This is a genomic window from Pseudomonas sp. WMBT8 (assembly GCF_050916005.1).
Taxonomy (GTDB): domain Bacteria; phylum Pseudomonadota; class Gammaproteobacteria; order Pseudomonadales; family Pseudomonadaceae; genus Aquipseudomonas.
This window is the reverse complement of record NZ_CP188096.1, coordinates 5,233,316-5,688,556: the sequence shown is the minus strand read 5'-3', so window position 1 is coordinate 5,688,556 and position 455,241 is coordinate 5,233,316. Positions and strand designations below refer to the sequence as shown.

Genomic DNA, 455,241 nt, shown 5'->3' with positions numbered 1-455,241 from the left:
TTTTCAGGCCCATGATCAGTTGCGGCACGGTCTTGACCGTCAGCGAATACAGAGCGCCGAGCTTGAAACGCTCGGCGGAGAAACCGGCGGCTTCGCGGGTCAGGCGCACGCTGTCGACCACATCCTGTACCAGCTTCTGCGCGCGTTCTTCGAGGACGTAGGCGCTTTCCAGGGGGGTGAGGTTGCGCCCTTCGTGCTTGAACAGCGGGCAGCGCAGGGCGTTTTCCAGGGAGTGGATGGCCCGGTGCACGCTGACATTGCTGGTCTGCAACTCGGCGGCGGCACGGGCCAGGTTGCCGGTGCGCATGAAGGCCAGGAAGATTTCCAGTTTCTTGAGGGTAAATTCTTCGTCGATCAGCATGGCGATGACTCTTATTCGAATGCGTTCGATTGTGCCCTTAAAGCGCCGCAACCGTCATAACGGTCTTGCACTCTCGCCTGTCAGGCCTGAGCCTTATGGGGTAGATGCAGCAGTTTTGGAGGTTGGCAACACATGTATCACGGAGAACGATTCAACGCCTGGAGCCATTTGCTCGGCGCCGTGGCAGCCTTTATCGGCGCGGTGTGGATGCTGGTGGTGGCGAGCATGGACGGCAGCCCGTGGAAGATCGTCAGCGTGGCGATCTACGGTTTTACGCTGCTGGTGCTGTATAGCGCCTCGACGGTGTATCACAGCGTGCGCGGGCGCAAAAAAGAAATCATGCAGAAGGTCGACCACTTTTCGATCTATCTGCTGATTGCCGGCAGCTACACCCCGTTTTGCCTGGTGACCCTGAACGGGCCGTGGGGCTGGACGCTGTTCGGGATTGTCTGGGGGCTGGCGGTGATCGGGATCTTGCAGGAGATCAAGCCGCGTTCCGAGGCGCGCATTTTGTCGATTGTGATTTATGCGGTGATGGGCTGGATTGTGTTGGTGGCGGTCAAGCCGTTGATTGCCGCGCTGGGCATGGACGGGTTTATCTGGCTGGCGTCGGGTGGGGTGTTGTACACGGTGGGGATTATCTTCTTTGCCCTGGAACACCGTTTAAGGCACTCCCACGGGATCTGGCATCTGTTTGTGATTGGCGGCAGCCTGCTGCATTTTGTGGCGATCATGCGCTACGTGCTCTGACGCACCTCGGTAGGAGCCGGCTTGCCGGCGATGGAGTCAGCAAGGTTGGCACAAGACTTGATGGCCTCATCGCCGGCAAGCCGGCTCCTACAGGTTTAGAGGCGGTCTAGCTGCTCCTGGGCACGGCTGCCAAAGATCTCCAGCAGGCTCGCCAACATATGCGGCGGTGGCTCGTCGGCGCGGGTCAGGGCATATAGGGTGATGGGCAGCGGCGGGGCCAGGGGGCGGATGCAGGTGCTGTCGGTGGAGGCGCCCAGCGCGGTGAAAGGGTCGATCACCGCCAGGCCGGCGCCGGACTCCACCATGGCCCGGGCCAGGGAGTAGGTCTGCACCGAGATCCGCACGCGCGGCGGTGGTTCGACCGCTTCCAGATAGCTGTCGAGCCGCGCCGACAGCGGGTCGGCACTCGACAGGCCAATCAACGGCGTGCCCGCCAGGGCCATCAAGGGCAGGGGTTTGCCCAGTTCCGCCGCCGGCCAGAAACCCCGTGGCGCCAGGGCCACCAATACGCCGTGGGCCAATGCCTGGGCCTTGAGCCCCGGATGGTCCGGGGACTTGAGGGTCAGCGCCACATCCATCTCGCGCATCAACAGGTTTTGCACCAGCTCGCGGCTGTGGGCGCTGGACAGTTCGCAGGCGATGTCCGGGTAGCGTTGGGTCCACTCGCCAATCGCCGGCGGCAGCAGTGACAAGGCCAGGGCCGGCGTGGCGCCAATGCGCAAGCTTTGGCCGGGCGCGCGCCGCAGGTTCTGCGCCAGGCGCCGCACGCCTTGCAGGCTTTCGCTGACCTTATCGACTTCGCGCTCCAGGGCCAGGGCTTCCGGGGTGGGCTGCAGCTTGCCGCGTATGCGCAGGAACAGCGGGAAGCCCAGTTGCAGCTCGGCATGTTGCAGCACCTTGGTCACCGCCGGTTGCGAGACATGCAGCAACTGCGCGGCGGCACTGACCGAGCCGGTCTGGCGGATGGCCTGGAAGATTTCGATATGACGCAAGCGCATGACGAGTCCATAACCTTTGTTTATAGGTGGCCCATCTTTATTCATTGTCCGGCGCCTGTCACCTGCCCCTACCCTTGGACGCTCATTACAACGCTTGGGAATCGTTATGGCTGAGCAGGTTTGCATCATTGGCGGTGGGGTCATCGGTCTGGCGAGCGCCTATGCCCTGGTGCGCGCCGGCATGGACGTGACGGTGGTCGAGGCGCGCGACAGCCTGGGCAGCGAGACCAGCTTTGCCAATGGCGGCCAGTTGTCCTATCGCTACGTTGCGCCGCTGGCGGACAAAGGCGTGCCGTTGCAAGCCATTGGCTGGCTGCTGCGTGGTGATTCGCCATTGAAGCTGCGCCCGCGCCTGGACCCGGCGCAATGGCGTTGGATGGCCTCCTTCCTTGGCGCCTGCCGGGCATCGGTCAACAAGCGCAACGCCGGGCACTTGCTGCGCCTGGCCACCCTGAGCCAGGGCACCTTGCAGCAATGGCGCGAAGAAGACGGGCTGGACGGCTTCGACTGGAAACGGAACGGCAAGCTGGTGACATTTCGCAGCCATCACACCTTCGAGCACGCTCGCAACAAGGTGCTCGATTGCCTGCAACAGCAAGTGCTGTCGGCGGCCGATTGCACGCGGCTGGAGCCGACCCTGGGGGCCAGGGATTTTGTCGGAGGTATCTACACGCCCAATGAAGAAGTGGCGGACTGTCATGGCTTCTGCCAGCAGTTGGCGGCGCGCCTGCAAGCGTCGGGCCGGTGCCGGTTTGTGCTGGGGCGCAAGGTCACGGGCATCCGCCATGCCAACGGCACCGTACAGGCGATTGAGTTGGGTGACGAGGTGATGCCGGTGCAGCACCTGGTGCTGGCGGCGGGAGTACGCAGCCCCGAGTTGGCCTTGCCGGGCATCGCATTGCCGCTGTACCCGCTCAAGGGCTATAGCCTGAGTGTGCCGATTGGCGCACAGCACGCCGCGCCGAACATCAGCATCACCGACTATGACCGCAAGATCGTCTACGCACGGATCGGTGAGCAACTGCGGGTGGCTGCGATGGTCGACATCGTCGGCTTCGATAAGGGCCTTGAGCCCAAGCGCCTGGCCCTGATCAAGCGCCAGGCCAGTGAGACGTTCCCTTTGGCCGGCGATTACAGCCAGGCCATCGAATGGGCCGGCATGCGCCCGGCCACCCCCAGCGGCGTGCCGCTGATTGGCGCCAGCGTGTACCGCAACCTGTGGCTCAACCTCGGCCACGGCGCCCTGGGTTTCACCCTGGCCTGCGGCAGCGGCCAGGTGTTGGCCGAACTGATCGGCCAGCACACTCCTTCCATTGATATGCAGGGCCTCGCGCCCCGCGCCGCATAGGACAGCGCAATGACCATCACCCGGATCAACAGCAATAGTCGCCTGTCGGGCGCCGTGACTTTCCAGGACCTGGTCTTCCTCTCCGGCCAGGTGCCGGGCGACGGCCAGGACGTCAGTACCCAGACCCACGAGGTGCTGGCCAAGATTGATGCGCTGCTGGCTGAAGCCGGCAGCGACAAGGATCATCTGCTCAACGCGACTATCTACTTGAAAAACATTCAGGAGGATTTTGCGCCGATGAATGATGTCTGGTGCGCCTGGCTCACGCCCGGCCAGGCACCGACCCGTACCACCCTGCAGGCGGAACTGGCACGCCCCAGTGTGCTGGTGGAAATCAGCGTCATCGCTGTACGCCGCCCATAACAAGAAAACCAACGGAGAATAACAATGCAAAAAATCACGTTGATCGGCACGGCCCTCGGGCTGTTACTGGCGGCCCAGGCCCAGGCCAATGAAGCGCCGCTGGTGGGCACCCTGGCCAAGGTCGCGAATGCCCAGAGCATCACCCTGGGCTATCGCGATGCGTCGGTGCCGTTTTCCTATGTCGGCGACCACACCGGCAAACCCATGGGTTACTCGGTGGACCTGGCGAGCAAGATTGTCGAGCGCATCCAACAGAAGATCGGCGTGCGCCAGCTCAACGTGAAGTACAACCTGGTCACCTCCCAGACCCGTATTCCGTTGGTGATCAACGGCACCGTCGACCTGGAGTGCGGCTCCACCGGGGTGACGGCCGAGCGGCAGAAGCAGGTGGCGTTTTCCTATGGCTTTATCTACGTCAAGGGCCAGTTGCTCACTGCCAACGACAGCGGTATCCAGCGCTTCGCCGACCTGCGCGGCAAGAACGTGGTGACCACTGCCGGCACCACCAACGAGCGGTTCCTCAAGAGCTACAACCACGAGCACAAGCTGGATATGTCGGTGATCAGCGCCAAGGATCACGGCGAGGCGTTCCAGATGTTGCAATCGGGCCGGGCCGTGGCGTTCTACATGGACGATGCGTTGCTCTACGGCGAGCGTGCCAAGGCCAAGGACCCGCACAAGTGGGTGGTGGTGGGCGAGGAGCAGTCGCGGGAAATCTACAGCTGCATGGTGCGCAAGGACGACCCGCAGTTTCTGGCGGTGGTCAACGAAACGTTGGGCGAGCTGTACAGCTCGGGGGAAATCAACGGGATCTACCAGCGCTGGTTTGAACAGCCGATCCCGCCGAAGGGCTTGAACCTGGAGTTCCCCATGACCAGCGAGCTGAAGGCGATCATTGCCAAGCCGGTGAGTGATCCGGTGGAATAAAACACCCAGCCTGTAGGCGCCGGCTTGCCGGCGATGAGGCCCGCAAGTCTTGCGCAGGCCTTGATGCCGCCATCGCAGGCAAGCCAGCTCCTACAGTTTGATTGGGTTTGCAACGTGGGGTTAGAAGTCGCCCCATAGCTGTTGTGCGACGGCCAGCGCAACTACGGGCGCCGTCTCGGTGCGCAACACCCGCGGCCCCAGCCGTGCGGCGTGGAAGCCAGCGCCTTGCGCGGTCTGGACTTCACCATCGGTCAAGCCACCCTCCGGCCCGATCAAAAACGCCAGGCTCGATGGCTTGGCATGGCTCACCAGCGGCTCGGCCACCGGGTGCAGCACCAGCTTCAAATCCGCCTCGGCCTGTTTCAACCAATCGGCCAGCAACAGCGGTGGGTGAATCACCGGCACCGTAGAGCGGCCGCATTGCTCACAGGCGCTGATTGCGACCTGGCGCCAGTGCAGCAGGCGTTTGTCGGCACGTTCGTCCTTGAGGCGCACTTCGCAGCGCTCGCTGAAGATCGGCGTGATGGCATTGACCCCAAGCTCGGTGGCTTTCTGGATGGCCCAGTCCATGCGCTCGCCACGGGACAGGCCCTGGCCCAGATGAATGTGCAGTGGCGACTCGACCTGGCCGGCGAAGGCTTCGGTCAGTTGCACCGTCACGCGTTTTTTCCCGACTTCCAGCAGGCTGCCGCGAAATTCCTGGCCAGAGCCGTCGAACAGTTGCACGGCATCGCCTTCGTTCATGCGCAGCACACGGCTGATGTAGTGCGCCTGGGCTTCGGGCAATTCGTGGTCGCCAAGGCTTAGCGGGGTATCGGTGAAAAAACGCGACAGTCTCATTTCTGTTCTCTGCAAATAATGTGTGTGTTGCTATGCAGCGGGAGCGACGGCGTACTGTAGGAGCCGGCTTGCCGGCGATGGAGGTCAACGATAACGAGGGGGCCTGGATGAACGCGGCGCTCTCACGTTTTTCGCCGGCAAGCCAGCTCCTACAGGGGGCTGAGGGTTAGCCGGGGTCGCGAAAGCCTGGGTGGAAGTCCTTGGGCACGGCCACGCTGACTTTGCTATTGGTGGCGATATCAATGCCCTCGGTGGCCACTTCGGCGAGGAAGTCGATCTGCTCCGGGGTAATCACATACGGCGGCAGGAAATACACCACGCTGCCTAGCGGGCGCAGCAGCGCGCCGCGTTCCAGGGCATGCTCGAACACTTTCAGGCCGCGCCGTTCCTGCCAGGGGTAGGCGGTCTTGGTAGCCTTGTCCTGCACCATCTCGATGGCCAGCACCATGCCAGTCTGGCGCACTTCCGAGACATGGGGGTGGTCTACCAGGTGCGCGGTGGCGGTGGCCATGCGCTGGGCCAGGGCCTTGTTGTTCTCGATGACGTTGTCTTCTTCGAAGATATCCAGGGTCGCCAGGGCTGCCGCACAGGCCAGCGGGTTGCCGGTGTAGCTGTGGGAGTGCAGGAAGGCGCGCAGGGTCGGATAGTCGTCGTAGAAGGCGCTGTACACATCTTCGGTGGTGACCACGGCGGCCAGGGGCAGGTAGCCGCCGGTCAGGGCCTTGGACAGGCACAGGAAATCCGGGCGGATGCCCGCCTGCTCGCAGGCAAACATGCTGCCGGTGCGGCCGAAACCCACGGCGATTTCGTCGTGGATCAGGTGCACGCCATAACGGTCGCAGGCTTCGCGCAGCAGCTTGAGGTATACCGGGTGGTACATGCGCATGCCACCGGCGCCCTGGATCAGTGGTTCGACGATCACGGCGGCGACGCTGTCGTGGTTGTCCGCCAGGGTCTGTTCCATGGCCTGGAACATATTGCGCGAGTGTTCTTCCCAACTCATGCCTGCGGGGCGCAGGTAGCAGTCCGGGCTGGGCACCTTGATGGTGTCCAGCAGCAGCGCCTTGTAGGTCTCGGTGAACAGCGGCACATCACCGACCGACATCGCGGCGATGGTTTCGCCGTGGTAGCTGTTGGTCAGGGTGACAAAGCGCTTTTTGTTCGGCTGGCCGCGGTTGAGCCAATAGTGAAAGCTCATCTTCAGCGCGACTTCGATGCACGACGAGCCATTGTCGGCGTAGAAGCAGCGGGTCAGGCCTTCGGGGGTGATCTTGACCAGACGCTCGGACAGCTCGATCACCGGCTGGTGGCTGAAGCCGGCGAGGATCACGTGCTCCAGTTGGTCCACCTGATCCTTGATGCGCTGGTTGATACGCGGGTTGGCGTGGCCGAACACGTTGACCCACCACGAGCTGACGGCATCGAGGTAGCGCTTGCCTTCGAAGTCTTCCAGCCATACGCCTTCACCGCGCTTGATCGGCACCAGCGGCAGTTGCTGGTGGTCTTTCATCTGGGTGCAGGGATGCCACAGCACCGCCAGATCGCGTTGCATCCACTGGTTGTTCAAGCCCATCTTTTAGTCTCCTCGAAGCGCTGCCGTGACCCGCGCAGGCAAAACAATCGCGCAAGCCTATGCAATGGTGGGCTGTGTCACAACCCATGAACGGTGAATTGGCAGTAAATGCAGGACGGTCTGTCACGTTTGTGCTCAATAGTCCTTAATCCCTAGTTAATTTACTGTTCATAGGCTCAACATCGGATAAATCGATATTTCAAAGCGAAATTTTCGGCTTTATATCGATAGGTAACACGCTAGTCTTGGACACGGCTCTTACAGGATTTGGGGAATGCAACTACGAAACACATCGGCCCGCTACGGCTGGGTCAGCATTGTTATCCACTGGAGTGTGGCCCTGGTGGTGTTTGGCCTGTTCGCGCTGGGCCTGTGGATGGTCGGCCTCGACTACTACAGCCTATGGCGCAAAGATGCACCGGACTTGCACAAAAGCATTGGTATTACGTTGTTTGCGGTGATGTTGGTGCGCATTGTCTGGCGCCTGCTCAGCCCACCACCGCCGCCACTGGCCAGCTATAGCCGCATGACCCGGATCGGCGCGGCGTTTGGCCACGCGTTCCTGTATCTCGGGCTGTTTGCCGTGATGATTGCCGGCTACCTGATTTCCACCGCAGACGGTGTCGGGATCCCGGTGTTTGGCCTGTTTGAAATTCCTGCCGTGGTTTCCGGTCTACCGGACCAGGCAGACGTAGCCGGGCTGGTGCATTTGTACCTGGCCTGGGTACTGGTGGTGTTTGCCGGCCTGCATGGCGTGGCCGCGTTGAAGCACCACTTCATTGATCGTGACGCGACCCTGGTTCGTATGCTGGGGCGCAAAGCCTGATGTTCAACCTCGACTCACAAGGAATAGAAAGCATGTTGAAAAAGACTCTCGCCGCTCTGGCAATTGGTTCTGCTCTGCTGTCTGCTGGTCAGGTGATGGCTGCTGATTACAAGATCGACAAGGAAGGCCAGCATGCCTTCATCGATTGGAAAATCAGCCACCTGGGCTACAGCTACATCCACGGTACCTTCAAGGACTGGGATGGTACGTTCAGTTGGGATGCCGCCAAGCCTGAAGCGAGCAAAATCGCCGTCGACGTGAAAACCGCCAGCCTGTGGTCCAACCACGCTGAACGTGACAAGCACATCGCCAGCAAGGACTTCCTGGACGTTGGCAAGTTCGCCGATGCCAAGTTCGTTTCGACCGCAGTTAAACCAACCGGCGAAAAAACTGCTGACGTGACCGGCGACCTGACCTTCCACGGTGTGACCAAGCCTGTGACCTTCAAGGCCACGTTCAACGGTGAAGGCAAGGATCCGTGGGGCGGCGAACGTGCTGGCTTCAACGCCAAGACTACGCTGAACCTGAATGACTTCGGCATCAAAGGCCCAGGCCCGACTTCCCAGACCGTGGACCTGGACATCTCGCTGGAAGGTGTCAAAGCGAAGTAAATTCGCAGGCTGCATAAAAAACCGGATCGTGAGATCCGGTTTTTTTCAGCCTGGAATACGGTCAATGTAGGAGCTGGCTTGCCTGCGATAGCGGCAGGTCAGCCACCTGCGATGCAGGCTGAAATCCCGTCATCGCAGGCAAGCCAGCTCTCACAGTTGATCGATGTCGAGTCCAAAAAAATGCCCCGGATCTTTCGATTCGGGGCATTTTTATGGCGCTTTGAAAATCAGCGGTTGCGGGTCAGCAACGCTGGTTTTTCACCACGAGGGCGGCCTGGCAGTTGATCCAACTGCTCAGGTGTCGGGAAGCGATCGCTTTTCGACTCCTTGTGGATGATCTTCGGCGTGGTGCCGCTGCGCGGGTTCTGCACGGCAGGTTCCGAGGCGCGTGGCTGCTCATCACGCGCAGGGCGGCGGTTGCGCGACTCTTCGCGACGGGCCTGGCCGTCACGCGGAGCGCCGTTGCGCGGGCCATTGCGCTTGGCCGGTGGGGTGCCAGTGGTGGCGCCGTTGCTGCTGCGCGGACCGTTCTGGCGACCCTGCGGCTGGCCGCCGGTGCGCGGAGCACCTGCACCAGCGCCCGGTGCCGGGGCACCTGGGCGGCGACCACGGCCTTGGGCCGGCTTGGCCTGGGGCACGTAGTCGACGCGGTTGCCGAAGTTATCCACGTCGTCGTCGAGGAACTCGTCCGGTGCGCGGTCGGCTGCGGCGCGTGGCGGCTGGCTCGGCTGGCGCTGTTCGCGGGCCGGGGTGCCTTCACGGGGCTTTTGCTCACGGGCTGGGCGTTCGCCACGGCCGTTGGTAGGCGCCTTGTCCTTGCCGCCCTTGTCCTTGCCTTTGTCGCGACGACCACCGCCACCACCGCCGCCGTTCGGGCCATCGCCCTTGGGACCACGTGGGTTGCGCGGGTTACGCACATCCGGACGCTCGCGCACTTCCGGTTTTTCGGCTTCCACGGTGCTGGCATCGAAGCCCATCAGGTCGCCGTCGGCGATTTTCTGCTTGGTCATGCGCTCGATGCTTTTCAGCAGTTTCTCTTCATCCGGGGCGACCAGGGAAATGGCCTCGCCCGAACGACCGGCACGGCCAGTACGGCCGATACGGTGCACGTAGTCTTCATCGACGTTTGGCAGCTCGAAGTTGACCACGTGCGGCAGTTGGTCGATATCCAGGCCGCGGGCGGCGATATCGGTGGCCACCAGGATCCGTACGGAGCCGGCCTTGAAGTCGGCCAGGGCCTTGGTCCGCGCGTTCTGGCTCTTGTTGCCGTGGATGGCGACGGCGGTAAGGCCGTGCTTGTCCAGGTACTCGGCCAGGCGGTTGGCGCCGTGCTTGGTACGGGTGAACACCAGCACCTGTTCCCAGGCGCCAGCGGTGATCAGGTGGGCCAACAGCGAGCGCTTGTGGCTGGCTGGCAGGCGGAATACCCGTTGCTCGATACGCTCGACCGTGGTGTTGGGCGGCGTGACCTCGATGCGCTCGGGGTTGTGCAGCAGCTTGCCGGCGAGGGCGGTGATGTCGTTGGAGAACGTTGCCGAGAACAGCAGGTTCTGACGCTTGGCCGGCAGGCGCGCGAGGACTTTCTTCACGTCATGGACAAAGCCCATGTCGAGCATACGGTCGGCTTCGTCCAGCACGAGGATTTCCACGTGGGACAGATCGACGCTGCCTTGGCCGCACAGGTCGAGCAAACGACCAGGGCAGGCGACCAGCACGTCAACCCCGCGGGACATGGCCTGAACCTGTGGGTTCATGCCGACGCCGCCGAAGATGCAGGCGCTGACGAACTTCAGGTCGCGAGCGTACAGCTTGAAGCTGTCATGCACTTGTGCGGCGAGTTCGCGGGTAGGGGTCAGGACCAGTACGCGGGGTTGGCGCGGGCCGTGACGCTGGGATTTGTCCGGGTGACCGTTGGGGAACAACCGCTCCAGAATCGGGAGGGCGAAGCCGCCGGTTTTACCAGTACCTGTCTGAGCCGCGACCATCAGGTCGCGACCTTGCAACACGGCGGGAATAGCCCGCTGTTGCACCGGAGTAGGCTCGGTATAGCCCGCTGCCTCGATGGCGCGGACTAAAGCCTCGGAGAGACCGAGGGAAGCAAAGGACATGAGTAATCCTGTTTGTAGTTAGGGCTTGGCCCAAAGGGATAATCTTGCCGGGCGCGAATCGCGTTTAGAGGAACGCAACCCCGTCCGGTCCTGCTGGGGCTGGCAGGCACTCCAATGGCTCGCGCGGGCTGCAAAGCTGCGCAGTAGCGGGGTTGGATGCCTGTGATACGACCACAGCGGCCGGGCGTAAGCCTGGCGGAAAGGCCGGAGTATAACAGAGCAATCACTGCGCGCTGCTTTCCTGCTGCTCAACGGTGTCGTCCAGCAGCGGCGACGGGGCTATCTGGGTCCCGGCGCCGGCATATTTGGCACTCAGGGCCGCGTAGGCGGGCTCTTGCTTGAAACGTTTGAGCTCGGCACCAAAACGCTGGACCAGCAGGTCCATGCCCGCGCCACGGCGTACGGCGAGGAATTGTTTCTGGCTGCTGATCACCGGCGGCGCCTGGGTGACCTGGTGCTCCAGGCCCAATTCCTTGAGCACATGCTGGCCGACCCGGCGGTCGGTGATCACCAGATCGATCCGGCCACGGGCCAATTTGCCGAAGTTAGCCTCATGGCTGGGGGCCGGTTCGCGGGTAAACAGCGTGGATTCGCTGAACCCGGCGCTATACAGGTAACCGGGGGAGGTGCCGATGGTCAGCCCTTTGAGCTCATCCAGGGTCTGGAACGGATGCGGGCGCTGGTTGGCGTAGAACATCACAAACTCAACCTGGGACAACGGTTCGCTGGGGTAAAGCAGCGCCGCGTCGCGTTCGTGGCTGTGGAAAATATCCAGCGCGCCGTCGGCCAGGCCTTGGTCGAGCATGGCCAGGCAGCGTTTCCAGGGCAGGAACTGCCACTGCACCTCGATCCCCAGGCGCTGGAACACGATGACGGTAGTCTCGTAGTCGAGCCCGCGCATCTGGCCGTTTTCTTCGTAGACGTAAGGTGCCCAGGGCTCGGTGACAATGCGCAGTTTCTCGCCGTGGGCGGTCAGGCTCAGGCAAGTGAAAAGAACAGCGCTCAACAGCTGGAGAATGACGGGCATACCCTGAGGTTACGACTGTCTCAGGTTAAAGAGAAGCTCTGGATCGGGGATCTTCAGGCGGCAAACCTGAACTTTTATTGCGCCGCCGAGCCGGGAAGGAATCCTGGCCGGCGGTACAAAGGGGGCAGCCTCAGCGTGGCAGCTTGAGGTTGTTCCAGATCGCCAGGCTCGGGTCAGCCTGGTTCAGGGTGTAGAAGTGCAGCCCCGGTGCGCCACCTTGCAGCAAGGTTTCGCACATTTCACTGATGACCTGCTCGCCGAAGGCCTGGATGCTCTTGACGTCATCGCCGTAGGCTTCCAGCTGCTTGCGTACCCAGCGTGGGATTTCTGCACCGCAGGCGTCAGAGAAGCGCGCCAGCTTGCTGTAGTTGGTGATCGGCATGATGCCCGGCACGATCGGGATGTTCACGCCCAGGGCCTGCACGCGCTCGACGAAGTAGAAGTAGCTGTCGGCGTTGAAGAAGTACTGGGTGATCGCACTGTTGGCGCCGGCATTGGCCTTGCGCACGAAGTTGTTGAGATCGTCTTCGAAGTTGCGCGCTTGCGGGTGCATTTCCGGATAAGCAGCCACTTCGATATGGAAGTGATCACCGGTTTCTTCACGGATGAAGCTCACCAGGTCATTGGCGTAGCGCAGCTCGCCGCTGGCCATGCCCATGCCGGACGGCAGGTCACCGCGCAGGGCGACGATACGCTTGATGCCGGCGGCCTTGTATTGGGTCAGCAGGCCGCGCAGGTCGTCCTTGCTGTCGCCCACGCACGACAGGTGCGGCGCGGCAGGCACCTTGGCCTCGCTTTCCAGCTGCAGCACGGTGTTGATCGTACGATCACGGGTCGAGCCGCCTGCGCCGTAGGTGCAGGAGAAGAAATCGGGGTTGTAGCTGGCCAACTGCTTGGCAGTCGCCATCAACTTTTCATGCCCAGCATCGGTCTTGGTCGGGAAGAACTCGAAGCTGTAGCGACGGTCTTGGGACATGGTAATACCCTTGAAAACTCATAAAACCGGAAGACATACACCGTCAATGTGGGAGCGGGCTTGCTCGCGAAAGCGGTGTGCCAGTCGTTACTGCTTCGACTGACACTGCGCATTCGCGAGCAAGCCCGCTCCCACACAAGCCCGCTCCAGCAGGGAGAGAGCCGGTTACTTAGTAGCGGTAGGCGTGCGGCTTGAACGGGCCTTCGACGGTCACTCCGATGTAGTCGGCCTGGGTCTTGGTCAGTTGCGTCACGACGCCGCCGAAGCCGCGGACCATTTCCAGGGCCACTTCTTCGTCGAGTTTCTTCGGCAGTACTTCCACGGTCAGGCGCTCGGCTTTCTGGGCTGGCGACAGGTCGGCGTACTTCTGGCCGAACAGGAAGATCTGCGCCAGTACCTGGTTGGCGAACGAGCCATCCATGATGCGGCTTGGGTGGCCAGTGGCGTTGCCCAGGTTAACCAGGCGGCCTTCGGCCAGCAGGATCAGGTAGTCGTCGTTCTGTGGGTCGAAATCACCACTGCCCGTACGGTGAACCTTGTGTACCTGAGGCTTGACCTCTTCCCATGCCCAGTTCTTGCGCATGAAAGCGGTGTCGATTTCGTTGTCGAAGTGCCCGATGTTGCACACCACGGCGCGCTTTTTCAGGGCCTTGAGCATGTTCGCATCGCAGACGTTGACGTTACCGGTGGTGGTCACGATCAGGTCGATCTTGCCCAGCAGGGCCTTGTCGATGCTGGCTTCGGTGCCGTCGTTCTGGCCGTCGATGAACGGCGAGACCACTTCGAAACCGTCCATGCAGGCTTGCATGGCGCAGATCGGGTCGACTTCGGAGACCTTGACGATCATGCCTTCCTGGCGCAGTGACTGGGACGAACCCTTGCCCACGTCACCGTAGCCGATCACCAGGGCTTGCTTGCCCGACAGCAGGTGGTCGGTGCCGCGCTTGATCGCATCGTTGAGGCTGTGACGGCAGCCGTACTTGTTGTCGTTCTTGCTCTTGGTCACCGAGTCGTTGACGTTGATGGCCGGGATTTTCAGCTCGCCCTTGGCCAGCATGTCCAGCAGGCGGTGTACGCCGGTGGTGGTCTCTTCGGTCACGCCGTGGACGCGGTCGAGAATCTGCGGGTACTTCTTGTGCAGCAGCTCGGTCAGGTCGCCGCCGTCGTCGAGGATCATGTTGGCATCCCAAGGCGCGCCATCCTTCAGGATGGTTTGCTCCAGGCACCACTCGTACTCTTCTTCGGTCTCGCCTTTCCAGGCGAAGACAGGGATGCCAGCGGCTGCGATGGCGGCAGCGGCCTGGTCCTGGGTCGAGAAGATGTTGCAGGACGACCAGCGCACTTCGGCACCCAGGGCAACCAGGGTTTCGATCAGCACGGCAGTCTGGATGGTCATGTGGATGCAGCCGAGAATCTTCGCGCCCTTGAGCGGCTGCTCAGCGGCGTACTTGCGGCGCAGGCCCATCAGGGCAGGCATTTCGGATTCGGCGATAAAGGTTTCGCGACGGCCCCAGGCAGCCAGGGACATATCGGCGACTTTGTAGTCGGTAAAACCTGCAGGCGTGATTACAGCGCTCATGAAGAGCCTCCATTCGTAGTGTGCGAATGGGCGCCGTTGTGCGTTTAGTATCCAGCCAGGACAACCCGGCTGGGCAACGCCCCATCCGAGCCTGACAGGCCAGGGCCTGCTGCAGCGCCCCTCGGACAGGTGGCGGGAGAACGGTATCAATCACAGATGACCGTTTTGAAACGGTGGCGATTATAGCCGCCTGCGCCTGACTTCCCAAGCCTTTCTGTCGGGGTCATGAAGATCGCTCATGACACTGATAGGCAATGGCTCATAGAGCTTGGGCCGGCGCTCTGCCATGATGTTGGCCATCATTTCGCAAGACGCTTTGGAGTGAACATGAACTTCCACACCCGCAAATGGGTAAAACCCGAAGACCTCAACCCCAACGGCACCCTGTTCGGTGGCAGCCTGCTGCGCTGGATCGACGAAGAAGCGGCGATCTACGCCATCGTTCAACTGGGCAACCAGCGCGTGGTGACCAAGTACATTTCCGAGATCAATTTTGTCAGCGCCTCGCGCCAGGGCGACATCATCGAGCTGGGCATCACCGCCACCGAGTTTGGCCGCACCTCCATCACCCTGACCTGTGAAGTGCGCAACAAAATCACGCGCAAGAGCATCCTCACCGTAGAAAAAATGGTCTTCGTCAACCTCGGCGAAGACGGCCTGCCGGCACCCCATGGTCGTACCGAGATCAAGTACGTCAAAGACCAGTTCCAGGACGACAGCGAGTAACCCTCTGTATAAGCAAGCGGCCATTGAACGCTGGTGATGACTGGCAGGTCGTACCTGAACATCGTCACCCAACGTTCAGGTACGCCCATGGCCACGCAAAAAGACGGCAAGACTCCCAACCTGTCGCAGGAAGAACAGCAGGATGTGGACAAGAACCAGCCACCCCGGGCGGCGGTGCTGCATGAAATCATCCGCACCCAGGGCGACCAGGAGCTGGAGCGCAGCGTAGCGGCGCTGTGGTGGTCGGCGCTGGCCGCCGGCCTGACCATGGGCCTGTCATTGATGGCCATGGGGCTGCTCAACTCACGCCTGCCCGACGGCGAAGGCTTCAAGGTGATTGCCAGCTTTGGCTACTGCGCAGGCTTCCTTGCAGTGATCCTCGCGCGCCAGCAACTGTTCACCGAAAACACCCTGACCGCCGTGCTGCCGGTGATGAGCAAGCCGACCCTGGGCAATGCCGGGCGCCTGTTGCGGCTGTGGACGGTGGTGCTGGTGGGCAACCTCTGCGGCACCTTGCTGGTGGCTTATGTGATGCTGCACCTGCCGATCTTCGACACCAAGACCGACCAGGCCTTCCTCGAAATCGGGCGCAAGATCATGGAAAACGATACGGGCCAGATGTTCGCCAAGGGCATCGTCTCCGGCTGGATGATCGCCACCATGGTGTGGATGATCCCGTCCATGGAAAGCGCCAAGATGTGGATCATTATCCTGATCACCTACCTGATGGCCTTGGGCGACTTCACCCACATCGTCGTCGGTTCGGCGGAAGTGTCCTACCTGGTATTTGCCGGCGAGCTACCGTGGAAGGACTTCTGGCTGGTATTTGCCGGGCCGACCCTGGCGGGCAATATCATCGGCGGCAGCTTTATCTTTGCGTTGATCAGCCATGCGCAGATTCGCAGCGAAGGCAGCCTGCCGGGCAAAAAGGCGGCGGACCCGAGGCATCCGCAGCGGATCGACAAGGATCAGTGAGGCCAGTGTGTGCCAGCGCGGTATTTGGTATATGTGTGTGCTGACACATCACGAATCACTTACAGGAGGTTCCATTGCTTGCGACAGTCTTGGTACTGATAGCGGCACTGTTGCATGCGACGTGGAACACCTTGATCAAATTCAGCGGCGAACGCCTGTTGGTGATCGCCTGCATGGACAGCGTTGCGCTGCTGTTTGTGCTATTGGCGGTAGGATTTGTGTCGCTGCCGCCCTTGGAAATCTGGCCGTGGATCATCGCCTCGGCGCTGTTCGAGTTGCTCTACCGCTACCTGCTGATCCAGGCCTACCGCGTCGGTGACCTGGGGTTGGTGTATCCGCTGATGCGCGGCTTATCGCCGCTGGTGGTGCTGGCGTTGACCCTGGTGTTTGCCGGGGAGGTACTCAGTACCCAGCAGATTGTCGGCATCCTGCTGATCCCGCTCGGCATGTTGTGCCTGTTGTGGCATGGCGGTGGTGGGGATCGGTTGCCGTGGTCGATGTTGCCGGCGGTGGCGCTGATCGGCCTGTGCATCGGCTGCTATACCTTCCTCGATGGTCAGGCGCTGCGGCGCTGGTCGCACCCATTGGACTACCTGGTCTGGGTGACCCTGCTCAGCGCCTGGCCGTTTCCATTGTTGGCCATGGTGCGCAAGCGTGCGGCGTTCAGCCTGTTCTGGCGCACACAATGGCGGTTGGGGCTGAGCGTGGGATTGTGCGTGTTGTTGAGCTACGCTCTGGTGCTTTGGGCCATGCAGTTGGGCTCGATTGCCGAGGCCGCCGCGCTGCGGGAAGTCAGCGTGATCCTGGTGGTGTTGTTCGGCATGCGTTACCTGAAAGAACCTTTCGGCCGCTCCCGGCTCTTAGCCTGTGGGTTGGTACTGATCGGCATGCTCGTGATGAAACTCTAACCAGCGGATAAAACTAAAAAAGGAATGAGTGATGACTGTCGCTTTCTGGTGTGTGTTGATCGCAATTTTTCTGCCTTACCTGTGTACCGGCGTGGCCAAGTTCAGTGGTGGCAAGTTCGGCCCCCGGCAGAACCATGACCCCCGGGCCTTCCTCGAAACCCTCGAAGGCTTCGCCAAGCGCGCCCATAGTGCACAGCTCAACAGCTTCGAAGTGACCCCGGCGTTTGCCGCTGCGGTGATCATTGCCCACCTGGCCGGCAACGCGGAACTGGTGACCATCAACGTACTGGCGGTGCTGTTTATCACCAGCCGCCTGCTGTACATCATCTGCTACCTGGCGGACTGGGCGATCTTGCGTTCGCTGGTGTGGTTCGTGGGCATGGCGTTGATTGCGAGTTTCTTCTTCGTCTCGATCTAAGGCACGCAGCCAGCCCTTGTGGGAGCTGGCTTGCCAGCGATGACGCCAGCACGTGCACCCGCGATGTCGGATTTCAAACCGCCATCGCCGGCCAGCCGGTTCCTACAAAGGCGCATCCGGCACTTGAGGCAGCGCCGTACCCTTGGGCCACAACATCCAGATCTGGCCCTGCTGCTTCATGTTCCCGGCCAACTCGCCCGCCGCATCACCGGTGCCCCAGAACAGGTCCGCACGTACCTCGCCGACAATCGCGCCGCCGGTATCCTGGGCCGCTACCGGCCGTACGACCGGCGCGCCATCGGGGCGGGTGGTCGACAGCCACAACAGGCTGCCCAGCGGGATGACCTTGCGGTCCACGGCCACGCTGTAGCCGGCGGTCAGCGGCACATTCAGCGAGCCGCGCGGGCCTTCATTGCTGTCGGGGCGGGTGCTGAAGAAGACGTAGCTGGGGTTGCTCGCCAACAGTTCCGGGATCCGCTCAGGATGGGCCTTGGCCCAGGCACTGATCGCGCCCATGCTCACTTCGTCTTTCTTCAACTCGCCTTGCTCCACCAGCCAGCGGCCGATAGGGCGATACGGGAAGCCGTTCTGGTCGGCATAGCCCACGCGCAACTGACGACCGTCAGCCAGCTGGATGCGGCCAGAACCCTGGATTTGCAGAAATTGCAGGTCCATCGGGTGGGTCAGCCAGGCAATAGGCTTGGCACTGGAGCCTTGCTGGTTGATGGTGCCCGCATCGTCATAGGGCTTGAGTACCCGGCCTTCCAGGCGCCCGCGCAGGCGTTTGCCCTTGAGTTCGGGGTAGATGCTTTCCAGGTTGACGATGATCAGGTCGTCCGGCACCCCAAACACCGGCACGTGGGCGGTCTTGGTTTCGGTGAGGCTGCCCGGGTAGACCGGTTCGTAATAGCCGGTGATCAGCCCATTGGGCGTGTTGTCCGCCGAGCGCAAGCCATAGACGTCCAACTGCTGCTTGAGGAAACCACGGATATCCCCGGCATTGCCCGGCACATTGACCGCTGCAGCGCAGGTGGCGCCCCACACCGGGTCGTTCTTCAAGCGTTGGCAGGCGCTGCGCCAGGATTCGAAGCCAGCTTGCAGGTCGCTGTCCGAAACCACCGGCAGGTCTTCCCAGGTGGCACTGACGTAGGTCGCCACAGCATGGGGTTTTTCTGGCTCAGGTTTGGGTGCCGGAGCGTTGCCGCCGTCGCATCCGGCGAGTAGTGCGATCATCGGCAGAGCCCATGCCAGCCGGCGGCTCCAGGGGTTAAACAGGTTATTCATGCAAGTAATTCCCAAGGCGATTGCCTGCGCAGGGTGCGGCGCAAGCATCCATATTATTAATAGGGCTATTGGTCTTTGCGGGCGGGGCGAGGATACTGGCCGCCGTTTCCCGTGACCCTGAGCCATCATGACTTTTAAAAAACTGACTGTTGTATTGCTGGCCTGCCTGACGCTGACCGCTTGCGGTGGCGTTGACCCGAACTCGCCATTGGGCCAGCGCAAGGCCATCTTCAAGCAGATGCTCAAGACGGGCGAAGACCTGGGCGGCATGCTGCGTGGCCGCATCCCGTTCGACGGGGCCAAATTTGCCGAAGGTGCGGTCAAGCTTGACGCTTTGTCCCATGAGCCGTGGAAGCACTTTCCAACGGTGCGCGAAGAAGATCACACCAGCGCCAAGGACGACGTATGGCAAAAACAGGCCCAGTTCCAGGAACTGGCGCGCAACCTTGAGGCGGCCACCGGTGAATTGGTGATCGCCAGCCAGGTGCAGCCTTACAAAGCCACTGACTTGAAGCCTGCGGTGCAGAAAGTCGAAGATGCCTGCAGCGCCTGTCATAAGCAGTTTCGCGACCATTGAGGCTCGATTGGCTGCGCCTTACTTGTCCAGGTCGTCGAGGGCTTGCTGCAACTCTTTGCGCGATTCAGCGAGCTTGTCCTTACGCTTGTTGATCTTCTCGGAGTCGCCCTTTTTCATGGCCTTGTCGAGGTCGGCCTGACGGCGGCTGACTTCGTGCTTGGCGTCCAGCACCTTGTTCTCGCGTTCCTTTTTCAGGGAGGCATCGGTGCAGTGGGCGGTGACTTCGCTCAAGGCTTTTTCCAGGCCGGCTTGTTGCTCACTGTTGCCGTGGGCCTTGGCTTGTTCGATCTGCAGGCTGATGGCCTGGCGCTTGGCGGCGCAACCGGTCAGTTGCGGGGCTGTCTCGGCAGCCAGCAATGGCGTGGCGAGGAAGCTGGTAACGGTCAACAGGGCAAGCGGTGCAAGAAATTTCATGGAAACTCCAAAGTAAACAGATCGTTGTCAGGTGGGCAGGATGATTTCTGCTGGCACCGATTAAATTGGCGGGTCGGGACTAAAAGCCATCTATCCCGGCAGCCCGCAGTGTTTCACTCATAGCCACCACCTGGGGGGCGCGAAAAAAGGCGCTCAATTGCGCCGCGCGCCCTGGGCCGATTCCTGCTTCGGCTTGCCAGGTTTGAGTGTCTCGCGCAGCCAGGGCATGCCAGCCGCCCGCCAGGTTATTGCGGGCGGTAGGTGGAACCCCAAGCGCCATCAACCATTGCGCGAACGGTCGCTGGCGCGCCACTTGCAGGCTCGCAAGCAGGCGCGCACTGCTGCGGTCGCCGAATCCGTCAATGGTAGCAAGCTCTGTCTCATCAAGGTTCAACCAATCCACCAAACCACTGATTTGCCCGGCCTGGATCAAGCTATTCCAGGTCTCGCGGCCAATGTGTGGCAGGTCCAGCCCTTGCTTGCCGCTGAGCCAGGTCAGCCGGGCCAGCAGTTGCTCCTCGCAGGCCGGGGCCAATTGCCAGCAGCTCAGGTGATGGAAATTGCTGGCTACCGGCACCGCGACATCGACCCGTGGATAGCTGCGCAGGATGACTTGGTCGAGCCTTGGGATCACTTGGCCGGCGAGGCTGATGGACACCTGGTCGCCTGGGCGGATATCCAATTCCTGCCAGCGCTTCAGGGAGCCGATGCTGACGCGTTTGATCTGACGGTCGTCGAGCAGCACCGGGTCCAGTTCCAGGATCGGAGTGATACGGCCGGTGCGGCCGATTTTGAACTGCACATGGCGAACATGGGCCAGGGCTTTGATGACCGGGTATTTCCAGGCAACAGCCCAATACGGCGTACCGGCCTGCCAGCGTTCGGCCGGGGCGCGCTGGCTGTGGTGCAGCACCACGCCATCAGTGGCGAAGGGCAATGGATGTTCATGCCAGAAAGTTCGCCAGTGCCGTGCCTGTTCGAAGGTGTCGATGGGCTGGCTGTAACGCTGGCTATCGCCAAAACCCCAGCGTGCGAGGCTGTCCAACTGCTGCTTGAGGTCCGCCGGCCCATGGGGCCAGGCCCAGACAAACAGGCCGATACCTGCGGCGTCGGCGTCACTCAGGTGTTGGCGGTTCATCAGCCCGGAGACTTTACTGCGGGCATTCATGCCGCCCGTCTCCCCTTGTATGTGGGCGCCCAGGCGCCAATACAGCTCGCCCTGCAAGAGCAGGTCGATGGCCTCGGGCAGCTGTTGCACGATGCCTGGAATGTTGCGGGCCGAGGCGGTCCAGTCCTGGCCGAACAGGCCGTCGCCGCGGCTGATGACCTGGGCCAGGCGCCCTGCGCGATAGACCAGGGTCACCGCCACACCATCGACCTTGGGTTGTACCCACAGGTCGCGGCGTGTGCTGATCCAGTCTGCCACGGCGCGGTCGTTGACCAGCTTCTCAAGGCCTGTATGCGCGACTGGGTGGGCAACAGTGCCGCGCGCGCTGGACAGGGGGTTGTTGGCAGATGACGGTGCCTGTGCGAAGCAACCCCGCCATTGCTCCAGGCGTATGCGGGCCTGATCGTAGAGCTCGTCGCTGATCAGGGATTGGCCGAGCCGATGGTAACTGTCATCCCACAGGCCGATTTGCCGTTGCAGGGCGGTTATTTCGTCCTGGGCCTTGTTCACTGGCCAGTCCGGGCAGCCCTGCGCCCAGGCGATGAGAGGGAAGAGCATCAACAGCAGGTAGGTCAGCAGGCGTGGCGGCATCATGAGCATCCTTGCTCTGAAGGGGGGGCCAGCCTAAAGCAGGCAGACGCCCATAAAAAAGCCCCGCAGGCGCGAGGCTTTTTACCGGGTGTTTCTGCTTACTTGAACAGACCGCCCAGGGCTTTCACGGTGTCGTTGCTGTCTGCCTTGGCCTGCTGCTTTTGCGAGGCTTCGTCGAGCTTGCCCTGGGACTCGCCGACTTTTTTGCAACCTTTGTTTACCTGATCCAGTGCAGCCTGCATGGCCTTCACTTTCAGGTCTTCGCCATTGGCTTTGGCGGCATCGACCTTGGCTTGCAGCTCCTGGCTCTGTTTTTCGCAGTTGCCGGTTGCGCCGCCCAACTGGGAAGTCAGGGCGCCAGTCAGGCCGCTCAGGTCAGCGGCTTGCACTGGCAGGGCGAACAGGCTGAACAGGACGGCGGCAGGGGCGAACGTGGAAATACGCATGAAAAACCTCAATGTTCGATTGCCTGCGCACTTGGCTGTCCCGAGCGGGCGCAATGCAATATCCAATGTGGTTGAGCGCTCGGGAGGGCGCGGATTCTAGTGGGCCATCATTTTGCCTGCAAGGTTTGGATCCAATAAATGTGAACTATTTGCCAGGTTCGCCGTCGCGTGCTCATCGGTGCCTGTAAAAAAGCGCAACAAAAAGCCCCGCCGGGAATACCCGGCGGGGCCTTGGGTGCTACGTGCTGCGATTACAGGCCGGCAGCGGTGCGCAGGTCGTCGGCGCGGTCGGTTTTTTCCCAGGTGAACGTGGTGAAGGTGTCGTCGCCGACGGTCTTCAGTTCAGGGGTACGGCCGAAGTGGCCGTAGGCCGCGGTTTCCTGGTACATCGGGTGCAGCAGGTCGAGCATGGTGGTGATTGCGTACGGACGCAGGTCGAAAATCTCACGCACCAGCTTGACGATCTTGTCGTCGCTGATCTTGCCGGTGCCGAAGGTGTTCAGCGAGATCGACGTAGGCTGGGCCACACCAATGGCGTAGGACACCTGAATCTCGCAGCGTTCGGCCAGCCCGGCGGCAACGATGTTCTTGGCCACATAACGACCGGCGTAGGCGGCCGAGCGGTCAACCTTGGATGGATCCTTGCCGGAGAACGCGCCACCGCCGTGACGGGCCATGCCGCCGTAGCTGTCGACGATGATCTTGCGACCGGTCAGGCCGCAGTCGCCTACCGGGCCACCAATGATGAACTGGCCGGTCGGGTTGATATGGAACTGGGTGTCCTTGGTCAGCAGCTCGGCAGGCAACACGTGCTTGACGATCAGCTCCATCACGCCTTCGCGCAGGTCTTTGTAGGAGACTTCCGGGTTGTGCTGGGTCGACAGCACCACGGCGTCGATGCCCACCACTTTGCCGCCTTCGTAACGGCAGGTCACCTGGGACTTGGCGTCCGGGCGCAACCAAGGCAGCAGGCCGGATTTACGGGCTTCGGCCTGGCGCTTGACCAACTGGTGGGAGAAGGTGATCGGCGCAGGCATCAGTACGTCGGTTTCGTTGCTGGCGTAGCCGAACATCAGGCCCTGGTCGCCGGCGCCCTGGTCTTCTGGCTTGGCACGGTCCACACCCTGGTTGATGTCGGGCGACTGCTTGCCGATGATGTTCATCACGCCGCAGGTCGCGCCGTCGAAGCCGACGTCGGAGCTGGTGTAGCCGATGTCGGTGATCACGTCACGGACGATCTGCTCCAGGTCGACCCAGGCCGACGTGGTGACTTCACCGGCGATGATCGCCACGCCCGTTTTCACCAGCGTCTCGCACGCCACGCGGGCGAACTTGTCTTCAGCAATGATGGCGTCCAGCACCGCATCAGAAATCTGGTCGGCGATTTTGTCCGGATGCCCTTCAGACACGGACTCGGAGGTGAAAAGGGAATATTCGCTCATCTCGATGTTTTCCTGATATTTACCGATGGTGAGTGTCGCCAGTTGGCCGCTGAAAGTGGCGGACCTGAATCTGGAAACCATTACGTAAGCCTACATAGAGGCTTTCCCCGGGAACGAGTCCCGCAGCGGTGGCCCAACGGGCCAGATCGTCCTGTTCAAACCCCAACCATAGATCACCGCAGGCCTCCCTGGCCCAACTCTGGTTGTGGCTGCATAAATCGGTTACCAAAAGACTGCCGCCCGGTTGCAGCAAACCGGCCATTTGTTTGAGGGCATCGGCCGGGGCGGCGAAATGGTGCAAGACCATGTTCAGCACCACGCAATCGGCTTGCAGCCCTACATCATTCAAGGCATCGGCCAGCCGCAGGCTGACGTTGCCCAAGTGCTCGCGCTCGCACAGCTGGCGCGCCAGTTCCAGCATGGCCGGGCTGTTGTCCAGCGCCGTCACCTGGTGGAAGCGGCGTGCCAGGTCTGGCAGGAACCCGCCATCGCCCGGGCCGACTTCCAGCGCCGTGGCAGCCTGGCTGAAGCCCAGTTTGTCGAGCAGCGCCAACACGCTTTCGCGGTATTGAGGCAGCCCGGCAATCAGGTCCTGCTGGGCGCGAAACTTGTCCGCCACCCGTGAGAAAAAGTCCTGGCTGGCGGCGGCGCGTTGCCCGTGGACCTGTGCGATCCGCGATTGGACGTCAGCCGGCAGGGCCAGGTTGTCCACTTCGTCGAGCAATGCAGCGTGCAGCTTGCCACCCAGCAAGTCGGTGTGGGGCAGGGCGCGACGGTAAAAAATCGCGTTGCCTTCACGGCGGGTGGCCACCAGGTCGGCCTGGGCCAGCACTTTCAGGTGATGGCTCATGCCGGACTGGCCAATGGCAAAGATCCGTGCCAGTTCCAATACGCCAAACGAGTCGTTGGCCAGGGCGCGCAGTACATTCAGGCGCAGCGGATCTCCGCCGGCCTTGCACAGGGCCGCCAGCTCATCGCAGTCGTCGGGGCGAATGGAAGGCGCAGGTAAGTTCATAAGGCCAGCAGTCTAGTGATGAGGTCAAATCCTCGCAAGGCCAATATCAAAAAGTTTTGATATTGGTCGATAATCGGTGGTTATAAGCAGGCGCTATAACCTTTAGACGAACGGCGGGAAGTGTTCTTGCTGCCAATGCAGTCCAAACCACAGGAAAAACCTACATATGTCGGTATCTGTCATTGCCCCTAAGGCCTTGGCTGAGGGAAAATGCCGGTCCTTTTTTCCGTTTCTTTTATTCACTCTCGATTCAATATCCTCAGGAGATCAGCGATGCCCAGCCGTCGTGAGCGTGCCAACGCCATTCGTGCCCTCAGCATGGATGCCGTGCAAAAAGCCAACAGCGGCCATCCCGGTGCCCCGATGGGCATGGCGGATATCGCCGAGGTACTTTGGCGTGATTACCTGAAACACAACCCGAGCAACCCCTCGTTCGCCGACCGTGACCGCTTCGTGCTGTCCAACGGCCATGGCTCGATGTTGATCTATTCGTTGCTGCACCTGACCGGCTACGACCTGTCCATCGACGACCTCAAGCAGTTCCGCCAACTGCACAGCCGCACCCCGGGCCACCCGGAATTCGGCTACACCCCTGGCGTCGAGACCACCACCGGTCCCCTGGGCCAAGGCCTGGCCAACGCCGTGGGCTTCGCCCTGGCCGAAAAAGTCCTGGCGGCGCAGTTCAACCGTCCAGGCCATAACGTTGTCGACCACCACACCTATGTGTTCCTGGGTGATGGCTGCATGATGGAAGGCATTTCCCACGAAGTCAGTTCCCTGGCAGGTACCCTGGGCCTGGGCAAGCTGATTGCTTTCTACGATGACAACGGCATCTCCATCGATGGCGAAGTCGAAGGCTGGTTCACCGACGACACGCCAAAGCGTTTCGAAGCCTACAACTGGCAGGTCATCCGCAATGTTGACGGCCACGATCCGGAAGAGATCAAGACGGCCATCGAAACGGCGCGCAAAAGCGAGCAGCCGACGCTGATCTGCTGCAAGACCACCATTGGCTTCGGTTCGCCGAACAAGCAAGGCAAGGAAGACTGCCACGGCGCCCCACTGGGTGACGCGGAAATCGCCCTGACCCGCGAAGCGCTGAAGTGGAACTACGGCCCGTTCGAAATCCCGGCTGATATCTACGCCGAGTGGGATGCCAAGGAAGCCGGCCGCGCCGCTGAAGCCGAGTGGGACCAGCGTTTTGAAGCCTACGCCGCCCAATTCCCGGCATTGGCCAATGAGCTGATGAGCCGCCTCAATGGCGACCTGCCGCTGGACTTCTCGGCCAAGGCCGACGAGTACATCGCAGAAGTGGCCGCCAAAGGCGAAACCATCGCCAGCCGTAAAGCCAGCCAGAACGCGCTGAATGCCTACGGCCCACTGCTGCCTGAACTGCTTGGCGGTTCGGCTGACCTGGCCGGTTCCAACCTGACCCTGTGGAAAGGTTGCAAAGGTGTCTCGGCTGAAGACGCCAGCGGCAACTACATGTACTACGGCGTGCGCGAGTTCGGCATGAGCGCCATCATGAACGGCGTTGCCCTGCACGGCGGCCTGGTGCCTTACGGCGCGACCTTCCTGATGTTCATGGAATATGCACGCAATGCCGTACGCATGGCGGCGCTGATGAAGAAGCGCGTGATCCACGTCTACACCCACGACTCCATCGGCCTGGGCGAAGACGGCCCGACGCACCAGCCGGTCGAGCAACTGACCAGCCTGCGTACCACGCCGAACCTGGATTGCTGGCGCCCAGCCGACGCAGTGGAATCGGCCGTGGCCTGGAAGCACGCGATCGAGCGCAAGGACGGCCCTTCGGCGCTGATCTTCTCCCGCCAGAACCTGCAGCACCAGGCGCGTACCGACGCGCAGATCGCCGCTATCAGCCGTGGTGGCTACGTGCTCAAGGACTGCATCGGCGAGCCGGAGCTGATCCTGATCTCCACCGGTTCCGAAGTGGGCCTGACCGTTCAGGCCTACGACAAGCTGACTGCCCAAGGCCGTAACGTGCGCGTTGTGTCCATGCCGTGCACCAGCGTGTTCGAAGCCCAGGACGCGGACTACAAGCAATCGGTCCTGCCGTTGCAGGTCAGCGCGCGTATCGCCATTGAAGCGGCGCACGCCGACTACTGGTACAAGTACGTGGGCCTGGAAGGTCGCGTGATCGGCATGACTACCTATGGTGAGTCGGCGCCGGCGCCAGCGTTGTTCGAAGAGTTCGGTTTCACCCTGGAAAACATCCTGGGTCAGGCTGAAGAGCTGCTGGAAGACTAAGTCAGTCTGCGTTGTCTGTACTGGCGCCATCGCGGGCAAGCCCGCTCCCACATTTGGATCGCGGTCTAATGTGGGAGCGGGCTTGCCCGCGATAGCGATGGAACATATTGATCGAGAACCCCATGCCTGAACCCCGTCCCTACAAAGTTGCACTCAACGGCTACGGCCGGATTGGTCGTTGCGTCTTGCGTGCGCTGTTCGAGCGAGGGGCGGCGGCCGGGTTTGAAATTGTCGCAATCAACGATCTGGCCGACATGGCCAGCATCGAATACCTGACACGCTTCGACTCCACCCACGGCCGGTTCCCCGGCGAAGTGCGGATCGACGGCGATTGTCTGCATATCAATGGCAACTGCGTGAAAGTTTTGCGCAGTGCCACGCCCGAGGGCATCGACTGGGCGGCGCTGGGCGTCGACCTGGTGCTGGAATGCTCCGGTGCCTACCACACCCGTGCCGATGGCCAGCGATTCCTCGACGCCGGTGCGCCGCGCGTGCTGTTTTCCCAGCCGATGGCCAGCGAGGCGGATGTCGACGCCACCATCGTCTACGGCGTCAATCAGGACTGCCTGACCGGTGACGAGTTGCTGGTGTCCAACGCCTCCTGCACCACCAACTGCGGCGTGCCGCTGTTGCGTCTGCTGGACCAGGCGATTGGCCTGGAATATGTGTCGATCACCACCATTCACTCGGCGATGAACGACCAGCCGGTGATCGACGCCTACCACCATGAAGACCTGCGCCGCACCCGTTCGGCGTTCCAGTCGGTGATTCCGGTGTCCACCGGCCTGGCCCGCGGTATCGAACGCCTGCTGCCGGAACTTGCCGGGCGAATCCAGGCCAAAGCAGTGCGCGTGCCGACGGTGAACGTGTCGTGCCTGGATATCACCATGCAAACCGTCAGCGACACCGACGCCGGCGAGGTCAACCGGATCTTGCGCGACGCCGCCACCAGCGGCCCGCTCAAAGGCCTGTTGGCCTATACCGAGTTGCCCCACGCCAGTTGTGATTTCAACCATGACCCGCATTCGGCCATCGTCGATGCCAGCCAGACCCGTGTTTCCGGCCCGAGGCTGGTGAATATCCTGGCCTGGTTCGATAACGAATGGGGCTTTGCCAACCGCATGCTGGATGTTGCGGAACATTATCTGCACATCGCTTCTGCAAAATCAGCCTTTCAAAATCAAGCAATTCAGGAACTGCGACCATGACCGTGTTGAAGATGACCGACCTCGATCTGCAAGGTAAGCGCGTACTGATCCGCGAAGACCTCAACGTCCCAGTCAAGGACGGTGTGGTCACCAGCGATGCGCGCATCCTTGCCTCGCTGCCGACCATCAAGCTGGCCCTGGAAAAAGGCGCGGCCGTAATGGTCTGCTCCCACCTGGGTCGTCCGACCGAAGGTGAGTTCTCCGCCGAAAATAGCCTCAAGCCTGTAGCCGATTACCTGAGCAAGGCCCTGGGCCGCGAAGTGCCGCTGGTGGCTGATTACCTGGGCGGCGTCGACGTCAAGGCCGGCGACATCGTGCTGTTCGAAAACGTGCGTTTCAACAAGGGCGAGAAAAAGAACAGCGACGAACTGGCCCAGCAATATGCTGCGCTGTGTGACGTGTTCGTGATGGATGCGTTCGGCACCGCGCACCGCGCCGAGGGTTCGACCCATGGCGTAGCCAAGTTCGCCAAGGTGGCCGCTGCTGGCCCGTTGCTGGCTGCCGAGCTGGACGCACTGGGCAAGGCCCTGGGCGCACCGGCCCAGCCAATGGCCGCCATCGTGGCGGGCTCCAAGGTGTCGACCAAGCTGGACGTGCTCAACAGCCTGAGCCAGATCTGCAACCAGTTGATCGTTGGCGGCGGCATTGCCAACACCTTCCTGGCGGCTGCTGGCCATCCGGTAGGCAAATCCCTGTACGAGCCGGACCTGCTGGACACTGCCCGCGCCATCGCGGCCAAGGTCAGCGTGCCACTGCCGGTGGACGTGGTAGTGGCCAAGGAATTCGCTGAAAGCGCCGAAGCGACCGTCAAGCTGATCGCCGACGTGGCGGCAGACGACATGATCCTGGACATCGGCCCACAAACTGCTGCGAACTTCGCTGAGCTGCTGAAAGCCTCCCGGACTATCCTGTGGAACGGCCCGGTGGGTGTGTTCGAGTTCGACCAGTTCGGCAACGGCACCAAAGTGCTGGCCAAGGCAATTGCCGAAAGTTCGGCATTCTCCATTGCCGGCGGTGGCGACACCCTGGCGGCCATCGATAAATATGGCGTTGCTGAGCAGATCTCCTACATTTCTACCGGTGGTGGCGCGTTCCTTGAGTTCGTCGAAGGCAAGGTGCTGCCAGCCGTTGAAGTGCTGGAAAGTCGAGCCAAGGGCTGAGGCCTGCGGTCTGGAAAAGGAGCATTCCCATGATCAAGCCATTCGCGCTGGTGATTGCAGCAGGCCTGTTGGCCGGCTGCGGCAGCGCGCCCAAGGCGCCGCCAGAGGCACCGGGGGCTGCGCCGCACAAGGGCTGCTACCAGGCCGACTGGCAGGCTGAAACCATGCCGGTGATCAGCAAGCGCATAGGGCCCGACGGGCTGGAGAAATACGACTCCCCGCCCAAAGGTAAGGAACAGGGTTGCCCTTGATGGGTCTGATTCACTAACCGACAGCAGTGGCGGCCCCAGGCCGCCGTTCGAGGATTGGCAATGAAAGGCGTTATCGCCCTGGCAGCACTGGCTCTACTGGCCGGTTGTGCCAACCTGAACATGTTCAACAAGGCACAACCGCAGCAAGCACCATGGACCACCTGGGTATGCGACAGCCAGGCCCAGGTGAACTGGCGGTTTGTCGATACCGACCACAAGCAGGTGGATGTGCGCCTCGGCGGCTCCGACCAGGTCTATCGCCTCAAGGAAGACGTGGCGGCCTCCGGCGCGCTGTACAGCAATGAACGGCTGGCGTTTCACACCAAAGGTGAGGAAGGCCTGGTTTACTGGGTGGCCACCGATGATTTGATCGGCCGGGGCTGCAAGGCCCAATAGAAAGAACACGGTCTCAACATAAATGATATCCAAATGTGGGAGCGACCTTGCCCGCGAAAGCGGTGGCGCAGTTGGCGAATTCGGTGTCTGGCACACCGCGATCGCAGGCAAGCCAGCTCCCACATGATTCGGTTCCAGATTGGAATTTGGGTCAGCCCCAGTAGCAATAACGATTCAGCAGGCCAAGGCTCAACGCCTTGATCTGCAATAACTTGAATAGCAGCCGCCGCTACGGCAGGCTTGCACGATTAACGACCCTCGACCGGGAGAGACAACACAATGGCACTTATCAGCATGCGTCAAATGCTGGACCACGCAGCCGAGTTCGGCTACGGCGTCCCAGCCTTTAACGTCAACAACCTTGAGCAGATGCGCGCCATCATGGAAGCCGCTGACAAGACCGACTCCCCAGTGATCGTCCAGGCTTCGGCCGGTGCCCGCAAATACGCCGGTGCGCCGTTCCTGCGTCACCTGATCCTTGCGGCAATCGAAGAATTCCCACACATCCCGGTGTGCATGCACCAGGACCACGGCACCAGCCCTGACGTGTGCCAGCGCTCGATCCAACTGGGCTTCAGCTCGGTAATGATGGACGGCTCCCTCGGTGAAGACGGCAAGACCCCGACCGACTACGACTACAACGTGCGTGTCACCCAACAAACCGTCGCCCTGGCTCACGCCTGCGGTGTGTCGGTAGAAGGTGAGCTGGGCTGCCTGGGTTCCCTGGAAACCGGCATGGCCGGTGAAGAAGACGGCATCGGCGCCGAAGGCGTGCTGGATCACAGCCAGATGCTGACCGACCCCGAAGAAGCCGCTGACTTCGTCAAGCGCACCCAGGTCGATGCCCTGGCCATCGCCATCGGCACCAGCCATGGCGCCTACAAGTTCACCAAGCCACCGACTGGCGACGTACTGGCCATCGACCGCATCAAGGAAATCCACAAACGCATCCCCAACACCCACCTGGTGATGCACGGTTCTTCCTCGGTACCGCAAGAGTGGCTGGCGATCATCAACCAGTACGGCGGCGACATCAAAGAAACCTACGGCGTACCGGTTGAAGAAATCGTCGAAGGCATCAAGCACGGCGTGCGCAAGGTCAACATCGACACCGACCTGCGCCTGGCTTCCACCGGTGCGATGCGTCGCCTGATGGCCACCAACCCGAGCGAGTTCGACCCGCGTAAGTTCTTCGGTGCCACTGTGACTGCGATGCGTGATGTATGTATCGCGCGTTACGAAGCGTTCGGTACTGCCGGTAATGCTTCGAAGATCAAGCCTGTGTCGTTGGAAGCGATGTACCAGCGGTACTTGAAAGGTGAGTTGAACGCCAAGGTTAACTAAGCTTCAGGTGTTAATAAAAAACCCGCCTCTTCAGGCTGTGTGAAAACGCAGCCTGATTCCTGCGGGTTTTTTATAGATGCGTGAAACACCTGGCAACGCAAGGCGAAACCGCAGCAAAATCATTCTTTTCGCAACCATCCTGATTTCAACTTGCTTTTATTGCTCGCCTTCACATTTTTTTCAAAATCATCCAAGGAATATGCAGCACCACTTCCTCGTTTATAAGTACCGGCTCTTAATTGCGACAAGACCCCAGATGCCAGTTCCTCATAATTAGCGGCGCCTGTAACGCCTGGAAACTCGTCTCCACCGCGATGCCCGACTATATAACTGATTCTTTGAGCATCTGAGATGGTTTCTTCAAAGAAGTAATGATGATTAGTAAATTCAGCCCATTGTTGGTCATGCTGCTGAAGCACTTGTGTCTCTTCATAAGATAAAGGGTCTTCCGGTGTCCAACCCCCAAGAGATATAAAAAGTTTCTTTGTCGAGTCTTCAGGATTTTTAAGAAAGTCCCGGTGAGCCAAAGCCCTTGCAGTTGCAGTGCCTACATGTGGTGCTTGTACAAAATTATATTCCATGACTTTAAACCTCACCTAAATTTTAGCGAAATAAACACACTTTGTGGCTCATCCTTAATCACCAAAGACCACACAACAAAAATAAACCAACAAAAACCAAGTTAAACCTGTCAAAAGCTGCAGTCTTTAGACTCTTTCGCTATTGAGGATAAAATGGAAGAATATCGATAATGGGGACAGATCTATTTAACTAACCCACCCTTATGGGGCGTCAGTACTCTATGGAATCTAACAGATCCGTCCCCTTTACCCTCTTTATCGTTATGGCTTGTTCACTTTTTTACGCAAGTAACATTAAGGGATGTTATGCCGTAAATTTTTTGGGCGGTGCCCGCCATTTCCGCTTTTACTTTTTTTTCTGCCTCACTTGCAGACGTTGCTTTGACAGTTGAAATTGGGTTGCCAGGTAACGATATATTGCATATGTATGTATCCTCCTGTGCATGGGCTGGAGCAGACACCGCTAGGGTGCAAGCAAGGAAAGCTGCCGGGGTGAGGTTTTTTCCTGAATTTAATAACTTCGTAAGGATTGAGTTTTTCATGATTTTTCTCATCTGGATTGATCTGAGTCCTTAAGGTAGTTTTTTTTTATAACTGTCTCTACTGTGAAATCTCACAGTATTGGTGGCTTTTTTATATTTTTTCGTGATTGCACTTGTGGTTAATAAGATCTGTTTGTTATGGCTGCGCTGGACCATCTGATGCGGGTTTTTAGGCAATGCAACTCTGGCCAGATTGGGCATCGATCCTCCCACGCCCGTGTAATCGGGTAGACGTATAGCAGTAAAAATGGTGCCAAAAAAGATCCGTCCCCTTTATCCTCAATGGAAAAAGCCCGCAGCGACGCGGGCTTTTTTGTAGCGATGTTTGAGCAAGCTTCCTTCGGTTGCTTTTATAGTGCTCAGAGGGATGCTTCTTATCGGACGTCTACATAATAGTAAGGCGTGTATCGACCGATGGTTGTATCGTAGATCGTCAAGTCTTGTCGTGTGCCTGAAGGTACACCTGCAAATGTTCCAGCAAAACTACCATCATAACTTGAGGTCATTTGCCCATAGAGATATCCGGTGTTGGCTTGCTGTACGTTTAGAACAGTATTTGGTGCTGCGCCTGTACCACCGACGGTAATGGTCCCGGTTGAAGTGCTTTGTGCATAGTTGATTGAAATGGTCATTGCATATTCCTTTATTAAATAAAGTTGGTGGGTGAATTAGATAAATCCCGGTTTCCAGCTTCACCCTTCCTGGGTGGTGCGAGGAGAATGATAGGGGCGTTAACTGTTGCTTTCATCTGTAAGAAATGACAGTTTTTTAGATTTTTTTGGAATGGTTGTTATTAGGAAATGTAAGTTGTGTGAGAGCGGTAAATTTGAAGTGGTATTTAAAATTAATAACAGGGTTAACTAAGCTTTAGGTATTAATAAAAAACCCGCAGAGATGCGGGTTTTTTGTGGGCAGGATTTGAAAGTATCAACCCACAGGGTTGCTGTAGTTTATTGATCGACCAGAACCTTGGGATTGGAATTACCCCACACCGTATAAAGGTCCGCCAACAACGCCCCGTTAATATCCTCTACCTCCGCCTGGGTCGTCTGCACATTCCCCTGCTTGCCAAACAACACCACCTCATCGCCGCTCTTCACGGTCGGCACGTCCGTCACATCCACCATCAGCGTGTTCATCGACACCTTGCCCACCACCGGCACGCGATGGCCATTGATCAGCACGATGCCTTTGTTGGTGAACGCCCGGCGATAGCCGTCGGAATAGCCCACGGTGATGTTTGCCAGTTTCGAATCACGCGCCAGGGTGTAGGTGCGGTCATAGCCGACGGTGTTGCCCTTGGGGTAGCTGTTGACCGAGGCCACGTGGGACTTGAACTGCATCACCCGCTTGTATTCGGTAAACGACGGCACGGTGTCGCCGAACAGCAGGCCGCCAGGGCGCACCATGTCCAGGCGGGACTCGGGCACTTCCAGGGTGGCGAAGGAGTTGGCGGCGTGCAGGGTGATTTTGCTGCGGTCCAGTTGGGCGACGTTGATCAGCCAGTTGGCCTGCTCGTTGAAGGCCTTGAGGCCGGCGCGTACGTCGGCGGCGTCTTCGACGGCGAAGTGGGTCATGATCGCCTTCACCTCCAGGTTTGGCACCTTGGTGATGGCTACGGCGTCGCGGCGGCCCTGGGCGGTGGTCATTTCCACGCCGTTGCGGCTCATGCCACTGGAGTTCAGGCCCAGGTGCACAACCAGCGGGCGGCCGTGATGCTCGGCGATCAGGCTGGCGCGCACGGCGAAGTCGAGGTTGCCCACCAGCTCTTCGACGTTGTACGGCAGCGCCGCTTCCAGTTCGCTGAGGGCGGCGGTGCGCACGCGGATCAGTTGGCCCTTGAAGCCGCTTTCGCGTACCACGCGGGCTTCTTCATTGCTGGCCACGCCCACGCAAGGCACGCCGAGCTTGATCACCGATGGCATCAGCAGGCCAATGCCGTGGCCGTAGGCGTCGGCCTTGAGCACGGCGCAGATTTTCGACTTGTCGGCGAGGCTGGTTTGCAGGGTGCGGATGTTGTGTTCAAACGCGGCTTTGCTGATCTCAACCCAGGCGTTGCTGTCCTGGATATTGACCTGGGCCACCCCGTCGGTCATCGACAACGGCGGGGCCGCGAAGGCCGGGTTTTGCAGCAGAACCATGCCCATGGACAGGGCGAGTAGGGTGCGATTGAAGGGCATTGATGAGTCTCCATGACTTTCTTATAGGTAAGCATTGCGCGTGCGCGGCGCCATACTCGAATTGTCCTACAAGAAAGTCGAGACCCAGGGTCGCGGTTCTGTCCTAAAGCGTCGTGAGAATGATCAGACTGTCAGTTGTGATCGATATCCAGCTTGGCAAACGTCACTTTGCCGCCCTCTTTGCTGTCGCCACTGTTGTCTTGCACGTACACACCGGCCTTGAAGTACAACGGCTTTTTGCCCCAGGCCGCGCCGAGGCGTTCGTTCCATTGGCCGTTGGCCGCCTCGATGCTCAACAAGCCAGCCTTGTTCAGGTGAATGACGTAGGTGAAGTTGCGCCCCAGGGGCACATTCTCGGCCACGATAATTACCCGGCCCTTGCTGTCGTCCGGGCGCATGCGCACCTTGGCGACGATGTTGCCGGTCTGGGTTTTTTCCTTGTACTGGTATTCGACTTTGACCAGCGGTTTCTGGCTGTCATAGGCGTGAATCTGGCCGATCACGATCTTGCCCGAAGAGGGCACCTGGTTGATGGCCAGGGTGGCACGCAGGTAATTGTCGGCTTCGGGATAGGTCCAGTTGCGCAGCCGGCCGTCGGCATAGGTTTCCCGCAGTTCGCTGCGCGGGTAGATGGCGTTTTCGGTACGGGTACCGGTCACCGGGGACCAGAATTGCACGCTGCTGCCTTCGGCCTGGAAGTATTTGCCTTTGAAACCACTGAGCAGCTTGGGGGTGTCGATGGTGGCTGGCGGGGTGCCAACAGGGATGCTCAGGTTCCAGGTGGACAGATCAATCATGGGGTGCGCCTTTACTGTACGAAAGAAGGGTCAAAAGGCTTTGGCCCGTGGATTGGCGCGTTCTTTATAAGCGGCTGGTAACTGTTTGTTAACAAGTTTTAGGCGGTTTATTGGCGTCAATAGTCTGTCAAAAAGCCATCTTTCCCGTAGTCCGTGGGCTGTAGGCGCTGACCGTTAGTCGGTTGTGTGGCCTTTTGGCGCAATGATGGCATCGTCGCGCCTTCTGCTTTATTGGATCCAGGGCTAGAGTGACTCCACATTAAGTGTCCGGTTTTGTCGCAAAAATGACCGGAATGAACCCTCAAGGAAGAGATGCAGCATGGAATCCGTTCCAACCCCGGCCGACGGCTGTTCAGTGCTCCTGGTGGTCGATGACTACCCGGAAAACCTGATCAGCATGCGCGCGCTCCTGCAGCGCGACGACTGGCAGGTGGTGACGGCGGCTTCCGGCGAGGAAGCCCTGGGTCTGCTGCTCGAACGTGACGTCGACCTGGTGCTGCTGGATGTGCGAATGCCGGGCATGGACGGCTTCGAAGTGGCGCGCTTGATGCGCGGCAGCCAGCGCACCCGCATGACTCCGATCATTTTCTTGAGTGCCAATGAGCAATCGCCCGCCGCCGTGCTGGAAGGCTATGCCAGCGGTGCCATCGACTACCTGTTCAAGCCATTCGACCCGCAGATCCTCAAGCCCAAGGTCCAGGCCCTGCTGGAGCATCAGCGCAACCGGCGGGCCTTGCAGCGCTTGAGTCATGACCTGGAACTGGCCCGTGCCTTCAATGCCTCGGTGCTCGACAACGCCGCCGAGGGCATCCTGGTGGTGGGCGAAGACGGGGTGATCAGCTACGCCAACCCGGCTATTTCGCGATTGCTCAATGCCACGGTGGATGAACTGCAAGGCCGGGCGTTCCTCGGCTACCTGCAAAAACCCCATATGCCCGACTGGTTCGGCTGCGAGCTTTACGCCGGCTACCTGCGCGGCGAAACCTGGCGCCTGCACGATGCGATCCTGCGTACCGCGCCCGGCCAGCAACTGCCGGTGGCGATGTCCTGTGCGCCCTTGCCCCGCGAGCAGAAGGCCATGGTGGTGACTGTGCAGGACATGTCGCAAGTACGGCACCTGCATCAGCAATTGGAGTCCCAGGCCGTCACCGACCCCCTCACCGGTCTGCTCAACCGGCGGGGTTTTTACCAGACCGTGGAGACGATCCTGCTGCGCAACGAGCGCAGCGAGCTGGCCACGGTGCTGCTGTACATGGACCTGGACGGCTTCAAGCGGGTCAATGATTCCGTGGGGCACGACGCCGGCGACCGGGTGCTGCGCTGGGTCTCGGAGCAGTTGGAGCTGTGCCTGCGCAGTTGCGACATTCTTGGCCGCCTGGGGGGGGATGAGTTTGTCGCGTTGCTGGAACTGCAATACCCGGAGCAGGCCGCCAAGCTCGCCGAACAACTGATCGAGCGAGTGTCGATCTGCCAGCAGGTAGACGGCCTGGAAGTGATGTTGGGGGTCAGTATCGGCATTGCCACTTTCCCCGATTGCGGGCGCGATCTCACTGGCCTGCTGCGCGCCGCCGACATCGCCATGTACGAAGCCAAGCGGGCAGGGCGTCAGCAATATCGCTATTACGATCAGGAAATGAACGGCCGGGCCCGCTCGCGCCTGATGCTAGAAAGCAGTGTGCGCGAGGCCATCGACAACAAGCAGGTGACGTTGGTGTACCAGCCCCAAGTGTCCCTGGTGGACGGGCACTTGCGCGGGGTCGAAGCCTTGTTGCGCTGGCAGCACCCCAGTGTTGGCGATGTGCCGCCCGGGTTGTTCCTGCCCTTGCTGGAAGAGGCGCGGTTGATTAGCCAGCTCAGCAGTTGGATCTACCACCAGGTGGCATTGGCGCGACAGGCCTGGGCCCCAGTCATGCGTGACGACTGGGTGCTCAGCGTGAGCCTGAGCAGCAGCCAGTTCAATATGCCCAACCTGGTGGCTCAACTGCAGCAGGCACTGGAGCGACATGGGCTGCACGGGCGACAACTGGAAGTGGAAATCGCCGAAGAAAGCCTGATGCACAACATTGAAGAGTCCATCAAGCAGCTCAAGCAGTTACGGCGCCTGGGCGTGCGCATAGCCCTGGATGACTTTGGCTCGGGCAACTGCTCCCTGGCGCATCTGCGTGACCTGGAGTTCGACACGCTCAAGCTCGACCCCGGCCTGGTCGCCCGCGTGCTCGGCTCGCCGCGGGAGGCGGCGCTGGCCCGCAGCATTATCGAGCTGTGCGGGCACTTCGGCTTGCTGGTGATCGCCGAAGGTGTGGAAACCCTTGAGCAATGCCACTGGCTGCAGGCCAATGGCTGCCAGTTTATCCAGGGACCGCTGGTGGCCCCGCCCCTGACGGCTGAGGATATTTGTCAGTGGCCGCAGCTTTTCGCGCTACGGGCAGGCCCTTGCTGAATTCGCTACACTGGCGGCCTCACGCCCCTGCCGTTCGAACCCATGACTGCGTTGAAATACCTCCAGGCCTATCCCGCCGCCCTGCAAGAGCAAGTGCGCCAAATGATCGCCAAGGATCAACTGGGCGACTACCTGCAACAGCGCTACCCCGAGCGTCATGGGGTGCAAAGTGACAAGGCGTTGTACAGCTACGCCCTGGCCCTTAAGCAGGAGCACCTGCGCAACGCGCCGGCCATCGACAAAGTGCTGTTCGACAACCGCCTGGACCTGACCCACCGCGCCCTGGGCCTGCACACCACGATCTCGCGGGTGCAGGGCGGCAATCTCAAGGCCAAGAAAGAGATCCGCATCGCCGCGTTGTTCAAGGACGCGGCGCCGCAGTTCCTGAAGATGATCGTTGTCCACGAACTGGCGCACTTCAAGGAATCGGACCACAACAAGGCGTTCTATAAACTTTGCGAATACATGTTGCCCGGCTACCACCAGGTGGAATTCGACCTGCGGGTGTACCTGACCTATCGCGACTTGCAAGGCGCGGCGCGGGATTGAATCGAGAGGAAGCGAGCATGGATGTCAGCAAGACCAAGAGCAGTTTCTACCGCCGCCTGTATGTGGCGTACCTGATCGATAGCCAATTGGCCAGCAGCGTCCCGGCGCTGACCGAGGTGACCGGCATGCCCCGGCGCACGGCGCAGGACACCATCGCCGCGTTGGCGGACCTGGATATCGTCTGTGAGTTCGAGCAGGAAGAGGGCGCCCGCAATCATGCCGGGCGCTATCGGATTCGCGACTGGGGGGCGATTGACCGTGGCTGGATCGAGCGCAACCTGGTGCAGGTCAAGCAGGTGTTGGGTTATCCCTGAAATTGGGTTGCCCGCGATGGCGATCTCAGGCGCGCCGCATCCCAATATGCGGAATTTCATCCTCCAGGTATTCCTCCCCCTCGACCTTGAACCCGTATCTTGCGTAGTACCCCTGCAAATGCGCCTGGGCTGAGAGAAAGATCGGCGTCTGCGGCCAGATATCGTCGATCTGCTTGAGGGTTTCCTCCAGCATCTCGTGCCCCAGGCCGGTACCCCGTGCCGCCTCGGCCACCAGCACGCGGCCGATCACCACGTCGCCGCCGTGCAGCTCCGGGTCGAGCAGGCGCAGGTAGGCCACCAGTTGATTGTCCTGCCAGGCCATCAGGTGGTGGGTATCGCCCTCCAGGTCCTGGTCATCGATATCCTGGTAGACGCATTTCTGCTCGACCACAAACACCGCTGCCCGCAGACGCAAAATGGCGTAGAGCTGTTCCTTGCCCAGATCATTGTGGTGCTTGCAAACCCAATCGACAGTCATCGTTCCATCTCGCATAAAGACCTGCCTGGATAGTAATGCCCTGACCGGCGACTGTCTTGGGCGGTGGTGCAAACACCTGCAAAACCACGTTTTTTGTGAGTGACGTCAATTTGCCATCATTGAGTGCTTTCGCGGCCGGGTTCTTTGTGTAATCTGCGGTACACCGCGAGCGATAAGCTAAAGTCAGAACCTGGAAGGATTCCCGCCAGGCGTCATCGCCCGCAAGGAACTGCCCGCTGTGCAAGGACATTAAGCATGCTGCGATTGTCTCGTGCCGTTGCTTTGATCGTATTGCTGTTGCTGGCCCCCACGGTGGCCGCGGAACGCTTGCGCCTGGTGGCGGATGCGTGGCCGCCGTTTACCGATGCGACCCTGGTCAATGGAGGCCTGGCCACCGATATCGTCAGCACTGCCCTGGCGCGTGCCGGCTATGCCAGTGATTTCGAGCAGGTGCCTTGGGCGCGGGCGCTGATGGGTGTAGGCGACGGGCGTTATGACGTACTGATCAATGCCTGGTACGACGAGGCGCGCACGCAGTTGGGGCAGTTTTCCGCCGAGTACCTGCTCAACCGCGTGCGTTTCATCAAGCGCCGCGACGATCCCATCGAGTTCCAGAACCTGCAGCAATTGCACGACTATCCCGTCGCCGTCGTACGCGGCTACGCCTATTCGGCAGACTTCGATGCCGATCCCCAACTGCAAAAAGTCCCGGTGCATAACTTCGCCATGGCCGTGCGCATGCTCGCGGCCCGGCGGGTGCGGCTGACGGTCGAGGACGAATATGTCGCGCGCTTTTACCTCGCGCGGGAATCACCCAGGGTGCGCAGTGCGGTGGAGTTTTTGCCCAAGCCCTTGAGTGAGAACAGCCTGCATATTCTGGTCAGCCTGAAAAACCCCAGGCATGAGCAGATTGTTGCCGGGTTTGATCGGGAGATTGCCCGGATGAAAGTTGATGGCAGTTATGCGCGACTGCTCAAACAGCATGGGATGTAGTGGTCTTCAGGGCCTCATCGCAGGCAAGCCAGCTCCCACATGGGAATGCATTTCAAAGGTAGGCGCTGGCTCACCTGCGATGACGGCCTAAGCCGCACTGGTTTCCTTGATCAAATGCGCCGCCAAGGTACGCAGCGGCCCCAACTGCCGACAGATCAACCCCAACTGTGTCTGTACCAGGCGCTGTGCTTCGTCGATCTCATCCGGCATCTGCTCCAGTTCCACCGCCAGCGCTTCCTCGGCATCGCTTTGCACCGCGATCGGCTGCTTGTTCGCCAGCCCCGTGGCGATTTCATCGATGCTCGTGGCGAGGGTCTTGCCCGCGCCTTCGATCAGGTGCTCGCGCACGTCTGCTGGCAGTTGGGTATCGCGGTGCGCGCCAAGCCCCGAGAGGTAACTGAGCAAGGTGTGGGACAGCACCAGGAAGCGGAAGCCTACGTCGGCTTCCTTACGGAAATGCCCAGGCTCCATCAGCATATTGGCCAGGGTGGTGGACAGCGCGGCGTCGGCGTTGTGTGCATTGCGCCGGGCCAGGCGGTAGGCCAGGTCGTCGCTCTTGCCGGCGGCATATTGCTGCATGATCTGGCGCAGGTAGATGCTGTTGCAGGTCAGGGTGTTGGCCAGCACTTTGTTCAGGCGCCGGCCTTGCCAGTCCGGCAGGAACAGGAACACCGCCAGCCCGGCGATCAGGCTGCCAAGCAGGGTATCGAACAAGCGCGGCAGGAACAGCCCGTAGCCATCGCCCACCTGGTTGAAGCAGAACAGCACCATCAGGGTAATGGCCGCGGTGGCCAGGGTGTAGCGGGTGGTGCGGTTGATAAAGAACACCAGCCCGGCGGCGATGGCGAACATCGATTGCACCAGGGGGCTGGGGAACAGATCGAACAGCGCCCAGGCCACTGTCAGGCCGATGGCTGTGCCGACGATCCGCTGGCCGAGCTTGCGCCGCGTGGCGCCGTAGTTGGGCTGGCAGACAAACAGGGTGGTGAGGATGATCCAGTAGCCCTGGGACGGGTGGATCAAATGCACCATGCCGTAGCCGACACTCAGCGCCAGCGGTAGGCGCAGGGCGTGACGGAACAGCAGCGAAGTCGGGGTCAGTTGGGTACGCAGGCGCGTCCACATTTCCTTGAGGTTGCGCGGCGAACGGTCCAGCAGGCTGCTGTCGCTGGCATCTGCCAGGCTGTCGGGGTTGCTGGCGTCACTGAGCAGGCGGTCGAGGGTCGACAGGTTAGCCGCCAGCGCGCGCAACGAACGCAGCAGCCCGCGCCAGGCCGGGTTGCTCTGGATGCGCAGGTGTTCGAGGGAGGCGTTCAGGTCGCCCAGGGCCTCGGCGAAGCTGTCGTCGTAGACAAACGGCTGGCGCAACTGGATCGACTCGGCGAGGGCCTGGCAGGCCTTGCCTTGCTGGCGCAGCAGGCGCTGGCAGCGGAACAGCACATCGCTGTGGAAGAACGCCTCGGCCAGGGCGTTGTAGGGGTAGTGGGAGGAACTGGCGCGCTCGTGGATGTCCTGGGCCAGGAAGTACAGCTTGAGGTAGCGGCTGACCTTGGACCCCGGCCGGCCATTGCCGACACGGTGCAGGATGATTTCCTTGGCCGCATTGAGCGCCGCCACCACCCGGCCATTTTGTTGCGCCAGCTCCAGGCGCCGCGCTTCTACGTCCAGCTGGCGAATAGGCTCGAACAACGATGACTTGAGCTTGAGGTAACGCCCCAGCTCGCGAAACAGCCGGGCCAGGCTCTGCTGCACCGGCTGGTTGGAAAACATCGCCTGCCACAGCACCGACAGCGCGCCATACCAGGCGGCACCGGCCACCAGCAGCAAGGGCTCGTGCCAGAAATCGGTGACGGCGCCACCGCGCTGATCCACGCCGATCATGGTGTAGACCGACAGAATCAAGGTGGCCGAGGCGATCGCCCCATAACGCTCGCCCAACGCGCCGAGCATGGTCAGGCAAAAACTCGCCAGGGCGATGGCGATGGCAAAAATCCACGGGTAGGGAAACAGCAACTCCACCGACAGCGCCGCCACGCTGAAACACACCAGCGTTACCGCCAGCGCATTGAGGCGGCCCTGCCAGCTGTCATCGGTCTCGGCCAGGGCGCTGGCGATAATCCCCAGGAACAGCGGGATCAGCAGCGACATTTCATCCTGATACCAGCACAGCGCCATGCTGCCGGTGAGGGCGATAAACACCCGTACGCTGTAACTGAACTTATCCAGTGCCCAAAGGCGCCGCATGGACTGCTTGAACGAGGTCGAGGACATGAAGTCTGGGGTCTTCCGGGACGATGCCGCTAAATTGAGCCAGTAATGACGCCACGGCAAGCGTGGCGATCACATTCATAAGCAAAAAATATCCCAGGCACCGCAATCAACTGTAGGAGCTGGCTTGCCGGCGATAGCGGTGGGTCAACCGGCAAATGGGGCACTGATACACCGCTATCGCCGGCAAGCCAGCTCCTACCGTTTGATCGAGTACATCCTTGGTTCAGGCGTACTGCGCCGCCGCATACCCCGAAGCCCAGGCCCACTGGAAGTTGAAGCCGCCCAGGTGCCCGGTCACGTCCAGCACTTCGCCGATAAAATACAGGCCGGGGCTTTTCAGCGATTCCATGGTCTTGGACGACACTTCCCGCGTATCCACCCCGCCCAGGGTGACTTCGGCGGTGCGGTAGCCTTCGGTGCCGGCCGGGACCAATTGCCAGCAGCCCAGCCGGGTGGCGATGTCCGCGAGTTCGGCGTGGGTGTACTGCTTCATCGGCTTGGACACAAACCACGTCTCGGCCAGCAGGTTGGCCATCTTCTTGGTGAAGATCTCGCCCAGCAGGGTCTTGAGCTCGCTGTTGGGGCGCTCGGCCTGTTGCTGTTGCAGCCAGGCGTGGGCGTCGTGGTCGGGCAGCAGGTTGATCTCAACCGTGTCGCCGGGCTCCCAGTACGAGGAAATCTGTAAAATCGCCGGCCCGCTCAGGCCGCGATGGGTAAACAGAATGTTCTCGCGAAAGCTCTGCTCGTTGCAGCTGACCAGGCAATCGACCGAGGTGCCGGACAGCTCGCCACACAGCTCCTTGAGCTGATCGGTGATGGTAAACGGCACCAGGCCTGCACGGGTTGGCAGCAGTTCATGGCCGAACTGCCTGGCCACCTGATAACCAAAGCCGGTGGCGCCCAGGGTCGGAATCGACAGGCCGCCGGTGGCAATCACCAGGGATTCGCAGCGCAACTCGCCGAGGGTGGTTTGCAGTTGGTAGCCGCTGTCGAGCCTGGCGATCTCCTGGATCGAGGTGTCCAGGTGCAGGCTCACGCCGGTCTGGATGCATTCGTCGAGCAGCATGCCGAGGATGTCGCTGGATTTGTTATCGCAGAACAGCTGACCGAGTTTTTTCTCGTGGTACGGCACGCCATGCTTGGCCACCAAGGCGATGAAATCCCACTGGGTGTAGCGGGCCAGGGCGGATTTGCAGAAGTGCGCATTGTGCGAGAGGAAGTTGGCCGGCTCGGTGTACATGTTGGTGAAGTTACAGCGACCACCGCCGGACATCAGGATCTTCTTGCCGGCCTTGTTCGCATGGTCGATCAGCATCACCTTGCGCCCACGCCCGGCGGCGGTCAGCGCGCACATCAAGCCTGCGGCGCCAGCGCCAATGATCACAACTTCGGTCGAGCGCAAAACGGTGTCCTCACAAAATATTGATCTCAAATGCAATCAAAAATGTGGGAGCGGGCTTGCCCGCGAATGCGCACTGTCAGCCAACCCATCTGGCGACTGGTACACCGCATTCGCGAGCAAGCCCGCTCCCACATTGGATCTCCATTGAATCGAAGAGCTTTACAGGATCCGTACGCGCAACGAACGGCCCTTGATCTTGCCGTCGTTCAAGCGCTGCAACGCCTGCTTGGCGACGCTGCGCTCCACCGCCACGTAGGCCTGGAAGTCAAAGATCGCGATCTTGCCGACCTGGGCGCCCGGAATCCCGGCTTCACCGGTCAGCGCGCCAAGGATGTCGCCTGGGCGGACCTTGTCTTTACGGCCGGCAGCAATGCACAACGTGCTCATCACCGGCAGCAGCGGCGCGCCGCCCTGGGACTTGAGGTTGCTCAGTTGGTCCCAGTTCAGCGGGGCTTTTTGCAGCAGTTCGATGGCCTGGGCGCGGTGCGCCTCGGACGGTGCCACCAGGCTGATGGCGATCCCGGTCTCACCGGCACGACCGGTACGGCCGACGCGGTGGATGTGGATTTCCGAATCGCGGGCCAGTTCGACGTTGATCACCATGTCCAGCGAGTCGATGTCCAGGCCACGGGCCGCCACGTCGGTGGCCACCAGTACCGAAGTACTGCGGTTGGCGAACATTGCCAGCACCTGGTCACGGTCGCGCTGTTCCAGGTCGCCATGCAGGCCGACCGCAGAAATGCCCTTGGCGGTCAGGTGATCCACGGTTTCCTGCACTTGCTGCTTGGTAAAGCAGAAGGCCACGCAAGAGGCCGGACGGAAGTGCGACAGCACCTTGGTCACCGCGTCCATGCGTTCTTCCGGGGAGATTTCGTAGAAGCGCTGCTCGATCTGCTCATCGGAGTGGAACGCTTCGGCCTTGACCTGCTGCGGCGCGCGCATGAATTTGGACGCCAGTTGCTTGATGCTCACCGGGTAGGTGGCCGAGAACAGCAGGGTCTGGCGACGGGCCGGGGTCTTGCTGATGATGTCTTCGATGGCATCGTAGAAGCCCATGTCGAGCATGCGGTCGGCTTCATCGAGGATCAGCGTGTTCAAACCGTCCAGCACCAGCGAACCCTTGCGCAGGTGTTGCTGGATGCGGCCCGGGGTGCCGACGATGACGTGGGCGCCATGCTCCAGGGAAGCGATCTGCGGGCCGAGGGACACGCCGCCGCACAGGGTCAGCACCTTGATGTTGTCTTCGGCGCGGGCCAGGCGGCGGATTTCCTTGGCCACCTGGTCTGCCAGCTCGCGGGTCGGGCACATCACCAGGGCCTGGCAACCGAAGTAGCGCGGGTTGATCGGGTTCAGTAGGCCGATACCGAAGGCAGCGGTCTTGCCGCTGCCGGTCTTGGCCTGGGCGATCAGGTCCAGCCCCTTGAGGATCACCGGCAAGCTTTGCGCCTGGATCTGCGTCATCTCGGCATAACCCAGCGAGTCGAGGTTAGCCAGCATGGCGGCGGAGAGCGGCAAAGTATTAAAAGCGGTGGCGATGGTGGTCACGGGACTGGCTCTGCAAAACAAAATGTCGCGCAGTGTACCAGCCCCGTGGGAATTTCCCTGCAAGTTCTAGACGAGACGCTGCTTAATGCTCAATGTCGTGCTCGCGGCTGACCACCCGTTTGCCGTCTTTTGGCGACAATTGCAGGAAGATCGCCGCCGCCAGCATCGCCATGATGCCCACGGTGAGGAACGTCAACTGGAATGCCTCAAGCACGGTGTTGACCCCATCGTTACCGGCTTCGGCAGTAAATCCGCCAAGCAGGGCACCGGCGCAGGCCACCCCCAGGCTCAGGGCCAGTTGCGCCACCACTGACAGCAGGCTGTTGCCGCTGCTGGCCTGGGCGTCGTCGAGGTCGATCAGGGTCACGGTGTTCATCGCGGTAAATTGCAGGGAGTTGATCGCCCCCAGTACCGCGAGCATCGCCAGCAACAGCGGGTACGGCGTCTGCTCGCTGACCAGGCCCATGCTCGCCAGCATGATCCCCAGCGCCAGGGTGTTGCCGGTGAGCACGATGCGATAGCCCAGGCGTTCGATCAGCGGCCGGGCGATGGACTTGGCGAGCATGGCCGCCGCCGCCAGGGGCAACATGCTCATCCCCGCCTGGGACGGCGAATAGCCCAGGGCGATCTGCAACAACAGCGGTACGAGGAACGGCAGGGCGCCGCTGCCCAGGCGCGCGAACAGGTTGCCGAGAATGCCCACGGCAAAGGTCCGGGTCTTGAACAGCACCGGCGAGAACAGTGGGTTTTCGATATGCCCGGCGCGCAGCCAGTAGGCCGCCAGGCACGCCATGCCGCCGAACAGCAGCAACATCACGCGCAAATGCGGCAAGTGCAGCTCACCCAGGCCTTCCATGGCAATGGTGATCAGCACCATCGCCGCGCCAAACAGCAAAAAGCCCAGGCTGTCGAAGCGTGTTCGCTCGCTGCCGCGCAGGTCGGGGATGAACTTCCACACGGCGTAGCAGCCGATCATGCCTACCGGCAGGTTGATCAGGAAGATCCAGTGCCAGGTCAGGTATTGCACCATCCAGCCGCCCATGGTCGGGCCGAGCAAGGGGCCGAGCAGGCCGGGGATGGTGATAAAGCCCATGATCCGCACCAGCTCCGAGCGCGGGTAGGCGCGCAGCACCACCAGCCGGCCGACCGGCAGCATCAGCGCACCGCCCAGGCCCTGGATCACCCGCGCGCCCACCAGCATGGTCAGGCTGCTGGACAGGGCGCACAGCAGCGAGCCGATGCTGAACAGCATGATCGCGCCAAAGAAAATCTTCTTGGTGCCGAAACGGTCGGCGATCCAGCCCGAGGCCGGGATCAGCAAGGCCACGGTGAGCATGTAGGCGATGATCACGCCCTGCATGCGCAGCGGGTTTTCCGCCAGATCCTCGGCCATGGCGGGCAGTGCCGTGTTGAGAATCGTGCCGTCGAGCGACTGCATGAAGAAGGCAATCGCGACCACCCAGGGCAACCAGCGGGCAGTCTTGGCATCGAGCACGACACGATTGGGCATGGGATCCCTTTTTGTTAGCAGGCTATGTGTTGCCGATTATGCGCTAACCTCCGCCGGTTTTCCCACTGGCGGTTCGTCTATATCTGACAGGGGAACGTCTTTACCCACCAGGAAATCGATCAACGCCCGGTGCACCGCCAGCGCCGCCTCCCGCGACTCCAGGTCGAGCAAATGGCCGGTGTGCTCGGCGCTGGCGAAGCTGCTGCGGCCCACGTACTGCTTGAACAGTTGGGCTTCATTGGCCGGGGTGTATTCGTCCAGGGTGCCGTTGAGAAAGTGCACCGGGGTTTCGATCTGGCGCAATTGCGGCAGGTAGTTGCCATCGCCCAGGGCAAGCACCTGATGAATATGAAAGCGCGCCTGGCGGTACTCGGTGGTGGCCATGGTCGACAGGTGCCGATGGTTATTGCGCTTGAGCCGGCTGGAGAGGAATTTGCCGACGGTTTCATTGAGCAGGTGGCCGACGGCGGACTTGTCATCGGCCTCGATCAGCACTCTCACGCGCTCCACGTATTCGAGCATCGCCTGGTTGAGATTGGGCGCCAGGGCCATCACCACCGAGCTTTCGATAGAAGGCGGGTTGCGCGCCAGGGTCAGCAGGGTCGAGATGCCACCCCAGGAGGCCGACACCAGGTGGTTGACCTGGAAACGCTCCACCAGCGCCCGCAGGATCTCGACTTCGTCGTCCTTGGTCACCAGGTCCAGATCGGTGTTGTGGGGGCGCGAATAGCCGGAAAACGGCAAGTCGAACATCAACACATTGAAATGCTCGGCCAGGCACTTGCTGGTGCGGGCGAATGAGCGGGTGGTGGACAGCGCGCCGTTGACCAACAGCACGGTCTTGCGTTGCGGATCGTTACCCAGTTGCTCTACGTGAACGTTGTAGTGCTTGAACAACTTATCAATGACAAAACTTCCTTGGTACATGTCAACGCTCCGGCTCGCCCTATCCCGGGCGAGGTCATGCATCGCTTGCGCGCAAGCGGGTTGAAAGGTGGCGGGATGCCACCAACCGTTATAACGAGGTTTTGGAGTGTCGACAACAGCCCGCCAACCAACGGGGTGCGGCAAGGGACGGTTCATCAGAACCCAGGGTATTCCCCTGTAGGAGCCGGCTTGCCGGCGATCAGGCCCGGGAGCCTGACGGCGATCTTCTGGCCGCCATCGCCGCCAAGCCGGGCGTTTACAAGGTCAGGGTCAGACGTTTTACCAGCGCGCCGGGCAGCAGGTTGGACGAGGTATTACGCTCGCCATAGGTGCTGGCCGACAGCAACAACTCGCGCTCGGCAGTCAGCGCTTCCAACTGTGAGCCCAGCAGTTGGTAGACGCTATCGTCAAAACGCATGGTGCTGACCGGCGCCTTGATCTCACCGTCTTGCACCCAGAACGTGGCGAAGCGGGTCATGCCCGTCAGGCGCGCCGCCGGTTGGTCGGAGTAGTTCAGGTACCACAGGTTGCTGATGTACAGGCCGGTGCCCAGTTGCTTGAGGATATCGGCCTGGGCCAGGCTGCCGGCGGCCATCTGCAAGGCGCTGGGGGACTCATCGGCGCTGGCGCCGTTGGTGCTCAAGCCGTATTCGGCGGCGCTGCGCGAGTTGACCAGTTGCCCTTGCGCCTGGCCATTGGCGACCAAGGTCACGTCGCTGCGCGGGTAACCGTCACGGGAGAACGCCGGGCTCAGGGAGGCCGTGATCTGTTCGCTCATGTCCACCAGCGGGCTCAGGGCCTGGTCGCCGGCATACAGGCGCTGCAACGGGCTGCCCTTGCTGGCGATAGCCTGTGCAGAAAAACCACCCCAGGCGAGCATGCCGATGATTTCTTCCATGGCCGCCGGTGCCAGGTACGCGCGGTATTGACCGGGCGCCAGGGTGTGCAAGGGCCGGCCAAGGAACTCCAGTTGTTCGCGGGCTTGCTGCAAGCGCTGGGCAAAGGCCGCGCTGTCCCAGGCATCGCCGGCGTAGCTGGCCTTGACCGCCTCGCCATTGGCATGGAACAGGCTGAAATCAAAGTTGAAGCTATTGGCCTGATGCCAGCCAAAAGCCCCCGACGAGCTGGCGAACCCACGGCTGATCGGCCCGGCGGCATAAATGCCGACCAGGTCGAAACCTTGGGCGCCCTGGCTGATTTCGCCCAGGACCTGATCGAGGTCCGGCAGCGCCTGGGCCTGCTCGCTGCTGTTTTGCCAGGCCGTGTGATTGAGCAGCAGGTAAGGATCCTTGGGCAGCAAGGGCAAGGTTTCGCGCAGTTGCTGCAGGCCCTCGGCCAGGCGCTGGCGGTCCACCTCGGGGTCTCCGGCCAGGGTGATACCGAGGTCGGCGTGCCGGCCATCGTTGATCAGCTTGAGGTTGACACTGGCCTGCTGTACCTGGCCGGCCTGGCGCACCTTGGCGTGGTTGAAACGCACGAATTCGGACGACTCCGCCGCGTAGTCCAGATGAAACTGTTCCCCTTCGGTGATGGCCTGCTTGAGCCACTCCACCAGGTCCTTGAAAGCCTTCATCAGGCGTCTCCCCCAAACACATCCACATCACTGAAGACACACGCCGGCGATGCATGGCCGACGCGGATCACCTGGTTCGGCTCGCCCTTGCCACAGTTGGGCGTGCCCAGCACCTTGAAGGTACTGGCATCGCCCACGGCGCTGAGCTTGCGCCAGAACTGCGCGGAAATCGCCCGGTAGTTGGGGTTCTTCACCACGCCCTTGAGCTCGCCGTTCTCGATCAACTGGCCCCATTCGCAGCCGAACTGGAACTTGTTGCGCGCATCGTCGATGGACCAGGAACGGTTGGTCGACATCAGGATGCCGTGCTCGATGCCGCCGATCAGTTGCCCCAGGCTCTGGTCGCCGGCCTCGATATTGAGGTTGGCCATGCGGTCGATGGGCGCGCGGTTCCAACTGCTGGCGCGGCTGTTGGCCACGCCGCCCATGCCCGAGCGGTATTGCGACAGCGCCCCGCCCAGGGGCTTGAGCAGCAGGCCGTTACGGATCAGGAACTGCTTGTTGGCGGGCGTGCCGTCATCGTCATGGGCGTAGCTGGCCAGTTGCTCGGGAATGTCGGGGTCAAAGGTCACGTTCAGCAGGTTGGAGCCGTATTGCAGGTGCCCGAAGTCGCTGGCCTTGACGAAGCTGGTGCCGGCGTAATTGCGCTCGTCACCGAGGATGCGGTCCAGCTCCAGGGGATGGCCGATGGACTCGTGGATCTGCAGGATCATCTGGTCGGGCATCAGCAGCAGGTCGCGCGGGCCTTGGGGTGTGTTGGGGGCCAGCAGCAGTTGCAGGGCCTCGTCGGCAATTCGGGGTGCAGCACCTATCAGGCCGAAGCGGCTGATGACATCAAAGCCACCTTGCTGGCCAAAGTTGCTGCCACCCAGGGTGCGGGTCTGGCTGTCGTTGCCGTCGTAGGCGGTCACGTTGACGCCGGGGAACACAAAGCGCTGGGCCTGGCGCAACTCGGCGCCGGCGCTGTTGAGGTAAATCTGTTCAACGCGGGTGGTGCCCAGGCTGACCTCCCAGTTCACCAGGCGCTCGTCCTTGGGCACGGCAGCCGATTCGGCGCCGAGCAGTTGGTAGCAGTCGCTCAGGGACGGGAAGGGTTGGTCGAGTTCTAGCGACAGATAGTCGGCGACGTCGCTGGACACCGGCTGGTCGCGCAGGTCGAGCAGGGCGTGGGGCCTGATCCGCCGGGCTTGCTGCTCGGCACGCTCGAGGGCGGCTTGCAGGCCGGTCAGGGAAATATCATTCGTGGCCGCGTAGGCTTCGACCCCGTTGAGGCGCACGGTGAGCATGGCGCCTTCGTCGCGGCTCAGGTGTGGCGGTTCGGCAACGTTCTTGCGCACCGACAGGTACTGGCCGGACTCGCGCACGTAGCGCAGGGAAAAGAACTCGGCGCGGGTACGCAGGGCGGCGAAATGTTGTTTGAGTTGCGGGTGTTTGTCGAACATGGGGCCTTCCTTGTGGGCGGTGATGGCTTTGAGGGCCCCATCGCAGGCAAGCCAGCTCCCACCTTTTGAATGTGTTCACAAATCAAAATGTGGGAGCTGGCTTGCCTGCGATGCTTTTGCCTTGGCTTTAGACCGGGCAACCCTTGGCGCGCAAAATCGCGTCAAAGCGATCAGGGTCCAGGGTGCCGGCTTCGATGGCGGCCAGTGTGGCTTTCTCGCGGGCCAGCAGGTCATGGCAGCGCACCAGCAATTCCGGCAGTTCGCTGCGCGAGGCGGCGACCACGCCGTCGCCGTCGCCGATCATCAGGTCGCCAGGCGCTACCAGCATGCCGGCGCAGGAGATCGGCACGTTGATCTCGCCGCCGCCGTCAGTGCTCGGGCCACGATGCACGCCGCCGATGGCGTAGGCTGGCAGTTCGCCGGTCTGCCATTCGTCGAGGTCACGCAGGGCGCCGTTGATCACCACCCCGACAATGCCGGCCTTCAGGGCCATGGCGCGCATGATGCCGCCGAACACCGCACGGGTCAGGTCGGCGCTGCCGTCGATCACCAGCACATCGCCCGGGCGGGCCATTTGCATGGCTTTGAGAATCATCAGGTTGTCACCGGGGCGCACTCGCACGGTGAGGGCGCTGCCGAGCATCGGTGCATTGCCGTGGAAGGCCTTCAGGCCCAGGCCACCGACGTTACGGCCCAGGCAGTCGCTGACGGCCGCGGCCGGAATCTTGCTGAATTCCTTCAGCCATTTCGGGTCCAGCGGTTCAACGTTTGGATTGATCAGGAAGCCGGTAGGCCATTTGCTCGAAGAAACGACATCAAACATGAGAAAGCCTCGTGGCCAGGCAGAAGCCGGCGTGTCGGTAGGAAGGTGAAACGTTTGCGCGAGGGACTAGATTAGGCCGGCGCGGGGGGTGGGATCAAGGGCGGGGCAGTGTAGGAAGAGTCTGGGAAGATGTGTGTTGGCTGGGCGGGCCTCATCGGGAGCAAGCCCCCTCCCACATTTTGATGGGTGAATACATTCAAATGTGGGAGCTGGCTTGCCTGCGATAGGAGCGCCGCGGTGTAACGCTTACCGCGCGGTCGGACCCACTTCACGCAACGGCTTGCCACGCACTGGCGCATCGCCGGCCACGTAGTAGTCCGCGGTGCTGCGCGGCAACTGGCGGCCACGCATCTTGTCGGCGATTTTCTCGGCGATCATGATGGTTGGCGCGTTCAGGTTGCCGGTGGTGATGATCGGCATGATCGACGCATCGACCACCCGCAGGCCCTGCATGCCATGCACGCGGCCTTCGCCATCGACCACGGCCATTTCGTCGGTGCCCATCTTGCACGAGCAGGAGGGGTGGAACGCGGTTTCGGCGTGTTCGCGGATGAACTTGTCCAGTTGCTCGTCGGTTTGCACGTCGATGCCCGGGCTGATCTCGCGGCCACGGTACGGGTCCAGTGCCGGCTGCTGCATGATTTCACGGGTCAGGCGGATGCCATCGCGAAACTCTTGCCAGTCCTGCTCGGTGGCCATGTAGTTGAAGAGGATGCTCGGGTAGTCCCGTGGGTTCTTCGACTTCACTTGCACACGGCCACGGCTCGGCGAACGCATGGAGCCCATGTGCGCCTGGAAACCGTGCTCTTTCACACCGTTGCTGCCGTTGTAGTTAATCGCGACCGGCAGGAAGTGGTACTGGATGTTCGGCCATTCGAATTCTTCACGGGTACGGATAAAACCGCCCGCCTCGAACTGGTTGCTGGCGCCGATGCCGGTGCCGTTGAACAGCCATTCGGCACCAATGGCCGGCTGGTTGTACCAGAGCAGCGACGGGTACAGCGAGACCGGCTGGGTGCAGGCGTATTGCAGATACAGCTCCAGGTGGTCCTGCAGGTTTTCACCGACGCCTGGCAGGTCGTGGACCACCGGGATGTCGAGGCTTTCGAGGAGTTTGGCCGGGCCTACACCGGAGCGTTGCAGCAATTGCGGCGAAGCGATGGCGCCGCTGCACACCAGCACTTCCTTGCGCGCGCGGGCTTCAACACGTTCTTCGGCGGCGCCGATCAGGTAACGCACGCCGACCGCACGCTTGCCTTCGAACAACACTTTGTCGGTCAGGGCATGGGTGACGATGGTCAGGGTCGAACGTTTCTTGGCGGTGTCCAGGTAGCCACGGGCGGTACTGGCGCGACGGCCTTTGGGCGTCACGGTACGGTCCATCGGGCCGAAGCCTTCTTGCTGGTAGCCGTTCAAGTCCTCGGTACGCGGGTAACCGGCCTGCACGCCGGCTTCAACCATGGCGTGGAACAGCGGGTTATTCCCGGCTTTAGGCGTGGTCACGCTGACCGGACCTTCGCCACCGTGGTAGTCGTTAGGGCCGATGTCGCGGGTTTCGGCCTTGCGGAAATACGGCAGGCAGTCGAGGTAGCTCCAGTCTTCCAGGCCTGGCAGCTTCGACCAGTTGTCGTAGTCCATGGCGTTGCCACGGATGTAGCACATGCCGTTGATCAGCGACGAGCCACCCAGGCCCTTGCCGCGCCCACATTCCATGCGGCGGCCGTCCATGTGTGGCTCTGGATCGGTTTCATAGGCCCAGTTGTAGCGGCGGCCTTGCAGCGGGAACGCCAGGGCGGCGGGCATCTGGGTACGGAAATCGAAACGGTAGTCCGGGCCGCCGGCTTCCAGCAGCAGGACGGTGACGCCTTCGTCTTCGGTCAGACGGGTCGCCAGGGTGTTACCGGCGGAACCGGCACCCACAATGATGTAGTCGTATTCTTGGGACATAAATGCACCCTCTTTGGAGATGGTCAGGTCAGGCGAGGGCGTTGCCCTCGATCGCCGGCAAGCCGGCTCCTACAGGTCGTGCGCAATCCTTGTAGGAGCCCGCTTGCGGGCGATTGGCGGTAGCCGGGTTAGAACACCGAGGCGTAGTCGCCCAGCTCAACCTGTACCGATTTGATGCGGGTGAAGTTGTTCAGCGAGCTGATGCCGTTCTCACGGCCAACACCCGACTGCTTGTAGCCGCCCACCGGCATCTTGGCGTCGGACTCGCCCCAGGCGTTGATCCAGCAGATACCGGCTTCCAACTGATGAATCACGCGGTGAGCGCGGTTCAGATCGCGGGTCACCAGGCCAGCGGCCAGGCCGAAGTCGGTGTCGTTGGCACGACGGATCACTTCTTCTTCGGTCTCGTAGGTGAGGATGCTCATTACCGGGCCAAAGATTTCTTCACGCACGATGGTCATTTCGTCGGTGCAGTCAGTGAACACGGTCGGTGCCACGAACGCGCCCTTGGCGAAGTCGCCGTCGGTCAGGCGGTCGCCGCCGCACAGCAGGCGTGCGCCTTCTTCCTTGCCCTTGGCGATGTAGCCCAGCACGCTTTCCATGTGGGCGAAGCTGACCAGTGGGCCGAAGTTGGTGTTCTCGTCTTCTGGGTTGCCGACGCGGATGCGCGCAACACGCTCCACGATCTTGGCTTCAAAGGCAGCTTGCAGGTGCTTTGGAATAAACACGCGGGTGCCGTTGGTGCAGACCTGGCCGGAGCTGTAGAAGTTGGCCATCATCGCGGTGTCGGCGGCGCGATCCAGGTCGGCGTCGTCGAAGATGATCAGCGGGGATTTGCCGCCCAGTTCCATGGTCACGTCTTTGAGCGAGGAACTCGAAGCGCTGGCCATGACCTTCTTGCCGGTGTCGGTGCCGCCGGTGAAGGAGATTTTTTCGATGCGTGGGTGCTCGGTCAGCCAGGTGCCGACTTCACGACCGCTGCCGGTCAGGACGTTGAACACGCCATCCGGAACGCCGGCTTCGGTGTAGATCTCGGCCAGTTTCAGGGTGGTCAGCGACGTCACTTCGCTTGGCTTGAAGATCATTGCGTTGCCGGCCGCCAGGGCTGGGGCAGACTTCCACAGGGCGATCTGGATCGGGTAGTTCCACGCACCGATACCGGCGACTACGCCCAGCGGCTCGCGGCGGGTGTAGACGAACGAAGTGGTACGCAGCGGGATCTGCTCGCCTTCGATGGCGGGCACCAGGCCGGCGTAGTATTCCAGCACGTCGGCGCCGGTGACGATGTCGACGTACTTGGTTTCAGAGAAGGATTTACCGGTGTCCAGGGTTTCCAGGGCGGCCAGTTCATCGTTGCGCTCGCGCAGGATTTCCACGGCGCGACGCAGGATGCGCGAACGCTCCATGGCGCTCATCGCGGCCCAGATTTTCTGGCCCTTTTCGGCGCTGACCACCGCACGCTCAACGTCTTCGAACGTAGCGCGCTGCACGTTGGCGAGAACTTCACCGTTAGCCGGGTTGATGGCTTCGAAGGTGGCATCGCTGCCAGCGTCGCTGTAGCCGCCGTCAATGTAGAGTTTTTGCAGTTCGAAACGGGCCATAAAGTCCTCGCAAGTGCATAAGTGGTTGGCGTTAACCACTGAAGGGGCATAGCCCGCTCAGCAGCAGTTCAGGGGTTGAGCGTTTATGTGGGCTCTAACTCACCTGCTTGGCCAATTGGAAATCCATGTATTCGTAAGCAATCCGTTGCGCCTGCTCCGTGTCGAAAGCGTCTCCCGACAGGGCGCCGCGCAACCACAAGCCGTCGATCAGGGCCGCCAGGCCTCGGGCTGCGCTGCGTGCATCTTCCAGCGGCAGCACACGGCGGAACTGGCAGCACAGGTTGGAATACAGGCGGTGATCGTTGATCCGCTGCAACCTGTGCAAAGACGGGTGGTGCATGCTGGTGGCCCAGAAGGCCAGCCAGGTTTTCATTGCCGGGCCGTTGACCTGGCTGGCGTCGAAGTTGCCGCCAATAATCACTTGAAGGTGCGCCCGGGGGCTGTCTTCCTTCAATGCCTGCCGGCGTTCGTGGACGTTCTCGATCAGCACATTCATCAGGTACCGCATGGTTGCGGCGATCAGGCCATTCTTGTCCTGAAAGTAGTGACTGATGATGCCGTTCGAGACGCCGGCCAGACGGGCGATCAGCGCAATGCTGGCATCTCCCATCCCAACCTGATCGATGGCCGTCAATGTGGCTTCGATCAACTGCTGGCGGCGTATGGGTTGCATACCGACCTTGGGCATGTAGCACCTCTCCTTAGGCCTGCCGACGGGCGTAAACGTTCGTCGGCTTGAGGGCCAGTCTATTTTGTTTTGATTGAACGTTCAATCAACAAAGAATAAGATCTGCGACAAATGGTCGCTGCCTACAGGTATTTCCTACATGTCGGCAGGCACATCTGACATCCGTAAAAACCCTTGAAACCGCCCATGACCCTGGGTCGCTGGGGTTCGGGGATTTTCGGGATGTCTTTATAACACCCGTCCGTCGACTGCCGAAAAATCGATGGCGCGGGTCACGCGCTGCCTTGTGTCCTCTCTCGCACTGCCCGGAGCCTCTGTGCCATGAGTTCTGCCTCTCTTATAAAGACCCCACCGGAAAAGGTGCGGGTCAACGGTTGGGTGTTCTACACCTCCACCGCGCTGATCCTGTTGTTGACCGCCGTTCTGATCATCGCCCCGCAAGAGGCCGGCAGAATGCTGGGAGTCGCCCAGACCTGGCTCTCGAAGAGCTTTGGCTGGTACTACATGGTGGTTATCGCCGCCTACCTGGTATTTGTGGTGGGCCTGGCGTTTTCGTCCTACGGCAAATTGAAGCTGGGCAGCAAGGCCGATACCCCGGACTTCAGCTACGGCGCCTGGGCCGGCATGTTGTTCTCCTCGGGCATCGGCATCTCGTTGCTGTACTTCGGCGCGTCCGAGCCGTTGGACCACTACTTCAACCCGCCCGAAGGCGCCGCCGCCACCCATATGGCCGCGCGCCAGGCGTTGCAGTTGACCTTCCTGCACTGGGGCCTGCATGGCTGGGCGATCTATGCGCTGGTCGGCCTGGCCGTGGCGTACTTTGCTTACCGCCATAACCAGCCGCTGGCCCTGCGTTCGGCGCTGTACCCGTTGATGGGCGAGCGCTGGGTCAAGGGTGCGGCCGGTCATGCGGTGGATGGCTTCGGCATGTTCGTGACCCTGCTGGGCCTGGTGACGAACCTGGGGATTGGTTCGATGCAAGTGTCGTCCGGGCTGGAAAACCTGTTCGGCATGGAGCACAGCAACACCAACCTGCTGATCGTGATCATCGTGATGAGCACCGTGGCGACCATCGCCGCCGTGTCGGGCGTGGAGAATGGCATTCGCCGCCTGTCCAACCTGAACATCGTGCTGTTCAGCGGCCTGCTGATTTTCGTGCTGCTGTTTGGCCCGACCCTGCACCTGCTCAACGGCTTTGTGCAGAACCTGGGCGACTACATGAACGGCCTGGTGCTCAAAACCTTCGACCTCTACGTGTACGAAGGCGATGGCGAGAAGTCCGAGCGCTGGATGGGCCTTTGGACCCTGTTCTACTGGGCCTGGTGGATTTCCTGGGCACCGTTCGTAGGCATGTTCATCGCGCGCATTTCCCGTGGTCGTACCGTGCGTGAACTGGTGGCTGGCGTATTGCTGATCCCGCTGGGCTTTACCCTGGCGTGGCTGTCGATCTTCGGCAACTCGGCGTTGGACCTGGTGCTCAACCACGGTGCGGTGGAGCTGGGCAAGACCGCGCTGGAGCAGCCATCCATGGCGATCTACCAGTTGCTGGAATACTACCCGGCGTCGAAAGTGGTGATCGGCGTGTCGATCTTTGTCGGCTTTGTGCTGTTCCTGACGCCGGCGGATTCTGGCGCGGTGATGATGGCCAACCTGTCGTGCAAGGGCGGCAATGTGGATGAGGATGCGCCGCACTGGCTGCGGATCTTCTGGTCGGCGGTGATCACCCTGGTGACCATCGGCTTGCTGTTTGCCGGCAACTTTGAAGCCATGCAGACCATGGTGGTACTGGCGGGCCTGCCGTTCTCGGTGGTGCTGATCTTCTTTATGTTCGGTTTGCACAAGGCCATGCGCCAGGATGTGGCCATCGAACAGGAGCAGGCGCAATTGGCCGAACGCGGCCGTCGCGGTTTCAGCGAGCGCCTCACCGCCCAGGACCTGCAACCGAGCCAGGCGGTGGTGCAACGCTTTATGGACAAGAAAGTCACCCCGGCGCTGGAAGAAGCGGCCGTGGCATTGCGCGCCCAGGGGCTGGATGTGCAGACGCTGCTGGGTAAGTCCAAGCGCTGCATTGGCGTGCGGATCGAGATGGAAGGCAACCCGTTTGTCTACGAGGTGAGCCTGGACGGCTACCTGGCGGCGCCCAGTGAGTCGATCGAGGCGGACGAGGAGCGTGCGCGCTACTACCGCGCCGAGGTCTACCTGCACAACGGCGGCCAGGAATACGACCTGATGGGCTTCACCCAGGAGCAGATCACCCGGGATGTGCTCGATCAGTTTGAAAGCCATCGGCAGCTCCTTGGCCGTGTCTATAGCTGATAAAAGCCGGCGGTGTCGTCACTGACACCGCCTGTTCAAACTTGGCAATGCGCTCAAATGTAGGAGCTGGCTTGCCAGCGATAGCGGTGTTGGATTCACTACCGCTATCGCTGGCAAGCCAGCTCCTACAATGACCCAGTTCCTTCAGTTGGGTCTTTAGCCCAGGTTCTTGCCCAGCAGGGCGTGGTACAGCTCGCTATCCCCCAGAATCCCTACCACCTTGTTGTTGTCGTGCAGCACCAGCTTGTTGCCGGTCTGGTAGCGAATCTGCAACGCATCGCGCATGCCGATATTCGAATCCACCAAGGTCGGCAACCGCCCCAGGCCTTCCACGGCTTGCCCTGGCGCCCAGTTCTGCAGGTTCATTGCCACGCCATTTTGCCGCGCGCCCTGGATGGTGTTGCCTTCGGCCAGGTCCAGCCACGAATCGCCGCCTGGGTCCAGGCACACCGAGCCGTTGACCCGCTTGCAGTTGTCCAGGGTGCGCATCAGGCTGCGGCCGCACAACACGTTCAGCGGGTTGGTATGGGCGACGAAGGTGCGCACATAGTCATCCGCCGGGTTCAGCACAATCTCTTCCGGCACGCTGTACTGGATGATCTTGCCGTCTTTCATGATCGCGATCCGGCTACCGAGCTTGAGCGCCTCATCCAGGTCGTGGCTGACGAACACGATGGTCTTGCTCAGCTTGCGTTGCAGCTCCAGCAGTTCATCCTGCAGGCCTTGGCGGATCAGGGGGTCGAGGGCCGAGAAGGGTTCGTCCATCAGCAGGATATCGGCGTCCATCGCCAGGGCGCGAGCCAGGCCGACGCGCTGTTGCATACCGCCCGAGAGTTCGTCGGGCTTCTTGTTGCGCCATTGGGTCAGGCCCACCAGCTCAAGTTTTTCGTCCACCAGCTTGCGCCGCTCTTTCTCGGGGCGGCCCTGCATCTCCAGGCCAAAGCTGATGTTTTCGCGCACCGTGAGCCAGGGCATCAGGGCGAACTTCTGGAACACCATGGCGATGCGCTTGGTGCGCATCATTTTCAGCTCTGCCGGGGTGCATGAGGCGATGTCGATCTGGCGCCCTTCATGCTCGACAAACAACTGGCCACGGCTCACGGTGTTAAGGCCGTTGATACAGCGCAACAGGCTGGATTTGCCGGAGCCGGACAGGCCCATCAACACGCAGATCTCGCCTTTCTCGATATCCAGGCTGGCCTTTTCCACGCCGACGATCTGCCCGGTCTTTTTCAGGATTTCGTTGCGGTGCATCCCCTCGTCCAGCAGCTTGAGGGCTTCGCGTGGGTCTTTGGAGAAGATCACGTCGACATTGTCGAATCGGATAATGCTCATGCATCACCCCCTACTTTGGCGTCGGGTTGTTTGCAGATGCGGTCGAGCATGATGGCCAGCAGCACAATCGCCAGGCCGGCTTCAAAGCCCAGGGCAATGTCGGCGGTGTTCAGCGCGTTGACCACGGGTTTACCGAGGCCGTCGGCGCCCACCAGGGCTGCGATTACCACCATCGACAACGACAGCATGATGCATTGGGTAATGCCGGCAGCAATGCTCGGCATGGCGTGGGGCAGTTCGATGCGCGAGAGCAACTGGCGGCGCGAGCAGCCAAAGGCCTTGCCGGCGTCCATCAACTCTTGCGGCACATCGCGGATGCCCAGGTAGGTCAGGCGGATCGGCGCGGCAATCGCGAACACCACCGTGGAGATCAGGCCAGGTACCACGCCCAGCCCGAAGAGGGTCAGGGTCGGGATGAGGTAGACGAAGGTTGGCACGGTCTGCATCAAATCGAGCACCGGCCGCATCATCGTGTAGAACATCGGCTTGTGCGCGGCAACTATGCCCAGCGGCACGCCGATCACCACGCAGACCAGGGTGGCGAACAGCACCTGCGCCAGGGTCTCCATGGTTTCCTGCCAGTACCCCAGGTTGAGGATCAGCAGGAAGGAGGCGATGACAAATACGGTCAGGCCCCACTTACGTTGAATGTAGTGAGCAAGCAGCGCAATCAGACCGATCAATGCCAGCGGATTGAACCAGGTCAGCGCAAACGTCACGCCGTGGATCATCGTTTCCAGTGTCGATGCGATCGCGTCGAAATAATCGGCGCCGTTCTGCGTCAACCATTCGACGAAGGCAGCGATGTACTGGCCTAGTGGGATTTTCTGTTCAGTCAGCATGGTAGTGAATGTCCACATGCGAAGAGGGAAAACATCCTGGGCCGGCACGCCGGCCCAGGGTCAGCGGTTACTTGTCGAGGTAGGCTTTCACGGCGGCAAGTCCTGGTTTGCCATCAAGGGTGGTGACCCCGGCGAGCCAGGTGTCGAGTACTTGCGGGTTCTTCTTCAGCCAGGCCTTGGCGGCTACGTCGGGTTTCATCTTGTCGTCGAGGACGTTGCCCATCAGGGTGCTTTCCATGTCCAGGGTGAACGACAGGTTTTTCAGCAGTTGGCCAACGTTGCTGCACTCCTGCACGTAGCCCTTGCGGGTGTTGGTGTAGATGGTGGCCTGGCCGTAGTTGGGGCCGAATGAATCGTCACCTCCAGTCAGGTACTTGAGTTTGAAACGGGTGTTCATCGGGTGCGGTTCCCAGGCGAGGAACACAATGGCCTGGCCGCGCTTGGTGGCACGGTCCACTTGCGAGAGCATCCCCGCTTCGCTGGACTCCACCACCTTGAAGCCTGCGTCCTTCAAGCCGAACTGATTCTTGTCGATCACGCTCTGGATCGTACGGTTGCCGTCGTTGCCCGGCTCGATGCCGTAGATCTTGCCGCCCAGTTCGTCCTTGAATTTGACGATGTCGGCGAAGTCCTTCAGGCCCTTGTCGTACAGCGCTTGCGGCACGGCCAGGGTGTATTTGGCGTTTTCCAGGTTGGCGCGCACGGTTTCCACGGTGCCGGCATCACGGTACTGCTTGATGTCGTTTTCCATGGTTGGCATCCAGTTGCCAAGGAAGATATCCATGTTCTTGCCGTCGGCCAGGGACTTGTAGGTCACGGGTACGGAAATCATCGTGGTGCGGGGCTTGTAGCCCAGGCCCTTGAGGACTTCGCTGGTGGTGGCGGTGGTGACGGTGATATCGGTCCAGCCGACATCGGAGAAGTTGACGGTGCTGCACTGCTCAGGATCAGCAGCGAGGGCCGCAAGGGGAAGACTCAGCATGGCGGCCAACAACAACGGGGGGGAACCTTTCATGGGTTTGGACTCCTGGTGTTTTTCCGGCGGTGCTTGACCGCGCTTATAAGTGTTGCAGTTGGGGCGTGCGAGCGATGTGCAGCCTCGGTGCCTTGCAAACGAGTCGAGACTGATCATGTACCAGTGAAAATCTGACGCCTACAGGGTGGGTCGTATCCAGTACAGGGATGGTCGTATCCAGTGTCGGTGACGTCGCTTACAGATTTTTCCATAGGCAAAACTGCACTTTTTCTCGATCTGCGCCGCAAAAAACGGCGATTACGTCCCATTGCACGGGGAAGACGCTGGTGAGCATGGGTATGTCGGTGTGAGACGCCGGACGGCGCAGTGAAAGCTTGATGATGCCGCCATCTGGGCGACTTGAGCGTAGCAGCTCCGCCACCAGGCGTTATTGCGCCTGGCCTGTGCTATCGAGGAGTTTCGCGCAATGGCTATCAGCGTTTTCGACCTGTTCAAGATCGGCATTGGGCCGTCCAGTTCCCACACCGTCGGCCCCATGCGCGCCGCGGCGTTATTCGTCCAGGGCTTGCGGGAACGTGCGCTTGTGGATCAGGTGCGGCGTGTCGAAGTGCAGCTGTATGGCTCGTTATCGGCCACCGGCATCGGCCACGGCAGCGACAACGCGGTGATCATGGGGCTGATGGGCGAGTGGCCAGACGCGATTGATCCATCGCAGATCGGCCTGCGTATCGAGGCCCTGCGTGAGACGCAGACGTTGCTGTTGGACAACCGCTTCCCGGTGCCGTTTGTGTGGTCGCGGGACATGCGCCTGATCGACGAAAACCTGCCATTCCATCCCAACGCCATGACCCTGGTGGTCTACGGCGCCCAGACCGAGTTGCATCGCGATACCTACTATTCGGTGGGCGGCGGCTTTGTGGTGGATGAAGCCCAGGCGCGCAGCGGCGTGGCAGATATGGACCGCACCGAACTGCCCTATGATTTCTCCAGCGCGGTGGAGTTGTTGCAGTTGTGCAAGACCCACAACCTGCGCGTCGCCGAACTGATGCTGGCCAATGAAAAGGTCTGGCGTTCCGAGGAAGAAATCCGCAGCGGCCTGATGAAACTCTGGCGTGCCATGCAGGACTGCGTCGAGCAGGGCCTCAAGCACGAAGGCATCCTGCCCGGCGGCTTGAATGTGCGCCGCCGCGCCGCCAAGTTGCATCGCAGCCTGCAGGAGTTGGGCAAGCCGAATGTGATCGGCTCGACCTTGAGCGCCATGGAGTGGGTCAACCTGTTCGCCCTGGCCGTCAACGAAGAAAACGCCGCCGGTGGGCGCATGGTCACGGCCCCGACCAACGGGGCGGCGGGGATCATTCCGGCGGTGCTGCACTACTTCATGAAGTTCAGCGAGGAAGTCACCGAGGCCAATGTGGTGGACTACTTTCTCGGTGCGGCGGCCATCGGCATTCTGTGCAAGAAGAATGCGTCGATCTCTGGCGCCGAAGTCGGTTGCCAGGGCGAAGTCGGCTCGGCCTGCGCCATGGCGGCGGCGGGGCTGGCCGAGATTCTCGGCGCCTCGCCGGAGCAGGTGTGCAACGCCGCCGAAATCGGCCTGGAGCACAACCTCGGCCTGACCTGCGACCCGGTGGGCGGCCTGGTGCAAGTGCCGTGCATCGAGCGCAATGCGATTGCAGCGGTCAAGGCAATCAATGCCGCGCAGATGGCATTGCGTGGCGACGGCCAGCACTTTATCTCCCTGGACCGGGTGATCCGCACCATGCGCGATACCGGGGCGGATATGCATGACAAGTACAAGGAGACCTCGCGGGGTGGGTTGGCGGTGAGTGCTGTCGAGTGTTAAGCGAACCCAATGCTCAAAGCAGTGAAGATCCAATGTGGGAGCGGGCTTGCCCGCGAATGCGGTGTATCAGTCAACATCTTAATTGACTGACCCACCGCATTCGCGAGCAAGCCCGCTCCCACAGGGGATCTGCGCTTAACTGACTGGCATTGGGGCTTGCCCGCGATGACGGAGTGTCAAGCCCCACTGCTCATAAAGTGAACACTTCACCCCCAACACGCCACCTTTTAGCGCGTCGCAAACAGATAAGTAGCCCCCAAACGATTTCCCTCCCGACCACCCGTCACCTGTGCGTGTGGTGACACACTTTTCCTACGCCCTGAAAGCGCCTTCCCACAAGTGCTACCGATCTGCTCACAGACCGTGAGCGTAGGCTTTTTCCGACTCATATCCTCACGCCGGGCGCGGGCTTATATAGACACCTCAATAGGTCGTTTTCAGGAGTTATTGAATACCTATTCAACTTTAGGCATGGCATTTGCTCTATCAATTCAAAGCCTCTCTCCTGACGGACGAAGAGTGCAATAACAAGAGCCTCGCCTGAGGCCATCACCTGCTTTGTGTGAGGAGATACCGCGATGACGTCGTTCAACTCCGGGGCTCAACCCCAGAACCGTGCGCCTCAATCCATCGGCTTTTTGCTGCTGGACAATTTCACGCTGATTTCCCTGGCGTCCGCAGTGGAGCCACTGCGCATGGCCAACCAATTGTCCGGTCGCGAGCTGTATCGCTGGACCACCTTGAGCGTCGACGGCAACCAGGTATGGGCCAGCGATGGCCTGCAAATCACCCCCGATTGCTCCATGCACAAAGCCCCGGCCCTGGACACCGTGATTGTCTGCGGCGGCGTGGGTATCCAGCGCACCGTGACCCGCGAACATGTGTCGTGGCTGCAAAGCCAGGCGCGCCAGTCCCGCCGCCTCGGCGCGGTGTGCACCGGCAGTTGGGCCCTGGCCTGCGCCGGCTTGCTCGACGGGTTTGATTGCAGCGTGCACTGGGAATGCCTGGCGTCGATGCAGGAAGCTTTCCCACGGGTGTCGATGAGCACGCGCCTGTTCACCCTCGACCGCAATCGCTTCACCAGTTCGGGCGGCACCGCGCCGCTGGACATGATGCTGCACCTGATCAGCCGCGACCACGGCCGTGAACTGTCGGCGGCGATTTCCGAGATGTTTGTGTACGAACGTATCCGCAATGAACAGGATCACCAGCGTGTGCCGCTCAAGCACATGCTCGGCACCAACCAGCCGAAGCTGCAGGAAATCGTCGCGCTGATGGAAGCCAACCTAGAGGAGCCGATCGACCTCGATGAACTGGCCGTCTACGTCGCCGTCTCGCGGCGCCAGCTGGAGCGCCTGTTCCAGAAATACCTGCACTGCTCGCCGTCGCGCTACTACCTCAAGCTGCGCCTGATCCGTGCCCGGCAGTTGCTCAAGCAAACGCCGATGTCGATCATCGAAGTTGCCTCGGTGTGCGGGTTTGTGTCCACGCCGCACTTCTCCAAGTGCTACCGAGAGTATTTCGGCATTCCGCCACGGGATGAACGCGTCGGTTCCAACACCACCCAGCAAGTGTCGATGATGCCGATTCCGCAGGCGTTGGTGTTGTCACCGTTGGCGGGGCCGATGTCGGCGTTGAGCCAGGCGCGCAATGAATCGACGTTTGCCAGTGTAAGGCTGTAGACCGAGTCGCCTGCATCGCAGGCAAGCCAGCTCCCACATTTGGAATGCATTCCCCTGTGGGAGCGGGCTTGCCCGCGATAGCGGTGTATCAGGCCCCAGAACTATTCCTGAATGCCACCAAAGCAGGCAACAACTGCTTATCAATCGCCTGGCGCACCGCCGGCAGAATCGTCGCGCTGCCGGTATACATCTGTTCGACCATGCCCTTGAGTGCCTTGGCCCGTGCTTCACTCAAGCCGCGTACCGCGCATTCACAGGCCTGCTCGGCGGTGGCGCCGCTGGACACCTCGAAACCCAGGGAGCGCAGCTGGCTCAGCAGGTCATCCTGATCAATCAAATCCGCGTGCATCATGATGTTCATCCTGGTTAGGGGAGACTTCGATCAGGTTCGATTCTGGTGGGCCGTCAGCGGGTCGGCAAGGCCTGAATGGCGCGATGGCTGGAACGACTATGAACAGGTCGTTTTCGGGCCAGTTGCCAAGGGTGGTTGTGGGCACACTTAGGCTCAAGCAAGCAGATTGAAGGTTTGGTCACCCTCGGCCCGCACGCTCGCACAAAGCACTCTGCCCCGATCCTGTCACGGCTTGATCGGGGCTTTTTTTATTTGACCGGCAGGCCGATGACACGCCCGAGCAGGGCAGGCCGGGGCAGGTCTGCCTGCTCGCTGCTGATTGCCGCCAGGCGCTGTGCCACCGCTGCGCTGAACGGTGCCGAGCGTGGCCCGGCAAGGTCGACATGTAGCAGCATCTGCTCATTGCCCGCCAGCTCCCGCTCTTCGCCCACCAGGTGCAGGCTGTGATACAGATGCAGGCGCTTGTTGTCATGGGCGATCAACTGGGTATGCACCTCGACCTCGGCGCCGAGTTTCACTTCGTGCAGGTAATTGAGGTGCAGTTCCAGGGTAAACAACGAGTGGCCGCTGGCTTCGCGGTTGTCGCTGTCCAGGCCCAGGGTGTCCATCAACGCATCGGTGGCGTAGCTGAAGATCAGCAGGTAGAACGCATCCCGCAGGTGGCCGTTGTAATCGACCCAGTCGGGGATGATGTGGGTGGTGTAGGTCGTCAGTGCGGGCATGTCGTCAATTCCAGATCTGTACGCGGTCAACTGTGGGAGCTGGCTTGCCTGCGATGGTGGTGGTCAATCCAACACCGTTATTTCAGGCAAGCCAGCTCCCACAGAAATAAACAGCCGTTATTCGGCGAAGCTCATGCCGTGTTTTTCCTTGGTGGTCTTCACCGCCTCCAGCACCGCCAGCAGGCAATCATCACGATAGCGCTCCAGCGCCGCAATGCTATGGCTGCCCAACTGCTCGCGGGTGCCATCGACCACATCATCAATCAGTTTGTCCGTCAGTTCCGGTGCCGGCAGGTACGTCCACGGCAGCTGCAACGCCGGGCCGAATTGCGCCATGAAATGCCGCATCCCGGCATCGCCGCCGGCCAAGGTATAGGTGAGGAACGTGCCCATGAACGACCAGCGCAAACCGGCGCCAAAGCGGATCGCATCGTCGATCTCGCCGGTGGTCGCTACACCGTCGTTGACCAGATGCAACGCCTCGCGCCACAGCGCCTCAAGCAAGCGGTCGGCGATAAAGCCGGGGACTTCCTTGCGCACATGCAGCGGGCGCATGCCCAGGGATTCGTAGACTTTTATCGCCGCCTGGATCGCTTCGGGCGCAGTGTGTTTGCCGCCGACCACTTCCACCAGCGGCAGCAGGTACACCGGGTTGAACGGGTGGCCGACCACGCAGCGCTGCGGGTGTGTGGCGCTTTCATAAAACTCGCTGGGCAAAAGCCCCGAAGTGCTGGAGCCGATCAACGCATTGGGCTTGGCTGCCGCGCTGATCTTGCTGTGCAGCTCCAGCTTCAGCTCCAGGCGTTCGGGGGCGCTTTCCTGGATGAAGTCGGCGTCTTGCACGCATTCTTCGATGGTCGCGACAAACCGCAGACGGTCCTGGGAGGCGCCCGGTGCCAGGCCCTGCTTTTCCAGGGCGGCCCAGGCATTGGCGACACGCTTGCGCAGGGCTGCTTCGGCGCCGGGTGCCGGGTCCCAGGCCACCACATCCAGGCCGTGGGCGAGGGCGCGGGATACCCAGCCGCTGCCGATGACACCACTGCCCAGGGCGGCGAAGGTTTTGATTTCGGTGATAAAGCTCATTTCGGTAATTTCCAGTGCTAAAGAGGTTCATTGTGGGAGCTGGCTTGCCTGCGATAGCGGTGGGTCAGTGCCAAATGCATCAACTGATACACCGCTATCGCAGGCAAGCCAGCTCCTACATTTTTGAGCCGGTTGCGGCAGGGGATTAGCTGCGTTTGGTCAGGCCCATCTTGGTTCGGCCTTCAGCCGGGGTCAGCACTCGCGCGCCCAGGCGGCTGAGGATTTCCCCGGCACGCTCCACCAGTTGCCCATTGGTCGCCAGCACGCCCTTGTCCAACCACAAGTTGTCTTCCAACCCAACCCGCACGTTGCCGCCCAGCAGCACCGCCTGCGCCGCCATCGGCATCTGCATGCGCCCGATGCCAAAGCCGGCCCACACCGCGGCGGCGGGCAGGTTGTCGACCATGGCTTTCATGGTGGTGGTATCGGCCGGTGCACCCCAGGGGATGCCCAGGCACAGTTGGAACAGTGGGTTGTCGAGCAGGCCTTCCTTGATCAGTTGCTTGGCGAACCACAGGTGGCCGGTATCGAAAATCTCCAGCTCGGCCTTCACCCCCAGTTCCTGTATGCGCTTGGCGCCCGCTCGCAGTTGGGCCGGGGTGGACACATAAATAGTGTCGCCATCGCCAAAGTTCAGGGTGCCGCAGTCCAGGGTGCAGATTTCCGGCAGCAGTGCCTCGACGTGGGCCAGGCGGGTCAGCGGGCCGACCAGGTCGGTATTGGGGCCGAACGCCATGGGGTTCTCGCCACCGCCGATTTCCAGGTCGCCGCCCATGCCGGCGGTGAGGTTGACGATGATGTCGATGTCCGCCTCGCGGATGCGCTCCATCACCTCACGGTACAGCGCCACGTCGCGGCTGAACTTGCCGGTGTGCGGGTCGCGCACATGGCAATGCACCACGGTGGCGCCGGCTTTGGCGGCCTCTACCGCAGCTGCAGCGATTTGCCTGGGGGTGACCGGCACGTGGGGGCTTCTGGCGGTCGTGTCGCCAGCACCGGTGAGTGCGCAGGTGATGATGACGTCGTGGTTCATGGGGCAGGTTCCTTACAGGCGTGGTAGTGCCGTTCGCGGCCGTTGTTGGCCGCGAAACGGTGATTCGGGAGAGGTTATTTGCTGGTCAATTGCAGATGGGCGGCAGCGGGCTTGCCGTCGAACGTGGTCACGCCCTCCAGCCAACGCTGCTGGTCCTGGGGGTGATCCTTGAGCCACTGGCGGGCCGACTCGAACGCATCTTTGTGCTCCAGCAACGGCTGCATCATCCGGCTCTCTTGGGCGGCGGTGAACGTCAGGTTGGTCAGCAACTTGTGCACATTCGGGCATTGCTCGGCGTAGGTCGGGGTGGTCACTGTCCAGACCGTGGCCATGCCTTCATTGGGCCCCAGGGCGTCCTCGCTGCCGGACAGGTAGGTCATCTGCACATTGACGTTCATCGGGTGCGGCGCCCAGCCAAAGAACACCACGGCTTCGTTGCGGCGTACGGCGCGGTCCACGGCGGCGAGCATGCCGGCCTCGCTGGACTCCACCAACTGGAATTTGCCCAGGCCGAACTGGTTCTTGGCGATCATCGCCTTGATCTGGGTGTTGGCCCCGGAGCCTGGTTCGATGCCGTAGATCTTGCCGCCCAGCTCTTTCTGGAACTTGGCAATGTCGGCGAAGGTTTTCAGGCCCTTGTCTGCAAGGTAGGTCGGCACCGCCAGGGTCGCGCGGGCGTCCTTGAGGCTGGGCGCGTCGAGGACTTTGACCTGCCCGGCGTCGACGAACGGGGTGATGGTCTGGGTCATCAGCGGGTTCCAGTAGCCGAGGAACAGGTCCAGGCGCTGGTCGCGAATGCCGGAGAAGATGATCTGCTGGGACGCACTGGTTTGCTTGGTGCTGTAGCCGAGGCCGTCGAGCAGCACCTGGGTCATGGCGCTGGTGGCGATCACGTCGGTCCAGTTCACCACGCCCATGCGCACGTTCTTACAGGAAGCGGCATCGGCGGCCCACAGGCTGGTGCTCAAGACGGCGCTGAGTGCGAGCACGCAGCGGCTGATCAGTCGGTTCATGATGGATCCCTCGGCAGGTCGTTATTGTGGATTCCGGCGTCTTTGTGCACCGTGCCGCCAAGTTACCCAGCTTGCAGCGCGGCAAAACGCACGGCGGCGACCCACTCTTGCACTGCAGCGACCTGTGCCCTTGAATGGGCGCTGGAACTGGCGTATCACAGTGACCACGCTACCCGTCCCACGAGTGCGCACCATGTCCCAGGATTTCTACTTCCTGCTGATGCCGGGTTTCTCGGCCATCGGCTTTATCTCGGCCATCGAACCGCTGCGCGTGGCCAACCGCTTTCGCGGCGAGCTGTATCGCTGGCATGTGCTGAGCGCTGACGGTGGTGCAGTGCTGGCGAGCAACGGCATGTCGGTCAACGCCGACGCCGGGCTTGAGCCTCTGAAAAAAGGTGCGACTCTGTTGGTAGTCGCCGGCTTCGAGCCCCTGGAATTCGCCACGCCGGCCCTGGAGCACTGGCTGCGCCGCCTCGACCATGACGGCGTGACCCTCGGCGCTATCGACACCGGCAGTTTCGTCCTGGCCCAGGCCGGCCTGCTCGACGGCTACCGCCTGACCCTGCATTGGGAGGCCATCGATGCCTTCAAGGAATCCTATCCCGCACTGGCCGTGACCCAGGAACTGTTCGAGATCGACCGCCGGCGTATCACCTGCGCCGGCGGCACCGCGTCCATCGACCTGATGCTCGACCTGATCAGCCAGGCCCACGGCCCGGAGCTGGCGATCCAGGTTTCCGAGCAGTTCGTGCTGGGCCGCATCCGCCCGCGCAAAGACCACCAGCGCATGCAGATCGCCACGCGCTACGGCATCAACAACCAGAAGCTGGTGCAGGTGATTGGCGAGATGGAACAACACACCGAACCGCCCCTGAGCACCCTGGCGCTGGCGCAGATGATCAAGGTCACACGGCGCCAGCTGGAGCGCCTGTTCCGCCTGCATCTCAATGACACCCCGAGCAACTTCTACCTCGGCCTGCGCCTGGAAAAAGCCCGGCAGTTACTGCGCCAGAGCGGCATGAGCGTGCTGGAAGTAAGCATTGCCTGTGGGTTCGAGTCGCCGTCGTATTTCACTCGAAGCTACCGGGCGCGGTTTGCCAAGTGCCCGCGGGAGGATCGGCGGCGGGAGGTGGTGTAAGTCTATTGCGCATACGCCGACCCCATGTAGGAGCTGGCTTGCCTGCGATAGCGGTGTATCAGTTGGCAGATAAGTTGCTGACCCACCGCTATCGCAGGCAAGCCAGCTCCTACATCGGATTTGTGGTGGGGCTTACTTTTTTACCAAGGCCGAGCACGCGGTTTTAAACGCCTCATGCTGATACTTGTTCAGCGTCGCCGGCAACGCAAAGTCGTGCTTCTTGTTCTGCGCATTGATGGTCTGCGGCGACAGCAGTGTCACTTCAACGCCGTCCAGCAACTGCAGCACTCCTTCAATCTTGAACGTGGTCGGGCCGCCGGCGAATTCGCCTTTTTTGCTGCGTTTCTTGATCGCGATACGGGTGATGGCGTTGTCGCGTACAAACGCGGCCACCTGGCTGGCGAAAGCTTTGACGTTGGCCGCCTCGTCATCGTCCTCGAGGGCGATTTTCTTGGTGGCCAGGGCGACGTGGGCCAGATCCAGGGTGGCAACGGCGATGATGGCTTCGCTGCCTTTGATTTCGATGCCGCAGAGAGTCATGGGTGGCCTTGGTTCAGAGGAAAGGATGGGCGCGATTGTCGCTTATTCCTGCCCGATCGACTCCAAAAACTCCGACCGCTCATCACTCATCCGCGCCAGGCAGTCATTTTGCGCAATGGCGTAGGCCTTGGTGCCGGTGACTGCCGGGAAGGTGTCCACCGCGCAGTCGGCATCCCGCAGTTTTTCCCACTTCTGCTGGGCATCCTTCAGACGAGCGGTGATGTCCGCCAACTGCGCCTTGTTGCTGGCGTAGGTGGAGCCCATGCGTTCCAGCAGGCCCTGGTAGTTATCCTTGAGCAGCTGTTCGGCGGTGGTTTTGTTGTAGGAGGCGCATTCCAGGGTCTGTTTGTCGTTTTCGATGCCATCACACGGGGTGCTGTCGGTGTCTTCGGCTGCGTGGACGCCGGTGGCGAGGAGTGCCAAAGCCAGGAAAATCGGTTTCATTGCGCCTTCTCATATCAGTGGATGGGTCGAATTCTGGCTCAAGCGTAGGCCAAAGAACAGATGCAGGACAGACACCTGCGTGCACCCTTTGTCGTGGATTGACGCTTTCGGCAATTCCCCTGTCGTTTTTGCACCCGGCTCTGTCAGCCCCTGGGCATATGCTGGCCCCAAAGCGCCGGCAGACGATTCGGCGCATGAATCGCCAATAAGGGGACGCCTGATGAGCCCAGCCGAACTGCACGCCGACAGCATCGTTATCGACGGGCTGATCATTGCCAAGTGGAACCGCGACCTGTTCGAGGACATGCGCAAGGGTGGCCTGACCGCCGCCAACTGCACGGTGTCGGTGTGGGAAGGCTTCCAGGCCACCATCAATAACATCGTGGCCAGCCAGACCCTGATCCGCGAGAACAGCGACCTGGTGATCCCGGTGAAGACCACCGCCGACATCCGCCGCGCCAAGGAGCAGGGCAAGACCGGCATCATCTTCGGCTTCCAGAATGCCCATGCCTTTGAGGACCAGCTGGGCTACGTCGAGATCTTCAAGCAGCTCGGCGTCGGTGTGGTGCAGATGTGCTACAACACCCAGAACCTGGTGGGCACCGGCTGCTACGAGCGTGACGGCGGCCTGTCGGGCTTCGGGCGTGAGATCGTCGCTGAGATGAACCGTGTCGGGATCATGTGCGACCTGTCCCACGTCGGCTCCAAGACATCCGAAGAAGTCATCCTCGAATCGAAGAAACCGGTGTGCTACTCCCATTGCCTGCCGTCCGGCCTGAAGGAGCACCCGCGCAACAAGTCCGATGCAGAACTCAAGTTCATTGCCGACCACGGCGGGTTTGTCGGCGTGACCATGTTTGCGCCGTTCCTGGCCAAGGGCATCGACTCGACCATCGACGACTACGCCGAAGCCATCGAGTACACCATGAACATCGTCGGCGAAGACGCCATCGGCATCGGCACCGACTTCACCCAGGGCCATGGCCAGGATTTCTTCGAAATGCTGACCCATGACAAGGGCTACGCCCGCCGTCTGACCAGCTTCGGCAAGATCATCAACCCGCTGGGCATCCGCACCGTGGGCGAGTTCCCCAACCTGACCGAAACCCTGCTCAAGCGCGGCCACAGCGAGCGCGTGGTGCGCAAGATCATGGGCGAGAACTGGGTCAACGTTCTCAAGGACGTCTGGGGCGAATAAGCCCTGCATTCTTTCCCGCTGCCATCCGTGCGGCGGGCACCAAACCGAATTTTCTGGAGTTGAGTTTCCATGGCCAAGATCGCCCCGCAATTGCCTATCGAAGTCGACAGCGAAACCGGTGTCTGGACTTCCGACGCCCTGCCGATGCTGTACGTACCGCGCCATTTCTTCGTCAACAACCACATGGGTATCGAAGAGGTCCTGGGCGCTGACGCCTACGCCGAAATCCTCTACAAGGCCGGCTACAAGTCCGCCTGGCACTGGTGTGAAAAAGAAGCAGAATGCCACGGCCTGGAAGGCGTCGCGGTGTTCGAACACTACATGAAGCGCCTGTCGCAGCGCGGCTGGGGCCTGTTCAAGATCCAGGACATCGACCTCGATAAAGGCACCGCCAGCGTCACCCTCGAACACTCGGCCTTCGTCTATGTGTACGGCAAGGTCGGGCGCAAGGTCGACTACATGTTCACCGGCTGGTTTGCCGGTGCCATGGACCAGATTCTGCAAGCGCGCGGCAGCAACATCCGCACCGTCGCCGAGCAAGTCTACGGAGGCTCCGAAGAGGGCCACGACGACGGTCTGTTCACCGTCAAGCCGTTGTAAGCCGAGGACCGTGCCATGGCTTTCGAAGCAATGTTTGCGCCGATCCAGATCGGCAAACTGACCATCCGTAACCGCGTGCTCAGTACCGCCCACGCCGAGGTGTATGCCACCGACGGCGGGATGACCACCGAGCGCTACATCAGGTATTACGAAGAGAAAGCCAAGGGCGGCATTGGCCTGGCGATCTGTGGCGGCTCCTCGGTGGTGGCGATCGACAGCCCGCAGGAGTGGTGGAGTTCGGTGAACCTGTCCACCGACCGCATCATCCCGCACTTCCAGAACCTGGCTGACGCGATGCACAAGCATGGCGCCAAGATCATGATCCAGATTACCCACATGGGGCGCCGCTCGCGTTGGGACGGCTTCAACTGGCCGACCCTGATGTCACCCTCGGGCGTGCGTGAGCCGGTGCACCGTGCGACCTGCAAGACCATCGAGCCGGAAGAAATCTGGCGGGTGATCGGCAACTACGCCAGCGCCGCAGGCCGGGCCAAGGCCGGTGGCCTGGATGGCGTGGAACTGTCGGCGGTGCACCAGCACATGATCGACCAGTTCTGGAGCCCACGGGTCAACAAACGCACCGATGAATGGGGCGGCAGCTTTGAAAACCGCATGCGTTTCGGCCTGGAAGTGCTCAAGGCTGTGCGTGCGGAGGTCGGCCCGGACTTTTGCGTGGGTATCCGTTTGTGCGGGGATGAATTCCACCCGGACGGCCTGTCCCACGAGGACATGAAACAGATCGCCAAGTACTACGACGACACCGGCATGCTCGACTTCATCGGCGTGGTCGGCTCGGGTTGCGACACCCACAACACCCTGGCCAACGTGATCCCCAACATGAGTTATCCACCGGAGCCGTTCCTGCACCTGGCGGCCGGGATCAAGGAAGTGGTCAAGTCCCCGGTGCTGCACGCGCAGAACATCAAGGACCCGAACCAGGCCACGCGCATTCTCGAAGGCGGCTATGTGGACATGGTCGGCATGACCCGCGCGCACATGGCCGACCCGCACCTGATCGCCAAGATCAAGATGGGCCAGATCGACCAGATCAAGCAGTGCGTCGGCGCCAACTATTGCATCGACCGCCAGTATCAGGGCCTGGACGTGCTGTGTATCCAGAACGCGGCAACCTCCCGTGAATACATGGGCGTGCCGCACATCATCGAAAAATCCACCGGGCCCAAGCGCAAAGTGGTGGTGGTCGGTGCCGGCCCGGCCGGGATGGAAGCGGCGCGGGTCGCTGCCGAGCGCGGCCACGACGTGACTCTGTTCGAGAAAAAAGACTTTATCGGCGGGCAGATCACCACGGCGTCCAAGGCGCCGCAGCGCGACCAGATCGCCGGTATCACCCGCTGGTTCCAGCTGGAACTGGCGCGGCTGAACGTCGACCTGCGCCTTGGCGTGGCGGCGGATGCCGCGACCATCCTCGACCTGCGCCCCGATGTGGTGGTGCTGGCGGTGGGCGGGCATCCGTTCATCGAGCAGAACGAACACTGGGGCGCGGCAGAAGGCCTGGTAGTCAGCAGTTGGGACGTGCTCGACGGCAAGGTGGCACCGGGCAAGAACGTGCTGGTGTACGACACCATCTGCGAATTCACCGGTATGTCGGTGGCCGACTTTTTGGCCGACAAGGGCTGCCAGGTCGAGATCGTCACCGACGACATCAAGCCTGGCGTGGCCATCGGCGGTACGTCATTCCCGACCTACTACCGCAGCATGTATCCCAAGGAAGTGATCATGACCGGCGACATGATGCTGGAGAAGGTCTACCGCGAGGGCGACAAGCTGATAGCCGTGCTGGAGAACGAATACACCGGCGCCAAGGAAGAACGGGTGGTGGACCAGGTGGTGGTGGAGAACGGCGTGCGTCCGGACGAAGAAATCTACTACGCCCTCAAGCAAGGGGCGCGCAACAAGGGGCAGATGGACGTCGAGGCGCTGTTCGCGATCAAGCCGCAACCGTGCCTGAGCGAGCCGGGGGAAGGGTACCTGCTGTTCCGCATCGGTGACTGTGTGGCCCAGCGCAATACCCACGCTGCGATCTACGACGCCCTGCGCTTGTGCAAGGATTTCTGACCCAACACCGAACCAATGTGGACTCGGTCAAAAATGTGGGAGCTGCTTTATGTAGGAGCCGGGCTTGCCCGCGATGCAGGCAACTCGGTCTCGAGTGAGACCTGGGTGATGCCATCGCAGGCAAGCCAGCTCCCACATTGAGCCGGGTCCCACGCGAGACTTGCGTGGTCTGTGGGAGCTTCACCATGTTGAACACCTTGCTTCCTATTCTTTTGTTCGCAGCGATAGGCCTCGCCGTCCTCGGTGCTGTGCGCCGGATGAACATGTGGCGCCGGGGCCGTGCTGCCAAGGTCGACCTGCTGGGCGGCCTGCTGGCCATGCCCAAGCGCTATATGGTCGACCTGCACCACGTGGTCGCCCGCGACAAATACATCGCCAACACCCACGTCGCCACGGCCCTGGGCTTTGTGCTGTCGGCATTGCTGGCGATCCTGGTGCACGGCTTCGGCCTGCATAACCGCATCCTCGGCTACGCCTTGCTGCTGGCGTCGGTGCTGATGTTTGTCGGCGCCACCTTCGTCTATCTGCGCCGGCGCAACCCGCCGTCGCGGCTGTCGAAAGGCCCGTGGATGCGCCTGCCGAAAAGCCTAATGGCGTTCTCGGTGAGCTTCTTCCTGTTGACCTTGCCGGTGGCCGGGCTCCTGCCCGCCGACTTCGGTGGCTGGCTGTTGGCCGCGCTGCTTGGTGTGGGCGTGCTGTGGGGTGTGTCGGAAATGTTCTTTGGCATGACCTGGGGCGGGCCGATGAAACACGCCTTTGCCGGCGCCCTGCACCTGGCCTGGCACCGCCGCGCCGAACGCTTTGGCGGGGGCCGTTCCACCGGCTTGAAGCCGCTGGACCTGAGCGACAAGAGCGCGCCCCTGGGCGTGGAAAAACCTAAGGATTTCACCTGGAACCAACTGCTGGGCTTCGACGCCTGCGTGCAGTGCGGCAAGTGCGAAGCCGCGTGCCCGGCGTTTGCCGCCGGCCAGCCGCTGAACCCGAAAAAACTGATCCAGGACATGGTGGTCGGCCTGGCCGGCGGCACCGATGCCAAGTTCGCCGGCAGCCCTTACCCGGGCAAGGCCATCGGCGAACACAGCGGCAACCCGCACCAACCGATCGTCAATGGCCTGGTGGATGCCGAGACATTGTGGTCGTGTACCACCTGTCGTGCCTGTGTCGAAGAATGCCCGATGATGATCGAGCACGTAGATGCCATCGTCGATATGCGCCGCCACCTGACCCTGGAAAAAGGCGCGACCCCGAACAAGGGCGCCGAAGTCCTGGAGAACCTGATCGCCACCGACAACCCCGGCGGGTTCGCCCCGGGTGGGCGGATGAACTGGGCGGCGGACTTGAACCTGCCGCTGCTCGGCGATAAAGGCAGCACCGACGTGCTGTTCTGGGTCGGCGACGGCGCCTTCGACATGCGTAACCAGCGCACCCTGCGCGCCTTTGTCAAAGTGCTGAAGGCGGCCAAGGTCGACTTCGCCGTACTGGGCCTTGAGGAGCGTGACAGCGGTGACGTGGCCCGGCGTCTGGGCGATGAGGCAACGTTCCAGCTGCTGGCCGCGCGCAATATCCAGACCCTGGCCAAGTACCGCTTCCAGCGCATCGTCACCTGCGATCCCCATAGCTTCCATGTGCTGAAAAACGAATACGGCGCTTTCGACGGCAACTACCGGGTGCAGCACCACAGCACCTACATGGCCGAGCTGATCGACGCAGGCCTGCTGAACCTGGGCCAGCACAAAGGCAACAGCGTGACCTACCACGACCCGTGCTACCTGGGCCGCTATAACGGTGAGTACGAGGCACCGCGCCAAGTGCTGCGGGCGCTGGGGATCGAGGTCAAGGAGATGCAACGTTCGGGGTTCCGTTCCCGTTGTTGCGGTGGCGGTGGCGGCGCGCCGATCACCGATATTCCCGGTAAGCAGCGCATCCCCGACATGCGCATGGAAGACATCCGCGAGACCGGCGCCGAACTGGTGGCCGTGGGTTGTCCACAGTGCACGGCGATGCTCGAAGGGGTGGTCGAACCCCGCCCACTGATCAAGGACATTGCCGAGTTGGTGGCCGACGCCTTGCTCGAAGAGGCTGTACCGGCCAAGAACACGCGTGTACCAGCGGAGGTCCACTGATGAGCGACATTATCCGCCGCGACCCACGGGCCGAATGGATCGCCCGCAACCGCTTGCACCCGCTGCATGCGGCGATGCAACCGGAACAGCACAGCTGGATGGGGCCTAACGGCATCCTCCGTAAAAACGTGCATGGCATAGGTTTTATCGGGCCCAACGGCATCAAGCGTATCGACCGTAGCGGCGCCCAGCAGGGCGGTGCGACCAAACGTACGGCAGCGGCGCAAGTGCAGTTGCCGTTGCACCAGGTGCCAGCCCCGGCGTTCTACATCAACGTGGTGCCGGACATGGTCGGCGGCCGCCTGAGCAGCCACGACCGCGACTTGCTCGGCCTGGCGCGGCAACTGGCCGGCAGCGACGGCGCGGTGCTGGCGGTGGTGTTTGGCGAGCATAAGGAAAGTGCCTTCGACACGGCCGGCGTGGACCGCCTGCTGGTGCTCGACGGGCACGAATTCGACGGTTATTCACCGGAGCAGCGGGTCCATGGCCTGCGGGCTGTGGATAACCAGTTCAGCCCGCGTCATTGGCTGCTGCCCGACAGCCGCAGTGGCGGTGGCGAACTGGGGCGGCGCTTTGCCGCCAGCCTCAAGGAACGCCCGGCCACCCGGGTGTGGCAGATCAAGGGCTCTGAGTGCATCGGCCGTGCCGGCGCAGGCCGGGAAGACCTGGCGCGCGCGCTGCCACGGCTGATCCTGGCTGCTGTGGAATGCGCCGATCCGGTCAGCGATACGCGTCACGAAGTGTTGCCCGTGGAGTTATCCACAGCCCTGGCGCGCAGCTTGCCGCGTATCGAGGATTTGGGCGCGGTGGCGGTGGATCCCGGTGCGATTCCCATGGCCGAGGCCGAGTTTATTTTCTCCGGTGGCAACGGGGTCAAGGATTGGCACCTGTTCCACCAGACCGCCGCTGCCCTGGGCGCCACCGAAGGTGCGTCGCGGGTGGCGGTGGACGATGGTTTTATGACCCGTGATCGCCAGGTCGGCGCCAGTGGTATCTGGGTCACCGCGCGGGTGTATGTGGCGGTCGGGATCTCCGGGGCGATCCAGCACCTGCAAGGCATCGGGGCCTGCGACAAGGTGGTGGCGATCAACCTCGATCCGGGTTGCGACATGATCAAGCGCGCCGACCTGTCGGTAATCGGCGACAGCGGTGACATTCTCCGGGCCTTGATTGCAGCGGTCCAGGCCCACCGCAACGGCGCCAAGCGCGATGCGGCTTAAACAAAGGATATGGCCATGACCACCCATGTAATCAGCCTGGTATCCATAGGCGCCCACCCGACCTCCGGCCGTCCGCGCCGCGCCGAACAGGATGCCCGCGCCGTCGAGCTGGGGCTGCAACTGGCTGGGGATAACCTGCAAGTCCTGCATGCCGGCGACATCGCCGAACCGACCCTGCGCGCCTACCTGGGCATGGGGCTGGCGCAGTTGCACGTGCTGGAACAACCGGCTGGCGCCGATGCCTTGCCGGTACTCGGTGACTACCTGCGGGACGCTGGCGCCCAGGTGGTGCTCACCGGCAGCCAGGCCGAAACCGGCGAAGGCTCGGGCATGTTGCCGTTCCTGTTGGCCGAGCAACTGGGCTGGCCGCTGATCGTCGGCCTGGCCCAGGTGGAGTCCATCGACAGCGGCGTGGCCCTTGTGCTGCAGGCGCTGCCTCGCGGGCAGCGGCGGCGCCTGAAGGTGCGCCTGCCCTTTTTGGCCACGGTGGATAACGCCGCGCCCAAGCCTCGGCAAAGCGCCTACGGCCCGGCCCAGCGTGGCGTGCTGCAGGAGCACGACGTGCAGGTGGTGGACGATGAGTTATTCACAGGCGCCGTGCTGCAACCGGCCAAGCCTCGGCCCAAGCGACTCAAGGTGATCAAGGCCAAGAGCGGCGCCGACCGCATGAAAGCCGCCACGGCCAAGGCCAGTGGTGGCGGTGGGCAGGTGCTCAAGGGGGTGAGCCCTGAGGCGGGTGCCGAGGCGATTCTCAAGCTGTTGGTCGAAGAGGGCGTGGTGCGCTGACCCTGTAGGAGCTGGCTTGCCTGCGATGGCGTCACCTGGGTGTAACTGAAAAACCGCGGTGCCTGCATCGCAGGCAAGCCAGCTCCTACAGGGTTTGCGGTGTTACCCACAATCCCTGTTAGCCCAGCTGTGGATAACCTGTTCGCGGCTGTCCACACCCCATGTAAATCAAGCCCTGTAGCCCTCTGTACGAAAAACAACCAACCTAAGCGTCGGTTTTTACTGGGCTTTTTCTGTGGATAAGGAAAAAGCTCGGCTCAGAGTTGCCCCCAAAGTCTGTTGGTGCTTCTGTGGATAAGATGTTCGCTACCCGCTACAGGCCATGTGAATAGAGGCTTGCAGTGAGTTGGTTGAAATATGATCAATATCGCCATTTCAATCGGTTTACGCGCGTAAAGCCTCGATTTTGCTCGGTTGCAGGCGGTTTTCCACAGAATGGCCGAAGTTGCCCCCAAAGTCTGTTGGCGCTTCTGTGGATAAGGTGTTTGCGATCCGCTACAAGCCATATAAAACGTGGCTTGTACGCTTCTGATTAAAAAATGATCAATGTTCGATCAAACCCGCTGCTTTGAATAAGTCACGGATTTTCTTGGTTTTATTTCAAGGAGATAAGGCAGTTGCCCACAATTACTGTGGGTGGCTTTGTGGATAAGTTGTTGGGGGATGGCTGGAGGGCAGGGTAATAGCGGGCTGGAGGCGCGATGATTAATTTCTGACCAGATGAGTAACCAAATGTAGGAGCGGGCTTGCCCGCGATTACGGTGGGTCAGCCAACAAATCTGTGACTGATACACCGCTATCGCGGGCAAGCCCGCTCCCACACAAGCCCCACAGTTTGATCTCTGGTGTGTCCGTTATTCGTGAGCGGCGACACCTTTAAGGTACGGCGCCGGCGCCGCTCCCAGGTTGTTCAACATGCGCTCGCTGTACCAGTCCACAAAGTTCACCACACCAAACTCATAGGTCTTGGAGTACGGCCCCGGCTGGTAAGCGGTGGAGTTGATCCCGCGCTGGTTCTCTTCGGCCAGGCGCCGGTCCTGGTCGTTGGTGGCGTCCCACACCTGGCGCATGCGGTCGACGTCATAGTCCACGCCTTCCACGGCGTCCTTGTGGACAATCCATTTGGTGGTGACCATGGTTTCCTGGGCGCTGATCGGCCACACGGTAAACACAATGATGTGATCGCCCATGCAGTGGTTCCACGAGTGGGGCAGGTGCAGGATGCGCATCGAGCCCAGGTCGGGGTTCTTGATCCGGCCCATCAGTTTCTTGCAGCCCTGCTTGCCATCCAGGGTCATGGACACGGTGCCCTTGAGCAACGGCATGCGCACGATGCGGTTACGCAGGCCGAAGCTAGCGTGGGCGTAAGGGATCTTCTCGGCGTCCCAGGCGGCGGCGGAGGCGGCGACATGGTCCTTGAAGGCCTGGTCGGCCCGTGGGTCGGTGACGTCGTCCCATTCCAGCAGGGTTTTCAGCAGTTCGGGGTGCGAGGCGTTGCAGTGGTAGCACTCGCGGTTGTTTTCCAGCACCAGTTTCCAGTTGGCTTTTTCGAACAAGGTGGTCTGGATCGCCACCTTGGTGTTCTCCATGTCGTAGGGTTCCATGTAGTGGTTCAGCGTCGACAAAAAGTCATCGATGGCCGGCGGGTTCTCGGCCAGGCTGATGAAGATGTAGCCGCCGGCGGTCTTCACGTTCACCGGTTTGAGGCCGTACTGCTTCATGTCGAAGTCAGCGCCCATCTCGGTGCCGGCGAACAGCAGGCGCCCGTCCAGTTCGTAGGTCCACTGGTGGTAATGGCATACGAGCTTGGCGACCTTGCCCTTGTCGCTGGTGCACAAGCGCGAGCCGCGGTGGCGGCAGACGTTGTGGAAGGCATGCACCACGCCCTCGGCGCCACGGATCACGATGATCGGGTTCTTGCCGATCTGCAGGGTCAGGTAGTTGCCCTTGCTGGGGATCTCGCAGGTCATGCCGGCGATCAACCATTCCTTCTGGAAGATCTCCTGCATGTCGATATCGAACAGGCGCTGGTCAGAGTAAAACGGCTGTGGCAGTGAAAAAGTGCGCTCGCGCTCCTGCAGCATTTGCGCGGTGGCCTTGCGTGCGGGTTCCAGCGGATCGCCCAAGCTCAAGGTTGCGGTGACGTCCATCGTGTGTGTCCTCAAGGCCATTCTGTGTGGCCGCGATAAGTGGCTAATCAGGTTTGCAGCAAGGCGTAAAGAAAGCGTCGTTGTTGGCTGCGAGTGTGGGCCCGGCGCTGCCCGCAACCTTGTCCATTAACGACATGGCCCACTCTGTTCCCGACGCGCAACCCCAGTGGTATGGGGGCTGGTCGCGATAAGTATGCGAATGTCGCAGATAGGTAAATGGCAGGTTGCGGCCTTACGCAGAATCGCCAGCATCAAGCCGAACTACGGCCGTGGAGAACAGCATGTCCAACAGCTTCCTGAATCCTGTCACCACCCAGACCTGGGCCAATGGTCGGCACATCGTCCGTTGCGTCAAAGTCATCCAGGAAACCTGGGATGTGCGCACCTTCTGCTTTATGGCCGACCAGCCGATCCTGTTCTTTTTCAAGCCGGGGCAGTTCGTCACCCTGGAGCTGGAAATCGACGGCCAGCCGATCATGCGCTCGTACACCATCTCCAGCTCGCCGTCGGTGCCCTACAGCTTCTCGGTGACGATCAAGCGCGTGCCCGGTGGCAAGGTTTCCAACTGGCTGCACGACACCCTGCACGAAGGCCAGGAACTGGCAGTACACGGGCCGGTCGGGCTGTTCAACGCCATCGACTTCAGCAACCCCAAGGTGCTGTACCTGAGCGGCGGCGTGGGGATCACCCCGGTGATGTCCATGGCGCGCTGGTATTACGACACCAACGCCAATGTCGACATGGTGTTCGTGCACAGCGCCCGGTCACCCAAAGACATCATCTACCACCGCGAGCTGGAGCATATGGCCTCGCGCATCGACAACTTCAGCCTGCACCTGATCTGCGAGAAGCACGGCCTGGGCGAACCGTGGGCCGGATATCGGGGCTACCTCAACCAGAAAATGCTCGAACTGATGGTGCCGGACTTCCTTGAGCGCGAAGTGTTCTGCTGCGGCCCTACGCCCTATATGAACGCGGTCAAGCGCCTGCTGGAAGCCAATGGCTTTGACATGACCCGCTACCACGAGGAGTCCTTCGGTGCGACCCCGCCAGAGGCGCGTGCCGATGCGGTGGAGCAAGCCGAACAGGCGGCCGATGCGCCAGAAATCGACCTGGCGGATTTGCACCAGGTGGAGTTCATCTCGTCGGGCAAAAGTATCCGTGTGGCCCCAGGGGAAACCGTGCATGCGGCAGCGGCCAAGCTCGGCCTGCTGATCCCCAAGGCCTGCGGCATGGGCATTTGCGGCACGTGCAAGGTGATGAAACTGGGCGGGGAAGTAGAAATGGAGCACAACGGCGGGATTACCGAGGAAGACGAAGCCGAGGGCTACATCCTGTCGTGCTGCAGCGTGCCGAAGGGCGATGTGCGGATCGAGTTCTGATAGATCGTGTGATCGTTCCCACGTGGCGCGTGGGAGCGATCAGGGGAGTTAACGGGCGGATCAGTACAACTGCGGCCGACGGTCCTGGTGCACGTGGTTGTGCTCGCTGATGAACTTGTCCCTGGCCTGGGCCAGGGGCAGGTCGGCCACCAGGCGTTGTTCGTTCTGATGTGAGACCGCCCCGGCCAATGGGTAGCCATCGGCATCGACAATGACGGATCCCCCAATCCAGTTGACCCCCCGCTCTTCGCCATGGCGATCGCATGCGGCGATAAACATCCGGTTGACCGCCGCATTGGCCTGGACCCGCACGATTTCTGCCGGTCTTTCACCGGCTGGGCGCGGGCCGTCCGGCCAGTTCACCGGCACACAGAGCAGGTCAGCCCCGGCCAGGGCGGCCAGGCGTACCCACTCCGGCAGTTCCAGGTCGTAGCAGATCATGACAGCGATCCGTCCAGCGGCGGTTTCCACCACCGGTGGCGGTTCAGTTCCGGGGGTGAAGATCAATTTCTCGCGATCCCACAGGTGCGCCTTGCGATACACCGTCAGCCTGCCGCCCGGCTCTATCAGCGCGACGCTGTTGGCCACCTGGCCTGCCGCCAGGCGCTCACAAAAGCCGGCCACGACAATGATGCCCAGTTCGCTCGCGAGGGTTTTCCAGCGGGTGAGTGTCGGGCCGTCCAGCTCCTCGGACACTGCCAGGGCTTCCTCCCGGTCATTGAACGCGTAGCCGCTTTGCATCAGCTCCGGCAACACCAGCACCTGCGCGCCCAGCGCCGCCGCACCGCGAATGGCCTTGGCGCTGAGTGCGCGGTTGTGTTCCACATCGGCGATACGCGGGGCGAGTTGATCACAGACGACACGTAGGGTGTTCATGGCTTACCACCTTCCAACATGGCCTCGCTGGCGGCAATGGCACGGTGTTCGGCATCGCGGTCAAGGTTGCGGCTCATCAGGCAATAGATAAGCGCGGAAACGCCCAGGCCGATCACGAAGGCGATATCGGCCCCGCCCAGCGCCACGGCGGCCGGCCCTTCATAGAAACTCAACGACATGAACGGGATCATCGACACCAGGCCCAGGCAGTACGCGACCAAGCCCGCCTTGCCCCATAGGCCATAGATGCCGGCGGGGTTGAAGATATCGCTGATGGCGTATTGGCCTTTGCGCACCAGGTAGAAGTCGGCGAGGTTGACGGCAGTCCATGGCACCAGGAAGTACAACATCAGCAGCACGAACGTGTTGAAGCTGGCCAGATAGCTATCGGGAATGCTCAAGGCGATCAGGAAAATGATCACTGCCACCAGGCCGATGCCGATGACCCGGCTCTTGAGGCGCGGCTGGATTTTCACGAAACCGTCGATGGCACTGATGCCGGTCAGCATCGCGCCATAGCAATTGACCGCCATGATGCCAATCAGCGCCGGCACCGCGATTAGCACGGTCAAGGTGCCGAAGCCAGGAATCACCTGGTTGCCCACCGTGCGCACGCTGGCGATGGCATCGGGCGAGGGCAGGGCCGAGGCCAGGAACGCGCCCAGAGACATCAGCCACAGGGCCGAGCCGGCAGCCCCCAGGTAGGTCCAGAAAATCACCCGGCGCGACGGGGTTTGATGGGGCAGGTAGCGCGAGTAGTCCGATACATACACGGCGTAGCTGATCTGATAACCGGCAGCGGCGCTGAGCTGGATCAGGAACGCCGACCAGGAGAAATGCGCCTCGGCCACTGCGGCATCGGCCGACAGGCTCATCAGGGCGGCAACGGTCAGCACTGCGAATACGCTGATCATCACGTAGGTCAGCCAGCGTTGCACAGTGTGCAGCAGGTCATGGCCGATCACGGCAATCATCACCGCGAGGATGATCATCAACGCATACCACGGCGCCCGGCTGCCCGGCAGCACCGTGTTGATGGCGTCGGTGGCGAGAATCACGTTGAACACATTGAAGCCGATGTACACAAAGATCACCGCGACAAACGGCACGATAGCGCCGCGCAGGCCGAACTGGGCCCGTGACTGGATCATCTGCGGCAAGCCCATGCGCGGGCCCTGGTTGGCGTGGAATGCCATGGCAAAGGTGCCCAGGCCCACGCCGATGACAATCGCCAGGATCGCGTAGACCAGGCTCAAGCCCAGTGCGGCGCCGGTGAACCCGGTGACCATGGTGGTGAGGACGAAGTTGCCGGTGAACCAGAAGGGTCCCTGATGCCAGACTTTGCCGTGCCGTTCGTTGCGCGGCACATAGTCAATGGAACGGGTCTCGATTTTTGGGCGAGGGGCGACGCAGGGAACCGTCTTGTCAGATAGGGCGTTCATAGATTCACGGCTTGTTTTTATAGTGAGTGCCGCAGCATCGGGCAACTGATGGCCCGATTAAATCCTGATCTATAAATAATCACTTCAGACTTTCCTTAAGTAATGGCTTTTGCGCGTGGGGGGCGATGGAGCCGTTCTTTCTTATTGCAAAGCGATCTAATTGTGGCGAGGACGGTCTACTAGGCTGGCTCTTAGTCTCGTCGCATTCGCCTTTAGCCTTGTAGTAGAGGGTGGACATTTACCCAACCTGCAAGGACGCCATCATGTCTGCGATTCCCTCCCGCTCCCAAGGTGCTCAGCGGCTTTTGAACAAAAATGTCACGGCGCTGATTCCTGACTTTCCGTTTCATTACGCCCGCTATTTATGGCAGGCCGCGATCCTTAAAAAGCCCCTGGCCCAAGTTGCCGCGCAGCATCTTGGCGAGCAGGTGTTGATCGTCGGTGCCGGCGTGTCCGGGCTGGTGGCAGCCTACGAGGCGATGCGCATGGGCCTGCATCCGATAGTGGTGGAAGCTTCGGGGCGCATTGGCGGGCGGCTCTATTCCCATGTGCTGGGTGATCGCAACGACCCACAAGGCCGGGTGATCTGTGAACTGGGGGCGATGCGCTTCCCCAAGTCCGGCAAGGCGTTGATGCACTACTTTGCCAAGGTCGGGATGAGCGCCAACTCGGCGGATTTCCCTAACCCCGGCTCGCCCGCCGCCCCCAGTACCCTCGTCGATTACGAGAACGAGCAGACCTACTACGAACGCAATGACCTGCCGCAAAAATACAGGCGAATCGAAGATATGTTCTTCGGCGAATTCCTTGAACAAGACCCGATCCGGTTCACCGACATGGAAAACGCGATGCAGGAAACGGCAGTGGACCAAGGTGAAATCAAAGCGATCTGGAATACGATCCTCAGGGCGGGCTGGGATGACCTGAGTTTCTATGCCGCCATGGTCGAGCAAGCCAAGTGGAGCCGCGAAGACATTGACCTGTTTGGCCAGATAGGCTTCGGCACTGGCGGCTGGAACACCGACTATCCGAACTGTTTCCTGGAAGTGTTGCGGGTGCTGTACACCGGCCTGGATACCAACCACACGTTGATGTATGACGGTTCCAGCGAGCTGCCCCTGCGCCTATGGAGCCGCACGCCGGCTTCGTTCGGCGACACCCAGGTCCATTGGCCGGCAGGCACGACGGTGGAGAGTTTGACGCGGCGGGAGATTGCTGACCCCCTCAACCAGGAAGTCCGGCAGATCCACCGCCTGGCCGATGGCACGTTCGATGTGTACCTGCATGACAACAAACAGGGTGGAGACACCCTGCGTAACTTTAAAAGTGTGATTTATACGCCTCACGTGCGGGTGCTCGACAAGTTCCGCTATATGGATGGCAAAGAGCGCTTTACGCCGATGAACAACTTACTGCCCCAGGCTATCTGGGAAGCGGTGATGTATACCCATTACATGCAATCGGCAAAGATCTTCGCCAACACTCGACGGCCGTTTTGGAATGATGTCGAGAACGGTCGCTACAAGATGAGTGTGACCTTGTCGGACCGCCTTACCCGTGGCACCTATCTGCTGGACTATGCCCCAAGCAACGGGGTGAACAAGGGCAGCGGCATGTTTCTCTCATATACCTGGAACGATGACAGCCTGAAGTTCCTTGGCGACCGCAGCGCGCCGTTGCCGTCTCATGTCGATTTGTGTACGACCTTACTCGATACGGTGTATGCCGACACGCAACTAAACCTGGCAGCCGAGTTCGGCATGGTTGACCCTTTTATCGAGATCAACTGGGAAAATGAGCCGTTCTACCTGTGTGCCTTCAAGATGAACCTGCCGGGGCAGTATGAGTATCAAAGACTGCTGTTTTCCCAGTTCATGAGTGGTGTAAAGGAGGGCGCGCCGGACGGTTTCATTCTGTCTGGAGATGATATTTCCTGGACCGGGGGCTGGGCCGAGGGCGGGGTGACGACGGCGTTGAATGCGGTGAACAAGTTGGCGGTCAAGTTTGGCGGTGGGACGATCGAACACAATCCCGGGCCGATTGATCAGTGGGACGCATTACAACCCCTCCAGTTGTAGGCAACAACGTGCCGGCGATGGCGCCCTCAGGGTCGCCATCGCCGGCACGCCGGCTACTTCGGGGGGGAGATCAGGCTCCCATCACCTCACGAATATCCGCCGCCAGTTCTCGTACCCGCTCTTCCTCGGTATCCCACGCACACATGAAGCGCGCGCCGCCCTTGCCGATGAAGGTGTAGAAGCGCCAGCCCTTGGCCGTCAGCGCGGCGATGGCCGGCTCCGAGAGTTGAAGGAACACGCCGTTGGCCTGCACCGGGAACATCAATTCCACGCCGGGAATATCCGCCACCAGGCTGCTGAGCAACTGGGCGCAGTGGTTGGCGTGGCGTGCATGTTTGAGCCAGGCGTCGTTTTCCAGCAGGCCGACCCACGGGGCTGACAAAAAGCGCATTTTCGACGCCAACTGGCCGGCCTGTTTGCAGCGGTAGTCGAAGTCTTCCGCCAGCTTGTGGTTGAAGAACAGGATCGCTTCACCCACCGCCATGCCGTTCTTGGTGCCGCCAAAGCACAGCACATCCACACCGGCTTTCCAGGTCAGGTCGGCAGGTGAGCAGCCGAGGAACGCGCAGGCGTTGGAGAAACGCGCACCGTCCATGTGCAGGTTCAGCCCCAGTTCCTTGCAGGTGACGCTGATGGCGCGGATTTCTTGCGGGGTGTACACGCTGCCCACTTCGGTGGCCTGGGTCAGGGTCACGACGCGTGGCTTGGGATAGTGGATGTCCTGGCGCTTGAGGGCGATCTCGCGGATGGATTCGGGGGTCAGCTTGCCGTTTTCGGTGCGCGCGGTGAGCAGCTTGGAGCCGTTGGAGAAAAACTCCGGTGCGCCACATTCGTCGGTCTCGACGTGGGCGGTTTCCGAGCAAATCACGCTATGGTAGCTCTGGCACAAGGAAGACAGGGCCAGGGAGTTGGCCGCTGTTCCGTTGAAGGCGAAGAACACTTCACAGTCGGTTTCGAACAGTTTGCGGAAACCGTCGGCAGCACGATGGGTCCATTCATCGTCGCCATAGGCGCGTTGATGGCCCTGGTTGGCGAGTTCCATGGCGGCCCAGGCTTCCGGACAGATCCCGGAATAGTTGTCGCTGGCAAATTGTTGGCTCTTGTCGGTCATGGCCCGTTCCTGTGGTCGATGTTGGTGCGCACTTTAACCAAGAATATCCGGCGGGCGCACGCACTGTTAATGCAAAGTCTCTGGGGAATTATGCACGGTACTGAAACGATTCCTTTGCAGCGCGGGCGCGATGGCGCTCTGGACCTGCTCAAATGGCTGGCGCTATTGAGCATGGTGCTCGACCACCTGCGTTATGTCGGTTTAAGCTTCGATGGCCTGTACGTGCCGGGGCGCCTGGCGTTCCCGTGGTTTTGCCTGGCGATTGCGGCCAATTTGCAGCGGGTCCGGGATGCGCCGGTCAGCGGGCAATGGCGTTACCTGGGCTGGTTGCTGCTGTTCAGCGTGATCAGCGAGGTGCCGTATCGGATGTTTATCGACGATGCCGATACATTGAACGTGCTGCCGACCCTGGCGCTGGGGCTGCTGGTTGCCAGGGGATGGCAGCAGAAGACGAATTTTGACCGCGGATTGGCGCTGATCGCGCTGTTGATCGCCGGTACGTTCTCGGCGCAACTGATGTTCGGCTTTTTTGGTGTATTACTGCCGCTGGCGATGTTGCTGGTGTTCAGTCGCCCCTGGTATTTCAGCGTGTTGCCGGGGTTGGTGTGTGTAGCTGCCAATCAATGGCAGGTCTTACTCAATAGCGGCAATCTCGTCGCGATGCTCGGGTTGGCCACATGCCTGATTGCGCCGCTCGCCGGGCTGGTCTTATTGCGACAGGTCACACATGTGTCACCGCCGGCTATGCGGCGCTGGGCGTATGCACTTTATCCCGCGCATTTCTTACTGCTGCTATTCCTTCGAAAGGTCATCACATAGTCCCTGTGGGAGCGGGCTTGCTCGCGAATGCGGTGGGCCAGCCAATGCATGTGCTGCCTGACACATCGCATTCGCGAGCAAGCCCGCTCCCACATTTGTTCGGTGTTGTTCTGGCCATGTCGTAAACGCACCTTTGCGTGGCGTGCGTAGGCATTTGACCTGCCTGCGCCAGCCCTACCATCGCATCAAAGGGCCCTGCACGGGCCTCAACAATACGAAAGGCTGGGAGAGACGCGATGTTCAGCAAACAAGACCAGATCCAGGGATATGACGACGCACTGCTGGCGGCCATGAATGCCGAGGAGCAGCGCCAGGAAGATCATATCGAGCTGATCGCGTCGGAGAACTACACCAGCAAGCGCGTGATGCAGGCCCAGGGCAGCGGCCTGACCAACAAATACGCCGAAGGCTACCCTGGCAAGCGCTACTACGGCGGCTGCGAGCATGTGGATAAGGTCGAGGCCCTGGCCATCGAGCGCGCCAAGCAACTGTTCGGCGCCGATTACGCCAACGTGCAGCCGCACTCCGGTTCGTCCGCCAACAGTGCGGTGTACCTGGCGCTGATCAATGCCGGTGACACCATCCTCGGCATGAGCCTGGCCCACGGCGGCCACCTGACCCACGGCGCCAAGGTGTCGTCCTCGGGCAAGCTGTACAACGCGGTGCAGTACGGCATCAACACCGACACCGGCCTGATCGACTACGACGAAGTCGAGCGCCTGGCCGTGGAACACAAACCGAAGATGGTCGTCGCCGGCTTCTCTGCCTACTCCAAGACCCTGGATTTCCCACGCTTTCGTCAGATTGCCGACAAGGTCGGCGCGCTGCTGTTCGTCGACATGGCCCACGTCGCCGGCCTAGTGGCGGCTGGCCTGTACCCGAACCCGCTGCCCTACGCCGATGTGGTCACCACCACCACCCACAAAACTCTGCGCGGTCCGCGGGGTGGCCTGATCCTGGCCAAGTCCAACGAAGAGATTGAGAAAAAACTCAACTCCGCGGTGTTCCCCGGCGCACAGGGTGGCCCGCTGATGCACGTGATCGCGGGCAAGGCTGTGTGCTTCAAGGAGGCGATGGAGCCAGGCTTCAAAGCCTATCAACAGCAGGTGATCGACAACGCCCAGGCCATGGCCAGCGTGTTTATCAAGCGTGGCTACGATGTAGTCTCCGGCGGCACCGATAACCACCTGTTCCTGGTCAGCCTGATCCGCCAGGGCCTCACCGGCAAGGACGCAGACGCCGCCCTCGGTCGCGCCCACATCACCGTCAACAAGAACGCGGTGCCCAACGACCCGCAGTCGCCGTTCGTGACCTCGGGCCTGCGCATCGGCACCCCGGCGGTGACCACCCGTGGCTTCAAGGTGGCGCAATGTGTGGAGCTGGCCGGCTGGATCTGCGACATCCTCGACAACCTCGGCGATGCCGACGTCGAGGCCAACGTGGCCAAGCACGTGTCTGCCCTGTGCGCGGATTTCCCGGTTTATCGCTGAGCGCGGTTTTGGAGTAATACCTATGCAACGCTACTCGGGCTTCGGCCTCTTCAAACACTCCCTCAGCCACCACGAAAACTGGCAGAAGATGTGGCGCACGCCGACCCCGAAAAAGGTCTACGACGTGGTCATCGTCGGCGGCGGCGGGCATGGCCTGGCGACCGCTTACTACCTGGCCAAGGAGCACGGCATCACCAACGTGGCGGTGGTCGAGAAAGGCTGGCTGGGCGGCGGCAACACCGCGCGCAACACCACCATCGTGCGTTCCAACTACCTGTGGGACGAATCGGCGCACCTGTATGAGCACGCGATGAAGCTCTGGGAAGGTCTGTCCCAGGACCTCAACTACAACGTGATGTTCTCCCAGCGTGGTGTCTACAACCTGTGCCACACCCTGCAGGACATTCGCGATTCCGAGCGCCGCGTGAGTGCCAACCGCCTCAACGGCGTGGACGGCGAGCTGCTCAATGCCAAGCAGGTTGCGGACGAGATCCCGTACCTCGACTGCTCGAAAAACACCCGCTACCCGGTCCTCGGCGCCACCGTGCAGCGGCGCGGCGGCGTGGCCCGTCACGATGCCGTGGCCTGGGGCTTTGCCCGTGCTGCCGATGCCTTGGGCGTGGACCTGATCCAGCAGACCGAAGTGATCGGCTTTCGTAAGGAAAACGGCGTGTGCATCGGCGTGGAGACCAACAAGGGCTTTATCGGCGCCAAGCGCGTTGGGGTGGTCACCGCAGGTAACTCCGGGCACATGGCTTCGTTGGCCGGGTTCCGCCTGCCGATTGAATCCCACCCGCTGCAAGCGCTGGTGTCGGAGCCGATCAAGCCGATTATCGACAGCGTGATCATGTCCAACGCCGTGCACGGCTACATCAGTCAGTCCGACAAGGGCGACCTGGTGATCGGCGCCGGTATCGACGGCTACAACGGCTACGGCCAGCGCGGCTCGTACCCGGTGATCGAACACACCATCCAGGCCATCGTCGAGATGTTCCCGGTGCTCTCGCGGGTGCGCATGAACCGCCAGTGGGGCGGCATCGTCGACACCACGCCGGACGCGTGCCCGATCATCTCCAAGACCCCGGTGCCGAACATGTTTTTCAACTGCGGCTGGGGCACCGGTGGCTTCAAGGCCACCCCCGGCTCAGGCAACGTATTTGCCGCGAGCCTGGCCAAGGGTGAGATGCACCCGCTGGCGGCACCTTTCTCCATCGACCGTTTCCACAACGGTGCGCTGATCGACGAACACGGCGCTGCGGCCGTCGCCCACTAACAGGAGAAATTCCCTATGTTGCATATCTTCTGTCCTCACTGTGGCGAACTGCGCTCCGAAGAGGAATTCCACGCCTCCGGCCAAGCGCACATCCCGCGCCCGCTGGACCCGAATGCCTGCACCGATCAAGAGTGGGGTGACTACATGTTCTTTCGCGATAACCCGCGCGGCCTGCATCACGAGCTGTGGATCCATGCCGCCGGTTGCCGCCAGTATTTCAACGCCACCCGCGACACCCTGACCTACGAAATTCTTGAAACCTACAAGATTGGCACCCAACCGCAATTCACCGCCAAGGCTTCTGGAGAGAAGGTATGAGCCAGATCAATCGCCTGTCCAACGGTGGCCGCATCGACCGCAATAAAGTCCTGACGTTTACCTTCAACGGCCAGAGCTACAAAGGTTTTGAAGGCGACACCCTGGCCGCCGCCCTGCTGGCCAACGGCGTGGATATCATCGGCCGCAGCTTCAAGTACTCGCGCCCGCGCGGCATCTTTGCCGCCGGCGCCGAAGAACCGAACGCGGTGCTGCAGATCGGTGCCACCGAAGCCACGCAGATCCCCAACGTGCGCGCCACGCAACAGGCGTTGTACCAGGGCCTGGTGGCCACCAGCACCAACGGCTGGCCGAGCGTGAACAACGACATGATGGGCATCCTCGGCAAGGTCGGCGGCAAGCTGATGCCGCCGGGTTTCTACTACAAAACCTTCATGTACCCGCAATCGTTCTGGATGACCTACGAGAAGTACATCCGCAAGGCCGCCGGGCTTGGCCGCTCGCCGACCGAGAATGATCCGGACACCTACGACTACATGAACCGCCATTGCGACGTGCTGATCGTCGGCGCAGGCCCAGCGGGCCTGGCAGCGGCCCTGGCTGCTGCGCGCAGTGGGGCGCGGGTGATCATCGCCGATGAGCAGGAAGAATTCGGTGGGTCGCTGCTCGACTCGCGCGAAAGCCTCGACGGCAAGCCGGCGGCCGAGTGGGTCGCCAGCGTGATCGCCGAGCTCAAGGCCCTGCCGGATGTGGTGCTGCTGCCTCGTGCTACCGTCAATGGCTATCACGACCATAACTTCCTGACCATCCACGAGCGCCTCACCGATCACCTCGGCGACCGTGCGCCGATTGGCGTGGTACGCCAGCGTATCCACCGTGTGCGCGCCAAGCGTGTGGTGCTGGCGACCGGTGCCTGCGAGCGTCCGCTGGTGTACGGCAATAACGATGTGCCGGGCAATATGCTGGCGGGTGCGGTTTCGACCTACGTGCGCCGTTATGGCGTGGCGCCGGGTAAAAAGCTGCTGCTGTCGACCAACAATGATCACGCCTACCGTGTGGCGCTGGATTGGTTCGACGCTGGCCTCAGCGTGGTCGCGGTGGCCGATGCACGCCACAACCCACGCGGCGCGCTGGTGGAAGAGGCCCGCGCCAAAGGCATTCGCATCCTTACCGGCAGCGCCGTGATCGAAGCCCGTGGCAGCAAGCACGTCACTGGCGCCCGTGTAGCAGCCATCGACGTCAAAGCACATAAGGTCACCAGCCCCGGCGAGTGGCTGGACTGCGACCTGGTGGCCAGCTCCGGCGGCTACAGCCCGGTGGTGCACTTGGCCTCGCACCTGGGCGGCAAGCCAACCTGGCGTGAAGATATCCTCGGTTTTGTACCGGGCGAAGCACCGCAAAAACGCGTGTGCGTGGGCGGTATCAATGGCGTCTACGGCCTGGGTGATTCCCTGGCCGACGGCTTTGAAGGCGGCGTGCGCGCGGCCAGCGAAGCCGGGTTTGCCCCGGTGGAAGGTACGCTGCCCAAGGCCCTGACGCGCCTGGAAGAGCCGACCCTGGCCCTGTTCCAGGTGCCTCACGAAAAAGCCACTGCACGGGCGCCCAAGCAATTTGTCGACCTGCAGAACGACGTCACCGCCGCCGCCATCGAACTGGCGACCCGCGAAGGCTTCGAGTCGGTGGAACACGTCAAGCGCTACACCGCGCTGGGCTTTGGCACCGACCAGGGCAAGCTGGGTAACGTCAACGGCCTGGCGATTGCCGCGCGCTCGCTGAACGTGACCATCCCGCAGATGGGCACCACCATGTTCCGTCCCAACTACACGCCGGTGACCTTCGGCGCCGTGGCGGGCCGGCACTGCGGGCATATCTTCGAGCCGGTGCGCTACACCGCGCTGCAAGCCTGGCACGTGAAAAACGGCGCCGAGTTCGAGGATGTCGGCCAGTGGAAACGCCCATGGTACTTCCCGCGCAACGGTGAAGACCTGCATGCGGCAGTCAAACGCGAATGCCTGGCCGTGCGCGACAGCGTCGGCCTGCTGGACGCCTCGACCCTGGGCAAGATCGACATCCAGGGCCCGGATGCCCGGGAGTTTCTCAACCGCATCTACAGCAACGCCTGGACCAAGCTCGACGTGGGCAAGGCGCGCTACGGCCTGATGTGCAAGGAAGACGGCATGGTCTTCGACGACGGCGTCACCGCCTGCCTTGCCGACAACCACTTCCTGATGACCACCACCACCGGCGGCGCCGCCCGCGTGCTGCAGTGGCTGGAAATCTACCAGCAGACCGAATGGCCGGACCTCAAGGTGTATTTCACTTCGGTCACCGACCACTGGGCGACCATGACCCTGTCCGGGCCCAACAGCCGCAAGCTGTTGAGCGAGGTCACCGATATCGATCTGGACAAGGACGGCTTCCCGTTCATGACCTGGAAAGAAGGCCTGGTGGGCGGTGTGCCGGCGCGGGTGTTCCGGATCTCGTTTACCGGTGAGCTGTCGTACGAAGTCAACGTGCAGGCCGACTACGCCATGGGCGTGCTCGAACAGATCGTCGAGGCTGGCAAACAGTACAACCTGACCCCATATGGCACCGAGACCATGCACGTGCTGCGGGCCGAGAAGGGCTTCATCATCGTCGGCCAGGACACCGACGGCTCGATGACCCCGGACGACCTGAACATGGGCTGGTGCGTGGGCCGCACCAAACCGTTCTCGTGGATCGGCTGGCGTGGGATGAACCGTGAGGATTGCGTGCGTGAAGAGCGCAAGCAACTGGTGGGCTTGAAGCCGATCGATCCGAAGGTGTGGCTGCCGGAAGGCGCGCAACTGGTGTTTGATCCGAAGCAGAGCATCCCGATGAAGATGGTCGGCCACGTCACCTCCAGCTATGCGCACAACTCCCTCGGCTATTCGTTTGCGATGGCGGTGGTCAAGGGCGGCTTGAAGCGATTGGGCGAGCGGGTGTTCTCGCCCCAGGCCGATGGCAGCGTGATCGAGGCGGAGATTGTGTCTTCGGTGTTCTTCGACCCGAAAGGCGATCGCCAAAACATCTGACACCACTCCCTGTAGGAGCCGGCTTGCCGGCGATGGCGTTTCGGAAATCGCCGCCAGGCTTGAGGGCCTCATCGCCGGCAAGCCGGCTCCTACAGGGGTTGTGGTGTTCATTGGAATTCAGATAGGTGCTTTATGACAGCAGCCAATGTGTACCAACAACGCCCCACCTCCGGCGCCAAGGCCGAGTCGTCGCTGCACCATGCCGACCTCGCCAGCCAGGTGGGCAAGGGCCGCAAGAACGCCGGCGTGACCGTGCGCGAAAAGAAACTCCTCGGCCACCTGACCCTGCGCGGCGATGGCCACGATGCGGCCTTCGCCGCCGGCGTGCACAAGGCCCTGGGCATCGAACTGCCCGGCGCCCTGCAGGTCATCGTCAAGGGCGAAACCAGCCTGCAATGGCTCGGCCCGGATGAGTGGTTGCTGATCGTGCCAGGCGGTGAAGAGTTTGCCGCCGAGCAAAACCTGCGGGCCGCCCTGGGCGATCTGCACATCCAAGTCGTCAACGTCAGCGGCGGCCAGCAGATCCTCGAACTCAGCGGCCCGAACGTGCGCGATGTGCTGATGAAGTCCACCAGCTACGACGTGCACCCCGACAACTTCCCGGTGGGCAAGGCCGTGGGCACGGTGTTCGCCAAGTCGCAACTGGTGATCCGCCATACCGCCGAAGACACCTGGGAACTGCTGATTCGTCGCAGCTTCTCGGACTATTGGTGGTTGTGGCTGCAGGATGCCTCGGCCGAATTCGGCCTGAATGTCCAAGCCTGATGATCGTTCCCACGCGCTGCGTGGGAACGCATCCCTGAGGAGTCAACTGTAATGAGCCGCGCACCCGATACATGGATTTTGACCGCCGACTGCCCCAGCGTGCTCGGCACGGTGGACGCGGTCACCCGCTATCTGTTCGAGCAGGGCTGCTACGTCACCGAGCACCATTCGTTCGATGACCGCCTCTCGGGGCGCTTTTTTATCCGCGTGGAGTTCCGTCAGCCCGATGGCTTCGACGAGCAAGGTTTTCGCGATGGCCTGGCCACGCGAGGCGAAGCCTTTGGGATGATCTTCGAGCTGACGGCACCGAACTACCGGCCAAAAGTGGTGATCATGGTGTCCAAGGCCGATCACTGCCTTAACGACCTGCTGTACCGCCAGCGTATCGGGCAACTGTCGATGGATGTGGTCGCGGTGGTGTCCAACCACCCCGATCTCAAGCCGTTGGCCGACTGGCACCAGATTCCCTACTACCATTTCCCCCTCGACCCCAACGACAAGCCGTCCCAGGAGCGTCAGGTGTGGCAAGTGATTGAAGACGCGGGCGCCGAACTGGTGATCCTTGCGCGCTACATGCAAGTGCTGTCGCCAGAGCTGTGCCGCAAGCTCGATGGCAAGGCGATCAATATCCATCACTCATTGCTGCCGGGGTTCAAGGGCGCCAAGCCTTACCACCAGGCGTACAACAAGGGCGTGAAGTTGGTCGGCGCCACCGCGCACTACATCAACAACGACCTGGACGAAGGCCCGATCATCGCCCAGGGCGTGGAGGTGGTGGATCACAGCCACTATCCCGAGGACCTGATTGCCAAGGGGCGGGATATCGAAGGGCTGACATTGGCGCGGGCGGTGGGGTACCACATTGAGCGGCGGGTGTTCTTGAATGCCAATAGAACGGTGGTGCTCTGACTGACGCCATCGCAGGCAAGCCAGCTCCTACAGGGTGATATGTGAACCCGATCAAATGTAGGAGCGGGCTTGCCCGCGATGAGGCCCTTACAAACAACGCAAAAACAGCATCTGTAACCCGAGCACTTAAACGCGCTGCCCACTCGAACGGGCACCGCAGTTCCATAAAAACAACAGCGAGGTGAAAGCATGTCTGGTAATCGTGGTGTCGTGTATCTCGGCAACGGTCAGGTCGAAGTACAGAAAATCGACTATCCCAAAATGCAGGACCCCCGTGGCAGGAAGATCGAGCACGGCGTCATCCTGCGCGTGGTCTCCACTAACATCTGCGGCTCCGACCAGCACATGGTGCGCGGCCGTACCACCGCCCAGACCGGCCTGGTGCTCGGTCACGAAATCACCGGCGAGGTGATCGAGAAGGGCAGCGACGTCGAGAACCTGAAGCTCGGCGACCTGGTGTCTGTGCCCTTCAACGTTGCTTGCGGCCGCTGCCGCTCCTGCAAGGAACAACACACCGGCGTCTGCCTGACCGTCAACCCGGACCGTGCCGGTGGTGCCTACGGCTACGTCGACATGGGCGACTGGACCGGCGGCCAGGCCGAATACGTACTGGTGCCGTACGCCGACTTCAACCTGCTGAAACTACCGGATCGCGACAAGGCCATGGAAAAAATCCGTGACCTGACGTGCCTCTCCGACATCCTGCCTACTGGCTATCACGGCGCCGTCACTGCTGGCGTTGGCCCTGGCAGTACCGTGTACATCGCCGGCGCCGGTCCTGTAGGCCTGGCGGCCGCCGCTTCGGCGCGTCTGCTGGGCGCGGCGGTGGTGATCATCGGTGACGTCAACCCGATCCGCCTGGCCCACGCCAAGGCCCAGGGTTTTGAAATCGCCGATTTGTCCAAGGACACGCCGCTGCACGAGCAGATCGCCGCGTTGCTGGGCGAGCCGGAAGTGGACTGTGCGGTGGACTGCGTGGGCTTTGAGGCGCGCGGCCACGGGCATGATGGCGTCAAGCACGAGGCGCCGGCCACGGTGCTCAACTCACTGATGGGGGTGGTGCGCGTCGCAGGCAAGATCGGCATCCCCGGCCTGTACGTCACCGAAGATCCAGGGGCGGTGGATGCCGCCGCGAAAATGGGCAGCCTGAGCATTCGTTTTGGCCTGGGCTGGGCCAAGTCCCATAGCTTCCACACCGGCCAGACCCCGGTGATGAAGTACAACCGCCAGTTGATGCAGGCGATCATGTGGGACCGCATCAACATCGCCGAGATCGTCGGCGTGCAGGTGATCAGCCTGGATGACGCGCCGCGTGGGTACGGCGAGTTCGATGCCGGGGTGCCGAAGAAGTTTGTGATTGATCCGCACAAGCTGTTCAGCGCGGCGTAGGCACTCGTAATACAAAACGGTGACCCGAGGTTAATGCCGACCAACCAAGAGCGAACAGCGGCCTGTCTGCGCCTTCTCTTGACTGATCGGCATTAGATCCAACGGTCATCGTTTTTGCGTTTTGATACCGGGGCGGACTACTCGGGGGCATGTAATTTCAGGAAGGGGTTGGAATAGACTTCTTTGCCAGGTTCGCCCGCCTTCACCGCCTCGCCACCATAAATACATGTCAGCTTGCCATTTGCCTGGTTGAAGCCTTCAGCTTTGAGTTTGTATTTGGGATCAAGGTAGTCATCGTCGGTGCCGGCCGTTACGCCCTCCCACTTCTTGCCGTTGCTGCTGGCTTCGTATTTGAAACCATCAGCAAACGTTCCAAGCGCGGGGTCGCTGTAGGGTGACGATTTGATCGCGCTTACGTCGGGACAACTACTAATGTCTGCCGCCAGGGTCTGACCGGTCAGGGCCATGAAGACGAGTGCTCCGATTGCAATTTTGCTGTGCATGATCAACGTTCCTTTGTTGTGGGAGGCTTCATGTTGCAACGGGAGTTGGAGGGTGCCTACTGTGGGAAATGACAGTTAGATAAAATCAAATACAATTAAAAGTACGTGTCTTATTTCAAACGCCGCGACTGCGACCGAGCAAATGCGCAGGCGCAAAAAAACCTGCAAAGGAGCAGGTTTTTTTTGCGAACTTCACGGCGCGTGCGCTATCACGGGCAAGCCCGTTTCCACAGTGTTTTTTGAGGGGAGGCAGGGCGGTTAGCGAATTGCCAGCGCGCCCTGGTACACCGTCGGGCCGGTAGGCTGCTTGCTCACCGAGCCACCTTTGGTTTCCGAACTGACCATTAACTCCACCGGCTGGCTGATGGTTTCCTGCTGGCGTGGGTTGAGGCCGATGATGCCTTTGCCATCTTCAGGCAACAGGCCCAAAGACACAGGCGTGCCGCCGGCCGGCAGGGCCCACAGTTCGAGGCTGCGGTCCGGCTCAGGCGCGGTGGCGGCGATGGGCTGGACTTCCAGGTAATCCTTGTGCGCCACAATTTGCGCCGCCGGTTGTTGGGTGCTGCTGACCAGGGTCGCGGCGGACTTGACGCTGTCCTGGGTGTAGAGCGCGCCGCCGATACCGGCAACCACCACCACGCAGACGCCGATGAACAGGCGCGGGCGGGTCCAGAATGAGGGCTTGTGCTCGATCACTGGGGGTTGGGACGCAGTCATAAGGCTCTTCCTGACAAGTTTTGTAGTGTGTTGATTGACCCTGTGGCAGGCGATGGGTTCCTAGTGGCAGTTTGATGGTGCCGGGCTTTGGTGCTTTTCTGAACAAATCTGTGACGTGGAACAACCTGTTGGATGCTGAGTCAAACGGCTGCTTTAGCTCCTACATTTACGAGGTTGTCTCGATGAAGATTTCACGCGGTTTTGCCCTGTCCTGCCTCCTGACCGTGGCGGCCAGCCCGGTATTTGCAGCAGGTTTCAGCCTGGGCGATGTGGCCAACGCCGTTTCTGGCGCCCAGGGCACCAACAAGGCCGCCGCCGCTGCGCCGACCTCACAGACCGCTGGCTTGCTGGGCGCACTGACCCAGCAACTGAATGTCACCCCGGAGCAGGCCGTCGGCGGTACCGGTGCGATGCTGGGCCTGGCCAAGAACCAACTGAGCAGCACCGATTATTCGCAGTTGGGCAAAAGCGTACCGGGCCTGGACAAGCTGTCGGGCAACAACGCATTGGGCAGCCTTGGCGCCTTGAGCGGCATGCTTGGCCAGAACGGTGGCAGCAAGACCAGCGGCCTGGACGGCGTGCTGGGTAACGTGAAGAACACCAACGACCTGAACACCGCGTTCAGCGCCTTGGGCATGGACAGCGGCATGATCGGCCAGTTTGCCCCGGTGATCCTGCAATACCTGGGCGGCCAGGGTGCCGACAGCTCACTGCTTGGCAAACTGGCCCAGGCCTGGGGTACCGGTAGCTAAGGTCGCTCGGCGCGCAGTTGGGCAATGCGCGCATCCTTCTCCATCCAGAGCTGGTTGACCCAGTTCTGGACGGTCTGGCGAAACGCCGGATCATTCTCGTAATCCCCCTGCCACAACGCCGGATCCAGCTCGCGGGTGCGGATATCAACAATGACGCGGGGCACCGCGCCGCTGATCAAGTCCCAGAACCCTGGAATCTTCTGCTGTGGATACACCACGGTCACGTCGAGGATCGCATCCAGCTGTTCGCCCATCGCGGCCAGCACAAACGCCACGCCACCGGCCTTGGGCTTGAGCAGGTGAGTGAAAGGTGAGCCCTGCTGGGCACGCTTGGCCTCGGTAAAACGCGTGCCTTCCAGATAGTTGACCACCGTCACCGGCTGGCGCTTGAACAGCTCGCAGGCCTGTTTGGTGATCTTCAGGTCCTGGCCCGCCAGTTCCGGGTGCTTGGCCAGGAACGCCTTGCTGTAGCGCTTCATGAACGGGTAATCCAGGGCCCACCAGGCCAGGCCCAGGAACGGCACCCAGATCAGTTCCTTTTTCAGGAAGAACTTGAAGAACGGCGTGCGCCGGTTGAGGGTCTGGATCAGCGCCGGGATATCCACCCAGGATTGATGGTTGCTGATCACCAGGTATGAGGTGTCGACCCTCAGCCCAGTGTCGCCGCGAATATCCCATTGGGTGGGGATGCACAGGGCAAAGATCAGCTTGTCGATCTCGGCCCAGGTCTCGGCGATCCACATCACGGCCCAGGAGGCGTAATCGCGTGACCGCCCGGGCGCCACCAGTTTGAGCAGGGCGAATACCAGCAGCGGGCCGATCAGGATCAGTGTGTTGAGTAACAGCAGCAGTGTGACGAAACAGCCGGTGAGCAGGCGGCGCATAAGCAACTCTTGCAAGCGATTGGACGGGCCATGATAAGCAGCTTGAGTCTAGAGGCCAAATCGCAAATGGCCTGACGAATGTTTCACTTTGTGTTGCGTATGCTGGGCAACGATCCAACTTTAGGCAGCGTTTGCAGTCTAGTATTCGTCTACTTACTTCAAGGAATCCTCCTACGTGAAATCCCTCCTTGCCCTATTAGCCGTGGTTGCCCTGCCCGTGATGGCCGCCGAGCCGACCCTGTACGGGCGCTACGAATATATCCAGTTGCCGGAAATCGGCGAGACCTTCAAGGCCAAGATGGACACCGGCGCGTTGACCGCCTCGCTGTCGGCCCGCGACATCGAGACCTTCACCCGCGATGGCGAGGACTGGGTGCGGTTCCGTCTCAGCGGCAAGGACGTGAGCAACAAGGTCTACGAACACAAAGTGGCGCGCATCAGCAAAATCAAGAACCGCGCCGACGAAGATGAAGACGGCGAAGAAACCAGCGTGGCCAAGCGCCCGGTGGTGGACCTGGAAATGTGCCTGGGCAACGTCAAGCGCACGGTGGAGGTCAACCTTACCGACCGCAGCAGCTTCAACTACCCGCTGCTGATCGGGGCCAAGGCCCTGCGTGAGTTCGGCGCCGCCGTGAACCCGGCTCGTCGCTATACCGCGGACAAGCCCGACTGCTGATTGACGCCGCATAAGGCATGGGGCACCGTTCACCTTTAGCTCCCAGTGCTCGGACGCCATGCCTCATATCCTGATTGTCGAAGACGAAGCGGCCATAGCCGATACGCTGATTTTTGCCCTGCAAGGCGAAGGCTTTACCACCACCTGGCTGACCCTCGGCCAGGCGGCGCTGGAGCATCAACGCCAAACCCCGGCCGACCTGCTGATCCTCGACATCGGCCTGCCGGACATCAGCGGCTTTGAAACCTGCAAGCAACTGCGCCGCTTCAGTGAAGTACCGGTGATGTTCCTCAGTGCCCGCGACGGTGAAATCGACCGTGTGGTGGGCCTGGAAATCGGCGCGGATGATTATGTGGTCAAGCCCTTCAGCCCGCGGGAAGTGGCGGCGCGGGTCAAGGCGATCTTAAAGCGCGTGGCACCGGTGGCAGCGCCGGCCAGCGGCGGCCTGTTCCAGGTGGACCACGAGCGGGTGCAGATCCACTATCGCGGCCAGTTGCTGGGCCTGACCCGGCATGAGTTCCGCCTGCTCAACTGCCTGCTGGAACAGCCCGGGCGGGTATTCAGCCGCGAGCAACTGCTGGATGCCGTCGGCGTGGCCGCCGATGCCGGCTACGAGCGCAATATCGACAGCCATATCAAAAGCCTGCGCAGCAAGTTGCGTGGCGTGGCCGCCGAGGCCGAGCCGATCCAGACCCATCGGGGCCTGGGCTACAGCTACAGCCCGAGCCACGCCTGATGCGCATGGGGCTGCGGATTTTCCTGGTGTATGCACTGTTTATCGGCCTCACCGGCTACTTTGTGCTCAACACGGTGATGAAGGAAATCCGCCCCGGCGTGCGTCAGTCCACCGAGGAAACCCTGGTAGATACCGCCAACCTGCTGGCGGAAATCCTGCGTGACGATGTGAAAAACGGCACCCTCGGCCAAAGCCACTGGCCTACCGTGCTCAAGGCCTACGGCGAGCGCCAGCCGGGCGCGACGATCTGGGGGCTGGCGAAGAATCAGGTCAACCACCGTATCTATGTGACCGACGCCAGGGGCGTTGTGCTGCTGGACTCGGCAGGTACAGCCGTGGGCCAGGACTACTCGAAATGGAACGACGTGTACCTGACCCTGCGTGGTGAGTACGGCGCCCGCTCGACCCGCAGCGATGCCGATGACCCGGCGTCGTCGGTGATGCATGTCGGCGCGCCGATCCGCGATAACGGGCAGATCATCGGCGCCGTTACCGTGGCCAAGCCCAACAGTTCGCTACAGCCCTATGTCGACCGCACCGAGCGCCGCCTGCTGTGGTACGGCGCCGGCCTGGTGGCGCTGGGCTTGTTGCTGGGGGCGTTGCTGTCATGGTGGTTGAGTGCTGCGCTACGCCGCCTGACCACCTATGCCCAGGCGGTCAGCGAGGGGCGGCGCGCCGAGTTGCCGCATTATCGCGGCGGTGAACTGGCGCAGTTGTCCACCGCTGTGGAGCACATGCGCACGCAACTGGAGGGCAAGGCCTACGTCGAGCGTTACGTGCACACTCTGACCCACGAACTGAAAAGCCCGTTGGCGGCGATTCGCGGCGCGGCGGAGTTGTTGCAGGGGGAAATGACTGTCGCCCAGCAACAGCGGTTTGTCGGCAATATCGCCAGCGAAAGCGCGCGCTTGCAGCAGTTGATCGAGCGCCTGCTGAACCTGGCACAGGTCGAGCAGCGCCAGGGGCTGGAGCAGCAAGTCCCGGTACCGTTGGCCGCCTTGGTCGATGAAGTCCTCAAGGCGCAATGCGCGCGGATCGAACAGGCCGGGTTGCAGGTCGAGCGCCTGATCGAAGCGGATGTGAAGCTGTATGGCGAGCCGTTTTTACTGCGCCAGGCCTTGGGCAACCTGCTGGAAAACGCCCTGGACTTTACCCCGCCAGGCGGCACTCTGCGCTTTAGCGCCCAGGTGCGGCATCACGATGTGGATGTGTGCTTGTTCAACCAGGCTGCACCGATCCCCGAATACGCGCTGCCACGCCTGAGCGAGCGCTTCTACTCCCTGCCGCGCCCGGCCAGCGGGCGCAAAAGCACCGGCCTGGGCCTGAATTTTGTCGAAGAAGTAGTGAAGCTGCACGGCGGCTCATTGCAGATCGGCAACGTCCCGGGTGGCGTGCAAGTGGTGCTGCATCTCCACACAGTCTCCACATTGCCCTCATAAATCCCCCACAGGCCGCCGCCACACTCTCCCCATCAAAACAGGGAGAGACCCATGAACCGCAGCCTGCTATTCAAACTGGGCGCCATTGCGCTGCTGATCCTGCTATTGCTGATTCCGTTGCTGATGATCAACGGCATCATCAACGACCGCCAGGAACTGCGCGACGGCGTCTTGATGGACATTGCCCGCAGCTCCAGCTACAGCCAGCAGGTCAGCGGGCCGTTGATGGTGGTGCCGTATCGCAAGACCGTGCGTGAGTGGAAGCTCAACGAAAAACTCAACAAACGCTATGAAGTGCTCAGCGAAGAAGATGGCCGCCTGTACTTCCTGCCGGAGCAGTTCGAACTCGACGGCAAGGTACAAACCGAACTGCGCGCCCGGGGGATCTACCAGGCGCGGCTGTTCCATGCCGACAACCGCATCAGCGGCCGCTTTGTGCTGCCGGCGCAGATGGGCATCAAGGAGGACTTTGCCGATTACACGTTTGGCCAGGCATTTTTGGCGGTCGGTATCAGCGATATCCGCGGCATTGAAAACGCCCTGAAACTGGAGCTGGGCAGCCAGCGCCTGGAGTTTGCCCCGGGCACCCAGGTGAGCTTCCTTGGCGCTGGCGTGCATGTACCGTTGCCCGCCCAGGACAGCAAGAACCCCGCGCCGCTGGACTTCGCGTTCGACCTGCGGCTGCAAGGTACCGAACAACTGCTGGTGCTGCCGGTGGGCAAGACCAGTAAGGTCAAGCTGGCCTCCAACTGGCCCCATCCAAGCTTCGTCGGCAACTTCCTACCGGTGCAGCGCGAGATCAACGACCAAGGTTTTAGCGCCAGCTGGCAGACCTCGTTTTTCTCCACCAACCTTGAAGAATCACTGGGAGGCTGTGTGGTCGGCAGTCGCTGCGAGGACTTCAACCAGCGCAGCTTCGGCGTGAACTTTATCGACCCGGTGGACCAGTACCTCAAGAGCGATCGCGCGATCAAATATGCGCTGCTGTTTATCGCCCTGACATTCGCCGGCTTCTTCCTGTTCGAAGTGCTCAAGAGCCTGGCGGTACACCCGATCCAGTACGCGTTGGTGGGGGTGGCCCTGGCGTTTTTCTACCTGCTGCTGTTGTCGCTGTCCGAGCATATCGGCTTTGCCCTGGCGTACCTGATTTCGGCCAGTGCCTGTGTGTTGTTGATCGGTTTTTATGTGTGCCATGTGCTGCGCAGCGTGGCCCACGGCCTGGGGTTCTCGGCGGGGTTGGCGGCGCTGTATGGCTTGCTGTACGGGTTGTTGAGCGCCGAGGACTACGCGCTGCTGATGGGCTCGTTGTTGCTGTTCGGGCTGCTGGGCACGGTGATGGTCCTGACGCGCAAACTGGACTGGTATGGCGTGGGCAAACGCAAGGTGGCCGAGCCGTTGGCGTTTGACCTGGAGGCGGTGCAATGATCGGCTTACGTGAGGATCAGCGGGAGAGGGGAGAGCTGGTGGCGATGATCAGGGCATTGCTGCCCGACCCTTGGAGCGGGCGTGCCTCCCCCTCGACAATGCGCCTGGAATACCTTCGCGAGCCAGCTCGCCCCTACAAGGGAGGCACCACTCAGGCCGGCGGCTGGGTCGCCAACATCGAAGGCCGCTGACTGACCTCGGCGTACCAGGTAGCCAGTTTGGGATTGCTTGAACGCCAGCGCAGGTCCGGGTGGCGAAAGTCCAGGTACGCCAGGGCGCAGGCGACGCTGATGGCGGCGATGTCGAAATGGCTGGCCAGCTCAGCGATGGCGTCCTGTTCCAACTCGGCCAGGGCGCGGCGGATTTTGTTGCGCTGCTCCTGCAGCCAGCTGTCCCAGTGTTTGTCGGCCGGGCGCAGGGCGGTTTCATAGCGTACCAACACCGCCGCGTCCATGATCCCATCGGCCGTCGAGGCCAGGGTCAGGCGGCGCCAGCGGGCCGAGCCGTCGCGGGGGATCAGCGGGTTGCCGACGTGCTGGTGGTCGAAGTAGTCGAGGATCACCCGGCTGTCGTGCAACACATTGCCATCGGCCAGGCGCAGGGCCGGGATCTTGCCCAGGGGGTTGCCCTCGTTCAACGCGGTGATCGGGTTGACCGGCGTGACCAGCACGGTCTCCAGGGCAACCCGCTCTTGCTGGCCGGTTTCGTGGAGCAGCACCAAAACTTTGCGGACAAACGGCGAAGCGGGGTTGTGGAACAAGGTCATGCTGGGCGCGAACATGGGCAATCCTCGGAAAGGGTCGGCCATAGACTAGACAGTTGCGAGGTGACTGGCGAGGGGGATCTCGGTTGTTTTTGCGGGCCTCATCGCAGGCAAGCCAGCTCCCACATTGGACGGTATTCGCACATCAAAGTGGGGGAGCTGGCTTGCCTGCGATGGCGTCCTCACGGCCGCCGCAGCAACCCCCAGACACCGATTGCCGCCGGGATCCCCAGCCCAAGCCAGCTGAGGGAATCCCAACCCCCATCCCCCAGCAACGCCGCAAACAACCCGGCAGCACTGAGCAGCCCGATCACCAAGGGCACCCCGAACACCTTCCAGAAATTCGACTGCCGGGGCCTCATGGCTTGGCCGCCTTGCGCCGCACCCACCACAGGTACACACCGCTGCCCAACACGATGATGGTCAGCACATCCAGCACCGCCCAGAGGATTTTCATCGGCATGCCGCCATAGTCGCCAAAGTGCAGGGGCTGGGACATGCCCATGGCGTCCATGTACCACGGCCGCTCGGCCACGGCGGTGACGCTCAGGTCGCTGGCGTCGATCAGCACCGGGGTCAGCAGGTGCGAGGTCAGGTGCGTGCTGCCTTTCATGAATACCGCGTAGTGATGCTCGCTGGAAAACCGCGTGCCAGGGAACGCAATAAAATCTGGGGTCATGCCCGGTGCGACTTGTTCGGCGATGTTCAGCAGGTTGGTGGCCGGCGCACGCAAGGTCAGCGGCGGCGCGTTCTTGTAGGGTTCGATCATCGCGGTGAGGCTGTCGCTGCGCCACGCGGCGATGATCAGGTCGGCGCAGGCGCTGATCACCCCGGTGACGCCCACCACGAGCGCCCAGGTCAGGGTGACGACACCGATCAGGTTATGCAGGTCCAGCCAACGCAGGCGCGTGGACTTGTCCTGGCGCACCGTGGCGAACTTCAAGCGCCGCATGAACGGCAGGTACAACACCGTGCCGGAAACAATCGCCAGCACAAACAGCACCCCCATGAACGCCAGCAGCAATTTGCCCGGCAGCCCGGCGAACATATCCACATGCAGGCGCAGCAGGAACATCGTCAAGCCGCCATTGGCCGACGGCATCTCCACACTTTCGCCGGTGCGCGCGTCGAGCATAAAGGTGTGGGACGAATTGGGCTCGGTCCCGGCGGTGGCCGCCATGATCGCAATCACACCGTTCTTGTCGTCTTCGTCCCAGGCCAGGTACTGCATGGCTTCGCCAGGGCGATGGGCCTGGGCCTTGGCCACCAGTTGCTCGAGATTGAGCTGCGGGGTATCGGCCGGCATCTGCTTGAGCTCGGGTTCATTGCCCAGCAGGTGATCGATCTCGTGGTGAAAGATCAGCGGCAGCCCGGTCAGCGCCAGCATCAGCAGGAACACGGTGCAGATCAGGCTGGTCCAGGTGTGGATGAAGGACCAGCGGCGGATGGTTGTGCTTTTCATCACGGCTCCAAAAGGCAGAAGGGCCGCAATTGGGGCGGCCCTTCATCTGCGGTTTTTAACCGTCTTAGAATTTGTAGTTCACGCTGGCGACGACGTTACGTTGGTCGCCGTAGTAGCAGTAGAAACCATCGCAGGTGGCGAGGTAGTCCTTGTTGAAGATGTTCTTGGCATCGACCGCCACGGTGACACCTTTCAGAGCGCTGCTTACGCGGCCAAGATCGTAATGGGCCGAGGCGTCGTACACCGTGTAGGAGCCAACATGGCCCCAGTCGGTATTGGCAGCGTTGCCGTAGGTATCGCCGACATAACGCACGCCTGCACCCACGCCAAAGCCGTCGAGCGGACCGCTGTGCCAGGTGTAGTCGGCCCAGGCGGTGGCTTGGTTACGAGGTACCTGATTCATGCGGTTGCCTTTTTCTGCGGCAGCGCCCTTGGTGATTTCGCTGTCGTTATAGGTGTACGAGCCTACGAGCTTGAGGCTTTCGGTGACGTCGGCGCTGGCTTCCAGTTCCAGGCCGCGCACACGCACCTCGCCTACTTGACGGGTAATGCCGCCCTCGGTAACCGACGTATTTGTCTGTGTTAGATCGAACACGGCAGCGGTCAGCAACGCCTTGGTGCCAGGCGGCTGATATTTGATCCCTGCTTCGTACTGTTTGCCTTCTGTGGGTTTGAATGCACCAGTACTGAGTACTTGTGTCCCTGAGCCCGCTTGGAACGATTCGGCGTAGGAGAGGTATGGAGTGACGCCGTTGTCGAACACATAGCTTAGTGCCGCATTACCGCTGAAGTTTTTGTCACGCTGGGTGTTGGTGGCGTCGTTCTGATTGTGGAACGTGGTGCCGGTGTGCACCCAGTCTTCACGTCCACCAAGAGTCAGGCGCCAATTGTCGAGAGCCATTTGATCCTGTACGTACAGGCCGGTCTGCTGGGTCTTTTGGGTGTAGTCATACATGGTGAAGTATTGGACTTTGGAGAAGTCCTGCCCATACACCGGTCGATTGAAGTTGATGGTCGGAACACCGGCGGAACCCCATAGCCAGCGCGCATCGGCATCGGAGCGCTGGTGGTCCAGACCCAGCAGCAAGGTGTGGCTTACAGCACCGGTCTGGAAGTCGGCCTGGAAGTTGTTGTCGACGGCAAACTGCCCGATGTTTTCATCGACCTTGCCGGCTGAGCGGCTCACGTTGCCATCGGCGTCTACGGCCAACTCCGGCCCGTTTGGCCAAAAACTACCCCCTGCCGTGATGCCCTGGAACGACAGGTCGTTTTTGGTATAGCGCAGGTTTTGCCGGAACTGCCAGGTATCGTTCAGGCGAGTTTCAAAGGCATAGCCGAGCGCATAGTAAGTGCGGTCGTAGAATTCCCAGTCCGGATCACCGAGGTTCTTGTGGTGGGAAATTTTGCCGGCAGGCGATGACAATTTGGTGCCCTGTAGCGGCAGGAATTGACCCGTGATCCCGGTGTCGTCGCGGGTGAACTGCGAGAGCAGGGTCAGCTTGGTGTCGTCGTTGATGTTCCACGTCAGGCTGGGCGCGACGTTGTAGCGTTTGTCAGGGATATGATCGACCGCTGTATCGCTGTCACGCACCACGCCACCGATACGGTAGAGGAATTGTCCTTCGTCATCGATTTTTCCGGTGCTATCGAAGTTGATCTGCTTGTGGTTATTGGTACCGGTTTGTACCTCGACCTCGTGACTGCTTTCAGCTTGTGGGCGACGGCTGACCATATCCAGCAAGCCACCGGGAGGCGTCTGACCGTAGACGGAGGAAGCCGGACCGCGCAGTACAGCGATACGCTCCAGGCTCCAAGTGTCAACTTTTGGCGTAGCGTAGTTGCCCTTTGGCAAAGGCAGGCCGTCGAGGAATTGGGTCGGTACAAAACCGCGTACCAGTAACCAATCGCTGCGCGAGTCAGAACCATAGCCGCTGCTCTGCACCCCTGCGGTGTAGCGCAGCGCGTCGTTGAGGTTCAGAACTGAGCGGTCTTCCATTTGTTTACGGGTGATTACTGTCACGGAGCGCGGCAATTCGGCAATTGGCGTATCGGTCTTGGTCCCAGCCGCCGTACGCGTAGCCACATAACCCTCCACCGGCCCCCACGCGCTCTCGTAATTCCCCTGCCCGGTGATATTGGTCTGCGGCAACGACACCACACCCTCTGGAATCGCCACCAGGCTGTAGGTGCCCGCGCTGCTTTGCTCCAGCTGCAACCCAGTGCCACGCAAGGCCTCGCGCAGTGCGCCCGGGGCATCGAACTGGCCCTTGACCGGGGCCGAGGTCTTGCCGGCGGCCAGTGCCGGGCTGAGGGTCAGTGCGAGGCCGGCCTGGCTGGCGATCTGGTTCAGGGTGCTGGCCAACGGTGCGGCCGGCAGGTTGTAGGCACGCACGCTGGATGCCTGTTCGGCGGCGATCAGCGCAGTACTGGCCAACGGGGCGCTGAGGGCAATGGCCACGGCTAGCAGGCTGGGGCGCAACAAGGTGTCTAGTGTGCGGGACATAGGGCGGCTCCGGAATGGAAATATTTCTCAATTGCCTAGGTGCCGGACGAGAATCAAAAAGTGATAGGGCCAAGTGAAAATAAATCTGTGAATGTTCACAACTCTTCGTAATGCATGGCCCTCAAGGCTCAGGATAGCGGGGTTTTTCAGCCGACGGCCCACTGCAGTTTGTTGGCCAGTGCATCGGGGTATGGCGCTGTATCGGCGATTGCCGCGCGGGTGGCCTCGCCATGGCCGAACGCCTCAATCAATAGTTCAACGTGCGCGGTGAGGAAATCGCTCAACGCATCAAGGCGCTCCTCAAGGGCGCGGTAGCGCGCAATGTCCATAAGGCCTTCGCTGATAAACCAGGCGGCGTGTTTATTCAGGTATTCCAGCACATACATCCCGCACAACGCGCTACCCAGTTCCCTGGCCAGGCCCTGGGGCAGCGAGTGGCTCGCTTGCACCGCGCTCTGGATGGCCAGGCGCTGGGCGTAGGCCTCACCCGCGCGGGCAACGATCATCAATTGCGAGTTCCATACCTGCATGTCGTCCTCACCCTCGCCGCTATGCTGGGCGACATGCTCGGCCACTTGCTTGAGCAAGCGATACTCCAGGGTGTGCGCCATGGCCTGCCAGTACGCGGCATCATCCAGTGCACCTTGCGGGTCTGGCCGGGTGGGTTCGTCCAAGGGCTGACCGATCAGGACCTTGGCCGCGTCCAACAGGATCATGCGGTTATTGCCACCGGCATCCTGGTAGATCTTGGCCATGCCTTCGTAGTCGGCGAAGCGATTGAGGTTGAGCGCGCCGGCCACTCCGCAGCGCAATCGGCATTCGGTGGCCAGCGCCTCGGCGGCGGGGGCGCAGAGGGCCTTGGTCAGGGCCAGGGTCTGGCTGATGGCGGCCCATGGGGTCCACGTCACGTCGCCGCTGCCGGTGGTCTGCAGCGATGCCTGGCTGGCCGTGCCTTCGATCCACAAACGCGCGGAGTCATTGGCAAAGCACTTCATGACGTAGGCCGTGGCCAGGCAGCCGAACAGCGCACGGCGTTGGGTACGAAAAGCCAGCAAGCCGGTGCCGTTGCCGATCCGCGCCTGGGTGGTGCGCCGGTTGGCATGGGTCAGGGCCAGGGTTGCACAGGCCAGCATCACCGAACTCAAGCCGATACCGACCATGGCCCAGACATTTTTGGGCGCAAACAGTGAGCGAATCAGGCGGCGGTCGGTGCTGCCCAATGGGTCGTGGAAGTGATTGGCCGCGTCGATCGAGGCGCCATCGCACAGCCACGCGTCGAACGGTAGGCGCACCCGGTCAAAGCTTGCTAGGCCATAATCGAGCGGCACTGCGCGAATCTCCGTCGGTGACGACATGCAAACCCCTGGGCGCGGGCCCTTGGCGTCACTCAGTGGCAGTACAAACGCGAACACGCCACAGGCCTGGCCCTGCACGGTTACCTGGGCAAACACCACGCCCATCTTGTCCAGGTTATTGATGCCGACGTTGGCGAATTTCAGCGCCGCTTTGTTTGGCGTGTTCAGCACAAACGTGCGGGTTTTGGGGTCGAATACTGCTTCGACACAGGCCCCCATATGGGAGTTGCTGCGACCTATCTCAGTCAGTGCGTACACCCCAAGTCTCGCGCCCGTTTCCAGTTGATGTCGCCACTGCGCAGCGTGCGGGTGATCCTGTTCGAACGCCAGGAGTGTGCCGATGCACAGCCCTTGCTGAATCACGCAGCCCATAAAAAGCGAGGGGTCGTTGATCGCCGCGTGAGAGGCCACGGCCATCAGTAACTGCGGTTGTGCAAACCCGTGAATGCCCTCGGGCAGTTTGCGCATTAGGTGCTGCAAGCGCTGGTAGGTATGGCGGTGGCCGTCGTGAAAGCTCTGGTTGGCGCGGGGGTGCAGTTCAGGGTCGCGGAAGATTTTCGCCATGTGTGCGTGAACCTGGGCATCGACCGGGCCATTGGCCAGGCCGCGCAGGGCCATGATCGCTTCGTGTTCGAGGGGTGTCTTGGTCAGCAACAGGCGCAGGATTTCGATGGGTTGTGCCAGCGGCGCGTAGACCTGTGCATCGGGCAAGCTCTTGTGTATGCACGTGGACAGGCCGTTGTTCACCCCGAGGTCGATAAACACGGTGTGTTCGTCCGTCGGCAGCTGCGCCAAGGTGTGGGGCAGGTTGGTCGGCTGCGTGACACCCCGGGTAAACATGTGGTGCAGGTCATCCTCGGGTTCGTAGCGGCGCCCCAGTACGGTGGAGTAGATCGGTGTATGGAACGGCTGGGGTATCAGGGGCTGCAGGTTTTCGTAAAGCTTGCGGGCAACTTCCAGGTGAGGGGGGTAGTGGGAAGCGTACGCGATGGGGATCGGGCGCAAGGGCGGCGCGTTGCCGTCATGGTGGGCACACAGGTGCGCAAGGTCTGCCGTCTCACCGCTGATGATGCATTGCGCCGGTGCGTTGACCGAGCCCAGTACCAGGTTGCGCTCGGGGAAGCGGTCCAGCAGTGCTTGGGTGGCCGGCGCCGAAAGGTTGATCAGCAGCATGCTGCCTCGGCCCTCCTCGTCGCGGTAGGCGGCATTGAGAGCGCACACCGCGCGTGCCCCCTGCGCAATGTCGAGCACGCCGCCACAGACCCTGGCCGCAATTTCGCCGAAACTTTGCGCTACGATCAGGGCAGGGACCACACCTGCCGCCTGGAGCAATTGATTGAGTACCACCGCTGCGCCATATAGCGCCAACTGGGCAACGCCGGAAGGCAGGGGGAGTGCGTGATCATGGGTCAGCAGAACCTGGGTCACTAATCCAGGGTGCGGATCTGGCTCGTATTGGGCCGCCTGGTGTTCGATGATCGCCAGGGTCGCGTCAATTTGCTCCCGCGCTTGGGGAACGCACTGATACAACTCTGCCAAAGCGCCACAGGGGTCGCTGCCTTGGCCAGGAAAGCCAAAGACATAGTTCTGACGGTAAACATTGAGTTGGGTTGACATGGGTCCATCCTCGTTGGCCTAACAGAAACGCTTTAGCCAGCGGGTTGCCGGCAAAGCGAAGGCTTATTGGATGGCAAAAGGTAGTGTTCATAACCTGTGAAAAATGACAGTTTTTTGGACTTTTTCGAAATTGTCTTTATTCAGTTGTTACTAGCAGAGCCGCCTGGCGCGGGCCCGGCGGCCACGTTTACCCACCATGGCGTACGCTGCTGGATCTGCACCGGCAAAGTCGGCAGCAGGGCATTCAAGGCCAGGTCGGTGTCGTGCAGCGGGAAGCTGCCGGTGATGCGCAGGTCGGCGACGTTTTTGTCCACGCCCAGGTAGCCGGTGCGATAGCGCGACAGTTCCTCGACCACATCCGCCAGCCGCGCGTTGTCGACCACCAGCATGCCGCGGGTCCAGGCGTCGGTGCCGGGGCTGACGGCGAGCAACGGGCCAAGGCCGTCATGGCGCATCAGCACCTGCTGGCCTTCCTTGAACACCTGCTCCTGCTGTACCGCCTCGGGCTGCGCCGCGACGGCCGACTGCAACACGCTGAGCCGCGTTCCGTCGTCCTCGCGCTTGACGATAAACCGCGTACCCAGGGCGCGCAGGCTGCCGTCGCGGGTCTGGACGAAAAAGGGGCGCGCGTCGTTATGGCCGGTCTCTACGAGAATCTCGCCGTCCTGCAACACAATCACCCGGCGCTTTTCGTCAAAGCGCACATCAATGGCGCTGTGGGTATTGAGGTTGATCAGCGTGCCATCGGCCAGTTTCAGGGTGCGTTGTTCGCCGGTGGCGGTGCGTTGGTCGGCCAGCCAATAGTCGAGGGGCGCGTAGCGCTGGCTGGCGAACAGCGCCAGGCCGCAGACCAGCACCACACTGGCCAGGCCACTGCCGAGCTTGCGCACCCGGCGGCGGATACTTTCGCGCGATTGCAGCAACGCCGCCCGCGCCGGGCCGCTGGCCACACTGAAACGCTGGTCGAGCATGCCCAGTTGGTGCCAGGCGCGGGCATGTTCATCGCTGCTGGCCAGCCACTTGTTGAATTCTTCCTGCTCTACGGCGCTGCGATTCCCGGAATCCAGGGACAGTTGCCAGGCTATCGCAGCATCCAGCACTCGTGCCGAAACCGGTTTGGAACTGATCTGAGTCACAGCGGCTCGCCATACAGCGCGATGTAGCACTGGCGAATACCCTGGGCCAGGTACTGGCGCACCCGCGGCACGGAAACCCCCAGGCGCTGGGCGATTTCGGCGTGGCCCAGGCCATCGAGACGGTTATAGAGGAAGGCGGCGCGGGCCTTGCTGGAGAGTTTGCCGAGCAGGCGGTCGATGGCCTTGAGGTCTTCGAGGATCAGGTGCTGTTCTTCTGGGGACGGGTGTTCGCTTTCCGGAAGCAGCATCAGTTCGCTGAGGTAGGCCTGTTCCAGCGCGGCGCGGCGGAAATAGTCGAACAACAGGCCCTTGGCGATGGCCACCAGGAACGCCCGGGGCTCGCGGGGTTCGCGCAGTTCTTCACGGCCCAGCAGGCGCATGAAGGTGTCCTGGCTGAGGTCTTCGGCCCGACTGGGGCAGGCCACGTTGCGCCGCAGCCATGCCAGCAGCCAGCCGCGATGGTCACGGTACAACGTGCCAACAAGCTCACTGTGGGGACTTTGGGCTGACGACAAGGCATCACCAATCGAGATGTTTAAACTAACGAGAATTATTCGCGATTGTGGCAGAGGCAGCGGATGGGTGCAATTGGCGTTGGTCGGGTGATGCTTCCTATAGGGAGGGGGCCTGCTTGCGGCGTTTCCATTGGCTCAGGCGCTGTTGCAGTACCGCCGGGCTGTCCAGCCCTTGCTGGCGGGCGCGGCTGAACAGAATCAACATCAATTCAGCGGTGGCCAGGGCGTCGGCGCTGGCGTGATGGCGTTCGCCGACTTGCAGGTTGAAATGGCCGACCCAGTCATCCAGGCCCGCTTCGCGAATATGCGCCTGCGGGCACAGCAGCGGCGCCAGGTCCGCCACGTCGAGGAATGGATGAGCCAGGCGGTACCCCAGGCTGTCCTTGAGCGCGCGCCCAAGCATGTGTTGGTCGAACGGGGCATGGAACGCCAGCAGCGGGCTGTCGCCGACAAAATCCATGAAGTCCAGCAACGCCTCGGCCGGATCGCAACCGGCGGCGATCGCACTGGGGCCGAGGCCGTGGATCAGTACGCTGGGGCTGAGTTTGGTTTGAGCCCGTAGCAGGGTGCGTTCGAACTGCTGGGAAAAGTCGATGGCACCGTCTTCAATGACCACCGCGCCAATCGACAGCACCAGGTCACGATTGAGGTTCAGGCCGCTGGTTTCCAGGTCGAGGACGACCCAGCGCTGCTCGCGCAAGCTGTGTTCGCCGAGCGCCTTGGGGGCGGCCAGGTGTTGCAGGCGCGCCTGTTGACCGGCATCCAGGCCCGGCCGCGCAGGGCGCAGCCAACTGAACAGGCTCACAGTTGATACCTCAGGGCCAGGCTGCTTTGCAGGCGCTGGGCCTGGCGCAGGGATTCACGCAGGATGCGCCGGTCCAGATGGTTGAGGCTGTCGGGGTCGACCCGGTTGGAGTACGGCTGGTTCTCGCGGGTCTGCAACTGGTGCTGCTGCATGCGGGTTTGCTGGATAAAGTGGTAGGCCTCTTCATAGGCCGCGCCGTCCAGGCGTTCGATTACCTCGTGCTCCACCAGTTGGCGTAAACGCTCCAGGGTGTTGTTGGCTGCGATCCCGTTAGCCAGGGCCAACAGGCGTGCGCCATCGACGAAGGGCGTCAAACCCTGCACCTTGAGGTCCAGGGTGGCCTTGTCCGAGCCCTTGCGCGTCAGCACGAAGTCACGGAAGCGCCCCACCGGCGGGCGCTGGCGCAAGGCGTTCTCGGCCATCATCCGCTGGAACAGGCGATTGTCCGCGACCTGGTCAAGAATGCCCTGGCGCAGTTGCTCGCAACCCTGTTCATCGCCCCACACCACCCGCAGGTCGAAGTAGATGCTGGATTTGAGCAGGTTCTCAGGCGTCGCCTCGCGGATAAACGCCGCAAAGCGCCGGGCCCACTCGGCGCGGGACAGGCACAGTTCGGGGTTGCCGGCCATGATATTGCCCTTGCACAGGGTAAAGCCGCACAGCGCCAGGCTCTGGTTGATCTGCTGCGCCAGCGGCAACAGCAGGCCGCGAATCTCGGCCGCATGGGCTGCGTCACGGGCGTCGAACAGAATGCCGTTGTCCTGGTCGGTGTGCAGCGTCTGCTCGCGGCGGCCTTCGCTGCCGAAACACAGCCAACTGAACGGCACGCCGGGGTCGCCCTTGTCGGCGATGCTCAGCTCGATGACCCGGCACACCGTGTGGTCGTTGAGCAGGGTGATGATATGGGTGATCTGGGTCGAGGACGCGCCATGGGCCAGCATGCGTTCGACCAACTGGCCGATTTCGCCACGGATCGCCACCAGGTTGTCGACCCGGGGCGCGTTGCGGATGGTACGCGCCAGGTGCACCAGGTCGACCCGTTGCAGGGAAAACAGATCGCGCTCGGACACCACGCCACACAGGCGCCGATCCTTGACCAGGCACACGTGGGCGATATGCCGTTCGGTCATGGCAATCGCGGCATCAAATGCGCTGTGATCCGGGCTGAGGAAAAACGGCGCCTGGGTCATGTGCTGTTCGATGGCCTGGCTGAAGTCGCTGGTGCCATCGGCGACCACCTGGCGCAGGTCGCGCAGGGTGAAGATCCCCAGGGGCGCCTTGTGTTCATCGACCACCACGATGCTGCCGACCTGCTGCTCGTGCATCAGCGTGACCGCCTCGCGCAGCGGCGTCAGCGGGCTGCACGTCACCGGGTGGCGCATGGCCAACTCGCCCAGGCGGGTGTTCAACGAGTATTGGGTACCGAGGGTTTCCACGGCCTTTTGCTGCACCTGCTGGTTGACCTGGTCCAACAGGCTGCTGACCCCGCGCAAGGCAAAATCACGGAACGGGCTGGACAGGGCAAACAGCTTGATAAAGGCCGGCTTGTTCAATTGCAGGCAGAAGGTATCTTCGGCGGCCTTGTGCTCGGTGCGGGTCGCCCGCTCCCCCAGCAGCGCGGCCAGGGGGAAGCATTCGCCGGTGGTGATTTCGAAGGTGGTTTGCGCCGAATCCGGCCGCTCGCCCACCACACGCCCTTGCTTGACGATGTAGAAGTGCTCCACGGGGCCTGCCGAAGGCTTGAGAATGCTCTCGCCGGGGCCATAGAAGCGCAATTGGCACTGTTCCACCAGAAACGCCAGGTGGGCGTTTTCCATTTGGTTGAACGGCGGGAAGCGTTGCAGGAATTGCAGGGTGCCGTGAATGTTCTGCAACACCGCAGTTTTCCCTGCCTGGGTGAAAGCATCAGCTTTACTCATAACCATGACCGCAGTTTTTTTGTCGTTATCGTCCCTCATGGTCGACCCCCACGCGGCGGGTGCCCATTGGACGTAAGTCTAGGTAGCTATCCGGCCTTCAATGACTAGGGAAAAACCTTACATGAATATGGTCCAAACCCCGTAGATCTCCCACTAGGAAATCTATCCGACGAAGTGCACATTGTTCGCCCTTCCGGCGATGTCTGACTTCTGTGCTGGGAGATTGAGAGAAACTGCCGAGAAATCTATGCCCGACCAAGATATTTTGAGTGATGCCGAGCGCGAGGCGCTGAGCGCCGTGATGCTGGAGCCTGATCTACCGCCGCAACGGGTGCTGATCGTCGATGACGATAAAGACGCCCGTGAACTGCTGGCGGAAATTCTCGGGCTCGATGGCATTCGCTGCATGACGGCGGACAGTGGCGAGGCGGCATGGCAACTGCTCAATTCCAGTACCTCCATCGGGTTGTTGATCACGGATCTGCGCATGGCGCCCAGCAATGGCCTGGAGTTGATCCGAAAAGTGCGTGGCTCCACCCGCGCGGCGTTGCCGATCATCATCATGTCGGGGGATGCCGAGGCGCCGGATGTTATTGATGCGATGCATTTGAGCGTGGTGGACTTTTTGCTCAAGCCGATTGATAGCGTGAAGTTGGCGAAGATGGTCAAGCGCGAGTTGGGGATGGCTCCGTAGCCGAGGGACCGTTGGTCGGCACTGTCAGATTTCACAGTATCGGGTGTTTGAGGGGGGCCTGTTTAATCGTTGAGAGGGTGCTGGTTTGGGACCGGTGCCCCAACTAATGAAGCGAACAGGAGTTCACCATGAGTAATGCATGTAATGGCACCACAACAGTCGAAGCGAATATCTCGGCGCGTGTAAATGGACACGATAACCTTTTTTATCCGAATCAATTTTCTGGCTCGTCATCTGGGGTGCTGCTGGTCGCGACCAGTGATACTACGCACCTGGGAATTAGCTACGGCCAGACCCTGGGGCAGGGGACTCATACGTTGCCGCATACGCAATTTCAAATAGATTATCTGGATCCTGCTGGACGCACATTTACTCACTCGGTTGGAGGCACTATCCAGGTGAAAGTGGTCGGTAATGTGCATTCGGGCACGTTGACCGGCGTTACAGTTGATGGAACGGGTTCTGGGGCTGGCTCGCAGGCCGTAATTTCGGGTACCTACGTCATTATTGTCAGTTAAGTCTTGCTACACGGCCTATAAAAAGCCCCGGCCATATGACCAGGGCTTTTTCATTTCAGTGACCCGTTACAAACCATTCCTGGCCTTGAACTCACGCCGCCGACGATGCAACACCGGCTCGGTATAACCATTGGGCTGCTGGGTCCCTTCAATCACCAACTCCACCGCGGCCTGGAACGCGATATTGCTGTCGAAGTCCGGGGCCAGCGGACGGTACAGCGCATCCCCGGCGTTCTGCCGATCCACTACCGGCGCCATGCGCTTGAGGCTTTCCATGACCTGGGCCTGGCTGACCACGCCATGGCGCAACCAGTTGGCGATGTGCTGGCTGGAGATACGCAGGGTGGCGCGGTCTTCCATCAGGCCTACATCGTTGATGTCCGGCACTTTCGAGCAACCCACGCCCTGGTCGATCCAGCGCACCACATAACCGAGGATGCCCTGGGCGTTGTTGTCCAGTTCGTTGCGGATTTCTTCCTCGGACCAGTCGGTATTCTGCGCCAGGGGGATGGTGAGGATATCGTCCACCGAAGCGCGTTCGCGCTTGGCCAGTTCGGCCTGGCGGGCAAAGACGTCGACCTTGTGATAATGCAGCGCGTGCAGCGCAGCGGCGGTCGGCGACGGTACCCACGCAGTGTTGGCGCCCGCCAGCGGGTGCGCGATCTTCTGCTCGAGCATCGCGGCCATCAGGTCGGGCATGGCCCACATGCCTTTACCGATCTGCGCACGGCCCTGCAGGCCGGTGCTCAAGCCGATATCGACGTTCCAGTTTTCGTAGGCGCCGATCCACTTTTCGGCCTTCATCGCGGCCTTGCGCACCATCGCGCCAGCTTCCATGGAGGTGTGGATTTCGTCGCCGGTACGGTCGAGGAAGCCGGTGTTGATAAACACCACGCGCTCGCTGGCCGCCTTGATACAGGCCTTGAGGTTGACCGTGGTGCGGCGCTCCTCGTCCATGATCCCGACTTTCAGGGTGTTGCGCGGCAGGTTCAGCACGTCTTCGATGCGCCCGAACAGCTCGTTGGTGAACGCCGCTTCTTCCGGGCCGTGCATTTTCGGCTTGACGATGTACACCGAGCCGGTGCGGCTGTTCTTGCGGCTGTTGTTGCCATTGAGGCTGTGGATCGCGGCCAGGCTGGTGATCAGGCCGTCGAGGATGCCTTCGGGCACTTCATTGCCCTGGGCATCGAGGATCGCGTCGATGGTCATCAGGTGGCCAACGTTACGCACGAACAGCAGCGAGCGACCATGCAAGGTCACCGCGTTGCCATCGACACCGGTGTAGGTGCGGTCGGCGTTCATGGTACGGGTGAAGGTCTTGCCGCCCTTGGCCACTTCTTCGGTCAGGTCGCCCTTCATCAGGCCGAGCCAGTTGCGGTAGATCACCACTTTGTCATCGGCATCGACGGCGGCCACCGAGTCTTCGCAGTCCATGATGGTGGTCAGCGCGGCTTCCATCAGGATGTCTTTGACGCCGGCGGCGTCGGTCTGGCCGACCGGGGTGCTGGCGTCGACCTGGATTTCGAAATGCAGGCCGTTGTGCTTCAACAAAATTGCGATGGGCTGGGCGGCATCGCCCTGGTAGCCGATCAACTGGGCATCGCTGCGCAGGCCGCTGTTGCTGCCGCCCTTGAGGCTGACTATCAGCTTGCCATCGACAATCTTGTAGCCGGTGGAGTCGACATGGCTGCCGGCGGTGAGCGGTGCGGCTTCGTCGAGGAACGCACGGGCGAAGGCGATAACCTTGTCACCGCGCACCTTGTTGTAGCCCTGGCCTTTCTCGGCGCCGTTGGCTTCGCTGATGGCATCGGTGCCATACAGCGCGTCGTACAGCGAGCCCCAGCGGGCGTTGGAGGCGTTGAGGGCGAACCGCGCATTCATCACCGGCACCACCAGCTGGGGGCCGGCCATGCGGGCGATTTCGTCATCGACGTTTTGGGTGGTCGCTTGGAAATCCGCCGCTTCTGGCAGCAGGTAGCCAATATCTTGCAGGAAGGCTTTGTAGGCCACCGCGTCGTGGGCCTGGCCGGCGTGGGTCTGGTGCCAGGCATCGATCCGCGCTTGGAAATCGTCGCGTTTGGCGAGTAGGGCTTTGTTCTTCGGTGCCAGGTCGTGGATGACCTTGTCGGCACCGGCCCAGAACTGGTCGGCGGTCAGGCCGGTACCGGGAATGGCTTCGTTGTTCACGAAGTCGAACAGGACTTTGGCGACCTGCAGGCCACCGACTTGAACGTGTTCAGTCATTGCTTGCCTCACTCTGCGGAGCTAATTCGCTTTTCAGCTTTTCAATTTACCAATGAAGCCTCTGGCCATTTAAACCACAAACCCAAGGCACCAGTACATGCCATCAACGGCGGCTGGGCGGTTCCAATCAACGGCGCAAGGCTTGCTGACGGGGTGTTCGGGGTTCTGACGGCGCCTGGGCAGACATCGACCTAACGTTATGTAGTGCGCGCCGAGGCATACTACATGATGAGTTGCGGTTGTGAAAATTAGACTAAATACGTCGTTTAACGACCCACTTTGGTTGTACGGTCACAGCGGGGCATGGGATGTTCTCAAAAAACCAATGGATTGTTCCAGATAAATATAAAAATGGTACACGATTTGTTTTTCTTCACTGCCATGGGATCAACGCGGAAGCTGGCTTGCCTGCGATGGTTCCCGGCTCCTACATGAGCACATCTGCCTATACTGGCTAATCCATAAAAGAGGGCTGTTGCCATGGACCATCTCGTACTCACCGTGATCGCCGCCGACAAACCCGGCGTGGTCGAACGTGTTGCCCACTGCATTGCCGAGCGCGGTGGCAACTGGCTGGAAAGTCGCATGGCTCATATGGCCGGGCAATTTGCCGGGATCCTGCGGGTCAGCGTGCCGATGGAAAACCGCAGCGAGTTGGTCAGCGCTCTGGAGGATTTGTCTACCCATGGCATCCGTGTGCTGGTGGGCGAGAGCAGCGGCGCGCAGGCATCGGCGAGCAAGCCGATCCTGATGACCCTGGTGGGCAATGACCGGCCGGGGATCGTGCGCGAGATCACCGCACTGTTGAGCAAGCAAGGGGTCAACCTGGAACGCCTGAGTACCGACGTGCGCCCGGCGCCCATGAGCAGCGACCCGTTGTTTCACGCCGAAGCTGCGTTGGCCGTGCCGTCCAGCCTGGCGCTGGACACGCTGCAAGCCGCCCTGGAAACCCTGGCCGATGATTTGATGGTGGAGTTGCAGCTGCGCAGCGAGGAATAACCGTCCACAGGGTTGTTCATGGAAATCTTGCATGGGCCTGTGGATAAGCTGTAGAGACCCGGCGCCAGGCCACGCCGGCCGTGGCTTGTGGCGCCTTGAGCAAAAAACGAGCAATTTCAACGGCTTGTGCACAAACGCCGGGGATCAGGTTGTGGATAACCTTGGGGTGAAACCCTGCAAGCCACACCGGCCGTGGCTTGTAGGGTTTTGTACGTTATTTGATCAGCGTTTGCGCAGGCTGAGCCACGCATCAACGCTGTAGACCGCCAGCCCCGCCCAGATAAACACAAAGGCCACCAGGCTGGCTGGCGTCATGTGTTCGTCGAACAGCAGTACCGCCTGCAGCAGCACCAGGGTCGGTGCCAGGTACTGTAGGAAACCGAGGGTGGTGTAGGGCAAATGCCGCGCCGCAGCGTTGAAACACACCAGTGGGATCAACGTCACCGGGCCTGCAGCCACCAGCCACCAGGCTTCGGAAGTGCTCCAGAACGCTAGGTTGGCACTATGGGCGGTGGGGTTGAGCAGCAGCCACGCCAGGGCGATCGGCACCAGCATCCAGGTTTCCACCACCAGCCCGGGCAGCGCCTTGACCGGCGCCTGCTTGCGGATCAAGCCGTAGAAGCCAAAGGTCAGCGCCAGCACCAGCGAGACCCACGGCAGACTCCCCACCTGCCACACCTGTTGCGCCACACCCACGGCGGCCAGCCCGACGGCCACCCATTGCAGGCGCCGCAGGCGCTCGCCAAGCAGCAGCATGCCCAGCAGCACGTTGACCAGCGGGTTGATGTAGTACCCCAGGCTGGCTTCGAGCATGCGCCCACTGTTGACCGACCACACATAGGTCAGCCAGTTGCCCGCGATCAACGAGCCGCTCAACGCCAGGATCGCCAGGCGCTTGGGGTTGTCCCGTAGTTCGCGCCACCAGCCGGGGTGTTTCCACACCAGCAGCAGCAAACCGCCGAACAGCGCCGACCACAGCACGCGGTGGACGATGATTTCGGCAGCCGGCACGCTGGCGATGGCTTTGAAGTAGAGCGGGAACAGGCCCCAGATGACGTAGGCACTCAGGCCCAGGATGTACCCGCGACGCGGGTTGGCGGCTTGCATGCAGAATCCTTGCTTAGGCAACTAACAATGCGGCGATTGTAAGGATGTTTGTCAGCAAATGTGTGCTGAAAACTCAATCGCCACAAAACTTGCCGGCGATGGCGCCCTCGGGTTGGGGGGGCTGTTGAGGATGCCATCGCCAGCAAGCCGGCTCCTACCGGGGTCAGAACAATTTCAGGGGTTCTTCGTTGAGTGCAGACAGTTGCTCGCGCAGCGCCAGCACCTGGTCGCCCCAGTACCGTTCGCTGCCGAACCACGGGAAGCTGTGGGGGAACGCCGGGTCATCCCAGCGCCGCGCCAGCCAGGCGCTGTAGTGCATCAGGCGCAGGGCGCGCAGGGGTTCGATCAGCGCCAGTTCGCGGGGATCGAAATCGTGGAATTCCTGGTAGCCGTCCATCAGTTCCGACAGCTGCCCCAGGCATTCCTGCCGATCGCCGGCCAGCATCATCCACAGATCCTGCACCGCCGGGCCCATGCGGCAGTCGTCGAGGTCGACGATATGGAACATCTCGTCGCGACACATCATGTTGCCGGGGTGGCAGTCGCCATGCATGCGGATGTTCTTGTGTGGCGTGGCGCTGTACACATCCTCAACGCGCTTGAGCAGGTCGCGGGCCACGGATTCGTAGGCGGGCAACAGGCTCTTGGGGATGAAATTGCCCTCGAGCAAGGTGTTCAGGGAGTCATGGCCGAAGTTCTTCACGCCCAGGGCTTCGCGGTGCTCGAAAGGGCGGGTGGCGCCGACAGCATGCAAGCGCCCAAGCAACTGCCCGAGGCGGTACAACTGATCGAGATTGCCTGGCTCCGGCGCCCGGCCACCACGGCGGGGGAACAGGGTGAAACGGAAACCCGCGTGTTCGAACAGGCTTTCGCCGTTGTGGATCATCGGCGCCACGACCGGGACTTCGCACTCGGCCAGTTCGAAGGTGAAGCGGTGTTCTTCGAGGATTGCCTCGTTGGTCCAGCGCTGGGGCCGGTAGAACTTGGCGATCAGCGGCTCGGAGTCTTCGATGCCGACTTGATAGACACGATTCTCGTAGCTGTTGAGCGCCAAGACGCGGGCGTCGCTGAGAAAACCGATGCTTTCGACAGCGTCGAGAACCAGGTCGGGGGTCAATGTTTCAAACGGGTGGGCCATGCGAACTCCTGCGCGCAGCAGGTCGCCGCGTCCGGCCGGGTATGGTAGCGCACCGGGCCGTGGATAGGTGGCGCGTGTGCCATCGTGTGGGAGCGAGCTTGCCCGCGATGAGCCCTGAAGATCAGCTAAACCGGCGTGCCCAACAACACATTGCTCGGCGCAAACTGCACCTGAACCTGCGTGCCTTCACCCGCCCCCAGCGCCTTGAGCTGCTCGGGCGCTGCCAACGCGCACAGCACCAGGCCACTGGGCAAGACAATACGCACCTCACTGGGCCCATCATCGGCATCAAGGATGGCCTCGACCTGGCCGCCCATGCAGTTAAACCCAGGCATCGGCGCCTGGTCAGCCGCGATCAGCTCCAGCCAGCCAGCCTTGATCAAGGCCACTACTTGCGTACCGGTTTCCAGTTCCAGGCGCAGGGTGCTGTCATGGGTGATCTGTGCATCGAGGGTCAAGCCACCGGCCAGTTCCAGGCGTACTCGATCATTGCGGCCGTGGCTGTCGATGGCGACCACCTGGCCATGCAATTGATTACGCGCGCTGGTGCGCAGCATCAGGCGGCCCAGCAGGTTGAGGTCGCTGGCGTCTTCGGCGGCTTCCAGCACCTGGGCTTGCAGGGTTTGCAGGCGCTGATACAGGCGCAACACCCGCTCACCTTCTGCCGAAAGTCGCGCACCACCGCCGCCCTTGCCGCCGACGCTGCGCTCGACCAGGGGCTTTTGCGCCAGGTTGTTCAGCTCATCGATGGCATCCCACGCGGCCTTGTAGCTCAAGCCGGCACTTTTTGCGGCGCGGGTGATGGAGCCTTGCTCGGCGATATGTTGCAGCAAGGCGATGCGCTGCGGGCGGCGGACAATATGTTGGCTCAACAGGGACGGTAAAGGCATGGCGAACGGCTGCACACTGGCTTGGAATACCCGGGACGTTGCGGGCACGCGCCGCCAGAGTCAAGTCATGTGCCGGGCTTGGGCGTGCGCGCCAGGCAATACACGTCGACCTGGCGCGCGCCGGCCTGCATCAGCAGGCGGGCCAGGCTGTGGGCGGTGGCGCCGGTGGTCAGCACATCGTCCACCAGTGCCAGGTGCTGGCCCTGCACCTGCGCGCCGGGGGCCAGGGCAAAGGCCTTGAGCAGGTTGCGCTGGCGCTGTTTGGCGTCCAGCTGTTGCTGGGCAACGGTGTCATGGGGGCGCAACAGCAGGTGTTCATCCAGGGGCAGGTCCAGGTCCCGGCTCAGCCAGCGGGCGAGCATGGCGGCCTGGTTGTAGCCGCGTTGGCGCAGGCGTTTGGCGGCCATCGGCACCGGGAGTAGGCGGTCGGGGCGGGCCAGTTCGGCGTTGTCGAAGCGGTCTTGCAGGCATTGGCGCAACAGGCTGGCCAGCATCTGCCCCAGCGGCCATCTGCCCTGGTGCTTGAAGCGGCTGATCAGGCTGTCCAGCGGAAAGCCATAGGTCCAGGGCGCGACCACTTGCCTGAATGCGGGCGGCGAGCGCTGGCATTGGCCGCAGACCAGCCCGCTGATCGGCAAGGGCAGGGCGCACACCTCGCAGCCGTCCGTCAGCCACGGCAGGTCGATTTCGCAGGTATTGCACAGGGTCGCGGCTGAATGTGTGGCTTCGTCGCAGAGTAGGCACATCTGGTTGCTTTTTAGCCAGATGTAAACCTCATGTTTGTAGTCAGGTTGACAGTGCATGAATCTTCCTTAAATATGCCGAGCATCCGTGTCGTGCCTGTGGGTATTGCCCTACCCACAGCGCTTGCCCAAGCATAAACAAGGAATCGCCCATGAGCGCCAGCCTCACTGCCACCTTGCGTCACGACTGGTCTTTGGCCGAAGTCAAAGCCCTGTTCGTCCAGCCGTTCAATGACCTGTTGTTCCAGGCGCAGACCGTGCACCGCGCGCATTTCGATGCTAACCGCGTGCAGGTGTCCACCTTGCTGTCGATCAAGACCGGCGCCTGCCCGGAAGATTGCAAATATTGTCCGCAGTCGGGCCACTACAACACCGGCCTGGAAAAGGAAAAGCTGATGGAAGTGCAGAAAGTCCTCGAAGAGGCTGCGCGCGCCAAGGCCATCGGTTCGACCCGCTTCTGCATGGGCGCGGCCTGGAAGCACCCGTCGGCCAAAGACATGCCTTACGTGTTGCAGATGGTCAAAGGGGTGAAGGCCATGGGTCTGGAAACCTGCATGACCCTCGGGCGTCTTGACCAGGACCAGACCGAGGCCCTGGCCCAGGCCGGCCTGGACTACTACAACCACAACCTGGATACGTCGCCGGAGTTCTACGGCTCGATCATCACCACCCGCACCTACAGCGAGCGCCTGCAAACCCTGGCGTATGTACGTGATTCGGGGATGAAGATCTGCTCGGGCGGCATCCTCGGCATGGGCGAGTCCCTGGACGACCGCGCCAACCTGCTGATCCAACTGGCCAACCTGCCGGAGCATCCGGAGTCGGTACCCATCAACATGCTGGTCAAGGTGGCCGGTACGCCGCTGGAGAATGCCGAGGATATCGACCCGTTCGACTTTATCCGCATGCTCGCCGTGGCGCGCATCCTGATGCCGCAATCCCATGTGCGCCTGTCTGCTGGCCGCGAAGCGATGAACGAGCAGATGCAGGCCCTGGCATTTTTTGCCGGTGCCAACTCGATCTTCTATGGCGATAAATTGCTCACCACATCCAACCCGCAGGCGGACAAGGACATGCAACTGTTCTCGCGCCTGGGCATCCTGCCCGAAGCCCGCGAAGAACATGCCGATGAAGTGCACCAGGCGGCGATTGAGCAGGCGTTGGTCGAGCAGAAAAGCAGCGAGCAGTTCTACAACGCTGCCGTCTGAACCCCATCTCCCTATTGGAATGCAATCCAAATGTGGGAGCTGGCTTGCCTGCGATAGCGACCGATCAGTCACCTGATTGATCGACTGACCCTGCGCTATCGCAGGCAAGCCAGCTCCCACAGTGGGTCGGATTCAACCTGATTTATCGAGGCCAGCATGTCTTTCGATCTCGCCGCGCGCCTCGCTGCCCGCCGTACAGACCATCTCTACCGCCAGCGCCCGCTGCTGCAAAGCCCCCAGGGCCCGCAGGTGGTGGTGGACGGCCAGCCGTTATTGGCCTTTTGCAACAACGACTACCTGGGCCTGGCCAATCACCCGCAAGTCATCGAGGCCTGGCAGGCCGGCGCGGCCCGCTGGGGCGTGGGAGGTGGCGCCTCGCACTTGGTGGTTGGCCACAGCACCCCGCACCATGAGTTAGAGGAAGCGCTGGCCGAGTTCACCGGGCGCCCGCGTGCGCTGCTGTTCACCACCGGTTACATGGCCAACCTCGGTGCCGTCACCGCCTTGGTGGGGCAGGGCGATACGGTGCTCGAAGACCGGCTCAACCACGCGTCCCTGCTGGATGCGGGTTTACTGTCCGGTGCGCGCTTCAATCGCTATCTGCACAACGATGCGGTCAGCCTGGCCAAGCGCCTGGAAAAGGCCTGCGGCAATACCCTGGTGGTGACCGACGGCGTGTTCAGCATGGACGGCGACCTGGCGGACCTGCCGGCCCTGGTCCGCGAAGCCCGGGCCAAAGGCGCGTGGTTGATGGTGGATGACGCCCATGGCTTCGGACCGCTGGGCGCCACGGGCGGCGGGATCGTCGAGCATTTCGGCCTGAGCCAGGAGGATGTGCCGGTGTTGGTCGGCACCCTGGGCAAGGCCTTTGGCACCGCCGGGGCGTTTGTGGCTGGCAGTGAGGATCTGGTCGAAAGCCTGATCCAGTTCGCCCGCCCGTACATCTACACCACCAGCCAACCGCCGGCGCTGGCCTGCGCGACCCTGAAAAGCCTGGCGCTGCTGCGCAGCGAGCACTGGCGGCGCGAGCATCTGCGCACGCTGGTCCGCCAGTTCCGCCAGGGCGCCGAACAGATCGGCCTGGCGTTGATGGACAGCTTCACGCCGATCCAGCCGATCATGGTTGGCGACAGTGGCCGGGCGATACGCCTGTCACAGATGCTGCGCGAGCGCGGGATCATGGTCACAGCCATCCGCCCGCCCACGGTGCCGGCCGGCAGCGCGCGCTTGCGCGTGACCTTGACCGCCGCCCACAGCGAGGCGCAGGTACGACTATTGTTAGACGCATTGGATGAGTGTTTCCGCTTGTCAGGCCGGGAGTCCGACCATGCGTGACCGACTGATATTGCTTCCCGGCTGGGGCCTGGGTGTCTCGCCGCTGGAGCCCTTGGCCGCCGCCTTGCGCGGTCTGGACGAGCGCCTGCGGGTGGATATCGAACCACTGCCGGTGCTGCCGGGCGGCGACCTGAACGAATGGCTCGACGAACTCGACGCCACCTTGCCGGATAACGCCTGGCTGGGCGGCTGGTCGTTGGGCGGGATGCTCGCCTCTGAGTTGGCGGCACGGCGCGGCGAGCGCTGCTGCGGCTTGCTGACCTTGGCCAGCAACCCCTGTTTTGTGGCGCATGAGGGCTGGCCCAATGGGATGGCGGCGCAGGCTTTTGATGGGTTCCTGGCCGGCTGCCATGCCGACTCGCAAGTCACCCTCAAACGCTTCGGCCTGCTGTGCGCCAAGGGTACGCAAGACCCACGGGGCATCGCGCGCTTGCTGGTCAGCAGCGCACCGGCTACCCCGTCCAGTGTATTGATGAGCGGCCTTGAGCTGCTCGCGCAACTGGACACCCGCGAGGCCTTGCAGGCTTTTCGTGGCCCACAGTTGCATCTGTTTGCCGGCCTGGACGAGTTGGTGCCCTGTGAGGCGGCCACTGACCTGTTGAAGTTACTGCCAGATGTTGAAGTCGGTCTGATTGAACAGGCCGGCCACGCTTTCCTACTGGATAACCCCCACGGAGTGGCGGGGGCGATCCAGGCTTTTTTGCATGAGTGCGGTGATGACTGATTTGTCCCATCCTCCACTGCCGGGCGCCTTGCCCGACAAGCGCCAGGTCGCGGCGTCGTTTTCCAGGGCGGCGGCCAGTTATGACAGCGTGGCCGCGTTGCAGCGTGATGTGGGCGGCGAGTTGCTAGGGCGCTTGCCGTCGGCGTTGCAGCCCCGGCGCTGGCTCGACCTGGGCTGCGGCACCGGGTTCTTCAGCCGCGCATTGAACCAGGCGTTTGCCCAGGGCCAAGGCCTGGCGCTGGATATCGCCGAAGGTATGCTCCATCACGCACGGCCCTTGGGCGGTGCCGAGCATTTTATCGCCGGGGATGCCGAGCGCTTGCCGCTACAGGACGGCAGCAGCGAGCTGATTTTTTCCAGCCTGGCGGTGCAGTGGTGTGCCGATTTTGCCGCGGTGCTCAGCGAAGCCCGGCGCGTGCTGCAGCCTGGCGGGGTGCTGGCGTTTGCCAGCCTGTGCGTCGGCACCCTGGATGAGCTGCGCGAAAGTTGGCGGGCGGCGGACGGGATGGTGCACGTCAATCGCTTCCGCCCGTTCAGTGCTTATCAACAGCTGTGTGCGGCCAGTGGCTTGCGTGTGGTGAGCCTGGAGCAGCGCCCCCATGTACTGCATTACCCGGATGTGCGCAGCCTGACCCACGAATTGAAAGCCTTGGGCGCGCATAATCTGAACCCGGGACGCCCGGGTGGCTTGACGGGCCGCGCGCGGATTGTTGCACTGGTGCAGGCCTATGAGCAGTTCCGCCAGGCTCAGGGCCTGCCGGCAACCTATCAAGTCGTGTACGCCGTATTGGAGAAACCACTATGAGCGCTGCCTATTTCATTACCGGCACCGACACCGATGTCGGCAAGACCACCGTTGCGGCCGGCCTGCTGCACGCCGCGCGGCAAGCGGGCAAGAGCACGGCCGCCGGCAAGCCGGTGGCCTCGGGCTGTGAAGTGACGCCCCGTGGCTTGCGCAACGCCGATGCCCTGGCCTTGCTGGCCGAGTGCTCGTTGCCGCTTACCTATGCCGAGGTCAATCCACTGGCCTTCGAGCCCGCCATCGCGCCGCACCTGGCGGCCCGTGAAGCTGGCGTGGCGTTGACCGTGCAGGCCCTGCTCAAGCCGATGCAGCACATCCTCGAAAAACACGCGGATTTCACCCTGATCGAAGGTGCAGGTGGCTGGCGCGTGCCGCTGGCTGACCAGGACAACCTGTCGGACTTGGCCAAGGCCTTGCAGCTACCGGTGATCCTCGTGGTGGGCGTGCGCCTGGGCTGTATCAATCATGCATTGTTGAGCGCCGAAGCCATCGCCCGGGACGGTCTGCCGTTGGCGGGCTGGGTGGCCAATATCATCGACCCGAAGACCTCCCGTCTGGAAGAAAACCTCGCCACCTTGGCCGAACGCCTGCCGGCGCCGTGCCTGGGCCGGGTGCCGCGCCTCAAGCAGCCCACGGCCGAAGCGGTGGCCGAGTACCTGCAACTGGACTTGCTTGATTAGTTTTTCCTAGCGACAAGGCATTATGCCATTAGTGTTATTGACGGGCCTTTTGCCAGATTGTCTGCTTCAATAAGGGCTCACGATTGATTGCAAGGCAGGTGCACGCCATGGACATCTCTGGAAGTAGCGCGTTTTATTCGGGCCTGAACACTATCCAGGCCGGGCAGAACCGCGTCGACCAGGCCGCCGGCAAAATTGCCAGTGCCGCCACCAGCCAGCCTTCGGATGCGCAGAATGACCGTTTGCAAGCGGTCAATCGCGGCCAGCCGACCGACTCGGCGAGCAATATGGTGGAACTGGCCGAAGGCAAGTTCCAGGTGGAGCTGGGCGCGAAAGTCGCCAAGGCTTCCGACGAAATGCTCGGCACATTGATCGACACCTACGCCTGATCCCCCTGACTCTCCTGTAGCAGCCGGCTGGCCGGCGATCGCGGCCTGCCTGGCACACCGCAATCGCCGGCCAGCCGGCTCCTGCCATTTTTCCCCCTGGAAATCCTGTGCGGCATCACGCTGCAGGCCTCGTCGCGCCTGGCGTTGACCTGCGTCATGACAAACGGCAGCCGCTGGGCGCTTGACAAGGATTGGTCGTAAACGTATGTTTCAAACAACTGTTTGACCGCTACAACAAATCCACGCGGTTGTTCATTCCAGGATTCATCAGCAGAGGTTTATCGCTATGCCTGACTACAAGGCCCCCTTGCGTGATATTCGCTTCGTTCGTGACGAACTGCTCGGCTACGAAGCGCACTATCAGAGTCTGCCGGCTTGCCAGGACGCTACCCCAGACATGGTTGACGCCATTCTCGAAGAAGGCGCCAAGTTTTGTGAGCAAGTGCTGGCCCCGTTGAACCGCGTCGGTGACATCGAAGGGTGCACCTGGAGCGAGTCAGGCGTTAAAACCCCTACTGGTTTCAAAGAAGCCTACAAGCAATTCGTCGAAGGCGGCTGGCCGAGCCTGGCCCACGACGTCGCGCACGGCGGCCAAGGCCTGCCGGAATCCCTGGGCCTGGCCGTCAGCGAGATGGTCGGTGAAGCCAACTGGTCGTGGGGCATGTACCCAGGCCTGTCCCATGGCGCGATGAATACCATTTCCGAGCACGGCACCCCCGAGCAGCAAGATGCCTACCTGACCAAACTGGTCTCGGGCGAGTGGACCGGCACCATGTGCCTGACCGAACCGCACTGCGGTACCGACCTGGGCATGCTGCGCACCAAGGCCGAACCTCAGGCCGACGGTTCCTACAAAGTATCCGGCACCAAGATCTTCATCTCGGCCGGTGAGCACGACATGGCCGACAACATCGTCCACATCGTACTGGCCCGCCTGCCGGATGCTCCGGCTGGCACCAAAGGCATTTCGCTGTTTATCGTGCCTAAGTTCCTGCCCAACGCCGATGGTTCGGTGGGTGAGCGCAACGCGGTGTCCTGTGGTTCCCTGGAACACAAGATGGGCATCCACGGCAACGCCACCTGCGTGATGAACTTCGACGCGGCCACCGGTTACCTGATCGGCCCGGCGAACAAAGGTCTGAACTGCATGTTCACCTTTATGAACACCGCTCGCCTGGGTACCGCGCTGCAAGGCCTGTCCCACGCCGAGATCGGTTTCCAGGGTGGCCTCAAATATGCCCGTGACCGCCTGCAAATGCGCTCTCTGACTGGCCCGAAAGCGCCGGACAAGGCCGCTGACCCGATCATCGTGCACCCTGATGTACGCCGCATGCTGCTGACCATGAAAGCCTTCGCCGAAGGCAACCGTGCGATGGTGTACTTCACCGCCAAGCAAGTGGACATCGTCAAATACGGCACCGATGACGAAGCCAAGAAACAGGCAGATGGCCTGCTGGCGTTCATGACCCCGATCGCCAAGGCGTTCATGACCGAAGTCGGTTTTGAATCCGCCAACCACGGCGTACAGATCTACGGCGGCCACGGCTTCATCGCCGAGTGGGGCATGGAGCAGAACGTTCGCGACAGCCGCATCTCGATGCTGTACGAAGGCACCACCGGCATCCAGGCCCTGGACCTGCTCGGCCGTAAAGTGCTGATGACCCAGGGCGAAGCGCTCAAGGGCTTCACCAAGATCGTGCACAAGTTCTGCCAGGCCAACGAAGGCAACGCAGCGGTCAGCGAGTTCGTCGCACCGCTGGCTGCACTGAACAAGGAATGGGGCGAGTTGACCATGAAGGTCGGCATGGCGGCCATGAAGGACCGTGAAGAAGTCGGTGCCGCCTCCGTGGACTACCTGATGTACTCCGGTTATGCCTGCCTGGCTTACTTCTGGGCCGACATGGCACGCCTGGCTGCCGAAAAACTGGCTGCCGGCACCAGCGAAGAAGGCTTCTACACCGCCAAGCTGCAGACAGCGCGCTTCTACTTCCAGCGCATCCTGCCGCGTACCCGCACCCACGTAGCCACCATGCTGTCGGGCGCCAACAACCTGATGGACATGAAAGAAGAGAACTTCGACCTGGGCTACTAAGCCTAGGCCGGTTCCCTGCCAAGCCGCCGCTCTTTCGGGAGCGGCGGCTTTTTTGTGGGAGGCTGAAAAAACCTGAGCGGCGCGCTCAGGGATTGCTCCTTGCTGCCGTTACAGTGATGGCAATGTGATGCAGGTCACATTGAATGTGCTTAACTGTGAGCAATGAAGGCACTATGCCATCTTTTTTTGTGGGTCGGAGCTTTACCCTTGTCGCGCGCGTCCGCTGTACGTTTCAGTCATTTCCTACCATCGTTGCTGTTATTGCTGGCGGGGTTGTCGGCTGCTTACGTCAAGGACCTCAGCGTTTTCTTCACCTCGCTGTTCAACGTCCTGCCGACCCTGGTGCTGTTGCTGGGCGGTGCCTATTGCGCGGTGTACCGTCGCCAGCGTGAACTGTTCCTGATGGTGACGGTGTACGTCGCCTACTTCCTGCTGGACACCCAGACCGATTTCTATCGTGACCATGGCCGCGTGCGCGAAGACGCCGCCGTGGTGTTCCACCTGGTGTGCCTGCTATTGCCGCTGCTGTTCAGCATCTATGCCTTGTGGCAGGAGAAAACCCACCTGTTCCGCGACTTTGTCGCACGCTGCGCGGTGCTGCTTGCCGTAGGCAGCGTGGCCCTGGGCCTGGAGCAGAGTTACCCGGGGCCGTTGCTCAACTGGCTGGCGGAGATTCGCTGGCCGGCGCTGCATGGCGCGTGGATGAGCTTGATCCAACTGTCGTACCCGATGTTCCTGCTGGGCTTTGTCGCATTGGCGGCGCAGTACTGGCGCGAGCCTCGGCCGCTGCACGCCGCGCAGTTGGTGGGGTTGCTGGGAATGTTCTGGATGTTGCCGCAGACCTTCATCCTGCCGTTCACCCTGAACATCATGTGCAGCCAGGTGATGTTGATGATTGCTGCGGGTGTGTCCCATGAGGCCTATCAGATGGCCTTTCGCGATGAACTCACCGGCCTGCCGGGACGCCGCGCCCTCAATGAACGCATGCAGCGCCTGGGGCGCAACTATGTGCTGGCGATGAGCGACGTCGACCACTTCAAGCGCTTCAACGACACCCACGGCCACGACGTCGGCGACCAGGTGCTGCGGTTGGTCGCCAGCAAACTGTCGAAAGTCAGCGGCGGTGGCCGGGCCTATCGGTATGGCGGCGAAGAGTTTGCCGTGGTGTTTGCCGGCAAGACCCTGGATGAATGCCTGCCGCACCTGGAAGAAATCCGCGAGATCATTGCCAACTACCACATCAAGTTGCGCAATCAGGACAGTCGCCCCCAGGACGACCACCAAGGTCGCCAGCGCCGTTCGGGCGGCGGCGATTCCAGTGTCTCGGTGACCGTGAGCATCGGCGTCGCCGAGCGCCAGGCCGAGCAGCGCACCCCGGAAGAAGTGCTCAAGTGCGCCGACCAGGCGCTGTACAACGCCAAGGGCGCCGGGCGTAACTGCGTGGTGGCGGCCGGCCAGAACCGCCGTGGCGCGGTGCGCATGCAGGGCGCTGCCGGTTGAGTGATGGTGATGTATTCAGCGCCTGTACAGTGATTGTCCGGGGCCCCTGGCGGCAGTAGGTTTAAACAATCTGCCGCCGGAGACATCACCATGCCTGCCTATAAAGCCCCCCTGCGTGACATGCGCTTTCTGATCGATCACGTGTTTGATTTCCCAGCTCACTACGCTGCCCTGGGGGCCACCGAGGCCAGCCCGGATATGGTCAGCGCGATCCTCGAAGAAGGCGCCAGGTTCTGCGAGAACGTGCTTGCGCCGTTGAACCGTCCGGGGGACGAAGAAGGCTGCCATTTCGACAATGGCGTGGTGACCACCCCCAAAGGCTTCAAGGAAGCCTTCGCACAATACGTCGAAGGCGGTTGGCACGGCCTGGCGGCGGACCCGGCCTACGGCGGCCAGGGCCTGCCGTCTTCCCTGGGCTTGGTGCTCAGCGAGATGATCGGCTCCAGCAACACCTCCTGGGGCATGTATCCGGGCCTGACCCACGGCGCCATGTCGGCGATCCATGCCCACGGCACCGCAGAGCAAAAAGACACCTACCTGAGCAAACTCACCGCCGGCCAGTGGACGGGCACCATGTGCCTGACCGAAGCCCATTGCGGCACGGACCTGGGCATCATCAAGACCCGCGCCGTGCCCCAGGCCAATGGCAGCTACGCGGTAACCGGCAGCAAAATCTTCATCTCCGCCGGCGAGCATGACATGAGCGAAAACATCATCCACCTGGTGTTGGCCAAGTTGCCGGATGCGCCTGCTGGCACCAAGGGTATTTCGCTGTTTATCGTGCCCAAGTTCCTCGCCGATTCCGGGGCGCGCAATGGGGTCAGTTGCGGCTCCATCGAACACAAGATGGGGATCAAGGCCTCGGCCACCTGCGTGCTGAATTTCGATGGTGCCGAGGGTTACTTGATTGGCGAGGCCAACAAGGGACTGAACTGCATGTTCACCATGATGAACCATGCGCGCCTGGGCACGGGCATGCAGGGGCTGTGCCTGGGGGAGGCGAGCTTCCAGGGCGCGATCAAGTACGCCAACGACCGCTTGCAGATGCGCTCCCTGACGGGCGCCAAGGCGCCGGATAAGCCGGCAGATCCGATCATCGTGCACCCCGATGTGCGGCGCATGTTGCTGACCATGAAAGCCTTCAACGAAGGCAACCGCGCCCTGACTTACTTCACCGCGCAACTGCTGGACACCGCACACCTGGGCGACGACCCGCAGCAACGCCAGGAAGCGGAGGATTTGCTGGCGTTCCTCACGCCGATCTGCAAAGCCTTTATGACCGAAACCGGCCTGGAAGTGACCAACCACGGCATGCAGGTGTTTGGTGGCCACGGTTTTATCCGTGAGTGGGGCATGGAGCAACTGGTGCGCGATTGTCGGATCGCGCCGATCTACGAAGGCACCAACGGTATCCAGGCCCTGGATTTGCTGGGGCGCAAGGTGCTGGGCAGTCAGGGCAAGTTGCTGCGTGGCTTTACCAAAATTGTGCATAAGTTTTGCGCGGCGCATGCCGAGCACCCGCAACTCAAGGCCCAGTTCACGCAGCTCAATGAGCTGAACCAGCAATGGGGCGAATTGACCACCAAGGTCGGCATGGCCGCGATGAAAAACCCCGATGAAGTCGGCGCCGCCGCCCTGGATTACTTGATGTACAGCGGTTACATCATCCACGCCTACCTGTGGTTGCGCATGGCCCTGGTGGCCCAGGCGCAGTTGGATGCGGGCAATGGCGATGGCGATTACGCCCGGGGCAAGCTGGCGACCTGCGAGTTTTATTTCAAGCGCCTGTTACCGCGCACCAGTGCCCATCGCGCGGCGGTGGAAGCGGGCAGTGACTGCCTGATGAGCCTGCCTGCCGAACTGTTCGCCTTGTAGGCGCCGGGTTACCGGCTCCTACAGGGAACGTTGTGACTGAAAAATACTTGTTGGTCACAAGCAGACCCTATGTGTCACAAAAGTTGTTCGGTTACACTCTGGGTCTGTGAAACCGATCCTACCGAATCACTTTTAACGTTCTCACGAGGTTTGCCATGGCTGACTACAAAGCGCCGCTGCGCGATATGCGCTTCGTCCTCAACGAAGTATTCGAGGTTGCCAAGCTGTGGGCGCAACTGCCGGCCCTGGCCGAGACCGTGGATGCTGAAACCGTCGAGGCGATCCTTGAGGAAGCCGGCAAAGTCACCGCCAAGACCATCGCCCCCTTGAGCCGCAGCGGCGACGAAGAAGGTTGCCGCTGGGACAACGGCGTGGTCACTACCCCGGCCGGGTTCCCCGAAGCCTACAAGACCTACGCCGAAGGCGGCTGGGTCGGCGTTGGTGGCGATCCAGCCTACGGTGGCATGGGCATGCCCAAGGCCGTATCGGCCCAGGTCGAAGAAATGATCAACTCCTCGGGGTTGGCGTTTGGCCTGTACCCCATGCTGACGTCCGGCGCCTGTGTGTCGATCAATACCCACGCCAGTGACGAACTCAAAGCCACCTACCTGCCGAATATGTACGCAGGGGTGTGGGCCGGTTCCATGTGCCTGACCGAACCGCATGCTGGTACCGATCTTGGGATTATTCGCACCAAGGCTGAGCCTCAGGCGGACGGTTCCTACAAGGTCAGCGGCACCAAGATCTTCATCACCGGTGGCGAACACGACCTCACCGACAACATCATCCACCTGGTGCTGGCCAAGTTGCCGGACGCCCCCGCCGGTCCCAAGGGCATCTCGTTGTTCCTGGTGCCCAAGTTCATGGTCAATGCCGATGGCAGCCTGGGCGCGCGCAACCCAGTGACCTGTGGCTCGATCGAACACAAGATGGGCATCCAGGCCTCTGCGACCTGTGTGATGAACTTCGACGAAGCCGTTGGCTACCTGGTCGGCGAGCCGAACCGTGGCCTGGCGGCGATGTTCACCATGATGAACTACGAGCGCCTGGGCGTCGGCATCCAGGGGCTGGCGACTGGCGAGCGTTCTTACCAGAACGCTGTTGAGTACGCCCGTGACCGTCTGCAAAGCCGTTCGCCGACCGGCCCCAAGGCCAAGGACAAGATCGCCGACCCGATCATCAACCACCCTGACGTGCGTCGCATGTTGCTGACCATGAAGGCGGCAAACGAAGGCGGCCGGGCGTTCTCCACTTATGTGGCGATGCAACTGGACACCGCCAAGTTCAGCGAAGACGCCGCGACCCGCAAGCGCGCGGATGACCTGGTGGCGCTGCTGACCCCGGTTTCCAAGGCGTTCCTCACCGACCTGGGCCTGGAAACCACCGTGCACGGCCAGCAGATTTTCGGCGGCCATGGTTACATTCGCGAGTGGGGCCAGGAGCAACTGGTGCGTGATGTGCGCATCACCCAGATCTACGAAGGCACCAACGGTATCCAGGCGCTGGACTTGATGGGGCGCAAGATCGTTGGCAGCGGCGGGGCGTTCTACACCCTGTTTGCCGATGAGATCCGCCATTTCATCAGCACTGCCAGCAGCGACCTGGCTGAGTTCACCCAGCCCCTGAGCGCTGCGGTGGACGAGCTCGACACCTTGACCGCCTGGGTGCTGGACCGCGCCAAGACCAACCCGAATGAAATCGGCGCGGCCTCGGTGGAGTATCTGCACGCCTTTGGCTACATGGCCTATGCCTACATGTGGGCGCTGATGGCCAAGGCGGCCTTGGGTAAAGAGGCCCAGGAAGACTTCTACGCCAGCAAATTGGGGACGGCGCGCTTCTACTTTGCCCGCCTGCTGCCGCGCATTAACTCCCTGAGCGCCTCGGTCAAAGCCGGCAGTGAATCGCTGTTCTTGCTGGACGAAGCGCAGTTCTAAGCGGGGGAGGGCGTGTAAGCATTCTCTTACGTGACGTGCTGCTAATCGTCCTCTATCGCCAGATTGGATCCACAGCTAATCTACTTCACATGGACGTCGCGCAGGAAGCGCAAAGCAACAACAGGGACACGTAGGATTCTGCCAGGGTGGCGGAGTGAAATGGATGTCAGGGAAACAGTCTGCAAAGCCCCGCTTCGGCGGGGTTTTCTTATTGCCCGCGAAAAAGTTCAGGCCAGCCCGTCTACTGTGGCCGTCGGCCCATGGGGACCGTTCATCACGTCTTCGAGCAAGGTGCGCAGCAACTCAAGCGTCGCCTGTTGCCGTTGTACATCCCGACACACCAGCCCCACCTTCAGCGGCACCCGTGGCTCGCTCAAGGGCTTCCACAACAGCGCTTGGCTGCTGTGTTCGTCCTGGGATCGGCCAGGCAGTACCGTCGCCAGTTTGGTATGGGGCAGGCTGTCGAGAATCCCCACCATGGTGTTCAGCTCCGCTTGGACCTGTGGCCGGCGCCCCAGATTTGCCAACTGTGCCTGCCAGATCTGCCTGACCTGGAACTCTTCCCCCAACAGCAGCATGGGCAGTTCCGCCGCTTGCTTGAGGGAGACCTTCTTGAATTCACGCAAGGGATGGTCGGATGGGATGACCACTTTCAGTTCATCTTCATACAGCAGCACACCGTGCAAACCGGGCTGGCGTGCCGGCAAGTAACTGATGCCGATGTCCAGCGAGCCGTTGAGCAGGCGGCGTTCGATCTCCAGGCCCGTCAACTCGTAGATCTGCACCACCAGGTGCGGCTGGGCCTTGCGTACCCGTTCCAGCATCTGCGGTACCAGGCTGGTATGCACGGTTTGCAGTACGCCGATGGCCAAGGTACGCAGCGCCTGGCCCTTGAAGTGGCGCAGGGCCTCGACGGCTTGCTGCATGCCATCGAGCAATGGCAGGGCGTGGTTGTACAAGGTGTGGGCAGCCAGGGTCGGCAACAGGCGTTTGCTGCTGCGCTCGAACAGGCTCACGTCGAGGTTCTGCTCCAACTGGCGGATTTGCTGTGACAAGGCCGGCTGGGAGATCGACAGGCGCTCTGCAGCCCGGCCGACATGGCCTTCCTCGTACACCGCGACGAAATAACGCAGTTGCTTGAAATCCATAAGTAATGCTTATCGAAAAAGCTGGAAAATCGAAATGGCTGTACGCCCCCAAGGCGCCTAGTCTAGCGCCTATTCACAGGGCTTACAGGGCCAAGAAGCGAGATGAATACCGTTTACAGCGATGGTGTTTACATAGGCAAGGCAAAAAACGACGTGACGGGCTTGCGCCAATCCAGGGTTGCCAACAACCTGCGGGGTGTGCAGGCATGAACCTGTTCAACCTGCGACGCCCGGCACCGAGCCTGGATGATCTGTTACTGGACGCGAAAACCCCGATGCTGCGTGATGAGCTTTCCAGCCAATCACTGATGCCCACCGTGGCCCGTCCGCCACAGGTTTTCGTACGCGGCCAGGGATCCTGGCTATGGGACAGTGAAGACCGTGCCTACCTGGACTTTACCCAAGGCGGTGCTGCCAACAGCCTTGGCCACAGCCCTTCGGTATTGGTGCGCGCGTTGGCCGACCAGGCGCAGGCGCTGATCAACCCTGGCAGCGGCCTGCACAACCGCAGCCAACTGAACCTAGTGGACCGCCTGTGCCACAGCACCGGCAGCGACCAGGCCTACCTGCTCAACAGCGGTGCGGAAGCCTGCGAGGCGGCCATCAAGTTGGCGCGCAAATGGGGCCAACTGCATCGCAGTGGCGCCTATCGCATCATCACTGCCAGCAACGCTTGTCATGGTCGCAGCCTGTCTACACTGGCGGCCTCTGGCGACAATCGTTTCGAGCCGCAACTGCCGGGCTTCTGCCACGTACCGTTCAACGACCTGCCAGCCCTGCATGCCGCAGTCGATGCGCACACTGTGGCGATCATGCTGGAGCCGATCCAGAGCGACGCCGGCGTCATTCCGGCCACCGAGCATTACCTCAAGGGCGTGGAGCGGCTGTGCCGGGAGCTGGGCATCCTGCTGATCCTCGACGAAGTGCAGACCGGCATGGGCCGTTGCGCCACCTTGCTGGCCGAACAACACTACGGCGTGCGCGCCGATATCGTCACCCTGGGCAAAGGCCTGGGCGGCGGAGTGCCATTGGCGGCGCTGCTGGCTCGCGGCAAGGCCTGCTGCTTTGAGCTGGGCGAGCTGGAAGGTACCCATCACGGCAATGCCCTGATGGCCGCTGCCGGCGTCGCCGTGCTCGATAGCGTGCTGGGTCACGGCTTCCTCGAACACGTGCGTGATACCGGCCAATACCTGGGCGAAGGCCTGGCGCGCCTTGCCCACCGCTATGGCCAGGGCGAACTGCGGGGCCAGGGCCTTTTGTTGGGCCTGGGCTTGTCAGATGATTCGGCAGATGCGGTGGTAAAGGCGGCACTGTATGAAGGTCTTATCCTCAATGCTCCCCAACCCGACTGCCTGCGCTTTACCCCGGCGCTGACGGTGAGCAAGAGCAATATTGACGAAATGCTGCTGCGTCTGGCCCGCGCTTTTTCCCGTGTGCATACCACCCAACTGCAGTGCCGCAAGGGCATTGCTGTTTAACCTTTATTCCTGAACCGTCTCGCGTTATACGCGGCGCCTCCAGCCTGATTTTTTTGGTTGGGGGCGTTTTTTTGTGTGTGATTTTTGGATTGAAAAGGAGGCTTGAGCCTCATCGAAATAAATGGCTTTTTAGCGGGCACCGGCAGGGAGTGCCGGTAGGGCGCAAGGATTTTTGTATGCGCTCTTTCTGGTCTGTACCACTGGGTGGTATGTTTATGAGGAATGGATGCCTATGAAACTCAGGCTGTTCAAAAGCCGACATTTTGCTGAGGCTGCCCGCAAAGCCTGGATCGGTGATATGGAATTGGGCGAGGCATTTGGCCAAATGCTCAGGGGGCAGGCGGATAATTTGGGCGGTGGAGTTTGGAAGAAACGCCTCAATCACAACCGTCATCGTCCTGGCGAAGGGCAGGCATTACTGGGTTTATCAGTTTCTGTTCGCCAAACAAGACCAGAGCAATATCAGCCTCAAAGAATTGGCTGGGTTTAGGGCATTGGCAAAGGCCTATGAGGGCTTAAACGAAATACAGATCCAGCAGTTACTGGATCTCAGGGAGTTTGTGGAGAAACATCATGAGCAAAAAATATGAAAGTGAAGCACTGGAGTCCATCCACCAATCGGCCAGCGCGCTGCATTCGATCGGCGCCATCAGCAAGACCACCCTTCGTGAGTTCGATGAGATGTGCATTGCGCCTGTGCCGGCGCAGATACCTGCCGACCAGATCAAGCAACTGCGCGAGCGCAGTCATGTCAGCCAACCGGTGTTCGCCCGTTACCTGAACACCAGTGCGTCGACAATCAAGCAATGGGAATCCGGCGAGAAGCAGCCCAGCGGCATGGCGCTCAAGTTGCTGAGCATCGTGCAAAAGCACGGGTTGGAGATCCTCGCCTGAGGAGGATGGCCCGGTGCCAGATTCCACTGAACCCTCACGCGCGGCCAGGGTCGATTAGCTGTACGGCTCACACGAGCCGATTTTTCGGAGCTGAACCCATGGATATCATTCGTATCATCATCGCCATCCTGTTGCCGCCATTGGGTGTGTTCCTGCAAGTGGGCTTCGCCGGCGCGTTCTGGCTGAATATCCTGCTGACCTTGTGCGGTTACTTCCCGGGCATCATTCACGCGGTATACATCATCGCCAAGCGCTGAAACCTTCAGCCTTTTGCGATCAGCCGGGAGTTTCGCTCATTGCGAAAAGCCAGTTGCTCGATAGTCTGCGTGGCGTGCTCGGCTTCGAGCCGGGCATTGAGGATGATCCCGTGATCGGCGGATTTGCTGCACACCGGGTCGGCGTTGCTGGCGTCGCCAGTCAGCATGAAAGCCTGGCAGCGGCAGCCGCCGAAGTCCTTTTCCTTCTCGTCGCACGAGCGGCACGGCTCGGGCATCCAGTCGTAGCCGCGAAAGCGGTTGAAACCAAACGAGTCGTACCAGATGTGCTGCATGCTGTGGTCGCGCACATTGGGAAACTGCACCGGCATCTGTCGGGCGCCATGACAAGGTAGGGCGGTGCCGTCTGGTGTAACTGTCAGAAAGATACTGCCCCAGCCATTCATGCAGGCCTTCGGGCGTTCTTCGTAGTAGTCCGGTGTGACAAAGATCAGCTTGCAGGGGTGACCTTCGGCTTGCAGCTTGGCGCGGTATTCGTTGGTGATGCGTTCGGCGCGGGTCAGTTGTGCCTGGGTCGGTAGCAAGCCGACGCGGTTAAGCTGGGCCCAGCCGTAGAACTGGCAGGTGGCGAGCTCGACAAAGTCCGCCTCAAGGGCAATACACAGTTCGATGATGCGGTCGATCTTGTCGATATTGTGTCGATGAGTGACGAAGTTCAGCACCATCGGATAACCATGAGCTTTGACCGCCCGGGCCATTTCCAGCTTCTGTGCGAAGGCCTTTTTGGAGCCGGCCAGCAGGTTGTTCACCTGCTCGTCGCTGGCCTGGAAACTGATCTGGATATGGTCCAGGCCAGCCTTTTTGAAGTCGCTGATCTTCTGCTCGGTCAGGCCGATGCCGGAGGTGATCAGGTTGGTATAGAACCCCAGCTTGCGGGCTTCGCCGATCAGTTCGGCAAGATCCTGGCGCACCAGCGGCTCACCGCCGGAAAACCCCAGCTGTGCCGCACCCATCTCCCGGGCCTCGCGAAACACCTTGATCCACTGTTCGGTGCTCAACTCCTTACCCTGCTCGGCGAAGTCCAGCGGGTTGGAGCAATACGGGCACTGCAGCGGGCAGCGATAGGTCAGCTCGGCGAGCAACCATAGCGGCAGGCCAATCTCGGGCTTTTCAGGCAAGTTCGATCCAGTGCTCTGCACGTGCGACCTCCATGAATTGCTCGATGTCTTCACCGAGTTCGGGCACGCCGGGGAATTGCTGCTCCAGCTCGCCAATGATCGCTGCCACGCTGCGCTCACCGTCGATCAAGCCACCAATCAACGCAGCACTGTCGTTGAGCTTGATCATGCCTTCGGGGTACAGCAACACATGGCCTTTCTGCGCCGGCTCGTACTGGTAGCGATAGCCCTGGCGCCACGTCGGCTTTTTGCTGCGGTCAAAACTCATAGGGTGATCCCTTTATGCCAGACCCGCTGCGCGGTCACGCTGTGATAAGGCGGGCGGTTCAGTTCGTAGGCCATGCTCATGGCATCGAGCATGCTCCAAAGGATGTCCAGTTTGAACTGGAGAATCTCCAGCATCCGCTCCTGGCCGGCGCGGGTGGTGTAGTGCGCAAGCGTGATCGCCAGCCCCTGCTCTACATCACGTCGGGCCTGGCCCAGGCGGGTGCGGAAATACTCGTAGCCGGCAGGGTCGATCCATGGGTAATGCTGGGGCCAGCTGTCGAGGCGCGACTGGTGGATCTGCGGGGCGAACAGCTCGGTCAGCGAGCTGCTGGCGGCTTCCTGCCAACTGGCCCGGCGGGCGAAATTGACGTAGGCATCGACGGCAAACCGCACGCCGGGCAGCACCAGTTCCTGGGAGCGCAGTTGATCCGGGTCCAGGCCCACGGCCTGGCCCAGGCGCAGCCAGGCTTCGATACCGCCGTCTTCGCCGGGGGCGCCATCATGGTCGAGCAGGCGCTGGATCCATTCGCGGCGGATTTCCCGGTCCGGGCAGTTGGCCAGGATCGCGGCGTCTTTCAGCGGAATGTTCACCTGGTAGTAGAACCGGTTGGCGACCCAGCCCTGAATCTGCTCGCGGGTGGCCCGGCCTTCATACATCGCCACATGGTAGGGGTGATGGATATGGTAGAAGGCGCCCTTGGCCCGCAAGGCCTGTTCAAAGTCGGCGGGGTTCAGCGGTGTATCGGTCATTGGGGCTCTCCTACAGTTCAATGCTCATGCCGTCGTAGGCTACTTCTACATTGCGCCGCGCCAACTCGGCTCGCTCGGCAGAGTCTTCGTCGAGGATCGGGTTGGTGTTGTTGATGTGGATAAGCACCTTGCGCTGCTTGGGCAGTTGCTCCAGTACCTCCAGCATGCCGCCGGGGCCGTTTTGTGCCAGGTGGCCCATTTCGCGGCCGGTGCGGGTGCCGACACCACGGCGCTGCATTTCATCGTCATCCCACATCGTGCCATCCACCAACAGGCAGTCGCTGCCGGCCATGATCTCCAAGAGCGGCGCGTCTACCTTGCCCAGGCCGGGGGCGTAGAACAGTTTGCCGCCGGTGCGCAGGTCTTCGACGATCAGGCCGATATTGTCACCGGGGTGCGGGTCGAACCGATGGGGCGAGTAGGGCGGCGCGGCACTGCGCAGAGGCAGCGGGGTGAAGCGCAGGTTGGGGCAGGCGGGAATAGTGAAGCTGGCATCCAGCTCGATGCGCTGCCAATCGAGGCCGCCATTCCAGTGAGTCAACATGGTGAACAGCGGGAATCCGGTGCTCAGGTCTTCGTGGACCATGTCGGTGCACCACACCTGGTGCGGGCAGCCTTCGCGCAAGCTGAGCAGGCCGGTGGTGTGGTCGATCTGGCTGTCCATCAAGATGATTGCGCTGATCCCGGTATCGCGCAGTGCTCGGCCCGGTTGCATCGGCGCAAAACCTTGCAGTTGCGCGCGGATATCCGGCGAGGCGTTGCATAACACCCAGTTCACGCCATCGTCGGACAGGGCGATGGACGATTGGGTTCGTGCCTGGGCCCGCAGGCTGCCATCGCGAAAGCCGGCGCAGTTCACGCAGTTGCAGTTCCACTGCGGGAAACCGCCACCGGCCGCCGAACCTAGAATCTGGACAAACATCGCCGCTCCTTCACACAAGACTCAAAATAAAAACGCCCCGGCGAGCCGAGGCGTTGCATTGCAATACAAAAGCACTCAGCGGCTGGCGAAGTACATGGTGACTTCAAAACCGATACGCAGATCAGTGTAAGCAGGTTTGGACCAGGTCATATTCATACTCCTACGAAGGGATGGGACGTTTACTACCAAGTAATACATATAGTCCACCTCCAAGCGGAGATGTTCAGATGCGTGGCGGAATATTACTCATTTCTCGTCAAGCTAGCGCTGTCTTGGTGGAAAAAGCCTGTTGCAGCATCGGCAACGATCAGAATCATATCTGCCAGTCATCGCTCACCGCCGCACCATTGGCCAGGCAGTGCCAGCCGCCGGCGGCTTGCTCGAGTCGCTGCGCCGCATCCACCAGGTTCTGCCGGTTGCGCGCCTGGATCATCTGTTGCAGTTGCTCAAGATAGTCCGCGCCACGCCCCGCCAAATGCGCCTGCCAGAGCAACTCCGCGGCTTGGGCGGTGGGCAGTGTTTGTGGCGAGAACTGCTGGGCCAGGGTGGTGTTGCCCAAGTCGTTACTCCCACCGATCAACGCTGGCAGTTGCTTGAGAAAGGCCTGGATGTGCTCGAGCAGGCCCGCAAGCGCGACATTGGGTGATTGCACGCCCAACAGCAGGCCGGTTTGCCCATTGAACTGTCGGATGCCACTGAATACCGCGTAGCCCACTTGCAACTCGACACGTAGGCGTTGGTAAAACGGGGTTTGCGCCAGGTGAGCGAGCAACCGCCAGTCGGCCTCGTCGGCGAGGGACTGGCTGGGTGTCGGGCAAAACAGCAGCAAGGCGGCTTCGTCGCCATCGGTTGCGACGGTGTGCCAGCGATGCGGGCCGTTGATGGGCTGGGCTTTGTGCTCACTGTCGGCACAGTGCCCGGGGAGGCGTGCCGCCGCATTGTTGATGGCCATTTCGCATGCAGCCGGCAGGCCCATGCCCAGGCCTTGCCAGCGGGCGGTGGCCCAACGGTCAGGTGGCGCGGTGACGTCAGCGATGTCGGCAAAGCAGGCCGGCAATGCCTTGAGCAGCTCGCGAATGGCCATCTGCGGCGCCGGCCTGGCGAGTGCGTCCTGCCAAAGGTCGGCGTCAGGCTGGGTCAGGTCGCGTGCCAGTTGCTCGACGATAGCGGGCATGGGTTCATGCAGCCCGCTCATTTTCAGCAGCCAGGCATTGCCTACGGCTTCCCAGGACACTTGCACCCCGGCCTGACGGGCGTTGGTTTGCAGTGTTTGCAGGCTGTTGCCCAAGCCATGTGCGGGCGAATCCAGTTGCCAGCGCAGGTAGAGGGCGCCTTCGTCGCTATCGGCCGGCAATGCTTGGCTGAACGACAGGCCTGGCAGCTCGCGCCGGCCACGGGAGCGATCCTGGGCGAAGGTGCGCAAGCCCCGATGGGCGCTGGTCTGCCCGCGAATCAGCCCGGGGCGGTGTTCCTGGGGTGACCGTTGCAGGAATGGGTTGCCTGGCGGGAGCTGCCAGGCCTGTTGCGCGGGCGACGGTTGCAGTGCAATCAGCATGGCCTTGAGGGCTTGGCAGTGCGGCTCGGACAACTGAGCTTGAAGGTTCTCACTGTCCTGACGGGCCAGGCCCAAGGCGCCACTGATTTGCTGTTGGCGGTCGATCAGCCGGGCATATTCTTCGCGCAGCGCAGCCCAGTCGCTGTGGGCGAAAAAGCTCAACCAGTCGTTCAATAGTGCTTCGATTGCCGGGACTTGTTGTGAACCCTTGGGCCCCAGGGTGAACTCGATATCCAGCAGCGCCTGCCCGGCGAACTGGTACGGCACCCTGGCGTGCAGCGCGCTTACCCAGCCACGGGTTTTCAACTCGGCCAGCAAACCACCAGGTGCCTGCGCATTCAGCCAGGTGCAGAGGAAGTCCAAGGCTTCGCGGGGCGCGTTGCAGGCGATGAGGTGGTGCAGATGCTGTTTATCCAGGTGTTGATAGCGCTGTTTATCGCTGTCCATCAACGCCGGCGGTGCCTGCTGCAGGCGCAGCGGGCCAGCGCGCAGGTGATCGCCAAAGTGCTGGGCCAAGGCTTGCAGCTCCTGAAGCGATTGCGGGCCGGCAAGGCTCAGGGTCATTTGCCCTGTGTGATAGAAGTCTTGATAAAACCCCAGCAAACCGTGTTGGAAGTCCTCGTGTGGCACCGGCAGGCTGTCGCGATTGCCCGCATGGAAACCCCGCAGTGGATGCGCGGCAGCGAGGCCTTCGAGGATCGCCACTTGATGCTGTGCCTCGGCATCCTGGGCCCAGGCGACAAACTCTGCCTGTAATACCTCACGCTCGCGCAGCTGATCATCCATCGCCAGGCGCGGGTGAGCGAGCATATCCACCAGACGCTGCAGCGCGTCGCCAAACACTGGGGTGGGCACTTCGAAGAAGAAGTCGGTGGTGCGTTCGCGGGTGCTGGCGTTGACCTGCCCACCGTGGCGTTGCACGTAGGCCATCAAACCGTCAGGCGTAGGAAAAGCCTCGGTGCCGAGAAACAGCAGGTGCTCCAGAAAGTGCGCCAGCCCCGGCCAGGCCAACGGCACATCATGGCTGCCGGCCGCTACCCGCAGGGCCGCGGCACAGCGCTTGAGACGTGGGGCGTGACGCAGGGAAACGCGCAGGCCATTGGCCAGGGTCAGTTGCAGGTGATGAGGGTGGGCCGGCACAGGCATGAGCACTTCCAGAACGTAGGAAGTGCCTATGCTAGCGCAAAGCGCAGTGGTCAGTGCTTGTGCAGCGCGGCATAAAGCTCGGGGCGTCGGTCTGCGAGGTAGTGATTGGCCGCTTGTGCGTCACGTATCAACTGATGGTCGAGGGTGGCGACGATCAACGCTTCATCCAGGCCGGCCTGGGCGACACGCTGGCCATTCGGCGCGGCGATGCTGCTTTGCCCGCAATACTGGATCTGGTCTTCATGCCCACAGTAGTTGGCGTAGGCCACATAGCACTGGTTTTCAAAGGCCCGTGCCCGCACGGTGACGTCCGCAACGAAGTCGAAGGGCACCATGTTGGCCGTCGGTACCAGGATCAACTCGGCACCGGCCAGGGCCAGGCGCCGGGTGTTTTCCGGGAACTCCAGGTCGTAACAGATGAGGAACCCCAGCTTCCAGCCGTTCAATTCGACGATAGGGAACTCGTCGCCGCCGGCGCTGAACATCGAGTGATCGAGGTCGCCGAACAGGTGCGTCTTGCGGTAGTTGCACCGGCGCTGGCCAGTGGCATCGATCAGTTGCACAGAGTTGTAGATCTGCCCGTCCTCGGCCCGCTCCGGGTAGCCATAAAGAATCGCCAGACCCGCATTGCGCGCCAGTTCGGCAATGGTTTGCGCTGCCGGTCCATCCTGCGTCTCGGCCAGCGCGCCCACCGCTTCCGCACCAATGTTGTAGCCGGTGAGGAACATTTCCGGCAGCACCAACAGGTCTGCATCGCCCGCTTCATGGGCGACGTGGTGCAGGCGCTTGAGATTGCCGGCTACATCCAGTGGCAATGGCGGGCATTGGTACAGGGCGACACGCATGGCTTGACTCCTTATTCGGCTAGGGCGATGGGGCCGATCTCATCGAACACATCCCCAGGCCCCGGGTTTTGCGGGTGGGTACTGCCACCGAAGTGGGTCATGATGCCCCAAACCGCGTTCAACGAGGTTTGCACTGCGCCTTCGACCCAGGCTGGGGTCCAGGATACGTCGTCGCCGGCGATGAAAATCCCGCGCTGCTCGGCCGGCATATCCTTTTGCATGAAGTGCGCGTACATGCGCTGGTTATAGCGATAGTGGCCCGGCAACGCGCCCTTGAAAGCACCGAGGAAATGCGGGTCGGCCTCCCAGGAAACGGTGATCGGGTCGCCAATGATGCGCGCCTTGATATCGACTTTCGGGTAGATCTTTTTCAGCGCATCGAGGGCCAGCTTGACCCGTTTATCAATGGGCTGCGGCAGCATTTTCAGGGCGTCGCTCATCCACGAGTAAGACAGGCAAATGACCCCCGGCTTGTCGTCGCCGTTGTCGAACAGGTAGGTGCCACGGGTCAAGCGGTCGGTGAGGGTCATGCTCATCAGATCGCGGCCGGTTTCCGGGTCTTTGTCCTTCCAGAAAGGCCGGTCGACCATGACGAAGGTTTTCGACGACTGCATATAGCGCGTGCGGTCCAGGGCCATCCACATTTTTTGCGAGAACAGGCTTTCGTCGCATTCGATCTGGGTGGTCAGCAGCCAGCTCTGGCAGGTGGTCAGCACGGCGGCGTATTCCCGGGTGTCGCCATAATTGTCGGTCACCGCGAAACGCCCGTCGGCGGCATGGGCAATGCGCTTGACCCCGGCCCGCGGCGCGCCGTGGTGCAGGGAACTGAGGCTGGTGCCGGCTGGCCAGTGGGCGCAACGCTCTGGCACATGGCGCCAGATCCCCATGGGCACCTGCGCCACGCCACCGACCACCAGGTGCTGGTGATCGTCGCAGTTGGTCATCACCACGCGGAAGATTTCCAGCATCGAGTTGGGGAAGTCCGAGTCCCAGCCACCGGTGCCAAAACCGACCTGACCGAACACTTCGCGGTGATGGAACGACAGCTTGGCGAACGCCTTGGAAGTGGCGACGAAATCGTAGAACGTGCGGTCGTCCCACAGCGGCACCAGGGTATTCCACAGCGCTTTGAGGCGTGGCACATCGCGGTCGCGGATGGCCTGCTGGATATCGCTGAACTGCGAACCGGCTTCCAATGCATCGGCCCAGGCGTCAGCCACTTCCTGGAACAGCGCAGGAAGGTCGGCGAGTTTCTGTGCGTAATGGGTCTGGCCTTCCAGGTCGATCACGGTGCTGCCGGAGGCCGGTGTCAACGGGTTGGGGAAGGGCTTGGTCTCCAGGCCCAACTTATCCACATAGTGGTAGAACGCCGTAGAGGACACCGGGAAACGCATGCCACCCAGTTCGGCGATGATGCCTTCGGCCCCTTCAAACGCCTGGGAACGCAGGCGCCCGCCCATTTTCGAGGCCTCGTACACCACCGGCTTGAGGCCCAGCTTCATCAGCTCGTAGGCGGCCACCAGCCCGGCGATACCCGCACCGACAATCGCCACTTCAGCGCCATGGTGGGCGGCAGGAATACTGCCCAAGCCAGCCGGGTGTTCGATCCAGTCATCGAAGGCGAACGGGAAGTCCGGGCCAAAGATGGTGATGGGTTTTTTACCGTCTGCAGGGTGGCGATTGTTCTTGTTAGTGGCGTTCATGGCTGACCTTGCTGGCAACTGCACGGGGCACGACCCGTGGAGTATAGGAAAAGATGGCAGCCATTCTAGGGAGCGTAGCGCTCGTTAATAAGACGCAAAGTGTCGTCGTTTTGGATTGTTTTTAGTCGAAGTGACGAAAATGGCGGTCAGATTGGCTGCCCACGATCCAATTTGTTGCTAAGGATGATCGAGGTGGTGGTCTTTTCTACCCCATCGACACTGCCGATCTGGTCCAGCAGTTGATCAAGTTGCTCCGGCGAATCGGTGCGCAGCCAGGCCACATAATCAAACTCACCACTGACCGCACACAACTGCTGGACCTGGGCCATGGCGCTGAGTCGACGCAGCACTTCCTTGCCAGAGCGCGGTTGCACCGTGATCCCCACATACGCCTGCAACCCACCATCCACCACACGCTGGCCAAGGCGCACGCCATAGCCGGTAATCACCTGGGTCTTTTCCAGGCGCGCCAGGCGCGAGGTCACCGTGGTGCGGGCAATCCCCAATTGCCGGGCGAGCATGGCCACGCTTTCACGGGCGTTGAGCTGCAAGGCGGCGATTAGTTGGCGGTCGATTTCATCGAGGAGGGGCGGGCGGGGGATGGACAAGTGCGGCTCCGATGCGGGTGGCGGTTGGGGCATGTTACAGGCTCGTATTTCACGGGGGGAGCATTCGTTAACGCGTTGGCCGACTGGATCAAAAAAGATCTTCGAGTCCTGCGCGTGCGCTACACCGGAAATTATTCAGCGGCGAGTGCACCAGGAATATTCAAAGTCGTAATTCCTGAGGGTTATGGAAAATATTCAAAATAGTTATTGCACCCTGTTAGTTTTCACAGTTGTTGGGGCGATAGGTGCATTTTAGACTCAAGTTTAAAAGTCTAATTGATGGAGTCCGTCATGAGTACTAAAGCATTGGTTGAGGTTTTTATTGATGGTCATAGGACTACACTGCTGGAGCCGAAGAATAGGGCAAACAATAATATTTTGAAGCCAGGTGTGATTGGTATTGTTCGCAATGTTGCTGACGGTCCGAATGGTGCGTTTATTGTGTGGAATGTTGATAGTCAGCCAGAAAGGTATCGAATAATTAATCCAGATGGAGTTGCCATCGACTGGGAATCGTTTTCAAAAAAACGACCTGGTGAAAATAAAATGTACATTAAGGATCTTTCTGAAGAAGAGAGATATCGCCATCAACCGTCAGAAAGCTATAGCTTAAGGTTTGCGTTTATTATTGATTTTCCTGGCGAAGTTGCCAGAGGGGCTTATATAGTTGATGACGTTATTTATAAGACTCGCTCCGACTTCGCAAAGTGGAGGGACGAATATGTTGGTGTGTCCCAGTAGTCAGGCCTCTCCATGGCTTGGCGGTATGTATGCCCTGCGCGCTGAATGTAGGCCCTGAGAGTTAGCGGCCAGCCTCTTGGATTTCCAGCCTCCAGAAACAAAAAAAGCCGCGCAGTGCGCGGCTTTCAATTTGGTGGGCCCAGTAGGACTCGAACCTACGACCAAGGGATTATGAGTCCCCTGCTCTAACCAACTGAGCTATAGGCCCTCAGTAGGTCGCGGATTATAACGATGGTTTCTCCACTGTGCTATCCGAAAAATCCGAATGGGTCATGTGAAGGAAGGTCGCGGCGAAGATGTCGGGAGGCAGGGGCAGGCTGACGATGTAGCCTTGCATTTGTTCGCAGCCTTCGTCGGCGAGGAAGGCTTGCTGGGCGGGGGTTTCCACGCCTTCGGCGATGATGGTGAATTGCATGCTGTGGCCCAGGGCGATGATGGCGCGCACGATGGCGGCGTCGTGGGGATCGTCCGGTAGGCCGCGGACGAAGGACTGGTCGATTTTCAGGAAGTCCAGGGGCAGGCGCTTGAGGTAGCTCAAGGATGAATAGCCCGTGCCGAAGTCGTCGATGGCCAGTTGTACGCCCAGGTGCTTGAGTTTATGCAGTACTTCCAGGGCTTCTTCGGCCTGGCTCATGATGAAGTTTTCGGTGATCTCCAGTTGCAGGCAGTCCGGTTCCAGGCGGTTGTCGCGCAGCAGTTGCTCGATGCGCCCCAACAGGTTGGGGTGGCGCAGTTGGGCCCCGGCGAGGTTGACGGAGAGGGGGCCGAAGTCGTCGTAGCACTTGCGCCACTGATGCAGTTGCCGGCAAGCCTGCTCCAGGACCCAGTCGCCGATTTGCAGGATCATGCCGTTCTCTTCGGCCAGGGCGATGAAGTGTTCGGGAGGTACGTCGCCAAAGGTGGGATGGCGCCAGCGGATCAGGGCTTCGGCGCCGATCAGTTGTTGGGTGTCCAGGCTCAGCTTTGGTTGGTAGTACAGAAACAGCTCATCGCGCTCTATGGCCCGGCGCAGTTCGTGTTCGAGGGCGACGCGCTCATTGGCCTGGGCGGTGAGGTCCTGGGTGTAGCGTTCAACCCGATTGCGGCCCTTGGCCTTGGAGCGGTACATGGCGGCATCGGCGTTTTTTACCAGGGTGGCGACGTCGATCCCATCCTGCGGATAGAAACTGGTGCCGATGCTGGCGCTGATAAAGAACTCGTGCTCGCCCGCCTGGAAGGGCAGGGTGAAGCAGGCCAGCAGTTTATTGGCCAGGTGCTGGGCGTCGCTGGCTTGTTGCAGGCCGGGCAGCAGGATGATGAATTCGTCACCGCCCAGGCGCGCTACGGTGTCGATATCGCGCAGTTGTTCCTTGAGGCGCACCGCGATGTCCTTGAGCAGCAGGTCGCCAATCGGGTGGCCAAGGCTGTCGTTGATGTGTTTGAAGCGGTCGAGGTCGAGAAACAGCACCGCGCCCTGGCTGCCGGTTTCCTGTTGGTTGTTGAGGGCGGTTTGCAGGCGATTTTCAAACAGCGTGCGGTTGGGCAGGCCGGTGAGCGGGTCGTGGTGCGCCTGGTAATCGAGCCGCGCCTGAGCATGCTTGAGGCTGGAGATGTCGGCAAATACTGCCACGAAGTGGGTGATTGACTGCTCGAGGTTGCGCACGGCGTTGATCGTCAGCCAACTGGGATACAGCTCGCCGTTCTTGCGCCGGTTGGAGATTTCGCCTTGCCAGTGGCCGTTGGCCGTCAGTTGATGCCACATGGCGGCGTAGAACGCGCTGTCGTGCAGGCCGGAAGCGAGCAGGCGCGGGGTATGGCCGAGGGCTTCGGCTTCGCTGTAGCCGGTGATTTCGCTGAAGGCGCGGTTGACCGCGCTGATGTTCTGCCGGGTATCGGTGATCAACACGCCTTCGGCAGTGCTTTCGAAAACCGTCGCGGCCTGTTGCAGTTTTTCCTGCATCAACTGACGTTCGGTAATGTCGCGGGCGATGGTCAGCATGCAGTCGTCATCCCCAATGGGCAGCGGGCGGCTGGATACCTCGCACAGGCGAATCTGGCCATCATTGCGCCGGATATGGCAGACGAAGTCGCGCACCAGGCCGTCGCGTTGTAGCAGGTCGAGCATGTGCTTGCGCTCGTTCAAGTCCACCCAGATGCCCAGGTCCAGGGTCGATTGGTCCAGGGACATCGCACTGTTGAAGCCGGTGATGCGGCTAAAGCCTTCATTGACCTCCAGCAGCAGGCCGTCGTGCTGGCGCGTCAGCAGTAAGCCGTCGGGCGAGGCGTGAAAGGCCTTGGCGAACTTTTCTTCGGAAGTCTGCAGCAGTTGCTGGGTTTCCTTCAGTTGGGTGATGTCCCGCACTACCACCACCAACGCTTCGGTCGCATCGAGCTGGAAGGGTTCGGCAGAGATCAGCCCGGTGAACGCCTGGCCATTGCTGCGCAGGAACGGCATCTCCAGGTTGCGGATGCTGGTGGTCTGCACCCGCTTGAGCAGGTTGGGGCCTACACCCTGGATGCCCCAGATGTTCAGCTCGGTGGCGGTTTTACCGACCACGTCTGCGGCGCTCAGGCCAATCTGGTCCTCGAATGCCTTGTTGACCTCCAGCAGGCAGCCATCGGACAGGCGGGCAATCACCAGTATGTCCGGACATTGCTGGAACACCGAGGCGAACTTCTCCTGCGAAAGCTGCAGCGCTTCCTCGGTGCGCTTGGCCTCGCTGATATCGATCATCAGGCCGCGCATGACCGGCTCATGCCCATGCTTGATCAGGCTGACAATGTCCCTGACCCACAAGCAACGGCCATCGGCGGTGATCACCCGGTAGTCAATGCTGTGGTCGCGGTTGGCGCGGGTTTCCCGCTGGCAGAAGCTGTCGGCACGGGTCAGGTCGGCAGGGTGGATGATGTTGCGCCAGAAGCCGGGGATCAGCCAGTGCGCCCGTGGATAGCCCAGCAGCTCCTCGGCATGGGGCGACACGTAGCTGTAGGTGAAATCGCTGATGTCTGCTTCCCAGGCGATGGCTGACAGGCTTTCCACCAATCCCCGGTAATGGTACTCGCTGCTGCGCAGCTCCTGTTCCAGGGCCACCCTGCGGGAAATTTCCGAGCTGAGCCGGCGATTGATCCGAATCACGATGGCCAGCACGGTACTCAACAGCAGCACGGCAGGTAGGCCGTAGAGCAGCAGATCGGTCCAGAAGGCTCGGTGATCGATGACATTGCCGACCCAGTGTTCCTGGATTTCGTTGATTTCGCTGGGGCTGAGGTCGGCGAGCACCTTGTCGAGGATGCCGATCAACATTTTGTTCTCGCGGGGTACGCCCATTGCCAGTTGGTAGCGATAAGGCGTTTCGCCACTAACGTACAAACCGTCGAGCTTAAGCTGGCGCAGGCTCCACACACTGGAGGCCAGGTCGCCGACGACGGCGTCCACCTCATCGGTGGCCAGGGCCTGCAAGGTCGAGCTGACGTTGGGCATCGCCACCAGGTTCAGGTCGGGGTGGTGGGTGCGCAGCAATTCGTGGGGGGCATAGTTCTCCACCACGGCGATCTTCAGTCCATACAGGTCCTTGAGGGAACGGGGCTGGGCGCCGCCTTCGTGGGCAAGAATGACGATGGGGAAGTCGAGGTAAGGCCTGGAAAATGCCAGGAAACCCTGGCGCTCCGGGGTGGACATGATGCCCGGTAACAGGTCGAGCTGATTGTTCTTGGCCTGCTCCAGCAGTGCGCTCCAGTTGGCAGGCTCGATCAACCTGACCTTGATGCCCAGGCGCTCCTGGATCAGTCGTACATAGTCAGCGGCCAGGCCCTGATAGCGGCCTTCTTCGTCGCGATATTCAAATGGCGGCCACGATGCGTCAACGCCCAGGCGCAACTCCGGGTGGTCCGCCAACCAGCCATGCTCTTCATCAGTGAGAGTCAACGCGCCAGCCGTTGCGGTCCAGGTCAGCAGCGACAGCAGTAGCACGGTCGGCAGTCTGGGCATAACGGTCTCGTTATGGCACGGGGAATATTTCGAGTGTAGACGGGCATTGCGGGGGGAGGTAAAGCGGGGAGGATTTAATCTGCACAAAGCAAAACCCCCAGGCCTGGGCCTGGGGGTTTTGTGATCACTCGTCGAGGAAGGAGCGCAAATGCTCGCTTCTCGTCGGGTGGCGCAACTTGCGCAGCGCCTTGGCTTCGATCTGACGGATCCGCTCGCGGGTCACGTCAAACTGCTTACCGACTTCCTCAAGGGTGTGGTCGGTATTCATGTCGATGCCGAAACGCATGCGCAGTACCTTGGCTTCACGAGCAGTGAGGCCGGACAGTACGTCGCGCGTCGCTTCTTTAAGGCTCTCAACGGTGGCGACATCGATTGGCGACTGCATGGTCGAGTCTTCGATGAAGTCACCCAGATGGGAGTCTTCGTCATCACCAATCGGGGTTTCCATGGAGATCGGCTCTTTAGCGATCTTCAATACCTTGCGGATTTTATCCTCAGGCATTTCCATGCGTTCGCCCAGCTCTTCCGGGGTCGGTTCGCGACCCATTTCCTGCAACATCTGCCGGGAAATACGGTTGAGCTTGTTGATGGTCTCGATCATGTGCACCGGAATACGGATGGTGCGGGCCTGGTCGGCGATCGAGCGAGTGATCGCCTGACGGATCCACCAGGTGGCATAAGTCGAGAACTTGTAGCCGCGACGGTATTCGAACTTGTCCACAGCCTTCATCAAGCCGATGTTGCCTTCCTGGATCAGGTCGAGGAACTGCAAGCCACGGTTGGTGTACTTCTTGGCGATGGAGATCACCAGACGCAAGTTCGCTTCAACCATCTCTTTCTTCGCGCGACGGGCCTTGGCCTCGCCGATCGACATGCGACGGTTGATGTCCTTGATCTCGGCAATCGTCAGACCGGTTTCGGTCTGCAATGCAGTCAGCTTCTGCTGGCAACGAACGATGTCGGCCTGGAAGCGACCAATGGCTTCAGCGTATTTGCTTTTGCCCTTGGCCAGTGCGTCGGTCCAGCTTTCGTCAACTTCATTGCCCGGGAACTGGCGCAGGAAGTCGGCACGCGGCATGCGCGCATCACGGACACAGAGCTGCATGATCGCCCGCTCTTGTGCACGCAGACGCTCAAGGGCGCTACGAACCCGCTCAACCAGGCCTTCGAATTGCTTCGGCACCAGTTTGATCGGCATGAACAGCTCAGCCAGGGCCAGCAGTTCGGCGGTAGCCTGCTTGCTGCCACGACCGTGCTTCTTCAGGGCCTTGCGCGCCAGTTCCATCTGGTCGGAGACCGCGCCAAAGCGCTGGGCTGCGATGATTGGATCCGGGCCGCTTTCGACTTCTTCTTCGTCGTCGGTGCTGGCTTCAGCCTCGTCGTCGTCGGTTTCGTCGTCCGCTTTCACGGCTTTCGGGTCGACAGGCGGCGGTATTTCGGCAGCAGGCGGCGTAATGCCATCGTCCGGGTCGATATAACCGCTCAGGACGTCGGACAGGCGGCCACCTTCGGTGGTAACGCGGGTGTACTCGGAGAGAATGTGGTCAACCGTGCCGGGGAAGTGCGCAATTGCGCCCATCACTTCGCGGATGCCCTCTTCGATACGCTTGGCGATTTCGATTTCGCCTTCGCGTGTCAGCAGCTCAACCGTACCCATTTCACGCATATACATGCGCACAGGGTCGGTGGTGCGACCGATATCGGTCTCCACTGCAGCCAGCGCGGCAGCAGCTTCTTCAGCGGCGGCCTCGTCGGTATCGGCGTCCGCCAGCATAAGAGAATCCTTATCTGGCGCAGCTTCGAATACGTTGATCCCCATGTCGTTAATCATGCGGATGATGTCTTCCACCTGTTCCGGATCTGAAATATCCTCCGGCAGGTGGTCGTTGACCTCCGCGTAAGTCAGGTAACCCTGCTCACGACCAAGGACGATCAACTCTTTGATACGAGACTGCTGTTGCGCTTTTCCGGACATAACACCCTATCCACTGAAGGTCTTGGCGGGCAAAAAACAAGCCGAGGATTATACCCGAGCTATGACCTCACACGCCAGCTGAGGTCGGGTTTGATGCGGAAACATTCTGTTTTAAGAGGTCGCGCATCTGCTTTGCTATCTGAATTTGCTCTTCAGCCGATAATCCTGGCTGCCTTGCTTTCTTGATAAGTTCGTCGAGGGTCTGCGTGTGCTGACCCGCGGATAACCTAGTAATGGTGTCTAAAAACTGTTGTTCAAGGTTATCGCCGTCAATTAACCACTCCTTTTCTGCGAGTGCTTTCAAAAGACGTCCTTGCTCTGTGCCATGCCAGCGGGCCATCAGCTGGATTGAGTTTAGCTTAGGATTTTTTTGTACGGCCTCGATCAGGGCAATCAGCACCTGGGCGTAGGTGTTGCTCTCGTTGGCAAAATGTTCGGCGCTTTCCACTCGGCCCGCCAATTGCGGGTGGTGGATCAGGGTGCGCAGGGCAATCAGCGTCGGCGCTTCTACGGCCACCGGTGTCCGCGGGGCGTACGCCTCGTCGCGGTCGCCATGCTTGCCGTTTTTGCTCCAGGGTTTCTTGTCCCATTTCTTGCCGCCGGCGCCGGGTTTCTTCGGCGTCCAGTCCTGTTGAGGCACAAAGGCCTCTTGAGGCTGCTGAAAGTCAGCGTAGTCCGGCATGGCGTCGTAGTCGAAGCCCGGGTCGTAGGCTGGTGGCGCCTCTTGGGGCGCGCTGTGCACCAGCTGGCTGACCGCCTCGCCGCTCAGGCCGGTGATCTCCAGCAGGCGCTGGCGCATCAGGGCCTTGAGGTTGGCGCCGGGGACCTTGTCGATCAACGGTGCCGCGAGGGTAGCCATATGGGCCTTGCCTTCGAGGGAGCGCGGGTCGGCTTCCTCGGTCAATTGCTGGAAAAAATAATCGGCCAGCGGTTGTGCGTGCTGGTGGATGCGCGCGCGAAACGCATCGGTACCTTCGGAGCGCACCAGGGTATCCGGGTCTTCGCCTTCGGGCAGGAACAGAAAGCGCGCGCGGCGCCCATCCTGCAGGCTCGAGAGGGTTGCTTCGAGGGCGCGCCAGGCCGCATTGCGTCCGGCCTGGTCGCCGTCGAAACAGAACAGCACGCTGGGCACCACGCGAAACAGGCGCTTCATGTGCTCTTCGCTGGTGGCGGTGCCGAGGGTTGCCACGGCATTGCGCAGGCCTTGCTGGGCCAGGGCGATAACGTCCATGTAGCCTTCAACCACGATGATTTCATCGAGGTTGCGGTTGTTCTTGCGCGCTTCAAACAGGCCGTAGAGTTCCTGGCCCTTGTGAAACACCGGGGTTTCCGGGGAGTTGAGGTATTTGGGCTTGTCGTCACCCAGTACCCGTCCGCCGAAGGCGATGATGCGGCCACGGCTGTCGCGGATCGGGAACATCACTCGATCGCGAAAGCGATCATAGCGCTTGCCGGTCTCGGCGTTTTCCACCAGCAGGCCGGCGTCGATCATGGCCTTTTGCTGCAGGGTGTCGCTGCTCAGGTGCTTGTACAGGTTGTCCCAGCCCGGCGGGGCGAAGCCCAGGCCGAAGTCGCGGGCGATTTCCCCGGTCAGGCCGCGGCCCTTGAGGTAGTTCACGGCGGCTTTGCGCTGTGGGTGGCTTTTCAGGGCCTGGCGGTAGAACTCGGCGGCGGCGGTGAGCAGCGGGTACAGCGGCGAGTCGGTAGGCTGGCGCGGTTTGTGCGGCCGGCCACTTTCTTCGCGGGGGATTTCCATGCCGGCGGCTTTAGCCAGTTCCTCGACGGCCTGGGGGAAGTCCAGGTTGTCGTGGTCCATGATAAAGCCCAGGGCATTGCCGCCGGCGCCGCAGCCGAAGCAGTAGTAGAACTGCTTGTCGGGGCTGACGCTGAACGATGGGGTCTTTTCTTTATGGAACGGACAGCAGGCGGTGTAGTTCTTGCCAGCCTTTTTCATTTGCACGCGCGAGCTGACAACATCGACGATGTCGGTGCGGTTCAGAAGGTCGTCAATAAAGCTCTGGGGAATTAGCCCGGCCATGGCGTTCTCGTCATCACTGCGTGTAAATGAGGGCCCGTGACGCACTCAAGACGCGCATGGCGGCGGCTTGATCATCGATTGTCTGCTTGGGCTGCCAGGAAGTGTATCTGTCGAACGTTCACTGACGTTAGTTCCAATCAGTCTTCGACGTGTTTGAAAGCGTTGCCCTGGAGTCCGGTCACGGCCAATGGCGGCCTCGGAAGCTCATCGTGGGGCACAGTCGACCTATTGATCGCCTGCTTGGAAAATGGGTGTGCTCGTCAGTAGCCTTGATAGGCTCGTCAGAAGAGACGTGCACCGCTGGCAAAAGAGCCAGTCCTGACGTGTGAAGCTTTGTCTCGGTCGCATGTGCGGCGTCGACGGTGAAGCATCAAGCGATATCCGCAAATGCCAACAGCCCGGCTGAGGGCCGGGCTTGGCAGAAGCTTGCTACGAACGTCTGTGTATTAGTACAGACGAACGGCGCGGCGCTGTTCGCGCTGAACTTTCTTGGCGTGACGCTTAACAGCGGCTGCTGCTTTACGCTTACGCTCAGAAGTTGGCTTCTCATAAAATTCGCGGCTACGAACTTCAGCCAGAACACCGGCTTTTTCGCAGGAGCGCTTGAAACGACGCAGAGCTACGTCGAAGGGTTCGTTCTCTTTTACTTTGACGGCTGGCATCCAGAGCTACCTTCTTTCATTACCGGGAATCAACGTTCTCGTCGCAAAAAATTCGCGGCTGAGGTCGTCGGTTTTTAAGGGTTGCGGATGTTAACCCCTCATTGCCCGGAATGCAAAGCCTCTGATCGAAAACCGCTAGTCGGGAGGGGACGTGGCGACTATTATGCGCGCCTTCGAATTCAGCCTCTACAAGGCGCAAACCCATGTTAGTACTGGGCTTAGAAACCTCCTGCGACGAGACCGGCGTCGCGCTTTACGACAGTGAACGCGGGCTTTTGGCCGATGCGCTGTTCAGTCAGATCGATCTGCATCGGGCCTATGGCGGGGTGGTGCCGGAGCTCGCTAGCCGTGATCACGTCAAACGCATGCTGCCATTGATTCGACAGGTGCTGGACGAGGCCGACTGCGTCGCCACCGAGATCGATGCCATCGCTTATACCGCCGGCCCTGGATTGGTCGGGGCCCTGCTGGTTGGGGCTTCCTGCGCCCAGGCGCTGGCGTTTGCCTGGGGTATTCCAGCCCTTGGCGTGCACCATATGGAAGGCCATTTACTGGCGCCGATGCTGGAAGAAAACCCTCCTGGGTTCCCGTTCGTCGCTTTGTTGGTTTCCGGTGGCCATACGCAGCTGGTTCAGGTCGATGCAATCGGCCAGTACACGCTTCTGGGGGAGACCCTGGACGATGCCGCCGGTGAAGCTTTCGACAAGACCGCCAAGATGATGGGCCTCAATTATCCCGGTGGTCCGGAAATCGCGCGCCTGGCGGAAAAAGGCGTGGCGGGGCGCTATACCTTCCCGCGTCCGATGTGTGATCGCCCAGGCCTGATGTTCAGCTTCAGTGGCTTGAAAACCTTCGCCTTGAACACCTGGCAGCAAAGCGTCAGCGCCGGGGACGACAGCGAGCAAGCCCGTTGCGACATCTCTCTGGCGTTCCAGCAGGCGGTGGTGGAGACTTTGACCATCAAGTGCAAGCGTGCCCTGAAGCAGGCCGGCATGAAGCGCCTGGTCATCGCTGGAGGCGTCAGCGCGAACAAGGCATTGCGTTTGTCACTGGAAAAAATGCTCGGCGACCTCAAGGGCGATGTGTTTTACGCGCGCCCTGAGTTCTGCACCGATAACGGCGCGATGATTGCCTTCGCCGGTTGCCAGCGCTTGCAGGCGGGCCAGCATGAGAGCCTGGCCATCAGCGTGCAGGCGCGTTGGCCGATGGAGCAACTGCCGCCGTTGTGATCGACGAACATGAGTCGGGTTCACCGGGCGTATTTAAAAATGTCGTTCGCGCCCGGCAAACAGGTCGCGTAAATTGCCGCGATGGCGCCATACAATCAGCAGGGTGAGTACGCTCATCGGCAGCAGGGCAGCCGGCTCCTGCCAGGCCAGCAATGGCAGGGTCAGGGGGGTGGCGATCAATGCGGCGAGGGAGCTGGTGCGGGTCAGGTAGAACGTCAGCAGCCAGGCGGCAATGGCCAGCAGCGCCGCTGGAGGGTAGATCCCCAGTAGCATGCCGGCGGCCGTCGCGACGCCCTTGCCACCGCGAAAGCGAAAGTACAGCGGGAACAGATGGCCGAGCACGGCACACACGCCGATCCAGGCTTGTTGTTGCAGGGAGAGGCCGGCGAGGTCGGCGATCAGCACGGGCAACAGGCCTTTGCATACGTCGCCGAACAACGTCAGTACGGCGAGCTTTTTGCCGGCCAGGCGCAACATATTGGTGGCGCCGGCATTGCCCGAGCCACTCATTCGCGGGTCGGGATTTCCCGTCAGGCGGCTGAGCAAGATGGCAAAGGACAGCGAGCCGAGCAGGTAGGCGAGGGTCGCCAGTAACCAAGACATGCTAACTATTCCGGGCGAGGACGCCTTGATTCTAACGGGGCATTGCGCCCTTGTCGTGCTGTGGAGAAGAGTGCTTGGACAGAGTGTTTATCGAAGGCCTGGAAGTCGACACCGTGATCGGGGCCTACGACTGGGAGCGAGGTATCCGTCAATGCCTGCGCCTGGACCTGAGTTTCGCCTGGGACAATCGCCCGGCCGCAGCCGGTGATGACCTGACCCTGGCCCTCGACTACGCCAGTGTTTCCACGCGCATCCAGGCCTTTGCCGCGCAGGCGCAATTCCAGCTGGTGGAAACGTTTGCCGAGCGCCTGGCGCAGGTCTTGATGGAAGAATTCCAGATCCCCTGGCTGCACCTCAAGTTGACCAAGCCCGGTGCTGTCCCGGCCGCCAAGGGCGTGGGCGTGGAGATCGAGCGCGGATGTCGCTAACTCAGGTTTACCTTGGTCTTGGCAGCAATATCGAGCGCGAGGCCCGTTTGCAGGCGGGTCTTGACGCGTTGGATGGCTTTTTGACCGATATGCGCTGTTCTGCCGTATTCGAAAGTCAGCCGGTGGGGATCAAGAGCGGGCCGTTCTTCAACCTGGTGGTATCGGCGTACACCGATTTGCCGTTGATGGAACTGGATCGCCGGCTGAAGTCCATCGAGGCCGACAATGGCCGCTATGCGCCGGATCGCAAGGGTTTGCCCCTGGATATTGATGTGCTGCTGTATGGCGACCTGAGCGGTAATTTTGATGGTTTGGTGTTGCCGCGGGCAGAAATCCTGAAAAACGCCTTTGTGTTGTGGCCGCTGTCGTTGATGGCGCCGGAACGTGTGCACCCTGAAGTCGGCAAGACATTTGCCGCGCTGTGGCGGGATGCACAAATCGACCAGGTACTGGCACCGGTTGCCTTCGAATGGCGTGGCCGACCACTCACCCCAGACCTGTAGAAACCGGCTCGCCAGCGCCTACAGTGAGTGTTGGTCCTTGTAGGCTTTCAGGGCCTTGAGCCGTTCACGCTTGAGCGCCTCGCCCAGCTCCGGGCCCTTGAAACCCTTCTCCAGCAGCGGCGCCACTGCCACGGCCCGCGCCACCTGCGCGGCAGCACGCAAATACTCTGCCTGTGGATAACTTCGCTGCTCAAGGCCCTTGCGACCTCGTGCATCCATTTCGCAGGCGACGACAAATTCTTCAAAGCGCTGTGGCCGACGGAATACGTCAAAGCTCTGCAGCAACTCCAGCAGGGTCGAGGCCTTCAGCTCCAGTGCCCGATGACCATGGGTGTGATACTCGCCGACCAGTAGCGCCAATTCCTGGCAATCCTTGGGCACTTTGAAGCGCTCATTGACGGCTTTGATCAGCTTCAGGCCCCGTTGCTCGTGGGCAATATGCCGGGGCAACTTATCCACAGGTGTCAGGCCCTTGCCCAGGTCATGCAGCAGGCAGGCCCAGCGCACGGTCAAGGGTTGGGCATGGAGGGCCGCCTGTTGCAGCACGCTCAGGGTGTGGATGCCGGTATCTATCTCGGGGTGATGAGCTTCGGGTTGGGGCACACCGAACAGGGCATCCACTTCCGGTAGCAGGGTTTTCAGGGCATGGCAGTCGCGCAGCACCTGGATAAACACCTGTGGCTGATCTTCCATCAGGGCCCGGGAAATTTCCTTCCAGCTGCGTTCCGGCGTCAGGGCTTCCAGTTCGCCGGAGTCGCTGAGCTGACGCATCAATTCCAGGGTTTCGGGGGCGATAGTGAAACCGAGACCGGCATAACGTGCGGCAAACCGCGCGACCCGCAGTACGCGCAGGGGATCTTCGGCGAACGCCGGGGAGACGTGACGCAATACCCTGGCCTGCAGGTCGCGCTGGCCGTTGTACGGATCGGTCAGGTTGCCGTCGTCGTCTTCGGCGATCGCGTTGATAGTCAGATCGCGGCGGATTAGGTCTTGTTCGAGGGTGACTTCGGGGCTGGCATGAAACACAAAGCCGCCATAACCCCGACCGCTTTTGCGTTCGGTGCGGGCGAGGGCGTACTCATCGTTGTTTTTTGGGTCCAGGAACACCGGAAAGTCAGAGCCCACTGGGCGATAGCCCAGGGCGAGCATTTCTTCAGTGGTGGCGCCTACTACGACCCGATCGATATCGGTAACGGGGATGCCGAGCAAGCGATCACGTACCGCTCCACCGACTTTGTAGATTTGCATGAAAAAGCCTCCATTAGCCCTACAGGATAACGCCTGCGGCCGGCCAATGGAGGCATTGCTGCGTCAAAGGTGAACCACGGCCAGGTCCAGGCGGCCGTAATCGTTGTCGTTATGTTCGTTGCGCGGCGGCACGTGATGGGTCTTCATGACCTGATCGCCTTGCAGGGTCTCCAGGTGGATATCGAAGCCCCATAGCCGGTGCAGATGCTTGAGCACTTCGTCCGTGGATTCTCCCAGGGGTTTGCGGTCGTGTTGCTGGTGGCGCAGGGTCAGGGAGCGATCACCGCGCATATCGATGCTGTAGATCTGCACGTTGGGCTCGCGGTTGCCCAGGTTGTATTGGGCCGCTAGGGTCTCGCGGATGGTGCGGTAGCCGGCTTCATCGTGGATGGCAGGTACCAGCAGGTCGTCCTTGAGGTCGTCGTCCAGAATGCTGAACAGCTTGAGGTCACGAATCACCTGGGGTGACAGGTACTGCAGGATGAAGCTCTCGTCCTTGAAGCTGCTCATGGCGAACTTGATGGTCGATAGCCAGTCACTGCCGGCGATCTCCGGGAACCAGCGGCGATCTTCCTCAGTGGGGTGTTCGCACATGCGCCGGATATCCCGGTACATGGCGAAGCCCAGGGCATAGGGGTTGATGCCGCTGTAGTAGGGGCTGTCGAAGCCTGGCTGGAAGACCACGCTGGTATGTGAGGTGAGGAACTCCATCATGAAGCCGTCGGTCACCAGGCCTTCGTCGTAAAGGTCGTTCATCAGGGTGTAGTGCCAGAACGTTGCCCAGCCTTCGTTCATCACCTGGGTCTGGCGCTGTGGATAAAAGTACTGGGCGATCTTGCGCACGATCCGCACGATCTCCCGTTGCCATGGCTCCAGCAGCGGGGCGTGTTTTTCCAGGAAGTACAGGATGTTTTCCTGGGGCTCGACGGGGAAGCGCGCATTGTCCTTGTCGCTATTCTTGTCGGCGCGTTTGGGGATGGTGCGCCACAGGTCGTTGATCTGCTTTTGCAGATGCTCTTCCCGGTCCTTCTGCCGTAACCGTTCCTCCTCGGCGGAAATCGGATAGGGGCGCTTGTAGCGGTCTACCCCGTAGTTCATCAAGGCATGGCAGGAGTCGAGCAGGTCTTCCACCGCATCGATCCCGTGGCGCTCCTCGCACTGCATGATGTACTGCTTGGCGAACACCAGGTAATCGATGATCGAACTGGCGTCGGTCCAGGTGCGGAACAGATAGTTGCCCTTGAAAAAGCTGTTGTGGCCATAGCACGCGTGGGCCACCACCAGGGCCTGCATACAGATGGTGTTTTCTTCCATCAGGTAGGCAATGCACGGGTCGGAGTTGATCACTATTTCATAGGCCAGCCCCATCTGGCCACGGGTGTAGGACTTCTCCGTGCTGAGGAAGTGCTTGCCGTAGGACCAATGGTGGTAGCCCAGGGGCATGCCCACCGAGGCATACGCATCCATCATTTGCTCGGCGGTGATCACTTCGATCTGGTTGGGATAGGTATCCAGGGCATATCCGGCCGCAATACGGCTGATTTCCCGGTCATAGGCCTGGATCAGTTCGAAGGTCCATTCGGACCCCGTGGAAATGGGTTGGCGCTTATGCTCTTTGGCGGTCATGTCACTAACCTGCGCTGGAAGAGTTCACGGAAGACCGGATAGATATCGCCGGCCGAGACCAGTTGTTGCTGGGCGAAGGTGTCGGCGAAGGCTTCACCGATGCGCTCGTATTCAAACCACAGGGCCTGGTGCTCGCGGGGGGTAATCTCCACATAAGTGTAGTACTGCACGAACGGCATGATCTGGTTGATCAGGATGTCGCGGCAGATGGGCGAGTCGTCGTTCCAGTTGTCGCCATCGGAAGCCTGAGCCGCGTAGATGTTCCATTCGTTGGCCGGATAACGCTCGGCCATGATTTCCTGCATCAGTTTCAGCGCACTGGACACGATGGTGCCGCCGGTCTCCCGTGAATAGAAAAACTCTTCTTCGTCGACCTCGCGGGCACTGGTGTGATGGCGGATAAACACCACGTCGATCTTGTCGTAGTTACGCTTGAGAAACAGGTACAGCAGGATAAAGAAGCGCTTGGCGATGTCCTTGGTCGCCTGGGTCATGGAGCCGGAAACGTCCATCAGGCAGAACATCACTGCCTTGGAGCTGGGGTTGGGTTGCTTGACCAGCAGGTTGTATTTCAAGTCGAAGGTGTCGAGAAACGGTACGCGGTGAATACGCGCACTGAGTTTCTCGATTTCTGCTTCGATTTCCTGGATATCGCCGAAATTGTCTGGCTCTTCGCGCTTCAATCGCGCCAGTTCTTCCTTGGCCTCTTTGAGTTTGGCGCGGCTGCTACCAGATAGGGCGATACGCCGGGCATGGGCTGAACGCAGGGTACGGATGATATTGATGCGCGAGGGGTTGCCCTCGTTGCTGATGCCGGCGCGTACGGTCTTGAAGGTGTCGGTGCCGGTCAGGTTGCGTTTGACCAGGTTGGGCAGCTCCAGGTCCTCGAACATGAATTCGAGGAACTCCTCCTGGGTAATCTGGAATACGAACTCGTCCATGCCTTCGCCGGAGTTGCCGGCCTTGCCTGGGCCTTTGCCGCCGCCACCGCCTTGAGGACGCTGGATGTGTTCGCCGGAGGTGAATTCCTTGTTTCCCGGATGAACCACGGTCTGTTTACCGCCGCGGCCGTGATGTAGCACCGGCTCATCGATATCCCGTCCGGGAATGCTGATCTGCTCGCCGTGCTCCATATCGGTAATGGAGCGGCGACTCACCGCCTCTTCGACGGCCTTTTTGATGTGGTCACGGTAACGCCGCAGGAAACGCTGGCGGTTTACCGTGCTCTTGTTCTTGCCATTGAGGCGTCGGTCAATCACATAGCTCATAGGGAGCCCTCCGGGCAGCTTCACGTTACAAGCTTCAAGCCGCGAGCTGGAAGCTTAGAGACAAGCGGTCAGCTGCCAGGCCATAGGCCCGGCAGCGCACGCCTGTCGCTGCCTTACTGCGATTTGCGAACCCGCAGGTACCACTCGGAGAGCAGCCGTACCTGTTTGTCGGTGTAGCCGCGCTCGACCATTCGTGTGACGAAGTCGTTGTGTTTTTGCTGATCCTCCTTGCTGGCCTTGGCGTTGAAGCTGATGACCGGCAGCAGATCCTCGGTGTTGGAGAACATTTTCTTCTCGATGACCACCCGCAGCTTCTCGTAGCTGAGCCAGGTAGGGTTCTTGCCATTGTTGTTGGCCCGGGCGCGCAACACGAAGTTGACGATTTCGTTGCGGAAATCCTTCGGATTGCTGATGCCGGCCGGTTTCTCGATCTTCTCCAGTTCTTCGTTGAGGGCTACGCGATTGAGGATCTCGCCGGTTTCCGGGTCGCGGTATTCCTGGTCCTGGATCCAGAAGTCTGCGTACAGCACATAGCGGTCGAAGATGTTCTGGCCGTATTCGCTGTAGGACTCCAGGTAGGCGGTCTGGATTTCCTTGCCGATGAACTCGATATAGCGCGGCGCCAGGTACTCCTTGAGGAAGCGCAGGTAGCGCTCGCGGGTTTCAGCCTGGAACTGCTCTTGTTCGATCTGTTGCTCCAGGACATAGAGCAGGTGCACCGGGTTGGCGGCGATCTCGTGGGGGTCGAAGTTGAAGACCTTGGACAGGATCTTGAAGGCGAAGCGCGTCGACAGCCCGTTCATGCCCTCATCGACGCCTGCCGTGTCGCGGTATTCCTGGATCGATTTGGCCTTGGGATCGGTGTCCTTGAGGTTTTCCCCGTCGTAGACGCGCATTTTCGAATAGATATTCGAGTTTTCCGGCTCCTTGAGGCGCGACAGCACGGTGAACTGGGCGAGCATCTTCAGGGTGTCGGGTGCGCAATGGGCCTTGGCCAGGGAGCTGTTGAACAGCAGCTTGTCGTAGATCTTGATTTCATCGCTGACCCGCAGGCAGTACGGCACCTTGACGATATAGATCCGGTCGATGAAGGCTTCGTTGTTCTTGTTGTTGCGGAAGGTGTGCCATTCCGATTCGTTGGAGTGGGCCAGCAGGATGCCGGTAAACGGAATCGCGCCCAGGCCTTCTGTACTGTTGTAGTTGCCTTCCTGGGTCGCGGTAAGCAGTGGGTGCAGCACCTTGATCGGCGCCTTGAACATCTCCACGAACTCCATCAGGCCCTGGTTGGCCCGGCACAGTGCGCCCGAGTAGCTATAGGCGTCCGCGTCGTTCTGCGGGAACTCCTCCAGCTTGCGAATATCGACCTTGCCCACCAGCGCCGAAATATCCTGGTTGTTCTCATCCCCCGGTTCGGTCTTGGCGACGCCGATCTGGTTGAGAATAGATGGATAGAGCTTCACCACCCGGAACTGGCTGATATCACCGCCGAACTCGGCCAGGCGCTTGGTGGCCCAGGGCGACATGATGGTGTTGAGATAGCGCCGTGGAATGCCGAAGTCTTCTTCGAGGATCGCGCCATCTTCCGTAGCGTTGAACAGGCCCAGGGGCGACTCGAATACCGGGGAACCCTTGATCGCGTAGAAAGGCACCTTTTCGATCAGTTGCTTGAGTTTTTCGGCCAGGGAGGATTTACCGCCGCCCACAGGGCCGAGCAGGTAGAGGATCTGTTTCTTCTCTTCCAGGCCCTGGGCGGCATGGCGGAAGTAGGAGACGATCTGGTCGATGCATTCTTCCATGCCATGGAAGTCTTCAAAGGCCGGGTAGCGGCGGATGACCTTGTTGGAGAATATTCGCGATAGTCGCGAATTATTGGAGGTGTCTACCAGCTCCGGCTCACCAATCGCCAGTAGCAGGCGCTCGGCGGCAGACGCGTAGGTACTGCGGTCCTTTTTGCACAGCTCGAGATACTCTTGCAGCGTGAGCTCTTCCTGCTGTGTGGACTCGAAGCGTTGTTGGAAGTGGCTAAAAATACTCATGACGTCGTCACCTCGCTCGATACGTGGAGCCGACGCCGGATCAATCAGTCGATGCTGGCAGCCAGTGGCGCTTGCCGTGGCCATTTCCCCCCAGAACACCCTGAAACGCTACCGATGACCCGCACGCCGGTGTACCGGCTCTCCCCTGTTTTGGATGGCCTGCGCTTAATGATAGTTGGGAATCCGGGAGGTCAAGGCGAGATGCCTAATTAGTTTGGGCGCACCGTTCGTCAGAAACGGCGCGAGCCCAAGCGTCACGCGGGGTAGCGGGGTTTAAAAAAATTATTGCGAATCGCCTGTGGCAATTTCCGCAGGATACGTCGTACGCCACAGCTCAAAGCCGCCGTCCAGGCTATAGACATCGGAGAAGCCCTGGCTGACCAAGTAGGCCGCCGCGCTCTGGCTGGAGTTGCCGTGATAGCAGGCCACGATCACGGGTGCGTCGAGGTCGGCGGCGCGGATGAAGTCGGCGATATTGTGATTGTCCAGATGCCGTGCGCCCTTGATGTGGTTCAGGGCGTAGGTCTGGGGATCCCGGATATCCACCACCACGGCGCCTTGCTCGCGCAGGGCCTGGGCTTGTTCGGGAGGGATACGTTTGAATTCGCTCATGGCGGGCTCCTTGGGCGTGCGGCAAGCGGCGTCTAGCGCTTGGCGGCAGCGGGCAGTGTTACGGGAAGGGGAGATTCACACTGGCAGCTCAGGCGCTCGCCGGTGTCGATGTTCATCAGGGTCATGGCCCCGCCCCACACGCAACCGGTGTCGAGGGCGAATACGCCGGGTTCGTCGCAGTGACCTTCGAGGGCGGCCCAGTGCCCGAAGATGATCTTCGTGTCGCGGGTCTTGCGCTCCTTGTGGGCGAACCAGGGTTTGTAGCCGGGCAAGGCGGTGTCGGCGCCTTCCTTGCTCTTGAGGTCGAGTTTGCCTTCGGCGGTGCAGAAGCGCATACGCGTGAAGTAGTTGGTAATGACCCGCAGGCGCGCGACGCCGGTCAGATCGTTATCCCACTTCACTGGCTCATTGCCGTACATGCCGTCCAGATAAGTGGCGAACAGAGTGTCATCGGCCAGGACGGTTTCGACCTCGGCGGCACACTTGAGGGCCTTTTTCAGGGTCCACTGCGGCGCAATGCCAGCATGAACCAAGGCGGTATTGCGCCCCTCGTCGTAGTGCAAGAGCGGTTGTCGGCGCAGCCAGTCGAGCAATTCGGCGCGATCCGGGGCTTCGAGGATCTCCCGCAGGGTGTCGCCCTTTTTCAGACGCTCGATGTTATTGCCGGCTGCCAGCAGATGCAGGTCGTGGTTGCCCAGCACGCAGACCAGGGAATCGCGCAGGCCATAAAGAAAGCGCAGGGTCTCCAGGGATTGCGGGCCGCGGTTGACCAGGTCACCCACCAGCCACAGGCGATCCTTGGCCGGGTCGAAGGCTACGCGATCAAGCAGGCATTTGAGCGGCTCCAGGCAGCCTTGCAGGTCGCCGACAGCATAGGTTGCCATCAGTGCAGGGCTCCGGGCACCGCCAGGCGGAAGGGAGCAATGATGGCGTCGAAGTGTTTGCCGTCTTCGGCAAGCATTTGGTAGCTGCCTTGCATCGTGCCGACCTTGGAGGTCATCACGGTGCCGCTGCTGTAGGTATGGCTGGCGCCGCTGTCGATCAGGGGCTGTTGGCCGATGACGCCGGCACCGCGCACTTCCTCGACATGGCCGTCACCGTCGGTGATCACCCAGTGACGCGACAGCAGCTTGGCGGGCACTTGGCCGTTGTTCTTCACCGTGACGGTGTACGCAAAGGCAAAGCGGTTCTGTTCGGGTTGGGATTGTTCCGCCAGGAAGCGGGTGACGACGCTGACGTCGATCTGATAGCGAGGATCGGACATGCAAGAGGCCTTAAGAGCAAAAGCGGAGGACAGCAGATGCGGATCAGTCTAGGCCATGAGGTGGGCACTAGGCCAGACATGCTGTATGACCTGATGTCCACCCTTGTAGGAACCGGCTTGCCGGCGATGGGTCAGTCGGCAGCGGGTGCAGGCTGAATCGCTAGCTGGTCCGCCAGGCGTACAAACGCGGCGAGGTCCAACTGCTCCGGGCGCAGGCTGCCGTCGACACCGGCGGCTTCGATCTCGGCGTTGCTCAGCAATGCCTTGAGTGTATTGCGCAGGGTCTTGCGACGCTGGTTGAAGGCTTCGCGTACCACTCGTTCCAGCAGGCGATGATCCTTGGCCGGGTGCGGAAGAACCGCGTGTGGCACCAGGCGCACAATGGCCGAGTCGACTTTTGGCGGCGGGTTGAACGCGCCCGGACCCACATTGAACAGGTGCTCGACCCGGCAGTGGTACTGGACCATGATCGACAGGCGACCCCAATCGCCGCCGCCAGGGCCGGCCGCCAGGCGCTCGACCACTTCCTTCTGCAACATGAAATGCATGTCGCGGATGATCCCTGCGTTGTTCAGCAGGTGAAAGATCAGCGGCGTGGAGATGTTGTAAGGCAGGTTGCCAACCACACGCAGGCTGTTGGGCGCGGCATTGAGACTGGTGAAGTCGAACTTCAGCGCATCGCCCTGGTGCAGGTTGAAGTTGGGCATGCCGGCGAATTGCTGGTTGAGGATAGGGATCAGGTCCTTGTCCAACTCAACCACATCCAGTTGGCCACCGCTATTGAGCAGGCCCTGGGTCAGCGCGCCCTGGCCCGGGCCGATTTCCAGCAGGCGGTCTTCGGGCTTGGCATGGATGGAGCGCAGGATGCGGTCGATAACGCCGGCATCGTGCAGGAAGTTTTGCCCGAAGCGCTTGCGCGCCCGGTGTTGGTAATGCTCGGTCATATACGGGTCTCGGCCATCTGATAGGCGGTTTCCAGGGCCACGTGCAGGCTGCCGGTATCGATCTTGCCGCTGCCCGCCAGGTCCAGGGCGGTGCCATGGTCGACGGAGGTGCGGATGATCGGCAGGCCCAGGGTCACGTTGACTGCGGCGCCGAAACCTTTGTATTTCAGCACGGGCAGCCCCTGGTCATGGTACATCGCCAGCACTGCATCGCAGTGCTCCAGATATTTGGGGGTAAACAGAGTGTCGGCGGGCAATGGGCCACGCAGGTCCATGCCTTCTTGGCGCAGACGCTCTAGTGTGGGTTCGATGATGTCGATTTCTTCATGGCCCAGGTGGCCGCCTTCACCCGCGTGGGGGTTGAGGCCGCACACGAGGATTCGCGGCTGGGCGATGCCGAATTTCTGTTGCAGGTCAGCGTGCAGGATGCGCGTGACGCGTTCCAGGCGCTCTGGCGTGATGGCATCGGCAATCTGGCGCAAGGGCAGGTGAGTGGTCACCAGTGCCACGCGCAGGCCACGGGTTGCCAGCATCATCACCACCTGTTCGGTGTGGGTCAGCTCGGCAAGGAACTCGGTATGGCCGGAAAAGGCGATACCGGCTTCGTTGATCACGCCTTTATGCACCGGCGCCGTGATCATCCCGGCGAAGTCACCGTCGATGCAGCCTTGTCCGGCGCGGGTCAGGGTCTCCAGGACGAAGGCGGCGTTGGCCTTGTCCAGCTGCCCGGCGACTACCTTGGCCTGCAGCGGGGTGTCCCACACGTACAGGCTGCCCGCGTGTGCCGGTTGGTCGGGCCAGTTGCCCGGCGAAACGGGCAACAAGTCGACAGCCACGCCCAGTTGCGTGGCCCGCTCAAGGAGCAGGTCACGGCTGGTAATGGCAATCAGGGGATGAGGCTGGGCTTGCGCGGCGAGCAGCAGGCACAGGTCTGGACCTATGCCGGCCGGCTCGCCGGGTGTCAACGCGAAACGCTGGGGTTTCACTGGGCTGCCTGGTCGGTGCCTGTTGTGTCGGCGCCAGGGAGCTTGTTTTCCACGTAGGCTTCGTCACGGATCTGACGCAGCCAGGTTTGCAGCTCTTCGTCGTATTTGCGGTTACGCAGTACGGTCAGTGCTTGCTGCTCACGGGCCTGGGTGGTGTTGTCGGTGGCGCGGCGGCCAAGGACTTCCAGGACGTGCCAGCCATATTGGGTCTTGAACGGCTTGGACAGCACGCCTTGCGGCGTATCGTTCATGACTTGCTGGAACTCGGGCACCAGGGCTCGTGGGTCGATCCAGCTCAGGTCGCCGCCGTTGAGGGCAGAACCCGGGTCTTCCGAGAAGCTTTTGGCCAGGGTGGCGAAGTCTTCACCGCCTTCGATGCGCTCATAGATCTTTTGCGCCAGCTCCTTGGTTTGAGCCTCGGTGCGGATTTCACTTGGCTTGACCAGGATGTGACGGACATGCACTTCGTCCTTCAACGAAGCCTCACCGCCGCGACGCTCCAGCAACTTCAGAATGATGAAGCCGCCAGGGGTGCGCGCAGGTTGGGTGATGCCGTCCACTTCCATGGCGCTCAACTCGCGGTCAAACGGTGGTGGCAGTTGAGCGGCTTTACGCCAGCCCATATCACCGCCTTCGAGGGCGTTGTCGCTGCCGGACTGGGCAATGGCCATCTGCGCAAAGTCAGCACCGGCCTTGAGACGGTCATAGATCGCCTGGGTCTTGGCCGCTGCGGCGTTGAGCTGCTCGGCGTTGGCGCTGTCTGGCGTCGGGATCAGGATATTGGCCAGGTGCAGTTCTTCGGAGAGCTGCATCTTGCCCAGGTCCGAGGCCAGGAAGTTCTTCACTTCCTGCTCTGATACCTGCACGCGTTCGGCCACACGGCGCTGGCGCACACGGCTGATGATCATTTCGCGGCGGATCTGGTCACGGGCGTCCTCATAGGACAAACCGTCATGGGCCAGGGCCGCGCGGAACTGATCAATGCTCATGTTGTTACGTTGAGCGATGGTGCCGACGGCCTGGTTCAGCTCTTCGTCGGTGATACGGATGCCGGAACGGTCGCCAATCTGCAATTGCAGGTTTTCGACGATCAGGCGTTCCAGCACCTGCTGGTCCAGGACGCTGGTCGGTGGCACGCCACCGCCACGCTTGGCGATGGTTTGCTGAACTTCCTTGACCCGTTGGTCGAGTTGGCTCTGCATGATCACGTCGTTATCGACGATGGCCACTACCTTGTCCAACGGTTGCACTGCAGCGTGTGCCGCTGCAGTACCCAGGAACAGCGCGCCCAGCATCAGCGGGCGCAGACAATCAGAAAGCTTGATCTTCACGTTCACGATAACCTTGGATGCCTTTGTCGAGGAAGCTCTCTACCTTGGCGCCAGTCAGGCCGCCGAGTCCTTTGAGGACGATTTGGAGGAAGAGCCCGTGGTCGCCTTTTTCGTTCTGCGGGGCGATCTGGGTGTATTCGTCGTTGGAAACCCAATAACGGTTGATCACGCGCAGTTTCCAGCAGCAGTTGTCGTACTCGAAACCACCAAAGGCTTCCAGGGTACGGTTGCGTGCGTAGTCATACTGCCAGCGGGTGATCAGGTTCCACTGCGGAACGATCGGCCACATCATCGAGAAGTCGTGTTGCTGGATTTTGTAGTAATCCTTCTCGAAACCTGGCTGCCCTTCGGTGCCGTAATCGCCGCCAAACTGCCATTTGCCGGTCAGCTGGTTGTAGACGACCTGGTCGTTGCGATAGCGGTAGCCAACGTTGATAACCTTGTTCGGGTTGTCTTCTGGCTGATAGTGGAACATCGCGCTGCCGGAACGGGCGGCGTGCTCCTCGGTGTCCCAGTTGTAGTCGGCAGTGGCGCGCCAGTCGCGGTTGAAGCGGAACTCGTAGTCCAGGGCAATTGGCGAGACGTCCGACTGCGAGTCGGCACGGTCGGCGGCTACGATGCCAGGCAGTTGAACCTCGCGGTCCTTGAAGTACAGCGCCTGGCCGATGGCCACACGCTGGCGCTCAAAGCCGTTTTCTTCGATCCAGCGGCTGGTCACGCCCAGGGACAGCTTGTTTTCGTCGCCGATCCGGTCAGTGCCCGAGAAACGGTTGTCGCGGAACAGCGAGTTGTAGTTGAACGTGGTTTCGCTGCTATCGAATACCGGGATATCGGACTGGTCTTTCTCTGGAACATAGAGATAGAACAGGCGCGGTTCCAGGGTTTGAGTGTAATCCTTGCCGAACCACTGGGTGCTGCGGTCGAAAAATAGCCCGCTATCGACACTGGCGATTGGAATGGAGCGATCTTGCGAGCTCTTGAATTTCTGGCCCGCGTCAATCATTTGCTGTTTGCCGGCGCCGTCGAGATCAAGATCGTATTTGGTGTAGGCGTACTTGAGCTTTGGCGTGATGAAACCGTAACTCGAGGTCATCGGCAACGATACGCTTGGTGCTGCGTTCAAGCGCGTGCCGTTTGCACGGGTCAGGCCTCTCACGTAGGTGTCCAGACGGGGTTCGCCGTTGGGGAGCGGGCCTCCATCTTTATTGAAGATATTGCCAGTCCTCAAATCCCGATCAAACCGGACAGCCTCGGCGTCATAAGCAAAGTACAGCCCACCAGGACGGTAAGGCAGTGCACCATTGATGGTTAACTGCGGCAACCGGTTGTACGGAGTGATCTGGGAGATCGTCGCCAGCTCGTAGGCTTGCAAATTCAACTGAGCGGTATAGGTATCGCCGCGATAGCTGGCAGCACCTTGCTGGTTGACGAACTCACGAGACTCAACGCCAATCTGATTGGACTTCAGATCCTGGAAGTAGAACGGATCGCTGATCTTGGTGTAGTCGATCTGAGTCAACAGCCGCGAATCCAACCCACCCTTATGCTGCCAATTGAGCATATAGCGGGTTTTGTTGTAGTCGCTCTGTTTCTTCCGCTCGTCGCTGTCATCGTTCAGGTACGCGCCGCCGAACTGACCTTCGCTGGACTTGGTGAGGTAGCGGAATTCGCCTTCCATCAACATGCCGCGCTTGGTCATGTATTGCGGGTACAGCGTGGCATCGTAGTTCGGCGCCAGGTTGAAGTAGTACGGTGTCACCAGCGTAAAGCCACTTTCCCCACCCGAGCTGAAGCTCGGCGGCAGGAAGCCGGACTGACGACGATCGTCAATCGGGAAGTAGATGTACGGGGTGTACAGGATCGGGATGTTCTTGACCCGCAACGTCGCGTTGGTCGCCGTACCGAAGCCGGTGGCCGGGTTCAACGTGATGTTGTTGCCGCGCAGTTGCCAGGCGTTGCTGTCCGGCTCGCAGGTGGTGTAGGTACCATCCTTGAGGCGGATGATCGCGTTTTCGGCACGCTTGGCGTACAGCGCGTTACCGCGGATGCGCGATTTGTGCATCACGTATTCGGCGTTGTCGATCTGGGCCGCACCCGTGTCCAACTGGACCTGGGCGTGGTCGCCAACGATCAGCGCGCCATTGTCGCGCAAACGCACCTTGCCGTTCAGCTCGCCACGGTTCTCGGCCTGGTACAGGCTGGCCTCGTCGGCCTCGACCTGCATGCTGCCCTGGCGCATGACCACGTCACCGGCCAGGGTCGCGACTTGGGTTTCCTGCTCGTAACGAGAGGCCTTGGCACCGATGAAGGTCGGCGCGTCGCTCTTGTCCGTCTTGTCGTTCATGCCAGGACGGATCGGCTCGATGTACGCACCGGCGCAATAAGGACCGGTTTCGGCCAGTTGCGCGGCGGTGAGTTTCTCGCGAGGGACCCAGTCCAGGTGGCTGTAGTCGGCGCTACGCGAGCGCAGGCCACGGCCCTTGGATTCGGTGACCAGCTTGGTCTGCGGCACGGCTTCGGCACCGCCAGCTTCGCCTTGCGGCGTGCCGTTGGCCGAGCTGACGGCACTGCCGTCATGCACCGGACGCGGTGGCAAAGGGGCTGCGCTGGCTTTTGGCGCGCAATCCCAGGCACCCGAAGCAGAGACTGAGCAGTCATACTGTTCCGCGGCGACCACGAATGAGGTGGCGAAAGGTTGCATGGCCAGCAGACTGCCGGTTACCAGCAACGGAAATTTTCTACGAAACGCGGGGGATTTCAATGCCATCTTATTAGTCCGGGCTTCCTGCGTGCCATCTGCCCGCGGTGTGGGCCGCACGCCTCTCGATGGTCTGAAAAAGATGCGTGATAATAAAGCATGACCCGCTTGACGGCTAGCGCCGTCGGAGACCCTTGTAATGCCCGACCAAGATCTACGTTTGCAACACCTGAAAGTGTGGCTCGATCAGCAGTTACCCGAGCTTTTCCTTGCCCAGGGATGGGGCCCCGTACCCCCGGCTACATTGACTGCGGCCAGCAGCGACGCGAGTTTCAGACGGTACTTCCGTTGGGAGGGCGCAGGTCGCACATTTGTCGTGATGGACGCTCCGCCCCCCCAGGAAAACTGCAAACCTTTCGTCGATATCGCGCGAATGTTGGCTAAATCAGGAATAAATGTTCCACAAATTTTTGCTGAGGATCTGTCCCAAGGCTTTCTTTTGCTCAATGACCTGGGCAAAAACACCTACCTGGATGTGATTGACGGGGAAAATGCCGACCAATTGTTTGCCGAGGCCATCGACGCGCTGCTGGCGTTCCAGCAATTGCCGATGGACGCCGGCTTGCCCAGCTACGACGTGCCGTTGTTGCGCCGGGAGCTGGAGTTGTTCCCCGAGTGGTACGTGCGCCGGCACCTGGGCATCGAGTTCGATGCGCAGCAGTCGGCCCTATGGCAGCGGGTCAGCCAGTTGTTGATCGACAGCGCCCTGGCCCAGCCCAAGGTCCTGGTGCACCGCGACTATATGCCGCGCAACCTGATGATCAGCGTGCCGAACCCTGGCGTGCTGGACTTCCAGGACGCGGTCTACGGCCCCGTGACCTACGACATCACCTGCCTGTTCAAGGACGCCTTCCTCAGTTGGCCCCAGGCACGGGTGCGCGAATGGCAGCGCGGCTATTGGCAGCGTGCTGGCCAATTGGGCATTTCGGTACAGGCGGATTTTGAAGACTTCCTGCGTGCCAGCGACTTGATGGGGGTGCAGCGGCACCTCAAGGTCATCGGTATCTTCGCGCGTATCTGCCACCGTGATGGCAAGCCGCGCTACCTGGCGGACGTGCCGCGCTTCTTTGGCTATATAGAAGCGGTGCTGGCCGATCGGCCGGAACTGGCCGACCTTGGCGAGTTGCTGTCGAGCCTGCGCCAACCGGCCGAGGCCCACGTATGAAGGCCATGATCCTGGCGGCCGGCAAGGGCGAGCGGATGCGTCCGCTTACCTTGCACACTCCCAAACCACTGGTCCAGGCCGGTGGCAAGCGCCTGATCGAGTACCACCTGGAGGCGCTGGCGAAAGCGGGGTTCACCGAGATCGTCATCAACCATGCCTGGCTGGGCCAGCAAATCGAGCATTACCTGGGGGGCGGCGCGCAGTACGGCGTGCGCATCCAGTATTCACCTGAAGGCGAGCCGCTGGAGACCGGTGGCGGGATTTTTCAGGCCTTGCCCCTGCTGGGAGACGAGCCGTTCCTGGTGGTCAATGGCGATATCTGGACCGACTATGACTTTGCCCGCCTCAAGCAGCCCTTGAGCGGTCTGGCGCACCTGGTGATGGTCGACAACCCGGCCCATCACCCCAGTGGTGGCGATTTCTATATCAAGGACGGTTTGCTTCATGATGCAGCGCCCGATGCCGATAACCTGACCTTCAGTGGCATTTCGCTGCTGCATCCCAAGCTGTTTGCGGGTTGCAGCGCCGGTGCCTTCAAGCTGGCGCCCTTGTTGCGCGCAGCGATGGCTCAAGGCTTGGTCTCGGGGGAACACATGGATGGACGCTGGATTGACGTCGGTACGCTGGAGCGCCTGGCGCAGGTAGAAAACCTGCTGACCGTGGGCCAGTAAGATGCTGTGGCCAGGGACTTTGATCGGCGCCGGGGCGGGGTTTGCCATCGCCAGTATTCCGGGGGCCATGCTGGGTGCGCTATTGGGCCAGGCGCTGGATCGACGCCTGCAATTGCGCAGTTGGGCGCAACTGCGCGAGCGCCTGGGCGGCCGTCCGGCGCTGCGTAACGACGAACTGCTGTTTGTGTTGCTGGGCCGTTTGGCCAAGAGCAACGGGCGAGTGGTCGACGGGCATATCCAGCAGGCGCGGGTGGAGATGCGCGCGCTGGATATGACCGAGCCGGCCCAGCGCCGGGCGATTGCGGCGTTCAATCGGGGCAAGTCAGGGACCGATCGGGTGCGCAGTTACCTGCGTGTGCTCAAGTCCCAGCCCCATGCCGCAGAAGGCGTGCTGCGTGCCTGCTGGCGCATGGTCTGGGCCGACGGCAAGGCCAGCCTCGCCGAGCGCGACCTGATCGACCTCTGGGGCAAGTGGCTGGGGTGGACGCCGCAACAGATCCAGGCCCTGGCCCACGACTACGAGCCGGAGCGCAAGCCCCTGGCCACTCGTGGTGGCACCTACCAGGAAGCCCTGCGGATTCTGGGGGTGACGGCCACGACAGAGCCGGCTGTGATCAAGCGTGCCTACCGACGACTGCTCAGTCGCCATCATCCGGACAAGATCGCCGGCAGCGGCGCCAGCCCCGCGCAGGTACGCGAGGCTACGGAGCGTACGCGCGAGCTGCATAGCGCCTACACGGTGATCCGTGAGCAGCGGGATTTCCGCTGACCTTACAGGAGCCGGCTTGGCGGCGAGGGGAGGTGGGTCAAGTCCCGCTGCCTTGCGGGCTCAACCAGCCGCGAATACGCCGGTACAACTGTTCCTGGGCCGCTGAACTATTGCCGGGGATAGTCTTCAACGACACCTGCTTATAGTTGTCATTTTTCAGTCGTTTGCTCGCCTGGCTGCGTTCCAGCGCCATTTTGCTGGCCTGGGCATTGTCCTGGTAGAAGACATCGGCCGTTGCCAGCTTCAAGGTCGGCGCCAGCTGTTGCAGGTTCGGTTGGCGGCCTATCGGCGTTTGCGCCGCGACCATAATGAATTTCTGCACCTGCGCGGGTTGTTTTTCGCTCAGGTAGCGCGCTGCCCACCAGGCCCCGGAGCCGTGGCCCAGCAGCACTACGCTGCGGGCGTTCTGGGTCTGGGCATAGGCGACGGCGGCATCGATGCGGGCGAAGATACGGGTCGCATCGGTCTTGTCCTGCTCATCCGCGCCGGGGACCACGGCCGGGTCGGTGCCTTCGGCTTCGGCGCTGGCGGCCTGTTCGATCGGCTTGGGCGCGGCGGTGCTGGCATCCTTGCTACTGGTGTCGACGGCCGAGTCGGGGGCCTGGATGATTCGGGGCGCCAGGGTGTCCAGGCTCTGGTCCGGCAATGACAGGCTCAGGCTGCCCCACTCGGCATCTGGCAGCTTCTGGCGCAAAGGCCCGACGGCTTGCGGCCAGTCAGCGGTTTCCCCGGCGCCGGGGACGATAATCACCACGCCTTGCGGCTCGGCGCTGTTGGCCGGCTTCCACAGGGCCAGGAATGACTCGTCGCCAGCCTGCAATTGCTGCTGCTCCTGGGGCGGCAGTTGTCGCTCCAGGGCGCTGGCTTCCTCCTGGCTGCGCTCAAGCAGAGGCTGGCGTTGCGGTGGCTTTTCGGCGGCAGCCGGCGCGGTGTCAGCCGCCTGCACGCAAAAGGTGCTGGTAAACAGGAGCGACAGGCACAATGCTGGCAGTGTCGAACGGTGAAGCAGGGGCATAGTGCAATTCCGGCCAGAAGTGATCCCGGCAGCCTAATGGGTTGGATGTGAGATGTGAATGATGATTTTTCGCTGTCTGCTGGTTATCGGCTATCTGTGCTTTCCCTTGATGGCAAGTGCTGCGCCCGCGTCCGTGGTGTCGCCGGCGGTGCTCAACCCCCAGCAGCGCGAGTGGCTGGCGCAGCACCCGCAACTGCGGGTCGGCGTGGTGTTGCAGGCGCCTTACGCGCAATACGACCGGCGCCTGCAGCGGTTGTCCGGGGCCAATGTCGAGCTGATGCAGGCATTGGCCAAGGCGTTGAACATTGAGCTGAGCTGGCGCAACTTCCCCACGCAAGAACAGTTGGAGGACGCCTTGCGCGAGGACGCGGTCGACCTCGCGCCGGGCCTGCTGCAAACCCCGGCTGGCCTGCGCCTGTGGTTGTTTTCCGACCCGTATATGCGCGTGCCCCAGCACATCGTCGGCATTCGTGACGGCAGCGGCGCGGTGGATCTGGAAAAACTCGACGAACACTCAAGGGTCGCCGTGCGCATGCCCAGCGCCGTGGCTGATTACCTGCGCAGCAATTACCCCAACCTGAACCTGCAAGGCGTACCCCTGGAGCGCCAGGCCCTGCAATTGTTGGTCAGCCAGCAGGCGCGCTATGCCGTGATCGATGAGGCGCAGTTGAGCCGGCTGTCGGTCGAGCCAGAGTTCGCCAGCCTGGCGGTAGTGGGTGATATTGGCTTGCCGCAATTGCTGCGGGTGGCCACCCGGCGTGACTGGCCGGCCTTGGCGGACATTGTCGAGAGCGGCCTGCGGGCCATTCCCGCCCGTGAGCTGGAGCAATTGCACGCCCGTTGGCTGCAAGCCAAATACCCACGGCTGTCGGAATCACCGGGGTTCTGGCAAAACCTCAGCCTGTTGCTGGGCCTGTTGTTGCTCGCGTGCCTGGCGGTTGCTGTGTGGCAGCGTCGGCAAAAACATGCCCTGGAGCACCAGTTGCTGGCCGCGCGCGAGGAAAGCGCTGCCCGTGCCGCAGGCGCCGAAGCGTTGCGCCTGACCCAGTTTTCCATCGATCAAAGCACTGTCGGCATCCTCTGGGTCAATTGGGACAGCCATGTGCGCTACGCCAACGTCGCCGCCGAAGCGATGCTCGGCTACGGCCCGGGCGCGTTGATCGAACGCCCGTTGATCGAGTTCGAACCCAACTTGAGCATGGACCGCTGGCTGAACCTGTGGAAACGCGCCCGGGCCAGTGAAGACGGGCCGCAGAGCTTTGCCACCCAGTGCCTGCGTGCGGATGGCAGCCTGTTGCCCACGGATGTGTCCCTGAGTTTTCTGCGCTTTGCCGGTGGCGAATACCTGGTGGTGTACCTCAACGACGTTACCGAGCGCCGCCGGGCCTTGGCCGCGTTGCAGGAAAGTGAAGCGCGCCTGCAAGGCATCGCCGCCAATGTGCCGGGGTTGGTGTTTCGCCTGGAGCGCCTGCCGTTGAGCGCTGCCATCGATTTTGCCTATATCAGCGAGGGCAGTGAGCGCCTGGTGGGTTATTCGCCGTCCGTGCTCAGCCACCGCGATGTGGGGCTACGCAGCCTGGTACACCCGGATGATCGCGCCAGTTATCACCAGACCCAGGACCAGGCCATCGACACCGAGAGCAACTGGTCGTGGCAGGGCCGCATCCTCACTCGGCAAGGCGAGCAGCGCTGGGCCGAGATCAAGGCCGTCACGCGACGCCTGGATGATGGCGCGGTGGTCTGGGACGGGATCGTTTGGGACATCAGCGACAGCAAGCGCATCGAATTGGAACTGGACGCTTCGCGGGCGCAGCTGCGCGAGCTGTCGGCCCACCTGGAGACCGTGCGCGAGGAGGAGAAAGCGCGGATCGCCCGCGAAGTCCACGATGAGCTGGGGCAAATGCTCACGGTGCTGAAGCTGGAAACGTCCATGTGCGAGTTGGCCTACGCGCAATTGGACCCCGGCCTGCACGAGCGCCTGAACAGTATGAAGCGTCTGATCGCGCAGCTGTTTCAACTGGTCCGTGATGTGGCCACCGCGCTGCGCCCGCCGATTCTCGACGCCGGGATCGCCTCGGCCATCGAATGGCAGGCGCGGCGGTTCGAGGCGCGCACGCAGATCCCTTGCCTGGTGCAAGTGCCGGATAATCTGCCGGCATTGAGCGACGCCAAGGCCATCGGCCTGTTCCGCATCCTGCAAGAGGCGCTGACCAATGTCATGCGCCATGCCCAGGCGCATACTGTGGAGCTGACCCTGGTGGTGGAGGGCGCCAATCTGCGCCTGACCATCAGCGATGATGGCGCAGGCTTCGTCCCTGCGCCGGGGCGCCCGGTATCGTTTGGCCTGGTGGGTATGCGCGAGCGGGTGCTGATCATGGGCGGGCGGTTGACCCTCGACAGCGAGTTGGGGGAGGGCACCACCCTCAGCGTTACAGTGCCGTTGGATTCGCCATAGATCCCTTGTGGTCTTGCTCCCACATTTTGAATGTCGGCGTTTAATCGCTATAGAGAGAGGAAATTGCCGTGATCCGCGTATTGGTAGCCGAAGACCACACCATCGTCCGTGAAGGCATCAAGCAGTTGATCGGCCTGGCCAAGGACCTGCTGGTGGTGGGCGAGGCGGGGAACGGCGAGCAGTTACTGGAAGCCTTGCGCCATACACCTTGCGAGGTGGTGCTGTTGGATATTTCCATGCCCGGGGTCAATGGCCTGGAGGCGATTGCGCGGATCCGTGCGCTGAACAATCCACCGGCAATCCTGGTGTTGTCGATGCATGACGAGGCGCAAATGGCCGCCCGGGCGTTGAAGGTCGGCGCGGCAGGGTACGCCACCAAGGACAGCGATCCGGCGCTATTGCTGACGGCGATCCGCAAGGTGGCCGCGGGCGGGCGCTATATCGACCCGGACCTGGCGGACCGCATGGTGTTCGAAGTCGGCCTCACCGACACCCGGCCGTTGCATTCGCTGTTGTCCGAGCGCGAGTTCTCGGTGTTCGAGCGTTTGGCCCAGGGTGCCAACGTCAACGATATCGCCCAGCAACTGGCCCTGAGCAGCAAGACCATCAGCACCCACAAGGCGCGGTTGATGCAAAAGCTCAACATCACCTCCCTGGCAGAACTGGTGAAGTACGCGATGGAGCACAAACTCCTGTAGGTGCCCGGCTTGCCGGTGGTGGCTATCTTGAGGGCGCCATCGCCGGCAAGCCGGGCTCCTACAGGGAGGCGTATCTATTTGCGACACCCCGGCAGCACCCCGCAGCCCATGCCTGCGGCTTGTCACGTCCTCCTGGCAGCCCAACTGTCCCATGCCCGCCATCCGTGTAGGGCAATCCCTACCCCGAACCTTCCACCGCGCTGATGCCAATCTCTCTTGCGCCCCGATTTTCGTGGGCTGGCGCCTGGACTACGCTTGCTCCACAGCAGTCCAAAACACAAAGGTGCGGGTATGAGCGAGGTGGATTCAAATGATGTGCTGGTCAGCTTTCGTGGTGTGCAAAAGAGCTACGACGGCGAGAACCTGATCGTCAAAGACCTCAACCTGGACATTCGCAAAGGCGAGTTCCTCACCTTGCTGGGGCCGTCCGGCTCGGGCAAGACCACCAGCCTGATGATGCTGGCGGGCTTTGAAACGCCGACCGCCGGGGAAATCCTCCTGGCCGGGCGCTCCATCAATAACGTGCCGCCGCACAAGCGCGACATTGGCATGGTGTTCCAGAACTACGCGCTGTTCCCGCACATGACCGTGGCCGAGAACCTGGCGTTCCCCCTGACCGTACGCGGCTTGAGCAAGACCGATGTCAGCGAGCGGGTCAAGCGCGTGCTGAGCATGGTCCAGCTCGACGCCTTCGCCAAGCGCTACCCGGCGCAGCTCTCCGGCGGCCAGCAACAACGGGTGGCCCTGGCCCGGGCACTGGTGTTCGAGCCGCAGTTGGTGCTGATGGACGAACCCCTCGGTGCCCTCGATAAACAGCTGCGTGAACACATGCAGATGGAGATCAAGCACCTGCACCAGCGCCTCGGCGTGACGGTGGTCTACGTGACCCACGACCAGGGTGAAGCCCTGACCATGTCCGACCGGGTGGCGGTGTTCCACCAGGGCGAGATCCAGCAGATCGCACCGCCGCGCACCTTGTATGAAGAGCCGAAAAACACCTTCGTCGCCAACTTCATCGGCGAGAACAACCGCCTTAACGGCCGCCTGCACAGCCACACCGGCGAGCGCTGCGTGGTCGAGCTGGCGCGGGGCGAGAAGGTCGAGGCGCTGGCGGTGAATGTCGGGCAGATCGGGGGGCCGGTGACGCTGTCGGTGCGCCCGGAGCGGGTCAGCCTCAACGGTTCCAGCGAAAGCTGCAGCAATCGCTTCTCGGGTCGGGTGGCCGAATTTATCTACCTGGGCGACCACGTGCGTGTGCGCCTGGAAGTCTGCGGCAAGGCTGATTTCTTTGTGAAACAACCGATCGCCGAGCTGGACCCGGCGCTGACGGTCGGCGATGTGGTTCCGATTGGCTGGCAAGTCGAGCACGTTCGCGCACTCGACCCACTTCTAGAGGCGAACTGATCGCCCCCTTGGCTTCATCCAACCCTGCACGTGGAGAGAACAATAAATGTTGAGATCCCTGAAATTGACCGCCCTGGCCATTGGCCTGGCGGGTGCTTCACAGGTCATGGCTGGTCCTGACCTGACGGTGGTGTCGTTTGGCGGCGCGAACAAGGCGGCCCAGGTCAAGGCCTTCTATGCGCCGTGGGAAAGCGCGGGCCACGGCAAGATCATCGCCGGCGAGTACAACGGCGAGATGGCCAAGGTCAAAGCCATGGTCGACACCAAGAGCGTGTCCTGGGACCTGGTGGAAGTCGAATCGCCGGAGCTGTCCCGTGGCTGTGACGAAGACATGTTCGAGCCGCTGGACCCTGCACTGTTTGGCAACACGCAAGATTACGTGAAAGGCGCGATCCAGCCCTGCGGCGTGGGTTTCTTCGTGTGGTCCACCGTGCTGGCCTACAACGCCGACAAGCTCAAGGCGCCACCAGGCGGCTGGGTGGATTTCTGGGACACCCAGAAATTCCCCGGCAAGCGTGGCCTGCGCAAAGGCGCCAAATACACCCTGGAATTTGCCCTGATGGCTGACGGTGTAGCGCCCAAGGATGTCTACAAAGTGCTGGCCAGCAAAGATGGCCAAGACCGCGCCTTCAAGAAACTCGATGAGCTCAAGCCGTCGATCCAATGGTGGGAAGCCGGCGCCCAGCCGCCGCAGTACCTGGCCTCGGGTGATGTGGTGATGAGTTCGGCCTACAACGGCCGGATCGCTGCCGTGCAGAAAGAGAGCAACCTGAAAGTGGTGTGGAACGGCGGCATCTACGATTTTGATGCCTGGGCGATCCCCAAGGGCCTGGGCAAGGAACGCGCCGAGGCGGCGAAGAAATTCATCGCCTTCTCCGTCGCACCGCAACAGCAGAAAACCTATTCGGAAAACATCGCCTACGGCCCAGCCAATACCCAGGCCGTACCGTTGCTGGCCAAGGACATCCTCAAGGATATGCCGACCACCCCGGAAAACATCGCCAACCAGGTGCAGATCGATGTGAGCTTCTGGGCGGATAACGGCGAGCAGTTGGAGCAGCGCTTCAACTCCTGGGCTGCCAAGTAATAAGCCCCACCGCTAAACCCCTGTAGGAGCTGGCTTGCCTGCGATGGCATCACCTCGGTAGACGTGACACACCGAGGCGCTGCCATCGCGGGCAAGCCCGGCTCCCACAAGGGGCCTTTAACACGGGTCTCAACTGTAGATTTTCCGGAGTTTGCCATGGCCATCGCCGTTCCCTCGAACGAGGTCACCACCCCCAGCTTGAAACAGCGCCTGGCCCGTGCCGAGCGGCTTAACCGCTGGAAGGCCCAGGCCTTGATCGCGCCGCTGGTGGTGTTTTTGCTGCTGGTGTTCCTGGTGCCCATCGTTGCGCTGCTCTACAAAAGCGTCGGTAACCCGGAAGTGGTCGCCGGCTTGCCGCGTACCGTGGTGGCGGTGACTGCCTGGGATGGTCGCGGCTTGCCCGACGAGCCGGTGTATCAGGCTATCAGCGAGGACCTGGGCGAAGCCCGTAAAAACCAGACCTTGGGCGACCTGTCCAAGCGCCTGAACATGGAACTGGCGGGCTATCGCAGCCTGTTGACCAAAACTGCGCGGGCGCTGCCGTTTAGCGAAGTGCCGGCCTCTTATAAAGAAGCGCTGGAAAACCTCGACGAACGCTGGGGCGACCCCGCGTACTGGCAGGCAATCCGCCGCAACACCAGCAGCCTTACGCCTTATTACCTGCTGGCGGCCGTCGATCATCGGATCGACGACCTCGGTGAAGTCGCGCCGGCCACCCCGGACCAGGCGATCTACCTCGATATCTTCGCCCGCACCTTCTGGATGGGCCTGGTGATTACCGTGTGCTGCCTGCTGCTGGCCTATCCGCTGGCGTACTTGCTGGCCAACCTGCCGGCGCGGCAAAGCAACCTGTTGATGATCCTGGTGCTGCTGCCCTTCTGGACCTCGGTACTGGTGCGTGTCGCCGCGTGGATTGTGTTGCTGCAGTCCGGCGGCTTGATCAACGGCGCGCTGATGAGCCTGGGCATTATCGATAAGCCCCTGGAGCTGGTGTTCAACCGGCTTGGGGTCTACATCTCCATGGTGCATATCCTGTTGCCGTTCATGATTTTGCCGATCTACAGCGTGATGAAGGGTATTTCGCCGACCTATATGCGTGCGGCGATTTCGCTGGGCTGTCACCCCTTTGCCAGTTTCTGGCGGGTGTACTTCCCGCAGACCTACGCGGGCGTCGGTGCCGGCTGCCTGTTGGTGTTTATCCTGGCGATTGGCTATTACATTACCCCGGCCCTGCTGGGCAGCCCTAACGACCAGATGGTCAGCTACTTCGTGGCGTTCTACACCAACACCAGCATCAACTGGGGCATGGCCACTGCGCTGGGCGGCTTGCTGCTGCTGGCGACCGTGGTGCTGTACCTGATCTACAACTGGCTGGTGGGCGCCAGCCGCCTGCGCCTGAGCTGAGGAGCGCCTGACATGTCCAGCAGTCCTTATATGTCACCCATCGAGCGGGTGTGGTTCTACAGCTTGCGGATCCTCTGCGGCCTGATCCTGTTGTTCCTGATCCTGCCGGTGCTGGTGATCATCCCGCTGTCATTCAACTCGGGGAGTTTCCTGGTGTACCCGCTGCAGGGGTTTTCGCTGCACTGGTACCAGGACTTCTTCGCCTCGGCGGAATGGATGCGTGCCCTGAAAAACAGCATCATCGTCGCCCCGGCGGCCACGGTGCTGGCGATGGTGTTCGGTACATTGGCTGCCATCGGCCTGACCCGTGGGCATTTTCCCGGCAAGGCGCTGGTGATGGCCCTGGTGATTTCGCCGATGGTGGTGCCGGTGGTGATTATCGGCGTGGCGAGTTACCTGTTCTTCGCTCCGCTGGGGCTGGGCAACAGCTTCTTTTCACTGATCGTGGTGCATGCGGTACTGGGCGTGCCCTTTGTGATCATCACCGTGTCGGCAACGTTGCAGGGCTTCAACCATAACCTGGTGCGGGCAGCGGCCAGCCTGGGGGCATCGCCGCTGACCGCGTTTCGCCGGGTGACGCTGCCGCTGATTGCGCCGGGGGTGATTTCCGGGGCGCTGTTTGCCTTTGCCACCTCGTTCGATGAGGTGGTGGTAACGCTGTTCCTCGCCGGGCCCGAGCAGGCCACCTTGCCTCGGCAGATGTTCAGCGGCATCCGCGAAAACCTCAGCCCGACCATTGCCGCAGCGGCGACTCTGCTGATTGCCTTCTCGGTGGTGCTGTTGCTGACCCTGGAATGGCTGCGTGGGCGCAGCGAAAAACTGCGTACGGCACAGGTCTGACTGCTGAAACCCTATCATCTGTAGGAGCTGGCTTGCCTGCGATGGCCTCGACTCGGTACACCTGATGCACCGAGTCGAGGCCATCGCAGGCAAGCCAGCTCCTACATTGACCGGGTTCGCTTTGAATGATCTGGCCATTCAGCCGCTGAATGGCAGACAACCCATATTCCCCAGCTATTCTTGTGCCAGCCCCCAACTTTATAAGAGGCCGCGCACATGAGTATCTCCTCATTCAAGATCGCCCATAAATTGCTCACCGGCCCAGGTGCCATCGAGCAATTGGCCGCCGAGCTGACCCGGCTGGATGTCGATAACCCGCTGATCGTCACCGATGCCGCACTGGTCAAGTCCGGCACTGTGCAATTGGCGTTGGCGCAGTTGGGGGATCGCCCCTTTGAGATTTTCGACCGGGTACTGCCCGACCCGGAGATCGCCATCGTCGAAGACTGCATGCAGGTGTACCGCGAAGGCGGGCATGACGGCCTGATCGGTGTGGGCGGCGGCAGTGCCATCGATATTGCCAAGAGCGTCGCCGCCTATGCCGGGTATCACGGCGCCCTGGCGGATTTGTTCGGGGTGGACCAGGTGCCGCGCAAGGGCCCGCCGCTGATCGCCATTCCCACTACGGCCGGCACCGGGTCGGAGGTGACCAATGTGGCGATTCTCTCGGACAAGGCCGCGCAATTGAAAAAAGGCATCGTCAGCGACTACCTGCTGCCGGACGTTGCGCTGATCAGCCCGCAAATGACCCTGACCTGCCCGCGCAGTGTCACGGCGGCCAGTGGTGTGGATGCCCTGGTGCATGCCATCGAGTCGTATCTGTCGCTGAACGCTTCGCCGATCACCGATGCCCTGGCTATCGGGGCGATCAAGTTGATCGCCAAGGCCTTGCCCAAGGCCTACGCCAACCCTTCCAACCTGCAGGCGCGTGACGATATGGCCACCGCCAGCCTGATGGCCGGCATGGCCTTTGGCAATGCCGGGGTGGGCGCGGTGCATGCGTTGGCCTACCCGTTGGGCGGGCGTTTCAATATTGCCCACGGGGTGAGCAACGCATTGCTGCTGCCTTACGTGATGCACTGGAACAAACTGGCCTGTGTCGAGCGCATGCAGGATATCGCCCAGGCCATGGGGGTGAACGTCACGGGCTTGAGCGTCAACGATGCGGCGGACCAGGCCGTGGCGGCCATGACGCGACTGTGTGCCGCAGTGGAGATCCCTTGCGGCCTGCGCAGCTTTGGCGTGCCCGAGGATGCGATCCCGGCCATGGCGGTAGAGGCGGCGGGAATCGAGCGCCTGATGCGCAACAACCCACGCAAGCTGAGCGCGGCGGATATCGAGAAAATCTACCGCGCCGCCTACTAACCATTGAGTCAGGTCACGGTGCGCGCAGCAAAGCATGAGGTATACAATGCGCGCCATCGTGATTTAGCTCAGAAAAGGTGCGTCATGCAGCCCTTCGTTATTGCTCCATCGATCCTCTCCGCCGACTTCGCCCGCCTGGGTGAAGAAGTGGACAACGTGTTGGCCGCCGGTGCCGACTTCGTACACTTCGATGTCATGGACAACCACTATGTGCCGAACCTGACCATCGGCCCGATGGTATGCGCGGCGCTGCGCAAGTACGGCGTGACCGCGCCCATCGATGTGCACCTGATGGTCAGCCCGGTGGACCGCATCATCGGCGACTTCATCGAAGCCGGTGCGACCTACATCACCTTCCACCCGGAAGCCACGCTGCACATCGACCGTTCCCTGCAACTGATCCGCGAAGGCGGCTGCAAGGCCGGGCTGGTGTTCAACCCGGCGACCCCGCTGGACACGCTCAAGTACGTGATGGACAAGGTCGACATGGTCTTGCTGATGAGCGTCAACCCAGGGTTTGGCGGGCAGAAGTTCATCCCCGGCACCCTCGACAAACTGCGTGAAGCCCGTGCGCTGATCGATGCCTCTGGCCGCGATATCCGCCTGGAGATCGACGGTGGGGTCAACGTCAGCAACATCCGTGACATCGCGGCGGCTGGCGCCGATACCTTCGTCGCCGGCTCGGCGATCTTCAACACCCCTGACTACCAGGAAGTGATCGCCAAAATGCGTGCAGAACTGGCGCTGGCGCGTCCATGAGCGGTTTTGAGCAGCTGTTCCCCGGTCAATTGCCGCGGCTGGTGATGTTCGATCTGGACGGCACCCTGGTCGACTCGGTGCCGGACCTGGCGGCTGCGGTGGATCACATGTTGCTCAAGCTGGGGCGCAAACCGGTCGGTATCGAGTCGGTGCGCGACTGGGTCGGCAACGGTGTGCAGGTGCTGGTGCGCCGTGCCTTGGCCAACCATATCGACGCCGAGGGCGTCGATGACGTGGAAGCCGAGCACGCGCTGGAGCTGTTCAATGCGGCCTACGAAGACGGCCACGAACTGACCGTGGTTTACCCCGGCGTGCGCGACACCCTCAAGTGGCTGCACAAGCAGGGCGTGGAAATGGCCCTGATCACCAACAAGCCGGAGCGCTTTGTCGCGCCGTTGCTGGACCAGATGAAGATCGGCCGGTATTTCCGCTGGATCATCGGCGGCGATACCCTGCCGCAGAAAAAGCCCGACCCGGCAGCGCTGTTCTTTGTGATGAAAATGGCCAATATCCCGGCTTCCCAGTCGCTGTTTGTCGGCGACTCGCGCAGTGATGTGCTGGCGGCGAAAGCGGCGGGGGTCAAGTGCGTGGCCTTGAGCTACGGCTACAACCATGGCCGGCCGATCGCCGAAGAGTCGCCAGCGCTGGTCATTGATGACCTGCGACGGCTAATCCCCGGTTGCTTGGGAGCGGGCGCTGAGATAACGTTGCCCGACGCTGTCCCATCCCCTTCTGGAAATCCCATCGTGGTGGTCACTCGCAAACTCTGGATGAAAGTCATCAAGGCCCTGGCCCGCTGGCGTTGGCGCGCCTGACTGATCCTGGCCGCGCAGCGGCACGTTTGCATACCTGACTGTTAGACCCTCACGCCACGAGGCACCTCATGATCCGCGAAGAATTCCTGCGTTTGGCCGCTGCCGGCTACAACCGCATCCCCATGGCCCGGGAAACCCTGGCTGACTTCGATACACCGCTGTCGATCTACCTGAAACTGGCCGATGAGCCCAATTCCTATCTGTTGGAATCGGTACAGGGCGGCGAGAAGTGGGGCCGGTATTCGATCATCGGCCTGCCGTGCCGCACGGTCCTGCGGGTGCATGACCATCACGTCAGCATCACCCATGACGGCATCGAGATCGAAAGCCACGATGTGCAAGACCCGCTGGCCTTCGTCGAAGCCTTCAAGGCGCGCTACAACGTGCCGACCATCCCTGGCCTGCCGCGTTTCAATGGCGGCCTGGTGGGGTATTTCGGCTACGACTGCGTGCGCTATGTAGAGCAGCGGCTGGGCAAATGCCCGAACCCCGATCCGTTGGGCGTACCGGACATCTTGCTGATGGTTTCCGACGCGGTGGTAGTGTTCGACAACCTGGCCGGCAAGATGCACGCGATCGTGCTCGCCGACCCGGCCCAGGCCGACGCGTTCGAGCAAGGCCAGGCCAGCCTCGAAGCCCTGCTGGACAAGCTGCGCCAGCCGATCACCCCGCGTCGCGGCCTGGACCTCAGCCGTCCACCGGCGGCCGATCCGGTGTTCCGTTCCAGCTTTACCCAGGATGACTACGAGCGCGCGGTCGATACCATCAAGGAGTACATCCTCGCCGGTGACTGCATGCAAGTGGTGCCGTCGCAGCGTATGTCCATCGACTTCAAGGCGGCGCCCATCGACTTGTACCGGGCCCTGCGTTGCTTCAACCCGACGCCGTACATGTACTTCTTCAACTTTGGTGACTTCCACGTGGTGGGCAGTTCGCCGGAAGTACTGGTGCGCGTCGAAGACAACCTGATCACCGTGCGCCCGATTGCCGGTACGCGCCCTCGTGGCGCGACCGAAGAGGCCGATCTGGCGCTCGAAGAGGACCTGCTGTCGGACGACAAGGAAATCGCCGAGCACTTGATGCTCATCGATCTTGGGCGTAACGACACCGGGCGCGTTTCGGAAATCGGCTCGGTGAAGCTCACCGAAAAAATGGTGATCGAGCGTTATTCCAACGTGATGCACATTGTGTCCAACGTCACCGGCGAGCTGAAGGCCGGCCTGACGGCAATGGACGCGCTGCGCGCAATTCTGCCGGCGGGCACCTTGTCTGGCGCACCGAAAATTCGCGCGATGGAAATCATCGACGAACTGGAGCCGGTCAAGCGTGGTGTCTACGGCGGCGCCGTGGGTTATTTCGCGTGGAATGGCAACATGGACACCGCCATTGCGATCCGCACGGCGGTGATCAAGGACGGTGAACTGCACGTGCAGGCGGGCGGCGGGATCGTGGCCGACTCGGTGCCGGCCCTTGAGTGGGAAGAAACCCTGAACAAGCGCCGAGCGATGTTCCGTGCGGTGGCGTTGGCCGAGCAGACGCCGCAAGACTGACGGTCGATCCCGATCTAAATGTGGGGTTGGGCTTGTGTGGGAGCGGGCAAGTCGAATCGTCGCACCGCCGCTCCCACATGGGTTTTATGTTGTTTTTAAGGCTGCGTTAGAAATCCAGGCTCACCCCCACACTGACCCCTTGCTGGGTCAGGCTGTCATCCTTCCTCACGTTGTACGCCGCGCGCAGTGCCAACTCCTGGGTAAGCTTGTGGCTGACCCCGAGGCTCAGGCGATCGGAGTTGCTGCGGGGGGTGTAGCCGTCCAGCTTGAAATCGATCCCCTGCACGCTGTTGAGCGAAATGTTCACCTTTTGGGTGTCATTCTCGAACTCATGCTCGTGAGCCACTTCGCCAAAAACCTGGGTTTGCGGAGTGACGCGGTAGCTACCCTGCAGGCCAACGCCCAGGCGCCTGGAGTCGCGTTGCTGATCATCAAAGGTCAGCGCGGTGGAGCGGTTGCCTTTTTCCCCGTAGCCATCGACTTCGACTCGCGCATAGTCGGCGCTGATGAACGGCGAAAGGTGCCAATCGCTGCCGACCCCGGCAATGTCGTAGCCCACCCGGCCACTCAAGGCCCAGAGCCAGCCGTCGGTGTCGCCTTTTTCCGAGCTTTCACTGACGCCCAGGGCGAACTTGCGCTTGAGGCTGTCGAAGTCCAGCCGGCCGCCGGTCAACGCGGCATCAGCCCACCAGTGGTTGTGCTGATACTGCGCGAATGCGCTGCCCATGTAGCTGTTGAGCTTGTAGTCCGAGTCGCTGGCGCCGGCTTCGAGCGTCTGGCGATACAGCCCGGCCGCCACGCCTACGCGCCAACTGTCGTCGAGGCGATAGCTGGCGCCGACATTCAGGTTGTAGCCACTGCCGTCGCCACTGGCGGAGCTGCCTTGACCGTCGAAGTCCAGGCGCTGGCCACCACCGGCGACAATTGCGCGCCATTGGCCCACGGCCTGCCAGTTGCCGTTGTCCGCCTGCCATTGGTTGCGCAACTCATCCTGGTGGGCGCGCAGTGTGCCGTGGGCCATTTCCGGCAACAGCGTCAGCTCCCAGGGAGCGGCGAGCAGCGAATAGGCATAGTCGGCGATCAAGCGTTGCCCGGCGACGGTGGGGTGGACCGAGTCGTTGTAGATCAGTTTGGTCGGGTCCGGGTTGGTGCCGCCGATGCCATAGGTCGGGTTGGCGGTGCAGCTGTTGCCACTGAAGCAGGTGCCGGTAAGGTTCTGCCCGGTCGCCAGGCCAAATCGGCCAGGGTCGGCGAAGGATTCCTGCAACAGCAGTGGAATATTCAACGGGATGATCTGGGCATCGATCTGCGACAGGCGCTGTACCAATGCCTGGTTGAAAATATTACTCAGGGCGGACGTCGCAGCTTGCTGCGGCGTGCCGTTGATGGCGGGTGTCAGGCCCAGGTCGGGCAGCATCCACACCATGATGTAGCGCGCGCCGGCTTGTTGCAGGGCCTGGGCACTGTCGGCCAGGCGCCCGCCTGCGGCAACGGCTTGGCCTGGACTGAGGACGCGCTGTTGCAGGAAGTCATTGCCGCCACCGGACAGAAAATACAGGGCGTTGGGGTCGGCGCGTCCGCCGTTTGCCGGCAGATACCCCTGGCGGCTGCGCAACACCGTGCCGGCGCCCGCATTGCCCGGAGGGATCGCCGTGTTGGATAGCGAGGTGATGGAATCCAGGATGTTGTCGGTACGGTAGCCGCCGACCGCCCAGTTGTTGCCATCAGGCAAGCCTTGGGCCGCGCGAACCGGAGAGGTGGAGGCATTCAGGTCGTTCGCTGCCACGCCTAGTTTGGAGCCCAGCAGGGTCGAGGAAACCAGGCCGTAGTCGCCCTGGAATGTGGGACCGGTACGGTTGGTAAAACGCAGGGTGGCACCGGACAGACCATCGGGAAACTGGCCCGCGTCCGCCAGGCTATCGCCGAAAACGACCATGGTTGAATAAGGTGAAGGGGCTGCAAACGCCTGCGCGCAGGCCAGCGCCAGGAGGCAGGCGGCAAGGGGCGCAACAAAAGATGGTCTGAGCATACGCAATTCCATGTGATTGTTTTTGTATCGGAAGTGAAACACTAGCAATGTAGTGGGAGTTGCCTGTGAGGAAAATCGTTTTTTTCCTACAAACCCTTTGTCATGCCCCCCGTATTTGCTGCTCCATATTGCACCGCTGGCGAGGCTACGTTACTGTGCGGGAACGTATGAATGAGACCCTCCCCGTGTTGATCATCAGCAAACTCTTGATGCGAGTAGTCAAGGCACACGCCCGTTGGCGTTGGCGCGCCTGAATTTTCTCTGCCGGCCCGGCCGGACCTGTACCGATTTGCCTTCTTCACCCTTTGTTCGACGCCCCTTGCCGGCTGACCCCGGCAACCGGAAAGTGCGTCTGGCAGCGGGTCACTCTCTTGGAAGGCGGTCATTCGAAATCAGTGAATTCAAGAGGTTTGAACCCACATGTTGCTGATGATTGATAACTACGACTCCTTTACCTACAACGTTGTGCAATACCTGGGCGAGCTCGGTGCCGAGGTCAAGGTGGTGCGCAACGATGAAATGACCGTGGCACAGATTGCTGCCCTGAACCCTGAGCGCATTGTGGTTTCCCCTGGCCCGTGCACGCCGACCGAGGCGGGTATCTCCCTGGAAGCCATCCAGTTTTTCGCCGGCAAGCTGCCGATCCTCGGGGTTTGCCTGGGCCACCAGTCCATCGGCCAGGCGTTCGGCGGCGACGTAGTGCGCGCCCGCCAGGTGATGCACGGCAAGACCAGCCCGGTGTTCCATAATGATCAGGGCGTGTTCCAGGGCCTGAACCTGCCGGTGACGGTGACCCGCTACCACTCGTTGGTGGTCAAGCGCGAAACCTTGCCCGAGTGCCTGGAGCTGACGGCCTGGACCCAGTTGGAAGACGGCTCGGTCGACGAGATCATGGGCCTGCGGCACAAGACACTGAATGTCGAAGGGGTGCAATTTCACCCTGAATCGATTCTGACCGAGCAGGGCTACGAGCTGTTCGCCAACTTTCTCAAGCAGAGCGGCGGCACGCGCTAAGGACTTTCCATGGATATCAAGACTGCCCTGAGCCGTATCGTCGGCCATCTGGACCTGAGCACCGCTGAAATGAGCGATGTGATGCGCGAAATCATGACCGGTCAATGCACCGATGCGCAGATTGGCGCCTTTATGATGGCCATGCGTATGAAGAGCGAGAGCATCGACGAAATCGTCGGCGCCGTCTCGGTGATGCGCGAGTTGGCGGACAAGGTCGAGCTCAAGACCCTCGACGGCGTGGTCGATGTGGTCGGCACCGGCGGCGATGGTGCGAATATTTTCAACGTCTCGACGGCCTCCTCCTTCGTGGTGGCGGCTGCCGGTTGCACCGTAGCCAAGCACGGCAACCGTGCTGTATCCGGCAAGAGCGGCAGTGCCGACCTGCTGGAGGCAGCAGGTATCTACCTGAACCTGACCCCGGTGCAGGTGGCGCGCTGCATCGACAGCGTTGGCATCGGCTTTATGTTTGCCCAGTCCCACCATGGTGCGATGAAACACGCCGCCGGACCGCGCAAGGACCTTGGCCTGCGTACCCTGTTCAACATGCTTGGCCCGCTTACGAATCCGGCCGGTGTGAAACATCAGGTGGTGGGCGTGTTCAGCCAGGCACTGTGCCGGCCATTGGCCGAAGTCCTGCAGCGCCTGGGTAGCAAGCATGTGCTGGTGGTGCACTCCAAGGATGGCCTGGACGAATTCAGTCTTGCGGCGCCGACCTTTGTGGCGGAACTGAAGAACGATCAGGTCACTGAGTATTGGGTCGAGCCAGAGGATCTGGGCATGAAGAGCCAGAGCCTGCACGGCCTGGCGGTGGAAAGCCCGGCCGCTTCCCTGGAATTGATTCGCGATGCCCTGGGGCGTCGCAAGACTGAAAACGGTCAGAAAGCGGCAGAGATGATTGTTCTGAATGCTGGCGCGGCACTTTACGCAGCCGATCACGCCTATAGTCTTACAGAAGGTGTCGCCTTGGCCCACGATGCGCTGCATACGGGTCTGGCTCGCGAAAAGCTCGAAGAGCTGGGAGCATTCACGGCCGTATTCAAAATGGAGAATGAAGGATGAGCGTGCCAACAGTCCTGGAAAACATCCTCGCCCGTAAAGCTGAAGAAGTCGCCGAGCGCCGCGCCCGCGTGAGCCTGGCCGAGCTGGAAGGCCTGGCGAAAAGCGCCGATGCACCGCGCGGCTTCGCCAATGCCCTGATCACCCAGGCCAAGCTCAAGCAGCCAGCGGTGATCGCCGAGATCAAAAAGGCCTCGCCAAGCAAAGGCGTGATCCGCGAGCACTTCGTGCCAGCAGAGATTGCTGCCAGCTATGAGAAAGGCGGGGCGACCTGCCTTTCGGTGTTGACCGATATCGACTACTTCCAGGGCTCCGACGCTTACCTGCAACAAGCCCGCGCCGCGTGCAAGTTGCCGGTGATCCGCAAGGACTTCATGATCGACCCGTACCAGATCGTCGAGGCCCGGGCGTTGGGCGCCGATTGCGTGCTGTTGATTGTTTCGGCGCTGGACGACGTGCAGATGGCCGAACTGGCGGCAGTTGCCAAGGGCGTGGGCCTGGATGTATTGGTCGAGGTCCACGACGGTGACGAACTGGAACGCGCGCTGAAAACCCTCGACACACGCTTGGTGGGGGTCAACAACCGCAACCTGCACACCTTTGAGGTCAGCCTCGAAACCACCCTGGACTTGCTGCCGCGCATTCCCCGCGACCGCCTGGTGATTACCGAGAGCGGTATCGTCAATCGTGCGGATGTGGAGCTGATGGAAATCAGCGACGTCTACTCGTTCCTGGTTGGCGAGACCTTTATGCGTGCGGAGAATCCTGGGGCTGAGTTGCAGCGCCTGTTTTTCCCGGAGCGTGGTCTGCCGGTCAGCGGCTCGACGCTGGATTGATTCAAAACGCGGTCACGGTAGGAGCTGGCTTGTGTGGGAGCTGGCTTGCCTGCGATAGCAGACTTTCAGTCAATGCATTGGTGACTGATACGTTGCTATCGGGAGCAAGCCAGCTCCCACATTTGTTTTTGTGTTTATTCAGAGAGGTAGATGCCCGATGATCCAGCCCGTAGCGATGACCGTTGAAGCAGGCCTTGCCGCCGAGCAAGACTTGCTGGCCGCCGTCTGCGCGGGTGAGCAATCATTCGGCCTGCTGTTTTGGCAACCCAGTGACCAGGCATTGGTAATGCCTCGGCGTCTGAGCCGCCTGCCCGCATTTGACGCGGCCAGCCAGGTATCGGCGGCCCACGGCTGGCCGGTGTTGCTGCGCGAAACCGGGGGCGAGCCGGTGCCGCAGTCAGCGGCGACGGTGAACATTGCACTGGTCTACGCGCCGCCACGTAGTGAGGGCGACCAGGGTCGGATTGAAACCGGATATTTGCGCCTGTGCCAACCCATCTGCGATTTGCTGACCGAGTTGGGCGGCGATGCCTCCGTGGGCGAAATCGACGGTGCCTTTTGCGATGGTCGCTATAACGTCAATCTCGACGGACGCAAGATGGTCGGCACTGCCCAGCGTTGGCGCCAGAGTGGTGGGCGCCCGGTGGGCCTGGTGCATGGCGCACTGTTGCTGGATAACCATCGTGAGGAACTGATTGCTGCGGTCAATCGCTTCAATCAGGCGTGTGGCCTGGAGCAACGGGTGCGCGCTGACAGCCATATCGCCCTGCATGAAGCTTTTGCGGCGCCGGATGCGATCAGCCGCCTCGACGGTTTGTACCGGCAGATGCTGGCGCAGGTCTTTGCGCACTAGCGAGTGCCGAACACCACCATCGTCTTGCCTTTGACGTGAACCAGGTTGCGTTCCTCCAGATCCTTGAGCACTCGACCGACCATCTCCCGCGAACAACCGACGATGCGCCCGATTTCCTGGCGCGTAACCTTGATCTGCATGCCGTCGGGATGAGTCATGGCGTCTGGCTGCTTGCACAGCTCCAGCAGGCAGCGGGCGACACGCCCGGTGACATCGAAGAACGCCAGGTCGCCGACTTTGCGGGTGGTGTTGCGCAAGCGCTGGGCAATCTGGCCGCTCAGGGCGTAGAGGATGTCTGGATCCTGTTCGGCCAGCTCGCGAAATTTTGCATAGCTGATTTCCGCGACCTCACACTCGATCTTGGCCCTCACCCAGGCGCTACGCTCCTGTTCTTTTCCGGCTTGCTCAAACAGGCCCAGCTCGCCGAAAAAGTCCCCGGTATTGAGGTAGGCGATGATCATCTCGCGGCCGTCTTCATCCTCGATCAGGATCGTGACCGAACCTTTGATAATGAAGAACAGGGTTTCCGAGCGCTCCCCGGCGCAGATGATGTTCTGCTTGGCCGGATAGCGTCGACGCTGACAGTGGGTCAGCAACTTATCGAGGTTCTTGATCTTGGGTATGGGGGTAATAGCAACCATGGTTGTATCCCGAAAAGACTGCACGGTGTGGTTGGACTTATATTTTTATCGAGCGAGGTCCATCCAATGGATGGCAATGCGCCATTGATTTGGCGCCAGCTTAACAGACACATTCTGACTCGATCAGGGAATTTATCTATCACGGCCTACTGTTGATCGTATTGCGGGTGGGCACTGCGCTCGCGAGGGCCTGTGATAAGCTGGCGCCCCTTTTTTAGCAGTGGAGTCTGGGCGATGAAGGCACGCATCCAATGGGCGGGCGAAGCCATGTTCCTCGGTGAATCGGGCAGCGGCCATGTGGTGGTCATGGATGGCCCGCCGGAAGCCGGTGGTCGCAACCTGGGTGTACGGCCCATGGAAATGCTCCTGCTTGGCGTGGGCGGCTGCAGCAACTTCGATGTGGTCAGCATCCTGAAGAAGTCGCGCCAGGCGGTGGAAAGCTGCGAAGCCTTTCTAGAAGCCGAACGCGCGACTGAAGACCCGAAGGTGTTCACCAAGATCCATATGCATTTTGTGGTCAAGGGCCGCGCGCTGAAAGAAGCGCAGGTCAAGCGGGCCGTCGAGCTGTCGGCGCAGAAGTACTGCTCGGCCTCGATTATGCTCGGCGCGGCCGGTGTGGCCATTACTCATGATTACGAGATCGTTGAGTTGGGTTGATCACTGGATCAACCGGCAAAAAAGAAAGGGCGCTTTGAAAGCGCCCTTTTTTGCAGCTCAGATCCGGTAGGTGCTTTTGGTCATGACCTTGGCCAGCAGGCTCATGCCAAACCTAACCGGTGCCGGGAAGCGGAAACCGCCGGCATCCAGTGCGCTTTCTGCGTGATGTTCTTCGTCGATACGCATCTGCTCAAGAATCGCCCGGGACTTTTCGTCCTCGGCCGGCAGTTGTTCCAGATGCTCATCCAGGTGCTTGCAGACCTGGTGCTCGGTCGCTGCGACAAAACCCAGGCTGACCTTGTCGCTGATCAGGCCGGCAGCGGCGCCGATACCAAACGACAAACCATAAAACAGTGGGTTCAGCACGCTGGGGTGGCTGCCCAATTGGCGGATACGTTGTTCACACCAGGCCAGGTGGTCGATTTCTTCCTCGGCCGCATGCTCCATGGCTGCGCGTACTTGCGGCAGCTTGGCGGTCAATGCCTGACCCTGGTACAGCGCCTGGGCACAGACTTCACCGGTATGGTTGATACGCATCAGGCCTGCGACGTGGCGGGTATCCGTCTCGCTCATTTGCGCTTCGGGTTGCACGATGGCAGGTGACGGGCGATACGGCTGGCCGCTGAAGGGCAGCAGCGTGCGCATGGCCGTGTCGGCTTGCAGCAACAGTCGGTCAATCGGCGAGTAGTGACGTTGGGTAGTCATGCTGACCTCCGGGAAAAATCTCGGCGGCCAGTTTACCGCAAGAGAGGGGCGTGCGTTTGCGCTGGGTCATGCTTCTTATAAGGGCTGGCTTGCCGGCGATGAGGCTCTTGAGGCCGCCATCGCCGGCAAGCCGGCCCCTACAATTGGGGTTTCAGCCCGGTGGCCAGTTCATCTGGCGTTGACCCAGTACATGCATATGAATGTGATAGACGGTCTGGCCGCCATCTTCATTGCAGTTCATTACCACGCGAAAGCCTTTTTCGCAGCCTTGCTCCACGGCCAGGCGCTGGGCGGTGAACAGGATGTGTCCTGCCAGGCCTTTGTCCTCTTCCGTCAGGTCGTTGAGGGTGCGGATCGGCTTCTTCGGAATCACCAGGAAATGCACGGGGGCCATTGGCGCAATATCGTGGAAGGCCAGGACCTGGTCATCCTCGTAGATAATCCTCGCGGGTATTTCTCTGCTGATGATCTTGGTGAACAGAGTATCCACAGCTGTTTCTCCATTATGAAAGTGCAGGGTGAGTGTACCCAGCAGGTCAACGCGGGCAATAGGCCTTGTTGATGGCGCCGGCAATCTTGCGGGTCAGCCAGCGTGGGCTCAAGCGCGGGCTGAACGCCAGCCAGCGATTACGGCGACCGGGAACAATGATCGCCTTGTTCTTTGCCAGGGCACGTACGGTGTGCAGTGCCACTTCTTCCGGGCTTATCAGCTGCTGACGGTCCAGCTTGGCGGTGTCCATCTGTGCGGTGCCGAAGAAGGCGGTGCGTGTCGGGCCGGGGCAGAGCACTGAAACCTTGATGCCGCAGCTCTTCAGCTCTTCGCGCAGGCCTTCGGAGAAATGCAGCACATAGGCCTTGCTGGCGTAGTAGGTGCTCATCCATGGCCCCGGCTGGAAGGCTGCGACCGAGGCGACGTTGAGAATCTGCCCACCGCCGTGCAGGGCCATGGAGTTACCCAGCGCGTGGCACAGGCGGGTCAGGGCAAGGATGTTGACTTCGATCAGGTCCTGCTCGGTCATCCAGTCCTGGGCGAGGAATGGGCCACTGGTGCCGATACCGGCGCAGTTGACCAGCAAGTCGATCTGCCGCTCACCTTCTTCCAGCTCCAGCAGGAACCCAGACAGGCGCAATGGCTCGCCCAGGTCACAGGCGCGGAACAACACCTCGACGCCGAAGCGTTGGGTCAGCTCAATGGCAATACTTTCCAACTGATCACGCTGGCGGGCCACCAGAATCAAGCTGCGGCCGCGACGGGCCAGTGCTTCAGCCAAGGCCAGGCCGATGCCGCTGGAGGCACCGGTGATCAGAGCGTAACGGGTCATGCGTTTCTCCATCGCAACGCCTCCGAGCCTGCGACAGATGCGTCACAGGCGTGGGGCGTTTTTTCATTCTTGCGTAGAGTCTACAGGTTCGGCCGCATCGTCAGCACTTTGCACATCTTCTTCACCCACGATGACGCTCTGATCAGCGTCTTCATCGGTGGTCATGGAGCTGTTTTCATAGCCACCGTCCACGCTGCTTTCGAGCTGGTCCAGGTAACCGCTCATGGCCAGCATCACCGTAGCGGCGAATATCAATGGGAGCAGCGCCAGCCACAGGGTGGCCAGGACCTTCACCGCGGTCGAGTTGCGTGGCGGTGGCGCACCATACTGGTTGGCACCCGCATTGCCAGGCAGCACGATCAGCAGGATCGGGAAAATGCTGCCCACGATCGGTACAAGGTTCAGGAACCATAACCAGCCGGACCAGCCCAGGTCATGTAGGCGCTGCACGGTGATCTGGACACTGATCCACACAGATGCCACGAGCACGACGAAACCGAGCAGTGAGCCAATGATGATCGCCCCAGTGGGAGATACCGCGGCAATACCCAGGCCCACGGTAAACAGGGCGCCCACGACGGTGAACAAGGCCAGGCTCAGCACCAGGGTCCAGGCGAGGAAGCGCAAGCGCCCGATACGCCCGTTGACGGTAAACACCTTGAGGGTGGAAAACTCTGGAAGGTTTTCCCCTACAACTGCGCGCGGCGGTGCGTATGGTGAGGCGGCTGGACGCGAAAAATCGGCGGTCGCGGAGTCGGTCTCATGGGTTTCAGCCAGGCTGAAGGCCACGGGTTGTTCGGCTTCGATGCGCGCATCGACGCCGGCGTTTTTCAGGGCTGCCAGATAGGTGTCGGCATCGGCGTGAGAAAGGTCGCGCTTCAAGGCCACCGGGCGCCCGGTGAAGAGTTTTTCAATCGCTTCGACGTCGCTTTTGAATAATTCGGCCAGGTTCAGCTTGGCGGTGGTGCTTTCGACACCCGGGAGCAGGGCTCCATCAAACACAATCTTGAAACGGTTGTCGCTCATGCGGGCATCCTTGTCACTTTTCAGGGGTAATGCAGGCCTGCTTCAATGGGCAGGCCTGGCGGGTGAGTCAGCGCGGCCAGCGCAATTGTGCCGCTTGCTCGCGTGCCTTGCGGTATTCGGCATCGAGGCGGGCAACCAGTTCATCGACGCTGGGCAAATCGTCAATCTCTCCGACGCCTTGGCCGGCGGACCATACAGTCTTCCAGGCCTTTGCCTCGTCGCTGAGTGGCTTGAGCTTGGAGCCAAAGTTCACTTCGCCCTTGCCTTGCAGGGCGGCAAGGTCGAAACCGGCGTTTTCCAGGCTTTGGCGCATAAAGCTTGCGGGCACGCCCGACACCGCCGGAGTGTGCACGATATCGGCTGCGCGCGATGTGAGCAGCATCTCTTTATAGGCATCGGGGGCGTGGCTTTCAGTGGTGCCGATAAAGCGCGTGCCGAAATACGCGAGGTCAGCCCCGAGCAATTGTGCGGCTAGGATCTCGTGCCCATGGTTCAGGCAGCCGGCCAGCAGAAGGGTCTTGTCGAAGAACTGGCGGATCTCGGCGATCAGCGAGAACGGGCTCCAGGTGCCGGCATGGCCGCCAGCCCCCGCCGCCACGGCGATCAGTCCGTCGACGCCGGCTTCTGCGGCTTTTTCCGCATGGCGCCGGGTAGTGACGTCGTGGAACACCAGGCCGCCGTAGCTGTGTACGGCGTCTACCAATTCCTTGACCGCACCCAGGCTGGTGATAACGATCGGCACCTTGTGCTCGACGCAGATCGCCAGGTCAGCCTCAAGGCGCGGGTTGCTGTTGTGCACGATCAAGTTGACCGCGTAGGGCGCGGGGTTTTCCAGCAGTGCCAGGCCCGCCTCGATTTCTTCCAGCCAGGCCTTGAACCCGCTGCTTTCGCGCTGGTTGAGTGCCGGGAAACTCCCGACCACGCCATTGCGGCAGCACGCCAGGACCAGTTGCGGATTGGAAATCAGGAACATCGGCGCAGCCACTACGGGCAGGCGCAGGCGTTGTTCTAGCAAAGCGGGCAGCGACATTGGAAGTACCCCAGGTTAAGTGCGGCTGATTAGAGTTAGAACGGCTTTACGACGACCAAAATTACAATAGCCAGCAATATCAGAACTGGCACTTCATTGAACCAGCGATAAAAGACATGGCTGCGGGTGTTTTCGCCACGGGCAAAACGTTTTACCTGGGCGCCACACATATGGTGGTAGCCGATCAGGATCACCACCAAGGTCAGTTTGGCGTGCATCCAGCCACCTTGGCTGAAGACACTCGGGTTAAGGCTGATCAACCAGATGCCGAATACCAGCGTGGCGATCATCGCCGGCAGCATGATGCCCTTGTACAGCTTGCGCTCCATGATGCAGAAGCGCTCCTGGCTGACGGCATCCTGGCTTTGTGCGTGGTAGACGAACAGGCGCGGAAGGTAAAACAGCCCGGCAAACCAGCAGACAATGCTGACGATATGAAAGGCTTTGAGCCATAGATAAAGCATTTTTAGTTATTCCCAGGTTCACGGTAACTGGAGATAGTAGAGGTTAGAGTGCGCGCACGTCACGTTGACGGTTGTCGCAGAACGATACGGCCCCTATTATCGACGGCTTTCCAGTGGGTTCGTTGAGGGCAGGTTTATGGTCAAGGTCGGTATCGTCGGCGGCACGGGTTACACCGGTGTCGAATTGCTGCGTCTGTTGGCTCAGCATCCGCAAGCTGAGGTGGTGGTCATCACCTCCCGATCCGAGGCCGGCCTGGCCGTTGCCGATATGTATCCCAACCTGCGCGGTCATTACGACGGCCTGGCGTTCAGCGTTCCGGATATCAAGACCCTGGGCGCCTGCGATGTGGTGTTTTTCGCGACCCCCCACGGTGTTGCCCATGCGTTGGCCGGCGAGCTGCTGGCCGCCGGGACCAAGGTCATTGACCTCTCGGCGGACTTCCGTTTGCAGGATGCCGATGAGTGGGCCAAGTGGTACGGCCAGCCCCATGGTGCTCCAGAGCTGCTTGAAGAGGCGGTGTATGGTTTGCCAGAGGTTAATCGTGAGCAGATCAAGCAGGCGCGTCTGATCGCCGTGCCGGGTTGCTATCCGACGGCTACGCAGCTGGGTTTCCTACCGCTGCTGGAAGCTGGCCTGGCGGATGCCTCGCGCCTGATTGCCGACTGCAAGTCGGGGGTCAGCGGTGCCGGTCGTGGTGCGGCCGTAGGCTCCTTGTACTCCGAGACCTCGGAAAGTATGAAGGCGTATGCCGTGAAAGGGCATCGTCACCTGCCGGAAATTCGCCAGGGCTTGCGCCTTGCGGCTGGCAGTGACGTCGGCCTGACGTTCGTGCCGCACTTGACCCCGATGATCCGTGGGATTCACTCGACACTGTATGCAACGGTCGTGGATCGCTCGGTGGATCTGCAGGCATTGTTTGAAAAGCGTTATGCCAATGAGCCGTTCGTCGATGTAATGCCTGCCGGTAGCCACCCGGAAACCCGCAGCGTGCGCGGTGCCAACGTGTGCCGGATTGCCGTGCATCGGCCGCAGGATGGCGACCTGGTAGTGGTGTTGTCGGTAATCGATAACTTGGTCAAGGGCGCGTCGGGCCAGGCTGTACAGAACTTGAACATCTTGTTCGGCCTGGATGAGAAGCTTGGCTTGTCCCACGCCGGCATGCTGCCTTAAGGCTTTGGCTGCTGTGCAAAAGGCCCGTTGATCGGGCCTTTCGTGTTTTTAAGGGGCGCCGGGCAGATTGATATACCGTAACAATAGTTGACCGCTTTTCTAGGAGAAGCGGATAATGGCCGCCATCACGCATATGGCGGCGCTACGCCGGGAGATTATCAGCATGAGCGTTGAATCCTTCACCCCCACGGCTTTGCAATTCACCCACGGTGCTGCGCACAAGGTGAAGAGCCTGGTCGATGAAGAGGGTAATGATCGCTTGAAGCTGCGCGTATTCGTTACGGGCGGCGGTTGTTCAGGGTTTCAGTACGGCTTTACCTTCGATGAAGATGTGGCCGATGACGACACCATCGTCGAGCGCGAGGGCGTAAGCCTGGTCGTGGATCCGATGAGCTTCCAGTACTTGGCAGGCGCCGAGGTGGATTACCAGGAAGGTTTGGAAGGCTCGCGCTTTGTGATCAAGAACCCGAATGCCACCACGACGTGTGGTTGCGGTTCGTCGTTCTCGATCTGATCGATAGCGGCGTTTTGCTATGTGCGTGTCAGGCGGGGTAGATCGCGCCAAGTACGCGAAGGCCGCGTGCACCCGTCACGCTTGGGCGGTTGGCGGCGATGCCTTCAAGGCAGCAATGGGCCAGCCAGGCGAAGGCCATGGCTTCCACCCAGTCAGGGTCTACGCCGTGGGTGGCGGTGCTGCTCACGCGGGTGGCCGGTAGCATGGCGGCGAGGCGCTTCATCAGCGTCGTGTTGTGGGCGCCGCCGCCACATACCAGCAGGGTCTCGGTGTGCGGCTGTGCGGTTTTCAACGACTCGACGATAGTCTGCGCCGTCAGCTCCAGCAGCGTGGCCTGGACATCCTGTGCATTGAATGATGGCAGTCGACCGAGGTGGTGCTCCAGCCAAGACAGGTTGAAGACTTCGCGCCCAGTGCTTTTCGGGCCCTGGGTCAGGAAGAAAGGGTCGCTGAGCAACGCGGTGAGCAGCTGTGGCTCGATCTTTCCTGTCGCAGCCCACTGGCCGTCGCGGTCAAAGGTGTCGCCCCGTTGCTGGTGAATCCAGGCGTCCAGCAGGACGTTGCCCGGGCCGCAGTCAAAGCCAGCTACTGGTTTGCCGGTCTCGATCAGGCTCAGATTGCTGAAACCGCCGACATTCAGCACTGCCCGGTTGCCGCTGGTCTGGCCGAACAGCGCTTCGTGAAAGGCAGGCACCAGTGGCGCACCCTGGCCACCGGCGGCCACATCGCGACTACGGAAGTCGCTGACGACGGTTATTCCAGTCAGCTCGGTCAGTAAAGCGGGGTTGCCAATCTGCACGGTAAAGCCGCGGGCAGGTTCGTGGCGAATAGTCTGCCCATGACTGCCAATCGCCCGGATGTCGGCGGGCGTGAGTTGCTGTTGCTCAAGCAGGGCATGAATGCCCTGGGCGGCGAGGGTGACCCAGTTTTGCTGGGCAATCGCCGAGCGTGCAATCTCGTCCGGGCCGCTGGCACAAAGGCCCAGCAGCTCCGCACGCAGGGATTCAGGCATGGGGATGTAATGCGTGGCGATCAGCTTGACCGCCGTGTTTTGCTCGATCAGTGCAATGTCCAGGCCGTCGAGGCTGGTCCCGGACATCACACCTATATAGAGCGCCATCGCTTAACGCTTCGCCGAAGCCAGCATGGTGGCGCGTTCCTGGTCCATGCGTGCCATCAGCGGCTGGCTTTGCTGAAGAAAGCGGGCGCGCTCGGCCTTGGCGATGGGGTCGGCCATCGGCAGCTTTTGGCCTAGCGGGTCGACGTGCACGCCGTTGACCTGGAACTCATAGTGCAGGTGCGGTCCGGTGGACAGGCCGGTGGTGCCGATATAGCCGATCACCTGGCCTTGCTTGACGTTGCCGCCGGTCTTCACGCCTTTGGCAAAGCCTTGCATATGCCCGTACAGCGTACGGTAGCTGTTGCCGTGCTGGATGATAACGGTATTGCCGTAGCCGCCCCGGCGCCCGGCCAGTAGCACCTTGCCGTCACCGGCAGCCTTGATTGGCGTGCCGCGGGGTGCTGCATAGTCCACACCTTTGTGGGCGCGGATTTTGTTCAGAATTGGATGCTTGCGGCCCATGGAAAAACGCGAGCTAATACGGGCGAAGTCAACCGGAGTACGGATGAAGGCCTTGCGCATGCTATTGCCGTCGGCGGTGTAGTAGCTGCTATTGCCTTGTTTGTTGGTGTAGCGCACGGCGGTGTAGGTCTTGCCGCGGTTGGTAAAGCGCGCCGACAGGATATTGCCGGTGCCGACAACCTTGCCATTGGCCACCTTTTGCTCGTAGATCACGTCGAACTCGTCACCCTGGCGAATATCCTGAGCAAAATCGATGTCGTAGCCAAACACGCTGGCCATGTCCATGGTCATGCTGTGGGACAGGCCTGCGCGCGCCGCCGACTGGGACAGCGAGCTGTTGATCACCCCATGAATATAGGCAGAGCGCATTACCGGCTTGGTGGTCACGCGATTGAAGGCAAAGCCCTTGGCACCCTTGGTCAGGGTGATGCTTTCAAGGTCATTGAGATTGCTGTGCAGGGTGGTCAGTTGACCGTCTGGGCTGAGCTCGAACTCAAGCTTCTGGCCGCGCTTGAGCTGGGTGAATTGCTTGGCTTGCTTGTCGCTGGCCAGCACATCGTTAACGGTCGCGGCTGGAAGGCCGACTTTCTCGAACAGTGTCGACAGTGTGTCGCCTTTGGCCACGATCACTTCACGGTGTTCGGGACCTTTTGCTACCTGGGGTACAGGTGCTGCCTGGGCGGTTTCCTTGGTGTCATCCGTGCTGTCTTCAATCTGTGCAAAGGGTGACTCGACGCTCGCGGTTGTGGCTTGTTGGGCGTCAGAAGCGTCTTGGTCTTGTGTCAGTTGTTCAACCGGACTCTCCAAGTCAAGACTCAGGGTCGTTCGTTTGGCTTCTACGTCACTGGAAGGGAATACCAGGAGTGCCAGGCTGAGAAGGGCGGCGATACCACTTGCGGCGAGCAGGTGGGTCTTCGGGTAAAGCGGCGGCGCTTTAGACGGTTCAGTGGTCATAGGTAATTTTGACTTTGAAAAGATGAAATGGAAAAGATGAATGACATGATGAAGATGAAATAACTGTATAAAATATAACCAAATCATCTGTGGTGCAAGCTTGCGAATGCCGGGCTCGCCGAATGGTGTCCGTTTGCAGGGCAAAACTTGTAATTAGTCCCTGATCTTGTATGGTTGGTTCCCTTTGAATCTGAGCTTTACGGGTCTGTTATGAAGTCGGTTGAAGAGCAGCTAGCGCTGATCAAACGTGGTGCGGAAGAACTGTTGGTCGAGGCCGAGCTGATCGAAAAGCTCAAGCGTGGCCAACCCCTTCGTATTAAGGCTGGCTTTGATCCGACGGCACCGGATCTGCACCTGGGTCATACCGTGCTTATTAATAAGCTGCGTCAGTTCCAGGAGCTGGGGCACCAGGTGATCTTCCTTATAGGTGATTTCACCGGGATGATCGGCGATCCGAGCGGCAAGAGTGCCACGCGCCCGCCGCTGACCCGTGAACAGGTCCTCGATAATGCCGAGACCTACAAGACTCAGGTCTTCAAGATTCTTGATCCGGCCAAGACCGAAGTGGCGTTCAATTCCACTTGGATGGATAAGATGGGGCCGGCGGACTTCATTCGTCTGACGTCCCAGTACACCGTTGCGCGGATGCTCGAGCGCGATGACTTCGATAAGCGCTACTCCACCAATCAGCCCATCGCGATTCACGAGTTCCTGTACCCGTTGGTTCAAGGGTATGACTCGGTGGCGCTGCGTGCGGATGTCGAGCTGGGCGGTACCGATCAGAAGTTCAACCTGTTGATGGGGCGTGAGCTGCAGCGCGCGTATGGTCAGGAGGCTCAATGCATTCTGACCATGCCATTGCTGGAAGGGTTGGATGGCGTGAAGAAGATGTCCAAGTCGTTGGGCAACTATGTCGGCATCCAGGAAGCGCCGGGTGTGATGTACGGCAAGCTGGTTTCTATCCCTGATGCTTTGATGTGGCGGTACTTCGAGTTGTTGAGCTTCCGCTCGATGGATGAGATCAGCGCGTTGCGTGCCGATGTGGAGGCGGGTGCGAACCCGCGGGACGTCAAGATCAAGCTGGCGGAAGAAATTGTTGCGCGCTTCCACGGCGAGGAGGCTGCGGCCAGTGCTCATCGTGCTGCTGGCAATCGTATGAAGGATGGCGAGCTGCCGGATGATCTGCCTGAGATTGAATTGACTGCTGGCGAGGCGATGCCGATCGCGGCTGTCCTTAATAAGGCGGGATTGGTGAAGAACTCGGCGGTTGCACGCGACCTTCTCGGCTCCGGTGGTGTGCGTATAGATGGTAAGGTTGTCGATCGCTCCTTTATATACGAGCTGGGTGCGACCCACGTTTGCCAGGCCGGCAAGAAGGCATTTGCGCGGATTACGCTTAAATCCGAATAAACCTGAAAGTAACGGTTGACGGCGATTTATATCTGTCTATAATTCGCCCCACTTCCGGCGCAGTCGAAACGGAAAACTCCTTGGTAAACAAAGAGTTATGTAGTTTTCGGCAGTAGGTTGCTTCAGTTCATCGAAGCCAAAAGGAAGTTGAAAAAGAGGTGTTGACAGCAGCGTGTAACGCTGTAGAATTCGCCTCCCGCTGACGAGAGATCGAAGGCGCAAGTGGTTGAAGTTGTTGAGGAAAATCTCGAAACTTCTGAAAATAATCACTTGACAGCAAATGAGGCTGCTGTAGAATGCGCGCCTCGGTTGAGACGAAAGATCTTAACCAACCGCTCTTTAACAACTGAATCAAGCAATTCGTGTGGGTGCTTGTGGAGTCAGACTGACAGTCAACAAGATTATCAGCATCACAAGTTACTCCGCGAGAAATCAAAGATGTAACCAACGATTGCTGAGCCAAGTTTAGGGTTTCTTAAAAACCCAAAGATGTTTGAACTGAAGAGTTTGATCATGGCTCAGATTGAACGCTGGCGGCAGGCCTAACACATGCAAGTCGAGCGGTAGAGAGAAGCTTGCTTCTCTTGAGAGCGGCGGACGGGTGAGTAATGCCTAGGAATCTGCCTGGTAGTGGGGGATAACGTTCGGAAACGGACGCTAATACCGCATACGTCCTACGGGAGAAAGCAGGGGACCTTCGGGCCTTGCGCTATCAGATGAGCCTAGGTCGGATTAGCTAGTTGGTGGGGTAATGGCTCACCAAGGCGACGATCCGTAACTGGTCTGAGAGGATGATCAGTCACACTGGAACTGAGACACGGTCCAGACTCCTACGGGAGGCAGCAGTGGGGAATATTGGACAATGGGCGAAAGCCTGATCCAGCCATGCCGCGTGTGTGAAGAAGGTCTTCGGATTGTAAAGCACTTTAAGTTGGGAGGAAGGGTTGTAGATTAATACTCTGCAATTTTGACGTTACCGACAGAATAAGCACCGGCTAACTCTGTGCCAGCAGCCGCGGTAATACAGAGGGTGCAAGCGTTAATCGGAATTACTGGGCGTAAAGCGCGCGTAGGTGGTTAGTTAAGTTGGATGTGAAATCCCCGGGCTCAACCTGGGAACTGCATTCAAAACTGACTGACTAGAGTATGGTAGAGGGTGGTGGAATTTCCTGTGTAGCGGTGAAATGCGTAGATATAGGAAGGAACACCAGTGGCGAAGGCGACCACCTGGACTGATACTGACACTGAGGTGCGAAAGCGTGGGGAGCAAACAGGATTAGATACCCTGGTAGTCCACGCCGTAAACGATGTCAACTAGCCGTTGGGAGCCTTGAGCTCTTAGTGGCGCAGCTAACGCATTAAGTTGACCGCCTGGGGAGTACGGCCGCAAGGTTAAAACTCAAATGAATTGACGGGGGCCCGCACAAGCGGTGGAGCATGTGGTTTAATTCGAAGCAACGCGAAGAACCTTACCAGGCCTTGACATCCAATGAACTTTCTAGAGATAGATTGGTGCCTTCGGGAACATTGAGACAGGTGCTGCATGGCTGTCGTCAGCTCGTGTCGTGAGATGTTGGGTTAAGTCCCGTAACGAGCGCAACCCTTGTCCTTAGTTACCAGCACGTTATGGTGGGCACTCTAAGGAGACTGCCGGTGACAAACCGGAGGAAGGTGGGGATGACGTCAAGTCATCATGGCCCTTACGGCCTGGGCTACACACGTGCTACAATGGTCGGTACAGAGGGTTGCCAAGCCGCGAGGTGGAGCTAATCCCACAAAACCGATCGTAGTCCGGATCGCAGTCTGCAACTCGACTGCGTGAAGTCGGAATCGCTAGTAATCGCGAATCAGAATGTCGCGGTGAATACGTTCCCGGGCCTTGTACACACCGCCCGTCACACCATGGGAGTGGGTTGCACCAGAAGTAGCTAGTCTAACCTTCGGGAGGACGGTTACCACGGTGTGATTCATGACTGGGGTGAAGTCGTAACAAGGTAGCCGTAGGGGAACCTGCGGCTGGATCACCTCCTTAATCGACGACATCAGCTGCTCCATAAGTTCCCACACGAATTGCTTGATTCATTGAAGAAGACGAAAAGAAGCAGCCCGAAATTGGGTCTGTAGCTCAGTTGGTTAGAGCGCACCCCTGATAAGGGTGAGGTCGGCAGTTCGAATCTGCCCAGACCCACCAATTTTGTGTGGGAAACGCCTGTAGAAATACGGGGCCATAGCTCAGCTGGGAGAGCGCCTGCCTTGCACGCAGGAGGTCAACGGTTCGATCCCGTTTGGCTCCACCACTACTGCTTCTGTTTGTATAAAGCTTAGAAATGAGCATTCCATCATTGTGATGGTGAATGTTGATTTCTAGTCTTTGACTAGTTCGTTCTTTAAAAATTTGGGTATGTGATAGAAAGATAGACTGAACGTTACTTTCACTGGTAACGGATCAGGCTAAGGTAAAATTTGTGAGTTACTCAAATTGAGTATTATCGAATTTTCGGCGAATGTCGTCTTCACAGTATAACCAGATTGCTTGGGGTTATATGGTCAAGTGAAGAAGCGCATACGGTGGATGCCTTGGCAGTCAGAGGCGATGAAAGACGTGGTAGCCTGCGAAAAGCTTCGGGGAGTCGGCAAACAGACTTTGATCCGGAGATGTCTGAATGGGGGAACCCAGCCATCATAAGATGGTTATCTTAAGCTGAATACATAGGCTTAAGAGGCGAACCAGGGGAACTGAAACATCTAAGTACCCTGAGGAAAAGAAATCAACCGAGATTCCCTTAGTAGTGGCGAGCGAACGGGGACTAGCCCTTAAGTGGCTTTGAGATTAGCGGAACGCTCTGGAAAGTGCGGCCATAGTGGGTGATAGCCCTGTACGCGAAAATCTCTTAGTCATGAAATCGAGTAGGACGGAGCACGAGAAACTTTGTCTGAATATGGGGGGACCATCCTCCAAGGCTAAATACTACTGACTGACCGATAGTGAACTAGTACCGTGAGGGAAAGGCGAAAAGAACCCCGGAGAGGGGAGTGAAATAGATCCTGAAACCGTATGCGTACAAGCAGTGGGAGCCCACTTTGTTGGGTGACTGCGTACCTTTTGTATAATGGGTCAGCGACTTATTTTCAGTGGCGAGCTTAACCGAATAGGGGAGGCGTAGCGAAAGCGAGTCTTAATAGGGCGTCTAGTCGCTGGGAATAGACCCGAAACCGGGCGATCTATCCATGGGCAGGTTGAAGGTTGGGTAACACTAACTGGAGGACCGAACCGACTACCGTTGAAAAGTTAGCGGATGACCTGTGGATCGGAGTGAAAGGCTAATCAAGCTCGGAGATAGCTGGTTCTCCTCGAAAGCTATTTAGGTAGCGCCTCATGTATCACTGTAGGGGGTAGAGCACTGTTTCGGCTAGGGGGTCATCCCGACTTACCAAACCGATGCAAACTCCGAATACCTACAAGTGCCGAGCATGGGAGACACACGGCGGGTGCTAACGTCCGTCGTGAAAAGGGAAACAACCCAGACCGTCAGCTAAGGTCCCAAAGTTATGGTTAAGTGGGAAACGATGTGGGAAGGCTTAGACAGCTAGGAGGTTGGCTTAGAAGCAGCCACCCTTTAAAGAAAGCGTAATAGCTCACTAGTCGAGTCGGCCTGCGCGGAAGATGTAACGGGGCTCAAACCATACACCGAAGCTACGGGTATCACCCTCGGGTGATGCGGTAGAGGAGCGTTCTGTAAGCCTGTGAAGGTGAGTTGAGAAGCTTGCTGGAGGTATCAGAAGTGCGAATGCTGACATGAGTAACGACAATGGGTGTGAAAAACACCCACGCCGAAAGACCAAGGTTTCCTGCGCAACGTTAATCGACGCAGGGTTAGTCGGTCCCTAAGGCGAGGCTGAAAAGCGTAGTCGATGGAAAACAGGTTAATATTCCTGTACTTCTGGTTATTGCGATGGAGGGACGGAGAAGGCTAGGCCAGCTTGGCGTTGGTTGTCCAAGTTTAAGGTGGTAGGCTGGAATCTTAGGTAAATCCGGGATTCTAAGGCCGAGAGCTGATGACGAGTTACCCTTTGGGTGACGAAGTGGTTGATGCCATGCTTCCAAGAAAAGCTTCTAAGCTTCAGGTAACCAGGAACCGTACCCCAAACCGACACAGGTGGTTGGGTAGAGAATACCAAGGCGCTTGAGAGAACTCGGGTGAAGGAACTAGGCAAAATGGCACCGTAACTTCGGGAGAAGGTGCGCCGGTGAGGGTGAAGGACTTGCTCCGTAAGCTCATGCCGGTCGAAGATACCAGGCCGCTGCGACTGTTTATTAAAAACACAGCACTCTGCAAACACGAAAGTGGACGTATAGGGTGTGACGCCTGCCCGGTGCCGGAAGGTTAATTGATGGGGTTAGCTAACGCGAAGCTCTTGATCGAAGCCCCGGTAAACGGCGGCCGTAACTATAACGGTCCTAAGGTAGCGAAATTCCTTGTCGGGTAAGTTCCGACCTGCACGAATGGCGTAACGATGGCGGCGCTGTCTCCACCCGAGACTCAGTGAAATTGAAATCGCTGTGAAGATGCAGTGTATCCGCGGCTAGACGGAAAGACCCCGTGAACCTTTACTATAGCTTTGCACTGGACTTTGAATTTGCTTGTGTAGGATAGGTGGGAGGCTTTGAAGCGTGGACGCCAGTTCGCGTGGAGCCAACCTTGAAATACCACCCTGGCAACTTTGAGGTTCTAACTCAGGTCCGTTATCCGGATCGAGGACAGTGTATGGTGGGTAGTTTGACTGGGGCGGTCTCCTCCTAAAGAGTAACGGAGGAGTACGAAGGTGCGCTCAGACCGGTCGGAAATCGGTCGTAGAGTATAAAGGCAAAAGCGCGCTTGACTGCGAGACAGACACGTCGAGCAGGTACGAAAGTAGGTCTTAGTGATCCGGTGGTTCTGTATGGAAGGGCCATCGCTCAACGGATAAAAGGTACTCCGGGGATAACAGGCTGATACCGCCCAAGAGTTCATATCGACGGCGGTGTTTGGCACCTCGATGTCGGCTCATCACATCCTGGGGCTGAAGCCGGTCCCAAGGGTATGGCTGTTCGCCATTTAAAGTGGTACGCGAGCTGGGTTTAGAACGTCGTGAGACAGTTCGGTCCCTATCTGCCGTGGACGTTTGAGATTTGAGAGGGGCTGCTCCTAGTACGAGAGGACCGGAGTGGACGAACCTCTGGTGTTCCGGTTGTCACGCCAGTGGCATTGCCGGGTAGCTATGTTCGGAATAGATAACCGCTGAAAGCATCTAAGCGGGAAACTAGCCTCAAGATGAGATCTCACTGGAACCTTGAGTTCCCTGAAGGGCCGTCGAAGACTACGACGTTGATAGGTTGGGTGTGTAAGCGCTGTGAGGCGTTGAGCTAACCAATACTAATTGCCCGTGAGGCTTGACCATATAACACCCAAGCAATTTGTTTCTCGAAAGAGCATCAGATTGCGGTGTGTGAAGACGAAATGAACCGAAAGTTCGAATCTCACAAAACACCGAAAGCTGTCACATACCCAATTTGCTGAAGCGAGGCACCTGCCGCGACTCAGTACCCGAATTTCTTGACGACCATAGAGCATTGGAACCACCTGATCCCATCCCGAACTCAGCAGTGAAACGATGCATCGCCGATGGTAGTGTGGGGTTTCCCCATGTGAGAGTAGGTCATCGTCAAGATTAAATTCCGAAACCCCAATTGCGAAAGCAGTTGGGGTTTTGTTTTGGGCGGTCGAAAAACTCGAAAATGCTTGGTCGGTTGTCTAGTTGAGTTTGCTCTATCGCCTGTTATGTTGCTTTCTATGCAATGGCTCTGCGCATGGCTATCATGCGTGCCTCATTGTGAGGCGAGACCTGCATGCTGACGTTGTTAAAACTTCTGAAAGATGGCCGATTCCACTCGGGTGAAGCGCTAGGTGCGGCCCTGGGTGTCAGTCGTAGTGCTGTGTGGAAACAGCTCCAGCATCTGGAGGTTGAGCTGGACCTGACGATTCATAAGGTCAGGGGGAAAGGCTATCAATTGGCATCCCCGCTGGTTCTATTGAGTGCTGACGAGATCGCCTTGAAGTCGCCGGTCTGTGCGGGTTCGCTTTTCATCTCGGATACCATCGACTCCACGAATGCCGAAGCTTTGCGTCTAATCGATGCGGGGCAGGCGGCGCCGTTCCTGGTTCTGTCGGAGCAGCAAACTGCAGGCAGGGGGCGTCGAGGGCGTAAGTGGGTCAGTCCGTTTGCACAGAATGTTTATTACAGCCTTGTACTTCGTATCGATGGTGGTTTGCGACAGCTCGAAGGTTTGAGTCTTGTGGTGGGCTTGGCGGTAATGCAAACCCTGCGCGACCTGGGTGTTCAGGGTTCGGGTTTGAAATGGCCGAATGATGTTCTTGTTGGGTCAAAAAAGATTGCGGGCATCCTTCTTGAGCTGGTAGGCGATCCTGCTGATGTGTGCCATGTAGTGCTCGGTATTGGTATCAATGCCAACATGCAAAGCGCCGCAGAAGTTGATCAGCAGTGGACATCGATACAGCTCGAAACGGGTCGCAGGGTAGATCGAAATCATCTGGTCGCTCACCTGGGTCAGGCATTGCAGGCTTATCTCGAGCGTCATAGAGATTCCGGCTTCTCGGTGATCCGCGAGGAGTGGGAGCGGAGTCATCTATGGCAGGGCAGGGCGGTGTCATTGATCGCCGGTGTTAACCAAGTAGACGGGGTTGTGCTAGGTATTGACGGTCAGGGCGCGCTGCGTCTCGAAGTGGATGGTGTTGAGAAAATATACAGTGGCGGTGAGTTAAGCCTGAGGTTGCGTGATGATTCTTGAGCTCGACTGTGGGAATAGCTTCATCAAATGGCGAGTTCTGGAGGCGAACCAGGCGGTCGTTTTCGCTGAAGGCGTTGTGGATTCCGATGTGGCGTTGTTGGGTGGCCTCCATTCATTGGCTGGTCTTTCACTGCAACACTGTAGGTTGGTGAGCGTGCGCGCCCAGGAGGAGACGAATCGTCTGGTCGGCGTGTTGGTTGCCGCTTTTGGTGTCTCTATAAGCTGTGCTGCGCCGTCGCGTGAGATGGCGGGTGTGCGCAATGGATATGAGGAATATGCCCGTCTGGGGCTGGATCGTTGGTTAGCAATGCTGGGAGGCTTCCGCCTGGCCTCTGGAGCATGTTTGGTGCTGGATTTTGGTACGGCGGCCACTGCTGATTTCATTACGGCGGATGGCGAGCATCTTGGGGGATTTATCTGTCCTGGCATGCCGCTGATGCGCAATCAGCTGCGAACCCACACCCGTAAAATACGTTATGACGATGTTGCAGCTGAGCGTGCGCTGGAAAGCCTGGTGCCTGGACGTACGACTGCACAAGCCGTAGAGCGTGGTTGCACGCTCATGCTTCGCGGCTTCGCTGAGTCGCAACTGGAGCTGGCCCAGAGTTACTGGGGCGAAGACTTCTCAGTATTCCTTACGGGTGGTGATGCTGAGTTAGTCGCCGATGCTCTGCCAGGCGCTCGGTTCGTTCCGGACCTGGTATTTGTTGGTCTGGCGATGGCATGCCCTTTGTCTTGAGGTTTCTATGCGTTGGTTGTTTCTGTTGTTGCTGGTTCTCAATGTCTTTTATTACATCTGGCACCAGCAAGAGGCCCCGTTGCGTGCGAAGGATGTAACGCCCCTGGCGCTGTATCGGGGCTCTCAGCAGGATATTCAATTGCTGAGTGAGTCAGCGGACGCAATGACCCGTCGTGATCGGCCCAGGGCGCCAGAAGCGCCGGCCGGTTGCTTGTATATTGGCGGCTTTGCCAGTCAGGAGCAGGCGCAGTTCCTCGAGCAGCGCCTGACCAGTCTGGATATCAAGGTCAGGATCCAGTCATTGGCTGGTGCAGGTGTGCCCGCTTTTTGGTTGCGTGTGGCACCTGAAAGTCGCCGCTTGGCTGACGATCTGCCGTTTGAAAGCCTTGCTAATGAATTCAATGAGTTAAAACATAAAATAATGCCGTGCGAAGGCATTGCAAGTGTCGAATAGTTTGCATAGAATGGCGCCCGCTCCACAGCGATGACCTACTTGGGAAATTGGTGTGAAGCGATCGTCACGCAGCTAACCTCATATTTTTAATGAGAAAATGCTTGACAGAAGGTCGGCGTAATGTAAAATGCCGGCTCGCTTAGGAGGGGTTCCCGAGCGGCCAAAGGGATCAGACTGTAAATCTGACGTCTACGACTTCGAAGGTTCGAATCCTTCCCCCTCCACCATTTTTAGCGTGAGCTGCAAGCTCCGCGGGTATAGTTTAGTGGTAGAACCTCAGCCTTCCAAGCTGATGATGCGGGTTCGATTCCCGCTACCCGCTCCAAGTTTGCAGGTTGTGCAAGGTGTTTTGCTCTTGTAGCTCAGTTGGTAGAGCACACCCTTGGTAAGGGTGAGGTCAGCGGTTCAAATCCGCTCAAGAGCTCCATATAACAAGGCAGATATGAAAATATCTGCCTTTGTTTTAACAGCTGTCTCGGCTTGATTCTTTTTTACCTGGTGTTATCGGGTTGTTTCAAGTCTCTTGGGGTTGGTTGTTGTAAAGTCTTTTTCAGGCCTGCATAATGGTCGGCCTGATTTTGTTTTAGGTCAGTAGCTCAATTGGCAGAGCGACGGTCTCCAAAACCGTAGGTTGGGGGTTCGATTCCCTCCTGACCTGCCAGATTCACGTGGTGTATCTGGCTTTCTTTTCACAGGATCTTCATAGATGACTCCTAAGGCTGAAGCTCAAAGCTCTCGTTTCGATCTGGTTAAGTGGCTCGCTGTCGTCGCTTTGGTGGTCGTAGGCGTTGTTGGCAATCAGTATTATTCTGCTTCGCCGATCCTGTACCGCGTACTCGTATTGCTCGCTCTCGCTGCTGCGGCTGTCTTCATCGGTCTGCAGACTGTAAAGGGTAAGTCTTTCGCCGTACTGGTTAAGGAAGCTCGCACCGAAATACGTAAAGTCGTTTGGCCGACTCGCCAAGAAACCACGCAGACCACGCTGATTGTTGTGGCTGTTGTTTTGGTTATGGCGTTGCTGTTGTGGGGGCTTGATTCCCTGCTCGGCTGGCTTGTTTCCTTGATTGTTGGCTAAGGGTGTCCCGTGGCTAAGCGTTGGTACGTTGTGCATGCTTACTCGGGTTACGAGAAGCATGTCATGCGCTCTTTGCTAGAGCGCGTAAAGCTGGCAGGCATGGAAGATGGCTTCGGCGAAATTCTGGTTCCCACTGAAGAAGTGGTTGAAATGCGTAATGGCCAGAAGCGCAAAAGTGAACGCAAGTTCTTCCCTGGCTACGTGCTGGTACAGATGGACATGAATGAGGGTACTTGGCACTTGGTCAAGGATACCCCTCGCGTCATGGGCTTCATTGGCGGTACCGCCGATAAGCCTGCGCCGATCACTGACAAGGAAGCGGAAGCGATTCTGCGCCGTGTTGCTGACGGTAGCGACAAGCCGAAGCCGAAGACGTTGTTCGAGCCGGGCGAGGTTGTTCGTGTCACTGATGGTCCGTTTGCTGATTTCAACGGCACTGTCGAAGAAGTTAACTACGAAAAGAGCCGGATCCAAGTGGCGGTGCTCATTTTCGGTCGCTCTACCCCGGTAGAGTTGGAGTTCAGTCAGGTCGAAAAGGTCTAGCTGACAAAGCATCCCAACCCCGCAGCCTTAGGCTGTGGGGTTTTGTCGTCACTGGGATAAACGCGCAAGTAACCGGGGAGCCTTTCGAGGCGCTTGAACCCGTAATTGGAGTGCCTCATGGCCAAGAAGATTACCGCTTACATCAAGCTGCAAGTGAAGGCCGCACAGGCCAACCCTAGCCCACCCGTCGGTCCAGCTCTGGGTCAGCACGGCGTGAACATCATGGAATTCTGCAAGGCCTTCAACGCCCGTACTCAGGGTATTGAGCCAGGTCTGCCGACTCCAGTGATCATCACTGTATATAGCGACCGTAGCTTCACCTTCGAAACCAAGTCGACCCCGGCTTCGGTTTTGTTGAAGAAAGCTGCAGGTCTGACTAGCGGTTCCGCTCGTCCGAACACCGTTAAGGTTGGCACCGTAACTCGTGCTCAGCTGGAAGAAATCGCGAAAACCAAAAACGCGGATCTGACTGCAGCTGATATGGATGCAGCCGTGCGTACCATCGCCGGTTCTGCTCGTAGCATGGGCCTTAACGTGGAGGGTGTGTAATGGCTAAGCTGACCAAGCGCCAAAAGGCTATCGCCGGCAAAATCGAAGCGGGCAAGTCCTACAATTTTGTAGACGCTGCTGCTCTGCTGACCGAGCTGTCGACTGTCAAGTTCAGCGAGTCCGTTGACGTTGCTGTAAACCTGGGTGTTGACCCACGTAAATCCGACCAGGTCGTTCGTAGCGCTACTGTGCTGCCACACGGTACTGGCAAGACCGTACGTGTTGCTGTCTTCACCCAAGGCCCGGCAGCTGAAGCTGCTCTGGCCGCTGGCGCCGATCGCGTTGGCATGGACGACCTGGCTGCCGAAATGAAAGGCGGCGACCTGAACTATGACGTAGTTATTGCCTCCCCGGATGCAATGCGCGTTGTAGGTCAGTTGGGTCAGATCCTGGGCCCACGTGGTCTGATGCCTAACCCGAAAGTCGGTACCGTAACTCCAGACGTAGCTACCGCGGTTAAAAACGCCAAGGCTGGTCAGGTTCGTTATCGCACCGACAAAAACGGCATCATTCACACCTCCGTTGGCAAGGTCGGCTTCGACGCCGTCAAGCTGAAGGAAAACGTTGAAGCCCTGATCGCTGATCTGAAGCGTATCAAGCCAGCTTCCTCGAAAGGTATCTACGTCAAGCGCGTTACCCTGAGCACCACTATGGGCCCAGGTCTGGTCATCGACCAAGGCTCGCTGGACGTATAAGACACAAACTGGCGCGAGAGATCGCGCCAGTTGAAAAAATTGGGGTCCCTGCCTGGCGGGGGCTATCCAAGACCGTAGGCGACGCAAGTCTTAAACCATCAAGCCTACGCAGATGGTGCTCCCGGTTCCTTACCGAATCAGACACCAAAACGACATCCGGCCTAGGCCAGATGAAACGGTAACAAGCAGGAGTTAAACCCGTGGCAATTAATCTCGAAGACAAGAAGGCCATCGTCGCTGAAGTCAACGAGGCTGCCAAAGCTGCTCTGTCCGCTGTCGTGGCTGATGCCCGTGGTGTGACAGTAGGCGCTATGACCGGACTCCGTAAAGAGGCTCGTGAAGCTGGCGTATACGTACGTGTTGTACGTAACACCCTGCTCAAGCGCGCTGTTGCTGACACTGAATACAGTGTCCTCAACGACGTGTTCACCGGCCCGACTCTGATCGCGTTCTCCAAGGATCATCCAGGCGCTGCTGCCCGTTTGTTCAAGGAATTCGCCAAGAGTCAGGATAAGTTCGAGATCAAGGCAGCTGCGTTCGAGGGCAAGTTCCTCGCAGCTAACCAAATCGACGTACTGGCAACACTGCCGACCCGTAACGAAGCTATTTCGCAGCTGATGAGCGTGATTCAAGGCGCTACCAGCAAGCTGGCTCGTACTCTGGCCGCAGTTCGCGAGCAAAAAGAAGCTGCAGCAGCCTAAGGCTGAGCAACTTCTCTCGCGTTTTTTTGTTTATTTCGATGGCCGCGTAGGCCGTCCCCCAATTCAGGAAATACAGCAATGTCTATCTCCCAAGACGATATCCTCAACGCCGTAGCTGAAATGTCGGTTCTGCAGGTTGTTGAGCTGATCAAAGCTTTCGAAGAAAAATTCGGCGTTTCCGCTGCCGCTGCTTCCGCTGGCCCAGCTGTTGCTGCTGTTGCTGCTGAAGAGCAAACCGAATTCAACGTCATGCTGCTGGAAGCTGGCGAGAAGAAAGTAAACGTGATCAAGGCAGTACGTGAACTGACCGGTCTGGGCCTGAAAGAAGCCAAGGCTGTAGTTGACGGCGCTCCTGCCCAGGTTCTGGAAGCAGTGTCGAAAGACGCCGCTGACAAAGCCAAAGCAGTACTGGAAGAAGCAGGCGCTAAAGTCGAGCTGAAGTAAGCATCGACCTTGCGTTTCCAGCCCAAGCGTTAAGCTGAAGGCTGATGGCTGGTGGCTCTTGCCACCGGCCTTTTTCCGTTCTTGGCTGTCGACTCGGTCGCCGCCACTAACGCGCTGTAGCCACCCGATGCGGTGGTGCAAACCATGGGGTTTGCAAGATTTTCTGGCTGCTCCCGTCGGGAGGGCCAAACAAGCAGGTGACCAAGCTGGGGAACGCTGATGGCTTACTCATATACTGAGAAAAAACGTATCCGCAAGGACTTTAGCAAGTTGCCGGACGTCATGGATGTCCCGTACCTTCTGGCTATCCAGCTGGATTCGTATCGTGAATTCTTGCAGGCGGGAGCGACCAAAGATCAGTTCCGCGACGTGGGCCTGCATGCGGCCTTCAAATCCGTTTTCCCGATCATCAGCTACTCCGGCAATGCTGCGCTGGAGTACGTCGGTTATCGCCTGGGCGAACCGGCATTTGATGTCAAAGAATGCGTGTTGCGCGGTGTTACGTACGCCGTACCTTTGCGGGTAAAAGTTCGTCTGATCATTTTCGACAAAGAATCGTCGAACAAAGCGATCAAGGACATCAAAGAGCAAGAAGTCTACATGGGCGAAATCCCATTGATGACTGAGAACGGTACCTTCGTTATCAACGGTACCGAGCGTGTAATCGTTTCCCAGCTGCACCGTTCCCCGGGCGTGTTCTTCGACCACGACCGCGGCAAGACGCACAGCTCCGGCAAGCTCCTGTACTCCGCGCGGATCATTCCGTACCGTGGTTCGTGGTTGGACTTCGAGTTCGACCCTAAAGACTGCGTGTTCGTGCGTATCGACCGTCGTCGCAAGCTGCCGGCCTCGGTACTGCTGCGCGCGCTCGGCTACACCACCGAGCAGGTGCTGGACGCTTTCTACACCACCAACGTATTCAGCCTGAAGGATGAAACCCTCAGCCTGGAGCTGATTGCTTCGCGTCTGCGTGGTGAAATTGCTGTCCTGGATATCCAGGATGAGAAGGGCAAGGTCATTGTTGAGGCTGGCCGTCGTATTACTGCGCGCCACATCAACCAGATCGAAAAAGCCGGTATCAAGTCGCTGGACGTGCCTCTGGACTACGTCCTGGGTCGCACTACCGCCAAGGTTATCGTTCACCCGGCGACAGGCGAGATCCTGGCTGAGTGCAACACCGAGCTGAACACCGAGATCCTGGCAAAAATCGCCAAGGCCCAGGTTGTTCGCATCGAGACCCTGTACACCAACGATATCGACTGCGGTCCGTTCGTCTCCGACACCCTGAAGATCGACTCCACCAGCAACCAATTGGAAGCGCTGGTCGAGATCTATCGCATGATGCGTCCTGGCGAGCCACCAACCAAAGACGCTGCCGAAACCCTGTTCAACAACCTGTTCTTCAGCCCTGAGCGCTATGACCTGTCTGCGGTCGGCCGGATGAAGTTCAACCGTCGTATCGGTCGTACCGAGATCGAAGGTTCGGGCGTGCTGTGCAAGGAAGACATCGTTGCGGTCCTGAAGACTCTGGTCGACATCCGTAACGGCAAAGGCATCGTCGATGACATCGACCACCTGGGTAACCGTCGTGTTCGCTGCGTAGGCGAAATGGCCGAGAACCAGTTCCGCGTTGGCCTGGTGCGTGTTGAGCGTGCGGTCAAAGAGCGTCTGTCGATGGCCGAAAGCGAAGGCCTGATGCCGCAAGACCTGATCAACGCCAAGCCAGTGGCTGCGGCGGTGAAAGAGTTCTTCGGTTCCAGCCAGCTCTCGCAGTTCATGGACCAGAACAACCCGCTCTCCGAGATCACCCACAAGCGCCGTGTTTCTGCACTGGGCCCGGGCGGTCTGACCCGTGAGCGTGCAGGCTTTGAAGTTCGTGACGTTCACCCGACGCACTACGGTCGTGTTTGCCCGATCGAAACGCCGGAAGGTCCGAACATCGGTCTGATCAACTCCCTGGCTGCCTATGCGCGCACCAACCAGTACGGCTTCCTCGAAAGCCCGTACCGTGTGGTGAAAGACGCCCTGGTCACCGACGAGATCGTTTTCCTGTCCGCCATCGAAGAAGCTGATCACGTGATCGCTCAGGCTTCGGCCACGATGAACGACAAGAAAGTCCTGATCGACGAGCTGGTAGCTGTTCGTCACTTGAACGAGTTCACCGTCAAGGCGCCGGAAGACGTCACCTTGATGGACGTATCGCCCAAGCAGGTAGTTTCTGTTGCGGCGTCGCTGATCCCGTTCCTGGAACACGATGACGCCAACCGTGCGTTGATGGGTTCCAACATGCAGCGTCAAGCTGTACCGACCCTGCGCGCTGACAAGCCGCTGGTGGGTACCGGCATGGAGCGCAACGTAGCCCGTGACTCCGGCGTTTGCGTCGTGGCTCGTCGTGGCGGCGTGATCGACTCTGTTGATGCCAGCCGTATCGTGGTTCGTGTTGCCGATGACGAAGTTGAAACTGGCGAAGCCGGTGTCGACATCTACAACCTGACCAAATACACCCGCTCGAACCAGAACACCTGCATCAACCAGCGCCCGCTGGTGAGCAAGGGTGATCGCGTTCAGCGTAGCGACATCATGGCCGACGGTCCGTCCACCGATATGGGTGAGTTGGCTCTGGGTCAGAACATGCGCATCGCGTTCATGGCGTGGAACGGCTTCAACTTCGAAGACTCCATCTGCCTGTCCGAGCGTGTGGTTCAAGAAGATCGCTTCACCACGATCCACATCCAGGAACTGACCTGCGTGGCGCGTGACACCAAGCTTGGGCCTGAGGAAATCACTGCAGACATCCCGAACGTGGGTGAAGCTGCTCTGAACAAGCTGGACGAAGCCGGTATCGTTTACGTAGGTGCTGAAGTTGGCGCTGGCGACATCCTGGTCGGTAAGGTCACTCCGAAAGGCGAGACTCAACTGACTCCGGAAGAGAAGCTGCTGCGTGCCATCTTCGGTGAAAAAGCCAGCGACGTTAAAGACACCTCCCTGCGCGTACCTACCGGTACCAAGGGTACTGTCATCGACGTACAGGTCTTCACCCGTGACGGCGTTGAGCGTGATGCTCGTGCACTGTCCATCGAGAAGACCCAGCTCGACGAGATCCGCAAGGACCTGAACGAAGAGTTCCGTATCGTCGAAGGCGCGACCTTCGAGCGTCTGCGTTCCGCCCTGGTAGGCCACAAGGCCGAAGGCGGCGCAGGTCTGAAGAAAGGTCAGGACATCACCGACGAAATCCTCGACGGTCTTGAGCACGGCCAGTGGTTCAAACTGCGCATGGCTGAAGATGCTCTGAACGAGCAGCTCGAGAAGGCCCAGGCCTACATCGTTGATCGCCGCCGTCTGCTGGACGACAAGTTCGAAGACAAGAAGCGCAAACTGCAGCAGGGCGATGACCTGGCTCCAGGCGTGCTGAAAATCGTCAAGGTTTACCTGGCAATCCGTCGTCGCATCCAGCCGGGCGACAAGATGGCCGGTCGTCACGGTAACAAAGGTGTGGTCTCGGTGATCATGCCGGTTGAAGACATGCCGCACGATGCCAATGGCACCCCGGTCGACGTCGTCCTCAACCCGTTGGGCGTACCTTCGCGTATGAACGTTGGTCAGATCCTTGAAACCCACCTGGGCCTCGCGGCCAAAGGTCTGGGCGAGAAGATCAACCGTATGATCGAAGAGCAGCGCAAGGTCGCAGACCTGCGTAAGTTCCTGCACGAGATCTACAACGAGATCGGCGGCCGCAAAGAAGAGCTGGACACTTTCTCCGACCAGGAAATCCTGGATCTGGCGAAGAACCTGCGCGGCGGCGTTCCAATGGCTACCCCGGTGTTCGACGGTGCCAAGGAAAGCGAAATCAAGGCCATGCTGAAACTGGCAGACCTGCCAGAAAGCGGCCAGATGCAGCTGTTCGACGGCCGTACCGGCAACAAGTTCGAGCGCCCGGTTACTGTTGGCTACATGTACATGCTGAAGCTGAACCACTTGGTAGACGACAAGATGCACGCTCGTTCTACCGGTTCTTACAGCCTGGTTACCCAGCAGCCGCTGGGTGGTAAGGCTCAGTTCGGTGGTCAGCGTTTCGGGGAGATGGAGGTCTGGGCACTGGAAGCATACGGTGCTGCATACACTCTGCAAGAAATGCTCACAGTGAAGTCGGACGATGTGAACGGTCGTACCAAGATGTACAAAAACATCGTGGACGGCGATCACCGTATGGAGCCGGGCATGCCCGAGTCCTTCAACGTGTTGATCAAAGAAATTCGTTCCCTCGGCATCGATATCGATCTGGAAACCGAATAACACGTGACGCGAATCGAGAGCGGGGCTGTTTAGCCCGCTCTCTGCTCCGCCAGGAGGAAAGGCCTTGAAAGACCTACTGAATTTGCTGAAAAACCAGGGTCAAGTCGAAGAGTTCGACGCCATCCGTATTGGATTGGCATCGCCTGAGATGATCCGTTCGTGGTCGTTCGGTGAAGTTAAAAAGCCGGAAACCATCAACTACCGTACGTTCAAACCTGAGCGTGACGGCCTGTTCTGCGCCAAGATCTTTGGCCCGGTAAAGGATTACGAGTGCCTGTGCGGTAAGTACAAGCGCTTGAAGCACCGTGGTGTGATCTGCGAGAAGTGCGGCGTTGAAGTTGCGCTGGCCAAGGTTCGTCGTGAGCGTATGGCGCACATCGAGCTGGCTTCGCCGGTTGCCCACATCTGGTTCCTGAAATCGCTGCCGTCCCGTATCGGCTTGCTGATGGACATGACCCTGCGTGATATCGAACGCGTTCTCTACTTCGAGAGCTATGTCGTTATCGATCCAGGCATGACCACCCTTGAAAAGGGTCAGCTGCTCAACGACGAGCAGTACTTCGAAGCGCTGGAGGAGTTCGGCGACGATTTCGATGCCCGCATGGGTGCTGAAGCTGTCCGCGAACTGCTGCACGCTATCGACCTGGAACACGAGATTGGCCGCCTGCGTGAAGAAATTCCGCAAACCAACTCCGAAACCAAGATCAAGAAACTGTCCAAGCGTCTGAAGTTGATGGAAGCCTTCCAGGGTTCCGGCAACCTGCCAGAGTGGATGGTGCTGACCGTTCTGCCGGTTCTGCCGCCAGACCTGCGTCCGCTGGTACCGCTGGACGGTGGTCGTTTCGCGACGTCCGACCTCAACGACCTGTACCGCCGCGTGATCAACCGTAACAACCGCTTGAAGCGCCTGCTTGATCTGTCCGCTCCGGACATCATCGTGCGCAACGAAAAGCGTATGTTGCAAGAAGCGGTCGATGCCCTGCTCGACAACGGCCGTCGTGGCCGCGCTATTACCGGTTCCAACAAGCGTCCTCTGAAATCCTTGGCTGACATGATCAAGGGTAAGCAAGGTCGTTTCCGTCAGAACTTGCTCGGTAAGCGTGTTGACTACTCCGGTCGTTCGGTAATTACCGTAGGCCCGACCCTGCGTCTGCACCAGTGCGGTCTGCCTAAGAAGATGGCTCTTGAGCTGTTCAAGCCGTTCATCTTCGGCAAGCTGGAAATGCGCGGTCTCGCGACCACCATCAAAGCGGCCAAGAAAATGGTCGAGCGCGAACTGCCAGAGGTTTGGGACGTTCTCGCTGAAGTGATTCGCGAACACCCGGTCCTCCTCAACCGTGCACCGACCCTTCACCGTCTGGGTATCCAGGCGTTTGAACCGGTACTGATCGAAGGTAAGGCTATCCAGCTGCACCCTCTGGTCTGTGCTGCGTACAACGCCGACTTCGACGGCGACCAAATGGCCGTGCACGTACCGCTGACACTGGAAGCCCAGTTGGAAGCGCGTGCGTTGATGATGTCGACCAACAACATCCTGTCGCCAGCCAACGGTGAGCCAATCATCGTTCCGTCGCAGGACGTTGTATTGGGTCTGTACTACATGACCCGTGAAGCGATCAACGCCAAGGGCGAAGGTCGTGTGTTCGCTGACCTGCAAGAAGTTGACCGTGTGTTCCGTGCTGGCGAAGCCGCACTGCACGCCAAGGTCAAGGTGCGCATCCACGAAACGGTCAACGACCGTGACGGCGGCAGCGTGAGCAACACCCGTATCGTCGACACCACTGTCGGCCGTGCGCTGTTGTACCAGGTTGTGCCAAAAGGTCTGTCGTACGACGTCGTCAACCTGCCGATGAAGAAAAAGGCGATCTCCAAGCTGATCAACCAATGCTACCGCGTGGTTGGTCTGAAAGAGACCGTGATCTTCGCTGACCAGTTGATGTACACCGGTTTTGCTTATTCGACCATTTCCGGCGTTTCCATCGGTGTTAACGACTTCGTTATCCCGGATGAAAAAGCCCGCATCATCAGTGCTGCCACTGATGAAGTGAAAGAGATCGAGAGCCAGTACGCCTCCGGCCTGGTAACCCAGGGCGAGAAGTACAACAAAGTGATCGACCTTTGGTCCAAGGCCAACGACGAAGTTTCCAAGGCGATGATGGCCAACCTCTCGAAAGAGAAAGTCATCGACCGTCATGGCGTCGAAGTCGATCAAGAGTCTTTCAACTCGATGTACATGATGGCCGACTCGGGCGCACGGGGTTCTGCTGCGCAGATCCGTCAGCTCGCCGGTATGCGTGGCCTGATGGCCAAGCCGGACGGCTCCATCATCGAAACGCCGATTACTGCGAACTTCCGTGAAGGTTTGAGCGTACTTCAGTACTTCATCTCTACTCACGGTGCTCGTAAAGGTCTGGCGGATACCGCGTTGAAAACCGCTAACTCCGGTTACCTGACTCGTCGTCTGGTAGACGTTGCACAAGATCTGGTTGTAACCGAGATCGATTGCGGCACCGAGCACGGCCTGCTGATGACTCCGCACATTGAAGGCGGTGACGTTGTAGAGCCGCTGGGTGAGCGCGTATTGGGTCGTGTTATCGCCCGTGATGTGTTCAAGCCAGGTACCGAGGAAATCATCGTTCCTGCCGGCACCCTGGTGGATGAGAAGTGGGTCGAGTTCATCGAACTCAACAGCATCGACGAAGTGATTGTTCGCTCGCCGATCAGCTGCGAAACTCGCTACGGTATCTGCGCCAAGTGCTACGGCCGTGACTTGGCTCGTGGTCACCAGGTGAACATCGGTGAAGCGGTCGGCGTTATCGCTGCCCAGTCCATCGGTGAGCCGGGTACCCAGCTGACCATGCGTACGTTCCACATCGGTGGTGCGGCAAGCCGGACCTCCGCAGCTGACAGCGTTCAGGTGAAGAATGGCGGTACTGTCCGTCTGCACAACCTCAAACACGTTGAGCGAGTGGATGGCCACCTGGTTGCTGTGTCCCGTTCCGGTGAGCTGGCGATCGCTGATGACTTCGGTCGTGAGCGTGAGCGTTACAAGCTGCCGTACGGTGCTGTGATTTCGGTTAAAGAAGGTGACAAGGTCGACGCTGGCGCAATCGTGGCCAAGTGGGATCCGCACACTCACCCAATCGTTACCGAAATGAAAGGTACCGTGACCTACGTGGGCATGGAAGAAGGCATCACGATCAAGCGTCAGACTGACGAATTGACCGGTATGACCAACATTGAAGTCCTCGACGCCAAAGATCGTCCAGCTGCCGGTAAAGACATCCGTCCTGCCGTGAAGATGGTCGATGACAACGGCAAGGATCTGTTGCTGCCAGGCACTGACGTTATCGCTCAGTACTTCCTGCCAGCCAACGCCCTGGTCGGTGTGGCGGATGGTGCGAAGATCGCGATCGGTGATGTTATCGCGCGTATCCCGCAAGAAACTTCGAAGACCCGTGACATCACCGGTGGTCTGCCGCGTGTTGCCGACTTGTTCGAAGCTCGTCGTCCGAAAGAAGCGTCGATCCTGGCTGAAGTCAGCGGCACCATCGCGTTCGGTAAAGAGACCAAGGGCAAGCGCCGTCTGGTCATTACCCCGAACGACGGTAGCGATCCGTATGAAGAGCTGATTCCGAAGTGGCGTCACCTGAACGTCTTCGAAGGCGAACAGGTAAACCGCGGCGAAGTTATCTCCGACGGCCCGAGCGATCCACACGACATCCTGCGTCTGCTGGGTGTGAGTGCGCTGGCCAAGTACATCGTTAACGAGATCCAGGACGTTTACCGTCTGCAAGGCGTGAAGATCAACGATAAGCACATCGAGACCATCCTGCGTCAGATGCTGCGTAAAGTTGAAATCGCTGAATCCGGCGATTCGAGTTTCATCAAGGGCGACCAGATGGAACTGACTCACGTACTGGTAGAAAACGAGCGTCTGGCAACCGAAGAGAAATTTGTTTCCAAGTTCACTCGCGTGTTGCTGGGTATCACCAAGGCGTCGTTGTCCACCGAATCGTTCATCTCGGCGGCCTCCTTCCAGGAGACCACTCGCGTACTGACCGAAGCGGCGGTAACCGGCAAGCGCGATTACCTGCGCGGCCTGAAAGAAAACGTGGTTGTGGGTCGTCTGATCCCGGCCGGTACCGGCTTGGCCTACCACAGCGAGCGCAAGCGTCGCCGTGAACTCGACAAGCCGCTGCGCGTAAGCGCCAGTGAAGTGGAAGCTGCACTGACCGAAGCGCTGAACTCTAGCGGTAACTGAGTTCTGCGATAAATAAGTCCGGGCCCTGGCAGCCCCGTTCGTCGGAACAAGACAGTTTTGTCGGGTTTCGATGGAGGGGGAGGTCGGGGCCTTGCCTTGACTGGGGGCAAGATCCTCTTTAGACTCTTGTACCCCTAAATTTGGCGGGAATTCGTTCCTGCCATTTTGCTTTTCTTGCAAGACAATAGCGTCGCAAGACAACAGTGGAGCTAGTAGATGGCAACTATCAACCAGCTGGTACGTCAGCCGCGTAAGCGTATCGTCGAGAAATCCGACGTACCTGCGCTGCAGAACTGCCCGCAACGTCGTGGCGTATGCACTCGCGTGTATACCACTACGCCGAAAAAACCTAACTCGGCACTGCGTAAAGTATGCCGTGTGCGCCTGACCAACGGTTTCGAGGTTTCCTCGTACATCGGCGGTGAAGGCCACAACCTGCAAGAGCACAGCGTGGTACTGATCCGCGGCGGTCGTGTAAAAGACTTGCCAGGTGTTCGTTACCACACCGTACGCGGCTCCTTGGATACTTCCGGCGTTAAAGGTCGTAACCAGGGTCGTTCGAAGTACGGTACCAAGAAGCCTAAGTAGTAGCGGCTTTTTGTAAACTGAATCATCTTATTTTCTGAGTCGATAAGAGTAAGGTCGGAGGCGTCCCGCAAGGGCACCGATTCCGAACGAACCTGAAGACCGTTTGAGGGCTTATCCATGCCAAGAAGACGCGTAGCAGCCAAGCGCGAAGTGCTTGACGATCCAAAATACGGAAGCCAAATCCTGGCCAAGTTCATGAACCACGTGATGGAAAGCGGCAAGAAAGCCGTTGCCGAGCGTATCGTTTATGGCGCGCTGGAAAAGGTTAAAGAACGCAAGAACAGCGACCCCCTGGAAATCTTCGAGAAAGCTCTCGACGCCATCGCTCCGCTGGTCGAAGTGAAGTCGCGCCGTGTAGGCGGTGCTACTTACCAGGTTCCGGTCGAAGTTCGCCCGTCCCGTCGTAACGCCCTGGCAATGCGCTGGTTGGTAGACTTCGCCCGTAAGCGCGGTGAGAAGTCTATGGCTCTGCGTTTGGCCGGCGAGCTGTTGGACGCTGCTGAAGGTAAAGGTGCTGCTGTTAAGAAGCGTGAAGACGTGCACCGTATGGCTGAAGCTAACAAAGCTTTCTCGCACTACCGCTTCTAATCTTAGCTTCACTAATTTTGCGAGGGCTTTATGGCTCGTACTACTCCGATTAGCCGCTACCGTAACATCGGTATCGTTGCTCACGTGGATGCTGGTAAAACCACCACCACCGAGCGCGTACTGTTTTACACCGGCAAAAGTCACAAAATGGGCGAGGTGCATGATGGCGCCGCGACCACAGACTGGATGGTTCAGGAGCAGGAGCGTGGTATTACCATTACTTCTGCTGCTATTACCGCCTTCTGGAAAGGTTCTGCCAAGCAGTACAAGGACGAGCACCGCTTCAACGTAATCGATACCCCGGGCCACGTTGACTTCACTATTGAAGTTGAGCGTTCCCTGCGTGTACTCGACGGCGCCGTCGTTGTGTTCTGCGGTACTTCGGGTGTTGAGCCTCAGTCGGAAACCGTATGGCGTCAAGCCAACAAGTACGGTGTTCCACGTCTTGTTTACGTAAACAAGATGGACCGTGCTGGTGCCAACTTCCTGCGCGTGATCGGTCAGATCAAGCAGCGTCTGGGTCACACTCCGGTGCCAATCCAATTGGCTATCGGTTCCGAAGACAACTTCCAGGGTCAGATCGATCTGATCACCATGGAAGCGGTCTACTGGAATGACGCCGACAAAGGCATGGTTCCTGTTCGCAAGCCTATCCCTGCAGAACTGCAGGAACTGGCTGACGAGTGGCGCAACAACCTGGTTGAGGCTGCTGCCGAAGCCAGCGAAGAGCTGATGAACAAGTACCTCGAAGGTGAAGAACTCACCAACGTGGAAATCAAGGCTGCTCTGCGTCAGCGTACTATCGCTGGTGAGATCGTCTTGGCTGTTTGCGGTTCTTCCTTCAAGAACAAGGGTGTTCCCCTGGTTCTCGACGCCGTGATCGACTACCTGCCTGCTCCAACCGACATTCCTGCTATCAAGGGTACCAACCCTGATAACGAGGAAGAAGAGATGGAGCGTCATGCTGACGACAGCGAGCCGTTCTCGGCTCTGGCGTTCAAGATCGCTACCGACCCATTCGTGGGTACCCTGACTTTCGTCCGCGTTTACTCGGGCGTGTTGGCCTCCGGCGACGGCGTGATCAACTCGGTCAAGGGCAAGAAAGAGCGTGTGGGTCGTATGGTGCAAATGCACGCAAACGCCCGCGAAGAGATCAAGGAAGTGCGCGCTGGTGACATCGCGGCCCTGATCGGCATGAAGGACGTCACCACTGGTGAGACTTTGTGCGACGCTGCTAAGCCAATCATCCTGGTTCGCATGGACTTCCCGGAGCCAGTTATCTCGGTTGCCGTAGAGCCTAAGACCAAGGATGACCAGGAAAAAATGGGTATCGCTCTGGGCAAGCTTGCTCAGGAAGATCCATCTTTCCGCGTCAAGACTGATGAAGAGACTGGTCAAACGATCATCTCCGGCATGGGCGAGCTGCACCTGGACATCCTGGTTGACCGGATGCGCCGTGAGTTCAACGTCGAAGCCAACATCGGTAAGCCTCAGGTTTCCTATCGTGAGCGCATCACGAAGAACTGTGAAATTGAAGGCAAGTTCGTTCGTCAGTCCGGCGGTCGTGGTCAGTTCGGTCACTGCTGGATCCGTTTTGCTCCTGCTGACGAAGGTCAGGAAGGTCTGCAATTCGTGAACGAAGTAGTAGGTGGTGTGGTTCCTAAGGAATACATCCCTGCTATCCAGAAGGGCATCGAAGAGCAGATGAAGAACGGTGTTGTTGCCGGCTATCCGCTGATCGGCCTGAAAGCAACCGTTTTTGACGGTTCTTACCACGACGTCGACTCCAACGAGATGGCGTTTAAGGTGGCTGCTTCCATGGCAACCAAGCAACTGGCCCAGAAGGGCGGTGGTGAGTTGCTTGAGCCAATCATGGCGGTAGAAGTTGTTACACCTGAAGACTATATGGGTGATGTCATGGGCGACCTTAACCGTCGTCGCGGCATGATCTTGGGTATGGAAGACACGGTTTCCGGCAAAGTGATTCGCGCCGAGGTTCCGTTGGGTGAGATGTTCGGTTATGCGACCGACGTTCGCTCCATGTCCCAGGGTCGCGCAAGCTACTCTATGGAATTCAAAAAATACAACACAGCTCCGGCGCACATCGCTGAAACTGTATCCAAAAAACAAGGCTGATTCAGTCCTTTAGGCAAGGAGTTAATTGTCGTGGCTAAAGAAAAATTTGATCGTTCCCTACCGCACGTCAACGTTGGCACTATCGGTCACGTTGACCATGGTAAAACCACTCTGACTGCTGCTCTGACTCGCGTTTGCTCCGAAGTATTCGGTTCCGCAATCGTTGATTTCGATAAAATCGACAGCGCACCAGAAGAAAAAGCTCGTGGTATCACCATCAACACCGCGCACGTTGAATACAACTCGCTGATCCGTCACTACGCTCACGTTGACTGCCCAGGTCACGCCGACTATGTGAAGAACATGATCACCGGTGCTGCCCAGATGGACGGCGCAATCCTGGTTTGCTCGGCCGCTGATGGTCCGATGCCACAAACCCGTGAGCACATCCTGCTGTCCCGTCAGGTAGGCGTTCCGTACATCGTGGTTTACCTGAACAAGGCAGACCTGGTAGACGACGCTGAGCTGCTGGAACTGGTTGAGATGGAAGTGCGCGATCTGCTGAGCACTTACGACTTCCCAGGCGACGACACTCCGATCATCATCGGTTCTGCTCGTATGGCTCTGGAAGGTAAAGACGATAACGAAATGGGCACCACGTCCGTTCGTAAACTGGTTGAGACTCTGGACAGCTACATCCCAGATCCAGTTCGTGTTATCGACAAGCCGTTCCTGATGCCAATCGAAGACGTATTCTCGATCTCCGGTCGCGGTACTGTTGTAACTGGTCGTATCGAGCGCGGTATCGTCAAGGTTCAAGATCCACTGGAAATCGTTGGTCTGCGTGACACTACCGTCACCACCTGCACCGGTGTTGAAATGTTCCGTAAGCTGCTCGACGAAGGTCGTGCTGGCGAGAACTGCGGCGTTCTGCTGCGTGGTACCAAGCGTGACGACGTTGAGCGTGGCCAGGTTCTGGTCAAGCCAGGTTCGGTTAAGCCGCACACCAAGTTCGAAGCTGAAGTGTACGTGCTGAGCAAAGAAGAAGGCGGTCGTCACACTCCGTTCTTCAAAGGCTACCGTCCACAGTTCTACTTCCGTACTACTGACGTGACTGGTAACTGCGAACTGCCGGAAGGCGTTGAAATGGTAATGCCAGGCGACAACATCAAAATGGTTGTCACCCTGATCAAAACCATCGCAATGGAAGACGGTCTGCGTTTCGCAATCCGTGAAGGCGGCCGTACCGTTGGTGCTGGCGTTGTAGCTAAAATCATCGAGTAAGCATCTCTTCTGAGATAGCTTCGATGCTTTGAAAAGCCCCCGCTCAGCGGGGGCTTTTTTATTGGGTTGACACCTATCTGGGGCGTCTATAGAATTGCGCCTCCTTTTAACGGGCGCAGTGCGCTCGGTGGGAATAGCAGCCGGAGTCTGAAATCCAATGCAAAATCAGCAAATCCGTATCAGGTTGAAGGCTTTTGACCATCGCCTGATCGACCAATCCACCCAGGAAATCGTGGAAACCGCGAAACGTACTGGGGCACAAGTGCGTGGTCCTATTCCACTGCCTACCCGCAAAGAGCGGTTCACCGTTCTGGTCTCCCCGCACGTCAACAAAGACGCGCGTGACCAGTACGAGATCCGTACTCATAAGCGCGTTCTGGACATCGTCCAGCCAACGGATAAAACCGTTGATGCACTTATGAAGCTTGATCTGGCGGCCGGTGTGGAAGTACAGATCAGCCTCGGCTAAGACTCGGGTCTTAGTCGTGTAACGCTCTGAAATGGGCGGCCATAGCGGGTGAAAGCCCCGTACACTCATGAGGTTTACAACATGACTATTGGTGTAGTCGGTCGTAAATGCGGTATGACCCGTATTTTCACCGAAGAAGGTGTCTCCATTCCGGTCACGGTCATTGAGATCGAGCCGAATCGCGTCACCCAGTTCAAAACTGAAGAAACCGATGGCTATCGTGCAGTGCAAGTCACTGTCGGCGAGCGTCGTGCTTCGCGTGTGACTGCTGCTCAAGCAGGTCACTTCGCTAAAGCAAACGTTGCAGCTGGTCGTACTGTCATGGAGTTCCGTCTTGAAGATGGCGACTACCAGGCTGGCGATCTGATCAACGCTGAAATCTTCGCCGCTGGTCAACTGGTTGATGTAACCGGTCAGTCCAAGGGTAAAGGCTTCCAGGGTACGATCAAGCGTTGGAATTTCCGTGGCCAAGACAACACTCACGGTAACTCCGTTTCCCACCGCGTCCCGGGCTCTATTGGCCAGTGCCAGACTCCTGGTCGTGTATTCAAGGGCAAAAAAATGTCCGGTCATATGGGCGCTGAGCGCGTGACCGTGCAGTCCCTCGAAGTAGTGCGCGTCGACGCTGAACGCAATCTGTTGTTGGTCAAGGGTGCTGTTCCTGGCGCTACTGGCGGCAACCTGGTTGTACGTCCAGCGGCCAAGGCTCGCGGTTAAGGGGAAGCTGACATGCAATTAAATGTAAATGACGCTCAAGCGATCGAAGTTTCCGAACTGACATTTGGCGGCGAATTCAACGAGACGCTCGTTCACCAAGCAGTCGTGGCCTACATGGCCGGCGGCCGTCAAGGTAGCAAGCAGCAAAAGACCCGTTCCGACGTTCGTGGTGGCGGTAAGCGCCCTTGGCGTCAGAAAGGTACTGGCCGTGCTCGTGCCGGTACTATCCGTAGCCCAATCTGGCGTGGCGGCGGTACCACTTTCGCAGCTCGTCCGCAGGATCACTCTCAGAAGCTCAACAAGAAGATGTATCGCGCAGCACTGCGCTCCATCCTTGCTGAACTCGTGCGTACTGATCGTCTGGTCGTGGTTCAGGACTTCGCTGTTGAAGCGCCGAAAACCAAAGATCTGCTGAACAAGCTGAACGGCATGGGTCTGACTGATGTCCTGATCGTGTCCGAAGCTGTTGATCAGAACCTGTACCTGGCTGCTCGCAACCTGCCACACGTTGATGTACGTGACGTGCAAGGTTCCGATCCAGTTAGTCTGATCGCATACGACAAGGTGTTGATCACCGTGTCGGCCGTGAAGAAATTCGAGGAGCTGCTGGGATGAACCAGGAACGCGTATTTAAAGTTCTGCTTGGCCCGCACGTTTCCGAAAAGGCTACGGTTCTGGCTGACAAGAAAGGCCAGTTCGTTTTCAAGGTTGCAACTGACGCAACCAAGCTGGAAATCAAGAAGGCCGTCGAAAGCCTGTTCAGCGTGAAAGTAGAGCGTGTTACTACCCTGAATGTTCTGGGTAAGAGCAAGCGCACTGCTCGCGGTCTGGGCAAGCGTAATGACTGGAAGAAGGCAGTTATCTCCCTTCAGCCAGGCCAAGATCTCGATTTCAGCAGCAGTGCTGAGTAAGGAAGGGGTGCATCATGGCAATCGTTAAATGCAAACCGACTTCCCCTGGCCGCCGTTTTGTGGTCAAGGTGGTCAACCAGGAGCTGCATAAAGGCGCTCCTCACGCACCGCTGCTCGAGAAGAAATCGAAGACTGGTGGTCGTAACAACAATGGTCGTATTACCACTCGTCACATCGGTGGTGGCCATAAGCAGCATTATCGTCTGGTCGATTTCCGTCGCAACGACAAAGATGGCATCTCTGCCACTGTCGAGCGTATCGAATACGATCCGAACCGTACTGCTCACATCGCTCTGCTGCTGTACGCAGATGGCGAGCGTCGCTACATCATCGCGCCTAAAGGCGTGAGTGCTGGCGACCAGCTGATCGCAGGTGCCCTGGCACCGATCAAGCCGGGCAACGCTCTGCAACTGCGTAACATTCCAGTTGGTAGCACCGTACACGGCATCGAATTGAAGCCAGGTAAAGGCGCACAGATCGCTCGTTCCGCTGGTGCTTCGGCTCAGCTGATCGCTCGTGAAGGTGTCTACGTGACCCTGCGTCTGCGTTCTGGTGAGATGCGTAAAGTACTGGCTGAATGCCGTGCGACCCTGGGCGAAGTCTCGAACTCCGAGCACAGCCTGCGTTCGCTGGGTAAAGCTGGTGCCAAACGCTGGCGTGGCGTTCGCCCAACCGTTCGTGGTGTTGCCATGAACCCGGTTGACCACCCACACGGTGGTGGTGAAGGTCGTACCTCTGGTGGTCGTCATCCGGTATCGCCATGGGGCTTCCCGACTAAGGGCGCGAAGACTCGTGGTAATAAGCGTACCGACAAAATGATCGTCCGTCGTCGCAAGTAAATAGAGGGATACGACAGTGCCACGTTCTCTGAAAAAAGGTCCTTTTATTGATCTTCACCTACTGAAGAAGATCGAAGTGGCGGCGGAAAAGAACGATCGCAAACCAGTTAAGACCTGGTCGCGCCGTTCTATGATCCTGCCACAAATGGTCGGTTTGACCATCGCAGTACACAACGGTCGTCAGCACGTCCCAGTTCTCGTTAACGAAGACATGGTCGGCCACAAACTGGGCGAGTTTGCCGGTACCCGCACTTATCGTGGGCACGTGGCAGACAAGAAAGCCAAGCGTTAAGGGGTTAGGAAATGGAAGTAGCCGCTAAGTTGTCGGGCGCTCGAATCTCCGCCCAGAAAGCCCGCTTGGTCGCCGACCAGATCCGCGGGAAGAAGGTGGGCGAAGCGCTCAACTTGTTGGCTTTCAGCAGTAAGAAAGCCGCCGAGATCATGAAGAAAGTGCTGGAGTCGGCCGTAGCCAACGCCGAGCATAACGAAGGCGCAGACGTTGATGACCTGAAGGTCAGCACCGTTTTCGTCAACGAAGGGCGTTCGCTGAAGCGTATCATGCCGCGTGCCAAAGGCCGTGCTGATCGCATCGTCAAGCGGTCTTGCCATATCACTGTCAAGGTTGCTGACAAGTAACGGAGTCGAAGAGATGGGTCAGAAAGTACATCCCATTGGCATTCGCCTGGGAATCGTCAAGGAGCACACCTCCGTCTGGTACGCAGACGGTCGGACTTATGCGGACTATTTGTTCGCTGATCTGAAGGTGCGTGAGTATCTCCAAGACAAACTAAAAAGCGCGTCCGTAAGCCGTATCGATATCCATCGTCCGGCCCAAACTGCACGTATCACCATCCACACCGCTCGTCCAGGTATCGTTATCGGGAAGAAAGGTGAAGATGTTGAGAAACTGCGTCAGGACCTGACCAAGCAAATGGGTGTGCCTGTGCACATCAATATCGAAGAGATCCGCAAGCCGGAGCTCGACGGTATGCTGGTTGCGCAGAGCGTAGCTCAGCAGCTGGAGCGCCGCGTAATGTTCCGTCGTGCTATGAAGCGCGCTGTACAGAACGCCATGCGCATTGGTGCCAAGGGCATCAAAATCCAAGTGAGCGGTCGTCTCGGCGGTGCTGAAATCGCACGTACTGAATGGTATCGCGAAGGTCGTGTGCCGTTGCACACCCTGCGTGCCGACATCGACTATGCCAACTACGAAGCTCACACCACTTACGGTGTGATCGGTGTAAAGGTTTGGATCTTCAAGGGCGAAGTAATTGGTGGTCGCCAAGAAGAACTGAAACCACAAGCACCAGCGCCTCGTAAAAAAGCTGCTAAGTAAGGGGTACGCCAAATGTTGCAACCTAAGCGTACGAAGTTCCGCAAGCAGATGACAGGCCACAACCGTGGTCTGGCTCAGCGCGGTAGCAAAGTCAGCTTCGGCGAGTTCGCGCTGAAGTCTGTAGCTCGTGGTCGTCTCACCGCTCGTCAGATCGAGTCAGCGCGTCGTGCACTGACCCGTCACGTAAAACGTGGTGGCAAGATCTGGATCCGTGTATTCCCGGACAAGCCGATCTCCAAAAAACCTCTCGAGGTTCGGATGGGTAAAGGTAAGGGTAACGTGGAATACTGGGTAGCCCAGATTCAGCCAGGCAAAGTCCTGTATGAAATCGAGGGTGTAACTGAAGAGCTGGCGCGTGAGGCTTTTGCCCTGGCTGCTGCAAAGCTGCCGCTCGCCACCGCCTTTGTTAAACGGACGGTGATGTGATGAAAGCGAATGAACTTCGTGAAAAATCCGCACAGCAGCTGAACGAGCAACTGCTCGGCCTGCTGCGCGACCAGTTCAATCTGCGTATGCAGAAAGCAACTGGCCAGTTGGGGCAGTCTCATCTGCTCTCGCAAGTTAAGCGTGACATCGCTCGCGTGAAGACTGTGCTCAACCAGCAGGCAGGTAAGTGATCATGGCTGAAGCCGAAAAGACTGTCCGTACGCTGACTGGCCGTGTTGTCAGCGACAAGATGGACAAAACCATCACCGTTTTGATCGAGCGTCGCGTTAAGCACCCGATCTACGGTAAATATGTTAAGCGTTCGACTAAGCTGCACGCGCACGACGAAACCAATCAGTGCCACATCGGCGACAAAGTCACTATTCGTGAAACTCGTCCGCTGGCCAAGACCAAGTCTTGGGCACTGGTTGATGTTCTCGAACGCGCTGTGGAAGTCTAAGGACTAGGGGTCGGAGAAATTATATGATTCAGACTCAATCCATGCTCGATGTGGCCGATAACAGCGGCGCTCGCCGTGTTATGTGCATCAAGGTGCTGGGTGGCTCCCATCGTCGTTACGCTGGTATCGGTGACATCATCAAAGTTACCGTGAAGGAAGCAATTCCTCGCGGTAAAGTGAAAAAAGGCCAAGTGATGACTGCTGTTGTAGTCCGCACTCGTCACGGCGTACGTCGTGCTGATGGCTCCATTATCCGCTTTGATGGCAACGCTGCTGTTCTTCTGAACAACAAGCAAGAGCCGATCGGCACCCGTATCTTTGGGCCAGTGACCCGTGAACTTCGTACTGAGAAGTTCATGAAGATCGTCTCGCTCGCCCCAGAAGTGCTGTAAGGAGATCCGACATGCAAAAGATTCGTCGTGACGACGAGATCATCGTGATCGCCGGCAAAGACAAAGGTAAGCGCGGTAAGGTGCTGAAGGTTCTTGCTGATGACCGTCTGGTCATTGGTGGTCTGAACCTGGTCAAGCGTCATACCAAGCCAAACCCCGCGTCGGGCGTACAGGGCGGTATCGTCGAGAAAGAAGCGCCATTGCACGCTTCTAACGTCGCCATCTTCAACGGCGAAACCAACAAGGCTGATCGCGTTGGTTTCAAAGTAGAAGACGGTAAGAAAATTCGTGTCTTCAAGTCGACCCAAAAAGCGGTTGATGCTTGAACACTGCTAGGTAGATAAGACCATGGCACGACTAAAAGAGATTTACCGGAAGGAAATCGCTCCGAAGCTTAAGGAAGAACTTAAGCTTTCGAACGTGATGGAAGTTCCGCGCGTTACCAAAATCACCCTGAACATGGGTCTGGGCGAAGCGATCGGTGACAAAAAAGTCATCGAGCACGCTGTTGCTGACCTGGAAAAGATCACCGGTCAAAAAGTCGTTGTGACTTACGCTCGGAAATCCATCGCTGGCTTTAAAGTCCGTGAAGGTTGGCCGATCGGTGTCAAAGTGACTCTGCGCCGTGAGCGTATGTACGAGTTCCTGGATCGTCTGCTGTCGATCTCCCTGCCTCGGGTTCGCGACTTCCGCGGCCTGAATGCCAAGTCCTTCGATGGTCGTGGTAACTACAGCATGGGCGTTAAAGAGCAGATCATCTTCCCGGAAATCGACTACGACAAGATCGATGCTCTCCGCGGTCTGGACATCACCCTGACCACCACTGCCAAGAACGATGATGAAGGCCGCGCTCTGCTGCGTGCGTTCAAATTCCCGTTCCGCAACTGATTGGAGTAGGACCATGGCCAAGATGAGCATGAAAAACCGCGAGCTGAAGCGTCAGCTCACGGTTGCCAAGTACGCCAAGAAGCGTGCAGCACTGAAAGCTATCATCGTTGATCTGAACGCAAGTCCAGAAGCGCGTTGGGAAGCTACAGTAGCTCTGCAGAAGCAGCCACGTGACGCAAGCGCTTCGCGCATGCGTAACCGCTGCCGCCTGACCGGTCGTCCACACGGTGTTTACCGCAAGTTCGGCCTCGGCCGTAACAAACTGCGTGAAGCTGCAATGCGTGGTGACGTACCAGGTCTGGTTAAAGCCAGCTGGTAAGTACTTTCGAAGTCTCGGTGGCCAGGATCGCAAGATACTGACCGCCGGTGGCCTAGAATCTGGAACAAGCCCCTTTTGGGGCTTGTTTCATTTCCGGAGTGTGTCTAAAATACGCGGCTCGCCTGAGCCCGTGTGTTTTATGCCCGGAGATTCTCGGTGACATATGTAGCCGCAAGGCTAATTTTTTTGTATTAGGAGCGTCTAGCCCATGAGTATGCAGGACCCGTTAGCGGACATGCTAACTCGTATCCGTAATGCCCAGATGGCTGAAAAGTCCGTCGTAAGCATGCCATCTTCCACGTTGAAGGTAGCTGTTGCCAAAGTCCTGAAAGACGAAGGCTACATTGCGGGTTATCAGATCAGCAGCGAAATCAAGCCACTGCTGTCCATCGAGCTGAAGTACTTCGAAGGCCGTCCGGTCATCGAGGAAGTGAAGCGCGTTAGCCGTCCAGGCCTGCGTCAGTACAAGTCCGTTGAAGATCTGCCGAAAGTTCGTGGCGGTCTTGGCGTGTCTATCGTCTCCACCAACAAAGGTGTGATGACGGATCGTGCTGCGCGCGCTGCCGGTGTCGGCGGCGAAGTTCTTTGCACTGTGTTCTAAGGGGGGATAAGCATGTCTCGCGTCGCTAAGAACCCCGTTAAGCTGCCAGCCGGTGTCGAAGTAAAATTCGCAGGCCAACAGCTTTCGGTGAAGGGTGCCAAGGGTACTCTTGAACTGAACATCCATTCGTCCGTTGAGATCGTTGAAGAAGCTGGTGAGTTGCGTTTCGCTGCTCGCAATGGCGATCAACAAACTCGCGCAATGGCCGGTACCACGCGTGCGTTGGTAAACAACATGGTCCAAGGCGTAAGCCAAGGCTTCGAGCGTAAGCTCCAGCTGGTCGGTGTTGGTTACAAAGCGCAAGCAAAAGGCACGGTTTTGAACCTGGCCCTTGGCTTCTCGCACCCAGTGGATTACGAACTGCCGGAAGGCATCACCGCTGAAACTCCTAGCCAGACCGATATCCTGATCAAGGGCATCGATAAGCAGCTGGTAGGTCAAGTGGCTGCCGAGATCCGCGACTTCCGTCCACCAGAGCCGTACAAAGGCAAAGGTGTGCGCTACGCGGACGAAGTCGTCCGTCGTAAAGAAGCCAAGAAGAAGTAGGGCATAGCAAATGACCGACAAAAAAGTTACTCGACTGCGTCGCGCTCGCAAAGCACGCCTGAAAATGCACGAACTCGAAGTCGTGCGTCTCTGCGTGTTCCGCTCGTCGCAGCACATCTACGCCCAGGTCATCTCGGCCGACGGCAACAAAGTCCTGGCAAGCGCCTCGACTTTGGATAAAGAACTGCGTGATGGTGCCACTGGCAACATCGACGCGGCCACTAAGGTTGGCCAGCTGGTCGCTACGCGTGCTAAGGCCGCTGGCGTCTCGCAAGTGGCTTTCGACCGCTCTGGCTTCAAGTACCACGGCCGCGTTAAAGCGCTGGCTGATGCTGCTCGTGAAGCTGGGCTGGAGTTCTAAGTTATGTCAAATAACGACCAAAAGCGCGACGAAGGCTACATTGAGAAGCTGGTTCAAGTTAACCGCGTAGCCAAAACCGTTAAAGGCGGCCGTATCTTCACCTTCACCGCGTTGACCGTGGTTGGTGATGGTAAGGGCCGTGTTGGCTTCGGCCGTGGCAAGTCGCGTGAAGTGCCTGCTGCGATCCAGAAGGCAATGGAAGCTGCTCGTCGCAACATGATCCAAGTTGACCTGAACGGCACCACCCTGCAGTACGCAATGAAGTCCGCTCACGGCGCTTCGAAGGTGTACATGCAGCCTGCCTCTGAAGGTACCGGTATCATCGCTGGCGGCGCTATGCGTGCTGTCCTCGAGGTTGCTGGCGTTCAGAACGTTCTGGCCAAGTGCTACGGCTCGACTAACCCGGTAAACGTGGTTCACGCCACTTTCAAAGGTTTGAAAGCTATGCAATCTCCTGAATCCATTGCCGCCAAGCGTGGCAAAAGCGTCAAGGAGATCTTCTGATCATGGCTACCGTTAAAGTAACGCTGATCAAAAGCATGACCGGCCGCATCCCTAACCACAAATTGTGCGTTAAGGGTTTGGGTCTGCGTCGCATCGGTCACACTGTAGAAGTCCAGGATACTCCCGAGAATCGCGGGATGATCAACAAGGCTTACTACATGCTGCGTGTCGAGGGTTAATCGATGAAACTCAATGATCTGAGTCCAGCGCCGGGTTCCCGTCGCGAAAAGCATCGTCCGGGCCGTGGTATCGGTAGCGGTTTGGGTAAGACTGGTGGCCGTGGCCACAAAGGTCAAACCTCCCGCTCCGGTGGCACCATCGCTCCAGGCTTTGAAGGCGGTCAACAGCCGCTGCATCGTCGCCTGCCGAAGTTCGGTTTCGTTTCCCTGAAGGCCATGGACCGCGCAGAAGTGCGTCTGTCCGAGCTGGCTAAAGTGGAAGGCGACATCGTTACCGTGCAGACCCTGAAAGATGCCAACGTGATCAACGTCAACGTACAGCGTGTGAAAATCATGCTGTCCGGTGAAGTGACTCGCGCTGTCACTATCGGCAAGGGAATCGGCGCCACCAAAGGTGCGCGTTCGGCTATCGAAGCAGCTGGCGGCAAGTTCGAGGAATAAATGGCTAAGCAAGGTGCTCTCTCAGCGCTCGGCAAAGGCGGTATGTCTGAACTTTGGGCTCGTCTGCGTTTTCTGTTCCTGGCGATTATCGTCTACCGAATAGGCGCACACATCCCGGTTCCAGGTATCAACCCGGACCGACTCGCAGACCTGTTTCGACAGAATGAGGGGACCATTCTTAGCTTGTTCAACATGTTTTCCGGCGGCGCGCTGGAGCGGATGAGCATCTTTGCACTGGGGATCATGCCGTACATTTCGGCATCGATCATCATGCAGTTGATGAGCGCCGTCAGCCCGCAGCTGGAGCAGTTGAAGAAGGAAGGTGAAGCTGGTCGTCGCAAGATTAGCCAGTACACCCGCTACCTCACTGTCGTTCTTGCTCTTGTCCAGGCTATTGGCATGTCCATTGGTCTGGCGGGGCAGGGCGTAGCGTTCACTGGTGACTTTGGCTTCCATTTCGTTGCAGTAACCACATTTGTGGCTGGTGCGATGTTCATGATGTGGCTGGGTGAGCAGATTACTGAACGTGGTGTTGGCAACGGTATCTCGATGTTGATTTTCGCAGGTATCGTCGCCGGTCTTCCGAGGGCAATCGGGCAGTCTTTCGAGTCTGCACGTCAGGGTGATATCAATATCTTCGCCTTGGTTGCCATCGGTTTGCTGGCAGTAGCGATTATCGGTTTTGTGGTGTTCATTGAGCGTGGTCAGCGTCGTATCGCTGTTCACTACGCCAAGCGTCAGCAGGGCCGCAAGGTCTTCGCTGCGCAGACCAGCCACTTGCCGCTGAAAGTGAATATGGCCGGTGTTATTCCTGCTATCTTCGCGAGCAGCATTTTGCTGTTTCCGGCTTCGTTGGGTGCCTGGTTCGGTCAGTCTGAAGGTATGGGCTGGTTGCAGGACATCTCGCAGTCGATCGCTCCTGGTCAGCCGTTGAATATTCTGCTGTTTAGTGCAGGGATTATTTTCTTCTGCTTCTTCTATACGGCGTTGATGTTCAATCCGAAAGACGTAGCGGAAAACCTGAAGAAGTCCGGTGCCTTTATTCCGGGTATTCGTCCAGGCGAGCAGTCGGCGCGCTACATTGATGGCGTTCTGACCCGCTTGACCCTGTTCGGTGCTCTATATATGACGGCCGTGTGCTTGTTGCCCCAGTTCCTGGTGGTTGCAGCAAACGTTCCGTTCTACCTTGGCGGGACCTCGTTGCTGATCGTGGTCGTGGTTGTGATGGACTTCATGTCCCAAGTACAATCGCACCTCGTTTCGCACCAGTACGAATCCCTGATGAAGAAAGCCAACCTGAAGGGCTACGGCAGCGGCATGTTGCGCTGAGTACCCCATAAGGTTCGAGGAGTTGGTGATGAAAGTTCGTGCATCGGTGAAAAAGCTGTGCCGTAACTGCAAGATTATTCGCCGCGAAGGTGTTGTTCGAGTAATTTGCAGCGCGGAACCGCGTCACAAACAGCGCCAAGGCTGAGTGTGATCCGCTTGAAGCCCGGCAGCTAGTGCGCTGCCGGGTTGATTATTTGTTATTACAGCGATATTATCTCGCGCCCTATTTCTTGGCTTCCGGGGCGTAGGTAGCTGTCAATTGGAGTCCCACTGAATGGCCCGTATTGCAGGCGTTAACATTCCAGATAACAAGCACACTGTTATCTCGCTGACCTACATCTATGGTGTTGGTCGCACTACTGCGCAGAAAATTTGCGCAGTTGCTGGGGTAAACCCAGCCGCTAAGATCAAGGATCTGAGCGACGAGCAGATTGAATTGCTGCGTGGCGAAGTGGCGAAGTTCACCACTGAAGGTGACCTGCGTCGCGAAATCAACATGAAAATCAAGCGTTTGATGGACCTCGGTTGCTATCGCGGTCTGCGTCATCGTCGTGGTCTTCCAGTACGCGGTCAGCGTACCAAGACTAACGCGCGTACCCGTAAAGGTCCGCGTAAGCCGATCCGCAAGTAATCGCCCCAGCGAATCGACAGGAAAATTATCATGGCAAAACCTGCTGCTCGTCCTCGTAAAAAAGTTAAAAAGACAGTGGTTGATGGCATCGCCCACATCCATGCATCTTTTAACAACACCATCGTGACCATCACCGACCGTCAAGGTAACGCGCTTTCTTGGGCTACCTCTGGTGGTTCGGGTTTCCGCGGTTCCCGCAAGTCCACCCCGTTTGCTGCTCAAGTAGCTGCTGAACGTGCTGGTCAAGCTGCGCTGGAATATGGCCTGAAAAACCTCGACGTTAACGTTAAGGGTCCAGGTCCAGGTCGTGAGTCTGCTGTCCGTGCTTTGAACGGCTGTGGCTATAAGATCGCCAGCATCACCGACGTGACGCCAATCCCGCACAACGGGTGCCGTCCGCCGAAGAAGCGCCGCGTGTAATCCAGGAGATTGTAAAGAATGGCTCGTTACATTGGTCCAAAATGCAAACTCGCTCGTCGCGAAGGCACCGATCTCTTTCTGAAGAGCGGCGTGCGCGCGATCGAATCGAAGTGCAACATTGAAGCAGCACCTGGTATCCACGGCCAACGCCGCGGTCGCCAGTCCGACTACGGCACCCAACTGCGTGAAAAGCAGAAGGTCCGTCGTATCTACGGCGTTCTCGAGCGTCAGTTCAGCGGCTACTACAAAGAAGCTGCTGGCAAGAAAGGTGCAACCGGTGAAAACCTGCTGCAACTGCTCGAATGCCGTCTGGACAACGTTGTATACCGTATGGGCTTTGGTTCGACTCGTGCCGAATCCCGTCAGCTGGTATCGCACAAATCCGTTAGCGTAAACGGCCAAACCGTTAACGTCCCGTCCTACCAGGTTCGTGCTGGTGACGTGGTCGCGATTCGCGAGAAAGCAAAAAACCAACTTCGCATTGTCCAAGCTCTCGATCTGTGTGCCCAACGTGGCCGCGTAGAATGGGTAGAAGTAGACACTGAGAAGAAGTCGGGCGTTTTCAAGAACGTTCCTGCTCGCAGTGATCTGTCCGCCGACATCAACGAAAGCCTGATTGTCGAGCTCTACTCCAAGTAAGGGCTAGAAAATAGGTGCATCCATGCAGATTTCGGTAAATGAGTTCCTGACACCCCGCCACATTGATGTGCAGGTTGTCAGTCCAACCCGCGCCAAGATCACTCTCGAGCCTCTCGAGCGTGGTTTTGGCCACACCCTGGGCAACGCGCTGCGCCGCATCCTGTTGTCCTCAATGCCCGGCTGTGCAGTAGTCGAGGCCGAGATTGACGGTGTGCTCCACGAGTACAGCGCCATCGAAGGTGTACAGGAAGACGTAATTGAAATCCTGTTGAACCTTAAAGGTCTGGCTATCAAGCTGCACGGCCGTGACGAAGTTACGCTGACCTTGTCGAAGAAGGGTTCGGGGGTGGTTACCGCTGCCGATATTCAGCTGGATCATGATGTCGAGATCGTTAATCCCGATCACGTAATCGCTAACCTGGCGTCTAACGGCGCCCTGAACATGAAGCTCACCGTAGCTCGTGGTCGTGGTTATGAACCGGCCGACTCGCGTCAGAGCGATGAAGACGAAAGCCGCAGCATTGGTCGCTTGCAGCTTGACTCTTCGTTCAGCCCGGTTCGCCGTATCGCATACGTGGTGGAAAACGCCCGTGTCGAGCAGCGTACTAACCTGGACAAGCTGGTTATTGATCTGGAAACCAACGGTACTCTGGATCCTGAAGAGGCTATTCGCCGCGCTGCAACCATCCTGCAACAGCAGTTGGCTGCGTTCGTCGACCTCAAGGGTGACAGCGAACCAGTGGTAATCGAGCAGGAAGACGAGATCGATCCGATCCTGCTTCGCCCGGTTGACGATCTGGAACTGACTGTACGTTCGGCTAACTGCCTTAAGGCGGAAAACATTTACTACATCGGTGACCTGATTCAGCGTACCGAAGTAGAACTGTTGAAGACTCCGAACCTGGGCAAGAAATCCTTGACTGAAATCAAGGACGTTCTGGCCTCCCGCGGTCTGTCCCTCGGCATGCGCCTCGACAACTGGCCGCCTGCAAGTCTTAAGAAGGACGACAAGGCGACTGCCTGATCGTCGTAATCACCGAACGTGAGTTTGGTAAGGAATGAACCATGCGTCATCGTAAAAGTGGTCGTCACCTGAGCCGTACCAGCTCGCACCGCAAGGCCATGTTTCAAAACATGGCGGTGTCGCTGTTCGAGCACGAGCTGATTAAAACTACACTGCCGAAAGCCAAAGAACTGCGTCGCGTTGCTGAGCCGCTGATCACTTTGGCCAAGACAGACAGCCTGGCTAACCGCCGTCTGGCTTTCGACCGTACTCGCTCGAAAGCTATCGTTGGTAAGCTCTTCAACGACCTGGGCAAGCGCTACGCTACCCGTGAGGGTGGCTACCTGCGCATCCTCAAGTGCGGTTTCCGCACTGGCGACAACGCGCCTATGGCGTACGTCGAGTTGGTTGATCGTGCTACTGCTGGCGAAGCTGTATCCGCCGAGTAAGACGACAGTCTGCTACGAAAAACCGGGCCTAGTGCCCGGTTTTTTGTGGGCGATAGAAAAGTTCATGACGGGTATTGATTGAGTTGTGGCTATGCGAGCCAAGTCATCGTTAGTAATTAACTATCGATAAGCATGATTTAATAAATTTGATGGTGTCATCTTCCTGGTCAATACTCCCTCCAAGCCGATTAGCCGGCAGTTCCAAGACTGACCTGAGGAGATTGAGCATGAGCCAGAATAAAACCCTTACAACCGCCAGCGGTGCTCCCGTTGCCGATAACCAGAATTCACGTTCCGCAGGTCCGCGTGGCCCGCTGCTGCTCGACGACTTTCATCTGATCGAGAAGCTTGCCCATTTCAACCGCGAAAACATCCCAGAGCGTCGTGTACACGCCAAAGGCTCGGGAGCCTATGGCACGTTCACGGTCACCAAGGACATCACCCAGTACACTAGCGCCAAGCTGTTTGACGCTGTTGGCAAGCAGACGCCAACCTTCCTGCGTTTCTCGACAGTGGGTGGCGAGCGCGGCTCCGCAGATACCGAGCGCGACCCACGTGGCTTCGCATTGAAGTTCTACACCGAAGAAGGCAACTGGGACATCGTTGGCAACAATACTCCGGTATTCTTTATCCGTGACCCGCTGAAATTCCCCGATTTCATCCACACCCAAAAGCGTCTGCCGCAAAGCAACCTGAAAAGTGCGCAGATGATGTGGGACTTCTGGTCGCATTCGCCTGAGGCGCTCCACCAGGTCACCATCCTGTTCTCGGACAGGGGTATCCCGGACGGCTACCGCCACATGCATGGCTTTGGTAGCCACACCTACAGCTTGATCAACGCCAATGGCGAGCGTCACTGGGTGAAATGGCACTACAAGACCAAGCAAGGCATCAAGAACCTGGCGCCTGCCGATGCTGCGCGCCTGGCCGGTACCGATCCGGATTATGCTCAGCGCGATCTGTTTGGGGCCATCGAGCGCGGCGACTTCCCGAAATGGCGCGTGTGTATCCAGATCATGACTGAGGCCCAGGCCAACGCGCACTACGAGAATCCCTTCGACGTGACCAAAACCTGGTCTCAGAAAGAATTCCCGTTGATTGAGGTGGGCGAGCTGGAGTTGAACCGCAATCCGCAGAACTACTTCGCCGAGGTGGAGCAAGCCGCGTTCGGTCCAAGCAACATGGTGCCAGGTGTCGGTTTGTCGCCAGATCGCATGCTGCAGGGGCGTGTCTTTGCTTACGCCGATGCGCATCGCTACCGTATCGGGACCAACCATCAGCACCTGCCGGTGAATGCTCCACGCAGTCCCGTCAATACTTACCAGCGTGACGGTTCCATGGCGTTCGGCAGCAACGGTGGCGCGGCCCCGAACTACGAGCCAAACAGCTACGCCGATGCCCCCAAACAGGCGCCGCAGTACGCAGAACCTGCCCTGGCTCTGAGTGGTGCAGCTGATCGCTACGATCACCGCGAAGACACGGATTACTACAGCCACGCCGGTGCGCTGTTCCGCCTGATGAATGCTGAGCAAAAGGCGCTGTTGATCAACAACATCGCGGGCGCGATGGCGGGTGTTTCCAGCGATGTGGTTCAGCGTCAGTTGCAGCACTTTTTCAAGGCCGATCCGGCGTATGGAGAAGGGATCGCAACTGCACTGGGTGTATCGCTTAACTAACTCTAAGTGATAAGCAGAACCGCCCTCATTTGGGCGGTTTTTGCGTTATTTCAGCTACTTTTCTCCGAAAAACATCACTTTTATGCCGTTCATCCCGTGACCTGCGGGTCCGCTTGGTTCAAACTACAGTCTTTCAAGTAGGGAGATGTAGGGCGATGCAAGGTCACCCCGACGTAATCGATTACCTCAACACGTTGCTGACGGGCGAACTGGCAGCTCGTGACCAATATTTCATTCACTCGCGTATGTACGAAGACTGGGGCTTTACCGAGCTCTACGAGCGTATCAATCACGAAATGGAAGAAGAGGCACAGCACGCCGACGCGCTGATGCGCCGTATCCTGATGCTCGAAGGCACGCCGCGTATGCGTCCTGACGACCTGGATACCGGTACCACTGTGCCTGAGATGCTCGCCAGCGACTTGCGCCTGGAATACAAGGTTCGTGCAGCACTGTGCAAAGGCATTGAGCTTTGCGAGAAGCACAATGACTACGTGACCCGGGAAATCCTGCGCGTACAGTTGAACGATACTGAGGAAGATCACACCTACTGGCTGGAAAAGCAGCTGGGTCTGATCAAATTGATCGGCCTGGAAAATTACCTGCAATCGCAGTTCTGATTCCGCCGGCAATAAAAAAGCCCCTGTCACCGCTACGGTGACAGGGGCTTTTTGTTGGGCCTGAAGAGTCAGGCCCGGTCGCGCGCCAGCAACGGCTTCAGATAGTAGCCCGTGTGGGATTGCGGCATCTCGGAGACCTGCTCCGGCGTACCCACCGCAATAATCTGCCCACCCTTGGAGCCGCCTTCCGGCCCCAGGTCCACCAGCCAGTCGGCCGTCTTGATCACATCCAGGTTGTGTTCGATCACCACCACGGTGTTGCCGTGGTCGCGCAGGCGATGCAGCACGTCGAGCAATTGCTGGATATCCGCGAAGTGCAGGCCGGTGGTCGGTTCATCGAGGATATACAGGGTCTTGCCGGTATCGCGCTTGGACAGCTCGCGAGACAGCTTCACCCGCTGCGCCTCGCCACCGGACAGCGTGGTCGCCGACTGCCCCAGCTTGATATACGACAAGCCCACGTCCATCAGGGTCTGGAGCTTGCGCGCCAAGGCCGGCACCGCGTCAAAGAACACCCGAGCTTCCTCGATAGTCATCTCAAGGGTTTCGTGGATGTTCTTGCCCTTGTACTTGATCTCCAGGGTTTCGCGGTTGTAGCGCTTGCTCTTGCACACATCGCACGGAACGTAGATGTCCGGCAAAAAGTGCATCTCGACCTTGATCAGGCCGTCGCCCTGGCAAGCTTCGCATCGCCCACCCTTGACGTTGAAGGAAAACCTCCCAGGCCCATAACCACGGGAGCGGGACTCCGGCACACCGGCGAACAGTTCGCGTATCGGCGTGAACAGCCCGGTATAGGTCGCCGGGTTGGAGCGGGGAGTGCGACCAATCGGGCTCTGGTCGATATCCACTACTTTATCCAGCAGCTCCAGGCCCTTGATGCTGTCATGGGCGGCTGCTTCCAGGGTGGTGGCACCGTTCAATGCCGTGGCGCTGAGGGGGAAGAGGGTGTTGTTGATCAGGGTCGACTTGCCTGAACCGGATACACCGGTCACGCATGTCAGCAGGCCCAGGGGGATTTCCAGGTCGACATTGCGCAGGTTGTTGCCGCGCGCGCCCTTGAGGTGCAGCGCCTGTTTTTTGTTGCGTGGCGTACGCTTGGCGGGCACTTCGATTTTTACCCGGCCAGACAGGTACTTGCCGGTCAGGGAGTCCGGGTGGGCCATGACTTCGGCCGGGGTGCCCTGGGCAACAATATGCCCGCCATGCACGCCCGCACCGGGACCGATATCGACCACGTAGTCCGCCAGGCGAATGGCGTCCTCATCGTGTTCGACCACAATCACCGTGTTGCCGATGTCGCGCAGGTGCTTGAGCGTGCCCAGCAAGCGATCATTGTCGCGCTGGTGCAGGCCGATGGACGGCTCGTCGAGGATGTACAGCACGCCCACCAGGCCGGCGCCGATCTGGCTGGCCAGGCGAATGCGCTGGGCCTCGCCGCCGGACAGGGTGTCGGCACTGCGATCCAGGGACAGATAGTCCAGGCCCACGTTGACCAGAAACTGCAGGCGCTCGCGGATTTCCTTGAGGATCTTGTCGGCAATCTCGCCACGTCGCCCGGTCAGCTTCAGTACGGCGAAGTATTCGCAGGCATCACCGATCGGCAGGTTGGTCACCGCCGGCAGGGTCTTCTCGCCGACCCACACGTGGCGGGCCTCGCGACGTAAGCGGGTGCCGCGGCAATCCGGGCAGGGCTGGGTGCTGAGGAACTTGGCCAGTTCCTCCCGCACGCTGGCCGACTCGGTTTCCCGATAGCGGCGCTCCAGGTTGGGCACGATGCCTTCGAACGGGTGGGAGCGCTTGACGATGTCGCCACGGTCGTTCAGGTACTTGAAGTCGACGTTCTGCGAGCCGCTGCCATGGAGGATGACTTTCTGTTGCTCGGCCGGCAGTTCGTTGAATGGCACTTCCAGGCTGAATTTATAGTGGGCAGCCAATGACCCGAGCATCTGGAAGTAATACACATTGCGCCGGTCCCAGCCACGTATCGCGCCTTCCGCCAGTGTCAGGTCACCATTGACCAGGCGCTTGATGTCGAAGAACTGCTTGACCCCCAACCCATCACAGGTCGGGCAGGCGCCGGCCGGGTTGTTGAAGGAGAACAGCTTGGGCTCCAGCTCGCTGATGGCATGGCCGCAGATCGGGCAGGCGAAGCGCGCGGAGAAGATGATTTCTTCGCCTGGCTCGTCGTCCATCGGCGCCACCAGGGCGATACCATCCGCCAGTTTCAGCGCGGTCTCGAACGACTCCGCCAGACGTTGCTGCAGATCGGCGCGCACCTTGAAACGGTCGACCACCACATCGATGGTGTGCTTCTTCTGTTTATCCAGCTTTGGTGCTTCATCCAGCTCATAGAGCTTGCCGTTGATCCGGGCGCGGACAAAACCCTGGGCGCGCAGCTCTTCGAACACCGACAGGTGCTCGCCCTTGCGCTCGCGAATTACCGGGGCCAACAGCATCAGCTTGGCGCCTTCCGGCTGGGCCAGCACCAGGTCGACCATCTGGCTGACGGTCTGCGCTTCCAGAGGGATGTCGTGGTCAGGGCAGCGCGGAATACCGACGCGTGCGTACAGCAGGCGCAGGTAATCGTAGATTTCGGTGATGGTGCCCACGGTGGAGCGCGGGTTGTGGGAGGTCGATTTCTGTTCGATGGAAATGGCTGGCGACAGGCCTTCAATGGTGTCGACATCAGGCTTTTCCATCATCGACAGGAACTGCCGGGCGTAGGCCGACAGCGACTCCACATAGCGACGCTGGCCTTCGGCATACAGCGTATCGAACGCCAGCGACGACTTGCCGGACCCGGACAAGCCGGTGATGACAATCAGTTTGTCCCGGGGCAGGGTCAGGTCGATGTTCTTCAGGTTGTGGGTTCTAGCCCCACGAATCAGGATCTTGTCCAAGATGGCCTCGCACGGCGGGCGTATAAATAATGCAGGAGTATACGGCTAAAGACTGGATGAATATACACTGTCAATTTGCCCATTTCAGCCTTACATGAAAGCTGCGCGGCAAAGCGCCGCATATACCCTCTCAATCGATGGGACTGGTAGAATCGCCGCCGGTTCACACGAGGTTTTTCCATGCACGATCCCCACAGCGAACGCATGAGTAGCGGCGAGACCCGAGCAGCAAGCGGTCTGGCCCTGGTGTTCGCCTTCCGTATGCTGGGCATGTTCATGGTGTTGCCGGTACTGGCGACCTATGGCATGGACCTCGCTGGCGCGACCCCGGCCCTGATCGGCCTGGCGATTGGCGCCTATGGCCTGACCCAGGCGATTTTCCAGATTCCGTTCGGGATCATTTCCGACCGCATTGGCCGCCGGCCGGTGATCTACCTGGGGTTGATCGTCTTCGCCCTGGGCAGCGTGCTGGCGGCCAATGCCGATTCGATCTGGGGCGTGATCGCCGGACGCATCCTGCAAGGCGCAGGGGCGATTTCCGCGGCGGTGATGGCGCTGCTGTCGGACCTGACCCGTGAACAGCATCGCACCAAGGCCATGGCCATGATCGGCATGACCATCGGTCTTTCGTTTGCCGTTGCGATGGTGGTTGGCCCGCTGTTGACTCGCGCGTTCGGTTTGCACGGCCTGTTCCTGGCCACCGGCGGCATGGCGCTGTTCGGCATCCTGATCGTGGCCTTTATGGTGCCGCGCTCCACCGGACCGCTGCAGCACCGTGAGTCGGGCGTGGCCAAACAGGCGCTGCTGCCGACGCTCAAGCACCCCGACCTGCTGCGCCTGGATTTAGGTATCTTCGTATTGCACGCCATGCTGATGTGCAGCTTCGTCGCCTTGCCCCTGGCGCTGGTGGAAAAGGCCGGGTTGCCCAAGGAGCAGCATTGGTGGGTCTACCTGACCGCGTTGCTGATTTCGTTCTTCGCCATGATCCCGTTCATCATCTACGGCGAGAAGAAACGCAAAATGAAACGAGTTTTGCTCGGCGCCGTCGCGACATTGATGCTCACTGAACTATTCTTCTGGCAGTTCGGCGACAGCCTACGGGCGCTGGTAATCGGCACGGTGGTGTTTTTCACCGCGTTCAACCTGCTGGAGGCGTCACTGCCTTCGCTGATCAGTAAAGTTTCACCGGCGGGCGGCAAGGGCACGGCGATGGGGGTGTATTCCACCAGCCAATTCCTCGGTTCGGCGCTGGGCGGCATCATGGGCGGCTGGATGTTCCAGCATGGCGGTTTGTCGGTTGTGTTCCTCGGATGCGCCGGGCTGGCTGCACTTTGGCTGGTCTTTGCTGTTACCATGCGCGAACCTCCCTACGTCACAAGCCTGCGTTTGCCGCTATCGCCCGAGGCGATCCGTGAAAGCGGTCTGGTAGAGCGCCTGAAGGCCGTCGTAGGGGTAACAGATGCAGTCGTGGTCGCTGAAGAGGCGGCCATTTACATCAAATTGGACACCGAACTATTGGATCGCGCGACGCTCGAGCAACTGGTAAATCCAGTGCCGACAGCGCGCCCAGCCTAGGAGAACGTTATGGCCCGTGGGGTTAACAAAGTCATATTGGTCGGTACATGCGGCCAGGATCCCGAAGTTCGCTACTTGCCTAACGGTAACGCCGTGACCAACCTGAGTCTGGCGACCAGCGAACAGTGGACTGACAAGCAGACTGGCCAGAAGGTCGAGAAAACCGAATGGCACCGTGTGTCGATGTTCGGCAAGGTCGCAGAGATCGCCGGTGAATACCTGCGCAAGGGTTCGCAGGTCTACATCGAAGGCAAACTGCAGACCCGCGAGTGGGAAAAAGACGGCATCAAGCGTTACACCACTGAAATCGTGGTCGACATGCAAGGCACCATGCAACTGCTGGGCGGCCGTCCACAGGGCGACCAACAGGGCCAGGGTGGCATGTCCAACTCGGCGCCGCGTCCACAGCAGTCCCGTCCGCAGCCAAGCCAGCAGCCACAGCGTGAGTCGCGTCCAGCGCCACAGCAGGCGGCACCGCAGCCAGCGGCTGACTTCGATAGCTTTGATGATGATATTCCGTTCTAAGGCCACCTCGGCACGGACTATCCAGTAACACCAGGAACCCCCGCTGGCATTTGCCTCGGGGGTTTCTTGTTTTTGAGTGGGAAAAGTCCCGAGCCCTGGCATTTGTCCCTGGGCGCCACAAGACTTAGGCTGTAGCGCATTCCCTTACCCAAGAAGGAAGCCCCGATGACCTGGTCTGCCAAGCAGTATTCGATGTTTGAACAACAGCGCACCCGTCCCGTCCAGGACCTGGTCGCCGCCATCCCCGCGGGCGATGTGCGAACGGCGGTCGACCTGGGTTGTGGCCCGGGCAATTCCACCGAGGTGTTGGCCGGACGTTTCCCCCAGGCGACCATTACCGGCTTGGACAGCTCGCAGGACATGCTGGTTAGTGCCCGCGAGCGGTTGCCGGCACTTAACTTTGAATTGGCCGATATCGGCGCCTGGAAGCCTGCGCAACAGTTCGATGTGATCCTCGCCAACGCCTCACTGCAATGGGTGCCGGACCACGCCAGCCTTTATCCGCACCTGGTGGCGCAATTGACAGCGGGCGGGACGCTGGCGGTGCAAACCCCGGATAACCTCAACGAGCCGGCTCACCGCCTGGCCCGTGAGGTGGCAGCGCAAGGCCCTTGGGCGGGCAAGATCGGCGCGGTCAAACATGAAGCGCGTCACCCGGCGAGTTACTACTACGAGTTGTTGAGCAAACACTGCAGCACCGTGGATGTATGGCACACCACCTATTACCACCCGCTCACCGGTCATGAGGCGGTGGTGGAGTGGTTCAAGGGCACGGGCTTGCGGCCATTCCTGGCGCCGCTGGATGAGGCCGCGAAAGGCGCCTTCCTCGACGCCTACCTGGCGCGCATCCGCGAGGCTTACCCGGCCCTGGCCGATGGCACAGTGTTGCTACCGTTTCCACGGCTGTTCATTATCGCTACGCGCTGACAGTCTTCAGGAACTCATCCGCCGACACCACGCTGGCATAGGCAAATGCCAGCGATGCCATGTAGGCATCATGTACCTGGGCGGCGGCAATGGTCTTGCCATTGAATTCCAGGTCGCGCGTGGCACAGGCGTCATGGATCACCGTCACGTTGTAGCCGTAGTCCGCTGCTGCCCGAACCACTGCGTCAATGCACATGTGGCTCATGCTGCCGACCACCACCAGGTCGGTGATGCTGTGTTGTTCCAGCACCTCGCGCAGGTTGGTTTGGCGAAACGCATTTACAAAATGCTTGAGCACCACCGGCTCGTCGTTTTCGTTCTGCACCTTGGCATGTATATGTGCGCCTTCGGAGCCTGGGGTGAAGAAGGGCGCATCCTCGGAGGTGAACTCATGGCGCACGTGGATCACCGCGTCGCCGGCCTGGCGAAATGCCTGGAGCACCTGTTGCGCCTTGTCGGCCGCCGCTTCCACGCCGGTCAATGGCCACTTGCCCTGGGGGAAGTAGTCGTTCTGGATATCGATTAGGATAAGTGCTTGCTTGGCCATGTGTATGTTCTCGTGATGGGTTGATGCGCCCAGTATCGTGACTGGCGCGTGGCACGGGGATTGGCCGTACCGACAATAACAGGGGGAAAACTGACAATGGCTCTGGAACGCTCGATCGTCGAGCTCGGCGTGCTGATTTATCGCGGTGCGCAGATGGCCGCAGTACATGGCTTGACCGACTTGTTTGGCGTCGCCAATCGCATTGCCGCCGAGCATCAGAGCCAGCAGTTGCCCTTGTTACGTGTCAGCCACTGGCAGGTCAATGACGATGGTACCCCTGTTCGAGGTTTCGACAGCCTGCCCGGCCCCGATCAACCCCCGATGGCCGTGCTGGTGCCGCCGTCGATTGGCGAGTTTTGCGAAGAGCAGGCGCCGCCCGCGCTGCTGCACTGGCTGCGCGAGCAGCATGCGGCCGGCACCGTGCTGGGGGGCGTATGCATCGGTTCGATCATGCTGGCGCGCAGTGGTTTGCTCGATGGGCGCAGCGCCACCACCCACTGGTCTTCGGCCAACACCTTCGCCAGCCGGTTTCCTGCGGTGCGCCTGGAGGCCGACAAACCCATAGTGGACGACGGCGACTTGATCACCACCGCCGGGCTGATGGCCTGGTCCGAACTGGGCCTGCGCCTGGTCGACCGTCTCATGGGTCCCAGCATCGCCGCCGACACCGCGCGCTTTCTGGTGATTGAGCACAGCGACAGCGCCAGCCAGTGCGGCAGCAATTTTGCACCGATCCTCAGCCATGGTGACGGAGCGATCCTCAAGGTCCAGCACGCGTTGCAGGCCAGTGGTGCGGTGGATGTCTCGCTTGCGGCGATGGCCCAGGCGGCCGGCCTGGAAGAGCGCACCTTCCTGCGCCGTTTTCGCAATGCCACCGGCTTGAAACCCACCCAATACTGCCAGCACCTGCGGGTCGGCAAGGCGCGGCAGATGCTGGAGTTCACCAATACCACCATTGATCAGATTGCCTGGACCGTGGGTTATCAAGACCCGAGCGCCTTTCGCGCGATCTTCAAGAAAATCACCGGCCTTGCGCCCAGCGATTACCGCAACCGATTTGGCGTGAAGGCCCCTGCTTGATTGCCGGACACGCCACCCCACCAGTGTGGGCGCGAGCAAGCCCGCCGCCACATTTTTGATCGCCTGCGCGCCCTGGATCGCGCAGAACGCCGGCCGCTCCATCGCCCTTCGTGCAAAATGAAGCAGGCCAAATGCCACTGCTCTTCCCCTAACCGCTTGATCCACCAACCCTTTGCCTGAGTCGCGCCTTGGCCTGATCCCTGCAACCTTTGCGCTACACACCCGCAAGCCTTGCCCAAGGGGGACGCATGACCCCGACCAACCGCAAAAAGATCGTGGTGGCGCACTCGGTCCGGCCCGATGCCCCGCTCCATGAAGTGGAAAGCAACCGCGCCCTCGCTCGCTGGCTGGCGCAGATCCTCGGGCTCGACTACGGCGGCAGCTACAGCCCCGAGCTGCATGCCCATACCGACCTGTACCTGCTGCCTACCCAGACCCTGGTCGGGCCGGCCCAGGCACTCAGCCTGGGGGTGAAGGGGCCGGAGGATTTGTGGGGCGGTTATGTAGACCACGATTTCATCTGCACCAAGGCCATCACCCATGGCTTGCACGACACGGCTGCCCTGGCGCCCGAGGGTTGGTCGCCGCTGTTTGCCGAGCGGGTGCGCGCCGTGGTGCTCGACGGCTGGAGTGTGTTTGGCGTGGAAGATGCCCGCGCTGCCGCCATCCAGTTGCTGGCGCTCGGGCCGATTCGCCTGAAGCCGGTACATGCTTGCGCCGGTCGTGGTCAGGAGGTGGTCGACAACCTCGAGCAATTGCATGCAATCCTCGCCCGTGCCGATGCAGCGCAGCTGTTCGACCAAGGCGTGGTGCTGGAGCAAGACCTGCAGGACGTAGTGACCCACAGTGTCGGCCAGAGCTTTATCGGCGGGCATGTATTCAGTTACTGCGGCGAGCAGTACCTGACCCAGGACGGGCAGGGCGAGGCGGTCTACGGCGGCTCCGACCTGCTGGTGGTGCCGGGTTATTACGAAGCATTGCTGGCCCTGGCGCTCAACGAGGACGTGCGCCTGGCCATTGAGCAGGCACAAGTCTTCGATAACGCCGCCGATGAGGCCTATCCTGGTTTCTATGCCTCGCGGCGCAATTACGACATCGCCCAGGGCCTGGACAGCCAAGGCCAGCGCCGCAGCGGGGTGCTCGAGCAATCCTGGCGCATGGGCGGTGCCAGCAGCGCGGAGGTGGCGGCATTGCAGAGTTTTATCAACGACCCCGGCCTGCGTGCGATTCGCGTCTCGTCCGTAGAGACCTATATCGAGCAGTCCTTGCCCGCCAATGCCATCGAGATTTATCGCGGCCCGGCAGAAAACAGCGACTTTCTTCTCAAGTACGTAACGGTCAAATCCTATGACGGCTAGAAGCGAAACCATCACCATTGATATCGACGACGAACAGATGAGCGCCACCTTCCTCAGTCCCAAGTCAAAAGTGCCAGGGGTGTTGTTTGTGCATGGCTGGGGCGGTAGCCAGGAGCGTGACCTGGAACGGGCCAAGGGCATCGCCGGCCTTGGCTGTGTGTGCCTGACCTTTGACCTGCGCGGGCATGCTGGCAACGGCATTCCCTTGTCGCGGGTCACCCGGGACGACAACCTGCGGGACTTGCTGGCGGCCTATGATCGACTGCTGGCGCACCCGGCCATCGATACCTCGGCGGTGGCGGTGGTGGGCACCAGTTATGGTGGCTACCTGGCGGCGATCCTCACCTCATTGCGCCCGGTGCGCTGGCTCGCACTGCGGGTGCCGGCGCTGTATCGCGACCAGCAATGGCACACCCCCAAGCGCGACCTGGATAAAGCCGACCTGATGGATTACCGCAGCACCCTGGTGCAGGCCGAGACCAATCGCGCGCTGCACGCCTGCGCCGCATTTACCGGGGATGTGCTGATTGTCGAATCACAAACGGATGACCATGTACCCCACGCCACCATCATGAGCTACCGGGCTGCGTGCCAGCAGACCCATTCGCTGACGCACCGGATCATCGACGGTGGCGATCATTCATTGAGCGACCCGGTATCCCAGCAGGCCTACACCTCGATCCTGGTGGGCTGGATCACCGAGATGGTGGTGGGCGAGCGGTTGAGCATCATCCAATCCCAATGATGCGTTTCACGCCGGTGTTTTTTTCACCCGCAAGGCCTTGGCCTTCGCCTCCACCGCGAGGTACATCACCAGGGCGATCAGCAGCGGCAAGATAAAATAGATCGCCCGGTAGGCAATCAAACCGGCGAGCAAGCTGCCCCGTGAGGCCTCATGTTGCAGCAGCGCGATAAACACCGCCTCCAGCACGCCAAGGCCGGCCGGAATGTGCGTGACCACGCCGGCAATCGCACTGATCAGCAACACCCCCAGCACCAGCGGGTAGTCCAGCTTCGCCGGCAACAAGGTGAAAATCACCGCTGCCATCAGCGACCAGTTCAGCGCGCCGAGCGCCAGTTGCAGGCACGCCATGCGTAGCGACGGCAGGTTGATCTCGATCCCGCGAATCGACCAGGCGCGCTTCTTCGAGAACTGACAGGCAGCCAGATAGCCGAGGCTTGCCAATACCAGCAACACCCCGACACCTTGCAACGCGCCACTACTGAGCTTCCAGCCCGGCGGCATGGTCACCAGGCCGCTGCTGAACACCACGCCGGCCAGGGCCATATAGCCAAACCAATTGGTGGCCAGGCTCAAGCCAAGGATTTTCGCGATGTTGCCGTTGCTCACCCCCAGCCGCGAATACAGCCGATAGCGCATGGCAATCCCGCCGACCCAGGCGCTGAGGTTGAGGTTGAACGCATAGCTGATGATGCCCACCGGCAGGATCTGTTTCCAGCGCAAGGGCTGGCGGATGTAGGTTCGGCCGACCAGGTCAAAGCACGCATACACGAGGAAACTGCACAGGGTCAGCCCGGCTGCGATCCACAGGGTGCGCAGCTTGAAGTCGCCGAGGGTGTCGAACACTTCGCTCCAGTCGATACGCCGCGCGAGCAGGGTAAACAGCACAATCAGCAGCACAAAGAACGCGACGGTCAGCGGCTTCTTCCACCGTTTTAACGCATGGGGGCGGGCATCATCCGCGCGGGCTTGGCTCATGGATGCACAAAGGGTTTCAAACGCGGTTTATGCGCGGGCAGCCAGCCGGTCCAGGCCGGGAAATGGCGCAGCACATGGAACACCACAAACCCCACGGTCACCCGCCATAACCAGCCGCGGGGGCTGCGGTTTTCCGGCATGGTCTTGCAGTGGTTGCGGCTCAGGTCTTGCAGGCGCTCGAACAACAGTTGATTGAACCCTCGGTCACGAATCAGCACGTTGGCTTCCAGGTTCAGCGACAGGCTCAACGGGTCGAGGTTGCTCGAGCCCACGGTGCTCCATTGCTCATCCACCAGGGCCACCTTGCCGTGCAGTGGGCGCTGGCAATACTCGTGGATCACCACGCCTTCCTTGAGCAGATAGTCGTAGAGCATGCGCGCCGCCAGCTTGGCCAGCAGCACGTCCGGCTGGCCCTGCATGATCAACTGCACCTGCACGCCGCGCCGTGCGGCATTGCGCAATTCGCGCAGCAGGCGATAACCGGGAAAGAAGTAGGCATTGGCGATCACCACGCGTTGGCGGGCGTGGCGCAGGGCGTGCAGGTAGGCTTCTTCGATATCCGAGCGGTGTTGCAGGTTATCGCGGTAGATCAGGCGCACCAGGCCGTCACCTTCCTCCGCAGCCCAGGCAGGTTGTTGCCGGCGCCGCCAACCGCGCCGCATGCGCACCGGGCGGCCGCTTTGCGCGAGGGCAAAGTGATGCAGGTCCGCCACCGCCGGCCCGATCACCTGCACCGCATAATCCTGCTTGGCCTCGGGGCCGAAGTCCGCCAGATGGTCGGCGGAAAAATTGATCCCGCCGATAAACCCCACCGCCGCGTCTACCACCACGATCTTGCGATGCAGGCGGCGAAACCAGTTGGTACGAACCCCCAGGGTCTTGGGCGCCGGGTCGAACATCTGCACCGTGACCCCGGCCTGGGCCAACTCGCCGAGAAACCCGGGGCTCAGTTCGCCGCAGCCAAAGCCATCGAGGCTGACCACCACCTTCACCCCACGCTGCGCGGCTTCGATCAGAATCCCGTGCAGTTCATGGCCGACCTTGTCTTCGAACAGAATAAAGGTCTCCAGGAGAATTTCCTGGCGGGCCAGGCGCAGGGCCTCGAACACCTTGGGGAAGTACGCCTCGCCGTTTTCCAGCAATTGCACCTGGTTACCGGCCTGCCAGCCGTAGTCCAGATCCCTGGCCCTGGCGTCATCCGGTGGCTGGTCGGTGGCGATGTGTTCCACGGCGCTGTTCATAACTCAATCTCCACCGACAGCGGCGCGTGATCCGACAGGTGCGACCAGGGGCGCGCCGTCAGCACTTGCGGCTGATGGGCCTTGAGGTTGCGCACATAAATGCGGTCCAGCGCCAGCAGTGGCAGGCGCGCCGGGAACGTACGCGCCGGCTTGCCGTGGGCCTGCACGAACACTTCCTTAAGGCCGCTGCGGCTCAGGTCGGCCTGCTGGCGCCAGTCATTGAAGTCACCGGCGACGATCAGCGGCGCTTCGCCGGGAATCTCGGCAACCCGCTGGGCCAGTAATTTCAGCTGTTGTTGGCGGTGCACCTCGCGCAAACCCAGGTGCACGCAAATGACATGTACCTCCTGGCCGGTGCCGGGCAGGCGCAGGATGCAATGCAACAGCCCGCGGCTTTCGTGGCCGCTCTGGGAGATGTCGAGGTTGTCATAGCGAATGATCTGGAATTTCGACAGCAGCGCATTGCCATGGTCACCATGGGGATACACCGCGTTGCGCCCGTAGGCGAACTGCGGCCAGATGCTGTCGGCGAGAAACTCATACTGGGGCATGCTCGGCCAGTTGCTGTAGCGCCGGGGATGGTGCTCATGGGTGCCATGCACCTCCTGCAGGAACACCACGTCGGCCGCCACACCGCGCACCGCCTCGCGCAACTCCGGCAGGATGAAGCGTCGATTGAGGGCAGTGAAGCCCTTGTGGGTATTGACCGTCAGCACCTTGAAGCGGGTGATGGCAGCGCTGGGCGTGACAGGCACCCATTCTGGAATCACAGCCATGGTGGCTCCCGTGGGTTGGCGGGGCAGTGGCCTCCGTTCGTTAACGGCTGACTGTGGTGCTGGCGCGAAAGTTTCGACGATCCTACCAACGGCACTCCCTCTGAAGGCGCCTGAGCCTTGTGCCGTCAATCGCGCAGCGCGTGCCACAGATTGAAGAGGAAGCAGCGCCACTCAACGCCACTTAGTAAGTGACGGTTGCGCTACAAACCCGCAAAATGCAACGATTCTGGCAAATACTAACGGCACGGCATCAACGCCTGTCGATAATAGCCATCGTTCCAAACAGACCGGGCCTGCTCAATCTATGCGAATGCGCCTTATGTTACTGGGCGGCGGGAATGCCCTCGGGCAGGCGCTGATTCGCCTCGGTGCAGAGGAAGATATCGGTTTCCTCGCCCCGCGCCCGCCACAAGACGGCTGGGATGCCGCCAGCCTTACCCAATTGCTCGACGACACCCGTCCCGATGCCTTGATCAATCTCGCCTACTATTTCGACTGGTTCCAGGCCGAAAGCGTGAACGAGGCGCGCCTGGCCGGGCAGGAATCTGCTGTCGAGCGCCTGGCGGAACTGTGCCAGCACCACAACATCACCCTGCTGCAACCGTCCAGCTATCGGGTGTTCGATGGCTCGCGCGCCACCGCCTACAGCGAAAAAGACGAACCCGTGCCCCTGGGCCTGCGCGGCCAGGCGCTATGGCGCATTGAGCAAAGCGTACGCGCGACCTGCCCGCAACATGTGCTGCTGCGCTTTGGCTGGTTGCTCGATGACAGTGTTGACGGCGCGCTCGGGCGTTTCCTGGCGCGTGCCGAGAAACCCGAGGAGTTGTTGTTGGCCGATGATCGACGGGGCAACCCGACGCCGGTAGACGATGCGGCACGGGTGATTATCTCGGTGCTCAAGCAACTCGATTGTGCGGCGCCGTTGTGGGGCACCTACCATTACGCGGGGCAAGAGGCGACCACCCCTGTGGCGCTGGGCCAGGCGATCCTCACCGAAGCGCGTAACTTCCATGCGCTGGCGGTCGAAGCACCGACAGCCCAGGCCCACGCCGCGCGGCCAGATGCCGCCGACGAACCGCAACACGCAGTGCTGGCCTGCAAGAAGATCCTGCATACATTCGGCATCAAGCCACGGGCGTGGCGTGCGGGGCTGCCGGCGTTGCTGGACCGCTTCTACCGGCATCACTAGCTGACAGAACGCAAAAAAATGTGGAAGCTGGCTTGTGTAGGAGCTGGCTTGCCTGCGATGCAGACACCTCGGTCTATCAAAGACACCGAGGCGATGCTATCGCAGGCAAGCCAGCTCCTACACAAGCCAGCTCCCACATTTTTTGTGGCGTTTATTAAGCCAGGTTTAGAACTTGTAGCCGATACCCACCATGTAGACCATCGGATCCACGTCCACATTGACCTTGGCACGAGTACCCGCCGCCAGGGCGTTGTTGTCCACGGTGGCTTTGGTGCTGATGTCGATGTAGCGCACCTGGCCGTTGATCATCCACTTGTCGTTGATCATGTAGTCCGCACCGATCTGCGCGGCCCAGCCCCAGGAGTTCTCGGCCTTGAAGTTGCTGAAGCCTTCGCCCTGGGCGCGGCTGCCGACGTGTTCGTCATAGATCCAGGTGTAGTTGATACCGGCACCGACGTAGGGCTGGAACGCCGACTTGCTGTCCAGTGGGTAGTACACGACGCTCAGGGTTGGCGGCAGGTGCTTGAGGGTACCAAGCTTGCCGTTGGCGGCGCCGAGGGCGGTGTTCTTGATCTTCACATCATGCTCGAACGGCGTGGCCGCCAGCAGCTCGATACCGACGTGGTTGGTCAGCATGTAGGCGAAGTTGAGGCCCAGTTGCGTGTCGCTGCTCATGGTCGCCTTGCCGCCCAGGTTGGTGCCGGCCAATGGACCCTGGTCAACCTTGACGCTGCCGCTGTCGGCCTTTGGGTTAACGGTGATGGCACCGGCGCGAACGAGGATGTCGCCAGCTTCGTGGGCATGGGCGAGAGGGGCGGCGAGTGCAAGCGCGAAGAGGGAAGCGCTGAGCAGTGACTTGTGCATGGGTGGCTCCAAAGGACGTTTTTAGTTGGCTGTGTCCAATGGTAAAGATCGCTGCGGCGGGGCTTTTGACTCAGCTCAATGAAACGGTGATCAGCCAAGTCCGCCGCCAATCAACAGTGTGGGAGCGGGCTTGCCCGCGATTGCAGACTGTCAGTCGCTGCATTTGTCGCTGACCCACCGCCATCGCGGCGATGCGGCGACCCGACAAGCCCCACATTTGATTGGTGGTGCTATTCCGGCAACTCATAGATGTAGATCTTCTCGGCCTCCATCTGATAGCCAGCATCTGCCAATTCGCTGGTGGACGGCTTGACCTGCATCTGGCCTTCGATCCAGTACGGCTGGTACAGCTCTTCCAGCTTCACGCCGATCTCGCTGCGCACATGCACGATCTGGTTCGACGGCGGTGGCGGCACATGGATGCAGGCGCCGAAGTACGGCACCAGCAGGAACTCGGTGGTGCGGCCTGCCTCGCTGACTTCCAGCGGCACGATATAACCCGGCAGGCGGATATGCTGGCCGTTGAGGGTCGCCACCACCGGCGCGTTGGGCAAGTCCTGCCTGGCCGCTGGCGCGGCTTCCGCCGACAGGGCGTCGGCCATGTTCGACAGGTCGTGCAGCGGCGTCATATTCGGCACTTCCACCGGCGCATCCGGCGGAATCATTTCTTGCCACGACAAGTCCCGGGGCGCCTCGGCCCAGGCGGGCAGGGCCGCCATCAATAACAGCGCAAGCAGGGCACGGCGCATCAAAGCCTTCCTCATAAACGGATCGACAGACCATCGGCCAACGATTGGCGATAGGCGCGCCAGGCCGGCACGCTGCCCATCAGCAGGGCAGCGGCCAGGATACCGGCGAGCAGCGTCCATTCATACGGGCTGGGCAGCGCCAGCGGCAGGTCCAGGCCGTAATTGGCCTGCAAATAGCCACGGGACGCGGCGATGCACACATACAGCAGGCCGACCCCCGCGACCACTCCGGCCAGTGCCAGGGCGAACGCCTCGAAAACCAGCAGGCTCGCAATGTGCCACGGCCGTGCGCCCACTGAGCGCAGGATCGCCATTTCCCGGCGGCGCTCGTTGAGGCTGGTGAGGATTGCGGTGAGCATGCCGATCAACCCGGTCAGCACGACAAACAGCGAGATCACGAACAGCGCTTTTTCGGCGGTGCCCATCATGCTCCACAGCTCTTGCAGGGCCACGCCGGGGAGGATCGCCAGCATCGGTTCGCCACGGAATTCGTTGATCTGCCGTTGCAGGGTAAAGGTCGAAATCTTGTTGTTCAGCCCCAGCATAAACGCGGTGATGGCTTGCGGCGTGAGGTCCATGTTACGCGCCTGGTCGGCACTGATCCGGCCCTTGCCCTGGGCCGGCACGCCGTTGTGCCAGTCGATGTGGATCGCCTCCATGCCGCCGAGGCTGATGTGCAGCGTGCGGTCCACCGGGGTGCCGGTGCGTTGCAGGATACCGACCACGGTGAACGGCTTGTCATCGTGCTTGACCAGGCTGACCACCGCCACGCCGTGGGCCAGCACCAGCTTGTCTCCGAGCGTGTAGTGCAGGGCGTCGGCCACTTCGGCGCCGAGCACCACTTCAAACGGGTCGGTATCAAACGCGCGGCCACTGGCCAATTGCAGGTTTTGCTTGCGGCCGTACTGGTAATGCTCGAAGTAGGCCCGAGTGGTGCCCATCACCCGGTAGCCGCGATGGGAGTCGCCGAGGGACATGGGGATTGCCCATTTCACCTGCGGGCTGGCGGCAAAGTGCTCGAAGCTGTCCCAGCGGATGTTGTTGGTGGCGTTGCCAATGCGAAATACCGAGTACAACAGCAGGTTGACCGAGCCGGAACGGGCGCCGACGATCAGGTCGGTGCCGCTGATGGTGCTGGCAAAGCTGGCGCGGGCCTCGGTACGCACGCGCTCTACCGCCAACAACAGGCACACCGACAGGGCGATGGCGAAGGCGGTGAGGATCGCGGTAAAGCGGCGGTTTGCCAGGCTGGCCATGGCTAGACGGAACAAATACATCTCAAACCTCGAGCGGCGTGGCGGCGCGATTGAGCTCGGCCAGCGACAGGTTGCGGTCGAACAGCGAAGCCAGGCTCTGGTCATGGCTGACGAACAACAGGCTGGCGCCCGCCTCGCGGCATTCGGCGAACAACAGTTGAAGGAAGGCTTCCCGGGCGTCGTGGTCCAGGGCCGAGGTCGGTTCGTCGGCGATCACCAGTTCCGGCTGGCCGATCAATGCCCGGGCGGCGGCCACCCGTTGTTGCTGGCCGATCGACAGCGCATCGGCGCGGCGCCCGAGCAAGTCAGGGTCCTTGAGACCCAGGTGTGCGAGCAGGGTCGCGGCGGCCTGGCCGACACTGCCATGGCGCTGGATCGCCCGCTGCGCGCGCAGCTTGGAGAAGTGGCAAGGCAGTTCGACGTTCTCGCGGACCGAGAGAAACGGCAGCAGGTTGAACTGCTGGAAGATATAGCCGGTGTGGTCGACCCGAAACCGATCACGGGCGCCGGCCGACAAGTCGGTCAACTCCTGGCCCAGCAGGCGGATGCTGCCACGGCTGGGTGTCTGCACCCCGCCCAGCAGGCCGAGCAAGGTGGTTTTGCCGCTGCCGCTGGGGCCCTTGAGGAACAGGGTTTCCCCCGGCTCCAGGCGAAACGCCGGGATGTCCAGCAACTGCGGGTGACCGGGCCAGTTAAAGCCCAGGTCGGACAGTTCGATCAGTGCTTGGGTCATGGGAACTCAATATCACCTGCAGAGCGCGGTCACCTGTGGGAGCTGGCTTGCCTGCGATGCAGACGACGCGGTGTATCAGTGACACCGCGTCGATGCCATCGCAGGCAAGCCAGCTCCTACATCAACCGTGTGGGGTCAGAATTTCAGGGTCGCGGCAGCCGCCGTTGCTTCAACACCCTGCTGGCCGCTTGGGCCGATCAGTTGTACCTGAATTTTCTGGGTGGCGGGGAAGGTCTTGAAGATGTTCGCCAGGTCGAGATTTTTCAGCGCAGTGGGGCTGGCGCAGGTGAACTGGTAGTGAGCGTGGATTTCACTGTGATCGTGGTCATGGGCGGCCGCGCCTTTGCCATCGGTGGCGTGGTCATGATCATCGTCTGGCTTGTCGCCAAACAGCGGGCTTTCCAGCTCCTGGGTGCTGACCACGCAACCGGCAGCCTTGGGCAGGCTGAACAGCACCAGCGGTTGTTCCAACTGCTTGCGGGCGGCAGCGACCTTGGCTTTGTCGGCGTCGGTGGTGGCCAGGTGTTCGAAACCCACCAGGTTCATCGCCGGGCTTTCCAGCTCCAGTTCCAGCGCCTTGCCGTCCAGCACCGCATTCAGGCGGCCAACGCCGTGTTCGTGGGCGTCCAGGCTGCCATGTTCATGGTCATGATCGTGGTTATGTTCGTCGGCGGCCTGGGCAGCCAGTGGCAACAGGGCAAACGGCAAAGCGAGCAACAGGCGGCGCATAGGGAGACTCCAGGGCGTGAATGAAGATTTTGTTATGTGATCTTATAACAAAAGTGTCGAGAGTTTGACCCTCTGCTTGGCGTTGCGCAAGACGCGTGGGAGCATGCTCGTCAGAAAAGTGCTGGAGGACGAGCAATGATGCGAATTCGTGGAACCATCGGCGAGCTGCCCGTGGACTTGACCCTGGAGCTGGACGACAGCGATTGGGCGCGGTTGGGCGTGCACCTGCAGACGGCCACGCCGGCGCCGGAGGCAGTGCCCGCCGCTGCGCCGGTCAATCAGGATGAAAACCTGTGGCAGGCCGCCCAGGACCTGCTGCGCGAGGCCGGGCAACTCAGCGGGTTGGAGTTGTCGGATCGCCTCGAAGCGCTGGCCGGCAGCGCCCAGGCCGGCAAGCGCCTGCTGGTGCGCTTGCGCCATAGCGCCAAGGTGAAGGTGTCCAGCGGCGGGGATACGCCGCAGTACAGTTGGATCGCGGATTAGTACAGCGCGGCAAACAACTTGCGGCGATACACCGTGACCAGCGGGTGGTCGTTGCCCAGCAACTCGAACACTTGCAGCAGCGTCTTGTGCGGCAGGCCTTCGTTGTAGCTGCGGTTGCGGATAAACAACTTCAGCAAACCTTCCAGCGCCGCGTCGTATTGCTGGCGGGCCAATTGCTGCACGGCCAGTTGATACGCCGCTTCATCGTCTTGCGGGTTCTGCGCCAGGCGCGCCTTGAGGTCAGCGGTGTCCGGCAGGTCGGCCGCCTGGCGCAGGAAAGTGATCTGCGCCTTGGCGCCGGCGAGGGCCGCCTTGTGCGCGTCGCTCTTGACCGCATCGAGCACGGCCTGCGCTTCGCCCAGTTCGCCACGCTCGGCCAGGCAGCGGGCGTAAAGGATCAACGCGGCGGCGTTGGTGTTGTCTTCACCGAGCAAAGCCACCAGCACCGCCTCGGCCTCACTGATCCGGCCTTCGGCAAACAGCGCCTGGGCCTGTTCCAGCGGATCCGCCTCAGCCGGTGGCGGCATCTGCACATGGGGCTCCAGCAGCGCGCGAATCTCAGACTCAGGCTTGGCCCCGGCAAACCCATCCACCGGCTGGCCGTCCTTGAACAGCACCACGGTCGGCAGGCTGCGGATACCAAAACGCGCGACAATATCCTGCTCGGCTTCGCAATCGACCTTGGCCAGCAGCAACTCGCCCTGATAACTCTCGGCAATCTGCGCCAGCAACGGCATCAACGCCTTGCACGGCGCACACCATTCGGCCCAGAAATCCACCAGCACGGGTTTGTGGAACGAGTTTTCGATGACCGCCTGGTCGAAGGTGGCGGTGGTGACATCGAAAATGTAGGGCGTGGGCTCACTCATGGGGTATCTCGAAGAAAGCGGGAATGGGGCAACTATAAGGCTTGGTGGGGTTGGCTGAAAGCGTGGGCAGGTCAAACAGGCTTTGTAGGCGCCGGCTTGCCGGCGATGGCCTCAAGACCTGCGCGAATGGTACAGACTCACTTTACGAAACTCCCAAGGTTCCGCCAGGTCCGGCAGCGTCAGCGCCTCGAGGATCCCCAGCCGTTGGTAATCGGGATGTTGGAAATCGCGTACCCGCGAATCGGCGACCAATGCTTGCCGTCCGCGTGTGAGAAATTGATCCAGCAGCGGCAGGTTCGCCCGGTCGTACAGCACGTCGGCCACCAGGATCAGGTCGAAACGATCGGCTTCGGCAAAAAAATCCGCCGAATAACCCAGCGTTACGCCATTGAGTTGCGCATTCGCACGGCAGGCGCCGAGTGCCAGTGGGTCGAGGTCGCAAGCCACCACTTCCAGGGCGCCGGCTTTCACGGCGGCAATCCCTGCCACCCCGGAGCCGGCGCCAAAATCCAGGACGCGCTTGCCCGCCACCCACTCGGGGTTGGCGGCCAGGTAGCGGGCCAGTGCCAGGCCACTGGCCCAGCAGAAGCTCCAGTAGGGCGGCTCATGGAGGATGCGCCGAGTTTCTTCGGGGCTGAAGGCGCGGTCCATGTTGTCGGCGTCCAGCAGCCACAACGACAGGTCGGTGCCCGGTAACGGGCAGGGCACCAGTTGCGCGTCGCCGATCAGTTCGCTCAAGGCCCGTTGCAGGTGCAGCGGTGGCGTCATGGTGCGCGAACGAGTTGCAGCGGCCCGGTGGTCTGGGTGATCGGCTGTTGGATGCGCACCGCCGGCAGGTGCAGGATCAACTGCCCGGACTGGCTGGCACGCCCTCGCAGCTCAACGCGGGCACCGGCGGGGAACGCTTGCGGGTTGAAGCGCAGGCGAAAGGCCAGCGGTTTGTTGTTGCCGATCAGCACGCTGCTGGCCAGCAGTTGTTGCGGGCGGCTGCGGTCGTCGATCACCAGCAGTGCCAGTTCCACTTCGGCGCCGGCCGGTACGCCGTTGAGGGTGCCGCTCACTTCACGCTGGTAGGCCGGCAATGGCCCGAGCGGTTCCTGGCCGGGGATTTTTTTCTCTTGTTGCGGCGTGGGTTGCGGGGCCGCTGGTTTTGGCGCTTCGCTGCTGCACGCGACCAGGAAACTGAACATTGTGAGTAAAACCAGCGGTCGTAACGGCATGTACGGCTCCAAAAAGGGCAAAAATCCGTGAACTAAACATAAGAAACATAATAGTCAGCCTATATACCGTAAAGGCTATGGCTTGTCTTGCCACGGGGATGCGCTACCATGGCCCTCCCTTTTTTTGTTGCCTGCCACCATGCACTGTCCCTTCTGCGGTGCCAACGACACCAAGGTCATTGACTCGCGTCTGGTCGCCGAGGGCGATCAAGTACGTCGCCGGCGCGAATGCCTGGCCTGCGGTGAACGTTTCACCACCTTCGAAACCGCCGAACTGGTACTGCCACGCCTGATCAAGTCCGACGGCAGCCGCCAGCCCTTCGACGAAGACAAATTGCGCGCCGGTATGCAGCGCGCCCTGGAAAAACGCCCGGTGAGTGTCGAGCGTCTGGAGGCGGCGCTGGCGCATATCAAGCACAAGCTGCGCGCGACCGGCGAGCGCGAGGTCAAGAGCCTGGTGGTGGGAGAACTGGTGATGGGCGAGCTGCAAAAGCTCGACGAAGTTGCCTACATTCGTTTCGCCTCGGTGTATCGACGCTTCCAGGACCTCAACGAGTTCCGCGAAGAGATCGACCGCCTGGCCCGTGAGCCGGTCAAAGAATGAACCCTCCTTCTGCAGAACAGGCTGTGCTCGACGCCCATTACATGGCCCGCGCCCTCGAATTGGCGCGCAAGGGCCTGTACACCACCCATCCCAACCCTCGGGTCGGCTGCGTGATTGTGCGCGATGGGCAGATTGTCGGCGAAGGCTGGCACGAGCGCACCGGCGAGCCCCATGCCGAGCCCAACGCCTTGCGCGCCGCTGGCGACAAAGCCCGCGGTGCCACGGTGTACGTGACGCTTGAACCGTGCAGCCATTATGGTCATACGCCGCCCTGCGCCGATGCGCTGGTGAGCGCTGGCGTGGCACGGGTGGTCGCGGGTATGCAGGACCCGAACCCGGAAGTGGCCGGGCGTGGCATGCAGCGCCTGGCCCAGGCCGGTATCGAGGTGCTCAGCGGCGTGCTGGAAAGCCAGGCGCGTGCCCTGAACCCAGGGTTCCTCAAGCGTATGGAACATGGCCTGCCGTTTGTGCGGGTCAAGCTGGCGATGAGCCTGGACGGCCGCACCGCGATGGCCAGTGGCGAGAGCCAATGGATCACCGGCCCCGCCGCCCGCGCCGCCGTGCAGCGCCTGCGTGCCCAGGCCAGTGTGGTGCTGACCGGTGCCGATACCGTGCTGGCCGATGGTGCGCGCCTGACCGTGCGTGCCGCCGAACTGGGCCTGGATGCCGAAACCACGGCCCTGGCCATGTCGCGCCCACCGCTGCGCGTGCTGATCGACGGTCGCCTGCGGGTGCCGCTCAATGCGCCGTTCTTCAAGGCCGGGCCGGCCCTGGTCATCACCTGCGTGACCCCGGAGAACCAGTTCCCCCGTGGCCCGGAATGCCTGGTGGTGCCGGGTGTCGACGGCCAGGTCGACCTGCGCTCGGCGCTGGTGGCGCTGGCGGCCCGTGGCGTCAACGAGGTGCTGGTGGAAGCCGGCCCAAGCCTGGCAGGCGCGTTTGCCCAGCAGGGCCTGGTGGACGAGTATGTGATTTTCATCGCCGGCAAGTTCCTGGGCTCCGCCGCCCGGCCTTTGCTCGACTGGCCGCTTGAGAAACTGGCCGACGCCCCCCAACTCAAGATCACTGAAATGCGCGCTGTAGGCGACGACTGGCGAGTCACTGCCATACCTGTGCCAGCAGCGAGCGTATAATTCCGACCGGGCGCCCAGGCGCCCGTACCGTTTTCCAGGAGAAGGCCATGTTCACCGGCATTATCGAATCCATCGGCAGCATCCGCGCCATGACCCCCAAAGGCGGCGACGTGCGCCTGCTGGTTGAAACCGGCAAGCTGGACCTTGGCGACGTCAAGCTGGGCGACAGCATCGCCGTCAGCGGCGTGTGCCTGACCGTCATCGAACTGCCGGGCAATGGCTTTGCCGCCGACGTCAGCCGGGAAACCCTGGACTGCACCGCGATGAATGACCTCAAGGCCGGCAGCCCGGTCAACCTGGAAAAAGCCCTGACCCCGACCACCCGCCTGGGCGGCCACCTGGTCAGCGGCCATGTCGACGGCGTCGGCGAAGTAGTGGCACGCAGCGAAAACGCGCGGGCCGTGGAATTTCGCATCCGCGCGCCGAAAGAATTGGCCAAGTACATCGCCCACAAAGGCTCGATCACCGTCGACGGCACCAGCCTGACCGTGAACGCCGTCAATGGCGCCGAATTCGAACTGACCATCATTCCCCACACCCTCAGCGAAACCATCATGGCGTCTTACCAGCCAGGTCGCCGGGTGAACCTGGAAGTCGACTTGCTTGCCCGTTACCTGGAGCGCCTTCTGCTTGGCGATAAGGCCGCAGAGCCAAGCCTTTCTCAAGGGCCGAGTAACATCACCGAAAGTTTTCTGGCCGCTAACGGCTACCTGAAATCCTGACCAAGGGGGTGCCGCGTGGCGCTCAATAGCATCGAAGAACTGGTTGAAGATATCCGCCAAGGCAAGATGGTCATCCTGATGGATGACGAAGACCGCGAGAACGAAGGCGACCTGATCATGGCCGCCGAGTTGTGCCAGCCTGAACACATCAACTTCATGGCCAAGCACGCCCGTGGCCTGATCTGCATGCCCATGAGCCGCGAGCGCTGCGAACTGCTCAAGCTGCCGCTGATGGCACCGCGCAATGGTTCTGGGTTTGGCACCAAGTTCACCGTCTCGATTGAAGCGACCACCGGCGTGACCACCGGCATCTCTGCCGCTGACCGCGCCCGCACCGTGCAAGCCGCGGCTGCCAAAGACGCCAAAGCCGAAGACATTGTCAGCCCTGGCCACATCTTCCCGCTGATGGCCCAGCCCGGTGGCACCCTGGCCCGTGCCGGCCATACCGAAGCTGCCTGCGACCTGGCGCGCATGGCCGGTTTCGAGCCGAGCGGGGTGATCTGCGAAGTGATGAATGACGACGGCACCATGGCCCGTCGCCCGGAGCTGGAAGCCTTTGCCGCCGAGCACAACATCAAGATCGGCACCATCGCCGACCTGATTCACTACCGGATGATCCACGAACGTACCGTTCAGCGGATTGCCGAGCAGCCGCTGGACAGCGAACTGGGGCATTTCAACCTGGTGACCTACCGTGATTCGGTGGAAGGCGACGTGCACATGGCGCTGACCCTGGGCAACATCTGCGCCGAAGAGCCGACCCTGGTGCGCGTGCACAACATGGACCCGCTGCGCGACCTGTTGATGGTCAAGCAGCCGGGCCGTTGGAGCCTGCGAGCCGCCATGGCTGCGGTTTCCGAGGCGGGCAGCGGGGTCGTGCTGCTGTTGGGTAACCCGGTGGATGGCGACGTGCTGCTGGCGCATATCCGCGAAAGCGCTGACCAGGTGCCGGTGAAAAAACCGACCACCTACAGCATCGTCGGCGCCGGTTCGCAGATCCTGCGTGACCTGGGCGTGCGCAAAATGCGCTTGATGAGTGCGCCAATGAAATTTAATGCGATATCCGGTTTCGACCTGGAAGTAGTAGAATACGTGCCCTCCGAATAAAGGCCGGCGATTGTCGCACCTTGTTCGCGGTTCAAATATCACTAAGGGGCGCGTCAGATACGCGTCCCGGCTCTTTAAGAGATTTGTCGAATGACCCTGAAGACCATCGAAGGTACCTTCATCGCCCCCAAAGGCCGCTACGCCCTGGTGGTTGGCCGCTTCAACAGCTTCGTGGTTGAAAGCCTGGTAAGCGGTGCCGTGGACGCCCTGGTTCGCCACGGTGTGAGCGAAAGCGATATCACGATTATCCGTGCCCCTGGCGCCTTCGAAATTCCACTGGTTGCGCAGAAAGTCGCGCAACAAGGCGAATACGCAGCAATCATCGCCCTGGGCGCGGTCATTCGTGGCGGCACCCCGCATTTCGAATACGTGGCTGGCGAGTGCACCAAGGGCCTGGCCCAGGTGTCCATGGAGTTCGGCGTGCCAGTGGCCTTCGGCGTCCTGACTGTTGATTCCATCGAGCAAGCCATCGAGCGTTCCGGCACCAAGGCCGGTAACAAAGGCGCTGAAGCTGCCCTGTCCGCGCTGGAAATGGTCAGCCTGCTGTCGCAGTTGGAGGCCAAGTGATTTCCGACGAGAGCGATCGTTTCAACCCGCGCGAGCCACGTCCTGCGGACGCCGGCAAACCATCGAAGAACGAAAAGCGCCGGGCTGCCCGTCAGTTGGCGACCCAGGCGCTGTATCAGCGTCAGATGGCGGGTACTTCGCTGAACGAAATCGAAGCGCAGTTTCGCGTCGACAACGATTTTACCTTCGCCGACCTGCCGTACTTCCACGACATCCTGCACGGTGTGCATGCCAATCTGAGCGAGATCGACACAGCCCTGGCACCCTGCCTGGACCTGACCCTCGAAGAGCTGGACCCGGTTGAACTGTGCGTGATGCGCCTGTCCACCTGGGAGCTGCTCAAGCGCGTTGACGTGCCTTACCGCGTAGTGATCAACGAAGGTATCGAACTGGCTAAAGTCTACGGTTCGACCGACGGTCACAAGTTCGTCAACGGCGTGCTCGACAAGCTGGCCCCGCGCCTGCGTGAAGCCGAAGTGAAGGCGTACAAGCGCTAACCTGCGCTTGGCTCCCTGATGGGCGAGTTCGAGCTGATCCGCACCTACTTCGCCGCCGCGCCCTGTGCGCAAGGCGGCGAGGGCATTGCCCTGGGGATCGGCGACGACTGCGCCTTGCTGGCGGTTCCCCCCGGGGAACAGCTGGCAATCTCCACCGATACCCTGGTGGCCGGCGTGCACTTTGCCGACCCCTGCGACCCGTTCCTGCTCGGCCAGCGCTCGCTGGCGGTGGCAGTCAGCGATCTGGCGGCCATGGGCGCCAATCCCCTGGCCTTTACCCTTGCACTCACCCTACCGACGGTCGCGGCCGATTGGTTGCAGCGCTATGCCCAGGGTTTGAACGCCATGGCCCAACGCTGCGGCGTGGGCCTGGTGGGCGGCGATACCACCCGTGGGCCGCTGAGCCTGACCGTCACCGTGTTTGGCCGTGTCCCGGCGGGCCTGGCGTTGACCCGCAGTGGCGCGCAGCCGGGCGACCTGCTGTGTGTCGGCGGCGAGCTGGGCAATGCGGCCGGGGCCTTGCCGTTGGTGTTGGGCCAGCGTAGTGCCGCGGCGGATGTCGCCGAACCGTTGCTGGGCCATTACTGGTCGCCGCAACCGCAGTTGGCCCTGGGCATAGCGTTGCGTGGCAAGGCGACGTCTGCGTTGGATATTTCCGACGGCCTTCTAGCCGATTGCGGGCATATCGCCAAGGCGTCCGGCGTAAGCCTGGTGATCGAGCGGCAACGGCTGCCGCTGTCGGCGGCGCTGCTGGCCTTTCTCGGCGATGACGGTGCGCGGGCTGCCGCCTTGAGCGGTGGCGACGATTATGTCCTCGCGTTCACCCTGCCGCCCGCTGAGCTGGCGCCGTTGCTGGCCGACGGTTGGCCGGTGCAGGTTGTCGGGCGTGTGGAAGCGGGGGCGGGCGTCAGGCTGCTGGATGCCCGCGGCCACGACATCACCCCGGCCGTGCGCGGCTATCAGCATTTTCGCCAGGCGCCGTGACACGGCGGGCTGCGCTACCCTTTACAGCGTTGTAGAACAGATCGCTTTTCCCAGGAGGACGTCATCATGGGGCTACGTCGCTGGTTGCTGATCCTGCTGTGTGTTGTCGCGCCTGGCGTATGGGCCGATGACAGCTCTGAAGTGCCCAGCCAGATCCGTCTGGCCAGTGAAACCTGGAATGACTACACCAACGCCGACGGCAGCGGCCTGGCCTGGGATGTGTTGAGGGAAATCTTCGAGCCGGCCGGGGTCAAGGTCAAGATTCGCAGCGTGCCCTACACCCGCTCAGTCGGCCTGGCACGGCGGGGCGAAGTGGATGCCTGGGTCGGCTCCTATCATGATGAAACCGAAGGCGTGCTGTACGCCCGCTGGAACTATGACGCCGACCACATCTACGCCCTGGGCCTGGCGGGCAGCCCCGTACCGACCCTGGTGACCCTGGGTACTTACCGCCTGGCCTGGGTGCGCGGCTACAAGTACGAGGAGTACCTGCCCAATATTCATCGTTTCAACCAGATCGAGCGTCGTGGCGGGATTTTGCCGATGCTCCAGCACGGGCGGGCCGACTTCTACATCGATGCCCTGGCCGAATTGAAATACATCCTGGGCCAAGCCGACGACCCGTCCGCGTTCAAGCTCACGCACATTGCCGAACTGCCGTTGTTCCTGGGGTTTACCGACAATGAGCGGGGGCGGGCGCTGATGGCGTTGTTTGACCAGCGCATGGAGGCGCTGGTGAAAAGTGGCGAGTTGAAACCGATTTTCCAGCGCTGGAATCAGCCGTATCCGTTTTGACGCCCATAGAACCAAGGCAAAGGCCAATCGAACCGATTGATCTTTATCAGCGATAATTCAGCTTAAGCGTCTGTAGGAACGTGCTGTTACAATGCCTGCCTCTGTGAAATCTGAAATCAGGAGCACACGGTGCCCGTCGTTTTCGTCGCTGCTTCCAAGCTGCCTACCCCTTTTGCCACGTTTACCATGCATGGCTTTCTTGAAAAAGCCTCCGGGCGCGAGCATGTCGTGCTCAGCCTGGGCGATGTGGCCGATGGCGCCCCGGTCCTGGGCCGCGTGCACTCCGAATGCCTGACCGGTGACGCACTGTTCAGCCAGCGCTGCGACTGCGGTTCGCAACTGGAAGCCGCCTTGCAAGCCATCGCCCGTGAAGGCCGTGGCGTGCTGCTGTATCTGCGCCAGGAAGGCCGGGGCATTGGTTTGCTGAACAAGATCCGCGCCTACGAACTGCAAGACGGCGGCGCCGACACCGTAGAAGCCAATGAGCGCCTGGGCTTTGCCGCCGATCAGCGCGACTACGGCATCTGCCTGCCGATGCTCGAACACCTGGGCATCCAGTCCCTGCGCCTGATGACCAACAACCCGCGCAAGGTCAAGGCCTTGACCGAGATGGGCATCACCGTTGCCGAGCGCGTGCCGCTGCACACCGGGCATAACCCGCACAACAAACTCTACCTGGCGACCAAAGCCAGCAAGCTCGACCATATGATGGGCAACGAGCATCAGGGCGAGGTCGACCGGGCGTGACGCGCGGCCAGGTCAAGCGGCGGCTGTCCTTCAGTTGGTGGCAGTACCTGGCGCTGGCGTTGCTGCCGTTGTTCGTGATCAACCTGGTGTTTGGTCAGGGCGAGCCGCTGTTGCCAGTGTTGGCGATGCCGTTCTTTATCGCCGGCGTTGCCTCGATGTTTGCCAGCCTGCGTTACTTCCATGGCTATAAACATGCGCTGATTGCCACCTCCAAGGCTCTGGATACACCTGAAGAGCCCGCCGCCTGGATCACCCTCGCGGCTCGTCGACGCACGGCGCTGCTGGTCGCGGCGTTCCCGGCCTGGATCGGTGCGCTGGCCGTGTTCGTCGGCCTGGAGGCAGTGCCGCTGTTTCTCCTGGCCTTGTCGACCCTGGTGCTGTTCTACCTCTATCGCATCCCGCGTCAGCTCGGTTGATGCGCTTGTGGCTGGCGGTTCTGCTGCTGGCCGCCAGCGCGTCGGCGGCGGCGGTCGAGCGGGTGGTCAGCCTCGCACCGTCCCTATCTGAAATCGTCGTTGAGCTGGGTGCGAGCGATCTGCTGGTGGGCGTGCTCGACGGCGGCGAACGGCCTGACGCGCTGCGCAATGTGCCCTCGGTGGGCCGTTATGGGCAGTTGGATCTGGAGCGGCTGCTCAGCCTGCAGCCTGACTTGTTGCTGCTCTGGCCCGGCAGCGTCGGCCCCGCCCAGCGCGAGCAGCTCAAGCGCTTGAACATCCCGATCTACGTCGCCGAACCCCATAGCCTTGAACAACTGAGCAGCCAGGTCGAAGCCATCGCCCAACAGTTGGGCCGCGCCGAAGCCGGTCGCCAACTGGCCGACCGCTTGCGTCAACGCTTGGCCGAGTTGCGCCAGCGTTATCAGCGTAGCGAGCCGTTGCGCGTGTTCTACCAGGTCTGGAACCAACCGCTGTACACCGTGGGCGGTGGGCAGATCATCAGCGATGCGCTCAGCGTATGTGGCGCGCGCAATGTGTTTGACGACCTCAAGTTGCCAGCCCCGCAGGTCAATATCGAGTCGGTGTTGCAGCGTGATCCCCAGGTGATCCTGGCGGCGGATCAAGCGCAACTGGACGACTGGAAGGCCTGGCCCCAGGTGGCGGCGGTGGTCCAGGGGCGCTTGCTGATCGTGCCGGATAAAGGGCTGGAGCGGCCCAGTGGGCAGATGGTGGAGGCGGTGGCGAGGTTGTGTCAGGTGATTGCGCCGAACCGCTAAGACCGCTATCGCAGGCAAGCCAGCTCCCACATTTGACTGTATTCACACATCAAAAGGTGGGAGCTCCGCAGTGCAGAATATTTTGGCCACACCACAGAACAAATGTGGGAGCTGGCTTGCCTGCGATGGCGTCGGCCCGGATAACCTCAGAGCTGCGGCGTCCACGTCACCCCAAGCATCCACGTCCGGCCTTCTTCGCGGTACGGCTGGTTGTTCGCGAAGTTCGGATCGTCATAGCTGTACCACGCCCGTGTATAGCGGCGATCCAGCAGATTATCGACCTTCAGCGACAGCGCCACTTCCCGATTCAGCGCCCAACCGCTGCGCAATCCCACCAGGTAATAGCCCGCTAGCCGGTTCTGGTTGTCTTCGGCGTCGTAGCTGCTGCTGATGGCCTGCCAACTGGCGCCCAGGCTCAATTGGTCGAACTGCCGATCCAGGTCCAGGTTCAGGGTGCGCCGGGCACGACGGGCCAGGGTGTGGCCGCTGTTGCGGTCGCGCGGGTCGATGATCGACAGGCCGAGGTTGCCCTGCCAGCCGAAGAACTCCTGCTTGAGGGCGGCTTCGAAGCCGTTGATGCGGGCGGTGGCGACATTTTGTGGCTTGCTGCTGGCGTCGAGGATGATCGCGTCTTTCAGGTCGGTGCGGTACAGCGAGGCTTCCAGGCGTGTGCTGTCACTGAGCTGGCTGCGCCATTGCAATTCATAGCTTTTCGATGTCTCTGGCTGCAGGTTCGGATTGCTGTACTGGGTGTCGGGGTAGTACAGGTCATTGAAAGTCGGTGCGCGAAACCCTTCGCTGTAACTCAGCAATACGTCGTTATCGCTGTTGACTGGCAAGGTCAGGGTGCCGCTCCAGCTGTTCTGCCCTCCAAATTGCTGGTTCTGGTCGCGGCGCAGCCCCAGTTCGGTGGAAAACCACTCGCCCTTGAAACGATGCTGGATAAATGCGGCACGGTTCCAGCGGCTGTTTTCGCTGAACGTGGTGCTGCCGTGAAAGCGGTCTTCATACCAATCACCGCCCAGAATCAGGCTGTTCTGCTGGTCGAGCGTCAGGTCGTTCTGCCAGTTGATCGAGTCGCGATAGGTGTTGAACACACTGAAGTCAGTGCTGAGCTTGTCGCGCTTGGTGTCGCGGTTTTCGCTGTGGCCCAGCTCTACACGGGTCTGCCAGGCCTCGTTGAGTTGGGCGTCGATGTAAGCGCTGGCGCTGCTGACGGTGTAGTCGGTATAGGGCTTTTGGCCGACACTTTGCCCCGTGGCGAAATCATAGCGTCCAAAGCTGTTGTCATATTCCGACTTGCCCCGGCTATCCAGCAGGTTAAAACCCACCTCCAGCTCATCGCTGAACTCATGGCTGAGGTTCAAGCTCAGCGACTTATTGCGATAGGCATCATGGTCGCGGTCGCTGGGGAAGGAGGCGTGGCTCCAGTCGATACCGGCCGTGTCATCCAGGCTCGCGCCCAAGTTGAAGCGCGTGCGTTGATCACCGCCCGACAGGCCCAGGCTGCGCTCCCAGGTGTTGTTGCTGCCAAAGCCCAACTTCAGGCGCGGTTGCAGGCCTGGTCCGGCATTGCGTCGGGTAAATATCTGGATCACCCCGCCAATCGCGTCACTGCCGTAAATCACCGAGCGCGATCCGCGCAGCACTTCCACCCGTTCAATCTGGTCGACATTCAAGTATTGCAGGCCACTGTCGCCAGAGGTGGCATTGGCGATCCGCTGGCCATCCACCAGCACCAGGCTTTGCGCCGACTTGGTGCCGCGTATGAAGATCCCCGGCAAACTGCCCCGGCCACCGGTCCGCGCCACTTGTACACCGGGCACGCGGCTGAGCAGGTCGGTCACGCTGGAGGGTTGCAGGCGGTCGATATCGTCGCGAGTGAATACGGTGTTGGCGGCGCTGCTGTCATTGCGCGCCTGCACCTGGCGGTTGGCGCTGATGACCACATCGGGGAGCTTCAGGGCGGCGTCGCGGGTGTCGGCGAGCAGCTCTGGAGTGGGTAGGAGCAGGAGTGGCAGGGCAAGTCGAAGGTGTTTCATGGGCCGTCCATGGGTTCCAAGGCAATACAAAACAAATGTGGGAGCTGGCTTGCCTGCGATGCAGACACCTCGGTCTTTCAGATAGACCGGGGTGATGCTATCGCAGGCAAGCCAGCTTCCACAATTTGATCCGGTTTACAGGCCGAGCAAGGCCATGCGCTGGCGAACCGCAGCCTCGATCCCCGCTTCATCCAGCCCGCACTCAGCCAGCATCTGCGCCGGCTTGGCGTGCTCCACATAAATGTCCGGCAAACCCAGGTGCAGCACCGACTTGAGGATATTCTCCCGCGCCAGGAACTCACTGACTGCCGCACCGGCGCCGCCCATGATGGCGTTTTCTTCAACCGTTACCAGCAATTGATGGCTGCCGGCGATCTCGCGCACCAGGGCTTCATCCAGGGGTTTGACGAAGCGCATGTCGATCACGGTGGCGTCGATTTTTTCCGCCACTTTCAGGGCTTCGGCCAGTTGCACGCCGAATACCAGGAACGCAGTCTGGCTGCCCTGGCGCCGCACGATGCCCTTGCCGATCTCGATCGGCTCCAGGTCTTTCTCGATCAGCGCATTCGGGCCGTTGCCACGGGGGTAGCGTACCGCTGCGGGGCCGTTGTACAGGTGGCCGGTGCTGAGCATCTTGCGCAGTTCGTTCTCGTCGCTTGGGGTCATCACCAGCATGCCGGGGATGCAGCGCAAGTACGACAGATCAAAGCTGCCGGCGTGGGTCGGGCCGTCTTCGCCCACCAAGCCGGCGCGGTCGATGGCGAACAGCACGTCGAGGTTCTGCACCGCCACATCGTGGACAAGCTGGTCATAACCGCGTTGCAGGAACGTGGAGTAGATCGCCACCACGGGCTTGGCGCCTTCGCAGGCCATGCCAGCGGCAAAGGTCACCGCGTGTTGCTCGGCAATCGCCACGTCGAAGTAGCGCAGCGGGAAACGCTCGCTGAACGCCACCAGGTCGGAGCCTTCCTTCATCGCCGGGGTAATGCCCACCAGGCGCGGATCGGCGGCGGCCATGTCGCACAGCCATTCGCCAAACACACCGGAGTACTTCGGCCCACTGGCCTTTTTCGGCGCCGCCACGGGCGCGTCCAGCGGTTCGAGCTTGGTGATGGCGTGGTAGCCAATCGGGTCGACTTCCGCCGGGGCGAAGCCTTTGCCTTTCTTGGTGACGATATGCAGGAACTGCGGGCCCTTGAGGTCGCGCATATTGCGCAGGGTAGCGATCAGGGTCGGCAGGTCGTGGCCGTCGATGGGGCCGATATAGTTCCAGCCCAGCTCTTCGAACAGGGTGCCGGGGACCAGCATGCCCTTGGCGTATTCTTCGGTACGGCGGGCAATTTCCCAGGCGCCGGGCAGGCGGGACAGCACTTTTTTGCTGCCCTCGCGCATGCTGGCGTAGGTGCGGCTGGACAGGATCTTCGCCAGGTAATTGGACAAACCACCGACATTGCGCGAGATCGACATGTCGTTGTCGTTGAGGATCACCAGCATGTTGGCGTCCACTTCCGGCGCATGGTTCAGCGCTTCAAACGCCATGCCGGCTGTCAGTGCGCCATCACCGATCACGGCAATCGCCTTGCGATCGCTGTTTTGCAGACGGGCGGCAATCGCCATGCCCAGGGCTGCGCTGATCGAGGTGCTGGAGTGGCCGACGCCAAAGGTGTCGTATTCGCTCTCGGAGCGGCGCGGGAAGGCGGCGATGCCGTCCTTCTGGCGCAAGGTGGCCATGCGCTCGCGGCGTCCGGTGAGGATTTTGTGCGGATACGCCTGGTGGCCCACGTCCCACACCAGCCGGTCGTCCGGGGTGTCGAATACGTAATGCAACGCGATGGTCAGCTCGATGACGCCAAGGCCGGCACCAAAATGCCCACCGGTCTGGCCGACCGTGTAGAGCAATTCCAGGCGCAACTCATCGGCCAGGGTTTCCAGCTCGGCTTCACCCAGGCGGCGCAGGCCGGCCGGCGTGTTAGCACGGTCCAGCAGAGGCGTGGTCGGGCGCTTGCGGGGAATCTCTTGAAACGTCGTGGGCATCAGGCGAATCGTTATAGGTATAGAAGAGGCGGCAGTTTACCTCAAGCATCGCAAACTGCCCACGCAGAGCACCGAACTTGGCCGATATGCGGCGGTAAAGGCCGCTGTAATCAGTGGCGGCGTTCGACGATATACCGCGCCAGGTCACGCAGCGGCTCGGCTGCCGCGTCGAATGGTCGCAGGGCGGCCAGGGCCTGGTCGCGCAGCTCCAGGGCATAGGCCTTGGCGGCTTCGAGCCCCAGCAGTGACGGATAGGTCGGCTTGTCACGGGCAATATCGGCGCCCTGGCGCTTGCCGAGGGTCGCGGTATCGCTTTCTACGTCGAGAATATCGTCCTGCACCTGGAACGCCAGGCCGATGGCCCGGGCATAGGTCTGCAAGGCGGCCAACTGCGCCGCTTCGGCGCGGCCACTGGCCAGGGCGCCGAGGTGCACGGCAGCCTCGATCAGTGCACCGGTCTTGTGCCGGTGCATATATTCCAGGGCTTGCTGGTCCAGCTTGAGGCCCACCGACCCCAGGTCAATCGCCTGGCCCCCGACCATACCGGCCGGGCCCGCAGCGCTGGCCAACGCGGTGACCATACGCAGGCGGATCTCGGCATTCACGCCGCTCAGGCGCGGATCAAGCAAGGCGCTGAACGCCAGGCTTTGCAGGCCGTCACCCGCGAGGATCGCACAGGCTTCGTCAAAGGCTTTATGGGTGGTGGGCTGGCCGCGCCGCAGATCGTCATCGTCCATGGCCGGCAAATCGTCATGCACCAATGAATAGGCATGAATCAACTCCACCGCACACGCCGCGCCATTGGCTTGCGCGGCGTCCACGCCCAGCGCCTCGCAGGCCGCATAGGCGAGCAAAGGCCGTACGCGCTTGCCGCCGTTCATCACGCTGTAGCGCATGGCTTCATACAGCCTGGCCAGCTCCGGGCTGGGTGCCACAAACAGCGGTTCGAGCGCAGCATTGACCCGGGCCTGACTGCTGGCCTGATAAACGTCGATCATTGCGCTTGTTCCGCGTCGAAAGGTTCTTCGGCCAACTCCCCATCCCGTTCCAGCAACACCTGGACCTTCTGCTCCGCCTGCGCCAGGGCGCTCTGGCAGTCGCGGGTCAGGCCGATACCTTGCTCGAACGCCGTCAACGAGTCTTCCAGCGACAACTCGCCGTTCTCCAGACGCTCGACCAGGGTTTGCAGATCGGCGAGGGATTGTTCGAAATCGAGTGCAACTTTTTTGCGGGCCATGGCGGCTATTCCGGTTGACGGTAAACGGGCGCGACACTAGCAGATAGGGGGGGAGGGGGCAAATGAGGGGCGTTTTTGGCACGCCGGGGTTTTTCAGTCATACAGCCAAGGCTTCAGCTCCTAAGCAGCAGCTCAATGAAATGGTCAGGAAGATGCTGGATGAGCATCAGGACGTGGCCAAACCCGGCGACTTCGAGCTCGATGACATCATACGGCTGCGCGAAGCTAACGGTTTTGCCCAGCAATGGGTTGGCAGCACGACGCGGGAAATCCTGGCAGAAGAGCGCGCCCTGCAAAACAAATGGGGCGACCTGCTGAACTAGCCGATGTGCGCCGTGCCGGTTTCCACCAGACGTGCAAACTGGCACTGACCCTGGGCCTGTTCCAGGCTGCCCTCAAACGCCACCAGCCCTGCATGCACTTGCTGCAGGGCTTGGATCTGCGTCATCAACTCGAGTTTCTTTTGTGCTATCGCCTGGTTGGCGCGCTGCCAAGGCAGTTCATTGCCACGGTACCCGTGAAGAATCCCCTGCAACTCCTTGAGCTTGAAGCCCAACTGCTGCGCGCACTTGATAAACGTCAGCAGCTCAACGCTCTGTGCCGAATACACCCGATACCGCCCCTCGCGTTGCGGCGGTGGTAGTAAGCCGATGTCCTCGTAGTGACGAATCGCCTTGATCGTCGTGCCTGACAACTGCGCGGCTTTACCGATGTACATGCAGGTCCTTTCCTAAAAGAGTGTGCGGGCCTTCTTCAGCCACTTGTCGCGCTGCGCTGCAGTAGAGCCCAGCAGTGGGCCGAACATCAACGTCTTGATCGGCTTGATGCCACAAAACTCAAGGGTGGTCTTGCGCATTTGGTGCAGGCCGGGCATGCGGTAGAACCAGCGGTAATACCACGGTGGCGTATCCATGGTCACCAGCAGGTGGGCGGTGCGGCCCTTCAAGAGCTTGTCGGGGAACGCCTTGCCCTTGCGGTATTTGAAGGCGAAGCCGGCAAGGAAGATCCGATCGATAAACCCCTTCAACAACGCCGGAACACCGCCCCACCAGATGGGGAACACGAACGTCAGATGAGTAGCCCAGAGGATGTCGGATTGGGCGCCGAGCAAGTCGGGCTCCAGGGGGTGGGCCTGGTGATAGGCATGGTGCAGGATCGGGTCGAACGTCAGCTCGCCCAGGCGCAGGAGACGTACCTCATGCCCGGCGTTTCTGGCCGATTGCAGGTAGGTCTCGGCGAGGGCCGAACAGAAGCTGGTGCTGGAGGAGTGGCCGAGGATGACCAGGATGCGCTGAACCACGGGAAAGCCCTTGGGGAAATGATCTTCAGCGTAGGGTCTGCCGTATAGGGGAGAGTCAAGGGCCCTACAAAAAAGCCTGCCGTTCAAGGCAGGCTTGGCGCTGTTGCCCACATCAGTCCGGGAGGCTGGAAAGCGGCGACAGAATATCGCTCCACACCTTGTCCCGCAGATGGGGCAGTTGGCTCTTCTCCAACTCGGTCAGCCCGTAGCCATCCGGGTTCTCCAGCACATCGAAGAATTTGACGATGCGGCAGTTGAAACGCGTGTCATCCAATCTTTCGTTAACGATGTAGATAGGCAGTGCCTTGACGTTGAACAGGCGAGTAACACCCAGGAATTTCCCGATGCTGAATTTGAGGGTGTAGGCCAGTTTTGAGTTACGGCTTTCGGGGTGATAACTGACGAAGTCGCCGAACGCGTAGATCACCAGCGCATCCTGCTTGCCAGGGCGCGGGATAAGTTCTGCGGGCTGGCTGACATGCGCATGGTTGCCAAGGATCGTGTCTACACCGCAGGCAATCACCTTGCGTGCGGCTTCCACGATATTGAGGTGGGGGTACATCTCGAACTCCCAGCCCCAGTGGCAGTAGGCGATGATCCAGTCCGCCCCCTTGGCTTTGGCGCGGGCGACCTGTTTTTCGATCAGTGAGTAGTCGGGCGCCGGGTTTACATCGTTGAAGCGCACCACGTTGGCCAGGTACGCCTTGTCAGGCGATGGGTCGCGGCCATTGAGGTCAAAGGTGTAGGCCAGCAAGGCAACCTTGATGCCGTTTTTCTCCACCACCACCACGTCATCCTGCTCGGCCTGGCTGGCGGCAGTGCCGGCGTAGTAGGCGCCGGAGCGCTTCAGTACATCGAGGGTGGCGAGTACGCCTTGTTCATCCCAGTCCATGGCGTGGTTGGTCGCGGTACTGAAGAAGTTGATTTTCGCCTCGTCACGGAACTTGCGGAACATCGCCTCGGATGTATTCATCTGGGCCGGTTGACCTTTGGCCTGATGGCGTCCCGGTTTTCTGTGGCAGTCAACGGTCGATTCCAGGTTGGCGCTGACGATGTCTGCGCTGCTGTAGAAATCCGTGATGTCGTCGAACAGGTGCGGGGTGTTTTCCGGGGTCAGGACATCGACCGCCAGCAGGTCTCCGGCACATGAAACCGAGACCGAACGCAAAGGGGGGTTGCCGAAGCCTGGGTCTATCGGCGATTGATTCAGGTTGAAGAAGTTGAACGCCTGGGACTCAAACAGCTCCTCCAGCCCGGAGCCTTTCTCGGCCACTTCAAGTTGATTGAACCAGTAGCGGTAAAGCCATTTGAGTTTTTGGAAGGGCTTGCCCGAGATGTCGTACACCCCGGTTTCTGGCTGTGGGTAGTGGAATTGCTCATAAAAGATGTAGCTGGCCAGAAGTACCGCGAGTCGGGTCAGGGCGCGCAGGTCAATGTGCTTGAGAGCCGGCGGGATGATCCCGAACGGCGGGCCTTCGATGATTTCATCGAGGGTGATGCCGGCGCTCAACTTGGCAGGATCGGCCAGCACGGGCTGGATCGCGGCAAACACCTTTTGCGGGCCCTCCTGCGCCACCCAGCCGAACAGCAGTCGGGCGCACTCCTGCTCATCGGGGCTGAGCGTCTCGGTCATCTTCAGCTCGCCCGTGGCTACGCGGCTGAGTGTGGTGACGACCTCATCCTGATGCTGGTCGAGACGGGTCTGGACCTTTTGCATGACCTCTTTTAACGCTTGCACCAAATATGCACTCATCATGAACATCCTCTGTGGTTTGAGTGGGTACCCCACCGATAGTGGGCATTTTTGTCATTCAAGGCGCGTGGCAAGACCGCGCAGGGTCAGCGCAGTCACTTCTCGGGCTTGTTCCAGGACCCGGCGCTTCCAGAGTTCGGTGTCGATGTAGAAGGCATCGCGCAACTGGCGCTTGATCTGCACCCGTCGGGCTTGTGCCGTATCCGGATGGGCGTGCAGCCAGTGATCGGCACGTAGAGCTTCAAGTACCCGTGGCCCTGGCTGGGTGCCGTATTCCAGGGTCAAGCCGTTGTATTGCGCGTGCGGGCATTCCTCCATCACGGCCAGATCCAGGGTGCCATTGAGCATGGCCGACGAGGAGGTTCCGTCTGCGCTGGCCGTGACCTGCGCGCCCCACCAGCTTCGTGCCCGCGCAATATCGTTGGGGTGGTTGAGCCCTTTATAGATCCGCTCACCCACGCCACACGGGCCTAGCCCGGTGTGCACATCGATCCAGCCGATGCGCCGGCAGTGGTTGCCCAGGCGACGAATAATCTGGCGTAGTTGCAGGTTGCTCCAGGCGGGGGCCGCGCCTGCGTAAAACAGGCCTTCAGGGTGGCTGTGTTGGCCCCGGGTAATGGCTGACTGCAGGGCTTTGGTGCCATGTCGCAGTGCATATCCGGCCAGGCCCAACGTGCTGAGCAGGGTGGGTGGTTGCCGGCGGGGAAGCAGCAGCGGGGCGAGGGCGCGGTAGTCTGGGTTGTCGGGCAGCGGTTGGTTGAAGTCAATGAAGTTACGATTGAGGTCGATATTGTCTTCGTTGACCCGGCGCAGCCAGGAGAAGCCGTAGGGGTTGATCGCATGCAGGTACAGCACCGCCAGGTCCTGGCGCTGGCAGTGCTCCCCCCACTCGCGGTTGCGCAGGTGATCAACCTGTACGGCCGAGCCGCAGAAGCCTTCCACACCATGTACGCCGCTGCTCAGGACCAGCAGGTTGGTGGCCTTTGGTGAGCCGGCAAATACCACATCCAGGGCCAGTTCCTCGCCATCAATACCCGGTAGTGGGTGAGGATGAGATTGAGCCTCCAGACCCGCATTGGCACAGGCCTGGAGGAATTTTTGCCGAGCTTCGGCGTAGCTTTGTGAAAAGCAGGATAAGTCCATCGGGTGTTCCCTATTGGCAGTCGTGCTGGGCGCCGCGCGCAGCGCTCAAGGTGGTGGGCAATCACTGCGCGGTTTAGGCCGGGCTGGTGGCCTCAAAAGCTGCGCTGGGAGTGCTGGCAAGGAGTTCACGACGACTGCGCTCCGGGTCGATCAGTACCAGGCCCAGCAGGCTGAACACCAGCAGGGCAATGCCGAACAGGCCGATAGCCAGCTCGAAGCCGGTCACCAGGTCGCCGTTCTGCCAGCCAATGGCCTGGCCGACCAGCACTGGCGCGAGCATGCCGGCAGTGGTCAGCAGCGCAATATGGATCGCCAGCATGCTCCCGCGCTGGCGGGCCGGGGCGATGTGGGCAACGATGCTGAAACCGAAGGCCGACAGCAGGTTGAGGAGGATGCTGCCGAGCAGGAAAAACCCCAGGGTCACCGTCAGGCTGGTGCTGGTAAAGCCCATCAGGATGTAGGTGACGGCGGCGACCAGGCACGCCAGCAGCGGCGGCACAACCATCGCCTTGCGCAGGCTGGCGCCGCGTTTCATCGCGCGTTGCGCCAGGCTGGAAACCAGTAAGTTGATAAAGATCACCCCCAGCGTGGTGGCCAGCACCAGGTACCCCGATTGCATCGGGGTCATGCCCAGGCCCCTTTGCAGGTAGGTGGGCAGCCAGCTGTAGAGCAAGGCATTGGGCAGGTAGCTGCAGAACGCGACCAGGGTAATGCAGACAAACGTGCGGTTGAGCAACAGGCGCTTGTAGGGCAGCGTGGGCAGCAGGTCGCCCTGGGTGTCCCGTGTATCGTCATGCTGGCCTTCACGGCCATAACGTTGCCACAGCAGCAGCCACACCAGGCCGACACCGGCCAGCAGCACATAGCCCGTGCGCCAGCCGTACTGCTCGATCAGCTTGGGCAGGGCGACCGCTCCGGCAATCGCGCCGAGCATGATTGCGACCTGGATCAGCGCTGCTGGCAGCACCCGCTCGCGGCTGGTGTACCACTTGAAGCAGGCGTGCTGGGTCACCGCCGTGCCCGGGCCGCAACCGGCACCGAGCAGGATGCGGCTGGCCAGCAGGGTGAAGAAACTGGTGGACAGGGCCGCGAGCAATTGGGCGGTCATCCATACCAGGGCCATGCCGGAGAGAATCCAGCGACTCGGCATACGGTTGGCGAGAAAACCCACCAGTACCCCAGAGATCGAATAAAGAAAAAAGAACGCGCTGCTGATAAAACCGAACTGTGCTGGCGTGAGCTTTAACTCATCAATGATCTGCGGGCCGGCGAAGGCAAAAATGGTCTTGTCCAGCACGCTGATAATCACCACTGTCATCAGCAGGGCAACGACGAGCGGGCGTCGGCTATCGGTAAATGAACTCATGGTTATGGCCTTGTTTTAAGGGGGGCTGCTAGAAGCGAATACCGACACTGGCCTCTAACAGGCTGCGATCTGCCACCAGGTTGTAATCGCCGCCACCGGTGTTCAGGTAGCTGAGATCGAAGGTGTAAGTGCTTTTGTAATCACCCTTCACACCGAGTATTTGCGCGTAGCGGCCTTCGGAAAATACCCCGTCATAGGCATGCCCCTCGATGTCATAGACGAGTGTCAGCGAAGGCGTCAGGTCCAGCCCGGGCAACACATTCCTGTAGTTGATTTCCCCTTTGATACGGGTACCCCAGGCAAACGGCGTGATAAATCCGTCATCCGCACATCTGGCCGCCGGGCCAGTGCACTTCGCCGCTTTGCCGTAGGGCGCGCTGCCAAAACCGGGGCGTCCGTAACGGATCTGGTCGGTGTCGGGCAGGTCATGTACATATTTCAACCCGGCTTCTGCCGATAGCTTCATCGCACCGCCCAGCACTTGGCCAAAAGGGTGGCTGGCGCCGAGATTCAATTGGCTGACGTGGAAGCGGTCGTAGCCGCTTGCCAGGTAGCCCGTCGGGGTTTTGGACAGGTAGCCCATCGGCCCGCTGCCGGCGAGCAGCCCGGCAATAAAGTCAGCGCCGTTCCAGGCGATCGGTTGATTGGGGCGGTAACTGTATTCGGCATAAATCCCGGTGCCACCCGGTAGCCGTGTCTTGAAGTTGAGGGCGTACAGGCGAATGCGGGTTGGGTAGGCGCGTTGATAATAGGCCGCCACTCCAGTGGGTGTTGCCAGCCCCACGTTCGCGGCCGGTGGTGTCAGTACGCCGGGGCCGGTACGCATGACTTGTGTCAGCGCTTCCCGGCTGCTGTAGTCGGCGAAATACAAGCCGAACAACCCGACGTCCTTCCATAAATACTGCAGGCTGGCGCCGTATTGATTGTTGCCTGGGCGATGGTCCGGGCCGCGGGCAACGTGATCCAAGGGGTTGTTGAGGGCCTGGCCGTCAGTGGTCGAGATCGGTCGGCCTGCTATCGCGCTCATCACGCTGCCGTTAAGGATAAATTGGTTGCAGCCGGGTTGGGCGTAGTCGCTGGTCGACAGAAATGTGCCACAGCCAGAGTAGGCACTGGGGCGCAATTCAAACTGATTGAACGCATCCACCGACAGGTTCTCGGTCAGGGCCAGCTTGGCGTACAGGGTCGGCATCGGCACGGTGCGGGCTTCGGCAATCGAGGTGGCGCGGCGTGCGGCGGCCCAGTCAAACGCGTTCACTGCCTGCAAGCCACCGCTGATGGTGGTGGGCGTGACCCAAGGGATCGCCTGGTCGCCCAGGCGCACCAGCAGATCATGCCCGGCGGGCTGGAAATTGCCGTAGACATAGGCGTCGTTGAACACCGCATTGGAGAAGCGCGCCAGGGAATCGAACCCCGAATCACTGAGTGGTTCTCCCGAGCGATAGCCGTTGGGGACGCTGCCATGCCCGACGTCCTGGTGTTTCTGGGTGTAGTCGTACCAACCCTTTGCGCTGACGAAAACCCCGAGGTTACGGTGGCTGAGGTCCGCTTGCAGGTAGGCTTCGGCTGACGTTGAAACCGCATCGCCGCGCTTGTAGTTGAGGTTGCCGTCGTTGAACAGGTTCATACCGTATTCGGCACTGGTCAGGCGGTGGCTCGGGTCGTCCATGCGTCGCACTGTGCCCAGGGCCAAGGCGCCTTTTACCTGCAGGCGGGTGTCTTCATGTTGCCATTGCATGCCATTCCCCAGCCCTGACTTGAGGTCACTGAACACCAGTTCTCCTGCGGTGACTGGAGTGCCGATGCCAGCACTGAGCAAGGCCGTGGCCAACCCTGCCATCACAGGCTTGCCGGTGTTTCTTATTGTTGTTTTCACTGACTGATACCCTTGTTTTTTTCTTTGCGCAGCTCAGGTGTTTTTCAGTCTATCGTCGAAGCGGTCTCGGTAATAAGGCGAGTACCGACAGCGATAAAGCCAATATCGCCAGTAAAAATCCCGGGCAATTGACTGTTAAAAGCCAGGTGAAAAGGCGGTTCGACCCTGTTTTTAAAGGAGCATCACGCAGGCTGGGCGAGCGGTCGGGAGACAGCGTGAAAAGGCAGGGCTAATATCGCCAACAATAAATCCAATATCGCCAGGTAAGCCCATGAATGTCCGCGTCGATTTATTGCATGGCCCGCACAGTCTTACTGGCACGCTGTTTAGCGTGATCGACATGCTGCGCACCTTTAACAGCCTCTGGCAGTTGCGCAACCCGGATAAGCGCGGCGCGTTTTTTCACTGGCGCCTGATCGATGCGGCGGGCAATGAGCTGCCGCTTCCCGACTGGCTGGCGCAAATGCGCCCGCCCAACGCCGGCCGCAAAACCCTGCGGCCCTCGCAGACAGCCCTGTTTGTTCCCGGCGTGCAGATGAAAAGCGTGCCGGACCTGAACCATGTTCTCGATCAATGCACCGCCGAGCTGAACTGCATCGCGCGTTACCACGCCCAAGGGCGCGTGATTGCCGCCAGCTTCAATGGCGCGGTGATGCTCGCGCGTGCAGGCGTCCTGGATGGCCGGCGGGCGACGGTCACCTGGATGATTGCCAATTGGTTCGCGTGCGCCTTTACGAAGGTGCAATTGGCGATGGAAGGCCCGGTGGTGGTCGACGGCCCGGTGTTCACCGCTGGAGCCCCGGCGGCGGTCTGCGATTTGATGGTGGAGTTGATCCGGCACTTCGCCGGCGAAGAAATGGCCCAGGTCGCGACCAATGGCCTGCTTTATCACCCGATGCGCTTTGAACACTCAAGCCTGAATTTCCCCGGCATCTCGGTAAAAACCCGCGACAGTGTGGTGTTCCGCGCCAAGCAGTGGCTGCAACAGCATATTCAGACGCCCTACAGCCTGGACGAGGTCGCCCAGGCCGCGACCGCCAGCCCGCGGACCTTGCTGCGTCACTTCAAAGAGGTGGAGGGCATGACCCCCCTGGATTACCTGCATCGCCTGCGGGTTGAGCGCGCCAAGCAGTTACTGGAAGTGACCCTGATCGACCTGACGGAAGTCATGGAGTACTGCGGTTATCAAGACGCCAGTGCATTTCGGCGCCTGTTTTTGCGCAGTACGGGGCTGACGCCTTCGGAGTATCGGCGGCGCTACACCATGCGCATCTCCAGTCGGCGCTGGCGGGCGGATGAAGCAGGGGAGGATTTGATTGAGGGGTTGGGGCTGGAGCGCCTGTGATGTTCGGCCTCAACTGCCCCGATGGGTCTGCCGATACTCGCCCGGCGGCACACCGGTGCGGCTCTTGAAGGTGCGGTGGAACGAGCGCGGCTCGGTGAAACCCAGGTATTGGGCGATGTCCTGGATCGGCAGGTCGCTGTGCAGCAGGTAGTGCTCGGCCAGTTCCTGGCGCAGGTCGTCGAGGATCTGCTGGTAGGACGTGCCGGCCTGCTGCAACTGGCGTTGCAGGGTGCGCACCGACATGGCGAACTGCTCGGCCACCTGTTCCTTGCGTGGCAGGCCTTCCTTGAGCAACTGGCGCAGGGCGTTTTTCACCCGCAGCGCCAGGGTTGAATCGTCCAGTGAGGCCATCAGGGCCAGGGCATGTTCTTCCAGGGTGCGCAGCAATTGCGCATCGGCCTGGCGCAGGGGCGTTTGCAGGTAGCTCAAGGGCGCCACCAGGGCCGAGCAGGGCTGTTCGAACAACACCGGGCAGCCGAAGAAGTCCTCGTACTGGCTTAGTTGTGCGCCGTCCGGCAGCGGGTGTTCGAGCAACACCTGGCTTGGTGACAGTTCAGTGTCGGCGATCCAGCGGGCATACACCAGCCAGGACGCCAGGACGTTTTCCACCATGTGCCGGCGGATCTGCGGCTGCTGGTGGCGGCAGTTCCAGATCAGTCGCACCTGGTCATGGACCATTTCCGCGCGGCTGGTGCCCATGTCGCCCACCAGTTTTTCGAACGGCATGATGCGGTTCATCGCCTCGCCCAGGGTCGCGCAGTTCATGGTGATGTAGCCGAGCACGCTCCACGAGTTGGGCAACACGAAGCGCGCCGAATTGAGCCCGAACAGCAAGTCCCCGGAATGTTCGCAGAAGTACCCCAGCAGGCGTTCGTGGGCTTCCACGGGCAGGCGCAGGCTGTTGTCGTCCAGTTGGCCGACAGTGATCCCGGCCGCCTCCAGTGCGGGGGCGGTTGCCACGCCGAGCTGTTCGGCATGGCGCAGGTACTTCAGCAGAGGGGGGACGGAGGTAGAGCCGAGTGTCTGCATGATCGGGTTCCTTGCGGGGTGTTGCCGGCGGCAGTGCCTTGCGCGCGTCGATGGCAGGCAAGGTAATTTGAAATCGTGACTAAAGTAAATGCTCCCGTGGATACATCCGGTAATACAGCGATTGACCCAATTGGCTACTCCATCTGTCCCGATGCGACCGTGACAGCGCGCACCGGCTGTTTAGTATGGGGGCACTGAAAATCATAAGATCTGCTGGGAGAAACAGGCATGCGACGCTGGAACGGCTGGGGCGAAGAAACTACGCAGATGGAGATGCCCGCCCATGGGGCCGCGTTTCTGCGCGAGCGATTGGGCGACGGGCACACCCTGCCGGACGCCAGCCTGGACCGCGCCCTGGCCGCGGTGCCCGCGTCGCGCCTGGCGCCCCATCCGCTTTACAGTATCGAGCCCCGGGATCGCCTGATGCATGCCCGCGGCCAGAGCCTGCCGGACTGGCTGGCCCTGCGTGAAGGTGCGCTGGGCCGGTACCCGGACGCCGTGGCCCTGCCGGAAACTGTCGAGCAGATCCGCCAGCTGCTGGCCCTGGCCGACAGTGCCGACCTGTGCCTGATTCCCTATGGCGGCGGCACCTCAGTGGCCGGGCATATCAACCCGCCGGCATCCACGCGCCCGGTGCTGACGGTGTCCCTGGCCCACATGAACCGCCTGCTCGACCTCGACGAACAAAGCCTGATCGCTACCTTTGGCCCCGGTGCCAGTGGGCCCCAGGTGGAGAGCCAACTGCGTGCCAAAGGCTACACCCTGGGGCACTTCCCGCAGTCCTGGGAGCTGTCGACCCTGGGCGGCTGGGTGGCCAGCCGCTCGAGTGGCCAGCAATCGCTGCGCTATGGGCGGATCGAGCAACTGTTTGCCGGCGGCACCCTGGAGACTTTCGCCGGGCCCCTGGAAATCCCGAGCTTCCCGGCCTCGGCCGCGGGCCCCGACCTGCGGGAAGTGGTGCTGGGCAGTGAAGGGCGGTTCGGCATCATCTCCAAGGTCAAGGTCCGGGTCAGCGCGTTGCCCGAGGACGAGCGCTTCTACGGCGTATTCCTGCCAGATTGGCCCAAGGCCCTGCAGGCGATCCGCCAACTGGTGCAGGCCCGGGTGCCGCTGTCGATGCTGCGCCTGTCCAATGCCATGGAAACCCAGACCCAACTAGCGCTGGCCGGCCATCCCCATCAAATCGCCTGGCTGGAACGCTACCTGGCGCTGCGCGGCGCGGGCGAAGGCAAATGCCTGCTGACCTTTGGGGTCACCGGCAATCGTCGGCAGAATGCCTTGTCGTTGCGCCAGGCGCGCCAGCACCTCAAGGCTTTTGGCGGGGTGTTTACCGGCACCCTGCTGGGCAAGAAGTGGCAACAGAACCGCTTTCGCTTCCCCTACCTGCGGGAGAACCTCTGGAATGCCGGCTACGTGGTCGACACCCTGGAGACCGCGACCGACTGGTGCCATGTCGACGCCCTGCTGCACGCGATCGAGGCCAGCCTGCGCGACTGCCTGGCGGCCGAGGGCGAGCGCGTCCATGTGTTCACCCACCTGTCCCATGTCTATGGCGAAGGTTCGAGCATCTACACCAGCTATGTGTTCCGCCCGGCGGCGGACTACCCGGCCACCCTGGAGCGCTGGAAAGCCCTCAAGCAGGTGGCCAGCCGCACCATCGTCGAAAACCACGGCACCATCAGCCATCAGCATGGCGTGGGCAAGGACCACGCGCCTTACCTGCCGAGGGAGAAGGGCGAATTGGCGATGGCTGCGTTGCACAGCCTGAGCCGGCATTTCGATCCGGCCGGGCGTCTGAACCCCGGCACCCTGCTGGAAGACTAGGCCCATGAGCGATGACTGGAATGCCCAATGGCGCGAGGCCGTGTTGCCGCAACTGGCGCGTGAACCCTGGGACTTGATTGTGATTGGCGGCGGCATCAGCGGCGCCGGGATCCTGCGCGAGGCGGCCCGGCGCGGCTGGCGCTGCCTGCTGCTGGAGCAACGGGATTTTGCCTGGGGCACCTCCAGCCGTTCTTCAAAAATGGTCCATGGCGGCCTGCGCTACATCGCCAAGGGCCAGTGGCGCCTGGCGCGCGATTCGGTACGCGAGCGCCAGCGCCTGATGGGCGAAGCACCGGGGTTGGTGGAACCCCTGAGTTTTTTGATGCCGCACTATCGTGGCGGGTTTCCCGGGCCGCGGGTGTTCGGCGGCTTGCTGCGGGTGTATGACGCCCTGGCCGGTTGCCGCAGCCGGCAGTTCCACCGGCCTGCGCAACTGCGCTACTTGGCGCCGGGGCTGATGGAGCCGGGGCTGCTGGGGGCATCGCAGTTTCGCGATGCGCTGACCGACGATGCGCGCCTGGTCATGCGCGTGTTGGCCGAGGCCCGCGCGGATGGCGCCTGGGCGCTCAATGGCCTACGGGTGCGCCAGTTGCTGCGCGAGGACGGGCGGGTGTGTGGGGTCGAGGTCGAGGACGCGCAAGGCGGCGCCGTTATGCAAGTGCGTTGCGCGGTGCTGGCGGTCGCCACCGGCGCCTGGGCTGAGCGCCTGCAGCCGGGCGGCGGGCAGCGGCAGTTGCGGCCCTTGCGTGGCAGCCACTTGTTGTTGCCGGGCTGGCGCTTGCCGGTGGCCCATGCCTTCAGTTTTATGCATCGGCGCGACGGTCGCCCGGTGTTCGTCTTTCCCTGGGAAGGGGCCACCGTGGTGGGCACCACCGACCTGGATCATCGCGAGGACCTGGACCTCGAGGCGAGCATTACCCGTGAAGAACTCGACTACCTGTTGGAGGCTTGCGCCCAGCCATTTCCACAGGCCGAGGTGACGGCGGCGGACGTGCTGTGCACCTGGTCCGGGGTGCGCCCGGTGGTGGGCGCCGCCGATTCCCAGGCCAAACCCTCCAATGAAACCCGCGAACATGTGCTGTGGCAGGAACCGGGCTGCGTGACCCTGGCGGGGGGCAAGCTGACCACCTTCAGGCCCCAGGCCATCGAGGTGCTGCGGGCCTGTGCCGGGATGCTCGGGAAGACCCTGGAGGATGACGGCGCGCCAGTGTTCCAGGCCGTGTCGCGGCAGGCGATCCCCGGGCTGAGCGATGCCGGCAGGCGGCGCCTGGCCGGGCGCCATGGCCGCGATCTGCCCCGCCTGGCCAGCCTGATACATAGTCTGGGCAGCGAGTGTGTCGGCGCCAGCGATACCCTGTGGGCAGAGCTGGCCTTTGCTGCCGAGGCCGAGATGGTCCTGCACCTGGACGACCTGTTGTTGCGGCGCACCCGTCTCGGCCTGCTCCTGCCCCGCGGCGCCGCCCACTACCTGCCAGACATCCGTCGGCTATGTCAGCCGCGCCTGGGCTGGGACGACGCGCGCTGGGAACAGGAACAGCAGCGCTACCTGCAACTCTGGCAACGCCATCACAGCGTCCCGTCCGCCTCGATCTGAAGAGCGCGTCATGAATAAAGAGAGCTTCGTGGATAACAATTCCCCCGACAAACACTATGTACTGGCGATCGACAACGGCACCCAGAGTGTCCGCGCGCTGTTGTTCGACCTGCAGGGCAACCTGCTGGGCAAAGGCAAGGTCGAGTTGCAGGCCTACTACTCCACGCAGCCTGGCTGGGCCGAGCAGGATCCGGATTACTACTGGCGCAAACTGGGCGAAGCCTGCCAGCAATTGTGGGCGCAGACCGGCATCGACCGCAGCCTGATCCGTGGCGTGTCCCTGACCACCCAGCGCGGCACCTTGATCAATGTCGATGCCCAGGGCCAGGCCTTGCGCCCAGCCATCCTTTGGCTCGACCAGCGCCAGTGCGAGCCGGAGGGCGGGATCAAGGGGCCCTGGGGCTGGCTGTTCAAGTTGATCGGCGCCGAGGCCACGGTGGACTATTTTCGCGCCCAGGCCGAGGCCAACTGGATCGCCCAGCATCAGCCGGATATCTGGGCCGCCACGGACAAGTTCCTGCTGCTCTCGGGCTTTCTCAGCCATCGCCTGACCGGGCGTTTTGTCGACTCGGTGGGGTGCTGCGTGGGCTACTTGCCCTTCGACTTCAAGCACCTGCGCTGGGCCGCGCCCCGGGACTGGAAATGGCAGGCCCTGGCGGTGCGTGCGCAGCAACTGCCGCGCCTGTACAAGCCGGGAGAAGAGTTGGGCCGCATCACCGCCGAGGCCAGCCGCCATACCGGGATCCCCGAGGGCCTGCCACTGATTGCCGCCGGCTCCGACAAGGCCTGCGAAGTGCTCGGTTCCGGCGTGGTGGAGGCGACGACTGCGTGCCTGTCCTACGGCACCACGGCGACCATCACCACTACGCGCTCGCGCTACCTGGAGATAGTCCCGCTGATCCCGCCGTATCCGGCGGCAATCCCCGATCATTACAACTGCGAGGTGATGATCTATCGCGGCTACTGGATGGTCAGTTGGTTCAAGAACGAGTTCGGCCTGCGGGAAATGCAGCAGGCCCGGGAGCAGGGCCTGGAGCCGGAGCAGCTGTTCGATGCGCTGGTCAACGCGGTGCCGCCCGGCTCCATGGGCCTGACCCTGCAACCCTACTGGTCGCCGGGCATCCGCGAGCCGGGTGTAGAGGCCAAGGGCGCGATGATCGGCTTTGGCGACGTGCACACCCGGGCCCATATCTACCGGGCGATCCTCGAGGGCCTGGCCTATGCCCTGCGCCAGGGCAAGGAGCGTATCGAGCGCCGTTCGAAACTGTCGATCAAGCGCTTGCGCGTGGCCGGTGGCGGTTCCCAGAGCGATGCGGCGATGCAACTGACCGCCGATATCTTCGGCCTGCCCGCCGAGCGCCCGCATGTCTACGAGGCCTCCGGACTGGGGGCGGCGATTGCCTGTGCGGTGGGGCTTGGGCTGTACGCGGACTTCGATACCGCCATCGCGGCCATGACCCGTACCGCCGAGGTGTTCATGCCCCAGCCCGAGGCGCAACAGATGTACGACCGCTTGTACCGGGAGGTCTACCTGCACATGTATCGCCAGCTCAAGCCGCTGTACCAGAGTATTCGCGAGATTACCGGCTACCCGGCGTAGACCCAGGCTGTATGGCGCTATTGGAGAGTCTTTTTGGCAAGATCGGACAGTGTCGGGGGGTACCCGGATTGTTAGGCTGAACGCATCTACAACAAGAGCGTAAAGCCATGAAGTTGCCGTCGTTGCTGCTGTGCCTGGGGCTGTGCAGTCTGTCGCCCTTGGCCGGTGCATGGTCCAATCACAGCGTGGGCAGCTACCTGGCCTTGCGGGATTTGCCCGCCTTGCGCGAGGCGCCCGAGGTGGCGGTCGAGTCCCTCGAGCAGTTTGTGTCCGAGCAGTATCCAGGCCTGGTGGCTTTGCTGGACGAGCAGGAGAACTTCGCCCGCAGCCACTTCCCCGACTATCCGCCGCGCCCCGACAACCTGCGCCTGGCGCCGCAACCTGGGGCCGATCTGCGCCGGGACTTGCTCATGGCCCTGCGGGTCAACCCGCAGATCCACCTGGCCCAGGTGATCCAGCCCATGCCCGGCGAGGACCTGGCGGGGCGCCCGCAGCTCAAGGCCGCCGAAGTGATGGTCGAGCAAACGCTTTCGCCGTGGAATCGCCAGCGCTTCATTCAACTGCAGCCGGGGCAGCAGGTCGCGCCACTGGCCGTGCTGGCGACCGCTGCGGACGAGCCGGACTACGGTCACGATATCAATCTGTTCAGCGATAACCCGGGGGCCGTCGGCGCGTTGTATGGCTTCGGCGTGCAGTCGTTTGGCGATGCGCGTTTCCAGTACAGCTCCCAGGCGCCGTTTCATATGGGCTTCTTCCACGAGAGCGCGGTGGTCTACGTCGCGGCGCCCTTCCTGCTGCGCAACTGGCCGGACTGGCGGGCCTACCAGTACTTCGGCCTGGCGCGTTTTGCCTTCGCCAATGGCCATCCCTACTGGGGCTATCGCTTCCTGGGCTGGGGCATGCACTACCTGCAGGACCTGACCCAGCCGTATCACGCCACGACCCTGCCGGGCGATGACCTGACCAGCATGCTGCTGATGGAGGGCAAGGCCCTGGCTGGCTATGACAGTGACAAGCGGGCGGCGATCGAACGTGTCGCCACGCGCCACAACGAGGTGGAGCGCTACCAGTTCGCCTGGCTGCGCCACCTGCTGCTGACGGGGGCGAGCAACCCGATGCTGACGGCCTATGCCGACGCCTCCCGGGACGCCGATTACCCGGCTTATTCGACCGATTACCTGCGCCAGGTAGTCAGCGCCGAGGCGGATGCCCAGGCGGTGGCGTTCGACGAGGCCATCGGCCAGTGGCTGGCGACGCCCGGGGCGACCCAGAGCTTCAGTGCCGGCAACCAATTGCCCGCCGAACGCTACGACCATGCCCAGCTCAACGAACAGTTGGTGCAGTTGCTGCGCCACTTTGGCGCCCACAGTCGCAACTACGTCAGGGCCGGCCTCGACCGCCCGGCGCCGTGACAACAGACATCGCAGTGCAATAACAACAAAAAAGTTGCAGGGGAGAGACGGCAATGAGCACCACAGTGCGCGCGCAAGGCTCGGGATCCGAGGGTAAATGGTCCATTAAATCCACGGGGGCGGGCGTCGGCCTGGTGGGCCTGCTGCAACTGTGCAGCGGCGGGGACGTGCAGGCCATGGAGTTCAGTGTGCTGGACAACCAGGTCACCGGCTCGTTCGACAGCACCCTGTCGTATGGGCGCCTGTGGCGGGTCCAGGGGCGTGACAAGGGCAACGATGACGTCAACACCAACGACGGCAATCGCAACTTCGATACCGGGCTGGTTTCCGAGGTGTACAAGATCACTTCGGAGCTGGAGGCCAACTATCAGAACTACGGGCTGTTCGTACGTGGCACGGGGTTCTATGACACCCAGATCATGGACAAGCGCAACGACTACTACCGCAACAACAACCCGTCGCAACCCAGCCAGAGCCATCCCCAGGATGACCACTTCACCGACCAGACCCGCGACATCGCCGGTAGCCGCGTGGAGATCCTCGACTCCTACATCTATGGCAACTGGGACGTGGGCCAGATGCCCCTGACCGCGCGTCTGGGGCGCCAGGTGTTCAACTGGGGCGAGGGCATTTTCTATCGCGGCGGGGTCAACACCACCAACCCGGTGGACGCGGCCAAGTACCGGCTGCCGGGCGCGGAGGTCAAGGAAGTGCTGATGCCGGTGGAAGCCATCAGCTTCAATATCGGCTTGAGCGACAACCTGTCGATGGAGAGTTTCTACCAGTGGAACTGGAAGGAGACCCGCATCGATCCGGTCGGCACCTTCTATTCCCAGAGCGACCTGTTCGCCGATGGCGGCCGCACGGGCTACAACAACTTCACCGGCAGCGCCCTCGACACCCCGACGCCCATCGGCGGCAACGTCATCGGGTTATACGACGCCCTGGGCAACAACCCGATGCTCGGCGGCATGCTGCGCAGTACCGGACTGTATGCCAACGGCATGACCCCGGCCTACGGCAACACCCTCAAGGTGGCGTCCATCGGCAAGGACTACAACGCGCGCAACGATGGCCAGTACGGCTTTGCCTTCCGCTACATCGCCGAGGAACTCAACAGCACCGAGTTCGGCCTGTACCTGGTCAACTACCACGCCAAGGAGCCGACCATTGCCGCTGACCTGGCGGGCTACAAAGGCATCGACATGGCAGCGCTGACCAGCATGCTGTCGTCGGTGGCCGGCAGCCAGGCGGCGGCCTTGGCCAATGGCCTGGCGACGGTGGACGTGATGGGCAATATCCAGGCGCACCGACGCTATGCCGAAGATATCCGCATGTACGGCTTCAGCTTCAACACCACCCTGGGCAAGGCCTCGGTGTTTGGCGAGCTGGCCTACCGGCCGAACCTGCCCATCGGCGTCGCCGCCACCAACGACCTGATCGGCGACCTGGCCAATGGTGCCGGCGCGGCGGCGGGCGGGCAGTACATCAATGTCGGCGGGCAGATGGTCAACCTCAACAGCCAGATCGACAACTCCGAGCGCGTCGAGGCCTTCAACACCTCCTTGGGCAGCATCTACAACTTCGGTCCGGGCCTGAGCTTCGACTCGCTGTTTGGCGTGTTCGAACTGGCCTCCGAGCACCTGCGTGGCAGCAGCCTGAAGTACCAGGCCTACGATGGCAGCACCCGCTACTACGCGGGCAGCGGCAACACCTCCTATGTGTCTGGTGGTGAGCGCGATGACCAGGTCAGCCGTGATTCCTACAGCTATACGGTGATGTTCAACGGTACCTGGAACGACGTGTACGCCGGGGTCAACCTGTCGCCCTACGTGGTCTACAAGGACGACTTCAAGGGCAACTCCTATCAGGCCGGCAACTACATCGAGGGACGCAAGGCCTACACCCTGGGGCTCAAGGCCAACTACCAGAACAAGCTGGAAGCCGAGCTGCAATACACCGAGTTCTTTGGTGGCGGCCAGAACAACGTGATCCGCGACCGCGACAACATCGGTTTCAACCTCAAGTACTTCCTGTAAGCCGCTGCCGTGCTGCGGCGCGAGGGCGGCTGCCCGCCCTCGTTTTTTTGGAGATTAGCCATGTTCCACACACCTCGAATGCTCACCGCCAGCCTGGCCCTGGCCCTCGGCCTGGCCGCTGGCAACGCGCTTGCTGCGCTCTCGCCTCAAGACGCACAACAGCTCAAGACCCAGCTCACCCCGTTCGGCGCCGAGCGCGCGGGCAATGCCGCCGGCACCATCCCGACCTGGGAAGGCGGGATCACCCAGGCACCCAAGGGCTATGAAAAGGGCAAGCACCATGTCGATCCCTTTGCCGGCGACAAGCCGCTGTTCACCATCACCAAGGCCAACCTGGAACAGTACAAGGCCAACCTGACGGCGGGCGAGATCGCCTTGTTCAACAGCTACCCCGACACCTTCCAGATGCCCATCTACCCAAGCCGTCGTTCCGGCTCGGCACCCCAGTGGGTGTATGACAACACCTTCAAGAACGCCACCAGCGCCAAGCTGCTGGACGGTGGCACCGGCTTCGCCGACGCCTTTGGCGGCGTGCCGTTCCCCATTCCACAAAGCGGTGTCGAGGCACTGTGGAACCACATCACCCGCTACCGTGGCACCTACGTGGTCCGCCGCGCCTCGGAAGCGCCCGTGCAACGCAATGGCAGCTTTGCCCTGGTGACGGCGCAGCAGGAAGGGCTGTTCAACTACTATCGCCAGGGTGGGCAGTACGCCGACCTGAAGAACATCCTGTTCTACTACCTGACCTTCGTAAAAAGCCCGGCCCGCCTGGCCGGTGGCGCGACCCTGGTACACGAGACCCTCGACCAGATCAAAGACGCGCGCCAAGCCTGGATCTACGACGCCGGCCAACGCCGCGTACGCCGCGCGCCGAACCTGGCCTACGACACACCGATCTCATCCTCCGATGGCCTGCGCACGGCGGACGACACCGACATGTTCAACGGCTCGCCGGATCGCTACGACTGGAAACTGCTGGGCAAGAAGGAAATCTACATCCCCTACAACAACTACAAAGTCGCCAGCGCCGACGTGAAATACGCCGACCTGCTCAAGGTCGGCCACCTCAACCCGCAATACACCCGCTACGAACTGCACCGCGTGTGGGTCGTCGAAGGCACCCTGAAACCGACGGCGCGTCACCTGTACTCCAAACGCGTGCTGTACCTCGACGAAGACAGCTGGGGCGCAGCAGTGGTTGATCAGTACGACGGCCGTGGCGAACTGTGGCGGGTGTCGATGGCTTACTTGAAGAACTTCTACGACTTGCCGACTACCTGGAGTGCACTGGATGTATTCCACGACCTGCAGGCGCGACGGTACTACGTGCAGAACCTGGATAACGAAGAACCGCAGACGGTGGATTTTGGCCAGGCGATTCCTGAGGATTCGTACTTTATGCCGTCGGCGTTGCGGTTGCGGGGTACTCGGTAGGGCTGTTGTTATTGCTTAGTTTGCGAGAGCTGCACGTTAGGGTGCGGCTCTTGGCTTTTGGTCGCAAGCCTTGCGTGAGTAGTTGGGCTGATGGGGGGCTTTTAGATGGGATTAGATTGTTTTGGGTAATTAAAAAGCCGGCTTGTGGCCGGCTTCTCGGGGACTGGTTAAGTCTATTTTTGGTAAACCTCACCAGCCTTCAATCGTTCACTCAAGCGCTCGCCCAAGTGATAAAAGGGGCATCAGCGGGAACTCCTCCGCATCGCCGGGCAGGGTGTGTCGACGCTACGCCAACCCCTGCCAAATGTGCCGCGCATGATACTGACACTCCTCTCAGTTTTCCAGCGTCTGGTCTGATTTAGAGCTGTCGTAGCCGATCAAGTGCTCGTCCAGCGGGACCGGTGGGCGGCGGTTGTTGAGGGTGGACCACCAGAAGACCCAGCCCAGGATCTGTAGGTTTTGCTCGAAGCGTTGGTCGTAGGTCAGGAGTTCGTCGGGGTGTTCGTTGCTGTTGTGGCTGCGCATGCGCAGGCCGCCGCCGGGGCGGTTGTAGAGGTATTTGATACGGAGCATGCCGTCGTGTTCGAGGGCGTAGATTTCGCCGTCGATGATTTGGGTGCGGCCGCGGTCAATGGCCAGGGTGGCGCCGTCCTGGATGATGTCGATCATGCTGTTGCCGACCATGTAGGCCCCCAAGGCGCGGTCGGCGGTGACGTTGAGTTGTTCCAGGGTGCGCAGGGAGAGGCGTAGGCTTTCCTGGGTGTTGAAGGAGGCGTGGAGGGGGATTTCCACGTCGATTTTTTCCGGGCCGCTGCTGGGGCCGCAGCGGTAGTGGCCGCAGTCTTCGCGGGCGGTAGCGCTGTTTGCGTGGTTGGGGCCTTCCAACTGGAGGTTGGTCGGCGGGTATTTAGGGCCTTCGCCGGTGCGCAGCCAGCGGCTGGTGACAGACAGCAGTTCTGCTATTTCGTCGAGCCGGGCCATGGGCACGCCGCGCTTGAACCAGTTGTTCACGTGCTGGGGCGTGACGTCGCGATTCTTGGCGAAGTCGGATGCGGAAAGATGAACTTCCCGAAGTAACGTTCTTAAGCGATCACCTGATGTATTCATAAACGCAGAGTTTACTGGCCGGAAAATAAGATCAAATAAACTATGTGTTGAGTTGGTGTATGTAGGTATTTCCTTATTGGAAGTAAAGTCGCACTCCAACTTGATAAAGTTAAACGGTAGTTGTGTATTTGTTTATCTAATTGAACTTGTCGTTTAAATTTTCCCACAAAAAAAGCCCCGAATGATCGGGGCTTTTTTGACTGCCTGGGCAATGAGTCGTGGTATCAGCCTTTGTAGGCGGCTACCGACTTCATGATCTCGGCACGGGCGGCGTCTGCGTTGCCCCAACCGTCGATCTTCACCCATTTGCCTTTTTCGAGGTCTTTGTAGTTCTCGAAGAAGTGCTTGATCTGTTCCAGCAGCAGTGGCGGCAGGTCGGTGTATTCCTTCACGTCGACATACAGCTGGGACAGCTTGTCGTGTGGCACTGCGATAACTTTGGCATCGCCGCCGCCGTCGTCGGTCATGTTCAGGATGCCTACCGGGCGGGCGCGGATGACCGAGCCTGGGGTGACCGGGTAAGGGGTCACGACCAGCACGTCGAGGGGGTCGCCGTCGTCAGCCAGGGTGTTGGGGATAAAACCGTAGTTGGCCGGGTAGAACATCGGGGTGGCCATGAAACGGTCAACGAACAGGCAGTCGCTGTCTTTGTCGATTTCGTATTTGATCGGCGCGTGGTTGGCCGGAATCTCGATGGCGACGTAGATGTCGTTCGGCAGGTCTTTGCCAGCCGGAATCTTGCTGTAGCTCATTGGGCGTTGCCCCCGTAGTTGGCCAAGTAAATTGGCCGGATTGGCCTAAAAGTGGCGGCGATTATAGGCATATTCCTGCGCCGATGCCACGCGCCAGACGTCGTACGGTACTTAGCCTTCAGTCTGATAGCGTGGGTCGCTGGCTTGCAGATGTTTGAGGCGGGCCAGTGGATCCTGGCGGTAAAAGTGGCTCAGTTGCTCGTAGACCTGTGGATAACTGTCGGCGAGCAAATCCGGCGCACTGAAAAAATATTCGCTGGTGACCGCAAAAAATTCCGCGGGGTTTTCCGCAGCATACGGATCGATGGCGGTTTCGGCGTCGGGGTTGTGGTCGAGCTGGCGGTTGAGGTCATCAAACGCGCTCTGCATCACGCTGGCCCACTCTTGTACGCGCATGTCGTGGTGCAGCGGCGGTAGGCCGTTGGCGTCGCCATTGAGCATGTCGAGCTTGTGCGCCAACTCGTGGATCACCAGGTTGTAGCCTTCCCAATTGCCGCTGGCCAGTACGCCCGGCCAGGCGAGGATCACCGGGCCTTGCTGCCAGGCTTCGCCGCTGTGTTCACCATCCCATTCATGTTCCACGCCGCTGGCGTCGCGATGGCGCTGGGGGCTGCGAAAGTCATCGGGGTAAAGAATGATTTCATGGAAGCCCTGGTACCACTCCAGGTCGCCCAGGTTCATCAGCGGCAGTTGCGCCTGGGCGGCGAGCAGCAGGCGTTGTTCCTGGTGCAGTTCGACCCCGGGCAGGGCAGTGAGGTGTTTTTCGGCGAGGAACAGCACGCTGGCCTCACGTAACCATTGGTCCTGTTCGGCGTTGATGCCGTCGAGGAAGGTCAGGTGATGGCGCACCCGTTGCCAGGTTTCATCGGCAACCGGGTGCTTGGCCAGGACGCGCCGGCGACGCCAGGCGCTGAGGGACCACATGGCCGATCAGTGCGGCTTGGCTTCGGAGGAGGTGCGGCCAAAACGGCTACGGACCACGCCAATGATCATCGGCACCAGCGACAGCAGGATGATGAACACCACCAGCAGCGACAGGTTTTTCTTGATGAACGGTACGTTACCGAAGAAGTAACCGAGGGTGACCAGGCCACCGACCCACAGAATGGTGCCCAGCACGCTGAAGCCGAAGAAGCGCGGATACGGCATTTTGGCGACACCGGCGACGAATGGCGCGAAGGTGCGCAGGATCGGCAGGAAGCGCGCCAGGGTCACGGTCTTGCCGCCGTGCTTGTCGTAGAAGTCGTGGGTTTTTTGCAGGTAGTCGCGGCGGAAGATTTTCGAGTTGGGGTTGCTGAACAAGCGTTCCCCGGCGGTGCGGCCGATCACGTAGTTGGTGCTGTCACCAAGGATCGCCGCGAGCATCAGCAGGCCGCCCAGCAGGACCGGGTCCATGCCGCCACCCGCAGCTACCGCGCCGGCAATAAACAGCAGGGAATCGCCGGGCAAAAATGGCATGACCACCAGGCCGGTTTCGCAAAAAATCACCAGGAACAGAATGGCGTAGATCCACGGACCGTAATTGGTTACCAGCAAGTCGAGGTAAACGTCGAGATGCAGGATAAGGTCGAGCGGGTTGAAATCCATGGATGGCACCTGTGTGAATGGCCCGACTCAGCGGGCCTGTGCGGAGGCAGCGGGTAATAAGGCTACGCGTGTATGCCGTTTTTCTTACAACCCTAAAAGGTCGGCATTATACGGATTGAATGATGAAAAGCGTGTTGGTTTTGTAGCGGGGGATGTCGCAGCTATTCTGACTAGCACTGATCCAAATGTGGGAGCGGGCTTGCCCGCGATAGCGGCGTGTCAGTGAGAAATACCTCGATTGACCCAGCGCTATCGCGGGCAAGCCCGCTCCCACATTTTTTTTGGTGTTTGGGTGAATGGCTTTTAGTCTTCGCTGATCGGCAATGTGTAGTTCTTGAACTCGGTGTCTTCACGAAAGCCCATGGACTCATAGGTCTTCTGCGCCACGGCGTTATCACTGCTGGTCGACACGCGCAAACGCACGGCATTGGTTTCCTTGGCCATTTTTTTTGCGGTGCGCATCAGGTTGTCGGCCACCAGTTGGCGGCGGGCATCTTCGGCGACGTAGATGTCATTGAGGATCCACACCCGTTTCAACGACAGCGAAGAAAAGCTCGGATACAGCTGGCAAAAGCCCAGCAGTTTGTGGTCGTCGTCATCCGCCAGGGCCAGGTAAATCACCGATTCCTTGCGCCGCAGGCGCTTTTCCAGAAAGGCCCGGGATGAGTCAGGAAAGGGCAGCGCGCCATAGAATTCGCGGTATTTGACGAATAATGGGGTCAACAGGTCCAGGTGTTCCAGAGTCGCTTGAGTAATCCGCATGCTAGGCCTCAACTTCTATAGGAATACGACGGCAAACGGTCCATTACTCGGGCGCCCGCTGCTTGATGCTGCCTAAAGCGGCGAAAAATCGCAATCGTGCCGGCATCACTCCTTGGGTGGGCTGAGCAGGAAGTTACCTTTCATCAGGTCAGGATCGTCCGACTCCAGGGTCTGAACCTGGGCCTCATCCTTGAGGTTGACTCCCGACAACTGCCGCCGACAGGCCTCGCGCATCAAGTACAGCAGGCGATGCGCGGCCATCCCGTAACTCAGGCCCTCCAGGCGCACATTGGAAATACAGTTGCGGTAGGCATCGGTCAGGCCAACCTTGGGGTTGTAGGTGAAATACAGCCCCAGGCTGTCCGGTGAACTGAGCCCCGGCCGTTCGCCGATCAGGATCACCACCATTTTGGCCCCAAGCAACTGGCCGATCTCATCGGCGACCGCCACCCGGCCTTGTTCCACCAGGATCACCGGCGACAATGACCAGCCTTCGGCGTGGGTCTGTTCTTCCATGCGTGTCAGAAACGGCGCGGTATGTTTGTGCACCGCCAGCGCCGATAAACCATCGGCCACCACCACCGCCAGGTCCACCCCGCCCGGGTTGGCCAGGGCGTAGTCGCGCAGTATCTGTGCCGACTCATCGCTCAGGCGCCGCCCCAGGTCCGGGCGTTGCAGGTAGCTGTGGCGGTCGGGCGCGGCGCTGTGCAGCAACAGGCTGTCGCGGCCGCGCTCGGCCATTTGGTTGCTCAGGCCGGCATGGTCAAACGGTAGGTGTACCGCGTCGCGGGCCTGGGCGTGGGCGAACTGGAAGTCCAGTTGCGCGCCCGTGGGAATGCTAGTGCCGGTACGGCCCAGGGCGATCCGCGCCGGGGTCAGGCGCCGCAGTTCCAGCCATGGATTATCGCTTTCAGGTGTGTCGATTTGCACTGGAGGCTCCTTCATCCCAATTGCGCCAAGGCGTGGCGGAAGGCCGGTGGCAGATTGTTGCCAAACCGCACCTTGCCATCGGCTTGGGTGAAGATGCCCATTTTCGCCAGCCACTGTTCAAATTCCGGCGCGGGCTTTAAGCCCAGGGTTTGCCTGGCATAGAGCGCGTCGTGGAAGGAAGTGGTCTGGTAATTGAGCATGATGTCGTCGGAGCCCGGGATGCCCATGATGAAGTTGATCCCGGCTACGCCCAGCAGGGTCAGCAGGGTGTCCATATCGTCCTGGTCGGCTTCGGCATGGTTGGTGTAGCAGATGTCGCAGCCCATGGGCACGCCCAGCAGCTTGCCGCAGAAATGGTCCTCGAGGCCGGCGCGGATGATCTGCTTGCCGTTGTACAGGTACTCGGGGCCGATAAAACCGACCACGGTGTTGACCAAAAACGGCTTGAAGTGTCGCGCTACCGCATAGGCACGGGTTTCGCAGGTTTGTTGGTCAATCCCAAAGTGGGCGTTGGCCGACAGAGCGCTGCCCTGGCCGGTCTCGAAATACATCAGGTTTTGCCCCAGGGTCCCGCGATTCAGGCTCAAGCCCGCGTCGTAGCCCTCCTGCAGCACACTCAGGCTGATCCCGAAACTGGCGTTGGCCGCCTCGGTGCCGGCAATCGACTGGAACACCAGGTCCAGCGGCACGCCACGGTTGATGGCTTCGATGGAGGTGGTGACGTGGGTCAGCACACAGGCCTGGGTCGGGATTTCGTAGCGCTGGATGATCGCATCGAGCATTTCCAGCATGGCGCAGATCGAGGCGATGCTGTCGGTGGCCGGGTTGATGCCGATCATGGCGTCGCCGTTGCCGTACAGCAGGCCGTCGAGGATGCTCGCGGCGATGCCCGCCGGCTCATCGGTCGGGTGATTGGGTTGCAGGCGCGTCGACAATCGCCCGCGCAGGCCCAGGGTGCCGCGAAACTGGGTGACGACGCGGATCTTCTGCGCCACCAGCACCAGGTCCTGCACGCGCATGATCTTCGACACGGCGGCGGCCATTTCCGGGGTCAGCCCTGGCGCCAGGGCGCGCAGGCTGTGTTCGTCGGCCGCGTCGCTGAGCAGCCAGTCCCGCAGGCCGCCGACGGTCAGGTGGCTGACCACGGCAAAGGCCTGCTGGTCGTGGGTGTCGATGATCAGGCGGGTGACTTCATCGCTTTCGTACGGGATCAGCGCCTCCTCAAGGAAGTGCTTCAACGGGATATTGGCCAGGGCCATCTGCGCCGCCACCCGTTCGCCGTCGTTCTGCGCGGCGACGCCGGCCAGAAAGTCCCCGGAGCGGGCGGGACTGGCCTTGGCCATCACGTCCTTGAGGCTATCGAAACGGTAGGTCAATGCACCGACCGAGTGGGAAAAACTTGCCATACAGACTCTCCATGACGGCGCGGGCGTTGGCCCGCGCCGTGGTTTACGGCGTTTAGTGCAAGGCGGCCTCTGCGGCCTGGATCGCCGCGAATTCCTCTTCCGGCGTGCCTGCTACCAAGTGATGCCGACTGTAGAAAGCAAAGTAAGCAATTAATACTCCATAGATGATCGCGGCGCCAATCACCACGCGCGGATCCACCAGGAAGCCCGCCACTACAGCGATGCAGGCCAGTACCAACGCCAGGCCCGAGGTGAAGATGCCGCCCGGTGTGCGGTATGGCCGCTCCATTTTGGGGCGACGGATGCGCAGGGTGATATGCGCGGCCATCATCAACACGTAGGAAATGGTTGCGCCAAATACCGCCACCAGGATCAGCAGGTCGCCCTGGCCGGTCAGCGACAGGCCAAAACCGATAATCCCGGGAATGACCAGGGCCAGCACCGGCGCCTTGCTTTTATTGGTTTGCGACAGTTTGCGCGGCAGGTAGCCCGCGCGGGACAGGGCGAAAATCTGCCGGGAGTAGGCGTAGATGATCGAGAAGAAGCTCGCGATCAGCCCGGCCAGGCCCACCAGGTTGACGAAGCTGCCCATCCAGGTCGAGCCGCCATAGGCCAGGGCCAGGGATTCCACCAGCGGGTTGCCGGACTTGACCAATGCCAGGGTGCCGGCACCGCCCGGAGCGATCACCAGGATCAGCAGGGCGAAACTGGTGAGCACCACAATCGCGCCGATCAGGCCACGGGGCAGGTCGCGCTTGGGGTTCTTGGTTTCTTCGGCGGCCAGGGGCACGCCTTCGACGGCGAGGAAAAACCAGATCGCATAAGGGATCGCGGCCCACACGCCCACATAGCCGAACGGCAGGAAACTGCTGGCGCCCTTGGCCTCGGTCACGGGAATGTCCAGCAGGTTGGCGACGTTGAAGTGCGGCACCATCGATACCAGGAACACGCCCAGGGCAATGGCGGCGACGGCGGTGATCACGAACATCAGCTTCAGCGCTTCACCGACGCCAAAGATATGGATGCCGATAAAGATGATGTAGAACGCCAGGTAGATCATCCAGCCGCCAATGCCGAACAGCGACTCGCAATAGGCGCCGATAAACACCGCGATCGCGGCGGGGGCGATGGCGTATTCGATCAGGATCGCCGTGCCGGTAAGGAACCCGCCCCAAGGGCCGAAGGCGCTGCGGGCAAAACCATAGCCGCCGCCCGCCGTAGGAATCATGGAGGACAGTTCGGCCAGGGAGAAACACATGCACAAGTACATGGTGGCCATCAGCAATGTGGCGAGAAACATCCCGCCCCAGCCGCCCTGGGCGAGGCCGAAGTTCCAACCGGCGTAGTCGCCGGAAATCACATAGGCCACGCCGAGGCCGACCAGGAGCACCCAGCCGGCGGCGCCTTTTTTCAATTCTCGTTGCTGGAAGTATTCGGAGCCGACTTTTTCGAAGTCGACGGAGGATCCTGTCGGTTCGCTAGGCATGGGGAAGTACCTTTCATTGTTATTGTTTTAGCTCGACATCTTTGTGCCGGATGAGGAAGCAAGCACTTGGCGACGTTCATTGTAGGAGCTGGCTTGCCAGCGATGGGGCCGGTCAAGTCAGCATCTTTGCTGAATGTGGAATTGCTATCGCTGGCAAGCCAGCTCCTACAGTTGGTTGCATTTCAAATGTAGGAGCGGCGTACCATTTAGAGGCTTAGAAGAAGCCCAGTGGGTTGATGTCGTAGCTCACCAGCAGGTTCTTGGTCTGCTGATAGTGATCCAACATCATCTTGTGCGTCTCACGGCCCACACCGGATTTCTTGTAGCCACCAAACGCCGCATGCGCGGGGTACAGGTGATAGCAGTTGGTCCACACACGCCCGGCCTTGATCGCCCGGCCCATGCGGTACGCGCGGTTGATGTCGCGGGTCCACAAGCCGGCACCCAGGCCAAACTCGGTGTCGTTGGCAATCGCCAGGGCTTCGGCTTCATCCTTGAAGGTGGTGATGCTTACCACCGGGCCAAAGATTTCTTCCTGGAACACGCGCATCTTGTTGGTGCCCTTGAGCAGGGTCGGTTGGATGTAATAGCCGGTTGCCAGGTCGCCGGTCAGTTTCTCCACTTTGCCGCCGGTCAGCAGCTCGGCGCCTTCGCCTTTGGCGATTTCCAGGTACGACAGGATCTTGTCGAACTGCTGCTCGGACGCCTGGGCGCCCACCATGGTGTCGGTGTCCAGCGGGTCGCCACGTTTGATCGACTCGACCTTCTTCATCACCACTTTCATGAAGTCGTCGTAGATCGACTCTTCCACCAGCGCGCGGGATGGGCAGGTGCACACTTCGCCCTGGTTGAAGAACGCCAGCACCAGGCCTTCGGCGGCCTTTTCGATAAATTGCGGTTCGGCTTTCATGATGTCGGCGAAGAAGATGTTCGGCGACTTGCCGCCCAGCTCAACGGTGGACGGAATAATGTTCTCGGCCGCGCAATGCATGATGTGCGAGCCCACCGGGGTGGAGCCGGTGAAGGCGATCTTGGCGATACGCTTGCTGGTCGCCAGGGCTTCGCCTGCCTCCTTGCCGAAACCGTGTACCACGTTCAGTACGCCTGGTGGCAGCAGGTCGCCGATCACTTCCATCAGCACGTTGATACCCAGCGGGGTCTGCTCGGCAGGCTTGAGTACCACGCAGTTACCGGCGGCCAGGGCCGGCGCGAGTTTCCAGGCGGCCATCAGCAGCGGGAAGTTCCACGGGATGATCTGCCCGACCACGCCCAGGGGTTCGTGGAAGTGATAGGCGGCGGTGTGTTCATTGATCTCGGCGCTGCTGCCTTCCTGGGCGCGGATGCAGCCGGCGAAGTAACGGAAGTGGTCAGCCGCCAGGGGGATATCGGCGTTGAGGGTTTCGCGCACTGCCTTGCCGTTGTCCCAGGTTTCGGTGACGGCCAGCAGTTCGAGGTTCTGTTCGATGCGGTCGGCAATCTTGAGCAGCACCAGCGAGCGGTCCTGGGCCGAGGTCTTGCCCCAGGCGTCAGCGGCGGCGTGGGCGGCGTCCAGTGCCTTGTCGATGTCCTTGGCTGTGGAGCGTGGGAATTCGGCGATGGGCTTGCCGTTAACCGGCGAAGTGTTGGTGAAGTAGTTGCCATCGACCGGGGCCACAAATTCGCCACCGATGTAGTTGCCGTACTTGGCCTTGAACGAAACGATAGCGCCTTCAGTACCGGGGTGTGCGTAACGCATGGTGGGTATCTCCTGACTTCTTATGTTTATTGGAGTGCAGCGTGGCTGCGCTTGATAAAACGTAGAGCAAAGGTCGGGCCAGTGCCTTGCAGGCCAGGTAAATCAAGGGTTCTGGGTTTGTTGCAAGGCGTTGTTGTGACAGGTCTGGTACAGCCTGTGTGACACTTTGTGCCATGCAAGGTACAGCCTGTGACCCATGGGTCGCCCCGGGATTGCAATGCGCCAAGGCCTGGAGGATGCTGGGTGCCCCGGTCCGCGGTGTGTCCCACGCAACAGGAGAACAATAAGAATATGCACAACGATCATTTCAGCCGCCATGCCCGGCAAGTCCTGACGGTCACCCGTGGGCAAGACCCGCTGCACGGTCCCGGCAGCGACCCCTCGATTGCCCGCTCCTGGCTGCGCTGCCTGGAGGATTACCACCTTGACCCGGCCCTGACCGTCGCTCCCACGGTGCTGGAGCATGATCGCCTGCTGGAAAGCCGCGAGCGCCTGCAACAGGTGCTGCATATCGCCGGCACTGAAATGAACAATTTGCATCAACAGCTTTCCGGCGCCGGGCACGCAGTGCTACTGACCGATGCGCGAGGGGTGATCCTCAATTGCGTCACCGCGCCCAGCGAACGCAAGGTGTTCGAGCATGCCGGCCTGTGGCTCGGCGCCGACTGGAGCGAGGCCTGCGAAGGCACCAACGGCATTGGCACCTGCCTGGTGGAGCGCCAGGCCCTGACCATTCATCGCGACGAACACTTTCGCGGGCGCCATACCGGGTTGACCTGCTCGGCCAGCCCGGTGTTCGACCCCCATGGCGACCTGCTGGCGGTGCTCGACGTGTCCTCGGCCCGCGAAGCGGTGTCGCGCCAGAGCCAGTTCCACACCATGGCGCTGGTCAATCTTTCGGCGAAGATGATCGAGAGCTGCTATTTCCTGCGCCACTTTGAAAACCACTGGCTGCTGCGTTTCCACCTGCAGGCCGAATCCGTGGGCCTGTTCAGCGAAGGGCTGTTGGCGTTCGACGGTGAAGGGCGGATCTGTGCGCTCAACCAAAGCGCGCAGAACCTGCTCGGCCAGCCACGCGGACGCCTGTTGGGCCTGCCGGTGGAGATGTTTTTCGACTGCACCCTGGATGACTTGCTTGGGCGCGCCAGTTCCAACGCCAGCGCCAGTTGGCCCTTGCGTACCCGTGATGGGCGCGGCCTGTTTGCGGTGCTGCGTGGCGAAGCCCGGCGCGCGCCCAGCCCGGTAGTAGCGCCGCCGCCCAAGGTCGAGCGGCCGCACTTGCCGGGCATCTGCCTGGGCGATGAGGCGCTGCAGAATGATTTTCGCAAGGCCCTGCGGGTTTTTGAGCGCGACGTGCCACTGCTGATCAATGGCGAAACCGGCTCCGGCAAGGAGGCCTTCGCCAAAGCTGTACACCACGCCAGCCAACGCGCCGACAAAGCCTTCGTGGCCCTGAACTGCGCGGCCATCCCGGAAAGCCTGATTGAGAGCGAGCTATTTGGCTACCGCGGCGGCAGCTTCACCGGCGCCCGCAAGGAAGGCATGCGCGGCAAGCTGCAACAGGCGGATGGTGGCACGCTGTTCCTCGACGAGATCGGCGACATGCCCCTGGCTTTGCAGACCCGGCTATTAAGGGTGCTGGAAGACCGGTTGGTGGTGCCCATTGGTGGCGAGCCGCAAGCGGTGAACGTGCGCATCATCAGCGCCACCCACCGGGACTTGCTGGCGCGGGTCGCCAACGGCACCTTCCGTGAAGACTTGTACTATCGCCTCAACGGCCTGGAAGTGGCGTTGCCGCCGCTGCGCGAACGCAGTGACAAGTCCCAGCTACTGGACTTTCTACTGGCGCAAGAAGCAGACGGACAGGCGATAGCACTGGCTGTCGAGGCTCGTCAGGCGCTGCTGGATTATTCCTGGCCGGGAAACGTGCGCCAACTGCGTACGGTGCTGCGCACACTGGCCGCCCTGTGTGACGGTGGGCGCATTGGGCTGGACGACTTGCCGGCGGTCATCCGCCAGGTTCCTTCTCAGGCACACATCACCGTACAACGGGGCAAGCAACCTTTGGAGGACGCCGAACGCTTGGCATTGCTGACCACGCTGGAGCAGCAGCGCTGGCATATGACCCTGGTCGCGGAGCAGTTGGGCGTTAGCCGCAATACGTTGTATCGCAAGCTACGCAAGCATGGCATCGCTCTGCGCTCAGCGGGCTGAATCGAGACGAGGGCAGCGCGAGCCCTCTTGCGCCTTTCTTGGCGCATTCACTCGCGCGTCGGCACCGTACGGGTTAAATCTGTAGTCAACCGGCTTTTAGATAAGTGTGTTTTAACTTGGCGGTGTGAGGTTTTTTGTTGGAAGTGAATGTGAAGTAATTATTTAATGCGGGCGTTCTGCTTTTTTAAGCTTGCAGCTATTGCCGCTAATGTGGAGTGTTGCGAGTTGTAATGACTGCTTTAATTTCCCTGCTTAGTGGAACTGAACGCTAGTTTATTCGTACTCAAGGTGAAAGGACGGTTCATTATTTTAGAGCGATTGGCTCTAGGCGTAGGCAAGTTTTGTTCAGGCGTCATGAACGTATTTTTACTATTGAGGTGATGATATGAATGTTACAGGTTTGCCTGTTTCGGTTCCGTTGCAAGTGAAAGATTTAATGCCTGGTATTTCCAATCAACAGGCGTCAGCCAGTACCCAAGGTGCTCCGAATTTAAATGAAGTAGCGGATGAGTTACAGGCCCAGGGCTCCAGCGCGGCCAATAGCACGGGTGAGCATTCGGGTGATGGTTCTGTGCGTGTTAAAAGAGGGTTTAAAGTCCGTAGTTTTCCCAGGGGAATGACCTCGGTCAGTCTTAATTCGCCAAAAATCCCAACTATTGGGCTAGAAGGTAAGTTTGTACCTACATCAAGTTTGGGCCCCCGTGTGCCTGTCGGCCCTCGCAACAGCAAGGCAATCAGTGACTTCAGGGAGATTGCGTTCAAGACGCAGCACCCCGGCTCATCGCTCTCTGGGCCGGCAAAGCCCGTGGTCGCACAACCCAAGACATTTGGTGATGTGGCAGCCAACCTGATTGCGGCAGATCGCCTAGTCAAGGCGGGTGTGTTTAAGACCGATACTTCCCTGAAGACTGTTACCCGTGATGCTTTTGTGAATGCTTCTATAAATGGGCTTGTCAGCACGCCGTTGAGTGTTGGCACTTACGCGGGGTCTGTCTGGAGTGGTGAAAGTATCAAGGGCAGTTTTACCGCTTCTACCCCATTACTACCTCCTGCTCACCTGCCAGCCCCGAGTAAACTCCCTAATGGCGTGGCGGCAGCAGGTAGTACTGGGTCGCAAGACGCCTCAATGGTGAGTTTGCGCCTGGAAAACGCCGAGATAAAATATTTGTATGCGGCTAATACGATCCAGACGTTAGCTGAAGGTGGCGAAGCCGCGGCTCTTGGGAAAAGTCCGAACTGGCCAACCGAGACCGATGCTCGCCTTGACACTCTCGAGAAACTGTACGGTGCAGCAGAGAAAAACCTGGAGGCGGTCGCCACGCAAAACGATTTTGTTTTCAGGCCCTACAAAGCAGAAGCGACGCCCGGGACCCAAGATGCTGCTGGACGATTAGACGCGCTTGATAAAAGGAATGAGGCGATCAATAAAGGGATTGGCAGGTTAGTGGCCATTCGAGAGTTGGAGACGCAGCGCAAAGAATGAGGGTTTTTAAGTAAGGCTTTCTTGTTTTCGATTCGTTAGTTTGAGTGTGATTGTATATTTCCTTGAGTCGCTTTCCAGGCCCCGGTGTTGTAGGGAAGTCCCGAACTCCGGGCCTGATTTCAGCTTATAAACACCCAATGGCGGTGGGTCCCGGCTAGCCACGATCAATGACTGAAAAGATCGCACGTCAATCGCTAAAAGAGTGCGATTTTTCCCACCCTACGCTAACCTGCCTCGATGTTTTACGAGGTCGACTATGCACATTCATATTCTCGGTATTTGCGGCACCTTCATGGGTTCGATGGCGGTCCTGGCCAAAGAGCTGGGTCATCATGTCACCGGCTCCGATGCCAACGTCTATCCGCCCATGAGCACGCAATTGCAGGCCCAGGGCATCGAGCTGACCCAAGGTTACGACCCGGCGCAGTTTGATCCGGTGCCGGACCTGGTAGTTATCGGCAACGCGATGTCCCGTGGCAACCCCGCCGTGGAATACGTGCTGAACCAAGGCCTGCCTTATGTTTCCGGACCGCAGTGGCTGGCTGACCATGTGCTGCAAGGCCGTTGGGTGTTGGCGGTGGCCGGTACCCATGGCAAGACCACCACCAGCAGCATGCTGGCCTGGGTGCTGGAACACGCGGGCATGAGCCCCGGCTTCCTGATTGGCGGCGTACCGCAGAACTTCTCGGTGTCGGCGCGCCTGGGCGATACCCCGTTTTTTGTTATTGAAGCCGATGAATACGACAGTGCGTTCTTCGACAAACGCTCCAAATTCGTTCACTACCGCCCGCGCACGGCGATCCTGAACAACCTGGAGTTCGATCATGCGGATATCTTCCCCGATCTGCCGGCCATCGAGCGGCAATTCCACCACCTGGTGCGCACCATTCCCAGCGAAGGCCTGGTGATTCATCCCACCACTGAGCCGGCCCTGCAGCGCGTGATCGAGATGGGCTGCTGGACCCCGGTGCAAACCACCGGCGCGGGCGGGCAATGGCAGGTCAAGCTGTTGAGCGAGGATGGCTCCAAATTCGAAGTACTGTTTGAGGGCGAGGCCCAGGGCATTGTCGATTGGGACATGACCGGCCAGCACAACGTTGCCAACGCCTTGGTGACTCTGGCGGCAGCCCGGCATGTCGGCGTGGTGCCGCCCATGGGCATTGCCGCGCTGAGCGCGTTCAAGAGCGTCAAGCGGCGTATGGAAAAGGTCGCTGAAGTGAATGGGATTACCATCTACGACGACTTTGCCCACCACCCCACGGCGATTGCCACCACCCTCGACGGCCTGCGCAAGCGTGTCGGCGATGCGCCGGTGATCGCGATTATCGAGCCACGCTCCAATTCCATGAAACTGGGCGCGCACCGTGATGGCCTGCCGGAAAGCGTCAACGATGCCGACCAGGTGGTGTGGTACGCGCCGGCCAACCTGGGTTGGGATCTGGCAGCCGTGGCCAGGCTTTGCACCGTGCCCTCGATTGTCAGCGACTCCCTGGAAGGCATCATCGAACGGGTCAAGAGCCAGGCCAAGCCCGGTACCCACGTGGTGATCATGAGCAACGGCGGCTTTGGCGGCCTGCACGGCAAACTCGCCGAGGCGCTGCGATGAACGGGCCGGAGCGCATCACCCTGGCGATGACCGGCGCGTCCGGGGCACCTTATGGGTTGCGCTTGCTCGATTGCCTGGTGCGCGAAGACCGCGAAGTGCATTTCCTGATTTCCAAGGCGGCGCAATTGGTGATGGCCACCGAGACTGATGTCTCGCTGCCGCCCAAGGTGCAGATGATGCAAGCCTTCCTCACTGAATACACCGGTGCGGCGGCGGGGCAGATCAAGGTCTATGGCAAGGAAGACTGGATGTCACCGGTCGCATCCGGTTCCGGTGCGCCAGCGGCGATGGTAGTGGTGCCGTGTTCCACGGGCACCTTGTCGGCGATTGCCACCGGGGCGTGCAACAACCTGATCGAGCGCGCGGCGGATGTGACCTTGAAGGAGCGCCGCCAGTTGATCCTGGTGCCGCGCGAGGCGCCGTATTCGAGCATTCATCTGGAGCACATGCTCAAGCTGTCGAACATGGGCGTGACCATCTTGCCGGCGTCGCCAGGCTTTTATCACCAGCCGCAGACCATCGATGACCTGGTGGATTTTGTGGTGGCGCGGATTCTCAACCTGCTGAACATCCCTCAGGACATGCTGCCGCGCTGGGGCGAGCATCATTTGAGCAGCGATGAATAAAACCCTGCTGATCGTGCTGGCGCTGCACCTGACGGGCTGCGCCACCGCACGCACCCTGGATGCGGCGAAACCCGGTGCGCCGGTGGTGTATGCGGGCACGCGCCTGGATCTCTATGCGATGCAGGGTGGTTGCTGTGCGATGGATCGCTTTGGTGCCGAAGCGCCGAGCTATCCGGGCCTCGACCTGCCGGCCAGCGCGCTGCTCGACACGCTGCTGTTGCCGCTGTCGGCGTTGACGGTATTGGGGGTTGGGTTTAATGCGACGGGTGGGTTGTAGCCTGTAGCGGTGGATGTTGTGTGGGCGGGCCCCATCGCAGGCAAGCCAGCTCCTACAGGTGATCGGTGAATACATTCATGTGGGAGCCGGGCTTGCCCGCGATGAGGCCCGCCCGGTCAGCGCAGATTCACTTGCCGAGCTTACGCAACTCATCCGACTCGACAATCCGCACCCCATCCTGCTCTTCCAGCGCCAGGCGCCACATGGCCCGGGCCAGTTCACACACTTCGATGCCGCGATACTTGCCGGGAATCAGCCGCGACAACGGCCCCGCAAGTTTCTCCGCCAGGCGTGTCTCCAGGCGTTCGCCCAGTAGCAGCGAAGGCCTCACGATGGTCAGTTGTGGCCAGCCCTGGGCCTGCAGGGCCTGCTCCATCTCGCCCTTGACCCGGTTATAGAACACCGAGGATTTTGGGTCGGCGCCTATGGCGCTGATTACGATCAGGTGCCGTGCGCCCATGTCCCGGGCGCGCTTGCCGAATGCCACGACCAGATCCAGGTCAACCGCGCGAAAGGCCTGTTCGGAGCCAGCCTGCTTGAGGGTGGTGCCCAGGCAGCAGAAGGCCAGGTCGACCCGGCCGCTCAGTTGTGGCAGCAATACGCTGGGGTCGCCGACCGGGTTTTCCAGGTGCGGGTGTTCTGCCAGCGGGCGGCGGCTGGGCGCCAGTACGCGGGTGACGGTGGGCTCGTTGAGCAGGCGGTCCAGCAGATGTTCCCCGGTCAAGCCCGAGGCTCCGGCAAGCAATATATGCTGAGGCGTCAAGTACATGGTGTTTCCCCCCTTGATACAGTTTCAGCTTAGTTGCTCTTTGCTTCCTTGCTATTGATAGAGACGCTTTCCAGCGCCTTTCGTGCCTGCTGTTTACGCAATAATTGCCAACGCGCGATCACGCCCTTGGGCGCCCAGATCTGTGGTTCGGAGGCTTCGAAGTTGTCAGCCATTTCGCGCTCGGTCACATGCCGTTGCGCCAGCTTGAAGGCGTGCTGCAAGTCGTCGGTCTGGGTCAGGGCCTGGGCAAACAAGGCGTCGCCGAAGTAGGTGAAATTGGCCTCTTCGGAGCAACCGAACGACACGCGATCGGCGCGGGAGGCGGTCATGATCAGGGTGTGCTCATCCTTGAGCGCCGGGATGAAACCACCGGAGTAACACGCGGAAATCACGATGACCTTGTCGCGGTTTTTCAGTGGTGCCATCACCGCAGCCAGTTCGTCGCTTGGCAGGTCGGCCAGCTCCATGCGGGGTTGGTCGAGCACCAGTTGGTGTTCATGGGTGCCGTGGCTGGTCAGGTAGATAAACACCAGGTCTTCGGGGCCGGTGCGCTCGGCCAGGGTCTGCACGGCGCGGCGCAGGCTTTCGCGGGTCGCCATCGGGCGGTCGGCGATATGGTCGCGGTGGTTGACCAGGCGGATCTGCCCGCGCGCGCCAAAGCGGCTGGCCAGCAGGTTGCTGACATAATCTGCCTCACGCAGGAATACGCTTTGCTTGCCGTCACCGGCCACCACCAGGCTGTAGAGCTCGACGGCCGGGGTGGACGCTGGCACGGCCGCGAGGGCGTCGTCAAGCAAATGGCCCTGGGCCAGGACTCCGACTTCCAGGGCATCGGGCAACAGCTTGCCGTCGGCATCGCGCACGCGCAGGCCGTTGGCCCAGGTCCCGGCCTGCACCGTGCCATCGGTGAGCACCAGGGTGCCCTGGCCGTGATAGCTGTCGTTGTCGAAACCGCCGATATAGAAGCTGCCATCACTGAGGTTCAAGCGCCCTTGACCGGTAAAGCGCCAGTCACTGAAGTGCCCGATGTAATGGCTGCCATCCACGCCGGTCAGTTCGCCTTTGCCACTCAGGGCGCCTTCGCGGAATTCGCCGGTCCACACGTCGCCGTCGGCGTTTTCGTAGCGGCCCTTGCCGTTGAGCTGGTTCTGTTTGAAGTGGCCGATGTACATGTCGCCTTCGGCGCTGTTGAAGGTGCCGTTGCCTTCCAGCTGGCCGTCGACGAAGCGCCCGCTGAACTGGTTGCCGCTGTCGTCGTTGCGCTGGCCTTCGCCGTTGGGTTTGCCGTGGGCGAACAGGCCCTGGTATTGGCTGCCGTCTGCCAGCTCCAGGCGGCCGAGGCCGGAATACTGGTCGTCCTTGAATTCGCCGCGATAGGTCATCTGCCCCTCTTTGAGGGTGCCTTCGCCGTTGCGCCGGCCTTGCTTGAAACCGCCGACGTAGGTGTTGGCCGCTGTGGTCAAGGTGCCTTGGCCATCGAACAGGCCTTGCTGGAACTGGCCTTTATAGACCTCGCCATTGCTGCCATGCCATTCGCCCTGGCCGTGCCACTGGCCCTTGTCGAATTGCCCGGCGTACCAACTGCCATTGGGGTAATCCACCCGGCCCTGGCCTTGCAGCAGCCCATCGACCACATCTCCGCGATAACGCCCGCCGTCCGGCAGCCGGGCATCGGGCGGCAACAGGGATTCGCCGTCGCCGCAAGCGGTGAGCAACAAGGCGAGAGCAAGGGGGACGATTGGGCGCATAGCGGGATCCGGATAATTGAGCGCCGAGTATGCCGCAGCGGGCGAAGCTATACCTAGTGGTCTATGTGTGAATTAGGACTTGTCGGCGATGGCGCGCCTGCTGGCGCTATCGCCGGCAAGCCGGCTCCTACGGGTGTATCAGACGAAGCACAGTGACAACGACTCGGCGATGTAGGCCGGTTTTTCCTGGCCGTCGATTTCCAGGGTGCAGGTGGCCTTGAGCAGCCACTGGCCGGGCTTTTTCTCGGTGGCGTCGGTGAGGGTCACCGCCAGGCGCACCTTGGAGTTGACCTTGACCGGCTGGATAAAACGCACGCTGTCCAGGCCGTAGTTGACCGCCATCTTCAAGCCCTCGGGCATGATCAGGATGTCTTCGATCAATTTGGGGATCAGCGACAGCGACAGGAAACCATGGGCGATGGTGCTGCCGAACGGGGTCTGGGCGGCTTTTACCGGGTCGACGTGGATGAACTGAAAATCGCCGGTCGCCTCCGCGAACAGGTTGATACGCTCCTGGTCGATGGTGAGCCATGCGGAACGTCCCAGTTCCTTGCCGACATAATCATTGAGCTGCGCTACAGGTACGAAGGGCATTGCGACTCTCCTTGGTTCATCGATCTCTCCCTGGCGGCGCGGGCACGCATGTACCGGCAGGGGTGTTGTTGTTTTAGGTAGATTGCAGAGAACCAATGTAGATCATCATGGGCAAATGGCCCGGTCAACCCACCATGCTTTTGGCGAATGCCAGTTCATAGGGGCGGCATGCTTATAATGCCCGGGGGCTTTTGGGGAGAAGGCGGATGTTGTTACGCGGTCTTACATGGTTGGTGTTGTTTCAATTGCTCGGCACGGCGATCAATCACTTGTTCCTGCCGGTCTTGCCGGGGCCGATTGTCGGCTTGCTGTTGCTGCTGGCGTACCTGGTGTGGCGCGGCGAGGTCGGTGAACCGCTGAGCCTCGCGGCCGGCAGCCTGTTGCGTTACCTGCCATTGCTGCTGGTGCCGCCGGCGGTGGGGGTGATGGTGTATGCCAAGGACATTGCTGCCGACTTCTGGGCCATCGTCGGTGCGCTGGTGTTGTCGCTGGTGATCGCCATGGCGTTTGTCGGCGTGCTCATGCAAAAACTGGTCAAGCGCCAGGCACAGCGGGAGGAGGGGCAATGACCTTCGATTGGCAGGGTGCGTGGGCGGCGGTCATCCACCATCCGTTATTTGGCATCGGCATCACCCTGGGCGCCTATCAACTGGTGCTGGCGGGGTTCGAGAAAACCCGCTGGATTTTCCTGCAACCGGTGCTGGTCTCGATGTTGCTGGTGATCGGCGTGCTGCTGGGGTGTGGCCTGACCTATGTCGAGTACCGCAAAAGCACCGAAATCATGAGCATCCTGCTGGGCCCGGCCACCGTGGCGCTGGCGGTGCCGCTTTATCTGAACCTGCGACGGATTCGCCAGTTGTTCTGGCCGATTTTTACTACGCTGGTGGTGGGGGGCGTGTTTGCCACTGGCCTGTGTGTATGGCTGGGTTGGTGGTTTGGTGCCGAACACATGGTGCTGATGACCATGGCGCCCAAGTCGGTGACCTCGCCGATCGCCATGCTGGTGGCCGAGCAGATCGGCGGCGTCGCGGCACTGGCGGCGGTGTTCGTGCTGATCACCGGGGTGATCGGTGCGATGATCGGCCCGGCCTTTTTGTCGCGCCTGGGGGTGCATAGCCCGGAGGCACGGGGCATGGCCCTGGGCATGACCGCCCACGCGGTCGGCACTTCGGTGGCGTTGCAGGAGAGCGAGGAGTGCGGTGCCTTTGCGGCATTGGCGATGAGTCTGATGGGCGTGGCCACGGCGGTGTTCCTGCCATTGGCCGTGTCTTTAGTGATCTAAGTCGGGTTTAAGGAACGCTTTATGAGTCTGGCACTGTTCCCTCTCAATACCGTGCTGTTCCCGGGCTGCACCCTCGACCTGCAGCTGTTCGAGGCGCGCTACCTGGATATGATCAGCCGCTGCATGAAAAAGGACGAAGGCTTTGGCGTGGTGTGCATCCTCGATGGCCAGGAAGTCGGCCTGGCCCCGGACGGCTATGCGGTGATTGGCTGCGAAGCCCTGATTCGTGATTTCAAGCAGCAGGACAACGGCTTGCTGGGGATTCGGGTCGAGGGTGGGCGCAGGTTTCGCGTGCGCGAGGCCCAGGTGCAGCGCGATCAGTTGTTGGTGGCCGATGTCGAGTGGCTGCAAGAGCAGCCCGAACGAGCGCTGGACGAAGAAGATGCCGATCTGTTGGCCCTGCTTGAGGCCCTGGCGCAACACCCGATGGTCGCTTCGCTGGACATGGGCGCCGATGCGCAAGGCCAACAGGAGTTGAGCCACCGCCTGGCCTACCTGTTGCCGTTTACCGATCCCGACAAGATCGAACTGCTGCAACTCGACGACCCCCAGCAGCGCCTGGACGCCATTCAATTGCTGCTGGACGAGTTGCAGGGCGAGCTGTTCCCGTGAGCCTGGCAGGCTCGGATTTATCCGCGCCAGCTTGGGATTTTTCAGCGGTGCCGCGTGCCCATCGCCTGAAATAGTGGAGCCTCAGCCACCACTATCAGGGAATGAACATGATTCGATTGTCGCCATCGGAGCAATTGGTCTGGGACGCTTTTTTCGTCAGTGTGACCGCACAAGTGATTCAGCAGGCAGGCGAGCGTGGCCCGGAGTACATTGCCGAGCGCGCTGCGCAAATTGTCGATGAAATGTTGCTGGAGCGCCGGGAGCGCTGCGCCGAGCGGCGTTACGCTCCCGTGGATTGGATGAGCCCGGCGTAGCTCAATAAGCGTAGCGCAGCAAGGCGTGGGAGGTGCCCGTCAGGGCAAAGAACCCCAGGACCGCCACGCACCCCGGCACGATCAACCACCACACCTTTGGCGCCATGGCCGGTAGCAGGCTGTGGCGCTGGCTAAAGGTCAGGCTGAAGGCGCAGACCGTCATGGCCAGCAAGGTGCCGGCGAGAATATCGCTCGGCCAGTGGGCCCCCAGGTACACCCGCGACAGGGCAATGGCAGCGGCCGGAATGGCGCCCAGCAGCAGCCAGGCCAGGCGCATGCGGGTCGGTTGGCCGCGACCGGCCAGCACTGCCAACGCGAGGAAGAACGCAAACGAGCCGGAGGCGTGGCCGCTGGGCATGCTGAAGCTGGTCAGCGGGTCGACGAGGATTTCTGGCCGGCCGCGGGCAAAGAACAGCTTGCTCCCGGTATTGATCAGTGCGGCCCCGAGCAGGGTGGCACCGACGAAAATCCCCTGGCGCCATTGGCGTGCCAGCAACAGCAGGCCGGTCAGCACCGCGCTGGCGACGAACATCTTCTTGAACTCACCCAACTGGGTGATCATCACCATGGCCCGGTCCATGGCCGGGCTGCGGTGTTCCTGGACCAGGGCCATCAAGCCTTGGTCAAAATGGTTCAGGTACGGGTAGCCGATAAACATCGCGATCAACAACGCCAGGCTGGCGCAGCCCATCCACAGCGTGGCCCGGCGGTGGCCGCGCAGGGTGCTGTTGAGGGCGATGCCGAACAATACGGCCAGGCAGGCGGCGACCACCCCGGCTTCGGGCCAGAACCCTTCGGGCAGCGGCAACCGAAACGCCGCACCGGCGGCCCAGCCAGGCAGCAGATAGGCTATTGACCAACCGGTGGCGGCCAGCACGCTGACGGCGGCAAAGCGCGGGAAGGGCATGTCGCACATCCCGGCGACCATGGGCAGCATCGGCCGCAATGGCCCAATGAAACGTCCTACCAGCAAGCTGACGATGCCGTACTTCTGAAAGTAAGCCTCGGCCCCGTCCATCCACTCGGGATGATGGCGCAGGCCAGGCAGGCGCCGGATATTCTGGTGGAAATGCCGGCCCAGGTAGTAGGAAATCCCGTCGCCCAAGAGCCCACCAAGCAGGCCCAGCAGCAGGGTTTCACCCAGGGACAGCGCGCCGCTGCCGGCCAGTGCGGCAATGGCGAACAGCAACACCGTGCCTGGCACGATAATCCCGGCGATGGCCAGGCATTCCACAAAGGCGACGATAAACACCGCCGCGGCCAGCCATTGCGGGTTAAGGGTCAGCCAGCCAGTAATGCCATCGAGCCATGGGCCCATACAATCTTCTCCATCAGTGGTGATGTCCCTCTGTAGGAGCGAGCTTGTGTGGGAGCGGGCTTGCTCGCGATGCAGGCGACTCGGTATGACTGACAGACCGAGGTGATGCTATCGCGAGCAAGCCCGCTCCCACATAAGCCCATTCCTGCAGGGCATATTTCAAATCAAAACGTAATCGCGGCCTTCGACCTGACCGCGTCGCAACGGGTTCCGTGTGCAATAGGGCGCGAAGCCAGCATCGACGAAGCGATACATCAAGTGTTCATCCCGCCCACCGGGAATGCCCAGGCGGGTGGTCTGGATAATTTGCGTGGGCGCCACGCCCACATCCTCGACGTACAGCTGCTCCTGGTCGAAGCGCTTGGCGTCCCACATCGGCACCTTCAAATCCAGGGCCTTGCACAGCAGGGTTTGTCCGGCGCAGAGCTTGTGGGCCGGGCGCGGGCGGCCGTTGGCGTCGGGGTTGTTGAGGAGCATTTGCGCCAGGCTGGCAGGTCCCGAAACGTCATCTACCCAGGGGTAAGCCGACTTGATCAGCACAGCGTTGCCCGGCCCCTGCGCGCTGAAGTTCAGGGAGTCGCCGCCGCGGGCGTAGTACATATAGATGTGGCCGCCATCCAGAAACAAAGCCTTACGCTTTTCTGTGTAGCCTAAGGACGCATGACTGCCTTTTTCGGCCAGGTAATAGGCTTCGGTTTCAATAACTCGCGCCGAAAGCCACAAATCGCCGACCCGATGGCGGATGACTTTGCCCAGCAAATCTTTCGCGAGCGTTTGTGCATCGCGGTCGAAAAAGCCATCAGGCAGGGGGTTGGCGGGGATCTTGGGGGGGGAATTGGACATGACGATGGACGGTTGCACAGGCCAAATGTGACAGGATGATATCAACTTCAGCCTTAATCACCGCTGAACGTCGAGTTTTTACAGTTCATTTCGACCATCCGCCCCTCACCGCTGTCCGTAGGACGGCGCGACAGCTATAATCTGCCGCTTTCCTCTTTGCCAAGACCCCACCAGACCATGACTGAGTCCGTTCTTGACTACATGACCCGCCTGGGTCGCGCTGCCCGTCAGGCCTCGCGGTTGATCGCCCGTGCGAGCACCGCGCAGAAGAACCGTGCCCTGCTGGCCGCCGCCGACGCTCTGGATGCCGCGCGCTCCGAGCTGACCGCCGCCAACGAGCTGGACCTGGCCAACGGCCGGGCCAATGGTCTGGAGCCGGCATTGCTGGATCGCCTGGCGCTGACGCCGGCACGTATCGACGACATGATCGAAGGCCTGCGCCAGGTAGCCAAGCTGCCTGACCCCATCGGTGAAATCCGCGATATGCGCTACCTGCCCTCAGGTATCCAGGTCGGCAAGATGCGCGTGCCCCTGGGCGTGATCGGCATCATCTATGAGTCGCGTCCCAACGTGACCATCGACGCCGCGAGCCTGTGCCTGAAGTCCGGCAACGCCACCATCCTGCGTGGCGGCTCCGAGGCCATCCATTCCAACCGCGCCATCGCCGCCTGCATCCAGCAAGGCCTGGCCGTGGCCGAGTTGCCGGCTGAAGTGGTGCAAGTGGTGGAAACCACCGACCGCGCCGCAGTCGGGGCGCTGATCACCATGCCGGAATATGTCGACGTGATCGTGCCGCGCGGCGGCAAGAGCCTGATCGAACGTGTCAGCCGTGATGCCAAGGTGCCAGTTATCAAGCACCTGGATGGCGTCTGCCATGTATTTATCGATGTGGCGGCCGATCTCGACAAGGCGATCCGCATTGCCGATAACGCCAAGACCCACCGCTACGCGCCGTGCAACACCATGGAAACCCTGTTGGTCCACGCCGGCATTGCCGAGCGCGTGTTGCCGCCGCTGGCTGCAATCTACCGTGACAAGGGTGTGGAACTGCGGGGTTGCGAGCGTACCCGGGCATTGCTGGGCAGCGACGTGATCGAAGCCACCGAGCAGGACTGGTACACCGAATACACGGCTCCGATCCTGTCGATTCGTATCGTCGATGACCTGGACCAGGCCATCGAGCACATCAATACCTACGGCTCCAAGCATACCGACGCCATTGTTTCCGAGCATTTCAGCGATGCCCGGCGTTTTCTCACCGAAGTGGACTCCGCTTCGGTAATGATCAACGCCTCGACGCGTTTTGCCGACGGCTTCGAGTACGGCCTGGGGGCGGAGATCGGGATTTCCACTGATAAGCTGCATGCCCGTGGCCCGGTTGGCCTGGAAGGCCTGACGAGTGAGAAGTACGTGGTCTTTGGCGACGGTCATGTGCGCACTTGATGGGTAAACGCATCGGGCTGCTCGGCGGTACCTTCGACCCCGTGCACATCGGCCATCTGCGCAGTGCCCTGGAAGTGGCGGATACCCTCGGGCTGCAAGAGCTGCGGCTGATCCCCAATGCCCGGCCGCCGCACCGGGACACACCGCAGGTCAGCGCGCAGGAGCGCCTGGCGATGGTGCAGTGCGCGGTGGCCGGGATTGCCCCGCTGGTGGTGGACGACCGCGAGCTCAAGCGCGATAAACCGTCCTACACTATCGACACCCTGGAACAGACGCGGGCCGAGTTGGCCGCCGATGACCAGTTGTTTCTGCTTTTGGGCTGGGACGCATTTTGCGCACTGCCCACTTGGCATCGCTGGGAAGAGTTGCTCCAGCATTGCCACATCCTGGTTTTGCAACGCCCGGATGCCGACAGCGAACCGCCGGATGCCTTGCGCAACCTGCTGGCAGCGCGGTCGGTAAGTGACCCACAGGCCCTGACCGGGCCGAGCGGGAATATTGCATTCGTCTGGCAGACCCCGCTTGCGGTGTCCGCCACCCAGATCCGTCAACTGCTGGCCAGCGGTAAGTCGGTACGTTTCCTGGTGCCTGACGCGGTCCTGGCCTACATCGATGCGCACGGGCTTTACCGTGCGTCGAACTGAAAAGGCGCGCTTGAAGGCACGAATAGTCGTGTATTGAAGCGCCCGAACTAATGAGCAAAACGAGTTTTATATGACGAACAAAGACGTAAGCAAAGTTAAGCGCAAAGGCACGTTCAAGAGCGCACCGTTGCCGGTAGAAGCCCTGCTGGTCCCAGCTCCAGAAGGCGAAGCGCTGGTAGCGCTGGCTGTAGCCGCCCTGGAAGACGTGAAGGCCCAGGACATCCAGGTCCTGGACGTGCGCGACAAGCAAAGCATCACCGACTTCATGATCATCGCCACCGGTACCTCCAACCGCCAGATCGGCGCGATGCTGGACAAGGTGCGCGAAGCCGTCAAAGCCCAGGGCGTCAAGCCACTGGGTGAAGAAGGCAAGGGCGATAGCGACTGGGTGCTGGCTGACCTGGACACCGTGATCGTCCACATGATGACCAGCAACGCTCGCCAGTTCTACGACCTGGAGCGCCTGTGGAAAGGCGCCGAGCAGAGCCGTGCCGCCGATGGCAAGCACCACAGCCCTGAAGTCGGTCACGCGCACTTCGACAAGCTCAACAAAGACCAGGAATAAGGAACGGCTGTGCGCCTGCGTCTGATTGCTGTCGGTTCACGCATGCCCAAGTGGGTGGAAGAAGGCTGGCATGAATATGCCAAGCGTCTGCCATCCGAATTGGCGCTGGAGCTGGTGGAAATACCCCTCAACACCCGGGGCAAGAACGCCGATGTGGCGCGCTTTATCCGTCAGGAAGGCGAGGCGATGCTGGCCAAGGTCGGTGCCAACGAGCGCATCGTCACCCTTGAGGTGCACGGCAAACCCTGGAGCACCGAGCAGTTGGCGGTGGAACTGGATCGCTGGCGCCTGGATTCGCGCACGGTCAACTTCATGGTCGGCGGCCCCGAGGGGCTGGCGCCGGAAGTCTGCGCGCGGGCCGATCAGCGCTGGTCGCTGTCGCCCCTGACGTTGCCCCATCCGCTGGTGCGGATTCTGATTGGTGAACAGCTGTATCGCGCCTGGACAGTCCTGTCCGGGCACCCTTACCACAAATAGTCTGCGCCCTGCCTGATGACCCAGCCGATCCGCATCAAGGACCACGAGAAAGACGCACGTCTTGTACGCGCGCGCGTGATCTTTGGCGCGATCGCGGTGGTGGCGTTGATGTGTGTGTTGATCGCCCGCCTGTATTACCTACAGGTGATCCAGTACGAGTATCACTCCACGTTGTCGGAAAACAACCGGGTGCATGTGCAGCCGATTCCGCCGACCCGTGGCCTGATTTTCGACCGCAATGGCGTGGTGATCGCCGATAACCGGCCCAGTTTCAGCCTGAGCATGACTCGCGAGCGTTCCGGTGACTGGCAGCAGGTCCTCGATGTGATTGTCGAGGTGCTGCAACTGACGCCGGAAGACCGGGTGATCTTCGAGAAACGCATGAAGCAGGGGCGGCGCCCGTTTGAACCGGTGCCGATCCTGTTTGAGCTGACCGAAGAGCAGATCGCCAGGATCGCGGTGAACCAGTTCCGTCTGCCGGGGGTGGAAGTGGTGGCGCAGCTGGTGCGCCATTACCCGCAAGGGGCGCACTTTGCCCACTCGGTCGGTTATATGGGGCGGATCAACGAAAAAGAGCTGAAAACCCTCGATCCGGTCAATTACAGCGGCACCCACCATATCGGCAAGACCGGCATCGAACGTTTCTACGAGCCGGAACTGCACGGCCAAGTGGGTTACGAGGAGGTCGAGACCAACGCCCGTGGCCGTGTGCTGCGGGTGCTCAAGCGCACCGACCCGATTCCCGGCAAAGACATTGTCCTGAGCCTGGATATCAAGCTGCAGGAGGCCGCGGAAATGGCCCTCGGTGGCCGTCGTGGCGCGGTGGTGGCGCTGGATCCGAACACCGGCGAGGTGCTGGCGATGGTCAGCCAGCCGAGTTTCGACCCCAACCTATTTGTCACCGGGATCAGCTTCAAGGCTTATGCCGAGCTGCGTGATTCCATCGACCGGCCGTTGTTCAACCGGGTGCTGCGCGGCCTGTATCCGCCAGGCTCGACCATCAAGCCGGCGGTGGCGATTGCCGGCCTGGATGCGGGGGTTGTCACTGCTTCCAGCCGGGTTTTCGACCCGGGTTACTACATGTTGCCCAACTACGATCACAAGTACCGTAACTGGAACCGCACCGGTGACGGCTATGTGGACCTGGATACGGCGATCATGCGATCCAACGACACCTACTTCTATGACCTGGCCCACAAGCTGGGGATCGATCGTTTATCGACCTACATGGGCAAGTTCGGCCTCGGTCAGAAAGTGTCCCTGGACATGTTTGAAGAATCCCCAGGCTTGATGCCTTCCCGCGAGTGGAAGCGTGCTACCCGGCGCCAGGCCTGGTTCCCGGGGGAAACCCTGATCCTGGGGATCGGCCAGGGCTATATGCAGGCCACGCCCTTGCAGCTGGCCCAGGCTACGGCGCTGGTCGCCAGCAAGGGCAAGTGGATCCGCCCGCACCTGGCCAAGACCATCGAGGGTGAGAAACCGGTGGATGAAAACCCGATCCCGGACATCGTCCTGCGTGATTCTTCCGACTGGACCAAGGTCAACCATGGTATGCAGCAAGTGATGCACGGCGCGCGCGGTACTGCGCGCAAGGCCGCTGCTGGCGCGCAATACCGGATCGCCGGCAAGAGCGGTACCGCCCAGGTAGTGGCGATCAAGCAGGGCGAGAAATACGACCGCTCCAAGGTTCAGGAGCGCCATCGCGACCACGCCTTGTTTGTCGGTTTTGCCCCGGCCGACAACCCGAAAATCACCGTGGCGGTGATGGTCGAGAACGGCGAGTCCGGTTCCGGCGTGGCCGCCCCGGTGGTGCGCCAGATCATGGACGCCTGGTTGCTGGACCAGGACGGCAAGCTCAGGCCTGAGTTTGCCAACCCTTCAAGCGCGGAGGCTACGGCCCGTGAAGAGTAATTTCGACCGCATTCTCTCCAGTGAGGATGTGATGCGTCGCCGCGCCACCTTGTTGCAGCGCATGCACATTGATGGCCCGTTGCTGATCCTGCTGCTGACCCTGGCGGCCGGCAGCCTGTTCGTACTGTATTCGGCCAGTGGCAAGAACTGGGACCTGCTGATCAAGCAAGCGTCGTCGTTCGGCCTGGGCCTGTTGTCGATGGTGGTCATTGCCCAGCTGGAGCCGCGTTTCATGGCGCGCTGGGTGCCGCTGGGATACGTCGCAGGTGTGCTGCTGCTGGTGGTGGTGGACGTCATGGGGCATAACGCCATGGGCGCCACCCGCTGGATCAATATCCCGGGGGTGATTCGCTTCCAGCCCTCGGAATTCATGAAGATCCTGATGCCGGCGACCATCGCCTGGTACCTGGCCAAGCGCACCTTGCCGCCCCAGCTCAAGCACGTAGGCATCAGCCTGATCCTGATCGGCATTCCGTTCATCCTGATCGTGCGCCAGCCCGACCTCGGCACCGGCCTGCTGATTCTCGCCGGCGGTGCGTTCGTGCTGTTCATGGGCGGCCTGCGCTGGCGCTGGATCATCAGCGTGCTGGTGGCAGCCGTGCCGGTGGCTGTCGCCATGTGGTTCTTCTTCATGCACGATTATCAGAAGCAGCGGGTCTTGACCTTCCTCGATCCCGAGAGCGATCCGTTGGGCACCGGTTGGAACATCATCCAGTCCAAGGCGGCCATCGGTTCCGGCGGCGTGTTTGGCAAGGGCTGGTTGCTGGGCACCCAGTCGCACCTGGACTTCCTGCCGGAAAGCCACACCGACTTTATCATCGCGGTGATGGGCGAGGAGTTCGGCCTGGTGGGCATTTGCGCACTGCTGCTGATCTACTTGCTGTTGATCGGGCGTGGCCTGGTGATTACCGCGCAAGCGCAGACGTTGTTCGGCAAATTGCTCGCCGGTGCGCTGACAATGACTTTTTTTGTTTACGTTTTCGTCAACATCGGTATGGTCAGTGGCCTGCTGCCGGTGGTTGGGGTGCCGTTGCCGTTCATTAGCTACGGCGGAACTTCGCTGGTGACATTACTGTCAGCGTTTGGGGTTTTGATGTCGATCCATACCCATCGCAAGTGGATCGCACAGGTTTGAATAAGGTGAAGATGTCAATGCAAGCAATGCGCGGCTGGGCTGCTCGATATGCGTCCTGCCTGGGCTTGTTGGGCGCCTTTGGCGCTGCACAGCCAGCCCTGGCCGGCGATTACGACGGCTCGCCCCAGGTCGCCGAATTTGTCGGTGAGATGACGCGTGACTATGGTTTCGCCGGCGAACAACTGATGGGCGTGTTCCGCGAGGCGCAGCGCAAGCAGGCGATACTCGACGCTATTTCCCGCCCCGCCGAACGCGTCAAGCAGTGGAAGGACTATCGCCCGATGTTCCTCACCGACGCCCGGGTGGCGCGGGGTGTGGATTTCTGGCGGCAGCACGAGGCCGTGCTGGCCCGTGCCGAGCAGGAATATGGCGTGCCGGCCCAGGTGATCGTCTCGATCATCGGCGTTGAAACCTTTTACGGGCGCAATACCGGCAGTTACCGGGTGATCGACGCCTTGTCGACCCTGGGCTTCGATTACCCGCCCCGCGCCGAATTCTTCCGCAAGGAGCTGCGTGAGTTCCTGCTGCTGGCCCGTGAAGAGCAGGTCGACCCGCTGACCCTCAAAGGCTCCTACGCCGGGGCCATGGGCCTGCCGCAGTTCATGCCCAGCAGCTTTCGTGCCTACGCCGTGGATTTTGACGGTGATGGCCATATCAACATCTGGAGCAACCCCGATGATGCCATCGGCAGCGTTGCCAGCTACTTCAAGCGTCATGGCTGGGTGGCTGGCGAGCCGGTGGTGATCCGCGCCGATGTCACGGGCGATCGCGCCGATGAAGGCCTGACCCAGGGGATCGAGCCGGTGAAAACCGTCGGGGAGTTGCGGGCGCTGGGCTGGTCAAGTCATGATGCGCTGCGCGATGATATGCCGGTTACTGCCTTCCGCCTGGAAGGTGCAGACGGCCCGGAATACTGGATGGGCCTGAAGAATTTTTACGCAATCACGCGTTATAACCGCAGTGTGATGTACGCCATGGCCGTGCATCAGCTGTCAGACATGCTGGTTCAAGCACGGGGCGTCAAGTAATGCGGGTATCGCCGATCAATAAACCGCTCAAGCTGGTGGCGCTGGCCGCATTGTCCTTGCTGGTTGTCAGTTGCTCCACCAGCCGCGCGCCGGCGCAGAAGGCCAGTGGCCCGGTAGTCCGCGCGCAGCCGGGGCTGGATATCAACCGGGCCCACAAGGACGGCGCGCCGTGGTGGGACGTCGATGTCTCGCGCATCCCGGATGCCACTCCGACCCTGCATACCGGCAACTATAAAGCCAACCCCTACACGGTGCTGGGCAAGACCTACTTCCCGCTGCAAGAGTCCAAGAACTACGTGCAGTCGGGCACCGCATCCTGGTACGGCACCAAGTTCCACGGCCAGAACACCGCCAACGGCGAAGTGTATGACCTGTATGGCATGAGCGCGGCGCACAAGACCCTGCCGCTGCCGGCCTACGTACGGGTGACCAACCTGGACAACAACCGCGTGGTAATCCTGCGGGTCAACGACCGTGGGCCGTTCTACTCCGACCGAATCATCGACTTGTCCTACGCTGCCGCGAAAAAACTCGGCTATGCCGAATCCGGCACGGCGCGGGTCAAGGTCGAAGGCATCGACCCGGCCCAGTACTGGGCCCAGCGTGGCAAGCCGGCGCCGTTGATGCTCAACGAGCCACAAAGCGCACAACCGCAGATCACCGCTTCGGCGGGCAAGGTCGAGCAGTGGACGCCGCCGCCCCAGCAGCACGCCGCGCCAGTCGTGGCGGTGCCACAGGCGGCGCCGGGCAGTGCCGCGGGCGGGCAGTACCTGCAAGTCGGCGCTTTCGCCAACCCGGATGCGGCAGAACTGTTAAGGTCCAAGCTCAGCGGGATGGTCAGCGCGCCAGTGTTTATCAGCTCCATCGTGCGTAACCAGCAGACCCTGCACCGGGTACGCCTGGGCCCCATCGGCTCGGCGGGCGAGATTGCCCAGGTGCAGAACAGCGTGCGACTGGCCAACCTGGGTCAGCCCAGCGTGGTCAGCGCCGAATAAGCAGTAGCGGATCTGGGGTGCTGGCGCGTTTGCGTGCCGGGGCCCTGGTTGCAGGCTCGTCGAATAATAAAAACCCGAAGGCAAGGGTTGAGCTGGCAACTGAATACGCGACAGCCTGGCAACGGGCTGTCTGAATAGTTTTGCCCGCGAGGGCAAGTTTCCATAAGCAATTTCGAGAGACGGATGAACATCACCACCTTAGCCAAACGCCTGTGCCTGCTTGTCCCGCTGATCATCGCGCCCGCTGCCTGGGCCGTCGAAATGATGCCAGCGCCACCGCAACTGGCTGCCAAGTCCTACGTGCTCATGGATGCCGCAAGCGGCAACGTGCTGGTCGAAAACAACGGTGACCAGCGCCTGCCGCCGGCCAGCCTGACGAAGCTGATGACCGCCTACATCGCGACCCTGGAAATCCGTCGCGGCCAGATCGGTGAAAACGATCCGGTGACCGTCAGCGAAAACGCCTGGCGTACCGGCGGTTCGCGGATGTTCATCAAGGTCGGCTCCCAGGTGACTGTCAGCGACCTGCTGCACGGCATCATCATCCAGTCCGGTAACGACGCCAGCGTCGCCCTGGCCGAGCATATTGCCGGCAGCGAAGATGCATTCGCCGACATGATGAACAAAACCGTGACTGACCTGGGCATGACCAACAGCCACTTCATGAACCCGACCGGTCTGCCAAACCCAGACCACTACTCGTCGGCCCATGACATGGCGATCCTGGCCCGCGCGATCATTCGCGTCGACCCGGTGCACTACGCCATCTACTCCCAGAAAGAATTCTTCTGGAACAACATCAAGCAGCCTAACCGCAACCTGTTGCTGTGGCGCGACAAGACCGTCGATGGCCTGAAAACCGGCCACACCGACGAGGCTGGCTACTGCATGGTGTCTTCGGCTGTGCGTGATGGCCAACGCTTGATCGCCGTGGTATTCGGCACCAACAGCGAGCAGGCCCGTGCGGCTGAAACCCAGAAGCTGCTGACCTACGGTTTCCGCTTCTTCGAAACCCAGACCTTCTACCAGAAGGGCGCTGAGCTGGCCCAGGCTCCGGTCTGGAAAGGCACCGAGCGTCAAGTCAAGGCCGGCCTGGCTGACGACCTGACCCTGACCATGCCTAAAGGCCAGCTGAAGAAACTGGCTGCCAGCATGACCATGAACCCGCAACTGACCGCGCCTATCGCCAAGGGCGATGTGATCGGTAAAGTCGAAGTGAAGCTGGACGACAAAGTCGTACACAGCGCCGATCTGATCGCACTCGACGCCGTTGAGGAAGGTGGTATCTTCCGCCGCGTGTGGGATAGCATCCGTCTATTCTTCTACGGCTTGTTCAACTGATTGTGTGCACCCGCAAAGCCCTGCGTTGATCCGACGCGGGGCTTTGCTCGTCGCCACGGCTTACCGCTTACGAGGCCGTTACGCCATGACCGATAAAGAAGTAAAGGCGCCAAAGATCGAATTCCCGGTGACGGACTATCCCGTCAAGGTGATCAGCGATACCGGCGTGGGCAACAAAGACAAGATCCTCGAGATCATGCGTAAACACGCAACGATCAACGACAACCGTGTGGATGAGCGCTTGAGCACCAACGGTAAGTACACCACGATCCAGTTGCACATCGTTGCGACCGGTCAAGACCAGCTTTACGACATCAACAGCGAACTGCGAGCCACCGGTTTCGTACATATGGTGTTGTGATGTCACAGGTCCTGGGCTTTCGCGAGCTCGGCCAGATGGCGTACGAGCCTGTCTGGCACGCCATGCAGCGCTTTACCAATGAGCGCGGCAGCTCGGCTCCCGACGAAATCTGGCTGGTGGAGCACCCGCCGGTATTCACCCAGGGCCAGGCTGGCAAGGCCGAGCATCTACTACTTCCGGGTGATATTGCGGTGGTGCAGGTCGACCGGGGTGGTCAAGTGACTTACCATGGGCCCGGACAACTGGTGGCTTACTTGCTGCTGGATGTGCGCAAGCTGGGTTATGGCGTGCGTGAGCTGGTCAGTCGCATGGAGAACTGCCTGATCGAGCTGCTTGCCAGTTACGGTGTGACTGCCGCGGCCAAGCCCGATGCTCCAGGTGTGTATGTCAACGGCGCGAAAATCGCCTCCCTGGGCCTGCGTATTCGTCATGGCTGTTCCTTTCATGGCCTGGCCCTGAACGTGGACATGGACCTGGCGCCGTTTCTCCGGATCAATCCCTGTGGTTACGCCGGTTTGGCCATGACCCAGTTGAGCGATCACGCAACACCCATAGAATTTGCCGAGGTAAGTGCCCGGCTGCGCGCGCAGCTCGTCAAACACCTCGACTATGCTGAGCAGACGACCCTGACGGGCGGAATCGACTGATATGACTACTGATGTTGTGCAAACCATGATCCCGACGCTGGACATTACCGACCGTCCGGCCCCGGCTCCGCGTGCCAAGGTGGAAGCCGGCGTCAAGCTGCGCGGCGCCGAGAAGGTTGCACGCATCCCGGTGAAGATCATTCCGACCACCGAACTGCCGAAAAAGCCCGACTGGATTCGCGTGCGCATCCCGGTCTCGCCGGAAGTCGACCGTATCAAGGCGCTGCTGCGCAAACACAAACTGCACAGCGTGTGCGAAGAAGCCTCCTGCCCGAACCTGGGCGAGTGCTTCTCTGGCGGCACCGCGACCTTCATGATCATGGGTGACATCTGCACCCGTCGCTGCCCGTTCTGCGACGTTGGCCATGGCCGGCCCAAGCCACTGGACGTCAACGAGCCAGAAAGCCTGGCCATCGCCATTGCCGACCTGAAACTCAAGTATGTGGTGATCACCTCGGTAGACCGCGATGACCTGCGCGACGGCGGTGCCCAGCACTTTGCCGACTGCATCCGTGAAATCCGCAAATTGTCGCCGAATGTGATGCTCGAGACCCTGGTCCCGGACTACCGTGGCCGCATGGACGTCGCCCTGGAAATCACCGCCGCCGAGCCGCCAGATGTGTTCAACCACAACCTGGAAACCGTGCCACGCCTGTACAAGGCCGCGCGCCCGGGTTCGGACTACCAGTGGTCGCTGACCCTGCTGCAGAAATTCAAGCAGATGATGCCGCACATCCCGACCAAGTCCGGCCTGATGCTGGGCCTGGGCGAAACCGACGAAGAAGTCATCGAAGTCATGAAGCGCATGCGCGAACACGACATCGACATGCTGACCCTCGGTCAGTACCTGCAACCGTCGCGCAGCCACTTGCCGGTGCAGCGTTTCGTGCACCCGGACACCTTTGCCTGGTTTGCCGAAGAAGGTTACAAGATGGGCTTCAAGAACGTCGCGTCGGGCCCGCTGGTGCGTTCGTCGTACCACGCCGACGAGCAGGCCAAGCTGGTCAAGGCTAGCCTGGTTTCCTGAGCCTTGGCGCCGATCCATCGGTCTGGATGGGTGTGTATGGAGCTGGCTTGTGTGGGAGTGGGTTTGCCCGCGATAGCATCGCCTCGGTGCAACTGATACACCGAGGCGATGCTATCGCGGGCAAGCCCGCTCCCACAGTTCGTTGCGCTGTACAGAATAGGGAGAACCAAGGATGACTGACCCGCTTACCACCGCCGTACCCGCCCTGCGCGCCGAAGGCGTGATCGGCCTCATCGCTCCCGCCGGCCCCGCCGCGTTGGATGTTGACAAGGCCGGGCAATGGATGCGCGCCCGTGGCTACGAGCTGCGGATCTTCTCGGGGGTGTATGAGCGTGATGGCTACCTGGCCGGCAGCGATAAAGTCCGCCTGCGTGACCTGCATGCGGCCTTTGCCGACCCCGAGATCGACGCCATCTTCTGCCTGCGCGGCGGCTACGGCACCCCGCGTTTGCTCGACAGCGTGGATTTCGCGCTGCTGGCGGCCAATCCCAAGCCCTTCGTCGGCTACAGCGATATCACCGCGCTGCACTTGGCGATCAGTCGCTACGCCGGCTTCGTGACTTTCCACGGCCCGATGCTGAATGCCGACCTGCTCGGTGACAAGCAACAACCCACCGAATCATCACTGTTCAGCCTGCTGCGTGGGCGGCTGGGCGCTGGCAGTGTGCTGGCGCACCCAGTGGCGTACCCGTTGACCACCGTTGAGCCTGGCATCGCCTGTGGGCGCCTGTTGGGGGGCAACCTGTCGATGATCGCGGCCGTGATGGGCACGCCCTTTGAGCTTGATGCCGACGGCATCATTCTGTTTATCGAGGACGTCAACGAGCCGATCTACCGCATCGACCGCCTGCTGACGCACTTGCGCCTGGCGGGCAAGCTGGCGCAGGTGCGCGGTGTGCTGGTGGGGGATGTGGCGGGAGTTGATAGCGTGGCGCTGGAGCGGCTGTTGAAACAGACCTTCCAACCATTCTGTGTTCCGGTCCTGTCCGGCTGGCGCAGCGGCCATTGCGACCCCAATCTGACCTTGCCGATGGGCGCCTTGGTGCGCCTTGATGCGGGGGAGCAGCGGTTGGTGCTGGAGCAGGATGTGGTGTCTCGGCTCTGAGTGTTTTGTTGCCTGTCAGCACGCTATCGCGAGCAAGCTGGCTCCCACAGGGAATGGCATTCCAAATGTGGGAGCGGCAGTCGCCCTACGCCGATCTAGCGGCTACGCAACGACTCCAACAACTTCACCGTTGGATAGCCATCTGCCGGCCACCCCAACGCCTGCTGCGCCGCCCGAATCGCCTTGCGCGTGTTAGCGCCGATAATCCCGTCCGGGTTGCCAGCCTCATAGCCCTTGGCACTCAACACCGTCTGCAATTCGATACGCTGGGAGCGGGTCAGCGGCAGTTCGTCCGTTGGCCAATCCCCGCGAATCACCCCACCACCGCCAAAGCGCTCGGACAACAGGCCGACCGCCAGGGCGTAGGACGACGAGTTGTTGTACTTGAGGATTGCGCGGAAGTTGTCCAGCACCAGGAACGCCGGGCCGCGATGGCCGGCCGGCAGCAGCAGGGCGGCCGATAGCATTTCTACGTTGGGTGGCACGCTGGCCCCGGCCGGCACCTGCAGGCCGAGTTTCATCCACTCGCCGACCGGCTTGCGCACTGCACCATCCGCCAGGGCATAGTCGAAGTTCGCCGGCAATTGCCGCACCTCAAAGCCCCACGGTTGGCCTTTCTGCCAGCCCGAGCTTTGCAGGTAGTGCGCGGTGGAGGCGAGGGCGTCGGCCGAGCTGTTCCAGATGTCACGGCGACCGTCGCCATCGAAGTCCACCGCGTGGGTGTTGTAGGTGGTCGGTATGAACTGGGTCTGGCCCATGGCGCCGGCCCAGGAACCGCGCATTTGCTCGGCCGGGATATCACCGTGCTGGATGATTTGCAGCGCAGCCAGCAACCTGTGTTCCGGTCCTGTCCGGCTGGCGCAGCGGCCATTGCGACCCCAATCTGACCTTGCCGATGGGCGCCTTGGTGCGCCTTGATGCGGGGGAACAGCGGCTGGTGCTGGAGCAGGATGTGGTGTGTAGGCTCTGAGTGTTTTGCCGCCTGTCAGCACGCTATCGCGAGCAAGCTGGCTCCCACAGGGAATTGCATTCCAAATGTGGGAGCGGCAGTCGCCCTACGCCGATCTAGCGGCTACGCAACGACTCCAACAACTTCACTGTCGGATACCCATCCGCCGGCCAGCCCAACGACTGCTGCGCCGCCCGAATCGCCTTGCGCGTATTGGCGCCGATAATCCCGTCCGGGTTGCCAGCCTCATAGCCCTTGGCACTCAACACCGTCTGCAATTCGATACGCTGGGAGCGGGTCAGCGGCAGTTCGTCCGTTGGCCAATCCCCGCGAATCACCCCACCACCGCCAAAGCGCTCGGACAACAGGCCGACCGCCAGGGCGTAGGACGACGAGTTGTTGTACTTGAGGATTGCGCGGAAGTTATCCAGCACCAGGAACGCCGGGCCACGATGGCCGGCCGGCAGCAGCAGGGCGGCCGATAGCGTTTCTACGTTGGGTGGCACGCTGGCCCCGGCCGGCACCTGCAGGCCGAGTTTCATCCACTCGCCGACCGGCTTGCGCACTGCACCATCCGCCAGGGCATAGTCGAAGTTCGCCGGCAATTGCCGCACCTCAAAGCCCCACGGTTGGCCTTTCTGCCAGCCCGAGCTTTGCAGGTAGTGCGCGGTGGAGGCGAGGGCGTCGGCCGAGCTGTTCCAGATGTCGCGGCGACCGTCGCCATCGAAGTCCACCGCGTGGGTGTTGTAGGTGGTCGGTATGAATTGGGTCTGGCCCATGGCACCGGCCCAGGAACCGCGCATTTGCTCGGCCGGGATATCACCGTGCTGGATGATTTGCAGCGCAGCCAGCAACTGCGCCTGGGCGAATGCCGGGCGACGGCCTTCGTAGGCCAGGGTCGCCAGGGAGCGGATCACCGAGTTATTGCCCTGGAACGAACCGAAGTTGCTTTCCATGCCCCACACCGAGACCAGTACCTGGCGATCGACACCGTAGCGCTGCTCAATGCTTTGCAGGATATCGGCGTGCTTGACCAGCAGGGCCTGGCCGTTGCGCACACGCAGCGGCGACAGGGCGCCGTTGAGGTATTCCCATACCGGGCGGGAAAACTCCGGTTGGCTGCGGTCGGCACGGATGACCGCCATGTCAGGGGTGACGTTGGCGAAGGCCGTGTCGAATACTGCAGGGGTGATACCGGCTTTCAGCGCTTCGACGCGAAAACCTGCCTGCCATTGGGCAAAGGTCTGGGTCGGCTGGATATCGAGATTGCTCACGGCCAGGGGCGCAACTACGGCGGGTGCGGCAACCGGTGCGGTCTGGAGCGTGGGCAGGGGCTGAGCGTCGGCGGCGGTGGGTTTTTCGGCGCAGGCGACTAACAGGATCAGGCTGGAGGCAGCAATCAATTGGCGAAGGTGCCAACGACGGGAAAGACTAGAGGGCATGCACAGGTCCAGGAAATACGAATCAGGTGCAGACCTTATCATGCCAGAGGGGCGCTTGCCTTCAGGCAGCCAGAAAGTAAGAAGCCTCCCAGCTATTAGACTGGAAGGCTTCGCGGCGGTAGCTGCCTTTGCCTTTGCCGGCGGGTTCCTGGCGACTGCGGAACAACGGCTGGGCGATGATGGATTTGGCCTTGTTGGGGCCATGCTTGGATGGCTTTTTGCTCATGATCGGGACTCTCCGATGGGGTGGGTGATGCGGTGCGAATCATCTGCCGAAGTTTGGCTGCTGTCCAGCCCGGCGCGATGTAGGAAATATCAAAGACCTGAATACGGCGACGATCAAACCTGTAGGAGCTGGCTTGCCAGCGATGCAAGCACCTCGGTATGTCAGTCACACCGTGGTGATGCCATCGCTGGCAAGCCAGCTCCTACATTGGATTTGTGGTGTTTGGGCGAGCGTGCTATTCGGCTGGCAGTGCCAGGCGCTGGCCGGACATCAGCAGCGACAAACGGCTCAAGCTCATCCACGGCGACCCAGCCGCCTGGCCCTTGATCTGCGCATCGATGCGCTGGGCTTCGAGCAACAGTTGCGCCCAGCGTTGCGCCGAGTGCCGTTGCAGGGCCTTGCTCATCAGGGGCTTGCGCTTGTCCCATACCGGCGGGCGGGCTTGGCTGAAAGCCTTGTCCAGCGGCGTACCCTGGCTGTATTGCAGGGCGATATTGGCCAGCAAGCGCAACTCCCGCGCCAGAGCCCAGAGAATCACCGGCGGCTCGACCCCTTCACCGCGCAGCCCTTCGAGCATGCGCAAGGCATGGGCCGCGTCGCCATTGAGGATCGCATCCACCAGCCCGAACACGTCAAAACGCGCGCTGTCGGCCACCGCGCCTTGCACTGTCTCGACGGTGATCTGGCCACCTTCGGCCATCAGCTTGAGCTTTTCGATTTCCTGGGCGGCGGCCAGCAAGTTGCCTTCAACCCGGGCGGCGATCAACTCGACCGCGTCCTGGCTGGCGGACAACCCGGCTTGGGACAGGCGCTGGCGAATCCATTGTGGCAACTGATTGCTGTCGACTGGCCAGATCTGGATGAACTGGGTTTGCGCCCCTTCCACCAGGGCCTTACCCCATTTAGTCTTCTGCGCACTGCCATCGAGCTTGGGCAGGCTGATCAGCAACAGCGTGTCCTCGGCGGGGCGGGCGCAATACTCCATCAGGGCCGCCGCGCCTTTGTCGCCGGGCTTGCCCGAGGGCAGGCGCAGCTCCAACAGGCGTTTTTCGGCAAACAGCGACATGCTCGCCCCGGCCTGGAGCAGGGTGCCCCAGTCGAAGCTGGCATCGGCGCTGAACACCTGGCGTTCATCAAAGCCTTGCTGGCGCGCAGCCTGGCGGATGGTGTCGGCAGCTTCCTGGCACAACAGCGGATCATCGCCACTGACGATGTACACAGGCGCGAGGTTGCCTTGCAGGTGTTTGGCGAGTTGGGCGGGGGCGAGTTTCATAGGCTGGATGGACGGGGCGCATGACGCGCCCCGCCTGGTTTACTCGGCAGGAACTTCAACAGGCGATTGCTTGGGAATGCTGTTTTCGTAGTCCTGCGCGGCTTTCAGCGCCTCGGCATCTGCCTTGGCCTTGGCGTCGGCAGTCTGTTGCAGAGCGTCGAGCTGGGCCGGGCTGATCATTTGCAGGCGCAGGACCATACGCTGGACCAGGTCACGGCGCATTTCATTGCGCACCTGATTGACCTCCGTGTCGGAGCCCACCAGGTTGTTGCCGTCATGCGTCACGACTTTCTGCACTTGCAGCTTGTCGCTGATCAGCGGCAACTGGTCGTGGCCCTGGATCTGGAACATGAGCACGCTGCTCAACTCGATGTCCGAAGACCGGCCGGCACTGGCGTAGCTGAGGTTACGCTGGGTCTCTTTCTCGTCGATCAGTACCAGCTTGTAAGCCGCACCGTTATAGACTTTGACGCCGCTGTTTTCCAGGGTTTGGCGCAGCTGGGTCACGGTTTCGCCATAGGCGTTGCGCGCGCTGACATCCAGTTCCTTGATCGCCAGTTCCGTGGTGCCAGTGCCGCGCAGCTGGAAGCCGCAAGCGCTCAGCAGTACGGCAAGGCCCATAACCAGCAGGTTGCGTTTGATCATTTTGTTGCTCCCCTTGAAACCATGTGGGCCTTATCGAGGCCCTGGAGGTTTTGTTCGGCGCCGGGGCTCTTGCCCTGGCGCCCGATCCGATTAGCTAGCGACGATATTGACCAGTTTGCCGGGCACCACGATCACTTTGCGGATCGTCAGGCCTTCGGTGAAGCGCAGCACGTTCTCGTTGCTACGCGCGGCGGCTTCGACTTCTTCGCGGCTGGCGCTGGCAGGCATGTCGATCTGGCCGCGCAGCTTGCCGTTGACCTGAATCACCAGTTGAAGCGTGTCCTGGACCAGGGCGCTGTCATCCGCGACCGGCCATGCAGCATCGATCACCGCGCCGCTGTGGCCCAACTGGCTCCACAGGTCGTGGCTGATGTGCGGGGTGATCGGCGCCAGCAGCAGGACGACTGCTTCCAGGCCTTCCTGCACCAGTGCGCGGTCTTGTTCGGTAGCCTGTGGCGCTTTTTCCAGCACGTTCATCAGCGTCATGACCTGGGCGATGGCGGTGTTGAACTTGTGGTGCTGGCCCACGTCCTGGCTGGCTTGCTTGATGGCCAGGTGGGTGCTGCGGCGAATGAGCTTCTGCTCGTCGCTCAACGACGCCACGTCCAGCTTGCCCGGCAAGCCGTGGCTGATATGGGCATGCGCCAGGCGCCAGACGCGCTTGAGGAAACGGTGCGAACCTTCGACACCGGAGTCCGACCATTCGGCGCTCATGTCAGGCGGCGAGGCGAACATCATGAACAGGCGGCAGGTGTCGGCGCCGAACTGGTCGATCATCGACTGTGGGTCGACGCCGTTGTTCTTCGACTTGGCCATCTTCTCGGTGCCGCCGATTTCCACCGGCAGGCCGTCGGATTTCAACTTGGCACTGATCACCTTGGCCTTGCTGTCACGCTCAAGCTCCACGTCCGCCGGGTTGAACCAGGTGTAGGCGCCATTGGCTTCGCGGCGATAGTAAGTCTCGGCGATCACCATGCCCTGGGTCAGCAGGTTCTTGAACGGCTCGTCGGAGCTGACCAGGCCTTCGTCACGCATCAGCTTGTGGAAGAAGCGTGCGTACAGCAGGTGCAGGATCGCGTGTTCGATGCCACCAATATACTGGTCCACCGGCAACCAGTGGTCGGCCGCGGATTTTTCCACCAGGCCGCCTTCATAGTGCGGCGAGGCGTAGCGGGCGTAGTACCACGAGGACTCGACGAAGGTGTCCATGGTGTCGGTTTCACGCTTGGCAGGCTGGCCGCATTTCGGGCAACTGCACTCGTAGAACTCGGGCATGCGCGCCAATGGCGAACCGGCGCCGTCCGGCACCACGTCTTCGGGCAGCACCACCGGCAATTGGTCTTCCGGTACCGGTACGTCGCCACAGCGTTCGCAGTGGATGATCGGGATCGGGCAGCCCCAGTAGCGCTGGCGGCTGATACCCCAGTCGCGCAGGCGGAACTGGGTGCGCGAGGCACCGAGGTTTTTCTTGATCAGGGCGACTTCCATGGCGTCGAAGGCGCCTGCGAAGTCCAGGCCGTCGAACTCGCCGGAGTTGATCAGGGTGCCGTGTTCGTTATAAGCGTCCTGCCACGGGGCCGGGTTGGTTTCACCGGAGCTGGTGCGCACTACGGACTTGATCGGCAGGTTGTACTTGGTGGCGAATTCGAAATCGCGCTCGTCGTGAGCGGGCACTGCCATTACTGCGCCATCGCCGTAGTGCATGAGCACATAGTTGGCGACCCATACCGGCAGTTTTTCGCCGGTCAGCGGGTGCTCGACAAACAGCGAGGTCGGCAGGCCCTTTTTCTCCTGGGTGGCGACGTCGGCTTCGGCCACGCTGCCGCCTTTGCATTCGGCGATAAAGGCCTGCAGCTCAGGGTTGTTTTTTGCGGCCAGGGTGGCCAGCGGGTGTTCGGCGGCCACGGCGACGTAGGTCGCGCCCATCAGAGTGTCGGGACGGGTGGTGAAGACTTTCAGTGCGCCAGCAACGCCTATGGAGTCGACGTTGTACGGGAACTGCACTTCCATGCCCTTGGACTTGCCGATCCAGTTGCGCTGCATGGTCTTGACCTGTTCAGGCCAGCCCGGCAGGTCGTCGAGGCTCGACAAGAGCTCATCGGCATAGGCGGTGATCTTGAAGTAGTACATCGGGATTTCGCGCTTCTCGATCAGCGCGCCGGAACGCCAGCCGCGACCGTCGATCACCTGCTCGTTGGCCAAGACGGTCTGGTCGACCGGATCCCAGTTCACGGTGCCGCTTTTTTTGTAGATCACGCCTTTTTCGAACAGGCGAGTGAACAGCCATTGTTCCCAGCGGTAGTAGTCCGGCTTGCAGGTGGTCACTTCGCGCGACCAGTCCACGGCCAGGCCCAGGCTGCGCAGCTGGGTCTTCATGTAGGCGATGTTTTCGTAGGTCCACTTGGCGGGCGCTACGTTGTTTTTCATCGCGGCGTTTTCCGCAGGCATGCCGAAGGCGTCCCAACCCATAGGTTGCAGGACGTTTTTGCCGAGCATGCGCTGGTAGCGGGAAATCACGTCGCCGATGGTGTAGTTACGCACGTGCCCCATGTGTAGTTTGCCGCTGGGGTAAGGGAACATCGATAGGCAGTAGTAAGTCTCCTTGCCTGGCTGTTCACTGACTTCAAAGGACTTTTGCTCATCCCAGAAAGTTTGGGCGGCATTTTCTATTTCACGGGGCTGATATTGTTCGTGCATGGCTACTTTTGAACTGAATAGGGGTGGCCTAATCCTCTTCGGTGCATTGTCCGGGTTGATCGACACCAAAAAGCGGCGCGTCCGTGCCCAAACCCTGCGGGAAGTGGAGTTACAGGAAGCGCCGTAGCATACATGACCCCACTCTATCGAGGGAAACCCTGATTGCGCAGCGCAGGCCGTTGGTCGCGGCGTGCGGTTGGTTGCGTCAGCGCAGCTACGCTGTTTATTGGGGAGTGAGACTTATCTTTAATGAGGTGAGGGGATGGTTGATTCGCAGCGAATGAGAACGAAACCGGAAGTGTATGAAGGACTGATCGACCGCTTGGGTCGAGCACTGGACGCAGCAAGAACCGCGGGCCGATTGCGTGACGAACGGCCCGATGAGCTGGAACTGCGAGGCTTGAGCCCTGCAGAGTTTGAAGTGATCAAGGCCTACCTGGACTTGAACGCGCGCCCAATCCCGCAGTGGGTGGCTCCTGTGCCAGCCAGGGAGGCGGTGCGATCGTCCAAGGTGGTATGGCTCAAGGACTTGTCGGCCGGCCGCGGCCCGGAAAAGCTGCGGTCTGTACGATTCAAGTAACCTGCTCAGCGTTATCCGCCGCTGGTAAAGATTGTCGCTAAACCCCGTTACACCTTAGGCTTCGGGCATCTTTGGAGATGCTCGATGCCTATTCGTTATTTCATCAAACAATTATTGCTGCCGCCCGGCATTCTCTTGCTGCTGCTGGCCCTTGCCTGGTGGTTTCGCCGCACCCGCCCACGCTTGGCTGGCGTGTGCTTTGCCCTGGGGTTTGGCGGGATGTGGCTGATCAGCCTGCCGGTGATGGTGGAGTGGGGCGCGCGTGCCCTGGAAACCGAGTCGCCATTGGCCCTGGACGACTGGGCCAGCCTGGCACAACGGGCCGATGCCATTGTGGTGCTGGGCTCGGGCCGCGAGCGCGGTGACCCGGCCTGGGGCGCTGATCAGCCGACTGGTGTGGGCCTGGAGCGTCAGCGCTACGCGGCGCGATTGGCCAAGGCCTCGGGCTTGCCGGTGCTGACCACCGGCGGCCTGCACTATGGCACGCCGCCCAGCGAGGCAGAGTTGATGGCGGTGTCGATGCAGCAAGACTTTGGTGTGGCCGTACGCTGGAAGGAAGAGCGCAGCCGCACCACCTGGGAAAATGCGCAGATGAGCGCCGAGATCCTGTTGCCCCAGGGCGTCAAGCGCGTGGTAGTCGTGACCCAGGCCTGGCATATGCCGCGTTCAGTGTGGAGCTTCGAGAAGGCCGGCTTTACCGTGGTGCCGGCGCCGGTCGGCTTCCTGGGAGTGGACAATGCCCGGCCGCTGGGCGGCTGGATGCCGGAGTTCAAGTCGATCTGGCAGAGCGGGCAGTTGATCAATGAGGCGGTGGGGCAGGTAGGTTACCGGCTGTTCTATCGTTGATGGCGCAAATCAAAATGTGGGGCTTGTGTGGGAGCGGGCTTGCCCGCGATGGAGGTGGGTCGGTCACTAAAAATGCTGACTGATATACCGCCATCGCGGGCAAGCCCGCTCCCACATTGGGTCTTGTATGTCTGTCAGACGGTCTTGGCCATGCGCCCGGCCAGCAGCGCCCAGCCAAACAGCCCCAGGCACAGGATGATCAGCGGCCACGAACGCCATTGCAGGTACGGCGTCAGGTTGTGCATCGGTACGACCTCGCCGTAGAGAATGCCGCGTTCGAACTGCGGGATCTGCTCGGTGATCTGCCCGAATGGGTTGATCAGGCCGGTCACGCCGTTGTTGGTCGCGCGAATCATCCAGCGGCCGGCTTCCAGGGCGCGCATCTGGGCCATTTGCAGGTGTTGCAAGGGGCCGATGGAGGTGCCGAACCAGGTGTCATTGCTGATGGTCAGCAACAAGTCGCTGCGGGCGGCGAGGCCGGCGGCAAACTCCGGATAGACCACTTCGTAGCAGATATACGGCGCGATCTGATAACCCTTGGCTTGCAGCATGGCCTGGTCCTCAGGCCCGCGGGCAAAGTCCGACATCGGCAGGTCGAAGAACGCAATCAGGCCGCGCAGCACATCCTGCAGCGGCACGTACTCGCCAAAGGGCACCAGTTTCTGCTTCAAATAGGTGCCATCACCCTGGCCAACCACGGTGATGCCATTGAAATAGCGCTTTTCGTGGCGTACTTCCTGGCGGATCGGCACGCCGGTGATCATCGCGGCATCCCGGTCGGCGGCGAACTTGCCCATCATTGCCAGGTAGCCCTCGACGGACTCCTTGAGCACCGGCACGGCGGTTTCCGGCCAGATCAGCAGGTCCACGCGCTTGGAGGCAAAACTCATGTCGCGGTACAGCGCCAGTTGCTCATTGAGCTGCGCCGGATCCCACTTCATGCTCTGCTCGACATTGCCCTGGATCGCCGCGACGGTCAGCGGTTCACCGGCAGGGCTGGTCCAGGCGTGGTGCTTGAGCGCCAGGCCAATCGCCCAGGGCGCAACCAGCAACACCAGGCCCGTGGCGATGAACGCGTTGCGCCTGGCCGCCAGCAAACGCGGCAGGTTGACGATCAGCGCCGCGCTCAAGGCCAGCGCAAACGAAATCAGCCACACCCCGCCCAGCGGCGCGAGCCCGGCCAGCGGGCCGTCGAGCTGGCTATAACCGGAGTACAGCCAGGGAAAGCCGGTGAGGAACCAGCCGCGAAATGCTTCCTGGCCCACCCACAGCGCGGCAAACGCCAGGGCATCGGCCAGCGGCGCTTCGTTACGGCGCAGCCAGCGGGCCCAGAGCCAGGCAGGCAGGGCAAAGAACAGCGCGATCGCGGCGGTAAAGGCGAGCATCAACAGCCCGGCCAGCAACACCGAAGCGCCACCAAAGTGGTGGATGCTGTAATAAATCCAGCTGGTGCCCGCGCCAAACAGGCCAAAACCGAAGCACCAGCCACGCCCGAAGGCCTGGCGTGGTGTCAGTTGGCGCATTCCGGCATAGAACACCCCGACCGCCACCAGTGCCAGCGGCCAGATATCGAACGGCGCCAGCGCCAGGGTGGTGATAGCACCGGCCACCACGGCCAGCAGGTTACCGGGCCAGCCGGGTGCGGTGAGACGGCGCATATCAGTCCTTAGCGGGCAATAGGTGTCAGGCGGATCAGGTGGATGCGACGGCTATCGGCATTGAGGATGCGGAAGCGATAGGCGCCGATCTCGGTGGTTTCGTTACGCTTGGGCAGATGGCCAAACGCACTCATCACCAGGCCGCCGACGGTGTCGAATTCATCGTCGGAGAATCCGCTGTCGAAGAACTCGTTGAAGTTCTCGATCGGCGTCAGAGCCTTGACCAGGAAATCACCGCTGGGCAGCGGCTTGATGTAGCTGTCTTCTTCGACGTCGTGTTCGTCTTCGATATCGCCGACGATCTGTTCCAGCACGTCTTCGATGGTCACCAGGCCGGCGACGCCGCCGTATTCGTCAATGACGATGGCCATGTGATTGTGGTTGGCGCGAAACTCGCGCAGCAGCACATTCAGGCGCTTGGATTCAGGCACGAAGGTCGCAGGACGCAGCAGGTCCTTGATGTTGAAGCTGTCGCCGTTCTCCTTGAGGATCAGCGGCAGCAGGTCCTTGGCCAGCAGGACACCCATGACGTCGTCATGGCTTTCGCCGATCACCGGGTAGCGCGAGTGCGCCGAGTCGATCACGGCCGGGAGGAATTCCCGTGGGGTCTGGGTCGCCTTGATGCTGATCATCTGCGAACGCGGGACCATGATGTCCCTAACTTGCAGGTCAGCCACCTGGATGGCGCCTTCGACGATGGCCAGCGCTTCGCTGTCCAGCAACTTGTTCTGATGGGCCTCGCGCAGCAGCTCCAGCAGCTCCTGGCGGTTTTTCGGCTCGTGGGCAAAAGCCTGGGTCAGTTTACCCAGCCATGACTTTTGCCCGTTGCTCGATCGGTCTTCGCTCATAGCGATTACTCTAAATCCTTGATTGTTTCAGTTGAGTGTCGATTAGTGTTCGTCGTCTGCATAGGGGTCAGGATGACCCAACTCTGCAAGCAACGTTCGTTCCAGTGCTTCCATTTCTTCGGCTTCTTCATCATCTATATGGTCGTAGCCCAACAGATGCAAGCAGCCGTGCATGACCAAATGGGCCCAGTGGGCCTCTAGTGCCTTGCCTTGTTCTTGCGCCTCGCGCTCCACCACGGCGACGCAGATCACCAGGTCACCCAGCAGCGGGATATCCAGCAGTTCGTCCGGTACATCGGCGGGGAACGACAGCACATTGGTCGCGTAGTCTTTCTGGCGCCAGGTGTGATTCAGCTCGCGGCCTTCAGGTTCGTCCACCAGACGGATGGTCAGTTCCGAGTCAGCGCTGCGCTGGCGCAGGGCCAGTGTGCACCATTGGCGGAACTGCGCTTCGCTGGGGGCTGGCGCTTCGGTGGCCAGTTGCAGGTCAAGCTCAAGCATCGCGGCGGTTGTCCTTCGACAGGCCGTCGTCGCGGTGTTCGAAACGCTCGTAGGCCTCGACAATGCGCTGTACCAACGGGTGACGCACCACGTCCTTGGGCATGAAGTGGGTAAAGCTGATCCCCGGCACGTCCTTGAGCACCTCGATTACTTGGCCCAGGCCCGACTTGGTGCCCTTGGGCAGGTCGACCTGGGTGATATCGCCGGTGATCACGGCCGTGGAGCCGAAGCCGATGCGCGTCAGGAACATCTTCATCTGCTCGACCGTGGTGTTCTGGCTTTCGTCGAGGATGATGAAGCTGTTGTTCAACGTGCGGCCGCGCATATAGGCCAGCGGGGCGATCTCGATCACTTGGCGCTCGATCAGCTTGGCCACGTATTCGAAGCCGAGCATTTCATACAGTGCGTCGTACAGCGGGCGCAGGTACGGGTCGATCTTCTGGGCCAGGTCGCCGGGCAGAAAGCCCAGTTTCTCGCCCGCTTCCACCGCCGGGCGCACCAACAGGATGCGTCGCACCTGTTCGCGCTCCAGCGCGTCTACCGCACAGGCCACGGCCAGGTAGGTCTTGCCGGTACCGGCCGGGCCGATGCCGAAGTTGATGTCGTTGCCGAGGATTTCCTTGACGTACTTCTGCTGATTCAAGCCCCGTGGGCGAATCATGCCTTTTTTGGTACGCAGCGCCACGCTGGCTTCGGCCACCGGGTTGTTGGCCAGGTCTTCCACGGCCGATTCCTGCAGGTACAGGTGCACCGTTTCCGGCGACAGCTCGCTACCCTTGGTCTCGCGGTAGAGGCGGCGCAGCAGGTTTTCTGCAGACGTGGTGTGCTGGGGTTCACCAATAAGCTCGAACTGGTTGCCGCGGTTGCGGATCTCGATGCTCAGGCGTTGTTCGATCAGGCGCAGGTGCTCGTCGAACTGTCCGCACAGATTGGCGAAACGACGAGCCTCAAACGGCTCGAGGAGGAAACGATGGGGTTCTGCTATGGGTGCGTTCAAGGTTGCTTTTAGCCGCCCTTTGGCTGTTTAGGTGAAATAGAGGATAACGCCAGCTGCCGGTGTGCGAAAGCACTTAAATGGACGGGCTTGGCTCTCAGGAACAACGAAGATCCACTGTGGGAGCTGGCTTGCCTGCGATAGGGCCGCCCCGTTCGAAAGAGATACTGCCTGTTACATCGCTATCGCAGGCAAGCCAGCTCCCACATTTGATCTGCATTTGCCTTCGGATCTGCTCCGTCAGTTGATCAACGAGCCGCGCAGCGAGTGCGGTTGCGCCGCGTCGATGTGCACGTCGGCGAACTGGCCGATCAGCGTCGGGTTATCACAGCGGAAGTTGACGATCCGGTTGTTCTCGGTGCGCCCCTGCAACTCGCCCGGGTCTTTCTTCGAGTAATCGGTGACCAGGATACGCTGGGTCGAACCGACCATCTGTCGGCTGATCTCGAAGCCTTGCTGGTTGAGGCGATGTTGCAGCGCGTTCAGGCGCTCCTTTTTCAGCTCCTCCGGGGTTTCGTCGACCAGGTCGGCAGCCGGAGTGCCGGGGCGCTGGCTGTAGACGAAGGAGTAGGAGAAGTCGAAACCGACGTCTTCAATCAGCTTCATGGTCTGCTGGAAGTCTTTCTCGGTCTCGCCGGGGAACCCAACGATAAAGTCCGAGCTGATGCAGATGCCCGGCACGGCGGCGCGCAGTTTGCGCAACTTGGACTTGTACTCCAGCGCCGTGTGGTTGCGCTTCATCGCCGAAAGGATACGGTCCGAACCCGATTGCACCGGCAAGTGCAGGTGCTTGACCAGCTCCGGCACTTCGGCGTGGGCCTGGATCAGGCTGTCGGAGAACTCCAGCGGGTGCGAGGTGGTGTAGCGAATCCGCTCGATGCCATCTACCGCCGCAACCACGCGAATCAGCTCGGCCAGGTCCGCCAGGCGCCCATCGTGGGTCTGGCCGCGGTAGCCGTTGACGTTCTGCCCCAGCAGGGTCACTTCACGCACGCCGTTTTCGGCCAGGTGGATGATTTCTGCAAGCACATCGTCGAACGGCCGGCTGACTTCTTCGCCACGGGTATAAGGCACCACGCAGAAGGTGCAGTACTTGCTGCAACCTTCCATGACCGACACATAGGCGCTGGGGCCGTCGATGCGTGGCTCGGGCAAATGGTCGAATTTTTCGATTTCCGGGAACGAGACGTCCACCTGCGGCAGCTTGGTGATACGCGCAGCGTCGATCATTTCCGGCAGGCGGTGCAGGGTCTGCGGGCCGAAGACCACGTCGACGTAGGGCGCGCGGTCACGAATGGCGGCGCCTTCCTGGCTGGCCACGCAACCGCCGACGGCGATTACCATGTCCGGGTTGGCCAGTTTCAGTTCGCGCCAGCGGCCCAGCTGCGAGTAGACCCGGTCCTGGGCCCGTTCGCGGATCGAGCAGGTATTGAGCAGGATCACGTCGGCATCTTCGGCGCGAGCCGTGACTTCCAGGGCCTGATGTTCACCCAGCAGATCGACCATGCGCGAGCTGTCGTACTCGTTCATCTGGCAACCGTGGGTTTCGATGTAAAGCTTCTTGGCCATGGGAATCGTCAACTGGTGGTAAAGAACCGCGCATTATAGGGGGCATGCCCATTGGTTCCTAGCACTGTGCATCAGGTGCCATGCTATAGTTCGCGCCCTCATTTATATCCGCCGATGTGCTGCCCGCCCCCCATGACCAAACGTGAAGCTCCAATTTACAAGGTGATTTTCCTTAACCAGGGCCAGGTGTTCGAAATGTACGCCAAGCAGATCTATCAAAGTGATCTGTGGGGCTTCCTGGAAGTGGAAGAGTTCGTCTTTGGCGAGCGCACGCAACTGGTCGTCGATCCGGGCGAGGAAAAGCTCAAGGCCCAGTTCGAAGGCGTGGTGCGCAGTTTTGTGCCGATGCATTCGATTGTGCGTATCGATGAAGTCGAACGCTTGGGTACGCCGAAGATCAGCGAAGCGCGGGGCATGAGCAATGTCATGCCGTTTCCGATGCCGATGCCTGAGAAGTAGGCTTTTAGACCGCGTTGCGCCTATCGCAGGCAAGCCAGCTCGCACATTTTGATTTGTGAACGCATTCAAATGTGGGAGCTGGCTTGCCTGCGATGACGTCAGAAGGGTTTAGACAACCTCAAGGCAGCGGCGAAAAGGGTGAACGCCCATCCGCACTCTGCAATTCCTGCAAGTAATTGCGGAAAATCTGCCCCAGTACCTGGGTCGCCACTTCCAGCTCATCACGCTGCATGTGCTCGGCCACTTCGTCAGCGGTGTCGAGGGCATCTTCGGCGCCGTTGACCGCCGCCATCTTCAGCACGATATACGCCTGCACGTTATTGGCCGGCACGCCTTCGCCGTGGAAGAACATGCTGCCCAGCTTGAACTGCGCCTGGGCATGGCCCTGCAACGAGGCTTTCTCGAAGAAGCTCAGGGCTTTGTTCAGGTCGCGGGCAGGGTTTTTGTCGTCGTAGAAGAATTCACCCAACTCGTATTGCGCCTGCGCATCCCCGCTATCGGCCAGGGCCTGGCAGGCGTTCAGCGCCTCGGCCTGGCTGTCGGGCTGAGTATTGAGGGTGCAACGACCCATCGCTGGGATCAACAACGAGTTGCCGCCCGCTTGTGCATGTGCAAGCAGCGGTTGAAGGAGCAACAGGCAGCCCAGAACCAGGGTGCGGCCGGTGCGTTTCATGGGAATCGACTTACCTCTGACGGGGCGCGTGGAGCCACGTGGGGATCCAATAAGCGCGCATTATGAAATAAGCAGGCCTCTGCTTACAAAGTCTTTACTCGTTTTTCTGCTGCGTGGGCAAGTTATCTGCCGGATTGCAGGTGATTTCTCGAAAAAACGAGGAAATTTCTGTAAGCAAGGTAGCAAATCTGACGCCACCAGGGGCGGCGTCAGGTTGTGGCTGTCTTACTTCAAAGCGGCGAAGGCACGCTCGGCAGCATCCAGGGTCAGTTTCAGCTCGGCTTCGCCATGGGCGATGGAGGTGAAACCGGCCTCGAAGGCACTCGGTGCCAGGTACACACCGCCTTCGAGCATCAGGTGGAAGAAGCGCTTGAACAGGTTGGCATCGCTGCCCATCACATCGTCAAAGGTGACGATATCGTCGGCGCCGCTGAAATACAGGCCGAACATGCCGCCGGCCTGGGTGGTGACGAACGGGATGCCCGCCGCATCGGCGCGTTGTTGCAGGCCGTCCAACAGGCGGGTGGTGTAGTCGCTCAGTTCGGCATGGAAGCCCGGGCGGCTGATCAGGCGCAGGGTGGTCAGGCCGGCGGCCATGGCCAGCGGGTTACCGGACAGGGTGCCAGCCTGGTAGACCGGGCCCAGTGGCGCGATGTGCTGCATGATCTCGCGCTTGCCGCCGAAGCAGCCTACCGGCATGCCGCCGCCGATGATTTTGCCGAAGGTGCTGAGGTCCGGCGTTACACCGTAGTGAGCCTGGGCGCCGCCGAGGGCGACGCGAAAACCGGTCATCACTTCGTCGAAGATCAACACCACGCCGTGCTTGTCGCACTGCTCACGCAGACCTTCGAGGAATCCCGGGGCCGGTGGCACGCAGTTCATGTTGCCGGCCACCGGCTCGACGATGATGCACGCCACCTCCTGGCCGACTTCGCTGAGCATCTGCTCGACGGCGCCGATGTCATTGAACGGCAGGGTCAGGGTGTGCTTGGCAAACGCTGCTGGCACGCCCGCCGAACTCGGAACACCCTGGGTCAGCAGGCCGGAACCGGCCTTGACCAGCAGGCTGTCGGAGTGGCCGTGGTAGCAGCCTTCGAACTTGATGATGCTGTCGCGGCCGGTGAACCCACGGGCCAGGCGAATCGCGCTCATGGTCGCTTCAGTACCGGAGCTGACCATGCGCACCATCTCCATCGACGGCACGATCGAACACACCAGGTCCGCCATCTCGGTTTCCATGGCGGTGGGTGCGCCATACGACAAACCATGCTCCAACTGCTTGCGCACCGCGTCCAGCACGTCGGGATGGCTGTGGCCGAGGATCATCGGGCCCCATGAACCGACGTAGTCCACGTAGCGCTTGTCATCTTCGTCGGTGACGTAGGCGCCTTCGGCGTGCTTGAAGAACAGGGGCGTGCCGCCGACGCTCTTGAACGCACGCACGGGGGAGTTCACACCACCGGGGATGTGTTTCTGGGCATTGGCAAACAACGTTTCGGAACGAGACATGGGCAGGCTCTCTGAATTCAGGATTTGAGGAGTTCGTTGAAGGCGCGGGCGCGGCGCGTCACTTCCTGGGTGCTGTCGGCACCGAACAGGCCGTGGACCACCGCCAGCAGATCGGCGCCGTGCTCCACCAGGGGCGCGGCGTTTTCCAGGGTGATGCCGCCGATCACGCAGATCGGCAGCTGCAAGCGGGCGCGGGCCTGGGCGAGCATTTCAACGGTGGCTGCGGGCGCGCCGGGCTTGGTCGTGGAGTTGAAGAAACGGCCAAAGGCAACATAGCTGGCGCCTTCGCGCGCGGCTTGTTCGGCCAGTTCGATCTGGCTGTGGCAGGTGGAACCGATGATGGCATTGCGCCCGAGCAGCGCCCGGGCCGGGGTCAGCGGGCCGTCGGTCTGGCCCAGGTGGACGCCGACGCCAAGGCGCGCGGCCAGTTCGGCATCGTCATTGATGATCAACTGGGTCTTGTAGCGCGCGCACAGTTCACGCAGGGCCTCGGCTTCGCGCAGGCGACGGGCCTCGTCGCTGCTCTTGTCGCGGTATTGCAGCAAGGTCACGCCGCCTTCCAGCGCGGCCTCGACGTAGGACAGGAACTTACCGGCCAATAGTTGGCTGTCGGTAATGGCATACAGGCCACGTAATTTCATCGAGCAGGCCCCTTGGTGTTACGAACAGAAATCCAGTGGCAGGCGCCGCGGCACAAATTGCCCCTGGCCCAATTGTTCGGCGTCCCGCAGGGTGCGCCAGGTGTAGTTGAGTGCCGACTCCACGGCGCTGGCCAGGCCTTCGCCCTGGGCCAGGCGGCCGGCCAGGGCGCTGGCCAGGGTGCAGCCGGAGCCATGATAGCTACCTGGCAGGCGCTGGCAGGTGAAGGTGCGGCGCGTGCCGTCGCGGCTGTACAGGCGATTGTGCACCTCATGCTCGTCGCCATGACCGCCGGTGATCAACAGGTGCTTGATAAACGGCAGCAGCTTTTCGGCGCATTCGTCTGCCGTGCCTTCGGGCAGTTCGGCGAGGATGCGTGCTTCAGGCAGGTTGGGCGTGGCGATCAGCGACAACGGCAACAGCCGCTCGCGCATCGCATAACCGACCTCATCCTTGCCCAGGCTGCCGCCGCCCCCGGCGCGCAGCACCGGGTCGCAAACCACCGGCAGGTGCGGCTGCTGCTGGAGCAGTTCGACCACCGTATCGACCATCACGGTGGAGCCGAGCATGCCCAGCTTGACCGCCGCCACTTGCGAGTCGCCGAGCACGGCATTGGCCTGGGCCAATACCCACTCGCGATCGAGCACGCGAAAATCACTGACATTGACGGTGTTCTGCACGGTCAGCGCGGTCACGGCCGGGGCCGCATGACAGCCTTGGGCGAGCAGGGCTTCGATATCTGCCTGCAAGCCGGCGCCACCACTGGGATCATGGCCGGAGAGACAGAGGACAACGGGGCGGGAGCTGTAGATATTCATGGTGCGCGAGCTTACCACCAAACGCTTTTTGCGTGGCTGTCGGGCAGTGCTTGTATTTTACGCCGGAGCACGCGCAAAAATGGCTATAAGCCATCATTTATTTGTGGGCGATTGAACGCTGAAAGCCCCGTCCTAGAGCCTTTCAAAAAATTATTTCAATGGTGTCTTTTGGCCTTTACCGGCTATGCTAGAGTGGATCCAAACAACTTAAATGTATCGCCGGTGTACGTCATCTCAAAAGGAATGGGGGGCTTTTGACATAACCGGACAGGCCACGCTGGGGCTCTATGCGCTATTTGCTGATGTTTCTCTTGTGCGGGCTGCCGATGCTGGCCGGCGCCGTCGAGTTCAATGAAACCACCCGCAGCCTTCCCCTCGGCCGGATCATGCAAGTCCTCGAAGATCCCAGTGGCAGCGTCACTATCGCCGATGCCCGTTCCGCGGCACTGGCCAACCGCTACACCCGCCATGATAAAGACACGCTCAATGCCGGCTATTCACGCTCGGCGTTCTGGCTCAAGGTCGACCTGCATTACTTGCCCAAGGATCCCCACGCCCAGCGCACCTGGCTGCTGGAACTGGCCTATCCGCCCCTGGATCATCTTGAGTTGTACGTGCCCGATGGCGCCGGTGGCTACCGCCTGGCCGGGCGCACCGGGGATGCATTGCCGTTTGCCAGCCGGGAAATCCGCCAGAACAACTACCTGTTCAATGTCGATTTCAAGGCGGGCGAGGAGAAGACCCTCTATCTGCGCCTGCAAAGCGAAGGCTCGATCCAGGCCCCGTTGACCCTATGGTCGAGCACTGCCTACCTGGAAGACCAGCCGCTGCGCCTGTATGTGCTGGGCCTGATCTACGGTGTGCTGCTGGGGATGCTGGTATACAACCTGTTCATCTACCTCAGCGTGCGCGATACCAGCTACCTCTATTACATCCTCTATATCGCCTCGTTCGGCATGTACCAGCTTTCGGTGAATGGCGCGGCGGTGGAGTATTTCTGGCCGGACAACCCCTGGTGGGCGAATGCGGCGACACCGTTCCTGATCGGCGCGTCGGCATTGTTTGGCAGCCTGTTTGCCCGCAGCTTCCTGCACACCGCCCTCTATAGTCGCTGGGTGGACCGGCTGCTGCTGGTGCTGGTGGGCACGGGGGCGGTGGTGATGGTGTTGTCGCTGATGACCAGCTATGCCCTGGCCCTGCGCCTGGCGACCGCGCTGGCGCTGATTTTCACCGTGACCATCTTTGTCGCCGGGATCAGGGCCTGGTGCTGTGGCCAGCGCGTGGCGCGGTATTTCATCATCGCCTGGTCGGCGTTCCTGATCGGCGGGGTGGTCAACACGATGATGGTGTTGGGCTACCTGCCCAATGTGTTTCTCACCATGTACTCCAGCCAGATCGGCTCGGCCATCGAAGTCGCCCTGTTGTCCCTGGCCCTGGCCGACCGGATCAACGCGATGCGCGAACAGCAGGCGCAAATCCTGTTTGATGCCAGCCAGAAACTGGAAGTGCTCAACCAGCAACTGGCCCACAGCAACCAGTTGAAAGACGAATTCCTCGCGACCCTGACCCATGAACTGCGCACGCCGATGAACGGGGTGATTGGTTCACTGGAACTGATGCAGACCGAGCCCCTGGCCGGCGACCTCGCGCAGTACCAGCAAACCGCCGCCGGCTCGGCGCGGGACATGATGCGCATGGTCAACGGCATCCTCACCCTCACCGAACTGCAGGCCGGCCGCCTTAGCGCGCAGCCGCAGGTGTTCAGCCTGCGCGGGGTGCTCGATACCTTGCGCCAGCAGTTCCTGGGTAATGCCCAGGGCAAGGGCCTGGAGTTTTCCATTGATGTGGCGGGCGAGTTGCCGGATCGCCTGGAGGGCGATGCTGGCAAACTGATGCAGTGCCTGGAATGCCTGCTGGATAACGCGTTCAAGTTCACCCACGAAGGTGCCGTGCGCGTACGTGTGGTGGGGGTGCCCCGGGCTGATGGCCATCTGCATCTGACCTTTATCGTCACTGACTCCGGGATTGGCTTTGCGCAGTTGGATGAGGCGACCCTGTATCAGCGTTTCTTCCAGGTGGATGGCTCGACCACCCGCGAATACGGTGGCCTGGGTATTGGCCTGGCAATCTGCCGGCAGTTGATCGAATTGCTCGGTGGGCGCCTGACCCATCATTCCGAACCGCGCAAGGGCAGCCGTTTCCAGCTGGAGGTGGCGGTGATCGCGGTGCCTCCGGAGCCGTCCCGGGCCGTGGAACTGCACCGCGCGCCACAGGACTGCACGGTACTGCTGGTGGACGACAACAGCGTCTCGCAATTGGTCTTGCGCGGCATGTTGCTCAAGTTGGGCTACCGGGTAAAAGTGGCCGACAGCGGCCCCGTAGCCCTGGCGATGCTGCAGGAAGGGGCGTTTGATGCGGTGCTGCTGGATGTGCCCGAGGACGGCTTTTCCCTGTGCTGCCAGGTCCGCGCCTTGCCAGGCTGCGCTGAGCTGCCGGTGATCGCCTTGAGCGACTCCCTGCAAGGCAGCGCGCGCCAGCATTGTCATGGCATCGGCTTGACCGAGCAGTTACTCAAGCCGGTGCGTTTCGAGCTGTTGCAGGCGGTCTTGCAGCGGCGCCTGCTGTGCCCGCTAGAGGGTGAAAGCGCCGGCAGTTAGGCGCATATGCCACTTTTTTAAGGGTGGTGACGATGCTTAACTGAATTCAAGGCCCCAATGAACGTGGCCTTTTATCAGGAGGCCCGTCATGAATCTGCACCAGTTCGCCGAAACCCACGACGTTACCAACCAGCCGCCGTCCCTGGACGGCGCCAATCTGTATCGCCTCGACCTGCCCTTGCAAGAGTGGTCGCGGCGCTTCGGGGCGGGCTGGGCCGAAGCGCGTATCGATACCTACGGCGCCTTGGCAGGCGGGCCGCTGATGGAGGCGGGGTTCCTGGCGAATCAGAACAAGCCAGTGTTCAGCAGCCATGATCGCTATGGTCACCGCATTGACCTGGTGGAGTTTCATCCGGCCTATCACGAGCTGATGCGCACCGCCGTTGAACATGGCCTGCCGTCGTTGCCCTGGGCCCATCCGCAGCCTGGCGCGCATGTTGCCCGTGCGGCCATGACCTACCTGCACAGCCAGGCCGAAGCCGGCACCGGTTGCCCGCTGACCATGACCTTCGCCTGCGTGCCGGCCCTGCGCCTACAGCCAGACCTGGCTGATAGCTGGCTGCCAAAAATCCTCAACACCGAATATGACCCGCGCAATGTCGGCATCGCCCACAAGGCCGGCGCAACCATCGGCATGGCCATGACCGAGAAGCAGGGCGGCACCGATGTGCGCGCCAACACCACCCGCGCTTATCCCGTGGGCGCCGGCGGCCCTGGCCAGCCCTATGAGCTGGTAGGCCACAAGTGGTTCTGCTCGGCACCGATGTGCGATGCCTTTCTCACCCTGGCCCAGACTGACAAGGGCCTGACCTGCTTCCTACTGCCAAGACAGCGTCCGGATGACACGCGCAACCAGTTCTATATCCAGCGCCTGAAAAACAAGCTCGGCAATTGCTCCAACGCCTCCAGCGAAGTCGAATTCCGCGGGGCCCTGGCGTGGATGGTCGGCGAAGAAGGCCGTGGGGTGCCGACCATTATCGAGATGGTGGCCATGACCCGGTTCGATTGCATGGTTGGTTCCAGCTCCTTGATGCGCCAGGCGCTGACCCAGGCCAGCCATCATTGCGCTCATCGGTTGGTCGGTGGCCGGGTGCTCAGTGAGCAACCGTTGATGCAAAACGTGCTGGCCGACCTGGCCCTGGAAAGCGAGGCGGCCCTGGCCTTGAGCCTGCGCATGGGGCGGGCGCTGGATCATCTGGATGATGAGCAGGAGGCCAAGTTCGCGCGGCTGGTGACGGCGGTGGGCAAGTATTGGATCTGCAAACGTGCCCCGGCGATGATCAACGAAGCCGCCGAATGCATGGGCGGCGCCGGGTATGTCGAGGACAGCATCCTGCCGCGCCTGTACCGTGAGGCGCCGGTCAATTCGACGTGGGAAGGTTCTGGCAACGTGCAATGCCTGGACGTGCTGCGGGCCTTGTCGAAAGAGCCGGGCGTGCTGGAAACATTGTTTGTCGAGTTGGGCGACGGGCATGGTGATAAACGCCTGGCTCGGCATATCGAGCAGTTGAAATCGGCGTTTATGGACACCCAGGACATCCAGTACCGGGCGCGACAGCTGACCGAGGACATTGCCGTGGCGTTGCAGGCCAAGCTGTTGCTGGAGGCGGGCAATGCCAGTGTCAGCGATGGATTTATAGCCAGCCGCCTGGGTGAGTCGTCGGGGCGGGTATATGGCACCTTGCCACGGGGTGTGGATGTGCAGGCCATCGTCGCCCGCTCAACCCCGTCTCTCTGAATAAACCCGGTAAAAAATGTGGGAGCTGGCTTGCCTGCGATAGCGCTGGGTCAGCTACCTATGTATTGGCTGACCCGCCGCCATCGCAGGCAAGCCAGCTCCCACAGAGATTGCATTGATCTTGAGTGGGCGTGCCAATTCAGAGTTTGCGTCTGGCGGCGATGCAGGCAAGATGACCTCCTGCATGTAAGAAAACAGGAAGCCTACCGTGACCGAAGCTTTTGTTGTCGTTCAAACCGCCGAAGAGGCCGTGGACCGGCTGGCGGCTCTGCATGAGCGTGCTACCGGCGCGCTCAACCAGGCTCTCAAGCAATACCTCAAGGATCGCGTCGAGCCCGACGCCGCACAACGTGCGCTGTTTCGTTACCCGGAACTGCGCCTGACCTACCACTGCCACGGCGAAGTCCCACAGACCACTCGCGCTTACGCCAAGGTGCAGTTGCCGGGTACCTACAGCGTCACCGTCACCCATCCGGCGGCGTTCCGTAAATACCTGCTGGAACAACTGGTGCCGCTGATGCACGACTTCACCGTGACGGTGGAAGTGGGCGTCAGCCAGCAGAACATCCCTTATCCATACGTGGTGGAGCAGGGTGACGAACTGGCTGGCTCCGGCGTGACCGCCGCGACCCTGGCGCGGGTATTCCCCAGCACTGACCTGTCCGCCGCCACCGATGGCATCGCCGATGGCCTGTATGACTGGGAAAACACCGACCCACTGCCCCTGGCGCTGTTCGATGCGGCCCGCGTGGATTTCTCCCTGCGCCGCCTGGTGCACTACACCGGCAGCGATTGGCGCCATGTGCAGCCGTGGATTCTGCTGACCAACTACCACCGCTATGTCGACCAGTTCATCGTCCATGGCCTGGAGCAGTTGCGCAGCGACCCACGCTTTATCCGCATGGTGCTGCCGGGCAACGTGATCATCGAAAAAGGCATGGACCATGGCGAAGCGTCTGCCATTGCCGCAGGCGTGGTCTGGCACCGTTATCAGATGCCGGCCTACCACTTGCAGGCCAGCGATGGCCACGGCGTGACCCTGGTCAACATCGGTGTCGGTCCGTCCAATGCCAAGAACATCACCGACCACCTGGCGGTGCTGCGTCCCCATTGCTGGTTGATGATTGGCCACTGTGGCGGCCTGCGCCAATCCCAGACCATCGGCGACTATGTGCTGGCCCACGCTTATATGCGGCGTGATGGCATTCTCGACCGCGTGGTGCCGCCGAACATCCCGATCCCGGCCCTGGCCGAAGTGCAGATGGCGTTGCAACAAGCGGCGGCCAACGTCACTGGCGAGAGGGGCGAAGAGCTGAAAAAACGCCTGCGCACCGGCACCGTATTGACCTACGACGACCGCAACTGGGAACTGCGCTGGGCCCAGGAACGGCCGCTGATCAACCTGTCCCGCGCGGTGGCCGTGGATATGGAAAGCGGCACCATCGCCGCGCAAGGCTACCGTTTGCGGGTGCCTTACGGCACGTTGCTGTGTGTGTCGGACAAGCCGTTGCACAGTGAAATCAAGTTGCCTGGTTCGGCCAACGCGTTCTATGAGCGGGCCGTGAGCCAGCACCTGAAGATCGGCATCGAGGCGGTGGACTTGTTGCGCACCGAGCTTAACTCGTTGCATTCGCGCAAGCTGCGCAGCTTTGACGAGCCGCCGTTCCGCTAAGTAGCGGGGTGGTTATTTAACGGTCAGGCCACTAGCATGGTCGGCCCTGACCGTTAGATATTCCGTTGCCATGTCCCGTCCTGCCCGCCCTGATTCGCGCCGCCCTGGCGTGAAACCTCCCCATGTCGCTGCTCGCCGTGTCGCCAAGGCGCCGCCGGCCGAGCCGAAGTTGATCCTGTTCAACAAACCTTTCGACGTGCTGACCCAGTTCAGTGACGAAGGCGGGCGCGCGACCCTCAAGGACTTCATCGATATCCCGGGCATCTATCCGGCCGGGCGCCTGGATCGGGACAGCGAAGGCCTGTTGCTGCTGACCAATGATGGCCAGTTGCAGGCGCGGATTGCCGATCCCAAGCACAAACTGGCGAAAACTTATTGGGTGCAAGTAGAGGGCGAGCCCACCGAGGAGCATCTGCAACGCTTGCGCGCGGGGGTGGAGTTGAATGACGGCATGACCTTGCCGGCTGAAGCCCGTCGACTGGACGAGCCGGCGCTATGGCCACGCAACCCGCCGGTACGCTTTCGTAAAAACCTGCCGACCTATTGGTTGGAACTGGTGATCCGCGAGGGGCGCAACCGTCAGGTGCGGCGCATGACCGCCGCCGTGGGTTTGCCGACGTTGCGCCTGGTGCGGGTGAAAATCGGCGACTGGTCGATTGAAGGCCTGGGCCAAGGCCAGTACCGCGAAGTGCCGGCGCGCTTATAAAGCCCCGGACTCGATCAGGCCGATGACCACGCTCTTGATGATAAACGCGGCCACGCCCAGGCCCAGCACGAAGAACAGAATCAGCGAGCCAAAGCGCCCGGCCTTGGACTTCTTCGCCAGGTCCCAGACGATAAAGCCCATGAAAATGATCAGGAGGGTGACCAGGCCGGTCATCATCCACTCTTCAAACAGCACGGGGTCAATCGAATTCATTGGGCAGTTTCCGACAAAGGCAGGCGCGAAGTATAAGGCAAGGCGGCAGGTGCAACGTTGACCTGCGTCGGTGCGTCGCACCCAGGTGTCACTGCCTGGGCGCGCTCAAAATGTGGGAGCTGGCTTGCCTGCGGTAGCGGACTGTCAGCTGGCATATCAGCGACTGAAATTTCGCTATCGCAGGCAAGCCAGCTCCTACAGGGGGTTAGTGGTGAGTTTCAGGTGCGCAGGTGAGTCAACGGCAACTCGGTGCTGTTGAGCACCTGGTTCAGCACAAAGCTGGAGCGCACGCTGGTCACGCCTTCGATCCGGGTCAGGTGGCCCAGCAGCAGTTTTTGATAGTGATCCATGTCCGGCACCACCACCTTCAGCTGATAGTCGGCATCCATCCCGGTGACCAGGCTGCACTCCAGCACCTGCGGCAAGGTGCGGATCGCCGCTTCAAAGTTCTCGAAACGCTCGGGTGTGTGTCGGTCCATGCCGATCAATACGTAGGCCGTCAGGCTCAGGCCGAGCATCTTGCGGTCGAGCAGGGCGACCTGGCGTGAGATGTAGCCGTCGTCCTCCAATTGCTTGACCCGGCGCGAGCAGGGTGACGGCGACAGGCCAATCCGCTCGGCCAGCTCCTGGTTGGAGATCCTCGCGTCGCGCTGTAATTCCGCCAAAATACTCAGGTCGTATCGGTCAAGTTTGCTCATGGGGCTGGCCTTTGTCGTAACTATTGCTGCGAATTATCTATCCAGGGTTAAAAATTGCGCAAGCACTGTTTATTGACGCAATCTTCGCAATCATCTACCAGCGCCTCACGCCTATGATTACCAACAGAATCACTGCCCGGACATAGAGTCCACTGCAGCCCGCCCAATCAGGCCGGCTGCGGCCCGCCAACCCCACCGGGTTGCGCCGGCCCCCGGGCTGCACACTGTCCACAAGACGGCGTGAGGTGAGCCAACGTCATAAGCGTTGAGCCAGGACGAAGTTCTCAAGGGGCGACCGACGGGTCGCCCCTTTTCTTTTGCCGGCGAAAATTGTGCGGGTGACTGTTAACCTGTTGCAGAACCGGGCCCGGCTTTTCCAGTCTCATGCATAGGCCCTAATCCGCAGTGAGGAATAGCATGAAGCCCATCTGGCGTTTGGCAGGTGTAGGTGTGTTGATGGTCACCATGGGTTTTCAGGTGATGGCCGACGAACGAGACAATGCACCCCGCCAGGGCCAAGGCCCGCAGGGTGGTGGTGGGCAGCATGAGCGAGGGCCGGGGAACAACCAGCCGCGCCCGGAACACAACCAGCCCCGCCCGCAAAACCAGCAGGGCGAGCGCGGTGGCCAGAATGGCCAGTGGCAGGCTCGTCCGCAAGGCAATCAAGCCCCGCACCCGGCACCCCAGGCGGGAAGCAATCTGCCGATCCAGGCCCGGCCCGATTCTGTCGGCCAGACCCAGGAGCCGCGCCAGGGCAACTACCGTGACATTCCCCGGCGCAATGATGGCAACCCGCATTGGCAAGCTGGCGGCCCCGGCTCGCGTCCTGGCTACGACGGCCACCCCAATGACAACCGCTGGCCAGGCCGCCCCGACGGGCACGGCAACGGCTGGGGCCCGGGCCCGCAGTATCGGCCCGGCTACACGGTGGATCGCTTCCCTGACCGCAATTACCGCGTGCCCTATCGCGGCCAGGACTATTTCTTCTCGGGTGGCTATTGGTATCGCCCCCAAGGCCCGCGCTATGTAGTGGTTACGCCGCCCTATGGGATTCGTGTGCATTACCTGCCGGACTATGCGCGGGAAGTGTGGGTCGGCAGCGCGCTGTTTTTCCTCGCCGCTGGCGCCTATTACAGCTACGAGAGCAGCACCCAGCAGTACGTGGTGGTGCAACCGCCGGTCGCCAGCCTGCCGCCGCAGCCGGCGCCCCAAGGCAACGGCTATGACGTGGTGGCCTATCCCGCCAACGGCCAATCGCCCGCCCAGGTGCAGCAGGACGGTTACGATTGCTATCGCTGGGCGGTGCAGCAGAGTGGCTTCGATCCGCAGGCAGTCACCTACGCGCCTGCGCCGGCGGTGGTGCAAACCTACCGCCAGGCCCAGGGCAACTGCCTGAGCAGCCGCGGGTATCAGGTGACCTACTAGGCCTTGTTCCCCGTGACCACTTCCTGCGGGTCGGCGTGCACCAGCACTTCGGCCCGTGGATAGGCCTGGTGGATGGCATCGGCGGCCTGGTCGCTGATGCCGTGGGCCACCGACAGGCTCAACTCTCCCGGTAACTCCAGGTGCAACTGCACAAACCAGTGGTTGCCGGAGATCCGCGTGCGCAAATCGTGGGCGCCCAGCACGCCAGGCACGCCCTGGGCCAGTTCGAGCATGTGCTGGCTGACTTCGGCCGGTAGCTCTTCATCCATCAGCACCGCAAAGCTTTCCCGGGCGATCTGGATCGCGCTCCAGATGATGTAGACGGCGATCCCCAGGCCAAACCAGGCATCGACTTGATGCAAGCCGAAGGCGGCCAGCACCAGCGCCAATAAAATGCTGCCATTGAGCAGCAGATCCGAACGGTAGTGCAGCGAGTCGGCGCGCACCGCGTTCGAGCCGGTTTCGCGGATGACCCGGTGTTGCAGGATCAGCAGCGCCACGGTCAGCGCCAGCGACAGCACAATCACCGCAATACTCAGCCAGGGCGCACCCACCGGTTCCGGGTGCTGCAAACGCTGGTACGCCTGGAAGGCGATCAACACCGCACTGCCGGCGATAAACAGCGCCTGGGCCATGCCCGCCAGGGATTCCGCCTTGCCATGCCCATAACGGTGATCGTCATCCGCCGGGCGCAGCGCGTAGTGCACCGCCAGCAGGTTGACCAGCGAGGTCACGCCATCGAGCAGCGAGTCGGTCAACCCGGCGAGCATGCTCACTGAACCACTGAGCCACCAGGCGATGGCTTTGCCGACAATCAAGACACAGGCCACGCCGACCGAGGCGCGGGTAGCCAGGCGCAAGAGCCTGGCGTGTTCGGTGCTGGTGCTCATGGGGCGCTCAAATCCTTATGCCGCAGGTTGCAGGCCCAGGGCGGCAAGTTGTTGCACGCTGCCCTTGAACTGGATCAGGCGCGGGTCGTCTAGCGGCAGGCTGCGGCCGGTTTCGTGCTCGATGATGGTTTGCAGCTTGGTGTTATCCACCTTGCCGTCGGCGCCGATGGCTTCTTGCAGTTTTTCGGGGGCCACTTGTGCGGTTTTGCCGGGCTCGAAGTAAATCGCGCCGGTGGCGAAGTCCACGCCAAAGGCGATCAGGCCGGGGATCACATAAAACAGCAAGCCGACCGCATCGAGCACGGCAATTGCCGGGTCGATCTTGCCGTCGATCTGGCCACGGCGATCAGGATAGAAAATCGAACCGCAAGCCGTCAGTTGGCTCAGCAGGGTGACGGCCAGAACACCGCCGATGACACGGGAAGCAATACGCATGGGACTCTCCTGAACACTTGTAGGGTGTGACTATAAAGCAGATCTGCCTGGTGCCATCGCTCAAATGTGGGAGCTGGCTTGCCTGCGATAGCGGTGGGTCAATGAACAAATCCGCTACTGGCCCAGCGCTATCGCAGGCAAGCCAACTCCCACATGTGGCCGTATTTGAGCACCTGAGAGACCATCGATATCCAGCCGTTCGCCGTTATACTCGCCGTTCTGCCTTGGAGCCAGTATGAATTCGTTGCCAATCGATGATGTTTTACCCGCCTTGCGTGAAGCCTTGGCGACGCGCCATGAAGCGGTGCTTGAAGCACCGCCCGGCGCCGGTAAAACCACACGGGTGCCGTTGGCGTTGTTGCAGGAAACCTGGCTGGCCGGGCAAACCATCCTGATGCTTGAACCGCGTCGGCTCGCCGCTCGCGCCGCCGCCGAACGCCTGGCCAGTGAGTTGGGGGAGAAGGTCGGCGAAACCGTCGGCTACCGCATCCGCCTGGACAGCAAGGTCGGCCCCAACACGCGGATCGAGGTGGTCACCGAAGGCATCCTCACCCGCCGCCTGCAGGATGATCCTGCGCTGGACGGCGTGGGTCTGCTGATCTTCGACGAATTCCACGAACGCAGCCTCGACGCCGACCTGGCGCTGGCCCTGAGCCTGAACGGCCGCGAGCTGTTTCGTGACGAGCAGCCGCTGAAAATCCTCCTGATGTCCGCCACCCTCGAAGGCGAACGCCTGTCGGGTCTGCTGGGCGACGCGCCGATCCTGCGCAGTGAAGGGCGCATGTACCCGGTGCAGATGCGCTGGGGCCGGCCATTCCAGCCCGGTGAATTTATCGAGCCGCGGCTGGTGCAGACCATCCTTGAAGCCCTGCACGACGAAACCGGCAGCGTGCTGGTGTTCCTGCCAGGGCAGGCGGAGATTCGCCGGGTCAATCAGCAGTTGGCGGACGCCCTCGGTGAGCGCAGCGACGTGCTGCTCTGCCCGCTGCACGGCGAACTCGACCTGACAGCCCAGCGGGCAGCCATCGACCCGGCGCCGGCGGGCAAACGCAAAGTGGTGCTGGCCACCAACATTGCCGAGACCAGCCTGACCATCAATGGCGTGCGGGTGGTGATAGACGCCGGGTTGGCACGGGTCCCGCGTTTCGACCCAGGCAGTGGCATGACCCGCCTCGACACCCAGCGCATCTCCCGTGCCAGTGCCACTCAGCGCGCCGGCCGGGCCGGGCGATTGGAGCCTGGCGTATGTTACCGCCTGTGGTCCGAGGACCAGCATGAAGGGCTGGCGGCCTATGGCAGCGCAGAGATCCTCTCGGCGGACCTGGCCGGCCTGGCCCTGCAACTGACGCGTTGGGGCGTGACGCCGACGCAACTGGTGTGGCTCGATGTGCCGCCCACCGCCGCCTATGCCCAGGCCCAGGATCTGCTTGAGCGTCTGGGCGCGTTGAAGGACGCGAGCTTGACCACCCACGGGCAGAAAATGGCCAGCCTGCCGGCGCACCCACGTATCGCGCATTTGTTGTTGCGCGGTCAGGACCTGGGGTTGGCGAATATGGCCTGTGATGTCGCCGCGCTACTGGGCGAGCGCGACATCCTGCGCGGCGCGGGCGCGGATTTGCACAGTCGCCTGGCATTGCTGTCCGGCGAGGAGCGGGCCCGTGGCACTCAAGGTGGTGTGCAGCGGGCCAGGCAGTTGGCGCGGCAATATCGCGGTTATCTCAGAGGCAAGGCCGAGCAACCGGTGGCCGATCCCGATCATCCGCGCTGGCTGGGTGCCTTGCTGGCGTTGGCCTACCCGGACCGGGTGGCCCAGCAACGCCGCGCCGGCGGCGCTGAGTATCGCCTGGCCAATGGCCGCGCGGCGCTGTTTGCCGAAGCCGACAGCCTGATGAAACAGCCGTGGCTGGTCATCGCCGACCTGGGCAGCCGCCAGGGGCAGCGTGAAGAGCGGATCTACCTGGCCGCCGACTTCGATCCGGCATTGTTCGATTCGGTATTGGCCGAGCAAGTACGCAGCTTCGATCAGCTGGATTGGGACGAACGCGAAGGTGTATTGCGTGCCGAGCGCCAGCGCAAGGTTGGTGAATTGGTGCTCAGCCGCGAGCCACTGACTGGCCTGGACGAGTCCGCCCGCAGTCAGGCGCTGGTCAACCTGGTGCGACGCAAAGGCCTGGAACTGCTGCCCTGGACCCCGGAACTGCGCCAGTGGCAGGCCCGTGTCACGTTGTTGCGCCAACTGGACGCCGGCAAACCCAGCGAATGGCCCGACGTCAGTGACAGCGCCTTGCTCGCCAGCCTGGAGCGCTGGTTGATGCCGTACCTGGGCAAGGTCTCGCGCTTGAGCCATTTCGCCAACCTGGACATCTCCAGCTTCCTGCACAACCTGTTGCCCTGGCCGCTGCCCCAGCGCCTGGACGAATTGGCGCCCCAGCATTTGAAAGTGCCGTCGGGCTCATCGGTACGCCTGGACTACAGTGAGCAGCCGCCGATTCTTGCGGTGCGCCTGCAGGAGCTGTTCGGCCTGGCCGACACTCCGCGCATTGCCGGTGGGCGGCAGGTGGTGAAGTTGCACCTGCTGTCGCCAGCGCGGCGGCCGGTGCAGGTGACCCAGGATCTGGCGAACTTCTGGCGCAGTACCTACGCCGAGGTGAAGAAGGATCTGAAAGGGCGGTACCCCAAGCATTACTGGCCGGATGACCCGCTGGTGGCGGAGGCGACTGCGCGGATCAAGCCACGCAAATAATCATGCTTAATATCCAAATGTAGGAGCTGGCTTGCCTGCGATAGCGGTGGGTCAGCTGGTCAGGTTCTGGCTGACAGACCGCTATCGCAGGCAAGCCAGCTCCTACACAAACCCTATTCCACATCGGGTTGTGTGCTGTGGGCTATTGCGCAGCGGGCAGCAGGAACCGCGCAATCACCGGCAGGTGATTGGAAATACGCAACGTATCGTCCTGCCTCACCCGCGCTTCAACCTTCTTCAGCCTAGGGCTATAGAACAGATAATCCACCGTGCGATCCGGCCCATCGAGGCCCGGGTCGTTGGGGAAGTGGGTCAGCCACTGCGCCCGGTCAATCCCGCTGGATTGGCTGTTGCTGGGGACCATCGGATATTTGTCCCACAGCAGATGCAGTTCACTGTCCGGCGAATACTGCCCGCGTCTGCCGGCGTCCAGGCGTAGGAATTGCCCCAGCGGCAGCAGGTTGAAATCCCCGCCAATCAGCCACGGCGTGCCCCGGCTTTCGAATTTATCCAGCAGCTTGATGGTCGCCTGCACCTGCTCGCGCACCGCGCTGTGGCCGGGTGCGGCGTTGTCCAGGCGAGTGTTGAGCACCGCCAGTTGGCCGCCGTCGCTCAACGGCAGGTAGCTGAGCAGCAACGCAGGCTTGGGCTGGAACTGACGGCTGATCAGGTTGGCCGGGGCCACCGGCAGTTGCAGGCGCTCGGCATGTTCGATCTGGTAGCGGCTCAGGGTCACCAGCTTGCGGCCAACACTGCCGAATATATGCCAGTCGGGCACAAAGTCGGCTTTCCAGTCGAAGGCCTGGACGCTGCACGGATAGAGGTCCACCAGGCGCTCCTGGAGCAGCGCCAGTTGATCCTGGTAATGGGACGGCTTGGCGCCTTCGTCCAGTTCCTGCAGCAACAGCACGTCTGGCTGTTCGTCGCGGATCACCCGCGCCACTTCGTCCAGGCTGGAGGCCATGTCTTCGATAGTGGGGCGCTCGTCCGGGCCGCTGCCGTCGGGGGTGTCGTACCAGAACACGTAGTTTTTGCCGGCCAGGTATTGCACGTTCCAGGTCATCACCTTGAGCGCCTGGCCGGGCAGCAGCGTCGGCGCACGCGGGGCGACACAGCTTACGGGCAAGGTCTCTTTTTCGGCGGGGCGCCAGGTCAGGCTGTAGACTAGGGCGGTCAGCAAGCCTGCGAGGATCAGCAGGCCCACCAGGGTGGTACGCAGTAAACGGGTCATCGGCTCGCCTTATGGCGCTGCTGAACAGGCCCCGAGCATACCCGACCGGTGGCCGGGAGCCCAAGGACCATGTTAGCGGGCGTCGGCATCACCGGCGATCAGCATGAACAGGCGGAACAGCACCACGCTGGTAAACAGCTGCAGGAAGCTGTGGGCACTGTCGATCAGCACCGCCAGCAACGGGTTCTGCGGGTCGGGCCAGGCCGCGACGCTGGCGCCCTTGAGCAGCCACAGCGGGGTCATCACGCACAACAGGCAGACCAGGATGCGCAGGAAATGCCCTCGGGTCAGGCGAAAACTTTCCTTCATCGCCGCCAGCGCCGTCATACCACGCAGTACCAGCAGGTATTCGGCGAAGGCCAGGGTGACCATCAGCCACAGCCCCGGCAGGAAATACAGCGACAGCCCGAGCAGGATCAGCAGGGTGCTCATGGCGGTCAGCAGCGCATAGCGGGGCCACAGGGTCAGCGCCATGGCCAGCACGTCGGCGGTGCGCGGCGACTCGCCACGGCTGCGGGCGTCGAGGAACAGGATCAGGGCGGCGGTGTACAGCGGGTACACCAGCAGGCCGACGATCATGCTGTAGCCGGTAAACGCCTGCGGGCCCAGGGTGCGATCGAGCACTTGTTGCAGCACGGCTTCCAGGATCACCAAAGGCAGGCACAACTGTACGATGGCGCCCAGGTTGCGCTGGAAAAAGTAGAAAGAGTCGCGCAGAACGGTCAACGGATTCATCAAAGTCATCACAGGCCAAAAAAGCAGCGGACACTTTAACCGATCACCGACAAACGTAAACCTTGGGTAAAGATCATTGAAACACCGCAGGCCAGCCCCATTACTGGTGGCGTACCTTGCTCAATGCGGGCGGGACGCAGATTTTTACCGGCAATCTAACGAGGTCGCCATGAACAGCGAAGAGCAAACCCTGATCGATGGACTGTTTTCACGGTTGCAGCAAGCCGAAACGGACTCAGCCCCCCGCGACGCCCAGGCAGAAGCGCGGATCAAGGAGCACATCACTCGCCAACCGGCCGCCGGGTATTTCATGACCCAGGCGATTCTGGTGCAGGAAGCCGCGATCAAGAGCCTGGATGCGCAGAACAAGCAGCAGGCGCAGCAGATCCAGCAATTGCAGGATGAACTACAACGGGCCAGAACAACGCCGCCGGCCACCAGCGGTGGTGGGTTCCTGTCGAGCATCTTTGGCGCCAGCTCACGCGAGCCGCAGCCTGCGACCAGCGCGCCGGCATCGAACGCGGGTGGTTGGCGCGAGCCGACCCGGCCGGGTTTCAACAGCGCGCCTGCGCCGCAACAGAACTATCAGCAACCCCAGCAGGCGGCCCCCGCAGGTGGTGGCTTTCTTGGCGGCGCCCTGAAAACCGCAGCCGGCGTGGCCGGTGGTGTGATGCTGGCCCAAGGCATCAGCAGCCTGTTCAGCCACAACCAGCAACCGCAGGTAGTGGAAGAGATCATCCGCGAAGAGCCGGCGCCTGCCAGTGACAACAGCGGCTGGGGCAATGACAGCGCGGACACCTACGCCGACAGTGGTTATGACGACGATTCCTCCTTCCTTGGCGACGACGACTCCTTCGTCTGACACACACTGAACCGGGGCGCGCTGTCGCCCCGGTCTGATTTTTCTCGGAAACCTCCTCTTGACTGGCATACTGAGGGCCTTTGCGGGCCATCACGTCCCCGTGCCATGAGGATATGCGGTGAAAAAAATAGCAGTGTTCGCCGATGTCCAGAACCTCTACTACACCGTGCGCCAGGCCTACGGCTGCCACTTCAACTACGCCGCCCTGTGGGCTGATATCAGCCAGCGCGGGCAGATCGTCGAAGCGTATGCCTATGCCATCGACCGTGGCGACAGCAAGCAGCAGCAATTCCAGCAGATCCTGCGCAACCTGGGCTTTACCGTGAAGCTCAAGCCGTACATCCAGCGCAGCGACGGCTCGGCCAAGGGCGACTGGGACGTGGGCATCACCATCGACATCATGGACGCCGCCGCCCATGTCGACGAAGTGGTGCTGGCCTCGGGGGATGGAGACTTCGACATGTTGCTCGATCGCATCATCCACAAGCATGGCGTCGAAGCCGTGGCCTACGGCGTGCCGGGGCTGACGGCCAACTCGTTGATTCGCGCGGCCAGCCGCTACGTGCCTATCGAAGGCGCGTTGTTGCTCAAATAGATTTTCAGATGGGGTTGGAACAGGTTTGGAACGGATAGCGGTCATCGACTTTGAAACCACCGGCATCTCGCCGAGCAGCAGTTGCCGGGCCACGGAAATCGCCGTGGTCATCCTGGAGCAGGGCCAGATCGTGGACCGCTACCAAAGCCTGATGAACGCCGGCGTACGCGTGCCGGGGTTTATCGAGCAACTGACCGGCATCAGCAACGCCATGCTGCGCAGCGCACCGCCGGCCGAGCGGGTGATGAACGAGGTCAATGAATTCGTCGGCACTACACCGCTGTTGGCGCACAACGCCGCGTTCGACCAGAAGTTCTGGGACTTCGAACTGGGCCTGATCCGCCGCACCCGCCTGCAAAAATTCGCCTGCTCGTTGCTCCTGGCCCGCCGGCTGATGCCCACGGCGCCCAACCACAAACTCGGCACCCTGACGTCCTACGCGCAACTGCCCCACACCGGCAAGGCTCACCGGGCGATGGCGGATGCGGAAATGGCGGCCAACCTCACCGCCCACCTGGCCCAGGAACTACGCCGCACCCACGGCTTGCGCGAGCTGTCCCATGATCTGCTGTGCAGCTTGCAGAAAGTACCGGCGGCGAAGATCACTGATCATCTGAAGAAACATCGCGGGTTCTGATCCCAATCCTGAGAACAACCAAGATCACGCTGTGGGAGCCGGGCTTGCCCGCGATGGCGCCCGCTCAGGCACCGCCATTCTTCCCCTCCAAATGCCCCAGCGGCACCCGCCGCGCTATGGCGCTCGACAAGATGATCGAGGTCTTGCTGAAGCCGAACTTCGCCACCCGGTTGATCAGGTTTTCCAGTTCCGGCATCGAGCCCACCGCCGCCTGCATGATCACGCATGGGTCCCCGGTGACTCGGTGGCATTCGGTCAGCTCGGGGATTTCTGCCAGTGCGTCGTACACCTTCTGGCTGCCGTTGTTGGTCAAGCGCAGTTCGATCGTGCACTGGATCGGCAAGCCGATCTTGGACAGGTCCACTTTGGCCTGGTAGCCGGTGATCACGCCGCTGGCTTCCAGCTTGGCCACGCGCTCGGCCACGGCGGGGGCGGAGAGGTTTACGGTGCGGGCCAATTGCGCGTAGGTAGCGCGGCCATCCTCCAGCAGGGCGCTGAGGAGCATGCGGTCGTACTTGTCCATGATAAGGCTCTGGCAATAGGGGGCTTTCGAATACAAGGCTTATAGCCCTGATAACCATGATTTGAAAAGTGTATGGGCGCTTTAAACAGGTTTTGTAACTTATGTTTACGGGCGTGGATTCCTAAAATAGCGATCCCTTGTCCTGCCGCAGAGCTGCCCATGCCTGGCCCACGTCGTTTTCCCTTACCGTTGATCGCCGCTTTTTTTGCGTTGTATGTGATCTGGGGTTCCACCTACCTGGTGATCCGCATTGGCGTGGAGTACTGGCCGCCGCTGATGCTGGCGGGGATTCGCTTTTGTACGGCGGGGGCGCTGATGTATGGCTACTTGCGCTGGCGCGGGGTGCCGGCGCCGACCTGGGCGCAGTGGAAAGCCGCGGGCATGATCGGCATCTTGCTGCTGACCTTCGGTAACGGCGCGGTGAGTGTGGCTGAACACACCGGCGTGACCTCCGGTGTCGCCGCGCTGGCGGTGGCGACGGTGCCGTTGTTCACCTTGCTCTGTGGATATTTCTGGGGCGCGCGTAATACCCGTCTGGAGTGGGCCGGGGTGATTCTGGGAATGATCGGCATCGCCATGCTCAATATGGGCTCCAACCTGCAATCGAGCCCGCTGGGCGCTGGTTTGCTGTTGTTCGCCGCCGCTTCCTGGGCTTTTGGTTCGGTATGGAGCCGGCACTTGCCGTTGCCGCAGGGCGCCATGGCCAGCGCCGCAGAAATGCTGATCGCGGGCGTGGTGCTGTTGATCGGCAGCGCGCTCAAGGGTGAGCACCTTGACGCGATGCCCCCGGTGGAAGGCTGGCTGGCCCTGGCTTACCTGACCGTATTTGGCTCGATCATCGCCTTCAACGCTTATATGTACTTGCTCAAGCACGTGCGTCCGGCAGCGGCCACCAGCTATGCCTACGTCAACCCGGCAGTGGCGGTGTTGCTGGGGATTGTGTTCGTGGGCGAGACCATCGGCCTGGAAGAAGCCCTGGCGATGCTGGTGATTATCAGCGCCGTGTTGCTGATCAGCCTACCCCAGTGGCGCAAGCCGAAGCCGGAAATAAGGTAAACTGCCGCGCATTACGCCCTTGCGCTGAATTTTTCCTACGGTAAACACATGACTTTCGCCACACTTGGCCTGATCGAACCCTTGCTGCGCGCCCTCGAGGCGCTTGGCTACCAGACCCCGACGCCGGTGCAGGCGCAAGCCATTCCGGCGGTGCTGGCCGGTCGCGACCTGATGGCTGCGGCCCAGACCGGCACCGGCAAGACCGCCGGTTTCGCCGTGCCGCTCCTGCAACTGCTGACCCTGGAAGGGCCAAAAGTCACCGCCAACTCGGTGCGCGCGCTGATCCTGTGCCCAACCCGCGAGCTGGCCGAGCAGGTTCACGCCAGTGTTGCCCAGTACGCTGAACACCTGCCCCTGACCACTTACGCGGTGTATGGCGGCGTCAGCATCAACCCGCAGATGATGAAGCTGCGCAAGGGTGTCGATGTGCTGGTGGCCACGCCTGGCCGGCTGATCGACCTGTTCCGCCAGAACGCGCTGAAACTCAATCAGCTGCAAACCCTGGTGCTGGATGAAGCCGACCGCATGCTCGACCTGGGCTTCTCCGAAGAGCTGGCGAATATTTACCGCATGCTGCCGAAAAAGCGTCAGACCCTGCTGTTTTCCGCGACCTTTTCCGATGATATCCGCCTGCTGGCCGGGCAGATGCTCAATGACCCGTTGAGCATCGAAGTCAGCCCGCGCAACGTCGCCGCCAACACTGTCAAGCAGTGGGTGGTGCCGGTGGACAAGAAGCGCAAGGCCGAGTTGTTTGTGCACCTGATGCGCAAAGGCAAATGGAAACAGGTGCTGGTGTTTGCCAAGACCCGCAATGGCGTGGATGCGCTGGTAGATAAGCTACAAGGCTTGGGGATCAATGCCGACGGCATTCACGGCGACAAGCCACAAGCCACGCGCCAACGTGCGCTGGATCGCTTCAAGGCCAGCGATGTGCAGATCCTGGTGGCCACCGATGTGGCAGCTCGTGGCCTGGATATCGAAGATTTGCCGATGGTGGTCAACTTTGACCTGCCGATCGTTGCCGAGGATTACATCCACCGTATCGGCCGCACTGGCCGGGCCGGCAACACCGGCGAGGCGATTTCCCTGGTATGTGCCGATGAAGTGAACATGCTCTCGGCCATCGAGATGCTGACCCGCCAGACCCTGACCCGCAAAATGGAGCAGGACTTCGAACCGGAACACCGAGTGCCGGACACCGACGCCAGCGGCCAGGTGGTGAAGAAGCCGAAAAAACCGAAGAAGCCCAAGACCTCCGGTGGTGGCGGCAAGCGCAACCTGGGCAAGTGGGTGGAGAGCGGTGACGTTGCGGCAGAGCCATCGATCAAGCCGGTGCGCAAGGTGCCTGTGTTTAATACCGGGCCGCGTAAGAAGAAGTAACTTCTTTGGCGCCTGTCAGGGCCTCATCGCAGGCAAGCCAGCTCCTACATTTTGATCTGTGAATACGTTCAAATGTGGGCGCTGGCTTGCCTGCGATGGCGGACTGGAACTCACCGCAACTATCGGCGCTGGAGCCACTCCAGCATGCCCCGCCCCGCCGCCCGCCCGCTGGCAAAACACCCCGTCAGCAGATATCCGCCCGTCGGCGCCTCCCAGTCCAGCATCTCGCCGGCACAAAACACCCCCGGCAATTGCTTGAGCATCAAACGCTCATCCAAAGCTTCAAACGGCACGCCGCCTGCGGTGCTGATGGCTTCGTCCATTGGCCGGGTTTTCACCAGGGTCAACGGCAGAGCCTTGATATCGCCGGCCAATTGCTGCGGGTCGTTGAAGTGTTCGGCGGGCGCCAACTCGCGCAACAGCGCGGCCTTTACCCCATCCAGGCCCAACTGGCTGTGCAAATGCTTGCTCATCGAACGTGAGCCGCGAGGCTTGGCCAGTGCCGCCTGCACCTTATCCAGCGGCTTGCCCGGCAGCAGGTCGATATGCACGGTGGCTAAGCCTTCGCGGTTGATCCCTTCGCGAATCGGTGCCGACAGGGCGTAGATCAAACTGCCTTCGATACCCGTGGCGGTGATCACGCATTCACCCCACCGAGGCTTGTCATCCGCAAGGCCAATGGCGACGTTTTTCAACGGCGCGCCGGCGAATTTGCTCACCATCAATTCGCTCCAGGCTGACACCTCGAAGCCGCAATTACTCGGCTGCAGCGGGGCGTAGGGCACGCCTTGGTCTTCCAGCAACTTGAGCCAGGCACCGTCCGAACCCAGGCGCGACCAGCTGCCGCCGCCGAGGGCCAGTAGCACGGCATCGCTGTGGACAGTTTTTTCGCCCTCCGGGCTGTGGATAATTAAGCCGCCGTCGGCACTCCAGCCCAGCCAGCGATGGCGGGTGTGGATAACTACCCCCTCGTCGCGCAGGCGCTTGAGCCAGGCCCGTAGCAGCGGTGCGGCTTTCATATCGGTAGGGAATACCCGGCCAGAGCTGCCGACAAAGGTTTCAATGCCCAAGCCATGGATCCATTCGCACAACGCCTCGGCACCGAATTGGCGCAGCAAGGGGGCAATGTCCGACGCACGTTCAGCGTAGCGTGAGAGAAATGCCGGGTAGGCTTCAGAGTGGGTGATGTTCATGCCACCCACGCCTGCCAGCAGGAACTTGCGCCCCACCGATGGCATGCCGTCATACAGTTGCACCCCAACCCCGGCCTGGCTCAGGACTTCGGCGGCCATCAGCCCGGCGGGGCCGCCGCCGATGATCGTGACGTGAAAAGGTTGGGCTGGGATCTGGGGCATGGGGGTGACTGCGGTTCGGCGAAGTAGGGCGAGCATTCTACCCGAGGACCGCCAAACTGCCTGATCAAAAAACGTACACCTTCCTACAAGCTATGCGACGCCTGGCTTACAGGCGGTTACGCTCAAGTTATCCACAGGCCGTTCCACAGGCATTGTGGGTAACGCCCACGTTTCAATGACAACCTGATGACGTCCACACCCGCTGTGCACTGTGGTGCAGGATGCCGTGGCGGCGGGCCAGGGCGTGGCGGTCCTTGCTGTAGCCGCCACCGATCACGCCCACCACTGGGATGTCGCGGCCCAGGCAATGGCGCATCACGCTTTCGTCACGGGCGGCGACGCCGGCGTCTGTCAGCTTGAGGTAGCCGAGGGCGTCGTCCTTGTGCACATCCACGCCCGCGTCATACAGCACCAGGTCGGGCTGATACAAAGGCAGCAGGTAGTTGAGGGCATCGTCCACCACCGTGAGGTAGTCAGCGTCGCCCATGCCCATGGGCAGGGGGATGTCCCAGTCGCTGGTGGCCTTGCGCGCCGGGAAGTTCTTTTCGCAGTGCAGGGACACGGTAATGGCATCCGGCGTGTCGTGGAGGATGCGCGCGGTGCCATCACCCTGATGCACGTCGCAGTCGAAGATCAGTACCCGGTTGACTCGGCCGCTGGCCAGTAGGAAATGGCTGATCACGGCCAGGTCATTGAAGATACAAAAGCCCGCCGGGTAATCGTAATGGGCGTGGTGGGTGCCCCCTGCCAAGTGGCAGGCCAGGCCGTGTTCCAGGGCCTGTTCGGCCGCCAGTAGCGAACCGCCGACCGCGCGCACGGTGCGTCGGGCCAGGGCTTCGCTCCAGGGCAGGCCCAGGCGCCGTTGGTCTTCGCGGGACAACTCACCGCTCATGTAGCGTTCGATATAGCCAGGGTCATGGGCCAGGGCGAGTACTTCGGCCGGGCACAACTGGGGGCGCAGCAGTTGGCTGTCCTGGGTCAGGCCGCTGTCGACCAGGTGATCGCGCAGCAGTCGGAACTTGTCCATGGGGAAGCGATGATCCGCCGGGAACTCGGGGCTGTAGTCGTCGTGGTAGATCAGTGGCAAAGGCATGGCAATTTCTGACAGGAACCAGCGAAGGATCTTAACAGCGCTGTACACTCACGCACATGGCAAGGGAGGGGAACGATGGAGCCGATACTGGAGTTGGAAAGCGCGCGCCTGGTGCTGCGCCAATGGCGCGACAGCGATTTGCCGGCGTTTGCCCGGATGTGCGCCGACCCGCAGGTGATGCGCTATTTCCCGGCCCCCCTGGACCGCCTGGAAAGCGCGGCATTGATCGGGCGAATACGTGGTCATTTTGCCGAGTATGGGTTTGGCCTGTGGGCCCTGGAGCGCAAGGACAGCGGCGAGTTTATCGGCCTGACGGGCTTGATGAATGTCGGCTTTGAAGCCGGTTTTACCCCGGCGGTCGAGATTGGCTGGCGCCTGGCCCGCGAGCACTGGGGCCTGGGTTTTGCCAGTGAGGCGGCCTGGACTGCACTGCGTTGTGGGTTTGACCGTTTGCAGTTGGAGGAGATCGTGGCGTTCACCACCGAGGCCAACCTGGCGTCGCAGAAAGTCATGCAGGCCATCGGCATGCATTACGATCCGGCGGCAGATTTTCAGCACCCAAGGCTCGCGGCGGATGATCCGCTGCGCCATCATGTGCTGTACCGCATCACCCGCGCCCAATGGTTGGATACGCTGCACGGATAGGCAGGCCGCCCGATGTTATTACCCGCCGCAGCCAAGACTGCGCGGTTTTGCCCTGTGTGAGGAGAATTTGAATGAGCCAAGTGTTGGAAGATCTGGTCGACTTGCTGACCCTGGAACCGATTGAAGAAAACCTCTTTCGCGGCCGCAGCCAGGACTTGGGCTTTCGCCAACTGTTCGGCGGCCAGGTATTGGGCCAGTCGCTGTCGGCAGCCAGCCAGACCGTCGAAGAAGCGCGGCATGTGCATTCGTTGCACGGCTATTTCCTGCGCCCTGGGGATGCCGGGCTGCCGGTGGTCTATCAAGTGGACCGGGTACGCGACGGTGGCAGCTTCAGCACGCGCCGGGTGACGGCGATCCAGAAGGGCAACCCGATCTTCACCTGTAGCGCCTCGTTCCAGTACGACGAAGAAGGCTTTGAGCACCAGACCACCATGCCGGTGGTGGTGGGCCCCGAGAACCTGCCATCGGAGCTGGAGCTGACCCAGCAGCGGGCGCACCTGATCCCCGAGGCCATGCGCGAAAAACTGCTGTGCCCCAAGCCGATCGAAGTGCGCCCGGTGACCGAAAAAGACCCGTACAACCCGCAGCCGTCCGATCCGGTCAAGTATGTGTGGTTCCGCGCCGATGGCGCCCTGGCCGATGCGCCCGCGCTGCATAAATACCTGCTGGCCTACGCCTCGGACTTCGGCCTGCTGACCACCTCGCTGCTGCCCCATGGCAAGACCGTGTGGCAGAAGGACATGCAAGTGGCCAGCCTTGACCACGCCTTGTGGTTCCACGCCGACCTGCGGGCCGATGACTGGTTGCTGTACGCCATGGACAGCCCGTGGGCCGGCAATTCCCGTGGGTTCTCCCGTGGCAGCGTGTACAACCGCGCCGGCCAACTGGTGGCCTCGGTGACCCAGGAGGGCTTGATCCGCCATCGCAAGGATTGGGCATGAGCCTGGCGCACGTTAAGCACTGGGTGTTTGATATGGACGGCACCCTGACCGTGGCCGTGCATGACTTTGCGGCGATCCGCGTGGCCCTGGATATTGCGCCTGCCGATGACATCCTCACCCACCTGGCAGCATTGCCGGCGGCTGAGGCGGCGGCCAAACATGCCTGGTTGCTGGAGCATGAGCGCGAACTGGCGCTGGGCTCGGTAGCGGCCACAGGCGCGGTGGAGTTGGTGCGCGACCTGGCGGCACGGGGCTGTCGCCTGGGGATCCTGACGCGCAACGCCCAGGAACTGGCGCACATCACCTTGAAAGCCATCGGCCTGGCGGACTGTTTTGCCGTGGAAGATGTGTTGGGCCGCGACGACGCACCGCCCAAGCCGGATCCCGGTGGCCTGTTGAAGCTGGCCCAGGCCTGGGAGGTGGCGCCCGCCGAGATGGTGATGGTGGGGGACTATCGCTTTGACCTGGATTGCGGGCGGGCGGCGGGGGCGCAGACGGTGTTGGTCAACGTTCCCGAAAACCCATGGCCGGAATTGGCCGATTGGCATGCCAAGGACTGCGCGGCATTGCGCCAGATGATCTAGCCAACCCCCCACAAATCACCGGTAGGAGCTGGCTTGCCAGCGATAACGGCGGGTCAGCCAATACAGATGTTGACTGATCCGTCGCTATCGCAGGCAAGCCAGCTCTTACATTTTTGATTAGGGGGATCAGTGGAACACGGCCTTCTGCCCCTCGGGCGAGGTGAACATCTTGTCGCCGTCATGCCCAACCCCTGGCACTTCAACCAACCTCTGGCTCAACTGCGGATGCCGCAGCTTGAGGTAGTCAAAATAGTTGTGCCCACGAATCAGCCGATAAGCCCCCTGGGTCTCGGCCGCGCAGCTCTTGTCCAGGGCCGGGTGGTTGGGGTCGGTATCCTGCTGGCCCAGCAGGTAAGTGATATCGCGCGTGACGTAGGCTTTTTCCAGTTGCTGGGGGCTTTGGCCATTGGCGTAGGCCGGCAGCTTTTGCATGCCGTACTTCCAGTCATTGAAGTCCGGGCAACTGGCCGGGGCAAACTGCACCGGGCGTTGCGGGCTGAAGTAGGCGTAGGACGACGGGTTGGCGATCACATAGCGCAGGCTGATCCCCGCCGCTTGCAGCGCCGGGTGGTCATGGCCGGTCAGGGCAAAGCGCTGCACCACCTGCCCGCCACCGGAATGCCCGGCGACCACTATTTCCTTGAGGGCCGGGAACAGCTTGCGGTTGCCCAAGTGCTTGATGATCTGGTCCAGGGCGCCGTAGGAACTGATCTGGCCATGGCCGATTGACGCCTCGCCAGCCATCCACCCATTGCCATGCCAGCGCAGCACACTATCGCCCAGGTGATGGCGCTGGATATCGGCCGCGTTGAGAAACTGTGGCGCGATTACCAGGGTATTGGCACTTTGCCCGGCATGGGCCGCTGCGTCTTCGGCGCTTTTGAGGTAGGTCTGGGCGTTGCGCAGCCGGCCATGCACGATGATCAGCGCGCGGGTTACTTGCGGCAGCGGCTGGCCCCAGTCCTGGCTCAGGCCCAGGCTCAGGTCGCCGGCTTGCAGGGTGAAACGTTCGGGGCTGACCACCTTGACCGCCTGCCCGGCGGCGAAGGTGGTGGCAGAGCAGGTGACCATCAAGCCCAGCAGCCATGCGGATCGTCTGTTCATTTAAAGACTCTTGGCCGAAAACGTATCGCATTGGCTGATCTGGCCCTGGGCAAAGCCAGTCTTGAACCAGCGGACCCGCTGCTGCGAGGTGCCATGGGTGAACGAGTCGGGTACCACGCGGCCCTGGCCCTGTTGCTGCAGGCGGTCATCGCCGATGGCGTTGGCGGCGTTCAGTGCTTCTTCGATGTCGCCCGGTTCCAGCCAGTTCAGGCGCTTTTGCGCGCGGTTGGCCCAGACTCCGGCGAAGCAGTCGGCCTGTAGTTCCTGGCGCACCAGCAGGCCGCCATCGCCTTGCATCTGCCGGCCTTGCTGGCGCGCGACCTGGATCTTCGACGAAATCCCCAGCAGGGTCTGCACGTGGTGGCCGACTTCGTGGGCAATCACATAGGCCTGGGCAAAGTCGCCAGCCGCCTGGAAGCGTTGGGACATTTCCCGGAAGAAATCCAGGTCCAGGTAGACCTGCTGGTCGGCCGGGCAGTAGAACGGGCCGCTGGCGGAGGTCGCGCCACCGCAGGCGGAATTCACCCGGCCACGGAACAGGATCAACTTGGGATTCTTGTAGGCCAGGCCGTTTTCCTGGAACACCTGGCCCCAGGTGTCTTCGGTGTCGCCCAGCACGGCGCGTACGAAGTCTGCCTGCTCATCATTGGCGGGCGGTGCCTGGCGTGTTTGCGGGCTGACCGAAGGGGCCTGCTCGGTCATCTGGCCGCTCAGTTGCCCGAGGATCTGCATCGGGTCCTGGCCGGTGAGTAGGCCGATGCCGACGATCAGTACGATGGCGGTCAGGCTCAGGCCCTTACCGCCGCCAAAGCGCATGCCGCCGCCACCGCCGCCGTCATTGCGCGCGTCGACCACGTTGTCGCTGCGTCGACCCTTTTTCCATAGCATGGGGCAATCCTCTTGATGTACCTGTTTGCACCGCGTTTTTATAGGAGCCGGCTTGCCGGCGATGGTCGTCAACGATGATGTTGGCTACCTGACGCCCCGCGCGCTAAATCGGCCGCTATCGCCGGCAAGCCGGCTCCTACAGTGGGGGTTGTGATTGAGTATGGCCGTTATTCGCGGCAATACCCTTCGCCCGTATTGACCACCAGGCAATCTTTTTTATCTGCCAGCCATTTCAAGCCAGTGGCTGCGCCGTCGCCGGCACGCAGCATCTGCGGGCCGTCCGGCCGGTTGAAGGTGATGCCGTCTTCGCTGGCCTCACCTTTAAACGTGCCGGAGGCGTCGGCATCCAGGCCGTACTGCATGCTCAGCAGGTAATGCCCGCGACCGATGCTGTCGTCCTTGCTGACGGTCAGGTGCAGGCCTTCGACGCCGATCCACTTGCCGACCCATTTGTCGGTGGGCGGGGTTTGCGGCACCAGGGTCGCCTGGACCGATGGCGGTGCGGGCTTCGGGGCCTCGGGGGCTTTATCGCAGGCGTTGAGCAGGGCGAGGGTCGAAAGGAGCAACAGGTTTTTTTTCATCGGGGATTGGCCTTGGTTAAAAAGCCTGCAATGGCAGGCTGGCGTGCAGCGTTGGACTGGGTTTGGGCGAATTAGTGCGCTGATCGCCCGCTGTTTGGTTATGCTCTTGAGACCGATGCACCACCCGCTCTAGATTAGCGCGTTGAGTGCCACTGCTTGCGGCGGTCATTTCAGCCTGTCACGCACGAGAATTCAATGACCCTCAGCACCCCTCTTTCCGGCGTCAACCATCCCTTCAAGGGCATCGTGCTGATTGTGCTGGCGACGTTTTTGTTTTCCAGCCACGACGCCTTGTCCAAATACCTCGCCGGCTTCTATCCGATCGTGATGGTGGTGTGGGCCCGCTACATGGTGCATACGCTGCTGATGGCGGGGATTTTCCTGCCGCAATCGGGCCTGCGTGTGCTGCGCAGCAAGCGCCCGTTGTTGCAGGTGGCCAGGGCCTTGTGCCTGTTGGGTACCAGCCTGTTTTTCACCGCAGCCCTGCATTACATCCCGCTGGCGGAGGCCACGGCGGTGAACTTCCTCGCGCCGATCCTGGTGACGGCCCTGTCGGTGCCGCTGCTGGGCGAGCATGTAACGCGTGGCCAGTGGCTGGCGGTGATCTGCGGGTTTGTCGGGGTGATCATCATCGTGCACCCGGGCGGTGAGTTGTTCACCCCGGCGGTGTTGTTGCCATTGGTCTCGGCGTTGTTCTTCTGCTTCTACCAACTGCTGACCCGCATCCTCAGCCAGTACGACAGCCCGACCACCAGCAACTTCTTCGCCGGCCTGTGCAACACCCTGGTGATGAGCGCACTGGTGCCGTTTTTCTGGCAGGTGCCGAGCCTGGGCCACGGCCTGCTGATGCTGGCGCTGGGCACCTGCGGGATGACCGCGCACTTGATGCTGACCCAGGCCTTCCGCTTTGCCGCGCCGGCCTTGCTGGCACCGTTTGGCTATTGCCAGATCGTGTTTGCGGGGTTGTTGGGCTGGCTGGTGTTCAATCACACCCCGGACCTGACCACGGTGGTCGGGATCGGGGTGATCTGCCTGAGTGGCTTGGCCGCTGCCTGGCAGCAGCGGCGGCGTTGAGTCACACCGCGACGGTGGGGATCTTGCGCGGCGCCATGAAGTACATCCAGGTCAGGGCGATGAAGTACATCGCCGGGATCAGGGTGAACAGCACGGTGTAGTTGTTATGGGTCACGGTCAGGATATGGCCGACGATCTGCGTCATGAACATCCCGCCGATAGCCGCGCACATCCCGCCAAAGCCAAACACCGTGCTCATCATGTGCTTGGGCGTGTAGTCCATCACCAGGCTCCAGATGTTGGCAGTCCAGGCCTGGTGCGCGCCGATGGCCAGGGAGATGGCAAACACCGCGACCCACAGCTGGCTGGAACCTGCGGCCATGATCACGCCGACGATGCAGCAGGCAAACAGCAGCATCGACAGCAAGCGCGCCTTGATCGGCTGCATGCCGCGCCCGATCAGGAACGAGGACAGAATCCCGCCGCCCACACTGCCGAAGTCCGCCGTCAGGTAAATGATGATCAGCGGGATACCCATCTGCGTCACGTTGATCCCCAGGTTGTATTGCTGGTTGAGGAACGGCGGCAGCCAGTACAGGTAGAACCAGAACACCGGGGCGGTCAGGGCATAGGCAATAGCGAAGGCCCAGGTGCCGCGCATGCGCAGGATGCGGCTGAAAGGCACGCGGGGCTGTTCCGGCTCGATTTCCTGTTGCACGTAGTCCAGTTCTGACTGTTTTACGCTCGGATGGTCTTCCGGGTTGTAGTACTTCAGGCCCCAGAACACCAGCCAGATCCCACCCAGTGCCGCCATGCACAAAAAGGCGGCCTGCCAGCCCCACACATGCAGCACCAGCGGCAGCAACATTGGCGTGAGCATGGCGCCGACGTTGGTGCCGGCGTTGAAGATCCCGGTAGCCACTGCTCGCTCGCCGGCGGGGAACCACAGGCGGGTGGTCTTGACGCAAGCGGGGTAGTTGGCCGCTTCGGTCAGGCCGAGGATAAAGCGGCAGACCATAAAGCCTACCGCCGAGGTCGCCAGGCCGTGGGCGCCGGTGGCGATGCTCCACAACAGCACTGCGCAGAAGAACACGCGCTTGACGCCGACCCGATCGATCAACCGGCCTTGCAACACAAAACCAATGGCGTAGCCGACCTGGAACCAGAAGTTGATGTTGGCGTAGTCCATCGCCGTCCAGCTCATCTCCTTGGCCAGGATCGGTTGCATCACGCCCAGGGCGGCGCGGTCGATGTAGTTCAGGGTGGTGGCGAAAAACACCAGGGCCAGCATGCCCCAGCGGGTTTTGCCAACGGCGAGGGCGCCGCGAATCTTGTCGCCAATGGCCGCTTGCGGGTTGCCGGGGCGCGGGGCCACGGCGGAATTTTGCGAAGGCATGAGAGGTACCCGTTTTTTGAAATTTTTATGGTGTGTTCTGGGTCTTGATCACAGGTAGGCGCCTTGAGAAAACGGCCCTGGATGCGCAATCGATGGTGCGCAGTGGCTAAAAAATCGTCAATTCGCCAATCGCCATTGTGTTCGATAATCGCCCATAAAACTAACCGGTTGGTACATTTTAAATTGCTGCTTTATCGCGCGCGGCCAATAATTTGCCGCAAACAAGACCAGCCTTCATTGCCGGGAGTCACCCCATGCAACGTTCCATCGCCACTGTTTCCTTGAGCGGCACCCTGCCGGAAAAGCTCGAAGCCATTGCTGCGGCCGGGTTCGATGGGGTGGAAATCTTCGAGAACGACTTGCTGTATTACGACGGCAGCCCCCGTGAAGTGCGGCAGATGTGTGCCGACCTGGGCATTGCCATCACCTTGTTCCAGCCGTTTCGCGACTTTGAAGGATGCCGCCGTGAACGCCTGGCGCGCAACCTGGAGCGGGCCGAGCGCAAGTTCGACCTGATGCAGGAGCTGGGCACTGACCTGGTGCTGGTGTGCAGCAATGCCTCGGCGGATTCCACGGGCGAGCATTCGATCCTGCGTGATGACCTCAGCCTGCTGGCCGAACACGCTGGGCGTCGTGGCTTGCGCATTGGCTATGAAGCCCTGGCCTGGGGCCGGCACGTCAATACCTGGCAACAGGTGTGGCAACTGGTGCGGGAGATCGATCACCCGAGCCTCGGGGTGCTGCTGGACAGTTTTCATACCTTGTCGCTCAAGGGCGATCCGGCGGCTATCGCCCAGATCCCTGGTGACAAAATCTTCTTCGTGCAAATGGCCGACGCGCCGATCCTGGCCATGGACGTGCTGGAGTGGAGCCGGCACTTTCGCTGCTTCCCTGGCCAGGGCGAGTTCGACCTGCCGGGTTTTCTTGCGCCGATCATCCAGAGTGGCTACACCGGGCCGCTGTCCCTGGAGATTTTCAACGACGGCTTTCGCGCCGCGCCCACCCGGGCCAACGCGGCGGATGGTTTGCGCTCGCTGCTGTACCTGGAAGAGAAGACCCGCCAACGCCTGGAGCAGCAGGCCGCGCCGTTGGATATCCTGTTCGAGACCCCGGCCGCCAGCGAGTACGACGGTATCGAGTTCCTGGAGTTTGCAGTGGATGAAAACCTCGGCGCCCGGCTGACCCAATGGCTGCAACGCCTGGGCTTCGTCAAGGCCGGGCAGCACCGTTCCAAGAGTGTGAGCCTGCTGCGCCAGGGTGATATCAACCTGATCCTAAACTGCGAGTCGTACTCCTTTGCCCACAACTTTTTCGAGGCCCATGGCCCGTCGTTGTGCGCCACGGCGATTCGCGTCAAGGACAGCGCCAAGGCCCTGGAGCGGGCGGTGGCCTACAAGGGCCAGCCTTATCGCGGCCTGGTCGGGCCCAACGAACTGGAGCTGGCGGCGGTGCGTGCGCCGGATGGCAGCCTGATCTACCTGGTGGACCAGCATGCCGGCGGGATCTACGACACCGATTTCAACCTGCAAGCGTCCAGCACCAGCGGCGGCGGCTTGCTGCGCATCGACCATATGGCCATGGCTTTGCCGGCCGACAGCCTCGACAGTTGGGTGCTGTTCTACAAGAGCCTGCTGGATTTCGAGGCCGACGATGAAGTGGTGCTGCCGGACCCTTATGGCCTGGTCAAGAGTCGGGCGCTGCGCAGCCGCTGCAGTTCGATCCGCCTGCCGCTGAATATTTCCGAGAACCGCAATACGGCAATTTCCCACGCGCTATCGAGCTACCGTGGCTCCGGCGTGCACCACATTGCCTTCGATTGCGCGGATATTTTCGCCGAAGTCAGCCGGGCCAAGGAGGCGGGCGTGCCACTGCTGGATATCCCGCTCAACTACTACGATGACCTGGCAGCGCGTTTTGATTTCGACGATCAGTTCCTCAGCGAACTGGCGTACTACAACGTGCTGTACGACCGTGACGCCCAGGGCGGTGAGCTGTTTCATGTGTACACCGAACCGTTCGAAGGGCGGTTTTTCTTCGAGATCATCCAGCGCAAGAACGGCTACGCCGGCTATGGCGCGGCCAATGTGGCGGTACGCCTGGCAGCCATGGCGAAGTCACGCAGCGGCGCGGTGCGCCAGGCCAAGTTGTAGGGCGTTGGCGCTTCCTTCGTGAGACGCGGCGGCCCATAATCACGGCCTGCATAAATGGCCGTGAGCGCACCATGACCCCGACGTCCGAACTGCCCGACGCCCCCCTGGCGCCGCGCAAGAGTCGCAAGAACAACCCGGAAAAAACCCGCGAGAACATTCTGCAAGAGGCCATTGTCGAGTTCGTGCAGCAGGGGCTTTCCGGGGCGCGGGTGGACGCCATCGCTGAGCGCACCCACACCTCCAAGCGCATGATCTATTACTACTTCGGCAGCAAGGAGCAGCTGTACGTCGAGGTCCTGGAAAAGCTCTACGGTGATATCCGCAACACCGAAACTCGGATGAACCTCACTGAACTGGAACCCCGTGAAGCGATCCGGCGCCTGGTGGAATTCACCTTCGATCACCACGACCAGAACGTGGATTTTGTGCGGATTGTCAGCATCGAGAACATTCACAACGCCGAGTATGTGAAACAGTCGGATGCGATCAAGGCGATGAACAGCAATATCCTGGAGGCGTTGGGCGCGACCTTGCGCCGGGGCGCGGAGCTGGGGGTATTTCGCGCGGGGCTGGAGCCGCTGGATGTGCATTTGCTGATCAACTCGTTCAGCTTTTACCGGGTGTCCAACCGCCATACCTTCAGTGAGATTTTTCAGATCGAATTGTCGGATGAAGCGATCAAGCAACGGCATCGCGCGATGATCTGCGAGTCGGTGCTGCGTTACCTACAGGCCTGATCCACCGCCGAATTCAATGTCGTGCGGGCTTGTGTGGGAGCTGGCAAGCCAGCTCCCACATTAGGATCCGGTTTCTACAGTGAGGTATTCATGTATTGGAAATGATCGAGCATCCTTTGTGCATCTGCTTTCTCACCACTGAACAACTCAAAGGCCTTCACCGCCTGGAACACCGCCATATTCCCTCCATCCAGCGTGCGGCAGCCCAAGGCCCGGGCGCTGCGCAGCAGCTCGGTTTCCAGCGGGAAGTAGACGATTTCCGCGACCCACAAATCTGCGCGTAGCAACACGGCTGGCACTGGCATGCCCGGCAGCTTGGCCATGCCCATGGGCGTGGTATTGACCAGCCCGTCAGCCGCCGCCATCGCGCTGTCCAGATCACTGGCGGCATGCGCGCGGCCGGGGCCGAAATGCTGGTTGAGGTTATCCGCCAGGCTTTGCGCGCGCCCATGCTCCACATCGAAAATACTCAACTGCCCGACACCTTCGGCCAGCAGCGCATGGGCCACTGCCGCGCCCGCGCCACCAGCGCCCATCTGCACCACGCGCTGGCGCGCAGCCTCATGCAGGCCACGGCGAAACCCTTCGGCGAAACCCAGGCAGTCGGTGTTGTGACCGATGCGCTTGCCATCGCGCCAGACCACGGTGTTGACCGCGCCGATGCCCCGGGCTTCGGGCGACAGCTCATCGAGCAGCGGCAGGATCACCTGCTTGCACGGGTAGGTGATGTTCAACCCGGTGAAGTTCATCTGCTCGGCGGCCTTGAGCAGCTCGGGTAGGGCGCTGTTGTCCAGTTGCAGCGGGTCCAGGTCGATCAGTCGATACAAGTAGCGCAGACCCTGGGCATCGCCTTCCTGCTCATGCAGGGCCGGCGTGCGGGACGCCTGGATGCCGGCGCCGATCAGGCCGGCAAGAATGCGCGGTTTCATTTGAGCTCCCGACTGAAATGTTCGAGGGCCAGGTGATAACCGTGGCTGCCAAACCCGGCGAGCACGGCCTTGGCGATAGGGGAAACAAAGGAGTGATGGCGGAAGGGTTCACGGGCATGCACGTTGGACAGATGCACTTCGATCACTGGCAGTTCACTGGCCACCAGGGCGTCGCGGATGGCCACCGAGGTGTGGGTCCAGGCCGCCGGGTTGATCACAATCCCGGCGCACCGGGCGCGGGCGCCATGAATCCAGTCCAGCAACTCGCCTTCGTGGTTGGTCTGGCGAAATTCCAGTTTCAGCCCGAACTGTTCGGCACTGCGCCCACATAGCGCGGCGACGTCAGCCAGGGTCTCGTGGCCATAGGTGGCGGGTTCGCGGGTGCCGAGCAGGTTCAGGTTGGGGCCGTTGAGGACCAGTACGATAGGCGGCATGGGGATGTCTCCACTGTTGTTTTTATTGATGGAGACAAAATGTACTGAATGGTTAATTTGGTCAATTGGCCAGGCGCCATGCCGTGGATAACCGTTCGATTATCGAACGCTGAATACGGCCTGCCGGTACTGCCCAAGAGTTGATATCAATTGAAAATCATTCTCGACAACGCTTAAGATGCCCGCCTGTTTCCTTTACATCCCCAGGGAGTCGGTTTGTCGGACGTGGATCTCAAGGGCCTGTTTCTCAAGCATGCCGATACCCTGCGCCGGTATTTGCTGCGCAAGGTACGGGACCCTCAGTTGGCTGCGGACCTGGTGCAGGAGAGCTTCCTGCGCCTGGCGCAAAAGCCGTCCAGCGAGCGGATCGACAACTCCCAGGGTTATCTCTACCGCACGGCGAGCAATCTTTTGATCGACCATATCCGCCAGGAGGCCCGGCGCAAGACCGACTCCGTGCCCCATGAGGCGTTGGCCGAGATTGAAGATGAAGTGGCCGGGTTGGAGGCTCAGGCAATGGCGCAGCAACAGCGACAGGCATTGAAGCAGGCGTTGGCGGAACTGCCGGAGCGCACCCAGCAGATTTTCCGCCTCAACCGCGTCGAGGGCATGACCCACGCCCAGGTTGCGCGGCATCTTGAAATTTCCGACAGTTCAGTGCAAAAGCATCTGGCCAAGGCACTGGCGCATGTCATGCAGCGTTTGCGGGAGGGCGATGTGACGCCGTCCGACGAATGATTTACTGAAAAAACGCTGCTCAAACGTCACTGTTTCATACAACGAGAATTCGAGACTCACACGTGAATAGCCAGGAGTCGCAACAGCCCAGCATTACCGAGGTCGCCGCCGATTGGGCGGTGCGCCTGCATGCGGGCGGGCTGGGTGTGCAGGAACACGCCGAACTGCAACGCTGGATTGCCAGCGACAGCCGCCACGCCGCGGAACTGGATTTTGCCCGGCAGACCTGGGCGGCGCTGGGTGATTTGCCAACAGATACGCCCGTGCATCGCCAGCGCCCGCCGTCGGCAGGCATGCCACTGCGCCGCGCCCAGCGTCGGCGGCCATGGCGCGTGGCCGCAAGTGTCGCGCTGTTGCTGGTGGTCGCCGGTGTTGGCTGGGTGCAGGCGCCGCAAGCCTTGCTGCAGATGCAGGCCGACTACCTGACCGCCAAGGGCGAAGTGCGCATGGTGCGCCTGGCGGACGGCAGTACCGTGGAGCTGGATTCCTCCAGCGCCATCCGCCTGGATTTCGACGGCGAGCAGCGGCGGATCAGCCTGCTGGCCGGCTCGGCGATTTTTGACGTGGCGCCCATGGTCGGGCAGGAAACCCGGCCGTTCGTGGTGCAAAGTGCCGGCGGGCAAACCCGGGCCCTGGGCACGCGTTTTGTGGTCGGCCGCGAGGCAGACGACCAGGCGTGGGTGGGCGTGCTGCAACACAGCGTGGCCGTGACCCAGCAAGACCAGCCGCAAACCACGGTCCTCGAGGAGGGGCAGGCCGCCCGCTACAGTGCGCAGGACGGTGTGAAAGGCCTGCCCGGCTTCGACCTGGCGCGGGCCACCAGTTGGCGGCGCGGAGTGCTGGTGTTCGACCGCCAGCCGCTGGCCAAGGTGGTTGCAGAGCTCAATCGCTACCGCCCCGGGCGGGTGGTGCTGCGCAATGCCGAGCTGGGCAAGCGTGAAGTCAGTGCGGTGGTGCGCCTCGACATGCTGGACAAGGCGCTGGGCACCTTGACCGAAGAGCTGCAGGTGCGACGCTTTGATCTGGCGGGCGTCAGCCTGATCTACTGACATACGCAAACCTCCCTGTGAACGGGCGCTTTTGTGTGGGCGCTGGCTAGCCTGCGATAGCATCACCTCGGTCTACCTGGTAGACCGAGTTGCCTGCATCGCCGGCAAGCCAGCTCCTACACAAGCCCGCATTCCTGGCTGATCTTCAAACAATTTTCAGAAACACTTACTGAGTCTCTATCCCTGACGCGTCTTGCTAATCGAGAAGTATTCGCATAAACAAAAAACGCTCAGCGAAGGGATCACAACGATGTCTGCAATCACCAAAGGGCGCGTCACCGGCAGCCGGTTGGCCCTGGCCATTCACTTGGGTCTGTTTGCCAGCGCCGGGCAGGCCTACGCCGCCGCCCCGGTGGCCGGCGCTTCGCAGCCTGCGACGCTGATGTTCGATGTTCCCGCCCAACCCCTGGGCGGCGCGGTCCTGGCGTTTGCCGACCAGGCTGGTTTGCAGGTGCTGTTCGATAGCCCGCGCCTGCAAGGCCTCAGCAGCACCGCGCTGAAGGGCCAATACAGTGTCCAGGAAGGCCTGGGGCGTTTGTTGGGCAGTGCGCCGGTGGAGTATCGCTTCACCGGCGAGCGCCAGGTCACCCTCAATCGCGTCAATGTCGAACAGGACAACGCGTTGACCGTCGGCACCACCACCATCAACGCCAACACCAACGGCAAGCCCAGTGACTGGGTGTATGAAACCCCGCGCTCGGTGGCGGTGATCACCCGCGAGCAGATCGACAAGCGCCCACCCCGGCACGCCGCCGACATGCTCGAGGAAACCGCCGGTGTCTACACCGCCGTCAACCAGCGTGACCCTGGCTTGTCGGTGAATATCCGTGGGGTGCAGGACTATGGCCGGGTCAATATGAACATTGACGGCATGCGCCAGAACTTCAACGTCAACGGCCACCAGCAGCGCAACGGCACGATGGTGATCGACCCTGAATTTATCTCCAGCATCGAGATCGACAAAGGCAGCCAGTCGGGCATGGGCGGTGCGGCGGTGCTCGGTGGTATTGCGTCATTCAAGACCCTGGACGCCAGCGAGTTCCTGGCCGATGGCAAGGAGTACGGCGGGCGTCTGCGCGCGGGTAATGGCATCGGCAAACTGGGCAATGGCACCCACTTCAATGGCAGCGGTGTATTTGCCTTTGGCGATGAGCGTGGCGATGTGCTGCTGGGTTACAGCGAGCGGCATTTCGGCGACTACCACGCCGGCACCCACAACGACCAGAAGCTGGGCACCAACCTGCGCGCGCGCAAGTATCAGCCCGAGGCGTTTGACGATTGGTTGAACAGCGAGGTCGGCGATATGGGCAGCGTGACTCGCTCGCAGATCGTCAAACTGGGCTTGAACCTGCCCAATGACCAGCGTGTGCAACTGAGCTACCTGCAAAGCGACAGTGACAGCAACGACGCCTGGGCCTATACCGCCGACGATGCACAAAGCGTTTACTACCGGCGCGTGAGCAAGAACAACCTTGCGGCCAAGAACGTCGCGCTGGACTACAGCTACACGCCAGACAACCCGCTGATCGATTTCAAGGCCAAGGCGTATTACGTCAGCACCCAGTTGGAGCGCACCAATGCGCCAAACCTGTCGTCACCTGGTACGGGCAACGAGGTTGGCGGCTACACCGATCACTTCCAGACCGATACCTGGGGCCTGCAAGCGGACAACACCTCGCGCTTCGATTTCGAGGCGCTGGGCCGGGTCAAATGGAACTACGGCCTGGAGATGTACCAGGACCAATTCAAGCCGCGCACCAACAAGGTCGAGGCGCTCAACCTCCAGGGGCTGCTGCCGTATGTCGAAGGCGACACCCCGGGCGGTAAACGCACCATCGCCAGCTTGTTCAACAACCTGCAATACGAATATGGCAACTGGCTGACCCTGGATGCCGGCCTGCGTTACGACCGCTACCGGCTTGAAGGCAAAACCGGGATGACCCTGTACAAGCGCGACCGTTTCTACAACAGCCTGGTGGGCGCCAAGCGTGTGGCCGAGGTGTTTGATATCGATAATGAAGAGGGGCACTTCTCGCCCACCTTCGGCATCGGCGTCAAGCCGGGGCTTGAGTGGATGCAACTCTATGCGCGTTGGGGCAAGGGCTGGCGCCCGCCGGCGGTCACGGAAACCTTCATGACCGGTCGCCCCCATGGTGGCAGCTCGGCAGAGCGGGTGTTCCCCAACCCGTACCTTAAGGCTGAAGAGTCGCGGGATTGGGAAATGGGCGTCAACGTGTTCAAGGAAGGGCTGTTTTTCAACGACGACCGCCTGGGCATGAAGGTCGCCTACTTCGATACCAAGATCGACAACTTCTCGTTCCTCAACCACAGCGTCAGCTTGCCAGATACCAGTGTCGGCGGTTTTCTCGGAACCATGGCCTACGTCAACAACACCGGCCCGACGCGCTTTCGCGGTATGGAGTACCAGCTCAACTACGACATGGGCCGGGCCTACGCCAACTTGAGCTACACCCATATGATCGGCAGTAACGACTTCTGCTCGAAGAACTACTACATGGGCGGAGCCAAGACCAGCGGGCCGCGGACTACGCGGATCGAGTCCTACATCCGCCCGGACGGGCGCCCCGGCATCCGGCCGGTCACTACTTATGAAGTGCTGGATGATGACGTTGCCAACAACAAGGAAAGTTGCGGGCGGATCATGGGCAACGCCACCTATATGCCGGCGGATCGCGGCTCGGTGACGTTGGGCGCGCGGTTCCTGGAAAAACGCCTGGATACCGGCGTGCGGGTGCGCTACAGCTCGGGCAACGGTGCCAACCTCAACCAGCAGGGTTATGACTTTATCGACCAGGCGCTGTGGCCGCAGTACACCCTCTACGACCTGTATGCCAGTTACTGGATGACCGACCACTTGAACCTTGGCCTGGCCCTGGAAAACGCCACCGATGAAGCCTATTTCGTGGCCATGGGCGACGCCAACAACCTCAGCCTGGCGCGGGGCCGTACGTTGAGCGGGATGCTTGAGTACAAGTTCTGAGCAAGGTGCTCCAGCCTTCCGGCCCTGGCACTTAGAAGGCGCCGCCAAGTCGGCCGCCGCCCGCGCCAATGGCAAGCAGGGCGGCCGGCCACGCAAGGAGCAATGATGCACAGCCGGGGTAGCGGGCTTATGTGGGAACGGGCTTGCCCGCGATTACGGTGGGTCAGCCAGATAGATTTTGACTGATACACCGCAATCGCGGGCAAGCCCGCTCCTACATTTTTCCAGATCTGCAGGGACCGAGGGTTTAGCGCCGGGTCAGCAGCACGCCCGATTCCATATGGTGGGTCCACGGGAACTGGTCGAACATCGCACACCGGGTGATGCGGTGCGTGTCGTGCAGTTGCGCAATGTTCGCCGCCAGCGTTTCCGGGTTGCAGGAGATGTACAGGATGTTCTCGAAGCGCCGGGTCAACTCGCAGGTGTCCGGGTCCATGCCTGCGCGGGGCGGGTCGACGAAGATGCTGGCGAACTCATAGCTCTTGAGGTCGATACCGTGCAGGCGTCGGAATGGCCGCACTTCGTTCAGGGCTTGGGTCAGTTCTTCGGCGGACAGGCGCACCAGGGTGACGTTATCCACCGCGTTTTCATCGAGGTTGCTCAGGGCGGCGTTGACCGAGGTCTTGCTGATCTCGGTGGCCAGCACTTTGCGCACGCGGGTAGCCAGGGGCAGGGTGAAGTTGCCGTTGCCGCAATACAGCTCCAGCAGGTCATCACTGCGATCGCCCAGGGCGTCATAGGCCCAGTTGAGCATCTTCTGGTTCACCGTGCCGTTGGGCTGGGTGAAGGCGCCTTCGGGCTGGCGATAGCTGAAGGTGCGACCGCCGACATCGAGTTTCTCCACCACATAGTCGTGGCCGATCACATCGCGCTTGCCCTTGGAACGGCCGATGATGCTGACGTTCAGGTCGGCCGCCAGCTTGTTGGCAGCGGTGTGCCAATGCTCATCCAGCGGGCGGTGATAGCACAGCGTGATCATCGCATCGCCGGCCAGGGTGGTGAGGAACTCCACCTGGAACAGCTTGTGGCTCAGGGCGGCGCTGGCTTGCCAGGCGGCCTTGAGTTGCGGCATCAGCTGGTTGATGCGCAGGCTGGCGATGGGAAACTCTTCGATCAGGATCGGCGTGCGCTTGTCGTCCTGGGAGAACATCGCGTAGTGGCGCTGACCGCCTTCGCGCCACAGGCGGAACTCGGCGCGCAGGCGGAAGTTCTGCAGGGGCGAATCGAATACCTGTGGCTCGGGCGCATCGAACGGCGCGAGCAGGTCACGCAAGCGCGTGACCTTTTCTTGCAGTTGCAGGGCGTAACTTGCTGCGTCAAAAGTCATGCGGGGAACCAGCCTAGCTTGATCACGAACAGGATCGACAGGATCACCAGCGCTGGGTTGAGTTCACGGTAGCGGCCTGTCAGCAGCTTGATACCGGTCCAGGCGATGAAGCCGAAGGCGATGCCGTTGGCGATGGAGTAAGTGAAGGGCATCGCCAGGGCGGTGATCACCACCGGCGCGGCAACAGTAATATCGTCCCAGTCGATTTCCGCCAGGCCCGAGGTCATCAACACTGCGACAAACAGCAGCGCGGGTGCGGTGGCAAATGCCGGGACGCTGGCCGCCAGCGGCGAGAAGAACAGCGCCAGCAGGAACATGATCGCGACCACGATGGCGGTCAGGCCAGTGCGGCCACCCGCACTCACGCCAGCCGCCGACTCGATGTAGCTGGTGGTGGTCGAGGTACCCAGCAACGAACCGGCCATGGCCGCAGTGCTGTCGGCAATCAGGGCGCGGCCCATTTTCGGCATGTGGCCGTCCTTGCCCATCAGGCCGGCGCGCTTGGCGACGCCGATCAGGGTGCCGGAGTTGTCGAACAGGTCAACGAACAGGAAGGCGAAGATCACGCTGATCAAGCCCACGTCCAGGGCGCCGGCGATGTCCAGTTGCAGGAAGGTCGGGGCCAGGGACGGAGGCATCGATACCACGCCGCCGAATGGGGTGACGCCGAGCGCGATGGCGGCGATGGTCACCGCGAGGATGCCGATCAACACCGCGCCGCGCACTTTCAAGGCTTCCAGGGCCACGATCAGGAAGAACCCCAGGGTGGCGAGGATGGGTGCGGGTTTGGCCAGGTCGCCCATGCCCAGCATGGTCGCCGGGTTGCTGACCACGATGCCGGCGTTATGCAGGGCGATCAGCGCCAGGAACAGGCCGATACCGGCGGCAATCGCCGAGCGCAGGGGCAGGGGGATGGCATTGATGATCCATTCGCGGATGCGGAAGATCGACAGCAGGAAAAACAGCACGGCGGAGATAAACACCGCACCCAGCGCCACTTGCCAGGTATGGCCCAGGTGCAGGACCACGGTGTAGGTAAAGAAGGCGTTCAGGCCCATGCCCGGCGCCAGGGCAATCGGGTAGTTGGCGATCAGGCCCATGATCGTCGAGCCGATGGCCGCCGCCAGGCAAGTGGCGACAAACAGCGCGCCCTTGTCCATGCCGGTCTCGCCGAGAATGCTCGGGTTGACGAACAGGATGTAGGCCATGGCCAGGAATGTCGTGATACCGGCGAGAATCTCGGTACGCACGTTGGTGTTGTGTGCCTTGAGTTGAAACAGCTTTTCCAGCATGCCTGCTCCCTGTGGCGCGCTCGGCGCCGTGATTTGTTGACCTCAAAGTCAAAGCACAAACTGCGCCAAGCGCCGCGTGTTTTCTACAGAGGATCGGAAAAAGCGGCGCATCATACCAGCAGGTCGACGGCCTGTGGCGCCCAGCCTCGGTTTTGTTGAGTGTGGCCTTGAGGCATACTCCGTCGACGTTCAGTCCAGGGTCATCCAAAGCATGAAAAAAGCCATCGCGTGGAGTCTAGCTCCGTTCGCCTGTATCGGCCTGTGGCTGGCGGCGGCACCGGCGTGGGGCGCGCCTGCACCGGCCTTGAGCGAGGTGCGGGTATTCCAGGTGCAGTCCCAGGCGTGCAAAGAGTCCATCGCCGAGGGCGTCGACAGCACCCGGCAGTGCCAGCACCGTGGGCCGACACAGGTCTCGGTGATGGAAGTGGGGCTGGGCAATAATTCCATCGCCACCTTTGATGGAGCGCGGCTTGCGGGGCAAAAGACCGCGATCTGCCAGGTCGGCTCCGTCAGCCAGGCCTGCAATGGCGCTGGCACATTGATGGGCTACATCTATGTATTTGACGTGGATATCCGCGCCGCCGGTTGGTTCGAGTACAGCAACACATCGATCAATGCGCCGCGCAACACCCTGAAGACTCAGCTGCGCATCCAATGATGGCCCCCTGTAGGAGCCGGCTTGCCGGCGAAAATCGTCAACGATAAAGCTGGGTGCCTGGTGGCCCGTGTTGCTCTCTGGTTTTTCGCCGGCAAGCCGGCTCCTACAGGTTCAGGGCGTTTCGGCCGGGGTATGCATGCGGTCCCGCTTGGCCAGCGTCGGGAACAGCTTGATCCATACCCCCGTCACCACCAGCGTCCCGACCCCGCCCAATACCACGGCTGGCACTGTGCCCAGCCAGTGGGCGGTGACGCCGGATTCAAATTCGCCCAACTGATTGGACGCCCCAATAAACAGCCCATTGACCGCACTGACCCGCCCGCGCATTTCATCGGGGGTTTCCAGTTGCACGAATGAGGCGCGGATCACCATGCTGATCATGTCTGCCGCCCCCAGCACCACCAGCACCGCCAGCGAAAACCAGAACGAGGTGGACAGGCCGAACGCGATGGTCGCTACGCCAAATACCCCGACAGCGGTAAACATCACGCGGCCCACATGCCGGTCCACGGCAAACCGCGCTAGCCACAATGACATCAACAGCGCCCCAACCGCCGGCGCCGAGCGCAGCAGCCCAAGGCCCCAGGGGCCGGTCAGCAGGATGTCCTTGGCAAACACCGGCAGCAACGCCGTGGCGCCGCCCAACAGCACGGCGAACAGGTCCAGGGAAATCGCCCCGAGGATGTCCGGCCGGCTGCGGATAAAACGAATCCCCGCGAGCAGCGAGTCCAGGGTGGCCTTGCCCTTGTTCAGTGGGGTCTGCCGCGCGGGCAGGTTGAGGGTGAGCATGCAGGCAATCAGGTACAGCAGCACCGTCGGGCCATACACCCAGGCGCTGCCGAAGGCATAGAGCAAGCCGCCCAGGGCCGGCGCGACGATGGTTGCCGATTGCTGGGCCGACTGCGCCGCCGCCACTGCCCGTGGAAACAGGGCACTGGGCACGATGCTCGGCAACAGCGCCTGGGTGGTGGGCAGTTCGAAGGAGCGGGCTGCGCCCAGCAGGAAGGCGAGGATAAAAATCATCTCGCGGGTGACATTGTCCGTCAGGCTGCCGATGACCAGGGCCAGGGCGATCAACGCCTGCAACGTCTGGCAAATGGCGGCGACCCTGCGCCGTTCGTAACGGTCGGCCACATGCCCGGTGTGCAGCATGAACAGCACCCGTGGGACAAATTCCACCAGGCCCACCAAGCCCAGGTCCAGCACGTTGCCGGTCAGTTGGTAGAGGTTCCAGCCGATGGCCACGGTGAGCATCTGGAAGCCGCTGGCGGTAAAAATCCGGGCCAGCCAGAACGCGATAAAAGGGCGGTGATGACGTAACAGCAGCGGGGTTTCACTGGGCATCGGCAAGGACTGGACTGAACCTGGGAAGTGCCGAGGTTAGCATCAAGCTGTAACAAATAGTTGCTGCCAGGCAAATATCCTTAGCAAGGCATCTATTTGGCTGAGTCAACCTGTCACGCGGCAAAAGACCACACAGTCCAACCTGGAAAATGGGACTACTCTTTCAACGATGCTTGATCCAGATCAATGCCGATTGCAGCGTTGGTGTGGGGGTCAAGAAGCCAGAATCCCTACGTGGTTGGTAAAAAAAGAACGAATTGCAATTCGCCACACTCCATATCCGTGGGAGCAGTGGGTGCAGGCCTCCCTGCCTGTAGCCGGTATTACCTGACAGAGGAAGACTTATGTTCGGTTTGGAGGCGCTAGATCTCGCCCGAATTCAATTCGCATTCACCATCTCGTTCCATATCCTGTTCCCGGCCATCACCATTGGCCTGGCCAGTTACCTCGCGGTACTGGAGGGCCTGTGGCTCAAGACCCACAACGATACCTACCGTGACCTCTACCATTTCTGGTCGAAGATCTTTGCCGTCAACTTCGGCATGGGGGTGGTCTCGGGCCTGGTCATGGCCTATCAGTTCGGTACCAACTGGAGCCGCTTCTCGGACTTCGCCGGCTCTGTCACGGGGCCGTTGCTGACCTATGAAGTGCTCACCGCGTTCTTCCTCGAAGCGGGCTTCCTTGGGGTGATGCTGTTTGGCTGGAACAAGGTCGGGCGCAAGCTGCACTTCTTTGCCACGGTGATGGTGGCCGTCGGTACGCTGATCTCGACCTTCTGGATCCTCGCCTCCAACAGCTGGATGCAGACGCCACAAGGCTTTGAAATCATCGACGGCCGGGTGATCCCCACCGATTGGCTGGCCGTGATCTTCAACCCTTCGTTCCCCTATCGCCTGGCGCACATGGCCACGGCGGCGTTTGTCGCCACCGCGTTTTTTGTCGGCTCGTCGGCGGCCTGGCATCTGCTGCGGGGCAAGGACAACCCGGCGATCCGCACCATGCTGTCGATGGCGATGTGGATGGCCCTGATCGTCGCGCCGATCCAGGCGGTGATCGGTGACTTCCATGGCCTCAACACCCTCAAGCACCAGCCGGCGAAAATTGCGGCGATTGAAGGCCACTGGGAAAACATCGGCAATGAGCCGACCCCGCTGATCCTGTTCGGCTGGCCGGACATGAAGGAAGAGCGCACCAAGTACAAGGTAGAAATCCCCTACCTGGGCAGCCTGATCCTCACCCACTCCCTGGACAAGCAAGTGCCGGCCCTCAAGGAGTTCCCGCCTGAGGATCGTGCCAACTCGACCATCGTGTTCTGGTCGTTCCGGGTCATGGTCGGCCTGGGCATGCTGATGATCTTCACCGGCCTGTTCAGCCTCTGGCTGCGCAAGGGCGACAGGCTGTACACCAACAAACCGTTCCTGTACCTGGCGCTATGGATGGGCCCGTCGGGGTTGATTGCGATCCTGGCCGGCTGGTTCACCACCGAAATCGGGCGCCAGCCCTGGGTGGTCTACGGCTTGATGCGCACGGCGGACGCCTCTTCCAACCACAGCGTGGTGCAGATGAGCATCACCCTGGCGCTGTTTGTGGTGGTGTACTTCGCCCTGTTCGGCGCAGGCCTTGGCTACATGATGCGCCTGGTGCGCAAAGGCCCGGTCACCCACGACAGCACCGAACCGGCCCACGGTGGCCCCGGGCAGCAACGCACCCCGGCGCGTCCATTGTCGGCAGCCGATGACAGCGGCGACGCCGATCACGGCGACACTCTGAACAAGGGGAATTGAGTCATGGGTATTGATCTTCCGCTGATCTGGGCCGTGATCATCATCTTCGGCATCATGATGTACGTGGTCATGGATGGCTTTGACCTGGGGATCGGCATTCTCTTCCCGTTTATCCCGGGCAAGACTGACCGCGACGTGATGATGAATACCGTCGCCCCGGTGTGGGACGGCAACGAAACCTGGCTGGTGCTGGGGGGCGCGGCATTGTTTGGCGCCTTCCCGTTGGCCTACTCGGTGGTGCTCTCGGCGCTGTACCTGCCGCTGATCCTGATGCTGATCGGCCTGATCTTCCGTGGCGTGGCCTTTGAGTTCCGCTTCAAGGCCAAGGATGACAAGCGCCACTTGTGGGACAAGGCGTTTATCGGCGGCTCGCTGGCGGCGACCTTCTTCCAGGGCGTGGCGCTGGGGGCATTCATTGAAGGCATTCCGGTGGTTGACCGCCAGTTCGCCGGCGGCTCATTGGACTGGTTCTCGCCATTTGCCCTGTTCTGCGGTGTGGCCTTGATCGTGGCCTATGCCCTGCTGGGCTGCACCTGGCTGATCATGAAGACCGAAGGCAAGCTGCAAGAGCAGATGCACAACCTGGCGCGGCCCCTGGCGTTCGTCGTGTTGGCGGTGATTGGCATCGTCAGTATCTGGACGCCCCTGGCCCACCCGGACATCGCCTCGCGCTGGTTCACCCTGCCGAACCTGTTCTGGTTCCTGCCGGTGCCGATCCTGGTGCTGGTGACCATGTATGCGCTGGTGCGTGCCGTGGCCCGCAATGCCCATTACGCGCCGTTCCTGCTGACGCTGGTGTTGATCTTCCTCGGCTACAGCGGCCTGGGCATCAGCCTGTGGCCGAACATCATCCCGCCGTCGGTGTCGATCTGGGATGCCGCCGCGCCGCCGCAAAGCCAGGGCTTCATGCTGGTGGGTACGCTGTTCATCATCCCGTTCATCCTGGGCTACACCTTCTGGAGCTACTACGTGTTCCGCGGCAAGGTGACCCATGAAGATGGCTATCACTAGGAGGCTTGAACCATGACCGGTAAACCTTCACTGGACGATATCGAACAGGCCGAGAAAAAGCCGCTGTGGCAACGCCTGGGCTGGTTGGCAATGATCTGGACCGGCAGCGTCCTGGCCCTGTTCGTGGTGGCCAGCCTGATGCGCATGTTCATGAACGCCGCGGGCCTGAGCACTCACTGACATCCCATGCAGTCTTGACCCTCCTTTAATGGAGGGTTTTTTTTGCCTGTGTTATTTGCGGGCCTTGAGAATCACGAACTTTGGTGTCGCCGCCACCTGCTCCACACCACGGAACAGGCGCGCCAGCTTGCTGTGATAACCCAGGTGGCGGTTGCCGACGATGTACAACGCGCCGCCGACTACCAGCGCTTCGCGGGCCTGCTGGAACATGCGCCATGCAAGGAAATCCCCCACCACCTGCTGCTGGTGGAACGGCGGGTTGCATAGCACCACGTCCAACGATTGCGGCTCCTGGTCCGCCAGGCCGTCGCCGGGGCGAATTATCACGGGCCGCTCACCCAGGGCCGCGCGCCAGTTTTCGGCGGCCGACTGTACGGCCATATAGGACTCGTCCACCAAGGTGTACTGCGCCTCGGGGTTGTGCAGGGCGCTGGCAATCGCCAGCACGCCGTTGCCGCAACCCAGGTCAGCCACGCGGGCATTCCCCAGGTTGTGCGGCAGATGGGGCAGGAAGGCACGGGTGCCGATATCCAGGCCTTCGCGGCAGAACACATTGGCGTGGTTGAGTAGCTCGATGGCCGGCGCGTCCAGGCGATAACGCGTGGGGTAGGGCGATACGACGCGAGGGCGATCAGCCAGGGTGGCGATCAGCAACCTGGCCTTTTTCACCGCCAGCGACGCGTGCATCGGCCCGATGTAACGCTCCAGCAGTTCACCGGCGGCGCGGGGCAGGTGCTTGACCATGGCCCCCGCGATCACTTCGGCACCTGGCGCCAATTGGTCCTGCAGGCGGATCAATTGTTCTTCGAGCAGCGCCAGGGTTTTTGGTACCCGGATCAGTACCCGATCGAAGGGCCCGCTGGGCACCTGGCTGGCAGGCACGAACGAAAGGGCATCGAAGGCCTTGCCATTGCGCATCAGGTTTTTTTGCAGGGCCTGGGCGCCGAGGAATGAATCGCCGCTGCTGGTGACATGCACATGCCCCTCAAAGCTGGCCGCCAATGCCCCAAAACTGTCATTGAGCACCAGTACGCGGGTGCTGCTGGCCGGTTGCTGCTCGGCCAGGTAGGCAAGCAGATACTCGTCGGCCGCATCGAAGGCTTGCAGCGGTTCGTTTTGCTGCTCGGGCTGGCGGATCAGGTCGAGTTGGGCGAAGGGGCTATCGAGCAGGGGCATGGCGGGGGGAACTCTGGATAATCGACGGGTGTTCCGGGCCTGGCGCGGAACCTTCTGAGTGGACTGCGACGCGGGCGTTGACGAGCGGCGTCATCACTCAGAACTGGCCGTAAATGTTACGTTTTTTTCCGGCGGATTACATTCGGTGTTTTCAACATGGGGGGGCGCGGGCTGTACTCAAAAAAGGCCGTGTTTGACTGCCGTGATCACCGCGGCAATCTTATTGCTCACCCCCAGCTTGCGCATCGCACTGCTGATATGAAAACCGACAGTGCGCTCGGACAGGCAGAGAATTGTCGCGATATCGGCAGCTGTCTTGCCCAGTGCCGACCATTGCAGGATTTCGGTCTCGCGACTGGTGAGCTTGGTGGGGCACTGGCAGGCCGGCTCCTTGGCATAGGCCTGGGCCGCGACGGTATGCAAGGCATGGCAGATCCACAAGACCTGGCCGGCTTTCTCATACAGTTCCTGGGCTTGCACCGGTTCCTGGCGTCGTCCCAGGTTGATCATGCTGAAAAAGCCACGGAAGTCATGCACCGACTGCGCCCAGCCAAAATTGAGACCCTGGGCTTGCAAGTGAACCCACATGTCCGGCACTGCAGAGTAGGTTTTTTCTTCCCAGACGATGGGCAGTACATCGCGTTTGCAGTGGCTGACCAGCGGGTCCATATCGAAGTAATGTTCTGTTTTGTAGAGAGTGTTCCATTCACTTGGATAATTATTGAGGTGGATGTTCTTGAATGGCTGATAAACCGCATTGGAGCCCATCATAAAACCGCAATATTCAAAGCCCAGCTCATAGGTAATGTTCAGAGCAGCCTCGAACATAGTCGTCACCTCATCCTCACCTTCTAGTTTGGGTAGACGTGTGTTGCGCCAGTTGACCATTGGTAAATCTCCATGAGTCGCACACTGATTGTTCGCAACGCGGTCCCCTTAGCGTTACCGAATCGAGTGTAGGACAGCATGTAAAACCCAGATGGGAATTTTCGCACTTAGCGTTGCGTTTTTTAGTAGAACTGATTGATACCCATGGTCCTGGGCGCGCGGGCGGGGGGGCTGATGATGTGAGTGAATTTCTTTGTCATTCATTTGCTTAGGGCAGGGTTGCGATACAGTTTATGAATTTTCATGTAGGGGTTATGAGTAGGACTTAATAGCCAAATGGTTTGAATTGAAGGCAGATGGCCATCTTTTCTGTATTGGTCAGTGGAGGCACGCAGGATGTCACTACAAACCAACGGTGTTTCCAGGCGTCGCTTTGGGGGACACTAGGGGTTACCTGTAGACCGGAGCCCCCCATGACGGCCAGTGCGGAAAAATTCACACGCCAGACCCTGATCGATGTGCAGTCGTTGACCCCCAGCCTGTTTACCCTGCGTACTACCCGGGACCCGGGGTTCCGTTTCACCGCCGGGCAGTTTGTTCGCCTGGGCGTGACCAAACCCGATGGCAGCCTGGTGTGGCGTGCCTATTCGGTGGTGTCGTCGCCCTTTGATGAGTTCCTGGAGTTTTTCTCTATTGTGGTGCCCGGTGGTGAGTTCACCAGTGAGCTGAGTCGCCTGCGGGTGGGCGACGAGTTGCTGGTGGAGCGCCAGGCCACCGGTTTCTTGACCCTGAATCGTTTTGTCGATGGTCGTGACCTTTGGCTGCTGGGCACCGGCACGGGGATCGCACCATTTCTGTCGATCCTGCAGGACTTTGAAGCCTGGGAAAAATTCGAGCGGATCATCCTGGTCTACAGCGCCAGGGAAGCTCGGGAGCTGGCCTACCAGACCCTGATCAAGGAATTGGGCGAGCGCGAGTACTTGAGCGAACACGCCCATAAACTCACCTACCTGCCTATCGTGACCCGTGAGCAGCGGCCGGGTGCATTGAATGGGCGGATCACGACCCTGATCGAAAATGGCGAGCTGGAGCGTGCGGCGGCCGTAGCGCTGACGCCTTTGCATTCGCGGGTGATGATTTGCGGCAATCCGCAGATGATCGATGACACCCGGCAACTGCTCAAGCAGCGTGATATGCAACTGAGCCTGGCGCGTCGGCCAGGGCAGGTGGCGGTAGAAAACTACTGGTAGAAAAAAGGCGCCCGGTCAGGGGCGCCTTTTTCTGTGGCCGACAGGTATTGCGGGTCGGCTACAGGGGCTTGTTGTTCTGGGCCTTGAGCAGATCGCGGATCTCCCCCAGCAGTTCCTCTTCCTTGGTGGGGACCGGTGGCAGGCTTGGCGCCACGGCTTCTTCACGCTTGAGACGGTTGATGGCCTTGACACCCATGAAGATCGCGAACGCGACGATCACAAAGTCAATGACGCTCTGGATGAATTTACCGTAGGCCAGGACCACCGCAGGTGCATCGCCCTGGGCTGCCTTGAGCGTTACCGCCAGGTCACCGAAGTCTACACCGCCGATCAGCAGGCCGATGGGCGGCATCACCACGTCGCCTACGAAGGACGAAACAATTTTGCCGAAGGCGGCGCCGATGATAATACCGACCGCCATGTCGACCACATTACCTTTGACCGCGAAGGCCTTGAACTCACTGATCACGCCCATAGGTTATTCCTTGTTACAGTTGAGAGGAGAGGAACTCAGTGTAAGTCAGTCTGCAGTGACTTGCTCGACACAACTGTTAACACTGTTCGTTGCAATCGACACATTAAAACGCAAATAGTTTATGGGCGCTGGTGGTTGTGACATTTGTTTCCAGTGGTTGTGAGCCACTCAAGTTGCAACGCGGCGCATGTCGAGTACTGACCCAGCGGCCCCCAAGAATGGACTGCCCCCAGCATCGTAGACATCTCCAGCCTATGCTTGGACTGAGCCGCCGAGGAAACTGCTGGGACAATGCCGTAGGTGAGTCTTTTTTCAGTAGCCTGAAAAAAGAACGCATCCGCAAGAGGATCTACAAAACCCGGGACATGGCCCGTGCCGACGTATTCGATTACATTGAGGCGTTTTACAACCGAACGCGTCGTCACAGTCACCTGGGCGGCATCAGTCCTGAGGCCTTTGAGGCTGGAAAATGTCTACGGGAGCGGGGGTAGTCCAGCATAGGCTGGAGATGTCTACGATGCCGGGGGCAGTCCAGTCCAGCCTTCGGCTCACATTAATTGCAAATGAGCTTGCATTCGACGGCGTGGGCTCGCGTTTCATCGCGACGGGCTCACGCTACCTGCAAATGAAAATCTGGGGATTCCGGCTCCCACCATTTATAGCTTTAAATCATTCAAATAGTGGATTCTTTCAATACTTTGTCTAGCCATACAAAAATTTTTTGTCGTTTCGAATGCTTGTGTTCCAGGGTCAACCATAAAGCTTTCAATGGCGCAATTTTCATTCCTTAGAATAATCCAGGCTCTCTGTGATTTTTTTATGTGTTCTTTAAGTGAAGCACCTAACATTGGATCGATTTTATACTCAGTATCTATTTTATTGTTTAGCGCTTTGTAGGTGCTATTTAATTGAATGTCTGCATCTGTATTTTTACGTTTAGAGCATTCGTATATTCCTTGGCTATCTGTACCTATATCAGAGCAAAAAACTGGCTGTGGAGATTCTGCATAACAAGCGTATGAAACAAAAAATGATAAAGTCAAAACAAATCTTATAGTCATAATGTATCCTCTACTAATATTTTCTTAAGTAATCGGCTCGTTTCCGACCTTGCTCGTACTGGTTAATGGCGGGCGTACTTTCAATGTATGAAATCATTTCCGACCTGCTATTGCGCATGCCTGATTTCATTGGGTTAGGCCCAGTAGTAAACCCCTGGTACACAAAATCAACTAGCACATCACGAATGGCCTGATCCAGGCTCACCCACTCAAGTCTTCCAACCTCAGAGGCAGTCCATTTATTATAAATAAAAACTGCTCTATCTATGTAGTCAGGGTAAACAATGTTAAACAGGCGTATTTGTTGGTCGCCTGTTATTTCGCCAATCAATGCTTGGTTGTTTCTTACAAAGTTTCTTGCGTCCAATCCTTTTAATCCATGCGCTAACGAAATTTTTCTGGCTTGCTCATTTTCTATGCCTGCTTGAGTCATATGAGCGTATATTTCGCTCTGTGTTCGACTCCCCATATCATAACCCCGACCTAAAGTTACTCCAGACAGATCATTTCCAGGCCAGTGAATGACTTTGCTATAGTACATTGAGCTTGATATATCATTCCCCTCAGCATTAAAGGTGATTTGACCAGCAAGTATCTTCGACCCAGGACCAATATAGGCGAATAGCCCCACCAACCCCACCGGATGAAAGTGATACACACCCCCCAACACTGGCAACCCAACCTTGGGCGCTACCTCATCCCACCAATTGATTTGCTTGATCCGCTCTTTCTCCGCGACCCAGTTCAGAAGTGGGGTTGAGCCGCTATGGCCCAGCACTTCGTCCAGTGCGTCCCACTTACTGGGGGTGTACTGCCACTCGCTGACGTAATAGATAATTAATTGCGCAAGTGCCTGCGCTTGCGCGGGCAAACCAATCGCTGCTTGAAGCTCTTCAGCGGTCATCTTTCCATCATGGTTACGGTCGATAATGTCGTACAGACGACACATCATCGTGCCGTTATCCGCCTTATCAGCCAAAGCCCCATGGCGCTCAACTTCCCCTTCACTGAAGCGGCTAACCGCTCGGAAGAACGAGGCCAGGTATTGCCGGGGAGCGTCGTAGTTGTGAATGATTCCATACCCCTCCCACGACCAAGGATTAACCCAAGGAGTAACCCCCACTTCTTCGCGCACCCAACCGTCGAGCAACTCGTTGTTAGCGTCATGCAGCAGCCCATCGAGGTGGTACCAGTTATAAGCTTTGCGATCAGCCGTCGCCGGGATCACGATTTTATCCGTGGCGCGCAGGCTATTGAGAAGGCTTTTAGGGACCAATAAATCGGCATCGCTGGGTGTATTGGCGGCGTTCAAGGTTGGGGGCTGCGTGGCGTTGAAACTCGCCTGATGCGTCACCACCGTGGTGCCCTTGGCCAGTTTCAGCCAGGTCTTGCCAGTGGCGGGCAGTCGATCTGCCCAAGCCCGGCTAGCTTCGATGAACAGACCCACGTCATCGGCGCTGAACACTTCCAGGTGCAGTTTCTTTTCCGGGTGCTGCGCACCGCCGTCTTGATACAACCCAAGGTGACCAATTAGCTCGCCGGCCTTGATGGCTATGGGGTGGTCGAGGACCACGATGCGGTCCGCCATCGGCGCACGCGCATCCTCCAGCGAATTGAAATGAATGTACTGGTTCACCCGCTCCAACTTGCGGAATTCGCCCTCACCACGGACCGTCACTTCCGTACCCTGTGGTAGCGTCGTAATAACGGTGCTACTGCCGTTCGCTTCAGCCCGGACGTTGAGCGACGGATTGCCCTTGGCCCGATACTCGTCCCCGGCGATGGGTTCCAAAAAATTCATGGAAAGGTAGCCGCATAACGAACCATCGGCGCTTTTCAGGCCGTCCGGTCCATTGGTGTTCTCCAGCTTGCGGTAATCCCCCTCTCCGGTAACGGTCACCTCCGCACCCCGCGGTAGGATGGCGAGCACTTTGCCCTGCTGCGCCTGGTTAAACACCTTCAGACCTCGTTGCTCTGGATGGCCTGGGAGTATGTCTGTCACCGTTGCCTTGATCCGACGGTTCTGCCCCTCGGGCCAGAACGCTGGGCGGGCTATGCCCAAGTCACGTTGGTAATCCGCCCAGCCCTGTAGGTGCATGTACAGGCTGTAGACGGTCAAGCTGGGCGGCGCATCCTGGCTGCCTTCGATTTTAGGCGGCTGGAGGTGGTGGCGCACTAGCACAAAATTACGTGAGAACGGCTTTGCTACGCACAGTTCATCGACGAAGTAGGTCGTGGTCGGTGAGTGCTCATCGATGCGATAAGCCACCACTTCGCCGTCCCCCAGGCAATGCACGCTGGACTGATCCAGGGTGTCAGCGGTGCCACCGTCAAAATGCACACCGCCGTGCCAGAGGCCATTGCGCCCCAACGGGTAGTAACCCGCCGTCGCCTTGGCCAATTGAGTTAACTGAAGCAGCGGATTGCGTCCGTCCTTGAAAGGATGGCTCCAGTTCCTCAGTGGTTGCAGGGCAGCGGTACTTGTTGGTGTCAGCACATGAGGCGGGACCTGATCTGCTTCTGACGGCACTAAATCCGGCGCACTTGACGCATAACTCGGGGCCACACGGTCACTGCTGAAGAAGTTAAAAACCTGAGATAGCACGTTAGCCATGCTGTATTTCACTCCTGCTTGTGCAATGGGGTGGGACCAAGGCACCCTGGAGCGGTGGTTATCGGAAGTAAATAGGACCTTTCCCAAAGTCACTCACTCCCAAAGGATTTGGTTGATCAGCAGGGCATTATCAGCTCGCGATTGGTTCGCAATCGCCGGAATGCACACGCTGGAAGGGCTTATGTTGGTTTTTGGCTCCATTGCTCCCCCTCCAAAACGAACGCTTGATGGGCTGTCAGTTGCAAACAATGTGAGCGCAAAGAGTCCGTCAGGCAGAATTAACCTGAGCAGAAAAAGCATTGATTGAGAACATGGCTAATTTCGATTACAAGCAGCTACAGCTAGCTAACTAAACTGATGACTCAAGTTGCAAATTAACCGTCTATTGGGTGAACCCCGTAAGCAGGATTTCGCCTGGCTCAGAATCACCAGCACAGGTGGCTCACATTCTCTGGAATGAGTGGTCACTATCACTGGAGTACACAAATAGTTTGCAAAGTGCCACCAATCGCGCGCGAAATACCCGGCATTTCAGTGTCTTACCACACTATTTTTTTAATCGGGTTGGTGTGGCTTTTCTATTTATCTTCTGGCGCCAGGATCACTAGCCTCTGGCAAGCACCCGTAAAAGTGCATTTAAAAAAACCAGAGGATTGCTTGATGAAAAACCTTATTAGCCGCAGGTCTATTGCTGCGCGCAATCTGCTATTGATTGCCAGTACCAGTTTGTTGTCGTTGTCGGTCAGTGCCGCCAACCTCACTCGCGATAATGGCGCGGCCGTGGGTGACAACCAGAACTCGCAGACCGCCGGCGCCAACGGCCCGGTCCTGCTGCAAGATGTACAACTGATCCAGAAGCTGCAACGCTTTGACCGTGAACGCATCCCGGAGCGTGTGGTGCACGCCCGTGGCACCGGCGCCCACGGTACCTTCACCGTCACCGACAACCTCAGCGACCTGACCAAGGCCAAAGTGTTTGCCGCCGGTGAGGCCACGCCGGTATTTGTGCGGTTCTCTGCTGTAGTGCACGGCAACCACTCCCCGGAAACCCTGCGCGACCCACGCGGCTTCGCCACCAAGTTCTATACCGCCGAAGGTAACTGGGACTTGGTCGGCAATAACTTCCCGACCTTCTTTATCCGCGACGCGATCAAGTTCCCGGACATGGTCCATGCCTTCAAGCCGGACCCGCGCACTAACCTGGATGATGACTCCCGGCGTTTTGACTTCTTCTCCCATGTTCCCGAGTCCACCCGCACCCTCACTGAGTTGTATTCGGACTCCGGCACCCCCGCCAGTTATCGGGAGATGGACGGCAATGGCGTACATGCCTACAAGTTGATCAACGCCAAGGGTGAAGTGCACTACGTCAAGTTTCACTGGAAGAGCCTGCAGGGCATCAAGAACCTGGACCCCAAACAAGTTGTCGAGGTCCAGGGCCGTGATTACAGCCATATGACTAACGACCTGGTTACTCATATCAACAAGGGCGACTTCCCCAAGTGGGACTTGTATGTGCAAGTGCTCAAGCCCGAAGAACTGGCCAAGTTTGATTTCGACCCACTGGACGCCACCAAGATCTGGCCCGATGTTCCCGAGCGCAAAGTCGGGCAAATGGTGCTGAACCGCAACCCCGGCAACGTGTTCCAGGAAACCGAGCAAGTGGCCATGGCCCCGGCGAACCTGGTACCGGGTATCGAGCCGTCGGAAGACCGCATGCTGCAAGGTCGGGTGTTCTCCTACGCCGATACGCAGATGTATCGCCTGGGCGCCAATGCCCTGCAACTGCCGATCAACGCTCCACGGGTCACCGTCAACAACGGTAACCAGGATGGCGCGATGAACGTCGGCAAGACCAGCACTGGCGTGAACTATCAGCCAAGCCGCCTGGTACCCCGGGAAGAGCCGCAAAGCGCGCGTTACAGCCAGATGCCCCTGGCCGGCAGCACCCAGCAAGCGAAGATCCAGCGTGAGCAGAACTTCAAGCAGGCGGGCGATTTGTATCGGTCCTACAACAAGAAGGAACGCCAGGACTTGATCGACAACTTTGGCGGCTCCCTGGCGACCTCGGATGACGTCAGCAAACACATCATCCTGTCGTTCCTCTACAAAGCTGACCCGGAGTACGGCACGGGCGTGGCCAAAGTAGCCAAGGGTGACCTGGCGCGAGTCAGGGCGCTGGCTGAAAAGCTGACGGACTAACGGCACATCTCCCTGTAGGAGCTGGCTTGCCGGCGATGAGGTCGCTGAAGACGATGGTGATCTTTGGGGGGCCATCGCCGGCAAGCCGGCGCCTACAAGGGACCTGCAGAGGATGTTGATTATGCGTAGTTTTATAGGGGCCCTACTGGCCTGCTGGTCCTTGAGCGTATTCGCCGACCCACAGGCCCTCAAGGCGCAGTTACAGGATTACTACTTCGACGCCGCCCGACGTGGCGACGTGGAAATGCTCAAGACTTTTATCGAATCCGGTTATTCCCTCAATACCGTCGATGGCAAGGGCTACACCGCACTGATCCTCGCCGCCTACCACGGCCAGGCCCCTGCTGTGGAACAACTGTTGGCGGCCGGTGCCGATGCCTGTGTCCAGGACAATCGCGGCAATACAGCGCTGATGGGCGCGATCTTCAAGGGCGAGTTGAGCATTGCCCAGCGTTTGCTGGGTACCGCCTGCAACCCCGACCAACGCAACGGCGCCGGACAGACGGCGGCGATGTACGCGGGGCTGTTCAAGCGCGTCGAACTGCTCGATGCACTCAAGGCCCAGGGCGCCGACCTGAATGCCGAAGACCCACTGGGCAACAGCGCTACACGATTGGCCAACGGTGAAATCCGTACCGCAGCGCCGCGCTGAGCTATCATCGCGGTTTTTCGGTTGGAGATTCTCAGATGGCAAAGGCCAAGCGCATGTATGGCTGCACGGAGTGCGGCGCGACCTTTCCCAAATGGGCGGGCCAGTGTGGCGAATGCGGGGCGTGGAACACCCTCACTGAAACCATGATTGAAAGCGGCGGGGCTGCGGCGCCCAGCGGGCGCTCCGGTTGGACCGGGCAACAAGCCCAGATCAAGACCCTGGCAGAAGTCAGCGTCGAGGAAATTCCGCGTTTCTCCACCGCGTCCGGCGAGCTCGACCGGGTGCTCGGCGGCGGCCTAGTGGACGGCTCGGTGGTGTTGATCGGCGGCGACCCGGGTATCGGCAAGTCGACCATCCTCCTGCAGACCCTGTGCAGCATCGCCAGCCGCATGCCGGCCCTGTACGTCACCGGCGAAGAATCCCAGCAACAAGTGGCCATGCGCGCCCGCCGCCTGGGCTTGCCCCAGGACCAACTGCGGGTCATGACCGAAACCTGCATTGAAAGCATCATCGCCACCGCCCGCGTGGAAAAACCCAAGGTGATGGTGATCGACTCGATCCAGACAATCTTCACCGAGCAACTGCAATCGGCGCCGGGTGGGGTGTCCCAGGTGCGGGAAAGTGCGGCGTTGCTGGTGCGCTACGCGAAGCAAAGCGGCACGGCGATTTTCCTGGTGGGCCATGTCACCAAGGAAGGCGCGTTGGCCGGCCCGCGGGTGCTGGAGCATATGGTGGATACGGTGCTGTATTTCGAGGGTGAGTCCGATGGACGCCTGCGCCTGTTGCGGGCGGTGAAAAACCGTTTCGGCGCGGTCAACGAGCTGGGTGTGTTCGCCATGACTGACCGGGGGCTGAAAGAAGTCTCCAACCCTTCGGCGATCTTTCTTACTCGCGCCCAGGAAGAAGTACCGGGCAGCGTGGTGATGGCGACGTGGGAAGGCACCCGGCCGATGCTGGTGGAAGTCCAGGCCCTGGTGGACGACAGCCACCTGGCCAACCCGCGCCGCGTGACCCTGGGCCTGGATCAGAACCGCCTGGCGATGTTGCTGGCGGTGTTGCATCGCCATGGCGGGATTCCGACCCATGACCAGGACGTGTTCCTCAACGTGGTGGGCGGCGTCAAGGTGCTGGAAACCGCATCGGACCTGGCATTGATGGCGGCGGTGATGTCCAGCCTGCGCAATCGACCGTTGCCCCATGACCTGCTGGTATTTGGCGAAGTGGGCCTGTCGGGCGAAGTGCGCCCGGTGCCCAGCGGCCAAGAACGGCTCAAGGAAGCTGCCAAGCATGGCTTCAAGCGCGCCATCGTGCCCAAGGGCAACGCGCCGAAGGAGGCGCCGCCGGGGTTGCAGATTATTGGTGTGACCCGACTGGAACAGGCACTGGATGCTTTGTTCGAATAACCCGCAACACCACAACGCCCTGCGGGAGCGGGCAAGCCTGCTCCCACATTGATGTGTGCACATCGTCAGATGTTGAGCAGCTCGCCCAGCTCCCGATGCAGCTCCTCCTCATCCCCCAGATTGAGCTCGATCAACCTGCGCAAATGGCTGATCGAGTCCAGATCGATATGCTCGCAGACAAACCCCAGTTGCCCCTGGTCGTCATGGCTCAGCCGCACTTGCATGCGCACGTCCGTATCGGCGTCCAGGTGAATGTCCACATCAAAGGGCTCGTCACCCTTGCCCAGCCACGGCGCAGGCTTTTGCACCAGCAAGCCCTTGAGCGATAAATCCACCAGTTGCACCGGCCATTGCTGGCCGTCCTGCATGAGTTCGGTCTTGGCATCGAAGGCAATCCGCCGAAAACGGCGGCGATCTGACGGCTGGTCGCTCATGGTGAAACCCTCTGTAGATACAGGGATTGTAGCCTTGCGCCATTATCGGGCGTTTATTTCGCTTTTTTTCGCCCCGGCAAGGCTCTAGACCAACGTAGGGGGCTGGTCTTTAGGGCACAGCGCGCTAAACTCGGACTGGCTGTCTTTCTGTCCAACCTGGCTGGAATATAAAAATGAAAAATAATAATAGCCTGCTACGCCATCTACCCTGGCTGTTGCTGGCAATCGTAGGAGCGTGCGCCCTGGGCGTAGTGGCTTTGCGTCGCGGCGAGGCGATCAACGCCTTGTGGATTGTAGTCGCGGCAGTCGCCATTTATCTGGTGGCTTATCGTTACTACAGCCTGTTCATCGCAAATAATGTGATGCAACTCGATCCACGGCGGGCCACCCCCGCAGTGATCAACAACGACGGTCTGGACTATGTGCCGACCAACAAACACATTCTGTTCGGTCACCACTTCGCGGCCATCGCGGGTGCGGGACCTCTCGTCGGCCCGGTATTGGCGGCGCAGATGGGTTACCTGCCGGGTACGCTATGGCTGATTGCCGGCGTGGTGCTGGCGGGGGCCGTGCAGGATTTCATGATCCTGTTCCTGTCCACCCGTCGCAACGGCCGTTCCCTGGGGGACATGGTCCGCGAAGAGATGGGCCGCATTCCCGGGACCATCGCGCTGTTTGGCTGCTTTTTGATCATGATCATCATCCTCGCGGTGTTGTCGCTGATCGTGGTCAAGGCTCTGGCCGAAAGCCCGTGGGGCATCTTCACGGTGATGGCGACCATCCCGATCGCGATGTTCATGGGCGTCTACATGCGTTACATCCGCCCGGGCCGCATCGGCGAGATCTCGATCATTGGCGTGCTGTTGCTGCTGGGCTCGATCTGGCTGGGCGGGCAGATTGCTGCTGATCCGGTATGGGCCAAGGCATTCACCTTCACCGGGATCCAGATCACCTGGATGCTGGTCGGCTACGGATTCGTGGCTGCGGTATTGCCGGTGTGGCTGATCCTGGCCCCGCGTGACTACCTGTCTACATTCCTGAAAATCGGCACCATCATTGCCCTGGCAATCGGCATCCTGGTCACCATGCCCGACCTGAAAATGCCGGCACTGACCCAGTTTGTCGATGGCACCGGCCCGGTCTGGAAGGGCGGCCTGTTCCCGTTCCTGTTCATCACCATCGCCTGTGGCGCGGTATCGGGTTTCCACGCACTGATTTCCTCGGGCACCACGCCCAAGCTGTTGGCCAATGAAGCCCACTCGCGCTACATCGGTTATGGCGGCATGTTGATGGAGTCGTTCGTCGCCATCATGGCCATGGTTGCCGCGTCGGTGATCGAGCCAGGCGTTTACTTCGCCATGAACAGCCCTGCGGCGATTGTCGGCACCGATGTGGTGACTGTTGCGCAAACCGTCAGCAGTTGGGGCTTTGCGATTACCCCGGAAGCGCTGCAAGCGGTGGCCAATGACATCGGTGAAACCACCATCCTGGCCCGTGCCGGCGGTGCGCCGACCCTGGCGGTCGGCATCGCGCAGATCCTGCACAGCGTGCTGCCGGGTGAAAACACCATGGCGTTCTGGTACCACTTTGCGATCTTGTTCGAAGCGCTGTTCATCCTGACCGCCGTTGACGCCGGGACCCGTGCCGGGCGCTTCATGCTCCAGGATCTGCTCGGCTCCTTCGTCCCGGCGCTCAAGCGTACCGAGTCGTGGACTGCCAACCTGATCGCCACCGCCGGCTGCGTGGCGATGTGGGGCTACTTGCTGTACCAGGGCGTGATCGACCCGCTGGGTGGCATCAATACCTTGTGGCCACTGTTCGGCATCTCCAACCAGATGCTGGCCGGTATCGCGCTGATGCTCGCGACCGTTGTGCTGATCAAAATGAAGCGCCAGCGCTACATTTGGGTAACCATGCTGCCGGCTGTCTGGCTGCTGATCTGCACCGTGACCGCCGGCCTGATCAAGCTGTTCGACGCTAACCCGGCGATCGGCTTCCTGTCGTTGGCAAAAAAATACAGCGATGCGTTGGCCAACGGGCAGATCCTGGCCCCGGCGAAGAGCATCGACCAGATGCAGCACGTGATCTGGAATGCCTACACCAACGCCACGCTGACGGTATTGTTCCTGTTCGTGGTCTTCAGCATCCTGTTCTATGCGATCAAAGTCGGCGTGGCCGCCTGGGGTACCAAGGAACGTACGGATAAAGAAGCACCATTCCAAGCCATGCCGGACGCGTGATAGAGGGTTGCAAACATGTTCAATGACATTGGTCGCCTCGGTAAATACCTCGGTCAGGCAGCCCGCCTGATGGTCGGCATGCCCGACTACGACACCTACGTCGAGCATATGCAAACCAAGCACCCGGACAAGCCGATGATGGACTACAAGGCGTTCTTCCGGGAGCGCCAGGAAGCCCGTTACGGCGGCAAGGGCGGGCCCAAGTGCTGTTGAACCCATAGGCTTGGGCCTATGTGATCCCCTGTGGGAGCGGGCTTGTGTGGGAGCGGGCTTGCTCGCGATAGCATCACCTCGGTATACCAGGTAGACCGAGTTGCCTGCATCGCGAGCAAGCCCGCTCCCACACAGGCCCGCTCCCACATTTGTTTTGTGTTTCCTCAAGGAGAATATTTTGTCCTCTCCCATCCCCGTCACCGTCCTCAGCGGCTTCCTCGGCGCTGGCAAGACCACCTTGCTGCGCCACCTGCTCAAGGCCGAGCACGGCTTGAAAATCGCCGTGATCGAAAACGAATTCAGTGACGCCGGCATCGACACCCAGCTGTTGGGTGATGAACCGGTCCAAGTCATGACCCTGTCCAACGGTTGCGTGTGCTGCACCATCCACACCGACCTGACCAAGGCCCTGTACCTGCTGCTCGAACGCCTGGACAGCGGCGAAATCGCCTTCGACCGCCTGGTGATCGAATGCACCGGCCTGGCCGACCCGGCGCCGGTGGCCCAGACCTTTTTTATCGATGAAGAACTGCGCGAGCGCTATCTTCTCGACGGCATCATCACCCTGGTGGACGCGGCCCACGCCGAGCACCATCTGACCCAGACCATCGCCCAGGCGCAGATCGGCTTTGCCGACCGCCTGCTGGTGAGCAAGCGCGACCTGGTCGACGACGCCAGCTTCGAGGCCCTCAGCCAGCGCCTGAGCCGAATCAACCGTCGCGCGCCGATCCGTGTGGTGGAACATGGCAAGATCGACTTGGCTGAACTGCTGGATGTGCGCGGCTTCAACCTCAACGCAGGCATGACCTTGCGCCCGGTCAGCCAGGCGCCGTCCATCGACCGCATTTCCAGCCTGGTACTGCGCACCGACCAGCCGCTGGATATCGACCGCCTCAGCGAGTTCATGAACGAGTTGCTGGAAGAGCACGGCAAACAACTGCTGCGCTACAAGGGCGTGCTGAACATCGCCGGTGAAGATCGGCGCATGGTGTTCCAGGGCGTGCTCAAGCTCTACGGGTTCGATTGGGACACCGAATGGGCTGAAGGCGAGCCGCGGGAAAGCGTGATTGTGTTTATTGCCGATGAGTTGCCGCAAGAGAAGATTCGCGCGGGTTTCCAGCGGGTCTACCAACCCTGACTTGAAACGCGACCAGTGTAGGAGCGGGCTTGCCTGCGATAGCGGTAGACCAGTCAATGATGAGTTGGCAGACCCACTGCTATCGCAGGCAAGCCCGCTCCCACATGTTGACCGCGTTCCAACAGGCATAAAAAAGCCCGGCTCAAGAGCCGGGCTTTTTATTCAAGCGCCTGCAATCAAGCGCCGTATACCGGCAGCTTCTTGCAGATGGCCTTGACCTTCTCACGTACCGCGTCAATCACGGCTTCGTTGGAAAGATCAGCCAGGATGTCGCAGATCCAGCCAGCCAGTTCCTTGCACTCTGCTTCCTTGAAGCCACGAGTGGTCACAGCCGGGGTGCCGAAGCGCAGGCCCGAGGTGACGAACGGCGAACGTGGATCGTTCGGTACCGAGTTCTTGTTCACGGTGATGAAGGCTTTGCCCAGGGCAGCGTCAGCATCTTTACCGGAGATGTCCTGCTTGATCAGCGACAGCAGGAACAGGTGGTTCTCAGTACCGCCGGACACCACGTCAAAACCGCGCTCGATGAACACACTGGCCATGGCCTGGGCATTCTTCACCACTTGTTGCTGGTAAGTCTTGAACTCAGGCTGCAATGCTTCCTTGAAGCAGATCGCTTTAGCGGCGATCACGTGCTCCAGCGGGCCACCTTGGGCGCCCGGGAAGACGGCGGAGTTGAGCTTCTTCTCGATATCGGCGTTGGCACGAGCCAGGATCAGGCCGCCACGTGGACCGCGCAGGGTCTTGTGGGTGGTGGTGGTCACCACGTCAGCGTAAGGCACCGGGTTCGGGTAGACGCCAGCGGCGACCAGGCCGGCCACGTGGGCCATGTCGACGAACAGGTAGGCGCCAACTTTGTCAGCGATCTCACGGAAGCGTGGGAAGTCGAGGATCTGCGAGTAGGCAGAGAACCCGGCCACGATCATTTTTGGCTTGTGCTCGACCGCCAGGCGCTCGACTTCGTCGTAGTCGATCAGGCCGTTGCCGTCGATGCCGTACTGCACAGCGTTGTACAGCTTGCCGGAGGAGGAAACGCTGGCACCGTGGGTCAGGTGACCGCCGTGGGCCAGGCTCATGCCCAGGATGGTGTCGCCGCCTTGCAGCAGGGCCAGGTAAACGGCCGCGTTGGCTTGGGAGCCGGCGTGTGGCTGGACGTTGGCGTAATCGGCGCCGAACAGTTCCTTGGCACGGTCGATGGCCAGTTGCTCGACGATATCGACGAATTCGCAACCGCCGTAGTAACGCTTGCCCGGATAACCTTCGGCGTACTTGTTGGTCAGAACCGAACCTTGAGCCTCCATCACCGCAGGGCTGGTGTAGTTTTCCGAAGCGATCAGCTCAATGTGCTCTTCCTGGCGCACAGCTTCTTGCTCCATGGCGGCAAAGAGATCGGCGTCGTACTTGGCAATAGTCAAATCACGGCTGAACATGGCGGTCCTCAAGGATCGGGGGCAGAAAAGAGGGGCATTCTAACCCAATGGGTTTTAGATGGCATATGAAAGGACATCATGTCGCGGACAAGTGGCGTTCATCCAGAGATGGATGGCGTATTTGAGGGCCCCTTCGCGAGCAAGCCCGCTCCCACATTCAATCGGGTTCCTTCAGGTGGAATACGGTCGAATGTGGGAGCGGGCTTGCTCGCGAAGGGGCCATCAGCATCATCTGATGATTTTCAGTCAAACATGAACAGGGCGTCGTTACAGAACTGCGCCTCAAACCGATTGGCCGGCATCGGTCGCCCAAACAGATAACCCTGCACCTCGTCACAGCCGTGCTCGCGCAGGAAGTCCAGTTGCTCATGGGTTTCCACGCCTTCGGCGATCACCGCCAGGTTCAGGCTGTGGGCCATGGCAATGATTGCCCGGGCGATTTGCGCGTCCTGCTCGCCGGAGGGCAGGCCGTCGACGAACGTGCGGTCGATCTTCAGCACGTCGATGGGGAATTGCTTGAGGTAGTTGAGCGATGAGTAGCCGGTGCCGAAGTCGTCCACGGCGATGCTCAGGCCGAGGTTTTTCAGGCTGGCAAGGATCTGCAGGGCCTCGTTGACCTCGCGCATCAGGATACTTTCGGTCAGCTCCAGCTCCAGGCACGCCGGCGGCAGGCCGGTTTCCTTGAGGATGGTGGCGATCCGCGTGCCCAACTGCCCGTCGGAGAACTGCCGCGCCGAGATGTTCACCGAGACTTTGGGCACCCGCACCTTGTTCTGGTGCCAGGTCTTGAGTTGGCGGCATGCCTCGTCGATCACCCAGTCGCCCACGTCCACCACCAGGCCCAATTCTTCCAGCACCGGGATGAAATCCCCCGGCGGCACCAGGCCACGGCGCGGGTGACGCCAGCGCAGCAGGGCTTCGGCGCCGGTCAAACGTTTGCCATCGCCACTGAACTGCGGCTGGTAATAGAGCACGAATTCGTTCTGGTCCAGGGCATGACGCAGGTCGCTTTCCAGCTCCAGGCGCTCCAGGGCGCTGGCGTTCATGTCGGCCTGGTAGAACTGGAAGTTGTTCTTGCCGCGCTCCTTGGCGTGGTACATCGCGGTGTCGGCGTTTTTCATCAGTTGGCTCAGTTCGTTGCCGTCCTGAGGGCTCAGGGCGATGCCGATACTGGCGGTGACAAAAAACTCGCGGCCCTCCAGCACAAACGGCTTCACCAGGCTGGCGAGGATCTGCTCGGCCACGTGGATCGCGCGGTTCAACGCCATCTCGCGACTGACCCGGGGTTGCAGGAGCAAGGTGAACTCGTCACCGCCCATGCGCGCCACGGTATCGTCCTCGGCCACACAGCCGAGCAGGCGGGTCGCCATTTCCTTGAGCATGCGATCGCCCGCGGCATGACCCAGGGAGTCGTTGATCGGTTTGAAGCGGTCGAGGTCGAGGAACATCAGCACCACCCACGACTTCTGCCGCTCCGCCGATTGCAACGCGGTGTGCAGGCGGTCCTGGAACAGCGTGCGGTTGGGCAGGTGGGTCAGGGCGTCGTAGTAGGCCAGGCGGTGGATGCGTTGTTCGCTGGCCTTGCGCTCGCTGATGTCGCTGAAAAAACACACGTAGCTGGCCAGGTCGCCCTCGTCATCGAGCACGGCGGTAATGCCGACCCAGGCCGGGTAATGCTCGCCACTGCGGCGCTTGAGCCACACTTCACCTTCCCAGGTGCTGTGCTGGTGCAACTGCTTGAGCACATAGCGCAGGTGGGCTTCCTGCTGTTCGTCGACGGTGAGCATGTTCGGCAATTGGTCGAGCACATCGGCCACGGCATAGCCGCTGACCCGGCTGAAGGCTTCGTTGGCCTGCACGATATAGCCGGCGGGGTCGGTGATCAGGATCGCCGAGGTGGAGTGTTCGAATACGGTGGCCGCCATGCGCAGGTCTTTCTCGGCGCGGCGTTGCTGGCTGATATCGCGGCCCACGCCGAGGATGCCTTCGAACGCGCCGTGCTCGTCCCACACCAGCACCAGGCGCAGTTCGATCGGCACCTTGCGCCCATCGGCCCGCAGGCAATCGAACAGGAACAGTTGGGTCTGCACGTCATCGCGCAGCAAGGCCAGGGCTTCGGGCTGGTCCAGGGCGCGGCTGACCCGTTCCACAAGGGTGTAGATGCCGGTCAGTTGCTGTGGGTTGGCGATGGTCGATTGCCAGCCGTTCTTGAAGATCCAGTCGACTTCATAGCCCAGCACCGCATTCACCGACGGGCTGACGTAGTTGAGGGCCAGTTTGCTGTCGGTGGAGAAAATCACGTCGCTGATGCTTTCGGCCAGCATGCGGTAGCGCTGTTCGCTGTCGCGCAGGGATTCGCTGGCTTCGATCTGGTCGGTAATGTCCTTGGCCACCCCGATAATCCGCGTGACCTGGTCGGTCTTGTCCCGGGCCAGGGCCTGTTCGCGGATCTCGAAGCGCCGCCACTGATTGTTGCGGTGCCGAAAGCGCAACTGGCATTGCAACTGCGCCAGGTACCCGGCGGCGCGTTGCTGCTGGCGCAGGTCGTGGTAGTGCTCGGCGTCTTCGGGGTGCAGCAGGATCTCCCAGAAATACTCGCCCATCTGCTGCAGTTCGTGTTTGTTGTAGCCCAGGGTGTGGCCCAGGTGGTGGTTGCTGAAGATCATGCGCTGGCTGATCACATCCTGCACATACAGGTGATCCGGCACGGTGCGCACCACGTCCGACCAGAACGCCTCGCGCTCCACCAGCGACAGCTCCACCAGTTTGCGGCTGGTGATATCGCTGATGCTGAGGATCACCGCCTTGTAGTCGTGCTGTTCTTCCGGCAGGCGCATCACCAGCCACAGGTACTGGTCGTTGCCTTCGATGTCGCTGAGTTGAATCTCCAACTCCAGCTGTTTCTGCTGGGTCAGCACTGCCTCAAGCACTGCGTAGCCAATGGCGCTGGTGTCCAGTGGGCAACCGTCGATCAAACGTTCCCACGCCTGTTCGCAGGACGCCACATTCAGTAGGCGCACCGCGACCTGGTTGACCTCGGTGATGCGCAGCTCCTTGAGCAGTTGCTGGCGTTGCTCGGGGCTGTTTTGCAGCCAGTCCTGCAGTTGTTCGCGGGTGTGCAACTGGGCCTTGTCGAAGAAACCGCGCAGGCCCGACAGGTCGAGCACGCACAAGGCCACGCCGGTACCTTCGAAAATATCCTGGTAGCGGCGCCGGCCTTCATTGACCTGGCGCTGGCGGCGCCGCATGTTCAGCAGCACCAGCACCGGGATCAGCGAAAAGGCCAGGCCCAGCAGGCACTTGCCGATAAACGCCGGCAGCAGTTGCTCCAGCACGGCGGCGCGATCAAACAGCCCGCGCAGTTGCCAGTCGCTTTTGCTCAAGGGCGTGACCAGCACGGTCTTGTTCAGCTCTTCCGGGGTCAGCCCGGCCGACCACTGGCTGGGCATGCCGCTGTCACGACTGACCACCCGGTGGTTCAACTGGTTTTCAATCGCCCACATCGGCCGTGGCCCCTGGCCGTCCTGGCGCGTCAGGTTGGCCAGGTAATTGGGGGCCAGGCGCAACGCCCAGTACATTTTGGCGCCGCCGCTGGGTTGGTGCAGCAGCAGGTAGATGATGGAGCCGTCGCTGTTGTTGCTCAGGTAATAGGACTGGGCGTGGCTGCGCTTGACCAGCTCTTCAAGCCAGGCGCTGTCCTGGCTGTTGTCGGCGGTATCACTGATGATCGCGCCGCTGGGGGCGAGCAGGGCGACGCTGCGCAGTTCCGGTAACGAGCGCTGCAGGCTGCGCATCAGGGCCTGGTGCTGTTCTTCATTGCGTGGAGGTTCGACGATCGGCAGCAGGTTGAGGGCGATTTGCGCGCTCAGGGCCATGTTCAGGCTGATCTGTTCGGCCAGGTCGGCGCTGTAGTCGATGGTGTATTGCTGCTGGTTCTTCTGGTTCTGCTGCAATTGGTCCAGCAACTGCCAGAACAATAACGCGAGCAGCAACAGGACCAGCGTCGCCAGCGCGCCCTTGAGGGTTCCGTGCAGGGGGGCGCCGGGCGCAATATGCGCTGCGCGCAAGGGGCTTGGCTTTGTTACGTTGGTCAAGCTGTGATCCTGCGGTTTGGCTGTACTGGCGCGCGACGTGCACTATAAGCCGGACGCCCGGAGGGCGGCTAGCATGCCTTGAGTTGTGGCAAAGTGCCAGCCCCGCCTGGCGGGACTATCAGGCCGGGCCGGTACTGATCAGGGCATCCGCCAGTCTGAATAGAATCGCCAGTGCAAAGCAACTGATAACCACAGAAGATGTGCGGTTTATGTTCTGCGGGGTCAGCCAGGCATGTCCGCTGCGTTTGAGGCGTGCGCCGAACAGCACCCAGGCGCACCCTACGGGGATCACCACCGCCGTGAATTGCATGGCGAACTGCCCGTACAAGGCCATGTCGGCAAAGGTCTGCACCGGCACGATGAACGAAACCACCAGCAAACCCTTCGGGTTGATCAGCGTCAGTAAAAAGAAATGCCACCTCGACACCCGCTCTCCGGGCAATGGGGGCAGATCGGCGGCGGGCTCGCGCCACAGGCTGTACGAGGTCTTGACCAGGTAACAGATCGAGACGAACTGCATCACCTTCAAACACCACGGCGCATTGGCCCCCATATGGCTGAGGACGTAGCCCCAAAAAGCAATCTGCAGCAGGTAAGCCAGGCACTCCAACAGGCTCAGGGTCCAGGCCCGCCTGAAACCCGAGAGCACGCCTGCGCGCAGTAACAGGGTATTGGTCGGTCCCGGCATCAATAGCAACAACCCCAGCGCAGACATGACACTAAGCATGGAAGCTGTCTTGCGCGACTGTCAGGGGGTAAGGCGTGATCCTGCATGTATGTGCCATGTGTCTTCTTCTAGGGAGGGGTTGCCGGGTATTGTGTTACATCTGGCCCGCTGCAGGAAAAAGCGCGGCTCAAAAGCGCCTGTCAATCTGCCCGCCGCCGCCGACTTAGGTTAACCTTGATCATTCGATGTGCTACGTACAGCGCCATGACGCTACGCAGGCCCTGTTCTCATCTTTTTACGAGGTCCACATTTTGGCTCAATACGTTTTCACCATGCATCGGTTGGGCAAAGTTGTTCCACCGAAGCGGGAAATCCTGAAAAACATTTCGCTGTCCTTCTTCCCGGGCGCCAAGATCGGCGTACTCGGCCTCAACGGTTCGGGTAAGTCCACGCTGCTGAAAATCATGGCTGGCGTCGATACCGAGTTCGAAGGCGAAGCCCGCCCGATGCCTGAACTGAACATCGGCTACCTGCCGCAAGAGCCGATCCTGGACCCGTCCAAGACCGTGCGTGAAGTGGTCGAGGAAGCCGTCAGCGTGATCAAGGACGCCCAGGCCCGCCTGGACGAGGTCTACGCCGCCTACGCCGAGCCGGATGCCGACTTCGACAAACTGGCTGCCGAACAGGCCAAGCTCGAAGCCATCCTGCAGGCTGGCGACGGTCACAACCTGGAGCGCCAGCTGGAAGTCGCCGCCGATGCGCTGCGCCTGCCGGCCTGGGACGCCAAGGTCGAGCACCTGTCTGGTGGTGAAAAACGCCGCGTGGCCCTGTGCCGCCTGCTGCTGTCGGCCCCCGACATGCTACTGCTCGACGAACCGACCAACCACTTGGACGCCGATTCCGTGGCCTGGCTGGAGCACTTCCTCCATGACTTCCCGGGCACCGTGGTCGCGATCACGCACGACCGGTACTTCCTGGACAACGTCGCCGGCTGGATCCTGGAGCTCGACCGTGGCGCCGGTATCCCTTACGAGGGCAACTACTCCGGTTGGCTGGAAGCCAAGTCCGACCGTCTGGCCGCTGAATCCAAGCAGCAGTCGGCCCATGAAAAGGCCATGAAGGACGAACTGGAGTGGGTGCGCAAAGGCGCCAAGGCCCGTCAGTCGAAATCCAAGGCCCGTCTGCAACGCTTCGAGGAAATGCAGTCCCAGGAGTTCCAGAAGCGCAGCGAGACCAACGAAATCTACATCCCGGCCGGCCCGCGCCTGGGTGACAAGGTCATCGAATTCAAGAACGTCTGCAAAGGCTATGGCGATCGCGTGCTGATCGACAACCTGTCCTTCTCCATGCCTAAAGGCGCCATCGTCGGCGTGATCGGCGGTAACGGTGCGGGTAAATCCACGCTGTTCCGTATGCTGATGGGCAAGGAACAACCGGATTCGGGCACCATCGAAGTCGGCGAAACCGTGCAGTTGGCTTGCGTGGACCAGAGCCGCGAAGACCTCGACGGCAGCAAGACCGTGTTCCAGCAGATCTCCGACGGTTCCGACCAGATCCGTATCGGCAACTATGAAATCCCGTCGCGCACCTACGTTGGCCGCTTCAACTTCAAGGGCGGCGACCAGCAGAAGTTCGTCAAGGACCTGTCCGGTGGTGAGCGCGGTCGCTTGCACCTGGCCCTGACCCTCAAAGAAGGCGGCAACGTGTTGCTGCTCGACGAACCGTCCAACGACCTCGACGTGGAAACCCTGCGTTCCCTGGAAGAAGCCCTGCTGGACTTCCCGGGCGCCGCGATTGTGATCTCTCACGATCGGTGGTTCCTTGACCGTGTGGCGACGCACATCCTGGCGTACGAAGACGATTCGCAAGCGGTGTTCTTTGAAGGCAACTACACCGAATACGAAGCCGATCGCAAGAAGCGCCTGGGCGAAGCGGCTGCCCAGCCGCATCGTGTACGGCACAAAAAACTCGCCTGATTCGGGTTGGTTTGAACAAAACGGAGCCTTCGGGCTCCGTTTTTTTTGGCGCAATTGAGAGGGACCGAGGTGACTTCATCGCAGGCAAGCCAGCTCCCACATTTGACCGTGTCGTAGCAGAGGTACTCGATCTAATGTGGGAGCTGGCTTGCCTGCGATCGCGGTCTATCTATTGGTGCGCCCCTTGAACTGAAATCCCTGTTTTGGGGCAAAAAAGCGCGTGTATTTATATCTATCGCACCATTTAAATTCACAAAAGCGACATTTTGCCCTGTCGCGGTGCGACATGAATTGATAAAGTCCTGGGCAAATCGCCATTAACGACAATAAATCTGCCGAGACTTTTCATGATCGAATCCGTCGAATCCTTCCTTGCCCGCCTCAAAAAACGCGACCCGGACCAGCCGGAATTCCACCAGGCTGTGGAAGAAGTCCTACGCAGTCTGTGGCCCTTTCTTGAAGCCAATCCCCACTACCTGACCTCGGGCATCCTGGAGCGCATCTGCGAGCCGGAACGCGCCATTACCTTCCGGGTATCGTGGGTCGATGACCAGGGCAAGGTCCAGGTCAACCGCGGCTTCCGTATCCAGATGAACAGCGCCATCGGCCCCTATAAAGGCGGCCTGCGCTTCCACCCGTCGGTCAACCTGGGGGTGCTGAAATTCCTCGCCTTCGAGCAGACCTTCAAGAACTCCTTGACCTCGCTGCCGATGGGCGGCGGCAAGGGCGGCTCGGACTTTGATCCCAAGGGCAAGAGCGACGCTGAAGTCATGCGTTTCTGCCAGTCGTTCATGAGTGAGTTGTACCGCCATATCGGCGCGGACGTGGACGTACCGGCTGGCGATATCGGCGTGGGCGCCCGGGAAATCGGCTTCCTATTTGGCCAGTACAAGCGCCTGAGCAACCAATTTACCTCGGTGCTTACCGGCAAGGGCATGAGCTACGGCGGCAGCCTGATCCGCCCGGAAGCCACCGGCTTTGGTTGCGTGTACTTTGCCGAGGAGATGCTCAAGCGCCAGGGCCAGCGCGTCGAAGGCAAGCGCGTGGCGGTTTCCGGTTCCGGCAACGTCGCGCAATACGCAGCGCGCAAGGTCATGGACCTGGGCGGCAAGGTGATTTCCCTGTCCGACTCCGAAGGCACCTTGTACTGCGAAAGCGGTTTGACCGACGAGCAATGGTCGGCGCTGCTGGAGCTGAAAAACGTACGGCGCGGGCGCATCAGCGAACTGGCCGCGCGTTTTGGCCTGGAGTTTTGCGCCGGCAAGACCCCATGGGAGCTGGCGTGCGACATCGCCCTGCCATGCGCGACCCAGAACGAACTGGACGCCGAAGCCGCCCGCACCCTGCTGCGCAACGGCTGCATCTGCGTGGCCGAAGGCGCCAACATGCCGACCACCCTCGAGGCTGTGGATATCTTTATCGAAGCGGGCATTCTGTTTGCCCCGGGCAAAGCCTCCAATGCTGGCGGCGTGGCGGTGAGTGGCCTGGAAATGTCGCAAAACGCCATGCGCCTGCTGTGGACCGCCGGTGAAGTGGACAGCAAACTGCACAACATCATGCAGTCGATCCACCATGCCTGCGTGCACTACGGTGAGGAGAATGGCCGGGTCAACTACGTGAAGGGCGCGAACATCGCAGGCTTTGTGAAAGTGGCGGATGCGATGCTGGCGCAGGGCATCGTCTAAACCGCGAGCTGAGCGACACCGATGATCAATTGTGGGAGCTGTCGAGCCGCAGCGAGGCTGCGATAACGGTAGGTCAGCACAGGTTTACTGCCTGGCCCAGCGCAATCATAGCTTCGCTGGGGCTCGTCAACTCTCACATTCGCTCTGGTGTTACTGGCTGCGATAAGCCCGTGCGGCGTCGCGGTCCTTCTCCTGCTGCCAGGCGCGTTCGCGCTCGTCCCAATGGCGCTCGCGGTAGTCATTCTGGTCCTCGCTCTCGCGCATGGCCTTGCACTGGCGAAAGCCGTCCTCCCAGCCTTCGGCGTACGCCTGGTCTTTCAAATAGCGTGGGACGTTCTTGCGAAACTCCCCAGTAATCACCCCGGCCGCCTGGCGCCCGCTGCTGCAGCCATCGTCAAAACCGTCGGCGAAGGGCGGTGGATAACCCTTGGCCAGTAACTCATCGTGGGTGGATTGGCAGCCTGAAAGCGCCATCATCACCCCCAGCATTACGGCGAACCGCCACATCTCATACTCCCAGGCCGTTGAGCGGCTGATAAGGGAAGTCTAGAAGGGGATTCGTCGGGGCGATGTGAAAACGGGGTGAGCAATTTGTTTGGGCGGCTCACTCGCCACAGGGGCTTAGGCGGTGGGTTGCGCGAGCGCAGCGTGTTCGGCCAGTTCTTGCTGGATGAATGCGCCAATCATCGCGCGATATACCTGTTCAGTGACGTCGGGGTTTGCGCCAAGGGTTTGCGCTAAATCGCGAACCTTGTGGATCACTTGTTCGACCCGTTGGGGTGCCTTGACCCCTTCGCTGTCTTTTTTGAAGCGGGCGGCCTGGGACACGAAACTGCCGCGCTCGGCCAGCAGGGCGACGATCTGGCGGTCAAGGCGGTCGATGTTTTCCCGGACGTGTTCAAGGCTGGTGCAGGTAACGGCCATGTCGTAAGAGCTCCTTAGGGTGTGGGATAAACGCGGGCCAAATGTGGGAGCGGGCTTGCTCGCGATGGCGGTGGATCAGTCATATCCACAGCGACTGACACACCCCTATCGCGGGTATGCCCGCTCCCACACTGGATCTTCAATAGGCGTTGGGGCCGGTCAGTAGTGATACCACTTCACTTCAAGCATCACCTCGTTGACCGGCGTCGCCAGGTGGCTGAACTCCCGTTGCGCACTTAGGCGCACGCCGAGGTTGCGTGATACTTCCCACTGCTGATTCAGGCTGATACTACGTCGTACCTCGCCATTGGTGAAGAAGTCGCCCTTGGCCTCCAGGCTCAGGTTGCCTAGCGGGTTTTTCCACAGCAGCCCGGTGTTGAAGCCGGCAGCGGGTGAGATGAATTCGCTGAAGTCGTTGTTGTGTTCCACGCGCACGGTGCCCAGGGCAAAGCCGAGCATGTCGTCGTGCAGTTGCCAGGTGCCGCCGGCGCCGCCGTTGACGTGGCTGACGAGGGTTTCGTCGTCATGTTTGCCCGGTACCCGCTCCAGGCCGCCGGTGACTTGCCAGGACAGCGGTTGCAGCAGCTCATTGCGCGGAGTCAGGGAGCGGATGGTCGCCAGGTCCAGTTGTTGCAGTTGCCAGTTGTTGCCTTCGTACTGGCGCAGTTTCATCTGCAGGATTTCGATCTGCGCGCCCAGGGGGAAGCCTTCGGCGTTGTCGTTTAGGTCGTGGTAGGCCATGCGCAGGCCGTATTCGCCGAAGGCTTTGTCGCCACGGGTGCCGATACCTGCTTGCCAGGTGCGCGATTCATGGCCGTTTTCCGGCAGGCCGGGGCGCTCGATTTGTAGGTCCGGCGCCGGGTTCTGGTTGATTGCCCGCAGCAACTCGAAACTGCGCTGGGAGCGTTCGCTGTCGCGCTCAAGGCCGTTGGCGCGGTAGCGGCCCAGGCGGTAGGCGGCGTCGATGATCAGGGCCTGGCGGTCTTTGCCAAGGGCCTTGAACGTTGGATCTTGCAATTGTTTCTGGTCATCGCTGATCTTCAGCACCCATTGCTGCTCGTCACTGTCCAGGGGCTTGGCGCGCTCCAGCAACTCACGTTCGCGGGACGGGCGATAATCGATTTTCTCCACCAGGCCCGCGTCCTTCACCGCTTTTACGGTGTCGGTGGGAATGGCGGTGAGCGGGAACTGTTCGGTCAGGCGCAGGCCGGGGCGGGCCACTTGCAGCAGCTCCAGCAGGCGATATGAGCAGTTTTCGTCAAAGAAGAAGTAGTCGAACTGGATTTGCTTGAGCTCCCACACGTGCTCGACCATGCGCTCGGTTTCGACCTGGGTCAGGTTCAGGCGGTATTCCCACAGGTCGCGGTTCTCCAGGCTACGGTATTCCGAGAGCTTTTCCTGGTAGGGCACCAGGGCGAACAGGCCGGGATAACCGCCCATCAGGCCTTTCCAGGCGTAGAGGATGCTGTTGTCCGAGCCTTCAATGTAGGCGCCGAAGTTGATCGCGTAGCTGAGCAAGGCGGTCTTGTTGCTTTGCACATCAGCCTGGTCGATGCGCAGCAAGGTATGGCCGAACATCGACGATGGGCTGTTGAGATAGGCCGCCGGGAAGATCATCACCGCGCTGTGGGGCGCGACGTCCTTGAACCATTGCTTGAACTCGACGCAGTCCACGGCGGGCAGGTCAGTCAGGTGCAACTGGTCCTTGAGCCAGCGGGTGCGGGCCGGGTACACGCATTGGGCATGTTTTTCGCCGAGGCTGGCCGGGGCGTACAGTGCGTCTACGGTGGCCTTGAGTTCGGCGTCCGGGTGGTGGGCGCCGTCTTTGGCGAGGAAGAATTTCTGGTCGCTGACATAGCTGCGCCAGCCTTTGAGCTTGCCGGCTTCGTAGTGCCCCAATGAAAGCCAGAATGGATCATTGGCCAATTGCTGCAAACGTTGATCATCAAGGTGCGGCGCCGCAGATAGCGGGGCGCAGGCGAAGAGTGCCAGGCAGGCAAGGCGTTTGAGCATAGGGGCAACTTAAGTCGGAATAAATAAAGACCCGGGAAAGGGGCAGGTCCAAAAAATAAAACCCGCGCCGGGTAAGGGCGCGGGTAGGTCGAGCTTAAGCCTGGGTGGCGTATTTCGCCAGGCGGGCGTCGCCCTTGAGAACAGCGATGGTGTTGGAGTGCACGTCTTCTGCGGTCACGTCAGCCTTGCTGAAGATCTGCTGGAAGTGTTCGTGAGTCACAGCGGCGAAGTGATCACGATCTTCTGGAGCAACGCCCAGGACCACAGCATAGGTGGTCAGTGCTTCGCCATTGCCTTTGGCCATGTCTTCGGACAGCTCGTTCATCATGCCATTCATGGCAATCCACGATTTGCCGCCGTAAGTCAGCGCGCTGTTGGTGCTGCAACCGTTGGTGCCCGAGGTCATGCCGAAGGTGGCGTTACCGGAGGTGCCGTTGGTGGTGGAAGCGAGGAAGTGAGCCGGCGTGCCGCGCTGGCCTTCGAACAGCATGTTGCCCCAACCGCAGTTAGGGCCACCTGGCGCTTCGGCCATTGCATTGAGGGAGACAACGGTGAAGAGAGTACCGAGAAGGATCCGTTTCATAGCTTTGTTCTCTTAGTGTGCAAACCAATGGACAAGGGTTCAGGCGCCGCAAAGCACCCTAGGGGCCAGTTATTAGTCCAACCCGCGCAGTTTGGAGTTTAGGCATGTTCCAAGGGTTCCGTGCTTTTTTGTAAAACAATCAATGCAGACTGGTTTTTTTGCAGGCCGCATCCCGTGTCTATGCTTTACCTCAGTCGTGCCTTGCCAGCCAGCTACGCACGGCGCCAGAATGCCGCCATTGCCCCGCCTGATGTAAGGAAGCCCGATGCCTGATCCTGTTGCTGCCAGCTTGCGTCTAGCGCCCGAAGCGCTGACCCGTCCTTTCTCCGCTGAACAGTTCAGCTTCTCGACCACCAATGACTTGGAGCCCTTTCGCGGTGTGCTTGGCCAGGAACGCGCGGTTGAAGCGTTGCAGTTCGGTGTGGCCATGCCACGCCCCGGTTACAACGTATTTGTCATGGGCGAGCCCGGTACCGGCCGCTTTTCGTTCGTCAAACGCTACCTCAAGGCCGAAGGCAAGCGCCTGCAGACCCCGGCGGACTGGGTCTACGTCAATAACTTCGACGAGCCCCGCGAGCCCCGCGCCCTGGAATTGCCTGCGGGCGGCGCGGCCCCGTTCATCGCAGATATCAGTGGCCTGATCGACAACCTGGTCGCCACCTTCCCGGCAGTGTTCGAGCACCCTACGTATCAACAGCGCAAAAGCGCGATCGACCGCGCCTTCAACCAGCGCTACGACCGCGCCCTGGATGTGATCGAGCGCCTGGCCCTGGAAAAGGACGTGGCGCTGTACCGTGACAGCAGCAATATCGCCTTTACCCCGATGCTCGATGGCAAGGCCCTGGACGAGGCCGAGTTCTCGCAACTGCCGGAAGCCGACCGTGAGCGTTTCCACACGGATATTTCCGAGCTCGAAGAGCGCCTCAACGAAGAACTCGCCAGCCTGCCGCAGTGGAAGCGCGAGTCCAACAACCAGATGCGCCAGTTCAACGAAGAGACCATCACCCTGGCCTTGCAGCCATTGCTGGCACCGTTGTCCGAGAAGTACGCCGAGAACGCCGGCGTCTGCGGCTACCTGCAGGCGATGCAGGTCTATCTGCTCAAAACCGTGGTCGAACTGCTGGTGGATGACGCCAAAACCGACGCCCAGGCGCGCAAGTTGCTGGAAGAGCAGTACTGCCCGAGCCTGGTGGTGGGCCATCCGCTCAATGGCGGCGCGCCGGTGGTGTTCGAACCGCACCCGACCTACGACAACCTGTTTGGCCGTATCGAGTACAGCACCGACCAGGGCGCGCTCTACACCACCTACCGGCAACTGCGTCCGGGGGCGTTGCATCGTGCCAACGGCGGTTTCCTGATCCTCGAAGCCGAGAAAATGCTCAGCGAGCCGTTTGTCTGGGACGCGCTCAAGCGCGCGCTGCAGTCGCGCAAGTTGAAGATGGAGTCGCCTCTGGGCGAGTTGGGCCGCCTGGCCACCGTGACCCTCAACCCGCAAGTGATCCCGTTGCAGGTCAAGGTCATCATCATCGGCGCCCGCTCGCTGTACTACACCCTGCAAGACCTGGATCCGGACTTCCAGGAGATGTTCCGGGTGCTGGTGGATTTCGATGAAGACATCCCGATGGTCGATGAAAGCCTGGAGCAGTTCGCCCAGTTGCTGAAAACCCGCACCTCGGAAGAAGGCATGGCGCCGCTGACCTCGGATGCGGTGGCACGCCTGGCGACCTATAGCGCACGGCTGGCGGAGCACCAGGGACGTTTGTCGGCGCGCATCGGCGACCTGTTCCAGCTGGTCAGCGAGGCGGACTTCATCCGCCACCTGGCGGGTGATGAACGCACCGACGCCGGGCACATCGAGCGCGCGTTGAAGGCCAAGGCCACGCGCACCGGCCGGGTCTCGGCGCGGATCCTCGACGACATGCTCGCCGGGGTGATCCTGATCGACACCGCCGGCGCGGCAGTGGGCAAATGCAACGGGCTGACGGTGCTGGAGGTCGGTGATTCGGCGTTCGGTGTGCCGGCGCGCATTTCTGCCACGGTGTACCCGGGCGGCAGTGGCATTGTCGATATCGAGCGTGAGGTCAACCTCGGCCAGCCGATCCACTCCAAGGGCGTGATGATCCTCACCGGTTACCTGGGCAGCCGTTATGCCCAGGAATTTCCCCTGGCGATCTCTGCGAGCATTGCCCTGGAGCAATCCTACGGTTATGTCGACGGCGACAGCGCCTCGTTGGGCGAGGCCTGTACGTTGATTTCGGCGCTGTCGAAGACCCCGCTCAAGCAGTGCTTTGCCATTACTGGCTCAATCAACCAGTTCGGTGAAGTGCAGGCGGTGGGCGGGGTCAACGAGAAGATCGAAGGCTTCTTCCGCCTGTGCGAGGCCCGTGGCTTGACGGGCGAGCAGGGCGCGATCATTCCCCAGGCCAACGTCGCGACGCTGATGCTCGACGAGAAGGTCTTGCAGGCGGTAAGGCAAGGGCAGTTCCACGTGTATGCCGTGCGCCAGGCCGACGAGGCGTTGAGCCTGTTGGTGGGCGAGCCTGCCGGCGAGCCGGATGCCGAAGGGCAATTCCCCGAGGGTAGCGTCAACGCGCGCGTGGTTGAACGTCTGCGGGCGATTGCCGAGATGATCAGCGAGGAAGACCTCAAGGAAGCGGAAAAGGAGCTGGCGCAGCAGGCGTTGGTCGAAGCCAAGCCCAGCTGATGCGGGATCACCCATTGGAGCCGGCTTGCCGGCGATGGCGCTCGATGTATCGCTATCGCCGGCAAGTCGGGTCCGAGCGGGGAAAGCGCCATATTTTTGGCTGGGTTGTGGGGAGCTGATGGCCGTTGGTCCCTACAATCTTGGTTTGTAGCGGTTTTCTTCTATTCTCAGCTCAAGGGATATCTACAGGAGTCATGGGATAGAGACGGCCTTGTGTCTGGAGGCTGAACACCGGATCTACCGAGGGTCGCCGCCATGCCGCGCAGCCTTTGCCTCACCCGCCAGTGCCTGGGCCTGGTCACCCGAATTGAATGTTCCATTCGTCCTCTTGCGGGGGATGCCGGGATGTGGACGTTGCTGTTTGCCGCCGGAATGACAGGTGAGCAGCCCTCGACCATCAAGTCCCAGGGGCCGTTCCATGGCCCGTTCGTCGCGGAAAACATTCTTGAATCCATCGTGCAAAGCCTGACCCTGCACGGCTACGAACTGGCCGACGACCCGCAGATCTGGTGCCTGCACTTGCAGGCCCACCTGCGCCAGCTCAATGGCGGACGGCCCCAGGCCCTGCACCTGTAAACCGCAACCTTTGTAGGAGCCGGCTCCTACAATTTGCTCTCGGGCTTGTCCAGCTTGACCTCGAAGCCGTATTGCACGGTGTTCAACGCCGTGCGCTGGTACGTTTCAAGCGCGGTCGGCTGGCCATAAAAGTAATGCACATCAAACAACGCGGTGCCGTATTCCGCAGCGCGGTGGCTGACGCCGAGGATTTCCTTCAAGTACTTGCCACTGGCGTCCTTGGCAAAGAAGCGCCAGCTATCGGAAGGGAAGAGCGCCTGGTCGACAATCAGCACGTTGTCCTGGATCGACAGGCCCTTGGGCAGTTGGGCGGTGTTGACGGTGTTCTTTTCGATGGTGGCCAGGAACAGCGGGATCGATCCCACGGCAAATGCCGGGGTTTCCGGGAATAAATTAAGGTCGTAGGTGATGGTGGCGCGCCATGGGTCGACCTCAAAGGCCTCGGTGGGCAGCTCGATGGGCTCGCCGCGCTTGCCTTGATCATTTGCGGTGAAGAACGTCAGCGGGGCGTCGTTGCTGGTGCGAGTCGAGCCGATCAGGTCGTCATTGAAGGTGAAGGGATGGTCAAAGGCGATGTGGGCGGCGCTGGCGTCGTCCACCGACTGGCTGATGGTGACGCTGCTTTTCAACTGGTCTTCGGAGAGGCTGGCACTTTGGAGCCAGCCTGCGGCCTCATCGTCATACACCGTGACGGGCATGGGCAGGCCCTGCACGGTTTTCTCCAGACTGTTCTTGTCAAAGCGCCGTATCGGCAGTTCCAGGTCCTTGCGGGTGACTGTAGCGTCGGAGAAATCCAGCACGCTGACTTGCAGGTTATCGATCACCCCGTTGAAGTAGACCTTGGCGTAGTGGCTGGCCTGTTTTTGTTCGAAGGCTTTCTGCTCGTCTTGCAACTGCTTTTCAAAGGCCTCGGACCAGGTTGTCTGCTTGCGCATCTGCGCCAGTTGCTGCTCGTAGAACGCCACCTGGGCGGCGCTTTCATTGATCGAACCGGCACGGGAAAGAAATTGCCCGGTGGTGTCCCGGGCCTGGACCAGCAGCGGGTTGGGCGACTCATCCGCCACTTGTGGCGCCAGGGGGCTGGTGTTGGTCAGTTCGATCTCGGCGTAGTTGTTCTCCAGGGCCAGCAGGGTCAGCGTGATGTTTGCCTCGGTGCGCTTGTGGCCCACGTCTTTGCGGGTCAGGTCGAAGGTCAGCACTTTGCTGGGTGCAATCACCTCGACCCGGCCCTTGAGGGTGACGGGTTGGGGCTGGCTCTTGTTGTCCGTCTCGATGCCTTCGATGAAGGGATAGGTGACGGTCAGGTCGTCCGGGTTGGTCAGGTTGGAGCTGCTGGGGCTCAACTGAATGCCGGGGTCGGTTTCTGACCATTCCGGCTGGAACGGGATGATCTTGTTGTTGCTCAAGGTCACCGATTGCCATTCCAGGCCATGGGGAAACGGGAATTGGTCCGGCATATTGAAACTGAACGGGAACACCGGTTGCAGATCGGTCAGGTAGTCCGAGTGCGAGTTCTTGCGTAGGACGAACAGCCCGTTGATGTAGGTATCCACCAGCGCTTGCGGGGTAGGGTAGTGCGCAAGCACGGCCAGGCTGTTTTCCCCGTACTCGGTCTCCACTGGCTTGGTGTCGAGCTTGATGCGCGCCCGCTCCAGCAATAGCAGCGAGCCGCCCAGCTCGCCCACGGCCTCCTTGAGGCGCGGATCCTGGATCGTATCCAGGGATTGTTCGAACTGGGTGGTTTTTTCTTCCAGAGAGGCTTGCTTGTGCTCGTCGCTGGGGGAGCAGCCGCTGGCCGCCAGTAAAGCCATACACAGGCCAAGACTGGCCAAGGGAGATCGCACATCCATTATTTGAGATTCCTGTCCGGCAGCATCGAGCCACGTTGATGAGGCCGACACTAGCAGAAAAATTGTCTTACAGAAGCGCTACAGGTCAGTTTCCGGGTGGTTATGGCGCAATGTACGCGGCTGATATACTCGCCGCCATTTCTAGCCAAGCTGTGTGAGATTCCATGGAACGCTTTATCGAAAATGCAATGTACGCCTCCCGCTGGCTGCTGGCGCCGATCTATTTCGGCTTGTCCCTCGGGCTGCTGGCGTTGGCGCTGAAATTCTTCCAGGAAGTGATCCATTTGCTGCCCAATGTCTTTGCGATGGCCGAGTCGGAGCTGATCCTGGTGCTGCTGTCGTTGATCGACATGGCCCTGGTGGGTGGCTTGTTGGTGATGGTGATGATTTCCGGCTATGAGAACTTTGTCTCGCAACTGGATATCGACGACAACAAGGAGAAGCTCAACTGGCTGGGCACCATGGACTCTTCGTCGCTGAAGATGAAGGTGGCGGCGTCCATCGTGGCAATTTCCTCGATCCACCTGCTGCGGATCTTCATGGATGCCAAGAATGTCGATCCACAGCACCTGATGTGGTACGTGATCATTCACATGACCTTCGTGATCTCGGCGTTTGCCATGGGCTACCTGGATAAACTGACCAAGCATTGATCCATGACCGGCGCCTGCCGGCCCGGGATTTTGGGCTCATCAAGCCTGGGGCGAGTGTGCTAGTCTGCTCGCCCTTTTAGTTTGGATGACACGCCAGATCCCGCGTTTTTGCGGATTTTTGCAGTTGTCCTACAGCGGAGCCTTTCCATGTCCGAAGTCAATCTGTCCACCGACGAAACCCGCGTCAGCTACGGCATTGGCCGTCAGTTGGGCGACCAACTGCGCGACAACCCGCCACCGGGCGTCAGCCTGGACGCGATCCTGGCTGGCCTGACCGACGCGTTCGGCGGCAAGCCAAGCCGTGTTGACCAGGAGCAAATGGCTGCCAGCTTCAAAGTGATTCGCGACATCATGCAAGCCGAAGCAGCGGCCAAGGCTGAAGCAGCCGCAGGCGCGGGCCTGGCATTCCTGGCTGAGAACGCCAAGCGTGACGGCATCACCACCCTGGCTTCCGGCCTGCAATTTGAAGTGCTGACCGCCGGCGACGGCGCCAAGCCGACCCGTGAAGACCAGGTGCGTACCCACTACCATGGCACCCTGATCGACGGCACTGTGTTCGACAGCTCCTACGAGCGTGGCCAGCCGGCAGAATTCCCGGTCGGTGGTGTGATCGCTGGCTGGACCGAAGCCCTGCAACTGATGAATGCCGGCAGCAAATGGCGCCTGTACGTGCCGAGCGAACTGGCTTACGGCGCACAAGGTGTTGGCAGCATCCCGCCGCACAGCGTTCTGGTATTCGACGTCGAGCTGCTCGACGTTCTGTAAGACCTGCTGATGGCTCTATGTAGGAGCTGGCTTGGCGGGTCGCAGCGATACAGACAACTCGGTATGGGTTACACCGAGGTGATGTTATCGCCGGCAAGCCAGCTCCTGCAGAGGGCCATGCAATCAGGTTCTGCGCGGTTGCTCATGGATGAAACTTGCCATGTAGCTCCGTCACCGGGCGCAACGCTCGGGCATAGCAGAACAGAAACAGATTCCTCACCACCTCTTTAAGCACCCCAGGTTCACTGGAGCTCAGGCCGTTGACGTCCAGGTCGCCCTGGTCCTGCAGTTCATTGAGCGCTTCTTCTTCCAGCACCGCACAGACTTCGCCGGTTTCCCGATGAAGGATCCGCAGGTAAGGGTGCGGACGGTCCAGCCAGGCATCAATCAAATAAGTCATGGGTCGCATCTCCTTGAAGGGTTTCAATGAGAATAATTCTTATTCAAAGAATAGCAAGTCCCTATTGGCAATTTCCTGGTTTTTCTGTGTGGGCATTGTTCAAGGTCAAAAGGGCTGGCCTTTTGCTACTGGGGAGGGGGTGGTACGGGGAGGGTGAAGCGCCATCCCGCGCGGGGCACGGGATGGCGGCAGGTCAGACCTTGCGGACGAACTCGGACTTGAGCTTCATCGGGCCGATACCGTCGATCTTGCAATCGATATCGTGGTCGCCATCGCACAGGCGGATGTTCTTGACCTTGGTGCCGACCTTGACCACCAGCGAGGTGCCCTTGACCTTGAGGTCCTTGATCACGGTGATGGTGTCGCCGTCTTGCAGGACGTTACCAACAGAGTCTTTCTTCACGGTTTCATCGCTGGCTGCTTCGGCTTCACCACCGACGGACCACTCATGGGCGCATTCCGGGCAGATCAGCTGGGCGCCGTCTTCGTAGGTGTATTCGGAATTGCATTTTGGGCAGGGTGGCAACGTGCTCACTAAAGCTCCTTGAAAGTCAGGATGGCTAAAAGTCGCACATTATATAGGGTTTTGCCGGGGGCGGGGCGATGCGGTCTCAATGTGGGAGCCGGCTTGCCTGCGATGCAGACACCTCGGTCTATCAGCTGTAGCGAGGTGATGCTGTCGCAGGCAAGCCGGCTCCCACAGAGTGTTAGTGAGTACGGGCTACCGCAAATTCACTCAGCTCCACCAGGGCGTCCCGGTATTCGCTGGCTGGAAGGGCTTCCAGGCATTTGATGGCGCGGGCCACGTAGTCGCGGGCCAGCTGTGCGGTGTAGTCCAGCGAACCCGAGGCTTCCACGGCGGCGCGGATGCTTTCCAGGTCTTCGATGCCGCCTTTCTGGATCGCCTTGCGCACCAATGCCGCCTGTTCCGGGGTGCCTTCGCGCATGGTGTAGATCAGCGGCAGGGTCGGCTTGCCTTCGGCCAGGTCGTCACCGACGTTCTTGCCCAGGGTTTCGGCATCACCGCGATAATCGAGCAGATCATCCACCAACTGGAAGGCCACGCCCAGGTGATCGCCAAAGGTGCGCAGGGCTTCGGCCTGTTCGGCGCTCGCTTCGCACAGGGCGGCGGCGCTGTGGGTCGAGGCTTCGAAGAGCATCGCGGTCTTGCCGCGAATCACTTCCATATAGGTTTCTTCGGTGGTGCTCGCGTCACGCACCTTGGACAGCTGCAGCACTTCGCCTTCAGCGATGATGCGCGTGGCCTGGGACAGGATCTTCATCACCGGCATCGAGCCTAGCTCGACCATCATTTCGAACGAGCGCGAATACAGGAAATCGCCCACCAGCACGCTGGGCGCGTTGCCCCACATGGCGTTGGCGGTCTCACGGCCACGGCGCATGCCGGACATGTCGACCACATCGTCGTGCAGCAGGGTGGCGGTATGCAGGAACTCGATAGTGGCGGCCAGCAGGCGCAGGTCATCGCCTTCACGGCCCAGGGCCTTGCCACACAGCAACACTAATAATGGCCGCAGGCGTTTACCGCCGGCCGAAGTAATATAGTCGCCAATTTTGGAGACCAGTGGCACTTTAGAAGTCAGCTGCTTCTTGATGATGCCGTCGACGGCGCTAAAATCGTCCGCCACCGCGCGGTAGAAAGCTTGGGGTTGCATCAGCGACAGTCGCTCCAGAAGGGTTGCGCGGCATGCTAGGACCCGCGCCCCTGGGTGTCAAGGCGCGATAGACGGCTACTTGCAAGCCTCTCGCAGCTTGCGTACAATCGCGCACCCTGAACTTCCTGGGCAGCACCTGCCTTACGCAATTGCATTCGGGACGTCCATCCCATGCAGCCATGCCAGCCAATACCTCTTCTTATAAAGCGCTGGGTGAGCAGGATTATCGGAGAAATACCATGTCGTACGCAGTAATTGTTACTGGTGGCAAGCAATACAAGGTCGCCCCAGGTGAATACCTGAAGATCGAAAAACTGGAAATCGCTACCGGCGAATCCGTTACTTTTGATCGCGTTCTGTTGGTCGCCAATGGCGATGACGTGAACATCGGCGCTCCAGTTGTTGCTGGCGCTACCGTTGTGGCTGAAGTGATCTCCCAAGGTCGTCACGATAAAGTCCGCATCATCAAGTTCCGTCGTCGTAAGCACCACATGAAGCGTATGGGCCACCGCCAGTGGTACACCGAGATCAAAATCACCGGTATTCAGGCTTAATTTCAGCCTAATTCCTCACTAGGAGAATTGACTCATGGCACACAAAAAAGCTGGTGGTAGTACCCGTAACGGTCGCGACTCAGAAGCCAAACGCCTTGGCGTTAAGATGTATGGCGGCCAGAAAATCATTCCGGGCAACATCATCGTGCGTCAGCGCGGCACCCAATTCCACGCCGGTTACGGTGTAGGCATGGGTAAAGATCACACTCTCTTCGCGAAAATCGAAGGCGTGATCAAGTTTGAAGTAAAAGGCGCGTTCAACCGCCGTTACGTGAGCGTTGTCTCGGCTTAATTGCGAGCTCGCTGGAAAAGCCCTGTCTTGCGACGGGGCTTTTTCGTTTGTGGGGTGAGTCTCTTGCAAAGCTGTTTGTAATGGCGAAGGCAGCGGGATTTGCGGTCGCTGATTGAGGTCGCTGCGCTCATTTTTGCAAGAGTCTTATGTCTTGGTTTCTTAAGCTCGTCCGTGCGGCGAGAGGCGTTTTGTTATGAAGTTCGTTGATGAAGTTTCCATCCGAGTAAAAGCAGGCGACGGCGGTAACGGTTGCATGAGTTTCCGTCGCGAAAAGTTCATCGAAAACGGTGGCCCGAACGGCGGCGACGGCGGTGATGGCGGTTCTATCTACATGATGGCCGACGAAAACCTCAATACCCTGGTCGACTACCGCTACACCCGGCACTTCGATGCCGAGCGTGGCTCCAATGGTGGCAGCACCGACTGCACCGGTAAAAAAGGTGAGGATCTGGTGCTGCGTGTGCCGGTCGGCACCACGATCATCGACTCCGCGACCCAGGAAGTGATTGGCGACCTGACCAAGGCCGGCCAGAAGCTGATGGTTGTGCAGGGCGGCTGGCACGGTCTGGGTAACACCCGATTCAAGTCCAGTACCAACCGTGCGCCGCGCCAGACTACGCCAGGCAAGCCGGGCGAGCAGCGTGACCTGAAGCTGGAAATGAAAGTGTTGGCGGATGTGGGTCTGCTGGGCCTGCCAAACGCTGGCAAAAGTACCTTCATTCGCTCGGTGTCTGCGGCCAAGCCAAAAGTGGCGGATTATCCGTTCACCACCCTGGTGCCGAACCTGGGCGTGGTCAGTGTCGATCGCTGGAAAAGCTTCGTGGTTGCGGACATTCCGGGCCTGATCGAAGGTGCTTCCGATGGCGCCGGTCTGGGCATTCGCTTCCTCAAGCACTTGTCCCGTACCCGTTTGCTGCTGCACCTTGTCGATATGGCGCCGCTGGATGAAACCAGTGCCCCGGATGCGGCTGAAGTGATTGTCAACGAACTGGCCAAGTTCAGCCCGTCCCTGGCTGAGCGTGACCGTTGGCTGGTGCTGAACAAGTGCGACCAGATCCTCGAAGAAGAACATGAAGAGCGGGTCAAGGAAATCGTTGACCGCCTGCAGTGGGAAGGTCCGGTCTACGTGATCTCCGCCATTGCCAAAGAAGGCACTGAGCGTCTGACTCGCGACATCATGCGCTACCTGGAAGATCGTGCTGATCGCCTGGCTGCCGATCCGGTCTACAAGGCTGAATTGGCTGACCTCGACCAGCGTATCGAAGATGAAGCGCGTGCGCAGTTGCAGGCGCTGGATGACCAGCGTGCCTTGCGCCGCAGTGGCGTCAAGTCGGTCCATGATATCGGTGACGATGATTGGGACGAGGAAGACGTGGATGATGAAGATGGTCCAGAAATCATTTACGTGCGTGACTGATCTGTTGCGATAAACTTAAGCGCCGCTCAATCGAGCGGCGTTTTAGTATCTGGAAATCGGTAGTCACGAATAACGTTATGGGCGGCGCTGGGTCGCGTGGCCCTCAATCTAAGGTTGAAGATGATGCGGAGCAAAGTGACGGGTGCGCAACGCTGGGTCGTAAAGATCGGGAGTGCGCTGCTGACGGCGGATGGCAAGGGGCTGGATCGCGCAGCCATGAGCGTCTGGGTTGAACAGATGGTGGCCTTGCATGAGGCAGGTGTCGAGTTGGTGCTGGTGTCGTCCGGGGCGGTTGCCGCCGGGATGAGCCGCCTCGGCTGGACCGCGCGACCCAGCGCGATGCATGAGTTGCAGGCCGCTGCTGCGATTGGCCAGATGGGGCTGGTGCAGGCCTGGGAATCCAGCTTTGCCGAGCACGGCCGCCATACCGCGCAGATTCTGCTGACCCATGACGATCTATCCGACCGTAAGCGCTACCTCAATGCCCGCAGCACCTTGCGTGCCCTGGTCGAGCTCAAGGTGATCCCGGTGATCAACGAGAACGACACCGTGGTGACCGACGAAATCCGCTTTGGTGACAATGACACCCTGGCTGCCCTGGTGGCCAATCTGGTGGAGGCCGACCTGCTGGTGATCCTCACGGATCGTGATGGCATGTTCGACGCCGATCCGCGCAACAATCCGCACGCCCAGCTGATTTACGAAGCGCGGGCCGATGATCCGGCGCTTGACGCGGTGGCGGGCAGTGTCGGTGGTGCGCTGGGTCGAGGCGGCATGCAGACCAAGCTGCGCGCGGCGCGCCTGGCGGCTCGCTCCGGTGCCCATACGATCATCGTGGGTGGGCGCCTGGAGCGCGTGCTGGATCGCCTCAAGGCCGGTGAGCGCATCGGCACGCTGTTGTCGCCGGAGCGCGGCATGCTGGCGGCGCGTAAGCAGTGGCTGGCTGGTCACTTGCAGACGCGCGGTACCTTGGTGCTGGATGCGGGGGCTGTTTCTGCGTTGTCCCAAGGCAATAAGAGCTTGCTGCCGGTAGGCGTCAAGCTGGTCCAGGGCAGCTTTCGTCGTGGTGAAATGGTGGTGTGCGTGGCGCCCGACGGTCGTGAGATCGCCCGCGGCCTGGCCAACTACAGTGCCCTCGAGGCACAGAAAATCATTGGGCAGTCGTCTGAGTCGATTGTCGGTCTGTTGGGTTACATGGCTGAGCCGGAGCTGGTTCACCGCGACAACCTGATTCTGGTCTAAAGGAAAACTGCGATGCGCGTGATGAAGGGGTTGCTCGGTCTGCTGGTGGCGATGCCGCTGCTGGCTTCGGCTGAAGAGATTGGCCAGGTATCGACGGTGTTCAAGTTTGTCGGGCCAAACGATCGGATCGTGGTCGAGGCTTTTGATGATCCCAAGGTGGATGGCGTGACCTGCTACCTGTCCCGCGCCAAGACGGGCGGAGTGAAGGGTGGGCTGGGCTTGGCTGAGGATCGTGCCGAGGCGTCGATTGCTTGTCGCCAGGTGGGGCCGATTCGCTTCAAGGGTGAGCTGAAAGATGGTGACGAGGTGTTCAAGGAGCGCACTTCGCTGGTGTTCAAGACCATGCAGGTGGTGCGGTTCCTCGACAAGAAGCGCAATACCCTGGTGTACCTGGTCTACAGCGATCGCTTGATCGAAGGCAGTCCGCAGAATGCGGTGACGGCGATTCCGATCTTGCCGTGGCCTAGCGCGCAATAAACCTGGCAACTCTGCTCTGCATTATGTGGGAGCTGGCTTGCCTGCGATAACGGTTCAACAGTCGACATTAATGTTGAATGTTAATACCCATCGCAGGCAAGCCAGCTCCTACATTTGTTTTGGGGTGTGGCATAAATCGTGGGTAATAAAAAACCGACCCTGGGGTCGGTTTTTTAACAAGCTTATCGCTTAGGCTGCAACAGCAAGGTTCAGAGCCTTGATGTGGCCATTCAGACGACCTTTATGGCGAGCAGCTTTGTTCTTGTGGATGATGCCTTTATCGGCCATACGGTCGATAACTGGCACGGCCAGAACGTAAGCAGCTTGAGCTTTTTCAGCGTCTTTTGCGTCAATGGCCTTAACTACATTCTTGATGTAGGTACGAACCATGGAACGCAGGCTGGCGTTGTGGCTGCGACGCTTCTCAGCCTGTTTTGCACGTTTTTTGGCGGAAGGTGTGTTGGCCACCGTCGAGCTCCTCGAAAGACTTTTTAGGAAATAGCAAACAAAATAGGCCGCGAATCATGCCGATGAGTTGACGTCTTGTCAAGGGCGGCTGATGCGAACTGCTGAGTGGTCGATCTGAAGAGGCGGGTGATTTATTTCCGGCGCTTGACCTGTAAACTCGCGAGCTTTGGCTCTGTGCTGTTGCAGGCGCGCAGTATCGCATAAGTAGGCGCTTTGTTCGCCTGCTCTTTATCTATAGGCAAAAACTCTTTCAATGAATCTGCTCAAATCGTTGGCCGCCGTCAGCTCTATCACGATGATTTCCCGGGTTCTGGGGTTTGTGCGTGACACCCTCATCGCGCGTATTTTTGGCGCGAGCATGGCCACGGACGCCTTCTTTATCGCGTTCAAACTGCCCAACCTGTTGCGGCGGATCTTCGCCGAGGGTGCGTTTTCCCAGGCATTCGTGCCGATCCTGGCCGAGTACAAGACCCAGCAGGGAGAGGAAGCCACTCGCACATTCATTGCCTATGTCTCGGGGCTTCTGACCCTGGTACTGATGTTGGTGACCATCGCCGGCATGCTCGCCGCACCCTGGATTATCTGGGCCACGGCGCCCGGGTTTGCCAACACTCCAGAAAAATTCGCCCTGACCAGTGACCTGTTGAGGGTGACCTTTCCTTATATATTGCTAATTTCCCTGTCGTCCCTGGCGGGCGCGATCCTTAATACCTGGAACCGCTTCTCGGTACCGGCGTTTGTGCCGACCCTGCTTAACGTCAGCATGATCATCTTTGCCCTGTTCCTCACGCCGTACTTCGATCCACCCGTCATGGCACTTGGCTGGGCAGTGCTGGCCGGTGGCTTGGCGCAACTGTTGTATCAACTGCCGCACCTGAAAAAGATCGGCATGCTCGTGTTGCCGCGCCTGAACCTCAGGGACACGGGCGTGTGGCGGGTCATGAAAAACATGCTGCCGGCGATTCTCGGGGTATCGGTGAGCCAGATTTCGTTGATCATCAACACTGCGTTCGCTTCGTTGCTGGTCTCAGGTTCGGTGTCGTGGATGTATTACGCCGACCGTCTGATGGAATTACCCTCCGGCGTGCTCGGCGTGGCGCTGGGCACCATCTTGCTGCCGACCCTGGCCCGCACCTATGCCAGCAAGGACCGCCACGAATACTCGCGTATTCTCGATTGGGGCTTGCGCCTGTGCTTTGTGTTGGTGCTGCCGTGCTCCCTGGCCCTGGGGATCCTGGCCAAGCCGCTGACGGTTTCGCTGTTCCAGTACGGCCAGTTCAGCGCGTTCGACGCCTTGATGACCCAGCGCGCGCTGGTCGCCTATTCGGTAGGGTTGCTGGGGATTATCGTGATCAAGGTCCTGGCGCCGGGCTTTTATGCCCAGCAAAATATCCGGACCCCGGTGAAGATCGCAATTCTCACCCTGGTGGTTACCCAGCTGTTCAACCTGATCTTCATCGGGCCTCTGGCGCACGCGGGCCTGGCCTTGGCGATCAGCGCCGGGGCGTGCATTAATGCCGGCCTGCTGTTTTATCAACTGCGTAAACAGAAAATGTACCAGCCGCAGCCGGGTTGGGGCGTGTTCGCCCTTAAATTGCTGGTGGCGGTGGCGGTGATGTCGGCGGTATTGCTGGGCTTGATGCACTGGATGCCCGCGTGGGACGAAGGGCAGATGCTCGACCGATTCCTGCGCCTGGGCCTGCTGGTCGTGGCCGGGGTGGTCGCCTACTTTGGCATGTTGCTGGTGCTGGGCTTTCGCCTGCGGGATTTCAATCGCAAGGCGCTGAATTGATCACAATCAACAATAAGCCGGCTGTTTTTTCGATTCGAATCATTTGGCCTGCGCTGTTGCCTGTCGCCCAGGGCTGGGTGTGGTTATAATCGACCACTTTATGAGCAAGAAGCGCGTTATGCAGCTGGTTCGAGGTCTCCACAACCTGCGCCCCGAGCATCGGGGGTGCGTCGCCACTATTGGCAACTTTGACGGTGTTCACCGTGGCCACCAGGCTATCCTGGCGCGGCTGCGCGAGCGCGCAGTCGAGTTGGGCGTGCCCAGCTGCGTGGTGATTTTCGAGCCGCAGCCCCGTGAATTTTTCACCCCCGAGACGGCCCCGGCCCGTTTGGCTCGCCTGCGGGACAAACTGCAGCTGTTGGCTGAAGAGGGTGTGGACCGGGTGCTGTGCCTGGCGTTCAACCAGCGTTTGCGCAGCCTCAGCGCCACGGAGTTCGTTGACCGCATCCTCGTCGATGGCCTGGGCGTGCAGCACCTGGAGGTCGGCGACGACTTCCGCTTCGGTTGCGACCGGGTAGGGGATTTCGATTTCCTGCAACAGGCCGGCGTGACTCAGGGTTTTACTGTCGAAGCCGCGCAAACCGTCGAACTGGACGGCCTGCGCGTGAGCAGTACTCAGGTGCGAAATGCCCTGGCCGCTGCCGACTTCGCCTTGGCCGAGCGTTTGCTCGGTCGCCCGTTCCGGATTGCCGGGCGGGTCCTGCACGGCCAGAAGCTGGCGCGCCAACTGGGCACGCCAACCGCCAACGTGCAGCTCAAGCGCCGTCGCGTGCCACTGACCGGGGTGTACCTGGTGAGTGTCGATATCGACGGCCAACCGTGGCCCGGAGTCGCCAATATAGGCGTCAGGCCAACGGTTGCAGGTGATGGCAAGGCCCACCTGGAAGTTCACCTTTTGGATTTTGCCGGGGATTTATATGACCGGCGTTTGACGGTGGTTTTCCACCAAAAGCTGCGTGAAGAGCAGCGATTCGCCTCCCTGGAGGCGCTGAAAACGGCGATCAATGCGGATGTCGCCGCCGCCCGTGCACTAGCCGCACCTAGCGCCCATCGCTAATGAAGAGCCTTAAATGACCGACTATAAAGCCACGCTAAACCTTCCGGACACCGCCTTCCCAATGAAGGCCGGCCTGCCACAGCGCGAACCGCAGATCCTGCAGCGCTGGGACAGTATTGGCCTGTACGGAAAGTTGCGCGAGATTGGCAAGGATCGTCCGAAGTTCGTCCTGCACGACGGCCCTCCTTATGCCAACGGCACGATTCACATCGGTCATGCGCTGAACAAGATTCTCAAGGACATGATCATCCGCTCGAAAACCCTGGCGGGCTTCGACGCACCTTATGTCCCGGGTTGGGACTGCCACGGCCTGCCGATCGAACACAAGGTCGAAGTGACCTACGGCAAGAACCTGGGCGCCGACAAGACCCGCGAACTGTGCCGTGCCTACGCCACCGAGCAGATCGAAGGGCAGAAGTCCGAATTCATTCGCCTGGGTGTGCTGGGCGACTGGGACAACCCGTACAAGACCATGAACTTCAAGAACGAGGCCGGGGAAATCCGTGCCTTGGCCGAGATCGTCAAGGGCGGCTTCGTGTTCAAGGGCCTCAAGCCCGTGAACTGGTGCTTTGACTGTGGCTCGGCCCTGGCCGAAGCGGAAGTCGAATACGAAGACAAGAAGTCCTCGACCATCGACGTCGCGTTCCCGATCGCCGACGATACCAAGCTGGCCGAGGCCTTTGGCCTGGCAAGCCTGGCCAAGCCTGCCGCCATCGTGATCTGGACCACCACCCCGTGGACCATCCCGGCCAACCAGGCGCTGAACGTGCATCCGGAATTCACCTACGCCCTGGTGGACGTTGGTGATCGCCTGCTGGTACTGGCCGAGGAAATGGTCGAGGCCTGCCTGGCCCGCTACGAGCTGCAAGGTGCGGTGATCGCCACCACCACCGGCTCCGCGCTGGAACTGATCAATTTCCGTCACCCGTTCTACGACCGCCTGTCGCCGGTATACCTGGCTGACTACGTCGAGCTGGGCTCGGGTACTGGCGTGGTTCACTCCGCACCGGCCTACGGCGTGGACGACTTCGTGACCTGCAAGGCCTATGGCATGGTCAACGATGAGATCCTCAACCCGGTGCAGAGCAATGGCGTGTACGCGCCGTCGCTGGAGTTCTTCGGCGGCCAGTTCATCTTCAAGGCCAACCAGCCGATCATCGACAAACTGTCAGAAGTCGGGGCGCTGCTGCACACCGAAACCATCAAGCACAGCTACATGCACTGCTGGCGCCACAAGACCCCGTTGATCTACCGCGCCACCGCGCAGTGGTTCATCGGCATGGACAAAGAGCCTGTGGCTGGCGAAACCCTGCGCAAGCGTGCGATCAAAGCCATCGAAGACACCAAGTTCGTCCCGGCCTGGGGCCAGGCGCGCCTGCACTCGATGATCGCCAATCGTCCGGACTGGTGCATCTCCCGCCAGCGCAACTGGGGCGTGCCGATTCCGTTCTTCCTGAACAAGGAAAGCGGCGAGCTGCACCCACGTACCGTCGAACTGATGGAAGTGGTGGCCCAGCGCGTTGAACAGGAAGGCATCGAGGCCTGGTTCAAGTTGGACGCTGCCGAGTTGCTCGGTGACGAAGCGCCGCTGTACGACAAGATCAGCGACACCCTCGACGTGTGGTTCGACTCGGGCACTACCCACTGGCACGTGCTGCGCGGCTCGCACCTGATGGGTCACGAGACCGGCCCGCGCGCCGACCTGTACCTGGAAGGCTCGGACCAACACCGTGGCTGGTTCCACTCGTCCCTGCTGACTGGTTGCGCCATCGACGATCACGCTCCGTACCGTGAACTGCTGACCCACGGCTTCACCGTCGACGAGAACGGTCGCAAGATGTCCAAGTCCCTGGGCAACGTGATCGCGCCGCAGAAGGTCAACGACACCCTGGGCGCCGATATCATGCGCCTGTGGGTGGCTTCGACCGACTATTCGGGTGAGATGGCCGTTTCGGAGCAGATCCTGCAGCGCAGCGCCGATGCCTACCGTCGAATCCGTAATACCGCACGCTTCATGCTGTCGAACCTGACCGGCTTCAACCCGGCTACCGACATCCTGCCGGCCGACGAAATGCTCGCCCTGGACCGTTGGGCCGTGGACCGTACCCTGTTGCTGCAGCGCGAGTTGCAGGAACACTACGGCGAATACCGTTTCTGGAATGTCTACTCGAAGATCCACAACTTCTGCGTGCAGGAGCTGGGTGGCTTCTACCTCGACATCATCAAGGACCGCCAGTACACCACTGGCGCCAACAGCAAGGCCCGCCGTTCGGCACAGACCGCGCTGTACCACATCTCTGAAGCGCTGGTGCGCTGGATCGCGCCGATCCTGGCCTTCACCGCCGACGAACTGTGGGAATACCTGCCGGGCGAGCGTAACGAGTCCGTGATGCTCAACACCTGGTACGAAGGCCTGACCGAATTGCCGGCCGACTTCGAACTGGGTCGCGAGTACTGGGAAGGCGTGATGGCCGTCAAGGTCGCGGTGAACAAGGAACTGGAAGTCCAGCGTGCGGCCAAGGCCGTCGGTGGCAACCTGCAGGCCGAAGTCACCCTGTTTGCCGAGGAAGGCCTGACCGCCGACCTGGGCAAGTTGAGCAACGAGCTGCGCTTCGTGCTGATTACCTCCACTGCCAGCCTGGCGCCATTCGCCCAGGCCCCGGCTGATGCGGTCGCAACCGAAGTACCGGGCCTCAAGCTCAAGGTGGTCAAGTCGGCGTTCGCCAAGTGCGCCCGTTGCTGGCACTGCCGTGAAGACGTCGGCGTGAACCCGGAGCATCCGGAAATCTGCGGTCGTTGCGTCGACAACATCAGCGGTGCTGGCGAGGTTCGCCACTATGCCTAAATCCAGCCGGTTCGGACGTCTGGGTTGGCTCGTACTGAGCTTGCTGGTCCTGGTCATCGACCAGGTCAGCAAGGCTCACTTCGAGGGCACTCTGGAAATGTTCCAGCAGATCGTGGTGATTCCTGACTACTTCAGCTGGACCCTGGCCTATAACACCGGCGCCGCCTTCAGCTTCCTCGCTGACGGTGGTGGCTGGCAGCGCTGGTTGTTCGCCCTGATCGCCGTGGTGGTCAGTGTGGTGCTGGTGGTCTGGCTCAAGCGCCTGGGCCGCAACGATACCTGGCTGGCTATCGCATTGGCGCTGGTGTTGGGCGGTGCGCTGGGCAATCTGTACGACCGCATTGCCCTGGGCCATGTGATCGACTTCATTCTGGTGCATTGGCAGAACCGCCATTACTTCCCGGCGTTCAACTTTGCCGACAGCGCCATCTGCGTTGGCGCAATCATGCTGGCGCTGGATATGTTCAAGGGCAACAAACCCGGAGAAGCTGTAAATGACTGAACAAGTATTGGCCGAACAACGCATTGGCCAGAACACGGAAGTCACCTTGCATTTTGCATTGCGCCTGGAGAACGGCGACACGGTCGACAGCACCTTCGACAAGGCCCCGGCGACCTTCAAGGTCGGCGACGGCAACCTGCTGCCGGGTTTCGAGGCGGCATTGTTCGGCTTCAAGGCCGGCGACAAGCGCAACCTGCAGATCCCGCCGGAAAACGCCTTTGGCCAGCCCAACCCGCAAAACGTACAGGTCATCCCGCGTTCGCAGTTCCAGGACATGGAGCTGTCGGAAGGCTTGCTGGTGATCTTCAACGATGCGGCGAATACCGAACTGCCCGGCGTGGTCAAAACCTTCGATGACACTCAGGTGACCATCGACTTCAACCACCCGTTGGCCGGCAAGACCTTGACCTTTGATGTTGAAATCATCGACGTTAAAGCGCTCTAACTGACGAAACCGGTTCCTGTAGGAGCCGGCTTGCCGGCGATAGCATCACCTCGG

The 455,241-nt window shown here is 60.7% G+C and carries 417 protein-coding genes, 7 tRNA genes, 3 rRNA genes, 5 pseudogenes and 1 riboswitch (1 of these 433 running past the window's edge); of the genes and pseudogenes, 243 read left to right on the top strand and 189 right to left on the bottom strand.

Features of this window, described 5'->3' with window-relative positions; translation table 11 throughout:
- On the bottom strand, positions 1–361 hold the 5' end (the start) of the coding sequence (locus ACO77H_RS25975) for a LysR family transcriptional regulator (RefSeq protein WP_169953584.1). The gene continues 554 nt to the left of window position 1, outside the view; the window shows 361 of its 915 coding nt (coding positions 1–361); it begins with the start codon at positions 359–361; its stop codon lies beyond the left edge, outside the window.
- Between the two features lie 132 nt (positions 362–493).
- Between ACO77H_RS25975 and trhA the strand changes: the two genes are divergently transcribed.
- Positions 494–1,111, top strand: a complete 618-nt coding sequence (trhA, locus tag ACO77H_RS25970) for a PAQR family membrane homeostasis protein TrhA (protein ID WP_432754730.1) — start codon at positions 494–496, stop codon at positions 1,109–1,111.
- A 95-nt stretch (positions 1,112–1,206) separates the two neighbouring features.
- Here trhA and ACO77H_RS25965 read toward each other — a convergent pair whose 3' ends face one another.
- A complete protein-coding gene (locus ACO77H_RS25965) occupies positions 1,207–2,109 on the bottom strand; it encodes a LysR family transcriptional regulator (protein ID WP_169953586.1) in 903 nt (300 codons plus the stop codon).
- A 106-nt stretch (positions 2,110–2,215) separates the two neighbouring features.
- Here ACO77H_RS25965 and ACO77H_RS25960 point away from each other — a divergent pair, with 106 nt between their 5' ends.
- From ACO77H_RS25960 to ACO77H_RS25950, 3 genes are read left to right on the top strand one after another with little or no spacing between them, the layout of a single operon-like run.
- Positions 2,216–3,457 (top strand): D-amino acid dehydrogenase, encoded by a 1,242-nt coding sequence (locus ACO77H_RS25960; protein WP_169953588.1) that lies wholly within the window; start codon positions 2,216–2,218, stop codon positions 3,455–3,457.
- Positions 3,458–3,466: 9 nt separating this feature from the next.
- Positions 3,467–3,820 (top strand): RidA family protein, encoded by a 354-nt coding sequence (locus ACO77H_RS25955; RefSeq protein WP_432754729.1) that lies wholly within the window; start codon positions 3,467–3,469, stop codon positions 3,818–3,820.
- Between the two features lie 24 nt (positions 3,821–3,844).
- Positions 3,845–4,747, top strand: a complete 903-nt coding sequence (locus ACO77H_RS25950) for a transporter substrate-binding domain-containing protein (RefSeq protein WP_432754728.1) — start codon at positions 3,845–3,847, stop codon at positions 4,745–4,747.
- Between the two features lie 120 nt (positions 4,748–4,867).
- Here the strand turns inward: ACO77H_RS25950 and ACO77H_RS25945 are convergent, their stop codons facing one another.
- Positions 4,868–5,587, bottom strand: a complete 720-nt coding sequence (locus ACO77H_RS25945; RefSeq protein ID WP_170042165.1) for a 16S rRNA (uracil(1498)-N(3))-methyltransferase — start codon at positions 5,585–5,587, stop codon at positions 4,868–4,870.
- A 166-nt stretch (positions 5,588–5,753) separates the two neighbouring features.
- Positions 5,754–7,160, bottom strand: a complete 1,407-nt coding sequence (locus ACO77H_RS25940) for an adenosylmethionine--8-amino-7-oxononanoate transaminase (RefSeq protein WP_432754727.1) — start codon at positions 7,158–7,160, stop codon at positions 5,754–5,756.
- 274 nt (positions 7,161–7,434) lie between these two features.
- On the opposite strand from ACO77H_RS25940, the gene ACO77H_RS25935 reads away from it, so the two are divergent.
- Entirely contained in the window at positions 7,435–7,986 is a 552-nt protein-coding gene (locus ACO77H_RS25935; protein ID WP_169953598.1) for a cytochrome b, read from the top strand.
- A 32-nt stretch (positions 7,987–8,018) separates the two neighbouring features.
- Positions 8,019–8,597, top strand: coding sequence for a YceI family protein (locus ACO77H_RS25930; RefSeq protein ID WP_169953600.1), 579 nt, complete (start codon positions 8,019–8,021; stop codon positions 8,595–8,597).
- A gap of 227 nt (positions 8,598–8,824) precedes the next feature.
- Here the strand turns inward: ACO77H_RS25930 and ACO77H_RS25925 are convergent, their stop codons facing one another.
- The 4 genes from ACO77H_RS25925 to ahcY all read right to left on the bottom strand — a co-directional run bounded on the left by ACO77H_RS25925 (position 8,825) and on the right by ahcY (position 14,287).
- Positions 8,825–10,705: a DEAD/DEAH box helicase gene (locus tag ACO77H_RS25925; RefSeq protein ID WP_057440348.1), complete on the bottom strand. Its 1,881-nt coding sequence runs from the start codon at positions 10,703–10,705 to the stop codon at positions 8,825–8,827.
- Positions 10,706–10,928: 223 nt separating this feature from the next.
- Positions 10,929–11,732 (bottom strand): substrate-binding periplasmic protein, encoded by an 804-nt coding sequence (locus tag ACO77H_RS25920; protein WP_169953604.1) that lies wholly within the window; start codon positions 11,730–11,732, stop codon positions 10,929–10,931.
- 130 nt (positions 11,733–11,862) lie between these two features.
- Positions 11,863–12,708 carry a methylenetetrahydrofolate reductase [NAD(P)H] gene (gene metF / locus ACO77H_RS25915; RefSeq protein WP_029297387.1) on the bottom strand — a complete coding sequence of 282 codons (846 nt, stop codon included), beginning with the start codon at positions 12,706–12,708 and terminating at the stop codon, positions 11,863–11,865.
- Between the two features lie 169 nt (positions 12,709–12,877).
- Entirely contained in the window at positions 12,878–14,287 is a 1,410-nt protein-coding gene (gene ahcY / locus ACO77H_RS25910) for an adenosylhomocysteinase (protein ID WP_169953606.1), read from the bottom strand.
- Positions 14,288–14,308: 21 nt separating this feature from the next.
- Positions 14,309–14,416: riboswitch (S-adenosyl-L-homocysteine riboswitch) on the bottom strand.
- A 198-nt stretch (positions 14,417–14,614) separates the two neighbouring features.
- Between ahcY and ACO77H_RS25905 the strand changes: the two genes are divergently transcribed.
- The 4 genes from ACO77H_RS25905 (at position 14,615) to ACO77H_RS25890 (ending at position 17,314) form a co-directional block, all read left to right on the top strand.
- Positions 14,615–15,013 carry an acyl-CoA thioesterase gene (locus ACO77H_RS25905; protein WP_029297383.1) on the top strand — a complete coding sequence of 133 codons (399 nt, stop codon included), beginning with the start codon at positions 14,615–14,617 and terminating at the stop codon, positions 15,011–15,013.
- An 87-nt stretch (positions 15,014–15,100) separates the two neighbouring features.
- On the top strand, positions 15,101–15,988 hold the full coding sequence (locus ACO77H_RS25900) for a formate/nitrite transporter family protein (RefSeq protein ID WP_169953842.1): 888 nt from the start codon (positions 15,101–15,103) through the stop codon (positions 15,986–15,988).
- A gap of 74 nt (positions 15,989–16,062) precedes the next feature.
- Positions 16,063–16,896, top strand: a complete 834-nt coding sequence (locus ACO77H_RS25895; RefSeq protein WP_432754726.1) for an EamA family transporter — start codon at positions 16,063–16,065, stop codon at positions 16,894–16,896.
- 31 nt (positions 16,897–16,927) lie between these two features.
- Entirely contained in the window at positions 16,928–17,314 is a 387-nt protein-coding gene (locus ACO77H_RS25890; protein WP_057960859.1) for an MAPEG family protein, read from the top strand.
- A 102-nt stretch (positions 17,315–17,416) separates the two neighbouring features.
- Here the strand turns inward: ACO77H_RS25890 and mltA are convergent, their stop codons facing one another.
- The gene (gene mltA, locus ACO77H_RS25885) at positions 17,417–18,598 is read right to left on the bottom strand and encodes a murein transglycosylase A (RefSeq protein ID WP_169953610.1); all 1,182 of its coding nucleotides are present in this window, start codon (positions 18,596–18,598) and stop codon (positions 17,417–17,419) included.
- A 127-nt stretch (positions 18,599–18,725) separates the two neighbouring features.
- On the opposite strand from mltA, the gene ACO77H_RS25880 reads away from it, so the two are divergent.
- A complete protein-coding gene (locus ACO77H_RS25880) occupies positions 18,726–19,175 on the top strand; it encodes a c-type cytochrome (protein ID WP_432754725.1) in 450 nt (149 codons plus the stop codon).
- 18 nt (positions 19,176–19,193) lie between these two features.
- On the opposite strand, the gene ACO77H_RS25875 is transcribed toward ACO77H_RS25880, so the two are convergent.
- The 5 genes from ACO77H_RS25875 to ACO77H_RS25855 form a co-directional block, all read right to left on the bottom strand.
- Positions 19,194–19,589 carry a DUF1090 domain-containing protein gene (locus tag ACO77H_RS25875; RefSeq protein WP_170042168.1) on the bottom strand — a complete coding sequence of 132 codons (396 nt, stop codon included), beginning with the start codon at positions 19,587–19,589 and terminating at the stop codon, positions 19,194–19,196.
- A 79-nt stretch (positions 19,590–19,668) separates the two neighbouring features.
- The gene (gene ligB, locus ACO77H_RS25870; RefSeq protein WP_432754724.1) at positions 19,669–21,351 is read right to left on the bottom strand and encodes an NAD-dependent DNA ligase LigB; all 1,683 of its coding nucleotides are present in this window, start codon (positions 21,349–21,351) and stop codon (positions 19,669–19,671) included.
- Between the two features lie 95 nt (positions 21,352–21,446).
- Positions 21,447–21,794, bottom strand: a complete 348-nt coding sequence (locus ACO77H_RS25865; RefSeq protein WP_070993955.1) for a DUF1090 family protein — start codon at positions 21,792–21,794, stop codon at positions 21,447–21,449.
- A gap of 251 nt (positions 21,795–22,045) precedes the next feature.
- Positions 22,046–23,236: a methionine adenosyltransferase gene (gene metK, locus ACO77H_RS25860; RefSeq protein ID WP_170042170.1), complete on the bottom strand. Its 1,191-nt coding sequence runs from the start codon at positions 23,234–23,236 to the stop codon at positions 22,046–22,048.
- 19 nt (positions 23,237–23,255) lie between these two features.
- On the bottom strand, positions 23,256–24,251 hold the full coding sequence (locus ACO77H_RS25855; RefSeq protein ID WP_170057597.1) for an ArsR/SmtB family transcription factor: 996 nt from the start codon (positions 24,249–24,251) through the stop codon (positions 23,256–23,258).
- A gap of 273 nt (positions 24,252–24,524) precedes the next feature.
- Between ACO77H_RS25855 and tkt the strand changes: the two genes are divergently transcribed.
- From tkt to fba, 6 genes are all read left to right on the top strand, one after another.
- Positions 24,525–26,522 carry a transketolase gene (tkt, locus tag ACO77H_RS25850; RefSeq protein WP_169953622.1) on the top strand — a complete coding sequence of 666 codons (1,998 nt, stop codon included), beginning with the start codon at positions 24,525–24,527 and terminating at the stop codon, positions 26,520–26,522.
- A gap of 122 nt (positions 26,523–26,644) precedes the next feature.
- Complete coding sequence (gene epd, locus ACO77H_RS25845) at positions 26,645–27,730, top strand: erythrose-4-phosphate dehydrogenase (protein WP_169953624.1); 1,086 nt, start codon at positions 26,645–26,647, stop codon at positions 27,728–27,730.
- Positions 27,727–28,890: a phosphoglycerate kinase gene (locus ACO77H_RS25840; RefSeq protein ID WP_057440234.1), complete on the top strand. Its 1,164-nt coding sequence runs from the start codon at positions 27,727–27,729 to the stop codon at positions 28,888–28,890. Before epd ends, ACO77H_RS25840 begins: the two co-directional genes overlap by 4 nt.
- Positions 28,891–28,919: 29 nt before the next feature.
- Entirely contained in the window at positions 28,920–29,141 is a 222-nt protein-coding gene (locus ACO77H_RS25835) for a hypothetical protein (protein WP_169953628.1), read from the top strand.
- Between the two features lie 60 nt (positions 29,142–29,201).
- Positions 29,202–29,537, top strand: a complete 336-nt coding sequence (locus ACO77H_RS25830) for an MliC family protein (RefSeq protein ID WP_169953630.1) — start codon at positions 29,202–29,204, stop codon at positions 29,535–29,537.
- A 279-nt stretch (positions 29,538–29,816) separates the two neighbouring features.
- On the top strand, positions 29,817–30,881 hold the full coding sequence (gene fba / locus ACO77H_RS25825; protein ID WP_029297347.1) for a class II fructose-bisphosphate aldolase: 1,065 nt from the start codon (positions 29,817–29,819) through the stop codon (positions 30,879–30,881).
- A 119-nt stretch (positions 30,882–31,000) separates the two neighbouring features.
- On the opposite strand, the gene ACO77H_RS25820 is transcribed toward fba, so the two are convergent.
- From ACO77H_RS25820 to ACO77H_RS25800, 5 genes are all read right to left on the bottom strand, one after another.
- Positions 31,001–31,462 carry a hypothetical protein gene (locus ACO77H_RS25820; RefSeq protein WP_170057599.1) on the bottom strand — a complete coding sequence of 154 codons (462 nt, stop codon included), beginning with the start codon at positions 31,460–31,462 and terminating at the stop codon, positions 31,001–31,003.
- 272 nt (positions 31,463–31,734) lie between these two features.
- Entirely contained in the window at positions 31,735–32,004 is a 270-nt protein-coding gene (locus ACO77H_RS25815) for a hypothetical protein (protein ID WP_169953634.1), read from the bottom strand.
- A gap of 374 nt (positions 32,005–32,378) precedes the next feature.
- Positions 32,379–32,636, bottom strand: a complete 258-nt coding sequence (locus ACO77H_RS25810) for a hypothetical protein (RefSeq protein WP_169953636.1) — start codon at positions 32,634–32,636, stop codon at positions 32,379–32,381.
- Between the two features lie 318 nt (positions 32,637–32,954).
- Positions 32,955–34,184 (bottom strand): alanine racemase, encoded by a 1,230-nt coding sequence (alr, locus tag ACO77H_RS25805; RefSeq protein WP_432754723.1) that lies wholly within the window; start codon positions 34,182–34,184, stop codon positions 32,955–32,957.
- A gap of 131 nt (positions 34,185–34,315) precedes the next feature.
- Entirely contained in the window at positions 34,316–34,981 is a 666-nt protein-coding gene (locus ACO77H_RS25800; RefSeq protein WP_170042173.1) for a polysaccharide lyase family 7 protein, read from the bottom strand.
- Positions 34,982–35,300: 319 nt separating this feature from the next.
- On the opposite strand from ACO77H_RS25800, the gene ACO77H_RS25795 reads away from it, so the two are divergent.
- From ACO77H_RS25795 to ACO77H_RS25785, 3 genes are read left to right on the top strand one after another with little or no spacing between them, the layout of a single operon-like run.
- Positions 35,301–37,421 (top strand): putative bifunctional diguanylate cyclase/phosphodiesterase, encoded by a 2,121-nt coding sequence (locus tag ACO77H_RS25795; protein ID WP_169953642.1) that lies wholly within the window; start codon positions 35,301–35,303, stop codon positions 37,419–37,421.
- A 42-nt stretch (positions 37,422–37,463) separates the two neighbouring features.
- On the top strand, positions 37,464–37,970 hold the full coding sequence (locus tag ACO77H_RS25790; protein ID WP_169953644.1) for a M48 metallopeptidase family protein: 507 nt from the start codon (positions 37,464–37,466) through the stop codon (positions 37,968–37,970).
- 17 nt (positions 37,971–37,987) lie between these two features.
- Positions 37,988–38,284 (top strand): winged helix-turn-helix domain-containing protein, encoded by a 297-nt coding sequence (locus ACO77H_RS25785; RefSeq protein ID WP_170042176.1) that lies wholly within the window; start codon positions 37,988–37,990, stop codon positions 38,282–38,284.
- Positions 38,285–38,309: 25 nt separating this feature from the next.
- Here the strand turns inward: ACO77H_RS25785 and ACO77H_RS25780 are convergent, their stop codons facing one another.
- A complete protein-coding gene (locus ACO77H_RS25780) occupies positions 38,310–38,762 on the bottom strand; it encodes a GNAT family N-acetyltransferase (protein WP_169953647.1) in 453 nt (150 codons plus the stop codon).
- 255 nt (positions 38,763–39,017) lie between these two features.
- Here ACO77H_RS25780 and ACO77H_RS25775 point away from each other — a divergent pair, with 255 nt between their 5' ends.
- Positions 39,018–39,755 carry a substrate-binding periplasmic protein gene (locus ACO77H_RS25775; RefSeq protein ID WP_170042177.1) on the top strand — a complete coding sequence of 246 codons (738 nt, stop codon included), beginning with the start codon at positions 39,018–39,020 and terminating at the stop codon, positions 39,753–39,755.
- An 87-nt stretch (positions 39,756–39,842) separates the two neighbouring features.
- Here ACO77H_RS25775 and yccS read toward each other — a convergent pair whose 3' ends face one another.
- The 11 genes from yccS to betI form a co-directional block, all read right to left on the bottom strand.
- The gene (gene yccS / locus ACO77H_RS25770; protein WP_169953651.1) at positions 39,843–42,026 is read right to left on the bottom strand and encodes a YccS family putative transporter; all 2,184 of its coding nucleotides are present in this window, start codon (positions 42,024–42,026) and stop codon (positions 39,843–39,845) included.
- Between the two features lie 223 nt (positions 42,027–42,249).
- Positions 42,250–43,428, bottom strand: a complete 1,179-nt coding sequence (locus tag ACO77H_RS25765; protein ID WP_169953653.1) for an aminoacetone oxidase family FAD-binding enzyme — start codon at positions 43,426–43,428, stop codon at positions 42,250–42,252.
- 159 nt (positions 43,429–43,587) lie between these two features.
- On the bottom strand, positions 43,588–44,925 hold the full coding sequence (dbpA, locus tag ACO77H_RS25760; RefSeq protein ID WP_232545553.1) for an ATP-dependent RNA helicase DbpA: 1,338 nt from the start codon (positions 44,923–44,925) through the stop codon (positions 43,588–43,590).
- Between the two features lie 130 nt (positions 44,926–45,055).
- Entirely contained in the window at positions 45,056–46,483 is a 1,428-nt protein-coding gene (gene mdtD / locus ACO77H_RS25755) for a multidrug transporter subunit MdtD (RefSeq protein WP_169953655.1), read from the bottom strand.
- 36 nt (positions 46,484–46,519) lie between these two features.
- A complete protein-coding gene (locus ACO77H_RS25750; RefSeq protein ID WP_169953657.1) occupies positions 46,520–47,410 on the bottom strand; it encodes an alpha/beta fold hydrolase in 891 nt (296 codons plus the stop codon).
- 256 nt (positions 47,411–47,666) lie between these two features.
- Positions 47,667–48,983: a TldD/PmbA family protein gene (locus ACO77H_RS25745; RefSeq protein WP_432754722.1), complete on the bottom strand. Its 1,317-nt coding sequence runs from the start codon at positions 48,981–48,983 to the stop codon at positions 47,667–47,669.
- Entirely contained in the window at positions 48,983–50,425 is a 1,443-nt protein-coding gene (locus ACO77H_RS25740) for a TldD/PmbA family protein (protein ID WP_432754721.1), read from the bottom strand. Before ACO77H_RS25740 ends, ACO77H_RS25745 begins: the two co-directional genes overlap by 1 nt.
- A gap of 127 nt (positions 50,426–50,552) precedes the next feature.
- Complete coding sequence (locus ACO77H_RS25735; RefSeq protein WP_029297314.1) at positions 50,553–51,248, bottom strand: RraA family protein; 696 nt, start codon at positions 51,246–51,248, stop codon at positions 50,553–50,555.
- Between the two features lie 246 nt (positions 51,249–51,494).
- Positions 51,495–53,195, bottom strand: a complete 1,701-nt coding sequence (gene betA / locus ACO77H_RS25730) for a choline dehydrogenase (RefSeq protein WP_170042181.1) — start codon at positions 53,193–53,195, stop codon at positions 51,495–51,497.
- 128 nt (positions 53,196–53,323) lie between these two features.
- Positions 53,324–54,796, bottom strand: coding sequence for a betaine-aldehyde dehydrogenase (gene betB / locus ACO77H_RS25725; RefSeq protein ID WP_432754720.1), 1,473 nt, complete (start codon positions 54,794–54,796; stop codon positions 53,324–53,326).
- Positions 54,797–54,890: 94 nt separating this feature from the next.
- On the bottom strand, positions 54,891–55,484 hold the full coding sequence (gene betI / locus ACO77H_RS25720) for a transcriptional regulator BetI (RefSeq protein ID WP_032858683.1): 594 nt from the start codon (positions 55,482–55,484) through the stop codon (positions 54,891–54,893).
- 378 nt (positions 55,485–55,862) lie between these two features.
- Here betI and ACO77H_RS25715 point away from each other — a divergent pair, with 378 nt between their 5' ends.
- Positions 55,863–57,800: a BCCT family transporter gene (locus ACO77H_RS25715; RefSeq protein ID WP_346266490.1), complete on the top strand. Its 1,938-nt coding sequence runs from the start codon at positions 55,863–55,865 to the stop codon at positions 57,798–57,800.
- 156 nt (positions 57,801–57,956) lie between these two features.
- Here ACO77H_RS25715 and choV read toward each other — a convergent pair whose 3' ends face one another.
- From choV to ACO77H_RS25700, 3 genes are all read right to left on the bottom strand, one after another.
- A complete protein-coding gene (gene choV / locus ACO77H_RS25710; RefSeq protein WP_029300678.1) occupies positions 57,957–59,135 on the bottom strand; it encodes a choline ABC transporter ATP-binding protein in 1,179 nt (392 codons plus the stop codon).
- Positions 59,132–59,977, bottom strand: a complete 846-nt coding sequence (choW, locus tag ACO77H_RS25705; protein ID WP_032858679.1) for a choline ABC transporter permease subunit — start codon at positions 59,975–59,977, stop codon at positions 59,132–59,134. The genes choV and choW overlap by 4 nt, the downstream gene beginning before the upstream one ends.
- A 67-nt stretch (positions 59,978–60,044) precedes the next feature.
- Positions 60,045–60,992 carry a choline ABC transporter substrate-binding protein gene (locus ACO77H_RS25700; protein ID WP_169953669.1) on the bottom strand — a complete coding sequence of 316 codons (948 nt, stop codon included), beginning with the start codon at positions 60,990–60,992 and terminating at the stop codon, positions 60,045–60,047.
- A 427-nt stretch (positions 60,993–61,419) separates the two neighbouring features.
- Between ACO77H_RS25700 and ACO77H_RS25695 the strand changes: the two genes are divergently transcribed.
- Positions 61,420–62,796 (top strand): L-serine ammonia-lyase, encoded by a 1,377-nt coding sequence (locus ACO77H_RS25695; protein WP_170042182.1) that lies wholly within the window; start codon positions 61,420–61,422, stop codon positions 62,794–62,796.
- Positions 62,797–63,374: 578 nt separating this feature from the next.
- A complete protein-coding gene (locus tag ACO77H_RS25690; protein ID WP_432754719.1) occupies positions 63,375–64,478 on the top strand; it encodes a GlxA family transcriptional regulator in 1,104 nt (367 codons plus the stop codon).
- Positions 64,479–64,566: 88 nt separating this feature from the next.
- Here ACO77H_RS25690 and ACO77H_RS25685 read toward each other — a convergent pair whose 3' ends face one another.
- The 5 genes from ACO77H_RS25685 to ACO77H_RS25665 all read right to left on the bottom strand — a co-directional run bounded on the left by ACO77H_RS25685 (position 64,567) and on the right by ACO77H_RS25665 (position 68,681).
- Positions 64,567–64,830 (bottom strand): hypothetical protein, encoded by a 264-nt coding sequence (locus ACO77H_RS25685; RefSeq protein ID WP_169953673.1) that lies wholly within the window; start codon positions 64,828–64,830, stop codon positions 64,567–64,569.
- Between the two features lie 248 nt (positions 64,831–65,078).
- Positions 65,079–65,552 (bottom strand): thioesterase family protein, encoded by a 474-nt coding sequence (locus ACO77H_RS25680; protein WP_170042184.1) that lies wholly within the window; start codon positions 65,550–65,552, stop codon positions 65,079–65,081.
- 117 nt (positions 65,553–65,669) lie between these two features.
- Positions 65,670–66,635, bottom strand: a complete 966-nt coding sequence (locus ACO77H_RS25675) for an L-carnitine dehydrogenase (RefSeq protein ID WP_169953677.1) — start codon at positions 66,633–66,635, stop codon at positions 65,670–65,672.
- A 145-nt stretch (positions 66,636–66,780) separates the two neighbouring features.
- On the bottom strand, positions 66,781–67,668 hold the full coding sequence (locus ACO77H_RS25670) for a 3-keto-5-aminohexanoate cleavage protein (protein ID WP_170042186.1): 888 nt from the start codon (positions 67,666–67,668) through the stop codon (positions 66,781–66,783).
- Between the two features lie 74 nt (positions 67,669–67,742).
- Positions 67,743–68,681 (bottom strand): choline ABC transporter substrate-binding protein, encoded by a 939-nt coding sequence (locus ACO77H_RS25665; RefSeq protein WP_172313598.1) that lies wholly within the window; start codon positions 68,679–68,681, stop codon positions 67,743–67,745.
- Positions 68,682–68,874: 193 nt separating this feature from the next.
- Between ACO77H_RS25665 and ACO77H_RS25660 the strand changes: the two genes are divergently transcribed.
- A complete protein-coding gene (locus ACO77H_RS25660) occupies positions 68,875–69,819 on the top strand; it encodes a GlxA family transcriptional regulator (protein WP_169953683.1) in 945 nt (314 codons plus the stop codon).
- 132 nt (positions 69,820–69,951) lie between these two features.
- Here the strand turns inward: ACO77H_RS25660 and ACO77H_RS25655 are convergent, their stop codons facing one another.
- Together ACO77H_RS25655 and ACO77H_RS25650 are read right to left on the bottom strand one after the other, a co-directional pair.
- Complete coding sequence (locus ACO77H_RS25655; protein WP_432754718.1) at positions 69,952–70,359, bottom strand: DUF3010 family protein; 408 nt, start codon at positions 70,357–70,359, stop codon at positions 69,952–69,954.
- 42 nt (positions 70,360–70,401) lie between these two features.
- The gene (locus tag ACO77H_RS25650) at positions 70,402–70,803 is read right to left on the bottom strand and encodes a lysozyme inhibitor LprI family protein (RefSeq protein ID WP_169953687.1); all 402 of its coding nucleotides are present in this window, start codon (positions 70,801–70,803) and stop codon (positions 70,402–70,404) included.
- Between the two features lie 220 nt (positions 70,804–71,023).
- Here ACO77H_RS25650 and ACO77H_RS25645 point away from each other — a divergent pair, with 220 nt between their 5' ends.
- The 6 genes from ACO77H_RS25645 (at position 71,024) to ACO77H_RS25620 (ending at position 78,806) form a co-directional block, all read left to right on the top strand.
- Positions 71,024–72,001, top strand: a complete 978-nt coding sequence (locus ACO77H_RS25645) for a dipeptidase (protein ID WP_169953689.1) — start codon at positions 71,024–71,026, stop codon at positions 71,999–72,001.
- Positions 72,002–72,070: 69 nt separating this feature from the next.
- On the top strand, positions 72,071–72,601 hold the full coding sequence (locus ACO77H_RS25640) for a DUF5943 domain-containing protein (protein ID WP_169953691.1): 531 nt from the start codon (positions 72,071–72,073) through the stop codon (positions 72,599–72,601).
- A 15-nt stretch (positions 72,602–72,616) separates the two neighbouring features.
- On the top strand, positions 72,617–74,677 hold the full coding sequence (gene dgcA / locus ACO77H_RS25635) for a dimethylglycine demethylation protein DgcA (protein ID WP_170057615.1): 2,061 nt from the start codon (positions 72,617–72,619) through the stop codon (positions 74,675–74,677).
- A gap of 185 nt (positions 74,678–74,862) precedes the next feature.
- Positions 74,863–76,800 (top strand): dimethylglycine demethylation protein DgcB, encoded by a 1,938-nt coding sequence (gene dgcB, locus ACO77H_RS25630; protein WP_432754717.1) that lies wholly within the window; start codon positions 74,863–74,865, stop codon positions 76,798–76,800.
- The gene (locus tag ACO77H_RS25625; protein ID WP_169953697.1) at positions 76,800–78,020 is read left to right on the top strand and encodes an electron transfer flavoprotein subunit alpha/FixB family protein; all 1,221 of its coding nucleotides are present in this window, start codon (positions 76,800–76,802) and stop codon (positions 78,018–78,020) included. Before dgcB ends, ACO77H_RS25625 begins: the two co-directional genes overlap by 1 nt.
- A 15-nt stretch (positions 78,021–78,035) precedes the next feature.
- Positions 78,036–78,806: an electron transfer flavoprotein subunit beta gene (locus tag ACO77H_RS25620; RefSeq protein WP_169953699.1), complete on the top strand. Its 771-nt coding sequence runs from the start codon at positions 78,036–78,038 to the stop codon at positions 78,804–78,806.
- Positions 78,807–79,660: 854 nt separating this feature from the next.
- On the opposite strand, the gene gbcA is transcribed toward ACO77H_RS25620, so the two are convergent.
- Complete coding sequence (gene gbcA / locus ACO77H_RS25615; protein WP_169953701.1) at positions 79,661–80,956, bottom strand: glycine-betaine demethylase subunit GbcA; 1,296 nt, start codon at positions 80,954–80,956, stop codon at positions 79,661–79,663.
- 281 nt (positions 80,957–81,237) lie between these two features.
- Here gbcA and gbcB point away from each other — a divergent pair, with 281 nt between their 5' ends.
- Positions 81,238–82,338 carry a glycine-betaine demethylase subunit GbcB gene (gbcB, locus tag ACO77H_RS25610; RefSeq protein WP_169953703.1) on the top strand — a complete coding sequence of 367 codons (1,101 nt, stop codon included), beginning with the start codon at positions 81,238–81,240 and terminating at the stop codon, positions 82,336–82,338.
- Between the two features lie 60 nt (positions 82,339–82,398).
- Here the strand turns inward: gbcB and ACO77H_RS25605 are convergent, their stop codons facing one another.
- Positions 82,399–83,214, bottom strand: coding sequence for a nitrilase-related carbon-nitrogen hydrolase (locus ACO77H_RS25605; RefSeq protein WP_432754716.1), 816 nt, complete (start codon positions 83,212–83,214; stop codon positions 82,399–82,401).
- Positions 83,211–84,656: a purine-cytosine permease family protein gene (locus ACO77H_RS25600; protein ID WP_169953708.1), complete on the bottom strand. Its 1,446-nt coding sequence runs from the start codon at positions 84,654–84,656 to the stop codon at positions 83,211–83,213. The genes ACO77H_RS25605 and ACO77H_RS25600 overlap by 4 nt, the downstream gene beginning before the upstream one ends.
- 263 nt (positions 84,657–84,919) lie before the next feature.
- Here ACO77H_RS25600 and ACO77H_RS25595 point away from each other — a divergent pair, with 263 nt between their 5' ends.
- Positions 84,920–86,734, top strand: coding sequence for a flavin monoamine oxidase family protein (locus ACO77H_RS25595; protein ID WP_432754715.1), 1,815 nt, complete (start codon positions 84,920–84,922; stop codon positions 86,732–86,734).
- Positions 86,735–86,804: 70 nt separating this feature from the next.
- On the opposite strand, the gene ACO77H_RS25590 is transcribed toward ACO77H_RS25595, so the two are convergent.
- A complete protein-coding gene (locus ACO77H_RS25590) occupies positions 86,805–87,845 on the bottom strand; it encodes a threonine aldolase family protein (RefSeq protein WP_169953713.1) in 1,041 nt (346 codons plus the stop codon).
- Between the two features lie 90 nt (positions 87,846–87,935).
- Between ACO77H_RS25590 and ACO77H_RS25585 the strand changes: the two genes are divergently transcribed.
- The 8 genes from ACO77H_RS25585 to fdhA all read left to right on the top strand — a co-directional run bounded on the left by ACO77H_RS25585 (position 87,936) and on the right by fdhA (position 97,822).
- Positions 87,936–88,664 (top strand): TraX family protein, encoded by a 729-nt coding sequence (locus tag ACO77H_RS25585; protein WP_432755786.1) that lies wholly within the window; start codon positions 87,936–87,938, stop codon positions 88,662–88,664.
- Positions 88,665–88,900: 236 nt separating this feature from the next.
- Positions 88,901–90,154 (top strand): serine hydroxymethyltransferase, encoded by a 1,254-nt coding sequence (locus ACO77H_RS25580; protein WP_029296971.1) that lies wholly within the window; start codon positions 88,901–88,903, stop codon positions 90,152–90,154.
- Positions 90,155–90,176: 22 nt separating this feature from the next.
- The gene (locus tag ACO77H_RS25575) at positions 90,177–91,427 is read left to right on the top strand and encodes a sarcosine oxidase subunit beta (RefSeq protein ID WP_010207084.1); all 1,251 of its coding nucleotides are present in this window, start codon (positions 90,177–90,179) and stop codon (positions 91,425–91,427) included.
- A gap of 15 nt (positions 91,428–91,442) precedes the next feature.
- The gene (locus ACO77H_RS25570) at positions 91,443–91,745 is read left to right on the top strand and encodes a sarcosine oxidase subunit delta (RefSeq protein WP_169953715.1); all 303 of its coding nucleotides are present in this window, start codon (positions 91,443–91,445) and stop codon (positions 91,743–91,745) included.
- Complete coding sequence (locus tag ACO77H_RS25565; protein WP_170042197.1) at positions 91,742–94,759, top strand: sarcosine oxidase subunit alpha; 3,018 nt, start codon at positions 91,742–91,744, stop codon at positions 94,757–94,759. Before ACO77H_RS25570 ends, ACO77H_RS25565 begins: the two co-directional genes overlap by 4 nt.
- A gap of 132 nt (positions 94,760–94,891) precedes the next feature.
- A complete protein-coding gene (locus ACO77H_RS25560; RefSeq protein ID WP_169953719.1) occupies positions 94,892–95,524 on the top strand; it encodes a sarcosine oxidase subunit gamma in 633 nt (210 codons plus the stop codon).
- A 51-nt stretch (positions 95,525–95,575) separates the two neighbouring features.
- Positions 95,576–96,433, top strand: a complete 858-nt coding sequence (gene purU, locus ACO77H_RS25555) for a formyltetrahydrofolate deformylase (RefSeq protein WP_169953721.1) — start codon at positions 95,576–95,578, stop codon at positions 96,431–96,433.
- A 189-nt stretch (positions 96,434–96,622) separates the two neighbouring features.
- A complete protein-coding gene (gene fdhA, locus ACO77H_RS25550) occupies positions 96,623–97,822 on the top strand; it encodes a formaldehyde dehydrogenase, glutathione-independent (protein ID WP_432754714.1) in 1,200 nt (399 codons plus the stop codon).
- 137 nt (positions 97,823–97,959) lie between these two features.
- Here the strand turns inward: fdhA and ACO77H_RS25545 are convergent, their stop codons facing one another.
- On the bottom strand, positions 97,960–98,325 hold the full coding sequence (locus tag ACO77H_RS25545; protein WP_178121185.1) for a hypothetical protein: 366 nt from the start codon (positions 98,323–98,325) through the stop codon (positions 97,960–97,962).
- Between the two features lie 258 nt (positions 98,326–98,583).
- On the bottom strand, positions 98,584–99,042 hold the full coding sequence (locus tag ACO77H_RS25540; protein ID WP_169953723.1) for an anti-sigma factor domain-containing protein: 459 nt from the start codon (positions 99,040–99,042) through the stop codon (positions 98,584–98,586).
- Positions 99,043–99,224: 182 nt separating this feature from the next.
- Here ACO77H_RS25540 and ACO77H_RS25535 point away from each other — a divergent pair, with 182 nt between their 5' ends.
- Complete coding sequence (locus ACO77H_RS25535; protein ID WP_170042198.1) at positions 99,225–99,794, top strand: DUF2780 domain-containing protein; 570 nt, start codon at positions 99,225–99,227, stop codon at positions 99,792–99,794.
- Here ACO77H_RS25535 and ACO77H_RS25530 read toward each other — a convergent pair.
- Positions 99,791–100,678 (bottom strand): acyltransferase, encoded by an 888-nt coding sequence (locus ACO77H_RS25530; protein ID WP_169953727.1) that lies wholly within the window; start codon positions 100,676–100,678, stop codon positions 99,791–99,793. The genes ACO77H_RS25535 and ACO77H_RS25530 overlap by 4 nt on opposite strands.
- Positions 100,679–100,853: 175 nt before the next feature.
- On the opposite strand from ACO77H_RS25530, the gene ACO77H_RS25525 reads away from it, so the two are divergent.
- Genes ACO77H_RS25525 through creD form a run of 4 tightly spaced genes read left to right on the top strand, consistent with a single transcriptional unit; the run spans position 100,854 to position 104,954 of the window.
- Positions 100,854–101,354, top strand: coding sequence for an ATP-dependent zinc protease family protein (locus tag ACO77H_RS25525; RefSeq protein WP_029296952.1), 501 nt, complete (start codon positions 100,854–100,856; stop codon positions 101,352–101,354).
- A gap of 58 nt (positions 101,355–101,412) precedes the next feature.
- Positions 101,413–102,090: a two-component system response regulator CreB gene (creB, locus tag ACO77H_RS25520; RefSeq protein ID WP_172313588.1), complete on the top strand. Its 678-nt coding sequence runs from the start codon at positions 101,413–101,415 to the stop codon at positions 102,088–102,090.
- Positions 102,090–103,529, top strand: coding sequence for a two-component system sensor histidine kinase CreC (creC, locus tag ACO77H_RS25515; protein ID WP_170057623.1), 1,440 nt, complete (start codon positions 102,090–102,092; stop codon positions 103,527–103,529). The genes creB and creC overlap by 1 nt, the downstream gene beginning before the upstream one ends.
- Positions 103,530–103,580: 51 nt before the next feature.
- Positions 103,581–104,954, top strand: a complete 1,374-nt coding sequence (gene creD, locus ACO77H_RS25510; RefSeq protein ID WP_169953733.1) for a cell envelope integrity protein CreD — start codon at positions 103,581–103,583, stop codon at positions 104,952–104,954.
- A 151-nt stretch (positions 104,955–105,105) separates the two neighbouring features.
- On the opposite strand, the gene ACO77H_RS25505 is transcribed toward creD, so the two are convergent.
- From ACO77H_RS25505 to ACO77H_RS25465, 9 genes are all read right to left on the bottom strand, one after another.
- Positions 105,106–105,735, bottom strand: coding sequence for a glutathione S-transferase family protein (locus ACO77H_RS25505; protein ID WP_170042200.1), 630 nt, complete (start codon positions 105,733–105,735; stop codon positions 105,106–105,108).
- A 164-nt stretch (positions 105,736–105,899) separates the two neighbouring features.
- The gene (locus ACO77H_RS25500) at positions 105,900–106,079 is read right to left on the bottom strand and encodes a hypothetical protein (protein WP_169953736.1); all 180 of its coding nucleotides are present in this window, start codon (positions 106,077–106,079) and stop codon (positions 105,900–105,902) included.
- A complete protein-coding gene (locus ACO77H_RS25495; protein ID WP_432754713.1) occupies positions 106,076–107,179 on the bottom strand; it encodes a PepSY-associated TM helix domain-containing protein in 1,104 nt (367 codons plus the stop codon). Before ACO77H_RS25495 ends, ACO77H_RS25500 begins: the two co-directional genes overlap by 4 nt.
- Positions 107,180–107,243: 64 nt before the next feature.
- Entirely contained in the window at positions 107,244–109,682 is a 2,439-nt protein-coding gene (locus ACO77H_RS25490) for a TonB-dependent siderophore receptor (protein WP_170042202.1), read from the bottom strand.
- A 146-nt stretch (positions 109,683–109,828) separates the two neighbouring features.
- Positions 109,829–112,654 carry an acyltransferase domain-containing protein gene (locus ACO77H_RS25485; RefSeq protein ID WP_432754712.1) on the bottom strand — a complete coding sequence of 942 codons (2,826 nt, stop codon included), beginning with the start codon at positions 112,652–112,654 and terminating at the stop codon, positions 109,829–109,831.
- 140 nt (positions 112,655–112,794) lie between these two features.
- Entirely contained in the window at positions 112,795–113,790 is a 996-nt protein-coding gene (locus ACO77H_RS25480; RefSeq protein ID WP_432754711.1) for a FecR domain-containing protein, read from the bottom strand.
- Positions 113,787–114,305, bottom strand: coding sequence for an RNA polymerase sigma factor (locus ACO77H_RS25475; RefSeq protein ID WP_169953742.1), 519 nt, complete (start codon positions 114,303–114,305; stop codon positions 113,787–113,789). Before ACO77H_RS25475 ends, ACO77H_RS25480 begins: the two co-directional genes overlap by 4 nt.
- 97 nt (positions 114,306–114,402) lie before the next feature.
- Positions 114,403–115,110 carry a 3'-5' exonuclease gene (locus tag ACO77H_RS25470; protein ID WP_432754710.1) on the bottom strand — a complete coding sequence of 236 codons (708 nt, stop codon included), beginning with the start codon at positions 115,108–115,110 and terminating at the stop codon, positions 114,403–114,405.
- Positions 115,107–117,029 carry a putative nucleotidyltransferase substrate binding domain-containing protein gene (locus tag ACO77H_RS25465; RefSeq protein ID WP_169953746.1) on the bottom strand — a complete coding sequence of 641 codons (1,923 nt, stop codon included), beginning with the start codon at positions 117,027–117,029 and terminating at the stop codon, positions 115,107–115,109. The genes ACO77H_RS25470 and ACO77H_RS25465 overlap by 4 nt, the downstream gene beginning before the upstream one ends.
- Positions 117,030–117,276: 247 nt before the next feature.
- On the opposite strand from ACO77H_RS25465, the gene ACO77H_RS25460 reads away from it, so the two are divergent.
- Entirely contained in the window at positions 117,277–117,723 is a 447-nt protein-coding gene (locus tag ACO77H_RS25460; RefSeq protein WP_169953748.1) for a response regulator, read from the top strand.
- Between the two features lie 128 nt (positions 117,724–117,851).
- The gene (locus ACO77H_RS25455; RefSeq protein ID WP_432754709.1) at positions 117,852–118,241 is read left to right on the top strand and encodes a hypothetical protein; all 390 of its coding nucleotides are present in this window, start codon (positions 117,852–117,854) and stop codon (positions 118,239–118,241) included.
- 66 nt (positions 118,242–118,307) lie between these two features.
- Here ACO77H_RS25455 and ACO77H_RS25450 read toward each other — a convergent pair whose 3' ends face one another.
- Positions 118,308–120,485 (bottom strand): malate synthase G, encoded by a 2,178-nt coding sequence (locus ACO77H_RS25450; RefSeq protein ID WP_432754708.1) that lies wholly within the window; start codon positions 120,483–120,485, stop codon positions 118,308–118,310.
- Positions 120,486–120,965: 480 nt separating this feature from the next.
- On the opposite strand from ACO77H_RS25450, the gene ACO77H_RS25445 reads away from it, so the two are divergent.
- Positions 120,966–121,484: a glycine cleavage system protein R gene (locus tag ACO77H_RS25445; RefSeq protein ID WP_057440288.1), complete on the top strand. Its 519-nt coding sequence runs from the start codon at positions 120,966–120,968 to the stop codon at positions 121,482–121,484.
- Positions 121,485–121,706: 222 nt separating this feature from the next.
- Here the strand turns inward: ACO77H_RS25445 and rarD are convergent, their stop codons facing one another.
- The 4 genes from rarD to ACO77H_RS25425 form a co-directional block, all read right to left on the bottom strand.
- A complete protein-coding gene (gene rarD, locus ACO77H_RS25440; protein WP_128593318.1) occupies positions 121,707–122,591 on the bottom strand; it encodes an EamA family transporter RarD in 885 nt (294 codons plus the stop codon).
- Between the two features lie 163 nt (positions 122,592–122,754).
- Positions 122,755–123,729, bottom strand: a complete 975-nt coding sequence (locus ACO77H_RS25435) for a serine/threonine protein kinase (protein WP_032858595.1) — start codon at positions 123,727–123,729, stop codon at positions 122,755–122,757.
- 125 nt (positions 123,730–123,854) lie between these two features.
- Positions 123,855–124,619, bottom strand: a complete 765-nt coding sequence (locus ACO77H_RS25430) for a TOBE domain-containing protein (protein WP_169953845.1) — start codon at positions 124,617–124,619, stop codon at positions 123,855–123,857.
- A 65-nt stretch (positions 124,620–124,684) separates the two neighbouring features.
- Positions 124,685–125,422 (bottom strand): ComF family protein, encoded by a 738-nt coding sequence (locus ACO77H_RS25425; RefSeq protein WP_432754707.1) that lies wholly within the window; start codon positions 125,420–125,422, stop codon positions 124,685–124,687.
- A gap of 92 nt (positions 125,423–125,514) precedes the next feature.
- Here ACO77H_RS25425 and bioB point away from each other — a divergent pair, with 92 nt between their 5' ends.
- The 10 genes from bioB (at position 125,515) to ACO77H_RS25375 (ending at position 137,901) form a co-directional block, all read left to right on the top strand.
- A complete protein-coding gene (gene bioB / locus ACO77H_RS25420; protein WP_169953757.1) occupies positions 125,515–126,570 on the top strand; it encodes a biotin synthase BioB in 1,056 nt (351 codons plus the stop codon).
- 156 nt (positions 126,571–126,726) lie between these two features.
- Positions 126,727–127,905 (top strand): 8-amino-7-oxononanoate synthase, encoded by a 1,179-nt coding sequence (gene bioF, locus ACO77H_RS25415; protein ID WP_170042208.1) that lies wholly within the window; start codon positions 126,727–126,729, stop codon positions 127,903–127,905.
- Entirely contained in the window at positions 127,898–128,629 is a 732-nt protein-coding gene (locus ACO77H_RS25410; protein WP_432754706.1) for an alpha/beta fold hydrolase, read from the top strand. Before bioF ends, ACO77H_RS25410 begins: the two co-directional genes overlap by 8 nt.
- A complete protein-coding gene (bioC, locus tag ACO77H_RS25405; RefSeq protein ID WP_432754705.1) occupies positions 128,622–129,434 on the top strand; it encodes a malonyl-ACP O-methyltransferase BioC in 813 nt (270 codons plus the stop codon). Before ACO77H_RS25410 ends, bioC begins: the two co-directional genes overlap by 8 nt.
- Positions 129,431–130,111: a dethiobiotin synthase gene (gene bioD / locus ACO77H_RS25400; RefSeq protein ID WP_169953763.1), complete on the top strand. Its 681-nt coding sequence runs from the start codon at positions 129,431–129,433 to the stop codon at positions 130,109–130,111. Before bioC ends, bioD begins: the two co-directional genes overlap by 4 nt.
- Positions 130,112–130,218: 107 nt before the next feature.
- The gene (locus ACO77H_RS25395; RefSeq protein WP_169953764.1) at positions 130,219–130,500 is read left to right on the top strand and encodes a pyrroloquinoline quinone biosynthesis protein PqqE; all 282 of its coding nucleotides are present in this window, start codon (positions 130,219–130,221) and stop codon (positions 130,498–130,500) included.
- 286 nt (positions 130,501–130,786) lie between these two features.
- Positions 130,787–132,592: a phenylacyl-CoA dehydrogenase gene (locus ACO77H_RS25390; protein WP_029296902.1), complete on the top strand. Its 1,806-nt coding sequence runs from the start codon at positions 130,787–130,789 to the stop codon at positions 132,590–132,592.
- A 207-nt stretch (positions 132,593–132,799) separates the two neighbouring features.
- Positions 132,800–134,092, top strand: coding sequence for a GGDEF domain-containing protein (locus ACO77H_RS25385; protein ID WP_169953765.1), 1,293 nt, complete (start codon positions 132,800–132,802; stop codon positions 134,090–134,092).
- Positions 134,093–134,182: 90 nt separating this feature from the next.
- Positions 134,183–135,967 (top strand): acyl-CoA dehydrogenase C-terminal domain-containing protein, encoded by a 1,785-nt coding sequence (locus ACO77H_RS25380; protein ID WP_432754704.1) that lies wholly within the window; start codon positions 134,183–134,185, stop codon positions 135,965–135,967.
- A gap of 155 nt (positions 135,968–136,122) precedes the next feature.
- Positions 136,123–137,901, top strand: coding sequence for an acyl-CoA dehydrogenase C-terminal domain-containing protein (locus ACO77H_RS25375; protein WP_169953767.1), 1,779 nt, complete (start codon positions 136,123–136,125; stop codon positions 137,899–137,901).
- A gap of 227 nt (positions 137,902–138,128) precedes the next feature.
- Here ACO77H_RS25375 and ACO77H_RS25370 read toward each other — a convergent pair whose 3' ends face one another.
- A complete protein-coding gene (locus tag ACO77H_RS25370) occupies positions 138,129–139,049 on the bottom strand; it encodes a LysR family transcriptional regulator (RefSeq protein ID WP_169953768.1) in 921 nt (306 codons plus the stop codon).
- A gap of 206 nt (positions 139,050–139,255) precedes the next feature.
- Between ACO77H_RS25370 and ACO77H_RS25365 the strand changes: the two genes are divergently transcribed.
- The 4 genes and pseudogenes from ACO77H_RS25365 to ACO77H_RS25350 all read left to right on the top strand — a co-directional run bounded on the left by ACO77H_RS25365 (position 139,256) and on the right by ACO77H_RS25350 (position 141,678).
- On the top strand, positions 139,256–140,527 hold the full coding sequence (locus tag ACO77H_RS25365) for an aspartate aminotransferase family protein (RefSeq protein WP_169953769.1): 1,272 nt from the start codon (positions 139,256–139,258) through the stop codon (positions 140,525–140,527).
- Positions 140,528–140,759: 232 nt separating this feature from the next.
- Positions 140,760–141,117 (top strand): annotated as a pseudogene (locus ACO77H_RS25360) (type II toxin-antitoxin system RelE/ParE family toxin).
- Positions 141,101–141,421: a helix-turn-helix domain-containing protein gene (locus tag ACO77H_RS25355; RefSeq protein WP_170042213.1), complete on the top strand. Its 321-nt coding sequence runs from the start codon at positions 141,101–141,103 to the stop codon at positions 141,419–141,421. The pseudogene ACO77H_RS25360 and the gene ACO77H_RS25355 overlap by 17 nt, the downstream one beginning before the upstream one ends.
- Before the next feature lie 98 nt (positions 141,422–141,519).
- A complete protein-coding gene (locus ACO77H_RS25350) occupies positions 141,520–141,678 on the top strand; it encodes a YqaE/Pmp3 family membrane protein (protein WP_010207008.1) in 159 nt (52 codons plus the stop codon).
- 5 nt (positions 141,679–141,683) lie between these two features.
- Here ACO77H_RS25350 and pqqE read toward each other — a convergent pair whose 3' ends face one another.
- The 9 genes from pqqE to ACO77H_RS25305 all read right to left on the bottom strand — a co-directional run bounded on the left by pqqE (position 141,684) and on the right by ACO77H_RS25305 (position 150,643).
- Positions 141,684–142,814, bottom strand: coding sequence for a pyrroloquinoline quinone biosynthesis protein PqqE (gene pqqE, locus ACO77H_RS25345; RefSeq protein ID WP_178121186.1), 1,131 nt, complete (start codon positions 142,812–142,814; stop codon positions 141,684–141,686).
- Entirely contained in the window at positions 142,807–143,082 is a 276-nt protein-coding gene (gene pqqD / locus ACO77H_RS25340) for a pyrroloquinoline quinone biosynthesis peptide chaperone PqqD (RefSeq protein WP_032858571.1), read from the bottom strand. The genes pqqE and pqqD overlap by 8 nt, the downstream gene beginning before the upstream one ends.
- Positions 143,079–143,831: a pyrroloquinoline-quinone synthase PqqC gene (gene pqqC / locus ACO77H_RS25335; RefSeq protein ID WP_170057637.1), complete on the bottom strand. Its 753-nt coding sequence runs from the start codon at positions 143,829–143,831 to the stop codon at positions 143,079–143,081. Before pqqC ends, pqqD begins: the two co-directional genes overlap by 4 nt.
- 10 nt (positions 143,832–143,841) lie before the next feature.
- Entirely contained in the window at positions 143,842–144,753 is a 912-nt protein-coding gene (gene pqqB / locus ACO77H_RS25330) for a pyrroloquinoline quinone biosynthesis protein PqqB (RefSeq protein WP_169953780.1), read from the bottom strand.
- A gap of 75 nt (positions 144,754–144,828) precedes the next feature.
- Positions 144,829–144,903 (bottom strand): pyrroloquinoline quinone precursor peptide PqqA, encoded by a 75-nt coding sequence (gene pqqA / locus ACO77H_RS25325; RefSeq protein ID WP_003194766.1) that lies wholly within the window; start codon positions 144,901–144,903, stop codon positions 144,829–144,831.
- 163 nt (positions 144,904–145,066) lie between these two features.
- Positions 145,067–147,454 carry a pyrroloquinoline quinone biosynthesis protein PqqF gene (gene pqqF / locus ACO77H_RS25320; protein WP_432754703.1) on the bottom strand — a complete coding sequence of 796 codons (2,388 nt, stop codon included), beginning with the start codon at positions 147,452–147,454 and terminating at the stop codon, positions 145,067–145,069.
- A 50-nt stretch (positions 147,455–147,504) separates the two neighbouring features.
- Positions 147,505–148,299, bottom strand: coding sequence for a carbon-nitrogen hydrolase family protein (locus tag ACO77H_RS25315; RefSeq protein ID WP_172313560.1), 795 nt, complete (start codon positions 148,297–148,299; stop codon positions 147,505–147,507).
- Positions 148,300–148,310: 11 nt separating this feature from the next.
- The gene (locus tag ACO77H_RS25310; protein ID WP_169953786.1) at positions 148,311–150,002 is read right to left on the bottom strand and encodes a flavin monoamine oxidase family protein; all 1,692 of its coding nucleotides are present in this window, start codon (positions 150,000–150,002) and stop codon (positions 148,311–148,313) included.
- Between the two features lie 146 nt (positions 150,003–150,148).
- Complete coding sequence (locus ACO77H_RS25305; RefSeq protein WP_169901683.1) at positions 150,149–150,643, bottom strand: Lrp/AsnC family transcriptional regulator; 495 nt, start codon at positions 150,641–150,643, stop codon at positions 150,149–150,151.
- 258 nt (positions 150,644–150,901) lie between these two features.
- Between ACO77H_RS25305 and ACO77H_RS25300 the strand changes: the two genes are divergently transcribed.
- Complete coding sequence (locus ACO77H_RS25300) at positions 150,902–151,351, top strand: hypothetical protein (protein WP_169953788.1); 450 nt, start codon at positions 150,902–150,904, stop codon at positions 151,349–151,351.
- A 131-nt stretch (positions 151,352–151,482) separates the two neighbouring features.
- On the opposite strand, the gene ACO77H_RS25295 is transcribed toward ACO77H_RS25300, so the two are convergent.
- The 5 genes from ACO77H_RS25295 to rpsU form a co-directional block, all read right to left on the bottom strand.
- Positions 151,483–151,559, bottom strand: a tRNA-Ile gene (locus ACO77H_RS25295).
- A 15-nt stretch (positions 151,560–151,574) separates the two neighbouring features.
- Complete coding sequence (locus tag ACO77H_RS25290) at positions 151,575–155,318, bottom strand: bifunctional diguanylate cyclase/phosphodiesterase (RefSeq protein ID WP_170057644.1); 3,744 nt, start codon at positions 155,316–155,318, stop codon at positions 151,575–151,577.
- A gap of 124 nt (positions 155,319–155,442) precedes the next feature.
- Positions 155,443–157,293 carry an RNA polymerase sigma factor RpoD gene (gene rpoD, locus ACO77H_RS25285; protein ID WP_169953793.1) on the bottom strand — a complete coding sequence of 617 codons (1,851 nt, stop codon included), beginning with the start codon at positions 157,291–157,293 and terminating at the stop codon, positions 155,443–155,445.
- 67 nt (positions 157,294–157,360) lie between these two features.
- On the bottom strand, positions 157,361–159,331 hold the full coding sequence (gene dnaG, locus ACO77H_RS25280; RefSeq protein ID WP_432754702.1) for a DNA primase: 1,971 nt from the start codon (positions 159,329–159,331) through the stop codon (positions 157,361–157,363).
- 446 nt (positions 159,332–159,777) lie between these two features.
- Positions 159,778–159,993, bottom strand: a complete 216-nt coding sequence (gene rpsU / locus ACO77H_RS25275) for a 30S ribosomal protein S21 (RefSeq protein ID WP_002551877.1) — start codon at positions 159,991–159,993, stop codon at positions 159,778–159,780.
- Positions 159,994–160,196: 203 nt separating this feature from the next.
- Here rpsU and tsaD point away from each other — a divergent pair, with 203 nt between their 5' ends.
- Positions 160,197–161,222, top strand: a complete 1,026-nt coding sequence (tsaD, locus tag ACO77H_RS25270; RefSeq protein WP_169953798.1) for a tRNA (adenosine(37)-N6)-threonylcarbamoyltransferase complex transferase subunit TsaD — start codon at positions 160,197–160,199, stop codon at positions 161,220–161,222.
- Positions 161,223–161,255: 33 nt separating this feature from the next.
- On the opposite strand, the gene plsY is transcribed toward tsaD, so the two are convergent.
- Positions 161,256–161,825: a glycerol-3-phosphate 1-O-acyltransferase PlsY gene (gene plsY, locus ACO77H_RS25265; RefSeq protein WP_029296831.1), complete on the bottom strand. Its 570-nt coding sequence runs from the start codon at positions 161,823–161,825 to the stop codon at positions 161,256–161,258.
- Between the two features lie 74 nt (positions 161,826–161,899).
- Between plsY and folB the strand changes: the two genes are divergently transcribed.
- The gene (folB, locus tag ACO77H_RS25260; RefSeq protein ID WP_029296829.1) at positions 161,900–162,253 is read left to right on the top strand and encodes a dihydroneopterin aldolase; all 354 of its coding nucleotides are present in this window, start codon (positions 161,900–161,902) and stop codon (positions 162,251–162,253) included.
- Complete coding sequence (folK, locus tag ACO77H_RS25255) at positions 162,244–162,756, top strand: 2-amino-4-hydroxy-6-hydroxymethyldihydropteridine diphosphokinase (protein WP_170042252.1); 513 nt, start codon at positions 162,244–162,246, stop codon at positions 162,754–162,756. Before folB ends, folK begins: the two co-directional genes overlap by 10 nt.
- A gap of 18 nt (positions 162,757–162,774) precedes the next feature.
- Here the strand turns inward: folK and ACO77H_RS25250 are convergent, their stop codons facing one another.
- The 11 genes from ACO77H_RS25250 to ACO77H_RS25200 all read right to left on the bottom strand — a co-directional run bounded on the left by ACO77H_RS25250 (position 162,775) and on the right by ACO77H_RS25200 (position 176,838).
- Positions 162,775–164,004: a multifunctional CCA addition/repair protein gene (locus ACO77H_RS25250; protein WP_432754701.1), complete on the bottom strand. Its 1,230-nt coding sequence runs from the start codon at positions 164,002–164,004 to the stop codon at positions 162,775–162,777.
- Positions 164,005–164,067: 63 nt separating this feature from the next.
- A complete protein-coding gene (locus ACO77H_RS25245) occupies positions 164,068–165,630 on the bottom strand; it encodes a SpoVR family protein (RefSeq protein WP_169953804.1) in 1,563 nt (520 codons plus the stop codon).
- Entirely contained in the window at positions 165,627–166,898 is a 1,272-nt protein-coding gene (locus tag ACO77H_RS25240) for a YeaH/YhbH family protein (protein WP_169953806.1), read from the bottom strand. The genes ACO77H_RS25245 and ACO77H_RS25240 overlap by 4 nt, the downstream gene beginning before the upstream one ends.
- Before the next feature lie 113 nt (positions 166,899–167,011).
- Positions 167,012–168,934, bottom strand: a complete 1,923-nt coding sequence (locus tag ACO77H_RS25235) for a PrkA family serine protein kinase (protein WP_017739508.1) — start codon at positions 168,932–168,934, stop codon at positions 167,012–167,014.
- Positions 168,935–169,216: 282 nt separating this feature from the next.
- Positions 169,217–169,546, bottom strand: a complete 330-nt coding sequence (gene glpE / locus ACO77H_RS25230) for a thiosulfate sulfurtransferase GlpE (RefSeq protein ID WP_169953808.1) — start codon at positions 169,544–169,546, stop codon at positions 169,217–169,219.
- Between the two features lie 32 nt (positions 169,547–169,578).
- Positions 169,579–170,430, bottom strand: a complete 852-nt coding sequence (locus tag ACO77H_RS25225) for a symmetrical bis(5'-nucleosyl)-tetraphosphatase (protein ID WP_169953811.1) — start codon at positions 170,428–170,430, stop codon at positions 169,579–169,581.
- The gene (gene apaG / locus ACO77H_RS25220; RefSeq protein WP_076962233.1) at positions 170,430–170,810 is read right to left on the bottom strand and encodes a Co2+/Mg2+ efflux protein ApaG; all 381 of its coding nucleotides are present in this window, start codon (positions 170,808–170,810) and stop codon (positions 170,430–170,432) included. The genes ACO77H_RS25225 and apaG overlap by 1 nt, the downstream gene beginning before the upstream one ends.
- A 131-nt stretch (positions 170,811–170,941) precedes the next feature.
- Positions 170,942–171,754 (bottom strand): 16S rRNA (adenine(1518)-N(6)/adenine(1519)-N(6))-dimethyltransferase RsmA, encoded by an 813-nt coding sequence (gene rsmA / locus ACO77H_RS25215; RefSeq protein WP_169953812.1) that lies wholly within the window; start codon positions 171,752–171,754, stop codon positions 170,942–170,944.
- A complete protein-coding gene (gene pdxA / locus ACO77H_RS25210; RefSeq protein WP_432754700.1) occupies positions 171,751–172,740 on the bottom strand; it encodes a 4-hydroxythreonine-4-phosphate dehydrogenase PdxA in 990 nt (329 codons plus the stop codon). The genes rsmA and pdxA overlap by 4 nt, the downstream gene beginning before the upstream one ends.
- Positions 172,737–174,071 carry a peptidylprolyl isomerase gene (locus ACO77H_RS25205; protein ID WP_432754699.1) on the bottom strand — a complete coding sequence of 445 codons (1,335 nt, stop codon included), beginning with the start codon at positions 174,069–174,071 and terminating at the stop codon, positions 172,737–172,739. Before ACO77H_RS25205 ends, pdxA begins: the two co-directional genes overlap by 4 nt.
- Positions 174,052–176,838 (bottom strand): LPS-assembly protein LptD, encoded by a 2,787-nt coding sequence (locus ACO77H_RS25200; protein WP_170042255.1) that lies wholly within the window; start codon positions 176,836–176,838, stop codon positions 174,052–174,054. Before ACO77H_RS25200 ends, ACO77H_RS25205 begins: the two co-directional genes overlap by 20 nt.
- Before the next feature lie 130 nt (positions 176,839–176,968).
- Between ACO77H_RS25200 and ACO77H_RS25195 the strand changes: the two genes are divergently transcribed.
- Genes ACO77H_RS25195 through ACO77H_RS25185 form a run of 3 tightly spaced genes read left to right on the top strand, consistent with a single transcriptional unit; the run spans position 176,969 to position 179,434 of the window.
- A complete protein-coding gene (locus ACO77H_RS25195) occupies positions 176,969–177,994 on the top strand; it encodes an aminoglycoside phosphotransferase family protein (RefSeq protein ID WP_432754698.1) in 1,026 nt (341 codons plus the stop codon).
- A complete protein-coding gene (murU, locus tag ACO77H_RS25190) occupies positions 177,991–178,665 on the top strand; it encodes an N-acetylmuramate alpha-1-phosphate uridylyltransferase MurU (protein WP_432754697.1) in 675 nt (224 codons plus the stop codon). The genes ACO77H_RS25195 and murU overlap by 4 nt, the downstream gene beginning before the upstream one ends.
- Position 178,666: 1 nt before the next feature.
- A complete protein-coding gene (locus ACO77H_RS25185; RefSeq protein ID WP_169953818.1) occupies positions 178,667–179,434 on the top strand; it encodes a DnaJ domain-containing protein in 768 nt (255 codons plus the stop codon).
- A 37-nt stretch (positions 179,435–179,471) separates the two neighbouring features.
- Here the strand turns inward: ACO77H_RS25185 and ACO77H_RS25180 are convergent, their stop codons facing one another.
- Entirely contained in the window at positions 179,472–180,449 is a 978-nt protein-coding gene (locus ACO77H_RS25180) for an alpha/beta hydrolase family protein (RefSeq protein ID WP_432754696.1), read from the bottom strand.
- A 61-nt stretch (positions 180,450–180,510) separates the two neighbouring features.
- Here ACO77H_RS25180 and ACO77H_RS25175 point away from each other — a divergent pair, with 61 nt between their 5' ends.
- The 10 genes from ACO77H_RS25175 to trpE all read left to right on the top strand — a co-directional run bounded on the left by ACO77H_RS25175 (position 180,511) and on the right by trpE (position 192,826).
- Positions 180,511–182,904 carry a PAS domain-containing sensor histidine kinase gene (locus ACO77H_RS25175; protein ID WP_432755785.1) on the top strand — a complete coding sequence of 798 codons (2,394 nt, stop codon included), beginning with the start codon at positions 180,511–180,513 and terminating at the stop codon, positions 182,902–182,904.
- Positions 182,905–182,972: 68 nt separating this feature from the next.
- Entirely contained in the window at positions 182,973–183,602 is a 630-nt protein-coding gene (locus ACO77H_RS25170; protein ID WP_169953820.1) for a response regulator, read from the top strand.
- Between the two features lie 291 nt (positions 183,603–183,893).
- Positions 183,894–185,006, top strand: a complete 1,113-nt coding sequence (locus ACO77H_RS25165) for an ABC transporter ATP-binding protein (protein ID WP_432754695.1) — start codon at positions 183,894–183,896, stop codon at positions 185,004–185,006.
- Between the two features lie 46 nt (positions 185,007–185,052).
- Positions 185,053–186,093, top strand: coding sequence for an ABC transporter substrate-binding protein (locus tag ACO77H_RS25160; protein ID WP_169953821.1), 1,041 nt, complete (start codon positions 185,053–185,055; stop codon positions 186,091–186,093).
- A gap of 156 nt (positions 186,094–186,249) precedes the next feature.
- Positions 186,250–187,497, top strand: coding sequence for an ABC transporter permease (locus ACO77H_RS25155; protein WP_169953822.1), 1,248 nt, complete (start codon positions 186,250–186,252; stop codon positions 187,495–187,497).
- A 12-nt stretch (positions 187,498–187,509) separates the two neighbouring features.
- The gene (locus tag ACO77H_RS25150) at positions 187,510–188,337 is read left to right on the top strand and encodes an ABC transporter permease (RefSeq protein ID WP_029296783.1); all 828 of its coding nucleotides are present in this window, start codon (positions 187,510–187,512) and stop codon (positions 188,335–188,337) included.
- A gap of 216 nt (positions 188,338–188,553) precedes the next feature.
- Positions 188,554–189,702 (top strand): iron-containing alcohol dehydrogenase, encoded by a 1,149-nt coding sequence (locus tag ACO77H_RS25145; protein WP_432754694.1) that lies wholly within the window; start codon positions 188,554–188,556, stop codon positions 189,700–189,702.
- A gap of 84 nt (positions 189,703–189,786) precedes the next feature.
- Complete coding sequence (gene rpe, locus ACO77H_RS25140; RefSeq protein WP_169953824.1) at positions 189,787–190,461, top strand: ribulose-phosphate 3-epimerase; 675 nt, start codon at positions 189,787–189,789, stop codon at positions 190,459–190,461.
- A complete protein-coding gene (locus tag ACO77H_RS25135; protein ID WP_170042261.1) occupies positions 190,458–191,276 on the top strand; it encodes a phosphoglycolate phosphatase in 819 nt (272 codons plus the stop codon). The genes rpe and ACO77H_RS25135 overlap by 4 nt, the downstream gene beginning before the upstream one ends.
- Before the next feature lie 68 nt (positions 191,277–191,344).
- Entirely contained in the window at positions 191,345–192,826 is a 1,482-nt protein-coding gene (trpE, locus tag ACO77H_RS25130; protein WP_169953826.1) for an anthranilate synthase component I, read from the top strand.
- Between the two features lie 106 nt (positions 192,827–192,932).
- Here trpE and estP read toward each other — a convergent pair whose 3' ends face one another.
- Positions 192,933–194,855 carry an esterase EstP gene (gene estP, locus ACO77H_RS25125; protein ID WP_170057654.1) on the bottom strand — a complete coding sequence of 641 codons (1,923 nt, stop codon included), beginning with the start codon at positions 194,853–194,855 and terminating at the stop codon, positions 192,933–192,935.
- Between the two features lie 420 nt (positions 194,856–195,275).
- Between estP and ACO77H_RS25120 the strand changes: the two genes are divergently transcribed.
- The 4 genes from ACO77H_RS25120 to ACO77H_RS25105 all read left to right on the top strand — a co-directional run bounded on the left by ACO77H_RS25120 (position 195,276) and on the right by ACO77H_RS25105 (position 198,614).
- Positions 195,276–195,869: an aminodeoxychorismate/anthranilate synthase component II gene (locus ACO77H_RS25120; protein ID WP_038443772.1), complete on the top strand. Its 594-nt coding sequence runs from the start codon at positions 195,276–195,278 to the stop codon at positions 195,867–195,869.
- A gap of 9 nt (positions 195,870–195,878) precedes the next feature.
- Positions 195,879–196,928 carry an anthranilate phosphoribosyltransferase gene (gene trpD, locus ACO77H_RS25115; RefSeq protein WP_170057655.1) on the top strand — a complete coding sequence of 350 codons (1,050 nt, stop codon included), beginning with the start codon at positions 195,879–195,881 and terminating at the stop codon, positions 196,926–196,928.
- A complete protein-coding gene (trpC, locus tag ACO77H_RS25110) occupies positions 196,925–197,761 on the top strand; it encodes an indole-3-glycerol phosphate synthase TrpC (protein ID WP_169953828.1) in 837 nt (278 codons plus the stop codon). The genes trpD and trpC overlap by 4 nt, the downstream gene beginning before the upstream one ends.
- A 157-nt stretch (positions 197,762–197,918) precedes the next feature.
- On the top strand, positions 197,919–198,614 hold the full coding sequence (locus ACO77H_RS25105) for a lipoate--protein ligase family protein (RefSeq protein WP_170042263.1): 696 nt from the start codon (positions 197,919–197,921) through the stop codon (positions 198,612–198,614).
- Here the strand turns inward: ACO77H_RS25105 and crp are convergent.
- Positions 198,611–199,255: a cAMP-activated global transcriptional regulator CRP gene (crp, locus tag ACO77H_RS25100; protein ID WP_169953830.1), complete on the bottom strand. Its 645-nt coding sequence runs from the start codon at positions 199,253–199,255 to the stop codon at positions 198,611–198,613. The two genes, ACO77H_RS25105 and crp, sit on opposite strands and share 4 nt — an antisense overlap.
- 234 nt (positions 199,256–199,489) lie before the next feature.
- On the opposite strand from crp, the gene ACO77H_RS25095 reads away from it, so the two are divergent.
- Positions 199,490–199,912 (top strand): OsmC family protein, encoded by a 423-nt coding sequence (locus ACO77H_RS25095; RefSeq protein ID WP_169953831.1) that lies wholly within the window; start codon positions 199,490–199,492, stop codon positions 199,910–199,912.
- A 57-nt stretch (positions 199,913–199,969) separates the two neighbouring features.
- Here ACO77H_RS25095 and coq7 read toward each other — a convergent pair whose 3' ends face one another.
- From coq7 to hemJ, 6 genes are all read right to left on the bottom strand, one after another.
- On the bottom strand, positions 199,970–200,617 hold the full coding sequence (gene coq7 / locus ACO77H_RS25090; RefSeq protein WP_169953832.1) for a 2-polyprenyl-3-methyl-6-methoxy-1,4-benzoquinone monooxygenase: 648 nt from the start codon (positions 200,615–200,617) through the stop codon (positions 199,970–199,972).
- Between the two features lie 151 nt (positions 200,618–200,768).
- The gene (locus ACO77H_RS25085; RefSeq protein ID WP_432754693.1) at positions 200,769–201,107 is read right to left on the bottom strand and encodes a histidine triad nucleotide-binding protein; all 339 of its coding nucleotides are present in this window, start codon (positions 201,105–201,107) and stop codon (positions 200,769–200,771) included.
- A 46-nt stretch (positions 201,108–201,153) separates the two neighbouring features.
- Positions 201,154–201,939, bottom strand: a complete 786-nt coding sequence (locus tag ACO77H_RS25080) for an SDR family NAD(P)-dependent oxidoreductase (protein WP_169953833.1) — start codon at positions 201,937–201,939, stop codon at positions 201,154–201,156.
- 63 nt (positions 201,940–202,002) lie between these two features.
- Positions 202,003–202,965, bottom strand: a complete 963-nt coding sequence (locus ACO77H_RS25075; protein WP_432754692.1) for a DUF805 domain-containing protein — start codon at positions 202,963–202,965, stop codon at positions 202,003–202,005.
- A gap of 67 nt (positions 202,966–203,032) precedes the next feature.
- Complete coding sequence (locus tag ACO77H_RS25070; RefSeq protein ID WP_169953835.1) at positions 203,033–203,995, bottom strand: NAD(P)H-dependent flavin oxidoreductase; 963 nt, start codon at positions 203,993–203,995, stop codon at positions 203,033–203,035.
- Positions 203,996–204,030: 35 nt separating this feature from the next.
- Positions 204,031–204,459: a protoporphyrinogen oxidase HemJ gene (gene hemJ / locus ACO77H_RS25065; protein WP_169953836.1), complete on the bottom strand. Its 429-nt coding sequence runs from the start codon at positions 204,457–204,459 to the stop codon at positions 204,031–204,033.
- Positions 204,460–204,595: 136 nt separating this feature from the next.
- On the opposite strand from hemJ, the gene argC reads away from it, so the two are divergent.
- Both argC and erpA read left to right on the top strand, forming a co-directional pair.
- Positions 204,596–205,630 carry an N-acetyl-gamma-glutamyl-phosphate reductase gene (argC, locus tag ACO77H_RS25060; protein WP_170057659.1) on the top strand — a complete coding sequence of 345 codons (1,035 nt, stop codon included), beginning with the start codon at positions 204,596–204,598 and terminating at the stop codon, positions 205,628–205,630.
- A 163-nt stretch (positions 205,631–205,793) separates the two neighbouring features.
- On the top strand, positions 205,794–206,144 hold the full coding sequence (gene erpA / locus ACO77H_RS25055; protein WP_003176443.1) for an iron-sulfur cluster insertion protein ErpA: 351 nt from the start codon (positions 205,794–205,796) through the stop codon (positions 206,142–206,144).
- A 28-nt stretch (positions 206,145–206,172) separates the two neighbouring features.
- Here the strand turns inward: erpA and ACO77H_RS25050 are convergent, their stop codons facing one another.
- Together ACO77H_RS25050 and ACO77H_RS25045 are read right to left on the bottom strand one after the other, a co-directional pair.
- Positions 206,173–207,264: an anhydro-N-acetylmuramic acid kinase gene (locus ACO77H_RS25050; protein ID WP_432754691.1), complete on the bottom strand. Its 1,092-nt coding sequence runs from the start codon at positions 207,262–207,264 to the stop codon at positions 206,173–206,175.
- 3 nt (positions 207,265–207,267) lie between these two features.
- A complete protein-coding gene (locus ACO77H_RS25045) occupies positions 207,268–208,680 on the bottom strand; it encodes a peptidoglycan DD-metalloendopeptidase family protein (protein WP_169953839.1) in 1,413 nt (470 codons plus the stop codon).
- Positions 208,681–208,890: 210 nt separating this feature from the next.
- On the opposite strand from ACO77H_RS25045, the gene tyrS reads away from it, so the two are divergent.
- The 55 genes from tyrS (at position 208,891) to bfr (ending at position 251,386) form a co-directional block, all read left to right on the top strand.
- Positions 208,891–210,090: a tyrosine--tRNA ligase gene (tyrS, locus tag ACO77H_RS25040; RefSeq protein ID WP_432754690.1), complete on the top strand. Its 1,200-nt coding sequence runs from the start codon at positions 208,891–208,893 to the stop codon at positions 210,088–210,090.
- A 495-nt stretch (positions 210,091–210,585) separates the two neighbouring features.
- Positions 210,586–212,122, top strand: a 16S ribosomal RNA gene (locus ACO77H_RS25035).
- Positions 212,123–212,204: 82 nt separating this feature from the next.
- A tRNA-Ile gene (locus ACO77H_RS25030) sits at positions 212,205–212,281 on the top strand.
- A 30-nt stretch (positions 212,282–212,311) separates the two neighbouring features.
- A tRNA-Ala gene (locus tag ACO77H_RS25025) sits at positions 212,312–212,387 on the top strand.
- 248 nt (positions 212,388–212,635) lie between these two features.
- A 23S ribosomal RNA gene (locus ACO77H_RS25020) occupies positions 212,636–215,529 on the top strand.
- Between the two features lie 154 nt (positions 215,530–215,683).
- Positions 215,684–215,799 (top strand): 5S ribosomal RNA (gene rrf / locus ACO77H_RS25015).
- Together the 16S, 23S and 5S rRNA genes with 2 tRNA genes alongside form the textbook arrangement of a ribosomal RNA operon.
- A gap of 178 nt (positions 215,800–215,977) precedes the next feature.
- Positions 215,978–216,937, top strand: a complete 960-nt coding sequence (gene birA / locus ACO77H_RS25010; protein ID WP_432754689.1) for a bifunctional biotin--[acetyl-CoA-carboxylase] ligase/biotin operon repressor BirA — start codon at positions 215,978–215,980, stop codon at positions 216,935–216,937.
- Entirely contained in the window at positions 216,927–217,676 is a 750-nt protein-coding gene (locus tag ACO77H_RS25005) for a pantothenate kinase (RefSeq protein ID WP_170041632.1), read from the top strand. The genes birA and ACO77H_RS25005 overlap by 11 nt, the downstream gene beginning before the upstream one ends.
- A gap of 7 nt (positions 217,677–217,683) precedes the next feature.
- Positions 217,684–218,130, top strand: a complete 447-nt coding sequence (locus ACO77H_RS25000) for a hypothetical protein (RefSeq protein ID WP_432754688.1) — start codon at positions 217,684–217,686, stop codon at positions 218,128–218,130.
- Positions 218,131–218,272: 142 nt separating this feature from the next.
- Positions 218,273–218,357 (top strand) — tRNA-Tyr (locus tag ACO77H_RS24995).
- Between the two features lie 24 nt (positions 218,358–218,381).
- Positions 218,382–218,455, top strand: a tRNA-Gly gene (locus ACO77H_RS24990).
- Positions 218,456–218,481: 26 nt separating this feature from the next.
- Positions 218,482–218,557: transfer RNA gene (locus ACO77H_RS24985), tRNA-Thr, on the top strand.
- A 158-nt stretch (positions 218,558–218,715) separates the two neighbouring features.
- Positions 218,716–218,791 (top strand) — tRNA-Trp (locus ACO77H_RS24980).
- Positions 218,792–218,836: 45 nt separating this feature from the next.
- Positions 218,837–219,205: a preprotein translocase subunit SecE gene (gene secE / locus ACO77H_RS24975; protein ID WP_076964128.1), complete on the top strand. Its 369-nt coding sequence runs from the start codon at positions 218,837–218,839 to the stop codon at positions 219,203–219,205.
- A 9-nt stretch (positions 219,206–219,214) separates the two neighbouring features.
- A complete protein-coding gene (gene nusG / locus ACO77H_RS24970; protein WP_003176436.1) occupies positions 219,215–219,748 on the top strand; it encodes a transcription termination/antitermination protein NusG in 534 nt (177 codons plus the stop codon).
- Between the two features lie 117 nt (positions 219,749–219,865).
- The gene (gene rplK / locus ACO77H_RS24965) at positions 219,866–220,297 is read left to right on the top strand and encodes a 50S ribosomal protein L11 (RefSeq protein WP_003210097.1); all 432 of its coding nucleotides are present in this window, start codon (positions 219,866–219,868) and stop codon (positions 220,295–220,297) included.
- Positions 220,297–220,992, top strand: coding sequence for a 50S ribosomal protein L1 (gene rplA / locus ACO77H_RS24960; protein ID WP_003176434.1), 696 nt, complete (start codon positions 220,297–220,299; stop codon positions 220,990–220,992). Before rplK ends, rplA begins: the two co-directional genes overlap by 1 nt.
- Positions 220,993–221,192: 200 nt before the next feature.
- Positions 221,193–221,693: a 50S ribosomal protein L10 gene (gene rplJ / locus ACO77H_RS24955; RefSeq protein WP_003176433.1), complete on the top strand. Its 501-nt coding sequence runs from the start codon at positions 221,193–221,195 to the stop codon at positions 221,691–221,693.
- A 78-nt stretch (positions 221,694–221,771) separates the two neighbouring features.
- Positions 221,772–222,137, top strand: coding sequence for a 50S ribosomal protein L7/L12 (gene rplL, locus ACO77H_RS24950; protein WP_003210093.1), 366 nt, complete (start codon positions 221,772–221,774; stop codon positions 222,135–222,137).
- A 219-nt stretch (positions 222,138–222,356) separates the two neighbouring features.
- Positions 222,357–226,430 (top strand): DNA-directed RNA polymerase subunit beta, encoded by a 4,074-nt coding sequence (rpoB, locus tag ACO77H_RS24945; RefSeq protein ID WP_029299252.1) that lies wholly within the window; start codon positions 222,357–222,359, stop codon positions 226,428–226,430.
- Positions 226,431–226,494: 64 nt separating this feature from the next.
- Positions 226,495–230,694: a DNA-directed RNA polymerase subunit beta' gene (rpoC, locus tag ACO77H_RS24940; RefSeq protein ID WP_169951377.1), complete on the top strand. Its 4,200-nt coding sequence runs from the start codon at positions 226,495–226,497 to the stop codon at positions 230,692–230,694.
- A gap of 216 nt (positions 230,695–230,910) precedes the next feature.
- Positions 230,911–231,282, top strand: a complete 372-nt coding sequence (gene rpsL / locus ACO77H_RS24935) for a 30S ribosomal protein S12 (protein ID WP_002555494.1) — start codon at positions 230,911–230,913, stop codon at positions 231,280–231,282.
- A 117-nt stretch (positions 231,283–231,399) separates the two neighbouring features.
- Positions 231,400–231,870 carry a 30S ribosomal protein S7 gene (rpsG, locus tag ACO77H_RS24930; RefSeq protein ID WP_002555493.1) on the top strand — a complete coding sequence of 157 codons (471 nt, stop codon included), beginning with the start codon at positions 231,400–231,402 and terminating at the stop codon, positions 231,868–231,870.
- A gap of 30 nt (positions 231,871–231,900) precedes the next feature.
- Entirely contained in the window at positions 231,901–234,006 is a 2,106-nt protein-coding gene (fusA, locus tag ACO77H_RS24925) for an elongation factor G (protein ID WP_029299268.1), read from the top strand.
- A gap of 30 nt (positions 234,007–234,036) precedes the next feature.
- Entirely contained in the window at positions 234,037–235,230 is a 1,194-nt protein-coding gene (tuf, locus tag ACO77H_RS24920) for an elongation factor Tu (RefSeq protein ID WP_003176426.1), read from the top strand.
- Between the two features lie 157 nt (positions 235,231–235,387).
- Entirely contained in the window at positions 235,388–235,699 is a 312-nt protein-coding gene (gene rpsJ / locus ACO77H_RS24915) for a 30S ribosomal protein S10 (protein WP_003186070.1), read from the top strand.
- Between the two features lie 81 nt (positions 235,700–235,780).
- Complete coding sequence (gene rplC / locus ACO77H_RS24910) at positions 235,781–236,416, top strand: 50S ribosomal protein L3 (protein WP_003194649.1); 636 nt, start codon at positions 235,781–235,783, stop codon at positions 236,414–236,416.
- Positions 236,417–236,428: 12 nt separating this feature from the next.
- The gene (gene rplD, locus ACO77H_RS24905; RefSeq protein WP_057438746.1) at positions 236,429–237,031 is read left to right on the top strand and encodes a 50S ribosomal protein L4; all 603 of its coding nucleotides are present in this window, start codon (positions 236,429–236,431) and stop codon (positions 237,029–237,031) included.
- Entirely contained in the window at positions 237,028–237,327 is a 300-nt protein-coding gene (gene rplW, locus ACO77H_RS24900) for a 50S ribosomal protein L23 (RefSeq protein WP_002555488.1), read from the top strand. Before rplD ends, rplW begins: the two co-directional genes overlap by 4 nt.
- A 14-nt stretch (positions 237,328–237,341) precedes the next feature.
- Positions 237,342–238,166, top strand: a complete 825-nt coding sequence (rplB, locus tag ACO77H_RS24895) for a 50S ribosomal protein L2 (protein ID WP_003176423.1) — start codon at positions 237,342–237,344, stop codon at positions 238,164–238,166.
- Positions 238,167–238,182: 16 nt separating this feature from the next.
- Positions 238,183–238,458 (top strand): 30S ribosomal protein S19, encoded by a 276-nt coding sequence (gene rpsS, locus ACO77H_RS24890; RefSeq protein ID WP_002555486.1) that lies wholly within the window; start codon positions 238,183–238,185, stop codon positions 238,456–238,458.
- 11 nt (positions 238,459–238,469) lie between these two features.
- Positions 238,470–238,802: a 50S ribosomal protein L22 gene (gene rplV, locus ACO77H_RS24885; RefSeq protein WP_003103908.1), complete on the top strand. Its 333-nt coding sequence runs from the start codon at positions 238,470–238,472 to the stop codon at positions 238,800–238,802.
- Between the two features lie 13 nt (positions 238,803–238,815).
- The gene (gene rpsC, locus ACO77H_RS24880) at positions 238,816–239,502 is read left to right on the top strand and encodes a 30S ribosomal protein S3 (RefSeq protein WP_003176422.1); all 687 of its coding nucleotides are present in this window, start codon (positions 238,816–238,818) and stop codon (positions 239,500–239,502) included.
- A 12-nt stretch (positions 239,503–239,514) separates the two neighbouring features.
- A complete protein-coding gene (gene rplP / locus ACO77H_RS24875; protein ID WP_003232424.1) occupies positions 239,515–239,928 on the top strand; it encodes a 50S ribosomal protein L16 in 414 nt (137 codons plus the stop codon).
- Positions 239,928–240,119 carry a 50S ribosomal protein L29 gene (gene rpmC / locus ACO77H_RS24870; protein WP_002555481.1) on the top strand — a complete coding sequence of 64 codons (192 nt, stop codon included), beginning with the start codon at positions 239,928–239,930 and terminating at the stop codon, positions 240,117–240,119. Before rplP ends, rpmC begins: the two co-directional genes overlap by 1 nt.
- Before the next feature lie 2 nt (positions 240,120–240,121).
- Positions 240,122–240,388: a 30S ribosomal protein S17 gene (gene rpsQ / locus ACO77H_RS24865; protein WP_003176419.1), complete on the top strand. Its 267-nt coding sequence runs from the start codon at positions 240,122–240,124 to the stop codon at positions 240,386–240,388.
- Between the two features lie 23 nt (positions 240,389–240,411).
- On the top strand, positions 240,412–240,780 hold the full coding sequence (gene rplN / locus ACO77H_RS24860) for a 50S ribosomal protein L14 (RefSeq protein ID WP_002555479.1): 369 nt from the start codon (positions 240,412–240,414) through the stop codon (positions 240,778–240,780).
- An 11-nt stretch (positions 240,781–240,791) separates the two neighbouring features.
- Positions 240,792–241,106: a 50S ribosomal protein L24 gene (gene rplX / locus ACO77H_RS24855; protein ID WP_029299388.1), complete on the top strand. Its 315-nt coding sequence runs from the start codon at positions 240,792–240,794 to the stop codon at positions 241,104–241,106.
- Between the two features lie 22 nt (positions 241,107–241,128).
- Complete coding sequence (gene rplE / locus ACO77H_RS24850) at positions 241,129–241,668, top strand: 50S ribosomal protein L5 (protein WP_003210069.1); 540 nt, start codon at positions 241,129–241,131, stop codon at positions 241,666–241,668.
- Positions 241,669–241,681: 13 nt separating this feature from the next.
- Positions 241,682–241,987: a 30S ribosomal protein S14 gene (gene rpsN / locus ACO77H_RS24845; RefSeq protein WP_003176414.1), complete on the top strand. Its 306-nt coding sequence runs from the start codon at positions 241,682–241,684 to the stop codon at positions 241,985–241,987.
- 208 nt (positions 241,988–242,195) lie between these two features.
- Positions 242,196–242,588, top strand: coding sequence for a 30S ribosomal protein S8 (gene rpsH / locus ACO77H_RS24840; RefSeq protein ID WP_017848802.1), 393 nt, complete (start codon positions 242,196–242,198; stop codon positions 242,586–242,588).
- Positions 242,589–242,600: 12 nt separating this feature from the next.
- Positions 242,601–243,134, top strand: coding sequence for a 50S ribosomal protein L6 (rplF, locus tag ACO77H_RS24835; protein WP_003176412.1), 534 nt, complete (start codon positions 242,601–242,603; stop codon positions 243,132–243,134).
- A 10-nt stretch (positions 243,135–243,144) separates the two neighbouring features.
- Complete coding sequence (rplR, locus tag ACO77H_RS24830; RefSeq protein WP_003186037.1) at positions 243,145–243,495, top strand: 50S ribosomal protein L18; 351 nt, start codon at positions 243,145–243,147, stop codon at positions 243,493–243,495.
- A gap of 3 nt (positions 243,496–243,498) precedes the next feature.
- Positions 243,499–243,999 carry a 30S ribosomal protein S5 gene (rpsE, locus tag ACO77H_RS24825; protein WP_003186035.1) on the top strand — a complete coding sequence of 167 codons (501 nt, stop codon included), beginning with the start codon at positions 243,499–243,501 and terminating at the stop codon, positions 243,997–243,999.
- Between the two features lie 2 nt (positions 244,000–244,001).
- Positions 244,002–244,178, top strand: a complete 177-nt coding sequence (gene rpmD, locus ACO77H_RS24820) for a 50S ribosomal protein L30 (RefSeq protein ID WP_003176408.1) — start codon at positions 244,002–244,004, stop codon at positions 244,176–244,178.
- A gap of 3 nt (positions 244,179–244,181) precedes the next feature.
- Positions 244,182–244,619 carry a 50S ribosomal protein L15 gene (rplO, locus tag ACO77H_RS24815; protein WP_003176407.1) on the top strand — a complete coding sequence of 146 codons (438 nt, stop codon included), beginning with the start codon at positions 244,182–244,184 and terminating at the stop codon, positions 244,617–244,619.
- Positions 244,620–245,948 (top strand): preprotein translocase subunit SecY, encoded by a 1,329-nt coding sequence (gene secY / locus ACO77H_RS24810; RefSeq protein WP_053125863.1) that lies wholly within the window; start codon positions 244,620–244,622, stop codon positions 245,946–245,948.
- Between the two features lie 28 nt (positions 245,949–245,976).
- Positions 245,977–246,093 (top strand): 50S ribosomal protein L36, encoded by a 117-nt coding sequence (gene rpmJ / locus ACO77H_RS24805; RefSeq protein WP_002555468.1) that lies wholly within the window; start codon positions 245,977–245,979, stop codon positions 246,091–246,093.
- Positions 246,094–246,222: 129 nt separating this feature from the next.
- Positions 246,223–246,579 carry a 30S ribosomal protein S13 gene (gene rpsM / locus ACO77H_RS24800; RefSeq protein ID WP_024077676.1) on the top strand — a complete coding sequence of 119 codons (357 nt, stop codon included), beginning with the start codon at positions 246,223–246,225 and terminating at the stop codon, positions 246,577–246,579.
- A 30-nt stretch (positions 246,580–246,609) separates the two neighbouring features.
- Positions 246,610–246,999 (top strand): 30S ribosomal protein S11, encoded by a 390-nt coding sequence (gene rpsK / locus ACO77H_RS24795; RefSeq protein WP_002555466.1) that lies wholly within the window; start codon positions 246,610–246,612, stop codon positions 246,997–246,999.
- Between the two features lie 18 nt (positions 247,000–247,017).
- Positions 247,018–247,638: a 30S ribosomal protein S4 gene (gene rpsD / locus ACO77H_RS24790; protein WP_003210056.1), complete on the top strand. Its 621-nt coding sequence runs from the start codon at positions 247,018–247,020 to the stop codon at positions 247,636–247,638.
- 22 nt (positions 247,639–247,660) lie between these two features.
- Entirely contained in the window at positions 247,661–248,662 is a 1,002-nt protein-coding gene (locus ACO77H_RS24785) for a DNA-directed RNA polymerase subunit alpha (RefSeq protein WP_003176403.1), read from the top strand.
- A gap of 41 nt (positions 248,663–248,703) precedes the next feature.
- A complete protein-coding gene (rplQ, locus tag ACO77H_RS24780) occupies positions 248,704–249,090 on the top strand; it encodes a 50S ribosomal protein L17 (protein WP_007918448.1) in 387 nt (128 codons plus the stop codon).
- Positions 249,091–249,317: 227 nt separating this feature from the next.
- Positions 249,318–250,766, top strand: coding sequence for a catalase (locus ACO77H_RS24775; protein WP_169951374.1), 1,449 nt, complete (start codon positions 249,318–249,320; stop codon positions 250,764–250,766).
- A 155-nt stretch (positions 250,767–250,921) separates the two neighbouring features.
- Positions 250,922–251,386: a bacterioferritin gene (gene bfr, locus ACO77H_RS24770; RefSeq protein ID WP_029299402.1), complete on the top strand. Its 465-nt coding sequence runs from the start codon at positions 250,922–250,924 to the stop codon at positions 251,384–251,386.
- A 68-nt stretch (positions 251,387–251,454) separates the two neighbouring features.
- On the opposite strand, the gene uvrA is transcribed toward bfr, so the two are convergent.
- Positions 251,455–254,289 (bottom strand): excinuclease ABC subunit UvrA, encoded by a 2,835-nt coding sequence (gene uvrA, locus ACO77H_RS24765; RefSeq protein ID WP_169951372.1) that lies wholly within the window; start codon positions 254,287–254,289, stop codon positions 251,455–251,457.
- A gap of 180 nt (positions 254,290–254,469) precedes the next feature.
- On the opposite strand from uvrA, the gene ACO77H_RS24760 reads away from it, so the two are divergent.
- From ACO77H_RS24760 to tam, 3 genes are all read left to right on the top strand, one after another.
- Positions 254,470–255,864 carry an MFS transporter gene (locus tag ACO77H_RS24760; protein ID WP_169951370.1) on the top strand — a complete coding sequence of 465 codons (1,395 nt, stop codon included), beginning with the start codon at positions 254,470–254,472 and terminating at the stop codon, positions 255,862–255,864.
- A 9-nt stretch (positions 255,865–255,873) separates the two neighbouring features.
- On the top strand, positions 255,874–256,389 hold the full coding sequence (locus ACO77H_RS24755) for a single-stranded DNA-binding protein (RefSeq protein ID WP_017849542.1): 516 nt from the start codon (positions 255,874–255,876) through the stop codon (positions 256,387–256,389).
- A 165-nt stretch (positions 256,390–256,554) separates the two neighbouring features.
- Positions 256,555–257,316, top strand: coding sequence for a trans-aconitate 2-methyltransferase (tam, locus tag ACO77H_RS24750; RefSeq protein WP_170041634.1), 762 nt, complete (start codon positions 256,555–256,557; stop codon positions 257,314–257,316).
- Here the strand turns inward: tam and ACO77H_RS24745 are convergent.
- Positions 257,306–257,863, bottom strand: coding sequence for a cysteine hydrolase family protein (locus ACO77H_RS24745; protein ID WP_172312347.1), 558 nt, complete (start codon positions 257,861–257,863; stop codon positions 257,306–257,308). The two genes, tam and ACO77H_RS24745, sit on opposite strands and share 11 nt — an antisense overlap.
- A gap of 96 nt (positions 257,864–257,959) precedes the next feature.
- Between ACO77H_RS24745 and ACO77H_RS24740 the strand changes: the two genes are divergently transcribed.
- From ACO77H_RS24740 to ACO77H_RS24730, 3 genes are all read left to right on the top strand, one after another.
- Positions 257,960–258,943 (top strand): GlxA family transcriptional regulator, encoded by a 984-nt coding sequence (locus ACO77H_RS24740; RefSeq protein ID WP_432754687.1) that lies wholly within the window; start codon positions 257,960–257,962, stop codon positions 258,941–258,943.
- 248 nt (positions 258,944–259,191) lie between these two features.
- Complete coding sequence (locus ACO77H_RS24735) at positions 259,192–260,301, top strand: DUF3182 family protein (RefSeq protein WP_432754686.1); 1,110 nt, start codon at positions 259,192–259,194, stop codon at positions 260,299–260,301.
- Positions 260,291–261,046, top strand: coding sequence for an alpha/beta hydrolase family protein (locus tag ACO77H_RS24730; protein ID WP_432754685.1), 756 nt, complete (start codon positions 260,291–260,293; stop codon positions 261,044–261,046). Before ACO77H_RS24735 ends, ACO77H_RS24730 begins: the two co-directional genes overlap by 11 nt.
- Before the next feature lie 6 nt (positions 261,047–261,052).
- Here the strand turns inward: ACO77H_RS24730 and ACO77H_RS24725 are convergent, their stop codons facing one another.
- The 3 genes from ACO77H_RS24725 to ACO77H_RS24715 are packed head-to-tail and all read right to left on the bottom strand — an operon-like array spanning position 261,053 to position 264,038.
- The gene (locus tag ACO77H_RS24725) at positions 261,053–262,021 is read right to left on the bottom strand and encodes a lysylphosphatidylglycerol synthase domain-containing protein (RefSeq protein WP_432754684.1); all 969 of its coding nucleotides are present in this window, start codon (positions 262,019–262,021) and stop codon (positions 261,053–261,055) included.
- A complete protein-coding gene (gene clsB, locus ACO77H_RS24720; RefSeq protein ID WP_432754683.1) occupies positions 262,018–263,262 on the bottom strand; it encodes a cardiolipin synthase ClsB in 1,245 nt (414 codons plus the stop codon). The genes ACO77H_RS24725 and clsB overlap by 4 nt, the downstream gene beginning before the upstream one ends.
- Positions 263,259–264,038: an endonuclease/exonuclease/phosphatase family protein gene (locus ACO77H_RS24715; protein WP_432754682.1), complete on the bottom strand. Its 780-nt coding sequence runs from the start codon at positions 264,036–264,038 to the stop codon at positions 263,259–263,261. Before ACO77H_RS24715 ends, clsB begins: the two co-directional genes overlap by 4 nt.
- A 304-nt stretch (positions 264,039–264,342) precedes the next feature.
- Here ACO77H_RS24715 and ACO77H_RS24710 point away from each other — a divergent pair, with 304 nt between their 5' ends.
- A complete protein-coding gene (locus ACO77H_RS24710; RefSeq protein WP_169951349.1) occupies positions 264,343–265,227 on the top strand; it encodes a sugar nucleotide-binding protein in 885 nt (294 codons plus the stop codon).
- Positions 265,228–265,392: 165 nt separating this feature from the next.
- Here ACO77H_RS24710 and ACO77H_RS24705 read toward each other — a convergent pair whose 3' ends face one another.
- The 5 genes from ACO77H_RS24705 to ACO77H_RS24685 form a co-directional block, all read right to left on the bottom strand.
- Positions 265,393–266,091: an OmpW/AlkL family protein gene (locus tag ACO77H_RS24705; protein ID WP_029299417.1), complete on the bottom strand. Its 699-nt coding sequence runs from the start codon at positions 266,089–266,091 to the stop codon at positions 265,393–265,395.
- A gap of 230 nt (positions 266,092–266,321) precedes the next feature.
- The gene (locus ACO77H_RS24700) at positions 266,322–266,840 is read right to left on the bottom strand and encodes a DUF3299 domain-containing protein (protein WP_169951347.1); all 519 of its coding nucleotides are present in this window, start codon (positions 266,838–266,840) and stop codon (positions 266,322–266,324) included.
- An 11-nt stretch (positions 266,841–266,851) separates the two neighbouring features.
- Positions 266,852–268,117, bottom strand: a complete 1,266-nt coding sequence (locus tag ACO77H_RS24695) for an ABC transporter permease (protein ID WP_432754681.1) — start codon at positions 268,115–268,117, stop codon at positions 266,852–266,854.
- A gap of 1 nt (position 268,118) precedes the next feature.
- Positions 268,119–268,829, bottom strand: a complete 711-nt coding sequence (locus ACO77H_RS24690) for an ABC transporter ATP-binding protein (RefSeq protein WP_432754680.1) — start codon at positions 268,827–268,829, stop codon at positions 268,119–268,121.
- 135 nt (positions 268,830–268,964) lie between these two features.
- Positions 268,965–269,558, bottom strand: coding sequence for a DUF2796 domain-containing protein (locus ACO77H_RS24685; RefSeq protein WP_432754679.1), 594 nt, complete (start codon positions 269,556–269,558; stop codon positions 268,965–268,967).
- A gap of 135 nt (positions 269,559–269,693) precedes the next feature.
- Here ACO77H_RS24685 and ACO77H_RS24680 point away from each other — a divergent pair, with 135 nt between their 5' ends.
- Positions 269,694–270,041 (top strand): hypothetical protein, encoded by a 348-nt coding sequence (locus ACO77H_RS24680; RefSeq protein WP_169951339.1) that lies wholly within the window; start codon positions 269,694–269,696, stop codon positions 270,039–270,041.
- Here ACO77H_RS24680 and trxA read toward each other — a convergent pair.
- The 3 genes from trxA to ACO77H_RS24665 form a co-directional block, all read right to left on the bottom strand.
- On the bottom strand, positions 270,038–270,910 hold the full coding sequence (gene trxA / locus ACO77H_RS24675) for a thioredoxin (RefSeq protein ID WP_169951337.1): 873 nt from the start codon (positions 270,908–270,910) through the stop codon (positions 270,038–270,040). The genes ACO77H_RS24680 and trxA overlap by 4 nt on opposite strands.
- 111 nt (positions 270,911–271,021) lie before the next feature.
- Positions 271,022–271,678, bottom strand: coding sequence for a class I SAM-dependent methyltransferase (locus ACO77H_RS24670; protein ID WP_170041645.1), 657 nt, complete (start codon positions 271,676–271,678; stop codon positions 271,022–271,024).
- A complete protein-coding gene (locus ACO77H_RS24665) occupies positions 271,675–272,130 on the bottom strand; it encodes a YbaY family lipoprotein (RefSeq protein WP_169951333.1) in 456 nt (151 codons plus the stop codon). The genes ACO77H_RS24670 and ACO77H_RS24665 overlap by 4 nt, the downstream gene beginning before the upstream one ends.
- Before the next feature lie 139 nt (positions 272,131–272,269).
- On the opposite strand from ACO77H_RS24665, the gene nrdR reads away from it, so the two are divergent.
- The 11 genes from nrdR (at position 272,270) to ACO77H_RS24610 (ending at position 280,499) form a co-directional block, all read left to right on the top strand.
- The gene (gene nrdR, locus ACO77H_RS24660; RefSeq protein ID WP_057439031.1) at positions 272,270–272,734 is read left to right on the top strand and encodes a transcriptional regulator NrdR; all 465 of its coding nucleotides are present in this window, start codon (positions 272,270–272,272) and stop codon (positions 272,732–272,734) included.
- A complete protein-coding gene (gene ribD, locus ACO77H_RS24655; RefSeq protein ID WP_432754678.1) occupies positions 272,731–273,867 on the top strand; it encodes a bifunctional diaminohydroxyphosphoribosylaminopyrimidine deaminase/5-amino-6-(5-phosphoribosylamino)uracil reductase RibD in 1,137 nt (378 codons plus the stop codon). Before nrdR ends, ribD begins: the two co-directional genes overlap by 4 nt.
- A 47-nt stretch (positions 273,868–273,914) precedes the next feature.
- Positions 273,915–274,589: a riboflavin synthase gene (locus ACO77H_RS24650; protein ID WP_169951329.1), complete on the top strand. Its 675-nt coding sequence runs from the start codon at positions 273,915–273,917 to the stop codon at positions 274,587–274,589.
- 15 nt (positions 274,590–274,604) lie between these two features.
- Complete coding sequence (gene ribBA, locus ACO77H_RS24645; protein WP_169951326.1) at positions 274,605–275,696, top strand: bifunctional 3,4-dihydroxy-2-butanone-4-phosphate synthase/GTP cyclohydrolase II; 1,092 nt, start codon at positions 274,605–274,607, stop codon at positions 275,694–275,696.
- A 90-nt stretch (positions 275,697–275,786) separates the two neighbouring features.
- The gene (gene ribH, locus ACO77H_RS24640; protein WP_003176356.1) at positions 275,787–276,263 is read left to right on the top strand and encodes a 6,7-dimethyl-8-ribityllumazine synthase; all 477 of its coding nucleotides are present in this window, start codon (positions 275,787–275,789) and stop codon (positions 276,261–276,263) included.
- Positions 276,260–276,760, top strand: coding sequence for a transcription antitermination factor NusB (gene nusB / locus ACO77H_RS24635; RefSeq protein ID WP_029299437.1), 501 nt, complete (start codon positions 276,260–276,262; stop codon positions 276,758–276,760). Before ribH ends, nusB begins: the two co-directional genes overlap by 4 nt.
- Positions 276,761–276,778: 18 nt before the next feature.
- Positions 276,779–277,744 carry a thiamine-phosphate kinase gene (gene thiL / locus ACO77H_RS24630; protein ID WP_432754677.1) on the top strand — a complete coding sequence of 322 codons (966 nt, stop codon included), beginning with the start codon at positions 276,779–276,781 and terminating at the stop codon, positions 277,742–277,744.
- A 66-nt stretch (positions 277,745–277,810) separates the two neighbouring features.
- Complete coding sequence (locus ACO77H_RS24625; protein ID WP_169951322.1) at positions 277,811–278,539, top strand: substrate-binding periplasmic protein; 729 nt, start codon at positions 277,811–277,813, stop codon at positions 278,537–278,539.
- A gap of 129 nt (positions 278,540–278,668) precedes the next feature.
- Positions 278,669–279,286, top strand: coding sequence for a GTP cyclohydrolase II (ribA, locus tag ACO77H_RS24620; RefSeq protein WP_170041649.1), 618 nt, complete (start codon positions 278,669–278,671; stop codon positions 279,284–279,286).
- Positions 279,283–279,702, top strand: a complete 420-nt coding sequence (locus tag ACO77H_RS24615; RefSeq protein ID WP_169951318.1) for a nuclear FMR1 interacting 1 family protein — start codon at positions 279,283–279,285, stop codon at positions 279,700–279,702. The genes ribA and ACO77H_RS24615 overlap by 4 nt, the downstream gene beginning before the upstream one ends.
- Positions 279,702–280,499, top strand: coding sequence for a cobalamin-binding protein (locus tag ACO77H_RS24610; protein ID WP_169951315.1), 798 nt, complete (start codon positions 279,702–279,704; stop codon positions 280,497–280,499). The genes ACO77H_RS24615 and ACO77H_RS24610 overlap by 1 nt, the downstream gene beginning before the upstream one ends.
- Before the next feature lie 146 nt (positions 280,500–280,645).
- On the opposite strand, the gene ACO77H_RS24605 is transcribed toward ACO77H_RS24610, so the two are convergent.
- The 4 genes from ACO77H_RS24605 to ACO77H_RS24590 all read right to left on the bottom strand — a co-directional run bounded on the left by ACO77H_RS24605 (position 280,646) and on the right by ACO77H_RS24590 (position 285,812).
- Positions 280,646–282,541 (bottom strand): TonB-dependent receptor domain-containing protein, encoded by a 1,896-nt coding sequence (locus ACO77H_RS24605; RefSeq protein WP_432754676.1) that lies wholly within the window; start codon positions 282,539–282,541, stop codon positions 280,646–280,648.
- 135 nt (positions 282,542–282,676) lie between these two features.
- Complete coding sequence (gene dxs, locus ACO77H_RS24600; protein WP_170041652.1) at positions 282,677–284,575, bottom strand: 1-deoxy-D-xylulose-5-phosphate synthase; 1,899 nt, start codon at positions 284,573–284,575, stop codon at positions 282,677–282,679.
- Between the two features lie 110 nt (positions 284,576–284,685).
- Entirely contained in the window at positions 284,686–285,573 is an 888-nt protein-coding gene (gene ispA, locus ACO77H_RS24595; RefSeq protein ID WP_172312323.1) for a (2E,6E)-farnesyl diphosphate synthase, read from the bottom strand.
- Positions 285,570–285,812 carry an exodeoxyribonuclease VII small subunit gene (locus ACO77H_RS24590; protein ID WP_029299452.1) on the bottom strand — a complete coding sequence of 81 codons (243 nt, stop codon included), beginning with the start codon at positions 285,810–285,812 and terminating at the stop codon, positions 285,570–285,572. The genes ispA and ACO77H_RS24590 overlap by 4 nt, the downstream gene beginning before the upstream one ends.
- Before the next feature lie 62 nt (positions 285,813–285,874).
- Here ACO77H_RS24590 and ACO77H_RS24585 point away from each other — a divergent pair, with 62 nt between their 5' ends.
- The gene (locus ACO77H_RS24585; RefSeq protein ID WP_432754675.1) at positions 285,875–286,135 is read left to right on the top strand and encodes a hypothetical protein; all 261 of its coding nucleotides are present in this window, start codon (positions 285,875–285,877) and stop codon (positions 286,133–286,135) included.
- Here the strand turns inward: ACO77H_RS24585 and ACO77H_RS24580 are convergent.
- The 6 genes and pseudogenes from ACO77H_RS24580 to ACO77H_RS24555 form a co-directional block, all read right to left on the bottom strand.
- Positions 286,132–286,530 carry a MerR family transcriptional regulator gene (locus ACO77H_RS24580; protein ID WP_432754674.1) on the bottom strand — a complete coding sequence of 133 codons (399 nt, stop codon included), beginning with the start codon at positions 286,528–286,530 and terminating at the stop codon, positions 286,132–286,134. The two genes, ACO77H_RS24585 and ACO77H_RS24580, sit on opposite strands and share 4 nt — an antisense overlap.
- A pseudogene (locus ACO77H_RS24575) lies at positions 286,517–287,112 on the bottom strand (NAD(P)H-dependent oxidoreductase). Before ACO77H_RS24575 ends, ACO77H_RS24580 begins: the two are co-directional and overlap by 14 nt.
- 112 nt (positions 287,113–287,224) lie before the next feature.
- Positions 287,225–288,865: a CapA family protein gene (locus tag ACO77H_RS24570; RefSeq protein ID WP_432754673.1), complete on the bottom strand. Its 1,641-nt coding sequence runs from the start codon at positions 288,863–288,865 to the stop codon at positions 287,225–287,227.
- Between the two features lie 54 nt (positions 288,866–288,919).
- Positions 288,920–290,008: a M14 family metallopeptidase gene (locus ACO77H_RS24565; protein WP_169951296.1), complete on the bottom strand. Its 1,089-nt coding sequence runs from the start codon at positions 290,006–290,008 to the stop codon at positions 288,920–288,922.
- 73 nt (positions 290,009–290,081) lie between these two features.
- On the bottom strand, positions 290,082–291,374 hold the full coding sequence (locus ACO77H_RS24560) for an MFS transporter (protein WP_169951294.1): 1,293 nt from the start codon (positions 291,372–291,374) through the stop codon (positions 290,082–290,084).
- 28 nt (positions 291,375–291,402) lie between these two features.
- Positions 291,403–293,250 (bottom strand): DUF1302 domain-containing protein, encoded by a 1,848-nt coding sequence (locus ACO77H_RS24555; protein ID WP_346266511.1) that lies wholly within the window; start codon positions 293,248–293,250, stop codon positions 291,403–291,405.
- A 271-nt stretch (positions 293,251–293,521) separates the two neighbouring features.
- Here ACO77H_RS24555 and ACO77H_RS24550 point away from each other — a divergent pair, with 271 nt between their 5' ends.
- Positions 293,522–294,595 carry a GlxA family transcriptional regulator gene (locus ACO77H_RS24550; protein ID WP_169951292.1) on the top strand — a complete coding sequence of 358 codons (1,074 nt, stop codon included), beginning with the start codon at positions 293,522–293,524 and terminating at the stop codon, positions 294,593–294,595.
- Positions 294,596–294,604: 9 nt separating this feature from the next.
- On the opposite strand, the gene gliR is transcribed toward ACO77H_RS24550, so the two are convergent.
- Positions 294,605–295,624 (bottom strand): AraC family transcriptional regulator GliR, encoded by a 1,020-nt coding sequence (gliR, locus tag ACO77H_RS24545; protein WP_169951290.1) that lies wholly within the window; start codon positions 295,622–295,624, stop codon positions 294,605–294,607.
- Positions 295,625–295,852: 228 nt separating this feature from the next.
- On the opposite strand from gliR, the gene ACO77H_RS24540 reads away from it, so the two are divergent.
- The 6 genes from ACO77H_RS24540 to ACO77H_RS24515 all read left to right on the top strand — a co-directional run bounded on the left by ACO77H_RS24540 (position 295,853) and on the right by ACO77H_RS24515 (position 305,527).
- Positions 295,853–297,448: an FAD-binding oxidoreductase gene (locus ACO77H_RS24540; protein ID WP_432754672.1), complete on the top strand. Its 1,596-nt coding sequence runs from the start codon at positions 295,853–295,855 to the stop codon at positions 297,446–297,448.
- A 4-nt stretch (positions 297,449–297,452) separates the two neighbouring features.
- Positions 297,453–299,042 carry a glycerol-3-phosphate dehydrogenase/oxidase gene (locus tag ACO77H_RS24535; RefSeq protein ID WP_432754671.1) on the top strand — a complete coding sequence of 530 codons (1,590 nt, stop codon included), beginning with the start codon at positions 297,453–297,455 and terminating at the stop codon, positions 299,040–299,042.
- A 10-nt stretch (positions 299,043–299,052) separates the two neighbouring features.
- Entirely contained in the window at positions 299,053–300,642 is a 1,590-nt protein-coding gene (locus ACO77H_RS24530) for an FGGY-family carbohydrate kinase (protein WP_169951285.1), read from the top strand.
- Between the two features lie 107 nt (positions 300,643–300,749).
- The gene (locus ACO77H_RS24525; protein ID WP_170041663.1) at positions 300,750–302,054 is read left to right on the top strand and encodes a phospholipase; all 1,305 of its coding nucleotides are present in this window, start codon (positions 300,750–300,752) and stop codon (positions 302,052–302,054) included.
- Positions 302,055–302,107: 53 nt separating this feature from the next.
- On the top strand, positions 302,108–304,093 hold the full coding sequence (locus ACO77H_RS24520; RefSeq protein WP_170058473.1) for a DUF1302 domain-containing protein: 1,986 nt from the start codon (positions 302,108–302,110) through the stop codon (positions 304,091–304,093).
- Between the two features lie 60 nt (positions 304,094–304,153).
- Positions 304,154–305,527 carry a DUF1329 domain-containing protein gene (locus tag ACO77H_RS24515; protein ID WP_169951279.1) on the top strand — a complete coding sequence of 458 codons (1,374 nt, stop codon included), beginning with the start codon at positions 304,154–304,156 and terminating at the stop codon, positions 305,525–305,527.
- A gap of 333 nt (positions 305,528–305,860) precedes the next feature.
- On the opposite strand, the gene ACO77H_RS24510 is transcribed toward ACO77H_RS24515, so the two are convergent.
- From ACO77H_RS24510 to exaC, 9 genes are all read right to left on the bottom strand, one after another.
- Positions 305,861–306,634: a LexA family transcriptional regulator gene (locus ACO77H_RS24510; protein WP_169951277.1), complete on the bottom strand. Its 774-nt coding sequence runs from the start codon at positions 306,632–306,634 to the stop codon at positions 305,861–305,863.
- 224 nt (positions 306,635–306,858) lie between these two features.
- Positions 306,859–307,386: an inorganic diphosphatase gene (ppa, locus tag ACO77H_RS24505; RefSeq protein ID WP_003176323.1), complete on the bottom strand. Its 528-nt coding sequence runs from the start codon at positions 307,384–307,386 to the stop codon at positions 306,859–306,861.
- Positions 307,387–307,497: 111 nt separating this feature from the next.
- Complete coding sequence (locus tag ACO77H_RS24500) at positions 307,498–308,310, bottom strand: zinc-dependent peptidase (RefSeq protein ID WP_169951275.1); 813 nt, start codon at positions 308,308–308,310, stop codon at positions 307,498–307,500.
- Positions 308,311–308,316: 6 nt separating this feature from the next.
- On the bottom strand, positions 308,317–308,973 hold the full coding sequence (locus ACO77H_RS24495) for a DedA family protein (protein WP_169865984.1): 657 nt from the start codon (positions 308,971–308,973) through the stop codon (positions 308,317–308,319).
- Positions 308,974–309,276: 303 nt separating this feature from the next.
- Entirely contained in the window at positions 309,277–309,735 is a 459-nt protein-coding gene (locus tag ACO77H_RS24490; protein WP_076964951.1) for a GNAT family N-acetyltransferase, read from the bottom strand.
- A gap of 105 nt (positions 309,736–309,840) precedes the next feature.
- A complete protein-coding gene (gene eutC, locus ACO77H_RS24485) occupies positions 309,841–310,680 on the bottom strand; it encodes an ethanolamine ammonia-lyase subunit EutC (protein WP_169951271.1) in 840 nt (279 codons plus the stop codon).
- Positions 310,677–312,071, bottom strand: coding sequence for an ethanolamine ammonia-lyase subunit EutB (locus ACO77H_RS24480; RefSeq protein ID WP_169951269.1), 1,395 nt, complete (start codon positions 312,069–312,071; stop codon positions 310,677–310,679). Before ACO77H_RS24480 ends, eutC begins: the two co-directional genes overlap by 4 nt.
- A 52-nt stretch (positions 312,072–312,123) precedes the next feature.
- On the bottom strand, positions 312,124–313,557 hold the full coding sequence (eat, locus tag ACO77H_RS24475; protein ID WP_169951267.1) for an ethanolamine permease: 1,434 nt from the start codon (positions 313,555–313,557) through the stop codon (positions 312,124–312,126).
- A 214-nt stretch (positions 313,558–313,771) separates the two neighbouring features.
- Positions 313,772–315,292 (bottom strand): acetaldehyde dehydrogenase ExaC, encoded by a 1,521-nt coding sequence (gene exaC / locus ACO77H_RS24470; protein ID WP_169951264.1) that lies wholly within the window; start codon positions 315,290–315,292, stop codon positions 313,772–313,774.
- A 291-nt stretch (positions 315,293–315,583) separates the two neighbouring features.
- Here exaC and ACO77H_RS24465 point away from each other — a divergent pair, with 291 nt between their 5' ends.
- The 5 genes from ACO77H_RS24465 (at position 315,584) to ACO77H_RS24445 (ending at position 321,498) form a co-directional block, all read left to right on the top strand.
- Positions 315,584–317,506: a sigma-54-dependent Fis family transcriptional regulator gene (locus tag ACO77H_RS24465; protein WP_432754670.1), complete on the top strand. Its 1,923-nt coding sequence runs from the start codon at positions 315,584–315,586 to the stop codon at positions 317,504–317,506.
- 385 nt (positions 317,507–317,891) lie between these two features.
- Complete coding sequence (locus tag ACO77H_RS24460; RefSeq protein WP_432754669.1) at positions 317,892–318,989, top strand: hypothetical protein; 1,098 nt, start codon at positions 317,892–317,894, stop codon at positions 318,987–318,989.
- A 256-nt stretch (positions 318,990–319,245) separates the two neighbouring features.
- Entirely contained in the window at positions 319,246–320,595 is a 1,350-nt protein-coding gene (gene mpl, locus ACO77H_RS24455) for a UDP-N-acetylmuramate:L-alanyl-gamma-D-glutamyl-meso-diaminopimelate ligase (protein WP_432754668.1), read from the top strand.
- Positions 320,592–321,221, top strand: coding sequence for a flavin prenyltransferase UbiX (gene ubiX / locus ACO77H_RS24450; RefSeq protein ID WP_169951254.1), 630 nt, complete (start codon positions 320,592–320,594; stop codon positions 321,219–321,221). The genes mpl and ubiX overlap by 4 nt, the downstream gene beginning before the upstream one ends.
- Entirely contained in the window at positions 321,214–321,498 is a 285-nt protein-coding gene (locus ACO77H_RS24445) for a YceK/YidQ family lipoprotein (RefSeq protein WP_169951252.1), read from the top strand. Before ubiX ends, ACO77H_RS24445 begins: the two co-directional genes overlap by 8 nt.
- A 127-nt stretch (positions 321,499–321,625) precedes the next feature.
- On the opposite strand, the gene ACO77H_RS24440 is transcribed toward ACO77H_RS24445, so the two are convergent.
- The 3 genes from ACO77H_RS24440 to ACO77H_RS24430 form a co-directional block, all read right to left on the bottom strand.
- Positions 321,626–322,267 carry an oxidoreductase gene (locus tag ACO77H_RS24440; RefSeq protein WP_170041668.1) on the bottom strand — a complete coding sequence of 214 codons (642 nt, stop codon included), beginning with the start codon at positions 322,265–322,267 and terminating at the stop codon, positions 321,626–321,628.
- Between the two features lie 29 nt (positions 322,268–322,296).
- Complete coding sequence (locus tag ACO77H_RS24435; RefSeq protein WP_169951246.1) at positions 322,297–324,015, bottom strand: C13 family peptidase; 1,719 nt, start codon at positions 324,013–324,015, stop codon at positions 322,297–322,299.
- A gap of 138 nt (positions 324,016–324,153) precedes the next feature.
- Positions 324,154–324,609, bottom strand: coding sequence for a MaoC family dehydratase (locus ACO77H_RS24430; protein ID WP_169951243.1), 456 nt, complete (start codon positions 324,607–324,609; stop codon positions 324,154–324,156).
- 206 nt (positions 324,610–324,815) lie between these two features.
- On the opposite strand from ACO77H_RS24430, the gene ACO77H_RS24425 reads away from it, so the two are divergent.
- The 4 genes from ACO77H_RS24425 (at position 324,816) to ACO77H_RS24410 (ending at position 326,817) form a co-directional block, all read left to right on the top strand.
- Positions 324,816–325,178 carry a CidA/LrgA family protein gene (locus ACO77H_RS24425; protein WP_057438999.1) on the top strand — a complete coding sequence of 121 codons (363 nt, stop codon included), beginning with the start codon at positions 324,816–324,818 and terminating at the stop codon, positions 325,176–325,178.
- Positions 325,175–325,891, top strand: coding sequence for an LrgB family protein (locus ACO77H_RS24420; protein ID WP_076964939.1), 717 nt, complete (start codon positions 325,175–325,177; stop codon positions 325,889–325,891). The genes ACO77H_RS24425 and ACO77H_RS24420 overlap by 4 nt, the downstream gene beginning before the upstream one ends.
- 21 nt (positions 325,892–325,912) lie before the next feature.
- Positions 325,913–326,503 carry an LON peptidase substrate-binding domain-containing protein gene (locus tag ACO77H_RS24415; protein WP_170041669.1) on the top strand — a complete coding sequence of 197 codons (591 nt, stop codon included), beginning with the start codon at positions 325,913–325,915 and terminating at the stop codon, positions 326,501–326,503.
- Positions 326,504–326,610: 107 nt separating this feature from the next.
- Positions 326,611–326,817: a hypothetical protein gene (locus ACO77H_RS24410; RefSeq protein ID WP_169951231.1), complete on the top strand. Its 207-nt coding sequence runs from the start codon at positions 326,611–326,613 to the stop codon at positions 326,815–326,817.
- 1 nt (position 326,818) lies between these two features.
- On the opposite strand, the gene ACO77H_RS24405 is transcribed toward ACO77H_RS24410, so the two are convergent.
- The gene (locus tag ACO77H_RS24405) at positions 326,819–328,135 is read right to left on the bottom strand and encodes a bifunctional DedA family/phosphatase PAP2 family protein (protein WP_432754667.1); all 1,317 of its coding nucleotides are present in this window, start codon (positions 328,133–328,135) and stop codon (positions 326,819–326,821) included.
- 159 nt (positions 328,136–328,294) lie between these two features.
- Positions 328,295–328,978, bottom strand: coding sequence for a DNA-3-methyladenine glycosylase (locus ACO77H_RS24400; RefSeq protein ID WP_432754666.1), 684 nt, complete (start codon positions 328,976–328,978; stop codon positions 328,295–328,297).
- Positions 328,979–329,155: 177 nt separating this feature from the next.
- Here ACO77H_RS24400 and ACO77H_RS24395 point away from each other — a divergent pair, with 177 nt between their 5' ends.
- The 13 genes from ACO77H_RS24395 (at position 329,156) to ACO77H_RS24335 (ending at position 341,657) form a co-directional block, all read left to right on the top strand.
- On the top strand, positions 329,156–330,421 hold the full coding sequence (locus ACO77H_RS24395; RefSeq protein ID WP_169951224.1) for a glutamate-5-semialdehyde dehydrogenase: 1,266 nt from the start codon (positions 329,156–329,158) through the stop codon (positions 330,419–330,421).
- A complete protein-coding gene (gene nadD / locus ACO77H_RS24390; RefSeq protein ID WP_169866005.1) occupies positions 330,421–331,065 on the top strand; it encodes a nicotinate-nucleotide adenylyltransferase in 645 nt (214 codons plus the stop codon). Before ACO77H_RS24395 ends, nadD begins: the two co-directional genes overlap by 1 nt.
- A gap of 70 nt (positions 331,066–331,135) precedes the next feature.
- Positions 331,136–331,630 carry a ribosome silencing factor gene (gene rsfS, locus ACO77H_RS24385; protein ID WP_032861691.1) on the top strand — a complete coding sequence of 165 codons (495 nt, stop codon included), beginning with the start codon at positions 331,136–331,138 and terminating at the stop codon, positions 331,628–331,630.
- A 9-nt stretch (positions 331,631–331,639) separates the two neighbouring features.
- Entirely contained in the window at positions 331,640–332,107 is a 468-nt protein-coding gene (rlmH, locus tag ACO77H_RS24380; RefSeq protein WP_029292262.1) for a 23S rRNA (pseudouridine(1915)-N(3))-methyltransferase RlmH, read from the top strand.
- A gap of 15 nt (positions 332,108–332,122) precedes the next feature.
- On the top strand, positions 332,123–334,018 hold the full coding sequence (gene mrdA, locus ACO77H_RS24375; RefSeq protein WP_169951222.1) for a penicillin-binding protein 2: 1,896 nt from the start codon (positions 332,123–332,125) through the stop codon (positions 334,016–334,018).
- A 31-nt stretch (positions 334,019–334,049) separates the two neighbouring features.
- Positions 334,050–335,153, top strand: coding sequence for a rod shape-determining protein RodA (gene rodA / locus ACO77H_RS24370; RefSeq protein WP_169951409.1), 1,104 nt, complete (start codon positions 334,050–334,052; stop codon positions 335,151–335,153).
- Positions 335,154–335,170: 17 nt separating this feature from the next.
- Positions 335,171–336,181, top strand: a complete 1,011-nt coding sequence (mltB, locus tag ACO77H_RS24365) for a lytic murein transglycosylase B (protein ID WP_169951220.1) — start codon at positions 335,171–335,173, stop codon at positions 336,179–336,181.
- Positions 336,181–337,176, top strand: a complete 996-nt coding sequence (locus ACO77H_RS24360) for a septal ring lytic transglycosylase RlpA family protein (RefSeq protein ID WP_432754665.1) — start codon at positions 336,181–336,183, stop codon at positions 337,174–337,176. The genes mltB and ACO77H_RS24360 overlap by 1 nt, the downstream gene beginning before the upstream one ends.
- A gap of 183 nt (positions 337,177–337,359) precedes the next feature.
- Entirely contained in the window at positions 337,360–338,517 is a 1,158-nt protein-coding gene (locus ACO77H_RS24355; protein ID WP_029292257.1) for a D-alanyl-D-alanine carboxypeptidase family protein, read from the top strand.
- Between the two features lie 85 nt (positions 338,518–338,602).
- The gene (locus tag ACO77H_RS24350) at positions 338,603–338,878 is read left to right on the top strand and encodes a DUF493 domain-containing protein (protein ID WP_029292256.1); all 276 of its coding nucleotides are present in this window, start codon (positions 338,603–338,605) and stop codon (positions 338,876–338,878) included.
- Positions 338,878–339,525 carry a lipoyl(octanoyl) transferase LipB gene (gene lipB, locus ACO77H_RS24345; protein ID WP_169951215.1) on the top strand — a complete coding sequence of 216 codons (648 nt, stop codon included), beginning with the start codon at positions 338,878–338,880 and terminating at the stop codon, positions 339,523–339,525. Before ACO77H_RS24350 ends, lipB begins: the two co-directional genes overlap by 1 nt.
- 25 nt (positions 339,526–339,550) lie before the next feature.
- A complete protein-coding gene (gene lipA, locus ACO77H_RS24340) occupies positions 339,551–340,552 on the top strand; it encodes a lipoyl synthase (protein WP_162237654.1) in 1,002 nt (333 codons plus the stop codon).
- Between the two features lie 172 nt (positions 340,553–340,724).
- A complete protein-coding gene (locus ACO77H_RS24335; RefSeq protein ID WP_432754664.1) occupies positions 340,725–341,657 on the top strand; it encodes a S66 peptidase family protein in 933 nt (310 codons plus the stop codon).
- 95 nt (positions 341,658–341,752) lie between these two features.
- Here the strand turns inward: ACO77H_RS24335 and ACO77H_RS24330 are convergent.
- Positions 341,753–342,493: pseudogene (locus tag ACO77H_RS24330) on the bottom strand (lytic murein transglycosylase); the annotation flags it as partial.
- On the opposite strand from ACO77H_RS24330, the pseudogene ACO77H_RS24325 reads away from it, so the two are divergent.
- Positions 342,493–342,627: pseudogene (locus tag ACO77H_RS24325) on the top strand (LD-carboxypeptidase); the annotation flags it as partial. The pseudogenes ACO77H_RS24330 and ACO77H_RS24325 sit on opposite strands and share 1 nt — an antisense overlap.
- Before the next feature lie 95 nt (positions 342,628–342,722).
- Here ACO77H_RS24325 and ACO77H_RS24320 read toward each other — a convergent pair.
- The 5 genes from ACO77H_RS24320 to leuS form a co-directional block, all read right to left on the bottom strand.
- The gene (locus ACO77H_RS24320; protein WP_169951202.1) at positions 342,723–344,048 is read right to left on the bottom strand and encodes a lytic murein transglycosylase; all 1,326 of its coding nucleotides are present in this window, start codon (positions 344,046–344,048) and stop codon (positions 342,723–342,725) included.
- Positions 344,049–344,109: 61 nt separating this feature from the next.
- Positions 344,110–344,274, bottom strand: a complete 165-nt coding sequence (gene arfA, locus ACO77H_RS24315; protein ID WP_056744572.1) for an alternative ribosome rescue factor ArfA — start codon at positions 344,272–344,274, stop codon at positions 344,110–344,112.
- 235 nt (positions 344,275–344,509) lie between these two features.
- The gene (gene holA, locus ACO77H_RS24310; protein ID WP_169951200.1) at positions 344,510–345,547 is read right to left on the bottom strand and encodes a DNA polymerase III subunit delta; all 1,038 of its coding nucleotides are present in this window, start codon (positions 345,545–345,547) and stop codon (positions 344,510–344,512) included.
- 39 nt (positions 345,548–345,586) lie between these two features.
- Positions 345,587–346,192 carry an LPS assembly lipoprotein LptE gene (lptE, locus tag ACO77H_RS24305; protein ID WP_057960695.1) on the bottom strand — a complete coding sequence of 202 codons (606 nt, stop codon included), beginning with the start codon at positions 346,190–346,192 and terminating at the stop codon, positions 345,587–345,589.
- A gap of 90 nt (positions 346,193–346,282) precedes the next feature.
- Positions 346,283–348,889 carry a leucine--tRNA ligase gene (gene leuS, locus ACO77H_RS24300; RefSeq protein ID WP_432754663.1) on the bottom strand — a complete coding sequence of 869 codons (2,607 nt, stop codon included), beginning with the start codon at positions 348,887–348,889 and terminating at the stop codon, positions 346,283–346,285.
- A 262-nt stretch (positions 348,890–349,151) separates the two neighbouring features.
- Between leuS and ACO77H_RS24295 the strand changes: the two genes are divergently transcribed.
- Both ACO77H_RS24295 and ACO77H_RS24290 read left to right on the top strand, forming a co-directional pair.
- Entirely contained in the window at positions 349,152–349,469 is a 318-nt protein-coding gene (locus tag ACO77H_RS24295; RefSeq protein WP_169951196.1) for a hypothetical protein, read from the top strand.
- Between the two features lie 84 nt (positions 349,470–349,553).
- On the top strand, positions 349,554–350,315 hold the full coding sequence (locus ACO77H_RS24290; protein WP_172312298.1) for a YdcF family protein: 762 nt from the start codon (positions 349,554–349,556) through the stop codon (positions 350,313–350,315).
- A 134-nt stretch (positions 350,316–350,449) separates the two neighbouring features.
- Here ACO77H_RS24290 and lnt read toward each other — a convergent pair whose 3' ends face one another.
- From lnt to miaB, 5 genes are all read right to left on the bottom strand, one after another.
- Entirely contained in the window at positions 350,450–351,973 is a 1,524-nt protein-coding gene (gene lnt / locus ACO77H_RS24285; protein WP_169951191.1) for an apolipoprotein N-acyltransferase, read from the bottom strand.
- A gap of 8 nt (positions 351,974–351,981) precedes the next feature.
- The gene (locus ACO77H_RS24280; RefSeq protein WP_169951188.1) at positions 351,982–352,821 is read right to left on the bottom strand and encodes an HlyC/CorC family transporter; all 840 of its coding nucleotides are present in this window, start codon (positions 352,819–352,821) and stop codon (positions 351,982–351,984) included.
- Positions 352,822–352,863: 42 nt separating this feature from the next.
- Positions 352,864–353,322 carry an rRNA maturation RNase YbeY gene (gene ybeY, locus ACO77H_RS24275; RefSeq protein ID WP_170058465.1) on the bottom strand — a complete coding sequence of 153 codons (459 nt, stop codon included), beginning with the start codon at positions 353,320–353,322 and terminating at the stop codon, positions 352,864–352,866.
- Positions 353,315–354,319 carry a PhoH family protein gene (locus ACO77H_RS24270; protein WP_169951184.1) on the bottom strand — a complete coding sequence of 335 codons (1,005 nt, stop codon included), beginning with the start codon at positions 354,317–354,319 and terminating at the stop codon, positions 353,315–353,317. The genes ybeY and ACO77H_RS24270 overlap by 8 nt, the downstream gene beginning before the upstream one ends.
- Positions 354,320–354,556: 237 nt before the next feature.
- Entirely contained in the window at positions 354,557–355,885 is a 1,329-nt protein-coding gene (gene miaB, locus ACO77H_RS24265; protein ID WP_170041675.1) for a tRNA (N6-isopentenyl adenosine(37)-C2)-methylthiotransferase MiaB, read from the bottom strand.
- 132 nt (positions 355,886–356,017) lie between these two features.
- Between miaB and ACO77H_RS24260 the strand changes: the two genes are divergently transcribed.
- Positions 356,018–356,344: a DUF1820 family protein gene (locus ACO77H_RS24260; protein WP_003215457.1), complete on the top strand. Its 327-nt coding sequence runs from the start codon at positions 356,018–356,020 to the stop codon at positions 356,342–356,344.
- Positions 356,345–356,462: 118 nt separating this feature from the next.
- Here the strand turns inward: ACO77H_RS24260 and ACO77H_RS24255 are convergent, their stop codons facing one another.
- The 4 genes from ACO77H_RS24255 to ACO77H_RS24240 form a co-directional block, all read right to left on the bottom strand.
- A complete protein-coding gene (locus tag ACO77H_RS24255) occupies positions 356,463–357,017 on the bottom strand; it encodes a tetratricopeptide repeat protein (protein WP_169951182.1) in 555 nt (184 codons plus the stop codon).
- 225 nt (positions 357,018–357,242) lie between these two features.
- Complete coding sequence (gene hemL / locus ACO77H_RS24250; RefSeq protein WP_169951180.1) at positions 357,243–358,526, bottom strand: glutamate-1-semialdehyde 2,1-aminomutase; 1,284 nt, start codon at positions 358,524–358,526, stop codon at positions 357,243–357,245.
- Positions 358,527–358,543: 17 nt separating this feature from the next.
- Positions 358,544–359,167: a thiamine phosphate synthase gene (gene thiE, locus ACO77H_RS24245; RefSeq protein ID WP_170041677.1), complete on the bottom strand. Its 624-nt coding sequence runs from the start codon at positions 359,165–359,167 to the stop codon at positions 358,544–358,546.
- An 18-nt stretch (positions 359,168–359,185) separates the two neighbouring features.
- Positions 359,186–359,983, bottom strand: a complete 798-nt coding sequence (locus ACO77H_RS24240; protein WP_169951175.1) for a hydroxymethylpyrimidine/phosphomethylpyrimidine kinase — start codon at positions 359,981–359,983, stop codon at positions 359,186–359,188.
- 287 nt (positions 359,984–360,270) lie between these two features.
- On the opposite strand from ACO77H_RS24240, the gene ACO77H_RS24235 reads away from it, so the two are divergent.
- The 4 genes from ACO77H_RS24235 to ACO77H_RS24220 all read left to right on the top strand — a co-directional run bounded on the left by ACO77H_RS24235 (position 360,271) and on the right by ACO77H_RS24220 (position 366,756).
- On the top strand, positions 360,271–362,640 hold the full coding sequence (locus ACO77H_RS24235; protein ID WP_172312294.1) for a hybrid sensor histidine kinase/response regulator: 2,370 nt from the start codon (positions 360,271–360,273) through the stop codon (positions 362,638–362,640).
- An 88-nt stretch (positions 362,641–362,728) separates the two neighbouring features.
- The gene (locus ACO77H_RS24230; protein ID WP_169951171.1) at positions 362,729–364,378 is read left to right on the top strand and encodes an acyl-CoA dehydrogenase family protein; all 1,650 of its coding nucleotides are present in this window, start codon (positions 362,729–362,731) and stop codon (positions 364,376–364,378) included.
- A 208-nt stretch (positions 364,379–364,586) separates the two neighbouring features.
- Positions 364,587–366,050, top strand: a complete 1,464-nt coding sequence (amn, locus tag ACO77H_RS24225; protein ID WP_170041679.1) for an AMP nucleosidase — start codon at positions 364,587–364,589, stop codon at positions 366,048–366,050.
- A 70-nt stretch (positions 366,051–366,120) separates the two neighbouring features.
- Complete coding sequence (locus tag ACO77H_RS24220; protein ID WP_432754662.1) at positions 366,121–366,756, top strand: pseudouridine synthase; 636 nt, start codon at positions 366,121–366,123, stop codon at positions 366,754–366,756.
- On the opposite strand, the gene ACO77H_RS24215 is transcribed toward ACO77H_RS24220, so the two are convergent.
- Together ACO77H_RS24215 and ACO77H_RS24210 are read right to left on the bottom strand one after the other, a co-directional pair.
- Complete coding sequence (locus ACO77H_RS24215; protein WP_038448064.1) at positions 366,751–366,960, bottom strand: DUF2788 domain-containing protein; 210 nt, start codon at positions 366,958–366,960, stop codon at positions 366,751–366,753. The two genes, ACO77H_RS24220 and ACO77H_RS24215, sit on opposite strands and share 6 nt — an antisense overlap.
- A gap of 227 nt (positions 366,961–367,187) precedes the next feature.
- The gene (locus ACO77H_RS24210; protein WP_003176264.1) at positions 367,188–367,667 is read right to left on the bottom strand and encodes an Lrp/AsnC family transcriptional regulator; all 480 of its coding nucleotides are present in this window, start codon (positions 367,665–367,667) and stop codon (positions 367,188–367,190) included.
- 417 nt (positions 367,668–368,084) lie between these two features.
- On the opposite strand from ACO77H_RS24210, the gene ACO77H_RS24205 reads away from it, so the two are divergent.
- Positions 368,085–369,092: a DUF6515 family protein gene (locus ACO77H_RS24205; protein ID WP_432754661.1), complete on the top strand. Its 1,008-nt coding sequence runs from the start codon at positions 368,085–368,087 to the stop codon at positions 369,090–369,092.
- Here the strand turns inward: ACO77H_RS24205 and ACO77H_RS24200 are convergent.
- Positions 369,089–369,982: a cation diffusion facilitator family transporter gene (locus ACO77H_RS24200; RefSeq protein ID WP_169951167.1), complete on the bottom strand. Its 894-nt coding sequence runs from the start codon at positions 369,980–369,982 to the stop codon at positions 369,089–369,091. The two genes, ACO77H_RS24205 and ACO77H_RS24200, sit on opposite strands and share 4 nt — an antisense overlap.
- A gap of 15 nt (positions 369,983–369,997) precedes the next feature.
- Complete coding sequence (locus tag ACO77H_RS24195; protein WP_169951165.1) at positions 369,998–370,417, bottom strand: polyribonucleotide nucleotidyltransferase; 420 nt, start codon at positions 370,415–370,417, stop codon at positions 369,998–370,000.
- A gap of 235 nt (positions 370,418–370,652) precedes the next feature.
- Between ACO77H_RS24195 and hrpB the strand changes: the two genes are divergently transcribed.
- The gene (gene hrpB, locus ACO77H_RS24190; protein WP_432754660.1) at positions 370,653–373,160 is read left to right on the top strand and encodes an ATP-dependent helicase HrpB; all 2,508 of its coding nucleotides are present in this window, start codon (positions 370,653–370,655) and stop codon (positions 373,158–373,160) included.
- A 142-nt stretch (positions 373,161–373,302) separates the two neighbouring features.
- On the opposite strand, the gene ACO77H_RS24185 is transcribed toward hrpB, so the two are convergent.
- On the bottom strand, positions 373,303–374,391 hold the full coding sequence (locus ACO77H_RS24185; RefSeq protein ID WP_169951161.1) for an endonuclease/exonuclease/phosphatase family protein: 1,089 nt from the start codon (positions 374,389–374,391) through the stop codon (positions 373,303–373,305).
- A 72-nt stretch (positions 374,392–374,463) separates the two neighbouring features.
- On the bottom strand, positions 374,464–375,126 hold the full coding sequence (locus tag ACO77H_RS24180) for a YciC family protein (RefSeq protein ID WP_170041681.1): 663 nt from the start codon (positions 375,124–375,126) through the stop codon (positions 374,464–374,466).
- Positions 375,127–375,295: 169 nt separating this feature from the next.
- Between ACO77H_RS24180 and ACO77H_RS24175 the strand changes: the two genes are divergently transcribed.
- The 3 genes from ACO77H_RS24175 (at position 375,296) to ACO77H_RS24165 (ending at position 377,220) form a co-directional block, all read left to right on the top strand.
- Entirely contained in the window at positions 375,296–375,988 is a 693-nt protein-coding gene (locus tag ACO77H_RS24175) for a DUF2076 domain-containing protein (RefSeq protein WP_432754659.1), read from the top strand.
- Between the two features lie 118 nt (positions 375,989–376,106).
- Positions 376,107–376,583 carry an NYN domain-containing protein gene (locus tag ACO77H_RS24170; RefSeq protein WP_032861784.1) on the top strand — a complete coding sequence of 159 codons (477 nt, stop codon included), beginning with the start codon at positions 376,107–376,109 and terminating at the stop codon, positions 376,581–376,583.
- Between the two features lie 25 nt (positions 376,584–376,608).
- The gene (locus ACO77H_RS24165; protein WP_169951154.1) at positions 376,609–377,220 is read left to right on the top strand and encodes a 3'-5' exonuclease; all 612 of its coding nucleotides are present in this window, start codon (positions 376,609–376,611) and stop codon (positions 377,218–377,220) included.
- 64 nt (positions 377,221–377,284) lie between these two features.
- On the opposite strand, the gene ACO77H_RS24160 is transcribed toward ACO77H_RS24165, so the two are convergent.
- Positions 377,285–377,743, bottom strand: coding sequence for an Lrp/AsnC family transcriptional regulator (locus tag ACO77H_RS24160; protein WP_169951152.1), 459 nt, complete (start codon positions 377,741–377,743; stop codon positions 377,285–377,287).
- Between the two features lie 159 nt (positions 377,744–377,902).
- On the opposite strand from ACO77H_RS24160, the gene yedA reads away from it, so the two are divergent.
- The gene (gene yedA, locus ACO77H_RS24155; protein ID WP_170041683.1) at positions 377,903–378,799 is read left to right on the top strand and encodes a drug/metabolite exporter YedA; all 897 of its coding nucleotides are present in this window, start codon (positions 377,903–377,905) and stop codon (positions 378,797–378,799) included.
- A 48-nt stretch (positions 378,800–378,847) separates the two neighbouring features.
- Positions 378,848–380,179 carry a DEAD/DEAH box helicase gene (locus ACO77H_RS24150; protein WP_169951146.1) on the top strand — a complete coding sequence of 444 codons (1,332 nt, stop codon included), beginning with the start codon at positions 378,848–378,850 and terminating at the stop codon, positions 380,177–380,179.
- Between the two features lie 119 nt (positions 380,180–380,298).
- Here ACO77H_RS24150 and ACO77H_RS24145 read toward each other — a convergent pair whose 3' ends face one another.
- Together ACO77H_RS24145 and ACO77H_RS24140 are read right to left on the bottom strand one after the other, a co-directional pair.
- Entirely contained in the window at positions 380,299–381,534 is a 1,236-nt protein-coding gene (locus tag ACO77H_RS24145) for a TIGR03862 family flavoprotein (RefSeq protein WP_432754658.1), read from the bottom strand.
- 172 nt (positions 381,535–381,706) lie between these two features.
- Positions 381,707–382,627, bottom strand: coding sequence for a histone deacetylase family protein (locus tag ACO77H_RS24140; RefSeq protein WP_169951142.1), 921 nt, complete (start codon positions 382,625–382,627; stop codon positions 381,707–381,709).
- A gap of 75 nt (positions 382,628–382,702) precedes the next feature.
- On the opposite strand from ACO77H_RS24140, the gene ACO77H_RS24135 reads away from it, so the two are divergent.
- The 3 genes from ACO77H_RS24135 (at position 382,703) to ACO77H_RS24125 (ending at position 384,797) form a co-directional block, all read left to right on the top strand.
- On the top strand, positions 382,703–383,272 hold the full coding sequence (locus ACO77H_RS24135; RefSeq protein ID WP_169951140.1) for a GNAT family N-acetyltransferase: 570 nt from the start codon (positions 382,703–382,705) through the stop codon (positions 383,270–383,272).
- Between the two features lie 71 nt (positions 383,273–383,343).
- Entirely contained in the window at positions 383,344–384,213 is an 870-nt protein-coding gene (gene tesB, locus ACO77H_RS24130; RefSeq protein WP_169951138.1) for an acyl-CoA thioesterase II, read from the top strand.
- Complete coding sequence (locus ACO77H_RS24125) at positions 384,210–384,797, top strand: HAD family hydrolase (RefSeq protein ID WP_169951136.1); 588 nt, start codon at positions 384,210–384,212, stop codon at positions 384,795–384,797. The genes tesB and ACO77H_RS24125 overlap by 4 nt, the downstream gene beginning before the upstream one ends.
- A gap of 126 nt (positions 384,798–384,923) precedes the next feature.
- On the opposite strand, the gene ACO77H_RS24120 is transcribed toward ACO77H_RS24125, so the two are convergent.
- The 3 genes from ACO77H_RS24120 to ACO77H_RS24110 form a co-directional block, all read right to left on the bottom strand.
- Positions 384,924–385,901 (bottom strand): alpha/beta hydrolase, encoded by a 978-nt coding sequence (locus ACO77H_RS24120; RefSeq protein ID WP_432754657.1) that lies wholly within the window; start codon positions 385,899–385,901, stop codon positions 384,924–384,926.
- Positions 385,902–386,789 carry a KPN_02809 family neutral zinc metallopeptidase gene (gene ypfJ, locus ACO77H_RS24115; protein ID WP_029292172.1) on the bottom strand — a complete coding sequence of 296 codons (888 nt, stop codon included), beginning with the start codon at positions 386,787–386,789 and terminating at the stop codon, positions 385,902–385,904.
- A gap of 167 nt (positions 386,790–386,956) precedes the next feature.
- Positions 386,957–387,370 (bottom strand): hypothetical protein, encoded by a 414-nt coding sequence (locus tag ACO77H_RS24110; protein ID WP_432754656.1) that lies wholly within the window; start codon positions 387,368–387,370, stop codon positions 386,957–386,959.
- A 195-nt stretch (positions 387,371–387,565) separates the two neighbouring features.
- On the opposite strand from ACO77H_RS24110, the gene ACO77H_RS24105 reads away from it, so the two are divergent.
- A complete protein-coding gene (locus tag ACO77H_RS24105) occupies positions 387,566–388,444 on the top strand; it encodes a DMT family transporter (protein WP_432754655.1) in 879 nt (292 codons plus the stop codon).
- A 1-nt stretch (position 388,445) separates the two neighbouring features.
- On the opposite strand, the gene ACO77H_RS24100 is transcribed toward ACO77H_RS24105, so the two are convergent.
- A complete protein-coding gene (locus tag ACO77H_RS24100; RefSeq protein WP_172312280.1) occupies positions 388,446–389,780 on the bottom strand; it encodes an MFS transporter in 1,335 nt (444 codons plus the stop codon).
- A 254-nt stretch (positions 389,781–390,034) separates the two neighbouring features.
- Here ACO77H_RS24100 and quiC point away from each other — a divergent pair, with 254 nt between their 5' ends.
- The gene (quiC, locus tag ACO77H_RS24095) at positions 390,035–391,930 is read left to right on the top strand and encodes a 3-dehydroshikimate dehydratase QuiC (protein ID WP_432754654.1); all 1,896 of its coding nucleotides are present in this window, start codon (positions 390,035–390,037) and stop codon (positions 391,928–391,930) included.
- Between the two features lie 71 nt (positions 391,931–392,001).
- Positions 392,002–392,667, top strand: a complete 666-nt coding sequence (locus ACO77H_RS24090) for a TetR/AcrR family transcriptional regulator (protein ID WP_432754653.1) — start codon at positions 392,002–392,004, stop codon at positions 392,665–392,667.
- A 74-nt stretch (positions 392,668–392,741) separates the two neighbouring features.
- Here the strand turns inward: ACO77H_RS24090 and ACO77H_RS24085 are convergent, their stop codons facing one another.
- Together ACO77H_RS24085 and aroQ are read right to left on the bottom strand one after the other, a co-directional pair.
- The gene (locus ACO77H_RS24085; RefSeq protein WP_432754652.1) at positions 392,742–393,596 is read right to left on the bottom strand and encodes a shikimate dehydrogenase; all 855 of its coding nucleotides are present in this window, start codon (positions 393,594–393,596) and stop codon (positions 392,742–392,744) included.
- Complete coding sequence (gene aroQ, locus ACO77H_RS24080) at positions 393,593–394,030, bottom strand: type II 3-dehydroquinate dehydratase (protein ID WP_032861827.1); 438 nt, start codon at positions 394,028–394,030, stop codon at positions 393,593–393,595. The genes ACO77H_RS24085 and aroQ overlap by 4 nt, the downstream gene beginning before the upstream one ends.
- Before the next feature lie 216 nt (positions 394,031–394,246).
- Between aroQ and ACO77H_RS24075 the strand changes: the two genes are divergently transcribed.
- The 3 genes from ACO77H_RS24075 (at position 394,247) to ACO77H_RS24065 (ending at position 398,818) form a co-directional block, all read left to right on the top strand.
- Positions 394,247–394,768, top strand: coding sequence for an RNA polymerase sigma factor (locus ACO77H_RS24075; protein ID WP_032861829.1), 522 nt, complete (start codon positions 394,247–394,249; stop codon positions 394,766–394,768).
- A 62-nt stretch (positions 394,769–394,830) separates the two neighbouring features.
- A complete protein-coding gene (locus tag ACO77H_RS24070) occupies positions 394,831–395,817 on the top strand; it encodes a FecR domain-containing protein (RefSeq protein WP_170056691.1) in 987 nt (328 codons plus the stop codon).
- Between the two features lie 250 nt (positions 395,818–396,067).
- Entirely contained in the window at positions 396,068–398,818 is a 2,751-nt protein-coding gene (locus ACO77H_RS24065) for a TonB-dependent hemoglobin/transferrin/lactoferrin family receptor (protein ID WP_432754651.1), read from the top strand.
- A 247-nt stretch (positions 398,819–399,065) separates the two neighbouring features.
- Here ACO77H_RS24065 and trmA read toward each other — a convergent pair whose 3' ends face one another.
- Both trmA and ACO77H_RS24055 read right to left on the bottom strand, forming a co-directional pair.
- The gene (gene trmA, locus ACO77H_RS24060; RefSeq protein ID WP_169951114.1) at positions 399,066–400,145 is read right to left on the bottom strand and encodes a tRNA (uridine(54)-C5)-methyltransferase TrmA; all 1,080 of its coding nucleotides are present in this window, start codon (positions 400,143–400,145) and stop codon (positions 399,066–399,068) included.
- On the bottom strand, positions 400,142–401,437 hold the full coding sequence (locus ACO77H_RS24055) for an NCS2 family permease (protein WP_169951112.1): 1,296 nt from the start codon (positions 401,435–401,437) through the stop codon (positions 400,142–400,144). Before ACO77H_RS24055 ends, trmA begins: the two co-directional genes overlap by 4 nt.
- A gap of 211 nt (positions 401,438–401,648) precedes the next feature.
- On the opposite strand from ACO77H_RS24055, the gene ACO77H_RS24050 reads away from it, so the two are divergent.
- Positions 401,649–402,095 carry a DUF4879 domain-containing protein gene (locus tag ACO77H_RS24050; RefSeq protein WP_170041695.1) on the top strand — a complete coding sequence of 149 codons (447 nt, stop codon included), beginning with the start codon at positions 401,649–401,651 and terminating at the stop codon, positions 402,093–402,095.
- Positions 402,096–402,206: 111 nt separating this feature from the next.
- Here ACO77H_RS24050 and ACO77H_RS24045 read toward each other — a convergent pair whose 3' ends face one another.
- On the bottom strand, positions 402,207–403,439 hold the full coding sequence (locus tag ACO77H_RS24045; RefSeq protein ID WP_169951108.1) for an MFS transporter: 1,233 nt from the start codon (positions 403,437–403,439) through the stop codon (positions 402,207–402,209).
- A gap of 344 nt (positions 403,440–403,783) precedes the next feature.
- On the opposite strand from ACO77H_RS24045, the gene ACO77H_RS24040 reads away from it, so the two are divergent.
- Genes ACO77H_RS24040 through ACO77H_RS24030 form a run of 3 tightly spaced genes read left to right on the top strand, consistent with a single transcriptional unit; the run spans position 403,784 to position 406,414 of the window.
- On the top strand, positions 403,784–405,223 hold the full coding sequence (locus ACO77H_RS24040) for a cytochrome ubiquinol oxidase subunit I (protein ID WP_169951106.1): 1,440 nt from the start codon (positions 403,784–403,786) through the stop codon (positions 405,221–405,223).
- A gap of 3 nt (positions 405,224–405,226) precedes the next feature.
- Entirely contained in the window at positions 405,227–406,234 is a 1,008-nt protein-coding gene (gene cydB / locus ACO77H_RS24035; RefSeq protein WP_029292140.1) for a cytochrome d ubiquinol oxidase subunit II, read from the top strand.
- Between the two features lie 12 nt (positions 406,235–406,246).
- Positions 406,247–406,414 (top strand): DUF2474 domain-containing protein, encoded by a 168-nt coding sequence (locus ACO77H_RS24030; protein WP_169951104.1) that lies wholly within the window; start codon positions 406,247–406,249, stop codon positions 406,412–406,414.
- A 51-nt stretch (positions 406,415–406,465) separates the two neighbouring features.
- On the opposite strand, the gene ACO77H_RS24025 is transcribed toward ACO77H_RS24030, so the two are convergent.
- Both ACO77H_RS24025 and ACO77H_RS24020 read right to left on the bottom strand, forming a co-directional pair.
- Positions 406,466–407,590: a methyltransferase gene (locus ACO77H_RS24025; RefSeq protein WP_432754650.1), complete on the bottom strand. Its 1,125-nt coding sequence runs from the start codon at positions 407,588–407,590 to the stop codon at positions 406,466–406,468.
- 177 nt (positions 407,591–407,767) lie between these two features.
- Entirely contained in the window at positions 407,768–408,478 is a 711-nt protein-coding gene (locus ACO77H_RS24020; protein ID WP_169951099.1) for a helix-turn-helix transcriptional regulator, read from the bottom strand.
- Positions 408,479–408,891: 413 nt separating this feature from the next.
- Here ACO77H_RS24020 and ACO77H_RS24015 point away from each other — a divergent pair, with 413 nt between their 5' ends.
- The gene (locus ACO77H_RS24015) at positions 408,892–409,668 is read left to right on the top strand and encodes a ferredoxin--NADP reductase (protein WP_432754649.1); all 777 of its coding nucleotides are present in this window, start codon (positions 408,892–408,894) and stop codon (positions 409,666–409,668) included.
- Positions 409,669–409,726: 58 nt separating this feature from the next.
- On the opposite strand, the gene mscL is transcribed toward ACO77H_RS24015, so the two are convergent.
- On the bottom strand, positions 409,727–410,143 hold the full coding sequence (mscL, locus tag ACO77H_RS24010; protein WP_169951095.1) for a large-conductance mechanosensitive channel protein MscL: 417 nt from the start codon (positions 410,141–410,143) through the stop codon (positions 409,727–409,729).
- Positions 410,144–410,406: 263 nt separating this feature from the next.
- Here mscL and ACO77H_RS24005 point away from each other — a divergent pair.
- Positions 410,407–410,634, top strand: a pseudogene (locus tag ACO77H_RS24005) (IS3 family transposase); the annotation flags it as partial.
- Between the two features lie 165 nt (positions 410,635–410,799).
- On the opposite strand, the gene ACO77H_RS24000 reads toward ACO77H_RS24005, so the two are convergent.
- Positions 410,800–411,204: a lysozyme inhibitor LprI family protein gene (locus ACO77H_RS24000; RefSeq protein WP_169951093.1), complete on the bottom strand. Its 405-nt coding sequence runs from the start codon at positions 411,202–411,204 to the stop codon at positions 410,800–410,802.
- A 13-nt stretch (positions 411,205–411,217) separates the two neighbouring features.
- The gene (locus ACO77H_RS23995; RefSeq protein WP_432754648.1) at positions 411,218–413,818 is read right to left on the bottom strand and encodes a hypothetical protein; all 2,601 of its coding nucleotides are present in this window, start codon (positions 413,816–413,818) and stop codon (positions 411,218–411,220) included.
- Between the two features lie 660 nt (positions 413,819–414,478).
- Here ACO77H_RS23995 and katB point away from each other — a divergent pair.
- The 3 genes from katB (at position 414,479) to radA (ending at position 418,075) form a co-directional block, all read left to right on the top strand.
- Positions 414,479–416,020, top strand: coding sequence for a catalase KatB (gene katB / locus ACO77H_RS23990; protein ID WP_432754647.1), 1,542 nt, complete (start codon positions 414,479–414,481; stop codon positions 416,018–416,020).
- A gap of 121 nt (positions 416,021–416,141) precedes the next feature.
- The gene (locus ACO77H_RS23985; protein WP_432754646.1) at positions 416,142–416,672 is read left to right on the top strand and encodes an ankyrin repeat domain-containing protein; all 531 of its coding nucleotides are present in this window, start codon (positions 416,142–416,144) and stop codon (positions 416,670–416,672) included.
- Between the two features lie 35 nt (positions 416,673–416,707).
- On the top strand, positions 416,708–418,075 hold the full coding sequence (radA, locus tag ACO77H_RS23980) for a DNA repair protein RadA (protein ID WP_169951087.1): 1,368 nt from the start codon (positions 416,708–416,710) through the stop codon (positions 418,073–418,075).
- A gap of 65 nt (positions 418,076–418,140) precedes the next feature.
- Here the strand turns inward: radA and ACO77H_RS23975 are convergent, their stop codons facing one another.
- Positions 418,141–418,509 carry a PilZ domain-containing protein gene (locus ACO77H_RS23975; protein ID WP_170056696.1) on the bottom strand — a complete coding sequence of 123 codons (369 nt, stop codon included), beginning with the start codon at positions 418,507–418,509 and terminating at the stop codon, positions 418,141–418,143.
- A 173-nt stretch (positions 418,510–418,682) separates the two neighbouring features.
- On the opposite strand from ACO77H_RS23975, the gene ACO77H_RS23970 reads away from it, so the two are divergent.
- The 3 genes from ACO77H_RS23970 (at position 418,683) to yjiA (ending at position 422,100) form a co-directional block, all read left to right on the top strand.
- On the top strand, positions 418,683–420,749 hold the full coding sequence (locus tag ACO77H_RS23970) for a carbon starvation CstA family protein (RefSeq protein ID WP_169951082.1): 2,067 nt from the start codon (positions 418,683–418,685) through the stop codon (positions 420,747–420,749).
- A gap of 15 nt (positions 420,750–420,764) precedes the next feature.
- Positions 420,765–420,962, top strand: coding sequence for a YbdD/YjiX family protein (locus tag ACO77H_RS23965; protein ID WP_029292120.1), 198 nt, complete (start codon positions 420,765–420,767; stop codon positions 420,960–420,962).
- A gap of 178 nt (positions 420,963–421,140) precedes the next feature.
- The gene (gene yjiA / locus ACO77H_RS23960) at positions 421,141–422,100 is read left to right on the top strand and encodes a GTPase (RefSeq protein ID WP_169951080.1); all 960 of its coding nucleotides are present in this window, start codon (positions 421,141–421,143) and stop codon (positions 422,098–422,100) included.
- Positions 422,101–422,276: 176 nt separating this feature from the next.
- On the opposite strand, the gene glyA is transcribed toward yjiA, so the two are convergent.
- The 3 genes from glyA to ACO77H_RS23945 form a co-directional block, all read right to left on the bottom strand.
- Positions 422,277–423,530, bottom strand: coding sequence for a serine hydroxymethyltransferase (gene glyA, locus ACO77H_RS23955; RefSeq protein WP_038443507.1), 1,254 nt, complete (start codon positions 423,528–423,530; stop codon positions 422,277–422,279).
- A gap of 242 nt (positions 423,531–423,772) precedes the next feature.
- Positions 423,773–427,624, bottom strand: a complete 3,852-nt coding sequence (locus ACO77H_RS23950; RefSeq protein WP_170041701.1) for a bifunctional diguanylate cyclase/phosphodiesterase — start codon at positions 427,622–427,624, stop codon at positions 423,773–423,775.
- A 118-nt stretch (positions 427,625–427,742) separates the two neighbouring features.
- A complete protein-coding gene (locus ACO77H_RS23945) occupies positions 427,743–428,351 on the bottom strand; it encodes a LysE family translocator (protein ID WP_169951076.1) in 609 nt (202 codons plus the stop codon).
- Positions 428,352–428,602: 251 nt separating this feature from the next.
- On the opposite strand from ACO77H_RS23945, the gene ettA reads away from it, so the two are divergent.
- Together ettA and gdhA are read left to right on the top strand one after the other, a co-directional pair.
- A complete protein-coding gene (gene ettA / locus ACO77H_RS23940; RefSeq protein WP_029292090.1) occupies positions 428,603–430,267 on the top strand; it encodes an energy-dependent translational throttle protein EttA in 1,665 nt (554 codons plus the stop codon).
- A 347-nt stretch (positions 430,268–430,614) separates the two neighbouring features.
- A complete protein-coding gene (gene gdhA, locus ACO77H_RS23935) occupies positions 430,615–431,952 on the top strand; it encodes an NADP-specific glutamate dehydrogenase (RefSeq protein WP_169951074.1) in 1,338 nt (445 codons plus the stop codon).
- A 150-nt stretch (positions 431,953–432,102) separates the two neighbouring features.
- Here gdhA and ACO77H_RS23930 read toward each other — a convergent pair whose 3' ends face one another.
- The 4 genes from ACO77H_RS23930 to ACO77H_RS23915 all read right to left on the bottom strand — a co-directional run bounded on the left by ACO77H_RS23930 (position 432,103) and on the right by ACO77H_RS23915 (position 435,472).
- Positions 432,103–432,459 carry a hypothetical protein gene (locus tag ACO77H_RS23930; RefSeq protein WP_432754645.1) on the bottom strand — a complete coding sequence of 119 codons (357 nt, stop codon included), beginning with the start codon at positions 432,457–432,459 and terminating at the stop codon, positions 432,103–432,105.
- 114 nt (positions 432,460–432,573) lie between these two features.
- The gene (locus tag ACO77H_RS23925) at positions 432,574–432,876 is read right to left on the bottom strand and encodes a chorismate mutase (RefSeq protein ID WP_172312263.1); all 303 of its coding nucleotides are present in this window, start codon (positions 432,874–432,876) and stop codon (positions 432,574–432,576) included.
- 159 nt (positions 432,877–433,035) lie between these two features.
- Positions 433,036–434,889, bottom strand: a complete 1,854-nt coding sequence (locus tag ACO77H_RS23920) for an Lnb N-terminal periplasmic domain-containing protein (protein WP_432754644.1) — start codon at positions 434,887–434,889, stop codon at positions 433,036–433,038.
- 94 nt (positions 434,890–434,983) lie between these two features.
- Positions 434,984–435,472: a DUF3015 domain-containing protein gene (locus tag ACO77H_RS23915; RefSeq protein WP_029292080.1), complete on the bottom strand. Its 489-nt coding sequence runs from the start codon at positions 435,470–435,472 to the stop codon at positions 434,984–434,986.
- Between the two features lie 265 nt (positions 435,473–435,737).
- Between ACO77H_RS23915 and ACO77H_RS23910 the strand changes: the two genes are divergently transcribed.
- Together ACO77H_RS23910 and ACO77H_RS23905 are read left to right on the top strand one after the other, a co-directional pair.
- Positions 435,738–438,176 (top strand): Lon protease family protein, encoded by a 2,439-nt coding sequence (locus tag ACO77H_RS23910; RefSeq protein WP_169951066.1) that lies wholly within the window; start codon positions 435,738–435,740, stop codon positions 438,174–438,176.
- Between the two features lie 255 nt (positions 438,177–438,431).
- The gene (locus ACO77H_RS23905; protein WP_169951064.1) at positions 438,432–438,752 is read left to right on the top strand and encodes a hypothetical protein; all 321 of its coding nucleotides are present in this window, start codon (positions 438,432–438,434) and stop codon (positions 438,750–438,752) included.
- A 26-nt stretch (positions 438,753–438,778) separates the two neighbouring features.
- Here ACO77H_RS23905 and ACO77H_RS23900 read toward each other — a convergent pair whose 3' ends face one another.
- Positions 438,779–440,602, bottom strand: coding sequence for a hypothetical protein (locus tag ACO77H_RS23900; protein WP_169951062.1), 1,824 nt, complete (start codon positions 440,600–440,602; stop codon positions 438,779–438,781).
- A 164-nt stretch (positions 440,603–440,766) separates the two neighbouring features.
- On the opposite strand from ACO77H_RS23900, the gene ACO77H_RS23895 reads away from it, so the two are divergent.
- Entirely contained in the window at positions 440,767–441,255 is a 489-nt protein-coding gene (locus tag ACO77H_RS23895) for a TIGR00645 family protein (RefSeq protein WP_057441112.1), read from the top strand.
- 147 nt (positions 441,256–441,402) lie between these two features.
- Positions 441,403–442,020 carry an FKBP-type peptidyl-prolyl cis-trans isomerase gene (locus ACO77H_RS23890; protein WP_038443496.1) on the top strand — a complete coding sequence of 206 codons (618 nt, stop codon included), beginning with the start codon at positions 441,403–441,405 and terminating at the stop codon, positions 442,018–442,020.
- Positions 442,021–442,162: 142 nt separating this feature from the next.
- On the opposite strand, the gene ACO77H_RS23885 is transcribed toward ACO77H_RS23890, so the two are convergent.
- The 3 genes from ACO77H_RS23885 to ACO77H_RS23875 form a co-directional block, all read right to left on the bottom strand.
- On the bottom strand, positions 442,163–442,420 hold the full coding sequence (locus tag ACO77H_RS23885; protein WP_029292069.1) for a PA4570 family protein: 258 nt from the start codon (positions 442,418–442,420) through the stop codon (positions 442,163–442,165).
- A gap of 193 nt (positions 442,421–442,613) precedes the next feature.
- Positions 442,614–442,955 (bottom strand): zinc ribbon domain-containing protein YjdM, encoded by a 342-nt coding sequence (locus tag ACO77H_RS23880; RefSeq protein WP_032861873.1) that lies wholly within the window; start codon positions 442,953–442,955, stop codon positions 442,614–442,616.
- Positions 442,956–443,127: 172 nt separating this feature from the next.
- Entirely contained in the window at positions 443,128–444,096 is a 969-nt protein-coding gene (locus tag ACO77H_RS23875; protein ID WP_038443490.1) for a polyprenyl synthetase family protein, read from the bottom strand.
- Between the two features lie 239 nt (positions 444,097–444,335).
- Between ACO77H_RS23875 and rplU the strand changes: the two genes are divergently transcribed.
- From rplU to ACO77H_RS23850, 5 genes are all read left to right on the top strand, one after another.
- Positions 444,336–444,650, top strand: a complete 315-nt coding sequence (rplU, locus tag ACO77H_RS23870; protein ID WP_003176051.1) for a 50S ribosomal protein L21 — start codon at positions 444,336–444,338, stop codon at positions 444,648–444,650.
- 34 nt (positions 444,651–444,684) lie between these two features.
- Entirely contained in the window at positions 444,685–444,942 is a 258-nt protein-coding gene (gene rpmA / locus ACO77H_RS23865; RefSeq protein ID WP_029292052.1) for a 50S ribosomal protein L27, read from the top strand.
- 193 nt (positions 444,943–445,135) lie between these two features.
- Positions 445,136–446,359 carry an Obg family GTPase CgtA gene (gene cgtA, locus ACO77H_RS23860; RefSeq protein ID WP_154906582.1) on the top strand — a complete coding sequence of 408 codons (1,224 nt, stop codon included), beginning with the start codon at positions 445,136–445,138 and terminating at the stop codon, positions 446,357–446,359.
- A 123-nt stretch (positions 446,360–446,482) separates the two neighbouring features.
- Positions 446,483–447,601 (top strand): glutamate 5-kinase, encoded by a 1,119-nt coding sequence (gene proB, locus ACO77H_RS23855; RefSeq protein ID WP_169951401.1) that lies wholly within the window; start codon positions 446,483–446,485, stop codon positions 447,599–447,601.
- 12 nt (positions 447,602–447,613) lie between these two features.
- Entirely contained in the window at positions 447,614–448,078 is a 465-nt protein-coding gene (locus ACO77H_RS23850; protein WP_169951059.1) for a CreA family protein, read from the top strand.
- 189 nt (positions 448,079–448,267) lie between these two features.
- On the opposite strand, the gene rpsT is transcribed toward ACO77H_RS23850, so the two are convergent.
- Positions 448,268–448,546 (bottom strand): 30S ribosomal protein S20, encoded by a 279-nt coding sequence (gene rpsT / locus ACO77H_RS23845; protein ID WP_029292043.1) that lies wholly within the window; start codon positions 448,544–448,546, stop codon positions 448,268–448,270.
- A gap of 253 nt (positions 448,547–448,799) precedes the next feature.
- On the opposite strand from rpsT, the gene murJ reads away from it, so the two are divergent.
- The 5 genes from murJ to fkpB all read left to right on the top strand — a co-directional run bounded on the left by murJ (position 448,800) and on the right by fkpB (position 455,187).
- Positions 448,800–450,338 (top strand): murein biosynthesis integral membrane protein MurJ, encoded by a 1,539-nt coding sequence (gene murJ / locus ACO77H_RS23840; RefSeq protein ID WP_432754643.1) that lies wholly within the window; start codon positions 448,800–448,802, stop codon positions 450,336–450,338.
- Positions 450,339–450,456: 118 nt separating this feature from the next.
- Positions 450,457–451,395, top strand: coding sequence for a bifunctional riboflavin kinase/FAD synthetase (gene ribF / locus ACO77H_RS23835; protein ID WP_057441100.1), 939 nt, complete (start codon positions 450,457–450,459; stop codon positions 451,393–451,395).
- A 13-nt stretch (positions 451,396–451,408) separates the two neighbouring features.
- On the top strand, positions 451,409–454,240 hold the full coding sequence (ileS, locus tag ACO77H_RS23830) for an isoleucine--tRNA ligase (RefSeq protein WP_170041708.1): 2,832 nt from the start codon (positions 451,409–451,411) through the stop codon (positions 454,238–454,240).
- Positions 454,233–454,742 carry a signal peptidase II gene (gene lspA, locus ACO77H_RS23825; protein ID WP_432754642.1) on the top strand — a complete coding sequence of 170 codons (510 nt, stop codon included), beginning with the start codon at positions 454,233–454,235 and terminating at the stop codon, positions 454,740–454,742. The genes ileS and lspA overlap by 8 nt, the downstream gene beginning before the upstream one ends.
- Positions 454,743–454,749: 7 nt before the next feature.
- Positions 454,750–455,187, top strand: a complete 438-nt coding sequence (gene fkpB, locus ACO77H_RS23820) for an FKBP-type peptidyl-prolyl cis-trans isomerase (RefSeq protein WP_169951398.1) — start codon at positions 454,750–454,752, stop codon at positions 455,185–455,187.
- The last annotated feature ends 54 nt before the right edge of the window (positions 455,188–455,241 follow it).

Coding starts and splice junctions, on each gene's coding strand:
- trhA (WP_432754730.1), top strand. CDS start 494: ATGTATCACGGAGAACGATTCAACGCCTGGAGCCATTTGCTCGGCGCC.
- ACO77H_RS25965 (WP_169953586.1), bottom strand. CDS start 2,109: ATGCGCTTGCGTCATATCGAAATCTTCCAGGCCATCCGCCAGACCGGC.
- ACO77H_RS25960 (WP_169953588.1), top strand. CDS start 2,216: ATGGCTGAGCAGGTTTGCATCATTGGCGGTGGGGTCATCGGTCTGGCG.
- ACO77H_RS25955 (WP_432754729.1), top strand. CDS start 3,467: ATGACCATCACCCGGATCAACAGCAATAGTCGCCTGTCGGGCGCCGTG.
- ACO77H_RS25950 (WP_432754728.1), top strand. CDS start 3,845: ATGCAAAAAATCACGTTGATCGGCACGGCCCTCGGGCTGTTACTGGCG.
- ACO77H_RS25945 (WP_170042165.1), bottom strand. CDS start 5,587: ATGAGACTGTCGCGTTTTTTCACCGATACCCCGCTAAGCCTTGGCGAC.
- ACO77H_RS25940 (WP_432754727.1), bottom strand. CDS start 7,160: ATGGGCTTGAACAACCAGTGGATGCAACGCGATCTGGCGGTGCTGTGG.
- ACO77H_RS25935 (WP_169953598.1), top strand. CDS start 7,435: ATGCAACTACGAAACACATCGGCCCGCTACGGCTGGGTCAGCATTGTT.
- ACO77H_RS25930 (WP_169953600.1), top strand. CDS start 8,019: ATGTTGAAAAAGACTCTCGCCGCTCTGGCAATTGGTTCTGCTCTGCTG.
- ACO77H_RS25925 (WP_057440348.1), bottom strand. CDS start 10,705: ATGTCCTTTGCTTCCCTCGGTCTCTCCGAGGCTTTAGTCCGCGCCATC.
- ACO77H_RS25920 (WP_169953604.1), bottom strand. CDS start 11,732: ATGCCCGTCATTCTCCAGCTGTTGAGCGCTGTTCTTTTCACTTGCCTG.
- metF (WP_029297387.1), bottom strand. CDS start 12,708: ATGTCCCAAGACCGTCGCTACAGCTTCGAGTTCTTCCCGACCAAGACC.
- ahcY (WP_169953606.1), bottom strand. CDS start 14,287: ATGAGCGCTGTAATCACGCCTGCAGGTTTTACCGACTACAAAGTCGCC.
- ACO77H_RS25905 (WP_029297383.1), top strand. CDS start 14,615: ATGAACTTCCACACCCGCAAATGGGTAAAACCCGAAGACCTCAACCCC.
- ACO77H_RS25900 (WP_169953842.1), top strand. CDS start 15,101: ATGGCCACGCAAAAAGACGGCAAGACTCCCAACCTGTCGCAGGAAGAA.
- ACO77H_RS25890 (WP_057960859.1), top strand. CDS start 16,928: ATGACTGTCGCTTTCTGGTGTGTGTTGATCGCAATTTTTCTGCCTTAC.
- mltA (WP_169953610.1), bottom strand. CDS start 18,598: ATGAATAACCTGTTTAACCCCTGGAGCCGCCGGCTGGCATGGGCTCTG.
- ACO77H_RS25880 (WP_432754725.1), top strand. CDS start 18,726: ATGACTTTTAAAAAACTGACTGTTGTATTGCTGGCCTGCCTGACGCTG.
- ACO77H_RS25875 (WP_170042168.1), bottom strand. CDS start 19,589: ATGAAATTTCTTGCACCGCTTGCCCTGTTGACCGTTACCAGCTTCCTC.
- ligB (WP_432754724.1), bottom strand. CDS start 21,351: ATGATGCCGCCACGCCTGCTGACCTACCTGCTGTTGATGCTCTTCCCT.
- ACO77H_RS25865 (WP_070993955.1), bottom strand. CDS start 21,794: ATGCGTATTTCCACGTTCGCCCCTGCCGCCGTCCTGTTCAGCCTGTTC.
- metK (WP_170042170.1), bottom strand. CDS start 23,236: ATGAGCGAATATTCCCTTTTCACCTCCGAGTCCGTGTCTGAAGGGCAT.
- ACO77H_RS25855 (WP_170057597.1), bottom strand. CDS start 24,251: ATGAACTTACCTGCGCCTTCCATTCGCCCCGACGACTGCGATGAGCTG.
- tkt (WP_169953622.1), top strand. CDS start 24,525: ATGCCCAGCCGTCGTGAGCGTGCCAACGCCATTCGTGCCCTCAGCATG.
- epd (WP_169953624.1), top strand. CDS start 26,645: ATGCCTGAACCCCGTCCCTACAAAGTTGCACTCAACGGCTACGGCCGG.
- ACO77H_RS25840 (WP_057440234.1), top strand. CDS start 27,727: ATGACCGTGTTGAAGATGACCGACCTCGATCTGCAAGGTAAGCGCGTA.
- ACO77H_RS25835 (WP_169953628.1), top strand. CDS start 28,920: ATGATCAAGCCATTCGCGCTGGTGATTGCAGCAGGCCTGTTGGCCGGC.
- ACO77H_RS25830 (WP_169953630.1), top strand. CDS start 29,202: ATGAAAGGCGTTATCGCCCTGGCAGCACTGGCTCTACTGGCCGGTTGT.
- fba (WP_029297347.1), top strand. CDS start 29,817: ATGGCACTTATCAGCATGCGTCAAATGCTGGACCACGCAGCCGAGTTC.
- ACO77H_RS25820 (WP_170057599.1), bottom strand. CDS start 31,462: ATGGAATATAATTTTGTACAAGCACCACATGTAGGCACTGCAACTGCA.
- ACO77H_RS25815 (WP_169953634.1), bottom strand. CDS start 32,004: ATGAAAAACTCAATCCTTACGAAGTTATTAAATTCAGGAAAAAACCTC.
- ACO77H_RS25810 (WP_169953636.1), bottom strand. CDS start 32,636: ATGACCATTTCAATCAACTATGCACAAAGCACTTCAACCGGGACCATT.
- alr (WP_432754723.1), bottom strand. CDS start 34,184: ATGCCCTTCAATCGCACCCTACTCGCCCTGTCCATGGGCATGGTTCTG.
- ACO77H_RS25800 (WP_170042173.1), bottom strand. CDS start 34,981: ATGATTGATCTGTCCACCTGGAACCTGAGCATCCCTGTTGGCACCCCG.
- ACO77H_RS25795 (WP_169953642.1), top strand. CDS start 35,301: ATGGAATCCGTTCCAACCCCGGCCGACGGCTGTTCAGTGCTCCTGGTG.
- ACO77H_RS25790 (WP_169953644.1), top strand. CDS start 37,464: ATGACTGCGTTGAAATACCTCCAGGCCTATCCCGCCGCCCTGCAAGAG.
- ACO77H_RS25785 (WP_170042176.1), top strand. CDS start 37,988: ATGGATGTCAGCAAGACCAAGAGCAGTTTCTACCGCCGCCTGTATGTG.
- ACO77H_RS25780 (WP_169953647.1), bottom strand. CDS start 38,762: ATGACTGTCGATTGGGTTTGCAAGCACCACAATGATCTGGGCAAGGAA.
- ACO77H_RS25775 (WP_170042177.1), top strand. CDS start 39,018: ATGCTGCGATTGTCTCGTGCCGTTGCTTTGATCGTATTGCTGTTGCTG.
- yccS (WP_169953651.1), bottom strand. CDS start 42,026: ATGTCCTCGACCTCGTTCAAGCAGTCCATGCGGCGCCTTTGGGCACTG.
- dbpA (WP_232545553.1), bottom strand. CDS start 44,925: ATGCTGGCTAACCTCGACTCGCTGGGTTATGCCGAGATGACGCAGATC.
- mdtD (WP_169953655.1), bottom strand. CDS start 46,483: ATGCCCAATCGTGTCGTGCTCGATGCCAAGACTGCCCGCTGGTTGCCC.
- ACO77H_RS25750 (WP_169953657.1), bottom strand. CDS start 47,410: ATGTACCAAGGAAGTTTTGTCATTGATAAGTTGTTCAAGCACTACAAC.
- ACO77H_RS25745 (WP_432754722.1), bottom strand. CDS start 48,983: ATGAAGGCTTTCAAGGACCTGGTGGAGTGGCTCAAGCAGGCCATCACC.
- ACO77H_RS25740 (WP_432754721.1), bottom strand. CDS start 50,425: ATGTTCGACAAACACCCGCAACTCAAACAACATTTCGCCGCCCTGCGT.
- ACO77H_RS25735 (WP_029297314.1), bottom strand. CDS start 51,248: ATGTTTGATGTCGTTTCTTCGAGCAAATGGCCTACCGGCTTCCTGATC.
- betA (WP_170042181.1), bottom strand. CDS start 53,195: ATGTCCCAAGAATACGACTACATCATTGTGGGTGCCGGTTCCGCCGGT.
- betB (WP_432754720.1), bottom strand. CDS start 54,796: ATGGCCCGTTTCGAACTGCAAAAACTCTACATTGACGGCGGCTACAGC.
- betI (WP_032858683.1), bottom strand. CDS start 55,484: ATGCCCAAGGTCGGTATGCAACCCATACGCCGCCAGCAGTTGATCGAA.
- choV (WP_029300678.1), bottom strand. CDS start 59,135: ATGAGCATTATCCGATTCGACAATGTCGACGTGATCTTCTCCAAAGAC.
- choW (WP_032858679.1), bottom strand. CDS start 59,977: ATGCTGACTGAACAGAAAATCCCACTAGGCCAGTACATCGCTGCCTTC.
- ACO77H_RS25700 (WP_169953669.1), bottom strand. CDS start 60,992: ATGAAAGGTTCCCCCCCGTTGTTGTTGGCCGCCATGCTGAGTCTTCCC.
- ACO77H_RS25695 (WP_170042182.1), top strand. CDS start 61,420: ATGGCTATCAGCGTTTTCGACCTGTTCAAGATCGGCATTGGGCCGTCC.
- ACO77H_RS25690 (WP_432754719.1), top strand. CDS start 63,375: ATGACGTCGTTCAACTCCGGGGCTCAACCCCAGAACCGTGCGCCTCAA.
- ACO77H_RS25685 (WP_169953673.1), bottom strand. CDS start 64,830: ATGATGCACGCGGATTTGATTGATCAGGATGACCTGCTGAGCCAGCTG.
- ACO77H_RS25680 (WP_170042184.1), bottom strand. CDS start 65,552: ATGCCCGCACTGACGACCTACACCACCCACATCATCCCCGACTGGGTC.
- ACO77H_RS25675 (WP_169953677.1), bottom strand. CDS start 66,635: ATGAGCTTTATCACCGAAATCAAAACCTTCGCCGCCCTGGGCAGTGGT.
- ACO77H_RS25670 (WP_170042186.1), bottom strand. CDS start 67,668: ATGAACCACGACGTCATCATCACCTGCGCACTCACCGGTGCTGGCGAC.
- ACO77H_RS25665 (WP_172313598.1), bottom strand. CDS start 68,681: ATGAACCGACTGATCAGCCGCTGCGTGCTCGCACTCAGCGCCGTCTTG.
- ACO77H_RS25660 (WP_169953683.1), top strand. CDS start 68,875: ATGTCCCAGGATTTCTACTTCCTGCTGATGCCGGGTTTCTCGGCCATC.
- ACO77H_RS25655 (WP_432754718.1), bottom strand. CDS start 70,359: ATGACTCTCTGCGGCATCGAAATCAAAGGCAGCGAAGCCATCATCGCC.
- ACO77H_RS25650 (WP_169953687.1), bottom strand. CDS start 70,803: ATGAAACCGATTTTCCTGGCTTTGGCACTCCTCGCCACCGGCGTCCAC.
- ACO77H_RS25645 (WP_169953689.1), top strand. CDS start 71,024: ATGAGCCCAGCCGAACTGCACGCCGACAGCATCGTTATCGACGGGCTG.
- ACO77H_RS25640 (WP_169953691.1), top strand. CDS start 72,071: ATGGCCAAGATCGCCCCGCAATTGCCTATCGAAGTCGACAGCGAAACC.
- dgcA (WP_170057615.1), top strand. CDS start 72,617: ATGGCTTTCGAAGCAATGTTTGCGCCGATCCAGATCGGCAAACTGACC.
- dgcB (WP_432754717.1), top strand. CDS start 74,863: ATGTTGAACACCTTGCTTCCTATTCTTTTGTTCGCAGCGATAGGCCTC.
- ACO77H_RS25625 (WP_169953697.1), top strand. CDS start 76,800: ATGAGCGACATTATCCGCCGCGACCCACGGGCCGAATGGATCGCCCGC.
- ACO77H_RS25620 (WP_169953699.1), top strand. CDS start 78,036: ATGACCACCCATGTAATCAGCCTGGTATCCATAGGCGCCCACCCGACC.
- gbcA (WP_169953701.1), bottom strand. CDS start 80,956: ATGGACGTCACCGCAACCTTGAGCTTGGGCGATCCGCTGGAACCCGCA.
- gbcB (WP_169953703.1), top strand. CDS start 81,238: ATGTCCAACAGCTTCCTGAATCCTGTCACCACCCAGACCTGGGCCAAT.
- ACO77H_RS25605 (WP_432754716.1), bottom strand. CDS start 83,214: ATGAACACCCTACGTGTCGTCTGTGATCAACTCGCCCCGCGTATCGCC.
- ACO77H_RS25600 (WP_169953708.1), bottom strand. CDS start 84,656: ATGAACGCCCTATCTGACAAGACGGTTCCCTGCGTCGCCCCTCGCCCA.
- ACO77H_RS25595 (WP_432754715.1), top strand. CDS start 84,920: ATGTCTGCGATTCCCTCCCGCTCCCAAGGTGCTCAGCGGCTTTTGAAC.
- ACO77H_RS25590 (WP_169953713.1), bottom strand. CDS start 87,845: ATGACCGACAAGAGCCAACAATTTGCCAGCGACAACTATTCCGGGATC.
- ACO77H_RS25585 (WP_432755786.1), top strand. CDS start 87,936: ATGCACGGTACTGAAACGATTCCTTTGCAGCGCGGGCGCGATGGCGCT.
- ACO77H_RS25580 (WP_029296971.1), top strand. CDS start 88,901: ATGTTCAGCAAACAAGACCAGATCCAGGGATATGACGACGCACTGCTG.
- ACO77H_RS25575 (WP_010207084.1), top strand. CDS start 90,177: ATGCAACGCTACTCGGGCTTCGGCCTCTTCAAACACTCCCTCAGCCAC.
- ACO77H_RS25570 (WP_169953715.1), top strand. CDS start 91,443: ATGTTGCATATCTTCTGTCCTCACTGTGGCGAACTGCGCTCCGAAGAG.
- ACO77H_RS25565 (WP_170042197.1), top strand. CDS start 91,742: ATGAGCCAGATCAATCGCCTGTCCAACGGTGGCCGCATCGACCGCAAT.
- ACO77H_RS25560 (WP_169953719.1), top strand. CDS start 94,892: ATGACAGCAGCCAATGTGTACCAACAACGCCCCACCTCCGGCGCCAAG.
- purU (WP_169953721.1), top strand. CDS start 95,576: ATGAGCCGCGCACCCGATACATGGATTTTGACCGCCGACTGCCCCAGC.
- fdhA (WP_432754714.1), top strand. CDS start 96,623: ATGTCTGGTAATCGTGGTGTCGTGTATCTCGGCAACGGTCAGGTCGAA.
- ACO77H_RS25545 (WP_178121185.1), bottom strand. CDS start 98,325: ATGCACAGCAAAATTGCAATCGGAGCACTCGTCTTCATGGCCCTGACC.
- ACO77H_RS25540 (WP_169953723.1), bottom strand. CDS start 99,042: ATGACTGCGTCCCAACCCCCAGTGATCGAGCACAAGCCCTCATTCTGG.
- ACO77H_RS25535 (WP_170042198.1), top strand. CDS start 99,225: ATGAAGATTTCACGCGGTTTTGCCCTGTCCTGCCTCCTGACCGTGGCG.
- ACO77H_RS25530 (WP_169953727.1), bottom strand. CDS start 100,678: ATGCGCCGCCTGCTCACCGGCTGTTTCGTCACACTGCTGCTGTTACTC.
- creB (WP_172313588.1), top strand. CDS start 101,413: ATGCCTCATATCCTGATTGTCGAAGACGAAGCGGCCATAGCCGATACG.
- creC (WP_170057623.1), top strand. CDS start 102,090: ATGCGCATGGGGCTGCGGATTTTCCTGGTGTATGCACTGTTTATCGGC.
- creD (WP_169953733.1), top strand. CDS start 103,581: ATGAACCGCAGCCTGCTATTCAAACTGGGCGCCATTGCGCTGCTGATC.
- ACO77H_RS25505 (WP_170042200.1), bottom strand. CDS start 105,735: ATGTTCGCGCCCAGCATGACCTTGTTCCACAACCCCGCTTCGCCGTTT.
- ACO77H_RS25500 (WP_169953736.1), bottom strand. CDS start 106,079: ATGAGGCCCCGGCAGTCGAATTTCTGGAAGGTGTTCGGGGTGCCCTTG.
- ACO77H_RS25495 (WP_432754713.1), bottom strand. CDS start 107,179: ATGAAAAGCACAACCATCCGCCGCTGGTCCTTCATCCACACCTGGACC.
- ACO77H_RS25490 (WP_170042202.1), bottom strand. CDS start 109,682: ATGTCCCGCACACTAGACACCTTGTTGCGCCCCAGCCTGCTAGCCGTG.
- ACO77H_RS25485 (WP_432754712.1), bottom strand. CDS start 112,654: ATGTCAACCCAACTCAATGTTTACCGTCAGAACTATGTCTTTGGCTTT.
- ACO77H_RS25465 (WP_169953746.1), bottom strand. CDS start 117,029: ATGAGTAAAGCTGATGCTTTCACCCAGGCAGGGAAAACTGCGGTGTTG.
- ACO77H_RS25460 (WP_169953748.1), top strand. CDS start 117,277: ATGCCCGACCAAGATATTTTGAGTGATGCCGAGCGCGAGGCGCTGAGC.
- ACO77H_RS25455 (WP_432754709.1), top strand. CDS start 117,852: ATGAGTAATGCATGTAATGGCACCACAACAGTCGAAGCGAATATCTCG.
- ACO77H_RS25450 (WP_432754708.1), bottom strand. CDS start 120,485: ATGACTGAACACGTTCAAGTCGGTGGCCTGCAGGTCGCCAAAGTCCTG.
- ACO77H_RS25445 (WP_057440288.1), top strand. CDS start 120,966: ATGGACCATCTCGTACTCACCGTGATCGCCGCCGACAAACCCGGCGTG.
- rarD (WP_128593318.1), bottom strand. CDS start 122,591: ATGCAAGCCGCCAACCCGCGTCGCGGGTACATCCTGGGCCTGAGTGCC.
- ACO77H_RS25435 (WP_032858595.1), bottom strand. CDS start 123,729: ATGGCCCACCCGTTTGAAACATTGACCCCCGACCTGGTTCTCGACGCT.
- ACO77H_RS25430 (WP_169953845.1), bottom strand. CDS start 124,619: ATGCCTTTACCGTCCCTGTTGAGCCAACATATTGTCCGCCGCCCGCAG.
- ACO77H_RS25425 (WP_432754707.1), bottom strand. CDS start 125,422: ATGCACTGTCAACCTGACTACAAACATGAGGTTTACATCTGGCTAAAA.
- bioB (WP_169953757.1), top strand. CDS start 125,515: ATGAGCGCCAGCCTCACTGCCACCTTGCGTCACGACTGGTCTTTGGCC.
- bioF (WP_170042208.1), top strand. CDS start 126,727: ATGTCTTTCGATCTCGCCGCGCGCCTCGCTGCCCGCCGTACAGACCAT.
- ACO77H_RS25410 (WP_432754706.1), top strand. CDS start 127,898: ATGCGTGACCGACTGATATTGCTTCCCGGCTGGGGCCTGGGTGTCTCG.
- bioC (WP_432754705.1), top strand. CDS start 128,622: ATGACTGATTTGTCCCATCCTCCACTGCCGGGCGCCTTGCCCGACAAG.
- bioD (WP_169953763.1), top strand. CDS start 129,431: ATGAGCGCTGCCTATTTCATTACCGGCACCGACACCGATGTCGGCAAG.
- ACO77H_RS25395 (WP_169953764.1), top strand. CDS start 130,219: ATGGACATCTCTGGAAGTAGCGCGTTTTATTCGGGCCTGAACACTATC.
- ACO77H_RS25390 (WP_029296902.1), top strand. CDS start 130,787: ATGCCTGACTACAAGGCCCCCTTGCGTGATATTCGCTTCGTTCGTGAC.
- ACO77H_RS25380 (WP_432754704.1), top strand. CDS start 134,183: ATGCCTGCCTATAAAGCCCCCCTGCGTGACATGCGCTTTCTGATCGAT.
- ACO77H_RS25375 (WP_169953767.1), top strand. CDS start 136,123: ATGGCTGACTACAAAGCGCCGCTGCGCGATATGCGCTTCGTCCTCAAC.
- ACO77H_RS25370 (WP_169953768.1), bottom strand. CDS start 139,049: ATGGATTTCAAGCAACTGCGTTATTTCGTCGCGGTGTACGAGGAAGGC.
- ACO77H_RS25365 (WP_169953769.1), top strand. CDS start 139,256: ATGAACCTGTTCAACCTGCGACGCCCGGCACCGAGCCTGGATGATCTG.
- ACO77H_RS25355 (WP_170042213.1), top strand. CDS start 141,101: ATGAGCAAAAAATATGAAAGTGAAGCACTGGAGTCCATCCACCAATCG.
- ACO77H_RS25350 (WP_010207008.1), top strand. CDS start 141,520: ATGGATATCATTCGTATCATCATCGCCATCCTGTTGCCGCCATTGGGT.
- pqqD (WP_032858571.1), bottom strand. CDS start 143,082: ATGAGTTTTGACCGCAGCAAAAAGCCGACGTGGCGCCAGGGCTATCGC.
- pqqC (WP_170057637.1), bottom strand. CDS start 143,831: ATGACCGATACACCGCTGAACCCCGCCGACTTTGAACAGGCCTTGCGG.
- pqqB (WP_169953780.1), bottom strand. CDS start 144,753: ATGTTTGTCCAGATTCTAGGTTCGGCGGCCGGTGGCGGTTTCCCGCAG.
- pqqF (WP_432754703.1), bottom strand. CDS start 147,454: ATGCCTGTGCCGGCCCACCCTCATCACCTGCAACTGACCCTGGCCAAT.
- ACO77H_RS25315 (WP_172313560.1), bottom strand. CDS start 148,299: ATGCGTGTCGCCCTGTACCAATGCCCGCCATTGCCACTGGATGTAGCC.
- ACO77H_RS25310 (WP_169953786.1), bottom strand. CDS start 150,002: ATGAACGCCACTAACAAGAACAATCGCCACCCTGCAGACGGTAAAAAA.
- ACO77H_RS25305 (WP_169901683.1), bottom strand. CDS start 150,643: ATGCCCCAACCGCCACCCGCATCGGAGCCGCACTTGTCCATCCCCCGC.
- ACO77H_RS25300 (WP_169953788.1), top strand. CDS start 150,902: ATGAGTACTAAAGCATTGGTTGAGGTTTTTATTGATGGTCATAGGACT.
- ACO77H_RS25290 (WP_170057644.1), bottom strand. CDS start 155,318: ATGCCCAGACTGCCGACCGTGCTACTGCTGTCGCTGCTGACCTGGACC.
- rpoD (WP_169953793.1), bottom strand. CDS start 157,293: ATGTCCGGAAAAGCGCAACAGCAGTCTCGTATCAAAGAGTTGATCGTC.
- dnaG (WP_432754702.1), bottom strand. CDS start 159,331: ATGGCCGGGCTAATTCCCCAGAGCTTTATTGACGACCTTCTGAACCGC.
- rpsU (WP_002551877.1), bottom strand. CDS start 159,993: ATGCCAGCCGTCAAAGTAAAAGAGAACGAACCCTTCGACGTAGCTCTG.
- tsaD (WP_169953798.1), top strand. CDS start 160,197: ATGTTAGTACTGGGCTTAGAAACCTCCTGCGACGAGACCGGCGTCGCG.
- plsY (WP_029296831.1), bottom strand. CDS start 161,825: ATGTCTTGGTTACTGGCGACCCTCGCCTACCTGCTCGGCTCGCTGTCC.
- folK (WP_170042252.1), top strand. CDS start 162,244: ATGTCGCTAACTCAGGTTTACCTTGGTCTTGGCAGCAATATCGAGCGC.
- ACO77H_RS25250 (WP_432754701.1), bottom strand. CDS start 164,004: ATGCAAATCTACAAAGTCGGTGGAGCGGTACGTGATCGCTTGCTCGGC.
- ACO77H_RS25245 (WP_169953804.1), bottom strand. CDS start 165,630: ATGACCGCCAAAGAGCATAAGCGCCAACCCATTTCCACGGGGTCCGAA.
- ACO77H_RS25240 (WP_169953806.1), bottom strand. CDS start 166,898: ATGAGCTATGTGATTGACCGACGCCTCAATGGCAAGAACAAGAGCACG.
- ACO77H_RS25235 (WP_017739508.1), bottom strand. CDS start 168,934: ATGAGTATTTTTAGCCACTTCCAACAACGCTTCGAGTCCACACAGCAG.
- glpE (WP_169953808.1), bottom strand. CDS start 169,546: ATGAGCGAATTCAAACGTATCCCTCCCGAACAAGCCCAGGCCCTGCGC.
- ACO77H_RS25225 (WP_169953811.1), bottom strand. CDS start 170,430: ATGGCAACCTATGCTGTCGGCGACCTGCAAGGCTGCCTGGAGCCGCTC.
- apaG (WP_076962233.1), bottom strand. CDS start 170,810: ATGTCCGATCCTCGCTATCAGATCGACGTCAGCGTCGTCACCCGCTTC.
- rsmA (WP_169953812.1), bottom strand. CDS start 171,754: ATGACCGAGCATTACCAACACCGGGCGCGCAAGCGCTTCGGGCAAAAC.
- ACO77H_RS25200 (WP_170042255.1), bottom strand. CDS start 176,838: ATGGCATTGAAATCCCCCGCGTTTCGTAGAAAATTTCCGTTGCTGGTA.
- ACO77H_RS25195 (WP_432754698.1), top strand. CDS start 176,969: ATGCCCGACCAAGATCTACGTTTGCAACACCTGAAAGTGTGGCTCGAT.
- murU (WP_432754697.1), top strand. CDS start 177,991: ATGAAGGCCATGATCCTGGCGGCCGGCAAGGGCGAGCGGATGCGTCCG.
- ACO77H_RS25185 (WP_169953818.1), top strand. CDS start 178,667: ATGCTGTGGCCAGGGACTTTGATCGGCGCCGGGGCGGGGTTTGCCATC.
- ACO77H_RS25180 (WP_432754696.1), bottom strand. CDS start 180,449: ATGCCCCTGCTTCACCGTTCGACACTGCCAGCATTGTGCCTGTCGCTC.
- ACO77H_RS25175 (WP_432755785.1), top strand. CDS start 180,511: ATGATTTTTCGCTGTCTGCTGGTTATCGGCTATCTGTGCTTTCCCTTG.
- ACO77H_RS25165 (WP_432754695.1), top strand. CDS start 183,894: ATGAGCGAGGTGGATTCAAATGATGTGCTGGTCAGCTTTCGTGGTGTG.
- ACO77H_RS25160 (WP_169953821.1), top strand. CDS start 185,053: ATGTTGAGATCCCTGAAATTGACCGCCCTGGCCATTGGCCTGGCGGGT.
- ACO77H_RS25155 (WP_169953822.1), top strand. CDS start 186,250: ATGGCCATCGCCGTTCCCTCGAACGAGGTCACCACCCCCAGCTTGAAA.
- ACO77H_RS25150 (WP_029296783.1), top strand. CDS start 187,510: ATGTCCAGCAGTCCTTATATGTCACCCATCGAGCGGGTGTGGTTCTAC.
- ACO77H_RS25145 (WP_432754694.1), top strand. CDS start 188,554: ATGAGTATCTCCTCATTCAAGATCGCCCATAAATTGCTCACCGGCCCA.
- rpe (WP_169953824.1), top strand. CDS start 189,787: ATGCAGCCCTTCGTTATTGCTCCATCGATCCTCTCCGCCGACTTCGCC.
- ACO77H_RS25135 (WP_170042261.1), top strand. CDS start 190,458: ATGAGCGGTTTTGAGCAGCTGTTCCCCGGTCAATTGCCGCGGCTGGTG.
- trpE (WP_169953826.1), top strand. CDS start 191,345: ATGATCCGCGAAGAATTCCTGCGTTTGGCCGCTGCCGGCTACAACCGC.
- estP (WP_170057654.1), bottom strand. CDS start 194,855: ATGCTCAGACCATCTTTTGTTGCGCCCCTTGCCGCCTGCCTCCTGGCG.
- ACO77H_RS25120 (WP_038443772.1), top strand. CDS start 195,276: ATGTTGCTGATGATTGATAACTACGACTCCTTTACCTACAACGTTGTG.
- trpD (WP_170057655.1), top strand. CDS start 195,879: ATGGATATCAAGACTGCCCTGAGCCGTATCGTCGGCCATCTGGACCTG.
- trpC (WP_169953828.1), top strand. CDS start 196,925: ATGAGCGTGCCAACAGTCCTGGAAAACATCCTCGCCCGTAAAGCTGAA.
- ACO77H_RS25105 (WP_170042263.1), top strand. CDS start 197,919: ATGATCCAGCCCGTAGCGATGACCGTTGAAGCAGGCCTTGCCGCCGAG.
- crp (WP_169953830.1), bottom strand. CDS start 199,255: ATGGTTGCTATTACCCCCATACCCAAGATCAAGAACCTCGATAAGTTG.
- ACO77H_RS25095 (WP_169953831.1), top strand. CDS start 199,490: ATGAAGGCACGCATCCAATGGGCGGGCGAAGCCATGTTCCTCGGTGAA.
- coq7 (WP_169953832.1), bottom strand. CDS start 200,617: ATGACTACCCAACGTCACTACTCGCCGATTGACCGACTGTTGCTGCAA.
- ACO77H_RS25080 (WP_169953833.1), bottom strand. CDS start 201,939: ATGACCCGTTACGCTCTGATCACCGGTGCCTCCAGCGGCATCGGCCTG.
- ACO77H_RS25075 (WP_432754692.1), bottom strand. CDS start 202,965: ATGAGCGACAACCGTTTCAAGATTGTGTTTGATGGAGCCCTGCTCCCG.
- ACO77H_RS25070 (WP_169953835.1), bottom strand. CDS start 203,995: ATGTCGCTGCCCGCTTTGCTAGAACAACGCCTGCGCCTGCCCGTAGTG.
- hemJ (WP_169953836.1), bottom strand. CDS start 204,459: ATGCTTTATCTATGGCTCAAAGCCTTTCATATCGTCAGCATTGTCTGC.
- argC (WP_170057659.1), top strand. CDS start 204,596: ATGGTCAAGGTCGGTATCGTCGGCGGCACGGGTTACACCGGTGTCGAA.
- erpA (WP_003176443.1), top strand. CDS start 205,794: ATGAGCGTTGAATCCTTCACCCCCACGGCTTTGCAATTCACCCACGGT.
- ACO77H_RS25050 (WP_432754691.1), bottom strand. CDS start 207,264: ATGGCGCTCTATATAGGTGTGATGTCCGGGACCAGCCTCGACGGCCTG.
- ACO77H_RS25045 (WP_169953839.1), bottom strand. CDS start 208,680: ATGACCACTGAACCGTCTAAAGCGCCGCCGCTTTACCCGAAGACCCAC.
- tyrS (WP_432754690.1), top strand. CDS start 208,891: ATGAAGTCGGTTGAAGAGCAGCTAGCGCTGATCAAACGTGGTGCGGAA.
- birA (WP_432754689.1), top strand. CDS start 215,978: ATGCTGACGTTGTTAAAACTTCTGAAAGATGGCCGATTCCACTCGGGT.
- ACO77H_RS25005 (WP_170041632.1), top strand. CDS start 216,927: ATGATTCTTGAGCTCGACTGTGGGAATAGCTTCATCAAATGGCGAGTT.
- ACO77H_RS25000 (WP_432754688.1), top strand. CDS start 217,684: ATGCGTTGGTTGTTTCTGTTGTTGCTGGTTCTCAATGTCTTTTATTAC.
- secE (WP_076964128.1), top strand. CDS start 218,837: ATGACTCCTAAGGCTGAAGCTCAAAGCTCTCGTTTCGATCTGGTTAAG.
- rplK (WP_003210097.1), top strand. CDS start 219,866: ATGGCCAAGAAGATTACCGCTTACATCAAGCTGCAAGTGAAGGCCGCA.
- rplA (WP_003176434.1), top strand. CDS start 220,297: ATGGCTAAGCTGACCAAGCGCCAAAAGGCTATCGCCGGCAAAATCGAA.
- rplL (WP_003210093.1), top strand. CDS start 221,772: ATGTCTATCTCCCAAGACGATATCCTCAACGCCGTAGCTGAAATGTCG.
- rpoB (WP_029299252.1), top strand. CDS start 222,357: ATGGCTTACTCATATACTGAGAAAAAACGTATCCGCAAGGACTTTAGC.
- rpsL (WP_002555494.1), top strand. CDS start 230,911: ATGGCAACTATCAACCAGCTGGTACGTCAGCCGCGTAAGCGTATCGTC.
- rpsG (WP_002555493.1), top strand. CDS start 231,400: ATGCCAAGAAGACGCGTAGCAGCCAAGCGCGAAGTGCTTGACGATCCA.
- fusA (WP_029299268.1), top strand. CDS start 231,901: ATGGCTCGTACTACTCCGATTAGCCGCTACCGTAACATCGGTATCGTT.
- rpsJ (WP_003186070.1), top strand. CDS start 235,388: ATGCAAAATCAGCAAATCCGTATCAGGTTGAAGGCTTTTGACCATCGC.
- rplC (WP_003194649.1), top strand. CDS start 235,781: ATGACTATTGGTGTAGTCGGTCGTAAATGCGGTATGACCCGTATTTTC.
- rplD (WP_057438746.1), top strand. CDS start 236,429: ATGCAATTAAATGTAAATGACGCTCAAGCGATCGAAGTTTCCGAACTG.
- rplW (WP_002555488.1), top strand. CDS start 237,028: ATGAACCAGGAACGCGTATTTAAAGTTCTGCTTGGCCCGCACGTTTCC.
- rplB (WP_003176423.1), top strand. CDS start 237,342: ATGGCAATCGTTAAATGCAAACCGACTTCCCCTGGCCGCCGTTTTGTG.
- rplV (WP_003103908.1), top strand. CDS start 238,470: ATGGAAGTAGCCGCTAAGTTGTCGGGCGCTCGAATCTCCGCCCAGAAA.
- rpsC (WP_003176422.1), top strand. CDS start 238,816: ATGGGTCAGAAAGTACATCCCATTGGCATTCGCCTGGGAATCGTCAAG.
- rplP (WP_003232424.1), top strand. CDS start 239,515: ATGTTGCAACCTAAGCGTACGAAGTTCCGCAAGCAGATGACAGGCCAC.
- rpmC (WP_002555481.1), top strand. CDS start 239,928: ATGAAAGCGAATGAACTTCGTGAAAAATCCGCACAGCAGCTGAACGAG.
- rpsQ (WP_003176419.1), top strand. CDS start 240,122: ATGGCTGAAGCCGAAAAGACTGTCCGTACGCTGACTGGCCGTGTTGTC.
- rplN (WP_002555479.1), top strand. CDS start 240,412: ATGATTCAGACTCAATCCATGCTCGATGTGGCCGATAACAGCGGCGCT.
- rplX (WP_029299388.1), top strand. CDS start 240,792: ATGCAAAAGATTCGTCGTGACGACGAGATCATCGTGATCGCCGGCAAA.
- rplE (WP_003210069.1), top strand. CDS start 241,129: ATGGCACGACTAAAAGAGATTTACCGGAAGGAAATCGCTCCGAAGCTT.
- rpsN (WP_003176414.1), top strand. CDS start 241,682: ATGGCCAAGATGAGCATGAAAAACCGCGAGCTGAAGCGTCAGCTCACG.
- rpsH (WP_017848802.1), top strand. CDS start 242,196: ATGAGTATGCAGGACCCGTTAGCGGACATGCTAACTCGTATCCGTAAT.
- rplF (WP_003176412.1), top strand. CDS start 242,601: ATGTCTCGCGTCGCTAAGAACCCCGTTAAGCTGCCAGCCGGTGTCGAA.
- rplR (WP_003186037.1), top strand. CDS start 243,145: ATGACCGACAAAAAAGTTACTCGACTGCGTCGCGCTCGCAAAGCACGC.
- rpsE (WP_003186035.1), top strand. CDS start 243,499: ATGTCAAATAACGACCAAAAGCGCGACGAAGGCTACATTGAGAAGCTG.
- rpmD (WP_003176408.1), top strand. CDS start 244,002: ATGGCTACCGTTAAAGTAACGCTGATCAAAAGCATGACCGGCCGCATC.
- rplO (WP_003176407.1), top strand. CDS start 244,182: ATGAAACTCAATGATCTGAGTCCAGCGCCGGGTTCCCGTCGCGAAAAG.
- secY (WP_053125863.1), top strand. CDS start 244,620: ATGGCTAAGCAAGGTGCTCTCTCAGCGCTCGGCAAAGGCGGTATGTCT.
- rpmJ (WP_002555468.1), top strand. CDS start 245,977: ATGAAAGTTCGTGCATCGGTGAAAAAGCTGTGCCGTAACTGCAAGATT.
- rpsM (WP_024077676.1), top strand. CDS start 246,223: ATGGCCCGTATTGCAGGCGTTAACATTCCAGATAACAAGCACACTGTT.
- rpsK (WP_002555466.1), top strand. CDS start 246,610: ATGGCAAAACCTGCTGCTCGTCCTCGTAAAAAAGTTAAAAAGACAGTG.
- rpsD (WP_003210056.1), top strand. CDS start 247,018: ATGGCTCGTTACATTGGTCCAAAATGCAAACTCGCTCGTCGCGAAGGC.
- ACO77H_RS24785 (WP_003176403.1), top strand. CDS start 247,661: ATGCAGATTTCGGTAAATGAGTTCCTGACACCCCGCCACATTGATGTG.
- rplQ (WP_007918448.1), top strand. CDS start 248,704: ATGCGTCATCGTAAAAGTGGTCGTCACCTGAGCCGTACCAGCTCGCAC.
- ACO77H_RS24775 (WP_169951374.1), top strand. CDS start 249,318: ATGAGCCAGAATAAAACCCTTACAACCGCCAGCGGTGCTCCCGTTGCC.
- bfr (WP_029299402.1), top strand. CDS start 250,922: ATGCAAGGTCACCCCGACGTAATCGATTACCTCAACACGTTGCTGACG.
- ACO77H_RS24760 (WP_169951370.1), top strand. CDS start 254,470: ATGCACGATCCCCACAGCGAACGCATGAGTAGCGGCGAGACCCGAGCA.
- ACO77H_RS24755 (WP_017849542.1), top strand. CDS start 255,874: ATGGCCCGTGGGGTTAACAAAGTCATATTGGTCGGTACATGCGGCCAG.
- tam (WP_170041634.1), top strand. CDS start 256,555: ATGACCTGGTCTGCCAAGCAGTATTCGATGTTTGAACAACAGCGCACC.
- ACO77H_RS24745 (WP_172312347.1), bottom strand. CDS start 257,863: ATGGCCAAGCAAGCACTTATCCTAATCGATATCCAGAACGACTACTTC.
- ACO77H_RS24740 (WP_432754687.1), top strand. CDS start 257,960: ATGGCTCTGGAACGCTCGATCGTCGAGCTCGGCGTGCTGATTTATCGC.
- ACO77H_RS24735 (WP_432754686.1), top strand. CDS start 259,192: ATGACCCCGACCAACCGCAAAAAGATCGTGGTGGCGCACTCGGTCCGG.
- ACO77H_RS24730 (WP_432754685.1), top strand. CDS start 260,291: ATGACGGCTAGAAGCGAAACCATCACCATTGATATCGACGACGAACAG.
- ACO77H_RS24725 (WP_432754684.1), bottom strand. CDS start 262,021: ATGAGCCAAGCCCGCGCGGATGATGCCCGCCCCCATGCGTTAAAACGG.
- clsB (WP_432754683.1), bottom strand. CDS start 263,262: ATGAACAGCGCCGTGGAACACATCGCCACCGACCAGCCACCGGATGAC.
- ACO77H_RS24715 (WP_432754682.1), bottom strand. CDS start 264,038: ATGGCTGTGATTCCAGAATGGGTGCCTGTCACGCCCAGCGCTGCCATC.
- ACO77H_RS24710 (WP_169951349.1), top strand. CDS start 264,343: ATGCGAATGCGCCTTATGTTACTGGGCGGCGGGAATGCCCTCGGGCAG.
- ACO77H_RS24705 (WP_029299417.1), bottom strand. CDS start 266,091: ATGCACAAGTCACTGCTCAGCGCTTCCCTCTTCGCGCTTGCACTCGCC.
- ACO77H_RS24700 (WP_169951347.1), bottom strand. CDS start 266,840: ATGCGCCGTGCCCTGCTTGCGCTGTTATTGATGGCGGCCCTGCCCGCC.
- ACO77H_RS24695 (WP_432754681.1), bottom strand. CDS start 268,117: ATGTATTTGTTCCGTCTAGCCATGGCCAGCCTGGCAAACCGCCGCTTT.
- ACO77H_RS24690 (WP_432754680.1), bottom strand. CDS start 268,829: ATGACCCAAGCACTGATCGAACTGTCCGACCTGGGCTTTAACTGGCCC.
- ACO77H_RS24685 (WP_432754679.1), bottom strand. CDS start 269,558: ATGCGCCGCCTGTTGCTCGCTTTGCCGTTTGCCCTGTTGCCACTGGCT.
- ACO77H_RS24680 (WP_169951339.1), top strand. CDS start 269,694: ATGATGCGAATTCGTGGAACCATCGGCGAGCTGCCCGTGGACTTGACC.
- trxA (WP_169951337.1), bottom strand. CDS start 270,910: ATGAGTGAGCCCACGCCCTACATTTTCGATGTCACCACCGCCACCTTC.
- ACO77H_RS24670 (WP_170041645.1), bottom strand. CDS start 271,678: ATGACGCCACCGCTGCACCTGCAACGGGCCTTGAGCGAACTGATCGGC.
- ACO77H_RS24665 (WP_169951333.1), bottom strand. CDS start 272,130: ATGCCGTTACGACCGCTGGTTTTACTCACAATGTTCAGTTTCCTGGTC.
- nrdR (WP_057439031.1), top strand. CDS start 272,270: ATGCACTGTCCCTTCTGCGGTGCCAACGACACCAAGGTCATTGACTCG.
- ribD (WP_432754678.1), top strand. CDS start 272,731: ATGAACCCTCCTTCTGCAGAACAGGCTGTGCTCGACGCCCATTACATG.
- ACO77H_RS24650 (WP_169951329.1), top strand. CDS start 273,915: ATGTTCACCGGCATTATCGAATCCATCGGCAGCATCCGCGCCATGACC.
- ribH (WP_003176356.1), top strand. CDS start 275,787: ATGACCCTGAAGACCATCGAAGGTACCTTCATCGCCCCCAAAGGCCGC.
- thiL (WP_432754677.1), top strand. CDS start 276,779: ATGGGCGAGTTCGAGCTGATCCGCACCTACTTCGCCGCCGCGCCCTGT.
- ACO77H_RS24625 (WP_169951322.1), top strand. CDS start 277,811: ATGGGGCTACGTCGCTGGTTGCTGATCCTGCTGTGTGTTGTCGCGCCT.
- ACO77H_RS24610 (WP_169951315.1), top strand. CDS start 279,702: ATGCGCTTGTGGCTGGCGGTTCTGCTGCTGGCCGCCAGCGCGTCGGCG.
- ACO77H_RS24605 (WP_432754676.1), bottom strand. CDS start 282,541: ATGAAACACCTTCGACTTGCCCTGCCACTCCTGCTCCTACCCACTCCA.
- dxs (WP_170041652.1), bottom strand. CDS start 284,575: ATGCCCACGACGTTTCAAGAGATTCCCCGCAAGCGCCCGACCACGCCT.
- ispA (WP_172312323.1), bottom strand. CDS start 285,573: ATGATCGACGTTTATCAGGCCAGCAGTCAGGCCCGGGTCAATGCTGCG.
- ACO77H_RS24590 (WP_029299452.1), bottom strand. CDS start 285,812: ATGGCCCGCAAAAAAGTTGCACTCGATTTCGAACAATCCCTCGCCGAT.
- ACO77H_RS24585 (WP_432754675.1), top strand. CDS start 285,875: ATGAGGGGCGTTTTTGGCACGCCGGGGTTTTTCAGTCATACAGCCAAG.
- ACO77H_RS24580 (WP_432754674.1), bottom strand. CDS start 286,530: ATGTACATCGGTAAAGCCGCGCAGTTGTCAGGCACGACGATCAAGGCG.
- ACO77H_RS24570 (WP_432754673.1), bottom strand. CDS start 288,865: ATGAGTGCATATTTGGTGCAAGCGTTAAAAGAGGTCATGCAAAAGGTC.
- ACO77H_RS24565 (WP_169951296.1), bottom strand. CDS start 290,008: ATGGACTTATCCTGCTTTTCACAAAGCTACGCCGAAGCTCGGCAAAAA.
- ACO77H_RS24560 (WP_169951294.1), bottom strand. CDS start 291,374: ATGAGTTCATTTACCGATAGCCGACGCCCGCTCGTCGTTGCCCTGCTG.
- ACO77H_RS24550 (WP_169951292.1), top strand. CDS start 293,522: ATGAATGTCCGCGTCGATTTATTGCATGGCCCGCACAGTCTTACTGGC.
- gliR (WP_169951290.1), bottom strand. CDS start 295,624: ATGCAGACACTCGGCTCTACCTCCGTCCCCCCTCTGCTGAAGTACCTG.
- ACO77H_RS24540 (WP_432754672.1), top strand. CDS start 295,853: ATGCGACGCTGGAACGGCTGGGGCGAAGAAACTACGCAGATGGAGATG.
- ACO77H_RS24535 (WP_432754671.1), top strand. CDS start 297,453: ATGAGCGATGACTGGAATGCCCAATGGCGCGAGGCCGTGTTGCCGCAA.
- ACO77H_RS24530 (WP_169951285.1), top strand. CDS start 299,053: ATGAATAAAGAGAGCTTCGTGGATAACAATTCCCCCGACAAACACTAT.
- ACO77H_RS24525 (WP_170041663.1), top strand. CDS start 300,750: ATGAAGTTGCCGTCGTTGCTGCTGTGCCTGGGGCTGTGCAGTCTGTCG.
- ACO77H_RS24520 (WP_170058473.1), top strand. CDS start 302,108: ATGAGCACCACAGTGCGCGCGCAAGGCTCGGGATCCGAGGGTAAATGG.
- ACO77H_RS24515 (WP_169951279.1), top strand. CDS start 304,154: ATGTTCCACACACCTCGAATGCTCACCGCCAGCCTGGCCCTGGCCCTC.
- ACO77H_RS24510 (WP_169951277.1), bottom strand. CDS start 306,634: ATGAATACATCAGGTGATCGCTTAAGAACGTTACTTCGGGAAGTTCAT.
- ppa (WP_003176323.1), bottom strand. CDS start 307,386: ATGAGCTACAGCAAGATTCCGGCTGGCAAAGACCTGCCGAACGACATC.
- ACO77H_RS24500 (WP_169951275.1), bottom strand. CDS start 308,310: ATGTGGTCCCTCAGCGCCTGGCGTCGCCGGCGCGTCCTGGCCAAGCAC.
- ACO77H_RS24495 (WP_169865984.1), bottom strand. CDS start 308,973: ATGGATTTCAACCCGCTCGACCTTATCCTGCATCTCGACGTTTACCTC.
- ACO77H_RS24490 (WP_076964951.1), bottom strand. CDS start 309,735: ATGCGGATTACTCAAGCGACTCTGGAACACCTGGACCTGTTGACCCCA.
- eutC (WP_169951271.1), bottom strand. CDS start 310,680: ATGAAGGAGCCTCCAGTGCAAATCGACACACCTGAAAGCGATAATCCA.
- ACO77H_RS24480 (WP_169951269.1), bottom strand. CDS start 312,071: ATGGCAAGTTTTTCCCACTCGGTCGGTGCATTGACCTACCGTTTCGAT.
- eat (WP_169951267.1), bottom strand. CDS start 313,557: ATGCCTAGCGAACCGACAGGATCCTCCGTCGACTTCGAAAAAGTCGGC.
- exaC (WP_169951264.1), bottom strand. CDS start 315,292: ATGCGTTACGCACACCCCGGTACTGAAGGCGCTATCGTTTCGTTCAAG.
- ACO77H_RS24465 (WP_432754670.1), top strand. CDS start 315,584: ATGCACAACGATCATTTCAGCCGCCATGCCCGGCAAGTCCTGACGGTC.
- ACO77H_RS24460 (WP_432754669.1), top strand. CDS start 317,892: ATGAATGTTACAGGTTTGCCTGTTTCGGTTCCGTTGCAAGTGAAAGAT.
- mpl (WP_432754668.1), top strand. CDS start 319,246: ATGCACATTCATATTCTCGGTATTTGCGGCACCTTCATGGGTTCGATG.
- ubiX (WP_169951254.1), top strand. CDS start 320,592: ATGAACGGGCCGGAGCGCATCACCCTGGCGATGACCGGCGCGTCCGGG.
- ACO77H_RS24445 (WP_169951252.1), top strand. CDS start 321,214: ATGAATAAAACCCTGCTGATCGTGCTGGCGCTGCACCTGACGGGCTGC.
- ACO77H_RS24440 (WP_170041668.1), bottom strand. CDS start 322,267: ATGTACTTGACGCCTCAGCATATATTGCTTGCCGGAGCCTCGGGCTTG.
- ACO77H_RS24435 (WP_169951246.1), bottom strand. CDS start 324,015: ATGCGCCCAATCGTCCCCCTTGCTCTCGCCTTGTTGCTCACCGCTTGC.
- ACO77H_RS24430 (WP_169951243.1), bottom strand. CDS start 324,609: ATGCCCTTCGTACCTGTAGCGCAGCTCAATGATTATGTCGGCAAGGAA.
- ACO77H_RS24425 (WP_057438999.1), top strand. CDS start 324,816: ATGTTGTTACGCGGTCTTACATGGTTGGTGTTGTTTCAATTGCTCGGC.
- ACO77H_RS24420 (WP_076964939.1), top strand. CDS start 325,175: ATGACCTTCGATTGGCAGGGTGCGTGGGCGGCGGTCATCCACCATCCG.
- ACO77H_RS24415 (WP_170041669.1), top strand. CDS start 325,913: ATGAGTCTGGCACTGTTCCCTCTCAATACCGTGCTGTTCCCGGGCTGC.
- ACO77H_RS24410 (WP_169951231.1), top strand. CDS start 326,611: ATGATTCGATTGTCGCCATCGGAGCAATTGGTCTGGGACGCTTTTTTC.
- ACO77H_RS24405 (WP_432754667.1), bottom strand. CDS start 328,135: ATGGGCCCATGGCTCGATGGCATTACTGGCTGGCTGACCCTTAACCCG.
- ACO77H_RS24400 (WP_432754666.1), bottom strand. CDS start 328,978: ATGTCCAATTCCCCCCCCAAGATCCCCGCCAACCCCCTGCCTGATGGC.
- ACO77H_RS24395 (WP_169951224.1), top strand. CDS start 329,156: ATGACTGAGTCCGTTCTTGACTACATGACCCGCCTGGGTCGCGCTGCC.
- nadD (WP_169866005.1), top strand. CDS start 330,421: ATGGGTAAACGCATCGGGCTGCTCGGCGGTACCTTCGACCCCGTGCAC.
- rsfS (WP_032861691.1), top strand. CDS start 331,136: ATGACGAACAAAGACGTAAGCAAAGTTAAGCGCAAAGGCACGTTCAAG.
- mrdA (WP_169951222.1), top strand. CDS start 332,123: ATGACCCAGCCGATCCGCATCAAGGACCACGAGAAAGACGCACGTCTT.
- rodA (WP_169951409.1), top strand. CDS start 334,050: ATGCGTCGCCGCGCCACCTTGTTGCAGCGCATGCACATTGATGGCCCG.
- mltB (WP_169951220.1), top strand. CDS start 335,171: ATGCAAGCAATGCGCGGCTGGGCTGCTCGATATGCGTCCTGCCTGGGC.
- ACO77H_RS24360 (WP_432754665.1), top strand. CDS start 336,181: ATGCGGGTATCGCCGATCAATAAACCGCTCAAGCTGGTGGCGCTGGCC.
- ACO77H_RS24355 (WP_029292257.1), top strand. CDS start 337,360: ATGAACATCACCACCTTAGCCAAACGCCTGTGCCTGCTTGTCCCGCTG.
- ACO77H_RS24350 (WP_029292256.1), top strand. CDS start 338,603: ATGACCGATAAAGAAGTAAAGGCGCCAAAGATCGAATTCCCGGTGACG.
- lipB (WP_169951215.1), top strand. CDS start 338,878: ATGTCACAGGTCCTGGGCTTTCGCGAGCTCGGCCAGATGGCGTACGAG.
- lipA (WP_162237654.1), top strand. CDS start 339,551: ATGATCCCGACGCTGGACATTACCGACCGTCCGGCCCCGGCTCCGCGT.
- ACO77H_RS24335 (WP_432754664.1), top strand. CDS start 340,725: ATGACTGACCCGCTTACCACCGCCGTACCCGCCCTGCGCGCCGAAGGC.
- ACO77H_RS24320 (WP_169951202.1), bottom strand. CDS start 344,048: ATGCCCTCTAGTCTTTCCCGTCGTTGGCACCTTCGCCAATTGATTGCT.
- arfA (WP_056744572.1), bottom strand. CDS start 344,274: ATGAGCAAAAAGCCATCCAAGCATGGCCCCAACAAGGCCAAATCCATC.
- holA (WP_169951200.1), bottom strand. CDS start 345,547: ATGAAACTCGCCCCCGCCCAACTCGCCAAACACCTGCAAGGCAACCTC.
- lptE (WP_057960695.1), bottom strand. CDS start 346,192: ATGATCAAACGCAACCTGCTGGTTATGGGCCTTGCCGTACTGCTGAGC.
- leuS (WP_432754663.1), bottom strand. CDS start 348,889: ATGCACGAACAATATCAGCCCCGTGAAATAGAAAATGCCGCCCAAACT.
- ACO77H_RS24295 (WP_169951196.1), top strand. CDS start 349,152: ATGGTTGATTCGCAGCGAATGAGAACGAAACCGGAAGTGTATGAAGGA.
- ACO77H_RS24290 (WP_172312298.1), top strand. CDS start 349,554: ATGCCTATTCGTTATTTCATCAAACAATTATTGCTGCCGCCCGGCATT.
- lnt (WP_169951191.1), bottom strand. CDS start 351,973: ATGCGCCGTCTCACCGCACCCGGCTGGCCCGGTAACCTGCTGGCCGTG.
- ACO77H_RS24280 (WP_169951188.1), bottom strand. CDS start 352,821: ATGAGCGAAGACCGATCGAGCAACGGGCAAAAGTCATGGCTGGGTAAA.
- ybeY (WP_170058465.1), bottom strand. CDS start 353,322: ATGCTTGAGCTTGACCTGCAACTGGCCACCGAAGCGCCAGCCCCCAGC.
- miaB (WP_170041675.1), bottom strand. CDS start 355,885: ATGGCCAAGAAGCTTTACATCGAAACCCACGGTTGCCAGATGAACGAG.
- ACO77H_RS24260 (WP_003215457.1), top strand. CDS start 356,018: ATGACCAAACGTGAAGCTCCAATTTACAAGGTGATTTTCCTTAACCAG.
- ACO77H_RS24255 (WP_169951182.1), bottom strand. CDS start 357,017: ATGAAACGCACCGGCCGCACCCTGGTTCTGGGCTGCCTGTTGCTCCTT.
- hemL (WP_169951180.1), bottom strand. CDS start 358,526: ATGTCTCGTTCCGAAACGTTGTTTGCCAATGCCCAGAAACACATCCCC.
- thiE (WP_170041677.1), bottom strand. CDS start 359,167: ATGAAATTACGTGGCCTGTATGCCATTACCGACAGCCAACTATTGGCC.
- ACO77H_RS24240 (WP_169951175.1), bottom strand. CDS start 359,983: ATGAATATCTACAGCTCCCGCCCCGTTGTCCTCTGTCTCTCCGGCCAT.
- ACO77H_RS24235 (WP_172312294.1), top strand. CDS start 360,271: ATGCGCTATTTGCTGATGTTTCTCTTGTGCGGGCTGCCGATGCTGGCC.
- ACO77H_RS24230 (WP_169951171.1), top strand. CDS start 362,729: ATGAATCTGCACCAGTTCGCCGAAACCCACGACGTTACCAACCAGCCG.
- ACO77H_RS24220 (WP_432754662.1), top strand. CDS start 366,121: ATGTCCCGTCCTGCCCGCCCTGATTCGCGCCGCCCTGGCGTGAAACCT.
- ACO77H_RS24210 (WP_003176264.1), bottom strand. CDS start 367,667: ATGAGCAAACTTGACCGATACGACCTGAGTATTTTGGCGGAATTACAG.
- ACO77H_RS24205 (WP_432754661.1), top strand. CDS start 368,085: ATGAAGCCCATCTGGCGTTTGGCAGGTGTAGGTGTGTTGATGGTCACC.
- ACO77H_RS24200 (WP_169951167.1), bottom strand. CDS start 369,982: ATGAGCACCAGCACCGAACACGCCAGGCTCTTGCGCCTGGCTACCCGC.
- ACO77H_RS24195 (WP_169951165.1), bottom strand. CDS start 370,417: ATGCGTATTGCTTCCCGTGTCATCGGCGGTGTTCTGGCCGTCACCCTG.
- hrpB (WP_432754660.1), top strand. CDS start 370,653: ATGAATTCGTTGCCAATCGATGATGTTTTACCCGCCTTGCGTGAAGCC.
- ACO77H_RS24185 (WP_169951161.1), bottom strand. CDS start 374,391: ATGACCCGTTTACTGCGTACCACCCTGGTGGGCCTGCTGATCCTCGCA.
- ACO77H_RS24180 (WP_170041681.1), bottom strand. CDS start 375,126: ATGAATCCGTTGACCGTTCTGCGCGACTCTTTCTACTTTTTCCAGCGC.
- ACO77H_RS24175 (WP_432754659.1), top strand. CDS start 375,296: ATGAACAGCGAAGAGCAAACCCTGATCGATGGACTGTTTTCACGGTTG.
- ACO77H_RS24160 (WP_169951152.1), bottom strand. CDS start 377,743: ATGGACAAGTACGACCGCATGCTCCTCAGCGCCCTGCTGGAGGATGGC.
- yedA (WP_170041683.1), top strand. CDS start 377,903: ATGCCTGGCCCACGTCGTTTTCCCTTACCGTTGATCGCCGCTTTTTTT.
- ACO77H_RS24150 (WP_169951146.1), top strand. CDS start 378,848: ATGACTTTCGCCACACTTGGCCTGATCGAACCCTTGCTGCGCGCCCTC.
- ACO77H_RS24145 (WP_432754658.1), bottom strand. CDS start 381,534: ATGCCCCAGATCCCAGCCCAACCTTTTCACGTCACGATCATCGGCGGC.
- ACO77H_RS24140 (WP_169951142.1), bottom strand. CDS start 382,627: ATGCCTTTGCCACTGATCTACCACGACGACTACAGCCCCGAGTTCCCG.
- ACO77H_RS24135 (WP_169951140.1), top strand. CDS start 382,703: ATGGAGCCGATACTGGAGTTGGAAAGCGCGCGCCTGGTGCTGCGCCAA.
- tesB (WP_169951138.1), top strand. CDS start 383,344: ATGAGCCAAGTGTTGGAAGATCTGGTCGACTTGCTGACCCTGGAACCG.
- ACO77H_RS24125 (WP_169951136.1), top strand. CDS start 384,210: ATGAGCCTGGCGCACGTTAAGCACTGGGTGTTTGATATGGACGGCACC.
- ACO77H_RS24120 (WP_432754657.1), bottom strand. CDS start 385,901: ATGAACAGACGATCCGCATGGCTGCTGGGCTTGATGGTCACCTGCTCT.
- ypfJ (WP_029292172.1), bottom strand. CDS start 386,789: ATGCTATGGAAAAAGGGTCGACGCAGCGACAACGTGGTCGACGCGCGC.
- ACO77H_RS24110 (WP_432754656.1), bottom strand. CDS start 387,370: ATGAAAAAAAACCTGTTGCTCCTTTCGACCCTCGCCCTGCTCAACGCC.
- ACO77H_RS24105 (WP_432754655.1), top strand. CDS start 387,566: ATGACCCTCAGCACCCCTCTTTCCGGCGTCAACCATCCCTTCAAGGGC.
- ACO77H_RS24100 (WP_172312280.1), bottom strand. CDS start 389,780: ATGCCTTCGCAAAATTCCGCCGTGGCCCCGCGCCCCGGCAACCCGCAA.
- quiC (WP_432754654.1), top strand. CDS start 390,035: ATGCAACGTTCCATCGCCACTGTTTCCTTGAGCGGCACCCTGCCGGAA.
- ACO77H_RS24090 (WP_432754653.1), top strand. CDS start 392,002: ATGACCCCGACGTCCGAACTGCCCGACGCCCCCCTGGCGCCGCGCAAG.
- ACO77H_RS24085 (WP_432754652.1), bottom strand. CDS start 393,596: ATGAAACCGCGCATTCTTGCCGGCCTGATCGGCGCCGGCATCCAGGCG.
- aroQ (WP_032861827.1), bottom strand. CDS start 394,030: ATGCCGCCTATCGTACTGGTCCTCAACGGCCCCAACCTGAACCTGCTC.
- ACO77H_RS24065 (WP_432754651.1), top strand. CDS start 396,068: ATGTCTGCAATCACCAAAGGGCGCGTCACCGGCAGCCGGTTGGCCCTG.
- trmA (WP_169951114.1), bottom strand. CDS start 400,145: ATGACTTTTGACGCAGCAAGTTACGCCCTGCAACTGCAAGAAAAGGTC.
- ACO77H_RS24055 (WP_169951112.1), bottom strand. CDS start 401,437: ATGCTGGAAAAGCTGTTTCAACTCAAGGCACACAACACCAACGTGCGT.
- ACO77H_RS24050 (WP_170041695.1), top strand. CDS start 401,649: ATGAAAAAAGCCATCGCGTGGAGTCTAGCTCCGTTCGCCTGTATCGGC.
- ACO77H_RS24045 (WP_169951108.1), bottom strand. CDS start 403,439: ATGCCCAGTGAAACCCCGCTGCTGTTACGTCATCACCGCCCTTTTATC.
- ACO77H_RS24040 (WP_169951106.1), top strand. CDS start 403,784: ATGTTCGGTTTGGAGGCGCTAGATCTCGCCCGAATTCAATTCGCATTC.
- cydB (WP_029292140.1), top strand. CDS start 405,227: ATGGGTATTGATCTTCCGCTGATCTGGGCCGTGATCATCATCTTCGGC.
- ACO77H_RS24030 (WP_169951104.1), top strand. CDS start 406,247: ATGACCGGTAAACCTTCACTGGACGATATCGAACAGGCCGAGAAAAAG.
- ACO77H_RS24025 (WP_432754650.1), bottom strand. CDS start 407,590: ATGCCCCTGCTCGATAGCCCCTTCGCCCAACTCGACCTGATCCGCCAG.
- ACO77H_RS24020 (WP_169951099.1), bottom strand. CDS start 408,478: ATGGTCAACTGGCGCAACACACGTCTACCCAAACTAGAAGGTGAGGAT.
- ACO77H_RS24015 (WP_432754649.1), top strand. CDS start 408,892: ATGACGGCCAGTGCGGAAAAATTCACACGCCAGACCCTGATCGATGTG.
- mscL (WP_169951095.1), bottom strand. CDS start 410,143: ATGGGCGTGATCAGTGAGTTCAAGGCCTTCGCGGTCAAAGGTAATGTG.
- ACO77H_RS24000 (WP_169951093.1), bottom strand. CDS start 411,204: ATGACTATAAGATTTGTTTTGACTTTATCATTTTTTGTTTCATACGCT.
- ACO77H_RS23995 (WP_432754648.1), bottom strand. CDS start 413,818: ATGGCTAACGTGCTATCTCAGGTTTTTAACTTCTTCAGCAGTGACCGT.
- katB (WP_432754647.1), top strand. CDS start 414,479: ATGAAAAACCTTATTAGCCGCAGGTCTATTGCTGCGCGCAATCTGCTA.
- ACO77H_RS23985 (WP_432754646.1), top strand. CDS start 416,142: ATGCGTAGTTTTATAGGGGCCCTACTGGCCTGCTGGTCCTTGAGCGTA.
- radA (WP_169951087.1), top strand. CDS start 416,708: ATGGCAAAGGCCAAGCGCATGTATGGCTGCACGGAGTGCGGCGCGACC.
- ACO77H_RS23975 (WP_170056696.1), bottom strand. CDS start 418,509: ATGAGCGACCAGCCGTCAGATCGCCGCCGTTTTCGGCGGATTGCCTTC.
- ACO77H_RS23970 (WP_169951082.1), top strand. CDS start 418,683: ATGAAAAATAATAATAGCCTGCTACGCCATCTACCCTGGCTGTTGCTG.
- ACO77H_RS23965 (WP_029292120.1), top strand. CDS start 420,765: ATGTTCAATGACATTGGTCGCCTCGGTAAATACCTCGGTCAGGCAGCC.
- glyA (WP_038443507.1), bottom strand. CDS start 423,530: ATGTTCAGCCGTGATTTGACTATTGCCAAGTACGACGCCGATCTCTTT.
- ACO77H_RS23945 (WP_169951076.1), bottom strand. CDS start 428,351: ATGCTTAGTGTCATGTCTGCGCTGGGGTTGTTGCTATTGATGCCGGGA.
- gdhA (WP_169951074.1), top strand. CDS start 430,615: ATGATCGAATCCGTCGAATCCTTCCTTGCCCGCCTCAAAAAACGCGAC.
- ACO77H_RS23930 (WP_432754645.1), bottom strand. CDS start 432,459: ATGTGGCGGTTCGCCGTAATGCTGGGGGTGATGATGGCGCTTTCAGGC.
- ACO77H_RS23925 (WP_172312263.1), bottom strand. CDS start 432,876: ATGGCCGTTACCTGCACCAGCCTTGAACACGTCCGGGAAAACATCGAC.
- ACO77H_RS23920 (WP_432754644.1), bottom strand. CDS start 434,889: ATGCTCAAACGCCTTGCCTGCCTGGCACTCTTCGCCTGCGCCCCGCTA.
- ACO77H_RS23915 (WP_029292080.1), bottom strand. CDS start 435,472: ATGAAACGGATCCTTCTCGGTACTCTCTTCACCGTTGTCTCCCTCAAT.
- ACO77H_RS23910 (WP_169951066.1), top strand. CDS start 435,738: ATGCCTGATCCTGTTGCTGCCAGCTTGCGTCTAGCGCCCGAAGCGCTG.
- ACO77H_RS23905 (WP_169951064.1), top strand. CDS start 438,432: ATGCCGCGCAGCCTTTGCCTCACCCGCCAGTGCCTGGGCCTGGTCACC.
- ACO77H_RS23900 (WP_169951062.1), bottom strand. CDS start 440,602: ATGGATGTGCGATCTCCCTTGGCCAGTCTTGGCCTGTGTATGGCTTTA.
- ACO77H_RS23895 (WP_057441112.1), top strand. CDS start 440,767: ATGGAACGCTTTATCGAAAATGCAATGTACGCCTCCCGCTGGCTGCTG.
- ACO77H_RS23890 (WP_038443496.1), top strand. CDS start 441,403: ATGTCCGAAGTCAATCTGTCCACCGACGAAACCCGCGTCAGCTACGGC.
- ACO77H_RS23885 (WP_029292069.1), bottom strand. CDS start 442,420: ATGACTTATTTGATTGATGCCTGGCTGGACCGTCCGCACCCTTACCTG.
- ACO77H_RS23875 (WP_038443490.1), bottom strand. CDS start 444,096: ATGCAACCCCAAGCTTTCTACCGCGCGGTGGCGGACGATTTTAGCGCC.
- rplU (WP_003176051.1), top strand. CDS start 444,336: ATGTCGTACGCAGTAATTGTTACTGGTGGCAAGCAATACAAGGTCGCC.
- rpmA (WP_029292052.1), top strand. CDS start 444,685: ATGGCACACAAAAAAGCTGGTGGTAGTACCCGTAACGGTCGCGACTCA.
- cgtA (WP_154906582.1), top strand. CDS start 445,136: ATGAAGTTCGTTGATGAAGTTTCCATCCGAGTAAAAGCAGGCGACGGC.
- proB (WP_169951401.1), top strand. CDS start 446,483: ATGCGGAGCAAAGTGACGGGTGCGCAACGCTGGGTCGTAAAGATCGGG.
- ACO77H_RS23850 (WP_169951059.1), top strand. CDS start 447,614: ATGCGCGTGATGAAGGGGTTGCTCGGTCTGCTGGTGGCGATGCCGCTG.
- murJ (WP_432754643.1), top strand. CDS start 448,800: ATGAATCTGCTCAAATCGTTGGCCGCCGTCAGCTCTATCACGATGATT.
- ribF (WP_057441100.1), top strand. CDS start 450,457: ATGCAGCTGGTTCGAGGTCTCCACAACCTGCGCCCCGAGCATCGGGGG.
- ileS (WP_170041708.1), top strand. CDS start 451,409: ATGACCGACTATAAAGCCACGCTAAACCTTCCGGACACCGCCTTCCCA.
- lspA (WP_432754642.1), top strand. CDS start 454,233: ATGCCTAAATCCAGCCGGTTCGGACGTCTGGGTTGGCTCGTACTGAGC.